The 447,843-nt window shown below is 69.4% G+C and carries 411 protein-coding genes, 1 tRNA gene, 1 other RNA gene, 1 pseudogene and 2 riboswitches (1 of these 416 cut by a window edge); of the genes and pseudogenes, 213 read left to right on the forward strand and 201 right to left on the reverse strand.

The window, feature by feature from the left end:
• Positions 1–280 carry the beginning of an alpha/beta hydrolase gene (locus RTL41_RS00850; RefSeq protein ID WP_312160382.1) on the reverse strand. Its footprint begins 467 nt before the window's first position, so only the first 280 of its 747 coding nucleotides appear in the window; its start codon is at positions 278–280; the stop codon falls past the left edge of the window.
• Between the two features lie 84 nt (positions 281–364).
• Between RTL41_RS00850 and RTL41_RS00855 the strand changes: the two genes are divergently transcribed.
• The 3 genes from RTL41_RS00855 to infC all read left to right on the forward strand — a co-directional run bounded on the left by RTL41_RS00855 (position 365) and on the right by infC (position 3,153).
• Positions 365–1,543: a glycosyltransferase family 4 protein gene (locus RTL41_RS00855; protein WP_312160384.1), complete on the forward strand. Its 1,179-nt coding sequence runs from the start codon at positions 365–367 to the stop codon at positions 1,541–1,543.
• Positions 1,543–2,517, forward strand: coding sequence for a glycosyltransferase family 9 protein (locus tag RTL41_RS00860; RefSeq protein ID WP_312160386.1), 975 nt, complete (start codon positions 1,543–1,545; stop codon positions 2,515–2,517). Before RTL41_RS00855 ends, RTL41_RS00860 begins: the two co-directional genes overlap by 1 nt.
• Positions 2,518–2,631: 114 nt before the next feature.
• Entirely contained in the window at positions 2,632–3,153 is a 522-nt protein-coding gene (gene infC, locus RTL41_RS00865) for a translation initiation factor IF-3 (protein WP_056016982.1), read from the forward strand.
• Positions 3,154–3,216: 63 nt separating this feature from the next.
• On the opposite strand, the gene metA is transcribed toward infC, so the two are convergent.
• On the reverse strand, positions 3,217–4,146 hold the full coding sequence (gene metA / locus RTL41_RS00870) for a homoserine O-succinyltransferase (RefSeq protein ID WP_312160390.1): 930 nt from the start codon (positions 4,144–4,146) through the stop codon (positions 3,217–3,219).
• A gap of 44 nt (positions 4,147–4,190) precedes the next feature.
• A riboswitch (SAM-I-IV-variant riboswitch) is annotated at positions 4,191–4,296 on the reverse strand.
• Between the two features lie 323 nt (positions 4,297–4,619).
• Between metA and RTL41_RS00875 the strand changes: the two genes are divergently transcribed.
• The 3 genes from RTL41_RS00875 to RTL41_RS00885 are packed head-to-tail and all read left to right on the forward strand — an operon-like array spanning position 4,620 to position 7,966.
• Positions 4,620–5,822, forward strand: a complete 1,203-nt coding sequence (locus RTL41_RS00875; RefSeq protein WP_312160392.1) for an MFS transporter — start codon at positions 4,620–4,622, stop codon at positions 5,820–5,822.
• Positions 5,819–7,024 (forward strand): MFS transporter, encoded by a 1,206-nt coding sequence (locus tag RTL41_RS00880; RefSeq protein WP_312160394.1) that lies wholly within the window; start codon positions 5,819–5,821, stop codon positions 7,022–7,024. Before RTL41_RS00875 ends, RTL41_RS00880 begins: the two co-directional genes overlap by 4 nt.
• Before the next feature lie 33 nt (positions 7,025–7,057).
• Positions 7,058–7,966, forward strand: coding sequence for a DMT family transporter (locus tag RTL41_RS00885; RefSeq protein ID WP_312160396.1), 909 nt, complete (start codon positions 7,058–7,060; stop codon positions 7,964–7,966).
• A 1-nt stretch (position 7,967) separates the two neighbouring features.
• Here RTL41_RS00885 and RTL41_RS00890 read toward each other — a convergent pair whose 3' ends face one another.
• Entirely contained in the window at positions 7,968–8,672 is a 705-nt protein-coding gene (locus RTL41_RS00890; RefSeq protein WP_312160397.1) for a DUF1345 domain-containing protein, read from the reverse strand.
• 191 nt (positions 8,673–8,863) lie between these two features.
• Between RTL41_RS00890 and rpmI the strand changes: the two genes are divergently transcribed.
• The 6 genes from rpmI to RTL41_RS00920 all read left to right on the forward strand — a co-directional run bounded on the left by rpmI (position 8,864) and on the right by RTL41_RS00920 (position 14,109).
• Positions 8,864–9,064 carry a 50S ribosomal protein L35 gene (rpmI, locus tag RTL41_RS00895; protein ID WP_183771800.1) on the forward strand — a complete coding sequence of 67 codons (201 nt, stop codon included), beginning with the start codon at positions 8,864–8,866 and terminating at the stop codon, positions 9,062–9,064.
• A 13-nt stretch (positions 9,065–9,077) separates the two neighbouring features.
• Positions 9,078–9,434, forward strand: coding sequence for a 50S ribosomal protein L20 (rplT, locus tag RTL41_RS00900; RefSeq protein ID WP_056017012.1), 357 nt, complete (start codon positions 9,078–9,080; stop codon positions 9,432–9,434).
• 212 nt (positions 9,435–9,646) lie between these two features.
• A complete protein-coding gene (pheS, locus tag RTL41_RS00905; protein ID WP_312160402.1) occupies positions 9,647–10,750 on the forward strand; it encodes a phenylalanine--tRNA ligase subunit alpha in 1,104 nt (367 codons plus the stop codon).
• On the forward strand, positions 10,750–11,139 hold the full coding sequence (locus RTL41_RS00910; protein ID WP_312160404.1) for an ASCH domain-containing protein: 390 nt from the start codon (positions 10,750–10,752) through the stop codon (positions 11,137–11,139). Before pheS ends, RTL41_RS00910 begins: the two co-directional genes overlap by 1 nt.
• Entirely contained in the window at positions 11,136–13,511 is a 2,376-nt protein-coding gene (pheT, locus tag RTL41_RS00915; protein ID WP_312160405.1) for a phenylalanine--tRNA ligase subunit beta, read from the forward strand. The genes RTL41_RS00910 and pheT overlap by 4 nt, the downstream gene beginning before the upstream one ends.
• 52 nt (positions 13,512–13,563) lie before the next feature.
• Positions 13,564–14,109, forward strand: a complete 546-nt coding sequence (locus tag RTL41_RS00920; RefSeq protein WP_312160406.1) for a TIGR00645 family protein — start codon at positions 13,564–13,566, stop codon at positions 14,107–14,109.
• 48 nt (positions 14,110–14,157) lie between these two features.
• Here the strand turns inward: RTL41_RS00920 and RTL41_RS00925 are convergent, their stop codons facing one another.
• A complete protein-coding gene (locus tag RTL41_RS00925; protein ID WP_312160407.1) occupies positions 14,158–14,916 on the reverse strand; it encodes an alpha/beta fold hydrolase in 759 nt (252 codons plus the stop codon).
• A gap of 9 nt (positions 14,917–14,925) precedes the next feature.
• Positions 14,926–15,552, reverse strand: coding sequence for a DUF1134 domain-containing protein (locus RTL41_RS00930; RefSeq protein ID WP_312160409.1), 627 nt, complete (start codon positions 15,550–15,552; stop codon positions 14,926–14,928).
• Between the two features lie 127 nt (positions 15,553–15,679).
• Between RTL41_RS00930 and RTL41_RS00935 the strand changes: the two genes are divergently transcribed.
• From RTL41_RS00935 to RTL41_RS00945, 3 genes are all read left to right on the forward strand, one after another.
• Positions 15,680–16,315 (forward strand): hypothetical protein, encoded by a 636-nt coding sequence (locus RTL41_RS00935; RefSeq protein WP_312160410.1) that lies wholly within the window; start codon positions 15,680–15,682, stop codon positions 16,313–16,315.
• 46 nt (positions 16,316–16,361) lie between these two features.
• A complete protein-coding gene (gene lepA, locus RTL41_RS00940; protein WP_312160412.1) occupies positions 16,362–18,167 on the forward strand; it encodes a translation elongation factor 4 in 1,806 nt (601 codons plus the stop codon).
• A gap of 141 nt (positions 18,168–18,308) precedes the next feature.
• Positions 18,309–18,446, forward strand: a complete 138-nt coding sequence (locus RTL41_RS00945) for an entericidin EcnA/B family protein (RefSeq protein ID WP_312160413.1) — start codon at positions 18,309–18,311, stop codon at positions 18,444–18,446.
• A 2-nt stretch (positions 18,447–18,448) separates the two neighbouring features.
• On the opposite strand, the gene RTL41_RS00950 is transcribed toward RTL41_RS00945, so the two are convergent.
• Entirely contained in the window at positions 18,449–18,610 is a 162-nt protein-coding gene (locus RTL41_RS00950) for a hypothetical protein (RefSeq protein ID WP_312160414.1), read from the reverse strand.
• Positions 18,611–18,750: 140 nt separating this feature from the next.
• Here RTL41_RS00950 and RTL41_RS00955 point away from each other — a divergent pair, with 140 nt between their 5' ends.
• The 3 genes from RTL41_RS00955 (at position 18,751) to RTL41_RS00965 (ending at position 20,137) form a co-directional block, all read left to right on the forward strand.
• A complete protein-coding gene (locus RTL41_RS00955; protein ID WP_312160416.1) occupies positions 18,751–19,131 on the forward strand; it encodes a DUF983 domain-containing protein in 381 nt (126 codons plus the stop codon).
• A gap of 58 nt (positions 19,132–19,189) precedes the next feature.
• Positions 19,190–19,348, forward strand: coding sequence for a DUF3309 family protein (locus RTL41_RS00960; protein ID WP_312160417.1), 159 nt, complete (start codon positions 19,190–19,192; stop codon positions 19,346–19,348).
• Positions 19,349–19,423: 75 nt separating this feature from the next.
• Positions 19,424–20,137: a DUF599 family protein gene (locus tag RTL41_RS00965; protein WP_312160419.1), complete on the forward strand. Its 714-nt coding sequence runs from the start codon at positions 19,424–19,426 to the stop codon at positions 20,135–20,137.
• Here the strand turns inward: RTL41_RS00965 and RTL41_RS00970 are convergent.
• Positions 20,134–20,472 (reverse strand): MmcQ/YjbR family DNA-binding protein, encoded by a 339-nt coding sequence (locus RTL41_RS00970; RefSeq protein WP_312160421.1) that lies wholly within the window; start codon positions 20,470–20,472, stop codon positions 20,134–20,136. The genes RTL41_RS00965 and RTL41_RS00970 overlap by 4 nt on opposite strands.
• A gap of 37 nt (positions 20,473–20,509) precedes the next feature.
• Positions 20,510–21,163: a peptide-methionine (S)-S-oxide reductase MsrA gene (gene msrA / locus RTL41_RS00975; RefSeq protein ID WP_312160422.1), complete on the reverse strand. Its 654-nt coding sequence runs from the start codon at positions 21,161–21,163 to the stop codon at positions 20,510–20,512.
• A 145-nt stretch (positions 21,164–21,308) separates the two neighbouring features.
• Here msrA (RTL41_RS00975) and RTL41_RS00980 point away from each other — a divergent pair.
• Positions 21,309–21,398, forward strand: a tRNA-Ser gene (locus RTL41_RS00980).
• 403 nt (positions 21,399–21,801) lie between these two features.
• Positions 21,802–22,122, forward strand: coding sequence for a hypothetical protein (locus tag RTL41_RS00985; protein ID WP_312160424.1), 321 nt, complete (start codon positions 21,802–21,804; stop codon positions 22,120–22,122).
• Between the two features lie 48 nt (positions 22,123–22,170).
• Here RTL41_RS00985 and RTL41_RS00990 read toward each other — a convergent pair whose 3' ends face one another.
• Together RTL41_RS00990 and RTL41_RS00995 are read right to left on the reverse strand one after the other, a co-directional pair.
• A complete protein-coding gene (locus RTL41_RS00990) occupies positions 22,171–22,590 on the reverse strand; it encodes a hypothetical protein (RefSeq protein ID WP_312160426.1) in 420 nt (139 codons plus the stop codon).
• An 816-nt stretch (positions 22,591–23,406) separates the two neighbouring features.
• Positions 23,407–26,865 (reverse strand): indolepyruvate ferredoxin oxidoreductase family protein, encoded by a 3,459-nt coding sequence (locus tag RTL41_RS00995; protein ID WP_312160428.1) that lies wholly within the window; start codon positions 26,863–26,865, stop codon positions 23,407–23,409.
• A 117-nt stretch (positions 26,866–26,982) separates the two neighbouring features.
• Here RTL41_RS00995 and RTL41_RS01000 point away from each other — a divergent pair, with 117 nt between their 5' ends.
• Positions 26,983–27,462, forward strand: a complete 480-nt coding sequence (locus RTL41_RS01000; RefSeq protein ID WP_312160430.1) for an Lrp/AsnC family transcriptional regulator — start codon at positions 26,983–26,985, stop codon at positions 27,460–27,462.
• A 71-nt stretch (positions 27,463–27,533) separates the two neighbouring features.
• Here RTL41_RS01000 and RTL41_RS01005 read toward each other — a convergent pair whose 3' ends face one another.
• From RTL41_RS01005 to RTL41_RS01045, 9 genes are all read right to left on the reverse strand, one after another.
• The gene (locus tag RTL41_RS01005; RefSeq protein WP_312160432.1) at positions 27,534–28,199 is read right to left on the reverse strand and encodes an XRE family transcriptional regulator; all 666 of its coding nucleotides are present in this window, start codon (positions 28,197–28,199) and stop codon (positions 27,534–27,536) included.
• 150 nt (positions 28,200–28,349) lie between these two features.
• Positions 28,350–29,333, reverse strand: coding sequence for a phosphotransferase (locus RTL41_RS01010; RefSeq protein WP_312160434.1), 984 nt, complete (start codon positions 29,331–29,333; stop codon positions 28,350–28,352).
• Entirely contained in the window at positions 29,326–30,618 is a 1,293-nt protein-coding gene (locus tag RTL41_RS01015; RefSeq protein ID WP_312160437.1) for an aminotransferase class III-fold pyridoxal phosphate-dependent enzyme, read from the reverse strand. The genes RTL41_RS01010 and RTL41_RS01015 overlap by 8 nt, the downstream gene beginning before the upstream one ends.
• Positions 30,615–31,604, reverse strand: coding sequence for a dipeptide epimerase (locus tag RTL41_RS01020; RefSeq protein ID WP_312160439.1), 990 nt, complete (start codon positions 31,602–31,604; stop codon positions 30,615–30,617). The genes RTL41_RS01015 and RTL41_RS01020 overlap by 4 nt, the downstream gene beginning before the upstream one ends.
• Positions 31,601–32,608, reverse strand: a complete 1,008-nt coding sequence (gene dgcN / locus RTL41_RS01025; protein ID WP_312160442.1) for an N-acetyltransferase DgcN — start codon at positions 32,606–32,608, stop codon at positions 31,601–31,603. The genes RTL41_RS01020 and dgcN overlap by 4 nt, the downstream gene beginning before the upstream one ends.
• The gene (locus RTL41_RS01030) at positions 32,601–34,163 is read right to left on the reverse strand and encodes a class I adenylate-forming enzyme family protein (protein ID WP_312160444.1); all 1,563 of its coding nucleotides are present in this window, start codon (positions 34,161–34,163) and stop codon (positions 32,601–32,603) included. Before RTL41_RS01030 ends, dgcN begins: the two co-directional genes overlap by 8 nt.
• Positions 34,163–35,332, reverse strand: a complete 1,170-nt coding sequence (locus RTL41_RS01035; RefSeq protein ID WP_312160445.1) for a thiolase C-terminal domain-containing protein — start codon at positions 35,330–35,332, stop codon at positions 34,163–34,165. Before RTL41_RS01035 ends, RTL41_RS01030 begins: the two co-directional genes overlap by 1 nt.
• Complete coding sequence (locus RTL41_RS01040) at positions 35,329–35,757, reverse strand: OB-fold domain-containing protein (protein WP_312160446.1); 429 nt, start codon at positions 35,755–35,757, stop codon at positions 35,329–35,331. Before RTL41_RS01040 ends, RTL41_RS01035 begins: the two co-directional genes overlap by 4 nt.
• A complete protein-coding gene (locus tag RTL41_RS01045; RefSeq protein WP_312160447.1) occupies positions 35,754–37,247 on the reverse strand; it encodes an aminotransferase class III-fold pyridoxal phosphate-dependent enzyme in 1,494 nt (497 codons plus the stop codon). Before RTL41_RS01045 ends, RTL41_RS01040 begins: the two co-directional genes overlap by 4 nt.
• Positions 37,248–37,475: 228 nt before the next feature.
• On the opposite strand from RTL41_RS01045, the gene RTL41_RS01050 reads away from it, so the two are divergent.
• From RTL41_RS01050 to RTL41_RS01080, 7 genes are all read left to right on the forward strand, one after another.
• On the forward strand, positions 37,476–39,611 hold the full coding sequence (locus RTL41_RS01050; RefSeq protein WP_312160448.1) for a TonB-dependent receptor: 2,136 nt from the start codon (positions 37,476–37,478) through the stop codon (positions 39,609–39,611).
• 72 nt (positions 39,612–39,683) lie between these two features.
• Positions 39,684–41,072: an MFS transporter gene (locus RTL41_RS01055; RefSeq protein ID WP_312160449.1), complete on the forward strand. Its 1,389-nt coding sequence runs from the start codon at positions 39,684–39,686 to the stop codon at positions 41,070–41,072.
• Positions 41,069–42,394, forward strand: a complete 1,326-nt coding sequence (locus RTL41_RS01060) for a serine hydrolase domain-containing protein (protein WP_312160451.1) — start codon at positions 41,069–41,071, stop codon at positions 42,392–42,394. The genes RTL41_RS01055 and RTL41_RS01060 overlap by 4 nt, the downstream gene beginning before the upstream one ends.
• Positions 42,394–43,713, forward strand: a complete 1,320-nt coding sequence (locus tag RTL41_RS01065; RefSeq protein ID WP_312160453.1) for a serine hydrolase domain-containing protein — start codon at positions 42,394–42,396, stop codon at positions 43,711–43,713. The genes RTL41_RS01060 and RTL41_RS01065 overlap by 1 nt, the downstream gene beginning before the upstream one ends.
• On the forward strand, positions 43,710–45,191 hold the full coding sequence (locus tag RTL41_RS01070; protein WP_312160455.1) for a M81 family metallopeptidase: 1,482 nt from the start codon (positions 43,710–43,712) through the stop codon (positions 45,189–45,191). The genes RTL41_RS01065 and RTL41_RS01070 overlap by 4 nt, the downstream gene beginning before the upstream one ends.
• Positions 45,191–46,666, forward strand: a complete 1,476-nt coding sequence (locus RTL41_RS01075; protein ID WP_312160457.1) for a M81 family metallopeptidase — start codon at positions 45,191–45,193, stop codon at positions 46,664–46,666. The genes RTL41_RS01070 and RTL41_RS01075 overlap by 1 nt, the downstream gene beginning before the upstream one ends.
• Before the next feature lie 2 nt (positions 46,667–46,668).
• The gene (locus tag RTL41_RS01080; protein ID WP_312161341.1) at positions 46,669–48,084 is read left to right on the forward strand and encodes a serine hydrolase domain-containing protein; all 1,416 of its coding nucleotides are present in this window, start codon (positions 46,669–46,671) and stop codon (positions 48,082–48,084) included.
• A 135-nt stretch (positions 48,085–48,219) separates the two neighbouring features.
• Here the strand turns inward: RTL41_RS01080 and RTL41_RS01085 are convergent, their stop codons facing one another.
• From RTL41_RS01085 to RTL41_RS01105, 5 genes are all read right to left on the reverse strand, one after another.
• On the reverse strand, positions 48,220–49,779 hold the full coding sequence (locus RTL41_RS01085) for an alkaline phosphatase family protein (protein WP_312160459.1): 1,560 nt from the start codon (positions 49,777–49,779) through the stop codon (positions 48,220–48,222).
• Between the two features lie 242 nt (positions 49,780–50,021).
• On the reverse strand, positions 50,022–50,972 hold the full coding sequence (locus RTL41_RS01090) for an aspartyl/asparaginyl beta-hydroxylase domain-containing protein (protein ID WP_312160460.1): 951 nt from the start codon (positions 50,970–50,972) through the stop codon (positions 50,022–50,024).
• Positions 50,973–50,975: 3 nt separating this feature from the next.
• Positions 50,976–52,895 (reverse strand): sulfotransferase, encoded by a 1,920-nt coding sequence (locus RTL41_RS01095; protein ID WP_312160463.1) that lies wholly within the window; start codon positions 52,893–52,895, stop codon positions 50,976–50,978.
• Complete coding sequence (locus RTL41_RS01100; protein ID WP_312160465.1) at positions 52,892–53,530, reverse strand: sulfotransferase family 2 domain-containing protein; 639 nt, start codon at positions 53,528–53,530, stop codon at positions 52,892–52,894. Before RTL41_RS01100 ends, RTL41_RS01095 begins: the two co-directional genes overlap by 4 nt.
• 73 nt (positions 53,531–53,603) lie before the next feature.
• Positions 53,604–56,390 carry a TonB-dependent receptor gene (locus tag RTL41_RS01105; protein WP_312160467.1) on the reverse strand — a complete coding sequence of 929 codons (2,787 nt, stop codon included), beginning with the start codon at positions 56,388–56,390 and terminating at the stop codon, positions 53,604–53,606.
• Between the two features lie 285 nt (positions 56,391–56,675).
• Between RTL41_RS01105 and RTL41_RS01110 the strand changes: the two genes are divergently transcribed.
• Positions 56,676–58,781 (forward strand): phosphocholine-specific phospholipase C, encoded by a 2,106-nt coding sequence (locus tag RTL41_RS01110; RefSeq protein ID WP_312160469.1) that lies wholly within the window; start codon positions 56,676–56,678, stop codon positions 58,779–58,781.
• On the opposite strand, the gene RTL41_RS01115 is transcribed toward RTL41_RS01110, so the two are convergent.
• Complete coding sequence (locus RTL41_RS01115; protein WP_312160471.1) at positions 58,773–59,357, reverse strand: phosphonate degradation HD-domain oxygenase; 585 nt, start codon at positions 59,355–59,357, stop codon at positions 58,773–58,775. The genes RTL41_RS01110 and RTL41_RS01115 overlap by 9 nt on opposite strands.
• 264 nt (positions 59,358–59,621) lie before the next feature.
• Between RTL41_RS01115 and RTL41_RS01120 the strand changes: the two genes are divergently transcribed.
• Positions 59,622–60,350: a UTRA domain-containing protein gene (locus RTL41_RS01120; protein WP_312160472.1), complete on the forward strand. Its 729-nt coding sequence runs from the start codon at positions 59,622–59,624 to the stop codon at positions 60,348–60,350.
• A gap of 6 nt (positions 60,351–60,356) precedes the next feature.
• Here RTL41_RS01120 and phnX read toward each other — a convergent pair whose 3' ends face one another.
• From phnX to RTL41_RS01135, 3 genes are read right to left on the reverse strand one after another with little or no spacing between them, the layout of a single operon-like run.
• Entirely contained in the window at positions 60,357–61,157 is an 801-nt protein-coding gene (gene phnX, locus RTL41_RS01125) for a phosphonoacetaldehyde hydrolase (RefSeq protein ID WP_312160473.1), read from the reverse strand.
• A complete protein-coding gene (locus tag RTL41_RS01130; protein ID WP_312160475.1) occupies positions 61,154–62,293 on the reverse strand; it encodes a TIGR03364 family FAD-dependent oxidoreductase in 1,140 nt (379 codons plus the stop codon). The genes phnX and RTL41_RS01130 overlap by 4 nt, the downstream gene beginning before the upstream one ends.
• 6 nt (positions 62,294–62,299) lie before the next feature.
• Positions 62,300–63,139, reverse strand: a complete 840-nt coding sequence (locus RTL41_RS01135) for a phosphatase PAP2 family protein (RefSeq protein WP_312160477.1) — start codon at positions 63,137–63,139, stop codon at positions 62,300–62,302.
• A 69-nt stretch (positions 63,140–63,208) separates the two neighbouring features.
• Between RTL41_RS01135 and RTL41_RS01140 the strand changes: the two genes are divergently transcribed.
• Positions 63,209–64,540 carry a DUF5690 family protein gene (locus RTL41_RS01140; RefSeq protein WP_312160479.1) on the forward strand — a complete coding sequence of 444 codons (1,332 nt, stop codon included), beginning with the start codon at positions 63,209–63,211 and terminating at the stop codon, positions 64,538–64,540.
• 101 nt (positions 64,541–64,641) lie between these two features.
• Here RTL41_RS01140 and RTL41_RS01145 read toward each other — a convergent pair whose 3' ends face one another.
• Positions 64,642–65,739 (reverse strand): trypsin-like peptidase domain-containing protein, encoded by a 1,098-nt coding sequence (locus tag RTL41_RS01145; RefSeq protein ID WP_312160481.1) that lies wholly within the window; start codon positions 65,737–65,739, stop codon positions 64,642–64,644.
• A gap of 163 nt (positions 65,740–65,902) precedes the next feature.
• Between RTL41_RS01145 and RTL41_RS01150 the strand changes: the two genes are divergently transcribed.
• Positions 65,903–69,847 (forward strand): CHAT domain-containing protein, encoded by a 3,945-nt coding sequence (locus RTL41_RS01150; RefSeq protein ID WP_312160483.1) that lies wholly within the window; start codon positions 65,903–65,905, stop codon positions 69,845–69,847.
• A gap of 4 nt (positions 69,848–69,851) precedes the next feature.
• Here RTL41_RS01150 and RTL41_RS01155 read toward each other — a convergent pair whose 3' ends face one another.
• Complete coding sequence (locus RTL41_RS01155; RefSeq protein WP_312160485.1) at positions 69,852–70,232, reverse strand: DUF6491 family protein; 381 nt, start codon at positions 70,230–70,232, stop codon at positions 69,852–69,854.
• 105 nt (positions 70,233–70,337) lie between these two features.
• Positions 70,338–71,729, reverse strand: coding sequence for an L-serine ammonia-lyase (locus RTL41_RS01160; RefSeq protein WP_312160487.1), 1,392 nt, complete (start codon positions 71,727–71,729; stop codon positions 70,338–70,340).
• Positions 71,730–71,816: 87 nt separating this feature from the next.
• Here RTL41_RS01160 and RTL41_RS01165 point away from each other — a divergent pair, with 87 nt between their 5' ends.
• Complete coding sequence (locus RTL41_RS01165) at positions 71,817–72,353, forward strand: GNAT family N-acetyltransferase (protein WP_312160489.1); 537 nt, start codon at positions 71,817–71,819, stop codon at positions 72,351–72,353.
• Positions 72,354–72,421: 68 nt separating this feature from the next.
• Here RTL41_RS01165 and RTL41_RS01170 read toward each other — a convergent pair whose 3' ends face one another.
• Positions 72,422–74,986, reverse strand: coding sequence for a TonB-dependent receptor domain-containing protein (locus tag RTL41_RS01170; protein ID WP_312160490.1), 2,565 nt, complete (start codon positions 74,984–74,986; stop codon positions 72,422–72,424).
• Positions 74,987–75,645: 659 nt separating this feature from the next.
• Between RTL41_RS01170 and RTL41_RS01175 the strand changes: the two genes are divergently transcribed.
• The 4 genes from RTL41_RS01175 to RTL41_RS01190 all read left to right on the forward strand — a co-directional run bounded on the left by RTL41_RS01175 (position 75,646) and on the right by RTL41_RS01190 (position 80,448).
• Complete coding sequence (locus RTL41_RS01175; RefSeq protein WP_312160492.1) at positions 75,646–77,220, forward strand: FAD-dependent oxidoreductase; 1,575 nt, start codon at positions 75,646–75,648, stop codon at positions 77,218–77,220.
• Between the two features lie 55 nt (positions 77,221–77,275).
• Positions 77,276–77,767, forward strand: a complete 492-nt coding sequence (locus RTL41_RS01180; RefSeq protein ID WP_312160494.1) for a RidA family protein — start codon at positions 77,276–77,278, stop codon at positions 77,765–77,767.
• Between the two features lie 145 nt (positions 77,768–77,912).
• On the forward strand, positions 77,913–79,112 hold the full coding sequence (locus RTL41_RS01185) for an alanine racemase (RefSeq protein ID WP_312160495.1): 1,200 nt from the start codon (positions 77,913–77,915) through the stop codon (positions 79,110–79,112).
• Between the two features lie 223 nt (positions 79,113–79,335).
• Positions 79,336–80,448 (forward strand): S-(hydroxymethyl)glutathione dehydrogenase/class III alcohol dehydrogenase, encoded by a 1,113-nt coding sequence (locus tag RTL41_RS01190; protein ID WP_312160497.1) that lies wholly within the window; start codon positions 79,336–79,338, stop codon positions 80,446–80,448.
• A gap of 164 nt (positions 80,449–80,612) precedes the next feature.
• Here RTL41_RS01190 and RTL41_RS01195 read toward each other — a convergent pair whose 3' ends face one another.
• Positions 80,613–81,959 carry a hypothetical protein gene (locus RTL41_RS01195; RefSeq protein ID WP_312160499.1) on the reverse strand — a complete coding sequence of 449 codons (1,347 nt, stop codon included), beginning with the start codon at positions 81,957–81,959 and terminating at the stop codon, positions 80,613–80,615.
• A gap of 173 nt (positions 81,960–82,132) precedes the next feature.
• Here RTL41_RS01195 and RTL41_RS01200 point away from each other — a divergent pair, with 173 nt between their 5' ends.
• On the forward strand, positions 82,133–82,918 hold the full coding sequence (locus RTL41_RS01200) for a hypothetical protein (RefSeq protein ID WP_312160501.1): 786 nt from the start codon (positions 82,133–82,135) through the stop codon (positions 82,916–82,918).
• Here the strand turns inward: RTL41_RS01200 and RTL41_RS01205 are convergent.
• The 4 genes from RTL41_RS01205 to RTL41_RS01220 are packed head-to-tail and all read right to left on the reverse strand — an operon-like array spanning position 82,891 to position 88,363.
• Positions 82,891–83,691 (reverse strand): aminoglycoside 3'-phosphotransferase, encoded by an 801-nt coding sequence (locus RTL41_RS01205; protein ID WP_312160503.1) that lies wholly within the window; start codon positions 83,689–83,691, stop codon positions 82,891–82,893. The two genes, RTL41_RS01200 and RTL41_RS01205, sit on opposite strands and share 28 nt — an antisense overlap.
• A 39-nt stretch (positions 83,692–83,730) precedes the next feature.
• Positions 83,731–85,614, reverse strand: a complete 1,884-nt coding sequence (locus tag RTL41_RS01210) for a biotin carboxylase N-terminal domain-containing protein (RefSeq protein ID WP_312160505.1) — start codon at positions 85,612–85,614, stop codon at positions 83,731–83,733.
• A 2-nt stretch (positions 85,615–85,616) separates the two neighbouring features.
• The gene (locus RTL41_RS01215) at positions 85,617–87,209 is read right to left on the reverse strand and encodes a carboxyl transferase domain-containing protein (protein WP_312160507.1); all 1,593 of its coding nucleotides are present in this window, start codon (positions 87,207–87,209) and stop codon (positions 85,617–85,619) included.
• Positions 87,206–88,363 (reverse strand): isovaleryl-CoA dehydrogenase, encoded by a 1,158-nt coding sequence (locus tag RTL41_RS01220; protein WP_312160509.1) that lies wholly within the window; start codon positions 88,361–88,363, stop codon positions 87,206–87,208. Before RTL41_RS01220 ends, RTL41_RS01215 begins: the two co-directional genes overlap by 4 nt.
• 110 nt (positions 88,364–88,473) lie before the next feature.
• Here RTL41_RS01220 and RTL41_RS01225 point away from each other — a divergent pair, with 110 nt between their 5' ends.
• Together RTL41_RS01225 and RTL41_RS01230 are read left to right on the forward strand one after the other, a co-directional pair.
• A complete protein-coding gene (locus RTL41_RS01225; RefSeq protein ID WP_312160511.1) occupies positions 88,474–89,328 on the forward strand; it encodes a LysR family transcriptional regulator in 855 nt (284 codons plus the stop codon).
• Positions 89,329–89,424: 96 nt separating this feature from the next.
• Complete coding sequence (locus RTL41_RS01230; RefSeq protein ID WP_312160513.1) at positions 89,425–89,817, forward strand: DUF202 domain-containing protein; 393 nt, start codon at positions 89,425–89,427, stop codon at positions 89,815–89,817.
• A gap of 1 nt (position 89,818) precedes the next feature.
• On the opposite strand, the gene RTL41_RS01235 is transcribed toward RTL41_RS01230, so the two are convergent.
• From RTL41_RS01235 to RTL41_RS01245, 3 genes are all read right to left on the reverse strand, one after another.
• Entirely contained in the window at positions 89,819–90,241 is a 423-nt protein-coding gene (locus RTL41_RS01235; RefSeq protein WP_312160515.1) for an META domain-containing protein, read from the reverse strand.
• Complete coding sequence (locus RTL41_RS01240) at positions 90,241–90,828, reverse strand: beta/gamma crystallin-related protein (RefSeq protein WP_312160517.1); 588 nt, start codon at positions 90,826–90,828, stop codon at positions 90,241–90,243. The genes RTL41_RS01235 and RTL41_RS01240 overlap by 1 nt, the downstream gene beginning before the upstream one ends.
• An 85-nt stretch (positions 90,829–90,913) precedes the next feature.
• On the reverse strand, positions 90,914–91,438 hold the full coding sequence (locus tag RTL41_RS01245) for a GNAT family N-acetyltransferase (RefSeq protein WP_312160518.1): 525 nt from the start codon (positions 91,436–91,438) through the stop codon (positions 90,914–90,916).
• Positions 91,439–91,536: 98 nt separating this feature from the next.
• Between RTL41_RS01245 and fghA the strand changes: the two genes are divergently transcribed.
• Together fghA and RTL41_RS01255 are read left to right on the forward strand one after the other, a co-directional pair.
• Positions 91,537–92,370: an S-formylglutathione hydrolase gene (gene fghA / locus RTL41_RS01250; RefSeq protein ID WP_312160520.1), complete on the forward strand. Its 834-nt coding sequence runs from the start codon at positions 91,537–91,539 to the stop codon at positions 92,368–92,370.
• 93 nt (positions 92,371–92,463) lie between these two features.
• Entirely contained in the window at positions 92,464–93,279 is an 816-nt protein-coding gene (locus tag RTL41_RS01255; RefSeq protein WP_312160522.1) for a sugar nucleotide-binding protein, read from the forward strand.
• Here RTL41_RS01255 and RTL41_RS01260 read toward each other — a convergent pair.
• Positions 93,276–94,139: a dienelactone hydrolase family protein gene (locus tag RTL41_RS01260; protein WP_312160524.1), complete on the reverse strand. Its 864-nt coding sequence runs from the start codon at positions 94,137–94,139 to the stop codon at positions 93,276–93,278. The two genes, RTL41_RS01255 and RTL41_RS01260, sit on opposite strands and share 4 nt — an antisense overlap.
• A gap of 139 nt (positions 94,140–94,278) precedes the next feature.
• Here RTL41_RS01260 and RTL41_RS01265 point away from each other — a divergent pair, with 139 nt between their 5' ends.
• Positions 94,279–94,482, forward strand: coding sequence for a hypothetical protein (locus tag RTL41_RS01265; protein WP_312160526.1), 204 nt, complete (start codon positions 94,279–94,281; stop codon positions 94,480–94,482).
• On the opposite strand, the gene RTL41_RS01270 is transcribed toward RTL41_RS01265, so the two are convergent.
• The gene (locus tag RTL41_RS01270) at positions 94,479–95,108 is read right to left on the reverse strand and encodes a TetR/AcrR family transcriptional regulator (RefSeq protein WP_312160528.1); all 630 of its coding nucleotides are present in this window, start codon (positions 95,106–95,108) and stop codon (positions 94,479–94,481) included. The two genes, RTL41_RS01265 and RTL41_RS01270, sit on opposite strands and share 4 nt — an antisense overlap.
• Before the next feature lie 139 nt (positions 95,109–95,247).
• On the opposite strand from RTL41_RS01270, the gene RTL41_RS01275 reads away from it, so the two are divergent.
• Genes RTL41_RS01275 through RTL41_RS01285 form a run of 3 tightly spaced genes read left to right on the forward strand, consistent with a single transcriptional unit; the run spans position 95,248 to position 100,465 of the window.
• Complete coding sequence (locus RTL41_RS01275) at positions 95,248–96,303, forward strand: efflux RND transporter periplasmic adaptor subunit (protein ID WP_312160530.1); 1,056 nt, start codon at positions 95,248–95,250, stop codon at positions 96,301–96,303.
• 4 nt (positions 96,304–96,307) lie between these two features.
• Positions 96,308–99,394 (forward strand): efflux RND transporter permease subunit, encoded by a 3,087-nt coding sequence (locus RTL41_RS01280; protein ID WP_312160531.1) that lies wholly within the window; start codon positions 96,308–96,310, stop codon positions 99,392–99,394.
• A gap of 51 nt (positions 99,395–99,445) precedes the next feature.
• Positions 99,446–100,465 (forward strand): serine hydrolase, encoded by a 1,020-nt coding sequence (locus tag RTL41_RS01285; protein WP_312160532.1) that lies wholly within the window; start codon positions 99,446–99,448, stop codon positions 100,463–100,465.
• Between the two features lie 156 nt (positions 100,466–100,621).
• Here the strand turns inward: RTL41_RS01285 and RTL41_RS01290 are convergent, their stop codons facing one another.
• Genes RTL41_RS01290 through RTL41_RS01300 form a run of 3 tightly spaced genes read right to left on the reverse strand, consistent with a single transcriptional unit; the run spans position 100,622 to position 103,913 of the window.
• Positions 100,622–102,361: a hypothetical protein gene (locus RTL41_RS01290; RefSeq protein ID WP_312160534.1), complete on the reverse strand. Its 1,740-nt coding sequence runs from the start codon at positions 102,359–102,361 to the stop codon at positions 100,622–100,624.
• Positions 102,362–102,420: 59 nt separating this feature from the next.
• Positions 102,421–102,921, reverse strand: a complete 501-nt coding sequence (gloA, locus tag RTL41_RS01295) for a lactoylglutathione lyase (RefSeq protein ID WP_312160537.1) — start codon at positions 102,919–102,921, stop codon at positions 102,421–102,423.
• A 2-nt stretch (positions 102,922–102,923) separates the two neighbouring features.
• Complete coding sequence (locus RTL41_RS01300; RefSeq protein ID WP_312160539.1) at positions 102,924–103,913, reverse strand: YafY family protein; 990 nt, start codon at positions 103,911–103,913, stop codon at positions 102,924–102,926.
• Positions 103,914–103,998: 85 nt separating this feature from the next.
• Between RTL41_RS01300 and RTL41_RS01305 the strand changes: the two genes are divergently transcribed.
• Entirely contained in the window at positions 103,999–104,382 is a 384-nt protein-coding gene (locus tag RTL41_RS01305; protein ID WP_312160541.1) for a hypothetical protein, read from the forward strand.
• On the opposite strand, the gene RTL41_RS01310 is transcribed toward RTL41_RS01305, so the two are convergent.
• Complete coding sequence (locus tag RTL41_RS01310) at positions 104,379–105,314, reverse strand: nitronate monooxygenase (RefSeq protein ID WP_312160543.1); 936 nt, start codon at positions 105,312–105,314, stop codon at positions 104,379–104,381. The two genes, RTL41_RS01305 and RTL41_RS01310, sit on opposite strands and share 4 nt — an antisense overlap.
• Positions 105,315–105,469: 155 nt before the next feature.
• On the opposite strand from RTL41_RS01310, the gene RTL41_RS01315 reads away from it, so the two are divergent.
• The 3 genes from RTL41_RS01315 to RTL41_RS01325 all read left to right on the forward strand — a co-directional run bounded on the left by RTL41_RS01315 (position 105,470) and on the right by RTL41_RS01325 (position 107,889).
• The gene (locus RTL41_RS01315) at positions 105,470–105,988 is read left to right on the forward strand and encodes a hypothetical protein (RefSeq protein WP_312160545.1); all 519 of its coding nucleotides are present in this window, start codon (positions 105,470–105,472) and stop codon (positions 105,986–105,988) included.
• The gene (locus RTL41_RS01320; protein ID WP_312160547.1) at positions 105,988–106,626 is read left to right on the forward strand and encodes a VOC family protein; all 639 of its coding nucleotides are present in this window, start codon (positions 105,988–105,990) and stop codon (positions 106,624–106,626) included. Before RTL41_RS01315 ends, RTL41_RS01320 begins: the two co-directional genes overlap by 1 nt.
• 204 nt (positions 106,627–106,830) lie before the next feature.
• Positions 106,831–107,889 (forward strand): methyltransferase domain-containing protein, encoded by a 1,059-nt coding sequence (locus RTL41_RS01325; RefSeq protein WP_312160549.1) that lies wholly within the window; start codon positions 106,831–106,833, stop codon positions 107,887–107,889.
• A 4-nt stretch (positions 107,890–107,893) separates the two neighbouring features.
• Here the strand turns inward: RTL41_RS01325 and RTL41_RS01330 are convergent, their stop codons facing one another.
• The gene (locus RTL41_RS01330) at positions 107,894–109,228 is read right to left on the reverse strand and encodes an SLC13 family permease (protein ID WP_409418299.1); all 1,335 of its coding nucleotides are present in this window, start codon (positions 109,226–109,228) and stop codon (positions 107,894–107,896) included.
• Between the two features lie 93 nt (positions 109,229–109,321).
• Here RTL41_RS01330 and RTL41_RS01335 point away from each other — a divergent pair, with 93 nt between their 5' ends.
• The 4 genes from RTL41_RS01335 to RTL41_RS01350 all read left to right on the forward strand — a co-directional run bounded on the left by RTL41_RS01335 (position 109,322) and on the right by RTL41_RS01350 (position 111,168).
• Positions 109,322–110,152: a hypothetical protein gene (locus tag RTL41_RS01335; RefSeq protein ID WP_312160552.1), complete on the forward strand. Its 831-nt coding sequence runs from the start codon at positions 109,322–109,324 to the stop codon at positions 110,150–110,152.
• Between the two features lie 49 nt (positions 110,153–110,201).
• Positions 110,202–110,519 (forward strand): GNAT family N-acetyltransferase, encoded by a 318-nt coding sequence (locus RTL41_RS01340; RefSeq protein ID WP_312160555.1) that lies wholly within the window; start codon positions 110,202–110,204, stop codon positions 110,517–110,519.
• On the forward strand, positions 110,516–110,812 hold the full coding sequence (locus tag RTL41_RS01345) for a GNAT family N-acetyltransferase (RefSeq protein WP_312160558.1): 297 nt from the start codon (positions 110,516–110,518) through the stop codon (positions 110,810–110,812). The genes RTL41_RS01340 and RTL41_RS01345 overlap by 4 nt, the downstream gene beginning before the upstream one ends.
• 146 nt (positions 110,813–110,958) lie before the next feature.
• Positions 110,959–111,168 (forward strand): hypothetical protein, encoded by a 210-nt coding sequence (locus RTL41_RS01350; protein WP_312160560.1) that lies wholly within the window; start codon positions 110,959–110,961, stop codon positions 111,166–111,168.
• Here the strand turns inward: RTL41_RS01350 and RTL41_RS01355 are convergent.
• The 3 genes from RTL41_RS01355 to RTL41_RS01365 form a co-directional block, all read right to left on the reverse strand.
• The gene (locus RTL41_RS01355; RefSeq protein ID WP_312160563.1) at positions 111,165–111,782 is read right to left on the reverse strand and encodes a PEPxxWA-CTERM sorting domain-containing protein; all 618 of its coding nucleotides are present in this window, start codon (positions 111,780–111,782) and stop codon (positions 111,165–111,167) included. The two genes, RTL41_RS01350 and RTL41_RS01355, sit on opposite strands and share 4 nt — an antisense overlap.
• A gap of 210 nt (positions 111,783–111,992) precedes the next feature.
• Complete coding sequence (locus tag RTL41_RS01360) at positions 111,993–113,069, reverse strand: acyl-CoA dehydrogenase family protein (RefSeq protein WP_312160565.1); 1,077 nt, start codon at positions 113,067–113,069, stop codon at positions 111,993–111,995.
• Position 113,070: 1 nt separating this feature from the next.
• Positions 113,071–114,258 carry an acyl-CoA dehydrogenase family protein gene (locus RTL41_RS01365; RefSeq protein WP_312160566.1) on the reverse strand — a complete coding sequence of 396 codons (1,188 nt, stop codon included), beginning with the start codon at positions 114,256–114,258 and terminating at the stop codon, positions 113,071–113,073.
• A gap of 561 nt (positions 114,259–114,819) precedes the next feature.
• On the opposite strand from RTL41_RS01365, the gene RTL41_RS01370 reads away from it, so the two are divergent.
• Genes RTL41_RS01370 through RTL41_RS01425 form a run of 12 tightly spaced genes read left to right on the forward strand, consistent with a single transcriptional unit; the run spans position 114,820 to position 124,524 of the window.
• Positions 114,820–116,730 (forward strand): methyl-accepting chemotaxis protein, encoded by a 1,911-nt coding sequence (locus RTL41_RS01370; protein ID WP_312160568.1) that lies wholly within the window; start codon positions 114,820–114,822, stop codon positions 116,728–116,730.
• A gap of 36 nt (positions 116,731–116,766) precedes the next feature.
• Positions 116,767–117,048, forward strand: coding sequence for an STAS domain-containing protein (locus RTL41_RS01375; RefSeq protein ID WP_312160570.1), 282 nt, complete (start codon positions 116,767–116,769; stop codon positions 117,046–117,048).
• 10 nt (positions 117,049–117,058) lie between these two features.
• Positions 117,059–117,424 (forward strand): response regulator, encoded by a 366-nt coding sequence (locus RTL41_RS01380; protein WP_056017186.1) that lies wholly within the window; start codon positions 117,059–117,061, stop codon positions 117,422–117,424.
• A gap of 28 nt (positions 117,425–117,452) precedes the next feature.
• Entirely contained in the window at positions 117,453–119,774 is a 2,322-nt protein-coding gene (locus RTL41_RS01385; protein ID WP_312160577.1) for a chemotaxis protein CheA, read from the forward strand.
• A gap of 2 nt (positions 119,775–119,776) precedes the next feature.
• Positions 119,777–120,247, forward strand: a complete 471-nt coding sequence (locus tag RTL41_RS01390) for a chemotaxis protein CheW (RefSeq protein ID WP_409418300.1) — start codon at positions 119,777–119,779, stop codon at positions 120,245–120,247.
• Positions 120,244–121,125 (forward strand): protein-glutamate O-methyltransferase, encoded by an 882-nt coding sequence (locus tag RTL41_RS01395; protein WP_312160579.1) that lies wholly within the window; start codon positions 120,244–120,246, stop codon positions 121,123–121,125. Before RTL41_RS01390 ends, RTL41_RS01395 begins: the two co-directional genes overlap by 4 nt.
• The gene (locus RTL41_RS01400) at positions 121,122–122,159 is read left to right on the forward strand and encodes a chemotaxis response regulator protein-glutamate methylesterase (RefSeq protein ID WP_312160582.1); all 1,038 of its coding nucleotides are present in this window, start codon (positions 121,122–121,124) and stop codon (positions 122,157–122,159) included. Before RTL41_RS01395 ends, RTL41_RS01400 begins: the two co-directional genes overlap by 4 nt.
• Positions 122,159–122,548 (forward strand): response regulator, encoded by a 390-nt coding sequence (locus RTL41_RS01405; protein ID WP_312160584.1) that lies wholly within the window; start codon positions 122,159–122,161, stop codon positions 122,546–122,548. The genes RTL41_RS01400 and RTL41_RS01405 overlap by 1 nt, the downstream gene beginning before the upstream one ends.
• Positions 122,545–123,105 (forward strand): chemotaxis protein CheD, encoded by a 561-nt coding sequence (locus tag RTL41_RS01410; protein ID WP_312160586.1) that lies wholly within the window; start codon positions 122,545–122,547, stop codon positions 123,103–123,105. The genes RTL41_RS01405 and RTL41_RS01410 overlap by 4 nt, the downstream gene beginning before the upstream one ends.
• A complete protein-coding gene (locus RTL41_RS01415; RefSeq protein ID WP_312160588.1) occupies positions 123,105–123,470 on the forward strand; it encodes a hypothetical protein in 366 nt (121 codons plus the stop codon). The genes RTL41_RS01410 and RTL41_RS01415 overlap by 1 nt, the downstream gene beginning before the upstream one ends.
• Positions 123,471–123,481: 11 nt before the next feature.
• The gene (locus RTL41_RS01420; RefSeq protein ID WP_312160589.1) at positions 123,482–124,078 is read left to right on the forward strand and encodes a response regulator; all 597 of its coding nucleotides are present in this window, start codon (positions 123,482–123,484) and stop codon (positions 124,076–124,078) included.
• Entirely contained in the window at positions 124,075–124,524 is a 450-nt protein-coding gene (locus RTL41_RS01425; protein ID WP_312160591.1) for a hypothetical protein, read from the forward strand. Before RTL41_RS01420 ends, RTL41_RS01425 begins: the two co-directional genes overlap by 4 nt.
• A 12-nt stretch (positions 124,525–124,536) precedes the next feature.
• Here the strand turns inward: RTL41_RS01425 and RTL41_RS01430 are convergent, their stop codons facing one another.
• From RTL41_RS01430 to RTL41_RS01445, 4 genes are all read right to left on the reverse strand, one after another.
• The gene (locus RTL41_RS01430) at positions 124,537–125,010 is read right to left on the reverse strand and encodes a hypothetical protein (RefSeq protein WP_312160593.1); all 474 of its coding nucleotides are present in this window, start codon (positions 125,008–125,010) and stop codon (positions 124,537–124,539) included.
• The gene (locus RTL41_RS01435) at positions 125,007–125,609 is read right to left on the reverse strand and encodes a response regulator (protein ID WP_312160595.1); all 603 of its coding nucleotides are present in this window, start codon (positions 125,607–125,609) and stop codon (positions 125,007–125,009) included. The genes RTL41_RS01430 and RTL41_RS01435 overlap by 4 nt, the downstream gene beginning before the upstream one ends.
• Before the next feature lie 102 nt (positions 125,610–125,711).
• Entirely contained in the window at positions 125,712–127,220 is a 1,509-nt protein-coding gene (locus RTL41_RS01440) for a CehA/McbA family metallohydrolase (RefSeq protein ID WP_312160597.1), read from the reverse strand.
• Positions 127,220–129,682, reverse strand: coding sequence for a TonB-dependent receptor domain-containing protein (locus RTL41_RS01445; protein WP_312160599.1), 2,463 nt, complete (start codon positions 129,680–129,682; stop codon positions 127,220–127,222). The genes RTL41_RS01440 and RTL41_RS01445 overlap by 1 nt, the downstream gene beginning before the upstream one ends.
• 232 nt (positions 129,683–129,914) lie before the next feature.
• Between RTL41_RS01445 and RTL41_RS01450 the strand changes: the two genes are divergently transcribed.
• Complete coding sequence (locus RTL41_RS01450; protein WP_312160601.1) at positions 129,915–131,042, forward strand: zinc-binding dehydrogenase; 1,128 nt, start codon at positions 129,915–129,917, stop codon at positions 131,040–131,042.
• Positions 131,043–131,108: 66 nt separating this feature from the next.
• Here the strand turns inward: RTL41_RS01450 and RTL41_RS01455 are convergent, their stop codons facing one another.
• Together RTL41_RS01455 and RTL41_RS01460 are read right to left on the reverse strand one after the other, a co-directional pair.
• Entirely contained in the window at positions 131,109–132,260 is a 1,152-nt protein-coding gene (locus RTL41_RS01455) for a thiolase C-terminal domain-containing protein (protein WP_312160603.1), read from the reverse strand.
• A gap of 7 nt (positions 132,261–132,267) precedes the next feature.
• On the reverse strand, positions 132,268–132,660 hold the full coding sequence (locus tag RTL41_RS01460; protein ID WP_312160605.1) for an OB-fold domain-containing protein: 393 nt from the start codon (positions 132,658–132,660) through the stop codon (positions 132,268–132,270).
• 129 nt (positions 132,661–132,789) lie between these two features.
• Between RTL41_RS01460 and RTL41_RS01465 the strand changes: the two genes are divergently transcribed.
• Complete coding sequence (locus tag RTL41_RS01465) at positions 132,790–133,221, forward strand: DUF1810 domain-containing protein (RefSeq protein WP_312160607.1); 432 nt, start codon at positions 132,790–132,792, stop codon at positions 133,219–133,221.
• A gap of 1 nt (position 133,222) precedes the next feature.
• Here the strand turns inward: RTL41_RS01465 and RTL41_RS01470 are convergent, their stop codons facing one another.
• From RTL41_RS01470 to RTL41_RS01480, 3 genes are all read right to left on the reverse strand, one after another.
• Positions 133,223–133,642 (reverse strand): hypothetical protein, encoded by a 420-nt coding sequence (locus RTL41_RS01470; protein ID WP_312160608.1) that lies wholly within the window; start codon positions 133,640–133,642, stop codon positions 133,223–133,225.
• Complete coding sequence (locus tag RTL41_RS01475; RefSeq protein ID WP_312160610.1) at positions 133,639–134,661, reverse strand: phosphotransferase family protein; 1,023 nt, start codon at positions 134,659–134,661, stop codon at positions 133,639–133,641. Before RTL41_RS01475 ends, RTL41_RS01470 begins: the two co-directional genes overlap by 4 nt.
• A 202-nt stretch (positions 134,662–134,863) precedes the next feature.
• A complete protein-coding gene (locus RTL41_RS01480) occupies positions 134,864–136,138 on the reverse strand; it encodes a cytochrome P450 (protein ID WP_312160612.1) in 1,275 nt (424 codons plus the stop codon).
• 183 nt (positions 136,139–136,321) lie between these two features.
• Between RTL41_RS01480 and RTL41_RS01485 the strand changes: the two genes are divergently transcribed.
• The 3 genes from RTL41_RS01485 (at position 136,322) to RTL41_RS01495 (ending at position 139,900) form a co-directional block, all read left to right on the forward strand.
• The gene (locus RTL41_RS01485) at positions 136,322–137,404 is read left to right on the forward strand and encodes a hypothetical protein (RefSeq protein WP_312160614.1); all 1,083 of its coding nucleotides are present in this window, start codon (positions 136,322–136,324) and stop codon (positions 137,402–137,404) included.
• Between the two features lie 232 nt (positions 137,405–137,636).
• Positions 137,637–138,542, forward strand: a complete 906-nt coding sequence (locus RTL41_RS01490) for a MoxR family ATPase (RefSeq protein ID WP_312160616.1) — start codon at positions 137,637–137,639, stop codon at positions 138,540–138,542.
• A gap of 5 nt (positions 138,543–138,547) precedes the next feature.
• The gene (locus tag RTL41_RS01495) at positions 138,548–139,900 is read left to right on the forward strand and encodes a VWA domain-containing protein (protein WP_312160618.1); all 1,353 of its coding nucleotides are present in this window, start codon (positions 138,548–138,550) and stop codon (positions 139,898–139,900) included.
• Here the strand turns inward: RTL41_RS01495 and RTL41_RS01500 are convergent.
• From RTL41_RS01500 to RTL41_RS01535, 8 genes and pseudogenes are all read right to left on the reverse strand, one after another.
• Positions 139,863–140,312, reverse strand: a complete 450-nt coding sequence (locus tag RTL41_RS01500; protein WP_312160620.1) for a hypothetical protein — start codon at positions 140,310–140,312, stop codon at positions 139,863–139,865. The two genes, RTL41_RS01495 and RTL41_RS01500, sit on opposite strands and share 38 nt — an antisense overlap.
• 46 nt (positions 140,313–140,358) lie before the next feature.
• Positions 140,359–140,715, reverse strand: a complete 357-nt coding sequence (locus tag RTL41_RS01505; protein WP_312160622.1) for a hypothetical protein — start codon at positions 140,713–140,715, stop codon at positions 140,359–140,361.
• A 188-nt stretch (positions 140,716–140,903) separates the two neighbouring features.
• Entirely contained in the window at positions 140,904–141,173 is a 270-nt protein-coding gene (locus RTL41_RS01510; RefSeq protein ID WP_312161345.1) for a hypothetical protein, read from the reverse strand.
• 109 nt (positions 141,174–141,282) lie between these two features.
• Positions 141,283–141,450, reverse strand: a pseudogene (locus tag RTL41_RS01515) (LuxR C-terminal-related transcriptional regulator); the annotation flags it as partial.
• Between the two features lie 152 nt (positions 141,451–141,602).
• Complete coding sequence (locus RTL41_RS01520) at positions 141,603–144,926, reverse strand: carboxyl transferase domain-containing protein (RefSeq protein ID WP_312160624.1); 3,324 nt, start codon at positions 144,924–144,926, stop codon at positions 141,603–141,605.
• Positions 144,927–145,014: 88 nt separating this feature from the next.
• Positions 145,015–146,232, reverse strand: coding sequence for a TetR/AcrR family transcriptional regulator (locus RTL41_RS01525; protein ID WP_312160626.1), 1,218 nt, complete (start codon positions 146,230–146,232; stop codon positions 145,015–145,017).
• An 82-nt stretch (positions 146,233–146,314) separates the two neighbouring features.
• On the reverse strand, positions 146,315–148,495 hold the full coding sequence (locus tag RTL41_RS01530) for a xanthine dehydrogenase family protein molybdopterin-binding subunit (RefSeq protein ID WP_312160628.1): 2,181 nt from the start codon (positions 148,493–148,495) through the stop codon (positions 146,315–146,317).
• 4 nt (positions 148,496–148,499) lie between these two features.
• Positions 148,500–148,967 (reverse strand): 2Fe-2S iron-sulfur cluster-binding protein, encoded by a 468-nt coding sequence (locus RTL41_RS01535; protein ID WP_312160630.1) that lies wholly within the window; start codon positions 148,965–148,967, stop codon positions 148,500–148,502.
• A gap of 247 nt (positions 148,968–149,214) precedes the next feature.
• Here RTL41_RS01535 and RTL41_RS01540 point away from each other — a divergent pair, with 247 nt between their 5' ends.
• Entirely contained in the window at positions 149,215–149,538 is a 324-nt protein-coding gene (locus RTL41_RS01540) for a UrcA family protein (RefSeq protein ID WP_312160632.1), read from the forward strand.
• Between the two features lie 70 nt (positions 149,539–149,608).
• Here the strand turns inward: RTL41_RS01540 and RTL41_RS01545 are convergent, their stop codons facing one another.
• From RTL41_RS01545 to RTL41_RS01555, 3 genes are all read right to left on the reverse strand, one after another.
• Positions 149,609–150,379, reverse strand: coding sequence for a DUF4908 domain-containing protein (locus RTL41_RS01545; protein ID WP_312160634.1), 771 nt, complete (start codon positions 150,377–150,379; stop codon positions 149,609–149,611).
• A 52-nt stretch (positions 150,380–150,431) separates the two neighbouring features.
• A complete protein-coding gene (locus RTL41_RS01550) occupies positions 150,432–151,157 on the reverse strand; it encodes a beta-ketoacyl-ACP reductase (RefSeq protein WP_312160636.1) in 726 nt (241 codons plus the stop codon).
• 62 nt (positions 151,158–151,219) lie between these two features.
• Positions 151,220–152,395 (reverse strand): acetyl-CoA C-acetyltransferase, encoded by a 1,176-nt coding sequence (locus tag RTL41_RS01555; RefSeq protein ID WP_312160638.1) that lies wholly within the window; start codon positions 152,393–152,395, stop codon positions 151,220–151,222.
• A 179-nt stretch (positions 152,396–152,574) separates the two neighbouring features.
• Here RTL41_RS01555 and phaR point away from each other — a divergent pair, with 179 nt between their 5' ends.
• Both phaR and RTL41_RS01565 read left to right on the forward strand, forming a co-directional pair.
• Positions 152,575–153,180: a polyhydroxyalkanoate synthesis repressor PhaR gene (gene phaR, locus RTL41_RS01560; protein WP_312160640.1), complete on the forward strand. Its 606-nt coding sequence runs from the start codon at positions 152,575–152,577 to the stop codon at positions 153,178–153,180.
• Between the two features lie 30 nt (positions 153,181–153,210).
• Complete coding sequence (locus RTL41_RS01565) at positions 153,211–153,531, forward strand: hypothetical protein (protein WP_312160642.1); 321 nt, start codon at positions 153,211–153,213, stop codon at positions 153,529–153,531.
• Here RTL41_RS01565 and RTL41_RS01570 read toward each other — a convergent pair.
• The 3 genes from RTL41_RS01570 to RTL41_RS01580 form a co-directional block, all read right to left on the reverse strand.
• Positions 153,528–153,842, reverse strand: a complete 315-nt coding sequence (locus RTL41_RS01570) for a helix-turn-helix transcriptional regulator (protein ID WP_312160644.1) — start codon at positions 153,840–153,842, stop codon at positions 153,528–153,530. The genes RTL41_RS01565 and RTL41_RS01570 overlap by 4 nt on opposite strands.
• Before the next feature lie 131 nt (positions 153,843–153,973).
• On the reverse strand, positions 153,974–154,402 hold the full coding sequence (locus RTL41_RS01575) for a hypothetical protein (RefSeq protein ID WP_312161347.1): 429 nt from the start codon (positions 154,400–154,402) through the stop codon (positions 153,974–153,976).
• A gap of 71 nt (positions 154,403–154,473) precedes the next feature.
• Positions 154,474–155,202, reverse strand: coding sequence for a glycosyltransferase family 2 protein (locus tag RTL41_RS01580; protein ID WP_312160646.1), 729 nt, complete (start codon positions 155,200–155,202; stop codon positions 154,474–154,476).
• Between the two features lie 49 nt (positions 155,203–155,251).
• Between RTL41_RS01580 and RTL41_RS01585 the strand changes: the two genes are divergently transcribed.
• A complete protein-coding gene (locus RTL41_RS01585) occupies positions 155,252–156,925 on the forward strand; it encodes a glycosyltransferase family 39 protein (RefSeq protein WP_312160648.1) in 1,674 nt (557 codons plus the stop codon).
• Positions 156,922–157,836: a hydroxymethylglutaryl-CoA lyase gene (locus RTL41_RS01590; protein WP_312160650.1), complete on the forward strand. Its 915-nt coding sequence runs from the start codon at positions 156,922–156,924 to the stop codon at positions 157,834–157,836. The genes RTL41_RS01585 and RTL41_RS01590 overlap by 4 nt, the downstream gene beginning before the upstream one ends.
• On the opposite strand, the gene RTL41_RS01595 is transcribed toward RTL41_RS01590, so the two are convergent.
• Genes RTL41_RS01595 through cysS form a run of 6 tightly spaced genes read right to left on the reverse strand, consistent with a single transcriptional unit; the run spans position 157,833 to position 163,479 of the window.
• The gene (locus RTL41_RS01595) at positions 157,833–158,771 is read right to left on the reverse strand and encodes a glycosyltransferase family 2 protein (protein ID WP_312160652.1); all 939 of its coding nucleotides are present in this window, start codon (positions 158,769–158,771) and stop codon (positions 157,833–157,835) included. The two genes, RTL41_RS01590 and RTL41_RS01595, sit on opposite strands and share 4 nt — an antisense overlap.
• Positions 158,768–160,753 (reverse strand): threonine--tRNA ligase, encoded by a 1,986-nt coding sequence (gene thrS / locus RTL41_RS01600; protein WP_312160654.1) that lies wholly within the window; start codon positions 160,751–160,753, stop codon positions 158,768–158,770. The genes RTL41_RS01595 and thrS overlap by 4 nt, the downstream gene beginning before the upstream one ends.
• Positions 160,750–161,031 (reverse strand): membrane protein insertion efficiency factor YidD, encoded by a 282-nt coding sequence (gene yidD / locus RTL41_RS01605; protein ID WP_312160655.1) that lies wholly within the window; start codon positions 161,029–161,031, stop codon positions 160,750–160,752. Before yidD ends, thrS begins: the two co-directional genes overlap by 4 nt.
• A 56-nt stretch (positions 161,032–161,087) precedes the next feature.
• Positions 161,088–161,537, reverse strand: a complete 450-nt coding sequence (locus tag RTL41_RS01610; protein ID WP_312160657.1) for an iron-sulfur cluster assembly scaffold protein — start codon at positions 161,535–161,537, stop codon at positions 161,088–161,090.
• Positions 161,534–162,091, reverse strand: coding sequence for an SRPBCC domain-containing protein (locus RTL41_RS01615; protein WP_312160659.1), 558 nt, complete (start codon positions 162,089–162,091; stop codon positions 161,534–161,536). The genes RTL41_RS01610 and RTL41_RS01615 overlap by 4 nt, the downstream gene beginning before the upstream one ends.
• Positions 162,091–163,479 (reverse strand): cysteine--tRNA ligase, encoded by a 1,389-nt coding sequence (cysS, locus tag RTL41_RS01620; RefSeq protein ID WP_312161348.1) that lies wholly within the window; start codon positions 163,477–163,479, stop codon positions 162,091–162,093. The genes RTL41_RS01615 and cysS overlap by 1 nt, the downstream gene beginning before the upstream one ends.
• Positions 163,480–163,694: 215 nt before the next feature.
• Here cysS and folE point away from each other — a divergent pair, with 215 nt between their 5' ends.
• Positions 163,695–164,327, forward strand: a complete 633-nt coding sequence (gene folE, locus RTL41_RS01625; RefSeq protein WP_312160661.1) for a GTP cyclohydrolase I FolE — start codon at positions 163,695–163,697, stop codon at positions 164,325–164,327.
• Positions 164,328–164,339: 12 nt separating this feature from the next.
• Here folE and RTL41_RS01630 read toward each other — a convergent pair whose 3' ends face one another.
• Both RTL41_RS01630 and RTL41_RS01635 read right to left on the reverse strand, forming a co-directional pair.
• The gene (locus RTL41_RS01630; protein ID WP_312160663.1) at positions 164,340–165,515 is read right to left on the reverse strand and encodes a serine hydrolase domain-containing protein; all 1,176 of its coding nucleotides are present in this window, start codon (positions 165,513–165,515) and stop codon (positions 164,340–164,342) included.
• Between the two features lie 16 nt (positions 165,516–165,531).
• Positions 165,532–166,443 (reverse strand): DUF817 domain-containing protein, encoded by a 912-nt coding sequence (locus RTL41_RS01635; protein WP_312160665.1) that lies wholly within the window; start codon positions 166,441–166,443, stop codon positions 165,532–165,534.
• Between the two features lie 47 nt (positions 166,444–166,490).
• Here RTL41_RS01635 and hisI point away from each other — a divergent pair, with 47 nt between their 5' ends.
• Positions 166,491–166,889, forward strand: a complete 399-nt coding sequence (hisI, locus tag RTL41_RS01640) for a phosphoribosyl-AMP cyclohydrolase (RefSeq protein ID WP_312160667.1) — start codon at positions 166,491–166,493, stop codon at positions 166,887–166,889.
• A gap of 15 nt (positions 166,890–166,904) precedes the next feature.
• Here the strand turns inward: hisI and RTL41_RS01645 are convergent, their stop codons facing one another.
• Positions 166,905–168,575, reverse strand: a complete 1,671-nt coding sequence (locus RTL41_RS01645; protein WP_312160670.1) for an alkaline phosphatase D family protein — start codon at positions 168,573–168,575, stop codon at positions 166,905–166,907.
• 278 nt (positions 168,576–168,853) lie between these two features.
• Positions 168,854–169,027 (reverse strand): hypothetical protein, encoded by a 174-nt coding sequence (locus RTL41_RS01650; RefSeq protein WP_312160672.1) that lies wholly within the window; start codon positions 169,025–169,027, stop codon positions 168,854–168,856.
• Positions 169,028–169,236: 209 nt separating this feature from the next.
• Between RTL41_RS01650 and RTL41_RS01655 the strand changes: the two genes are divergently transcribed.
• From RTL41_RS01655 to RTL41_RS01670, 4 genes are all read left to right on the forward strand, one after another.
• On the forward strand, positions 169,237–170,148 hold the full coding sequence (locus RTL41_RS01655; RefSeq protein ID WP_312160674.1) for a helix-turn-helix transcriptional regulator: 912 nt from the start codon (positions 169,237–169,239) through the stop codon (positions 170,146–170,148).
• A 59-nt stretch (positions 170,149–170,207) separates the two neighbouring features.
• A complete protein-coding gene (locus RTL41_RS01660; protein WP_312161350.1) occupies positions 170,208–171,167 on the forward strand; it encodes an RluA family pseudouridine synthase in 960 nt (319 codons plus the stop codon).
• 217 nt (positions 171,168–171,384) lie between these two features.
• Positions 171,385–172,272 (forward strand): RNA polymerase sigma factor RpoH, encoded by an 888-nt coding sequence (gene rpoH, locus RTL41_RS01665; RefSeq protein WP_409418292.1) that lies wholly within the window; start codon positions 171,385–171,387, stop codon positions 172,270–172,272.
• Between the two features lie 279 nt (positions 172,273–172,551).
• Positions 172,552–174,867, forward strand: coding sequence for a TonB-dependent receptor (locus tag RTL41_RS01670; RefSeq protein ID WP_312160679.1), 2,316 nt, complete (start codon positions 172,552–172,554; stop codon positions 174,865–174,867).
• Positions 174,868–174,889: 22 nt separating this feature from the next.
• Here the strand turns inward: RTL41_RS01670 and RTL41_RS01675 are convergent, their stop codons facing one another.
• Positions 174,890–175,705 (reverse strand): response regulator, encoded by an 816-nt coding sequence (locus RTL41_RS01675; protein ID WP_312160680.1) that lies wholly within the window; start codon positions 175,703–175,705, stop codon positions 174,890–174,892.
• Between the two features lie 79 nt (positions 175,706–175,784).
• Positions 175,785–177,071, reverse strand: a complete 1,287-nt coding sequence (locus tag RTL41_RS01680; protein WP_312160681.1) for an adenylosuccinate synthase — start codon at positions 177,069–177,071, stop codon at positions 175,785–175,787.
• 202 nt (positions 177,072–177,273) lie between these two features.
• On the opposite strand from RTL41_RS01680, the gene RTL41_RS01685 reads away from it, so the two are divergent.
• Positions 177,274–177,693 (forward strand): VOC family protein, encoded by a 420-nt coding sequence (locus RTL41_RS01685; RefSeq protein WP_312160683.1) that lies wholly within the window; start codon positions 177,274–177,276, stop codon positions 177,691–177,693.
• The gene (locus tag RTL41_RS01690; RefSeq protein ID WP_312160685.1) at positions 177,690–178,670 is read left to right on the forward strand and encodes a threonine/serine dehydratase; all 981 of its coding nucleotides are present in this window, start codon (positions 177,690–177,692) and stop codon (positions 178,668–178,670) included. The genes RTL41_RS01685 and RTL41_RS01690 overlap by 4 nt, the downstream gene beginning before the upstream one ends.
• Positions 178,671–178,711: 41 nt before the next feature.
• Here RTL41_RS01690 and RTL41_RS01695 read toward each other — a convergent pair whose 3' ends face one another.
• The 4 genes from RTL41_RS01695 to RTL41_RS01710 all read right to left on the reverse strand — a co-directional run bounded on the left by RTL41_RS01695 (position 178,712) and on the right by RTL41_RS01710 (position 185,424).
• The gene (locus RTL41_RS01695) at positions 178,712–179,644 is read right to left on the reverse strand and encodes a hypothetical protein (RefSeq protein ID WP_312160688.1); all 933 of its coding nucleotides are present in this window, start codon (positions 179,642–179,644) and stop codon (positions 178,712–178,714) included.
• Positions 179,645–179,709: 65 nt separating this feature from the next.
• Positions 179,710–182,844: an efflux RND transporter permease subunit gene (locus RTL41_RS01700; protein WP_312160691.1), complete on the reverse strand. Its 3,135-nt coding sequence runs from the start codon at positions 182,842–182,844 to the stop codon at positions 179,710–179,712.
• Positions 182,844–183,986, reverse strand: a complete 1,143-nt coding sequence (locus RTL41_RS01705; RefSeq protein WP_312160692.1) for an efflux RND transporter periplasmic adaptor subunit — start codon at positions 183,984–183,986, stop codon at positions 182,844–182,846. Before RTL41_RS01705 ends, RTL41_RS01700 begins: the two co-directional genes overlap by 1 nt.
• A gap of 1 nt (position 183,987) precedes the next feature.
• Positions 183,988–185,424: a TolC family protein gene (locus RTL41_RS01710; RefSeq protein ID WP_312160694.1), complete on the reverse strand. Its 1,437-nt coding sequence runs from the start codon at positions 185,422–185,424 to the stop codon at positions 183,988–183,990.
• Between the two features lie 242 nt (positions 185,425–185,666).
• On the opposite strand from RTL41_RS01710, the gene RTL41_RS01715 reads away from it, so the two are divergent.
• Positions 185,667–187,331 (forward strand): M28 family metallopeptidase, encoded by a 1,665-nt coding sequence (locus RTL41_RS01715; RefSeq protein WP_312160696.1) that lies wholly within the window; start codon positions 185,667–185,669, stop codon positions 187,329–187,331.
• 17 nt (positions 187,332–187,348) lie between these two features.
• Positions 187,349–188,152, forward strand: a complete 804-nt coding sequence (locus tag RTL41_RS01720; protein ID WP_312160697.1) for a DUF72 domain-containing protein — start codon at positions 187,349–187,351, stop codon at positions 188,150–188,152.
• Positions 188,153–188,224: 72 nt separating this feature from the next.
• Here RTL41_RS01720 and RTL41_RS01725 read toward each other — a convergent pair whose 3' ends face one another.
• Positions 188,225–188,533: a hypothetical protein gene (locus RTL41_RS01725; protein WP_312160699.1), complete on the reverse strand. Its 309-nt coding sequence runs from the start codon at positions 188,531–188,533 to the stop codon at positions 188,225–188,227.
• 238 nt (positions 188,534–188,771) lie between these two features.
• Between RTL41_RS01725 and RTL41_RS01730 the strand changes: the two genes are divergently transcribed.
• The 15 genes from RTL41_RS01730 to RTL41_RS01800 all read left to right on the forward strand — a co-directional run bounded on the left by RTL41_RS01730 (position 188,772) and on the right by RTL41_RS01800 (position 202,503).
• Entirely contained in the window at positions 188,772–190,709 is a 1,938-nt protein-coding gene (locus tag RTL41_RS01730) for a methyl-accepting chemotaxis protein (protein ID WP_312160702.1), read from the forward strand.
• A 239-nt stretch (positions 190,710–190,948) separates the two neighbouring features.
• A complete protein-coding gene (locus RTL41_RS01735) occupies positions 190,949–191,275 on the forward strand; it encodes a hypothetical protein (protein WP_312160705.1) in 327 nt (108 codons plus the stop codon).
• 72 nt (positions 191,276–191,347) lie between these two features.
• The gene (locus RTL41_RS01740) at positions 191,348–191,971 is read left to right on the forward strand and encodes a TetR/AcrR family transcriptional regulator (protein WP_312160706.1); all 624 of its coding nucleotides are present in this window, start codon (positions 191,348–191,350) and stop codon (positions 191,969–191,971) included.
• A gap of 5 nt (positions 191,972–191,976) precedes the next feature.
• Complete coding sequence (locus RTL41_RS01745; RefSeq protein ID WP_312160707.1) at positions 191,977–193,029, forward strand: alpha/beta hydrolase; 1,053 nt, start codon at positions 191,977–191,979, stop codon at positions 193,027–193,029.
• Positions 193,010–193,987, forward strand: coding sequence for an NADPH:quinone oxidoreductase family protein (locus RTL41_RS01750; RefSeq protein WP_312160709.1), 978 nt, complete (start codon positions 193,010–193,012; stop codon positions 193,985–193,987). The genes RTL41_RS01745 and RTL41_RS01750 overlap by 20 nt, the downstream gene beginning before the upstream one ends.
• A 16-nt stretch (positions 193,988–194,003) precedes the next feature.
• Complete coding sequence (gene map, locus RTL41_RS01755; protein ID WP_312160711.1) at positions 194,004–194,753, forward strand: type I methionyl aminopeptidase; 750 nt, start codon at positions 194,004–194,006, stop codon at positions 194,751–194,753.
• Positions 194,754–194,829: 76 nt separating this feature from the next.
• Positions 194,830–194,964, forward strand: coding sequence for a 50S ribosomal protein L34 (gene rpmH / locus RTL41_RS01760; protein WP_056017364.1), 135 nt, complete (start codon positions 194,830–194,832; stop codon positions 194,962–194,964).
• Positions 194,965–194,998: 34 nt separating this feature from the next.
• Positions 194,999–195,397 (forward strand): ribonuclease P protein component, encoded by a 399-nt coding sequence (rnpA, locus tag RTL41_RS01765; RefSeq protein ID WP_312160715.1) that lies wholly within the window; start codon positions 194,999–195,001, stop codon positions 195,395–195,397.
• A 12-nt stretch (positions 195,398–195,409) separates the two neighbouring features.
• On the forward strand, positions 195,410–197,218 hold the full coding sequence (gene yidC, locus RTL41_RS01770) for a membrane protein insertase YidC (protein ID WP_312160717.1): 1,809 nt from the start codon (positions 195,410–195,412) through the stop codon (positions 197,216–197,218).
• The gene (gene yihA, locus RTL41_RS01775) at positions 197,215–197,865 is read left to right on the forward strand and encodes a ribosome biogenesis GTP-binding protein YihA/YsxC (protein WP_312160719.1); all 651 of its coding nucleotides are present in this window, start codon (positions 197,215–197,217) and stop codon (positions 197,863–197,865) included. Before yidC ends, yihA begins: the two co-directional genes overlap by 4 nt.
• A gap of 94 nt (positions 197,866–197,959) precedes the next feature.
• Positions 197,960–199,102, forward strand: coding sequence for an acyl-CoA dehydrogenase family protein (locus tag RTL41_RS01780; protein WP_312160721.1), 1,143 nt, complete (start codon positions 197,960–197,962; stop codon positions 199,100–199,102).
• Positions 199,103–199,233: 131 nt separating this feature from the next.
• A complete protein-coding gene (gene argB, locus RTL41_RS01785) occupies positions 199,234–200,148 on the forward strand; it encodes an acetylglutamate kinase (RefSeq protein ID WP_312160723.1) in 915 nt (304 codons plus the stop codon).
• The gene (locus RTL41_RS01790; protein ID WP_312160726.1) at positions 200,145–200,807 is read left to right on the forward strand and encodes a pyrimidine 5'-nucleotidase; all 663 of its coding nucleotides are present in this window, start codon (positions 200,145–200,147) and stop codon (positions 200,805–200,807) included. Before argB ends, RTL41_RS01790 begins: the two co-directional genes overlap by 4 nt.
• A complete protein-coding gene (gene dapD, locus RTL41_RS01795; protein ID WP_312160728.1) occupies positions 200,807–201,637 on the forward strand; it encodes a 2,3,4,5-tetrahydropyridine-2,6-dicarboxylate N-succinyltransferase in 831 nt (276 codons plus the stop codon). The genes RTL41_RS01790 and dapD overlap by 1 nt, the downstream gene beginning before the upstream one ends.
• A gap of 374 nt (positions 201,638–202,011) precedes the next feature.
• Entirely contained in the window at positions 202,012–202,503 is a 492-nt protein-coding gene (locus RTL41_RS01800; RefSeq protein ID WP_312160730.1) for a hypothetical protein, read from the forward strand.
• A 38-nt stretch (positions 202,504–202,541) separates the two neighbouring features.
• Here the strand turns inward: RTL41_RS01800 and RTL41_RS01805 are convergent, their stop codons facing one another.
• Positions 202,542–203,177: a hypothetical protein gene (locus RTL41_RS01805; protein ID WP_312160731.1), complete on the reverse strand. Its 636-nt coding sequence runs from the start codon at positions 203,175–203,177 to the stop codon at positions 202,542–202,544.
• Positions 203,178–203,360: 183 nt separating this feature from the next.
• On the opposite strand from RTL41_RS01805, the gene dapE reads away from it, so the two are divergent.
• Positions 203,361–204,509: a succinyl-diaminopimelate desuccinylase gene (gene dapE, locus RTL41_RS01810; RefSeq protein ID WP_312160732.1), complete on the forward strand. Its 1,149-nt coding sequence runs from the start codon at positions 203,361–203,363 to the stop codon at positions 204,507–204,509.
• Positions 204,510–204,817: 308 nt separating this feature from the next.
• Here dapE and truA read toward each other — a convergent pair whose 3' ends face one another.
• Entirely contained in the window at positions 204,818–205,555 is a 738-nt protein-coding gene (gene truA / locus RTL41_RS01815; protein WP_312160734.1) for a tRNA pseudouridine(38-40) synthase TruA, read from the reverse strand.
• Positions 205,555–206,481, reverse strand: a complete 927-nt coding sequence (fmt, locus tag RTL41_RS01820; RefSeq protein WP_312160736.1) for a methionyl-tRNA formyltransferase — start codon at positions 206,479–206,481, stop codon at positions 205,555–205,557. The genes truA and fmt overlap by 1 nt, the downstream gene beginning before the upstream one ends.
• Positions 206,482–206,571: 90 nt before the next feature.
• Between fmt and RTL41_RS01825 the strand changes: the two genes are divergently transcribed.
• Positions 206,572–206,913, forward strand: coding sequence for a hypothetical protein (locus RTL41_RS01825; RefSeq protein WP_312160738.1), 342 nt, complete (start codon positions 206,572–206,574; stop codon positions 206,911–206,913).
• A 102-nt stretch (positions 206,914–207,015) separates the two neighbouring features.
• Here RTL41_RS01825 and def read toward each other — a convergent pair whose 3' ends face one another.
• On the reverse strand, positions 207,016–207,525 hold the full coding sequence (gene def / locus RTL41_RS01830; RefSeq protein WP_312160740.1) for a peptide deformylase: 510 nt from the start codon (positions 207,523–207,525) through the stop codon (positions 207,016–207,018).
• 15 nt (positions 207,526–207,540) lie between these two features.
• Complete coding sequence (locus RTL41_RS01835; RefSeq protein ID WP_312160743.1) at positions 207,541–208,812, reverse strand: DNA recombination protein RmuC; 1,272 nt, start codon at positions 208,810–208,812, stop codon at positions 207,541–207,543.
• Positions 208,813–209,209: 397 nt separating this feature from the next.
• Between RTL41_RS01835 and typA the strand changes: the two genes are divergently transcribed.
• From typA to RTL41_RS01850, 3 genes are read left to right on the forward strand one after another with little or no spacing between them, the layout of a single operon-like run.
• Positions 209,210–211,045, forward strand: coding sequence for a translational GTPase TypA (typA, locus tag RTL41_RS01840; RefSeq protein WP_312160745.1), 1,836 nt, complete (start codon positions 209,210–209,212; stop codon positions 211,043–211,045).
• Complete coding sequence (locus RTL41_RS01845; RefSeq protein WP_312160748.1) at positions 211,045–212,352, forward strand: CHASE3 domain-containing protein; 1,308 nt, start codon at positions 211,045–211,047, stop codon at positions 212,350–212,352. The genes typA and RTL41_RS01845 overlap by 1 nt, the downstream gene beginning before the upstream one ends.
• Positions 212,353–212,369: 17 nt before the next feature.
• Positions 212,370–212,711: a response regulator gene (locus tag RTL41_RS01850; protein ID WP_312161352.1), complete on the forward strand. Its 342-nt coding sequence runs from the start codon at positions 212,370–212,372 to the stop codon at positions 212,709–212,711.
• Positions 212,712–212,721: 10 nt separating this feature from the next.
• Here RTL41_RS01850 and RTL41_RS01855 read toward each other — a convergent pair whose 3' ends face one another.
• A complete protein-coding gene (locus RTL41_RS01855; RefSeq protein ID WP_312160752.1) occupies positions 212,722–213,186 on the reverse strand; it encodes a GNAT family N-acetyltransferase in 465 nt (154 codons plus the stop codon).
• A gap of 40 nt (positions 213,187–213,226) precedes the next feature.
• Here RTL41_RS01855 and RTL41_RS01860 point away from each other — a divergent pair, with 40 nt between their 5' ends.
• Together RTL41_RS01860 and RTL41_RS01865 are read left to right on the forward strand one after the other, a co-directional pair.
• Entirely contained in the window at positions 213,227–214,399 is a 1,173-nt protein-coding gene (locus tag RTL41_RS01860) for an aminotransferase (RefSeq protein WP_312160754.1), read from the forward strand.
• Positions 214,400–214,488: 89 nt separating this feature from the next.
• Positions 214,489–215,262 (forward strand): hypothetical protein, encoded by a 774-nt coding sequence (locus RTL41_RS01865; protein WP_312160757.1) that lies wholly within the window; start codon positions 214,489–214,491, stop codon positions 215,260–215,262.
• A 15-nt stretch (positions 215,263–215,277) separates the two neighbouring features.
• Here RTL41_RS01865 and RTL41_RS01870 read toward each other — a convergent pair whose 3' ends face one another.
• Positions 215,278–216,042, reverse strand: a complete 765-nt coding sequence (locus tag RTL41_RS01870) for an SDR family oxidoreductase (RefSeq protein ID WP_312160758.1) — start codon at positions 216,040–216,042, stop codon at positions 215,278–215,280.
• Positions 216,043–216,131: 89 nt separating this feature from the next.
• Between RTL41_RS01870 and RTL41_RS01875 the strand changes: the two genes are divergently transcribed.
• The 7 genes from RTL41_RS01875 (at position 216,132) to RTL41_RS01905 (ending at position 224,090) form a co-directional block, all read left to right on the forward strand.
• Entirely contained in the window at positions 216,132–217,094 is a 963-nt protein-coding gene (locus RTL41_RS01875) for an alpha/beta hydrolase (RefSeq protein WP_312160760.1), read from the forward strand.
• A gap of 76 nt (positions 217,095–217,170) precedes the next feature.
• Positions 217,171–217,926 carry a sulfite exporter TauE/SafE family protein gene (locus tag RTL41_RS01880; RefSeq protein ID WP_312160762.1) on the forward strand — a complete coding sequence of 252 codons (756 nt, stop codon included), beginning with the start codon at positions 217,171–217,173 and terminating at the stop codon, positions 217,924–217,926.
• A 91-nt stretch (positions 217,927–218,017) separates the two neighbouring features.
• Positions 218,018–219,493 (forward strand): M20 family peptidase, encoded by a 1,476-nt coding sequence (locus RTL41_RS01885; RefSeq protein WP_312160763.1) that lies wholly within the window; start codon positions 218,018–218,020, stop codon positions 219,491–219,493.
• A gap of 85 nt (positions 219,494–219,578) precedes the next feature.
• On the forward strand, positions 219,579–220,625 hold the full coding sequence (locus RTL41_RS01890; protein WP_312160765.1) for a hypothetical protein: 1,047 nt from the start codon (positions 219,579–219,581) through the stop codon (positions 220,623–220,625).
• 132 nt (positions 220,626–220,757) lie between these two features.
• On the forward strand, positions 220,758–221,369 hold the full coding sequence (locus RTL41_RS01895) for an ATP-dependent Clp protease proteolytic subunit (RefSeq protein ID WP_312160767.1): 612 nt from the start codon (positions 220,758–220,760) through the stop codon (positions 221,367–221,369).
• 1 nt (position 221,370) lies between these two features.
• On the forward strand, positions 221,371–222,972 hold the full coding sequence (locus RTL41_RS01900; RefSeq protein ID WP_312160770.1) for an alpha-amylase family glycosyl hydrolase: 1,602 nt from the start codon (positions 221,371–221,373) through the stop codon (positions 222,970–222,972).
• A gap of 17 nt (positions 222,973–222,989) precedes the next feature.
• On the forward strand, positions 222,990–224,090 hold the full coding sequence (locus tag RTL41_RS01905; protein ID WP_312160773.1) for an aromatic ring-hydroxylating dioxygenase subunit alpha: 1,101 nt from the start codon (positions 222,990–222,992) through the stop codon (positions 224,088–224,090).
• On the opposite strand, the gene RTL41_RS01910 is transcribed toward RTL41_RS01905, so the two are convergent.
• On the reverse strand, positions 224,073–225,086 hold the full coding sequence (locus RTL41_RS01910) for a hypothetical protein (RefSeq protein WP_312160776.1): 1,014 nt from the start codon (positions 225,084–225,086) through the stop codon (positions 224,073–224,075). The two genes, RTL41_RS01905 and RTL41_RS01910, sit on opposite strands and share 18 nt — an antisense overlap.
• 79 nt (positions 225,087–225,165) lie before the next feature.
• Here RTL41_RS01910 and RTL41_RS01915 point away from each other — a divergent pair, with 79 nt between their 5' ends.
• Positions 225,166–225,948: an alpha/beta fold hydrolase gene (locus RTL41_RS01915; RefSeq protein WP_312160779.1), complete on the forward strand. Its 783-nt coding sequence runs from the start codon at positions 225,166–225,168 to the stop codon at positions 225,946–225,948.
• Here the strand turns inward: RTL41_RS01915 and RTL41_RS01920 are convergent.
• Positions 225,945–226,577, reverse strand: coding sequence for a glutathione S-transferase (locus RTL41_RS01920; RefSeq protein WP_312160782.1), 633 nt, complete (start codon positions 226,575–226,577; stop codon positions 225,945–225,947). The genes RTL41_RS01915 and RTL41_RS01920 overlap by 4 nt on opposite strands.
• Positions 226,578–226,656: 79 nt before the next feature.
• Between RTL41_RS01920 and RTL41_RS01925 the strand changes: the two genes are divergently transcribed.
• The 5 genes from RTL41_RS01925 (at position 226,657) to RTL41_RS01945 (ending at position 231,307) form a co-directional block, all read left to right on the forward strand.
• Positions 226,657–228,297: an acyl-CoA dehydrogenase family protein gene (locus RTL41_RS01925; protein WP_312160785.1), complete on the forward strand. Its 1,641-nt coding sequence runs from the start codon at positions 226,657–226,659 to the stop codon at positions 228,295–228,297.
• Between the two features lie 740 nt (positions 228,298–229,037).
• Positions 229,038–229,691: a TetR/AcrR family transcriptional regulator gene (locus tag RTL41_RS01930; protein WP_312160788.1), complete on the forward strand. Its 654-nt coding sequence runs from the start codon at positions 229,038–229,040 to the stop codon at positions 229,689–229,691.
• Positions 229,692–229,886: 195 nt separating this feature from the next.
• On the forward strand, positions 229,887–230,504 hold the full coding sequence (locus tag RTL41_RS01935; RefSeq protein WP_312160791.1) for a TetR/AcrR family transcriptional regulator: 618 nt from the start codon (positions 229,887–229,889) through the stop codon (positions 230,502–230,504).
• Between the two features lie 33 nt (positions 230,505–230,537).
• Entirely contained in the window at positions 230,538–230,741 is a 204-nt protein-coding gene (locus RTL41_RS01940) for a twin transmembrane helix small protein (RefSeq protein WP_312160792.1), read from the forward strand.
• Between the two features lie 2 nt (positions 230,742–230,743).
• Entirely contained in the window at positions 230,744–231,307 is a 564-nt protein-coding gene (locus tag RTL41_RS01945) for a cob(I)yrinic acid a,c-diamide adenosyltransferase (protein WP_312161354.1), read from the forward strand.
• Here RTL41_RS01945 and RTL41_RS01950 read toward each other — a convergent pair.
• Positions 231,304–231,588, reverse strand: a complete 285-nt coding sequence (locus tag RTL41_RS01950) for a hypothetical protein (RefSeq protein ID WP_312160794.1) — start codon at positions 231,586–231,588, stop codon at positions 231,304–231,306. The genes RTL41_RS01945 and RTL41_RS01950 overlap by 4 nt on opposite strands.
• Before the next feature lie 159 nt (positions 231,589–231,747).
• Between RTL41_RS01950 and RTL41_RS01955 the strand changes: the two genes are divergently transcribed.
• The 7 genes from RTL41_RS01955 to RTL41_RS01985 all read left to right on the forward strand — a co-directional run bounded on the left by RTL41_RS01955 (position 231,748) and on the right by RTL41_RS01985 (position 238,346).
• Positions 231,748–232,494, forward strand: coding sequence for an electron transfer flavoprotein subunit beta/FixA family protein (locus tag RTL41_RS01955; RefSeq protein ID WP_312160796.1), 747 nt, complete (start codon positions 231,748–231,750; stop codon positions 232,492–232,494).
• Entirely contained in the window at positions 232,494–233,438 is a 945-nt protein-coding gene (locus RTL41_RS01960) for an electron transfer flavoprotein subunit alpha/FixB family protein (protein WP_312160798.1), read from the forward strand. The genes RTL41_RS01955 and RTL41_RS01960 overlap by 1 nt, the downstream gene beginning before the upstream one ends.
• 304 nt (positions 233,439–233,742) lie before the next feature.
• Complete coding sequence (locus tag RTL41_RS01965; RefSeq protein WP_312161356.1) at positions 233,743–234,621, forward strand: 3-hydroxybutyryl-CoA dehydrogenase; 879 nt, start codon at positions 233,743–233,745, stop codon at positions 234,619–234,621.
• Positions 234,622–234,722: 101 nt separating this feature from the next.
• A complete protein-coding gene (locus RTL41_RS01970) occupies positions 234,723–236,024 on the forward strand; it encodes an EAL domain-containing protein (protein WP_312160799.1) in 1,302 nt (433 codons plus the stop codon).
• Positions 236,025–236,070: 46 nt separating this feature from the next.
• Positions 236,071–236,934 carry a TIGR01459 family HAD-type hydrolase gene (locus RTL41_RS01975; protein ID WP_312160801.1) on the forward strand — a complete coding sequence of 288 codons (864 nt, stop codon included), beginning with the start codon at positions 236,071–236,073 and terminating at the stop codon, positions 236,932–236,934.
• Between the two features lie 43 nt (positions 236,935–236,977).
• On the forward strand, positions 236,978–237,406 hold the full coding sequence (locus tag RTL41_RS01980) for a MaoC family dehydratase (protein ID WP_312160803.1): 429 nt from the start codon (positions 236,978–236,980) through the stop codon (positions 237,404–237,406).
• A gap of 4 nt (positions 237,407–237,410) precedes the next feature.
• Positions 237,411–238,346 carry a bifunctional riboflavin kinase/FAD synthetase gene (locus RTL41_RS01985; RefSeq protein ID WP_312160804.1) on the forward strand — a complete coding sequence of 312 codons (936 nt, stop codon included), beginning with the start codon at positions 237,411–237,413 and terminating at the stop codon, positions 238,344–238,346.
• Positions 238,347–238,526: 180 nt separating this feature from the next.
• On the opposite strand, the gene RTL41_RS01990 is transcribed toward RTL41_RS01985, so the two are convergent.
• A complete protein-coding gene (locus tag RTL41_RS01990) occupies positions 238,527–238,919 on the reverse strand; it encodes a GreA/GreB family elongation factor (RefSeq protein ID WP_312160805.1) in 393 nt (130 codons plus the stop codon).
• Positions 238,920–239,508: 589 nt separating this feature from the next.
• Between RTL41_RS01990 and ileS the strand changes: the two genes are divergently transcribed.
• The 3 genes from ileS to RTL41_RS02005 all read left to right on the forward strand — a co-directional run bounded on the left by ileS (position 239,509) and on the right by RTL41_RS02005 (position 243,622).
• Positions 239,509–242,421: an isoleucine--tRNA ligase gene (gene ileS / locus RTL41_RS01995; RefSeq protein WP_312160806.1), complete on the forward strand. Its 2,913-nt coding sequence runs from the start codon at positions 239,509–239,511 to the stop codon at positions 242,419–242,421.
• Between the two features lie 54 nt (positions 242,422–242,475).
• Positions 242,476–242,973 (forward strand): signal peptidase II, encoded by a 498-nt coding sequence (gene lspA, locus RTL41_RS02000; RefSeq protein ID WP_312160807.1) that lies wholly within the window; start codon positions 242,476–242,478, stop codon positions 242,971–242,973.
• A gap of 79 nt (positions 242,974–243,052) precedes the next feature.
• Positions 243,053–243,622, forward strand: coding sequence for a DUF3035 domain-containing protein (locus tag RTL41_RS02005; RefSeq protein WP_312160808.1), 570 nt, complete (start codon positions 243,053–243,055; stop codon positions 243,620–243,622).
• Positions 243,623–243,772: 150 nt separating this feature from the next.
• Here the strand turns inward: RTL41_RS02005 and RTL41_RS02010 are convergent, their stop codons facing one another.
• Entirely contained in the window at positions 243,773–244,750 is a 978-nt protein-coding gene (locus tag RTL41_RS02010; protein ID WP_312160809.1) for a TraB/GumN family protein, read from the reverse strand.
• Between the two features lie 64 nt (positions 244,751–244,814).
• On the opposite strand from RTL41_RS02010, the gene mutL reads away from it, so the two are divergent.
• Positions 244,815–246,695, forward strand: a complete 1,881-nt coding sequence (mutL, locus tag RTL41_RS02015) for a DNA mismatch repair endonuclease MutL (RefSeq protein WP_312160810.1) — start codon at positions 244,815–244,817, stop codon at positions 246,693–246,695.
• Between the two features lie 216 nt (positions 246,696–246,911).
• Here the strand turns inward: mutL and RTL41_RS02020 are convergent, their stop codons facing one another.
• From RTL41_RS02020 to RTL41_RS02035, 4 genes are read right to left on the reverse strand one after another with little or no spacing between them, the layout of a single operon-like run.
• Complete coding sequence (locus RTL41_RS02020) at positions 246,912–247,496, reverse strand: GDYXXLXY domain-containing protein (protein WP_312160811.1); 585 nt, start codon at positions 247,494–247,496, stop codon at positions 246,912–246,914.
• The gene (locus tag RTL41_RS02025) at positions 247,493–248,542 is read right to left on the reverse strand and encodes a DUF2157 domain-containing protein (protein WP_312160812.1); all 1,050 of its coding nucleotides are present in this window, start codon (positions 248,540–248,542) and stop codon (positions 247,493–247,495) included. The genes RTL41_RS02020 and RTL41_RS02025 overlap by 4 nt, the downstream gene beginning before the upstream one ends.
• A 58-nt stretch (positions 248,543–248,600) precedes the next feature.
• The gene (locus RTL41_RS02030; RefSeq protein ID WP_312160813.1) at positions 248,601–249,374 is read right to left on the reverse strand and encodes a MerR family transcriptional regulator; all 774 of its coding nucleotides are present in this window, start codon (positions 249,372–249,374) and stop codon (positions 248,601–248,603) included.
• Between the two features lie 54 nt (positions 249,375–249,428).
• A complete protein-coding gene (locus RTL41_RS02035; RefSeq protein ID WP_312160815.1) occupies positions 249,429–251,036 on the reverse strand; it encodes an ATP-binding protein in 1,608 nt (535 codons plus the stop codon).
• A 380-nt stretch (positions 251,037–251,416) separates the two neighbouring features.
• Between RTL41_RS02035 and RTL41_RS02040 the strand changes: the two genes are divergently transcribed.
• Positions 251,417–251,692 carry a YjhX family toxin gene (locus tag RTL41_RS02040; RefSeq protein ID WP_312160817.1) on the forward strand — a complete coding sequence of 92 codons (276 nt, stop codon included), beginning with the start codon at positions 251,417–251,419 and terminating at the stop codon, positions 251,690–251,692.
• Here RTL41_RS02040 and rsmD read toward each other — a convergent pair.
• On the reverse strand, positions 251,689–252,258 hold the full coding sequence (rsmD, locus tag RTL41_RS02045) for a 16S rRNA (guanine(966)-N(2))-methyltransferase RsmD (RefSeq protein WP_312160819.1): 570 nt from the start codon (positions 252,256–252,258) through the stop codon (positions 251,689–251,691). The genes RTL41_RS02040 and rsmD overlap by 4 nt on opposite strands.
• Positions 252,258–253,760 (reverse strand): pseudouridine synthase, encoded by a 1,503-nt coding sequence (locus RTL41_RS02050; protein ID WP_312160821.1) that lies wholly within the window; start codon positions 253,758–253,760, stop codon positions 252,258–252,260. Before RTL41_RS02050 ends, rsmD begins: the two co-directional genes overlap by 1 nt.
• Positions 253,761–253,766: 6 nt before the next feature.
• Between RTL41_RS02050 and tadA the strand changes: the two genes are divergently transcribed.
• Positions 253,767–254,213 (forward strand): tRNA adenosine(34) deaminase TadA, encoded by a 447-nt coding sequence (tadA, locus tag RTL41_RS02055; RefSeq protein ID WP_312160823.1) that lies wholly within the window; start codon positions 253,767–253,769, stop codon positions 254,211–254,213.
• 156 nt (positions 254,214–254,369) lie between these two features.
• A complete protein-coding gene (locus RTL41_RS02060; RefSeq protein ID WP_312160825.1) occupies positions 254,370–255,245 on the forward strand; it encodes an SDR family NAD(P)-dependent oxidoreductase in 876 nt (291 codons plus the stop codon).
• A 116-nt stretch (positions 255,246–255,361) separates the two neighbouring features.
• On the opposite strand, the gene RTL41_RS02065 is transcribed toward RTL41_RS02060, so the two are convergent.
• The 5 genes from RTL41_RS02065 to RTL41_RS02085 form a co-directional block, all read right to left on the reverse strand.
• Positions 255,362–255,946: a GNAT family protein gene (locus RTL41_RS02065; protein ID WP_312160826.1), complete on the reverse strand. Its 585-nt coding sequence runs from the start codon at positions 255,944–255,946 to the stop codon at positions 255,362–255,364.
• Entirely contained in the window at positions 255,946–256,701 is a 756-nt protein-coding gene (locus RTL41_RS02070; protein WP_312160827.1) for a sulfite exporter TauE/SafE family protein, read from the reverse strand. Before RTL41_RS02070 ends, RTL41_RS02065 begins: the two co-directional genes overlap by 1 nt.
• A gap of 303 nt (positions 256,702–257,004) precedes the next feature.
• Positions 257,005–258,324 carry an acyl-CoA dehydrogenase family protein gene (locus RTL41_RS02075; RefSeq protein WP_312160829.1) on the reverse strand — a complete coding sequence of 440 codons (1,320 nt, stop codon included), beginning with the start codon at positions 258,322–258,324 and terminating at the stop codon, positions 257,005–257,007.
• Between the two features lie 361 nt (positions 258,325–258,685).
• The gene (locus tag RTL41_RS02080) at positions 258,686–259,069 is read right to left on the reverse strand and encodes a VOC family protein (protein ID WP_312160830.1); all 384 of its coding nucleotides are present in this window, start codon (positions 259,067–259,069) and stop codon (positions 258,686–258,688) included.
• Between the two features lie 83 nt (positions 259,070–259,152).
• On the reverse strand, positions 259,153–259,569 hold the full coding sequence (locus tag RTL41_RS02085; protein ID WP_312160831.1) for a hypothetical protein: 417 nt from the start codon (positions 259,567–259,569) through the stop codon (positions 259,153–259,155).
• A gap of 306 nt (positions 259,570–259,875) precedes the next feature.
• Between RTL41_RS02085 and groES the strand changes: the two genes are divergently transcribed.
• Complete coding sequence (gene groES / locus RTL41_RS02090) at positions 259,876–260,163, forward strand: co-chaperone GroES (protein ID WP_312160833.1); 288 nt, start codon at positions 259,876–259,878, stop codon at positions 260,161–260,163.
• A 50-nt stretch (positions 260,164–260,213) separates the two neighbouring features.
• Positions 260,214–261,857 (forward strand): chaperonin GroEL, encoded by a 1,644-nt coding sequence (gene groL, locus RTL41_RS02095; RefSeq protein WP_312160835.1) that lies wholly within the window; start codon positions 260,214–260,216, stop codon positions 261,855–261,857.
• A gap of 63 nt (positions 261,858–261,920) precedes the next feature.
• On the opposite strand, the gene RTL41_RS02100 is transcribed toward groL, so the two are convergent.
• The gene (locus RTL41_RS02100; RefSeq protein WP_312160836.1) at positions 261,921–262,271 is read right to left on the reverse strand and encodes a phage holin family protein; all 351 of its coding nucleotides are present in this window, start codon (positions 262,269–262,271) and stop codon (positions 261,921–261,923) included.
• A 108-nt stretch (positions 262,272–262,379) separates the two neighbouring features.
• Between RTL41_RS02100 and RTL41_RS02105 the strand changes: the two genes are divergently transcribed.
• Together RTL41_RS02105 and RTL41_RS02110 are read left to right on the forward strand one after the other, a co-directional pair.
• Complete coding sequence (locus RTL41_RS02105) at positions 262,380–262,589, forward strand: 4-oxalocrotonate tautomerase family protein (RefSeq protein WP_312160838.1); 210 nt, start codon at positions 262,380–262,382, stop codon at positions 262,587–262,589.
• Between the two features lie 93 nt (positions 262,590–262,682).
• Complete coding sequence (locus RTL41_RS02110; protein WP_312160841.1) at positions 262,683–263,240, forward strand: hypothetical protein; 558 nt, start codon at positions 262,683–262,685, stop codon at positions 263,238–263,240.
• 136 nt (positions 263,241–263,376) lie between these two features.
• Here RTL41_RS02110 and RTL41_RS02115 read toward each other — a convergent pair whose 3' ends face one another.
• The 5 genes from RTL41_RS02115 to RTL41_RS02135 form a co-directional block, all read right to left on the reverse strand.
• Positions 263,377–264,213, reverse strand: a complete 837-nt coding sequence (locus RTL41_RS02115) for a TIGR00282 family metallophosphoesterase (RefSeq protein ID WP_312160843.1) — start codon at positions 264,211–264,213, stop codon at positions 263,377–263,379.
• A gap of 6 nt (positions 264,214–264,219) precedes the next feature.
• The gene (locus tag RTL41_RS02120; RefSeq protein WP_312160845.1) at positions 264,220–264,795 is read right to left on the reverse strand and encodes a 5-formyltetrahydrofolate cyclo-ligase; all 576 of its coding nucleotides are present in this window, start codon (positions 264,793–264,795) and stop codon (positions 264,220–264,222) included.
• Between the two features lie 23 nt (positions 264,796–264,818).
• A non-coding RNA gene (gene ssrS / locus RTL41_RS02125) (6S RNA) lies at positions 264,819–264,981 on the reverse strand.
• A 388-nt stretch (positions 264,982–265,369) separates the two neighbouring features.
• Positions 265,370–265,696 (reverse strand): cell division protein ZapA, encoded by a 327-nt coding sequence (locus RTL41_RS02130; protein ID WP_312160847.1) that lies wholly within the window; start codon positions 265,694–265,696, stop codon positions 265,370–265,372.
• Positions 265,697–265,701: 5 nt separating this feature from the next.
• A complete protein-coding gene (locus tag RTL41_RS02135) occupies positions 265,702–265,992 on the reverse strand; it encodes a DUF4164 family protein (RefSeq protein WP_312160849.1) in 291 nt (96 codons plus the stop codon).
• A gap of 163 nt (positions 265,993–266,155) precedes the next feature.
• Here RTL41_RS02135 and tkt point away from each other — a divergent pair, with 163 nt between their 5' ends.
• The 3 genes from tkt (at position 266,156) to RTL41_RS02150 (ending at position 271,499) form a co-directional block, all read left to right on the forward strand.
• The gene (gene tkt / locus RTL41_RS02140; protein ID WP_312160851.1) at positions 266,156–268,126 is read left to right on the forward strand and encodes a transketolase; all 1,971 of its coding nucleotides are present in this window, start codon (positions 266,156–266,158) and stop codon (positions 268,124–268,126) included.
• Positions 268,127–268,204: 78 nt separating this feature from the next.
• Positions 268,205–269,410, forward strand: coding sequence for a formate-dependent phosphoribosylglycinamide formyltransferase (purT, locus tag RTL41_RS02145; protein ID WP_312160854.1), 1,206 nt, complete (start codon positions 268,205–268,207; stop codon positions 269,408–269,410).
• Positions 269,411–269,465: 55 nt separating this feature from the next.
• Positions 269,466–271,499, forward strand: coding sequence for a S9 family peptidase (locus RTL41_RS02150; RefSeq protein ID WP_312160856.1), 2,034 nt, complete (start codon positions 269,466–269,468; stop codon positions 271,497–271,499).
• A gap of 2 nt (positions 271,500–271,501) precedes the next feature.
• On the opposite strand, the gene RTL41_RS02155 is transcribed toward RTL41_RS02150, so the two are convergent.
• Positions 271,502–272,326, reverse strand: a complete 825-nt coding sequence (locus RTL41_RS02155) for an MliC family protein (protein ID WP_312160858.1) — start codon at positions 272,324–272,326, stop codon at positions 271,502–271,504.
• A gap of 181 nt (positions 272,327–272,507) precedes the next feature.
• On the opposite strand from RTL41_RS02155, the gene gap reads away from it, so the two are divergent.
• The 4 genes from gap (at position 272,508) to RTL41_RS02175 (ending at position 276,276) form a co-directional block, all read left to right on the forward strand.
• Positions 272,508–273,515 (forward strand): type I glyceraldehyde-3-phosphate dehydrogenase, encoded by a 1,008-nt coding sequence (gene gap, locus RTL41_RS02160; RefSeq protein ID WP_312160860.1) that lies wholly within the window; start codon positions 272,508–272,510, stop codon positions 273,513–273,515.
• Between the two features lie 98 nt (positions 273,516–273,613).
• On the forward strand, positions 273,614–274,804 hold the full coding sequence (locus RTL41_RS02165; RefSeq protein ID WP_312160862.1) for a phosphoglycerate kinase: 1,191 nt from the start codon (positions 273,614–273,616) through the stop codon (positions 274,802–274,804).
• Between the two features lie 24 nt (positions 274,805–274,828).
• A complete protein-coding gene (fba, locus tag RTL41_RS02170) occupies positions 274,829–275,914 on the forward strand; it encodes a class II fructose-bisphosphate aldolase (RefSeq protein WP_312160864.1) in 1,086 nt (361 codons plus the stop codon).
• Positions 275,915–276,015: 101 nt separating this feature from the next.
• Positions 276,016–276,276, forward strand: coding sequence for a hypothetical protein (locus RTL41_RS02175; protein ID WP_312160865.1), 261 nt, complete (start codon positions 276,016–276,018; stop codon positions 276,274–276,276).
• A 9-nt stretch (positions 276,277–276,285) separates the two neighbouring features.
• Here the strand turns inward: RTL41_RS02175 and RTL41_RS02180 are convergent, their stop codons facing one another.
• Complete coding sequence (locus tag RTL41_RS02180; protein WP_312160867.1) at positions 276,286–277,947, reverse strand: MFS transporter; 1,662 nt, start codon at positions 277,945–277,947, stop codon at positions 276,286–276,288.
• Positions 277,948–278,051: 104 nt separating this feature from the next.
• Between RTL41_RS02180 and RTL41_RS02185 the strand changes: the two genes are divergently transcribed.
• Positions 278,052–278,351, forward strand: a complete 300-nt coding sequence (locus RTL41_RS02185; RefSeq protein WP_312160869.1) for a GIY-YIG nuclease family protein — start codon at positions 278,052–278,054, stop codon at positions 278,349–278,351.
• 58 nt (positions 278,352–278,409) lie between these two features.
• Here the strand turns inward: RTL41_RS02185 and bfr are convergent, their stop codons facing one another.
• Positions 278,410–278,901: a bacterioferritin gene (gene bfr / locus RTL41_RS02190; RefSeq protein WP_312160871.1), complete on the reverse strand. Its 492-nt coding sequence runs from the start codon at positions 278,899–278,901 to the stop codon at positions 278,410–278,412.
• Between the two features lie 121 nt (positions 278,902–279,022).
• Entirely contained in the window at positions 279,023–279,208 is a 186-nt protein-coding gene (locus RTL41_RS02195) for a bacterioferritin-associated ferredoxin (protein ID WP_293404206.1), read from the reverse strand.
• Between the two features lie 198 nt (positions 279,209–279,406).
• Between RTL41_RS02195 and RTL41_RS02200 the strand changes: the two genes are divergently transcribed.
• The 6 genes from RTL41_RS02200 to RTL41_RS02225 all read left to right on the forward strand — a co-directional run bounded on the left by RTL41_RS02200 (position 279,407) and on the right by RTL41_RS02225 (position 284,640).
• Positions 279,407–280,816 (forward strand): cytochrome ubiquinol oxidase subunit I, encoded by a 1,410-nt coding sequence (locus RTL41_RS02200; RefSeq protein WP_312160876.1) that lies wholly within the window; start codon positions 279,407–279,409, stop codon positions 280,814–280,816.
• Complete coding sequence (cydB, locus tag RTL41_RS02205) at positions 280,813–281,838, forward strand: cytochrome d ubiquinol oxidase subunit II (protein WP_312160878.1); 1,026 nt, start codon at positions 280,813–280,815, stop codon at positions 281,836–281,838. The genes RTL41_RS02200 and cydB overlap by 4 nt, the downstream gene beginning before the upstream one ends.
• Positions 281,822–281,983, forward strand: coding sequence for a hypothetical protein (locus RTL41_RS02210; RefSeq protein WP_312160880.1), 162 nt, complete (start codon positions 281,822–281,824; stop codon positions 281,981–281,983). The genes cydB and RTL41_RS02210 overlap by 17 nt, the downstream gene beginning before the upstream one ends.
• A 10-nt stretch (positions 281,984–281,993) precedes the next feature.
• Positions 281,994–282,641, forward strand: a complete 648-nt coding sequence (gene thiE, locus RTL41_RS02215; protein ID WP_312160882.1) for a thiamine phosphate synthase — start codon at positions 281,994–281,996, stop codon at positions 282,639–282,641.
• A gap of 139 nt (positions 282,642–282,780) precedes the next feature.
• Positions 282,781–283,575 (forward strand): inositol monophosphatase family protein, encoded by a 795-nt coding sequence (locus RTL41_RS02220; protein WP_312160883.1) that lies wholly within the window; start codon positions 282,781–282,783, stop codon positions 283,573–283,575.
• Between the two features lie 45 nt (positions 283,576–283,620).
• Positions 283,621–284,640 carry a glycerophosphodiester phosphodiesterase gene (locus RTL41_RS02225; protein ID WP_312160884.1) on the forward strand — a complete coding sequence of 340 codons (1,020 nt, stop codon included), beginning with the start codon at positions 283,621–283,623 and terminating at the stop codon, positions 284,638–284,640.
• Between the two features lie 61 nt (positions 284,641–284,701).
• Here RTL41_RS02225 and RTL41_RS02230 read toward each other — a convergent pair whose 3' ends face one another.
• Positions 284,702–286,552 (reverse strand): ABC transporter transmembrane domain-containing protein, encoded by a 1,851-nt coding sequence (locus tag RTL41_RS02230; RefSeq protein WP_312160886.1) that lies wholly within the window; start codon positions 286,550–286,552, stop codon positions 284,702–284,704.
• 120 nt (positions 286,553–286,672) lie between these two features.
• Between RTL41_RS02230 and rpmE the strand changes: the two genes are divergently transcribed.
• Positions 286,673–286,897: a 50S ribosomal protein L31 gene (gene rpmE, locus RTL41_RS02235; protein ID WP_312160888.1), complete on the forward strand. Its 225-nt coding sequence runs from the start codon at positions 286,673–286,675 to the stop codon at positions 286,895–286,897.
• Positions 286,898–287,111: 214 nt separating this feature from the next.
• On the opposite strand, the gene RTL41_RS02240 is transcribed toward rpmE, so the two are convergent.
• Positions 287,112–287,618, reverse strand: coding sequence for a DUF1465 family protein (locus RTL41_RS02240; RefSeq protein WP_312160890.1), 507 nt, complete (start codon positions 287,616–287,618; stop codon positions 287,112–287,114).
• 131 nt (positions 287,619–287,749) lie between these two features.
• The gene (locus RTL41_RS02245) at positions 287,750–287,953 is read right to left on the reverse strand and encodes a DUF1192 domain-containing protein (RefSeq protein WP_312160892.1); all 204 of its coding nucleotides are present in this window, start codon (positions 287,951–287,953) and stop codon (positions 287,750–287,752) included.
• A gap of 78 nt (positions 287,954–288,031) precedes the next feature.
• On the opposite strand from RTL41_RS02245, the gene RTL41_RS02250 reads away from it, so the two are divergent.
• From RTL41_RS02250 to RTL41_RS02270, 5 genes are all read left to right on the forward strand, one after another.
• A complete protein-coding gene (locus RTL41_RS02250) occupies positions 288,032–289,006 on the forward strand; it encodes an NAD(P)H-quinone oxidoreductase (RefSeq protein ID WP_312160894.1) in 975 nt (324 codons plus the stop codon).
• 343 nt (positions 289,007–289,349) lie between these two features.
• The gene (locus RTL41_RS02255; protein ID WP_312160896.1) at positions 289,350–290,846 is read left to right on the forward strand and encodes an MFS transporter; all 1,497 of its coding nucleotides are present in this window, start codon (positions 289,350–289,352) and stop codon (positions 290,844–290,846) included.
• Positions 290,847–290,873: 27 nt separating this feature from the next.
• A complete protein-coding gene (locus RTL41_RS02260; RefSeq protein WP_312160898.1) occupies positions 290,874–292,406 on the forward strand; it encodes an MFS transporter in 1,533 nt (510 codons plus the stop codon).
• 111 nt (positions 292,407–292,517) lie between these two features.
• Positions 292,518–293,999, forward strand: a complete 1,482-nt coding sequence (locus RTL41_RS02265; RefSeq protein WP_312160900.1) for an MFS transporter — start codon at positions 292,518–292,520, stop codon at positions 293,997–293,999.
• A 104-nt stretch (positions 294,000–294,103) separates the two neighbouring features.
• On the forward strand, positions 294,104–295,543 hold the full coding sequence (locus RTL41_RS02270; protein ID WP_312160902.1) for an MFS transporter: 1,440 nt from the start codon (positions 294,104–294,106) through the stop codon (positions 295,541–295,543).
• Between the two features lie 62 nt (positions 295,544–295,605).
• On the opposite strand, the gene RTL41_RS02275 is transcribed toward RTL41_RS02270, so the two are convergent.
• The 3 genes from RTL41_RS02275 to RTL41_RS02285 form a co-directional block, all read right to left on the reverse strand.
• Complete coding sequence (locus tag RTL41_RS02275) at positions 295,606–297,162, reverse strand: ubiquitin-activating E1 FCCH domain-containing protein (RefSeq protein WP_312160903.1); 1,557 nt, start codon at positions 297,160–297,162, stop codon at positions 295,606–295,608.
• A 155-nt stretch (positions 297,163–297,317) separates the two neighbouring features.
• Positions 297,318–299,120: a M2 family metallopeptidase gene (locus RTL41_RS02280; protein WP_312160905.1), complete on the reverse strand. Its 1,803-nt coding sequence runs from the start codon at positions 299,118–299,120 to the stop codon at positions 297,318–297,320.
• A gap of 90 nt (positions 299,121–299,210) precedes the next feature.
• Entirely contained in the window at positions 299,211–299,384 is a 174-nt protein-coding gene (locus RTL41_RS02285) for a hypothetical protein (RefSeq protein WP_267232406.1), read from the reverse strand.
• A 172-nt stretch (positions 299,385–299,556) separates the two neighbouring features.
• Here RTL41_RS02285 and RTL41_RS02290 point away from each other — a divergent pair, with 172 nt between their 5' ends.
• The 3 genes from RTL41_RS02290 (at position 299,557) to RTL41_RS02300 (ending at position 302,654) form a co-directional block, all read left to right on the forward strand.
• Positions 299,557–301,026 (forward strand): NAD-dependent succinate-semialdehyde dehydrogenase, encoded by a 1,470-nt coding sequence (locus tag RTL41_RS02290; RefSeq protein WP_312160907.1) that lies wholly within the window; start codon positions 299,557–299,559, stop codon positions 301,024–301,026.
• Positions 301,027–301,119: 93 nt separating this feature from the next.
• Entirely contained in the window at positions 301,120–301,830 is a 711-nt protein-coding gene (locus RTL41_RS02295) for a glutathione S-transferase N-terminal domain-containing protein (RefSeq protein WP_312160909.1), read from the forward strand.
• Positions 301,831–301,949: 119 nt separating this feature from the next.
• The gene (locus RTL41_RS02300) at positions 301,950–302,654 is read left to right on the forward strand and encodes a DUF899 family protein (protein WP_312160910.1); all 705 of its coding nucleotides are present in this window, start codon (positions 301,950–301,952) and stop codon (positions 302,652–302,654) included.
• Here the strand turns inward: RTL41_RS02300 and RTL41_RS02305 are convergent.
• Together RTL41_RS02305 and RTL41_RS02310 are read right to left on the reverse strand one after the other, a co-directional pair.
• On the reverse strand, positions 302,605–303,306 hold the full coding sequence (locus tag RTL41_RS02305) for an HAD family hydrolase (protein WP_312160913.1): 702 nt from the start codon (positions 303,304–303,306) through the stop codon (positions 302,605–302,607). The two genes, RTL41_RS02300 and RTL41_RS02305, sit on opposite strands and share 50 nt — an antisense overlap.
• A 14-nt stretch (positions 303,307–303,320) precedes the next feature.
• Complete coding sequence (locus RTL41_RS02310) at positions 303,321–304,193, reverse strand: crotonase/enoyl-CoA hydratase family protein (protein ID WP_312160915.1); 873 nt, start codon at positions 304,191–304,193, stop codon at positions 303,321–303,323.
• A gap of 144 nt (positions 304,194–304,337) precedes the next feature.
• Between RTL41_RS02310 and RTL41_RS02315 the strand changes: the two genes are divergently transcribed.
• Together RTL41_RS02315 and RTL41_RS02320 are read left to right on the forward strand one after the other, a co-directional pair.
• Entirely contained in the window at positions 304,338–305,315 is a 978-nt protein-coding gene (locus RTL41_RS02315; protein ID WP_312160917.1) for a nitronate monooxygenase family protein, read from the forward strand.
• A gap of 268 nt (positions 305,316–305,583) precedes the next feature.
• Positions 305,584–306,438 carry an alpha/beta hydrolase gene (locus tag RTL41_RS02320; protein WP_312160919.1) on the forward strand — a complete coding sequence of 285 codons (855 nt, stop codon included), beginning with the start codon at positions 305,584–305,586 and terminating at the stop codon, positions 306,436–306,438.
• Between the two features lie 3 nt (positions 306,439–306,441).
• Here RTL41_RS02320 and RTL41_RS02325 read toward each other — a convergent pair whose 3' ends face one another.
• Positions 306,442–307,470 carry an MBL fold metallo-hydrolase gene (locus RTL41_RS02325; protein ID WP_312160921.1) on the reverse strand — a complete coding sequence of 343 codons (1,029 nt, stop codon included), beginning with the start codon at positions 307,468–307,470 and terminating at the stop codon, positions 306,442–306,444.
• Between the two features lie 89 nt (positions 307,471–307,559).
• On the opposite strand from RTL41_RS02325, the gene RTL41_RS02330 reads away from it, so the two are divergent.
• From RTL41_RS02330 to pbpC, 3 genes are all read left to right on the forward strand, one after another.
• On the forward strand, positions 307,560–308,066 hold the full coding sequence (locus RTL41_RS02330; protein WP_312160922.1) for a GNAT family N-acetyltransferase: 507 nt from the start codon (positions 307,560–307,562) through the stop codon (positions 308,064–308,066).
• 75 nt (positions 308,067–308,141) lie between these two features.
• Positions 308,142–313,184, forward strand: a complete 5,043-nt coding sequence (locus RTL41_RS02335) for an alpha-2-macroglobulin (RefSeq protein WP_312160925.1) — start codon at positions 308,142–308,144, stop codon at positions 313,182–313,184.
• 143 nt (positions 313,185–313,327) lie between these two features.
• The gene (gene pbpC, locus RTL41_RS02340; protein ID WP_312160927.1) at positions 313,328–315,355 is read left to right on the forward strand and encodes a penicillin-binding protein 1C; all 2,028 of its coding nucleotides are present in this window, start codon (positions 313,328–313,330) and stop codon (positions 315,353–315,355) included.
• Between the two features lie 144 nt (positions 315,356–315,499).
• Here the strand turns inward: pbpC and RTL41_RS02345 are convergent, their stop codons facing one another.
• The 4 genes from RTL41_RS02345 to RTL41_RS02360 form a co-directional block, all read right to left on the reverse strand.
• Entirely contained in the window at positions 315,500–316,123 is a 624-nt protein-coding gene (locus RTL41_RS02345) for a carbonic anhydrase (RefSeq protein WP_312160929.1), read from the reverse strand.
• Positions 316,116–316,760, reverse strand: coding sequence for a maleylacetoacetate isomerase (gene maiA / locus RTL41_RS02350; RefSeq protein ID WP_312160931.1), 645 nt, complete (start codon positions 316,758–316,760; stop codon positions 316,116–316,118). The genes RTL41_RS02345 and maiA overlap by 8 nt, the downstream gene beginning before the upstream one ends.
• Positions 316,757–317,440, reverse strand: coding sequence for a fumarylacetoacetate hydrolase family protein (locus RTL41_RS02355; protein ID WP_312160933.1), 684 nt, complete (start codon positions 317,438–317,440; stop codon positions 316,757–316,759). Before RTL41_RS02355 ends, maiA begins: the two co-directional genes overlap by 4 nt.
• A gap of 86 nt (positions 317,441–317,526) precedes the next feature.
• Positions 317,527–318,300 carry a tyrosine-protein phosphatase gene (locus RTL41_RS02360; protein WP_312160934.1) on the reverse strand — a complete coding sequence of 258 codons (774 nt, stop codon included), beginning with the start codon at positions 318,298–318,300 and terminating at the stop codon, positions 317,527–317,529.
• Between the two features lie 127 nt (positions 318,301–318,427).
• Between RTL41_RS02360 and RTL41_RS02365 the strand changes: the two genes are divergently transcribed.
• A complete protein-coding gene (locus tag RTL41_RS02365; RefSeq protein ID WP_312160936.1) occupies positions 318,428–320,461 on the forward strand; it encodes a TonB-dependent receptor domain-containing protein in 2,034 nt (677 codons plus the stop codon).
• A 206-nt stretch (positions 320,462–320,667) separates the two neighbouring features.
• Here the strand turns inward: RTL41_RS02365 and RTL41_RS02370 are convergent, their stop codons facing one another.
• Complete coding sequence (locus RTL41_RS02370) at positions 320,668–322,116, reverse strand: AMP nucleosidase (protein ID WP_312160937.1); 1,449 nt, start codon at positions 322,114–322,116, stop codon at positions 320,668–320,670.
• A gap of 123 nt (positions 322,117–322,239) precedes the next feature.
• Between RTL41_RS02370 and RTL41_RS02375 the strand changes: the two genes are divergently transcribed.
• The 4 genes from RTL41_RS02375 (at position 322,240) to htpX (ending at position 327,290) form a co-directional block, all read left to right on the forward strand.
• On the forward strand, positions 322,240–323,490 hold the full coding sequence (locus RTL41_RS02375) for a dicarboxylate/amino acid:cation symporter (protein ID WP_312160939.1): 1,251 nt from the start codon (positions 322,240–322,242) through the stop codon (positions 323,488–323,490).
• A 107-nt stretch (positions 323,491–323,597) separates the two neighbouring features.
• Entirely contained in the window at positions 323,598–324,146 is a 549-nt protein-coding gene (locus RTL41_RS02380) for a heme NO-binding domain-containing protein (RefSeq protein ID WP_312160941.1), read from the forward strand.
• A gap of 7 nt (positions 324,147–324,153) precedes the next feature.
• On the forward strand, positions 324,154–325,695 hold the full coding sequence (locus tag RTL41_RS02385; RefSeq protein ID WP_312160942.1) for an EAL domain-containing protein: 1,542 nt from the start codon (positions 324,154–324,156) through the stop codon (positions 325,693–325,695).
• A 647-nt stretch (positions 325,696–326,342) separates the two neighbouring features.
• Positions 326,343–327,290, forward strand: a complete 948-nt coding sequence (htpX, locus tag RTL41_RS02390; protein WP_312160944.1) for a zinc metalloprotease HtpX — start codon at positions 326,343–326,345, stop codon at positions 327,288–327,290.
• Between the two features lie 4 nt (positions 327,291–327,294).
• Here htpX and RTL41_RS02395 read toward each other — a convergent pair whose 3' ends face one another.
• Both RTL41_RS02395 and RTL41_RS02400 read right to left on the reverse strand, forming a co-directional pair.
• The gene (locus tag RTL41_RS02395; protein WP_312160947.1) at positions 327,295–328,296 is read right to left on the reverse strand and encodes a pyridoxamine 5'-phosphate oxidase family protein; all 1,002 of its coding nucleotides are present in this window, start codon (positions 328,294–328,296) and stop codon (positions 327,295–327,297) included.
• 99 nt (positions 328,297–328,395) lie between these two features.
• On the reverse strand, positions 328,396–329,190 hold the full coding sequence (locus RTL41_RS02400) for an enoyl-CoA hydratase/isomerase family protein (protein WP_312160948.1): 795 nt from the start codon (positions 329,188–329,190) through the stop codon (positions 328,396–328,398).
• Positions 329,191–329,265: 75 nt separating this feature from the next.
• Here RTL41_RS02400 and RTL41_RS02405 point away from each other — a divergent pair, with 75 nt between their 5' ends.
• Positions 329,266–329,862 carry a class I SAM-dependent methyltransferase gene (locus RTL41_RS02405; protein WP_312160950.1) on the forward strand — a complete coding sequence of 199 codons (597 nt, stop codon included), beginning with the start codon at positions 329,266–329,268 and terminating at the stop codon, positions 329,860–329,862.
• 162 nt (positions 329,863–330,024) lie between these two features.
• Here RTL41_RS02405 and RTL41_RS02410 read toward each other — a convergent pair whose 3' ends face one another.
• Positions 330,025–331,062, reverse strand: a complete 1,038-nt coding sequence (locus RTL41_RS02410) for a ribonucleotide-diphosphate reductase subunit beta (RefSeq protein WP_312160952.1) — start codon at positions 331,060–331,062, stop codon at positions 330,025–330,027.
• Between the two features lie 132 nt (positions 331,063–331,194).
• Between RTL41_RS02410 and RTL41_RS02415 the strand changes: the two genes are divergently transcribed.
• Positions 331,195–331,848: a glutathione S-transferase family protein gene (locus tag RTL41_RS02415; protein WP_312160954.1), complete on the forward strand. Its 654-nt coding sequence runs from the start codon at positions 331,195–331,197 to the stop codon at positions 331,846–331,848.
• 341 nt (positions 331,849–332,189) lie between these two features.
• Here the strand turns inward: RTL41_RS02415 and RTL41_RS02420 are convergent, their stop codons facing one another.
• Positions 332,190–333,020 carry a lipid A-modifier LpxR family protein gene (locus RTL41_RS02420; protein ID WP_312160956.1) on the reverse strand — a complete coding sequence of 277 codons (831 nt, stop codon included), beginning with the start codon at positions 333,018–333,020 and terminating at the stop codon, positions 332,190–332,192.
• 327 nt (positions 333,021–333,347) lie between these two features.
• Complete coding sequence (locus RTL41_RS02425) at positions 333,348–335,210, reverse strand: ribonucleoside-diphosphate reductase subunit alpha (protein ID WP_409418293.1); 1,863 nt, start codon at positions 335,208–335,210, stop codon at positions 333,348–333,350.
• Between the two features lie 325 nt (positions 335,211–335,535).
• A riboswitch (yybP-ykoY riboswitch) is annotated at positions 335,536–335,669 on the forward strand.
• 80 nt (positions 335,670–335,749) lie between these two features.
• On the opposite strand from RTL41_RS02425, the gene RTL41_RS02430 reads away from it, so the two are divergent.
• Positions 335,750–336,307: a TMEM165/GDT1 family protein gene (locus RTL41_RS02430; protein WP_312160957.1), complete on the forward strand. Its 558-nt coding sequence runs from the start codon at positions 335,750–335,752 to the stop codon at positions 336,305–336,307.
• On the opposite strand, the gene RTL41_RS02435 is transcribed toward RTL41_RS02430, so the two are convergent.
• A complete protein-coding gene (locus RTL41_RS02435; protein ID WP_409418294.1) occupies positions 336,304–336,891 on the reverse strand; it encodes a TetR/AcrR family transcriptional regulator in 588 nt (195 codons plus the stop codon). The two genes, RTL41_RS02430 and RTL41_RS02435, sit on opposite strands and share 4 nt — an antisense overlap.
• A 116-nt stretch (positions 336,892–337,007) precedes the next feature.
• On the opposite strand from RTL41_RS02435, the gene RTL41_RS02440 reads away from it, so the two are divergent.
• Positions 337,008–337,973, forward strand: a complete 966-nt coding sequence (locus tag RTL41_RS02440) for an SDR family NAD(P)-dependent oxidoreductase (RefSeq protein ID WP_312160960.1) — start codon at positions 337,008–337,010, stop codon at positions 337,971–337,973.
• Between the two features lie 90 nt (positions 337,974–338,063).
• Here RTL41_RS02440 and RTL41_RS02445 read toward each other — a convergent pair whose 3' ends face one another.
• Together RTL41_RS02445 and RTL41_RS02450 are read right to left on the reverse strand one after the other, a co-directional pair.
• Entirely contained in the window at positions 338,064–339,254 is a 1,191-nt protein-coding gene (locus RTL41_RS02445; protein WP_312160961.1) for an outer membrane beta-barrel protein, read from the reverse strand.
• Between the two features lie 487 nt (positions 339,255–339,741).
• Entirely contained in the window at positions 339,742–341,538 is a 1,797-nt protein-coding gene (locus RTL41_RS02450) for a cation:proton antiporter (RefSeq protein ID WP_312160963.1), read from the reverse strand.
• Positions 341,539–341,682: 144 nt separating this feature from the next.
• Between RTL41_RS02450 and RTL41_RS02455 the strand changes: the two genes are divergently transcribed.
• The 5 genes from RTL41_RS02455 to RTL41_RS02475 all read left to right on the forward strand — a co-directional run bounded on the left by RTL41_RS02455 (position 341,683) and on the right by RTL41_RS02475 (position 348,734).
• Entirely contained in the window at positions 341,683–342,015 is a 333-nt protein-coding gene (locus RTL41_RS02455; protein WP_312160965.1) for a DUF2946 domain-containing protein, read from the forward strand.
• Between the two features lie 66 nt (positions 342,016–342,081).
• Positions 342,082–344,133, forward strand: coding sequence for a TonB-dependent receptor domain-containing protein (locus RTL41_RS02460; protein WP_312160967.1), 2,052 nt, complete (start codon positions 342,082–342,084; stop codon positions 344,131–344,133).
• Between the two features lie 247 nt (positions 344,134–344,380).
• A complete protein-coding gene (locus tag RTL41_RS02465) occupies positions 344,381–344,875 on the forward strand; it encodes a copper chaperone PCu(A)C (protein ID WP_312160969.1) in 495 nt (164 codons plus the stop codon).
• A gap of 100 nt (positions 344,876–344,975) precedes the next feature.
• Entirely contained in the window at positions 344,976–346,607 is a 1,632-nt protein-coding gene (locus RTL41_RS02470; RefSeq protein ID WP_312160972.1) for an AMP-binding protein, read from the forward strand.
• A gap of 81 nt (positions 346,608–346,688) precedes the next feature.
• Positions 346,689–348,734: a M13-type metalloendopeptidase gene (locus tag RTL41_RS02475; protein ID WP_312160974.1), complete on the forward strand. Its 2,046-nt coding sequence runs from the start codon at positions 346,689–346,691 to the stop codon at positions 348,732–348,734.
• A 364-nt stretch (positions 348,735–349,098) separates the two neighbouring features.
• Here RTL41_RS02475 and hisG read toward each other — a convergent pair whose 3' ends face one another.
• From hisG to pgi, 8 genes are all read right to left on the reverse strand, one after another.
• Positions 349,099–350,043 carry an ATP phosphoribosyltransferase gene (gene hisG, locus RTL41_RS02480; RefSeq protein ID WP_312160976.1) on the reverse strand — a complete coding sequence of 315 codons (945 nt, stop codon included), beginning with the start codon at positions 350,041–350,043 and terminating at the stop codon, positions 349,099–349,101.
• Complete coding sequence (locus RTL41_RS02485; RefSeq protein ID WP_312160978.1) at positions 350,040–351,173, reverse strand: ATP phosphoribosyltransferase regulatory subunit; 1,134 nt, start codon at positions 351,171–351,173, stop codon at positions 350,040–350,042. The genes hisG and RTL41_RS02485 overlap by 4 nt, the downstream gene beginning before the upstream one ends.
• A complete protein-coding gene (gene hisS / locus RTL41_RS02490) occupies positions 351,170–352,639 on the reverse strand; it encodes a histidine--tRNA ligase (protein ID WP_312160980.1) in 1,470 nt (489 codons plus the stop codon). The genes RTL41_RS02485 and hisS overlap by 4 nt, the downstream gene beginning before the upstream one ends.
• Before the next feature lie 290 nt (positions 352,640–352,929).
• On the reverse strand, positions 352,930–353,583 hold the full coding sequence (locus tag RTL41_RS02495; RefSeq protein ID WP_312160982.1) for a glutathione S-transferase family protein: 654 nt from the start codon (positions 353,581–353,583) through the stop codon (positions 352,930–352,932).
• A complete protein-coding gene (locus RTL41_RS02500; protein ID WP_312160984.1) occupies positions 353,580–354,050 on the reverse strand; it encodes an SRPBCC domain-containing protein in 471 nt (156 codons plus the stop codon). Before RTL41_RS02500 ends, RTL41_RS02495 begins: the two co-directional genes overlap by 4 nt.
• Entirely contained in the window at positions 354,037–354,393 is a 357-nt protein-coding gene (locus RTL41_RS02505; protein WP_312160986.1) for a metalloregulator ArsR/SmtB family transcription factor, read from the reverse strand. Before RTL41_RS02505 ends, RTL41_RS02500 begins: the two co-directional genes overlap by 14 nt.
• A 77-nt stretch (positions 354,394–354,470) precedes the next feature.
• Positions 354,471–355,325: an SDR family NAD(P)-dependent oxidoreductase gene (locus tag RTL41_RS02510; RefSeq protein ID WP_312160989.1), complete on the reverse strand. Its 855-nt coding sequence runs from the start codon at positions 355,323–355,325 to the stop codon at positions 354,471–354,473.
• Positions 355,326–355,350: 25 nt separating this feature from the next.
• A complete protein-coding gene (gene pgi / locus RTL41_RS02515) occupies positions 355,351–356,967 on the reverse strand; it encodes a glucose-6-phosphate isomerase (protein WP_312160992.1) in 1,617 nt (538 codons plus the stop codon).
• Between the two features lie 97 nt (positions 356,968–357,064).
• Here pgi and RTL41_RS02520 point away from each other — a divergent pair, with 97 nt between their 5' ends.
• Entirely contained in the window at positions 357,065–357,505 is a 441-nt protein-coding gene (locus RTL41_RS02520; protein ID WP_312160995.1) for a hypothetical protein, read from the forward strand.
• A gap of 6 nt (positions 357,506–357,511) precedes the next feature.
• Here the strand turns inward: RTL41_RS02520 and RTL41_RS02525 are convergent, their stop codons facing one another.
• From RTL41_RS02525 to RTL41_RS02535, 3 genes are all read right to left on the reverse strand, one after another.
• A complete protein-coding gene (locus tag RTL41_RS02525) occupies positions 357,512–358,120 on the reverse strand; it encodes a thioredoxin family protein (protein ID WP_312160997.1) in 609 nt (202 codons plus the stop codon).
• 21 nt (positions 358,121–358,141) lie between these two features.
• The gene (locus RTL41_RS02530) at positions 358,142–360,271 is read right to left on the reverse strand and encodes a protein-disulfide reductase DsbD domain-containing protein (protein WP_312160999.1); all 2,130 of its coding nucleotides are present in this window, start codon (positions 360,269–360,271) and stop codon (positions 358,142–358,144) included.
• An 80-nt stretch (positions 360,272–360,351) separates the two neighbouring features.
• A complete protein-coding gene (locus RTL41_RS02535; protein WP_312161001.1) occupies positions 360,352–360,642 on the reverse strand; it encodes a hypothetical protein in 291 nt (96 codons plus the stop codon).
• 103 nt (positions 360,643–360,745) lie between these two features.
• Here RTL41_RS02535 and RTL41_RS02540 point away from each other — a divergent pair, with 103 nt between their 5' ends.
• Positions 360,746–361,138 (forward strand): acyl dehydratase, encoded by a 393-nt coding sequence (locus tag RTL41_RS02540; protein WP_312161360.1) that lies wholly within the window; start codon positions 360,746–360,748, stop codon positions 361,136–361,138.
• A gap of 228 nt (positions 361,139–361,366) precedes the next feature.
• On the opposite strand, the gene RTL41_RS02545 is transcribed toward RTL41_RS02540, so the two are convergent.
• Positions 361,367–362,170, reverse strand: a complete 804-nt coding sequence (locus RTL41_RS02545) for a SapC family protein (protein ID WP_312161004.1) — start codon at positions 362,168–362,170, stop codon at positions 361,367–361,369.
• 215 nt (positions 362,171–362,385) lie between these two features.
• On the opposite strand from RTL41_RS02545, the gene RTL41_RS02550 reads away from it, so the two are divergent.
• Together RTL41_RS02550 and RTL41_RS02555 are read left to right on the forward strand one after the other, a co-directional pair.
• Positions 362,386–363,264 (forward strand): MaoC/PaaZ C-terminal domain-containing protein, encoded by an 879-nt coding sequence (locus tag RTL41_RS02550; protein WP_312161006.1) that lies wholly within the window; start codon positions 362,386–362,388, stop codon positions 363,262–363,264.
• Positions 363,265–363,353: 89 nt separating this feature from the next.
• Positions 363,354–364,151, forward strand: coding sequence for a phosphatase PAP2 family protein (locus RTL41_RS02555; RefSeq protein WP_312161008.1), 798 nt, complete (start codon positions 363,354–363,356; stop codon positions 364,149–364,151).
• A gap of 64 nt (positions 364,152–364,215) precedes the next feature.
• Here RTL41_RS02555 and RTL41_RS02560 read toward each other — a convergent pair whose 3' ends face one another.
• From RTL41_RS02560 to RTL41_RS02575, 4 genes are all read right to left on the reverse strand, one after another.
• The gene (locus RTL41_RS02560) at positions 364,216–364,746 is read right to left on the reverse strand and encodes a GNAT family N-acetyltransferase (protein WP_312161011.1); all 531 of its coding nucleotides are present in this window, start codon (positions 364,744–364,746) and stop codon (positions 364,216–364,218) included.
• 34 nt (positions 364,747–364,780) lie between these two features.
• On the reverse strand, positions 364,781–365,656 hold the full coding sequence (aguB, locus tag RTL41_RS02565) for an N-carbamoylputrescine amidase (protein ID WP_312161013.1): 876 nt from the start codon (positions 365,654–365,656) through the stop codon (positions 364,781–364,783).
• Positions 365,656–366,666 (reverse strand): agmatine deiminase family protein, encoded by a 1,011-nt coding sequence (locus tag RTL41_RS02570; RefSeq protein ID WP_312161016.1) that lies wholly within the window; start codon positions 366,664–366,666, stop codon positions 365,656–365,658. Before RTL41_RS02570 ends, aguB begins: the two co-directional genes overlap by 1 nt.
• Positions 366,667–366,789: 123 nt before the next feature.
• Positions 366,790–369,228 carry a TonB-dependent receptor gene (locus RTL41_RS02575; RefSeq protein WP_312161018.1) on the reverse strand — a complete coding sequence of 813 codons (2,439 nt, stop codon included), beginning with the start codon at positions 369,226–369,228 and terminating at the stop codon, positions 366,790–366,792.
• Between the two features lie 187 nt (positions 369,229–369,415).
• Here RTL41_RS02575 and RTL41_RS02580 point away from each other — a divergent pair, with 187 nt between their 5' ends.
• Entirely contained in the window at positions 369,416–370,990 is a 1,575-nt protein-coding gene (locus RTL41_RS02580; protein WP_312161021.1) for a glycosyltransferase family 39 protein, read from the forward strand.
• Here the strand turns inward: RTL41_RS02580 and msrA (RTL41_RS02585) are convergent.
• The 5 genes from msrA (RTL41_RS02585) to RTL41_RS02605 all read right to left on the reverse strand — a co-directional run bounded on the left by msrA (RTL41_RS02585) (position 370,959) and on the right by RTL41_RS02605 (position 375,744).
• Positions 370,959–371,543 carry a peptide-methionine (S)-S-oxide reductase MsrA gene (msrA, locus tag RTL41_RS02585; protein ID WP_312161023.1) on the reverse strand — a complete coding sequence of 195 codons (585 nt, stop codon included), beginning with the start codon at positions 371,541–371,543 and terminating at the stop codon, positions 370,959–370,961. The genes RTL41_RS02580 and msrA (RTL41_RS02585) overlap by 32 nt on opposite strands.
• 90 nt (positions 371,544–371,633) lie before the next feature.
• Positions 371,634–372,275 carry a 3-oxoacid CoA-transferase subunit B gene (locus RTL41_RS02590; RefSeq protein ID WP_312161024.1) on the reverse strand — a complete coding sequence of 214 codons (642 nt, stop codon included), beginning with the start codon at positions 372,273–372,275 and terminating at the stop codon, positions 371,634–371,636.
• A gap of 1 nt (position 372,276) precedes the next feature.
• On the reverse strand, positions 372,277–372,996 hold the full coding sequence (locus RTL41_RS02595) for a CoA transferase subunit A (protein WP_312161025.1): 720 nt from the start codon (positions 372,994–372,996) through the stop codon (positions 372,277–372,279).
• A 72-nt stretch (positions 372,997–373,068) separates the two neighbouring features.
• Positions 373,069–374,916 (reverse strand): monovalent cation:proton antiporter-2 (CPA2) family protein, encoded by a 1,848-nt coding sequence (locus tag RTL41_RS02600; protein WP_312161026.1) that lies wholly within the window; start codon positions 374,914–374,916, stop codon positions 373,069–373,071.
• 153 nt (positions 374,917–375,069) lie between these two features.
• On the reverse strand, positions 375,070–375,744 hold the full coding sequence (locus RTL41_RS02605; RefSeq protein WP_312161028.1) for an OmpA family protein: 675 nt from the start codon (positions 375,742–375,744) through the stop codon (positions 375,070–375,072).
• Between the two features lie 84 nt (positions 375,745–375,828).
• Here RTL41_RS02605 and RTL41_RS02610 point away from each other — a divergent pair, with 84 nt between their 5' ends.
• Together RTL41_RS02610 and RTL41_RS02615 are read left to right on the forward strand one after the other, a co-directional pair.
• Complete coding sequence (locus tag RTL41_RS02610) at positions 375,829–376,764, forward strand: 2OG-Fe(II) oxygenase family protein (RefSeq protein ID WP_312161029.1); 936 nt, start codon at positions 375,829–375,831, stop codon at positions 376,762–376,764.
• Positions 376,765–376,953: 189 nt separating this feature from the next.
• Positions 376,954–378,660: an ATP-binding protein gene (locus RTL41_RS02615; protein WP_312161031.1), complete on the forward strand. Its 1,707-nt coding sequence runs from the start codon at positions 376,954–376,956 to the stop codon at positions 378,658–378,660.
• Between the two features lie 34 nt (positions 378,661–378,694).
• On the opposite strand, the gene RTL41_RS02620 is transcribed toward RTL41_RS02615, so the two are convergent.
• Together RTL41_RS02620 and RTL41_RS02625 are read right to left on the reverse strand one after the other, a co-directional pair.
• Positions 378,695–379,924, reverse strand: a complete 1,230-nt coding sequence (locus RTL41_RS02620; RefSeq protein ID WP_312161034.1) for a TetR/AcrR family transcriptional regulator — start codon at positions 379,922–379,924, stop codon at positions 378,695–378,697.
• A 65-nt stretch (positions 379,925–379,989) separates the two neighbouring features.
• Positions 379,990–381,429 carry a short-chain fatty acyl-CoA regulator family protein gene (locus RTL41_RS02625; RefSeq protein ID WP_312161037.1) on the reverse strand — a complete coding sequence of 480 codons (1,440 nt, stop codon included), beginning with the start codon at positions 381,427–381,429 and terminating at the stop codon, positions 379,990–379,992.
• Between the two features lie 190 nt (positions 381,430–381,619).
• On the opposite strand from RTL41_RS02625, the gene RTL41_RS02630 reads away from it, so the two are divergent.
• Positions 381,620–381,826, forward strand: a complete 207-nt coding sequence (locus RTL41_RS02630; RefSeq protein ID WP_312161039.1) for a hypothetical protein — start codon at positions 381,620–381,622, stop codon at positions 381,824–381,826.
• A gap of 233 nt (positions 381,827–382,059) precedes the next feature.
• Here the strand turns inward: RTL41_RS02630 and RTL41_RS02635 are convergent, their stop codons facing one another.
• From RTL41_RS02635 to RTL41_RS02650, 4 genes are all read right to left on the reverse strand, one after another.
• Positions 382,060–382,425 (reverse strand): YdbL family protein, encoded by a 366-nt coding sequence (locus RTL41_RS02635; RefSeq protein WP_312161041.1) that lies wholly within the window; start codon positions 382,423–382,425, stop codon positions 382,060–382,062.
• A gap of 11 nt (positions 382,426–382,436) precedes the next feature.
• The gene (locus RTL41_RS02640) at positions 382,437–382,619 is read right to left on the reverse strand and encodes a YnbE family lipoprotein (RefSeq protein WP_312161044.1); all 183 of its coding nucleotides are present in this window, start codon (positions 382,617–382,619) and stop codon (positions 382,437–382,439) included.
• Positions 382,620–382,655: 36 nt separating this feature from the next.
• Positions 382,656–385,646: a YdbH domain-containing protein gene (locus RTL41_RS02645; RefSeq protein ID WP_312161047.1), complete on the reverse strand. Its 2,991-nt coding sequence runs from the start codon at positions 385,644–385,646 to the stop codon at positions 382,656–382,658.
• A 152-nt stretch (positions 385,647–385,798) separates the two neighbouring features.
• Complete coding sequence (locus RTL41_RS02650; protein ID WP_312161050.1) at positions 385,799–386,578, reverse strand: SDR family oxidoreductase; 780 nt, start codon at positions 386,576–386,578, stop codon at positions 385,799–385,801.
• A 176-nt stretch (positions 386,579–386,754) separates the two neighbouring features.
• Here RTL41_RS02650 and RTL41_RS02655 point away from each other — a divergent pair, with 176 nt between their 5' ends.
• The 3 genes from RTL41_RS02655 to RTL41_RS02665 all read left to right on the forward strand — a co-directional run bounded on the left by RTL41_RS02655 (position 386,755) and on the right by RTL41_RS02665 (position 391,607).
• Positions 386,755–388,836 carry a 3-hydroxyacyl-CoA dehydrogenase NAD-binding domain-containing protein gene (locus tag RTL41_RS02655; RefSeq protein ID WP_312161052.1) on the forward strand — a complete coding sequence of 694 codons (2,082 nt, stop codon included), beginning with the start codon at positions 386,755–386,757 and terminating at the stop codon, positions 388,834–388,836.
• Between the two features lie 85 nt (positions 388,837–388,921).
• Positions 388,922–390,127, forward strand: coding sequence for an acetyl-CoA C-acyltransferase (locus tag RTL41_RS02660; RefSeq protein ID WP_312161055.1), 1,206 nt, complete (start codon positions 388,922–388,924; stop codon positions 390,125–390,127).
• Between the two features lie 151 nt (positions 390,128–390,278).
• The gene (locus tag RTL41_RS02665) at positions 390,279–391,607 is read left to right on the forward strand and encodes a hemolysin family protein (RefSeq protein ID WP_312161057.1); all 1,329 of its coding nucleotides are present in this window, start codon (positions 390,279–390,281) and stop codon (positions 391,605–391,607) included.
• On the opposite strand, the gene RTL41_RS02670 is transcribed toward RTL41_RS02665, so the two are convergent.
• Complete coding sequence (locus RTL41_RS02670) at positions 391,604–392,989, reverse strand: amidase family protein (RefSeq protein ID WP_312161058.1); 1,386 nt, start codon at positions 392,987–392,989, stop codon at positions 391,604–391,606. The two genes, RTL41_RS02665 and RTL41_RS02670, sit on opposite strands and share 4 nt — an antisense overlap.
• A 148-nt stretch (positions 392,990–393,137) precedes the next feature.
• On the opposite strand from RTL41_RS02670, the gene RTL41_RS02675 reads away from it, so the two are divergent.
• The 3 genes from RTL41_RS02675 to RTL41_RS02685 all read left to right on the forward strand — a co-directional run bounded on the left by RTL41_RS02675 (position 393,138) and on the right by RTL41_RS02685 (position 396,181).
• The gene (locus RTL41_RS02675; RefSeq protein ID WP_312161059.1) at positions 393,138–394,046 is read left to right on the forward strand and encodes a hypothetical protein; all 909 of its coding nucleotides are present in this window, start codon (positions 393,138–393,140) and stop codon (positions 394,044–394,046) included.
• Between the two features lie 73 nt (positions 394,047–394,119).
• The gene (locus RTL41_RS02680) at positions 394,120–395,067 is read left to right on the forward strand and encodes a hypothetical protein (protein WP_312161060.1); all 948 of its coding nucleotides are present in this window, start codon (positions 394,120–394,122) and stop codon (positions 395,065–395,067) included.
• Positions 395,068–395,116: 49 nt separating this feature from the next.
• On the forward strand, positions 395,117–396,181 hold the full coding sequence (locus RTL41_RS02685; protein ID WP_312161062.1) for a GDSL-type esterase/lipase family protein: 1,065 nt from the start codon (positions 395,117–395,119) through the stop codon (positions 396,179–396,181).
• Here RTL41_RS02685 and RTL41_RS02690 read toward each other — a convergent pair.
• The 5 genes from RTL41_RS02690 to RTL41_RS02710 are packed head-to-tail and all read right to left on the reverse strand — an operon-like array spanning position 396,178 to position 400,365.
• Positions 396,178–397,572, reverse strand: coding sequence for a D-arabinono-1,4-lactone oxidase (locus tag RTL41_RS02690; RefSeq protein ID WP_312161064.1), 1,395 nt, complete (start codon positions 397,570–397,572; stop codon positions 396,178–396,180). The genes RTL41_RS02685 and RTL41_RS02690 overlap by 4 nt on opposite strands.
• Positions 397,569–397,916, reverse strand: a complete 348-nt coding sequence (locus RTL41_RS02695; RefSeq protein ID WP_312161066.1) for a c-type cytochrome — start codon at positions 397,914–397,916, stop codon at positions 397,569–397,571. Before RTL41_RS02695 ends, RTL41_RS02690 begins: the two co-directional genes overlap by 4 nt.
• A 21-nt stretch (positions 397,917–397,937) precedes the next feature.
• Positions 397,938–398,252 carry a GNAT family N-acetyltransferase gene (locus RTL41_RS02700; protein WP_312161068.1) on the reverse strand — a complete coding sequence of 105 codons (315 nt, stop codon included), beginning with the start codon at positions 398,250–398,252 and terminating at the stop codon, positions 397,938–397,940.
• Between the two features lie 56 nt (positions 398,253–398,308).
• The gene (locus tag RTL41_RS02705; protein WP_312161070.1) at positions 398,309–399,085 is read right to left on the reverse strand and encodes an alpha/beta hydrolase; all 777 of its coding nucleotides are present in this window, start codon (positions 399,083–399,085) and stop codon (positions 398,309–398,311) included.
• 11 nt (positions 399,086–399,096) lie between these two features.
• On the reverse strand, positions 399,097–400,365 hold the full coding sequence (locus RTL41_RS02710) for an LLM class flavin-dependent oxidoreductase (protein ID WP_312161072.1): 1,269 nt from the start codon (positions 400,363–400,365) through the stop codon (positions 399,097–399,099).
• A gap of 178 nt (positions 400,366–400,543) precedes the next feature.
• Between RTL41_RS02710 and RTL41_RS02715 the strand changes: the two genes are divergently transcribed.
• Together RTL41_RS02715 and RTL41_RS02720 are read left to right on the forward strand one after the other, a co-directional pair.
• Complete coding sequence (locus RTL41_RS02715; protein WP_312161073.1) at positions 400,544–400,768, forward strand: DUF2061 domain-containing protein; 225 nt, start codon at positions 400,544–400,546, stop codon at positions 400,766–400,768.
• A gap of 17 nt (positions 400,769–400,785) precedes the next feature.
• Entirely contained in the window at positions 400,786–401,247 is a 462-nt protein-coding gene (locus RTL41_RS02720; RefSeq protein WP_312161074.1) for a Dps family protein, read from the forward strand.
• Positions 401,248–401,251: 4 nt separating this feature from the next.
• Here the strand turns inward: RTL41_RS02720 and RTL41_RS02725 are convergent, their stop codons facing one another.
• The 4 genes from RTL41_RS02725 to ybaK all read right to left on the reverse strand — a co-directional run bounded on the left by RTL41_RS02725 (position 401,252) and on the right by ybaK (position 406,094).
• A complete protein-coding gene (locus tag RTL41_RS02725) occupies positions 401,252–401,977 on the reverse strand; it encodes a GDSL-type esterase/lipase family protein (protein ID WP_312161362.1) in 726 nt (241 codons plus the stop codon).
• A gap of 147 nt (positions 401,978–402,124) precedes the next feature.
• Complete coding sequence (locus tag RTL41_RS02730) at positions 402,125–404,656, reverse strand: TonB-dependent receptor domain-containing protein (protein ID WP_312161076.1); 2,532 nt, start codon at positions 404,654–404,656, stop codon at positions 402,125–402,127.
• A 244-nt stretch (positions 404,657–404,900) separates the two neighbouring features.
• Positions 404,901–405,503 (reverse strand): TetR/AcrR family transcriptional regulator, encoded by a 603-nt coding sequence (locus RTL41_RS02735; RefSeq protein ID WP_312161078.1) that lies wholly within the window; start codon positions 405,501–405,503, stop codon positions 404,901–404,903.
• Positions 405,504–405,623: 120 nt separating this feature from the next.
• Positions 405,624–406,094, reverse strand: coding sequence for a Cys-tRNA(Pro) deacylase (gene ybaK / locus RTL41_RS02740; protein ID WP_312161080.1), 471 nt, complete (start codon positions 406,092–406,094; stop codon positions 405,624–405,626).
• A gap of 196 nt (positions 406,095–406,290) precedes the next feature.
• Here ybaK and RTL41_RS02745 point away from each other — a divergent pair, with 196 nt between their 5' ends.
• Positions 406,291–407,685 carry a cystathionine beta-synthase gene (locus RTL41_RS02745; RefSeq protein ID WP_312161083.1) on the forward strand — a complete coding sequence of 465 codons (1,395 nt, stop codon included), beginning with the start codon at positions 406,291–406,293 and terminating at the stop codon, positions 407,683–407,685.
• On the forward strand, positions 407,682–408,857 hold the full coding sequence (locus RTL41_RS02750; protein WP_312161086.1) for a PLP-dependent aspartate aminotransferase family protein: 1,176 nt from the start codon (positions 407,682–407,684) through the stop codon (positions 408,855–408,857). The genes RTL41_RS02745 and RTL41_RS02750 overlap by 4 nt, the downstream gene beginning before the upstream one ends.
• Here the strand turns inward: RTL41_RS02750 and RTL41_RS02755 are convergent.
• Together RTL41_RS02755 and RTL41_RS02760 are read right to left on the reverse strand one after the other, a co-directional pair.
• On the reverse strand, positions 408,854–409,108 hold the full coding sequence (locus RTL41_RS02755; protein WP_312161089.1) for an EF-hand domain-containing protein: 255 nt from the start codon (positions 409,106–409,108) through the stop codon (positions 408,854–408,856). The genes RTL41_RS02750 and RTL41_RS02755 overlap by 4 nt on opposite strands.
• 68 nt (positions 409,109–409,176) lie before the next feature.
• A complete protein-coding gene (locus tag RTL41_RS02760; protein WP_409418295.1) occupies positions 409,177–410,802 on the reverse strand; it encodes an amidohydrolase in 1,626 nt (541 codons plus the stop codon).
• Between the two features lie 153 nt (positions 410,803–410,955).
• Between RTL41_RS02760 and RTL41_RS02765 the strand changes: the two genes are divergently transcribed.
• From RTL41_RS02765 to RTL41_RS02780, 4 genes are read left to right on the forward strand one after another with little or no spacing between them, the layout of a single operon-like run.
• Entirely contained in the window at positions 410,956–411,285 is a 330-nt protein-coding gene (locus RTL41_RS02765; RefSeq protein ID WP_312161092.1) for a hypothetical protein, read from the forward strand.
• A 52-nt stretch (positions 411,286–411,337) separates the two neighbouring features.
• Positions 411,338–412,570 (forward strand): TolC family protein, encoded by a 1,233-nt coding sequence (locus RTL41_RS02770; RefSeq protein WP_312161094.1) that lies wholly within the window; start codon positions 411,338–411,340, stop codon positions 412,568–412,570.
• Between the two features lie 2 nt (positions 412,571–412,572).
• Positions 412,573–413,724 carry an efflux RND transporter periplasmic adaptor subunit gene (locus tag RTL41_RS02775; RefSeq protein ID WP_312161096.1) on the forward strand — a complete coding sequence of 384 codons (1,152 nt, stop codon included), beginning with the start codon at positions 412,573–412,575 and terminating at the stop codon, positions 413,722–413,724.
• 12 nt (positions 413,725–413,736) lie between these two features.
• Positions 413,737–416,949: a CusA/CzcA family heavy metal efflux RND transporter gene (locus RTL41_RS02780; protein ID WP_312161098.1), complete on the forward strand. Its 3,213-nt coding sequence runs from the start codon at positions 413,737–413,739 to the stop codon at positions 416,947–416,949.
• Positions 416,950–416,974: 25 nt separating this feature from the next.
• On the opposite strand, the gene RTL41_RS02785 is transcribed toward RTL41_RS02780, so the two are convergent.
• The 3 genes from RTL41_RS02785 to pth2 form a co-directional block, all read right to left on the reverse strand.
• The gene (locus tag RTL41_RS02785; protein ID WP_312161099.1) at positions 416,975–418,306 is read right to left on the reverse strand and encodes a serine hydrolase; all 1,332 of its coding nucleotides are present in this window, start codon (positions 418,304–418,306) and stop codon (positions 416,975–416,977) included.
• 87 nt (positions 418,307–418,393) lie between these two features.
• On the reverse strand, positions 418,394–418,663 hold the full coding sequence (locus RTL41_RS02790) for a hypothetical protein (RefSeq protein ID WP_312161101.1): 270 nt from the start codon (positions 418,661–418,663) through the stop codon (positions 418,394–418,396).
• A 4-nt stretch (positions 418,664–418,667) separates the two neighbouring features.
• Entirely contained in the window at positions 418,668–419,009 is a 342-nt protein-coding gene (pth2, locus tag RTL41_RS02795) for a peptidyl-tRNA hydrolase Pth2 (protein ID WP_312161104.1), read from the reverse strand.
• A 107-nt stretch (positions 419,010–419,116) separates the two neighbouring features.
• Here pth2 and RTL41_RS02800 point away from each other — a divergent pair, with 107 nt between their 5' ends.
• The gene (locus RTL41_RS02800; protein ID WP_312161106.1) at positions 419,117–419,296 is read left to right on the forward strand and encodes a hypothetical protein; all 180 of its coding nucleotides are present in this window, start codon (positions 419,117–419,119) and stop codon (positions 419,294–419,296) included.
• Positions 419,297–419,339: 43 nt separating this feature from the next.
• Here the strand turns inward: RTL41_RS02800 and RTL41_RS02805 are convergent, their stop codons facing one another.
• Complete coding sequence (locus RTL41_RS02805) at positions 419,340–419,966, reverse strand: DUF202 domain-containing protein (RefSeq protein ID WP_312161108.1); 627 nt, start codon at positions 419,964–419,966, stop codon at positions 419,340–419,342.
• 750 nt (positions 419,967–420,716) lie between these two features.
• Between RTL41_RS02805 and RTL41_RS02810 the strand changes: the two genes are divergently transcribed.
• Positions 420,717–421,100 carry a hypothetical protein gene (locus RTL41_RS02810; RefSeq protein ID WP_312161111.1) on the forward strand — a complete coding sequence of 128 codons (384 nt, stop codon included), beginning with the start codon at positions 420,717–420,719 and terminating at the stop codon, positions 421,098–421,100.
• 31 nt (positions 421,101–421,131) lie between these two features.
• On the opposite strand, the gene RTL41_RS02815 is transcribed toward RTL41_RS02810, so the two are convergent.
• Complete coding sequence (locus tag RTL41_RS02815) at positions 421,132–422,097, reverse strand: hypothetical protein (RefSeq protein ID WP_312161114.1); 966 nt, start codon at positions 422,095–422,097, stop codon at positions 421,132–421,134.
• A gap of 451 nt (positions 422,098–422,548) precedes the next feature.
• Here RTL41_RS02815 and RTL41_RS02820 point away from each other — a divergent pair, with 451 nt between their 5' ends.
• The 5 genes from RTL41_RS02820 to RTL41_RS02840 all read left to right on the forward strand — a co-directional run bounded on the left by RTL41_RS02820 (position 422,549) and on the right by RTL41_RS02840 (position 427,125).
• Complete coding sequence (locus RTL41_RS02820; protein ID WP_312161116.1) at positions 422,549–423,862, forward strand: DNA methyltransferase; 1,314 nt, start codon at positions 422,549–422,551, stop codon at positions 423,860–423,862.
• Positions 423,859–424,260: a DUF5681 domain-containing protein gene (locus RTL41_RS02825; RefSeq protein ID WP_312161119.1), complete on the forward strand. Its 402-nt coding sequence runs from the start codon at positions 423,859–423,861 to the stop codon at positions 424,258–424,260. The genes RTL41_RS02820 and RTL41_RS02825 overlap by 4 nt, the downstream gene beginning before the upstream one ends.
• A gap of 582 nt (positions 424,261–424,842) precedes the next feature.
• Positions 424,843–425,091: a DUF3489 domain-containing protein gene (locus RTL41_RS02830; protein ID WP_312161121.1), complete on the forward strand. Its 249-nt coding sequence runs from the start codon at positions 424,843–424,845 to the stop codon at positions 425,089–425,091.
• 1 nt (position 425,092) lies between these two features.
• On the forward strand, positions 425,093–425,572 hold the full coding sequence (locus RTL41_RS02835; protein WP_312161123.1) for a DUF2924 domain-containing protein: 480 nt from the start codon (positions 425,093–425,095) through the stop codon (positions 425,570–425,572).
• Positions 425,572–427,125: a recombinase family protein gene (locus RTL41_RS02840; protein WP_312161125.1), complete on the forward strand. Its 1,554-nt coding sequence runs from the start codon at positions 425,572–425,574 to the stop codon at positions 427,123–427,125. Before RTL41_RS02835 ends, RTL41_RS02840 begins: the two co-directional genes overlap by 1 nt.
• 201 nt (positions 427,126–427,326) lie before the next feature.
• Here the strand turns inward: RTL41_RS02840 and RTL41_RS02845 are convergent, their stop codons facing one another.
• Positions 427,327–428,412, reverse strand: coding sequence for an alcohol dehydrogenase catalytic domain-containing protein (locus RTL41_RS02845; protein WP_312161126.1), 1,086 nt, complete (start codon positions 428,410–428,412; stop codon positions 427,327–427,329).
• Positions 428,413–428,512: 100 nt separating this feature from the next.
• On the opposite strand from RTL41_RS02845, the gene RTL41_RS02850 reads away from it, so the two are divergent.
• A complete protein-coding gene (locus RTL41_RS02850; protein WP_312161128.1) occupies positions 428,513–429,289 on the forward strand; it encodes a helix-turn-helix transcriptional regulator in 777 nt (258 codons plus the stop codon).
• Positions 429,290–429,332: 43 nt separating this feature from the next.
• Here RTL41_RS02850 and RTL41_RS02855 read toward each other — a convergent pair whose 3' ends face one another.
• The 4 genes from RTL41_RS02855 to RTL41_RS02870 all read right to left on the reverse strand — a co-directional run bounded on the left by RTL41_RS02855 (position 429,333) and on the right by RTL41_RS02870 (position 435,411).
• Entirely contained in the window at positions 429,333–430,532 is a 1,200-nt protein-coding gene (locus tag RTL41_RS02855) for a citrate/2-methylcitrate synthase (protein WP_312161130.1), read from the reverse strand.
• Positions 430,533–430,628: 96 nt separating this feature from the next.
• Entirely contained in the window at positions 430,629–433,577 is a 2,949-nt protein-coding gene (locus RTL41_RS02860) for a TonB-dependent receptor domain-containing protein (protein ID WP_312161133.1), read from the reverse strand.
• A gap of 146 nt (positions 433,578–433,723) precedes the next feature.
• Positions 433,724–434,029 carry a DUF4387 domain-containing protein gene (locus tag RTL41_RS02865; RefSeq protein ID WP_312161135.1) on the reverse strand — a complete coding sequence of 102 codons (306 nt, stop codon included), beginning with the start codon at positions 434,027–434,029 and terminating at the stop codon, positions 433,724–433,726.
• The gene (locus RTL41_RS02870; protein ID WP_312161137.1) at positions 434,026–435,411 is read right to left on the reverse strand and encodes an acyclic terpene utilization AtuA family protein; all 1,386 of its coding nucleotides are present in this window, start codon (positions 435,409–435,411) and stop codon (positions 434,026–434,028) included. Before RTL41_RS02870 ends, RTL41_RS02865 begins: the two co-directional genes overlap by 4 nt.
• A 213-nt stretch (positions 435,412–435,624) precedes the next feature.
• On the opposite strand from RTL41_RS02870, the gene RTL41_RS02875 reads away from it, so the two are divergent.
• On the forward strand, positions 435,625–437,157 hold the full coding sequence (locus RTL41_RS02875) for an MFS transporter (protein WP_312161139.1): 1,533 nt from the start codon (positions 435,625–435,627) through the stop codon (positions 437,155–437,157).
• Positions 437,158–437,361: 204 nt separating this feature from the next.
• On the opposite strand, the gene RTL41_RS02880 is transcribed toward RTL41_RS02875, so the two are convergent.
• The 7 genes from RTL41_RS02880 to RTL41_RS02910 form a co-directional block, all read right to left on the reverse strand.
• Positions 437,362–438,462, reverse strand: a complete 1,101-nt coding sequence (locus RTL41_RS02880) for a TIR domain-containing protein (RefSeq protein WP_312161141.1) — start codon at positions 438,460–438,462, stop codon at positions 437,362–437,364.
• Positions 438,463–438,649: 187 nt separating this feature from the next.
• The gene (locus RTL41_RS02885) at positions 438,650–439,723 is read right to left on the reverse strand and encodes an abortive infection family protein (RefSeq protein ID WP_312161364.1); all 1,074 of its coding nucleotides are present in this window, start codon (positions 439,721–439,723) and stop codon (positions 438,650–438,652) included.
• A 51-nt stretch (positions 439,724–439,774) separates the two neighbouring features.
• A complete protein-coding gene (locus tag RTL41_RS02890; RefSeq protein WP_312161143.1) occupies positions 439,775–440,965 on the reverse strand; it encodes an XRE family transcriptional regulator in 1,191 nt (396 codons plus the stop codon).
• Positions 440,966–441,022: 57 nt separating this feature from the next.
• On the reverse strand, positions 441,023–441,745 hold the full coding sequence (locus RTL41_RS02895) for a hypothetical protein (protein WP_312161145.1): 723 nt from the start codon (positions 441,743–441,745) through the stop codon (positions 441,023–441,025).
• 283 nt (positions 441,746–442,028) lie between these two features.
• Positions 442,029–443,912: an ATP-dependent helicase gene (locus tag RTL41_RS02900; RefSeq protein ID WP_312161146.1), complete on the reverse strand. Its 1,884-nt coding sequence runs from the start codon at positions 443,910–443,912 to the stop codon at positions 442,029–442,031.
• A gap of 1 nt (position 443,913) precedes the next feature.
• Positions 443,914–445,878: an AAA family ATPase gene (locus RTL41_RS02905; protein WP_312161147.1), complete on the reverse strand. Its 1,965-nt coding sequence runs from the start codon at positions 445,876–445,878 to the stop codon at positions 443,914–443,916.
• Between the two features lie 373 nt (positions 445,879–446,251).
• A complete protein-coding gene (locus tag RTL41_RS02910; RefSeq protein ID WP_312161366.1) occupies positions 446,252–447,211 on the reverse strand; it encodes a sialate O-acetylesterase in 960 nt (319 codons plus the stop codon).
• Positions 447,212–447,318: 107 nt separating this feature from the next.
• Between RTL41_RS02910 and RTL41_RS02915 the strand changes: the two genes are divergently transcribed.
• The gene (locus tag RTL41_RS02915) at positions 447,319–447,654 is read left to right on the forward strand and encodes a helix-turn-helix transcriptional regulator (RefSeq protein WP_312161148.1); all 336 of its coding nucleotides are present in this window, start codon (positions 447,319–447,321) and stop codon (positions 447,652–447,654) included.
• Positions 447,655–447,843: the final 189 nt, after the last annotated feature.

The following is a 447,843-nucleotide window of genomic DNA, read 5'->3' on the forward strand; positions in this document are numbered from 1 at the left end:
CCTCGACCAGCTCGTCCAGCACCGCCAGGGCGTCGGCCCGCCAGCGGGTGATGGTTCCCTGCGCGAAGTCGCCCTCGGACTCGCCATGGCCGAAATAGTCGAAGCGGACATAGGCCCGGCCGCGCGCCAGCGCCCAGTCGGCCAGGGCCTGGGCCTTGGTCCCGGCCATGTCCGAGCGGAAGCCGCCCAGCCAGACCACCGTCGGGCCCGCGCCCGCCACGCGCCGCCAGGCCAGCCTGACGCCGCCCGGCCGTTCGAGGAATCCGCTCGTTTCACCCATGGCTGGGTCATAACGCGTGGATGTGACATCGTTAAGCGCGCGCAGAGGGTTTACCAAACCGAGGCTTGCGCTATGCAGAACCCCGTGACGCTTCCCCCAGACTTCACTCTCCTGCAGGTCGTGCCGGAACTCGAGACCGGCGGAGCCGAACAGACCACCATCGATGTGGCCGATGCGGTCGTGCGCGCCGGCGGCAAGGCCCTGGTCGCGACCCGCGGCGGCCGCATGGCCGCGCGGCTGGAGGCCGACGGCGGGCGGCTGGCGCAGATGCCGGTGCAGACCAAGAACCCGCTGGTGATGCTGGGCAACGCCGCGCGGCTGGTCGACCTGATCCGCAAGGAGAAGGTGTCGATCGTCCACGCCCGCAGCCGCGCCCCGGCGTTCTCGGCCCTGTGGGCGGCGCAGGCGACCAAGACCCCGTTCGTGGCGACCTATCACGGCGTCTACGGCGCCAGGAACAGCGTCAAGCGCTGGTACAACGCGGTGATGACCCGCGGCGACCTGGTGATCGCCAATTCCGACTACACCCGCGACCACGTGCTGGCCGAGCACGACATCGACCCGGACCGCATCGTCTCGATCCCGCGCGGGGTCGACCTGGAGCGCTTCAACCCCAGTTGGGTGACGCCCGAGCGCGTGCAGGCGCTGCGCGAGGCCTGGGGCGTGGATTCCCGCGACCGGCGGGTCAAGCTGCTGCTGGCGGGGCGGCTGACGCGGATCAAGGGCCACCTGCTGATCATCGAGGCCGCCCGGCGCATGCGCGCCACGGGGACCGAGAACTTCCTGATCCTGTTCGCCGGCGACGACCAGGGCCGCACCGGCTATCGCGAGGAGGTCGAGGCGGCGGTGGTCGCGGCGAGCCTGGCGGACCATGTGCGGCTGGTCGGCCATTGCGACGACATGCCGGCCGCCTACCAGATCTGCGACCTGGCCATGCTGCCGACCACCAAGCCGGAGTCGTTCGGGCGCACGGCGGTCGAGCCGCAGGTGATGGGCAAGCCGGTGCTGGCCTCCGACCACGGCGGCACCACCGAGACGGTGCTGAACGGCGAGACCGGCTGGCTGGTCAAGGTCGACGACCCCGACGCCTGGGCCGCGGCCATGGCCAAGGCGATCGAGATGGGCGCGCCGCGGCTGGCGGCCATGGGCCAGGCCGCCGCCAACCGCGCCCGGCGGCTCTATTCAGTCGACGCCATGTGCGCGGCGACCCTGGACGCCTACGCCCGCGTGCTGGCCGCCCGCAATTCGGGGTTCCACGGCTGATGGCGCGCGAGATCAAGAAGATCCTGGTCATCAAGCTCTCGGCCCTGGGCGACTTCGTCCTGGCGCTGGCGGCGATGAAGAAGATCCGCGAGGTCCACAAGCGCGCGCACATCACGCTGCTGACCACGCCGCCGTTCGAGGGCCTGGCCAGGGCCTGCCCCTATTTCAACGCCGTGGAGACCGACGGCCGGCCGCAGGGGCTGGGCGAATGGCTGGCGCTGCGCAAGCGGCTGAAGGCGGCCCGGTACGACCGCGTCTACGACCTGCAGACCTCGGCGCAGTCGGCGCGGATCTTCCACATGCTGGCGCCCTTCCCACCGGAATGGTCGGGGATCGCGGCCGGCTGCTCGCTGCCGCACAAGAACCCCAACCGCAACCGCCTGCACACGCTGGAGCGCCACGCCGACCAGTTGAAGTACGCCGGCATCTGGCCCGACGCGCCGACCGAGCCCGGATCGGCCCCCGGCCCCGACCTGTCGTGGGTGCTGCCCAAGCCCAGCCAGACCCGGCCGGTGCCCGGCGGGGTCAAGCCCAAGCCCTATGCGCTGTTCGTGCCCGGCGGCTCGGCCCACCGGCTGGACAAGCGCTGGCCGGCCGAACGCTACGGCCAGCTCGGCAGGATCCTGGTCGAGCGCGGCTATGACATCGTGATCATCGGCGGCCCGCAGGAAAGCGCCCTGGCCCGCCAGATCCAGCGCGAGGTCGGGCAGGTCCGCGACCTGACCGGCCGCACCGACTTCGCCAAGATCGCCATGCTGGGAGCCAAGGCCGCCCTGGTGGTCGGCAACGACACCGGCCCGCTGCACCTGGCCGCGGCCACCGGCTCGCCGACCGTGGTGCTGTTCTCCAGCGCTTCGGACCCCGAACTGGCCGCCCCGCGCGGCCATGTGACGGTGCTGCGCTCGGGCAGCCTGGGCGACCTTTCTGTGGCCGAGGTCCTACAAGCGGCGAATGCTTTGCTGCCGCAGCCCTAGCACCGCTTGATTGGGACCATCCCCTTCGTCATATATGGCGTCCTGACCGGAGCCCCGCGCTGCCGGCCACACCTGTTTCAACAGCTCTAGGAGCGAAAGCCTATTCGCCGCCCCATGCAGGCGCCGCCCGTCAAAGACGGACCGCGCATCAATGATGAGATCCGCGTCCCCAAGGTTCTGCTTATCGACCAGCACGGCGAGAAGCAGGGCGTGATGCCGACGTCGAGCGCCATGGAGGCCGCTGAGGAAGCCGGCCTCGACCTGGTCGAGATCGTGCCCAACGCGGATCCGCCCGTCTGCAAGATCCTGGACTACGGCAAGTTCAAGTTCCAGGAACAGAAGAAGAAGAACGAGGCCCGCAAGCGCCAGAAGGTCGTCGAGATCAAGGAGATCAAACTCCGCCCGAACATCGACATTCACGACTACGAAGTGAAGACCAAGGCGATGCACCGGTTCTTCGACGAAGGCGACAAGGTGAAGGTCACCCTGCGCTTCCGCGGTCGCGAACTGGCCCACCCGGAACTCGGCATGAAGCTGCTCCAGAAGGTCAAGGCCGACTTCGACGAAGTGGCCAAGGTCGAGTACGAGCCGCGCATGGAAGGCCGCCAGATGATCATGATCCTGGCCCCGCGCTAGGCTCTGCCGGCATCGACGGAACGACGAACGGCCGCCCTTCGGGGCGGCCGTTTTGCGTCCGGCCTATCCGACCGCCTGCGCACCGATGTCGAGCAGGTCGTACGGGGTCGTGCGGTAGATCTCGTTGATCCAGTTGGCGAACAGCAGGTGGGCGTGGCTGCGCCAGCGGTTGTTCGGCGTGCGATCGGGGTCGCCGCCGGGGAAGTAGTGCGCCGGCGCGGGGGTGGCGGGATCCCTGGCCCGGTCGCGGACGAACTCGTCGGCGAGCGTCGTGGCGTCGTATTCCAGGTGGTTGAACATGTGCAGCCCGCGCCGGGCCGGGTCCTCGACAAGGCAAAGGCCGGCCTCGTCGGAGTCCAGCAGCACCTTGAGCCCCGCGTGCGGCGGCAATTCTTCGCGCCTCACCTCGGTCCAGCGCGAGACCGGCACGTCGACGTCGTCGGACAGCCCGCGCAGATAGGCGGAGCCCGGCGCGACCAGGCGGTGGGTGAAGACGCCCGAGCGCTTCGCCGGCAGCACGTGCTTGCCGACCCCGTGGAAGTGGCGCAGCGCCGCCTGGGCGGCCCAGCAGATGTTCAGGCCGCTGTGCACGTGGCTCTCGGTCCAGTCGAAGATCCGCCGCAGCTCGTCCCAGTAGTCGACCTGTTCGAACGGCAGGGTCTCGACCGGGGCGCCCGTCACGACGAAGCCGTCGAAACGCTCGTGCTTCACCTCGTCCCAGGTCCGATAGAAGGCGGCGAGGTGCTCGGGCGGGGTGTTGCGCGGAGTGTAGCTGGCCAACTGGACCAGCGAGAGCTCGACCTGGAGCGGGGTGGCGCCCAGCAGGCGGGCGAACTGGATCTCGGTCTTCGGCTTGTCCGGCATCAGGTTGAGGAGGCCGATGCGCAGCGGCCGGATGTCCTGGCGCGCGGCCTGCGTTTCGGCCATGACGATGACGCCCTCGGCTTCCAGGGTGGCGCGCGCAGGCAAGGCGTCGGGAATCTTGATCGGCAAGGCTCGGCCCTCAAAAACTTCGAATCGGCGCGGGACGGAGCTGGGATCACCCGTTTGATTGCCGCCTCGGCCACATCCTCCCGGCGGGAGCGCCACCTTGCTCGGGAAAGCAGGTTGGCGTTGGGCGACGCCCAACTCTTGATGCGAGGCCAGCAATAGGAAATGCCGGCGCCGCCGACAAGCCTCGACATCCCATCGGCCGGCCTGGAGCGCTCGGCTCCCAGCCGGACGGCCGGCACGAACCGCTCGACTTCGGCGTCCCGCGGGGTGCGATCATGCCGTCGCGACGGCTGGGCCAGAGGGGTTCGTGCACGCCGCGGAACGAGGGCTGGCGGCGCCATACTGAGGCGTCGAAGCCGCATCCCCCCGCCGCGAACAACCCAGCGCCGAACTCGGGCTTGCGGCCCAACGCAGGTCCGCTTAACAGCGTTCACATGTCCGACACCGCGCCGCGGGGGAAGGCTCCGTCCCCGATGGCGGCGCCGTCCCTGATCGCCGTCATCTTCATCAACATGCTGGGCTTCGGGATCATCGTCCCGTTGCTGCCGTTCTACGCCAAGTCGTTCAACGCGCCGGGCTGGCAGATCGGCCTGATCTTCGCGGCCTATTCGGTCGGCGCCTTCTTCGGCGAGCCGTTCTGGGGCCGACTGTCGGACAAGTACGGGCGCAAGCCGCTGCTGATCTCGACGATCACCGGCAACTGCCTCTGCTACTTGGCCCTGGCCTTCGCCCCCAACATCTGGGTCGCGTTCGTGATCCGCCTGATCGGCGGCCTGGCGGCCGGCAACGGCGCGGTCGTGCAAGGATACCTGGCCGACGTCACCCCGCCTGAAAAGCGCGCGCGGCAGATGTCGTACCAGAGCGCGGCCTGGAACGTCGGACTGATCGTCGGCCCGTCGGTCGGCGGCCTGTTCGTGCACACCGGCGCCGGGCCGGTCGGCTTCCGGATTCCGCTGTTCATCGCCTCGGGCCTGGCCCTGCTCTGCGTCATCGCGATCATGCTGTTCATCCGCGAGAGCCGCATCCGCGACACCAGCATCACCGATCGCCCCAGCCGCTGGTCGGCGATCGGCGAGGCCGTCGGCCATCCGGTGATCGGCCGGCTGATGCTGCTGACCTTCCTGGTCGGCTTCGCCTTCACCGGCATCGAATCGATGTTCGGCCCCTGGGCCAACGCCCGCTTCGGCTGGGAGCCGCGCGACATCGGCGTCTGCTTCGCCTTCGTCGGGGTGGCCGCGTTCCTGACCCAGACGCTGGTCACCGGCCAGATGTCCGAGCGGTTCGGCGAGGGCCCGATGCTGGCCGTCGGCATGAGCATGACCGTCATCGGCGCCCTGCTGCAGACCGTGTCCACGGGCGGCCCCATGACCATCGCCCTGATGTGCTTCACCGCCGTCGGCCAGTCGGTGGCGTACCCGAACGTCGGGGCGCTGATCTCGCGCACCGCCGACCCGCACAAGCAGGGCCAGATCCTGGGATTGAACAACGCCTGCGGCGCGGCCGCACGCGTGGTCGGGCCGATCACCGCCGGCTTCGTCTTCGAGCACGTCCTGAACGGGCCCTTCATCATCGGCGCCCTGGTGGTGGCGCCGGCGATCTTCCTGGCGCTGGCGGCCAGCCGCCGGGCCAAGGCTCACCTGCAGGCCCAGCAAGCTCAATCGGCGGAACGGCCATGAGCCCGGCCCCCGTCTCGCGCGGGGAGGAGACGCGGGCGCTGATCGTCCTGTTGTCGGTGATCTTCCTGAACATCGCCGGCTTCGGGCTGGTGATCCCGCTGCTGCCGTTCTTCGGCAAGGCGCTGGACGCGCCGGCCTGGCAGATCGCCATCCTGTTCTCGGCCTTCTCGTTCGGGCAGTTCCTGGGCGAGCCGTTCTGGGGCCGGATGTCCGACCGCCTCGGCCGCCGGCCGGTGCTGATGGCCACCATCGCCGGCGGGGCGCTGGCCTATGTGGCGCTGGCCTTCGCCCCGACCATCTGGCTGGCCTTCCTGGCGCGGTTCGTCGGCGGCTTCCTGTCGGGCAACATCTCGACCCTGCAGGGGGCGCTGGCCGACATCACCCGGCCGGAGGAGCGGGCGGCGAAGATGGGGCTGATGGGCTCGGCCTTCTCGCTCGGCTTCATGGTCGGCCCGGCGCTGGGCGGCCTGCTGGCGCGTCCGGACCTGGGGCCGCTGGGCTTCCATATCCCGCTGTTCGCGGCCGCGGGCTTCGGGCTGCTGTCGGCCGGAGCGGTGTTCGCCTTCGTCCGCGAGAGCCGGCCCGAGCCGCGCCAGGGCCCGCAGCCCAACCGCATGGAGGTGCTGCGCGCGTCGCTGGCCCATCCGGTCATCCTGCGGGTGATGTTGATCAGCTTCGTGGTCATCTCGGGCTTCGCCGGGATCGAGGCCACCTACGGCCTGTGGACCGAGCACAGGTTCGGCTGGGGCCCGCGCGAGATCGGCTTCGCCTTCATGGGCATCGGGGTGCTGGGCGCCTTCTGCCAGGCGGTGGTGACCGGCATGCTGGTGCGCCGCCACGGCGAGACCACGGTGCTGACCGCAGGCCTCATCGCCATGTGGATCGGGATGATCTTCCAGTTCGCCTCGCCCACCTGGCCGGTGGCGATGGTCGGCTTCGCCTTCGTCTGCTTCGGCCAGTCGATCTGCTTTCCGTGCCTGACGGCGCTGATCTCGCAGGCCGCGCCGCCGGAGCGCCAGGGCGAGACGCTGGGGCTCAACATGTCGAACATGGCCCTGGCGCGGATCGGCGGCCCGGTCTTCGCGGGGCAACTGTTCTCGCTGGTCGATCCGGGCGCGGCGTTCGTAGTGACCGCCATCCTGATCGTGCCGGCGGTGGTGATGGCCCTGCAGATCCTCAAGCGCCTGCCCCGCGCGGCGTGACGCGGGCGGGCCGCTTCCGCTAGATTGCCGCGCATGTCCGAAGTCCATGCGCCCGCGCCGGGCCTGCGCGCCCTGGTTCCCTATGCGGCGCTGGTCGGAGCCATCGTGTCGCTGTGCGTGGGCACGTCCTTCGCCAAGCAGTTGTTCCCGCTGGTGGGAGCCCAGGGCGCGAGCGCCTATCGGGTAGGGTTCTCGGCGCTGCTGCTCTGCCTGATCTGGCGGCCGTGGCGGACGAGGCTGTCGCGCCAGGACCTGACCCGGCTGGCGCTCTACGGCGCGGTGCTGGGGCTGATGAACCTCAGCTTCTACATGTCGATCCGCACGATCCCGCTGGGCCTGGCCATCGCCATCGAGTTCATGGGGCCGCTGAGCCTGGCCCTGGTCCATGCGCGCCGCCCGATCCACTTCGCCTGGATCGGCCTGGCGGCGCTGGGGCTGAGCCTGCTGCTGCCGCTGGGCGGCGTCGGCCTCGGCCTCGATCCCACCGGCGTCGCCTTCGCCGCGGCGGCGGCGGTGTTCTGGGCGCTCTACATCGTGCTGGGCAAGCGGACGGGCCACCTGCCGGCCGGGCAGTCGGTGGCCCTGGGCATGTCCACGGCGGCCTTGATCGTCGTGCCCTTCGGCCTGCTGGAGGCCGGCGCGACCCTGTTCAGCCCGGCGATCGTGGGGCTGGGCCTGATCGTGGCGATCGTGTCGAGCGCCGTTCCCTATTCGCTGGAGATGATCGCCCTGCGCGGCATTCCCAAGCGCAGCTTCGGGGTGGTGCTCAGCCTGGAGCCGGCGGCCGGGGCCGTCGCCGGGCTGCTGATCCTGGGCGAACGCCTGGCGGCGACCCAGTGGCTGGCGATCGGCCTGATCGTCTGCGCCTCGATCGGGGTGATCCTGACCGATCCGGCCCGGGCCGGCGACATGGTGGAGGACGATCCCGCCCCCGCGCCGTGACCTAGCCCTGGAACAGCCCGGCCAGCAGGTTGATGGTCAGGGCCAGGACCACGGTGTTGAAGGTGAAGGCGACGACCCCGTGGACGGTGCCGATGCGGCGCAGCGCCTTGGAGGTGAAGGCGATGTCGGCGGTCTGGCTGGCGACGCCGATGACCAGCGAGAAATGCACGAAGTCCCAGTAGTCCGGCTCCTCGCCGCCGGGGAACAGCAGGCCGCCGGCGTCATTCGGCGTGTCGTCGTCGGGGGCGTAGTACTCGTGCGCATAGTGCAGGGCGAAGATCAGTTGCACCATGAACCACGAGGCCGCGACGGTGGCGAACACCAGGGCGACGCGCAGCGCCTTGACGAGGCCGACGTCGGCCTGGGCCGCCGACAGTTCCTGGGCGATGACCCAGATGCTGGCCGCGGCGGCGACGACGGTCAGGGTCAGGATCACCCCCTGGCCCTGGTCCTGGGTGGCGGCGATGGCGCGCATGCGGGCCGGCTCGGCGCCCCACATCATGCGCACGGCCAGGACGATGAAGGTCAGGCAGACGGCGTCCCAGGCGAGGATCGCCGAGGTGACCGCGCCCAGCCGGCTGGGAACGAAGAGGCAGAGCCCCCAGACGACGACGCCGACAGCGACCGCGATCAGCAGCCGGGGCCGGGTCACGAAGGCCCCGAGCAGGCGCCGGCGGGGGGTTTGCGGTGCGGGCGTCGACGTCATCGGACCCTCGTTCCAGGCAGGCGTCACGACTATAGGCCAGCCCTGCGCGAGTGGCCGCAGCCCGACTCAAAGCCTTGCCTTCCCTCACCCTTTCGCGTAAACGCCCCGCTCTTCGGAGTCGTCTGGCCAAAGGCATGCCAGGGCGGTTCATCAATACACCAGAGGACGGGACCGCGAGGTTCCGCAGAGAAATGCCCAAACTGAAGACCAAGTCGGGCGTTAAAAAACGCTTCAAACTGACCGCGACCGGCAAGCTGAAGGCCGGCGTCGCTGGCAAGCGTCACCGCCTGATCAGCCACAACGCCAAGTACATCCGTCAGAACCGCGGCACCAAGGTGATGACCGAAGCTGACACCAAGATCGTCAAGCTTTGGCTCCCCTACGGCCTTTAAGGAGAACTGACAGATGGCTCGCGTGAAACGGGGCGTTGTCGCCCACGCCAAGCACAAGAAGGTTCTCGAGCAAGCCAAGGGCTTCTACGGGCGCCGCAAGAACACCATCCGCGCCGCCAAGGCGGCCGTGGATCGGGCCGGCCAGTACGCCTATCGCGACCGCAAGGTCCGCAAGCGCAACTTCCGTTCGCTGTGGATCCAGCGCATCAACGCTGCGGCTCGCCTGGAAGGCTTCACCTACTCGCAATTTATCTTCGGCCTGGACAAGGCCGGGATCGAAATCGACCGCAAGGTCCTCTCGGACATCGCCGGTAACGATCCCACCGGGTTCAAGGCCATCGCCGACAAGGTTCGCGCCGCGCTGGCTTGAGGCCGTTTGAGTCGACAGACTCACTGAGCATTCGAGAAGCCCTCCGGCCGAACCGCCGGGGGGCTTTTTGCTGTCCCTCTTCCTCCCGGCGGCGGCAAGCTCGGAGCCCGGTCTCGCCCCCTCCACCACGCTGGCGCGTGGTCCCCCTCCCCCGCCTTGCAGGGGAGGAAAGGATTTCACTCCAGACGAAGCCCCTCTAAAGACGTCAGCCCATGACCGCCCAACTCGAAGCTGAAATCCTCGCCGCCGTCGACGGCGCGGGGGACGCCGCCGCCCTTGAGGCCGTGCGCGTCTCCGCGCTCGGCAAGTCCGGCTCCATTTCCGAACTGCTCAAGTCGCTGGGGGGCATGAGCCCCGACGAGCGCCGCGAGCGCGGCCCGCAGATCAACGGCCTGCGCGACCGCATCCAGACCGCCATCGCCGCGCGCAAGCAAGTGCTGGAGGCCGCCGAGCTCGACGCCAGGCTGGCGGCCGAGCGGGTCGACCTGTCGCTGCCGGCCCCGCCGCGGCGCAAGGGCAGCGTCCATCCGACCATGCAGGTCATGGACGAGATGATCGCCGTGTTCGCCGAGATGGGCTTCTCGGTCGCCGAAGGCCCGGACATCGAGACCGACTTCAACAACTTCACGGCCCTGAACTTCCCGCCCAAGCACCCGGCGCGGGAGATGCACGACACCTTCTTCCTGCCCGAGGACGAGCACGGCGAGCGCAAGGTGCTGCGCACCCACACCAGCCCGGTGCAAGTGCGGGTGATGCACAAGGTCAACGAGAAGCTGCCCGGCTGGATCGCCAACGGGCAGGAGCCGCCGATCCGGGTGATCGTGCCGGGCCGCACGTTCCGCAAGGACAGCGACCAGACCCACACGCCGATGTTCCACCAGATCGAAGGCCTGGTGATCGACAAGGCCATCCACATGGGCCACCTGAAGTGGACGCTGGAGACCTTCCTGGCGCGCTATTTCGAGACGCCCGAGGTCGTGACCCGCTTCCGGCCGCACCACTTCCCGTTCACCGAGCCGAGCGCCGAGATGGACGTGCAGTGCGACCGCTCCGGCGGCGAGGTGCGGATCGGCCAGGGCACCGACTGGCTGGAGATCCTCGGCTGCGGGATGGTGCACCCGAACGTGCTGCGCAACTGCGGCCTGGACCCGGACGTCTGGCAGGGCTTCGCGTTCGGCTGCGGCGTCGACCGCCTGGGCGTGCTGAAGTACGGCATGCCCGACCTGCGCGACATGTTCGCCAGCGACGTGCGCTGGCTGGAGCACTACGGCTTCAGCCCCTATGCGGCGCCGAACCAGGCTTCGGGGCTGAGCTGATGTCTGCGCTGGAGCACTTTGCTTTCGGCGACAGCCCGGCGATGGCCGACGAGCTTCTCGCCCTGGTGCTCCAGGGCAAGAAGACCGCGACCTGCTGGCCGGCGTCACAGGGGCTGAAGGGCAGCGCCCCGGGCGCACGCTACGTGGTGCTCGATGGCGCGGGCGCGCCCCGCGTCGTCATCGAGTCCACAGAACTGGTTCAGCGGCGGTTCGACGAGGTGCCGGCCGACTTCGCCGCCGAAGAGGGCGAAGGCGACCTGAGCTACGCTCACTGGGCCGCCGTCCACGAAGACTGTTTCACCCGCGAAGGCGTCTTCGCCCCGGACATGATGCTCTGGTGCGAACGCTTCCGCCTGGTCGAGATCATCGGCGAAGGAGCCGATCAATGAAATTCACGCTCTCCTGGTTGAAAGACCACCTCGACACCGACGCGACGACGCAGGCCGTGGTCGACGCCATGACCATGGCCGGGCTGGAGGTCGAGCATGTCGACGATCCCGCCGCCAAGCTGGCGGCGTTCTCGGTCGCCAAGATCGTCGAGGCGGTGCAGCACCCCAACGCCGACCGCCTGCGCGTCTGCCAGGTGGACACCCGCGACGGCCGCAAGGAGATCGTCTGCGGCGCGCCGAACGCGCGGGCCGGGATCACCGTCGTCTATGCGCCGATCGGCGCCTATGTGCCGGGCCTGGGCGTGACCCTGGTCGAGAAGCCGGTCCGCGGCGTGGTCTCGCACGGCATGCTCTGCTCGGCCTCGGAGCTGGAGACCGCCTCGGAATCCGACGGCATCATGGAGCTGCCCGACAGCCTGGCGGTCGGGACGCCGGTGGCGCAGGCGCTGGGCCTGGAAGCGGTGATCGACTTCGAGGTCACCCCCAACCGCCCCGACTGGCTGGGCGTGGTCGGCATCGCCCGCGACCTGGCCGCCGCGGGCCTGGGCAGGCTGAAGGACGTTTCCATCGCGCCGGTTCCCGGCCAGTTCGCCAATCCGATCGAGATCCGGCTGGACGGCTCGGACGGCTGCCGCCAGTTCACCGGCCGGCTGATCCGCGGCGTGAAGAACGGCCCCTCGCCGGCCTGGCTGCAGCAGAAGCTGACCTCGATCGGCCTGCGCCCCATCAACGCCCTGGTCGACGTCACCAACCTGATCTCCTACGACCGCGCCCGGCCGCTGCACGTCTATGACGTCGGCAAGCTGACCGGCGGCTTCATCGAGGCCCGCGCCGGCAAGGACGGCGAGAGCGTCGAGGCGCTGGACGGCAAGACCTACGCCGTCACCCCGGAGATCACCGTCATCGCCGACGGCTCGGGCGCGATCGGCCTGGGCGGGGTGATGGGCGGCCTGTCGACCGGCTGCTCGGACGAGACCACCGACGTCTTCGTGGAAAGCGCCTGGTTCGACCCGATCCGCATCGCCCAGACCGGCCGCACGACGGGGATCACCTCGGACGCCCAGTACCGCTTCGCGCGGACGGTGGACCCGGCCAGCCAGGTCCCCGGCCTGGAGCTGGCGACCAGGCTGATCCTGGAGCTCTGCGGCGGCGAGCCGTCGGAGGTGAGCGTGGTCGGCGAGGCCCCGGCCGCGCCGGACGCCATCGCCTTCGACCGCGCCTATGTGAAGCAACTGTCGGGCCTGGACCTGACCCGCGAGCGGATCGACCAGATCCTGACCGACCTGGGCTTCGTCCTGGACGGCGACCAGGTGCAGCCGCCGAGCTGGCGGCGCGACGTCGAAGGCAAGGCCGACCTGGTCGAGGAAGTGGCGCGGATCGAGGGCTATGACGCCCTGCCCGCCTCGCCGCTGCCCGAGGTCGCCGCCAGCGCCGGCGGCGTGCTGACCGCGCGCCAGTCGCGCGTGCGGGCCGGCCGCCGGGCCATGGCCGCCAAGGGCTATGCCGAGACCATCACCTGGAGCTTCACCAGGCGCGAGACCGCCCAGATGTTCGGCGGCGGCGCGCCCGAACTGGTGATCACCAACCCGATCGCCTCGGACCTCGACTGCATGCGCCCCTCGATCCTGCCGAACCTCGTCGAGGCGGCCGGCCGCAACGCGCGGCGCGGCTTCCCGGACGTGGCGCTGTTCGAGATCGGCCCGCTCTATCGGGGCGACCAGCCGGCCGACCAGCTCACCGCGATCAGCGCCGTGATCGCGCCGCATCCGGCCCGGCGCTGGGACGGCGTCAGCGCCGATCCGCTGTTCGAGCTGAAGGCCGACGTGCTGTCGCTGCTGGAGGACCTGGGCGCGCCGACCGGCTCGCTGCAGACGACGCAGGGCGGGCTGGCCGACTGGTGGCATCCGGGCCGCTCGGCGGCGCTGCGCCTGGGCAAGAACGCCCTGGTCGAGTTCGGCGAGATCCATCCGCGGGTCCTCAAGGCCCTGGACGTCGAGGGGCCGGTGCTGGGCTTCGAGCTGATCGTCGACGCCATCCCCGAGCCGAAGAAGAAGTCGACCAAGACCAAGCCGGCGCTGGAGCTGTCGCCGCTGATGCCGCTGAGCCGCGACTTCGCCTTCGTGGTCGACGAGGCCGTGGCGGCCGGCGACCTGACCAAGGCCGTGGCCGGCGCCGACAAGGCGCTGATCACGCAGGCGCGGGTGTTCGACGTCTATCGCGGCCCCGGCGTGGCCGAGGGCAGCAAGTCGGTGGCGGTGGAGATCCTGTTGCAGCCGCGCGAGAAGACCCTGACCGACGCCGAGATCGAGGCGCTGTCGGCCAAGGTGGTCGCCGCCGCTGAAAAGGCCGTGAGCGCCAAGCTCCGCGCTTGACCTGAAAGTCCAGGTCGGGGTCTTTCCTCAAGCCAGGAGAGACCCCGACCGCATGACCGACATCTCACGCCGCAAGCCCAAGCCCGCCGCCGAACGCTGGCTGGAGGCCGGACTGTTCCATTCGCGCTGGCTGATGGCGCCGTTCTATGTGGGGCTGGTCGCAGCGCTGATGGCGCTGCTGGTGGTGTTCTTCAACGAGGCGGTCCACGAGCTGTCGCACCTGTTCGTCATGAAGCCGAACCAGGCGATCATGATGGTGCTGTCGCTGATCGACCTGTCGCTGGCCGGCAACCTGCTGCTGATCGTGATCTTCTCGGGCTACGAGAACTTCGTCTCCAAGATCGACACCGCCGACGACGAGGACCGGCCGAGCTGGATGGGCACGGTCGACTTCTCGGGCCTGAAGATGAAGCTGATCGCCTCGATCGTGGCGATCTCGGCGATCGCCCTGCTCAAGGCGTTCATGGAGCTGTCCGAGGGCAAGGAACTGTCCGACCGCAGCCTGATGTGGCTGGTGGTGATCCACATCACCTTCGTGGTGTCGGGCGTGCTGCTGGCGCTGATGGACTGGCTGGCGGCCAAGACCGACAAGCACTGAGGCTCAGCGTCTTTCCTCCCCTGCGCAGCGGGGAAGGAAAAAGAGCGCTCAGGCGCGGGCCAGTTCGTCCAGGATGATCTCGCGGCAGAGGCTGGTCGCCTGGCTGAGGACGTCGTGGCCGCAGCCGGCGGCGATCTGGACGCGCAGGTCGGGATAGGCGGCGGCCAGGGCGTGGTCGGCCTCGTCCATCAGCGAGGGGGCCAGGGCCAGGTCACGCGGGGGCGACAGGGGGACGTCGCCGCAGACCACCAGGGCCGGGGCCTTCAGCCGGTCCAGCAGGGCGCCGTAGCTGCGGTTCTGCTCCAGCGCCCCGTCGCGCCAGCCGAGCGCCTGGAACAGGAAGTCGGGGTTGGGCAACTGCCCGCGCTTCTCGGTGCGCTCGAGCGCCACCTCCAGCGGCCAGCGCCCGGCGGTGGCGAAGAACGGGTCGAAGGCGATGCTGGCGTAGCCGCGCGCGTTCAGGGCCAGGGCCAGGAGGCCGCCGAGCCCGAGGCCGGCGACGAGCACCCGCCGCCCCTGGGTGACGCCGCGCAGGCTCTGGTGGAGGCCGGTGACCAGCTCGTCCCAGCCGCTGGCCGACAGCAGCGGCGCGGTCCCATGGCCGGGCAGGCAGGCCAGCATGACCTCGGCCTCCGGCTCCAGATGGCCGAACCAGGGGGCCATGGAGCCGGGCGTGCTGAGGACGTCGTGGATCAGGACGACGACCGACTTGTGCCGGTCGCGCAGTTCAGGACGGGCGGCGAAGATCAGCGTGTCGCCGGAGGGGATCACGCAGTTGATCCACTTGGTCTCGCTGACCGGCCGCATCGCGTCCCCTTAGAACGGCAGGGTGCGCCGCTGACGGCTGAAGCCGAGATAGCCGACATTGGCCCCGAGCCGCAGCCCGACCCCCGCGCGGATCGGCGCCAGGGTGACGTCGTCCGAGCGCAGGTAGTTCACGCCCAGGCCGGCGACCAGATAGGCCGAGCCCTCGACCCCCGGGAAGCGCTGGAAGATCACTTCGGGGTACTGGAGATTGTAGCAGAGCGTGAAGACCCGGCTGGCGTTGCCGCCGAAGTCCCAGCCGACCGAGGGGCCCTGCCAGAAGACTTCGATCGGGTCGCGGTTCTTCATGTAGAGCAGGCCGCGGCCATAGCGCGCGCCGCCCACGAAGGCGCCGGAGGCTTCCTCGCCGGCGATGTAGGCGGTGGGCCGGCCGTTGTCCTGGAAGGCGCGCTCGATGGCGCCCCCGGCCGCCTCGGCGGTCACGCCCAGGAAGTCGGAGGTGGTGTTGACCAGTTCCTCGCGGCTGTAGGTCTGAGCCTGGCCGGTCGGATAGCTGGGATTGGCGGTGGCGCTGGGGCTCGGCGGCGGCGGCGAACCTGGCCCGGCCGGCTGGGCCGTCGCGCAGCCCGCAGTCCCGATGGTGGCGAGTCCCGAAACGATCAGCGTGCGGCGGTCCATGAATTTCCCTTGAAGCTTGAACGAGCCTCACATCCCCAGAGGGCATGAATGCGGCGGTCAGGCTTAACGGGCGATTAACCATGCCTGACTGCAGTCCTACGCTCCCCAAGGCCCCGCAGGATCAGTCATGCCCGTAGTTGTCGCCGAATACGTGGTGCGTTGGACCACTTCGCCGTTCGGCCAAGTCGCCGATGCCCCCTGGCGCATAACGCTGGATGCGCCGACGCATCTGACCAACGCCCTGGCGAAGCTCCCCGCGGACTACGACGTCATCGATGACGTTGCGGTCCATCGGACGGCGATCATTGAACCGGGCGCGATCATCAAGGGGCCCGCCATCGTTGGGCCGCGCTGTTTCGTAGCAGCGAGCGCCTATCTGCGTGGAGGGGTGTTCATGGACGAGGACTGCATCGTCGGTCCTGGTGCGGAACTGAAGACAACCTTCATGTTCAAGGGTTCGAAGCTCGCGCACTTCAATTTTGTGGGCGACAGCATCCTGGGCGCAGGGGTCAACCTGGAAGCTGGCAGCATCATCGCGAACTATCGCAACGAGTTGGACGACAAAGTAATTCGCCTGCGACTTGGAGATCGCGTGATCGACACCGGCGTTGAAAAGTTCGGAGCGCTGATGGGCGACGGAACGCGCGTCGGCGCAAATGCTGTCATCGCGCCTGGCGCGGTGTTCGCGAAGGATGCGCGTGTTGGTCGTATGTCATTGGTTGATCAGTATCCATTCGCCAATGGGCCAACGATCCGTCGATAGACGGCGCGCTCGCGATATTGTGTGAATGTGCTAGAGGCAGCGCACCATGACGACGCCCCTTTCCCATATCCGCAACTTCTCGATCGTGGCCCACATCGACCACGGGAAGTCGACCCTGTCCGACCGCCTCATCCAGGAGACCGGCGCGCTGACCAAGCGCGAGATGACCGAGCAGGTCCTGGACAACATGGAGATCGAGCGCGAGCGCGGAATCACCATCAAGGCCCAGACCGTGCGCCTGGAGTACAAGGCCAAGGATGGGGAGACCTATGTCCTGAACCTGATGGACACCCCCGGCCACGTCGACTTCGCCTATGAGGTCAGCCGCTCGCTGGCCGCGTGCGAGGGCTCGATCCTGGTGGTCGACGCTTCGCAGGGGGTCGAGGCCCAGACCCTGGCCAACGTCTACCAGGCGATCGACAACAACCACGAGATCGTCCCGGTCCTGAACAAGATCGACCTGCCGGCCGCCGAACCCGACCGCGTGCGCCAGCAGATCGAGGACGTGATCGGCATCGACGCCTCCGAGGCGGTGCTGTGCTCGGCCAAGACCGGCGAGGGCATCGCCGAGGTGCTGGAGGCGGTGGTCGCCAAGCTGCCGCCGCCGAAGGGCGACCGCGAGGCGCCGCTGAAGGCGCTGCTGGTCGACGCCTGGTACGACCCCTATCTGGGCGTCGTGGTCCTGGTGCGCGTGCTGGACGGGGTGCTGAAGGCCGGCATGAAGGTGCGGATGATGAACGCCGGCGCCACCCATCAGGTGGACAAGATCGGCGTGTTCCGGCCCAAGCAGACCGAGGTCGCCGAGCTCGGCCCCGGCGAGATCGGCTACATCACCGCCCAGATCAAGCAGGTGGCCGACGCCGCCGTCGGCGACACCATCACCGAGGAAAAGCGCCAGACCGAGCACGCCCTGCCCGGCTTCCGCGTCGCCCAGTCGGTGGTGTTCTGCGGCCTGTTCCCGGTGGACGCGGCCGACTTCGAGGACCTGCGCGCCGCCATCGGCCGCCTGCGCCTGAACGACGCCAGCTTCACCTACGAGATGGAGACCAGCGCCGCGCTCGGCTTCGGCTTCCGCTGCGGGTTCCTGGGGCTGCTGCACCTGGAGATCATCCAGGAGCGGCTGAGCCGCGAGTTCGACCTGGACCTGATCGCGACCGCGCCCAGCGTCGTCTACAAGATCCACATGACCGACGGCAGCGAGATCGAGCTGCACAACCCGGCCGACATGCCCGACCCGGTGAAGATCGCCGACATCAGCGAGCCGTGGATCAAGGCGACCATCCTGACGCCGGACGAGTACCTCGGCTCGGTCATCAAGCTCTGCCAGGACCGCCGCGGCGAGCAGCGCGAGCTGAGCTATGTCGGCAGCCGCGCGCTGGTGGTCTACGACCTGCCGCTGAACGAGGTGGTGTTCGACTTCTACGACCGGTTGAAGAGCGTCTCGAAGGGCTACGCCTCGTTCGACTACGCCATCGAGGGCTATCGCGTCGGCGACCTGGTGAAGATGTCGATCCTGGTCAATTCCGAGCCGGTGGACGCGCTCTCGATGCTGGTCCACCGCGACCGGGCCGAGACCCGCGGCCGCGGCATGGTCGAGAAGATGAAGGACCTGATCAGCCCGCACCAGTTCCAGATTCCGCTGCAGGCGGCGATCGGCGGCCGGATCGTGGCCCGCGAGACCATCCGCGCCCTGCGCAAGGACGTGACGGCCAAGTGCTATGGCGGCGACATGAGCCGCAAGCGCAAGCTGCTGGACAAGCAGAAGGCCGGCAAGAAGCGCATGCGCCAGTTCGGCAAGGTCGAGATCCCGCAGGAGGCCTTCATCGCCGCCCTGAAGATGGACGCCGACTAGGATCTGTCATGGCCGGCCGCTTGCGCCGGCCACCCACGCCCCGTTGATCAGCGTCGCCGGGCGAGCCTAAAAAACGCCAGGAAGCTTGGCCATCACCATCGGGGCGAGACCCTTGGCCGAAACACTTTGGGGGGACCACCCATGCGCAAGATCATCACCCTCGCCGTCGTCGCCGCGGCGCTCATGACCTCGGCCTGCAACACCGTGGCCGGCATCGGCCGCGACGCCCAGGCCGCCGGCGCGGCCATCACCGGCGCCGCCAACGACATGAAGCGCTGAGCCTAGGCGTCCTCCTCGCGGGACGCCTCCTCGGCGATCCTCGCCTTCTCCGCGGGCGGCACCACCGCCGGGTTGGCGCTGCGCGAGACGTCCTCGGCCGGGGTCGTGGGCCCCACATGGCCGTGCGGCGGTCTTTCCGCGGGCGCGCGGGAATCGTCGGTCATCTGCAGTCCCTCGGCGGGTTGGCGTCCCAGGTGAAAAGCCTGCGCGGCGGCGCCGTTCCGCGCCTGCGGCGGCCGCGCCCCTTTCCTTGCGGCGCTCCGAAGCGCATATCGAAGCGCGAAGTCACCCAGGTATCGCGTCCATGTTCGTGCAATCGATGCTCCGCGGCCTCAAGGGCCGCTGCCCCGCCTGCGGCGAAGGCAAGCTGTTCTGGCGCTATCTGAAGGTGGAGCCGCGCTGCCCGGTCTGCGACCTGGACCTGGCCAGGTATCCGGCCGACGACGGCCCGGCCTATTTCACCATCCTGATCGTCGGCCACCTGATCGTCGCGCCGCTGCTGCTGTTCCCGGTCATCTGGCAGGCGCCGACCCTGATCGTCCTGCCCGCGACGCTGATCCCCCTGGCCGTCGTCACCCTGATCCTGCTGCCGGTCACCAAGGGCTGGTTCATCGGCCTGCTCTACGCGCTGGGCGTCAAGCAGGGCGACAGCACGATCCACACCGCCGACGTCTCCGACCGCTAGCGGAACTGCGCCCAAGCCTGGCCGTTGGCCTTGGAGAGACCGGCAGGGAGGGGAAGTCATGAAGCTGGACGTCGCGCTGCTCGCGATCCTGAGCGCGTGCCTGGTCATCGCCCTGCCCGTCTGGAAGCACTCCCGCCGCTGGGGCTATCTGCCGTTCGCGGGCCTGGCCCTGACCCTGGCCATCGTCGTGGTGCTGGACCTGGCCGGCCGCATCTAGCGAATATCCGACGAATCTGGCGATCTGCCGTTTTCCGGACAGAGCCGTTACGCTCAAGCGCCGAGGATCCTGGCCGTGAACTTCCTGAGCGCCCTGTCGAGGGCAGACATCGCCGCCTTCGCGATCTTCGCCGTCGCCTGGCTGGCCTATGAGCCGCTGCTGAAGGCGCTGGCCCGCGGCAGGGGCGTGCTCAACACCGACATGACCGTGCTGCGCGCCGCCTGGATGCGGACCATGGCCGGCCGCGAGAACAAGTTCATGGACGGCCAGTTGCTGGGGCACACCCTGAACTCGGCCTCGTTCTTCGCCTCGTCCAACCTGATCCTGATCGCCGGGGCGGCCGGGGTGCTGTTCGGCGGCGAAGGGGCGTTCCGCAGCGCCTCCAGCCTGATGGTGCTGAAGACCTCCTCGCGGCTGCTGTTCGAGGCGCAGATCGCCCTGGTGCTGCTGACCCTGGCGCGCGGCCTGCTCGACTTCATCTGGGCGATCCGGCAGATGAACTACTGCCTGGCGGTGATCGGGGCGACGCCGACCACCGAGGACAAGGACTTCCAGCGCGACTACGGCGAGACGGCGGCGCGGCTGCTGAACCCGGCGCTGTCGTCGTTCAATCGCGGCGTGCGCGGCTACTACTTCGCCCTGGCGGCGGCGGCCTGGCTGTTCGGCCCGATCGCCTTCACGCTCGTCACCCTGTCGGCCGTGGCGCTGCTGTTCGCCCGCCAGCGGCACTCGCCGGCGGCCCGCGCGATCCGCGACGTCCGCACCCTGCTGGAACGGCGCGAGGACTAGAGGCCGAGCTCGGCCCGGAGCTTGCGCGTCAGCTTGGCGGCGATGAGGTCGTGCGAGGCGGCGATCCAACCGGCGACCTCCTGCGCGTCCACCGCGTCCAGGTCGACGCTCACCCACTGGCCCTTGGCGAGGTAGGGCGCCTGGCGTCCCGGACCGCCCTCGTCGGTCAGCACCATGAAGCCGATCTCGGTGACCTTGAACGACAGGCCGCCAGCCAGGCCGCAGATCGCGAACACCTTGCCGCCGACCTTGTAGACGTCGGCGCCGCCCCACTGGACGACCCTGGTCGCCGCCGGCAGGGCCAGGGCCAGGACCTCCACCTCCTCGCGGGTCATGCCGGGCCGATCTGCGGGCGCGGCGCGCCGCCCGGCCTCACGCGCGGACGCCGACGCCGATCGGGCAGGTCACGCCGGTGCCGCCGATCCCGCAGTAGCCGGCAGGGTTCTTGGCCAGGTACTGCTGGTGGTAGTCCTCGGCGAAGTAGAACTCAGGCGCCTCGGCGATCTCGGTGGTCACCGCGCCGTAGCCCCGGTCCGACAGCGCCTGCTGGTAGGCCTGCAGCGAGGCCGCGGCGGCCGAGGCCTGGGCGTCGTTGTGGACATAGACGCCCGAGCGGTACTGCGTGCCGATGTCATTGCCCTGGCGCATGCCCTGGGTCGGGTCGTGGTTCTCCCAGAACACCTTCAGCAGGTCCTCGTAGGTGACCACGCGCGGATCATAGACCACCCGCACCGCCTCGGTATGGCCGGTGCGGCCGCTGCAGACTTCCTCGTAGGTCGGGTTGGGGGTGACGCCGTTCACATAGCCGACGGCGGTGACCCAGACGCCGGGAAGCTGCCAGAACTTGCGCTCCACGCCCCAGAAGCAGCCCATGGCGAAATCGGCGATCTCCAGCCCGTCCGGATAGGGGCCCTTCAGCGGCCGGCCGTTGACGAAGTGGGTCTGGGCGGTCGGCAACGGGGTGGAGCGGCCCGGCAGGGCGGTGTCGAGGGTGGGGAGTTCGAGGGTTTTCTTGGCGAAGATCATGGCGCGCCCGATCGATGAGAATGCGCCGCCAACATAGGTGCGCGCGCAGGCGATTGCACGCCCGCGCGCAAGGCCGCTTGCCCGCAGGGGCGTCATGAGTATATTGCGCGCCTTCCGCGAGGGGCTGGCCCCCTTCAGGGCCTGTGGTGAGGTGGCGGAGTGGTCGATCGCGCACGCTTGGAAAGCGTGTATAGGTGAAAGCCTATCGAGGGTTCGAATCCCTCTCTCACCGCCAAACCCCCTCAATAAAATCAATCTCTTAGGTAGACCTTCCCAAGGGCGCCAACCGGCACAGCGCCTTGGCACACCTCGGCGCCCCCTGCATCTTCACGCCGCTGCACCAACGCAGCGAAGGAGGACCCATGCCACGCACCGCCGCGCTTATGTCCGCAGCCTGGTCGCCCTGTTAGGCACCGCCGCCATTGCGGCAAACGCCTCGAAGGATCGCGTCGCCCCTGTCTACACTCGGTTCACAAACGAGAAGGGGGATTGGGTCGCCAGCGTCTGGAGGGACCTGGACACCGGCTGCGAGTATCTCATGCGAATGGGCACCCTGACCCCGCGCCTCGGCGCCAATGGGCTGCCGAAGTGCGAGCCCTAATTAAGGCCCACCCTAGTAATCTCCTGATGGAGACCTGATGGATACCCTGAGAGAGAAGGTCCGCCAGCAGCTCGCCCCGGAGGACGAGGCCCGCGCGCTCGGGGCCGACCGACACCGCACTCGCCGCCCGCTGCCCTGGCGCACGGACACGGCTGGAGTGAGCGAGGAGAGCGAGCTTCCTCCTGGCCGCCAGCTCCTGAAGCTGACGATCATGCCGACCGCCGCCGCCATCGCTGAGTTCTGCGCCCGGATCGAGGAGGAAGGCTGGCCGGTGAAACGGGCGTTGGCGAGTTCGATGTTCAGCGACCGAAGGGCCGCCTCGCCTCAGTCCTTGCATGCGCCGCGAGTGCTGGCCTGACATCAGACAGACCAAAGGTCTGCTCGAACCACCGCCCGCCCAAACTCCCTAATCCATGGGGCTTTGGAACGACTCCGCTTCGGTAGGCGGCCAATCCTTCACCCACCAACGGAGATTGCTGAAGCGCGGATCGCTCTTCAGACTGGCTTCAAGATCACTAAGGAACGCGATGAATGCAGCGCGATTGGGCCAGAGCCGCCAGGTCATGTCCTTCGACTGAAGAATATAGTCGTCGATGAAGGTGACCTGCATCCAGAAGCGCTGCCCTTGGCGATAGGCATTGAGCGACCAGCCGTTCTCGTGTTCATTTTCCGGCTCGTCGACGCGATAGCCACGGGCCCTCAACATTTCTGCGACAGATCGAACGACCGCCTGTCCAGCGAACCGAAGCTCGTTACCGTCTTCGGCATAGAGGGCGTCGTCCGGGAAGTCGGCCTTGAACCAGACGTTCGGCCTTAGCTTCACCATTCCTGCTCTCCCTCCAACTCGTAGGCGGCGCCTCCGGCTGCAGCGCCGACCCCTCCGATCCGCGCCTTCAGAGGCGCAGGGCTCCCATGCCACAGTCGACCTGCGAGTCCATACTCCGGCAACCCAAGATCACGCCCACTCCAGCGCTCACCCAGGACACTTGTCCCATAAAACCTTGGGTCAGCGTCTCGGGTGAACCGCGCGGCCCTACGCCGCTGACGTTCCATGAATTCCGCGATGCCTTCACCCATGCCTAGCGCCGGCCCGAGCGGCCGCCCCTTTTCCTGTTTGATATGCAGGCTGGAGCGTCACCCACGCTCGTCCAGCGAAGATGCAAGATGCCCATCCGGATCAGGCCCGTCAAGAACAAAACAAGAACACCTGGAGGTGCGAGGCGAGAGGAGGTGCACGGCAGCCGTCTTCGCCTTCCGTGTCGACTTCATCCAGCGAGAGCTCGTCCCTTTGGCTGAGGCCTCCGCCTGACGGCTCACGCGGAGACTTGTAGGCGGATGACTGCTTGCATCGCCAACCAGTCAGAGAACTCTTCTCTCTTCCGGCGCTGAACATCCAAGCCGCGGACAACGCGGTCCACACACAGCTTCACCCCGTTGTCCTGCTTTCGCGCAATCGATCAGTCGCGACGAGGCTGGCCATGCAGCCGGTCTCGTCGCAAACATCTGATGAAATGGGTCCTGCAAGCGCCGTCGCCGACTTCGTGCGTCTGGGAATAGGCGCGCTTGAATAGCGCCTTGTCGGCCGAGCGATGACTCGCCCTCAGGCGATCGGCGCCATCCAGGGACAGCGGCGTTTCGATTGTCAGGCGGCTTCCGTCCGATTCTCGTAGGCGGCCCAGAGCCGGGCTCTGGCTTCCGCGGCTCGAGCCATTCCGGCTGCCTTGACCGGACCATATCCGCGCGCCTGCGCTGGCCACTCAGCGAGGGCGAGCGCGGATGTAAACGCCGTATCGGTGAGACTTGCGCAAATGCGATCGATGTCGGCGAAGTAGTCGGAAACCAACTGACGCTCGGCGCGCCGTTCCTCCGTGCGCCCGAACGGGTCCAGCATCGTGCCGCGAAGCGCCTTGCCGCGCGCAAGCCAGCCCATCACAGGCAATATCCAGGGACCGAAGCGCCGCTTGCGGGGGCGACCGGTGGCCGCGTCCGGGCGGCTCATGAAAGGCGGCGAGAGCCAGAGGCTGATCTTCTTCGAGCCCTGCAGATCGCGACCGAGCGCGCCCCGGAACTCCGGATCGGCATAGAGGCGCGCCACTTCGTACTCGTCCTTATAGGCCATAAGCCGATAGGCCTGGGTGGCGACCACCCGCGCCAGGGCCTCGCCGCGGCTCCCTTCGGCCTGGCGCACCTTGTCGACCAGGGCCTCGAAACGCGCGGCGTAGGCGCGGTCCTGATAGGCCGTGAGCTCCCCCGCCAGACGGCCAACCAGTTCCGCCACCGTTTCCGCATGGATAGGCGCCGTCCGCATTCCAAGTATCTGCGCGACGCCGACCTCGTCGTGCGCCACCGCCCGCCCCCATCGAAACGCCTTCTTGTTGGCGTCGACGGCGACGCCATTGATCTCGATGGCGCGGAGGATCGCGGCCTCCGAGAGGGGCAGCGCGCCGAGTTGCCAAGCGTAGCCCAGCAGCAGCGTGTTCGCTGTCGCCGCTTCACCGAAGATGGCCTCGGCGTAACTTGTCGTGCGCCACGCCGCGATGCGCCGCGCCTTGCGCCCGATCGCCCGCCGCATCGCCGCGAGCGGTAGGCGCGCATCGCGGTCCGCCACGGCGTCCGCTGTCGGCGCGGCGTCCTCGTTGAGGACCACCAACGTGCGTTTTGAGTCGAGGCGCATCTGCGCGTCTGCCGAGCTGCCCACCACGATGTCGGCGGCGAGCATCAGATCCAGGGCGCCCTCGCCGATCCGCACCGCGTGCAGCACGCCAGGGTCGGCGGCGATCCGGACCTGGCTCGTAACGGCGCCGTTCTTCTGCGCCAGCCCCGTGAAATCGAGCGTCGTCGCGGCCAAGCCTTCCACATGCGCCGCTGTCCCCAGGAGCGCCCCCAAAGTCAGCACGCCCGTGCCGCCGACTCCAGCCACGAAGACATTGAAGTCCCGGTCAAGGGCCGCAAGACGCGGTTGCGGCAGGGCGTCGAACAACGCGGCGGCCGCTTTGGCGAGCGCCTGCTCGTCGGGACGGGGCGGCGTAGCGCCCTCGATCTCCACAAAACTGGGACAGAAGCCTTTGACGCAGGAGAAATCCTTGTTGCAGGCGCTCTGGTTGATGCGGCGCTTGACGCCGAAGGCTGTCTCCAGCGGCTCCACCGCGATGCAGTTCGACTGTATCTGGCAGTCGCCGCAGCCCTCGCAGACTCGGGGGTTGATGAAGAGCCGCCTGTCGGGATCGGGGAATGCGCCACGCTTTCGCCGCCGCCGCTTCTCCGAGGCGCAGGTCTGCTCATAGACGATCGCCGTGACCCCGGGAATCTCGCGCAGCTCGCGCTGCACGGCGTCGAGAGCCTCGCGGCCGTGGAAGGTTATTCCTGTCGCCAGCCCCTCGGCGCCGCGCCAGCGATCGGGCTGCTCGGAAACGAGCGCGATGCGCGAGACCCCTTCGGCCGCCAGTTGCCGGGTGATCCGCTTAGGATCGATCCGACCTTCCGCAGGCTGGCCGCCAGTCATGGCGACAGCATCGTTGTAGAGGATCTTGAAGGTCATGTTGGCGTCGGCCGCCACGGCGGCGCGAACGGCGAGCAGCCCCGAATGCTGATAGGTCCCGTCGCCCAGATTCTGGAAGATGTGCCCGGCCTCGGCGAACGGCTCTGCGCCGATCCATTGCGCGCCCTCGCCACCCATCTGGCTGAAGGTCGAGGTCTTCAGCTTCGGCTCGCTAAGCGCCATTACGTGGCAACCGATACCGCCGCCGGCAATGGAACCGTCCGGCGTGCGAGTGGACGTGTTGTGGGGGCAACCTGCGCAGAAGAAGGGGCGACGCGCCACGAGGCCCGAGACGTCCGGCCGCGCCGCCTGCGCCTCCCATTTCGCAAGGATCGGCGCGAATTCGGCCGCCGCGGCCCCCAGGACTCGGCTAAGCGCGCGCGCCACCAGCAGCGGCGTGAACTCCAGGATTTCGGGGAAGAGCGGTGCGCCGTCGCGGTCGCGCTTGCCGATGACCGCCGCGCGGCGCGAGGCGGGGATGTTGTAGAGCGCAGCCTTGAGCTGATCCTCGACGAAGCCTCGCTTCTCTTCGACGACGACAACGAGCTCGGCTTCCTGCGCCAACACTTGCAGTTGGGAGGTTTCAAGCGGCCAGCTCAGGGCGACCTTGTAGATCGCCACGCCCAAAGCCCCCGCGCGCGCCGCGTCAACGCCGAGGCGTGCGAACGCCTCCATCACGTCTTGGTGCGCCTTGCCAACGGTCACCAAGACGATCCGCCGCCGCGGCGCGTCCTGCACGATCCCATCAAGCCCGTTGGCCCGCGCCCAGGCCGCTACGGCCGGCAGGCGCTCCTCGATGAGACGGCGCTCGAGCTCGGCGCGGGCGCCCGGCCAGGTGACGGACGGATCCCAGTTGAGGCCGTGCGGCGGCGGAAGGAAGTCCGCCGGGGCCACGAACCGCGGCAGCGGGTCGGGGGCCTCGAAGGAGGCGGCGCTCTCAACGACCTCCGCGATCGTCTTCATGGCGACCCAGACGCCTGCGTACCTTGATAGGGCAAAGGCCGAGAGCCCCAGGGTCAAGATGTCCCGCACCGACGACGGCTGCACCACCGGCATCGAAACCGAGTGGAAGATCGCATCCGTTTGGTGCGGGAACATCGATGACTGCGCCGAGTGGTCATCGCCGGCCAGGGCCACCACTCCGCCGAGCCGCGACGTACCGAGCATGTTGGCGTTGCGGAACACGTCGCCGGAGCGGTCGACGCCCGGCCCCTTGCCATACCAGACGCCGAACACCCCATCCACGCGGGCCGGTCCGTAGGCGCGATGCATCTGCGCGCCCCAGAGCGCAGTCGCAGCAAGGTCCTCATTGAGGCCCGGCTGAAAGACGACATCGTGCGATTTGAGGTGTTTTTCCGCGCGCCAGAGTTGCTGATCGTAAGCGCCCAGGGGCGAGCCGCGGTAGCCCGAGATCAATCCGGCCGTCGACAGGCCCCGCGCCCGATCGAGCCGCCGCTGCATGAGCGGCAACCGAACAAGGGCTTGAATTCCGCTCATATAGAGACGGCCGGCCTCGCGCGAATAGACATCGTCAAGGCTGAACTGGAGATCGACGGCCGACATGCAACGCCCTCCCAAAGGAAGGGTGGACAATATCGCCAACTAGGAGAGTATTTCCCACCAAACCACCTACCTGTATTGGGGTTTATTAGTGCTTTTGCACCAGGATCATACGCAACCATGACGCAAACAACCGCCCCCCGCCTCGACCGTACGGATCGCAGGATTCTTGCCGCCCTGGCGGCGGACGGACGTCTCAGTTGGCGTGATCTTGCTGCGCAGGTCGGCCTGTCGCTTACGCCGGTGATGCGGCGCGTAAGGCGGTTGGAGACCGAGGGCTTCATCACCGGCTATGCGGCGCGGTTCGACGAGCGACGGCTGGGCGCTGCGTTCAGCGTCTTCGTTCAGGTCAGCTTGGAGCGTCAGGCGGAGGAGGCTCTCGAAACCTTCGAGAGCCGCATCGCGCAGGCGCCCGAGATCATGAGCTGCTACCTGATGTCCGGCGATGCGGACTATCTGCTACGGGTCGTCGCCGCCGACCTGGAATCCTATCAAGCTTTCATGACGGGATTTCTGACGCGGATCCCCGGTGTCGCGCGCATTCAGTCCTCGTTCGCCCTAAAGCCAGTGATTGACCGGACCGCTCCGCCGCTCGGGTGAGCGGCCGCGGAAACGCCAGGCGGAACGGTCGCAGGGCCACCGAATCTCAATGCGCGAAGGGCGAAGAGGCCTCACCCAGCGCTTCTGCGGCGCTGACTGATGTCGAGGATGGTCGCATCGCGCTCCACCGTGGCCTTGACCGCGACCGCCGGGCGGGAGCGCAGGCAGACGGACAGGATGCGGCAGGGGCCGGGGCTGGCGGCGATCCAGGCATGGCCGATCTCGCTGTCGAAATAGATGGAGTCCCCCGCCGCCAGGCGTGCTGGCGCGTAGACCTCGGTGTGGAAATCCACTTCGCCTTCAAGGACGTAGACATATTCCTCACCCGCGTGGTGATGGAAGTCATCGAAGTTCTCGATCGACCGAGCCCTGACGTCGACAATGACCGGCGTCATCCCCTTGTGCAGCAACTCGGTCGCCAGGTAGGTGTCGGCGTAGTGCTCGGACTCGATGGTCTGGCCTTCGCCCGCCCGCACGATGCTGCGCCGGCCATTGACCACGATCGCCGACGGCGCCGTGCTGGGCGCCACGATCTGGGCCATGTCGATGCCCAGGGCCAAGCAGATCTTCTCGATCTTGTCGTAGGTCAGGGAGATCTTGTTGTTTTCCGCCTTCGACAACGTCGACAGCGCCAGTCCGCTGCGTTCATGCAACTCGGCCAGGGTCAGCCCGGCGCGCTGCCGATAGGAGCGCAACGCGCCACCAATCCCGCCGGGGGGCATCTTAGCTTCCGACATCACGCGCCTTCCTTCCGATGGCGCAGAGAGCTCAAGGCGCCAACGATTTTCACATTTTTAGACCAAACGAAAATAGGCCGTGGATATTGATGAAACAATGTTGAATTCACACCTTTAGCGAGCCGCCTCGCCATCCACGCGGCAGTCTGCTCAACCATCGAGGAACGCTCTCGCCTGGGACACGACGGCGGCCTTCAACGCCACGAAGGCCCGCGAGGCGCTCAGCTTCGGGCGCTGCTCGAACCAGCCCACCAGAAACAATCCCCGCATCAACATCATCGGCGACAGCAGGGCCAGCGAATCGTCGGCCAGGGGTTCGATGGCGGCGTAGGCCTCCAGGAACGTCGCCTCGCAACGCCGATAGTCCGCCTCGCCAACCAGATGGAACAACAAGGTTCCCAGGTCGTACAGGGGAGAGCCGAAGCCCGCGTCGTCGAAATCGATCAGGCGCAAGCCATCGCCGTCCGCCATCACATTGGCGAGCGTCAGGTCGCCGTGGATCAGGCTGGACGCCGCGGTCTGGCCGGCAAGACGCTCGCGCAGGTCGTCGCGCGCTTGAGTCAACACCGCTCGTTCATCCCTGGTCAGCGCAGGGTGCCGGTCGAAGTGGCCCCAGACCGGCGCATCCCCGATCAGGGTCTCGAAATTCAAGGCCCGACGCACGAACCCCGGCGGCGGACGCCAGGCTTTGGCCTGGGCGTGCATCCGGGCCGTCGCCGCACCCAGCTTCGCCAGATGCGCGCCCTGCACCAATTGTTCGGGGCAGGTCTCCAGCATCTGATGGAGCGACATGCCGTTCACCCAGCGCGCGAGGCTTGCGAAACGCTCCTCGCCCGTCTCTGTCCGGATCGCCGCCACCGCACCGCCATCGCAGGTCAGGCGCCGGTCGGGCACGGAGACGCCCGCGTCGGCCAGGGCCTGAACCCAGACGAACTCCGCCTCCAGCTCCTCCCGGCTGTTATGGCCCGAACGGTGAAGCCGCAGGGCGTAAACGGTGCCTTGGAAGTCTTCGGCCCGGAAGGTCAGGTTCTCGCCGTGCCAGGCCAGTGCGACCGTCCGGGCATCGACCCCGAAGGCCTTAAGCGCGTGCAGAGCGGCCGGCAGGAAGCGGGCCTCCGTCCCGGATCTAGACATGGGTCTGGCTCATCGCCTGGTCGAAAGCCTCGACGAAGGCCTCCGCGTCGGCGAGCGAAAAGGCCAGGGGCGGCCGCAGCTTGATGACGTTGCCGTGGACTCCGGCGTTCGCCGTGAGGAAGCCCATGGACTTCAGGCGATTGACGACCTCCACGGCCAGCGCCTTGTCCGGCCGTGAATCGCCGTGGCCACGGACCACCTCGACACCCAGGAAAAGGCCCGCGCCCCTGACGTCGCCAATCCGCTGATCCATCGGCTGACGCTGCCGGAGCATAGCCTTGAAGGCCGCTCCGACGCGCGCGGCGTTCTCCGCAAGCCCCTCGGCCTCGATCACATCCAGCACGGCCATGCCTACCGCGGCCTGCAAGGGGCTGGCGGCAAAGGTGTTGAAGTAGTGGGTGCGGGCGCGGAACCCTTCCACGACATCGCGCCCCGCCATTGTCGCGGCCAGGGGCAGACCAGCTCCCATTGCCTTGCCCAAGACCGTGATGTCGGGCTCGAAGCCGGCGTGCTGGTAGCCCCACCAGGCTCCCGTCCGGCAATATCCGGCCTGCACCTCGTCAGAGATGACCAGGCCACCCGCGGCATGCGCCATCTCGCAGGCCCGGCGCATGAAATCCTTGGGGATGTCCGGCAGCCCATCATTGGCGAAGATCGGGCAGACGATCAGGGCGGCGAAGCCGGCGCCGTTTCCTTCCAACGCCGAGATGGCCTCTTGCAGGCGCTCAAGATAGGCCTCGGCGTTACGGGCCTGGTCCGCGCCTGGCGCGATCGGCCGGTAGAGCTCCGGCGTTGGAAAGACGCGCACCGCCTCGGACGGCGCCCGCCGGCGCTCGAAGGGATTGAGAGCGCCGACCAGTTCGCTGTTGCCGTGATAGGCCGCGCTGGAGCAGACGACCCCATGGCGACCGGTGGCGATCCTCGCCATCCGGATGGCGACCTCGTTGGCCTCGGTTCCCGTGCAGCTAAAGACGACGCTAGCGACGCCCGAGTGGTTCAGGCCCACCAGCCGCTCGGCGAAGGCCACGGCGCCCTCGTGGAGATAGCGGCTGTGCACGTTCAACATCGCCTGCTGCGCCGCCATCGCCTGGACGACCCGAGGATGTCCATGCCCGACGGAGGGCACGTTGTTGTAGAGATCGAGGTATCGCCGCCCGTCCGCATCGAACAGATAGACCCCTTCCCCACGCACGATATGGAGCGGCTCGCGGTAGAACAGCGGCGCCCCGGCGCCAAAGACGCGATCGCGCCGCGCCGCCAGCGTGTGAGCGTTCCCGGCCGTCATCCCCACAGGACCGGCGAGGCGGGGTGGACCATGCCATTCTCGAACCGCATCGGCGGATCGCGGTCCCGCGCCAGGGTCGTCGGTCCGTCGAGGTCCACGTAACGGGCGCCTTGTCCGGCCAGCAGGCCCGGAGCGATGGCCAGGGAGGTGGACAGCATGCAGCCCATCATCACCCCCATGCCATGGTTCTTGGCGGCCGCCGCCAGATCCAGGGCGCCGTTGAGGCCGCCCGTCTTGTCCAGCTTGATGCTGACCAGTTGGTACTTGCCCACCAGCGCCTCCACGTCGGCGGCCACGTGGCACGACTCGTCCGCACACAGCGGCATGCCGAGCTTGAGGTTGCGCAGCCCCTCGTCCTGCCCGGCCTTGCACGGCTGCTCGATCATCTCGATGCCCAGCGCGCTCATCGGTCCGGCATAGTTCGCCAGTTGATCCAGGCTCCACCCCTCATTGGCGTCGCAGATCAGCCGCGCATCCGGCCGGGCCCGGCGCACGGCCGCGACACGCTCGACGTCGGCCTCCCCCTCGCCCAGCTTCAACTTGAGGATCTTGAAGTCCGCCCAGGCAGCGGCGTCCGCGGCCATCCGTTCCGGAGTGTCGAGGGTCACCGTGGCCGTGGTGACCAGGGCCGTGGGTTCCTGCATGTGCAGCATCGACCAGGCGGGGACGCCCGCCCGCTTGGCGGCCAGATCGACGAGCGCGCAGTCCACCGCGTTGCTGGCGGCGCCTCTCAGGTTCAGGCGCTCCACGGGGGGCGGCGAGCCGGACTCGATCTCGTCGCGGCAGGCCTCGATGGCCGCGACCACGCTTTCCGGCGTCTCGCCATAGTGGGCGTAGGGCGTGGCCTCGCCCCGGCCGATGGCGTCGCCTTCCTGAATGCGAACCACGACGACGACGGCGCTCAGGTCGACGCTGCGCGAAATGGCGAACGGCTTGATGAGCGGCCAATCCTCGATGGCCACCTCAAGGGTGCGGGCGCGGGTCACGACAGGGTCTCCGTGATGGGCGCGACGCCGAACCGGACGGGATCGACGCAGGGCAGGCCCAGCCTCCGATCGGTCTCCCTGAGAAGGGCCTCGGCGGCCGAGGCCGTGAGCTTGCCCGTGTTGATGGAGACGCCGACGCAGCGGATGTCGGCGTTGGTCACCCGCCCCAGCCGGGTCGTCAGGTCGATCACCGCCTCGAGGCTGGGCACGGGGGTCTCCACTCCGGCCATGACCGTACGGGTCGGCTCGTGGCAGACGACGAAGGCGTCAGGCTGCGAACCGTGCAGCAACCCCAGGGACACCCCGGCGAAGGCGGGATGGAACAGCGACCCCTGCCCTTCGATCACGTCCCAGTGGTCGGCGTCGGCCGCCGGCGCAAGCTGCTCGGCGGCGCCGGCGACGAAGTCCGCCACCACGGCGTCGACGGCGATCCCGCCGCCGCCGATCAGGATGCCGGTCTGCCCCGTCGCCCGGAAGGTGGCCGCCACGCCCCGCTGGCGCAGGTCGGCGTGCAGGGCCAGGGCCGTATACTTCTTGCCCACGGCGCAGTCGGTGCCCACGGTCAACAGTCGCCGACCCGGCCGCTTCCGCCCGTTGCCGACCGTATAGTCGCGGCTGGAGTGGCGCACGTCGATCAGGCGACGCCCCGTGCGGTCCGCCGCAGCCTGTAGCGCCGGGATCGCGCCCAGCCGGTCATGCAGGCCGCTGGCGACGTCCAGGCCAGCTTCCATCGCCTGGACCAGGACGTCGATGTAGCTGACCGGCAGCGCGCCGCCTCGCGGCGCGATGCCGATGACCAGGGTGCGGGCGCCGGCCGAGGCCGCCTGGGGCGGCGACATCTCCGGCAGGCCAAGGTCGATTTCGCAGCCGGGCAGCCGGGCTTGGCCCAGGCAATCGGGTCCGCGCCATTGCACAAGGCCAAGGCCGGTCTTGGCGGTCACCTCATCCCTGACGTCACCGAGGAAGACCAGGTAAGGCGGCAAGATATTGATCTGACTACTCATCGAAGCTCGCATGTTCCGGATTGAGAGTGTGAAACCGCTCGCGAAGCTCTCGCTTCAGCACCTTGCCCAGCGCGCCGCGCGGCAGCCGCTCGACGACCACGACGGCCGCCAGGCGCTGCACCCGTCCCAGCCGCTGGTTGGCCCAATCGCGCAGGTCGTGGCCCTGGACCCCGGCGCTGTCGCGCAGGGTCACCGCGGCGGCCGGGGTTTCGCCCCACTGCGCGCTGGGGATTGCGAAGACCGCCGCCTCGGCCACCTCGGGATGGCCGGCGAGAACCTCTTCGAGGTCGGCGGCGTAGACGTTGAAGCCGCCGGAGATGATCATGTCCTTCTTGCGATCCAGGATCTGGAGGAAGCCCTCCTCGTCCAGGCAGCCAATGTCCCCCGAGCGCAGAAAGGGATCGCCCGCAGCGTCCCGCCAGATGAGCGCCGCGGTCGCCTCCGGGTCGTTGTGATAGCCATCCGTGACGTCGACGGCCCGGCCCACCACCTCGCCGACCCGACCGACGCCCAGTTCCAGGCCGTCCTCGTCGATGATCTTGATCCCGTCGGGCACGTCGCTGCTGCCCACCGTGTGCAGCTTGTCGGGTCGCTCATGGGCCAGCAGCAAGGTGGAGGGCGCGCCCTCGGTCATCCCGTAGACCTCGATCAGACCGCCCGGCCACAGGCGCAGGATCTCGCGCTTGTGCTCCACCGGCATGCGGGAGCCGGCGCACCATTTCGTCGAGGGCGGGAGGGCGGCTAGCTGCGCCACGGCCGTGGGATCGTCCAGCAGTCGCGCCACCTGAACGGGCACGAGATAGACGTTGTCCGGCGCGAACCCTTGGCAGGCCTCGACCAGGGCCCCGGGCGAGAACCGCTCCATCAGGTGCGCATGGCCGCCGTTCCACAGCGTGTAGACCAGGGCGCACAGCGTCCAGTTGGAGTAGAGGCTGGTGGTCGTCAGGGTGCGCACGCCCGCTGGAAAGGCGAGTTCGCTGACGCCGATCGACCAGGCCGCCCGCAGCGCGTGGCTGTGGACGATGCCCTTGGGACGGCCCGTCGTGCCGGAGCTGTAGATGATGTTGAACTCGTCGCGGGGCCGCACCGCAGCCTCGGGCGCAGTCTCGTCCGCGCCATCCAGGAAGGCGCCGGCGGAAAGATATCCCTCCGCCTCGAAATCGATGGCGATCCGGGGAATTGGCATGTTTGCGACACGGGGCGTCACCAGTCGTCGGTATCGCTCCGACACCAGCAAGGCCCCGGCCTGGCAATCGCTCAGGATGCGCAGAACCGCCTCGTCGCCGACCAAGCCGGGAACGGGTACGACGGATGCGCCGGCCTTCAGCACGCCCAGAAGCCAGAGCACGCCCGCCACATCGGCGCCGACCATCAACGCCACGCGGGCGCCGGCGCCTATGCCCGCGCCGGCCAGGGCGTTGGCGATGCGGTTCGTCTGCGCGTCGAGCTGCGCCCAGGTCACGCTGTGGGCCGGGTCGCTCAGCGCAGGCGCATCGCCCAGGCTGCAGCCATGCAGGTGCAGCCTGTCGACGAGGGTGGGGGGCGCGTCCGCCATCAGACCCGCCCCAGGATCAGCGCGCTGGTCGGCGCGGGACCAGGGCCGCCAGTCACCAGGCAAAGCTCCGCGCCGCCCACCTGGCAAGTGGAGGTCCCGCGCATCTGGCGCACCCCCTCCACCACATGGTTCAGACCATGGATGTAGGCCTCGGAGAGATTGCCGCCGTGGGTGTTGACCGGCAATGCGCCATGCGGCCACTGGATCGCGCCGCTGGCCGAAAAGGCGCCGGCCTCGCCGCGCGGGCACAGGCCATAGTCCTCCATAGCCATCAGCGCCAGGCCGGTGAAGTTGTCGTAGATCTGGGCCACGTCGATGTCCGACGGCTTGACCCCTGCCCGTCCGTAGAGGTCGTTGGCCAGGCTGGCCGCGCCGATGGTGGCGAAGCTTTCCAAGGGCATGTTGAAGGCGCCCAGCGGCCCTGACGACCAGCCGACGCTGGACCCGTGCGCCGACGACAGAATCGGAACCGGCGCTGCGCCCAGGTCGCGCGCGCGTTCCCAGGTGGTCACCAGCACTGCACAGGCGCCGTTGGTCTCCAGGCAGCAGTCGTAGAGCCGCAAGGGGTCGGCGATGATACGCGCGGAAAGATAGGTCTCCATGTCCAGCGGCCGGCCGCGGGTGACGGCGGCGGGGTTTCGCTGGGCGTGTTCGCGACAGGCCAGGGCGAAGGCGCCTAGCTGCTCCTGCGTGACCCCGTGCTCGTGCATGTAGCGGGCCACGTGCATGGCCAGGAGCTGCGGCGCCGCCAGCAGTCCGAAGGGATAGATGAAGCTGCCATGCCGTCGCTTGGCGCTGTAGCGGCCGTATCGCCCCGTCTGCCCCTGGGCCAGGCTGCGCACGGCCACCACCGCCTTGGCCTGTCCCGACATCACGGCCATGGCGGCCAGGTCGACGGCCCCGCAGGACCCGCCGCCGCCGCCGCCCCAAAGGATGGCGCTGAGCCTCACCTCCGTCAGGCCGAGGGCCGCCTGCACCATGGCCGGCTCACAGCCGTCGCCGCCGAACGAGGTGACGCCATCGATGTCGCGAACCGCCATCCCGGCGTCCGACGCGGCCGCGACGATCGCCTCGCAGCCGAGCCCGAGCTCGGTGGACTCAAGCGGCGCGTTCCATCGCGTGTACACCGTCTGGCCGATACCGACGATGCAGGGGGTCTCGGGCTTCATGAGCGAGACGCCGGCTCGAAACGCGGCACGATCCGGCCCCCGCCCGCCGCCTCCCAGACAAGCGACAGCTTCATACCGATCCGTAGGTCCTCGTTGGCGCAGTTGACGATGTTGGAGACCAGCCGCACCGACTGGGTCCCCGGGAACATCACCACGGCGGCGTTGTAGGGAACCGCCGGCGCCAGGCTTGCGTGGCTGGCGTGGCGCACGATCGTGAAGGTGAAGAGTTCCGCGTCCTCGCCCGGCGGCTTCCACAGGTGATGCGGCGAGTTGCACGCACCACAGAACGGCATCGGCGGATGCCTGACGACGCCGCAGTCGGCGCACGTCTGAAACCGCAGCGATCGCTGGGCGCAAAAGTCCCAGAACGGCTGTTCCCAAGGCTCCGGATCACCCACCAGGGCGTCTGTGGGCAGATAACTCATGCGCGCCCCCAACCGATCAGCGCCTGGCCGGCCCCCGCGAGCCTATCTAGCGCGCGGGCGAAGGCCTCGATCGCCCGCTCGACCGCCGAGGCGTCATGCGCCGCGCTCAGCAGGCCGCCGGGCCAGTTGTTCAGGTCCAGACCCTGTCGCAGCAGCTCCACGCGCAGGTCGTTGACCAGCCGAAGAGGCCGAGCACGCAACTCCTCGGCGGCGCAGGTCGAGGGATCGAAGGCGCGAGGCTCGAAGCTTCGGCCGAGCGGGTTGATGAAGATGTGCAGAGCGGAGTGCTCGCCATAAGCCGCCCACCCGACCCCCTGGCGCGCGAAGGCCGCATTGAGGCCGGCGCGCAGCGCCGTCGCGGCCGCGTTGGCTCGCCTGATCAGTTCGCCATCGGCGATGGCCGCCAGGGTGGCCAGCCCCACGGCGGCGACCACGGGATTGCCATTGCCCGTGCCCATGTGCGCGACCCGCTCGGGCCCGCCGGTTCCTCCGGGCCGGTTGTCCAGGGCTTTCATCAGCCCACGCGACCCCGCCAAGGCGCCGGCCGGCAGGCCGCCGCCCAGGATCTTGCCCAGGATGGTCAAATCAGGTTTCAGGCCCAGCAGCTTCTGGGCTCCGCCTGGGGCGACCCGGAAGCCGGTAATGGTCTCATCGGCGATGCACAGGCTGCCGTGCCGCCCCGCCGTTTCGCCCAGGGCCAAGGCGTCGGCGGCGCTCAAGGGAAGCTTGCCGAAACTGCCGCCGGTGGGTTCGAAGATGATGCTGGACACGCGCCGGCTGGCCAGCACCGCCAGCGCTTGGGCGACATCCTGAGCCTCGACCAGGACGACCTCGTCGTCGGCCAGGGCCAGGTCAAGAAACCGATCCGCCGCAACCCTGCGCAGCAGCGCGGGGCCCATCCAGCCGCAGTAGTGGTCACGCAGAACCAGCACAGGCGCACGTCCGGTGACCGCGCGGGCGATGGCGAACGACAGGGCGCAGGCTTCATTTCCAGAGGCCGTGAATCGAATCTGCTCGGCGCCGGGCATGAGCGCGCACACCGCTTCGGCCCAAGCCACTTCCGCTTCGCTGCCGGCGCTGAAGTTCAATCCCGCTTCAATGGCCCTGAGCCCCGCCTCAACCACGCCAGGATGGGCATGGCCCAGCAGCAGGCTGCCGTTCCCGCATTGCAGATCGACCAGCTCGCGGCCGTCGACGCCGGTCTTGAACGGTCCCGCAGCCCGCCGCACGAAGGGGCCGCCGGGCTCAAGCTGCCGGCCATCATGGCTGGCTCCGCCGGGCATGACCTCCAGCGCCCTGCGCGCGACTTCCGCGACGTCTCCGCGCCCCGCGACCGTCACGTCCAACTCCGGCACGACGCGAAAGCACTTTTCTCTTCCGACAATTTGAAACCAGGCTCCGAGGCGGGCGAGCAGGTTCCAGACACAGCACCGCCGCGCCTCGGCCCCTTCCGCCAAAGGTGTTTGAAAAAGCGGCAGCCCTGGCGTCATCGCCGTCCGCCGATGGCGATCACCCTATGAGAATTTTCTATTTTAGCTAGATGGAAAATTCTTTCTTGCAAGGTGAACGTTTTTAGGCGGACTAATGAATGCGCGACGAAACCTCACCATTGAGTGCAGCATGGACGCGTTGCCACGGGGGATGACATGACGATGATCGAACAGTGTTCCGACGCGCAGACACGAGCGAGCGGACGGACGCGGCGGAGGCTGACGCTGATGTCCAGCGCCGCCTTAATGGCGCTGCCCTGCGCGGCCTGGGCCGATGAAGCGCCGACGACGGACAACACGGTGGAAGCCGTCATAGTCACCGCCACCAAGCGCGCCGAAAACCTCGAGGACTTGCCCCAAGCGGTCACCGTCTTCGGCGGACGGCGCCTCGAGGAGATCAAGGCCGACAGTCTTGAAAGCCTGGCGGGCTACGTCCCGGGCCTGGAGATGCAGACCTTCGCGCCGGGCCGCACGCGCATCACCGTGCGGGGCGTCTCGCCCGATGAGCAGACCGGCGTCACCACCGTCAGTTACTATCTCGACGAAATTCCGCTGACGGCCGCCGACCAGCGCAGCCAGCCCACCATACGCTTCTACGACATCAGCCAGGTCGAGGTGCTGCGGGGCCCGCAGGGCACCCTATATGGCGAAGGCGCCATGGGCGGTACGATTCGCATCATTACGAACAAGCCCGACACAGATGCGTTCGCCGCCTCGATGAAACTCGACGGCTACACCGTCGCGAAGGGGTCCCAGGGTTATGTGGCCGACGGCATGATCAACCTGCCGCTGGTCAGCGACAAGCTGGCGGTCCGGTTGGTGGCGGAGCAACGGCGCAACGCGGGTTGGATCGACCAGACCATGGTCTCCATCCCCGTCCCGACGGTGGGCCCGCCCGCCCGCTACGTGACCACCGGCAAGGAGAAAGACGTCAACTCATCGGAGGAGACCTCGATCCGCGCCGCGCTGCGTTTCACGCCGACCCCGGAGTTCACGGCGGACCTGACCTACATCTACAACGACCTGGACATCCGCTCGGCCAGTATCGCCTCGGTCAATTCCTACGAACACCTCGACTTCGCCCTGCGCCCCAGCAAGGGAAGCAGCAATCTGTGGAACCTGACGCTGCGCTATGATTTCGACGGCTTCACGTTGACTTCCACCAGTTCGCAGACCAACCGCGACACCAAGCGCTTCGATCCCTATGAGCCTATCGTCTTCGGCACCACCGACGCCAGCAAGCTAAGCTTCACCACCTTCCTGAACGCTGATGTCTTCACCCAGGAGCTGCGCGCCGTCTCCAAGTCCGACCAGCGGCTACGCTGGACCGTGGGCGGATACTTCCGCGAAACCAAGGAAGACAGCGGCGGCACCTACGACGCCTATCTGCCCGCCACCAACGCCAACGCCGTCTTCTACACCTATACCAGCCAGGTCAAATCCAGCGCGCGGGCGGTGTTCGGCGAGGCGGAGTTCGACCTCACCGACGCCATCACCCTGATCGGCGGCCTGCGCTGGTTCGAGGAAAAGCAATCGGCGGGCAGCCTCCATCGCAAACCCGACGGCGTAACGCCCAAGGCCACCATCCGCTACCGCGTCAACGACGACCTGATGGCCTACGCCACCTATTCCGAGGGCTATCGGTCAGGCGGCTTCAACTTCAACGCCGGCCCGGCGGAATATGCGCCGGACACCACCAAGAACTACGAGATCGGCGCGAAATATACGTCTCCGGACGGCAGGCTCTACGCATCGGGCGCCGCCTACTACATCGACTGGAGCGACATGCAGTTCATCCAGCTCGATCCGGCCGGCTTCTTCACCTACATCGGAAACGCCAACAAGGCCTCCAGCCGCGGCGTGGAAGCCGAGGTGAATTATCGCTTCACCGATAAGCTCTGGACCCAGGTCAGCGGCAACATCACCTCGGCCCACCTGGATTCCGACGTGCACGGCAATTTTACCCCGACCATCTTCTCCGGCACCGACCTGCCGTCAGTCCCGCCGTACAAGTTCAACGCCATCGTGGGCTACGAAACCCCGGTGATGAACGACTACACCTTGAAGCTCACCGCCGCGGTGAGCTTCGTGGGACCGCAGCAGACCAAGCTGGAACGCAGCGGCGCCTATACGGACTTCCTCTTCGGCACGACCTACGTGGTGGGCAGCCGTATCCCGGCCTCCGCGAACGGGCGCCTGCGGGCCGAACTCAGCCACGGGGACTGGGCGGGCGCGCTCTACATAAACAACGTCTGGAACGACCGCACGCCGGTGGGCAACGACAACTTCCTGCCCACCCTCGGCCAGCCGCTCTATTACCTGCAGCCCAGGACAATCGGCTTGGAACTCTCTGCGAAATTCTAGTCACCTCTAAGCTTCCAAGACCGGAGCGCCTCGAAGGCGTTCCGGTTCGTCCTTAAAAGGCGGTCATCAGCGTTGTCGCAGCCCCACACCATACCGGCCCGAGGGGCCCGCCTGCCCACGGGATCTCTCCTGGCGTTTTCCAGTCCGGCGCTGGCGGCGACCCTGCTGATCTATCCCGTGTTCGGCATCCTGCCGAGCTACTACGCCCTGAACACCCAGGTCACCTTGGCCCAGATCGGCGGCCTGTTCCTGGTCGCCCGCGTGGCCGACGCCCTTATCGACCCGCTGGTCGGCATCCTGTCCGATCGCACCCGCACCCGGCTGGGCGGCCGCCTGCCCTGGATGATCGCCGGCGCGGCGATGGCGATCCCGTCGATCTATTTTCTGTTCCTGCCGCCGCCGGCCGCCACGGCGAGCTATTTCCTGATCTGGTCCACCGCCGTCATGTTCGCCTGGACCTTGATGACTATCCCGCACGGGGCCTGGGCGGCCGAGCTGTCCGACGACTACGACGAGCGTTCCCGCATCTTCGGCATCCGCAACGTGCTGGCTCAGATCGGCGGCTTCGCCTTCCTGTTGCTTCCGCCGCTGCTGGCGCCGTTGACCCACACCACCGAGATCGGCCAATCCACCATGTGGGGTCTGGTGATCATGCTGTGGATCGTCACGCCGCTCTCGCTGCTCTGGGCGGGCCTGAAGTCGCCCAGCTTCGGCAGCGCGGCCAGCCAGGCGGCGCAACCGCAGTCCTCACTTGCCTCGGTCCTGCGCTCGATCGGATCCAACAGGCCCTTTCTCTACTTCATCCTGGTCACCGCCATGGGTGGGGTGGCGGCGGGGATGAGCACGGCGCTGCTGTTCCTCTACGTGCAGGACTACCTGAAGCTGGGAGCCTCCTTCTTCGTCGTCGGGCTGATCAGCTCGCTGGTGATGATCGGCTCCACGCCTCTGTGGCTCTGGGCCAGCAGCCGGTACGGCAAGCACCGGACCTGGACCTTCGGGCTGCTGCTGGGCGTTTTGGTGTCCCTGCCCTTGCTGGTCATCGTCCCCGGGCCGCAGGCGTTGATTCCCTTGTTGCTCGTCAGCGCGCTGAGCGGACTTGCGCAGGGAGTGATCATTCCCCTGCCATCGTCGATCCTGGCCGACATCTCCGACTACGCCCTGTGGAAGGAGAAGGCGAACGCCACGGGCAACTACTTCTCCTGCCTGGTCCTGCTCTCGAAGATCACGGCGGCCGTCGGCTCGTCCCTGGCGCTCATCCTCAGCGACATCATGGGCTACACGCCCCACGCCGCCGCGGCGACCAAGGCGGTCTCGCTGCTGACGCCGTTGGTCATCGTCCCGGCGATCCTGCAACTGATCGCCGCCGTCCTCGTCTGGAACTTCCCGCTCGACCGTCGCCGCCAGGGCATCATCACCCGGCGGCTGGCGCAACGGCAGGCGCGCCTGGAGGCTGCCTCGTGACGCCGCCGCCCCTCGACGATCTCGCCGACCGGGTCTCGCGCGCGCGGGCGGCGGCCGAGTGTCCCGGGCTCACCTTCGGAGTGATCCTCCATGGCCGGATGACCAGCGCCGCCGCCGGCGTCGTGAACATCGAGACCGGGGTCGAGGCGCGTCCGGACAGCCTCTTTCAGGTCGGGTCGATCACCAAGGCGATGACGGCCACCTTGATCATGCAGGCCGCCGAGGCGAGGCTGCTGGACCTCGACGCGCCGGTCGAGACCTACCTGGGCCGCCCGATCGGAAAGGGTCCGTACAGCGGGCCGTTCTCATGCCGGCAACTGCTGGCGCATCTGAGCGGCCTCGATGGAGACCTGTTCGCCGACACCGGCCGGGACGACGAGGCGCTGGCCCGTTACGTGGCTCAGTGCGAGGGCCTGGAGGTGATGTCGCCTCCCGGGCTCCACTACAATTATTCCAATGCCGGCTACGTCGTCCTCGGCCGCGTCCTGGAAATCGTCCACGACCGGTCCTTCGACCACGTGCTGCGCGAGCAGTTGCTGGCGCCCCTGGGCCTTCGCCGCTCGACGACCTTCGCGGAGGACGCCGTCTTCGCCCGTACCGCCGTGGGCCACGCCCCGGACGTGAACGGTCGGCCCGCGCTGGTCTCGCAGGTCACCCTGCCCCGCGCCCTGGGCCCGGCCGGCCTGTCGCTGTATTCGACCGTGGAAGACCTGCTGAGCTTCGCCAAGGCTCACCTGGCCGGCGCCCCCACGATCCCGTCGTCCATCATCGCGGCGATGAAGACGCCGCACGCCCGGTTGATCGACGGTACGGCGTGGGGCCTGGGCTGGAAACTGATCGACCGGGGCGCCGTCAGCTTCGTGGGCCATGACGGCGGTACGATCGGACAATCGGCCTTCCTATGGACGGCGCCCGAATACGGTCTCGCGGTCGCCCTATGCGCCAATGGCGGCGACGCCAGCGCGGCCTGGGAAGCATTGGCCCATCCCGTCTTCCGCGACATCTGCGGCCAGATTCCGCAGGCGGAGCTCCCTGCACCCTCGGACGGACCCATCGATCTCGCGCCGTTCGTCGGGCGCTACGAGAACGTCGGCGTCGACGCTCACGTCACCGTGGACGGCGACCGGCTGAAAGTCGTCGCCCACCAGCAGGCATTCGCCCTGCCCCCCATCGTCTTCCACATGCGTCCGTTGGGCGGCGGCCTGTTTCGCGCAACCGTGGGCCAGAACGACAGGATCGTCATGGGCTTCCTGGACTTCGACCTCGATGGTCGGCCGCAGCTATTCTATGCCGGCCGCCTGCATCGTCGGCGCGCGTCCTGATGGACGCCGCCCTCGCCAACGCCCTGCAAGCCCAGATCGACGACGCCTGTCGTCGTGGCGGCCTGTGCGCGGCCAGCCTGGCCCTGCACACCGATGGGCAGGTCCACGCTTTCGCGGCGGGCCTTGCGAACGCCCGGGAAGACATCTCGGCCAACCCCGACACCCTGTTCCACATCGGCTCGGTGACCAAGGCCATCACCGCAGAGCTGGTCTGGCGCCAAATCCTGGAGGGGCGGCTGTCGGCAGATACGCCGGTGATCGACGCCGCCCCGGAGCTGGCCCATATCGCCACCCTGGCCGACCCGCGCCTCACCATCGGCCATCTGCTCAGCCACACAGGCGGACTGGACGGCGACATCGTGTTCGACGCCGGACGCGGGCCCGATGTGCTGCAGCGCTTCCTGGCCCGGATCGCGGCGATCGGATCGTTGGCGCCCCCCGGCGTACGCTTCTCCTACGCCAACGTCGGTTACAACATCCTGGCCCGGATCCTTGAACGCCGCGTGGAAACGCCGTTCGAGGATCTTCTACGGACCCTTCTGCATGAGACCCATGGCCTGACGCAGGTCGCCATCCTGCCCGAGGAGAAGCTGCGCCACCGCACCGCAGTCCTGTTCACGGCTGAGGGCCGGGGCTGGTCCCCGGTCGCCTTTGGGCCCCATTCCAACATCGGCTCCGGCACGGTCCTGGCCATGAGCATGCCCGACCTCGCGCGCTGGGGCGCGGCGCTCGCCAGCTCGAGCGACATCGTTGGCCAGATGACGCGGCCGGCCATCGCCCTGCCCTACAGCCACCGCTACGCCGGCTGGGGGTTCGGCGTCACGCTGTTCGACGGCATGGGCCAGACGGTGTTCGGACACGATGGCGGTACGGCGGGCACGACGACGTTTCTGCGCGTCGCACCGCGCAGCGGGGCGACCTGGGCCTTTTCCGCCACCGGCCCGGAGGCCCTGGCGGTCTTCCGCGCGCTGGACGGCGCGATCCGGGCCGACCTCGGCCTTTCGCCCGCCGCCTCGCCCAAGACTCAGGTCGCCCCCGCCGATCTCGCGCCCTACGAAGGCGACTATTTGCGTCACGGCATGAGCCTGAGCGTTCGAAGAGCGAACGCGGGCGGGCTTGTATTGTCCACCGGGGGCGACCTGCCGATCCTGGACGGCCTCCAGCTACGCCCCCTCAGTTCGGAGGTCTTCGAAGCCGAGATCGCGTCCATGGGCGGCGCGAAGATCTGGCTCTCATTCCATGAATTCGATCCCGACGGTCGGCCCAGGCTGTTGTACGCCCTGGAACGCCTGGCCCGTCGCGCGGAGGCCATGCCGTGAAGTTCTACTGCGCTTCCATCGCCCACGAAACCAGCCGCTGGTCGCCGATCCCGACCAATCTCGACAGCTATCGCCGCCAACTGCTTTACCTGCCCTCGGCCGGGGAGCAGCACCCCCTGCCCCCCGAGGCGATCGATCCGGCTGGCTGGTGCGGGGTCCTGCGCGCCCGCGGGCATGAGACGGTTATCGGTCCCTTCGCCTCGGCTGTCCCCAGCCGCCCCACGCCCCGCGCCGACTACGAGGTGCTGAAGGGCGAACTGCTGGCCGCCTTGCGCGCCGCCTTGCCCGTCGACGGCGTGGCTTTGCTGCTGCACGGCGCCCAGGTCGCGGAAGGGGTCGATGACTGCGAGGGCGACATGCTGGCGGCGGTCCGTGCGATCGTCGGCCCCGACGTTCCCATCGGCGTGGTGTTCGACCTGCACGGCAACGTGTCCGACGCCATGGTCGCCTCGGCCGACGTGCTGCTGGCCTGCCTGGAATATCCGCACATCGACTTCGACAGCCGCGCGGTCCAGATGGCGCTGTTGGTCGAACGCGCGGCGAGGGGTGAAATCAGGCCCACGACCGTGCGCCAGCGCGTGCCGATGCTGGGCACCTACTACACCACCGTCCATCCGATGCGCGGGCTCGTGGACTGGGCCAAGGCGCACGAGGGCCAAGACGGCGTGCTGGCCGTCAGCATCACCCACGGCTTTGCCTGGGCCGACATCGCCGACTGCGGCGCGTCCGTGCTTGTCTGCTCCGATCAACGTCGGCCCGAGGCGCGGGCGCTGGCCGACCGGATCGCTGATCGCTACTTCAGCCTGCGCGATCAGATCCGTTCGCCCAGGCTGCCCGCCGAGCAGGCGGTGGCGGCGGCCCTGGCCCACCCCGCCGGCCCGGTCGTCATCGCCGACACGGCCGACAATCCGGGCGGCGGCGCGGCCGGCGATTCCACCTTCCTCCTGCGGGCGCTGCTCGATTTGAAAGCTTCAAACGCCGCGTTGGGCATGCTGTGGGATCCGGTGGCCGCCAGCCTGGCGATCAAGGCGGGCGTGGGCGCGCGGTTGAGGCTGCGGATCGGCGGCAAGACCAGTCCAGCTTCCGGCCCGCCCCTGGATGTCGACGCCCTGGTTCTGGCCTGCCGCACGGACGCCACCCAGAACGCCCAAGGCGCCGTCTCGCCCCTGGGTCCGTCGGCGCTGATCCAGGTCGAGGGTGTGAAGGTCGTGCTCAACAGCATCCGCGACCAGGTGTTCGATCCCGCCTGCTTCGAAGCCTTCGGCGTGGATCCGCGCGGCTGCGACATCGTGGTGGTCAAGGGCCAGCAGCACTTCCATGCCCTGTTCAGCCCCTTCATGGCCGCCGTCCTCTACGCCACCCCGCCGGGAACGGTGGACACCGATTACGAGACCATGACCTTCAAGAGGATCCCCTCGCCCATGCACCCCATCGTCAAACCGCCCTTCCAAGCCTTCGGCCGCGAGTGGAGCGTCTGATGCGCCTGTTCACCGCCTGCCTGGCCCATGAATCCAGCAGCTTCTCGCCGATCCCCACCAACATGGAAAACTTCCGCGACGCGATGCTGCATCGCCCGTCGCGCGGAGAGACCGTCAAGGGCCGCTTCAAGTCGATCGAATGCGCCCTCACGGCCAAGGGACATGACCGCGGCCATGACATCGTCGAAAGCGTCGGCGCGGTGGCCATGCCCAGCGGCCCGCTGGCCCGCACCGACTACGAGGAACTGCGCGATGAGATCGTCAACGACCTCCGGCTGGCCATGCCCGTGGACGCGGTGGCCCTGTTCCTCCACGGCGCGCAACTGGCCCAGGGGTATGACGACTGCGAAGGCGATCTGCTGGCCGCGCTCAGAGCGGTGACCGGGCCCGACATCCCCATCGGCGTCGAGATCGACCTGCACGGCAACGTCACCGAGGCGATGACCCGCAACGCCACCGCCATAATCGCCTGCAAGGAATATCCGCACACGGACTTCCTCGAACGGGCCGACGAGCTGCTGGATATCCTGGAGGCCACGGTCGCCGGACGGGCGCGCCCGGTGATGGCCGTCTGCAAGCTGCCCATGACCGGCATCTTCCACACCACGCGCCAGCCCTTGCGCGGCATCGTCGATGGCCTCTTCGAGCTGGAACAGCGCCCGGGCGTGCTCTCCGTCTCCATCGCTCACGGCTTTCCGTGGCATGACACCCCGCATGTCGGCGTCGCGGTGATCGTGGTCTCCGACGGCGACGAGCCCCTGGCCCGAACGCTGGCGGACGAGGTTGGCGCCCAGGTGTTCGCGGTGCGCGAGCAGATCGCGGCGCCCCGCACCTCGCTCGAGGAAGCCCTGGCCCAGGCTGCGGGGCTGAACAGCGGCATGGCGATCATCGCCGATACGGCGGACAACGCCGGCGGCGGCGCGGCCAGCGACTCCACCTTCTTCCTGCATGAGCTGATCCGCATGGAGGCGCAGGACGCCGCGGTCGGCATGATCTGGGATCCGGTGGCGGTGGACATCGCCTTCACCGCCGGCGTGGGGGCCACGCTGGCCATGCGCATCGGCGGCAAGACCAGCGTCCTTTCCGGTCCGCCGGTAGACGCCGAGTTCAAGGTGATGGCCCTGACGCCGAGGCTGGGGCAAACCGCGTTCGGCTTCTACCGCATCGTTGGGCGTGCGGCGCGGCTGCGCACCGGCGGCATCGACGTGGTTCTGATCGAATCGCGCGAGCAGGTGCACAGTCCCGAATGCTTCGAGGAACTGGGTGTCGACCTGGCCTCGACGCGCATCCTCGTGGTGAAGTCGGCCCAGCATTTCCACGCCCGCTTCAAGCCGCTCGCGGAGAAGATCATCTACGCTGTGGCCCCTGGGGCGACGAGCGTGGACTTCACCACCTTCGACTACGCGCGGCTGGTCCGCCCCATATGGCCGCTCGACCCCGAGGCCGCCTTCCCCTCGACGCCGGGGCCCCGGTGACCATGCTCTCCGCCGACCAAGTCGGGGGCCTGGTCGCGCCGATCATGCAGCGGTTCAGCCTGCCCGGGCTGGGGCTTGCGATCGTGCGCGGCGACGACGGCCTGGCCCTGGGGTTTGGCGTCGAGGACAGCGGCCGGAGCAGCCCGGTCGGTCCGGACACGGCCTTCCAGATCGCCTCTTGCGGCAAGGCCTACACCGCCACGGCGGCGGCTACCCTGGTCGATGCGGACGAGCTTGGTTGGGACACGCCCGTGCGGGACGTCCTGCCCGAGTTCCGGATGCATGACGAGCGCCTGTCCGGCCTCGCCACGGTGCGGGACCTGCTGTCGATGCGCCTGGGCTACTTGCCCAAGGGGCCGCTCAACTTCGGATCCAACCCTGAGCTCGGGTTGGACGCGGTGTTCGAGCGCCTGGGTCATATGGAGGTCGGGGCCGGCTTCCGCGAGCAGTTCATCTATCTGAACCCCGCCTACGCGCTGCTCGCCGAGATCGTTTCCCGACGCGCCGGGCAGCCCTTTGGCGACTATCTGGCCAGGGCGGTGACAAGGCCTCTGGGCCAGACCCGCACGTTCAGCCGGGCCGGGGAGGCGCCGGCCATGCCCTCGCACGCCCTCCCCCACGTCATCCTCGACGACGCCGGCCCGACGCCGATCGCGCCGCTCTGCGGCGGACGGGCGGGGGAAGGCTGCATCTACTCGACCCCCAGTGACGCCGTGGCTTGGCTCAGGCTTCACCTGGGCCTGGATCACGTCGGCCTGGTTTCCCAAGCCGCGCTCACCGAGATGCGTCGCCCCCAGTCGCTGGGCCTGCCCTCTCCGCTGCTCGGCAACAACTTCGTCACCTACGGCTTCGGCTGGCAATTGCGTGACACGCCCCATGGCCAGATCGCCCTGCACGAAGGGGTGGAGTTCGGGGTCGCGACCTTCACCCTGCTGGACCTCACCCGCCGTACGGGCGTCGCCGTCTACGCCAACCGCAACAGCGGCCCGGCGGTGAAGGCGCTGGCCTACGCCCTGATCGACGCCCTGGCCGGCCGCGCGCCCTCCGACTGGGTGAGCCTATTTGAGAGCCTGGCCGCGAACGAGCGAGCCGCCGCAGCGCAACGGCGCGAGCGGCTATTGAGCGACAGGCTCCATCGCCCGCCGCCCTCCGCGGACATGACCGGCGCCTACCTCCACCCTGCTCATGGGGTGATCGACATCGTCGAGGACGCGGGTGGCCTGGAACTGCGGTTTCGAGATGCGCGGGCCTACAACGCAGCCCTGCGCCCCATCCAGGACAATCTCTTCGAGGGGCGCTTTCTGTACCCGGGCATGCGGGCGCTCACCAGCGGCAGGACCTTGCTGCGCGTCTTCAGCGACGCCGGAGGCCCGGCGCTCGACATCGCCGACATCGGGGTGGCCCGCAAGCTCGCTTAGTCGCCGATGAACTCGATCTCGGTCCATCACGGATGGTGTTCTACGACATTGAAGAAGGTTGAGACCGCCGCTTCGCCGACCAAGGCGTAGCCGTCCGCGCGGCTGCACCTCCCGCACCCGGCGTCCAGGGGTCGATTACGGCGTCAGCAGGTTTGGATCGATGAACTGGCGGGGAACGCCGGGGCCTTCGAACCAGGCGCCCAGCCAGGAGCCGCCGCCGCCGTTGAAATACTCCACCCGGATGGCGTGCTTGCCGGGCTTGAGCTCGACGCCGCCGCTGGCGGTGATCACGCCGTGGTCGCCGTCGTTGTCCACCACCGTCTTGCCGTCGATATAGAGCTTGCTGCCGTCGTCCGAGGCGAGGGAGAAGCCGTAGGCGCCGGCGGTGGCGATGTCGAGGTAGCCCTCGAAGACCACGGCGACGGCGTCTTCACGCGGAAGCGTCAGCCCGTCGATGGTGATTTCGTGGGACGTGCCGGAAGCGGCGGGTTCGAGCCGGGAGAAATCGGGCAGCCGCACGGGCCCTTCCGGCAGCAGATAGACCTTGTAGCGGACCCCGCGCGCCTCTGCGCCCTTCTGGTCGAGGATGCGGAAGTAGCCGATGGCCGGAACGCTGGCCGGCTTGCCGTCCACGAACAGCATGGCGCGCACGATCGTGCTGCGGGCGATCTCGACCGGGCCTGAGTAGGGCGTGGACCTGTTCGTGGGGATGGAGTTGTCCAGCGTGTAGCGGATTTCGCCGACCGCGTTCGGGTTGCGGATGGTCATCCGCGCCGGCCGGTCGACGAACAGGCCGCCCGAAGGCGAATTGCCGTCGCCCGCGGGCTCGATCACCGGCGAGGCGTAGAAGGTGCTGGTTCGATAGGCCTGCGGGGGCGTGCGCTCGCCCTTCAGGACGGGCTTCACCGGGCGGCCCAGCCAGGCGTAGGGGATTTCCGCGCCGAGCAGCCAGGCGGCGGTGGCGGGGGTGTCGAAGGTATTGATGGGCAGGTCGAGCCGGACGCCCGGCTTGATGTCGTGGCCATAGGCGATCCACGGGATTTCCAGTTCGGCCAGGGTCTCGCCGCCATGCCCCTTGCCCACGCCGCCATGGTCGGAGGTGACGAAGATCACGGTCTCGTTCGCGATTCCGGCGTCCACGACGGCCTGCCGGATCGCGCCGATCAGCCTGTCGGCCTTGGCCACGGCTTCGTAGTAGTGGGGCGTTCCATGGCCGTGGGCGTGGCCGGCATGGTCGACATGGTCGAAATGCACGAAGAGGAACGTCGGGCGCTTCGCCCCGATGTACGCCGCGGCCAGAGCGGCGGTTTCATCTTCGCTCTCGCCGTGGACGTCGTAGTCCACGAAGCGATGGTCGTAGAGGTTTCCGAAGCCTTCCCAGTGATAGATCGACCCCACTTCCCATTCCGGATGCTGGTCGGTGAGCACCTGGAAGATGGACGGAAAGAAGCCGCCCGAGCCGGTCACCGAGGTGGGGAAGTTGAACTCGCCCACCCGCCAGTCGTTGCTGGTCACGCCGTGCTGCTCGGGCCCGGCGCCGCCGATGATGGACGCCCAATTGGCGCCGCTGGTGGTGGGCAGCACGCCGCGGGCGTGCATGCTCCAACTGCCGTTCTCCATCATGTCGCGCAGGTTCGGGGTGTCGGCGTGCATTATCCCGTCGGGACTCAGCCCATCCACGCCGATGATGATCACGTGGCGAGCCTTCTGGGCGGCGGCGGCGGCGCTGGACCAGCACGCGCCCGCCACGGCCGCGAGGAGCGCGACGAGCAGCGGGATGCCTCGAATCGGATTTTTTATGACGCGCTCCATGGATCGGCGAGGTCGATGGGGAAGTTCGGCCGTCACGAACGCGGGCGACCATGTCGGCCACCTAACCATTCGTGGTATAGACCAGATAACAGATTGCGTTGGCAGTTTTGCGACGCCGGGGGGCGTTAGGGCGCAGCCTCGTCCGCGATCAGGTGCTGCAGTACGCGCTTTTCGAGCACCAGCAGCGCGCCGACATTGTTGGTGCGCATGACGAGCCCGTCGGCGAGCGGCCTGGCGGCCTCGCGCACGGCCCCGGCCAGGCGCAGGAAGTCGGCGCGGGCGCGCCCGCCGACGCCGTGCAGGGCGCAGAGCTGACGCCAGTCCTGGACGAAGCTCTCCAGCAGCATGCTGAACCGCGCGGCGCGGGCCTGTGCTTCAGGCGTGTCGACGGCGACCGCCAGTTCTGCGCACAGGTCATCGACCAGCAACTGCACTTCGGCCGCAGGCATCACCGGCGAGCGCTGGTCGCTCTCGGTCAGCAGCCGTGGATCGGCGCCGGGATCCCAGGCCACCGTGCGCCATTGATCGCGCGGCGGGGCCTGGCCGCAGGCGAACCGCCAGAACGCGGCCGTGCCGGTGGTGTCCGCGACGAGATGGATGCGCTCGGCGCTGGCCCCGTTCTCCACATGGTGCCGGCGCCAGTTGTCGAAGATCCAGGCTTCGCCCGCGGCCATGTGCACCGATTGCCCGTCGCAGTGGAAGCGCACCTGCGGCCAGGTGATGACCGGGATGTGCAGCCGCACCCGCGTATGCCAGTGGTAGTTGATGTCGGCGTGCTCGGGCACGCCCGCCCCCGGCGCGAGACGCATCAGGCGCGAGCGGCTCCACACCACGCCGAAGCCCGCGAGGACCTGGCGCAGATAGGGCATGTCCGCGAGCCAGCGCGTCGGCAGCATCTGCCCGTGGACGCCGTCTGTCTCGCCGCCGCCGGCGCTGATCAACCGCGTCGCGCTGTTGCCAGGCACGCGATCGGGGTGCGGCGCCCATGCCTCGGCCGGCAGGGCCGCGACCTCGGCCTGCAGGCGCGCCGCCTCGAAGAGCACGGGGAGCTGGAAGAAGGGGCGCGAGAGCCGCATGGATCAGGCCTCGTAGCCGGTCACGGCGTCGCCCAGGGCGTCCCGCAGCGGCGCAAGCCAGGGCGCATAGTGACGCCATTGCGCGAGCCCCTCCCGGCCGATGGGCTGGCGCACCTGCTCGGAACTGGGCGTGCGCACGCTGCGCCGGGTCTCGTGGAAGGCCAGGCAGGCCGGCTCGAAGGGCAGCCCGCAATGCTCCAGCATGCGCCGCACGCTCCCCTCCAGGTCCTCGACCACGTCCTCGTACCGCACCCTCAGCACCCGCCCCGGCAGCACCTCGTCCCAATGCCGCATGAGGTCGAGATAGGTGCGGCAGTAGCGGGCGATGTCATCGACGCCGTAGGTGAATTCCTGGTTGGTGGTCCCGAACAACTGCTTGAGGTTGCTGAAGCAGCAGGCCATGGGCTCGCGCCGCACATCAATGATGGTCGATCGCGGCAGCATCAGGTGGATCAGGCCGATGTGCCAGAAATTGTTCGGCATCTTGTCGATGAAGAAGGCTCGGCCCTGCCTGCGATAGGTCCGGGTTTCCGCCAGGAAGCGCTCGCCCAGCGCGCGCGCGTCCCCGGCCGCCAGGCGCCGCAACGCCTTAGGATGCAGCGGCAGGCCGCAATCCGGATCGCGGCCGCAGAGTTCACCGACATACCGGTCGATTTCGGTCAGTTCCTGCGTGCCCTCCACGCGGGAATGGGAGGCCAGGATCTGCTCGATCAGCGTCGAGCCCGAACGCGGCAGCCCCAGGATGAATATGGGCGCCGGATCGTCCACGCCCCAGCCGGCGCGCGCGGCGAAGACTTCGGCGGTGAACACCTCCTTCAATCGGAGAGCGCAGGATTCCGCGACGTCGGGGCGATAGCGGCCGGAGCCCCGCCGCGCCGCATTGCCGCGCTCGTAGTACGCCCAGGAGGATGCGTAGTCGCCCCGGTCCTCCAGCGCCTTGCCCAGCGCGAAACACAGATAGATGCGGTCCATGTCCTGGGCGGCAGGCCGGGACTCCGCGGCGCGCATGCGCGCGATCTCGTCGTCGGTGAAACGGTAGGTCTTGAGGTTGGCGAGGCTGAACCAGGCCACGCCATAGTCCGGCCGCGCCGCCAGGGAGGCGCGATAGTCCGCGACGGCTTCCTGCGGCCGGCCCGTGACCTTCAGGGCGTTCGCCCGCCACAGGCGCAGGTCGGCGACCTCGGCCCCCGGCTGGCCCGGGTCGGCCAGCAACCTCTCATAGAGATCGATCACCGGCTCGTAGTCGCCCAGGCCGATGCAGGCCGCGCCGTACTGCTTGATGTATTCGCGGTTGTGCGGGTCGTGGCTGAGCAGGTGCTCGGCCTGGCGCCGCGCCTCCAAGTGCTTCTGCTGCTGCAGCAGCACCACGGCGTAGTCGAAACGCGCTGCGTGATAGTCCGGGGCGCGCTCGAGCGCCGCTTGCAGCAGCGCCTCGGCCTCGCCGGGCGCGTCACACGCCTGGCGGATACGCGCCAGCAGGCGCAGGGCGCCCACATTGTCGCCGTCCTTGCGCAGGTAGCCGCGGATGACTTCTTCCGCCGGCGACAGGTCGCCATCGGCAAGCAGGCTGTTCGCCGCCACCACCTCGGCCGGAAGCTGCCTCAACATGGCGAGATGCCGCGCCGCGGCGGCCGCCTGGGCGGCGTCGCCCAGCATGAGGTAGAGCTGTTCCAGCATGTCCCAGCATGCCGGCAGCGTCGGGTTGAGACGCACCGCCTCCCGCAGCGCCTCGATGGCCGCCGGCGCGTCGCGGCGCAGGACATGACAGTGACCCCGCTCCTGATAGAGGCGGCTGAACCGGGGATGCCGTTCCTGCAGCCGCGCAAGGGCCGCCAGGGCTTCGGGAATGAGCTGGCGCGAGCGCAGGTCCCTGGCCTGCTGCAGCAGGGCGTCGCGCTCCCCGGAAGGCGGGGCGGCGCTCATCGCGCGCCTTCGAAGCTGTAGCCGAACAATTCCAGGTCCTGCGCATAACGGGCGGCGACGGCGTCGATCAGGGCCTGGTCGTAGTAGGAGCGATAGTCGCCGCGCCTCGTGCCGTTGACGCGGTCTAGCCGGCGGGACGGAATGCCGATGCGCGCGCAGATCGCGTCGAACGACCCCTGCATATCCTCGACGCGGCCCACCTCGTCGGCCAGCAGGGTCTTTCCATCCTCGTCCACCAGCAGCCGGGCTTGAGGCTGGAACAGGATGTGATGGTCCGGCGGCGCCTCGAAGAGAAAGTGGCGCATCACCTCCTGCGGCCGCTGCTGGAAGGCCTCGCCGCCCCGCAGCATGAAAGCGCAGTACGAGACGAAGCGGTCGAACGGATTGCGCACGAAGGCGAACTTGAAATAGCCGCCGAACGCCTCCTCGCCGAGGTATGGACGCACCTGCCGCAGAGCCAGATGGCCATGCCGGATCGCCGCCAGTTCCTCCCAGGGGAAGCGCTTGTCGACGAACAGCCCCACCTGCTCGACGTCCCCGTCGCCCAGTTGCTCGCGCAGAGCCTGGCGCACGGAATGGGTGCCGGTCTTGGGCACCGCGGCGAAGATGAAACGGTGGCGGTGGGAAACAATCACGTTCCAGCTCACGCAGGAAAGGCGCCCCGCTCCCGAAGGAGGCGGAGCGCCCGGTTCGCCATCTGTGGTCGTCTCAGAACTTGTAGCTGAGCCCGACCATGTAGGTCGTGCCGCTCTGGTTCTGGTTGTAGAGATAGCGGTTCTGGCCCCAGAACTGCGTGTCCTTCTCGTTCGTCAGATTGATCGCATCCAGCGTGACCTGAAGCTGATCGGTGACGTTCACGAAGGCTGCGGCGTCGACATAGGTGGACCCCTCGAAGCCTCGCGTACTGGCGCTCATGAGGGAGTCGCTGCGCCCAGTGTACCAGCGGGTGCGGTGGTTCAGCGAACCACGAGCGCCCCAGCGGTCGGTCTCATAGTAGAGCGTGAGGTTGTAGCTGGTCTTCGATATGCCGGTGAGCGCCTTGTCGGCGTCCACATAGGTGTAGTTCGCCACCAGGCCCAGGCCGTCGAACGGCGCCGGCAGGAACGAGAACTGGGTCTGCGCCGCCAGTTCCAGGCCGGTCAGCTTCTTCGTGCCGGGGATGTTCACCGGCATGGAGAATTCCGAGACGATCGATTCGGCCGTCGCGCCCGGTATGGTGCTGAACGGAACGCCCGTCTGGCTGAAGGGGATGTTCTCGAGCGTCTCCGAGCCGATGAAGTTCTTGATGCTCTTGTGGAACACGCTCGCCGACAGCAGGCCCATCTGGCCGAAGTAATATTCGACCGACAGATCCAGCGTGGTGTCCTTGTAGGGCTTGAGGTTCGGATTGCCGCGGGACGCCGTGATCTCGTCGGAATCCGAATCCTGGAAGGCGCTGCCCTGGGCCGCCATCGACCCCATGCCCGGACGGTTCAGGTTCTGCGTGGCCGAGAAGCGCAGCAGCACGTCCGGCGTCAGCTCCAGCACCGAGTTCATGGCCGGCAGCACGCCCGAATAGCTGCCGCTCACGTCGGTCGTGCCGAGATAGGCGTAGCTGTCGCCCTGGATCCAGCCGGTGCTGTGGGTGTCGGTGCTGTAGCCGCGCAGGCCGACATTGCCGCGGAAATTCCGGCCAAGCAGTTCGCTGTCCCAATCCACCTGCACGTAGCCGGAAACGGTCTCTTCCGTGGTCGCGTAGACGTTCTCGATGTCCTGGATCGCGCCGCCGGACCCGTCGGCGTTGGGCTCGAACCGGTGGTGCTCGTTGTACTTCGCAAAGCCCCTGTCGTAGTCGCCGATCAGCCACGCACCGAAGTCGTTCCTGAACACCGTGGTGATGTCGCCGACCGAGGTGCCCCGCGTCTTGGGCCGGGTTCCATTGACGTTGCCGTCGTAGAAGAGGTCGATGCCTTCCTGCGAGAAGCGATGGTAGGCCACCCCCGCCCGCAGCGTCAGCGCGTCGTTCAGATCATAGCGCGCGTTCAGCACGCCCTCGCGCAGCTCCGACTGGTTGTTGAAGCCGCGATAGTAGAAGTCGTCCATCGCATAGTTGGCCGGGTCGGTGGGATCCCAGCCCGGATACTGGAACGAAGCCGATCGGCCGTCGGGGCCGTAGTTGGCGATCTGGTTGCCCCGGGCGCGCATGTAGAACTTGTCGTCGTAGGGCGTCTTGTAGGTCGACTTCTCGTAGCCGATGTGCCCGTCGATCACGAGACGCTCGGACACGTCCCACTTGCCGGTCAGCGCCACCTGGTTGAAGCGGTTCTCGTTCAGCGAACGGCGATGCTCGCTGCCGAAGGTCACGCCGGTGACATCGGTCATGGTGGCGTAGTTGCTGCCGTCCCAGGCAAGGTCGTTGATGACCGACGCGGTCTGGAAGATGGCCGGCCAGACGCCGCCGGCGGCGGTGTCGAACGCGACCGAGCCCGTGGAGGCGAGCGGCCGCGTCGCGAGATGCAGCTCGCTGCGGCGGGTGGTGAACTCACCGTGCAGCGCATCGAGCGTCAGCAGCACGTTGTCCGCCGGCCGCCACTGGACCGCGGCGGTCACGCCGAGACGCTCCATCTTCGCGTCCCAGGAGGAGATGCGGTTGCCGTCCGCGAAGTACAGGTCGCCGGACAGGAACTTGGCCTGCTGCGCGGTGGAGAGCCTGGAGATGTCCAGCCCTCGGGCGACCAGATTCCCCAGGGTCGCCGCGTCGGCCTTCACGTAGTTGTAGGTGTTGTGGCCCTGCTCCGTGGTCTCGCGCGTGGAATAGGCGGCCGAGACCAGCACGCCGAACCTGTCGTCCCAGTTATGGCTGAACAGCGCCGCGGCGCGCGGCTGGGTGTCCTTGGTGTATTCGTTGGTGCCCAGCTTGAACGACACCGCGCCCTTGGCGCCCGGCCCGTAGTCGAAGGGCTTGCCCGTGAACAGGCCGACCGTGCCGGCCATGCCGCCTTCGTTCTGGGCCGCCTGGAAGGTCTTTTCGACCTCCACCCGCGAGAACAGTTCCGAGGCGAAGATGTTGAAGTCGAAGGCGCGGTCGCGCGAACGCTGGCCGCGGCTGTCCTGCGCGGAGTCGACGTTGCCCAGCACTTCCATGCCGTTGAGCTGCACGCGGGCGAAGTCGGGACCCAGGCCCCGCAGCGAGATGCGCCGGCCCTCCCCCGCCTCGCGGTTGATCTGCACGCCCGGCAGGCGCTGCAGAGATTCGGCCAGGTTCAGTTCCGGGAACTTCGCCATGTCTTCGGCGACGATCGCGTCCTTCTGGATGACCGAGTCCCGCTTGATGTCGCGCGCGTCGCCCAGCGACTTCCGGTAGCCGGTGACGACCACCTCGTCGACCAGCCCGCCGGGCGCCTGTTGCGCGAGCGCGATCCGTGGGCTGGCGCCGGCGACCAGCGCCGCAACGGTGGCCAGCAAAAAGCTCTTGAGGTTCGGGCGTTTGACCCGAACGGAATGTCCCGTCGACATGAATTATCCCCGCCAAACTGGTATGAACCAATATTGTTAAAGCAGCTTGGGGCGACATAAGCGTGACAAGGGAATGATGATCGCATTCGGCTGAGCGCGAACGACCTTGAACGAATTGGCCTGGACCAATGTCACACGGCTGCAATCCGCCCGCTCTAGGAAGGCCGCCACCGGATGCAGCGGCGGCGACGTCCGCTCATCGCTCGATCGACCAGGTCGGGGAGCGGCCTCAGCGCGGCGCGCCCGCGATCCTTGGTCGCCACAATCGTTTCAGGAGCACCGAGCATGGAGACGATGCAGGATCGTCGCAGCTTCATCCGCGCCATGATGGCGACGGCCGGCGCGGCGGCGGCCTTCACCCCCTCCATCGCCCGCGCCCTGGAGATCCCCGCCGCCGGCCGGACGGGCACGCTGAAGGACGTCGACCACGTCGTCATCCTCACGCAGGAGAACCGCTCCTTCGATCACTATTTCGGGGCGATGCGCGGCGTCACCGGCCACGGCGACCGCTTCGCCGTTCCGGCCCCGCCGCTTCCCACGGCGCCCGATCGCACCGTCCTCGTGCAGCCGAACGAGCATCCGGGCGCCGAGCCGGCGCTGATCACGCCGTTCCGGCTCGATACGTCCGTCGACTTCCGCCTCTATCGCCCGCTCGGCACGCCTCATGGCTTCGTCGACAGCCAGGCGGCGTGGGACAATGGGCGGATGGGCGCGTGGCCGCGCTTCAAGCGGAACCACGCGATGGCCTATTTCACGCGCGAGGACCTGCCGTTCCAGTACGCCCTCGCCGAGGCCTTCACCCTGTGCGACGCCTATCACTGCGCCATGCACACCAGCACCAACCCCAACCGGCTCTACATCTGGACCGGCACGCACGACCCGCAGGCCAAGGGCAACGGCCCGGCCATCGACAACAGCTATGACCTGCTGGAGGCCGATCCGCTGCGCCATGGCGGCTATCTCTGGACGACCTATCCCGAGCGCCTGATGGCCGCCGGCGTCAGCTTCCAGATCTATCAGGACATGGCCGACAACTTCAGCGACAACCCGGTGGCCGGTTTCCAGAGCTATCGCCGGGCGCTCGGGGCGTCCGAGGCCGCCGCCGCCCTGCTCGTGCGCCGAACCCTGACCACCCGCACGCTCGACGACCTGCGGCAGGACGTGCTGGACAGGCGGCTGCCGCAGGTGTCGTGGATCATCGCGCCCGCGGCCCTGTCGGAACACCCGAGCGTCTCCACCCCGCTCCAGGGCGCGGACTATGCGGCCAGGGTGCTCGACGCGCTCACCGCCAATCCGGACGTCTGGGCGCGGACCGTGCTGCTGATCAATTTCGACGAGAACGACGGCCTGTTCGACCATGTGCCGCCGCCGGCCCCGCCGGCCCGCGTGTCGGGGCGCGCGCTCGGCGCGACCAGCATCCCGGCGGACGACGAATACCACGTCCATTCCCAGGCGGCCCCGGACGCGGTCTATCTGGACCGGCCCTACGGCCTTGGCATGCGCGTGCCGCTCTATGTGGTGTCGCCCTGGAGCAAGGGCGGGCATGTCGCCTCCGAGGTCTTCGACCACACCAGCATCCTGCGCTTCCTCGAAGCCCGCTTCGGCGTCCACGAGCCGAACATCAGCGCATGGCGGCGGGCCGTGTGCGGCGACCTGACCTCCTGTTTCGATTTCGGCGCGCCCGACACGGTCGAGTTCATGGCGGCGCTGCCGGTCACCGCGGCCCTGTCCGAGCGCGCGGCGCGGCTGGAGGAGATCCGGCCGCCGCTTCCGGAGCAGGCGGCCGCGCCCGTGCAGGAGACCGGCCTGCGCCGGCGGCGCGCGACGCCCTACGCCCTCGACGCCCGGTTGCGCATGGAGGGCGCCGGCCGCGCCCTGTCGTTCGCCAACCGTTCGATCGCGCGCGCGGCGGTGTTCCATGTCTATGACGTCACGCGGCTGGACGAGACCCCCGCCCGCTACACGGTCGGCGCAGGCCAGGAACTGGCGCACCCGCTGCCCGTCTCCGGGCAGGCCGCGGACATCTTCGTCCTCGGGCCCAACGGCTTCCATCGGCGCCTGACCGGGAGGAACGACGTCTTCTCGGCCGGCATCGAGGGCGGCGTCGGCGCCCCTCCCTCGCTGCGCCTTGAGAACCTCACCTCGACGGCCCAGTCCATCTCCATGACGGATCGGGCCTACGGCGCCCCGCCCGAAGTGATCACCCTGGCCGGCGGGGACGCGCGCAGCATCCGACTGGACCTCACGAAGAGCCACGGCTGGTACGATCTGCAATTCGCGGCGGGAGGCCAGGCCTGGCGCATGGCGGGGCATGTCGAGACCGGAGCGGCGTCCTACTCGGATCCGGCCGCCGGCGGGCCTGGTCCCCTCAGGCTGGCCCCGTCAGCCTAGCGGGGCCCGCCCGGCGACATCGATCTCGGCGCAGAGCAGTTCGCGGTAGCTCTCCAGGTCGTCCAGCTCGACGCCGGCGACCTTTCCCTGTTCATCGTAGCGCCGCAGCCGGATGGCGTCGGCCGCGCCCGCCTGGCTCAGGAAGTCGTCGGCCTCCGCCCGCGTCATCGGCCCGCCCTGCAGGGCCAGGCTCTGGGCCGAGGCCGGGCTCAGAAGCTCGAAATAGCCCGGCTCGAAGGCCGCCAGATAGCGCTTGGCCTCCACATGCAGGCGAACCGGCTCGGTCACCGCCGGCCCGAACGCCCGCGCGAGCCAGGCGGCGCCGATGCGCTCGTGGCGCGCGTCGATCCCGCGATCGGCGGCGTCTTCCCCATGGCGCTGCAGCAGGTGGCCGATATCGTGCAGAAGGCAGGCGGCCACCAGCGCGTCCGGCGCCCCGTCGGCGCGCGCGTGGTGGGCGGTCTGCAGCAGATGTTCCATCACGCTCACGCCCTCGCCATAGTGACGCTCGCCCCTCAGGGTCACGAGCTCAAAGATGTTCGACACGAAGTCCTGGGCGAAAGGCGAAGCGGTCATCAGCAATCCGTAAACGTGGAGGAAGCGCGCGGCGCCGCATCGGCCCGACAGCCGGGTCCGCGCGGCTCTGGTCAGTCGCCAGCGGCCGCGCCTGGCGCGCGCCGCCGCTGCTCTCCCAAATCTCAAGTTTGGTCCATACCAAAATAAGATAGGCCGTGGGCGAATCTTTCGTGAAATCGCACGTCGTCTTGACCGCTTCCCGCGGCCAGTGTGCTCTTGGCCCGCGGTCGGAGTCGGCCGCGCAGGAAGGAAACAGTCCCGCCGATGTCACCGGCCGACGCGACCCAGGAGTTGCACTATCTCAGTATCCGCGACCATATCGCCGACCGGATCGCCGCGGCGGGCCTGAGGGCCGGCGACCGGCTGCCGTCCGAGCGCCAGTTGCAGACCTCCAGCGGCGTCGCCCGCGGCACGATCCGGGAAGGTCTATTCCAGTTGGAGGCCGAGGGGCTGATCTACCGGAAGGACCGCAGCGGCTGGTACGTCTCGCCGCCTCCGGTGGTCTACGACCCGACCCGCTGGGAAGGCTTCATGTCCTATGTGGAGGCGCAGGGCCGCCGCCCCTCCACCGAGACCCTGAGCGCCGAAGAGATCGCCGCCGACGCCCTGCTGGCCGAGGTGTTCCGCCGCCCCGTCGGCGCGCCGCTCTATCTCATTCGCCGCCGGCGCTACATCGACGGCCGCGCGGTCCTGGTGGAACGAATCGTGGTCGACGCCGCCCTCGCCCCCGACCTGCTACGTTTCTCCTTGGACCAGTCGCTGACCAACATCTTGAAGTCCGAGTATGGCCTGGCCGCCGCCCGCAACCAGATGATCATGCAGCCCTGCGCGCTCACCCTGCGCGAGGCCGAGGCCCTGCGGGTGAAATCCGGGCTGCCGGGCCTGAGCGTCGTGCGGACGAGCTACGATGCTCAGGGCCGCATCATCGAGTTCGACCAGGAGTTCTGGCGCCACGACGCGCTGAAGATCAGCGTCGACATCCGCGTGCGCTGAGGCCCTTCAGGCGGCCTGCCCGGCCCGCGCATGCAGCGCCGGGATCAGGTCGGCCACCGACTCGATGATCATGTCGGCGCCGGCCGCCGTCAGCCGGGCCGCGGAGTCGGCGACGCGCCGCGCCCGTTCGGCGGGATCAAGGGCGGCGAAGGCTTCTTGCGAAAGACCCATGCCGTTGCCGGAGGCCGCGACGCCGACGGTGAAGCAGCCCGCGGCCCGTCCTTCGGCCACGCCGACCTCGGCGTCGTCCACCTTGACCACGCGGGACATCGGCCAGACCCCGAGGTCGATGCAGGCCTTGTAGACCATCAGCGGCGAGGGCCGCCCCTGAAGAGTCTCGCCCGAGCAGGTGACGTGGTCGGGGCGATATCCTTGCGCTTCGGCCCGGGCGAGCACGGCCTGCATCATCTCGCGGGTGTAGCCGGTGGAGGAGGCGATCTTCAGCCCGGCCGCGCGCAGCGCCGCCGCCGTTTCCGCGGCCCCCGGGATCAGCACCGCGCAGTCCTCGGCGGCCTTCAGCATCGGCGCCTGCAAGGCCGCCATGACGGCTTCGGCCGCATCTTCGCCGGGCGCCGACCCGTGGGTCCCGCGCCATGCGGCGGCGACGTCGGGCGCCTGGAGCATGTTTCGGACGTGATCCTTCTTCGCAAGGCCCATGTCGGCCCGGGCCTGCGCCTCGGTCACGGTCACGCCCAGCGCGCCGAAGGCCTCGACCAGGGCGATCACCGGCGCGCGGCTGCCGAAGTCGACCATGGTCCCGGCCCAGTCGAAGATCACCAGATCGAAGGCGGCGGCGAGCGGAGTCATTCGGGGATATTCCTTCCATAGAGGTCGGCCACCACCTCCTCGCCCAGGGCGAAGCCGGTGGAGGCGCCGTTGCCGCTGGTGACCACCACCAGCCGCTGGTTGTCGGCCAGCCGCTCGACCAGGACGTGGCGGTCGGCGGCCTTGGCGTAGGCGCCCGTCCAGCGCTCGATCACCGGCGGCGCGGCGCAGCCGGTGGCGGCGGCGAACTCGTCCAGGATCAGCCGGTCGATCGCCTCGCTGCCGAAGGGGTCGGGCGTGGCGGCTTCGTGGTGGCTGTCGCCGACCACCAGCGAACCGTCGGCGTTCTGCACGGCGATCAGGTGGACGCCGTGGCGGAGGTGCCCCGACTGCTCGGTCTCCAGGCGCCGGCGCAGGGCCGCGGCCTCCGGAAGGTCGGCGTATCCGGCGTAGCGCACGAGCCCGAGGTCGGACATCAGCGGGGCGGGCGCGCGGAAGCCCGGATCGGCCAGGCGCATCATCTGCAACTTGGAGCGGACCACGCCCGCCGCGGCGAAGCGGTCGGGATAGAGGGTGACGAGATCGTCGCCCGGGCAGACGATCGCCGCCTCCGTCTCGATGACCCCGCGAGAGGTGACGACGCGCTCGCCCTCCACCGCCAGGACCGCCGTCTCGCGCAGGAAGGTCACGCCGTGGCGCGTCTTCATCCAGGCGGCGAGCCGCGGGATGGCCGTGCGAGAATCCACCCGCAGGTCGTGCGGGCTCCAGAGCACCCCCTCGCAGTCCGGAGGCGTCAGCCACGCGCCGCGATCGACGGCCTCGGCGCGGGTCAGCAGGGCGCAGCCGTCCCCCATCTCCGTGCCCATGAAGGCTTCGAGCACCGCTCGGGCCTCGGGTCGGCGCACGGTCATCCACAGCCCGCGCTGCAGGATGGTGACGCCCGCCTCGGCCGCCAGGCGTTTCCAGACGTCGCGCGTGCGGCGCGCCCGGTTCCAGACCTCGCCGCGAGCCTGGCCGGTGACGGTGATGAAGCCGAAGTTGCGCACCGAGGCGCCGTTGGCCTGGGCGTCGCGGTCGACGACGGCGACCCGTTTGCCCAGCCGCGCCGCCGCCAGGGCGCAGGAGAGCCCGACGACGCCGGTGCCCACCACCACGAGATCGACCTTGGGAAGCGTCATGGCGGTTCAGTAGGCTCGAACCGCGAGCGCGGCCGCCTCGCCGCGGCAGGCGGCGGGGTCGGGCGAGGCGGCGGCGGCGCGCGCCTTCGGCAATTCGGCGCGGGCGGCCTCCAGGTCCTGGCGGAACGCCGGCTGGGCGTGCAGGGCCGCCGTCGCCGCCGCGCCGGCCATCCAGCCGGCCTGCACCGCGCTCAGGCTGTGCGAGCCGCAGACGAGCCGGCTTTCGCCGAAGGCCCGGCCGCGGGCCAGGATGTCGGTCGCCCGATCGGGCGCCAGCTCGGCGAGGATGAGCGCCTCCATCCAGCCGCCGGCGGCATGGCCGGAGGGATAGTCGGGATTGGCGGCCAGGTGCGCCGTCTTGGCCTGGCAGATCTTGGCCGTCCCCGAAAGGTAGGGGCGCGGCGTGCGATAGAATTGCTTGGCCGGGTCGACCACGCCGCTGGCGCTCGCCCTGTCGAGCAGGCGGGCGGTCATGGGGGCGAGATCGCGCGTCAGCTTCGCGCCCAGGGCGCAGGCGAAGTGGTCGAAGGCGTCGGTTTCGACATCCGAGGTCGCCAGCGCCCAGCGCGCGCCGCCGTCGGCCTTGCGCGTGGCCTCGAAGATCGCGGCGTCCGCCGCCGCCTGGGGCCCGCCGGGCGCGGGCGGGGGCGGCAGGACGCGGACGCCGTCCGGCGTCGCCTCGGGCGTCAGATAGGCGTCGGACGGATCGGAAACGGTTTCGACGACCGCGCCGCCGCAGCGGCCGGCCGCCTTGGCCGCGAGGTCGCACCTGGCGGGGGCCGTCGAGGCGGCAAGCGGGACACCCATCCCCGCCAGCAAGGTCAGCGCCGCAAAACCGCTTTTCACCCACGTCTCCCGTCATCCGCCCGTTACGCATCTGGTCTAGACCATGCATTTGTAACGGGGGCGTGTCAGATGACCGGCGATCTCAGACCTTGGCTGCAGCGAGCCAACCCGATCCTCTTCATGACGGTCGCAGGCCTGGCGGGCTTCTGCGCCTACTTCTCGATGTACGCCTTCCGCAAGCCGTTCAGCGCGGCGACCTTCGACCATGTGGACGGCTGGACCTTCGCGCTCGACTTCAAGATCGCCCTCGTCCTGGCCCAGGTGGCCGGATACGCGCTTTCCAAGCTGATCGGCATCAGGGTGATCGCCGAGATGTCGCCGGCCCGCCGGGGCGTGACCATCCTTGGCCTCATCGGCGCCGCATGGCTCGCCCTGATCCTCTTCCCACTGATCCCGGCGCCGTGGAACGTCGCCATGCTGTTCCTGAACGGCCTGCCGCTCGGCATGATCTGGGGACTGGTGTTCAGCTACATGGAGGGGCGGCGGACCTCCGAGGTGCTGGGCGCGATCCTCTGCGCCAGCTTCATCCTTTCCTCCGGCGTGGTGAAATCGGTCGGCAAGTGGCTGATGGAGAGCGCGCAGGTCTCGCCCTTCTGGATGCCCGCGGCCACCGGCACGATCTTCCTGCCCTTGCTGCTGGTCTCCGTCTGGCTGCTCGGCCAGTTGCCGCCGCCGGACCACCGCGACGAGGCCGAGCGCACGCCGCGCAAGCCGATGGGCCGGAGCGAGCGGGCGGCCTTCCTGGCCGTCTACGGCCTCGGCGTCGCCCTGCTGGTCGGCTCCTACGTCCTGCTGACGGCCTTCCGCGACTTCCGGGACAACTTCGCCGCGGAGATCTGGACGGCGCTGGGCTTTGGCGAGGCCTCGGCGGTCTTCACCGCCAGCGAGGCGCCGGCGGCCGTGGCCGCCCTCGTGGTCATGGCCGGGCTCATGGCCGTAAAGGACAACCTCAAGGGCCTGATCGCCATCCACCTGGTGATCCTGGCGGGCTTCGCGCTCCTGGGCGCTTCGACCTTCGCGTTCCAGGCCCACATGCTCTCGCCGCTCGCCTGGATGATCCTGTCGGGGGCGGGCCTCTACATGGCCTACACGCCGTTCAACGCCATGCTGTTCGACCGCATGATCGCCTATGGCGGCCGACCGGGAAACGCCGGCTTCCTGATCTACATCTCGGACACGTCGGGCTACCTCGGCAGCGCGTCCTTGCTGGTCTATCGCAACTTCTTCGCCGCCGACCTGGACTGGCTGCAGTTCTTCATCGCCAGCGCCTACGTCACCTGCGTCGTGGGGATCGTCCTGGTCGGCCTGGCGGTCGCCTTCTTCCTCCTGCGCGCGCCTTCGCCCTCAGCGCGGCCGGCAGGGTTGGCGGCGGCCCGTGGAGACAAGTCCGCGTTCGATTGACAGCAGCGCCATTTCCGTTTGGCGACCTTGCTCTCGCAGGGCGCTAGGCGGTCGGCAGAAACCGATGATCGCAAGGTTCGCCAGAGCCGCCGGGAAGCCGGTTACCGGATGCGCTCGTAGCGGTAGGGGTCGGCCTCGCCGGGCTTGAACTGGCCGATCAGGTCGTATTGGCCGTCGCCGTCGACGTCGAGCAGGGCCTCGTCGAAATTGCCGTCGCGGCCGTGGTCGATGATCGCGCCGTCGATCTTGCCGTCGCCGTCGTGGTCGAACAGGTAGGTGATCGGATCGCTCTTGCGGGCCGGCTCGATGACCACGAAGTCGCCCTCGCCGTCGCAATCGACGTCGACCAGATAGCCCATCCCCTTGGGATCGGTCGTCGGCCATTCCTCCAGGGCCGCGGCCTCGCAGGACTTCGAGGCGAGGTTCTTGCGCACGGCCGTGGCGCGCGCGGCGGTCCGGTCGGCCTTGAGCGCCAGGAAGGCGCGCACGTCGTCGGCCGAGACCGCGAAGTTCAGGCCCTCGCCGTCGCTCTTGAAGCTGTTGATGCCGATGATCTCCAGGTTGTCGTCCAGCAGCGGGCCGCCGGAATTGCCGGGATTGATCGGCGTCTGGGTCTGCACGACCGTGGCCTTGTGGGCGAGGCCCATCTCCGTCCTCCAGGCGTAGTCCTTGCGGACCTGGCTGACGATGCCGCGGGTGTAGGTCCAGGCCTGGCCGGTGGGGTGGCCGATGGCGTGGACGTCGGAGCCCACCTGCACCGGGCCGGACGCGGCGAGCTTCAGCGGCTGGACCCCGGCCGGGATCTCGGAGACCTGGAGCAGGGCCAGGTCGGCGACCTCGTCGCGACGGATCACCTTGGCGCGGCGGAGGTCGGCCTTGCCGAACGCCGCGCCCTCGGTCGCGGGCTTGAAGACCACGCCCACCTCGTCGGCGTCGCCGACCACGTGCAGGTTGGTGACGATCTTGCCGTCGGCGCTGATCAGCGCGCCCGACCCGAACGCGTCGCGGGTGACGACCAGCACCACCGAGGGCGAGGCGGCCTGGTAGACCTCGGCGTCCTTGGCGCCGCGGGTGACCTGGCGGCTCTCGGCGCCGACGCCGTCGAGGATGGTCGAATAGCGGGCTGCAGCCGCGCCGGGCAGCCCCGCGGCCGGAAGCTTCTTCTGCGAGGGAACGGCGTCGGCGCCCGGCGCGGGCATGGCGCCGCCCGCTTGCCCTACCGCTGATTGCGCGAACACATAGGATGGTGAAGCTAGAAGCAACACCGCCGCACAGACCTGGAGCCGCCGCATGGCGCCTTTTCCCCCGATGACTTCGCCCAGGCGGAGCCTAGCGGCGTGCGGCGCGCTCGCAAGCTTCATATTGCTGAGCTCGCAACCGGCAGTCGCAGCAGGCCCGGCGCCGTCGCCCTGGGGCCTTTATTTCCAGGGCAAGGGCCAGACCGCGCGCGAGCTGCTGGAGCGGCGGCTGGGCGGCGAGGAGCTGGATCCCGCGGCGCGGCGAGAGGCGATGGCGACGCTGCTGGAGATCTGCATCCACAGCCGGGCGCGCGACTGCATCCTGGAGCAGGTTCCCAAGTACGTCGCCCTGCCCGCGCCGCCGGCGGCGAACGAGCTGATGCGGCGCGAGGACGTCCGGCGCACCGGCTATTTCCTGGACTACGGCAAGTTCACCTACGGCGCGGCGCCGGTCACGGCGGGGATCCTGGCCGGCGACCTCTGGCGGCAGGAGAACGCCGCCAACGCCGGCCTCTATCTGCGTCGCCAGTTGCTGGCCTCCAACATCCAGCTCGAGCAAGGGGACCACGCCGCGGCGGGGACGAGCCTCGACAAGATCCTGTCCCTGGTCGCGTCGCTGAAGACCCCGCAGGACGATGCGTTCCTGGTCGCCTGGGCGCTGTCGGACGTCATCGACAGCCTGAGGGTCCTGGGGCAGAGCGACCGCGCCTATGGCGTCTACCGGGCCAGCGGGCGGTTCATCGCCGCCTCCCTGCCGCCGCTGAGCGTCGACGCCATGACCTACCGGCTGGTCGAGGCCGAGCTGCTGCTGGAGCAGGGCCAGTTCGCGCAGGCCGTGGCCGTGCTGGACGCGGCCGCCGCCACCGCGCGGGCCATCGAACTGGACGAGGCCAGCCGCGCCTATATGATCGCCCAGGCGATGACCCGCAAGGCGGCCGCCTGCGCCAGCCTGCTGCGGCTGGATTGCGCCCGGGACGCCATCGACGCTCATCCCTACGGCAAGCTCTACGCCCGCGCGGGCCGGACGCCGGCGGATTTCGAGGAGACCGCCTACCTGGCGGCGCGCGCGCTGACGGCGGCGATCGAGCAGCGGCCCGATCCCGTCGCCGCCAAGGCGTTGGCGGAGGCGGCCCCCTACGAGGCGGCGGCAGGAGCGAACGCCGAGCCGGCCGCGATCTACCGCACCGCCGGACGCGCCCTGGCCCTGCCGCCCGGCGCCGAACGGCAGGCGGGCCTGGCGCAGACCGGGCGGCTGATCGTGGCGGCGGCCAAGCGGGCGCCGTCCCTGGGCGTCGGCATGTCGCGCCGGCCCGCCGCCCTCGAGCAGATCCTGATCTCCTTCGCCCTCAGCCAGGCCGACGCCGCCGGCGCCGAGGCCGACGAGACGAATTTCGCGCTGTTCCAGATGGCGGGCAGGATCCAGGCGAACGTCGACGCCGACGCCCTGACCGCGCTGTCGCAGGCCAAGGACGCGCTGCAGCGCCGTTCGATCCACCAGGGCCTGCGGCTGCGGGCGCGGCGGGACGCGTTCGAGCGGGGCGAGCTCGCCAAGCTGGCGACCCGCCCGCCGACGCCCGGCGCCCAGGCGCTGCTGACCCACGACGTCGCCACCCGCGGCGTGCTGCGCGACTTCGCCGTGCGGCTGGGCGAGATCGACGGCGAGCTGGGCCCGGCGACGTCCGGGTCCGACCTGATCGAGCTGAAGCGCTTCCAGGCGGCGCTGCGCCCCGGAGAGGCGGCGCTGAGCGTGGCCATGGTTCCCGGCGGCATGGCCTATATGTGCGTGCGGCGCGACAGGGTCGAGCGCCTGGTCGCGCCGGCGGATTGGCGGCAGGCGACGCTGGACATCAAGATCCTGCAGGCGGCGCTGACCGCCGGCCACGCCCCGTCCGACGCCCTGGACGCCCAGTTTCCGGCGGCGGCCGCCGTGCGGATGCACGGGCTGCTGATCGCGCCCTTCGACGGCTGCGTGCAGGAGGGCGACCACCTGCTGTGGCTGGCGAACGCCTCGATCACCCCGCTGCCGCTGTCGGTGCTGCTGCCGCAGGCGCCGCCGAAGCTGGGCGAGGGCTACGACCTGGCCAGGGCCGACTGGCTCGTCCGCCGGCACGCGGTCAGCTACGCCGGGTCGCCCAGCGCGATCCTGGCCGCGCGCTCGGGGGCGCTGGCCCCGGCCTCGGACTTCGACTTCCTGGGCGTCGGCGATCCGGTGCTGAGCGGCGCCACCGACCAGGGCGAGGATCGCGCCAGGATGCTGCTGCAAGGCGCGCGGAGCGCCGGGCTGGCGGCCCTGGCGCCGTTGCCGGAGACGAAGGACGAACTCGAACGCTCGGCGAAGGGGTTCGCCACGACCAAGCTGCTGGTCCAGAGCGCGGCGACCGAGCGCGGGGTGCGCGGCCAGTTGCTGGGCTCCTACCGATACCTCTCGTTCGCGACCCATGGCCTGATCCGCGACGAGCTGGAGGGGCTGTCCGAACCGGCGCTGGCCCTGACGCCGGTGTCCTCGTCCGACCCGCTCGACGACGGGCTGCTGACCGCCTCGGAGATCGCCGACCTGAACCTGGGCGCGCGGTTCGTGGCGCTCTCGGCCTGCAATACGGCCAATTACGACGTCGCCCAGATGGCCGGCGAACTGCCGGCCCTGGCCTCGGCGTTCGCGGTGGCGGGCGTGCCCTCGACGCTCGGCTCGCTGTGGGCGGTGGATTCCGAGACCACCAAGGAGGTGGTGGCGACGACCTTCGCGACCCTGCGCTCGGAGCACGGCGAGAGCCCGGCCCTGGCGCTGGCCGGGGCGCAGCGGGCCTTCCTGGCCGCGCCGCCGTCGCGGGCCTACCTGCACCCGCGGTTCTGGGCGCCGCTGATCGTACTGGGCGACGGCGCCCGCCCGCCGCCGCCGGCCCCCAGCTCCGGCGTGGTCACGGTCGAGCCGGTGACCACCGAGCCCGGCGAGGTGATCGCCTTGCGCCGGTCGGGCGGCGAGGTGCTGACGAGGTTCTCGGACGCCGGCGCCCAGCCTGTTTCCGGCGTGGCGATGAGCGGCCGCTGGCGACGCGAAACCCGCATGGCCGCGCCGACCCGACTGCTGGTCGAGCAGGAGTCGAGCATCATCGTCGGCGGCGGGGAGAAGGGCGCGGACGGGCGTCTGGCGCCGGTCCTGGAGACGTTGGACAAGGCGAGCGGCGCGGTGCGCGCGATCTGGCGCGGCGAGGCCGCCGAGGGCATGGATTCGCTGGTCGCCGCGGGCGTGGCGCTGGGACCCGCCCGGGTGCTGGTCGCGCTCGCCGACAGCGCCGCCCGGACGCGAGGCGCCGGCCAGGCGGCCGCGGACGGGCTGCGCGTCATGCAGATCGACGCTGGGCAGGCGCCGCGCCTGCTGTTCACGGTGGTCCCGCCCCAGCCTGTGGCGATCGAAGACGCAACCCTGACGCCCATGGGCGATCGCCTGCTGGTCACCTACACCGTGCGTCATCCCGCGTCCCCGCGCCGGCCGCTGGGCGAGGACGACTATGAACTGGCGCCCTGCATGGGGGTTCCGATCACCTGGACGGAGCTGCGGGAGATCCGCACGGGCGCACTGATCTCTTCACGGCAGTTGACCGGATGGACGGCGCCGACGGCGCTGGCGCACGACGGGCGCGTGCTGCTGGGCGGCGGCTTCATGGAAAGCTGCGAGGCGGAGTTGAAGGCCGGCGTGATCGCGCTGGACGACGCGCTGCGCTCGACCATGATCTATCGCGACGAGAGCCTGGGCTGGTCGGAGGTGCGCGCCCTGGGCGCGATGGACGGCGGGGCCCTGATCGCGGCGGCGAAGCTGAGCCAAGTGGACTATCGGCCGGAGCCCGCGGACCGGCGCGACCCTTACGCGCCCGGCGACATGCGGACCCACGTCGGCGGAATGCTGGTGCGGCTCGAGGCCGACGGTTCGCTGTCGGCGCCGAAGCTGCTGGATTCCGGATCGAACATCTACCTGTCCGCGGCCGACGCCAGCCGGCCCGGAGAGGCGCTGTTGGGCGGATCGCTGGGCGGCGCGGCGGTCGTCTTCCGGCTGACGACCGCCGGCGAGCCCTGACGGATCAGGACTTCTTGCCCTTGGCCTTGGGCGGCGGCTCGGCCGAGGTGACGAGGCTGGAGATCTGGCACTTCGAACCGTCGACCAGCACCTGGCCGAAGCGGTCGAGGGTGTTGGTCCCGCGGGTCACGAAGCCGACCTTCACCGCATGGTTGAGGCCGATGCAGGGGCCGAACAGCTCGGCGCGGTACCATTCGCCGCGCTGGCCCTCGATCCACAGCGCGTTGTCGCCGTCGGCGCGGAAGTTGCGGATGCCGGTGGTGTTGGCGAACGGGATCCTGGCCTCGACGCCCAGCGGACGCTCGGCCGGCGCGGGATTGGCGAAGGCGGCCGCTCCGGCCAGCAACACGGCGCCGCCAGCCAGCGCGGCTATCAACGTCTTCATGTCATGGCCCTTTCTCTTCGGGCGTTCCTGTAGGGGCTCGCATCCTGCAAGCGCGGCTTTGAACTGGCCTTGAGAGGGCCGTTCATCTGGCGTTCATGTCGCCGCTCAGCACTCGACGATGTTCACGGCCAGGCCGCCCAGCGAGGTCTCCTTGTAGATCTCGCTCATGTCCTCGCCGGTGCGCTTCATGGTGGCGATCACCTTGTCGAGCGAGACGGTGTGCTGGCCGTCGCCCAGCAGCGCCAGGCGCGAGGCGTCGATGGCCTTCACCGCGCCCATGGCGTTGCGCTCGATGCAGGGGATCTGCACCAGGCCGCCGATCGGATCGCAGGTGAGGCCGAGATTGTGCTCCATGGCGATCTCGGCGGCGTTCTCGACCTGGGCGTTGGTCCCGCCGAGCGCCGCGGTCAGGCCGGCCGCCGCCATCGAGCAGGCGACGCCCACCTCGCCCTGGCAGCCGACCTCGGCCCCCGAGATCGAGGCGTTGCGCTTGTAGAGCGCGCCGATCGCCGCGGCGGTGAGCAGGAACGTCCGCCGCCCTTCGGCGCCGCCGCGGTGGAAGCGGTCGTAATAGCGCAGCACGGCCGGCAGCAGCCCCGCCGCGCCGTTGGTGGGCGCAGTGACCACGCGGCCGCCCGAGGCGTTCTCCTCGTTCACCGCCAGGGCCCAGAGATTGACCCAGTCGAGCGCCGCCAGCGGATCGGAGATGTTGCGCTCGACCTTGCTCATCAGGTCGGTGTGGATCTGGCGCGCGCGGCGGCGGACCTTGAGCCCGCCGGGCAGGCAGCCCTCCTGGCGCAGGCCGCGCTCGATGCAGGCCTCCATGGCCGCGAAGATCGTGTCGAGGCCGGCGTTGACCTCGCCTGGGCTGCGCACGGCGGTCTCGTTGGCGAACATCAGCTCGGCGATGGTGAGGCCCGCCCGGCCGGCCTGCTCCAGCAGCTCGGCGCCGGACGTGTAGGGATAGGGCTCGGCGACGGCCCGCGCCGGCGCGGCGCCCGCGGCCATTTCCGCCTCGTCGAGGACGAAGCCGCCGCCGACCGAGAAGTAGCGCGTCTCGTCCAGCAGGGTCTCGCCGGCGTAGGCGCGGAAGGCCAGGGCGTTGGGGTGCTGGGGCGCCCGCGTGCGCCCCTCCCAGAGGATGTCGCGCGCCGCGTCGAAGTCGACTTCCGGCCCCTCGGCGCCCAGCTTCAGGCGCTTCGTCGCGCCGATCGTCTGGAGCGCTGAGTCGGCGGCGTCGGGGTCGATGCTGGCCGGCAGGAACCCCGCCAGGCCGAGGATCACCGCGCGGTCGGTGGCGTGGCCGCGGCCGGTCAGCGCCAGGGAGGCGTAGAGCACCGCCTCCACCCGCGTCGTCCTGGCGAGCAACCCCTGCTCGGCCAGCCGTTGCAGGAAGCGACCGCCGGCGGTCATCGGGCCCATGGTGTGCGAGCTGGACGGCCCCACCCCCAACTTGAACAAATCGAACGCGCTGGCCATGGCTTGTTGGTACGTCATTGCGCGATTTCCGCCAAGTCGGGGCAAGGCCGTTCGCGCCGCAAGCTGTGAGGTGACGCCCTCCTTGCGGTTGGCTAGGCATGGAGCATGAGTGAGCCCCTGAGTATCCGCCTCGCCGGGCGCGAGGACATTCCCGCCCTTCGCGCCGTGATGGCGCGGGCGATCAGCCAGTTGCTGCCGGCCTTCCTGCCGCCGAACGAGGTCGCGGCCTCGCAGGAGATCATGGGCCTGGACACCCAGTTGATCGAGGACGGCACCTACTATGTGGTCGAATGCGGCGGGGCGATCGCCGGCTGCGGCGGCTGGAGCCGGCGCGCGACCCTGTTCGGCGGCGATCATTCGGCCGGGCGCGACGCGGCGCTGGTGGATCCGGCGACCGAGCCGGCGCGGGTGCGGGCCATGTACACCGACCCGGCCTTCACCCGCCGGGGCGTCGGGCGGCTGATCCTGGCGACCTGTGAGGACCGGGCCAGGGCCGAGGGGTTCAGCCGCTGCGAGATGGCCGCCACCCTGGCCGGCGAGCCGCTCTATGCGGCCTGCGGCTATGAACGCATCATGCCGTTCGAGGCCGAGACCTCGAACGGCGTGCGCGTGCCCCTGGTGCGGATGGGCAAGGCCGTCTGAAGAAAAGCTGGGCGGCCCAGAGGGCTCTTCCTCCCCCATCGGGATGGGAGAGGAAGAGGAGAGGCCCCCTAGAACGTCGCCGCGACGCGGACGAAGTAATAGCCGCCCTGCCAGTCCGCCAGGGTGTCGGAGCGATAGATCCGGCCGTTGGTGCCCGACTCCCCGGTCTTGTCCGGGTCCGGGAACTTGTCGAACACGTTGCGCGCGCCGACCGTCAGCCTGTGCTGCTCGGTGACCTGCCAGCTCGCCTCGACGTCGAACTGCACGATCGGATCCCACTTCTGCACCACCGGGATGGCGACGCTGTACTGGTTCTTGTACGGCCCCCAGATGTTGGCCCGGCCCATCAGGGTGAAGGGACCGACCTCGTGGGTGGCGGTCAGCACGCTGCGCCACTTCGGATTGGCGTTCTCGAAGTCGAACACCGCCTCGCCGTCGAAGAAGGCCGGGACCGTGTCGATCTTGTACTTGTTGTAGTTGAAGCTGCCCATCAGCCGGGTCGTCTGGCCGTTGTCCCAGCCGATGTTGTAGGTCGCCACGACGTCGACCCCGGTGGTGGTCGAGTCGAAGGCGTTCTGGAAGAACTGCACCTGGCCGATGGTGTCGGCGCCGGGCACGCCCGCCGCGATCAGTTGAGCCCGGATCGCCGGCGTCACCACGATCGGGGTGACGGCGTAGAACTGGTCCTCGAGCTTGATCTGGTAGAGGTCGACGGTGACGTTCAGGCGGTCGAACAGCGTGGCGGTGAGGCCCAGCGAGACGTTGAACGACTTCTCCGGACCCAGCTCCTTGGCGCCCAGGAACTGCGACACCGCATTCGTCGCCGGGAACAGGCCCGAGGCGACGGTGGCCCCGTTCTCGATCCGGGTGGAGACGTTGGTGGTGAAGAGCTGGCCCGGCGTCGGCGCGCGGAAGCCGGTGCCGAACGAACCGCGGATGCCGAGGTCCTCGGTCAGCTCGTAGCGGGCCGCCACCTTGTAGTCGAAGGTGTCGCCGAAGTCGGAGAAGTTCTCCGCCCGGAACGCGACGGTGGCGAACAGGGCCTCGGTGATGTCGGCCGAGGCTTCGACATAGGCCGCGTAGCTTTCGCGGCTGAGATCGCCCGAATAGGCGGGCGTGTTGCCGGGGAAGCCGTTCGAACCCACCGGCAGGGTCGTATAGACCGGGTCCGAAGCGCTGGCGCAGTTGATGCCGGCGTTCTGGGGCGCGGTCGGGCGCAGGGTGCGCTGGGAGACGACCGCCTCGTTGGTGCAGAAGTCGAACGGGTCGGGCGTGGCGAACGGCCCGGCGACGTAGGACGGCAGGTCCCCCGGAACGATCTCATAGCCTTCGTTGCGGTATTCGACCCCGAAGGCGACCACGGCCGGGGTCGCGAACGGCCCGCCGATCTCATAGGCGAAGTCGGCGTTGAAGGCGTATTCCGACGAGATCAGGTCGCCGTCATAGAACTGGTCGGGCGAGCTTGGCCCCATCGACGGGTTGAAGGTGTCGGTGAGGTGGTAGGAGATCTTGTTGCGGCCGTAGCGGGCCGACAGGTCGTAGGAGAACTTGTCGGTGAAGTCGCCCTTGTAGCCGCCGGTCAGGCTGTAGTCGGTGACCTGGCCGAAGAACTGCGGCGTGAAGCCGCCCGGCCAGATCGAGTTGAACGCGAAGGTCGAGCCGTCCTGCAGGCGCACCACGTCGTCGACGATGCTGCCGGTCGAGCCGACGCCCACCGGCGGACGATAGTTGAAGTCCTGCTTGGCGTCGGAGTTCGAGTAGTTGGCGAAGGCGTAGAGCTTGGAGCCGTTGCCGAACTCGTAGCCGGAGTTGATGAAGCCGCGGAAGGCCTCGATCTCGGGCTGGCCCCACTTCTGCACCACCGGCCGCTTCACCACCGCGGCGAAGGCCGGGTTGCTGGCCGCATAGGTGTCGACGCAGAAGCCGGGCGCGAGGTTGGGGATGCCGACGTTGCAGAACTGCTCGCCGCGCGAGGTCGGCTGGGCCGTCACGTACTCGGCCGAGATGCTGACGAAGCCGGAGTCCAGCAGCGGCAGGCCGATATTGCCGGAGACCACGACCTCCTCGCCGTCCTTCTCGTAGTACTGCCCGGCCGACACGTTGAGGGAGCCGCCGCTGGAATTGTCCTTCAGCAGGAAGTTGATCACCCCGGCGATGGCGTCTGAGCCGTACTGGGCGCCGGCGCCGTCACGCAGGACCTCGACGCTCTTCAGGGCGGAGGCCGGGACGGTCGCGGCGTCCGGCGGCTGGCTGCCGTCGCCGCCGATGGTGACCAGGGCCGCGCGGTGGCGGCGCTTGGAGTTCACCAGCAGCAGGGTCTTGTCGCTGGACAGGCCGCGCAGGGTCGCCGGCCGGATGAAGGTGGCGCCGTCCGAGATCGGCTGCCGCGCCAGGGTGAAGGACGGCACCAGCGTCTTCAGGACGTCGTTGGTGTCGGTATAGGAAGCCGATTTGATGTCGTCGGCCGACAGCACGTCGATCGGCACCGGCGAATCCTGGACCGTGCGCGGCAGAGCCCGCGCCCCGGTGACCACCACCTCGTCGATGGTCGCCGACGACGAGGTCTGCGCCGCCGCCAGCCCGGTCGAAAACAGAGTCGCGAGAGAGACGCCCGCGAGCAGTCCGATACGCATCTTAGTTCTCATGATTATTGCCCCCACAGCACTGGCGGCCGACATCGACCGCCATCGTCACAGGCCCCATCCTCGCTTTTGGAGTTCAGGGACCCGGATCGGTCGGGCGGGCACGGGCGCTGGAGCCCCCATGCGACGCCATGATTTCGGAAAGTCTGGTCGCGGCAGCCGGCGCCACGCGCCCCGGCTCGTCTGGATCGACACCTGTTACGCTAAGCAGACACATCTCAGACACTCTCCGCGACGGTGAGATGCCCGGTTCCCGCTTGTTTCCTCGAACGCGCTTTTTCTTTTTGAACTCAAGAATTACTGGCGTCGTCAGGGCCGTTCTGGCCGCTGCGACTTTCGAAGGCTCGGCGCGGCAGGTTTAGACTGTCAATGAGGGCCAGTTGTCGAAACCGCGAATGCATCGCTTGCTGCACGACAATCGGTCAGCGCGCCGTCAAAATTCAATCAACACCTGGGCGATAGGGTTATCACCGGATTCGAACGCCGTTCCGGGTGCGGAATATTCAGGCCCATGGCGCCGCCGGATTGATCAGGCGGGCGACGACCGGGGCCTGGACCACCGAGCGAACTTGAACCGCCGCGAGCGGGGGCCGGTCATGACCGCCTTGGTGGTTGATCGGGGAATTTTAGTGATGGGGATCAGTCGGCGGTTGTTTCTTCACCGTCTGGGCGCGACCGGGGGATACGGCGCGACCTATTCGGCGATGCGGACCTTGGGCCTGATGGGGGCGGTGGCCTCGGCGGCGACGCCGGCCATGGCCGCGGACGCCGGACGCGGCAAGCGGGTGGTCATTCTGGGCGGCGGCGTGGCCGGCCTGGTGGCGGCCTATGAACTGGAGCGGGCCGGCTATGCGGTGACGCTGCTGGAGGCGCGCGAGCGGCTGGGCGGGCGCAACTGGACGCTGCGCGACGGCGACAAGGTGGAGATGGTGGGCGAGGAGACGCAGACCGTGCGCTTCTCCGAGGGCCTCTACATGAACGCCGGGCCGGCGCGCATTCCCAGCCATCACCAGGGCCTGCTCTCCTACTGCAACAAGCTGGGCGTGCCGCTGGAGGTCGAGATCAACTCCAGCCGCAGCGCCTATCTGTGGGACGAAAGCGGCAAGAAGCTGCAGATGCGCCAGGGGGTGAACGACACCCGCGGCTACATCTCCGAGCTGCTGGCCAAGGCGGTGAACAAGGGCGCCCTCGACCAGGACCTCTCCCTGGAGGACAAGGAAAAGCTGCTGCCGTTCCTGAAGGCCTATGGCGATCTCGGCGACGACATGGCCTTCAAGGGCACCGAGCGCTCGGGCCTGCTGCAGGCGCCCGGCGCGGCGGACCAGTTCGCCAAGGCCCGCGATCCGGCGGCGTTCCGCGACCTGATCGGTCACCCGCAGATCGGCGCGACCCTGTTCGAGGACAACATCAACATGCAGGCGACGATGTTCCAGCCGGTCGGCGGCATGGACCAGATCATCGCCGGCTTCGAGCGGGCGATCCGCAGCCCGGTGATCAAGAACGCCGAGGTCACCCAGATCCGGGCCGACGGCAAGGGCGTGAAGATCACCTATCGCGACCGCGTCAGCGGCAAGAGCCAGGCGGTCGAAGGCGACTATACGATCATCACCCTGCCGCTGGCCCTCCTGGCCAAGATCGACAACAACTTCGGCAAGGACGTGAAGGCGGCCATCGCCGCGGTGCCCAACGACTTCTCCAACAAGATCGGCTTCGACGCGCCGCGCTTCTGGGAGAAGGAGCAGATCTATGGCGGCATCTCGTTCGTCGGCGGCGAGACCAGCCTAGTCTGGTATCCGTCCAACGGCCTGCATACCGAGCGCGGCATGCTGCTGGCCTGCTACGGCTCCGGCGGCCGCGCGGAGGGGTTCGCCAAGCGCCCGCTGGCCGAGCAGATCGCCATGGCCCGCAGCGTGGTCGGCAAGCTGCACCCCGGCCACGAGGCGGACCTGACCAACCCGGTCGTGGTCAACTGGAGCAAGATCCCCTTCAACATGGGGCCCTGGCCGCGGTGGGGCGAACGCGGCGGCATGCAGGAAGGCCACTTCGATTCGGCCGAGTACCGGCTGCTGAACCAGCCGCACGGGCGTGTGCATTTCTCGGGCGCCCACCTCAGCCAGACGCCCGGTTGGCAGGAAGGCGCGGTCTACTCGGCGCAACGCACGATCGCAGCTATCAACGAACAGGTGAAAGACCGGGCATTGGTGGAATCGCGCGCGGCGGCTTGATCCGCGCCGATATTGCCTGCCCAATAGCCCAGCTCAGTCATAGGAATTGAAATTCATGCGAAAATTCATCCTGCCCGCCGCCCTGCTGGCGCTGGCCGCGGCCACGCCTGCGGCGGCCCAGGTCAAGCGGATCGGCGCGCCGACCTCGCCGATCCTGCAGGCCGCCGTCGTGCCCGCGGGCACGGACATCATGTACGTCAGCGGCATCACGCCGCCGGTGCTGAACGCCGGGGCGCCGGCCGGCACGCCGCCGGAGTTCGGCGACACCAAGACCCAGACCATCGGCGTGCTCAAGCGCATCGAGGACATCCTGAAGGCCGAGGGCCTGACCCACGGCGACGTGTTCATGATGCGGGTGCTGCTGGTCGGCGACCCGGCCAAGGGCGGCAAGATGGACTTCGCCGGCATGATGGAGGGCTACAATCAGTTCTACGGAACCGAGGCCCAGCCCAACAAGACCGCCCGCATCACCAGCCAGGTCGCCGCCCTGGTGGCGCCCGGCATGATGGTCGAGATCGAGGTCCAGGCCGCCAAGCCGAAGCCCTGACGCGCAGGGTCGGCCGGGCCGCGCCTGGTCGACCCACGCTTCGCGCGCCCTATCCAGCCTGGGCCGCGGTTGGTACGACCGGACTTCCAGATGGGACCGGACGCGCAGACGTCCGGCTCATCGTTCATGCGCCGGCGAGGAAACCGTGACCGACACCCTGGGCCCCCTGCACTCATTCCAGCCCCCCGTCACGCCGGCCCTGGTCGTGCGGCGCGCGACGCTGGAGGCGAACCTGGCGGCCATGCAGGCCGCCTGCGCCGCGGCGAGCGTCGCGCTGCGGGCCCACGGCAAGATGCACAAGTGCACGACGCTGGGGCTCCGCCAGGTCGAGCTGGGCGCGGTCGGCCTCTGCTGCCAGACGGTCGGCGAGGCGCAGGCCTATGCGGCCGCCGGCGTGCGCGACCTGCTGATCACCTCGCCGCCGGCGCCGTGGGGGGCCGAGAAGATCGCCGCCATCGCCAGGTCGGGCGTCGACATCGCCGTCGTCGCCGACGACGCCGGCCAGATCGCGCGGCTGGGCGCGGCGGCGCAAGGCGCCGGAACCACCATCGGCCTGGTGGTCGACATCGACCTGGGCACCCACCGCACCGGCGTTCCGCCCGAGCAGGTCGCCGCCCTCGCCCGCCTGGCCAGCCAGACGCCGGGCCTGCGCTATCGCGGGATCCAGGCCTATCTCGGCCACCTGCAGCACCTGGCCGACCTGGAGGCGCGGCGCGGCGCCTGCCAGGTGACGCGCCAGCGGCTGAGCGCCCTGGTCGGCGAGCTGACCCAGGCCGGGCTGAAGCCGCAGATCGTCACCGGCGGCGGCACCGGCACCTATGTCGAGGACCTGGCCAGCGGCGTGTTCAACGAGATTCAGGCCGGCTCCTACGTGTTCATGGACGTGGAGTACGAAGACTGCGGCGCCATCGACGGCCAGGCCTGGCCGTTCCGCCAGGCGCTGTTCATCGCCACCAGCGTGGTCTCGGCCCGCCACAAGACCCACGTGGTCTGCGACAGCGGGCTGAAGGCGCACTCGGTCGATGGCCCGCCGGCCCGGGTGGCGGCCGGGGCGCCGCAGGGCGCGCGCTGGCGGCCGATGGGCGACGAGCACGCGGCGATCTTCCACCCGGCGATGATGGGGGTGGTCAAGGCGGCCGGCGCCGACTTCGCGGCCGGGATCAGCGCCGCCGACGAGGACGCCGCCATCCCCTGGCCGGCCGACGCGCCCAAGGTCGGCGACGTGGTCTGGCTGCAGCCGGGCCACATCGACCCGACCATCAACCTCTATGACGCGCTGATCGTGGTGGACGAGGATGGCTCTTCCGAAACCTGGCCGGTGGACGCGCGGCGCAGTTCACGCTGACGCCTCGCCCAGGTGTCATCCCGGTTTGCGAAGCAAGACCGGGACCCATGAACACCAGATGGATCAGGATCCGGCCCGGGCGCACGCCATTCCCGCTACGACGGCGCGAATGGGTCCCGGTCTTCGGCTGCGCCGAAACCGGGACGACAGTTTGTGGGTGCTTGCTTTGCCGCGCCCGCTGCCGTTTGGTGCGCCCGACTCGAAACCTGCCCATGAGGACGCCATGAAGACCCGCGCCGCCGTCGCCTTCGAAGCCAAGAAGCCGCTGGAGATCGTCGAGGTCGACCTGGAAGGTCCCAAGGCGTTCGAGGTGCTGGTCGAGATCAAGGCCACCGGCATCTGCCACACCGACGCCTACACCCTGGACGGGTTGGACAGCGAGGGCATCTTCCCCTCGATCCTGGGCCACGAGGGCGCGGGCGTGGTGGTCGAGGTCGGCCCCGGCGTCACCAGCGTGAAGCCCGGCGACCATGTGATCCCGCTCTACACGCCCGAATGCCGCCAGTGCAAAAGCTGCCTGAGCCGCAAGACCAACCTCTGCACCGCGATCCGCGGCACGCAGGGCAAGGGCCAGATGCCCGACGGCACCAGCCGGTTCTCCTACAAGGGCCAGGCGATCGCCCACTACATGGGCTGCTCGACCTTCTCGAACTACACCGTGCTGCCCGAGATCGCGGTGGCCAAGATCCGGCCCGACGCGCCGTTCGACAAGGCCTGCTACATCGGCTGCGGCGTCACCACCGGGGTCGGGGCGGTGGTCAATACGGCGGGCGTCGAGCCGGGCTCCAACTGCATCGTCTTCGGCCTCGGCGGCATCGGCCTCAACGTGATCCAGGGCCTGAAGATGGTGGGCGCGGACATGATCGTCGGCGTCGACATCAACCCGGACCGCCAGGCGTGGGGCGCCAAGTTCGGCATGACCCACTTCGTCAACCCGAACGACATCGGCGGCGCCGACATCGTCGCTCACCTGGTCGCCCTGACCGACGGCGGCGCGGACTACACCTTCGACTGCACCGGCAACACCAATGTCATGCGCCAGGCGCTGGAGGCCTGCCATCGCGGCTGGGGCGAGAGCGTGATCATCGGCGTGGCCGAGGCCGGCAAGGAGATCGCCACCCGCCCGTTCCAGTTGGTCACCGGCCGCGTCTGGAAGGGCTCGGCCTTCGGCGGCGCCCGCGGCCGCACCGACGTGCCGAAGATCGTCGACTGGTACATGGACGGGAAGATCCAGATCGACCCGATGATCACCCATGTCATGCCGCTGGAAGACATCAACAAGGCCTTCGACCTGATGCACGCGGGCGAGAGCATCAGAAGCGTGGTGGTGTTCTAGAACGCTGGCGGGGCGCGCGCACTCCTGCTCGCCACGCCGCCGCTGGAGATAGCGACCTATGCCTGTACGCAATACGATCGCGCCGGCGCCCCGATGACGACTCACGTCATGCCATGTCTTCGATCTAGTGCATCCAGGCTGGAGCACCAGAAGCGTGGCGGCGCTTAAGAGGCGCTTTGCTGCACGCCTGCGGCATGTCCACTCGCGACGCCCGCTCCGGCGCCGAGCAGTCGCCCGATGTCCTTCGGTAGGAAGTGATCAATGAGGTATTGGGGGCCAAGTTGGCGCAGCGCCGCCCGCTGCGCGCGGCTCAATGCCGCCCATCTGCCAAACTTGGCCTCCAGCAGGGCCCCGCTAGCGAGAACCTGATCTGCGATGGTCGTTCGCCCCTCGAATTGTCGGCGGACCTGGGTCTTGGGGAGACGCCCATCTCTCGCTACCGACTTGAGGTAGGAGAGCCCCTCGCCAAGTTGCCCTTTGACCCTTGGCGAGGCGGCTGCCGCCCCATACTTCCCAAGGGCGCTGAGACCTCTACCAGTCACCGCCCCGCCCACAGCGCCATAGAGCGCACCGTCGCGCACCTCGGCCGCAGTCGCCAACTCTCCTCGCCCAGCGCTCTTAAGGGTCGGGGTAAGGGCGCCCGTAACTGCCGCGGCGGCAGTTGGTCCGCCCATCCGGCCGACGACGCCTCCCACCACACCTGACGCCAGCGACGCTCCATAGTCACTCGCAGTGCTGACGCGCCCAGCCGCGATATCCTGTATGACCTGATCAAGACCGCCGACGGCGGCGCCGCCAACGCCCGCTAATGTCGTGACCCCACGCTTGTCAAAGCCGATCCGCTTCACCGGTGCGGCATTTCGCACGATCCGAGCCCCCTTGGGCAGCGCTTCGATCAGCGCCGCCCCACCACGGCCAAGGCCGGCGCCAACGGCCAGTCCAGCGACAAGCCCGCCCGCCTGTCCCGCTGTGTGAGCGCTTGACCGGTGCTCAGCGTCGTATCGGTCGCGCTCTTGTTGGAGCGCAAGGCGCGTCTCGTATCGCTCACCCAGAGAACGGCCATCATTGAGCGACGGTACAGCGGTTCTGACACCGGTTTCCAGGAGCGCCTCCAAACCTGCCTCTATTTCGTTGGCCTTCCCAAAGCTCAGCGTATCACCTGCGCCTCGCACGAAAGCGTCGACCTGCATCAGGGGGGCGGCGATTGATGCCTTGCGGGAAGGAACTGGAGACGCTCGACCAGGCTTTGCAGCCTCTGGCTGAGACACAACGGCGCGAACCACTTGCGATTTTTGTGAGGGTGCTCCCTGCTTAGCGGCGCCCTGCGCCAACACTTGCAGCGCTTGGTTTCTTATTCCTGGCGGCGTCGCCGGATGTAGGGCTAGCGAGAGTTGTACGGCGTTCGCCGCCACGCGGCTGCCCACCCTCTGCGCTTGATCATAGACGGAATTGAGCCCCGTATCGGCTCCCTTCTGCAACTTGTCGATGCTCGCCCCGACGCCGTCGATCAACGTTCCGAGGGTTAACCGAGACGCCATCAAAGCCTCCTAGATCTGAGTGAAGGCAGGGAGCGATCACCCGCATAACGACGCCATAAGTAATCCACAGTTGCACTTTTGGCAAGAACAAAATAAGAACATCCGTGGTCGTATCCGCCAAGGCGCATCAGGAAGGACGGACTCACATGTGGCTTTTGGTTTTCGTTCCCGCCCTGCTCGGCATCCTGAGGTACCGCTACGCGGCCTACTGGCGATGGGTGGTCGCGATGTGGCTTTGGCAAGCGGCGGCCGCCTACCTCTTCGCCAGCTATGGCAGCCTGGCCCAGCCAGAACGTGATGGTCTGATCAGTCGGGCAATCCGCCAAGCGACGGACGATGGTCCCCTTTTCGCGCTGTACGGAATCGTCTTCCTGGTCGCGTTCTACGGTGGCGTCGCCTACTTCATCCGTCGTCTGTACGTCGAAGCCAAGTCGTTCAATCATGAGGGGATTGCGCACGCATCGAGACGGCGAAAGGCCACCGAGTTGACGGCCCTCACCTTAGTAACTGGGGCCCTCCTCTATTCGAACTTCGCCTCGCTGCGCGCCGCCAATGTCGACGCCCCCTCAGATGCGTCGGTCGAAGCCAGGATCGACGACGAGATCGCCATGGTGGCGTCGATGGTCCCGGCACGGTTGGATGACATTACGATCCTGACCGGCGCCCGGCGCGAACAGAAGACGCTGGTTCTCGACTACGAAGTGACCACGCCAGCGCTGACGCGCGACACGACCACCGCCTATCTCATCAATGAAAAACCGGCGGAGGCCTGCGCCAACACCAACATACGGAACATCGTGCAGAATGGCGGCGTCATTCGATATAGATACAAGCTGGCTGCGGGCGGGGATCCAGCAGCTTTTGAGTTAACGGCTGCGCATTGCGCGGCCCTGGACGCCGCCCCTCAGAAGAACTCGTCCATCAGCCGGTAGAAGGCGCAGGCGGCCTCGTCCACTTCGGCCAGCGGATAGCGCTCGCGCAGGATGGCGGCGGCGTCGATGTGCGGGTGGTTGAACTTCGCCGAGCGCAGGAAGAGGGCGAGGTCCTGGTAGCGGTCGGCCAGGCCGAAGCGGCCGAGGTCGACCATGCCGACCGGGCGGCCGGGGCTCCAGATGAAGTTCGGCAGGCTGGCGTCGCCGTGGGTGAGGACGAGCCGCTCGATCGCCGGGCGGGTGGCGATGGCGTGGTCCAGGGCCTGGCGGGCGGTCCAGCCGGCGCGCTCGTCGTCGAAGTCGTCCTCGTCCACCAGGCCCTCGGCGACGTGGCGCTCGGCGAGGGCGAACCTGGCCGCCAGGCTCATGTCGTAGGGGCAGCCGGCCGGGTCGAGGGCGTGCAGGCGGGCCAGCAGGTCGACGGTGGCGGCCAGGGCGTCGGCGGCGTCCCGGGGGCCGACGTGGGAGACCGCCTCGCCGCGCAGGCGCTCGCTGATCAGGCAGAAGCCGCCCTCGAAGGCGCCGCTCCAGAGGTTGGCGGCGACGCGGACGCGGCCGTCCAGCCAGCGCACGACCTCCGCCTCGCGGGCCAGGGTCGCGACATTGTCGGGATGCTCGCCGGGGGCGAACTTGACCACCCAGGCGCCGACCGTGGCGATGAGGTCGCCGGACTGACCGTGGCCGACCACGTCGACCGGGGCGCAGCCGGGCGGCAACCCCGCCTCCTCCAGCATGCAGCGGACGTAGTCGTCGATGGACGCGACCTCGTACATGGCCGCCTCCTTGCACGCCAAAGTCCAGGTTCAGTGGACCTAGGTGGTGACGAGCCGGGCCAATGTCACCCCCTCGCTGACCTGGTCGCCCACCGAAACCGACAGGGATTCCACCTCGCCGTCGAAGGGGGCGCCGAGGGCGTGCTCCATCTTCATGGCCTCGAGGGTGAGCAGGGCCTGGCCGCGGACGACCTTGTCGCCGACCGAGACCGCGACGGCGACCACCTTGCCCGGCATCGGCGCGCGGACGGCGCCGTCGCCGCCCCCGCCGTGGGCCGCGTCCTTGACCGGCGGGCGCGGGGTGAGGACGAAGGTCTCGCCGGCGTCGAAGACCACCACCTCGCCGTCCTGCGTCAGCAGCACGTCGCCCGGAAGGTCATCGCTGTAGAGCGGCGCATCGAAGCCCTGGTCGCCCAGATAGAGCCGCATGGAGGCCAGCGGCGGGGCGTTGATGCGAAAGCCGGTGAGGCTGGCCCACGGCTCGGCCGGCGCCGCGCCTTCCTCGTCCAGGGTCAGGGCCATGGCCGCCGCGGCCAGCGCGACCTCCGACGGCGCCGGCTGGGCGGCCAGCGCCTCCAGCCGCGCCTCGATGAAGCCGGTGTCGACGTCGCCGGCGATGAAGTCGGGGTGGTCGAGGCAGCGGGCCAGGAAGCCGGCGTTGGTCCTGACCGGCCAGACCTCGACCTCGCTCGCCGCCTGGGCCAGCAGGTCGGAGGCGCCCTCGCGGGTCGTCGCGTGGGCGATCAGCTTGGCGATCATCGGGTCGTAGAAGGGCGAGACCTCGCCGCCCTCCTCCACGCCGGTGTCGACGCGCACCAGGTCCTCGGGCAGCTTGAAGTGCTCCAGCGGCCCGATCGAGGGCAGGAAGCCGCCGGCCGGGTTCTCGGCGTAGAGCCGCGCCTCGATCGCGTGGCCGTTCAGGACGATGTCGTCCTGGGCCAGGGGCAGCGGCTCGCCGGCGGCGACGCGGATCTGCCATTCGACCAGGTCGACGCCGGTGACCGCCTCGGTGACCGGGTGCTCGACCTGCAGGCGGGTGTTCATCTCCATGAACCATATGCGGTCGGGCCTCAGGCCCTCGCTGGCGTCGGCGATGAACTCGACGGTGCCGGCGCCGACATAACCGACCGCCTGGGCGGCGCGGACGGCGGCCTGCGTGACCGCGGCGCGGGCGGCCTCGCTCATGCCCGGCGCGGGGGCTTCCTCGATGACCTTCTGGTGGCGGCGCTGCAGCGAGCAGTCGCGCTCATAGAGGTGGACGACCTGGCCCTGGCTGTCGCCGAACACCTGCACCTCGATGTGGCGCGGACGGGCGACATAGGTCTCCAGCAGCACCCGGTCGTCGCCGAACGCGGCGGCGGCCTCGCGCTGGCAGGAGGTCAGGGCGGCGGCGAAGTCCTGCGCATGCTCGACCTTGCGCATGCCCTTGCCGCCGCCGCCGGCGACGGCCTTGATCAGGACGGGATAGCCGATCTTGTCGGCCTCGGCCTGCAGCCGCGCAGGCGTCTGGTCGTCGCCCAGATAGCCGGGCGTCACCGGCACGCCGGCATTGGCCATCAGCGACTTGGCGGCGTCCTTCAGCCCCATGGCCCGGATCGCGGACGGCGGCGGGCCGATCCAGGTCAGGCCGGCGGCGACCACGGCCTCGGCGAACTCGGCGTTCTCGGAGAGGAAGCCATAGCCCGGATGGATCGCGTCGGCGCCCGTGGCCAGGGCCGCGTCGATGATCTTCTCTCCGACCAGGTAGCTCTCGCGCGCGGCGGCCCGGCCGATCAGCACGGCCTGGTCGGCCATGCGCACGTGCGGGGCGTCGGCGTCGGCTTCCGAGTAGACGGCGACGGTGGCGATGCCCATGGCCTGGGCGGTGCGAAAGACGCGGCAGGCGATCTCGCCGCGATTGGCGACCAGAATGCTGGTGATCATGGTCACATCCGGAAGACGCCGAACCGGGTTTCCGGAATCGGCGCGTTGAGGGCGGCGGAGATGGAGAGGCCGAGGACGTCGCGCGTCTGGACCGGGTCGATGACGCCGTCGTCCCAGAGCCGGGCGGTGGCGAAGTAGGGCGAGCCCTCGTGCTCGTAGCGCTCGCGGATCGGGGCCTTGAAGGCCTCCTCCTCGGCGCTCGTCCACTTGCCCGAGTCGCGGTGGACGGTGGCCAGCACGCTGGCGGCCTGCTCGCCGCCCATCACCGAAATGCGGCTGTTGGGCCAGGTCCAGAGGAAGCGCGGGGAATAGGCCCGGCCGCACATGCCGTAGTTGCCGGCCCCGAACGAGCCGCCGATCAGGACGGTGAACTTGGGGACCTCCGCCGAGGCGACGGCGGTGACCAGCTTGGCGCCGTCCTTGGCGATGCCGCCGGCCTCGTACTTCCCGCCGACCATGAAGCCGGAGATGTTCTGCAGGAAGACCAGTGGGATCTTGCGCTTGCAGGCCAGCTCGATGAAGTGCGCGCCCTTCAGCGCGCTCTCGGAGAACAGCACGCCGTTGTTGGCCAGGATCGCCACCGGCTGGCCCCAGATGCGGGCGAAGCCGCAGACCAGGGTCGCGCCGTAGAGCGCCTTGAACTCGTCGAAGTCCGAGCCGTCGACGATGCGGGCGATGACCTCGCGCACGTCGTAGGGCGCGCGCACGTCGGTCGGCACGATGCCGTAGAGCTCGGCCGGATCGTAGGCCGGCGGGCGCGGGTCGCGCAGGTCCTGGCCGGCCGGCTTGGTCGAGTTCAGGTTGGCGACGATCGAGCGGACGATGGTCAGGGCGTGCTCGTCGTCCTCGGCCACATAGTCGACGACGCCGGAGCGGCGGCCATGGGTGTCGGCGCCGCCCAGCTCCTCGGCGCTGATCACCTCGCCGGTGGCGGCCTTCACCAGCGGCGGGCCGCCGAGGAAGATGGTGCCCTGGCCGCGGACGATCACCGTCTCGTCGGACATGGCCGGGACATAGGCGCCGCCGGCGGTGCACGAGCCCATGACGCAGGCGATCTGGGGGATGCCCTCGCCGCTCATCCGCGCCTGATTGAAGAAGATGCGGCCGAAGTGGTCGCGGTCGGGGAAGACCTCCGCCTGGTGCGGCAGGTTCGCGCCGCCGCTGTCGACCAGGTAGACGCACGGCAGGCGGTTCTGCATGGCGATCTCCTGCGCCCGCAGATGCTTCTTCACCGTGGTCGGGAAATAGGCCCCGCCCTTCACCGTCGCGTCGTTGGCGACGATCATCACCTCGCGGCCCGACACGCGGCCGATGCCGGTGATGATCCCGGCGCCGGGGGCCTCGTCACGATAGACGCCGTGGGCGGCCAGGGCGGCGACCTCCAGGAACGGCGAGCCGGGATCGAGCAGCCGCTCGACCCGCTGGCGCGGCAGCAGCTTGCCGCGCGCGGCGTGGCGTTGGCGCGACTGTTCGGGACCGCCCAGCGCCGCCTGGGCGGTATGCTGCGCCAGTTCGGCGGCGAGCGCGCGGTTATGGGCGTCGTTGGCCTGGAAGGCCGCGCCGGCCTTGTCGATCGAGGTGACGAGTTTGGTCATGCGCCCAGCAGTTCCCGGCCGATGAGGAAGCGGCGGATCTCGTTGGTGCCCGCGCCGATGTCATAGAGCTTGGCGTCGCGGACCAGCCGCTCGACCGGGAATTCCTTGGTGTAGCCGGCGCCGCCCAGGGCTTGGACCGCCTCCAGGCTGACCTTCACCGCGTTCTCCGAGGCCAGCAGGATCGCGCCGGCCGCGTCGAAGCGGGTGGTGAGGCCCGCGTCGCAGGCCTTGGCCACCGCATAGACATAGGTGCGGGCCGAGTTCAGGGCGACGTACATGTCGGCGATCTTGCCCTGCATGAGCTGGAACGAGCCGATCGGCTTTCCGAACTGCCTGCGCTCGCGGACATAGGGCAGGACCACGTCGAGGCAGGCCTGCATGATGCCCAGCGGCCCGGCCGCGAGCACGGCGCGCTCATAGTCGAGGCCGCTCATCAGCACGCCGGCGCCGCCGTTGAGCGGGCCCAGCACGTTCTCCTCGGGGACCTCGCAGTCCTCGAACACCAGCTCGGCGGTGTCGGAGCCGCGCATGCCCATCTTGTCCAGCTTGGGCGAGACGCTGAACCCCTTCATGCCCTTCTCGATCAGGAAGGCGGTGACGCCGCGGCTGCCCTCGTCGGGCGAGGTCTTGGCGTAGACCACCAGGGTGTCGGCGTGCGGGGCGTTGGTGATCCAGAACTTGGTCCCGTTGAGCACGTAGCGGTCGCCGCGACGCTCGGCGTGGGTGCGCATGGAGATGACGTCGGAGCCGGAGCCGACCTCGCTCATGGCCAGCGAGCCGACATGCTCGCCGCTGATCAGCTTGGGCAGGTACTGGCGCTTCTGTTCGGGCGTGCCCCAGCGGCGGATCTGGTTGACGCAGAGGTTGGAGTGGGCGCCGTAGGAGAGGCCGACCGAAGCCGAGGCGCGGCTGACCTCCTCCATCGCCACCACATGTTCGAGATAGCCGAGGCCGAGGCCGCCGAACTCCTCCTCGACCGTGATCCCGTGCAGGCCCAGCTCGCCCATCTGGGGCCACAGCTCGCGCGGGAAGGTGTTGGCGGCGTCGACCTGGGCGGCGATCGGCGCGATCTTGTCGGCGGCGAACCGCGTCGTCGTCTCGCGGATGGCGTCGGCGGTCTCGCCGAGACCGAAATGGAAGCTGGGACCGGTCATTCGGGGCTGCCTTCTGCGGGGCGGTCTGGAACTAGCCTCGCAAAACTAGCGGCCGAAGAACAATCCACAAAATTGAATGATCATGATGCACATGATAGATGCCATCTATCATGGACCGTTACCTGCTGCGCTACTTCCTGGCCGTCGTGGAGACCGGGAACTTCAGCCGCGCGGCGGCGCGCGAGAACGTCGCCCAGCCCACCCTGTCGGCCGGCGTCGCCAAGCTGGAGGCCCAGCTCCAGGCGCGGCTGTTCGACCGCACCAACCGCCGGGTCCACCTGACCGAGGCCGGCAGCCGGCTGCTGGTCCATGCCCGGCGCATCGAGCATGAGTTCAACCTCGCCCAGGCCGCGGTGTCAGGCGTCGCCCCCGCCAAGCTGCTGCGCGTGGCGGTGCTGTCGACCATTCCGGCGGCGCTGATCGAGGAGATCCTCACCCGCCGCCCGGCCGGCGCCGAACGCATCGAACTGCTGGAGGGAACCGAGCGCGAGGTGGTCAGCCTGCTGGACCGCGGCCGGGCGGAAGTCGCCCTGACCGCCATCAATCCGTCCACGGATCGTTTCGAGAGCGAGCGCCTGCACGAGGAGGGCTATGGCCTGGCCCTGCCCGCCGCCCACCGCCTGGCCGGGGCCGAGGTTCTGGACGGCGAGGCCCTGGCCGACGAGGTGATGATGGTGCGCCGGCATTGCGAGGTGTTGGCCCAGACCAGCCGCTACTTCACCGACCGCGGCGTGCGGCCGTTCTTCAGCTATCGCGGGACCAGCGACGAGAAGGTGCTGAGCCTGGTGCGGGCCGGCCTGGGGATCACGGTCATGCCCGACAGCTATCGCGACCCCGGCGTGGCGCGCGTGCGGCTGGACGGCTTTTCGCCGCGCCGGATCATCGGGCTCTGCTACGCGGGCGAGGCCGCGCGCCCCAGCGCCTTCGTCCAGGCCGCGCGCGAGGTGTTCGCCGAGGCGGGCTGACCAGCTTCGGCGCCGGCCGCGCCGGGGATCAGGGAAACGCCCGATGTCGGGGCGGGCCGTTGGGTGTTTGGCTCGCCGCACGCCAAGGAGCCGCCCATGACCGACCGCTCGCCGCGCAAGGCCCGCCCGATGCTGCCCAGCGACCTGGGCACGATGCGGACCGTGATGGCCGCGGACCGGACGCTGATGGCCTGGGTCCGCACCTCGCTGTCGATGCTCAGCTTCAGCTTCACCATCTACAAGTTCCTGGAGACCGCCGCAAAGCAGGACGTCATCGCCCGCTCCGACAGCCCCCAGCAGGTCGGGCTGTTCCTGGCCGGCATGGGCACGCTCGCCATGGTGCTGGGCGTCGCCAGCTACTGGATGACCCTGAAGGACCTCCAGCGCACCGAGTCGTTCCGGCTGGGGCGCCCGTCGCTGATCATCGCGGCGATCATGATGCTGGCCGGCGTGGCCCTGTTCGCCGGCATCGCCGGCCGCGTGGTCTGAGCTAGTCCTTGCGGAACTTCAGCGGCCCGTCGGCGGTGGCGATCACCAGGGCGCCGTCAGGGGTGAAGCTGTAGGCCGAGGCGGTTTCCAGCGCCCTCAGGTACTTGCCCTCCTGCTCCATCAGCGACGGGGCGCAGGCCATCATGGTCGAGCCCATCTTGCCCAGCGTCAGTTGGTCGCCCTTCCGGGTCCAGGTTCCGAAGTAGCGGTTGCAGCCGCCCGCGCCGGCGGCGGCGCCGTCCTTGGCCAGGGTCAGGGTGACGTGCGAGCGGTCGATGATCCCGCCGCCCAGCAGGTCCTCCAGCCGCCATTCGGGGCCGACCAGCGGGCCGCCGCCCCCGGAGGAGGGCGGCGGCGCGGTCGCGCAGGCGGACATGACCACGCCCGCGAGACTCAAGCCGGCCAGGGCAGGAGGAAGACGCATCAGTTCCACCGTGTGCAGAGGACGTCGGCCAGGTAGATGCGGCCGGAAACCGTCTGGGCGGCGCCGTTCTTGGACCGGACGTAGCCCATGGATTTGCAGAAATTGTCGGATTCGCGGGTGATGCAGGCGGCGCTGCCGCCCTCGCGGTCACAGGCGTTGATGCGGCGCCCGCGGGCTTCCGGGGCCGGGAAGAACTCGGCCGCCATGCCCTTCAGCGAACGGCCGCCGTCGCCTCCGGGGACCGGCTGCGGCAGGGGCGTGGCCCCGCCCGGGGCGGCCCGGATCGAGCGCACGCCGCTGACCCCGAGCTGGGCCTGGAGATTGGCGCTGGAGCCGGTGAGCACGGTGCAGCGTCCGCGGAAGTTGGGCAGTTCGCAGACCTCCCAGGAACTGCCGCCGCCCATGCGGATGCTGCGCGGCGACCAGGTGGCCGCGATCACCGGCGTGTCGCGCACCACCGTCACGCTGCGGCCCTGATAGTTGGTTCCCGAGAAAAGCTGGGCGTTGGGCGCCATGCGGTCCTGCGCCATGGCCGGCGCCGACAGGGCCAGCAGCGCGGCCGAGGCCAGGATGATCCGAGACAGCATGCAGTCCTCCCGATGAGCCCGTCGCGGCTAATAATGATCAAGCACAGCCGTAGTTCCCGGGACGCGGCGGGCCGTCCGCGCTCGCCTAGCGGACCTTCAGCGCGGCGAGGTCGGCGGTCATGTAGCGGGCGTCCTCGCCATAGCCGGCGACCTTGGCGCGCAGCGGCTCGGGCAGGTCGGCCTGCGCCGCATAGCCGAGCTTTTCCCAGAACCGCCAGGCGCCCTGGACGGCGACGAGGTCGCCGCGGGACAGGCCGAAGTCCAGGGCCGCGCCAGCCGCCGCGCCGACCAGGGCGCGGCCGAGGCCCAGGCCCCGCGCGGCCGGGCCGATCGCCAGGTCATGGACGAACCAGTTGTCGGTAGGCGGCGGCGGGGCGAGCCTCGTGCCGATCGGCGGCGGGCTGGCCGCCGGCCAGGGGTGGCTGAGGATGTAGGCGAGCAGTCCCTCGCCCTGGAACGCGCCCCAGCACAGCGTCGGCGCCACGACGAGGCGGCTGGCCAGGATCTCTTCCGGCTCATGGAAGAGCGGCGCGAAGGCGACGAGCTGCAGGGCGGCGACGGCCGGCATGTCGGCCGCCGCCAGGCGGCGAAGGGTGGGTGTCGAGGTCATGGGCGACCCATACACCGCCTCTATGGCGGCGACATCGATTGTCCTCCCGTTCTCATGGGCGTTATGGAACGCGCTGGGCAGCGCGGAAGGCGGTCGAGATGAGCGTGGAAATCCATCAGCGGCACAAGGTCCATGGCGGGACGCTGAGCTACGCCTCGCACGCCAGCGCGGCGACCGGCACGCCGATGCGCTTCTCGATCTTCGTCCCGGGCGAGGCCACAGGGCCGGTCCCCTATCTGATCTGGCTGTCGGGCCTGACCTGCACCGAGGACAACTTCACCACCAAGGCCGGGGCCTACGCCTATGCGGCCAGGGCCGGCGTGGCCATCGTCGCCCCCGACACCAGCCCGCGCGGCGAAGGCGTGGCCGACGATCCCGCCTATGACCTGGGCCAGGGCGCCGGCTTCTATGTCGACGCCACGCAGGCCCCCTGGGCGCCGCACTTCCGCATGGAGACCTATGTCGCCCTTGATCTGATCGCCGCGGTCGAGGCGGCCTTCCCGCTGGACGGCGCCCGGCGCGGGATCTTCGGCCACTCGATGGGCGGGCACGGGGCCCTGACCCTGGCCCTGCGCCATCCGCAACTGTTCAAGACGGTGTCGGCCTTCGCGCCGATCGCCTCGCCGACCCGCTGCCCGTGGGGGCGCAAGGCGCTGGGCGCCTATCTCGGCCCCGACGAGACGGCCTGGGCCGAACACGACGCGGCGCTGCTGATCGCCGCCGGCAAGGCGCGCGGCCGCGAGATCCTGGTCGACCAGGGCGGCGGCGACAGTTTCCTGGTCGAACAACTGAAGCCGGAACTGCTGGAGGCCGCGGCGGCGAGCGGCGGCGCGGCCCTCACCCTGCGCCTGCAGGACGGCTACGACCACTCGTACTTCTTCATCGCCAGCTTCGTCGGCGACCATATCGACTGGCACGCCGCCCGGTTGTAGTCGCGGAAGGTACACCACCCGCACACTTGTGAGCCGGCGCGCCTTGTGGTGTCGTTAACCATGAGTCGTGGGACGGTTTCGTCGGAGCGTTGGTTGATCACCGGCGCCACGGGCCTGATCGGCGGCGCCGCCCATGCGGTCGCGGCCGGCGACGGGCCGATGCTCATGCGCCTGTCGCGGAGCGGCGCGCAGTCCAGCATGGCCCACGATCTCTCCGACACCGCTTCGCTGCCGCCGCTGCTGGACGCCCTGGCCCCGGACCGGATCATCCATCTGGCCGCGATCTCCAAGCCCGACCGCGTCGAGCGCGAGCAGGACAGCGCCCGGCGCGTGAACGTCGCGGCGACGGCGACCATCGCCGAATGGTGCCGCACCCGCGGCAGGACGCTGCTGTTCACCTCGACCGACCAGGTGTTCGACGGAACCAAGGGCGCGCCCTATCTCGAGGACGACGCGCCCGCGCCGACCACCGCCTACGGGCGGATGAAGCTGCAGGCGGAGGCCGCCGTGCTCGCGGCCGGCGGCGGCGTGGCGCGGTTGGGCTGGGTGCTGAACGACCAGCCCGGCGGACGGCCGGACTTCTTCCACATCGCGCTGGAGCGGCTGGCCAGGGGCGAGCACGTGACGGCGGTCGACGACGAGCGCCGGACCACCATCACCGCCAGCGCGGCGGCGCGCGCCCTGCTGTCCCTGGCCGGCGACGGCTTCGCCGGCCTGATCCACCTGGCCGGCGAGCGCGACACGACCCCGTTCCAATTGATCGCCAACGCGGCGCGGGCCCGGGGCCTCGACACCGCAAGGCTCCAACCGATCTCGCGCCGGACGCTGTCGCCGCCGGGACGACCCGGCGACGTGCGGCTGCGCTCAGCGCTTGACCAGGTCCGCCGCCCGGCGATGGCGATCGCCTAGAGCGCGCTCTTGTAGAGGGCCAGCAGTTCGGCCCAGGCCCTTTCGGCGGCGGGCTCGTTGTAGACCTGGCTGCCCTTGACGGTCCAGCCGTGAGCGGCCCCGTCATAGACCTCGACATGGCTCTTCAGCTTGGCGGCGTCGAGCGCGGCCTTGAGCTTGTCCTTGGCGGCCGGATCCTGCTTGTCGTCGTTGTCGGCGACCAGGACCAGGTACTGGGCGTGGGTCTGGGGCAGCAGCAGGTGCGGGCTGGTCGGGGCGTCGGTGACGAGCCCGCCGCCGTGGAAGCTGGCGACGGCGCCGACCCGGTTCGGAACCGCCCCGGCGGTGCGGAAGGCGAGCGGCCCGCCCATGCAGTAGCCCTGGGTTCCGACCTTCTTCTGCCTGTCCGTCTGCGGCTGCGCGTCGAGGAAGGCCAGATAGGCCGCCGCATCGCGATCGGTCCCTTCGGGCGTCACGCTGGCGCGGAGCGGCGTCAGCTTGGCGCGGTCCTCGGCGTTGGCGAAGTTGAAGCCGCCCTCGACCACCGGGGCCTTCTTGACCCGATAATAGAGGTTGGGGACCAGCACCACATAGCCGGAGGCGGCCAGGCGCCTGCCCATCTCGCGGAACACCGGGCGCAGGCTGACGACGTCGGGCCAGATCAGCACCGCAGGCCATGCGCCCTTGCCTTCCGGATAGTAGAGCGCCGCGTCGGCGAGCCCGTCCGGGGTCTTGATCTCGACGTCCTTCTCGACGACCGGGACCGCGGCGTGCGCGCTGGCGGCGGACAGGCCGGCCGCCGCGACGGTCATCAGGCCGAAGGTTCGGCGCGAAACGGTGGGGTCCTCGATCAGGCCCTGGTGGATATCGTCGTCGCACATTGGCGTTGCCTCCCTCTGCCGGTCCATGGAGCGCAGCATTTGTTGCGCGGATATGTCGGAGAGGGAAGCCGGCTCACGCCGCCAGGCCCAGGCGCTCCAGTTCGGCGAAGTCGGGGGCGGGCAGGGTCGGACGCGCCGCATGCTCGATGACCGGCTGGAGGCGGGACTGCGCCTGCCGGGCCTGAAGGACAACCTGGAGACCCGGCTGATCCTGCTGCGACGGCGGCTGGACGAGAAGGCCGCGCCGATCCGGCTGGCGCGGCCGGGGCGGGGCCAGATCCGCCTGGAGGTGACCGGGACGCCGCGGCTGGAGGTGGTCGCGAACGCGGGCGAGGCGAGCTAGCGATCCTCGCGCCAAATCCCGCGGGCGACGACGCCGAGCTGGCTGACGATCAGGTGTTCGCGCTCGACCCACGGGAAGCCCGGCTTGGCGATCAGCAGCGAGACCAGGCCGTGCATCGCCGTCCAGGCGCTCTGGGTCAGGGTCTCGACATCGAGGTCGATGGTCAGGCCGCGGGCGTGCAGCTTGGCGATCTCGCCGCGCATGACCCCGTAGGTCGACTGGACCGCGGGGGTCAGGCCGACGTCCTTGGCGTCGGACAACCAGTTCCTGACCTGCTGCCCCTCGGACATGAAGGCGATGCGGTACATGTCCGGATTGTCGAGGCCGAAGTCGACATAGACGCGCAGCATCTGCGCGAAGCACGCCGGCGTGTCGACGGGACCGCGATCGCCGTAGGCCAGCCTTTGGGCCAGCAGGGCGAAGGCCCTGCCCTGGAGCTCCCGGCCGATTTCGTCCTTGGTCGGAAAATAAGCGTAGAGGGTCGGCTGCGAGATGCCGACCGCCTGGGCGATCTGCCGGGTCGAGACGGCGTAGACCCCGAACTCGGTGAACAGCCTGAGCGCCGCCGCGAGGATCTCCTCGCGCCGCTCGGCCCCCTGCCCCTTCGCCTTGCGCGGCGATCGCAACCTCGGCGCATTCATTCCTGCATGCCTGTCATAAGCCGCTCCCGCTTGACAATCCCACATTATCGATCACTGATCACCTATCACTGATTGATTATTGGAGACACCGGTGCGTATCAGGCGTTTTTTGAGACCACGCCTCGTGCGCGCCGGAGTGGCGGCGGCCGCCAGCCTGGCCGCCGCCACCGCCTGTTCGAAGGCCGAGAAGCCGGCCGACGCCGTGGCGCCCGCCTCGGTCGAGGCGGTGGCGGTCCGCGGCCCCTCGGACGGGTCGGTCCTCACCGCGACCGGGCCGCTGGAGCGCCGGCGCGAGATGACGCTGTCGTTCCGCATCGGCGGGGTGATCACGGCGCTGAACGTCGATGACGGCGACGTGGTGCGGGCCGGCCAGGTGCTGGCCAGCCTCGATCCTGCCGGCGTGGCGGCGGCCCAGACCCAGGCCGACGTCGAGGTCGAGCGGGCGCAGCGGGACCTCGCCCGCGACCAGGCGCTGTTCGACAAGGGCTTCGTCTCGTCCCAGCGTCTCGACGACCGCAAGAGCGCGCTGCGCGCCGCCCAGGCCAGGGCCGGATCGGCGGCGTTCGACCGGCGCTGGGCCAGGCTGGTCTCGCCCGCCGACGGCGTCGTCCTGCAACGCACGGCCCAGTCGGGCGAGGTCGTGCAACCGGGTCAGGCGGTGCTGCGCATCGCCGACGAAACCAGCCCGCTCACCCTGCGCGCGCCCCTGGCCGACCGCGACGTGAATCGCGTCCGCGTCGGCCAGAGCGCCAGCGTGCGCATCGACGGTCTCCCCGCCGTCGTGCCCGGTCGTGTCAGCCGGGTGGGCGAGCGGGCCGGACCGCAGACCGGCGCCGTGGACGTGGAGATCGAACTGCTGGGCGCCCACCCGCTGCGCTCGGGCCAGATGGCGACGGCGGAGATCTCCGTCGGCGCGGCGCCGACGACGCCGATGGCGCGCGTGCCCGCCGAGGCGATCCTGGAGGCCGACGGCAAGCAGGCCTTCGTACTGGTGATCGACAAGGACGTGGCCCGGCGCCGCGCGGTGGCCTTCGGCGGCTTCGACGGCGACGACGCCCTGGTTTCGGGCCTGCCGACAGGAACAAGGGTGATCACCGCCGGGGCCGGCTTCGTCGGCGACGGCGAGAAGGTGCAGGTGGTCGATCCCAGCCAACTGAACCTCGCCGCGGCGGGACGCTGAGGCCATGCGGTTCGACGTCGCCGCCTTCGCGGTCCGCAACTGGCAGTTCACGCTGGTGGCCTTCGCGCTGCTGGCCATGCTGGGGCTCAACGCCCTGCTGACCACGCCCAGGTCCGAGGACCCGCATTTCCCGATTCCGGTCGTGGTGGTCCGCGCCGTGCTGCCCGGCGCCGAGCCGGCCGAGATGGAGCAACTGGTCGCCGACCCGATCGAGGACGTGCTCGACGGGCTGGACGACGTCAGCAAGATCAGCTCGACCAGCCTGGACGGCGCGGCCGTGGTCAGCGTCGAGTTCGACTGGAGCGTCAATCCCGAGCGCAAGTACGACGAGGTCGTGCGCGAGGTGAACGCCCTGCGCCCCAACCTGCCCGCCGGCCTGACCCGGCTGGAAGTGCGCCGCGTAAGGACCACCGAGGTGGCGATCGCCCAGGTGGCGCTCGTCAGCGAGCACCTGCCCATGCGGCGGCTGGAGAAGCTGGCCGACAATCTGCGCGAGCGGCTGGACCGCACCCCGGGCGTGCGCGAGGCCCGCTACTGGGGGGCGCCGCCCTCCGAGGTGCGGGTGGCGGTGGACCTTCCCAAGCTGGCGGCGCTGCAGTTGCCGCCGACCGCGGTGGCCGACGCCCTGCGCGCGGCCGGGGCCGAGACGCCGGTCGGCGCGGCCCATGCCGGCGACCGCCGCTTCAACGTCAAGGCGGGCGGAGCCTTCCGCGACCTGGCGACCGTGGCCGACACGCCGGTGCGGGCGCAGGACGGCCAGGTGGTGCGGGTCAAGGACGTGGCGCAGGTCTCCTGGGCCCAGCAGGAAGCCGACCACCTGACGCGGTTCAACGGCCAGCGCGCGGTGTTCGTCACCGTCGCCCAGAAGGACGGCGCCGACGTCGCGCGGGTGACCAGGGGCGTCGACCAGGCGCTCGACGCGTTCCAGAAGACCCTGCCGGCCGGCGTGAAGCTGGAGCGCGGCTTCGTCCAGGCCAAGAACGTCGAGCACCGGCTCTCGCGGCTGTTCCGCGACTTCGGCCTGGCCCTGGGCCTGGTGATGGTGACGCTGCTGCCGCTGGGCCTGCGCGCCGGCGGGGTGGTGATGCTGTCGATCCCGCTGTCGCTGCTGATCGGGCTGTCGGTGCTGCAGGCGCTGGGCTTCACGGTCAACCAGCTCGCCATCGCCGGCTTCGTGCTGTCGCTGGGACTGCTGGTCGACGACAGCATCGTCGTCACCGAGAACATCGCCCGCCACCTGCGCGAGGGCGAGACCCGGCTCAACGCGGCGATCAACGGCACGCGGCAGATCACCCTGGCGGTGATCGGCTGCACGGCGACGCTGATGTTCGCCTTCCTGCCGCTGCTGGCCCTGCCCGGCGGCTCGGGCGCCTATATCCGCTCGCTGCCGGTGACGGTGCTGGCCACGGTCGGCGCCTCGCTGCTGGTGGCGCTGACCATCATCCCGTTCCTGGCCAGCCGCATGCTCTCGCGCCACGAGGAGCCGGAGGGCAACGCGATCCTGCAGGCCGTCAACGGCGCGATCCATCGCTTCTATACGCCGGTGCTGCACCGGGCGCTGGCGCGGCCCTGGGTCGCCATCGCGATCATCGGGGCGATCTGCGCCACCGCCGTGCCGATGCTGGGCGCCATCGGGTCGAGCCTGTTCCCGCCCGCCGAGACCCCGCAGTTCCTGGTGCGGGTGGAGGCCGCCGACGGCGCGGCCCTGGCCAAGACCGACCAGGCGCTGCGCTATGTCGAGAAGCGCCTGAAGGCGACGCCGCAGGTCGAATGGACCGCCGCCAACCTCGGCCGCGGCAATCCGCAGATCTTCTACAACCAGCAGCAGCGCGAGACCCAGACCAGCTATGGCGAGGTGTTCGCCAGCCTGAAGGCCTGGGAGCCCGGCAGGAGCGAGCAGGTGCTGGACGCCCTGCGCGCCGACTTCGCCCGCTATCCGGGGGCGAAGATCAGCATCGTCACCTTCGAGAACGGCCCGCCGATCGAGGCGCCGGTGGCGGTGCGGATCACCGGCGAGAACCTGGAGGTGCTGAAGGCCCTGGCCGCCCGCGCCGAGCAGATCATGAAGGCGACGCCCGGGACCCGCGACGTGGAGAATCCGCTGCGTCTGGACCGCACCGACATCGACCTGGGGATCAACGAGGCCAAGGCCGCGGCCCTGGGCATGCCGGCCGGCGCGGCGCGGCGGACCGCGCGGCTGGCGCTGTCGGGCGAGGACGCCGCCCGCTACCGCGATCCGGACGGCGACGACTATCCGGTGCGGGTGCGGCTGCCGATGGGCGAGCGCAACGAGCTTTCGGCCCTGTCGCAGGTCTATGTGCCGACCGCCGGCGGCCAGTCGGCGCCGCTGGCGGCGGTGGCCGAGCCGAAGTTCCGCTCCAGCCCGGCGCGCATCACCCGCTTCGACCGCGAGCGGACGGTGACCGTGACCTCGCAGGTGCGGACCGGAGCCCTGACCTCGAAGGTCACCGCCGAGGTGCAGCAACGGCTGGCCAAGGAGCTGCCGATGCCGGCCGGCTACCAGCTCTCGTTCGGCGGCCAGGCCGAGGCGCAGTCGGAGAGCTTCGCGGGCCTCGGCGCGGCGATCCTGGTGGCGGTGTTCGGCATCCTGGCCATCCTGGTGCTGGAGTTCGGCAAGTTCCGCACGGCGCTGGTGGTGGCTGGGGTGATCCCGCTCGGCCTGTTCGGGGCGGTCGCCGCCCTGTGGCTGACCGGCCATTCGCTGTCCTTCACCGCCACCATCGGGCTGATCGCGCTCATCGGCATCGAGATCAAGAATTCGATCCTGCTGGTCGACTTCACCGAGCAACTGCGCAAGGGCGGGATGGGCCTGCGCGAGGCGATCGAGAGGGCCGGCGAGGTGCGCTTCCTGCCGGTGCTGCTGACCTCGGTCACCGCGATCGGCGGCCTGACGCCGCTGGCCCTGGAGGGCTCGGGGCTCTATTCGCCGCTGGCCATCGCCATCATCGGCGGACTGGTCACCTCGACCTTCCTCAGCCGGGTGGCGACGCCGGTGACCTATCTGCTGCTCTCGCGCAGCGAAGAGAAGCCGAGCTCCGACCTGCAGGAGCTGGAGGCGCAAGCGGCCTGAAGCGCGCGGCCGGCGGATGACAAAGCCGCCCATTCCGGCCAGTCTCGCGCCATGACCCTGGCCCCCCTGCCCGCCCAGCCCGCCGACGTCCAATGGCCCACGGAGGCCTGGCCGACCGGCGAGTTGCCCCCCTCGCTGAAGCGCGAGCGGTTCGAGGCGCTGCTGGCGCAGGCCTTCGAGGGCGACGAGGTCGGCGAGACCCACGCCCTGGCCATCGTCCAGGGCGGCAAGCTGATCTTCGAGCGCTATGGCGAGGGCCATGGCCCGGACGCGACCTATCCGTCCTGGTCCAAGGCCAAGAGCATCACCCAGGCCCTGGTCGGCATGCTGGTGCTGGACGGCAAGCTGGACATCCACGCGCCGGCCAAGGTTCCGGAGTGGGCGGCGCCGGGCGACCCGCGCGCGGCGATCACGCTGGACCAGTTGCTGCGCATGTCGAGCGGGCTGAAGTTCATCGAGGACTATGCGCCCGGCAGCGTCTCGGACGTGATCGAGATGCTGTTCCAGTCGGGCAAGGGCGACGTCGCCCACTACGCCGCCAGCCAGCCGCTGGAGCACGCGCCCGGCGCCTTCTGGTCCTATGCCAGCGGTACGAGCAACATCGTCGCGCGGATCGCCGGGGCCGCGGCCGGCGGCGACCTGAAGGCCTTCATGACCGAGCGGCTGTTCGAACCGCTGGGGATGAAGACGCCCAAGCCGAAGTTCGATGCGGCCGGGACCTTCATCGGCTCGTCGTTCTGCTACGCCAGCGCGCGGGACTTCGCGCGGTTCGGCCTGCTCTATCTGCGCGACGGGGTGTGGGACGGCCGCCGGCTGCTGCCCGAGGGCTGGGTCGACTACGCCCGCACGCCGACCTACCAGCAGGAGGGCGCCGTCGAGGGGCGCTATGGCGCGCACTGGTGGCTGGACATCGCCGGCCCGGGCTCGTTCTCGGCCAACGGCTATGACGGCCAGTACACGGTGCTGGTTCCCGACCTCGACCTGATCCTGGTGCGCCATGGGGCGACGCCGCTCGAGAAGAAGGACGCGCTGAAGGCCTGGGTCGGAGAGGCGGTGGACTGCTTTCGGTGACGGGAGCCGCCAGTTCTTCGCGACGGGACCCATTCGCGCCGCCTGGCGACGTTTGCAGGAGCCTGACGGAATCCGGTGTTCATGGGTCCCGGTCTTCGGCTGCGCCGAAGCCGGGATGACAAGTTCAGATGTGGCGGCCGGCTCGGGCCAGTCGCCTCAGCCGGGATCGCCCTTCAGCACCACGTCGCGGTACTTCAGCGCCACGGCGGCCGGCATGCCCGACCAGCCCTGCAGCAGCGAGCCGCGGCCCCAGGGCGGGGCGAAGTATTCGACCGCGCCCATCCAGCCCTGCTCCAGGCAGGTCTCCCACCAGCGCAGCATCGGATAGCGCCAGCCGGGCAGGCCGCGGCGCAGGCGCTCCTCGGCGTACAGGCCCGACAGCCAGGGCCAGTCCGAACCGTTGTGGTAGCGATAGGCGAAGGCCGACTTCGAGCGGGTGTCGGCCTTGTGCCGGAACGGCGGGAAGCAGCACATCGTCCCCCAGTCGCCGAAGCCCTGGGCCTGGTTGTGGCGGCTCTCCAGCCTGGCGCGCACGGCTTCCAGCACCTTGAGCGCGCGGTCCGGCGGGACCGCGTCGTGGCGCAGCAGGGTCAGGCTGTCGAGCGTCAGATGGTCCTCCAGCACCGGCTCGACCTCGGCCAGGCCCGGCGGGGCGTGATAGTCGGCGTACCAGCCGTCCTCGCGCCACAAGGCCGCATCGATGGCCTCGCGGCTGGAGGCGGCCAGGATCCGCGCCTCGCCCGAGAGCTGCGGGTCGATCTTGCGCCCCAGCCGGGCGACGACGTCGAGCGCGCCCACCCAGAGCCCCAGGTCGTAGGCCACGTAGCCGCCGCGATAGACGTTGTCGGCCCAGTCGCGGTCGTGCCGCGGCTTCACGGGCAGGCCATGCTCGCTGAACCCGCGATAGCGTTCGACGATCGCCTTGATCAGCGGCCAGTGACGTTCGGCCGGCTCGTCGTCTCCGCTCGTCCGCTCGTAGTCGCCGATGGCCAGGATGAAGAACAGCGGCGAGTCGAAGTGATCGCTCCACCAGTCGTTCGAGCGCGTGTGGATCCAGTCCAGGCCGAACACCGTGGTGCGCAGCTCCTCCCAGGACTTGGCCTGTTCGGGACCGGAGACGATGACGCCGCTGGGCGCCTCGCCGTCCGGCTGCACGCCCGAGGCCAGCATCTCGATCTCTTCGTGGACCATGGCCGGGGCGGCCTGCAGCAGCAGTTGCAGCGTCCAGTAGCCGTCGCGGTAGTAGGTGCGCGCGGGGGTCGAATAGTGCAGCCCGGCGGCCAGGCCGTCGAAACGGCCCCGCTCGTCGCGACGGACGCTGGAGAGCCCGGCGTGCGCGCCCTGGATCACCATGCTGCGCAGCATCGGGTCGGCCTCGGGCAGGCGGTCGCAATGGGCGGCGTAGGCCCGCGCTTCGGCGACGATCGTCTCCACGGAGAAGTGCAGCGCCCACTCGGCCTCGGCGAGGTCGGCGCCGGCCGCGATCACCAGGTCTGCGCCGCGCTGCTCGATCAGCACGCTGGCCCAGGGCAGGTCGATGCGGCGGCGGGTCTTTTCCCGGCGGACCACGGTCTTGGGATGCTGCGTCCGGTCCCAGGAGGCGCAGCGCCGGGCCGGGGTGAAGCCGCGATAGGCCGCGCCGAGCACGACCATCACCGGCGCCTCCTGGGCCGCATGGATTCCGCCGCCGGGCGCGGTCAGCATGTTGGGGCCGTAGACATAGGGGCCGGCCAGCGGCGTGAAGCGGATACGCCCCAGGTCCCCCTCGCCCCACAGGGCCAGGTCGCCGAACCCCTCCGCCGACAGCTCGCCCTGCAGACGCGGCGCCATCACCGGCAGCAGCACCGGCGCGGCGCTCTCGACCAGGCCGTCGGCCCGAGGGGTCAGGACAGGCATCGTCGGCTCCCGCTGATGGCCATGGCTTAGGCCGATAGGGAAAACGCGGAAAGGCGAACTTAGCTCGCACGCACCGCGGTGATCAGGCCGCGAAGGTTCGCCCCCGAGAAGATCTCGATCCAGTAGCCGTCCGGGTCCCTGATGAAGGCCAGGCCCTTCATGGCGCCGTCGTTCGGGCGCTTGACGAACGTGACGCCGAGGTCCTCGAAGCGGGCGCAGGCGGCCTCGACGTCGGGAACCGAGATCCCGATGTGGCCAAAGCCCCGCGGGTCGGAATTGCCGTCGTGATAGGCGAAGTCCGCATCCTCCTCGGTCCCCCAGTTGTGGGTGAACTCCAGCAGGGCGGGCTGTTCGAACACCCACTTCACGCGCTCGGCCGGATCGGTCGGGATCGCGCCGCCGGGATAGCCCATGAAGTAGAGCGAGAACTTCGCCGCCTCGAAGTCGTAGCGGTCCAGCAAGGTCATGCCGAGCACGTCGCGGTAGAAGGGCACGGTCCTGGCCGGATCCTTGATCCGCAGCATGGTCTGGTTCAGCACGAAGCCGTCGGTGTCGCTCATCTTCAGGTGTCCTTCAGGCCGTGGGCCCTGGCCGCCACGGCCAGTTCCTCGCGCATGACGCTCCTTAGCCGCTGGGGCGCGATGATTTCCACCTTGTCGCCCCAGGTGAACAGGTGCCAGGCCAGTTCGCGCATGCCCCCGGCGGTAAAGCGGACCAGCACCGAGCCGTCCGGCTGCGGCTCGATCGACTGGGTCGGGTGGAAGCGCCAGCCCATCGCCTCCTCCGCGCCGTGCGGGAAGACCCGCAGGACCACGTCCTCGATCTCGTCCTGGTAGATGCCGAAGCTGCGGTTCATGAACGCCTGCAGCGAGAAGCCCTCGGGCCGGCTGCCGGCCGTCTCCGACACCTCGATGTCGCGGATGCGGTCTAGGCGCCAGGTGCGCGGCTCGGGGGAATCGCCCTCGCCCCCGACCAGGTAGTTGGAGCGCCCGAACAGCAGGCCGAAGGGGGTGATCTCGCGCACCCGCCCGGGCGAGGAGCCGCCCTCGTAGCGCAGGCGCAGGCGGCGCAGCGACTTGATCGCCTCGCGCACGGCGCCCAGCACCTCCTCGTCCTCGAAGGGCCGTGGACCGGCGTGGATGGCCATGGTCTCGGCCTCCAGCAGCGCCTCGAGGTCGGGGGCCAGCTTGCGGCGGGCGCCGGCGCGGATCGCCGAGAGCACCTTCTGCTCCAGCGACAGCAGGGCGCCGGCCCGGTTGCGCGATCCCGCCGCCCTGAACTGCTCGGCCGCGGCGCGCAGGGCGGCGAACTCGTCGGCGCTGGGCGCCTGGAAGATGCCGTCCAGGCCTGCCGGAATGCGGAAACGGCGGGTCGGCGGGTCGTCGACCTCCTCAAGCTGCGGAAAGGCCTCGCGGACCGCGTCGCGCATGCGCTCGGCCGTGCGGCGGCCGACGCCGAGGCGCTCGGCCATCTCGTCCAGGGTCAGCCCCTCGGCGGACGAGGCCAGCATCCGGGCCAGATCCAGCAGGCGCGCGGCCTTCTCGTGACGCATGAGAACTTATCCGGAACAAACATACGTCCGATTTTGACGCATCGGCACCTTATCAAGAACCTGCCGATAGGAAAGGAGCTTCCCGATGCCCGCCGCCGCCCGAGTGACCCCGTTTCGCCGTTCCTACGCCGACCCGCTGTTCCTGTTCGAGGCCCGCCGCCCGCTGGTCCCGGCCAGCGCCGAGATGATCGACCAGGTGATCACCCACGCCGACGTGGCGGTGCGCCAGTCGGGCGGTCGCCTGAAGCTGCGCGTCACGCCGCAGATGATCGAGCAGCTTCAGGCCGAGGGCAAGCTGGGCGAAGGCGCCCATCGGCTGGCCGACCTGACGGTGATCTGGGACGAGGCCGAGGGCCAGGTCCACACCGTCCGCGACGACGCGCGCCTGCGCGAGGCGGCCGATCGCTGGGCCGACTGGGACGCCCTGTTCGACGAGGAGAGCTTTCGCCCGGTGAGCGCGGCGGCCTAGCCCCAGCGCCTGCCCATCGCCTTCACCGTCTCCTCGAACTCGGCGACGGTCTCGGCGATGACCTGGGCCACCGGCTTGACCGCGTCGATGCGGCCGGCGACCTGGCCGGTGAGCGGGATCGATTTTTCAAGGTCGCCGCCGAAGTACATCTCCTTGGCGTGGGCGAACTCGCCCATCACCCCGTCGCCGCCCTCGCGCTCGTAGGTTCCGGTCTTCTGCGTGCGCAGGGCGCGCAGGGCCGGCCCCGGGCCGAAGCGGTTGAGGAAGACGGTGTCGGTCTCCCTGGCGCCGACGATGGCGTCCTTCCAGTTCCGGTGCACCGGGCTCTCGGCCGCCGACACCATGCGCGTGCCCATCTGCACCGCCTCGGCGCCCAGCGCGAAGGCCGCGGCCATCGAGCGGCCGTCGGTGATCCCGCCGGCGGCGATCACCGGCACGTCCACCTTCGAGCAGACCAGCGGCAGGAGGACCATGGTGGAGACGTCGCGCGCGTTCTTGAAGCCGCCACCCTCGCCGCCCTCGACCACCAGGCCGTCGACGCCCGCCTCGATCGCCTTCAGCCCCGCGGCCAGCGAGGGCACCACATGGAAGACGGTCAGGCCCGCCGCCTTCAGCGCCGAGCAGTACCTGTTGGGGTCGCCGGCCGAGGTGGTGACGAACTTCACGCCCTGGTCGACCACGAAGGAGACGATGTCCGGATCGCGGACGAAGGCCTGGGCGATGTTCACCCCGAACGGCTTGTCGGTCAGTTGGCGCATCTTCCTGACCTCCTCGCGCACGGCGTCGAGTTCGCCCGACGAGGTTTCGATGACGCCGAGGCCGCCGGCGTTGGAGACCGCCGAGGCCAGTTGCGAGCGGGCGATCCAGCCCATGGGCGCCTGGACGATGGGATACTGGATCCCAAGCATCTCGGTGATGCGGGTCTTGATCACGGCGGCGCCTCCCAAACGCTTGTTTGAACCATAGGGCGGCGGCGGCGCAGCGGCGTCAAGCGCCCGCTTCGCCACGAAATCGGCCAGGCTGCAGATTCACTGTTGCGAGTCATTATCACTAGCAATACGGTCACGGCGGTCCAAGGAGCCCACCGATGTCCCAGCACGCCCCCCGGCAGGACGATCACGCCCGCCTCTGCGATCTGTCCCAGGGCGAGCACATGCTGCTCTGGGCCTTCCGCGCCGCCGCCTTCGGGGCCGGCGACTGCCATCTGGTCCGCCGCCAGTTCGAGGAGGCCTGCGGGCCGCTGGGCTTGGAGGCGCTGACCGCCCTGTCGGTCTTCGTCCGCGAGCTGGGCGTCTCAGGCCGCCGCAAGATCACCCTGGCCGCCCCCGGCTCCTACCGCCTCACCCGCGACGAACAGTCGGTGCTGGCGCTGTTCGCCGCCGCCCAGGCCGAGGACTATCCGAGGCTGGAGGCGCACCTGGCCTGGCTGCTGGCCGACGCCCCGCGCGCGCCGTTCCCGGCCGCCGCCTGCCTGGTCGCCCAGGCGCTCGCCATGGGCGGCTACGTCCTGCGGCTGCCGACCATCGAGGCGGCGCGAGCGCCCGAGGGCGACGAGGACGGCGACGCCATGCAGAACGTCCTCGCCTTCCGCCGGCGCGCCTCCTGATGGCGGCGCTCGATCACCTGGTCTGGGCCGCGCCCGACCTCGACGGCGCGATCAGGGACATCGAGGCCCGCACCGGCGCCAAGGCCGCGCCGGGCGGGGCGCATCCCGGAAACGGCACCTGCAACGCCGTGCTGGGCCTGGGCGCCCGCAGCTATCTGGAGGTCCTGGCCCCCGATCCGGCCCAGGCGCCGCAGCCCGGACCGGCCGCGGCGCTGAGCGCCCTGCCCGCGCCGACCCTGCACACCTTCGCCGTGGCCACCGACCGGCTCGACCGCGTCGCCGCCAAGCTGGAGCAGGGCGGCCTGCCGCACGCCGGGATCATTCCGATGTCGCGCCGCCTGCCCAGCGGGCGACTGGTGCGCTGGCGGCTGCTGATTCCCGCCGGCCACGCCTACGGCCCGCTCGTGCCGTTCTTCATCGACTGGGGCGACAGTCCGCATCCGGCCGAGAACGCCGGCGAGGCGTGCCGCCTGACCTCGCTGACCCTGTCGCATCCGGAAGCCTGGAGCCTGCGCCCGCTGCTGGAGCGGCTGGACGTCGAGGCGCAGGTGGAGACCGGGCCGCCCGCGATCACCGCCGACCTCGACACCCCCAAGGGCGCCGTGCGGCTGTCGTCACGCGATCACGTCGCCGGCTGACCCGCATCGGTCGCGTCCGCCAGCCAGGCCGGCGACACGTATTTCAGGGCCTCGAGCATGGCCCCGGCGCCTCTGCGGACCTGAGCCCACGACGCCCGCAATCAGAACGCGATGCACGCACGGCCTGATGTCTTCAAACCGCCGGCGCGCGGTGACAGAACATCGTCATCCGAATGCACGCCCCGCAATCAGAAGGAGGGTCAGGTGCAAGTCGATCAATCCAGACTGGAAGCGTTCCAAGGCAAGATGCTCGGCGACATGGGGGCGGCGATCTCCGCGGCCCTGGTGATCCTCGGCGACAAGCTGGGGCTCTACAAGGCGATGGCCGAGGGCGGCCCGACCACCTCGCTCAAGCTCGCCGCGGCGACCGGCACCACCGAACGCTACGTCCGCGAATGGCTCGCCGCCCAGGCGGCCTCCGGATATGTCGAGTACGACCCGGTGAAGGCCGAGTTCTACCTCACCCCCGAACAGGCGATGGTGTTCGCCGACGAGGCCGGACCGGCGTTCATGGCCGGCGGCTTCGAGGTGCTGGCCGCGATGTTCCGCGACGAGCCCAAGGTCACCGCGGTGTTCAAGAGCGGCAAGGGCCTGGGCTGGCACGAGCACGACGTCTGCCTGTTCCGCGGCACCGAGCGGTTCTTCCGGCCCGGCTACAACGCCCATCTGACCACCGAATGGATCCCGGCGCTGGACGGCGTGGAAGGCCGGCTGAAGGCCGGGGCGCGGGTCGCCGACGTCGGCTGCGGGCACGGCGCCTCGACCGTGCTGATGGCCAAGACCTATCCGAACTCGCGGTTCTACGGCTTCGACTATCACGGGCCGTCGATCGAGCGGGCGCGGGAGGCGGCCAGGGAGGCCGGGGTCGAGGACCGGGTGACGTTCGAGGTCGCCAGCGCCAAGGACTTCAACGGCGGCGCCTACGACATGGTCGCCATCTTCGACGCCCTGCACGACATGGGCGATCCGGTCGGGGCGGCCAGGCACATCCGCGAGAGCCTGGCGCCGGACGGGACCTGGCTGCTGGTCGAGCCGTTCGCCAACGACGAGCTGGCCGACAACCTCAACCCGTTCGGGCGGATCTTCTATTCGGCCTCGACGATGATCTGCACCCCGGCCTCGCTGAGCCAGGAGGTGGGCCTTGGCCTGGGCGCCCAGGCCGGCGAGAAGCGGCTGCGGCAGGTGGCCGAGGACGCCGGCTTCACCCACTTCAAGCGCGCCACCGAGACGCCGTTCAACCTGGTGTTCGACGTGCGGCCCTAGCGGGTCAGAAGGGGAAGAAGACCGGGATCGCGATCATCGCCGCGATCCAGGTAACGATGTTCAGCGGCACGCCGACGCGGACGAAGTCCATGTAGCTGTAGCCGCCCATCTGGAAGACCAGGACGTTGGTCTGGTAGCCGAACGGCGTGGCGAAGGCGGCGCTGGCGGCCATCATGACGCCGACCAGGAAGGGGCGCGGGTCGACCCCCAGGCTCTCGGCCAGGGCGACGGCGATCGGCGTCACCAGCACCGCGACCGCCGCGTTGGAGAGGAACTCGGTGGCGACCAGGGTCACCCCGTAGAGGATGATCAGCGCCGCCAGCGGGCCGAACGGCCGGATGAACCCGATCAGGAACTCGCTGCCCGCCGCCGCCAGGCCGGTGACCTCGATCGAGAGGCCGACCACCACCATGCCGGCGATCAGCAGCAGCACGTCGGGGCGCAGGCCGGCATAGGCCTCGTCGGGGCTGATCACCCGCAGCAGGATCAGCGACACCGCTCCGGCGAAGGCGGCGGCGGAGATCGGCGCGACCCCGAACGCCGCGGCCGCGACGACGGCGACGAAGACCGCCAGGGCGGTGAGCGCCTTGCCGAGCTGCAAGGGCCGGTCGGCGGCGGTGAACAGCGCCACGTCGCCCAGCACGGCGTCGCCGGCCCCGCCCTCGTGGCCGCGGGCCTCGCCGAGCGGCACGGGCGAAGCCTTGTCGGCGGCCGCGGCGGGAACCTCGTCCTTGGGCAGCAGGCGGACCCCGAAGACGTAGAGATAGAGCGCCCCGGCCCCGGCCACGCTCAGGCCCACGGGGGTGATCTCGAACAGGCCGAAGCTCGGCTGGCCGGCGTTGCGGGCCATGTCGTTGACCAGCAGGTTGGTCGAGGTGCCGATCAGGGTCAGCAGCCCGCCCATCACCGTCACATAGCTCAGCGGCATCAGGAACCGCTTGGGCGACAGGCCGATGGAGGTCGCGACGTCGCGGATCACCGGCGCGGCCAGCACCACGATCGGGGTGTTGTTGAGGAAGCCCCCGACCGTGCCGCAGAAGCCGATGACCAGCCACAGGCCCCTCTCGCCCAGCCGCGCGCACATCCGCGACGCCTGGCGGATCATCAGGCCCAGCAGGCCCGACAGCTCGATCGCGTAGGCGATCACGAACAGCGAGGCGAGCGCGATGACCGCCGGGCTGGCGAAGGCGCCCTGCACCTCGACCGGGCGGATGACGCCCAGCAGCAGCAGGGCCGCCGCCGCCGACAGCGCCGCGACATCGGACCGGACCCGTCCATGGATCAGAACGCCGACGACGGCGACGAGGACCACGAGCGCGGCGACCTGATCGAAGTTCATCTGGGCGGGGGGACCTTCCGTGACGTTCACGCCAAGGTTCTTGGAACGCGCGAACGCTCACATGCTAGCCTTGGCCTTATGCCTCCCGCAGATGTGAACTCCGCGCGCCGAGGACGGGCGGGCCGCGCCGCCGTTCTCACCCTCTCGGCCCTGCTGCTGGCCTGCGGCCCGAGGGAGCCCGCCCCGCCGGCCCCGCCGCCGAAGATCGAGCCGCCCCCGCCCCAGGCTCCGAAGCTCATCACGCCGCCGCCGCCGGCGGCGAGCCGCGCTGACCTGCTGGCGGCGGCCGCGGCGGCGGCCTCCGCCTATGCCGCGGGGACCGCGCCGCAGGGGAGCGACCCGCTGGCCGGGCGCACCTTCACGATCCGCTCGGCCTTCGGCTGCCTGGGCCCGGCGCGCGAGGGCAGGCCGGCGGCCGGACTGGCGGGCTGGGCGCCGCGCGCCAAGGACGCGGCGGTCGAACTGAGCCTCACCCCCGCCGACTGGAGCGCCTCGCCGCTGTTCGCCCAGGCGATCGAAGCCAGACTCTGGGACGGGGCCGAAGGCTACTGGATCGATCGCCCGTGGCTGGCCGCGGAGACCTGCCCCGCCGGGCCGGCCGAGCCCTCCGAGACGCCCTCGCCGCAGACGGTCGGCCTGGCGGCGGTGTTCGAGCCGCAGGGCTCGCGCTTCGGCCGCCGCAAGGGCCGGGCCTACGGCTTCACGCTGCGCGGGACCGGCGAGGCGCCGCCGGCCCTGCCCGCCAAGGGGTTCCGGCTGGTCCTCGAAGGGCGGTTCGCGACCTTTCCGGACGGGCGGACGATCCAGTGCCGGGCGGACGGGCCCGACCAGCGGCCGCTCTGCGTGGCGGCGGCGACGCTCGACCGGGTGGCGTTCGAGGACGGCGACACCGGCGGCCAGATCAGCGAGTGGCGAAAGGACTGAGGCGGCCCTAGATTTCATCGATCAGACCCAGGCGCCAACGAGGACCCAGATGGCCGACGCCCCCGACCTGCCCGAGGTGACGCGCACCGACAAGCGCTTCGAGATCCGCGTCGGCGAGGACGTCGCCTTCGCCGAGTACCGCCTGCGCGGCGACAGCGTGATCTTCCCGCACACCGTCGTGCCCGAGGCGTTCGCCGGCCAGGGCGTCGGCAAGCGGCTCGTCGAGGCGGGGCTGCAGTTCGCCCGCGAGCAGAAGCTGTGGGTGCGGCCGCATTGCCCGTTCTTCCACGCCTACATCTCCCGGCATCCGGAACTGCACGAGATGGTGCATCCCGACGAGCGGCCCGGCCTGACGGCGAAGGCATGAGCGAGGTCGTCCGCACGCCGCGCCGGTTCGAGATCGCGCTGGACGGCGGCGAGGTCGCCTTCGCCGACTACCAGGTCGTGGGCGACAGCATCGTCTTTCCGCACACGCTCACCCCCAAGGCCTTCGAGGGCCAGGGGCTCGCCTCGCGGCTGGCGCAGGCCGCCCTCGCCTATGCCCGCGGCCAGGGCCTGAAGGTGCGGCCGCGCTGCGCCTTCTTCCGCGCCTACATCGCCAGGCGCCCGGAACTGCACGACCTGGTGCATCCGGACGAGCGGGCGGCGCTGACGGTCTAGGCGGTCACGGTAACGTCACGCCGCCGTTCGGCGAAAGCAGGGTAAGCTGCGCCATCGTCGATCGAGGGGCTTCCCGGCATTCGACGACTGGAAGTCATGGGCTTGACCGCCCGCATGCTCCCGCCAAATCGGAAGGGGAGTGCGTTGTGCCGCTCTATACGATCTATCCCACCAAACCGAACGGCGTGGCCGCGACCTTCGAGGCGCTGAGCTGCCCCACCGACAGCATCGCCGTCGCCGAGGCCCTGCTGCTGCTCGGCCAACACGCCAGCGCATCGCACGTGGTCGTCTGGCAGGGCCTGCGCCGGGTCGTGACCTGCGAGCGGGTCCCCGAGCCCGACCCGCGCCTGGCCTAGGAAACGGCGCTCACCCGAGCGATCCGTGCGCGATGCCGCCGAAGCGCCGCGCCCAGCATGCCGAACCCCAGGATCAGCCCCACCCAGGTCGCCGGCTCGGGAATCGGCGCCAGCCGCGTGACGGTGAAGCTGTAGTCGAACGGCCGTCCCAACTCCCCGTCGCGCACGAACACGCCGAAGAACGGATTGTCCGCCTTCACCTCTTCGTAGAGCGGGGCTCCGATCGGAATCCCATAGACCTCGTAGACGGGACCGGCGTCGAAGAAGGTGATCTTCGTTTCGGGGACGAGGAAGGTCCAGGAGAACGCCAGCCCCGTCCCGCTGGCGGCGCCCTCGATCGGCGAGCTGTTGCCCTCGATGAACTCGCTGTGCGGGCGCGGCGGCGGGGCCAGGAAGATGTCCCAGTGCTCGTCATACGAGGCCAGGAACTCGAAGGTCACCGGGATCGAACTGGTCGCCTCGAACCGATAGTTCCCCCCGCCGGGCAGGCCGACGCCGAAGAGGTCGAGAACGTTCGTGTTCCCCGATTGCTGGAACACGACGACGCCGGCGTTCGCCACGCTCCCCACGCCCAGCGACAATGCGAACGCCGTGCTCGCGATGACATGCTTCATGGCCCTTCCTCCCGTACCGGCCAACGGGCGCAAAGGCGACCACGCCCGCAGCGACGCTACGCCTCGCCCGACGGCGGGCTCAAGCCCTGACGGCTCGACCTGGTATTAACCCTTAGTCCGACCTGAGGGCGGATGCGGCGCCGGGGCGGATCTCGTTTTTTCCTCCCCCATTCATGGCGGAGGAAGGAGGCGCCCCCCCGCTGGGCGCCTCTACGCCGCCAGACCCTGCATCTTCGCCGCGACCCTGCGCACCCGCTCGGGCCCGCCCAGCAGTTGGCGGTTCAGGCCGATGCGCTTGAACCAGTAGTGCAGGCCCAGCAGGTCGGTGATGCCCATGCCGCCATGCACCTCGGTCGCGGTGCGGGCGATGAAGCGGCCGACCTCGGAGGTGTGGGCCTTGGCGTGGGCGGCGGTCAGCCCCGCCTCGGCCGGGGCGTCGTCGAAGGCGTAGGCGGCGTACCAGACCAGGGCGCGGCAGGGCTCCAGCTCGGCGGCCATCTCGGCGCACATGTGCTTGACCGCCTGGAACGAGCCGATGACCCGGCCGAACTGCCGGCGCTCCTTGGCGTAGGCGACCGCCTTCTCGATCATCACCTCGGCCGCGCCCAGGGTGTCGGCGGCCAGCAGCGTCCAGGCCGCATCGCGCACGGCGTCGAGCGTGCCGGGGGCCAGCGGCTCGGCCGGGACGCCCTCGAAGGCCAGTTCGCCCAGCCGCCGGGTCAGGTCGATGCTCGTGACCACCGCGCGGCGCAGGCCGGGCGCGTCGCCGGCGACCAGGTGCAGGCCGCCGGCCGTGTCGGCGACCACGAGGAGATCGGCGCTCATCGCATCGGTGACGAACAGCGCCCCGCCGCTCAGCCTGCCGCCGGCAGCGGTCACGCCCATGCCGTCGCGCGCGCCGGCGACCGCCTCGGCGAGCGCCAGCCCGACCACCACGTCGCCGGCCGCGATCTTCGGCAGCCAGCGCGCCTGCTGCTCGGGGGTTCCGCCGCGGGTCAGGGCGATCGAGGCCGCCACCGCGCCCAGGAACGGCGCCGGCGCCACGGCCCGGCCCAGCGCCTCGGCGGCCAGGGCCGCGTCCAGCAGTCCCAGGCCCAGCCCGCCATGCTCCTCGGGGATGACGACGCCCGGCAGGCCGAAGTCGGCCAGCGCGGCCCAGATGTCGGCGCCGGCGTCGTCGCGGTCGGCGGCGAACCTGCGCACCCGGTCGAGGCCGGCGGCGGCCTCCAGGGTCCTGGCCAGGCTCTCCTGCATCAGCCTCTGGTCGGCGGTGATCGAGAAATCCATGTCAGGCGCTCGCGAGCTTGGGTTCGCGCGGCATGCCAAGGCCGCGTTCGGCGATGATGTTCTTCTGGATCTGGGCGGTGCCGCCGCCGATGATCAGGCCCAGGTCGAACATGTAGTTCCACTGCCAGGAGCCCTTGGCCCGCAGGTGCGGCCCGTCCTCGTAGAGCACGCCCAGCTCGCCCAGGGCGTCGATGGCCAGGGCGGCGATCTGGTGGTTCAGCTCGCAGCCCTGCAGCTTGACCACCAGCCCGGCCATGCCGCTGGGCTCGCCGGCCATCGAGGCGGTGACGTTGCGCAGGCCGTTGAACTTCATGGTCAGCACCCGGGCCTGGAGCTGCATCAGCCGGTCGCAGAACACCGGGTCGTCGATCAGCCGGCAGCCGTCGACGCTTTCGGTCTTCATCAGCTCGATCAGGTTGTGCAGCCGCGCCTCGGTGGCGTTGGGATCGCCCAGCATGCCGCGCTCGTGCTTGAGCGTGGCGTTGGCGACGAACCAGCCCCGGCCCCGGCCGCCGACCACCGCGCTCTTGGGCACGCGGACGTCGGTGAAGAACACCTCGTTGAACTCGGCCGAGCCGGTCATGGTCTTCAGCGGCCGCACCTCGATCCCCGGCGTCGTCATCGGGAACAGGATGTAGGAGATGCCGTCGTGCTTGGGCGCGTCCGGCTCGGTGCGCACCAGGCAGAAGATCATGTCGGCCTGCGCCGCGGTGCTCGTCCAGATCTTCGAGCCCGAGATCACGAAGTCGTCGCCGTCCTCCACCGCCCGGGTCTGCAGCGAGGCGAGATCGGAGCCGGCGCCCGGCTCCGAATAGCCCTGGCACCAGACCACCTCGCCGCGCAGGGTCGGGCCGATCCACCGCGTCTTCTGCTCTTCGGAGCCGACCTCCAGCAGGGTCGGGACCAGCATCGAGATGCCTTGGTTGGCGAAGCCGCGCGGCGCGCCGGCGCGGGTGAACTCCTCGGCGATGATCCGGGTCTTGAGCACGTCGGGCGCGGCGCCATAGCCGCCATATTCCTTGGGGATGGTGCGGGCGGCGTAGCCGTTCTCGATCAGCAGCCGCTGCCATTCCAGGGCCGCCTCGCGCGGGCGCGCCGCCTCGCCGGCATAGCGGTCGTGGTGCTTGGCCAGGAAGGCGCGAACCTCGTCGCGGAAGGCTTCCATCTCGGGGGTGAATCTCAGGTCCATCGGCGTCCTCCCAGGGCGTCGTCGCCCTTAGGCGAGCACCCCGACCGCGCCCTCGCAAGTATGACCCGACGGAAGCCGAGGCGCGCCCGCCGCCTCACGAAACCTCAAATTGAACTTCAGTCCAAGATGAAACAGGCGTCACTATATTACCTAGAACTGTAGTTTCCGCCAGGCCCACATCCAAGGGTTACAGCCCCGCCAGGCCAGCGCCGCCCCCTGTGGCGGCTTGTCGCACCCGATCGCACAAGTCCCCGCAAATGCATGGGAAACGGCGCCGACCTCCCCGCCGCAGTAACCATTTCTTCAGCCGAAACCACCTAGCGATGGGGCACGTGACGTAGGGGGCTGCGCGTCATCGCGCCCGAACTTACAAAGTATTGGTAGGAGATTAGTGCGCGTCTGCAGGCGTTGGCCTTTCGTATACTCAAGAACATCGTTTTTCGAATGCGGGGCGCGCAAGCCTATCCTGCATGTTCTTGTTATCGGTACGGAAGAATAACCCTGGGCGCGCGCGCATCGCATCGCGCAATCGGCGCTGCGGTCTGAACCTGGGGACGGCCTGTGTCTTTCGACAATCTGAAAATCTCCCGCAAGCTGGCCCTGGGCTTCGCTGCGGTCGTGCTCACCATGGCGGGCATGGGCGGCGCCATGCTGGTCAACCTGCGCACGCTCGATCACGCGCGCCTGGAGATCAAGGAAAGCCGCGAGGTGCTCACCGCCCTCGACGAGGCCAAGTTCTTCATGACCCGTCAGGAGAACAGCTATCGCGGCTATCTGCTGTCGAAGAACGACTACTATGTCGAGCGGGTGAACAAGCACCGCGCCAACTTCAAGAAGCGCCTGGACGCCGCCCGCGCCGGCCTGACCGACACGCCCGAGCTGGCGGCCAAGATCGACACCGCCACGGCCGCCGCCGACAAGTGGTACGCCGAGATCTTCGAGGCCGGGGTGAAGCTGGCCTCCGACCCCGCGACCCTCGACCAGGCCATCGCCATGGTCGGCCCGGACGGCGCCGCCGACTCCGTGATCGCCCCGGCCGAAGACGCGATGGACGCAGTGCAGGCGGCGATGACCGAGGAAATGACCCGGCTGCAGGTCCAGCAGATCAAGGCCTCGAACACCGCGACCGCCAGCCTGGCGATCGGCCTGACGCTGGCGGTGCTGATCGCCGTCGGCCTGGGCTGGCTGCTGAGCAAGATGATCGCCGCGCCGGTGACCGCGATGACCGCCGCCATGCGCCGCCTGGCCCAGGGCGATTTCACCGCCGCCGTCCCGGCCATGGGCCGCAAGGACGAGGTCGGCGAGATGGCTCAGGCCGTCGCCGTCTTCAAGGAAGCCGGGATCGAGAAGCTGCGCCTGGAAGGCCAGACCGCCGAGCAGCGCGCCGCCGCCGAGGCCGAGCGCCGCGCCCGGGAAGAGGAAAAGGCCCGCAAGGCCGAAGAGGACGCCGTCGCCATCGGCGCCCTGGCCGAAGCGCTGGGCAAGCTGGCCAGCGGCGACCTGACCCATCGGATCACCGCCCCGTTCGCGCCGGACGCCGCCCAGCTCAAGACCGACTTCAACGCCGCCATGGGCCAGTTGCAGGACGCGATGAGCGTGGTCATCGCCAACGTCCAGGGCATCAAGAGCGGCGCGGGCGAAATCAGCATCGCCGCCGACGACCTGTCGCGCCGCACCGAGCAACAGGCCGCCAGCCTGGAAGAGACCGCCGCGGCCCTCGACGAGATCACCGCCACGGTCAACAGGACCGCCGGCGGCGCCAAGACCTGCAGCGACGTGGTGCTGGGCGCGCGCGGCGACGCGCAGAAGAGCGGCGAAGTGGTGCGGCAAGCCGTCGCGGCCATGAGTGAAATCGAACAATCGGCGCAACAGATCAGCCAGATCATCGGGGTGATCGACGAGATCGCCTTCCAGACCAACCTGCTGGCGCTGAACGCCGGGGTCGAGGCCGCCCGGGCCGGCGACGCCGGCAAGGGCTTCGCGGTCGTCGCCTCGGAAGTGCGGGCGCTCGCCCAGCGCTCGGCCGAAGCGGCCAAGGAAATCAAGGCCTTGATCTCCGCCTCCAGCCAGCAGGTCGGCCAGGGCGTGCACCTGGTCGGCGAGACCGGCGAGGCGCTGCAGCGGATCGTCAGCCGCGTGGCCGAGATCGACAGCCTGGTTTCGGAGATCGCCGCCAGCGCCCAGGAGCAGGCCGTCGGCCTGCAACAAGTCAACACCGCCGTTAACCAAATGGATCAGGTCACGCAGCAGAATGCGGCCATGGTCGAAGAATCGACGGCGGCGAGCCACGCCCTGGCGGGCGAAGCCGAGACCCTCGCGGGCTCCGTCGCACGGTTCAAGATCGGCCAGGCGCAGGCCGCCCCGACCGGACGTCGTCCGGTCGCCGCAGCCCCGCAGATGAAACGATCGAGCCGTGACGGCTCGGCGCTCCGCAGGCCGGAGCCCGAGGCGGACGGTTGGGAAGAATTCTAAAGCGCCGCCAAAGCGCGGCGACCTGGGGGAGTTAAGATGACGGAGCCAGCGGCGCCCGCCGTAGTCAGCTTGCAGCCGATCCTGGACCTGCAGGCCGCCGAGCCCCTGCGGGCCGAACTGATGGCCCTGCGGGGCCGTCCCCTGACCCTGGACGCATCGCAGGTGACCCGCCTGGGCGGCCTGTGTCTGCAAGTTCTTATGTCGGCGCGGAAAATCTGGGCCGAGGACGGCCACAGCTTAACTGTGGATCAACCGTCTTCGGGCTTTTCAGAACAACTAGCCGCGTTCGGCGAGCCCGAGCTGCAATTCGAGTCCTAGGGGGATCCTCGTGAGCAAGACCGTCCTGACGATCGACGACAGCCGCACCATGCGGGAAATGCTGAACCACGCCCTGGTTCAGGCCGGATACACCGTGATCCAGGCCGTGGACGGGGTGGAAGGACTGGAAGTCCTGCAGGCCAACGGCGCCGACGTCGTCATCACCGACATCAACATGCCGCGCCTGGACGGCTTTGGCGTGATCGAGGGCGTGCGCGCCAATCCCGATCACCGCGCCACGCCGATCCTGGTCCTGACCACCGAAAGCGACGCGGCCAAGAAGGAGCGGGCCCGCGCGGCCGGCGCCACCGGCTGGATCGTAAAGCCGTTCAATCCCGTGAAGCTGGTCGAAGCCGTCCGCCGCGTCGCCGCCTAAACCTTTTCCACCCAACCGGAGCGTTCCGTTGGATCCGTTCGAGAGCATCAAGCAGACCTTCTTCCAGGAGTGCGACGAGCTCCTGACCGACGCCGAGCAGGGTCTGCTGGCGATGGAGGCGGGCGACGCCGACAGCGAGACGATCAATGCGGTGTTCCGGGCGGTCCACTCCGTCAAGGGCGGCGCCGGCGCCTTCGGTCTCGAAGACCTGATCCGCTTCGCCCACGTCTTCGAGACGGTGATGGACGAGCTGCGCTCGGGGAAGATGGAGCTGACCGACGAGGTCGCCAAGACCCTGCTGCGCGCCTTCGACGTGCTGGCCGACCATGTGGCCGCCGCGCGCGACGGGACGATGGTGGACGAGGCCCGCTCGGCGGGCATCCTCTCCGAACTGAAGGCGCTGATCGGCGACGAGGGCCTGGACGACGGCGACCTGGGCGAGGACGAGGACTTCGGCTTCGTGCCGATGGCCGTCTCCATCGACGACGACTCCGCTCCCGCCGGCGACCTCGGCCTCGACCTGCCGCCGCCGGTGGCGCTCGAGCCCGAGCCGGCCGCCGCCAGCGGCGGGGCCTGGATCATCGCCTTCGCGCCGAAGACCGAGATGTACGCCAAGGCCAACGAAGCTGGCCTGGTGCTGCGCGAACTGGCCCGGCTCGGCGAGACGGAGGTCACGCTCGACGACAGCGACCTGCCGCCGCTGGACCAGATCGCCGCCGAAAGCGCCTATCTGCGCTGGACCGTCCGCCTGACCACCGAGGCGGACGAAGCCTCGATCCGTGAAGTGTTCGAGTTCGTCGAGGACGACTGCGTCCTTTCGATCAGCCGCGAAGGCGGCGACGAGCCTGCGCCCAAGGCCGACGTGCCGATGAGCGACGACGACCTGGCCAAGGCCAGCGCCGACGCCCCGCTGGACCTGGCCGCCCTGCTGGCCCGCGTGTCCGGCGACGCGCCGGCCGCCGAGGCGGCTCCCGAGCCGGCGCCCGAACCGGCCGGCGAGATGGACGTCGCCGCCCTGATCGCCCGCGCCCAGGCCGAAACCGTCGCGCCGCCGGCCGCCCCGCCTGCGCCCGTCGCCGCGGCCGCTGCGCCTGCGCCCGCCGCCAAGGCGGCCAACGCGCCGGCGTCGCAGGCCGCCGCGCCGCAAGCCACCATCCGGGTCGACCTCGACCGCGTCGACCGCCTGATCAACGCCGTCGGCGAGCTGGTCATCCAGCAGGCCATGCTGTCCCAGCGCGTGCTGGAAAGCGGCCTGGCCCGTTCCTCGAACGTGGTGCTGGGCCTGGAAGACCTCGAGCTGCTGACGCGCGAGATCCAGGACAGCGTCATGGCCATCCGCGCCCAGCCGGTGAAGAGCGTGTTCCAGCGCATGCCGCGCCTGGTCCGCGAAGTCGCCGACATGGTCGGCAAGCGCGTGCGCCTGGTCATGGAGGGCGAAGGCACCGAGGTCGACAAGACCGTCATCGAGCGCCTGACCGACCCGATCACCCACATGCTGCGCAACGCCATCGACCACGGGCTGGAGACGCCCGAGGGCCGGGCCGAGGCCGGCAAGCCGGCCGAAGGCGTCGTGCGCCTGCGCGCCCTGCACCGCGGCGGCCGCATCGTCATCGAGATCCAGGACGACGGCCGCGGCATCAACCGCCAGCGCGTGCGCGGCATCGCCGTGGAAAAGGGCCTGATCGCCGAGGACGCGGTGCTGTCGGACGAAGAGACCGACAACCTGATCTTCCTGCCCGGCTTCTCGACCGCCGAGACCATCTCCGACATTTCCGGCCGCGGCGTCGGCATGGACGTGGTCCGCCGCTCGATCCAGGGCCTGGGCGGCCGCATCTCGATCTCGTCCGAGCCCGGCAAGGGCTCGAAGTTCACCATGTCGCTGCCGCTGACCCTGGCGGTGCTGGACGGCATGGTGGTGACCGCCGCCGAACAGACCCTGGTCGCGCCGCTGTCGACGATCATCGAAAGCCTGACCCCGCGTCCCGAGGACGTGCACTATGTCGGCGGCAAGGACGCGGTGATCCGCATCCGCGAGACCTTCGTGCCGCTGATCGACGTCGGCGTCTCGCTGGGCTTCCGCGACACCCCGACCGAGCCGTCGCAAGGCGTGGCGGTGCTGGTCGAGAGCGAGGGCGGCGGCAAGGCGGCCCTGCTGGTCGAAGCCATCCAGGGCCAGCGCCAGGTGGTGATCAAGAGCCTGGAAGCCAACTACCAGCAGATCGAAGGCATCGCGGCGGCCACCATCCTGGGCGACGGCCGCGTCGCCCTGATCCTCGACGTCGACGCCCTTGTGACCACTCAGCACCGGCGCAAGCCGGCGCCGCGTAGCGAAAAGCGAATGGCCGTATGAGTATGAGCGACCCGATGACCCCCGCCGCGGCCGGCGCGCGCCGCGAGCTGATCGCCTTCCGCATCGCCGACCAGGAGTTCTGCGTCGACATCATGCAGGTGCGTGAGATCCGCGGCTGGACGCCCGCCACCCCCCTGCCCCGCACCCCGTCCTACATGAAGGGCGTCATCAACCTGCGCGGCGCGGTGCTGCCGATCGTCGACCTGGGCGCGCGCCTGGGCCTGACCACCAGCGAGCCCAGCGCCCGCCACGTGATCATGGTCGTCAATGTCGGCGGCCGGACGCTCGGCCTGCTGGTCGAGGCGGTGAGCGACATCATCAATGTCAGCGACGACATGGTGCAGCCGACGCCGGACGTCGCCTGCGACCAGGTCAAGACCTTCGTCAAGGGCCTGTTCGCCATCGACGGGCGCATGGTCAGCCTGATCTCCCTGGACCGGGTGCTGCCCGAAGCCGAAGCCGAGGCCGCATGACGAGCCCGGTCGACACCCGCGCCAGGGGCGGCGCCGCGGCCGGGCTGGTCGAAGGCGAGTTCCTGTTCACCGACGACGATTTCCGCAAGATCGCCCACATCCTGCACAGCCACGCCGGCATCGCCCTGGCCGAGGGCAAGGCGGCGCTGGTCTATTCGCGCCTGGCCAAGCGCCTGCGCTCGCTGGGCCTGCGCTCGTTCCGCGAATACTGCAGCCTGATCGAGGGCCAGCAGGGCGTCGACGAGCGCCAGGCGATGATGGCCGCCCTGACCACCAACGTGACCCGCTATTTCCGCGAGCCGCACCACTTCGACCACCTGCGCGAAGTGGTGATGCCCAGGCTGGCCGAGCGCGCCCGCAAGGGCGGCCGCGTGCGCCTGTGGTCGGCGGCCTGCTCCAACGGCCAGGAGCCCTACTCCATGGCCATCACCGTCCTCACCGCCCTGCCCGAGGCGGCCAGCCTGGACGTGAAGATCCTGGCCACCGACATCGACCCGAACATGATCGCCGAGGGCAAGACCGGCGTCTACCGCGAGGACGCCGTCGCCCCGGTGCCGCTGGAGCTGCGCCGCAAGTGGTTCAAGAAGGCCGGGTCCGGCTGGGAGGTCGCCGACGAGCTGCGCGAGCTGGTGGCGTTCCGCGAGCTCAACCTGATCGGCGACTGGCCGATGAAGGGCAAGTTCGACGTCATCTTCTGCCGCAACGTGGTGATCTATTTCGACGAACCGACCCAGGAGCGGATCTGGAGCCGCTTCGCCCCGGCGCTGGAGCCGGGCGGCACGCTCTATATCGGCCACTCCGAGCGCGTCTCCGGCCCGGCGACCAGCCAGTTCGAGACCACCGGCCTGACCACCTATTCGCTGCGGGGCCCGCGATGAGCGTCGGTGTCCTGGTCGTCGACGACAGCGCCACCATGCGCGGCCTGATCGCCGCGGCGCTGAAGCGTGATCCCGAGATCGAGGTGCTGGGCTTCGCCAACGACCCGATCGAGGCCCGCGAGCAGATCAAGAAGCTCAATCCCGACGTCGTCACCCTCGACATCGAGATGCCCAAGATGAACGGGCTGGAGTTCCTGGAGAAGATCATGCGCCTGCGGCCGACGCCGGTGGTCATGGTCTCGACCCTGACCCAGGCCGGCGCCGACGTGACCCTGGAGGCCCTGGAGCTGGGCGCCGTCGACTGCGTCGGCAAGCCGGTCGGCGGGGTCACCGCGCAGGAAGCCTTCAACGAGCTGACCGCCAAGGTGAAGGCCGCGGCCCGCGCCCGGGTCAAGCCCTACAACGGCCCGGCCGCGCCGGTCGAGCGGGACGGCGACTACCGCGCCTCGGACGCGATCCTGGCGATCGGCTCGTCCACCGGCGGGGTCGAGGCGCTGATGACCATCCTGGCGGCCTTCCCCGAGACCTGCCCCCCGACGGTGATCACCCAGCACATGCCGGCGACCTTCACCCGGAGCTTCGCCGCGCGGCTGGACCGCATCTCCGGCGCCCATGTCACCGAGGCGCGGGACGGCGACCGCCTGCAGCCGGGGCACGTCTACATCGCGCCGGGCGGCGAGCTGCACATGGAGGTCCTCTCCGCCTCGCATCCGGTGATCCGGCTGCGCCCCGGCGAACCGGTCAACGGCCACCGCCCCTCGGTCGACGTGCTGTTCGAGTCGGTCGCCCGGCTGAACCGCCACGCGGTCGGCGCGATCCTGACCGGCATGGGCCGCGACGGCGCCGCGGGCCTGCTGGCCATGCGCAAGGCCGGCGCCCGCACGCTGGGACAGGATGAATCCTCCTGCGTCGTCTACGGCATGCCGCGCGTCGCATTCGAAATGGGCGCCGTCGAGAAGCAGGTGGGCCTCTCGCGCATGGGGTCCGCCATCTTGAACCTCTGCTCCGCCGCAGACATCCATAGGAGCGCCTGATGCCCGCCGCCGTCACCATCAAGACCCTGATCGTCGACGACCAGCAGACGATGCGCTCGCTGATCCGCACCAGCCTGCACGCCCTGGGCATCACCCAGACGCGCGAGGCGCCCGACGGCGAGGAGGCCCTGCGCCAGCTCATCGCCGCCCCGGCCAACCTGGTGATCACCGACTTCAACATGCCCAAGCTGGACGGGCTGGGCCTGCTGCGGGCGATCCGCGCCCATGGCCCGACCTCGAAGACCGCGGTCATCATGCTGACCGGCCGCGCCGACCGCGAGCTGGTGCAGCGCGCAGTGCAGTTCGGGGTCAACAACTACCTGGTGAAGCCCTTCACCACCCAGACGCTCAAAGAAAAAATCGAAGCGGTGTTCGGTCCCCTGACATGATCGTCGAGAACGTCTCCGGACGACCGGGCAAGCGGATCCATGTGGTGCAGGGAGAGCATCACATATCGGCCGATCCCGATGTCATGCTGACCACGATCCTCGGATCGTGCGTGGCCGTCTGCATGCGCGATCCGAAGACCGGCGTCGGGGGCATGAACCACTTCCTGCTGCCCGAGGGGCGGGCCGAGGGCCTGGACGAGGGCCGCCGCTACGGCGCCTACGCCATGGAACTGCTGATCAACGAACTGCTGCGCTCTGGCGCGCGGCGCGAGCGGCTGGAGGCCAAGCTGTTCGGCGGCGCGCGGATGTTCGGCGGATTGTCGGACGTCGGCGCCTCGAACGCCGCCTTCGCCGAGAAATTCCTCCGCGACGAAGGCATTCCGGTCGTCGGATCGAGCCTGGGCGGCCTGTCGGCCCGCCGCGTGCAGTACTGGCCGACCACCGGGCGGGCGCAACAAAGGACCGTGACTGATAACGCGGAGCTAACCCGTCTGCGCGAACCTGTGGCGCGGATCCCTGCGCCGGTCGAGGACGAAGGGTCCGTGGAGCTGTTCTGATGAGCCAACCCGCCATCGTCCGCACGCCAGAGGTGCTGGCCTCCATCGCCCAGGAACTGGAGCATGCCGGAGAGCTGTGCGACCGCCTGGAGACCCTGGTGACGCAGCTCGTGCGCGCCAGCCGCGGCGAACCGCTGGCCATCGCCCTGCACGAGGCCCAGACCCTGGACGTGCTGACCCAGCACCTGGCGGCCCTGGCCAACTTCACCCGCAAGCTTTCGGCCCAGGCCGAGAGCGACGCCTACGACCTCACCGACGCCGTCGCCGGCGTCACCCTCGGCGATCTCGCCAACCGCCTGGCGCGCGTGACCCGCGAGGGTCCCGCCCGGGCGACGGCGGACGCCGGGGACCTCGACCTCTTCTAAGCGGCTCGCCGATGGCCCTCGACCCCAAGATCAGGATCAATCTCGACCGATCGGTGGTCCTGCTGGTCGACGACAACCCGCAGGCGCTCGACGCCCTGACCTCGATGTTTCGCGGCTTCGGGGTGCGCAAGCAGTTCAAGTCGACCTCGGGCGCCGGCGCGATGCACGTGGTCAAGACCCAGGAACTGGACCTGATCGTCATCGACTCCTCGATGCCCGACATGGACGGCTACGACTTCGTGCGCTGGCTGCGCCGGGAAGGCCCCGAGGCCTCGCGCTTCACCCCGGTGATCATGCTGACCGGCCACGCCGCCCGGGCGATGGTCGAGAAGAGCCGCGATTCCGGCGCCAACTTCGTGGTCTCCAAGCCCTTCACCCCCGAGATCCTGCTGCAGCGGGTGTTCTGGGTGGCCAAGGACGAGCGCCAGATGGTGGTGGCCGACGGCTATGTCGGCCCCGACCGCCGCTTCAAGAACATGGGCCCGCCGCTGGGCGTCAAGGGCCGACGCAAGGACGACCTCTCCACGCATGTCGGGGCCGCCACGGATCCGAACATGGATCAGTCCGACATCGACATGCTGCTGAAACCGATGAAGGCGCAACTGTGAGCGAAGCTGAATTCGTCAAGGTCAAGTACCGCTTGACCGAACAGGTCGCCCGTCCGGGCGGCATGACCGCGGGCCTCGCCAGCGAGCGCGCGCAGCGCGAACTGGCCGCCCATGCGGGCGACGCCATGAAGTCGCTCGGCAACATGATCGGCCGCCTGGAGGCGATGAACCGCGAGCAGGTCGCGCCGCTGGACGCCGTCTACGAGGAGGCCTCGACCATCCTCGACATCGCCGGCCTGTTCGACAAGCGGGTGCTGTGCGACGCCTGCTACAGCCTCTGCGAACTGGTCGACCGCCAGCGCACCCACGACCGCCAGGACTGGGCGAGCATCGGCGTGCATGTGAGCGCCCTGCGCCTGCTGTGGACCAAGGACGGCCAGGACCCGGCCTCGCTGAAGTCTGTGGTCGACGGGCTCTGGTCGATCACCGACCGGCTGGCGCCGTAGGCGCCGCCGTCCCTATTCCGGCTTGGCGTAGCGCTGGCTGACCTTGCGCAGGCCGGCCAGGACCGCCTGGGTTCCCGCCGCGTCGGCCGCGCCCTCGGTGTGCAGCAGCAGGCGGAAGGCGCGCAGGTGCACGGCCACCGCGTTGGCGTCCCAGCGCTGCTGGCCCTTCAGATAGTCCAGCAGGTCCGAGAGGCTGATCAGGGCGGTGTCGACGGCGGTCAGGCCGCAGACGCTGGGCACCCCGATCGGCTTGGCGACGATGTCGTAAAGCTCGCCCGCCAGCGCCGCGTCGTAGTCCGCCCCGGCCCGGCCCGCGCAGGCCTCGGCCTGCTCCAGCACCGTCATCAGCTCGCCCAGGCATTCGGTCTTCAGGCTGGCCAGGCCCGCGCCGGCCCGCTGGACCGCCTCGGCCACCGGCAAGCCGCCCGGGGTGCGCAGGAGTTTGGCCAGCTTGACCGGAGGCGTGAAGATCTTCACCGCGCTCATAGTTCCACCCGTCTCGTTTTCATCAGGCTGTCGATGACCTCCTGATCCATGTTGGGGCTTTGCGCCTCGCCGATATCGCCCTGCAGGTCGTCGCGGCGGCGGCCGGTCATGCCGGGGGGCACGCCGTCGTTCTTGAAGCGCCGGTCGGGGCCGACATAGGTGTCGCATTCCACGAACCGCCGCCCCTCGCGGGCGATCCAGATGATCCGTTCCAGCACCGCGATCGGGGTCAGCGGCTTGGCCATGATGAAGTGGGCGCCGCAGTCGCGCGCCTTCTGCACCGCATGGCTGGGGGTGTGGCCGGAGGTCAGCAGCACCGGCACGTAGCAGTTCGGCTCGATCTTGCTGGAGCGCAGCCAGGAGACGAAGTCATAGCCCTCGCCGCCAGCACCCATGGCGTCGCAGACGACCAGGTCGACCTCGACCTTGGTGATCACGTCCTTGGCTTCTTCGACCTTCTCGCAGCGGTGCAGGGTCTTCACCCCGAAGCCGGTCAGGATCTGGACGAGGATGCTCATCCCCATGGGGGACTCGTCGAGCACCAGCACCGAGGTACGCTCGAGATTGAAGCGGGCGCGGGATTCCGGATTCAGCCCCATGCTCTTCCCGGGCGGCGAAACGACTGCATCGACCCTAGGGCGGCACGGTTAATAACTGTTTCCAGGCCGCCGCCTGCGGCGTCCGGCCACAGGACTCGGGGCTCAGGGCCGCAGGTAGATCGGGTTGCCCAGCAGGACGAGCTTGCCGTCGGCGCCGCGCACGTCGACCCGCAGCCAACGCGCCTGGCCATCGGCGATGAGGTCGAAGCCCAGGGTCTGGTCCCCGCTCGCCAGGCCGGGATCGGCCAGGGTCGCGAGTTGGGCGCCGTCCCCCGCCAGGACGATGCGGCCGCCCGGAACGCCCACCACGCGCGTCGTGATCGTCACCTTCGCCCCCGCCGGCGCGGCGAGCAGGTCGCCCATCTGGGCCTCCGCGCCCCCGGCGCTCGCGCTCACCTCCAGCACCCGGTCGCGGGTTCCGGCGACGTCGAGGAACACGTGGCCCTGGCGGATCGCCTGCAGGATGGCCGCCTGGCTGAGTTCGGGCGCGCGGACCACCGTGGTCGGCACGCCGATCGCCGGCGCCTTGGCCGGGTCCAGGCTGGCGTCGTGGTTGTCGGAGCCGCCGATGGCGGTGATGCGCAGGCCCTCGTTGAGCCTGGCCTCCCAGAAGGCGAGGCCCGAAAGCGGCCCTTCGGCGGCGCCGCCGTTGATCACCTCGACCGCCTGGACGCGCGAATAGTCCGTATCCGGAGCAGTCCAGCCGCAGCCCATGCAAAGCTCGCCCGACGGCAGGCCCGGATGGTTGATCGAAAGCAGCCCGCCGGCCCGTTCGGACTGGGTCTGGATGCTCGCGAAGGTCGGCGCGCGCGGGCCGCCCAGTTGGAAGTCGATGAAGGCGGTGGGGCCGAACAGGTTGGCGTGGCCGTGGAAGGTGGTGATCTCCCGTCCCGGCATGACCAGCAGGTCGTCGTAATAGGGCGCCAGTTCCCGCAACGCCTCGAAGTGCGAGGTGGTGTTGTGATCGGTGACCGCCACGAAATCGAGGCCGCGGGCGACGGCGGCGTCCAGGGTCCTGAACACCGGGCACGGGACCTTCGCCCCCTTGCGCGACAGGCACGAGCCGTCGCTGTGGCCGGTGTGCATGTGCAGGTCGCCGCGCCACCAGCGCTCGCCGCTGGCGGTCGGCTGGTCGGAAAAGCCCGCGAACGGGGCGCCCGCCGGGTCGAACCAGATCCTGGCCACATAGTCGGCGCGGGCGGCCTTGCGGATGTTCGGCGCGCCGAGGATCAGCTTCCAGGTTCCCGGCTTCAGCGGCCCGGCCAGGTAGGACGGGGTGGCGTCGGCCTCGGCCACGGTGAAGCGGCTCTTGTTGCCGCCGCTCCAGCCGCGGAACCGGTCGGGATCGCGCAGGCCCAGGTCGATGACCGACTTCTGCTCCTTGCCGGTGTAGCTGAACTCGACGCTCAGCCGCTGGGTCCCGGCCGGAACCTTGAACGGCAGCTCGGCATAGGTCTCGTGCGCCGCCCCGGTGAGGGTTCCGGTCAGGGTCAGGTCGGGCGCGCGCGAGGTCTGCGCCCGCGCGACCGCCGCCTCGAAGAAGAAGGCCAGCATGACGAGGGCGATCAGCACCGCCCCCGCGCGCAGGCCCTGTCGCAGGGTCCGGGTCATCAGAAGCGGTATAGCACGGCGGCCCGGAACGCACGGCCGAGCTCGGGCCGGCCGAGATAGTACTTCGCCCCCGTCTCGCCGCTGATGAACTGGCCAGCCCGCGGGTTGCCCTCGGTCAGGCCGATCTCGTTGGTGAGGTTGGTGCCGTAGGCGTAGAGCGTCAGGTTGTCGGCGACGTTGTAGCGGACCTGGGCGTTCAGCAGGAAATAGTCCGGGATGATCAGGGTGTTGGCCGCATCCGAGAACCGCTTGCCGTAATACTGCAGGTCGCCCTCCAGCCGCAGCTTGCCGTCCAGCAGGTTGAAGCCCGGCGTGATCCGGCCGCTGACCTTGGGCGCGCGCACCTGGGTGTTGTCGGAGAAGTCGCGAGGCACAAGCACGCCGCCGACGTTCTCGTTGAACACGAAGTCGCCGAAGCGCGGGTTCTGGGCCGTGCCGGTGAACGAGACGTCGAACCAGTCGACCGGCCGCACGACGCCCTCCAGCTCCACGCCGTAGGAGGTGGTCGAGGTGAACTCGGTGCGGCTGACGAAGGTGTTGGTGACCGGGTCGAAGCGGGTCTCGCCGAACGACTGGCTGTCGAAGCCGGTATAGAAGGCCGTCGCATAGACGCTGAACGTCGGTTGGTCGATCTTGATGCCGGCCTCGGCCAGGTCGATGCCCTGGACCCGCGGGTCGGTGCGGGTCGGGTTGGTCAGGAAGTCGCCCAGCGACGGCAGGCGGAAGCCGTAGGTGTAGCGGGCGAAGACGCCGAGGTTCGGTTGGATCTGGTAGTTGACGCCGACCGTCGCGCCCCAGCCGTCGAACTCGCGATCCAGCGGATCGAACACGCCCGTGCCGCTCAGCACGCTGTCGTCGGCCGGGGTCGGCGACTGGCCGAGATTGATCGAGGCGCTGCGCTCGTTGCGGCCCGACATCTCGATCCGCTCCCAGCGGAAGCCAAGGTCGACGCGCAGCTTGTCGTTCAGGCGCCATTCGTCCGAGGCGTAGAGGGCGAGGGTCTTGGATTCGCCCTCGGCGTTGTTGAACTGCAGGCCATAGCGGGAGATGCCGCCCTCGGTCATGTTGGCGACCACCTGGCCGGCGGCGTTCAGGGCGACGATGTCGAGCAGGCGGGCGTTCTCGCGCACGTCGACCAGGGCCGAGGCGCCGATCTGGAAGAAGGTCTCCTCGACCTTGGCGTAGTAGAGGCCCAGCGCGACGTCATGGGTCTGGCCGCCGATCTCGAAGCGGTTGAGCAGCCGCAGGTCGTTGATCCATTCGTCGAGCGTGATGTCCTGCTGGCGCATGGAGGCGTCCATCACCAGGCCGTTGCCGTTCTGGTTCGCGACGTCGAAGCGTTCGTTCGGGGCGTTGACGAAGCGATACTCGACGGCGGTCGCGCCGAGCGCCGCGGGCAGCCCGGCCTGCACCTGCGCCAGGCGCGAGGCGGCGGTCACCGGGCTGTTGGGGAACAGGCCCGCGCGGGCGACGTCGCTGGTGCGGTAGCGCAGGTTGTCCTGCACCTCCCAGCCGCCGCCGAGCTCGTAGTTGAAGTTGAAGGTGTACTGGGTGAGCTTCACGTCCGCGCCGCGGGTGAGGTCGAAGTCGTACGGCCCGCGGTTGGTGCGGAAGGTGAACCTGCTGGTCTCGCGCCCGGCGAAGGTGCCGTAGTTCGGATCGAAGCCGGGCACGCCGGCGGTGTCGCCCTTGGAATCGAAGGTCAGCGGCACGCCCAGGAAGAAGATCGTGTTGTCGTCCAGGTGCTTGACGTTGAAGTCGATCGAGCCGCGCTCGAAGTCGCGGCCGATCGACAGGCGGATCTGGCCGCCTTCGTCGGCGCGGTAGCCCGGATCGCGGACCCCGTCGCTGACCCGGTAGAAGCCGCCCAGGCCGACGCGGAAACCGGCCACCGGCCCGCCGACCCAGAAATCGCCCCGCGCCAGGCCGTAGTCGCCGACCTGGGCCTTCACCAGGCCCTCGAAATGGTCGGAGCCCTTGCGGGTGATGAAGTTCACCACCCCGCCCGGCGCGTAGGAGGTGAAGATCGAGGACGGGCCGCCGCGCACGACCTCCATGCGCTGCACCGTCTCGTCCATGCGGAACGAGAAGTCGGAGTTGAGGAAGCCCAGGCCGCCGTCGTGCTGGATCGGCGTGCCGTCCTCCTGCATGGCGATGGCCGAATAGCCTTCCATCGGGATGCCGCGGGCGCGGATATTAGCCCCGGCCTCGCCGCCGGAGGCCTCGACCCAGAAGCCGGGCACGTTCTTCAGCGCCTCGGCGACGCTGACCGGCGACTGCAGGCGCAGCTTCTCCTCGCTGATGGTGGTGATGGCGTAGCTCGCCTCGACCTTGCGCTGCTCGGCGCCGGCGCGGGCGGTGACGATCAGTTCCTCGACCGTGCCGTCGGCGTCGGCGGCGAGCGCCGGCATGGCGGCGAGCAGCGCGGCGCTGGCCGCCGCAGCAAAGAGGATGGCTTTCATGAGAATCCGGGCCCCGGGGTACTGTCCTGGACCGGGGCTTAAAGGCGCTGCATATCGGCTCGGCGACGGTTCGACGTCGGCCGGGCGACAGCTTTGCGGCCGAACGGTTACAGATGATGCGTCTACGGAGCATCGCCCTTCAGCATCAATAGTGCGACCGGTCGTGCGTTTTATGATTGCCGCCGCGACAGCCCGTCCATATTTACGTCGTAAGCAAAATTGGGAGACGGGTATGGGAACGAGCCTGCAACTGCGCTCGCTGGTGAAGTCGAGCGGCGAACTGGAACTCTCTCTGGCGCGCGTGCCCGTGCCGGAACCGGCCGCCGACGAGGTGCTGGTCCGGATCGAAGCGGCGCCGATCAATCCGTCCGACCTTGGTCTGCTGCTGGGCCCGGCCGACATCGCCAACGCCAAGGCCAGCGGCTCGGGCGCCGACGCCGTCGTCACCGCGCCGGTCCCGCAGCAGTTCCTGCGCGCGCTGGCCGCGCGGCTGGACGACTCCATGCCGGTGGGCAACGAAGGCGCGGGCGTGGTGATCGCCGCCGGCTCCTCGCCCGAGGCCCAGGCCCTGATCGGCAAGACCGTCGCCCTGCTGGGCGGCGCGACCTACGCCCAGCACCGCACCGCCAAGGCGGCCGACGTGCTGGTGCTGCCGGCGGACGCCACGCCGGCGGACGGCGCCTCCTGCTTCGTCAATCCGCTGACCGCGCTCAGCATGGTGGAGGTCATGCGCCGCGAGGGCCACACCGCCCTGGTGCACACAGCCGCCGCCTCCAACCTCGGCCAGATGCTGAACCGGATCTGCCTCCAGGACGGCGTGCCGCTGGTCAACATCGTCCGCAGCCAGGAGCAGGCCGACCTGCTGCGCGGCATCGGCGCCAAATACGTGGTGGATTCCACCGCCCCCGACTTCATCGAGGCGCTGACCGACGCCATCGACGAGACCGGCGCCACGCTGGCCTTCGACGCCATCGGCGGCGGCAAGCTGGCCTCGCAGATCCTTTCGGCCATGGAGGTCGCCGCCAACCGCAAGGCCACCGTCTACAGCCGCTACGGCTCGTCGACCTACAAGCAGGTCTACATCTATGGCGGTCTCGACACCCGCCCGACCGAGCTGGCCCGCAACTTCGGCCTCTCCTGGGGCGTGAACGGCTGGCTGCTGACGCCCTTCCTGGTGAAGCTCGGCGCCGACGCCGCCAAGCTGCGCGCCCGCGTGGCGGCGGAACTGAAGACCACCTTCGCCAGCCACTACACCGCCGAGCTCTCGCTGGCCGAGGCCCTGCAGCCCGAAACCATCGCCGCCTACGCCCGCAAGGCCACCGGCGAGAAGTACCTGATCAACCCGAACAAGGACGCCTAGGCAAAAAAATGCTGCACCCACGCCTTGCAGCATGGGTGCAGCATGAACCGCGGTAAGCCGCTGTTTCTACAACGACTTCTCGTTCGTGAAGATCACCGTGCCGGAGGCGGCGAACATGCCGCCGACGCCGTGGGCCACGCTGATCTTGGCGCCTTCCACCTGAGCCGGCGCCGTGCCGCGCATCTGCCGCACGCTCTCCTGCAGCGCGTACATGCCGTACATGCCCGAGTGCATATAGGAGAGCCCGCCGCCGTTGGTGTTCAGCGGCAGCTTGCCGCCGATGGCGGTATTGCGCTCGTTGATGAAGTCCTTGGCCTCGCCCGGCTTCACGAAGCCCAGGTCCTCCAGCCCATAGAGCGGCAGGTGGGCGAAGGCGTCGTAGATCATCAGGTGATCGACGTCGGCGTGCTTGATGCCCGCCTCGTCGAACGCCTTCTTGCCGGAGATCTTGAACGCGGTGGACGAGGTGAAGTCGTACATCTGCGAGACCAGCGGGGTCTCCACGCTCTCGCCCGTACCCAGCACGTAGACCGGCTTCTGCGGGAAGTCCTTGGCCCGGTCGGCGCTGGTCAGGATCAGCGCTCCGCCGCCGTCGGTGACCAGGCAGCACATCAGCATCCGGAACGGCCAGGCGATCATCGGCGAGTTCAGCACGTCGTCGATGCTGATCGGGTCCTTGAAGCTGGCCCGCGGGTTCTTGGCGGCCCACTCGCGCTGGATCACCGCCACATTGGCCAGGTCCTGCTCGGTGACGCCGTAGGTCTTCATGTAGCGAAGCACCGGCACGGTGAACATGGTCGGCGGCGAGGTGACGCCGAACGGCATCTCGAACTGGCCCATCAGGCTGGAGGGCGAGCGCGCCCAGCCGCCGGCGCCGACCCTGCTGCGGCCCGATTCGCCGTGGGTGATCAGGATGGTCTTGGCGTGGCCGGCGTTGATCGCCGCCGCCGCATGGCGCACGTGCAGCATGAACGAGCAGCCGCCGACGCTGGTGCCGTCGGCATAGGTCGGCTTGATCCCGAGATAGTGGGCCAGTTCGACCGGGCTGATGCCGGCGGTGGCGACGCCGTCGATGTCGGCCGGCGTCAGGCCGGCGTCGGCCATGGCGTTCAGCGCGGCGTCGGCGTGCAGGCCGATCACCGACACGTCCGGAATCTTGCCCATCTTGGTGGTTTCCGCGGCCCCGACGACCGCGACGGAATTCTTTTGCATGGTCATCGAGCCCTTACGACTTGGCCGGTTGGAAGAAGGGCAGCGAGATCGTGTCGCTGAACTTTTCGAAGACGACCTCGAGCGGCATGTCGAGCACCAGGGCCTCGGGCGTCTGCGGGCAGCCGACGATGTTGGTCATCATGGTCGGCCCTTCTTCGAGCTTCACCACCGCGATGGCGTAGGGCTCGGTCCCCATGTCGGGGCGGGGACGGTGGTTGATCACATACGAGTACAGGACCGCCTTGCCGCTGGCCTTGAACACCTCGACGTCGCGCGAGCCGGTCTTCGGGCAGAACGGGCGCGGCGGGAAATAGGCTTCGCCGGTGGCCTTGTTGCGTTGCAGGAGCAGTTCGCCCCGGGCGGCCCCGTCCCAGAAATGCTGGGTCTCGGGCGTGGGTTCAGGCAAGATTCTCGCCATCTTGAAATTCGTCCCCAATCAAAATTCGACATTCGGAAATTGGCCCGCCTGACGACGGGCGCGGCAGCAAAGCCCGATACGGCGCCGTTGTCGATGCTGACGCTAAGGGAAACCTCGATGTTCGACCCCTTCGACCTCGCCCGTTTCGTCGACGCCCAGGCGCCGGTGATCGCCGGCGCACGGGCCGAACTGGCCGCGGGACGCAAGCGGTCCCACTGGATGTGGTTCGTGTTCCCGCAGATCGCGGGGCTGGGATCGAGCGCCATGGCCCAGCGCTATGCGATCGGCTCGGCCGACGAGGCGCGGGCCTATCTGGAGCATCCGGTGCTGGGCTCGCGGCTGCGCGACCTGACCGAACTGGCCAACGAGGCCCCCGGCTCGGCGCGCGACGTGTTCGGCCCGCCCGACGACCTGAAGTTCCGCTCCAGCATGACCCTGTTCAACGCCGTGGCGCCGGAGGAAGCGCCGTTCCGCACCGCCCTGGCCCGCTACTTCGGCGGCGAGCGCGATCCGCTGACCTTGGAAGTTCTGGAGCGGCTCGCCAGCTAGCTCACACCGGCGACGACGCCAGCTTGCGGCGCTCGGTCGAGGCGACCAGCTCGGCCCAGACAGCCGCCTCCAGGCCCGCCGCGCCCTTCGCTTCGGCCGCCGCGTGCAACTCCACCAGCGCCGCACGCAGGGCGTCGTTGGCCGCTTTCAGCGACGAAAGCCGCAGGTCCTCGTCGGCGCCCGTCGCCAGGGCCGCGAAGTCGAGCCCCGTCTCCCCCGCCCTCGCCAGCAGCGGCCGGATGGCGCGGTTCTCGGCGACCAGGCGGGCGGCCATGCCGTCCCAGACCTCGGCGGCGACGCCCAGCAACGCCGCCGACAGGCCGAGCGAACTGGCCCTGTCGGCGGGATGGACGTCCGGCATGGCGTTGCGCATGCACAGCCCGGCCAATTCGGCCAGCACGGCGGGAACGGTCGGGTTCATAGGCGTCCCATCACTTGCAGGGTGGCGCGGTCCTGGGCGTTCTGCAGCAGCCAGGGCGGATAGACCATGATCGGCTCGCGGTTGCCGCCGTCGATCCAGACGCGGGCCGAGGAGATCCAGATCGCCTGGCCCTTCACGCAGTTGAACAGCTCCCACCAGTGCAGCGCGGCCGGGTCGGCCGTCAGGCCGCTGGCGCGTTCCCAGACGGCGATGGCGTCCTCGCGGGGCAGCAGCCCGCCGGCCTTGCCCTGGCCGAACGACCAGACCGGGTTGAAGCTCCAGCCCAGGTCCTCCAGCGGATCGCCCAGGTGGCACATTTCCCAGTCGAGGACGCCGTGGATGCCCCCGGCCTCGTCGTAGAGGAAATTGCCGGTCCGATAGTCGCCGTGCACGACGCTGACCCTCTGGGCCGGCGGCGGCGGATTGGCGCGCAGCCAGCGGATCGCCGCGCGGGTGATCGGCAGCGGCTCGGGCTCGTCGCGGTCCAGCAGCCCCTCCCAATAGCTGAGCTCCCGGTCCCAGCAGGCGTCGGGCGCGACAGGCGCCATGACCTCGGTCAGTCCCAGGGCGACCGGATCGGCCTTGGCGATCTCGCCCAGGATGCTCCACTTGCGCTGGCCAAGCTGCTCCAGGATCGCCGCATAGGGTGGGCCGAACAGCAGCGTCGGCGCGGCCTGGAAGCCGGCGATCTCCTCGGCGATGAAGAACGGATGGTCGAGGGCGTCGTCCTCTTCCTCCAGCCACAACATCTGCGGCACCGGCACGGCGCTGCCGTGGAAGGCGCGATAGGCCTCGAACTCGATCCGCCGTTCGGTCTCGATCAGCGAGGCCGGCGGGTCGCGCCGCAGGATCAGCTTGCGCTCGCGCGCCGCGCCGCCCTCGTTCCAGACGAGGCGGAAGCGATAGGTCTCACGCGAGGCGCCGCCGGAGATACGCGACAGGTCCTCGACCGCCACGTCGCTCGCGCCGGGCATGCGGGCGGCGATGTAGGCGGCCAGGCGGGGTTCGAGAGCGCTCATGAACGACCACCGGCCCGATCCGCCCCCTCTGCAGGATCGTACATAGGGGGCGCTTTTTCCTCCCCCATCCTGATGGGAGGGGGCTTGCGGCCCAAGCCGCGAGACGGAAGGGGCCTGCTGAAGACGTCGAAGTCCCCCTCACCGGGCCATTCGGCCCGGAGCTCCCCCAGCGGGGGAGCATCGAAGCGATACGCGGTCATGATCAATGCATCGAGAAGCGGACGGGCAGGGTCTTGGGCCCGCTGACGAAGGTGGCCTGGCTCTGCTTGGGCTCGCCGTTCAGCTCCAGGGTCTTGATGCGCGGCAGCAGTTCCTCCCAGAGGATCCGCATCTCCATCTTGGCCAGGTGCTGGCCCAGGCACAGGTGCGCGCCGTAGCCGAAGGCCAGGTGCTTGTTGGGCCTGCGCTCGATCCTGAACGCGGCCGGGTCCTCGAACACCTCCTCGTCGCGGTTGCCCGAGGCGTAGCAGAGCATCATCCAGTCGTCCTTGGCGAGCTGGCGGCCGGCGAACTCGGTGGCTTCGGTGGCCGAGCGCATGAAGGTCTTCACCGGGGTGATCCAGCGGATGCTCTCGTCCACCAGGCCGGGGATCAGCGACGGGTCGGCCTTGACCTTGGCGAACTCGCCCGGATTGGCGGCCAGGCCCCACAGCGCGCCGGCGGTCGAGGACGAGGTGGTGTCGTGCCCGGCGGTGGCGACGATCATGTAGTAGCTCATCGCCTCCAGCTCGGAGATCGGCTGGCCGTCGATCTCGGAATTGGCGATGACGGTGGCGACGTCGTCCCGGGGATTGGCCCGGCGGTCGGCCGACATCTTGGCGAAGTAGGCGTAGAAGTCGGCGACCACCCCCTCAGTCAGCATCTTGGAGATGTCGGGCGCGCTGTCGCGGGCGAGCTCTGGGTCGGTGGCGCCGAACAGCTCCTGGGTCAGGGTCAGCATCCGCGGCTCGTCCTCCTCGGGGACGCCCAGGATCTCCATGATCACATGCAGCGGATAGCCCAGCGCCACGTCGCGGACGAAGTCGCACTCGCCGCCGGTGGCCGCCATCCGCTCGACCGCCCGCCGGGCGATGCCGCGGATGCGGTCCTCCAGGCCCTTGATGTTGGTCGGCATGAACCAGGCCTGGGTCAGGGCGCGATACTTCGGGTGGTCGGGGGCGTCCATCTGCACCAGGCTGCGGACCAGGTGCGGGCTGCCGCCCATCATGGCGCGCACGGCGGTGTCGGCGGCCTTGTTGGTGATCACCGTCGCCTTGTCGCCGCTGTGGAACAGCGCGTTCTGACGGCTGATCTCCAGGATGTCGGCGTGCTTGGTCGCCACCCAGAACGGATCGAAGCCCTCGATCTCGGCCAGTCCGAAGGGATTGTTGGCGCGGAGCCAGGCATAGGTCTCGTGAATACGGCCGTCCGCATAGGCGGCAGGGTCGACCAGGTTGGCCGCGTATTCGTCCGGTATGCGCGCGTTGCTTGTGCTCATCTCTCCTGAGCGCTCGTTGCCGGTTCACGCCGCGTAACCTTACGTGGCGTCAGCAAAAAGCGTCCTCCCTTGTTTTGTTATCTTTGTTCACTTGATAATGCCGCAGACGGCGACGTCGCAATACCGTCAATCGACAAAGACAAGATCGCTGCAGTGCAAGAGACGTCTGGGAGGACGCCACCCATGCTGACCAAGGCCGACGATTTTCCGATCCACCAGACGCCCGAGCCGATCGCCTATGCCGGCACGGACCGGAATTTCTACGATCGCTACTTCTTCAACGGCTACCAGCCGGACGGGACCGAGTTCTTCGCGATCGCCTTCGGCGTCTATCCGCAGCTCAACGTCGCCGACGCCCATTTCTCGGTGATCCGCGACGGGATCGAGCACTGCCTGCACGCCTCCAAGGTGATGAACATGGAGCGGCTGGACCTCTCCTGCGGGCCGATCTCCATCGAGGTGATCGAGCCGCTGCAGAAGCTGAAGGTCACGCTCGCGCCGTCGAACGGCTTCGCCGCCGAGATCGTCTTCGAGGGCCGCAGCTTCCCGATCGAGGAGCCGCGATTCATGCGCCGGATCGGGCCGCGCGCCTTCATGGACTACACCCGCCTGACCCAGAACGTGCGCTGCACCGGCTGGATCGAGGTCGACGGCGTGCGCAAGGAGCTGGCGGCCGGAACGGTGGGCACCCGCGACCGCTCATGGGGCATCCGCCCGGTCGGCGCGCCCGATCCGCAGCCGCCGGTCCCGATGACGGTCAGCGGCTTCTTCTGGCAGTGGACGCCGCTGAACTTCGCCGACCGCAGCATCTTCTTCCACGTCAACGCCGACCCCGACGGCCGCCCCTGGAACACCCGCGCGGTGATCGCGCCGGACGGAGCCGGACCGGACGCCTTCCACGAGAGCGAAGGGGCGACCATGGACGAGGTCTCGCTGATCGCCGGCACCCGCCACGCCCGGACCGGGACGCTCAACGTGCCGCTGGCCCAGGGCTCGGCCAGCATCCGCTTCGAGCCGTTCCTGACCTTCCTGATGCGCGGTATCGGCTACGGGGCGCCGGCCTGGCGCCATGGCGGCTACAAGGGCGAGCTGGTGGTCGAGCGCGAGGACATCGACCTGGGCGCCGTCGACATGGCCAGCCCGGAGAACGTGCACATCCAGGCGCTCAGCCACGTCACCCTGACCCTGCCGGGCGAGGCGCCGGTCAAGGGCATGGGCGTGTTCGAACAACTGATCGCCGGGCCCTATCGGCCGTATGGGGTGTAGGAACTGGCCCCGCGCCCCGCTGTCGTCCCGGTCTTGCTTCGCCGAAGCCGGGATGACAGCGCCCCGCGAACGCCCGTTTGAACCAGCGCTTGCGCACGGCCCCCGCCCCCTGCACACTCGCGCCCATTGAAGACCGCCTGGCGCAATTACGCGCGACACTCGAAAGTTTGAGACTTTGACCGCTATTTCTCCCGCGGCGATTAAGGCCGCGCAGCCGGACGTCCTTTCTTCCGTGGACGCCCTGATCGAAGGGCTGGCCGGCGTCGGCTACATCGCCTCGCGCCGCATCGCCACCGCCCTCTACATGGCCATTCACCTGCAAAAGCCGATCCTGGTCGAAGGCTCGGCCGGGGTGGGCAAGACCGAACTGGCGCTGTCGACCGCGACCCTGCTGGGCCAGCCGCTGATCCGCATGCAGTGCTACGAGGGCCTGGACGAGTCCAAGGCGCTGTACGAGTGGAAGTACGGCAAGCAGTTGCTCTACACCCAGATCCTCAAGGACCGGATGGGCGAGGCGCTGTCCGACGCCAAGGACATGGACGCCGCCATGGGCCGCCTGCACGGCATCGGCGACCTGTTCTTCTCCGAGCCCTTCCTGGAGCCGCGCCCGCTGATGAAGGCGCTGAAGGAAGATGACGGCTGCGTGCTGCTGATCGACGAGATCGACAAGTCGGACGAGGCCTTCGAAGCCTTCCTGCTGGAGGTGCTGTCGGCCTACCAGGTCTCGATCCCCGAGCTCGGCGTGATCAAGGCCAAGACCCCGCCGCTGGTGTTCCTGACCTCCAACAACGTCCGCGACCTGGGCGATGCGCTGAAGCGCCGCTGCCTGCACCTGCACATCCCGCTGCCCGACGCCGACCTGGAACGCAAGATCGTCGCCAGCCGCGTGCCGGGCATCGAGCAGACCCTGACCGCCAGCCTGGTGGACTTCGTGCAGTCGCTGCGCACGCTCGACCTGCGCAAGTCGCCGTCGATCTCCGAGACCGTCGACTGGGCCCGCGCGCTGATCCTGCTCAACGCCGACAGCCTCAATCCCGAGGTCGTGCGCGACACGCTGAACGTGCTGCTGAAGTTCGAGCCGGACATCGCCGCGGTGGAGCCGCAGATCTCCGAACTGCTCCGCCGCCCGGCGGCGTAAGACCCATGCAGGGTGCGCTGGAGGACTTCTTCCGGGCCCTGCGGGCCGCGGACGTGAAGGTCTCGCCTGCCGAGGCCATCGACGCCCACCGCACGGTGGAAAAGGTCGGCTTCGCCGATCGCGAGCTGTTCAAGGACGCGCTGTGCGCGACCCTGGCCAAGACCTCGGACGAGGTCGTGCGGTTCGACGAGACCTTCGAGACCTTCTTCAGCCGCGACGAGCTCGGCTTCGAGCCGCCGCCGCAGGGGGACGGCGACCCGATGGAGGGTCTGCCCGAGGGCGCCGAGCAATCGGACCTCGCCCGCATGCTGATGGAGGGCGACGCGCCGGGCCTGGCCCAGGCGATGGAGGAAGCCGCCCAGCGGGCCCAGGTCTCGCAGATCCGCCTGACCACCCAGCGCTCGCGCCTGACCCGGCGGCTGCTGGAGGAGATGGGCCTGGCCGAGATCGAGGCGCTGATCAGCAACGCCCGAAAGCTGGAAGGCGGCGGCGACGCGGCCGACCGGCTGGAGGCCGGCAAGCGCCGGCTGGCCCAGGAAGCCCAGCGCTATGTCGAACGCCAGCACGAGCTCTACGCCTCCGGCTCGGGCAAGATGCTCCGCGAGGAGATGCTGGCCCGCAAGGCGCTGAACGCCGAGGGCGGCATCGATCCCGTCGACCAGGCGATGATGCAGGCCCTGGTCAAGAAGATGGCCAAGCGGCTGGCCGACCGCTATTCGCGCCGCCGCAACCGCGCCCGCAAGGGCCACATGGACATCCGCCGCACGCTGCGGAAGTCGATGCCCTATGGCGGCATGCCGTTCGAGATCATCTGGAAGACCGAGAAGATCGACAAGCCGTCGATCGTCTGCATCTGCGACGTGTCGAAGTCGGTGGCCGCCGCCGCCCAGTTCCTGCTGACCTTCCTCTACTCGCTGAACGAGGTGGTCGACCGGATGGAGGCCTACGCCTTCTCGGGCCGGCTGATCAGCGTCAACGACATCCTCGACGACGAGCATGTCGACGGGGCGATCTTCCAGGTGCTGCGCAAGATCGGCTTCCAGCAGACCGACTACGGCAAGTCGCTGGAGGACTTCTGCGAGAACCACCTCGACCATGTCGACCGGCACACCACCGTCATCTTCCTGGGAGACGGGCGGTCGAATTATGCCGATCCGCGGCTGGATCTGATGGCCACGATCCACAACCGGGCCCGCTCGGTCATCTGGCTGAACCCCGAACCGGAGAGCTACTGGAGCCAGGGGGACAGCGTCATGTACCGCTACGAACGCTTCTGCCACGTGGCCAAGACCTGCAACACCCTGGGCCAGTTGGAGCGGATCATCGAGGACGTGTTGCGGACCTACGTTCCGCACTAGCCGACCGGCGCGCGCTGGCCTCGAAGGCGCCCCAGGCCAGCGCGGCCAGGAAGCCGAAATAGAGGATGTAGAGGCTGGCGACATAGCCGCGCGCCAGCAGGGTGACGTCGGCCAGCTTGGCCGCATGGCACAGCAGGGTCAGCGCCTCGGCCGCCCAGGCGCCGATCAGCCACTGGCGGTCGTAGAACCATATCAGCAGGGTGACGACGCCCAGCACCGCGGCGTCCACCGCCGCCACGCCCCAGAGCGGCTGCGGCAGGCCGCCGAGCTGCTGGGCCAGGGGGCTGAGGAAGAAGGCGGCCAGGCTGACCACGGCGGCGATCCGCTCGGGCGCGCCGCCCTTCCACAGCGCCAGCAGCGTGACCAGCGCCGTGGCCACGGCGCCGGCCTGCTGCACGGGGGCGTCGAACATCGCAAACCAGCTCATCCCCGGAAGGGAAAGCGGTGCGAGCATCGCGTCAAGCCGCCGCCGAGACCGCCCGGAGCGCGGGACCATCGGCGTCCGACACCGCGGTCGGCGGCTTCTCGACGCCGGTGCCGTGCAAGGTGGTCGGCTGCACGCCCAGTTGCGGCGAGGCCTTCTCGAAGGCGGCGTGGGCCGACATGGCGTGGCCGCGCGCCTCGCCCAGGGCGTCAATGGTGCGGGTCAGGGCGGCGACGGCCTCGTGCCCGAGGACGGCGGAGTAGTTGTGCTCGCGGCGCAGGGCGCTGGTCTGGGCGATCAGCAGGGCGGCGCGCTCCAGGGCGGCGTCGAGCGCGGCCTCGGTTTCGAACAGGGACGTGGCGATGGCCTGGGCCAGTTCGCGGCGTTGCATGGGATATCCTTCCTCCGCGACGGGGCGCGGGACGGGTGGTGTGGGTGAGATGGGATGCGGCGTCGGCTTCGCCGATCAGCCGCGGGCAAGCCAGGCGTCGAGCGTCTGCATCAGGTGGCCAAGCTGGATGGCGATGGCCAGACCGCCGATCAGCAGGGCTCCAGCAACCAGGGTGAACAGCATGGCGCTCAGGAGCCGTCGCCAGGGGGTCCGGGCGGGCCCTGAGCCAGCCACCGCCATGACTGGGGGGGCTGGGCCTCGTCGGGCAACAAGACGAGCGCGACGCAGATAATCTCGCGCAGCAGATCGAGCCTCGTGAGATAGGGGCTCATCTCCCGCGTCACCTGCAGCAGGTGATGCACCGTCTCCTTCTGCTGACCCGTGCTGGCCAGGCTGTCGAAGATCGCTTCCAGGTCGCCCCAGGTCGTCTGTGGCAATCGTTTCGCCGTATGGGGCATGTGCGCCTCCTTTCGAGAAGGAGGTCAGCATCTCGCCGACGTCGGCGGCCAGGGGGAGCGGCGCCCCTACGTAGTCATCACGTACATCGCCGGCGAGCATGCGCGCGGCGTCGCGCCGGTTCGACGCGCCCAGCTTCTTCATCGCCCGCTCGATGTGCTTGTCGACCGTGCGCGCCTCGAGCCCGAGCTCGCGGGCGATCTCCTTCGACTGGAGATGGCGCGCCACCCCCATGAGGCACTGCCGCTCGCGTGGCGTGAGCGTGGCCAGCCTGTCCATTACGCGTCCCCCGACCCTCGGCGGCCGGGCGGGCGAACCGCCGTTCACGGCAGACGCGCGCAGCGCAGGCCGCGAGACTTCGTAAACTTGCTTAACGCGCAGGGCGAAGCAAGCCGGGCGCGGTCACACCCCCGTGCGCGCCGGGCGGCGGATCACCAGCTATCGATCCAGCGCAGCTTCTTCTCGGTACGGACGGGCAGCGGCGGCAGGGACTTCAGGCCCGACAGCACCCAGCGGCGGGTGTCGGCCGGGTCGATCACGTCGTCGAGAGCCGGCCCCATGGCCTGGGACAGCGCCTTGCCGCGGGCATAGGCGGCGGCGACCATCTCGTCGAACCTGGCCTTGCGTGCGGCCGGATCCTCGATCGCGGCCAGTTCGTTGCGGTAGCCGAGCTTGACCGAGCCCTCCAGCCCCATGCCGCCGAACTCGCCGGTCGGCCAGGAGACGCAGAACATCGAGCCCTGGTAGGAGCCCCCGGTCATGGCGATGGCGCCCAACCCATAGCTCTTGCGCAGGATCACCGAGAACAGCGGCACGGTCAGGTTCGCGCCGATCACGAACAGCCGCGAACAGTGGCGGATCAGGCCGGTCTTCTCGGCCTCGGGCCCCACCATGTTGCCGGGCGTGTCGGAAAGCGACAGCAGCGGAATGTCGAACGCCTCGCAGAGCTGCATGAAGCGCGCGGCCTTGTCCGAGGCGTCGGAATCGATCGCCCCGCCGAGGTGCTGGGGATTGTTGGCGAAGACCCCGACGGGCCGCCCCTCGATGCGGATGAAGGCGGTGACCATGGCCAGGCCGAACTTCGGACGCAGCTCCAGGACCGAGCCCTCGTCGGCGATCAGCTCGATCACCTTGCGGATGTCGTAGACACGCAGCCGGTTCTCCGGGATCGCCCGGCGCAGCAGCCGCTGGTCGGCCGCCGTCCACTCCTTCACCGGCCCCTGGAAGTAGGACAGGTACTGCTTGGCCAGCCGCACGGCGTCGGCCTCGTCCTGCGCCAGCACGTCGATGGTGCCGTTGGCCTGCATCACCTTGACCGGGCCGATCTCCTCGGGCCGGAACACGCCCAGGCCGCCGCCCTCGACCATGGCCGGCCCGCCCATGCCCAGCGCCGAATCCTTGGTGGCGATGATCACGTCGCAGCAGCCGAGGATGGCGGCGTTGCCGGCGAAGCAGCGGCCCGACGAGATCCCGACCAGCGGCACGGCGCCCGACAGCCGCCCCCAGAACTCGAAGCCGCGGACGAAGCCGCCGCCCTCGGTGTCGCCGGGCCGCCCGCCGCCGCCCTCGGTGAAGAACACGGTCGGCAGCCGCCAACGGGCGGCGATCTCGCTCATCCGGTCGAGCTTGTCGTGGTTGTGCGAGCCCTGGGTGCCGGCCAGCACGGTGTAGTCGTAGGCCATGACCGCGACCCGGGACTTCTCCTCGGCGAAGCGATCGCCGTTGACCGACCCCAACCCCATGACCATGCCGTCGGCGGGCGTCTGGGCGATCAGTTCGTCGACGGTGTTGCGGCGGCGGCGGGCGGCGACCGTCAGGGCGCCGTACTCGGTGAAGCTGTCGCAGAGGTCGTCGATGTTCTCGCGCGCGGTGCGTTGGCCGGTCTTGCGGCGGCGGGCGACGGCGTCCGGCCGCGCCGCGTCGAGGGTGAGACGATGCCGCTCCAGCACCTCGGCGAGATCGGGGCGGATGTGATCGAGGTCGACCTCCTCCTGCGCCGTCACCGCGCCGCCGGCGACCTCGCCTGGCTCGATGAAGGCCAGGGCGTGGTCCTCGAAGACCGTGTCGCCCTCCCCCGCCGCCACCAGCCGCACGACGCCGGAGACGTCGGCGGCGACGACGTGCTCCATCTTCATCGCCTCCATGACGAACAGCGGCTGGCCCTCGCGCACCTCGTCGCCAGCCTGGACCATGACGCCGATGACCGTGCCTTGCAGCGGCGCGCGGACGGGCTTCGTGCCCTCGGGCCCCTCGACCTCTTCGGGCTCGTCCGAGGACGCCGCCTCGGCCTTGCCGTGATGCAGGACGGCCAGCGGGTCGGTCGTGTCCACCTGCGCGCCGGCCCGCCTGGGCGCCGCGCCGGCCGCCTCGAAATAGAGCCTGGGCCGCTCGGGGCTTTGGCTGAGCTCCTCCATCCGCTCTTCGATGAAGCGGGTGTGGACCTCGCCGGCGGCGACGTCGGGATGACCGAGCAGGCTCTCCAGGAAGCCGATATTGGTCGCCGCGCCGACGATCTTGAACTCCGAGAGCGCGCGCCGGGCCTTGGCCGTCGCCGCCGGAAGATCGGCTGCATGGACGACCAGCTTGGCCAGCAGCGAGTCGAACCGCGCGCTGGTGCGGTAGCCGCCATAGCCGAAGCCGTCGACGCGGATCCCCGGGCCGGACGGCGGCTCGTAGGCCGACAGCAGGCCGCCGGACGGCTTGGCCGCGCCCTCGGGGGTCATGGTCTCGAGGTTGATACGCGCCTGGACGGCGACGCCGCGAGGCCGGGGAACCTCGGCCTGGGTCAGTTCGAGATCGGCGAGCGAGCGGCCCGCGGCCAGATCGATCTGTATGCGGACAAGATCGAGCCCGGTGACCTCCTCGGTGACCGTATGCTCGACCTGAAGCCGCGGATTGGCCTCGATGAAGACCACGCGCTCGCCGTCGACCAGGAACTCCACCGTACCCAGACTGCGATAGTGCGCGGCGCGGCCAAGCGCGACCGCGGCCTCGAACAACCGCTCGCGCGTCTCGCGCGGCAGGGTCGCGGCCGGGGCGATCTCGACCACCTTCTGCCGCTGGCGCTGCAGGCTGCATTCGCGGTCCCAGAGGTGGGAGACCACCTGGCCGTCGCCGACGATCTGCACCTCGATATGCCGGGCGTGCGGCAGGAACTCCTCGACATAGAGCGCGCCGTCGCCGAAGGCGGCCTGCGCCTCGGAGGCGCAGCGCTCGAAGGCGTCGGTCAGTTCGGCCGGCGATCGCACCGGGCGCATGCCGCGGCCGCCGCCGCCGGCGACGGCCTTGACCATGACGGCGCCGCCCGCGCCCAGGCTCTCCAGGAAGACCCGCGCCTGCGCCAGGGTGACCCCGCCGTCCGTCCCCGCCAGGATCGGCACGTCGCAACGGGCGGCCAGCGCCCGGGCCGCGCCCTTGTCGCCGAACAGTTGCAGCGTCTCGGGCGAGGGGCCGACGAACACCACCCCGGCCTCGGCGCAGGCGCGGGCGAAGGCGGCGTTCTCGGAAAGGAAGCCATAGCCGGGATGGATCGCGTCGCAGCCGTGCTGGCGGGCGACGGCCAGGATCTGCTCGGCGTCGAGATAGGCGGCGGGACCGGCGCCGGTCAGGGCGTGGGCGCCGTCGGCCTTGCGGGTGTGAAGCGAGGCGGCGTCATCGGTGGAATAGACCGCCAGGGTCTCGATCCCCATCTCCGCGGCGGTGCGGGCGATACGGATGGCGATCTCGCCGCGGTTGGCGATCAGCAGCTTCTTCACTGGCGTTTCCCCTGAGCGTGACGTCGCCACGCTCGGCTCCTGGATTGAGAGGCTTTTCCCCACCTTGCCCGGGCGCCGCCGGGGCCGTCTACGCCTGGTTCGGCGCAAGCCCTTCGAAGAACGGCCTGACGTAGAGCGCCGCGGCGGTCTGGGGCGTCACGCCGGGGGTCCAATGATGCAGTTCGGCGGCGGCGTTGATCATGGCGGTCAGCATCTGGGCGCCGATATTGACGTCCACCGGGCGCACCGAGCCGTCGGCGACGCCGTCCGAGATCAGCGAGGCGAAGCGGTCCGAGATCCGGTCGAAGCGCGCGATCAGTTGCGGCTGGATCGCCTCGGGCGCCGAGGTCAGGGCCGAGGCGCGCAGCAGCGGCGCATTGCCGGTGAGCTGATATTCGACCAGGGCCGAGGCGATGGTGGTCAGGGTCTGCAGGCCGTCGCCGGACACGCTCTCCGCCTGGCGGATCGCACGGCGCATGACGTCGAAGGTCCGCTCGAAGCAGGCGACGACCAGTTCGTCTTTGGTTTCGTGGTGGTGATAGAAGGCGCCCTTGGTGACGTTCAGCCGCGCCGAGATCTTCTCGACCGAGGCGCCGACATAACCCTCGTCATTGATCAACTGGGTCGCCGCGCGCAGGAAGAGCTCGCTGGAGGCCTCGCCGCCCGCCTTGGGGATCAGGGCCGGCAGGGCCACGGGGTTCCAGGATGCGCCAGGCGCCGCCAGGCCGTCCACGGCGATCGACCAGAACCGGCGCGAGGCGCGGCCGAAGTCCTCCGGATCGTGGCGATGCAGCCAGAGCGGCGCCCAGAACACCTCGGAGATCAGCAGCAGCGCGCGCGCGCCGAGGGCCGGACGCGACAGGCCGCGGGTCTCCGGGCCGGCGAACAGCGTGCGGATGCGCCGGAACATGTCGACATAGGCTGCATTGACCGGCGCGCAGTTGAGCGCGCGCACGTCGTTGAAAGCGGTCAGCGGCTCGACCTCGCCGGCCAGCATCCGGGCGCGGTAGTCGAAATAGGCGTCGAGGAACAGCCGCAGCCGCTCGCGGACGTCGCCGCCGTCCTCGGCCGCCGCGATCAGGCGATTGTACCGCTCGATCCCACGCAGGAAACAGGCGGCCGCCAGCTCTTCCTTGTTCTTGAAGTAGTAGATCACCCCGGTCGGCACGAGGTCGAGGCGCGCGGCCACATCGGCCAGGGTCATGCCGCGCACGCCCCTGCGATTGAGGACCTCCACGGCCGAACCGACAATAGCGCTCTTGCGCTGTTCGAAGCGCTTGGTCGGCGTACGGACCATCGTCGTCATTGATCTTTTTCTTGTTATCCAGGCGACGACGGATCAAGCCCGCCGCGTCCTCCCTTGGTCATGATGGCTTAGCTCGGCGCGCTTAGCCACTCCTGAGGAAAGCAGGATCGATCGGCAGTTGGCGGATGCGCTTTCCTGTCGCAGCGAAGATGGCGTTGCACATGGCCGGCGTCGCCGGCGGCAGGGCCGGTTCGCCCAGGCCGGTCGGCGCATTGTCCGACTTGATGAAATGCGTCTCGACGGGCGGCGCCTCGTCGATGCGCATCAGCGGATAGTCGGAGAAGTTGCTCTCGACCGCCGCGCCGTTCTCGATGGTGATGTTCTGGTGCAGGGCGCCGGACAGGCCGTCCAGGACCGAGCCCTCGATCTGGTTGAGCGCCCCGAACGGATTGATCACATGGCGGCCGACATCGGCCGCCACCCAGACCTTGACCACCTTGACCGCGCCGTCGGGCGCCACCGCCGCTTCGACCACTTCGGCGAAATAGCCCAGGTGGCTGTAGTGGAAGGCGATCCCCAGGCCCGAGCCCTTCGGCATCGGCCGTCCCCAGCCGGACTTCTCGGCGGCGAGCTTGACCACCGCGGCCATGCGCCCGGCCGCGTAGCCGGACGGCGGCTCGCCGACCATCGGCTTGTCGCCCAGCAGTTTCAGCCGGAAGGCGACCGGATCGGCGCCCGCGGCATGGGCCAGTTCGTCGATGAACGACTGCACCACGAAGGCGATGGCGTTGGAGCCGGGCGCCCTCAGCGGCCCGGTCGGCGCCCCGCAGGCCATCATCGACAGGTCGTAGCGATAGTTCGGGACGAAGCGTGCGGGAAACTCCGTCGGCGACATGCCGGCGCTGCGCGCGGGCGTGCCGTTCTCGCCGAGGGTGACGAAATGGTCGTGCCAGCCGACCAGGTCTCCGGCCGCGTTCACCCCGCCCTTGAGGAAGTGCCAGCCGGCTGGGCGGTAGAAGTCGTGGCGCATGTCGTCTTCACGCGTCCAGAGCAGCTTGACCGGCGCGCCGGCCTGCCGGGAGATCCAGGCCGCCTCGACCATGTAGTCGTTCATCAGCCGGCGGCCGAAGCCGCCGCCGCAGCGGATCATGTGGATAGCCACCGCCTCGGGCGCGATGCCCAAGGTCTTGGCGACCAGTTGCCGGCCCGGCTCCGGATTCTGGGTCGGGGCCCAGATCTCGACCTTGCCGTCCTTGAAGTGGGCGGTGCAGTTCTGCGGCTCGAGATTGGCGTGCGAGATGAATGGATAGGCGTAGGCCACCTCCACCGTCCTGGCGGCCCCCTGCAGGGCGGCGGCCACGTCGCCGTCGTTGCGCTCGGTCTTGCCGGGCGCGGCCTTCGACAGCTCCAGCGCCTGGGCGGCGAAACCGGCCGAGGACTGGCTGGAGGTCGGGTGATCGGCCCAGCGGATGTTCAGCCTGTCGCGGGCCTTGCGCGCCGCCCACCAGCTATCGGCGACCACGGCGACGCCGGGCAGCAGGCCGTCCAGCGCCGTCTCGCCCTCGACCACGAAGGCGTCGCGCACGCCCTTCACGCCCTTGGCGGCGGCCAGGTCGGCGCTGGCGACCCTGGCTCCGAACACCGGGGCCTTCTCGAAGGTGGCGTAGAGCATTCCGGGCACGACGACGTCGATGCCGAACAGCGGCTTGCCGGTGACGATGGCGGCGGTGTCCACCTGGCGCAACGGCTTGCCGATGATCTTGTAGTCCTTGGGGTCCTTCAGCGGGACGGTCTTCAGGTCCGGCGCCGGCGCGCCGGCGGCCTTGATGGCCAGCGAGCCGTAGGTCGCCTTGCGCCTGGACGCGGCGTGATGGACGACGCCCGAGGCGGTCGTGCACTCGGCGGCCGGAACCCCCCAGCCTTGCGCTGCGGCGGCGACCAGCATCACCCGGGCCGCGGCGCCGACCCTGCGCAGCTCGTCCCAGTGCAGCGGGGTGGCCATGCTGCCGCCGGCGAACTGGCGGCCATAGGTGGCGAAGTCGTTCATCGCCTGCTCGGTGCGGACCTGCGACCAGTCCACGTCCAGTTCCTCGGCGATCAGCATCGGCAGCATGGTCTTGATGCCCTGGCCGATCTCCGGGTTCTTGGAGACGATGGTGACGGTGTTGTCGGGGGCCACGCGGACATAGGCGTTCAGCTTGTCGCCTGCGCCGCCGGCCTCGGCCGCGCCCGCCTTGCCGGCGACCGCAAAGGAGAGAACCAGGCCCGCGCCGGCGAGCACGTCGCGGCGGCTGGCCGAGGGAATGTGCGATCCGTCCGCCATGGGATCAGGCCTCCGCCTTCTGGCCCGAGGCCAGCTTGATGGCCGCGCGGATGCGCGTGTAGGTCGCGCAGCGGCAGATGTTGCCCGCCATCGCCTCGTCGATGTCGGCGTCGGTCGGCCTGGGCTTCTCGGCCAGCAGCGCCGTGGCCGACATGATCTGGCCGGCCTGGCAGTAGCCGCACTGGGCGACGTCGAGTTCGCTCCAGGCGGCCTGGACCTTCTTGCCGACGGCGTTGGCGCCGACGCCCTCGATGGTGACGATCTTGGCGCTCTCCAGTCCCTCGACCGGGATCGAGCAGGAGCGCATCGGCGCGCCGTCGATGTGGACCGTGCAGGCCCCGCACTGGGCGACGCCGCAGCCGTACTTGGGTCCGAGGATGCCGAGGGTGTCGCGCAGCACCCAGAGCAAGGGGGTGTCCCCGTCGACGTCCGCCGACAGGACCTTGCCGTTCACGTTCAGCTTGAAGGCCATGGAAACCGCGCTCCCTTCTGTTCGCTTGAATCTAAGGGCTGGTACGGCTTGGCCGCAAGCGGAGGAAATCTATCGGCTGCGAGTGGAGGCGGAATCTAAACCCCAAGTAATTAATCGCATGTACATTCGGTAATATTCTTAAACTTGCGTCATTACTCCGGTTTAACAAGACTTCGCGACAGCATCCGGAATATCTCAACGTCATCGGCGGCCCGCACGGCCACCTCAAAGATTTGGGAGAATTCAGATGATCAAGTTCAGCAGCACCCTGGCCGGCCTCGCGACCATCGCCCTGGCGGCCGTCCCCGCCCTGGCCCTGGCGACGGGCGCCCAGGCCGCGCCCGTCGCGGTCAAGGTTTCGGACATCAACATCAACGCGCCCCGCGACGCCCACATCCTGGACCAGCGGGTCGCGGCGGCGGCGGCCGAGTTCTGCAGCAACGCCGCAGCGGGCCGGATCACCCTCTCGGCGCGGCACGACTGCCTGCAAGGCGCCCGGGCCGAGATCCAGGAACAGCTCGCCCAGCGGCAGGTTCTGGCCGCCGCGCCTCAGGAACTTGCCCAACGCTGAGCGCCGCGTCCCAGCCCCCGACAGGCGCGAGAGGCCCGCCACCCCGTGGCGGGCCTTTGCCGTTGCGGACCTAGCGCGAGCCGGCCGCCTGCATGATGCGATCGGAGGATGGGCGGCCGTAGAGGCCGTCGGCGGGGGTCACGGTGATCCGCATCTCCTCGCCGTAGAGGATCGCAGAGGGGCGGCGGCCTTCGACCAGCTTCACCTTCTTCACCCGCGAGAGCAGGCTGCGCCCGTCCGGGCGGCGGGAAATGCGCACCACCGCCTCGGCGGTCACCGCCGCGGCGTCGGCGACCACGGCGGAGGAGGCCGGAGAGGCGTCCGCTTCGAAGGGGATCAGGCGGCGCGCGGCGCGGGTGGCGCGGGCGCTGGCCTGGGCCAGGCGCTCGAGCAGGACCTGCGGGCTGAGCGGCGCCAGGCGCAGGGCGCCGCCGGCGCCGGCCAGCGCGGCCGGCGAGCCGCCGGGCCGGTCGGGCGTGAACAGGGTCAGCCCGCCCAGGCGCGTGGCCCGCAACATCGGCTCGCCCAGATCGTTCTTGTAGATGACGTCGCCGCGCGGCGCGGGATGCGGACGCAGGGCCCAGATTTCCGGGCTGTCGTCGAACTTCATGTAGACGCGAGGCTGGCTGCGATCGAGGACGAAGGCGGCCCCGTCCTCGCTGACATATCGCGCAACCGGCGGGCTGGCCTGGCGGCCGGGCGCAGGGCGGTCGCCGAACAAGCCCTCGCGAAGGGTCTGGGGTCCGGCCTGCGCGACCGACGCCCAGCCAAAGCTCATCGCCGCGGCGAGCGCCGCGACGATGAGGCTTAGGTACGCTGACGCCGGTCTTTCGCTCACCATCGAGCTAGGCAGATGCCCTTTGACTGGGGCGCTTTTTGGACGCGCAGCAAGCTTAGCCGGCCATGTACTGGCCACCGTTCAGCGACAATGTCGACCCGGTGACGTAGCCGGCGTGCTCGCCGGCCAGGAACGCGACCATGTCGGCGATCTCCTCGCCCTTGCCCAGCCGGCCCACCGGGATCTGCCCGATGATCGAGGCCAGCACGTTTTCGGGCACCGCCTGCACCATTTCGGTGTCGATATAGCCGGGCGCGATGCAGTTGACGGTCACGCCCTTGCGGGCGTTCTCCAGCGCCAGGGCCTTGGTGAAGCCGATGACCCCGGCCTTGGCGGCCGAATAGTTGGTCTGGCCCATCTGGCCCTTCTGGCCGTTGATCGACGAGATGTTGATCACCCGGCCCCAGGACCGCTCGCGCATGCCCTCGATCACATGGCGGGTCATGTTGAAGACCGAGTCCATGTTGACCCGGATCACCTCGGACCATTGTTCCGGGGTCATCTTGTGGAAGACGCCGTCGCGGGTGATGCCCGCATTGTTGACCAGCACCTCGATGGGGCCGAGCTCGGCGGTGACGGCCTCGACCGCGCGGCGGCAGTCTTCGAAGCTGCCGACATTGCCCTTCACGACCATGACGCCCAGCTCGTCGGCGCAGGCCTTGGCCGCCTCCTCGTTGCCCGAATATCCCGCGGCGACCTTGAACCCGTCGCTCTTCAACCGCTCGCAGATCGCGCGGCCGATACCGCGGGTCCCACCCGTCACAAACGCCACTCTGCCCATAGGGCCGCCTCCCGTTTGAAAAACAGGGGCGCCGGTTGCTCCGACGCTCCCGACTCAGATGGTCAGACTGCTTCGACGCACATGGCAACGCCCATGCCGCCGCCGACGCACAGCGTCGCCAGGCCCTTCTTGGCGCCCGAACGTTTCATTTCGTGCACGAGGGTGGTCAGAATCCGCGCACCGGAGGCGCCGATCGGGTGGCCGATGGCGATCGCGCCGCCGTTGACGTTCACCTTGGCCGGGTCGAGGCCCAGGTCGCGCACGACGCAGATCGACTGCGCCGCGAAGGCCTCGTTCGATTCGACCAGGTCGAGGTCGGCGACGCTCCAGCCGGCCTTCTCCAAGGCCTTGCGGCTGGCGGGGATCGGGCCGGTGCCCATGATCTCGGGCTCGACCCCGGCATTGGCCCAGGAGGCGATGCGGGCCAGCGGCTTGAGGCCGCGCCGGGCGGCTTCATCGGCGCTCATCAGCACCAGGGCCGCGGCCCCGTCGTTGAGGCCCGAGGCGTTGGCGGCGGTGACCGAGCCGTCCTTGGCGAAGGCCGGACGCAGGCCCGCTACGCTCTCCAGCGTCGCGCCGTGGCGGATGTACTCGTCCTGATCAACGATCGTATCGCCCTTGCGGCCCTTGATGGTCACCGGCGCGATCTCGCCGGTGAACCGGCCGGCCTTCTGGGCGGCCTCGGCCTTGTTCTGGCTGGCGACGGCGAACTTGTCCTGTTCCTCGCGGGTGATCTGCCAGCGGGCGGCGATGTTCTCGGCGGTCTGGCCCATGTGGTAGCCGTGGAAGGCGTCCCACAGGCCGTCCTTGATCATGGTGTCGACCAGGGCCAGGTCGCCCATCTTCTGGCCCGAGCGGAGCTGCTGGGCGTGCGGCGCCTGGCTCATGCTCTCCTGGCCGCCGGCGATGACGACCGTGGCCGAGCCGTCGGCGATCTGCTGGGCGCCCAGGGCGACCGCGCGCAGGCCCGAGCCGCATAGCTGGTTCAGGCTCCAGGCCGGGCTTTCGACGGGGATGCCGGCGTTGACGGCGGCCTGGCGGGCGGGGCCCTGGCCGGCGCCGGCCTGCAGCACCTGGCCCATGATCACCTCGCCGACGTCGGCGGCGGCGATGCCCGCGCGCTCGATCGCCGCCTGGATGGCGACCTTGCCCAGATCGTGGGCGGGCACGCTGGATAGCGCCCCATTGAACGATCCGACGGGGGTGCGGACGGCCGAGACGATGACGACGTCGCTCATGGCGGGCTCCTCAAGCTCATTTAAGGTTTTCATCTATCGATAAAGGGCGGAGCTTGGGCAAGGGTGCAAACCGACTCGCGTAATCGGAGCCCAGACTTTCCGAAGCCGCTCGCATCCGCGATACTGCGGTGCAAGAATGATAATCCGCCGTCGGGGGCGGGCTGATAAAGGACTGTGGGATGGCTGACGCCCAGGGATCCGACGACGGCCGCGTCGTCATCAAGAAGTACGCCAACCGGCGGCTCTACAACACCGCCTCGTCCTCGTACGTCACGCTGGAACACCTGTCCGACATGGTGAAGAAGGGCGTCGACTTCGTGGTCTACGACGCCAAGACCAACGAGGACATCACCCGAACCGTCCTGACCCAGATCATTTTCGAGGAAGAGAGCCGCGAGGGGCAGAACCTGCTGCCCATCCAGTTCCTGCGCCAGTTGATCGGGTTCTACGGCAACTCGATGCAGGCGTTCCTGCCGAGCTATCTGGAGCTGTCGCTGGCCACCTTCGCCGAGCAGCAGGAGCGCATGCGCGCCCAGTTCGCCAGCATCGGCCAGGGTTCGGGCCTGGGCGGCCCCTACGAGGAACAGATCCGCCAGAACCTGGCGATGTTCGACCGGGCGATGAAGATGTTCTCGCCCTTCGCCTACACCCGGCCCGAGGAGCCCGCCGCGCCCAAGCCCGCCGCGGCGCCCACGGCCGCGCCGGCCAGCGACGAGACGCTGGACGTGCTGAAGAAGCAGATGGCCGAGATGCAGGCGCAGATCGAGAAGCTGGCCAAACGCTAGCTTAACCTCGCCGCCCTAGGCTTCCTGGTCATGACTTCGCCCATCGACCCGATCCGCAGGCCGAACCAGACCCGGCGCGTGAAGCGCTCCGGCGACGCCTCGCGTCCGGAGTCGACGGATCGCAGCGTGCCGGCGCTCTACGAGCCGCCGCTTCCGCCGGCGCCGAGCGCCGCCACAGGGCCGGAGGCGGCGTTCGCCGCCCACATGCTGGGCCAGGACGGCCAGAAGCGCGGCCTGCGCGGCGGCAAGGAGACGCTCGACAGCGCCCGCAGCCTCTACAACAAGATCGAATATTCCGGCGCCGCCGACCGGCGCACGCCCAAGGGCCGCACGGCCAAGACCGAGGTCTAGCGCCCCTTCAGCCGCGCCAGCTCGGCCTCCAGCGCCGCCACCCGCTTCTCCAGCGCCAGCAGCCGCCCGGTCAGGTCGCCCTGGCCGGGGACGGGCGTGGAGACGCCGGCGCGATCGGCGATCTCGGCGGGCGGCACGCCCAGCAGGTCGGCGAAAATGCCTACCTCCTCGGCGGAAAGTTCCCGCTGGTCCTTGAAGACCAGGACGATGTCGGCCTCGCCCATGCCGGCCGCGGCGGCGAGGATCCGCTGATTGAGCCCGCGTTCGGCGAGCTTTTCCTCAAACCACTGGCGGTCGAAGAACAGCGCCATCAGCCGCGGCCGCTCTGGCGCCAGTCTTGCTTAACGGGGAGTGAACCTATTGCCGACGGGACTCCCATGTTCGCCATCGCAACCCGCTTCTTCGACCTGGCCGTCGTGACGCTGATCTTCTCGGCGCTCACCTAGAGGGCGTCCTGGCCGAAATCGACGTCCCGCCGCGCCGAGACGATGGTGACGATGAAGCCGGCCAGCACGTCCAGCAGGACCATCACCGTCAGCAGGAAGAAGGTCGAGGTGGCGAAGGCCGGGGCCAGCAGGAACTCGACCAGGCAGGCGACGAACAGCAGCATCGACAGGGCGTGATTGACGATGGCGGTCCGCCGGCTGGTCGTCGATTTCAGCAGTTCGATGAACAGCACCACCAGCCCGGCCAGCAGCAGCAGGTCGCCCAGGGTCACAGGCCATTGGGCGGTCGAATTCATCGCCACCGTGAACAGCGGCTCGGTCATGCGGATGGTCGCCTCCTGCGAGGCGAAGCCGCCGGCCAGGGTCAGCGCGGCCAGGTTGTAGGCGAGCACGGGCAACGCCAGCAGCGGCAAGGCGGCGAACATCAGAACCCCTCCCCCTTCGGGATCGAGCAGGAGCTTCCGCTGCTTTTCCAGGCGCGACAAGCGCTCGGCCATCAGAGCTCTTCGACGCGGCCCGGCAGGCGCGAGCGCGACTGCAGCCACATCACCCCGAACAGGTCCGAGAGCGAAGCCCACAGCCGGCCGAGGTTGGTGTACTTCGACTGGCCGGTCTGGCGGTGGCGGTGGTTCACCGGCCGGAAGTCGACCCGATAGCCCTCGCGCAGCATCAGGGCCGGCAGGTAGCGGTGGATGTGATCGAAGTACGGCAGGCGCAGGAAGGCCTCGCGCCGGAACGCCTTCAGGCCGCAGCCGGTGTCGTTGGCGGTGTCCTTGAGCAGCTTCTTGCGCACGCCGTTGCCGAACCGGGAGGCGAACTTCTTGGCGGCGCTGTCCTGGCGCTTGACCCGCTCGCCGCCGACCAGGACCAGGTCGGCCGGCCCGGCGTTCAGGGCGTCGACCAGCCCGGGCCCGTCGGCCGGGTCGTTCTGGCCGTCGCCGTCCAGGGTGACGATGACGTCGCCGCGCGCGGCCAGGACGCCGGTGCGGATCGAGCGGCTCTGGCCCGAATTGCTGGCGTGGCTGAGCACCCGAAGCTGGGGGATCTGCGCCTTGAGCGCGGTCAGGGCCGCGCGCGTGCCGTCGCGGCTGCGGTCGTCGACGAAGATCATCTCATAGTCGCGGCCGGCGAAGGCGGCGGCGATCTCGCGTGCGAGGTCGGGCGCCGCGCCCTCCTCGTCGAAGACGGGGACGACCACGGAAATGTCGGGCGTTGATTTGGCCATGGCCCCTCCATAGCGGAAAATTCGCCGCGCGGATGCTATCAACGCTGCCATGAGTCTTCAGGCCTATCTGGACCGGTTCAGCCGGGGGTGGCGCGCCCCTGCATTCGCGGCGCTCGTCGCCTTCCTGGCGGGGCTGCCGGGCGTCTTCGCCATGCCGCCGCTGGACCGCGACGAAAGCCGGTTCGCCCAGGCCACGGCGCAGATGCTGGAGAGCGGCGACTTCGTCGTCATCAAGTTCCAGGACCAGCCGCGGTTCAAGAAGCCGGTCGGGATCCACTGGATGCAGGCCGCCAGCGTGGCGCTCGTGTCGCAGGCCGAGGACCGCGAGATCTGGGCCTATCGCCTGCCCTCGCTGCTGGGCGCGATGCTGGCCGCCGCCGCCTGCGCCTGGGGCGCGATGGCGTTCTTCGGCGGGCCCACCGGCCTGCTGGCCGGGGCGATTCTCGGCTCGACCTTCCTGCTCTCCACCGAGGCCTTCATCGCCAAGACCGACGCGGTGCTGGCCGGGACCACGACGCTGGCCCTGGCGGCGCTGGCGCGGATGTACGCCGCCTCGCGGGACGGTCCGCCGGCCGGGCGGCTGACGCGGCTGCTGTTCTGGCTGGGCCTGTCGCTGTCGATCCTGGTCAAGGGGCCGGTCGGGCTGATGGTCGTGACCCTGACGGCGCTGTCGCTGTGGGCCTGGGACCGCAAGGGCGCCTGGCTGAAGGGCCTGGGCTGGACCTGGGGCCTGATCCTGATGGCGGCGATCGTCGGCCCGTGGGCGGCGGCGGTGACGGTGGCGACCGACGGCGGCTTCTGGACCACGGCGTTCGGGGCCGACTTCGCGCCCAAGCTGGTCGGCGGCCAGGAAAGCCACGGCGCCCCGCCCGGCTATCACACCCTGCTGACGCCGCTGCTGATCTTCCCCGGCGCGCTGCTGCTGCCGGCCGCCCTGGCGCTGGGCTGGCGGGCCCGCAACGAGCCGGGCGTGCGTTTCGCGCTGTGCTGGCTGATCCCGGCCTTCATCGTCTTCGAGGCCACGCCCACCAAGCTGGTGCACTACACCCTGCCGACCTACGGGGCGCTGGCCTGGCTGATGGCGGCGGCGGTCATGCGCGCGCCGGTGGGCGCGGTCGCCAGGTGGATCGGGATCGTGCTGTCGGCCCTGGTCGGGGTCGTGTTCGCGGCGGCGGTCTTCTACCTCTATGGCGAGTACGGCGATCCGGGCGACCTGCCGGCGACCATCGCCACGGCCCTGCTGCTGGCCGCCGCCGGACTGTCGGGCGCCTACCTGCTGTGGCGCGGCCAGGCCCTGAAGGCGATCGCCGCGGCCGGCGCCCTGACCATCCTCGGCCATGGCGCCTTCGCCGGCGCCTTCGCGCCCAACCTGGAGCCGCTGTGGCTGTCCAAGCGCACCGAGGACGTGCTGGAGCAGGCCAGGCTGCTGCCGCGCCAGGGCTTCACGCCCGCGCCGGTGGCGGTGGCCGGCTATGCCGAGCCCAGCCTGGTGTTCGCCCTGGGCACCCCCACCGACCTGGGCGACGTTCCCGAGGCGATCGAGGCCATCGCCGACCAGCGCCCAGCCGTGGTCGAGGGCCGCGAGCAGGAGGCGTTCGAGGCCGCCCTGAAGGCCCGCGGCCTCAAGGCCCGCGAAATCGGCAAGGTCGAGGGGCTCGACTACTCCAACGGCGACGAGATGACTTTACGCATCTACGCCCCAGCCCCATCTGAGACTCCATGACCCGGTTCATCGAAATCGTCGAAGTCGGTCCGCGCGACGGATTGCAGAACGAGAAGGCCATCCTCGACGTCGAGCAGAAGCTCGACTTCATCGGCCGCCTGCAGGCCGCCGGGGCCAGGCGCATGGAGGTGGTGTCCTTCGTCAATCCCAACCGCGTGCCGCAGATGGCCGGGGCCGAGGAGATCATGGCCGCCCTGCCGGCCGGGTCTGGCCTGTCGCGCATCGGCCTGGTGCTGAACATGCGCGGCTGGGAGCGCGCGGTGGCCGCGGGCTGCGACGAGGCCAATGTCGTGGTCTGCTCGTCCGACGGCTTCGGGATCCGCAACCAGGGCGCCAACGTCGCCGAACAGATCGAGGCCATGCACGCGATCGCCGCGCGCCGGACGTCGGAGGGCGGGCCGCCGATCTCGGTGACCTTCTCGACCGCCTTCGGCTGCCCGTTCGACGGTGAAGTGCCGCAGGAGCGCGTGGTGTCGCTGGCCCGCGAGGCGGCCAACGCCAAGGTCGACGAGATCGCCCTGGCCGACACCATCGGCGTGGCCGACCCGTGGATGGTGCGCAGCCGGGTCGAGGCGGTGCGCCAGGTGATCGGCGACATCCCGCTGCGCCTGCACTTCCACGACACCCGCAACACCGGCCTGGCCAACGCCTATGCCGGGGTCGAGGCGGGGGTGGACATCCTGGACGCCAGTTGCGGCGGCCTGGGCGGCTGCCCGTTCGCGCCGGCCGCGACCGGCAACATCGGCACCGAGGACCTGGTCTACATGCTCGAGCGCGCGGGCTTCACCACCGGCTACGACATCGAGGCGCTGATCGAGACCGCCAAATGGATGTCCGGCCTGCTGGACAAGCCGATCGCCGCGTCGGTGAGCCGGGCGGGCGTGTTCCCGCCGGCGGTTGCGCCAGCCTAAGCCGCGCGGCCGCGGATGCGCCACATCATCGGGCGCGCGATGGCGGTGCAGACGATGATCGGCGACAGGATCAGGGCCAGCAGCCGTTCGCCCAGGCCCTCGGCGCGCTTGCGGAAGTAGCGGGCCAGGCCGACGCCCTTGTGGAACTCGACCCGCAGCGGGCTGGCGTGGCTGGTGTGGCCCAGGTGGATGACCTCGGCCTTGGGCTGGAACAGCACGACCCCGCCGGTCTGGCGCACGCGCCAGCAGAGGTCGACGTCCTCGACGTGCAGGAAATAGCCCTCGTCGAAGCCCTGGACGATGTCGAAGTCCTCGCGGCGCATGCAGAAGCAGGCCCCGGAAATGGTCGGCACCGCGATCACCGCCTCGGGCGGGGCCTCGGTCTCCCAGTGCACCTCGTAGCGGCGCCAGGCGGGAATCCGGCGCGACAGGTGGCTGAGGCTGAGCAGGGCGCTGACCGGGGTGATGTCGCCGCGCCGCGCGCCGCGCTGCTCGGTGCGGTCGGCGTTGAGCACCCGCCCCCCGACCAGGGCCGGCACCGGACGCCCCTCGATGGCGCGCGCCAGCTCGGCGATGCAGCCCGGCTGCAGGAAGGCGTCCGGATTGAGGAAGACGATGACGTCGCCGACCGCGCCGCGGGCGCCGAGATTGGCGCCGCGGGCGAAGCCGACATTGCCCTGGCCGGTGATCAGCCGCACGCGCGTGTCGCTGTCGGCGAGGCGCTTCAGGCGCGCCGCCTCCATGCGGGTCGAACCGTTGTCGACGATGACGAGCTCGTCGACCAGCGGGTCGGCGAGCACGCATTCGATGCTCTGCTGCAAGGCTTCGCCGGTCATGTAGACGACCATGACGACGGACACTTTGCGATGCGGCTTCAGGAAGTCCTGAGTCGGCGCGGGCTCATAAGCGACGATCGGTGCGGCGATGCCGTTCATCCAGCCTCCCTAACCCCGACCGCGCCGTGCTCGGTCGGAACGCCCCGAAGCACAGCCTGACGTGCAACATCCGGCGGACTCGCCTCTAAGGCAAGTTTATAAACCGCCTCATCCAGCGAGAGTATGGACTGACCTTCCGAGCCGAACCGCCTCAAGGCGACCTTGCCTTCCTCAGCTTCCCGCCGGCCGACCACGGCGATGACCGGGGCCTTGGCGAGACTGTGTTCACGGATCTTGTAGTTGATTTTTTCGTTCCGCAGATCCGTTTCAACCCGGAGTCCCGCGGCGCTCAATTCTTGAGCCACCCGCAACGCATAATCATCGGCGTCTGACGTAATTGTGGCGACAACGACCTGCGTGGGGGCGAGCCACAGCGGAAACGCGCCTGCATAGTTTTCGATCACCACGCCGATGAATCGCTCCATCGAGCCGCAGATCGCGCGGTGCAGCATGACCGGGCGCTGCTTGGAGCCGTCCTCGACCACGTACTCGGCGTCGAGCCGCTCGGGCAGCACGAAGTCGAGCTGCAGCGTGCCGCACTGCCACGTCCGGCCGATGGCGTCGGAGAGGTGGAACTCGAGCTTGGGGCCGTAGAAGGCGCCCTCGCCCGGCAGCCGCTCGACGCCCATGTTCACCGCCTGGCGGGCGGCGCGATCGAGCTTGTCCTCGGCCACGTCCCAGACCTCGTCCGTGCCGGCGCGCAGCTCGGGGCGCAGGGCCAGCTTCACGCTGTGCAGCTCCAGGCCGAAGTCGGCATAGACCGAGTTGAGCAGGCGCACGAACCTGGTCGTCTCCTCCTCGATCTGGTCCTCGCGGCAGAAGATGTGGGCGTCGTCCTGGGTGAAGGCGCGCAGGCGCATGATGCCGTGCAGGGCGCCCGACGGCTCGAACCGGTGGCAGGCGCCGAACTCGGCCATCCGCAGCGGCAGGTCGCGATAGGACTTCTGGCCGAAGTTGAAGATCTGGACGTGGCCCGGGCAGTTCATCGGCTTGACGGCCAGCTCTTCGCCTTCCGTCGTTTCGCAGGTGAACATGTTGGCGCCGAACTTCTCCCAGTGGCCGGACTTCTCCCAGAGGGCGCGGTCCATGATCTGGGGGGCCTTGACCTCGACATAGCCGTCGGCGTCCAGGCGGCGGCGCATATAGGCCTCGACCGTGCGGTAGAGCGTCCAGCCCTTCGGGTGCCAGAAGATCATGCCCTTGGCCTCTTCCTGCAGGTGGAAGAGGTCCATGGCGCGGCCGATCTTGCGGTGGTCGCGGCGTTCGGCTTCCTCCAGGCGCTTGAGGTGCGCCTCGAGGTCGGCCTCGCTGGCCCAGGCCGTGCCGTAGATGCGCTGGAGCTGGGCGTTGCGGTGGTCGCCGCGCCAGTAGGCGCCGGCCAGCTTCATCAGCTTGAAGGCCTTGCCCACCGCCTTGGTCGAGGGCAGGTGCGGCCCCAGGCAGAGGTCCTTCCACTGGCCCTGGCGATAGACCGTGATCGTCTCGTCCTTAGGCAGGTCGGAGATGATCTGCGCCTTGTAGTCCTCGCCGATCGACTTGAAGTGGGCGATGGCCTCGTCGCGGTCCCAGACCTCGCGGACGATCTTCTCGTCGCGGTCGACGATCTCCTTCATGCGCTGCTCGATCGTGGCCAGATCGTCCAGGCTGAAGGGCGTGTCGCGGGCGAAGTCGTAGTAGAAGCCGTCGTCGATGGCCGGGCCGATCGTCACCTGCGTGCCGGGGAACAGCTCCTGCACGGCCTCGGCCATGATGTGGCTGGCGTCGTGGCGGATGGTTTCCAGCGTCTCGGGGCTCTCGCGCGTCAGGATCTCGAAGGCGCCGCCCTTGTCGAGCGGGCGGTCGAGGTCGCGCAGCTCGCCGTCGAGCTTCACCAGCACCGCCTTCTTCTCCAGCGACTTGGCGATGGAGGCGGCGACGTCGCGTCCCGTCACGCCGTCATCGAACTGGCGCTTGGAACCATCGGGGAAAATCAGGTCGATCATGTCTCACATGTCCATGTCCGCGAGGCCGGCCCCTCTCCGTCAGGGGCCTTGTCGCGCGGTTGGGGGACCGGGTCGTAGCCCGAGGCTCCCCAGGGATGACAACGGCACAGCCGCCGGGTCGCAAGCCAGGAGCCGCGAACGGGGCCGTGCAGGATCAGGGCCTGCGCGGTGTACTCCGAGCATGTCGGAAGGAACCGGCACTGGCGCCCGATCAGGGGCGAAAGCGTCAGCTTGTAGGCGCGCAGTGCGCCGCGGACGCAGGTCTCGTAGAGGTTCATGCCGGCTCGCGGACGTGCGATTCAGCCGCAGCGATTACGCTGTGCGACCTTGAGGATCAAGCCGCGCCGGCGCGGCTAGTTCGTTCCATGGCGCGGCGGACAGCCTCGGCCGCGGCCTCGAACGCCAGGAGCGTGGAGGCGTGGCGGGCGGGATAGTCCTTCACCGGGGCCAGCATGGAGAGATCCGAAAAACGTCCTTGGGGCGCATCTGCGCCTTGCTTGAGCATAGCACGGAACTGGTCCCGGGCCATCTCGATCTCGGTGAGGCTGGCGCCGAGCACGCTGGCGCCCAGCACCGCGGCCGAGGCCTGGCCCAGCGCGCAGGCCTTCACGTCCTGGGCGAACTGGGCGACCTGGCCGTCCTCGACCACGACGTCGACGACCACCCGGCTGCCGCACAGCTTGGAGACCTTCTCCGAGCTGGCGTGCGGCGCCGGCAGCCGGCCGAGATGGGGCATGTTCGCCGCCAGCTTCAGGAGTTTGGCCGAGTAGAGGTCGTCGATCATGTCGCTGATGTAGGGGTTCCGCCCTGCGCGCGCCATTCCGCCTCGGCCCGCGCCTTCAGCGCCTCGCTCATCGCCTGGAAGCCGCGATAGATCTTGCGGCCCATGCGGCGGGCGATCGTCGGGCCCAGCAGCCCGCCGATCAGTTCGCCGTTCGAGAAGATGGTGCTGGCGGTGTCGAGCTTCTCCAGCTCCATGAAGCGGGTGTTGAGCACCAGGCCGCCGAGCATCTTCAGCCGCCAGTGGATCTGGTCGTTCGGCACCCATTCGAACACCACCGGCCGGATCACCCGCGGCGCCTCGCCCTCCAGGGCCAGGGTCAGGACGAGCTGGCCGCCGATGCGGATCTTGCCCTCGGCCTGGGTGTAGAGCGGGTTCCACTCATGCCAGCGCTCGATGTCGTAGAGGATCTCCCAGATCGTCTCGACGGGCGCCTGGATGCCGATCCGGTGCTCGACCCGCACGCCGCTGGGGCCGGCGGGGGCGCGGCCCTTGAACTTGAAGCCGGCGCCGGCGGTGAACATGCTGGCGCCCTGCACCTTCGGACCTAAAGCCATCAGACAGACTCCCTGATCCGCCAGGTCGCGCCGGTCGGACCGTCCATCACCTCGATGTTCAACGCCGTCAGTTCGTCGCGGATGCGGTCGGCGGCGGCCCAGTCCTTGGCGGCGCGCGCCTCGACGCGCTGGGCGATCAGGGACTCGACCTTCTCGCGCAGTTCGTCGGTGACGCCGGCCTGGAACCAGTCCTCGGGATCGCCCAGCAGGAAGCCCATCAGGTTGGCGGCGGCCAGCAGCTCGCCCTTGGCCTGGGCGCGGCCCTTGCCGGTCGCCGTCTCCAGCTTGGTCGCCATGCCGAACAGCTCGGCGAAGGCGGCGGGCGTGTTCAGGTCGTCTTCCAGCGCGGCCAGGAAGGCGGCGGGCGGCGCGACCTCCTCGGCCTCGACCTCGGCGGCGCGGCGCAGGGCGCCGTAGAGCCGGTCGAGCGCCTTCTTCGACTGCTCGATGAGGTCGCCGGTCCATTCCAGCGGCGCGCGATAGTGGCCGACCAGCAGCGCCCAGCGCAGCGCCTCGCCCGGAGCCTGGGCGATGAGGTCGTGGACCAGGGCGACGTTGCCCAGGCTCTTGGACATCTTCTCGGCCGCCATGTTCAGGAAGCCGTTGTGCATCCAGTAGTTGGCGTAGCCCGCCTGGTGATCGTGGCCGGCGCAGACGCCCTGGGCCATCTCGTTCTCATGGTGCGGGAACAAGAGGTCGATGCCGCCGCCATGGATGTCGATCGGCAGGCCGAGGGTCTTCTCGATCATGGCCGAGCACTCGATGTGCCAGCCGGGGCGGCCCGGCCCCCAGGGGCTGTCCCAGACCGGCTCGTTCTCCTTCGAGGGCTTCCAGAGCACGAAGTCGGCCGGGTGCTGCTTGTAGGGGGCGACGTCCACCCGGGCGCCGGCGATCATGTCGTCCATCGGCTGGCGCGAGAGCTTGCCGTAGTCGGCATAGGCCTGGGTGTCGAACAGCACGTGACCTTCGGCCGCATAGGCCGAATTGTTGCGCACCAGCTTGCCGATCATCTCGATGATCTCGTCCATGGTCTGGGTGGCGCGCGGCTGATGCGTCGGCCGCAGGGCCCCCAGGGTCGCCATGTCGTCGTTGTAGATGGCCAGATAGCGGTCGGTGATGGTGTCGATCGGCACGCCCTCCTCGGCGGCCTTCCTGTTGATCTTGTCGTCCACGTCAGTGACGTTGGCGGCGTAGATCACGGACTTTTCGCCATAGGCGTGGCGCAGCAGGCGGAACAGCACGTCGAAGACCACGACCGGTCGGGCGTTGCCGATATGGGCGTAGTTATAGACCGTGGGCCCGCAGACATACATCGTCACCCGGCTCGGATCCTTGGGGACGAAGGGCCGTTTTTCACGGGCCATGGTGTCGTAGAGCGAGAGGGCCATCGGGTCCTTCATGAAAAGACGCATCAGTGTTTGAGAAAAACTGACGCTGGGTAACGGTTGCCCGCAAAGGGGTTGGCCCCATATACATTCGGTCCGGCCGCGAGGCCACGGTTCCGTCCGTGGTCGCGCACATGGCCGTAACGAGGGGTGGCACGCGTCATTTCCGGGACCTTCGTCCCGGCGCAACTCAGGCCCCGGAAAGAAACCGCTTACACATGGACGCTCCCAGTCGCGACCGAACCCTGATCGGCACGCCCGGTCTTGATCTTGAAGCCGTGAAGCGCCCGTCGCGCGAAGAGGCTATGGAAGCCGTGCGCACGCTGATCGCGTGGGCGGGCGACGATCCCCGCCGCGAAGGCGTGATCGACACCCCCAAGCGCGTGGTCGATGCGTATGGCGAATGGTTCGAGGGCTACCAGCTCGACCCGGCCAAGGAACTCTCGCGCACCTTCGAGGACGTGCAGGGCTATGACGACATCGTCATGCTGCGCGACATCGAGGTCGAGAGCCACTGCGAGCACCACATGGCGCCGTTCCTCGGCAAGGCCTACGTCGCCTACATGCCGACCAACCGGGTCGTGGGCATCTCCAAGCTGGCCAAGGTCGTGGAAATCTACGCCCGCCGCCTGCAGACCCAGGAGACCATGACCCAGCAGATCGCCGACGCGATCACCGACAGCCTGCGTCCGGCCGGCGTGGCGATCCTGATCGACGCGGCGCACCAGTGCATGACCACCCGCGGCGTGCACCACCGCCATGTCTCGACGATCACCACCCAGTTCACCGGCGTGTTCAAGACCGACGCGACCCTGCGCCAGCGCTTCCTCGACTTCGTCAACAAGCGCTGAGCCCTTCCGGCGTCAGGCCTTCTTCGGGAGGCCTGACAGCAAGAGGTTGGCCGTGGCCTCGGGCGAGCCCTCGCCGGTCAGCGCCACGGCCACATAGGCCTGCTTCTCCAGCGAATAGGCGACCATCGCCTTGGCGCCCGGCAGCCCGCCGGCGTGGCCGATCCACGTGTCGCTGGCGGCCGGGTCGGCGAGCGCCAGGTCGCTGACCATCATCCCCTGCCCGTAGAAAGAGGCCGGCGACACGCCCGCCATCGGATAGAGCCGCGCCAGCCGCCCGGCCGTCGCCTGGGCGCCGTGCAGCCGGTTCGACATCAGCGCCCGCCAGAACCGCACCACGTCGGCCGCCGAGGCGGCGACCGCGCCGGCGGCGTAGGGCGTGGTGAGATCTTCGGTTTCCGCGCCGGCGGGAGGCGCCATGTCCGCGGGGACCTGGCGGGGCGCCAGGATCGTCGTTTCCCGCAGCTCCAGGCGCTCCACGATCCTGCCGGTGAGCGCCTGATCGTAAGGTTTTCCGTCCACGGCCTCCATGATCCTGCCGAGCAGGACATAGCCGGTGTTGGAATAGCTCCAGGCCGCGCCCGGGCAGAACAGGGCCGGATGGGCCGCGGCCACGTTCAGCAATGTTTCCGGGGACTTGTAGCCAGGGTCGGCGCGCAGGCCCGCGTCCTCCTGGAAGCTGTAGAGTCCGCTCGTGTGGGCCAGGAGGTCCTCTATCGTCACGTGCGCGGCGTTCGGCAGGTTCGGCGCCCATCGGCCGACAGGGGCGTCGAGGGCGAGCTTGCCCTCCTCGACCATCTGCAGGATCGCGCTCGCGGTGTAGGCCTTGCCGACGCTGGCCCAGAAGAAGCGGGAGGGCGGCGGGCCCGCGGCGGCGTGGGTCTGGGTCCAGAGGCTCCCGTCCGGGCGGGCGAGCGCGGCGCCCAGGGCCTGGACCTGCATCTGGCCGGCGGCCCGTTCGAGCCTGGCTTCCAGGCCATCGTCGATGACCGGCTGCAGCCGGGCCGCGCCGGCCCTGGCGGCGGCCTCCAGCGCGCCGGCGGCGAGCGGCGCGCGCAGCGGCGGCCCGGCATAGGCGACGCGGCCCTTGCAGCGCGGCGCGGGCTTCTTCTTGGGCCGGGCGGCGGCGGCCGGTCCCGGCAGGGTCGCGGCCGCGGCGGCGGCCAGCAGGGTTCGGCGGTCGAGGCGCATGAACGGCTCCGGTTGTTCAGGAACGCTCTTCGAGCCCAACCGCGGCCTTAGAATGGCGCCCGCGGGCCCGCGGCGCAGCCGTGGCGGCCCGTTCGGGCCGGTGAACCAGGGTGACCAGCACGAAGCTCAGCATCATCAGCAGATACCACGACCCCATCTTGGCCAGGGGCACCAGGCTCCAGCCGTCCTTCTGGCTGGGATAGATCCAGGCCGAGGTGAAGGTGCCGACGTTCTCGGCGATCCAGATGAACAGGGCGACCAGGACGAAGCCGAGCAGCATCGGCATCCGCCGCGCCTTCAGGTCCGGGGTGAACTGGAACCAGGCGCGGCCGAACAGCATCGCCGACAGGGCGTAGAGCCCCCAGCGGATGTCGGGGAGGTAGTGGTGGGTGAAGAAGTTCGCATAGGCGAGCACCGCCAGGATCCACGGCCCCCACAGCGGCGGATAGCGCTCGAACCGGATCTCGAACAGGCGGATCGCGCGGGCCATGTAGGAGCCGACGCAGGCGTACATGAAGCCCGAGAACAGCGGCACGCCGCCGATCCGCAGCAGGCTGTCCTCCGGATAGGTCCAGGAGCCGTGGGCGGTCTTGAACACCTCCATGGCCGTGCCGACCACATGGAAGATCAGGATGACCAGCGCCTCTTCCATGCGCTCCAGCCTGGTGGCCAGCAGCAGGCCCTGGATCAGCACCGCGGCGACGACCAGGGCGTCGTAGCGGGCGAGCGGCGCGTGATCGGGCCAGAAGAAGCCGGTGAGGATCAGCAGGGCCAGCATCGCCCCGCCGAACAGGCAGGCCCAGGCCTGCTTGAGGCCAAAGAGCAGGAACTCGTAGGCGTAGCCGTGCCAGCGGCCGCGCTGCGCCCACGGCCGGGCCCAGGCGTCGAAGCGGGCGACCTGGCCCTTGATCTGGTCCTTCAGGCTCATGGATTTCAGGCTAGCGCGAGCGCGGGCGCGGGCGCCATATGCGCGCCATGACCCAAGCGAGCTTTCCCACAGCCTCTTCCAAGGACGCGCTCGAACGCGGCGAGGTCCTGAGCCCCCGGTTCGACGCAAACGGCCTGGTCGCCGTCGTGGCGACCCATGCGCAGACCGGCGAGGTGCTGATGTTCGCGCATATGAACGCCGAGGCCCTGGCCCGCACGCTGGAGCTGGGCGAGGCGGTCTATTACAGCCGCTCGCGGGGCGAGATCTGGCACAAGGGCGCGACCAGCGGCCAGATCCAGCAGATCGTCGAGATGCGCATCGACTGCGACCAGGACTGCATCTGGATCAAGGTGCTGCCGCAGGGCGACGGCGGCGCGTGCCACGTCGGCTTCCGCTCGTGCTTCTACCGGACCATCGAGGACGGCCGCCTGGTCGAGCGGCCGTAGCGCCCGAAGGCGCCGCTAGACCTCCGACAGCGCCGACACCCCGCGCGCCTCGGGCGTGACCTTGAAGGTCTTGAGGACCTTGGTCTCGAACGTCTTCGACACGATGGTCGAGACGGTCATCAGTTCGGCCCTGGCCTCCTGGCGGGTCAGGGTCAGCAGCACGAAGCCCTTGGCCGCCTGGTCGGAGAAGACCACCTCCTTGTTGGCGGCGAACAGCTCGCCGACCGAGAAGCCCTTGATCGAGTCGTTGGCGCCGGGGCTGGTGATCCCGGTCGTGCCGAACTCGGCGGCGACGCGATCGCCGGCGTCGTCATAGAGCTCGTTGGCCCAGAAGGCGTGGCTGTCGCCGGCCAGGACGATGGCATGGGCGCCGGCGGCCTTGATGGCGTCGTAGACCCGCTCGCGGTCGGCGGGATAGCCGTCCCACATGTCCAGGCCATAGGGCAGGCCGAGCTGGGCGAGCTGCTCCATGCGGACCAGCCGCTTCCGGGAGGCCTCGCCCTCGCTCGCCATCACCTCGGCGAGCCGGGCCTCGCCGAGCTGCGCCTTGAGGCTGGGGATCGGCAGGCGGGCCATGACCACCTCGTTGCCCAGCACCTGCCAGACGCGGCCGGCCTGGACCGAGTCCTTGAGGCCGGCGGCCAGCCAGGCTTCCTGCTCGGCGCCCATCATCTTGCGCGACGGGTCGTTGAGCTTGGTCCTGAAGGCGGCCAGTTCGGCCTCGCCGCCGGGGGCGGGCAGGTCGCGGTCGTAGCTGAGCTGCTGGTCGCGGGCGGTGAGCCTGGTCTCCAGCATGAACAGGCTGAGCAGGTCGCCGAACTGGAAGGCCCGGTTGATGGCCGCCCCGCCGTTGGCCGGCTCGCGGATCGGCATCCACTCGTAATAGGCCTTGATGGCCCGCGCCTTGCGCTCGTTCCAGTCGCCCTCGGTGTCGGGCTGGTGGTTCTGGGCGCCGGACATGAAGCTGTCGTTGGCGGTCTCGTGGTCGTCCCAGACGACGATCCAGGGCGCGCGGGCGTGGGCGGCCTGGAGCTGGGGGTCGGATTTGTACTGGGCGTGGCGGCGGCGATAGTCGTCGAGGGAGACGATCTCGTGGTTCGGATCGTGCGGCCGCTCGCCGGCCACGGCCGAGTTCATGCCGTAGGTGTCGGGGCCGCCGTACTCGTAGATGTAGTCGCCCAGGTGCAGGACCGCGTCGACGCGCGGCAACTGGGCGATGGCGCCGTAGGCGTTGAAGTAGCCGTTCGGATAGAGCGAGCACGAGGCGACCGCCAGGACCGCGTCCTGGGTGGGCCCGGCCGGCAGGGTGGCGGTGCGGCCCACAGGCGAGGTGACGCCGTTGGCGGTGAACTCGAAGCTGTAGGCGCGGCCGGCGTCGAGGCCCGCGGCGTCGACCTTGACCGTCCAGTCGCGGCCAGGCCCGGTGACCCCCCGGCCCGACCTGGCGCCGCCGGCGCGGCGGTCGACCGGGTTGAGCTTCCAGCTATAGGCGATGTCGCCGGCGTTCGGATCGGACGGGGTGATGCGGGTCCAGAGGATGACCCGGTCGGCCAGCGGGTCGCCCGAGGCGACGCCGTGCTCGAACGCCACCGCGCCGGTGTAGCGGGCCGCGCCCTGGGCTGCGGCGGGACTGGCGGCGGCGCCCAGGCCAAGCAGGGCCAAGGCCCGGCGTCTATCGATCCGCATTTCGAAGTTCCCCCTCGCACTCTACAGTTGAGCTTCGAGTGTAGAGGAGAAGGATGACGGGCAGATGTCCAGGCCAGAGGCCCGCTCATCCGGGTGAAGGCCGGGGCCTGGCGAACGCCGCGCGTTCCGAGCGGCTGCGGCGGGGAGAGCCCCCAGACCCTCCGTGCGGCCCCGGCCCTCGCCGGGATGAGCGGTTCGACACGGAGGCGGCGGCCGCCGCAGCAGCCTGGGCCGCCGCCTCCGGTCCTGGTGATCCAGTGATGGTGGGGACCGTCGGATCACCGCAGGGCCGGCGCCGCGGCGGGGAGACCGGGCTGGCCCTGACTACTCGTGAGTTCGGGCACGAAGACCATCGGCGCCGGAGGCGGCCCGGCGCGCGCCGTGGTGGTCAGGGCGATCACGCCCGCGGCGATGAACGAGGCGAGCGAAAAGCCGAGCGTCAGGTACTTCATGGGCGTTGCATTCCTCCGCCGGCGATCTCGAGGCCGCCGTTCTCGTGGTTGCCGGCGTGTTTACGGAGAACGCCGTTCCATGAGCAGTTGCAGCGGCCTGCGACGGCCTGCGCAACGGTTGCAGCGGGGCGTGCAACCGTTGCATTCCAAAGCGCAACCGTTGCATGCAGGGTTGCATTCTGAGGGGGCTATGGAATCATCGAGATCCCATGCACTTCGCCACGCCCTTCTCCGAGAAGCTGGATCTGGTCCTGAAGGCGCTCTCGATGAGCCGGGGGCGCCTGGCCGCGGACCTCGGCGTCGACAAGTCGCTGGTGGGGCGCTGGGCCTCCGGCGCGGTGACCCCTTCGGCGCACAACCTGGAGAACCTGACCCGGCTGGTGGCCCGGCGGCGCGCCGGCTTCACCATGCTGGACTGGGACCGCGACCTCGAAGGGCTGGCCCAGGTGTTCGGCGTCGAACCGGCGGCGCCCCGCGGCCCCGACAAGGCCGACGGCGCGACCGTCGAGGGGCTGCCGCTGCCGGGCCTGGACATGGTGCGGATGGTCACCGAACGGCGCGGGGCCACCTATGAGGGCTTCTGGCGCAGCACCCGGCCGTCGATCGCCATGCCCGGCGAGATCTTCCATGACTACGGCATGATCCGGCGCGGCGCGGACGGCCTGCTGCGCTTCAAGATGGGCGGCTCGGGGCTGCTGTTCGACGGCTGGCTGATGCCGGTCGAGGGGCAGGTGTTCGCCATCCTGTTCGACACGGTCGGCCAGACCCCGGTGTTCCTGGTCTTCAACGGCGTCTCGCTGCACAAGGCGGTGCAACTGGACGGGCTGATCCTGGCCGCGGCGCTGAACGCCGCGCGCACGCCCTCGGCCTATCCGGTGGTGCTGGAGCGGGTCGGGGACTTGACCGGCGACCACGAAACCGACGACGAACATTGCGCCGAGCTGCTGAAGCTCGACACCGCCGCCACCGAGGAAACCGCTCCCGAAGCCATGCGCAAACACCTGATCCGCGACATCGGGCCGGCCGCCGCCGCGGCGGGGACGGGCGAGCTGTTCCTGCTCTCGACCTGGGCCACCAGCCTGTCGAAGGGGCTTTCCTCCGGCGGACACCTGCAAGGGTGAGCCAAACCGAAATCGAGGACGACGACCTCGCGGCCGACGAGCCTTCGGCCGAGGCGGGGATGCTCGCGCGCCGGGTGACGATCGCGCCGGAGGCGGCCGGCGGGCGGCTGGACAAGACCCTGGCCGAACACCTGCCCGACCTGTCGCGCGGCCGCATCCAGGCGCTGCTGGCCCAGGGCCTGGTCAGCCGAGACGGCGCGCCGCTGGCCGACGCCTCGGCCAAGGCCAGGCCGGGCGAATACCAACTGCTGATCCCGCCGCCGGCGCCGGCCGATCCGCAGCCCGAGGACATCGCGCTGTCGATCCTCTTCGAGGACGAGCACCTGATCGTGGTCGAGAAGCCGCCGGGCATGGCCGTGCACCCGGCGCCGGGCAGCGAGACCGGCACCCTGGTCAACGCCCTGCTGCACCACTGCGGCGCCAGCCTGTCGGGGATCGGCGGGGTGGCGCGGCCGGGGATCGTGCACCGGATCGACAAGGAGACCTCCGGCGTGCTGGTGGCGGCCAAGTCGGACGCCGCCCACCAGGGGCTTTCGAAGCTGTTCGCGACGCACGATATCGAGCGGGTCTACATCGCCCTGGTCCGCGGCGCGCCGAGCCCGGAGCGCGGGACCATCGAGACGCGGCTGGGCCGTTCGACCCACGACCGCAAGAAGATCGCGGTGCTGAAGACCGGCGGCCGCGAGGCGATCACGCACTATCGCACCGAGCGCACCTTCGGGGGCGAGCGCAAAGCCCTGGCGGCCCGCGTCGCCTGCACCCTGGAGACCGGGCGCACGCACCAGATCCGGGTGCACATGGCGTCCAAGGGCAGCCCCTGCCTGGGCGATCCGGTCTACGGCTCAGGCCCGCCGGCCGGGCCGGTGCGCGAGGCGATCGCGCAGGCGGGCCTTAAGCGGCAAGCCCTGCACGCCGCGGTGCTGGGGTTCGTCCATCCCGTGACAGGCGAGGCCTTGAGGTTCGAAAGCCCCCTGCCCGCCGACATGGCGCAACTGCAAGCTAATCTGTCAGCTTTGTAAGAAAGCTTGTGCCCCTTCCGCCTTGAAGGCGCCCCGATCGGCCTGTACTAATACCTGAGTAGAGCAGTCGGACTTCCGGGCCGCCGGTTTCTCCCAAGCCAGGCCCTTACGCCCACCGCAACCAATACCTATCTGAGTGGTTGGAGGGGGCGGACGGTTTCGCGCGTGCGACGCGCAGCGATCCGAAAGTCCGCCGAGTAAGAAAGGGGATATGTCCATGGCCGCAAACGCGCTCGCCGTGATGTCGCCGGAAGGCGGACTGAGCCGGTACCTGACCGAAATTCGCAAATTCCCCATGCTGGCCAAGGACGAGGAGTTCATGCTCGCCAAGGCCTGGCGTGAGCACGAGGACTCCGAGGCCGCCCACCGGCTGGTGACCAGCCACCTGCGGCTGGTGGCCAAGATCGCCATGGGCTATCGCGGCTATGGCCTGCCGATCGGGGAAGTGATCTCCGAAGGCAATGTCGGCCTGATGCAGGCGGTGAAGAAGTTCGAGCCGGACAAGGGCTTCCGCCTGGCGACCTACGCCATGTGGTGGATCCGCGCCTCGATCCAGGAGTACATCCTGCGGTCCTGGAGCCTGGTGAAGATGGGCACCACCGCCGCGCAGAAGAAGCTGTTCTTCAACCTGCGCAAGGCCAAGAGCCAGATCAGCGCCTTCCAGGACGGGGACCTGCACCCGGACCAGGTCAGCCAGATCGCCACCAAGCTGGGCGTGCTGAACGAGGAAGTGATCTCGATGAACCGCCGGCTGTCCGGTCCGGACGCCTCGCTGAACGCGCCCCTGCGCGCCGACGGCGAGAGCGAATGGCAGGACTGGCTGGAGGACGAGACCTCGGTCAGCCAGGAAACCTATGTCGCCGAAAACCAGGAGCGCACCCAGCGCATGACCCTGATGGAAGCGGCGATGACCGAGCTGTCGGACCGCGAGCGTCACATCCTGACCGAGCGGCGCCTGAAGGACAGCCCGACCACGCTGGAAGAACTGGCCGCGGAATACGGCGTCAGCCGCGAACGCGTCCGCCAGATCGAGGTCCGGGCCTTCGAGAAGCTGCAGAAGTCGGTGACCGCCGCGGCGCGCGACAAGAATCTGATCGAAGCCTGACGCCAGGCTCCGAGCTCAAGTTGGAGGCGCCGCAGTCGCAAGATTGCGGCGCCTTTTTCTTATCCCCGCCGCCGGCTGCGCCGCGCGTGGACAGGAGCCTAGAAAATCTGCCGCCAGAAGCGGCAGGCCCAAATATGCTGAAAGCGTCAAAAATTCGAGGTGAATAATTGCGCGACACGGCTTGAGCAATTCTGGCGCATTTCCGAGAGATACTGACTAACCCCCGAAAAACTTGACCATGACTATCCCCGCAGCGTCGCAGCATTGCGCGTCGCTTCTATGGGGATAGGAATGAACACCAGAACACTTGGAACTACTCTGCGCGGCCTGTTGCTGGCCAGCGCCCTGACGGCTCCCGCGTCAGGCGCCCTGGCCCAGCAGGTCGACGAGGTCGTGGTCACCGGCCGGCGGGTCTCGGAAGCCGCGGTGGCGATCGGGACGGACCAGCCGACCGCCACGGTCTCGATCACCCGTGACGCCCTGCTCTCGGCGCCGGCGGGGATCACCGGGCTGAAGATGCTGGAGAGCCTGCCGGGCTTCAACGTCCAGGCCAACGACCCGCTGGGCATGTACGAGTTCGGCAACTCGGTCAGCGTGCGGGCCTTCTCGTTCACCCAGATCGGCTTCCTGCTGGACGACGTGCCGATGGGGCGTTCCGACCAGTTCGGCGGCTCGCCGATCTACCGCTATGTCGACAACGAGAACCTGCTGCGGGTGCAGGCCTCGTCCGGCGCCGGCGACGTCAGCCTGCCGAGCTACGCCTCGCTGGGGACGATCGTCGACTACTTCACCACCCCGCCCGAGGAGACGTTCGGCGGTTCGGTCAGCCTGACCGCCGGCTCCGACGCCCTGTTCCGCAACTTCCTGCGCATCGACACCGGCGAGCACGCGGGCTGGTCGGCCTATATCGCCCGCTCGGACATCCAGTCGGACCTGTGGCGCGGGGCCGGCGACATCAACCGCGAGCACGTCGAGGGCAAGATCCGCTACCGCTTCGACGGCGGCGCGGAGGTGACCTTCCAGGGGGTCTACAACGACTATTTCGACTACGACTCGCCGGCCATCACCAAGGCGCAGTACGAGGGGCCGCCGGACCAGTTCGGCCGCCGCGGGCGCTTCTTCCCCTATCTGGACTACGTGCCGGTGCTGCCGGTCAGCACGCCGGGGATCACCTATTCGAACGCCGCCTACAACCAGTACTACAAGCAGGCCGTCAACTCGCGGACCGACTACCTGTGGGCGCTGACCGCCAAGACCCCGGTCGGCGAGAACATCGACCTCACGGCCACCGCCTATTACGAGGACAAGCAGGGCTACGGCGTCTCGCCCGAGGCCTATGCGACCTCGCTGGCCAGCCACAACGCCGAGCGGCTGATCATTCCGGGCCTCGTCGCGCCCAGGGGCCTGCAGTACGGGCTCTCGACCATCAACGGCGAGCGCAAGGGGATCAGCACCAAGGCGACCTGGCGGGTCGCCAACCACAACATCCAGGCCGGCCTCTGGTACGAGCAGGACGACTACCACCGCACCCAGGCCCGCTATAACCACGAGGGCGGCAATCCCGACGGCCAGCCGCTGCTGAACGAGCCGGTCCACCTGCAGCGCAACTTCGTCTCCACGCGCGAGAGCACGCAGTTCTTCCTGAAGGACGTGATCGGGCTGCTGGACGACCGGCTGAAGCTGGACGTCGGCTTCAAGGGACTGTGGATCGACTACGAGATCAGCGGCTATCGCAATCCCGGCGACTACATCGCCCAGCGGCGGCCGACCCTGGGCGCCAAGTGGGAGGACAGCTTCCTGCCGCAGGTGGGCGCGGTCTACGACCTGACCGGCCGCGAGCAGATCTTCGCCTCGTACTCCGAGAACATGGCCCTGCCGCGCGGGGCGGACGACGTCTTCTCGGCCGCCAGCCCGACCGTGCCGCCGCCCGAACCGGAGACCGCGAAGAACTGGGAGCTGGGGATCCGCACCAACCGGCCGACCTTCAACGCCTCGCTGGTGGCCTACCAGACCAGCTTCGCCAACCGGCTGCAGTCGTTCGCCTCGGTGGTGCCCGGCTCGACGACGACGGAGACCTTCTTCCAGAACGTCGGCGGGGTGGACGCCTATGGCGCGGAGTTCTCGGGCCAGTGGAAGCCCGACGCCCTGGGCGGCAAGATCTACTTCAACACCAACCTGTCCTATAACCATGCGGAGTTTAAGGACGACTACACGACGATCGTGAACGGGGTCCCGACCCCGGTGGCGATCGCCGGCAAGATCGTGCCCGACTTCCCCGAGTGGGTGATCCAGGGCGGGGTGACCTTCGAACCCACCGACTGGGCGCTGTTCAACATCTCGGCCCGGCACATCTCGTCGCGCTACACCAACTTCATCAACACGGAGTCGGTGGACGGCTACACGGTCTGGAACGCCTATCTGGACGTCGGCGAACTGGGCACGGGGCCGCTGAGCCGCCTGAAGTTCCGGCTCAATGTCGATAACATCTTCGACGAGGACTATCTGGGCACCATCAACCCCACGACGACGGGGCTGGCCTCGTTCCGGCCCGGCCCGCCGCGCTCGGTGCAACTGACCCTGTCGGCCGAGTTCTGACCGACCGGGGCGCGGGCGGCCGCTAGGCCGCCCGCTCCTTGCCCGGATCGTCCTTGGGCAGGAAGGCCAGCAGGCCCGCGGCGTGCCGGGCGATGTCCTCGGGGACCAGCACGCCCGACTGCGCGGCGATCGCCAGATGCTTCTGGAACTCGGCGGTCGCCGCCGCCAGCTTGGCGTTCCTGGTCACGCCCGCGGCGCGCTGCAGTTCGACCATCTGGGCCAGCAGGGCGCGCATCGCCTGGTTGGGATCGGTGGCGATGGCCGGGATGGCCGAGCGGACGATCTTCAGCGCCTGGGTGATGCGCTGCGCCTCGGGCGTGGCGCCGACGTCGGAGCGGCGCTTCAGCGGCCCGCTGTAGTCGCCGGAATTGAAGCGGCGGCGGTCGGGGCCGACATATTCCACGGCCTCGATCCAGTCGCGCGGATGCAGGGTCACCGCCTCCAGGCGGCGCAGCAGGTCCTTGGTCGTGTAGGGCTTGCGCAGGAACTCGTGCACGCCGGCGTCGCGCGCGGCCAGGATCGCGCCGGCCGTAGCCGTGGCCGTGACCATGATGATCGGCGCCATGCGGCAGGCGGCGTCCGAACGGCGGAGCTGGCGGGAGAAATGGACGCCGTCGACATCGGTCCCCGACAGCTCGACGAAGATGAGCTGCGGATTGACCTGGCGGGCCGCCTCCAGCCCCTTGCGGGTGGTCGGCGCGTGCCAGAGCTGCACATTGGCGATGTTGCGCATCAGGTCGGCGAGCAGCCGCGCGCTGGCCGGGGCCGGGTCGACGATCAACACCCGCTGCATGAGCGGCGCCATCCGCTGAATCTGTTTCAGGTTCTCGGTGAACACGGGCGGCGCTCGGACTCCTGGATGGTAGCCGCAGAGTGCCTGAGCGTCCTTAAGAACGCCTTACGCCGCCCGTCGCCGATCAGTCCTGGAACGGGTCGCGGACCATGATGGTGTCGTCGCGCTGCGGACTGGTCGAAACCATGGCGGCGGGCGCCCCGATCAGCTCCTCGACGCGGCGGACATACTTCACCGCATTGGCCGGGAGATCCTTCCAGGAGGTGGCGCCGACGGTGCTTTCGCTCCAGCCGTCCATCTCCTCATAGACCGGCTCCAGGGCCGACTGCGCCTTCAGGCCGGCGGGGAGATAGTCGAACACCTCGCCGTTCAGGCGGTAGCCCACGCAGATCTTCAGCTTCGGCAGGCCGTCGAGGACGTCGAGCTTGGTGAGCGCGACGCCGTCGATGCCGTTCAGCGCCACCGACTGGCGCACCAGCACCGCGTCGAACCAGCCGCAGCGGCGCGGACGGCCGGTGACGACGCCGAACTCCTTGCCCACCGTGCCCAGGTGCTGGCCGATCTCGTCGCTGAGCTCGGTCGGGAACGGGCCCTCGCCGACGCGGGTGGTGTAGGCCTTGACGATGCCCAGCACGTAGCCCGGCCCCTTGGGCCCCAGGCCCGAGCCGGCCGCGGCCTGGCCGGCCACGGTGTTGGACGAGGTCACATAGGGATAGGTGCCATGGTCGACGTCGAGCAGGGCGCCTTGCGCGCCCTCGAACAGCACGCGCTTGCCCGACTTCACCTCGGCGTCGAGCAGACGCCAGGCCGGGCGCGAGAACGGCAGGATCTTCGGGGCGATCTCCTCCAGCGCCGCCAGCAGTTGGGCGCCGTCGTATTCCGGCAGGCCCAGGCCGCGACGCAGCGGGGTGTGGTGGGCCAGCAGCCGGTCGATCTTGGCTTCCAGGGCGTCGCGGTCGGCCAGGTCGCCGACGCGGATGGCGCGGCGGCCGACCTTGTCCTCATAGGCCGGGCCGATGCCGCGGCCGGTGGTGCCGATCTTGTTGGCGGCGGCCGCCTCGCGCGCCTGGTCGAGGTCGCGGTGCAGGGGCAGGATCAGGCAGGCGTTGTCGGCCAGGACCAGCAGGTCGGGGGTGATGGCCACGCCCTGGCCGCCCAGCTTGGCGATCTCTTCCAGCAGGTGCCAGGGATCGACGACGACGCCGTTGCCGATCACCGACAGCTTGCCCTGGACCACGCCCGAGGGCAGCAGGCTGAGCTTGTAGACCTGGTCGCCGACCACCAGGGTGTGCCCGGCGTTGTGGCCGCCCTGGAAGCGCACCACGACGTCGGCGCGGTTCGACAGCCAGTCGACAAGCTTGCCCTTGCCCTCGTCGCCCCATTGAGCGCCGATCACGGTCACATTGGCCATTTGGATACGATCTCCCGGCCTGCCGAGCGGGTCCGACCACGCCCTTCGACAGGCTCTCGGCGGGTGGACTGGATCGATTGTAGGAAGCGGAGGCGCGGGCCTTCAGGCGGCGGCTCTCCGTTCGGGCGGGGTAAACCAGCGGGGAGCGCGCACGTCAAGCCCCAGGTCGCCTGACGCGGCGACGCAGGCTATGAAGGGGCCCATGACCCGACCGCGCTTTCACCTCGCCTTTCCCGTCCGCGACCTGGCCGAGGCGCGCGCCTTCTACGGCGGCCTGCTGGGCTGTCCCGAGGGCCGCTCCAGCCCCGACTGGATCGATTTCGACTTCTACGGCCACCAGATCGTCGCGCACCTGTCGCCGGACGAATGCGGCCATCGCCACACCAGCAGCGTCGACGGCGAGGACGTGCCGGTCCGCCATTTCGGCGCGATCCTGACCCTGCCCGAATGGCACACGCTGGCCGGCCGGCTGGAGGACGCCGGGATCAGGTTCGTGATCGAGCCGCAGATCCGCTTCGAGGGCCAGCCCGGCGAGCAGGCGACGATGTTCTTCCTCGATCCGTCCGGCAACGCGCTGGAGTTCAAGGCCTTCGCCGACGACTCGATGGTGTTCGCGACGTGAGCGTGAGCCTGGCCGACATCGAGGCCGCCGCCGGGCGGCTGGCCGGACATGCGGTCGAGACGCCGCTGATCGAGAGCCCGGCCCTGAACGAGCGCCTGGGCCGCCGGGTGCTGATCAAGCCCGAGACGCTGCAGCGGGTCGGGGCGTTCAAGTTCCGCGGGGCCTACAACCGGCTCTCGCAACTGTCGGCGGACGAGGCGCGGCGCGGGGTGGTGGCGTTCTCCTCGGGCAATCACGCCCAGGGCGTGGCGCTGGCGGCCAGGCTGCTGGGCATGCCTGCGATCATCGTCATGCCCGCCGACGCGCCGGCGGTGAAGGTCGAGGCGACGCGCGGCTACGGCGCGCAGATCAAGCTCTACGACCGGCTGACCGAGAGCCGCGAGGAGATCGCCGCGGCGATCGCGGCCGAGCGGGGCGCGGTGACGGTGCCGGCCTTCGACGACCTCGACGTGATCGCCGGCCAGGGCACGGTCGGGCTGGAGCTGGTCCGTCAGGCGCAGGCCCGCGGCGTCGCCTTCGACACCGTCGTCGCCCCGATCGGCGGCGGCGGCCTGATGGCCGGGGTCTCGACGGCGGTGAAGGCGCTGTCGCCGAACACGGCGATCGTCGGGGTCGAGCCGGCCGGGTTCGACGACACCCTTCGCTCGCTGCAGAAGGGCGAGCGGATCGTGACCAGACCGGCGGCGCGCTCGCTGTGCGACGCCCTGGAAAGCCCGGCGCCCGGCCTGCTGACCTTTCCTGTGCTGCAGAAGACCGTCGCCGACGTCGCCGTGGTCGCCGATGCGGAGGTGGCGCAGGCGATGCGCTATGCGTTCTCGGTGCTGAAGCTGGTGGTCGAGCCGGGCGGCTGCGTCGGCCTGGCCGCCCTGCTGGCGGGCAAGGTGAAGTCGTTCGGCGCGGACACGACCGGGCTGGTGCTGTCCGGCGGCAACGTCGATCCCGAACTGTTCGCGAGGGTGCTGCGGGGGGAGGTCTGAGGCGAGGCCGCACGACCTCCGCATCGGCATGACCGCCGCAGTCAGATTCCTGGGGCGCCGGGCTCGTCCGCCGTGGGCGCGAGCTGGCGATGGATATCGGCCAGGGGTGCGCTGAAGAGCACGGTGACGACGACGCTGAAGAGGGCGAAGACAGCCGCGCCGATCGCGATCGCCGGCGCCGCCCGGGCCAGGGTCAGCGTGCTGAAGTCAGGGGCCCCCTCCCACCCCATGAGGCCGTAGCCGGCGAAGAGGACGACGGCGAGCAGCACCATCTGGAGGATGAAGACGATCACGCTCAGCGCGATGCCGACCAGCGCCATTTTCCCGGCCTGACCGGCCGTCAGGCGCCAGGAGTCGAACAGGCGGAAATAGCTGTCCGCAAAGGACATCGGCAGGCCCAGGCTGAATCTCAGGAACAGCCAGATCGCCGCGGCCGTGGTCAGCAGCAGCATGGCCAGCATGGCGAGCGCCGCGCCGACCCCGGGCTCGGCGCCCGTGGCGGCGGAGGCCCCGGCGAGAATCGCCGTCACGATGAAGATCGGGATCATCGCAACGAAGATCAGCATGAAGCCGACGACCCACATCGTCACGATGCAGACGCCCAGCCAGAGCTCCTGCCGGCTGGCCCGCAGGTAGAACCAGGCCTTGTCGCCGGGCTCGAGCACGGCGCGGAAGATCGCGCCGGTCAGGAGGGTCGAGGCGGCCAGGCTGCCGGCGAACTGGATTAGCTGGAAGGCGCTGAAGCGGCTGCTGAACGCCAGCATCTGCTCCAGCGCCGCATCCGACTGGGCCGCGTCGGCGCCTTGCTGAGCCGTCATCGCCTGGAGCTGCGGCCAGATCGCCGCCGCCATCAGCGCCTGCGGCGCGAAGGCGACGACGAGAGAGATCAGGGCCCAGACCAGGATCGCCAACGGATTGCGGGCGATGATCTTGAAGCCCGACGCGAACGCCTGCCCCGTGGAAAACGTCGCCATGCCCGCACCCCGCAACTAAGAGATGCAAAGCATAGCCTGCTCGCGGCGCGCCGCAACAGCGACGCTTAGAGCTTGTCCTCCGGGACGGGCTGGCCAGGCGCCTCGCGCGGGGTGATCAGCCTGGCGAGCTTGGGACGCAGCCAGTTCTCGAAGTCGTCCACGAACTCGTAGACCACCGGCACCAGCACCAGCGAGAGCAGGGTCGAGGTGATCAGGCCGCCGATCACCGCGACCGCCATCGGCTGGCGGAACTCCGCGCCCTTCTCCAGGGCGAAGGCGGTGGGCAGCATGCCCGCGGCCATGGCGACCGTGGTCATGACGATCGGGCGCGCACGCTCGCGGCAGGCCTCGATCAGCGCCTGCCGCTGCTCCATGCCCTCGCGCTCGCGCTCGATGGCGTACTCGACCAGCAGGATCGAGTTCTTGGCCGCCAGGCCCAGCAGCATCAGGAAGCCGATGAGCGAGGGGATGGACAGCGAGAGGTTGAAGATCAGCAGGCCGAGGAAGGCGCCGCCGACCGCGAGCGGCAGGGCCGAGAGGATGACGATCGGCTTGAAGAACGAGCGGAACAGCAGCACCAGCACGCCATAGATCATCGAGACGCCGGCGAAGACGGCGAGCCCGAACGAGGCGAACAGCTCCTGCATGGCCTCCAGCTCGCCGGTCTGGGCGGGGGTCACGCCCTCCGGCAGCTTCTTCATGATCGGCAGGTTGTCGACCGCCTTGTTGGCCTCGCCCATCTCCACGCCGTTGAGTTCGGCCTGGATGGTGAGCTGGCGCTTGCGGTTGAGGCGCTCGATCTTCGCCGGGCCGGCCTGGAACTCGACGTCGGCCACCGCGTCCAGGGTGGTGACGGCGCCCGAGGCGGTGGGGATGCGCAGCGCCTTGATCCGCTGGATGTCGGCGCGCGCGTCGGCCGGCAGCCGGATGCGGATCGGCAGGCGCCGCTCGCCGTCGGTGAGCTTGGCGACGTTGGCGTCGATGTCGCCGACCGTGGCGACGCGCGCCACCTGGGCGATGGTGTCGGCCGAGACGCCGAGGCGCGCGGCTTCGGCCGGCCGCGGACGGATCACCACTTCAGGCCCGACGGGCGGGGTGGAGGGACGCGGGTTGGCGACCTGGTTGAGGCCGCGCATCTGGCGTTCCAGCTCCAGCGCCGCGGCCTGCAGCCTGGCCGGGTCGTCGCTCTGCAGCACCTTCGAGAGGCCGGCCTGGCCCTGGAAGTCGAGGAAGGTCACGCGGGCGTCGGGGACGGCCAGCAGTTCCTCGCGCATCTCGCGGCGCATCTGGTCGCCGCTCACCTTGCGGTCGGGCGAGAGCAGGATGGTCATGGTGCCCGAGCGCAGGTCGCTGCTGCCCCCGCCGCCGCCGGGCCCGCCGGTGATCACCGTCGACCCGATCTGGACGAAGGTGCCGGTGACCTCCGGGCGGCTGGTGAAAAGCTGGTTCAGCCGCCGCGCGGTGTCTTCCATGTCCTCGACGGTGGCGCCGGGGGGACCCTGGATGTCGACATAGAGATAGTCGGGGTCGCCGGCCGGCTGGAAGCCCTGCGGCAGCAGGGTGGCCAGGCCCAGCGAGCCGACGAACATCACCCCGCCGAGGACCGAGGCCAAGATGCGGTGATCGAGCGCCCACTCCAGGGCGTTGCGGTAGAAGCCCTCGAACGGCTTGCGCGGGGCCGGGTGGGCCGCGGGCTTGAGCAGGTAGGCGGCCATCAGCGGGGTGAGCAGGCGCGCGACGACCAGCGAGAACAGCACCGCCACCGAGACGGTGAGGCCGAACTCGCGGAAGAACTGGCCCGCCATGCCGGCCATGAACGAGACCGGGGTGAACACCACGACGATGGCGAAGGTGGTGGCCACCACCGCCAGGCCGATGGCGTCGGCGCCCTCCATGGCGGCCTGGAACGGCCGCATGCCCTCGGCCACCCGCTTTTCGATGTTCTCGATCTCGACGATGGCGTCGTCGACCAGGATGCCGATGACCAGGGTCAGGGCCAGCAGGGTCACGACGTTCAGCGAGAAGCCGAACAACTGCATGAAGAAGAAGGTCGGGATCAGCGAAACCGGCATGGCGAAGGCGGTGATCGCGGTCGAGCGCCAGTCGCGCAGGAACAGGAACACCACCAGGGCCGCCAGGATCATCCCCTCCAGCAGCACGTGCTGGGTGGCGCGGAAGTTGGCGCGGGTCTCCTCGACGCTGGAGAAGATCTTGGTGAAGGTGACGCCCTTGTACTGGCCCTCGGCCTTCTCCAGGGCGGCCATGACGTTGTCTTCGACCGCGACGTCGCTGGAATCGCGGGTCTTCATCACCAGGAAGCCGACGACCGGCTGGCCGTTGAGGCGGGCGAAGCCGCGCACTTCGGAGGCGCCGTCGCCGACGTCGGCGATGTCGGTCAGCTTGACGAAGCCGCCCGTGCCCGTGGGGATCGTGAATTCGCGCAGCGCCTTGAGGGTGTTGACCGAGCCGAGCACCCGCAGGGTCTGCTCGCGGCCGCCGACCTGCACCCGGCCGCCCGGCGAATCGAGGTCGGCCGCACGCAGGGCGTTGTTGACCTGGGCCGCGGTCAGGCCGCGGGCGTTCAGCTTGTCGGGGTCGACGATGACGTTGATTTCGCGGCTGACCCCGCCGACCCGGGCGACCTGGGCCACCCCCTTCTGCGACTGGAGGGCGCGCGAGACGGTGTCGTCGATGAACCAGGACAGCTCGGCGTCCGACATGGCCGGCGCGGCGACCGCGTAGGTCAGGATCGGCTGGCTGTCGATCTCGACCCGGGTGATGGTCGGCTCGTCGATCTCGCGCGGGAGGATGGCGCGGGTCTGGTCGATCCGCGAGCGCACCTCGTCGGTCTTCTTCTGCAGGTCCTCGCCGATCTCGAACTCGATGGTGGTGGTCGAAACCCCCTGCATGACCGTCGAGTAGATGTTCTTGACGTTGGGGATCCCGGCCAGCGCGTCCTCGACCGGCCGCGTGATCTGGGTCTCCATTTCCCCGGGGGCCGCGCCGTTCTGGGTGACGGTCACCGAGACCGCCGGGAACTGCACGTTCGGGTACATCTTTACGAACAGGCCGGAATAGGCCACGAGCCCGGCCAGCAGCAGCGCGATGAACAGCACCGCCACCGGGACAGGGTTCTTGATGGCCCAGGCGGAGATCTGCATCCCGCCGCCGCTGCCGCCGCCGGTGTGAGACTGGGTCATCAGCGCTTATCCGCCGCTTGGGGCCTGGCCGCGGGCTGGGCGGGCGCGGCCGGCGCCGCGCCCTCGACCGGCTTGACCATGTCGCCGTCGAGCAGGAAGGCCGCGGCGTTCTGGATCACCCGGGTCCCGGCGGGCGGCCCCTTGACCAGGGTGACGAGGCCCTCGCCACGCGCGCCGGTCTGGACGTTCACCCGCTTGACCCGGTTGTCGGCGCCGACGGTCATGACGCTGGCGCCGTCGGCGTCGTAGCGGATCGCGGTCTCGGGCACGGTCAGGCCCTGGCCGCTGGCGTCGCCGAACACCGCGCGGCCGAAGCCGCCGGCCCGGATGTCGCTGCGCACCGGCAGCAGGACGCGCACCGTGCCGAGCTTGGTCTGGGGGTTGATCTGCGGCGAGACGATCCGGACCTTGCCGACCGCCGTGCCGCCGGCCGGCAGGGTGACGGCGGCCGACTGGCCGACGCGGATGCGCGCCAGGTCGTCCTCGGAGAGGTCGGCGGAGAGCTCGATCTGGCCGTCGCGGGCGATGCGGAACCAGGGCGTGGCCCCGCCGCTGGCCAGGTCGCCGGGCCGCACGGTGCGTTCCAGGACCAGGCCCGAGACCGGGGCGGTGACCGCCAGCTTGGTCGACCGGGTCTGGACGTCGCGATAGGCTGCGGCCTGGGCGTTGGCGGTGGCGCGGGCGGCCTTGGCCTGGTAGCGGCGCTGGTCGATGGCCTCCTGGCTAAGCACGCCCTGGCCGTCGAGCCCGGCGACGCGCGCGGCCTCGGCCTCGGCCTGCTGGGCCTGGGCGTCGGCCTGGGCGGCCAGGGCCTTCTGCTGTTCGAGCTGGGCGTTGATCAGCACGCCGTCGAGCTGGGCCAGGGTCTGGCCGGCCTTCACATAGGCGCCCTCCTCGACCAGCACACGGGACACGCGATAGCCGGTCACCTCGGGATTCACCGCCGCCTCCTCGCGCGGGATCAGCGAGCCCGACGCCGTCAGGGCGCCGGTGATGGCGCGGTTCTCGATCCGCACGACGCGGACGGCGCGGGCGTTGGCGGCCGGGTCCTTCTTCGGCGGCTCCTTCGGCCCGCAGGCGGCGAGCGTCAAGGCGGAGGCCAGGCCGACCGCGATGGCCAGGATGGTCGTCGTTCTCGTCACGTCAGCGCGCCTCTTTGTTGGTCGGGGCGGTCTCGAGCGGCCAACCGCCGCCGAGGGCCTTGTAGGATTGAACGGCGCGGCGCAGGGCCTGCACCTGGGCCACGGTCTCCAGGGTGCGCACGGTGCGCCACGCCTGTTCGTTGTTGAGCATGGTCTGCAGATCGGTGAAGCCGGCGACATAGCCCGTGCGGGAGGCTTCATAGGCCCGCTCGGCCCGGGTCTCGCCGGCGTCGAGCAGCTCCACCCGGCGACGGTCGGCGGCCAGTTGGACCAGGGAGTTCTCGGCCTCGCCATAGGCGGTCTGCACCGCCTTCTCATAGGCGATGGCCGCCTGCTCGGCGCGGGCGTCCTGGGCCTTCATCTCCGAGAGCAGCCGCGGGACGTCCAGCACCGGGATGACGACATTGCCGCCGATGGTCCAGTTCTGGATCGTCGCCGAATAGCCCGGCTGGTCGCTCTTCTGCAGGCCGACGCCGGGCGTCAGCTTGAAGGTCGGGAAGAAGGCCAGCTTGGCGTAGTCCAGGCGCCCCAGGGCCGAGACGAGCATGGCCTCGGCGCGGCGCACGTCGGGCCGGCGGGCCAGCAGCTCGCCCGGAATGGCGGCGGGAACCTCGGGGATGGCGCCGACCTCGGCGTCGATCGGCAGGCTGGCGATGGGATCGATCCCGCGGCCGGTGAGGATCAGCAGATTGCGGCGCTGGGCCTGCAGGTCGGCCTCCAGGCCGGCGACCTGGGCGCGGGCCTGGGAAAGGTCGCCGGCCACGCGGTCGGCGTCGGCGGGCGAGCCGATGCCGCGCTCGGCCCGGATGGTGGTGATGCGATAGAGCTCGGCCTGGATCCGCTCGGTCGCCCGCGCGTCCTCGAGCTGGATCGCCAGGCCGCGGGCCAGGAAGTAGCCGTCCGCCACCCCGGCGGCGAGGCTGGCGCGGGCGGCCTCGTAGTCGAGGCGGGCGGCCGCCATCTCGGCGTTGGCGGCGCGGCGGGCCGCGAAGATGCGGCCGAAGAGGTCGATCTCCCAGCTCACGTCGAAATTGGCGCTCTGGGTCTCGCTGTCGCCCGAGGTGGAGAAGCCGGGGATGGTGACGGCGGTCCCGTCGATCACCTTGCTTTCGGTCTCGGAGGTCGAACCGCGGATATTGCCCTGGGGCAGGAAGCCGGTCAGGGCGCCCGAGCGGGTGGCGCGCGCCTCGCGCAGCCGGGCGGCGGCGCTGCGCGCATCGGGGCTGGCGGCCAGGGCCTGCTCGATCAGGGCGGTGAGCTGCGGATCGTCGAAGGCGGTCCACCAGGCGTCGAGCCCCGGCGCGTCGGCGACGACGACGGCGGGCGGCAGTTCGTAGGCGGCGGGCAGGCGCGTATCGACGTCGCGGGTCGAGGCGCAGGCCGAAAGCGTCAGGCAGGCCAGGCCGACCATCGATACCGCAGGGGAGACTAGGCGCATCGCTCTTTTCATCACTATCGGTTTGCGACGCCGCCTGCCGCGCCGTGCGGACTTGGGCGGCGCGGCGCAGACCTTGATACCGGCGTTCCGTTCTTAGCCGCGGTCATGCTTCAGGTCGATTGCTGAGACGACATGATCGGCAATGGAGACGACGACTGTCGCAAAGCGGTCGCACGACGCTGGCGCAAGACCGCGCCCCGCACTAGGGTTCCGCGCAATTCCACCCCCCATTTGAGTGAACTATGAAACAGTTTCTCCTCGCCAGCGCCGCTGTCTGGGCCGTTTTCTCCGCCCCGGCGCTGGCGGCCGACATCGCCCCCGACAAGATCGCCGAACATGTGAAGGTCCTGGCTTCCGATGCGTTCGAAGGCCGCGGCCCGGCCACCGAAGGGGAGACGAAGACGGTCGCCTATATTACCCAGCAGTATGAGGCGGCCGGGTTGAAGCCGGGTGGAGATCTCGTGGACGGCCAGCGCCGCTGGACCCAGGACGTGCCGCTGGCGCGCTTCGAGATCAAGGGCCCGGTGGCGATCAGCGTCACCGCCGGCGGCAAGAGCGCCATCTGGACCCAGGGCGAGGAGGTGGCCCTGCGCGCCGCCCAGACCGGCGACGCCCGCGTCACCGTCAAGGACGCCCCGATCGTCTTCGTCGGCTACGGCGTCACCGCGCCCGAGCGCGACTGGGACGACTTCAAGGGCGTCGACCTGAAGGGCAAGGTCGCCCTGGTGCTGGTCAACGACCCCGACTTCGAGACCGGCCCCGACAGCAGGAACGGCGGCGACTTCGGCGGCAAGGCCATGACCTATTACGGCCGCTGGACCTACAAGTTCGAGGAGGCCGCGCGCCAGGGCGCGATCGGCTTCCTGGTGATCCACGAGACCGCCCCGGCGTCATACGGCTGGGCGACGGTGAAGAACTCCAACACCAACACCCTGTTCGACATCATCCGCGACAAGCCGAGCGAGGCGCACGCCCTGCTGGAAGGCTGGATCCAGCGCGACCGCACGGTCGAACTCTTCAAGGCCTCGGGCCTCGACTTCGAAGCCCTGAAGAAGCAGGCCCAGACCCGCGACTTCAGGCCGGTCGAGCTGAAGGGCGCGACCTTCTCCACCGACTACGAGGTCGACGTGCAGAAGATCGTCTCCAAGAACGTGGTCGGCATGATCGCGGGCGCCAAGCGGCCGGACGAGACCATCATCTATTCCGGCCACTGGGATCACCTGGGCGTGGGCCTGCCCGACGCCAAGGGCGATGCGATCTACAACGGCGCGGTCGACAACGCCGACGGCATCGCCACCATGATCGAGATCGGCCGCGCCTTCGCCAAGGGCCCGCAGCCCGACCGCTCAGTGGTGTTCCTGGCGGTCACCGCCGAGGAGAAGGGCCTGCTGGGCTCGGAATACTACGCCGCCAACCCGCTCTATCCGCTGGGCAAGACGGTCGCGAACATCAACATGGACGCGCTGTCGCCCGCCGGCCCGGCCAAGGACTTCACCACCTCGGGCGACGCGGCCTCGACCCTGCAGGACGCCCTGGTGGCGGTCGGCAAGAGCCATGGCCGCTACTACGTCCCCGACCCGCGCCCGGAAGCCGGCTCGTTCTTCCGCTCGGACCACTTCCCGTTCGCCAAGCGCGGCGTGCCGGCGATCTCGTTCGGCTCGGGCCGCGACCTGATCGAGGGCGGCGAGGCCGCGGGCGCGGCCTATTCGAAGGCCTACACCGCCGAGCGCTATCACCAGCCGGCCGACCACTTCGACGATAGCTGGAACCTTGAAGGCATCGCCCAGGACGGCCAACTGATGTTCGAGCTGGGCCGCCAACTGGCCAATTCGACCACCTGGCCGGAGTGGAAGGCGGGCTCGGAATTCAAGCTGACCCGGGACGCCACCGCGGACCAGAGGAAGTAGCAAGGGCGAGGAACGAGATGGCGCAGGCAGGTCAGATTCGAACCGGGATCGGGGGCTGGATCTTCGAACCCTGGCGGGGCGTGTTCTATCCGCAGGGCCTGAAGCACGCGGACGAGCTGTCCTATGCCAGCCGCCATCTCACCACGCTGGAGATCAACTCGACCTACTATTCCAGCCAGAAGCCCGAGACCTTCGCCAAGTGGGCGGCCTCCACCCCGGACGGTTTCGTCTTCTCGGTGAAGGCCTCGCGGTTCTGCACCAACCGGCGGGTGCTGGCCGAAGCCGGCGAGTCGGTGGGCAAGTTCCTGAACCAGGGGATCGTCGAGCTGGGCGACCGGCTCGGGCCGATCAACTGGCAGTTCATGGCCACCAAGAAGTTCGACCCCGACGACTTCGCCGCCTTCCTGGAACTGCTGCCCAAGAAGCTGGACGGCCTGGCCCTGCGGCATGTGGTGGAGGTGCGCCACCCCAGCTTCGCCGATCCGGCCTTCGTGAAGCTGTGCCGCGACCAAGACGTGGCCGTCTGCGTGGCCGAGCATGAGACCTACCCGCTGATCGCCGACATCACCTCCAGCTTCGTCTATCTGCGGCTGATGAAGGGCGTCGACGAGATCGAGACCGCCTATCCGCCGGAAGAACTCGACGCCTGGGCCGAGCGCCTCGCCGACTACGCGAAGGGCCAGGTCCCCGGCGACTTCAAGCCGCTCGACCGCACCGGCCCCGCCGAAGGTCCGCGCGAGGTGTTCGCCTATGTGATCCACGAGGGAAAGGTCCGCGCCCCGGCGGCGGCGCAGGAACTGCTCAAGCGGGTGGGCAAGTAGTCGCAAATGCAAAACGCCCCCGGCCATGGGCCGAGGGCGCGATCTGCAAGAATGCGAATTCTTGTTGCGGGCTTACGCGCCGCCGGGGAAGCGCATCGGCACCTTCACGACGCCGGTCTTCGACCCCATCGGCAGAGCATCGGCCACGCACAGGGCGGCCTTGTCGAAGCCCTTGCCAGCCTTGCTGTCTTCCAGGACCTTGCAGCCCGACAGCTTGCCAGCCTCGGCGTTGCACTCGAGCATCACCACCGCGGCGTCGCGGGTGTTGGCGTGCTTGGTCAGGCACTTCGACATGCTTTCCTGGAAATCAGCCGCAGCCGACGCGCCGGCAAACGCCAGGCAGAGGGCGACACCGCCGCCGATTTTGATGAGATTCTTCATGGCCCCACTCCTTTCTAGATAACGGACGCATCCCCTCTATGAGGCATTCAGGTTAAAAGAATCTGATGGCCGAGAATTAGATGTGGTTAACGTACAGTAAATGACGCAATCACATTTCCGGCGTCTCTCTATATATTACACACGCGAAGTCAGGAAAATCCGGACTTCCAGTGACGATTGGTTAGCAACCTCCCCGCATTGTGAACCTAAGGATACTACCTAGTCGGGGGAAATTTTGGTGAAGCGCTTTCGGCTCGTCGACTTGCCGCTGATCGCGAAGATCGGCTTCGCGCCAGCTTTCGCATTGGTGATGCTGGCCCTGACGGCCGGCGGCGCCGTCATCATCCAACGTGGCCAGGCCAACGACCTCAAGCAGGTCGTCCATACCGACCTGCCCAACAGCCTGCGCCTGCAGAAGGTGTCCGAACGGATCACCGCGGTGCACGGCCAGCTCTACTTCCTGCTGACCCACCAGGCCGCCTCGATCGAGACCGACAAGATCGAGGGCGAGAGCCAGAAGCTGCTGGCCGAGGTGGACGCGATCACCAAGGAAGTGCAGGCCATCGAGGCCGCGGCGCCCGCCTCGCAGAAGAAGGCCTTCCAGGACCTGGTCAAGGCGCTGAAAGGCACGCGGGACGCGCTGGACGTGATCGCGGCCATGATCAGCACCGACTTCGGCACCGCCGCCGGCTTCGCCGCTCCGTTCGAGCAGGAGTATGCGAGCATGGCCGGCATGCTGAACAACATCGTCGCCGCCAACAACAAGCTGACCGACGCCAACGCCAAGGCCAGCGAGGACCGCTCGCAGACCGCGCAGATGGTGACCATGGTCGCCGCCGTCGCGACCCTGCTGATCGCCGGCGCCCTGGCCTGGGCGCTGACCATGATGCTGCGGCGCGACGTCAAGCAGATCGCCGGCGCCACCGAGGCCCTGGCCCGCGGCGACAACGCCATCGACCTGGACAAGCTCCGCCGCAAGGACGAGCTGGGGGCCATCGTCTCGTCGCTGACCGTCTTCCGCGACAACCAGCTTCACCTCGAGAAGCTGCGCATCGAGCACGAGCAGACCGAAGCCTCGGCCGAGGTCACCCGCCGCCAGAACGCCGAAGCCGCCGCGGCCATCGCCGAGGAACAGGCCATGGTGGTCAACTCGCTGGCCCGCGGCCTCGACAGCCTGGCCGCCGGCGACCTGACCTACCGCCTGGAGACCGAGTTCCCCGGCGACTATCGCAAGCTGCGCGACGACTTCAACGCCGCCTCCGCCAAGCTGGAGGAAGCCATGAGCGCCATCGCCGGCGCCACCGCCTCGATCCAGTCGGGCGCGGGCGAGATCAGCACCTCGGCCGACGACCTGTCGCGCCGCACCGAGCATCAGGCCGCGACCCTGGAAGAAACCGCCGCGGCGCTGGACGAGATCACCGCCACGGTCAACAAGACCTCGGAAGGCGCCAGCCACGGCCGTGAAGCCGTCGCCGCCGCCAAGACCGACGCCGAAGAAGGCGGCGTGGTCGTCGGCCGCGCCATCGAGGCGATGGGCCAGATCGAAAGCTCGGCCAAGCAGATCAGCCAGATCATCGGGGTGATCGACGAGATCGCCTTCCAGACCAACCTGCTGGCGCTGAACGCTGGGGTCGAAGCGGCGCGGGCCGGGGAAGCCGGCCGCGGCTTTGCGGTCGTCGCCTCGGAAGTCCGGGCCCTGGCCCAGCGTTCGGCCGAAGCGGCCAAGGAGATCAAGACCCTGATCTCGGCCTCCAGCCAGCAAGTCAGCCAGGGCGTGAGCCTGGTCGGCGAGACCGGCAAGGCGCTGGAGCGCATCGTCCGGCAGGTGGGCGAGATCTCCAACGTCGTCGGCGAGATCGCCGCCTCCGCCAAGGAGGAGGCGCTGGGCCTCGGCCAGGTCAACACCGCCGTCAACCAGATGGACCAGGTGACCCAGCAGAACGCGGCCATGGTCGAGCAGTCCACCGCCGCCAGCCGCGTGCTGGCCGACGAGGCCCAGGAACTGGCCCGGCTGGTCGCCCGCTTCCGCGTCACCGGCGGCGGCGTCCAGGCCGCCACCCGCACGGTCGCGCCGACCCCGCACCGGCCGCCGCCGGCGCAGCGCCTGGCCACCCGGGGCGCCACCGCCCTGGCGCCGAGCGCCCACGCCGACCAGGATAGCTGGGAAGAGTTCTAAGAATACAAGACGTCCAGGAACGAAGGGGGGTCGCCGTCCGGCGGCCCCCTTTTTCGTTGCGCGCCGCCCGCGCCCGGCCCGCTTGACCGACGCGGCGTCAGGCCAGGCGCACTTCCTCCGCCCCCGGGAGGACACGCCATGGCCCAGTTCTGCGCCGACCACCTGACGTTCAAGCCCGGCCTGAGCGCCTGCCGTTATGGTTAACCGGGCCTTAAGGCGGAACGGCTCAAGCCCTGGGCATGCGCTTAGCTCCGCTCCTGCTGATCCTGGCCCTGGCCGCCTGGCCGGCGAACGCCCAGCAGACGCCCCTGCGCGGCCCCGTGAAGCCCGAGCAGGCCCAAGAGCCGCAGCAGCCCGCGACGCCCCTGCCCGGGCTTCTCGCGCCCCTGGCGGGCCCCGGCGGCGCCGACGCCGAGCGCTGCCGCCTCGACTGCGCCGGCAGCTACTACGTCTGCCTCTCGACCGAAGCGGCGGAGGATTGCGCGCCGAACTGGATGCAGTGCCGCAGCGGCTGCGCCGCGTCCGCGCGCCGGCGGATGATTACGACGGGTCCGGACCGTTCCTGAGCATGAGCGTCTGGCTTCCGGTTCGACCTCGTCATAATATGACGGGCGTCACCTTTTCGAGTCAGGCCTGAGATGTCCGAAGTCGCCTATCTACCGCCCGGCAAGCGCGAACTGACCAAGGTCGCCAATCGGCAGGCCATACTGGACGCCGCGCGCAAGGTGTTCGGGGACCTGGGCTACGAGACCGCGACGGTGCGCGACATCATCCGCGGCACCGGCCTCGCGGCCGGGACCTTCTACAACTACTTCAAGTCGAAGGACGAGGTGTACCTGGCCCTGGCCAGCGAGGGCGCCCGCCAGTTCGCCCCGCTGCTGAAGGCGCAGCGCGCGCAGTCGGCCGGCTGGGAAGAGTTCGTCCATGCCGCCATCGAGGCCTATTTCCTGTTCCTGGCCGACGCGCACAAGAGCTGGCTGAGCCAGCGTCCGGCCGGCGAGATCCAGCCGCACGTGCACGGCGAAACGCCGGAGATGACCGCCGTCTTCAACGAGGTCCGCGAGGCGATCGTCGAGGAGATGGCCGGCGGCGGCGCGCCGGTCGCCGACCCGGACTACCTGGCCGCCGCCTGCATCGCCATCGCGCGCGACGTGGGCGAGAAGATGCTGGCCCGCCGCCCGATCGACACCAAGGGCGCCACCGCCTTCGCCGTGGCCATGATCCAGGGCGGACTGAAGGGCCTGCAGCAGGCCGAGGGCTGAACGGCGTGGCCAGTCTCCAGCGCGCCCTCGCCCGTACGATCCTCTCGCTGCCCTCGCCGATCCTGCGCCTGATGTCCGGGGGCGCGGCCGTCTATCGCGGCGGCCGCACGCTCGATCCGCGCTTCCAGTTCATGGCCGCCCAGGCGGCCCGCATGCCCGCCATGACCACCCTGTCGCCCGAGGAGGCCCGCCGCGCCGCGGCCGAGGGCGGCAAGGTCTATGGCGGGCGCCCGGAGCCGGGGGTCGCCGCCGAGCCCCTGGCCATCCCCGCGGACGACCGCAGCATTCCGGCCAGGCTCTACCGGCCCGAGCGCCAGGACCCGGCCGCGCCGGCCATCGTGTTCGCGCACTTCGGCGGCGGGGTGATCGGCGACCTGGAGACCTGCCACGCCTTCTGCGGCATCCTGGCCAAGGTGACCCGCGCGCCGGTGGTGTCGGTGGACTATCGCCTGGCGCCCGAGCATCGCTTTCCGGCCGGGCTGGACGACGTGCTGGCCGCCTACAGGTACGTGCGCGACGACGCCGGGCGGTTCGGCGCCCCGGCCGGGCGGGCGGTGATCGGCGGCGACTCCATGGGCGGCAATTTCGCGGCGGTCGTCTGCCAGGACCTGCGGCGCGCGGGCGAACCGCAGCCCGACCTGCAACTGCTGGTCTATCCCTGCGTGGACGTGGCCAGCCAGAGCGCCTCGATGACCACCTATGCCGAGGCCTTCCCGCTGTCGCGGGCGACGATGGACTGGTTCATCGGCCACTATATGGGCGCGGGCGCCGACCCGGCCGACCTGCGCCTCTCGCCCCTCGGCGAGGAGGACCTGTCGGGCCTGGCGCCGGCGGTGGTCGTCACCGCCGGCTTCGACCCGCTGGTCGACCAGGGCGAGGCCTACGCCACGCGCCTGCGGGCGGCGGGCGTGCCGGTGGTCTATCGCTGCTATGACGGGCTGGCGCACGGCTTCACCGCCTTCACCGGCGTGGTCCCCTGCGCCGACGTGGCTTGCCGAGAGATTGCGGGCCTGGTCCGCGAAGGCCTGGAGGGACGTATTGCGCGCGCTGCTGGTTGAGGAACTTGGCCCGAACTACGGCGGCTGCGTCCTGAAGGAGATCCCGACCCCGGCGCCGGGGCCGGGCGAGGTGCAGGTCAGGGTCCGGGCCGCGGCGGTCAACTTCCCCGACCTGCTGCAGACCCGGGGCGAGTACCAGCACAAGCCGCCCCTGCCGTTCATTCCGGGCATGGAGATCGCCGGCGAGGTCAGCGCCCTGGGCGAGGGCGTGGACCAGTTCCAGATCGGCGAGGCCGTCGTCGGGGGCGCGCGCATCGGCGGCTTTTCCGAATATGCCGTGACCCCGGCCGCGGGCCTGCGCCGCAAGCCGGAGGGCCTGACGTTCAGCCAGGCGGCCGGCTATGCGACCGCCTATCTCACCGCCTATGTCTCGCTGGTGCGCCGCGCGGCGGTGGAGCCGGGCGAGTGGGTGCTGGTGCACGGGGCGGCCGGCGGCGTCGGCCTGGCCGCGGTGGACCTCGCCAAGCAGCTCGGCTGCAAGGTCATCGCCGCCTCGGCCTCGGACGACAAGCTGGCCGTCGTGCAGCGGGAGTATCAGCCCGACGCGGTGGTCAACGTGACCGGGGGCTTCCGCGAGCAGGTCAAGGAGATCACCGGCGGCGGCGGGGCGGACGTGATCTACGACCCGGTCGGCGGCGACGTGTTCGACGAGAGCCTGCGCTGCATCGCCTTCAACGGCCGCATCCTGTCGGTCGGGTTCGCCTCGGGCCGCCAGCCGGTGCTGCCGGTCAACATCGCCCTGATCAAGGGCTTCTCGGTGATGGGCGTGCGGGCCGGCGAGTACGGCCGCCGGTTCCCCGAGAAGGGCCGCGAGAACGTGGCGGCGATCTGGGACATGGCCGCCCGGATGAAACCGCGGGTCGATCACGAGTATCCGCTGAGCGACTGGCGGGCGGCCTTCGATTCCCTCGCCAACCGCAAGGTGGTCGGCAAAACCATCGTCAGACCGGACCTGTGACCTATATAACCGGGTCATGACCGTCGAACACGAACACGAACTCGAGGGCCTCAAGGCCGCCGGCCGGCTGGTCGCGCGCACGCTGGAGGCCATGGGCAAGGCGCTGGAGCCGGGGATCACCACCCGCGAGCTCGACCAGCTCGGCCGCCAGATGCTGGAGCTGGAAGGCGCCCGCTCGGCCCCGGAGCTGACCTACGACTTCCCGGGGGCGACCTGCATCTCGGTGGCGCCGGACTGCGCGCACGGCATTCCCGACGACCGCCGGATCGAGGCCGGGACCCTGGTCAATATCGACGTCTCGGCCGAGCTGAACGGCTTCTTCGGCGACACCGGGGCCAGCTTCGCGGTGCCGCCGGTCAAGCCGAACATCGAGCGGCTGTGCCGTGACGGCCGCCGGGCCATGTGGGCGGGCATCCGGGCGGTGCGGCCGGGGGTCAAGCTCAACGAGGTCGGCAAGGCCATCCAGGGCTTCGCCGACAAGAACGGCTACTCGCTGGTGACCAACCTCGCCAGCCACGGCGTCGGGCGCTCGCTGCACGACGAGCCGGCCGAGATTCCGACCTGGTGGGAGCCCAGCGACCGCCGCCGGATCCATGAGGGCCTGGTCTTCACCATCGAGCCGTTCCTGTCGCTCGGCGCCGACTGGGTGGAGGAAGGCGACGACGGCTGGACCCTGACCCCGCCGGGCCACGAACCGACCGTCCAGTACGAGCATACGCTGGTGGCGACGCGGCGCGGCCCGGTGATCCTCACCCTCGCGGCCTGAAAACACAGGAGAAGGTTGACTCCTCTCCTCGCCTCCCTTAGGAACCGCCCCTCAATTTTATACCGGAGTTGATCTCGTGAAGCGGACTTTCCAACCGTCCCGACTGGTGCGTGCACGCCGTCACGGTTTCCGCGCGCGCATGGCGACCAAGAACGGCGCCAAGATCGTGGCTCGCCGTCGCGCCAAGGGCCGCAAGCGCCTGACCGCCTAAGACGCATCCGCGTCTTGGAGCCTAAGGTGTCGGCATGACCGACGCCCCCAAAGTCATCGAACGCATCCAGAAGCGCTCGGACTTTCTCGCCGCCGCGCGGGCGTCTTCGCACGCCAAGGGCGCGGTGGTGATGCAGGCCCGCGATCGGGCCGACGATTCTCCCGTGATCCGCGTCGGCTTCACCGCCACCCGCAAGATCGGCGGCGCGGTCGTGCGCAACCGCGCCAAGCGGCGCCTGCGGGCCGCGGCCCAGGCGATTTTGCCGCAACTGGGCAAGCCCGGCTTCGACTATGTATTGATCGCCCGCAACGGCGCGCCGACCCGGGCGTGGCCGCGTTTGCTTGACGATGTGAAAACCGCGCTGATAAGCCTCGCGGCCGAAAGCGACAGCCCGTCCCGCGCTTCGCAGCGCGCCCCTTCTCCCTCCGCCTGAGCGCGCGTCCAAATGCAAGAGAACAACAACCGCAACACGATCATCTTCGTGGTCAGCGCGGTTCTGATCCTGATCGCCTACCAGTTCTTCGTGCTGGATCCGGCCGCCAAGAAACGGAGCGCCGAGATGGCGCGCCAGAAGGCCGCCGCCGCCGAGGTGCAGGCCGCGTCCGGCGTCGTGACGCCGGCCGCGCCGGGCGCCAAGCCCGGCCCCGTGGTGATCTCGCGCCAGGAGGCCGCCGCCGCCAGCGCGCGCGCGCCGATCGCCACGCCGGCGCTCTCGGGCTCGATCTCGCTGCGCGGCGCGCGCATCGACGACCTGTTCCTGAAGAACTACCGCACGACGGTGTCCAAGGACTCCCCGCCGGTGGAGCTGCTGCGGCCCGAAGGCGCCCAGCACGCCTTCTTCGCCGAGTTCGGCTGGACCGGGGCCAACCTGCCCGGCCTGCCCAACGCCGAGACCGTCTGGCAGGTGGTCGAGGGCTCGACCCTCGCGCCCGGCCAGCCGCTGGTGCTGCGCACCGCCAACGGCGAGGGCCTGACCTTCACCCGCAAGATCGAAATCGACGACAAGTTCATGTTCACGGTGACCGACACGGTCGCCAACACCGGGACCGGCACGGTCACGCTGGCCCCCTACGCCTCGGTCCAGCGCCAGGGCGTCCCGGCCGACCTCGGCCGCACCCATATCGTGCACGAGGGCGCCATCGGCTGGCTGGGCGACGAACTGCGCCAGGTGAAGTACGCCAAGTGGCTGAAGGAGGGCGGCCCGTCGCTGTCGTCCGTCGGCGGCTGGACCGGCATCACCGACAAGTACTGGCTGACCGCCCTGATCCCCGATCAGAACGAACACATCCAGAGCCAGTACCGGGTGACCCGCTCGCTGGCCGCCGACATCTATGAAGCCAACTATGTCGGCCGCCCGCACATCATCCCGGCCGGCAAGCAGGTCACCGAGGTCACCCGCCTGTTCGCCGGCGCCAAGACCGTGCCGCTGCTGAAGGAATACGAGACCAAGCTGGGCGTGCCGCACCTGGACATGGCGGTCGACTGGGGGAACTTCTGGTTCATCACCCGGCCGATGTTCATGCTGCTGGACTTCTTCTTCCAGAAGGTCGGCAACTTCGGGATCGCCATCCTGCTGCTGACCGTGACGGTGAAGCTGATCTTCTTCCCGCTGGCCAACAAGAGCTACGAGTCGCTCACCAAGATGAAGAAGGTGCAGCCGCAGGTCGAAGCGCTGCGCGCCAAATTCAAGGAAGACCCGGCCAAGCAGCAGCAGGAGCTGATGGCCCTCTATCAGAAAGAGAAGATCAACCCGCTGACCGGCTGCCTGCCGATGCTGGTCCAGATCCCGGTCTTCTACGGCCTCTACAAGGTGCTGACGGTCACCATCGAAATGCGGCACGCGCCGTTCTTCGGCTGGATCCAGGACCTGTCGTCCAAGGACCCGCTGACCGTCTGGAACCTGTTCGGCCTGCTGCCGTACAACCCCGCCACCGTGCCGGTCATCGGGTCGATCCTGAACTCGGACCTGCTGCACCTTGGCCCCATGGCGCTGCTCTACGGCGTGACCATGTACCTCTCGACGGCCATGAACCCGCCGCAGCCCGATCCGATCCAGCAGAAGATCTTCCAGTTCATGCCGGTCATGTTCACCTTCATCATGGCCCCGTTCGCGGTCGGCCTGCTGATCTACTGGACCTGGTCGAACGTGCTGACGATCCTGCAGCAGTACGTGATCATGCGCCGCTTCAAGGTCGACAATCCGATCGACCAGATCATCGCCAGGCTGACCGGCAAGCCGAAGGAAGTCGGTTGAGCCAGGACCCGCTCTTCACCGAGGACGAACTGGAAGCTGCGCGGGTGCTGTTCGCGCGGCAGGCCAGCTTCCTGATGGGGGCGGTCTCGGTCGACGGCCTGCCGCCGGGCGACCTGCCCGAAGTGGCCTTCGCCGGCCGCTCGAACGTCGGCAAGTCGTCGCTGATCAATGCGCTGGTCGGCCACAAGGGCCTGGCCCGCGCCTCCAACGAGCCGGGCCGCACGCGCGAGCTGAACTTCTTCGTGCTGGACGAGCGGCTGCGGCTCGTCGACCTGCCCGGCTACGGCTGGGCCAAGGCCTCCAAGACCGAGGTGAAGCGCTTCCAGAACCTCGGCCGCGACTTCCTGCGCGGACGCGCCAACCTCAAGCGCGCCTTCCTGCTGATCGACGCGCGCCATGGCCTGAAGGCGGTGGACGAGGAGCCGATGGCCGCCTTCGACAAGGCCGCCGTCTCCTACCAGATCATCCTGACCAAGGCCGACAAGCTGAAGCCGGCCGAGGTCGAGGCCGTGCGCCTGCGCACCGAGGCGGCGATCATCAAGCGTCCGGCCGCCTTCCCGCGCGTCCTGGCCACCTCTTCGGAAAAAGGCTTCGGCATCCCCGAGCTGCGGGCCGAGATCATGTCGACCTGCGAGGTCGCGCCCTAGCGGCCCAGGGCGCCCCCGCTGACGCGGGGTCAGTCTTTGCGGCGGGCGGCGTCCGTGGAAGAACGGCGGGGAAGATAGCCCCGGGATCGCCACCATGCTCTCCACCGCCGGCCGCACGGCCTATGACGCCGACCTCGACCTGTTCCGCGACCAGGTGCGCAGGTTCTTCGACAAGGAGCTCCATCCGCACCTCGACCGCTGGGAAGAGGAAGGCGTCGTCGATCGCGAGTTCTGGAAGGCCTATGGCGCGGCCGGGCTGCTCTGCCCGCAGGTCCCGGCCGAGTACGGCGGCCTTGGCCTGGACTACCGCTTCAACGCGGTGATCGGCGAGGAGCTGGCCTATGCCGGCTCGTCCGCGGGCGTGACCCTGCAGTCGGACATCACCGTCGACTACATCATCAACTACGGCTCGGAGGAGCAGAAGAAGCGGCTGCTGCCGGGCATGGTCTCGGGCGAGATCATCACCGCCATCGCCATGACCGAGCCGGGCACGGGCTCGGACCTCCAGGGCGTGAAGACCACCGCCCTGCGCGACGGCAACCACTATGTCGTCAACGGCTCGAAGACCTACATCACCAACGGCCAGAACGCCGACGTGGTGATCGTGGTGGCCAAGACCGACCCGGCCCAGGGCGCCAAGGGCATTTCACTGATCCTGGTCGAGCGCGGGGCCGAGGGCTTCGAGCGCGGCCGCAACCTGGACAAGGTGGGCCAGAACTCGGCCGACACCTCCGAGCTGTTCTTCAACGACGTGCGCGTGCCGATCACCAACTGCCTGGGCGAGGAAGGCCGCGGCTTCGCCTACCTGATGGGCCAGTTGCCGCAGGAGCGGCTGCAGATCGCCATCGGCGCCCAGGCCGGCGCGCAGCGCGCCTTCTACGAGGCGGTGAAGTTCACCAAGGAGCGCAAGGCGTTCGGCCAGGCGATCTTCGACTTCCAGAACACCCGCTTCACCCTGGCCGCCCTGAAGGCCAAGCTGCAGGCCGGCTGGGCGCACCTGGACTGGGCCATCGCCCGCCACGTCGCCGGCAAGCTGGACGCCGCCGAGGCTTCGGCCGCCAAGCTGTTCCACACGGAGCTGCAATGGGAGGCCTGCGACACCGCCCTGCAACTGCACGGCGGGGCCGGCTACATGAACGAGTATCCGATCGCCCGCCTGTGGCGCGACGCGCGGGTCCAGCGGATCTACGGCGGCACCTCCGAGATCATGAAGGAAGTGGTGGCGCGCTCGATCTGATCGCGCCGCCGACGCGCTGCAAGGCGGTGACACGCGCCCTCGGGTCCGCTATCGGAGCGCCCACGGGCGCGGCGCCCATCGCGCCCCTTCTTTGAGTTTTGGAGCCGGGAGGCTCCGGGAGGGCCCACGCCTTGACCGACGACGCCGAAGAACAGGGCTGGGCCACCGCCAAGACCCTCGCCGAAGCGCTTCCCTACATCCAGATCTATGACCGCGAGGTCGTGACGATCAAATACGGCGGCCACGCCATGGGCGAGGAGAGCGTCGCGCGCCTGTTCGCCGCCGACGCCGTGCTGCTGAAGATGCTGGGCGTGCATCCGGTCGTGGTGCACGGCGGCGGGCCGCAGATCTCGCGCATGCTCGACAAGGCCGGCGTGAAGTCGACCTTCATCGACGGCCTGCGGGTGACCGACGAGGCCACCATGGAGGTCGCCGAGATGGTGCTGTCGGGCGCCATCAACAAGGAGATCGCCAACTGGATCACCCTGGCCGGCGCCGAGGCCGACGTGCGCGGCGTGGGCCTGTCGGGCAAGGACGCCCGCCTGATCACCGTCGAGAAGGCCCATCGCACCAAGAAGGATCCCGACAGCCAGATCGAACAGGTCGTCGACCTGGGCTTCGTCGGCGAACCGACCCGCATCGACCCCAAGCTGATCGAAGCCCTGATCTATGCCGACGAGGACTACATCCCCGTCGTCGCGCCGATCGGGGTGTCCAACGAGGGCGAGACCTACAACATCAACGCCGACACGGTGGCCGGCGCCCTGGCCGGGGCGCTGAACGCCAAGCGCATGCTGCTGCTGACCGACGTGCGCGGCGTGCTCGACAAGAACGGCGAGCTGATCCGCCAGATGACCATCGCCGAAGCCCGCGAGGCGATCGCCAGCGGCGTCGCCACCGGCGGCATGATCCCGAAGCTGGAGACCGCCATCGCCGCGGTCGAGTCCGGCGTCGAGGCCGTGGTCATCCTGGACGGCCGCCGGCCGCACGCCATGCTGACCGAGCTCTTCACGGAACACGGCTCGGGCACGCTCATCCGCGCATGACGGCGGACCTCACCCACATCGACACCTGGCTCTTCGACCTGGACAACACCCTCTATTCCGAGGAGTCCGGGTTCATGCTGGGCGTCGAGAGCCGGATGACCGACTTCGTCGCCAGGGTCACCGGCCTGCCGCAGGACGCCGCCTATAACCTCCAGAAGCATTACCTGGCCGAGCACGGCCTGACGCTGAAGGGGCTGATGCTGCACCACGGCGTCGATCCGGCCGACTTCCACGCCCTGTTCCACGACCTGTCGCTGGACCTGCTGGCCAAGGACCCCGAACTGGTCGCCGCCATCGCCCGGCTGCCGGGGCGGCGCTACATCTTCACCAACGCCGACGACACCCACGCCGAGCGCGTGCTGGCGCACCTGAACCTGCGCGGCCTGTTCGACGAGGTGTTCCACATCCACTCGTTCGGCTTCACGCCCAAGCCCGACCCGCTGGGCTTCCAGCGGATGATCGACGCCCACGGCCTGGTCCCGACCACCACCGCCTTCTTCGAGGATTCCGAGCGCAACCTGCACCCTGCCGCGGACCTGGGCATGACCACCGTCCTGGTCGGCCCGCGCGCGCTCGCCTCCACCGCCCCGTTTGTCCACCACCGCACCGAGAAGCTGACGCCGTTCCTGAGCTCGGCGCGCCTGAAGGAAACCGCCTGATGTCCGACGACCTGAAGTCCGTGATCGAAGCCGCCTGGGAAGCCCGCGACGGCGTCAACACCAGCACCAAGGGCCAGGTCCGCGAAGCGGTCGAGGAAACCCTCGCCCGCCTCGACAACGGCGTGCTGCGCGTCGCCTCGCGCGGCGACGACGGCGTGTGGACCACCCACCAGTGGGCCAAGCAGGCGATCCTGCTGTCCTTCCGCCTGAACGCGAACCAGTTGATCGACGGCGACGCGCCGCACCCCTACTGGGACAAGATCCCGCTGAAGTTCACCGGCTGGGACGCCGCCCGGTTCGAGGCCGCCGGCTTCCGCGCGGTGCCCGGCTGCGTCGTGCGCCGCGGCGCCTACATCGCCAAGGGCGTGATCATGACCCCGTCCTTCGTGAACATCGGCGCCTATGTCGACGAAGGGACCATGGTCGACACCTGGGCCACGGTCGGCTCCTGCGCCCAGATCGGCAAGAACGTCCACCTGTCGGGCGGCGCCGGCATCGGCGGCGTGCTGGAGCCGCTGCAGGCCAACCCGACCATCATCGAGGACAACTGCTTCATCGGCGCGCGCTCGGAAGTCGCCGAGGGCGTGATCGTCCGCGAGGGCAGCGTGCTGTCGATGGGCACCTTCATCACCTCGACCACCCGCATCGTCGACCGCAAGACCGGCGAAGTGTTCATGGGCGAGGTGCCGCCCTATTCGGTGATCATGCCGGGCTCGATGCCCAGCCCGTTCGGCGAGGGCCTGCCCTCGATCAACTGCGCGGTCATCGTCAAGACCGTGGACGAGCGCACCCGCTCCAAGACCTCGATCAACGACCTGCTGCGCGACTAGCGCCCGCCCCGGCGGCGCGGACACGCGCCGCCGGACGCCTGATCCCCCCGATTCGCCGGATTACGGCTTCATTCGGCCATCCCGCACGCGCCATTCGGCATGGGCGTTCGCCCCTGCATGCCTGACGCACGCGTCATCCACAGGAAAAGCCCCCAGATCGGGGCTTAGCAACCAGTTAACTATAGCATTCGCTTCTCGCGATACTGGGCCGCGCTTAGGTTAGCGCGTGACGCGAACATGATCGCGGCGAGCATCGACAGTATCCTTAACGTAACCACGCGGCATGTTCGGAGCCCGTTGTTATCCAAGGAAATTGCTATTCGCCCCGAGAGTTGAAGCGCAGTTGCATTAACTTTAACGCAGGGCCCGAACCGATGACCCCAGCGCCTTCGCCAGCCGCCGTCGCCGCCGAGACCCAGGTCCCGGACGTCCCGCATCCGGAGCCCGCCTCCTGGGCCGAACCGGCGCCCGGATACCTGGAACAGGACGCCATGCGGTTCTTCTACCGCTGGGGCGGCCACCTCTCGGCGACCCTGATCCGCGTGCGCTCTCGCTTCGACGGGGATCTCGACCAGTACCTGCTCTATCTGGTGTTCCTGCTGGCGGAGATTTCCGAATCCCTGCCGCGCGGGCCCCGGCCGCCGCAGACCTTCCGCCGCCGCCGGGGGCTCAATGCGCTCAGCCTGGCGGACATCACCCAGATCCCGCGCGAGACGACCCGCCGCAAGCTGCTGGCCCTGGTCGAGCGCGGCTATCTGGTGCGCGAGGACGACGGCCTGTTCACCCTGGGCGAGGCCTATGACGTCGACCAGTTCTTCACCGACCTGAAGCCGCTGTTCTGGGACGCCGTGCGGATGGAGCGCTGAGCGCGCCCGGAGCACGATCGGTTTGGGCGGAAAACGCCCTAGTCGATGTTGTCCAGCTTGCGCCACAGGCGGCGGATGGCGAGGGCGCGCACCGCCGCGTCCTCGGATTCCAGCGGCGCCATGCCCAGCTTCTGAAGGCAGTCGTTCAGGGCCAGCGGCTCGCGCCGGGAGAGCTGGATGCCCTTGCGGCGCGCCACGGCCTGGAACCGCCGCCAGGCGCATTCCGTGCCGGCGGCGGCCTCCACCGTCCCGGCCGGCAGCAGCCCGGTCTGGAGCACCCGATGGAAGGCCACCAGCGTCGCGCCGCGGCACAGCTTGGCGACGAGCGTGGCGAACACCGCCTCCTCCATGGGCTCGGCCGAGAGATCCTCGCTGGCGCCGCCACCGAACATGGTCGCGGGGCTGGACGAGCGGACGAAGGCGCTGAGCGCGACGTTGCCGCGATCATCGACGAAAGCGTACTGCATGACGTGCTGGCGGCCGTCCGCGGCCACCGACCGCACAGCAAAGTAGAGGTGCTCGCTGGCCGAGACCTGGTGCGAAGTCCTGGACGGGAATATATGGTCGGGTAACTGCGTTCCGCGAATAACGCCGCCACGCTCCAAAATATCAAGGATATCCTCGATCTTCTCGGCAGATGTTCTGGGTTTCTTCTTCTTGAAGAAATTGAACATGACGCAGGCACCTCACACGCGGACCAGGCATAGTTCTTGAATGCGTGTGTCAGGTCGATGCAGTTGCTTCCCAAATCGGGATGGTAAACGAGAATTAAGCATCCCATTCTGGGCGACGCGCCTTGACCGCCCCGCGACTCAAGCCCCATTGCCCCTTTGCGCCGGCGCCGCTACCAGCGAGCCATGTCGCAGCTCGATCCCGTCGCCCTCACCCAGGAACTGATCCGCCGCCCGTCGGTGACCCCCGCCGACGAAGGCGCCATGGACGTGGTGCAGCGGACGCTGGAAAGCCTCGGCTTCGACTGCCGGCGCATGAGATTCGGCGAGATCGAGAACCTCTACGCCCGCTACGGGCGCGCGCGGCCCAACCTCTGCTTCGCCGGCCACACCGACGTGGTGCCGGTGGGCGACAGCGCCGCCTGGAGCCGGGAAGCCTTCGCCGCCGAGATCGTCGACGGGATGCTGATCGGCCGCGGCGCGGTGGACATGAAGAGCGCCGTGGCCGCCTTCGCCGCCGCCGCCGCCAAGGCCATCGCCGCCGGCCAGGTGAAGGGCTCGCTGTCCTTCCTGATCACCGGCGACGAGGAGGGCGTGGCCACCCACGGCACCAAGATGGTCGTCGAGGCGCTGAAGGCCGAGGGCGAGGTCATCGACCATTGCGTGGTCGGCGAGCCCTCCAGCGCCGAAACCTTCGGCGACATGATCAAGATCGGCCGCCGCGGCTCGATCAACACCTGGATCACGGTGGACGGACGCCAGGGCCATGTCGCCTATCCGCACCGCGCGGCCAATCCGATCCCGGTGCTGATCGACCTGCTGGCGCGGCTGCAGAACCATGTGCTGGACGAGGGCTATACCGGCTTCCAGCCCTCGAACCTCGAGGTCACCACGGTGGACGTCGGCAACGCCGCGACCAACGTGATCCCGGCCCAGGCCAGGGCGCGGCTGAACATCCGCTTCAACCCGAGCCACAAGGGCGCCGAACTCGCCGCCTGGATCGAGGCGCAGGCGGCCAGGTCGCGCCAGGGCTTCGCCGGGAGCATCACCGTCGAGCCGGTGATCAGCGGCGAGGCGTTCCTGACCGAGCCGGGCGCCTTCACCGACGTCGTCGCCGGGGCCGTGCAGGACGTGGCGGGCGCCGCGCCGGAGCTGTCGACCACCGGCGGCACCTCGGACGCGCGCTTCATCCGCGACCTCTGCCCGGTCGTGGAGCTGGGCCTGGTCGGCAAGACCATGCACGCCGTCGACGAACGCGCGCCGGTGCAGGAGATCCACGACCTGCAGAAGGTCTACGAACGGCTGATCGAGCGGTATTTCGCGGCGTTCGGCTAGGCGCCCTTCCCCCTCCTGGGGCAGGGCGGTCGCAGATGGAGGTCGCCTTGAACCCACCTTCTGCGATCGTCATCCCCGGCCGCGTAGGCGTGCCGGGGATCCATACGCGCCTGGGATCGCCGGCAGACCTCGGTGTCTATGGATGCCTGGCGGCCCGGCCATGACGAACCATGAGGCGACACCCCTGCCCTTCGTCGAGAGAAGGGATCGCCGCAGCGGCGAGACGCGTAGGGCTGCGGCGGTCTCTGCAATCCCCCACCCCGACCGCTGACGCGGTCTGTCCCTCCCCGCGAGGGGGAGGGAAGAACTCAGTACTTCACGCCGGTCAGGTAGAGGCCGTCGGCCGGGGCCACCGGGCCGCAGGCGGTGCGGTCGCGGGCCTCCAGGGCGGCGCGGACGTCGTCGACGCTCCAGCGGCCGATCCCGACCTCGCCCAATGTGCCGGTCATCGAGCGGACCTGGCGGTGCAGGAACGAGCGCGAGGCGAATTCCAGCAGCACGTAGTCGCCCTCGCGCCAGGCGCGGGCCACGTCCAGGGTCTTCATCGGCGACTTCGCCTGGCACTGCATGTGCCGGAAGGTGGTGAAGTCGTGATGGCCGATCAGCACCTGCGCGGCCGCGTGCATGGCCGCGGCGTCCAGCGGCTTCTTGACGTGCCAGACGCGGCCGCGGTCGAGGGCCGGCGGGCTCTTGCGGTTGAGGATGCGGTAGATGTAGCGCCGCTCGGTCGCCGAGAACCGGGCGTGCCAGTCGCCCTCCGCGATCGCCGCGTCGATGACCGCGATCGGCTCGGGCACGAGGTAGGCGTTCATGGCGTCGCGCACGACCTCGGGCCGCCAGTCCCTGGCCAGGTCGATATGCACCACCTGGCCGGTGGCGTGGACGCCGGTGTCGGTGCGGCCGGCGGCCTGCAGGCGCAGGGTCTCGCCGCTGAACGCCTTCACCGCCCGCTCCAGCGAGCCCTGCACCGAGGGCAGGCTGTCCTGGGCCTGGAAGCCCTTGTAGGGGCGGCCGTCATATTCGACGGTGAGCTTGTAGCGCGGCATCAGCCGAGCCGGGTTCCGGCCGTCACCGGCGCGCCGCGCAGGAAGGCGTCGGCGTCCTGGGGCCCCTTGCCCTCGCGCTGCACGCGCAGCAGCCGCACGGCGCCCTCGCCGCAGGCGACCAGCAGGGCCTCGTCCAGCACCTGGCCCGGCGCGCCCTCGCCTTCTTCCAGGCGCGACAGCAGGGCCTTCACCCGCACCGGGCCCTTGTCGGTCGGCAGCTCGAACCAGGCGCCCGGGAACGGCGAGAGGCCGCGAATCTTGCGATCGACCTCGGCGGCCGCCTTGTTCCAGGCGATGCGCGCCTCCTTCGGGCGGATCTTCCTGGCGTAGGTCAGCCCCTCTTCGGCCTGGGGCGTCGCCTTGGCCTCGCCGCGCTCGACGGCGGCCATGGCGCCGGCCAGCAGCTCGGCGCCGACCGCGGCGAGGCGGTCGTGCAGGGTGGCGGCGGTTTCAAGCGCGTCGATGCGGACGGTCTCGGAGGCCAGCACCGGCCCTTCGTCCAGCCCCTCGGTCATCTGCATGACCTCGACCCCGGTGACCTTGTCGCCGGCCATGATCGCGCGCTGGATCGGGGCCGCGCCGCGCCAGCGCGGCAGCAGCGAGGCGTGCAGGTTGAAGCAGCCGAGGCGGGGCGCGTCCAGCACCGCGGCCGGCAGGATCTGGCCGAAGGCGACCACCACGCCGGCGTCGAGGTTCAGGGCCGCGAAGGCTTCGATCTCGGCCGGGTCGCGCATGGACGCGGGCGTGCGCACCGCGATCCCCCGCTCCTGCGCATAGGCGTGGACCGGCGAGGGCTTCAGGGTCTGGCCGCGACCGCGCGGGGCCGGCGGCTGGGAATAGACGCATGCGACCTCGTGCCCGGCCTCGACCAGGGCGGCGAGGGCGGCGACGGCGAAGTCCGGCGTTCCGAGAAAAGCGATGCGCATCAGGGGTGCATGTAACGTCGGCGGAGGAATTTAGGAACCTCATGCAAGCTTCGCCGTTCTGTGAAGCACTCGGGAAGAGAGAACAAAACCATGCGCAATCTGATGATCGTCACCCTGGTCGCCTCGGGCCTGGCCCTGTCGGCCTGCTCACAAGCCACGCAGGATCAAGCCAAGGCCACGGCCGACCAGGCCGCCGCCGACGCCAGGGCCGCGACCGACCAGGCCGCGGCTGACGCCAAGGCCGCCGCCGACAGGGCCGCCGCCGAAGCCCAGGCCGCTGCGGGAACCGTGGCCGCCGACGCCAAGGCCGCCGCCACCGACGCCAGCATCGCGGCCAAGGACGCGGCGGCCGACGCTAAGGCGGCTGCGAGCGGCGTGGCCAAGGACGCCAAGGCCGCGGTCCACGACGCGACCGCGCCGGACAAGAAGTAAGTCAGGCCTCGCACCTGCCTGCAGGCCAGGCAGGTGCGAGCGCTTGCGCGCCGGCGGATTAAGGGCTGGATCGCGAGCGACGATGCGCCCGCCTGAGGCCGATCAGGCCGCGCGGGCCTGCTTCTTGACCTTGGCGACGGCGCGGTCGCGCTTCAGGCGCGACAGGTGGTCGATGAACAGCACGCCCTCGAGGTGGTCCATCTCGTGCTGGATGCAGACGGCGAACAGGCCCTCGGCGTCCTCGACGACTTCCTCGCCCTGATAGTTCAGGTACTTCAGCTTCACCCGGGCCGGGCGCTCGACCTCGTCATAGATCTCGGGGATCGAGAGGCAGCCTTCCTCATAGGGGGCGGTCTCCTCCGAGCTCCAGAGGATCTCCGGATTGACGAAGTAGCGCGGGGCCTTCTCGTCGTCGGGGCCGGAGATGTCCATGACGATGACCCGCTTGGGCACGCCGATCTGGATCGCGGCCAGGCCGATGCCCGGCGCGTCGTACATCGTCTCCAGCATGTCATCCATCAGCGCGCGCAGGTCGTCATCGACCTTTGCGACCGGTTCGGAGACCAGCTTGAGCACCGGGTTCGGCACGACGAGGATTTCGCGGATAGCCATGAAAACGCAGGTAGGTCAGCGCCCCTTCGCCGTCAAGGCGGCGAGGCGTCCGGTCTCGGGCGTTTCCGGGTCCGCGGCCAGCTTGGCGAGCGGGCGGATTCCCGTCTCCACCGGCGCCAGTTCGGGCAGTTCCTTGCCCTCGTGGTCGACCTTCAGGTCCTCGAAACGGCGCGCCTGGGTCAGCACCTGGGTCTCCAGAGAGCCGACGAACTGGTTGTAGCGGGAGACCGCCGCCTCCAGCGCCTTGCCGACCGAGCCGGCGTGCGCGCCCATCACCGAGATGCGCTTGTAGAGCTCGCGGCCCAGCTTGGAGATCTCCTGGGCGTTGGCGGCCTGCTCCTCGACCCGCCAGCCGTAGACCACCGCCTTGCAGAGCGCGAACAGGGTGGTGGGCGTCACGACCAGCACCCGCCGGTCCATCGCCTCGCTCATCAGCTCGGGCGTGCGCTCCAGCGCCGCGGCCAGGAAGCTGTCGCCGGGAATGAACATGGCCACGAAGTCGGGCGAGCCCTGGTTGAACTGGTCCCAATAGGCCTTGGCCGACAGCCCCTGCATGTGGGCGCGCACGCTCTGGGCGTGGCGCAGATAGGCCGCCTCGCGGCTGGCGTCGTCCGCCGCGTCCTGCGCCTCGAGGAAGGCGTTCAACGAGCACTTGGCGTCGATGACGAACACCGCCCCGCCCGGCAGGCGCACGGTGACGTCGGGCCGGCGGCGGCCCTCCTCGCTGTCGGTCGAGGTCTGTTCCTCGAAGTCGTAGCGGTTGTGCAGGCCCGCGGCCTCCAGCACGTTGCGCAGGGTCTGCTCGCCCCAGCGCCCCTGCACGCCGGCCCCGCGACGCAGCGCCGCAGACAGCTTGCGGGCCTCGGTCTGGGTGGCGCTGGACGCCAGCATGAGCTGGTTGATCTGTTCCTTGAGCCCGCCGGTTTCCTCGGCCCTGGTCTTTTCGACCGCGACGACCTGCTCCTGGAACCTGGCCAGGGTCTCGGCGACCGGCTTCAACTGCGCCTCCAGGCGCGCCTGGGCCAGTTGCTCTCTATTATGGAAGGTCTCGTCGGCGCGCTTCATCACCTGCTCGGCGATGGCGGCGGCGGCCTGGGCCTGGAGGAAGCCGGCGTTCCTGGCCTCCTGCTCCTCCATCACCCGCAGGCGGGCGGCGGCCTCCAGCAGGCCGGCGGCCCGCGCCTCGGCCCGATTGGCGCGGCCGCGCTCCATCAGCGCCCAGGCGAGAGCGGGAATGGCCGCGAGCAGGGCGGCCAGCACGGCGAGAAGGATGGCGTCCAGGTTCATGCTCCGTTCTTATACGGAGTCGGATGGGCGCGATAGTTTCGCGACCCCAGGGCCCTGGCCAAAAAAAAGCCGGACCCGAGGGCCCGGCAGTTCATTAGGGAGGAAACGCCCAGGAAGGGCAGAGGCGTCAGCGACGCCTCACAGTTCGAACATATACGGTGCGACGCACAAAACAACAAGCGATTTTGTGCCAGCAGCATCACATTTTCTGAAAGCGTCGAAAAAATTCGTTACAAATCAGTGAGATTTGAAGACGCCTCAGACAGCTCCGGTTTGCTGCACCGCACAATGACACGATATCAATGTTCGGCGCCGCGGCGAGAAGGCGCTGGCGCAAAAGCCATTCGTCACCTAAAAGCGCGCGCTTCCCCAAATAGGCGCCCATAAAGCCAAATCAATGTCGCTCCGCAACATCGCCATCATCGCACACGTCGACCACGGCAAGACCACGCTCGTCGACCAGCTCCTTGCCCAGTCGGGCGTTTTCCGAGCCAATGAGGCGACGGTTGAGCGCGCCATGGACTCCAACGACCAGGAGCGCGAACGCGGGATCACCATCCTCGCCAAGTGCACCAGCGTCCTCTGGAACGGAAAAGCGGGCGAAACCCGCATCAACATCATCGACACCCCCGGCCACGCCGACTTCGGCGGCGAGGTCGAGCGGATCCTCGGCATGGTGGACGGCTGCGTCCTCCTCGTGGACGCCGAGGAAGGCGTCATGCCCCAGACCAAGTTCGTGCTGGGCAAGGCGCTGAAGATGGGCCTGCGCCCGATCCTCTGCCTCAACAAGGTCGACCGCGCCCACGCCGATCCCGACCGCGTGCTCAACGACGCCTTCGACCTGTTCGCGGCCATGGGCGCGAGCGACGAGCAACTGGACTTCCCGCACATCTACGCCTCGGGCAAGAACGGCTGGGCGACGCTGGACCTCGCCCAGCCCAACGACAACCTCGGCCCGCTGTTCGACCTGATCGTCGACCATGTGCCGCCGCCGAAGGCCGAGGCGCGCAAGGAAGAGCCCTTCCAGATGCTGTCGGTGCTGATCGAGAGCGACCCGTTCCTGGGCCGCCTGCTGACCGGCCGCATCGAAGCGGGCAAGGCCGTTCCGGGCCTGGCCATCAAGGCCCTGTCGCGCGACGGCAAGGAAATCGAGCGCGGCCGCATCACCAAGGTGCTGGCCTTCCGCGGCCTGAAGCGCCAGCCGATCGACGGCGGCGCCGAAGCCGGCGACATCGTCGCCATCGCGGGCCTGTCGAAGGCGACCGTGGCCGACACCCTGTGCGCCCTGGACGTCACCGACGCCCTTCCCGCCCAGCCGATCGACCCGCCGACCATCTCGATGACCGTCTCGGTCAACGACAGCCCGCTGGCCGGCCGCGAGGGCGACAAGGTGCAAAGCCGCGTCATCGCCGCGCGCCTGCTGAAGGAAGCCGAATCGAACGTCGCCATCCGCGTCACCGAGACGTCCGAGAAGGACGCTTTCGAAGTGGCCGGCCGCGGCGAACTGCAGCTTGGCGTGCTGATCGAGGGCATGCGCCGCGAAGGCTTCGAGGTCTCCATCAGCCGTCCGCGCGTGGTGTTCCAGACCGATCCGGAAACCGGACAGCGCCTGGAGCCGATCGAAGACGTCATGATCGACGTCGACGACGAGTTCACCGGCATCGTCATCGAGAAGCTGTCGGCCCGCAAGGCCGAGCTGAAGGACATGGGCCCGTCGGGCGCGGGCAAGACCCGCATCAGCCTGATGTCCCCCTCGCGCTCGCTGATCGGCTACCAGGGCGAGTTCCTGACCGACACCCGCGGCTCGGGCGTGCTCAACCGCGTGTTCAGCCACTACGAGCCCTACAAGGGCCCTATCGACGCGGGCCGCAAAGGCGTGCTTGTCTCCAACTCGGACGGTGAAACTGCGGCCTATGCGCTGTGGAACCTGGAAGAGCGGGGAACCATGTTCGTCGGCGCCGGCGAGAAGACCTACCAGGGCATGATCATCGGCGAGAACAGCCGCGCCGACGATCTCGACGTCAACCCGATGAAGGCCAAGCAGCTCACCAACGTGCGCGCCTCCGGCAAGGACGAGGCCGTGCGCCTCACCCCGCCGCGCCGCATGACCCTTGAGCAGGCCATCGCCTATATCGAGGAAGACGAACTGGTCGAGGTGACGCCGAAGTCGATCCGCCTGCGCAAGCAGGTGCTGAACCCCTCCTTCCGCAAGCGTCGCGTCAAGGAGGAGTAGTGGCGCAAGACGGTACGGCGAATAAGCCGAGCTTTACCAGGCAGGCGGCGCGCGAACGAGCGTTCCGCCTGCTGGCCGTCACCGTCACCGCCCTGTTCCTGGCCTTCGCCGCCCTCGGCGGGGCCTTTATCTGGTACGATCGCGCCGCGGGCTGGCTGAACCACGCCCATGAGGTCCGCGCCGAGATCGAGGCCCTGCGGCTGTCCCTGACCGAGGCCGAGTCGGCCCAGCGCGCCTTCATCCTGACCGGCGACTCCCAGTTCTCCCGGCGGCTCGAAGCCGCCCGCGGCGGCGCGGCCGCACGCATCGACACCCTGGCGCGCCTGACCCAGGACAATCCCGATCAGCAGCAGCGGCTGGGCGAGCTGCGGGACCTGATGACGGCCCGCCTGGCGGTGATCGACGAGACCATGGCCGCCCGCCAGGCCGGGTCTCCCGGCGCGGCCATCCAGATCATCCTGCGCGGCGAGGGCATGGCCGCCATGGAGGGCGTCCGGGCCATCGCATCCGAGCTCGAACAGGAGGAACGGCGGCTGCAGGCGCTGCGCCAGCACCAGATGACCGTCGTGCGCATGGTGATCGTCGCCGCCCTGATGATCTTCGCCGCCCTGCTGGCGCTGCTGTTCTTCAAGGCCCTGCGCGACATCAGCCTGGACCGCGAGGCCGAGGCCGACGTCGCCGAGCGCCTGCGGCGGCTGCTGGCCGACCGCACCCTGCTGCTCGACGAGGTGAACCATCGGGTGAAGAACTCGCTGCAGCAGATCGCCAGCGTCGTGCGGCTGCAGTCGCGGGCCGTCGAGCACGAGGACGCCCGCGAAGCGCTGAACAAGACGCTCGACCGGATCATCGCCGTCGGCCGGGTCCACGAGCAGCTATACAAGGCCGGCGATGCGGTCGGCGCCTTCGACGCGGGCCGCTACACCGAATCCCTGGCCCAGGACCTGGTCGGGTCGCTGGGGCGTGAAGACGTCAGCCTGGAGACGGAAATCGAGCACGCCATGCTCGATGTGAAGCAGGCCGCGCCGCTGGCCCTGATCCTCAACGAGCTGATCACCAACGCCTTGAAATACGGCTGCCCTGCCGATAGGCCGTCTCGAATTAGGGTCGCTTTCGGAACCGATGGCGAGCTTTACCGTTTGAGCGTCGCCGACGACGGTGATGGTCTGCCCCAGGACTTCTCGCTCTCGGCGAAGAAAAGCCTCGGGATCCGGGCCATCGAAGCTTTGGCGAGGCAGCTCGGCGGCCGCTTCGAGATTGAACAGCCGAAGACCGGCGCGTCGTTCGCGGTGGTCTTCCCCAGGAGTTGAGCGACGCATTGCGTATCATGGTTGTTGAGGACGACGCGCTGATCGCGCTCGACATCGTCGGCCTGCTCGAGGACATGGGCCATGAGGTCGTGGCCGAAGCCGCCGACGCGGCCGAGGCCTGGGCGCTGGCCGAGGACGGCCGCCCCGACATCGCGCTGGTGGACATCCGGCTGGCGCGCGGCGTCGACGGCGGCGCCCTGGCCCGCAAGCTCTACGACAGGCTGGGCGTGCGCTCGCTGTTCGTGTCCGGCTCGATCACCGACGACTTCCGCCGCTCGATGGCGGCGATCAATCCGGTCGGCTTCCTGGGCAAGCCGCTCAGCCGCCGCTCGCTGGGCGAGGCGCTCGGCGCGGCCTGACCGGCGCAAGCTAGAGCGCGCGCTCCATCCAGACGTCGCAACGGGCGTAGTCCGTCCTTGGCCGCATCGCCGGATCGAGATCGGTGAAGCCCATGGCCCGATAGAGGCCGAGCGCGGGAGCCAGGCCGGAATTGGTCTCCAGATAGAGCCGGTGCGCGCCCAGTTCGGCGGCCCTGTCGATGCAGACCTGCATGAGCCGGCGGCCGAGGCCCGTCCCGCGCGCGGCCTCGCCGACGGTCATCTTGGCGACCTCGAACCCGCCGTCGGCCATGGCGGCCAGGGCGACGCAGCCGACCGCCGTCCCGTCGTCCTGCTCGGCCATGAAGATGTGGCCGCCCTTGGCGATGATCTTGCCGGCCGGATCGTCCAGCACCTCGCGATCCTTCGCCTCGATGGCGAAGTGCTTGGTGATCCAGGCTTCGTTGAGCAGGCGCCAAGCTTGGGCGTGACGGGGTTCGAAAGCTACGATCCGCATGGGGCAGATATCACGCCTTGAGCTGTGCTAGGCAACATCCATGGCCAATCCGATCTTCGCGAACCTGCCGACCACCATCTTCGAAGAGATGTCGGGCCTGGCCCGCGATCTGGGGGCGATCAATCTTGGCCAGGGCTTCCCCGACGATCCGGGCCCGCTGGCGATCCGCGAGCACGCGGCCGACGCCGTGCTCAACGGCTACAACCAGTATCCGCCGATGGCCGGCCTGCCCGACCTGCGCGCCGCCGTCGCCGCCCACTACGCCCGCACCCAGGGCCTGGACCTCGACTGGAGGAGCGAGGTGACCGTCACCTCCGGGGCGACCGAGGCGCTGGCCGCGGCCTTCCTCGGCCTCATCCAGCCCGGCGACGAGGTGGTGGTGTTCCAGCCGCTCTACGACGCCTACCTGCCGCTGATCCGCCGCGCCGGCGGCGTGCCGCGGCTGGTCAAGCTCAGCCCGCCGCACTGGCGGTTCGACCGCGCCATGCTGGCGGCCGCGTTCGGGCCCAAGACCCGGTTCGTGGTGCTGAACAACCCGATCAACCCGGCCGGCGCGGTGCTGCCGCGCGAGGACCTGGCCCTGCTGGCCGAGTTCTGCGTCGCCCACGACGCCGTCGCCGTCTGCGACGAGGTCTGGGAGCAGGTGGTGTTCGACGGGGCCTCGCACCTGCCGCTGATCGCCTTCCCCGGCATGCGCGAGCGGACGGTGAAGATCGGCTCTGCCGGCAAGATGTTCGGCCTCACCGGCTGGAAGGTCGGCTTCCTCTGCGCCGCGCCGGAACTGACCCGGGCGCTGTCGCGCGCCCACCAGTTCCTGACCTTCACCACCGCCCCCAACCTGCAGGCCGCGGTCGCCTGGGGCCTGGAGAACAGCGGCGACTGGTTCGAGGCCATGCCCAGGGCGCTGCAGCGCTCGCGCGACCGGCTGGCCGAGGGGCTGAGGCGCGAAGGCTTCGCGACCCTGCCGGCCCAGGGCACCTATTTCCTCAACATCGACCTCGCCGCCTCCGGCGTCGACGAGCCGGACCGGGCCTTCGCCCTGCGCGCGGTCAGGGAGGCGGGCGTGGCCAGCATCCCGGTCTCGGCCCTCTACGAGGAGGACCACGTCACCACCATCCTGCGCCTGTGCCTGGCCAAGCAGGACGAGACCCTGGACGAGGGCGTGCGGCGCCTGGCCAAGGCCCGCGACCTGTCACGTTCTCGCTCAGAATGAGCGGCAGGTACCGCGCAGGTTGTCTGCGGTTCCCGTAACGCCGTTCCCGTGCCTATCCTGGGGCGAGACGGTTTCGAGAGGAACGTGAGATGCACCTGGGTTGGATGAAGGCCGCGAAAGTCGGCGTCGCTGTGGCGACGGCGGGCGCGGTGTTGGCGGGCGGCGTCGCCCAGGCCCAATACTATCCCTACGCCGCTCCGGCGTCGGCGGGATACGTGCGCGTCGGTCCGGCCGATCCCTGCGCGCGCACCGCCGCCCAGCGAGCCCTGGGCTGGGGCATCGTCGGCCTGGTCGCGGGCGGCCTGGCCGGCGGCGCGGCGGCCGGCGCCGGGGTCGTCGCCGAAGGCGCGGGCCTGGGCGCGTTCGTGGGCTCGATCATCGGCGGGGTGGCGGGATCGCGCTCGGCCGCCTGCGGCACCGCGGCCCTGGCGGCGCGCGCCGGCGCCTATCCGCCCTACGGGGTTCCCTACGGCGGAGCCTATCAGGCCGCCTATACCGACGGACATCCGACCTACGCCTACGGCGGCCCGCAGCCGGTCACCTATTACGAATACCGGCGGACCTATCGCTCCTATGCGGCCCCGTGCTGCGACGGCGCGCAGGGCGGCTATCCGCAGCAGCAGGGCTATTACGACCAGGGCTATTATGCGCAGCCCCAGCAGGACCAGGGCTACTACGCGCAGGCGCCGCAGCCCCAATACCAGCCCCAGTACCAGCCGCCGGTCCAGGACCAGGGCTACTCCGCCCAGCCCTATCCGGGGCAGCAGCAGTACGCCCCCCAGCAACAATACGCGCCGCAGCCGCAGTACGCGCCTGGCCAGGGCCAGCCGCAGCCCTACGCTCAGCCGCCGGGCCGCTACTAGCGCGGGCGGGCGGCTCTAGGAGGTCGAGCCGCCGTCGATGACCACCGTCTGGCCGGTCATCCACGACCCGGCCTTGGAGGCCAGGAACACCGCGCCGCCGGCGATGTCGTCGGGTTCGCCCAGGCGGCGCAGCGGCGTGCCGGACGAGGCGCGCTTCTCGCCCTCCGGGGTGTCCCACAGCGCCTTGGCGAAGTCGGTCTTCACCAGGCCCGGCGCGATGCAGTTGACGCGGATGTTGTCGGGCGACAGCTCCTGGGCAAGGTTGCGGGCCAGTTGCATGTCGGCGGCCTTGGAGATCGCATAGGCGCCGATCACCGAGGTGCCGCGCAGGCCGCCGATCGACGAGATGATCACGATCGAGCCGTCCTTGCGCTCGCGCATCTCCGGCGCGACCATGTTGATCAGCCAGTTGTTGGCGATGACGTTGTTCTCGAGGATCTTGCGGAACTGGTCGTCCGCGATCCCGCTCATCGGGCCGTAATAGGGGTTCGAGGCGGCGTTGCAGACCAGGATGTCGATCTTGCCGAACGCCTTGCGGGTCTCGTCGACCAGCCGCTGCAGGTCTTCCTTGGACGAGATGTTGGCCGGCACGGCGATGGCCGCGCCCGGATGCCTGGCGTTGATCTCGGCGGCCACTTCCTCGCAGGGGCCGGCCTTGCGCGAGGAGATCGTCACCTTGGCGCCGTGCTCGGCCATCCGCTCGGCGATCGCCTTGCCGATCCCGCGCGAGGATCCGGTGATGACGGCGACCTTGCCGGTCAGGTCGAACAGTTCGCCCATGGCGTTCCCTCCAAACACGTGTTTGATTTTGTCGTCGCCATTTGCGGCGCCGGGCGACGTCGGGTCAAGCGGTTCGGGGAGCAGCCAGCATGCCGGAGTTTCGTGAGATCGCGCTGCCGGAGGTCACCCTCCGCGCCGCCGTCGAGGGCCAGGGGCCGCTGGTGGTCATGGTCCACGGCTTTCCCGAGAGCTGGTATAGCTGGCGCCACCAGATGGGTCCGATCGCGCGGGCCGGATTCACCGCCTGCGCCATCGACGTGCGCGGCTATGGCGGCTCCTCGCGCCCGCAGGCCATCGAAGCCTACGACATGGAGCACATGATCGGCGACGTGGCCGGGGTGATCGAGGCGCTGAGCCCCGAGGCGCCGGCCGTGCTGGTCGGCCACGACTGGGGCGCCCCGATCGTCTGGAACACCGCCCTGGTCCGCCCCGACCGCGTGCGGGCGGTGGCCGGCCTTTCGGTGCCCTATACCGGCGTGCCCAAGCGGCCGTTCAGCGACATGATCGAGAGCGTCTTCACCAGCCGCGGCAAGTTCTTCTACCAGGCCTGGTTCCAGAACGTCGGCCCGGCCGAGGCCGAGCTGGAGGCCGACGTCCGCGGGGGCCTGCGCCGGTTCTACTACGCGATCAGCGGCGATGCTCCGGACGGGACCTGGCCGAACAAGACCCACGGCCAGAGCCTGCTGGAGGGGCTGGTCGATCCCGATCCCTTCCCCGCCTGGCTGACCGACGCCGACCTCGACTACTACGTGGCCGAGTTCGAACGCTCGGGGTTCCGCGGCCCGATCAACCGCTACCGCAACCACCGGCGCGATTTCGAGTACCTGCGCCAGTTCGAGGGCCGCAAGATCGAGCAGCCCTCGCTGTTCGTCGGCGGCGAGCGCGACCTGGTGCTGTCGATGCTGGGCAAGGGCGACCTGCTGGCGATCATGGGCGCGGAGATGCCCGACCTGCGCGGCGCCGACATCCTGCCCGGCTGCGGGCACTGGACCCAGCAGGAGCGGCCACAGGAGGTCAACGACCGGCTGCTGCCCTGGCTGACGTCGCTCTGAACCCTTCGCGGCGCGCGAAGGCTGGCGCCGGGGATGCCGGATTCTCGCCCGCGCCAGAGCGCGTAAGCTGCGCCGCATGACCGAGCATCTCCTCCTGCTGGCCGGCGCGGGGCTGGCGGCCGGCGCGATGAACGCCCTGGCCGGCGGCGGCTCGTTCGTCACCCTGCCGGCCCTGATCGCGGCGGGCGTGCCGTCGGTGGCGGCGAACGCCTCCAGCACCGTGGCGCTCTATCCCGGCGGCCTGGCCAGCGCCTGGGTCTACCGCCAGGGCCTGGCCGAGGTCTGCGGCGTCCCGATCCGGCCGATGCTGATCGTCACCCTGGTCGGGGGCCTGGCGGGCAGCCTGCTGCTGCTCTGGACGCCCTCCTCCACCTTCGACGTCATCCTGCCCTGGCTGCTGCTGGCCGCGACGCTGGCGCTCGCCTTCGGCCCCAGGATCGCCCCCTGGCTCCAGCAGCATGCGCGGCTGGGCGCCGCGCCGATCCTGGCCATCCAGTTCGCGCTGGGCGTCTATGGCGGCTACTTCGGCGGCGCCGTCGGCCTGATGATGATGGCCGCCTGGAGCCTGCTGGCCGGCGTCGATCTCAAACAGCTCAACCCGCCGCGCACCCTGATGGTCAGCGCCGCCAATTCCGTCGCCGTCCTCTGCTTCGTGGTCGCCGGCGCGGTCCGTTGGCGCGAGACGCTGCTGCTGGCCGCCGGCGCGGTCGTCGGCGGGTATCTGGGCGCCCATCTGGGGCGGCGGCTGGATCCGCGGGTGGTCAGGAGCGCGACCATCGCCCTGTCGGTGGCGATGACCGTGGCGTTCTTCGTGCGCGCCGCCAGGGGTTAGCGGCACGGGACGAAAAGACCATCAGGTGCACGCCGGGCTTTTCTTCCCTAACGTCGCCGACCTATGGTCGTGTCGCTTTCGGGAGGCTCGCATGAAGCTCATCGGCAAGATCGCACTGGGACTGGTCGGACTGATCGTACTGCTCGCGGCCATAGTCGCGGTCCGGACGGCCACCTTCAAGCCGCCTGCGGGCGCCGACCTCTCCCAGGTGAAACTGGCCCCGCCGGTGACGATCGACACCACCAGGGCCGCCGAGCACCTGGCCCAGGCGATCCGCTTCCAGACCATCAGCCACCAGGACAAGGCCGAGAACCAGACGGCCGAGTGGGACAAGCTGCACGCCTGGCTGCAGACCACCTATCCCGCCGCCCACGCCGCCATGACCCGCGAGATCCTGGCCGGCCACACCCTCGTCTACACCTGGGCCGGGTCGGACCCCGGCCTGGCGCCGGTGGTGCTGATGGCCCACCAGGACGTGGTGCCGGTGACGCCGGGCACCGAGGACGACTGGAAGCATCCGCCCTTCGACGGGGTGATCGCCGAGAACGCGGTCTGGGGCCGCGGCGCCATCGACGACAAGGGCTCGCTGGTCACGCTGTTCGAAGGCGCAGAAGCGCTGGCCGCCCAGGGCTTCAAGCCGCGCCGCACCCTGATCATCGTCGCCGGCCACGACGAGGAGGCGGGCGGGACCGGCGCCCAGGCGGCGGCGGCCCTGTTCAAGTCCCGCGGGATCAAGGCCCAGTTCGTGCTCGACGAGGGCCTGGCGATCATCTCCGACAACCCGCTCACCGGCGGCCAGGTGGCGCTGATCGGCATCGCCGAGAAGGGCTACGCCACCCTGGTGGTCACGGCCGACGCGGTCGGCGGCCACTCCTCGGCCCCGCCGGCCGATTCCGGCGGCGTGCTGACCCTGGCCAAGGCGGTGACCCGGATCGCCGAGAATCAGGCCCCGATGAAGCTCGACGGTCCCGGCGGCGCGATGATGGAGACGCTGGCCCCGCAGGGCTCGCCGCTGATCCGCATGGCGATGGCCAACCGCTGGCTGTTCGAGCCGCTGATCATCCGCCAGGCCGCCGCCACCCCGTCGGGCGCGGCGCTGCTGCACACGACCATCGCGCCGACCATGCTGAAGGGGAGCCCCAAGGAGAACGTGCTGCCCCAGGACGCCACCGCCTGGATCAACTACCGCATCGCGCCGGGCGATTCCTCGGCCGAGGTGATGGCCCGCGCCAAGGCCGCGGTCGGCTCCCTGCCGGTCACGTTCGCCTGGAGCCGCGACCCGAACGAGCCCTCGCCCGTGTCGTCCACCACCTCCGAAGCCTGGAAGATGATCGCCGCCCTGGCCGGCGACACCGCCAAGGCCCCCGTGGCCCCCAGCCTGGTCACCGCCGGCACCGACAGCCGCTACATGACCGGCGTGGCCACCGACGTCTATCGCTTCCAGCCGATGGTGTTCTCGATGGAGACCATCAAGATGATCCACGGCACCAACGAGCACATGACCCTCGAGAACCTGGACCGGGCCGTGCAGTTCTACGCCCGGCTGATCGCCACCAGCGTCAGCTAGGCCGCGGCCGCATTCGCCGCATCGACAAGGCGCGCGGATTGCGACACATCCGCGCGATCGCTCAACCGCGCCGGACCCCGCCTGAATGCTGAACTGGATCTACACGACCCTGGGCGACGCCTGGGGTCCGCTGCGGCTGTTCAATTCGTTCTTCTTCCTGTCGGCGATCGGCTTCGCCAGTTGCGCCCTGCTGACCTGGACGCTGCTGCCGCGGCTGTGGTCGATGCTGCCGACCGACCGCGGCCGCGCCTTCGCCGTCAACGCCGACCAGAGCGTCGGCAAGCCGGTCAGCGCCGGGCTGATCTTCGTGACGATCTTCTGCCTGGCCTCGATGGTCTTCGTGCCGCTCACCGCCAAGCCGCTGCTGACCGTGCCGTTCATGCTGGCGGCGCTAATCGTCGGCTATCTGGACGACCGCCGCGGCGGCTTCACGGAGTATCAGCTCGCGATCATGGACGCCGCCGTCGCCCTGGGCGCGGCGATGGTCATCCACGGCCTGGCGCCGGCGACCATCTGGCTGCCCGGCTGGAAGGACGCGATCACCCTGGCCCCGTGGATCGCCATCCCGGTCGCCGCGGGCATCATCTGGCTGTCGATCAACGCCACCAACTGCTCGGACGGCGTCGACGGCGTCTCGGGCAGCCTCAGCGCGACGGCGATCATGATCCTGGGCGGCCTGCTCTACGCCGTGATCGGCAACGAGGTGGTCGCCGCCCACCTCAACATCCCGGTCAACCGCGACGGGGCCAGTTGGGCGATCATGGCCTTCCTGATGGTCGGCTGCATCGCCGGCTACCTCTGGTACAACGCCCCGCCCAGCCAGGTGCTGATGGGCGACGCCGGCTCGCGCCCGATCGGGCTGCTGATCGGCATGCTGGTGGTCGCCACCAACAACCCGCTGTTCCTGCTGCTGGTCGGTTCGGTGCTGCTGCTGAACGGCGCGACCGGGCTGGTGAAGGTGGCGCTGCTGCGCTTCTTCGGCCTGACGGTGCTCTCGAAGGTGCGCTTCCCGCTGCACGACCATTGCCGCAAGGAGCTCGGCTGGTCGAACAGCCAGGTCCTGGTGCGCTTCATGCTGCTGCACCTGGGGATTTCGGCCCTGCTGGTCATCCTGGCGCTGAAGGTCCGCTAGAAACCTCTTCGTCAGACAAACCGCCTAGACCTGCCCGCCTTGAGCATTATCCGCCCGGACATGGCGCGCCGGCCCTTGCGAAGCGGCGCTGCGCATCGCACGTTCCGTGCAACTGAATTGGAGACCTGCCTTATGCGTAACTGGCGCCTGGACGAAGACGACGACAGCGAAGACGGCGCCCGCAAGCCCGACATGCCGATGACGGCCGGGCCTGTGCAGAACGCGCTCTACAAGTCGCGCACCGTGCTGGTGTTCGGCGAGATCGACATGCGCCTGGCCGAGCGGGTCACCGCCCAGCTCCTGGCCCTGTCGACCGAAAGCGACAAGCCGATCAAGGTGGTGATCAACTCCCCCGGCGGCCACGTCGAAAGCGGCGACACCATCCACGACATGATCCGCTTCTGCGGCCCCACCGTGAAGGTGATCGGCACCGGCTGGGTCGCCTCGGCCGGCGCGCACATCTATCTGGGCGCAGCCAAGGAGAACCGCTTCTGCCTGCCCAACACCCGCTTCCTGCTGCACCAGCCGGCCGGCGGCGTGCGCGGCCAGGCCAGCGACATCCAGATCGAAGCCGAGGAGATCGTGAAGATGCGCGAGCGCGTCAACCGCATGATCGCCAAGGAAACCGGCCAGACCTACGAGAAGATCGTCAAGGACACCCAGCGGAACTTCTGGATGAGCGCCGAGGCCGCCGTCGAGTACGGCCTGGTCTCGAAGATCATCCACAACGCCACCGAGGCTTAGGATGTCGGCCGCGCCCTGGTGGAAGGGCGCGGTCGTCTACCACGTCTATGTCCGGAGCTTCTTCGACTCCGACGGCGACGGCCACGGCGACCTGCAAGGCGTCCTGGCCAAGCTGGACTACATCGAGAGCCTGGGCGTCGACGCCGTCTGGCTCTCGCCCGTCCACCCCTCGCCCAATCGCGACTGGGGCTACGACATCTCCGACTATGAAGGCGTCCATCCCGACTACGGGACGCTGCACGACCTGACCGCGCTGATCGACGCGGCGCACCGGCGGGGCCTGAAGGTCCTGCTGGACGAGGTGCTGTCCCATACCTCCGACGAGCATCCGTGGTTCGCCGACAGCCGCGACGGCGGCGCGGACGGCCCCAGGGCCGACTGGTACGTCTGGGCCGAGCCCGGCCGCGACGGGACCGCGCCCAACAACTGGCTCTCGGTGTTCGGCGGCCCGGCCTGGGCCTACCAGCCGGCCCGGCGGCAGCACTATCACCACAAGTTCCTGCGCCAGCAGCCGAAGCTGAACTGGCGCCACCCCGACGCCAAGGCCGCCGCCCTGCGGGTGCTGGAGTTCTGGCTGGACAAGGGGATCGACGGCTTCCGCCTGGATGTCGCCGGCACCTTCCTCCACGACGACACCCTGACCGACAACCCGGCGGTTCCGGCCGAGCAGCGCACCCGCCGCCACTGGGCGCACGCCAGCGAGATGCAGCAGCACCTGCACGACTCCAACCTGCCCGAGAACATCCCGCTGCTGGACGAGATCCGCCGGCGGGTGGACGCCTTCGACGACCGCTTCGTGTTCGGCGAGTTCTCGGAAGAGGAGGAACGCTGCGGGGCCTACTGCACGCCCGATGAGGGCCTGCACTCGGCCTACACCTTCGTGCTGCTGCACGCCCGGCGGCTGTCGCCCGACATCTTCCGCGACCATTACGAGACCCTGGGCCGCTTCCCCGGCCACTGGCCCTGCATCTCGTTCTGCAACCACGACATCGCGCGCACCGCCACCCGCTTCGGCGGCGGCGAGGCGATCGCGCGGCTGATGCTGGCCCTGCTGCTGACCCTGAAGGGCACGGTGCTGCTCTATCAGGGCGAGGAGCTCGGCCTGCCCGAGGCCCAGAGCCTGACCCGCGAGGAGATCCGCGATCCGGTGGGCGACCTCTACTGGCCGATCGCCAAGGGCCGCGACGGCTCGCGCACGCCGATGCCCTGGACCGAGGGGCCGAACATGGGCTTCTCGGGCGCAAGGCCCTGGCTGCCACTGGCGGTCGAGCATGCGGGCCGCTCGGTGGCGGCGCAGGAGGCGGCGGCCGATTCGACCCTGGCCTTCTCCCGCGCGCTGCTGGCCCTGCGCCGGTCCGCGCCGGCCCTGGTCGAGGGCGACCTCGAAATGATCACCGCCCCCGAACCGGTCCTCGCCTTCATCCGCCGCGCCGGCGGCCAGCAGATCGCCTGCGTCTTCAACCTGGGGCCGGCCCCGGCGATCTTCGGCGACGAACGCCTTGCCGGAGCCGAGATCCTGCAGCCGGGCGCGGGCGATGCGACCCTCGACGGGGCCGCGCTGCGCCTGGGCGCCCATTCGGCCAGGTTCCTGCGGCTCGCATGACGCGCTAGAAGGTCTCCATGCCCGACGGCGACACCAAAACCACACCCACCGCCGACACCAGGTTCGGCCACGGCTTCCTGCACGACATCTGGTACTTCGCCGCCCTGGCGAGCGACCTGAAGCCCGGGAAGCTGCAACGCTACGAGATCCTCGGCGAACCGATCCTGCTCGGCCGGGACCGGGCCGGAAAGGTCTATGCGCTCAAGGACATCTGCCCGCACCGCGCCGCCCCGCTGTCGGCCGGCAAGCTGACCCGCGAGGCCGACGGCGCCGAGAGCGTCGAATGCCCCTATCACGGCTGGCGGTTTCGGACCGACGGCGCCTGCGCGGCCATCCCCTCGCTGGTCGACGACCAGGCGATGGACGTCGGCCGCATCCGCGTGCGCAACTACCCGGCCGCCGAGAGCCAGGGCCTGGTGTTCGTCTGGATCAGTGCGGACCCGCGCTTCACCGGCGAGCCGTCCGAGCCGCCGCCGGTGTTCCCCGGCGTGGTCGGCGGCGGGCCCAAGCTGGTCGACCGCATGGACTTCGACGCCCATATCGACCACGCGGTCGTCGGGCTGATGGACCCCGCGCACGGCCCCTATGTTCACCAGCAGTGGTGGTGGCGCTCGGCCAAGAGCCAGCACGAAAAGGCCAAGAGGTTCGAGCCGCGCGAGCAGGGCTTCGCCATGGTCCGCCACGAGCCCAGCAAGAACAGCCGCGCCTATGCGATCCTGGGCGGCGAACCGCTGACCGAGATCACCTTCCGCATTCCGGGCCTGCGCTGGGAGCACGTCACCGTCGGCAAGCGCCAGGTGCTGTCGCTGACCTGCCTGACGCCGATCAACGAAGCCAGGACCAGGATCACCCAGATCGTCTGGTCCGACCACCCGGCCTTCCTGGTGCTCAAGCCCTTCATCGCCGCCGGCGCGCGGGCGTTCCTGCGCCAGGACGGCGACATGGTGAACCTGCAGAACGAGGGCCTGCGCTACGATCCCTCGCTGCTCTGGATCGACGACGCCGACCGCCAGGCCAAGTGGTATCAGCAGCTCAAGCGCGAATGGACCGCCAGCCGCAAGGCCGGCCGGCCGTTCGAGAACCCGATCGAGGCCGCGACCCTACGCTGGCGCAGCTAGGCGCTCGGGCGGGGCGGCGGGCCCGCTCAGCTTCAGGTCTTCGATGGCGATGGGCGCAAAGCCGCGCCCGACGTCCCAGTCGAGCCGTCCGCCCAGCGCGGTGAAGGTCGAGACCGGCTCCATGCGGCGCAGGTCCATCGCCTTGAGCTGCTCGTGCGTCAGGCGCAGGTGCGCGATCGGGTATTGCTCGGCCTCGCCCCGCGCCTTCGCCGCGGGCAGGAAGCAGCGGACGAGGATGTCGATCCGATCGATCGGCACCACCGTCATCACCTCCAGCCCGACCCGCAACGCCGCCGAACAGACATAGGCCAGTTGCAATTCGTGGCGGGCGGTCGGGGTGATCAGGGCGTGCACGCTGCGGCCGGCGTCGTTGAGCTCGACGCTCTCGTCGGGCAGCGCGTCCAGCTCCAGCATGTCGATATGGACCACCAGCCGGCCGGGGCCGGGCATGGCCACCGCCAAGCCCTCCAGGATCGGCTGCAGGGCCGGGATCGGCAGGTGGGCCTGCAAGGCGGTCTCGATGGCGCCGTAGTCCAGCGCCGTCATCGCCGCCGCGAGGCTGATGTCGAGATTGTGCAGGTCGGCGTTTCGCCGGGCCATGCCGTAGAGCTCGGCGTCCTTCTTGGCCGCCTCCAGCACCTTGGCCGCCAGGGCGCGGCGGCGATCCTGCTGCAGGCCGAACAGGCCATCGATGATGCCCGGCCGATAGTTGGCCAGGGCGCGGCGGGCCTTCTTCTCCAGAGCATGGGCCCGCACGGCCGGTTCGACCGGCCCGACCTCGGCGATCTTGACCCAGTCGCGGCGCTCGTACTTCACGCAGTGGGCGCGGGTCATCTGTTCGAACAGGGCCGCGTAGCGCGCCGCCAGCTCGGGCGCCGCGCTGCGCCGGGCGGTCGAACGCTCCTTGCGCTCGCGCTCGCGCAGGGCTTTCTTGGTCGCGCGGTCGACCCGGCTCATCGTCGCGATGATGGTCGTTGGCCCGCCTTGAGCGTCCATTTTCTTCCCCCTTACGGCTTTCCGCCCTTTGTGATTCTACGGAATATCTGCGTTCGATAATTATTCCCTTAAGGAAATCATGGACTTCAAAACCAGCGACGGCTTCACGATCAGCTACGACGACATCGCGCCCCAGGACTATGAGCGCGCCATCCTCTTGGTCCACGGCTTCACCTCGAACCGGGCCGAAGGCTGGAAGCGCACCGGCTGGTATGCGGCGCTGGAGCGCCGCCGCTTCCGGGTCATCGCCCTGGACCAGCGCGGCCACGGCGCCAGCGGCAAGGCGCACGCCCCCGAGGCCTATCTGCGCGAGAACCTGGCCCGTGACGTCGTCGAGCTGATGGACCACCTGGGCGTCAACCGCGTCGACCTGTTCGGCTATTCCATGGGCGCACGGGTGGCGGCCGCCGCGGCCCTGGCCGCGCCGCACCGGTTCTCGAACCTGGTCCTGGGCGGGGTCGGCGACAAGATGCTGACCGAGCGCCCCTCGGACCGGGGCGAGGTGATGGCCCAGGCCATGCTGGCCGACGATCCGGAGACCATCACCGAACCGTTCCTCAAGAGCTTCCGCCAGTTCGCCGACGAACAGGGCGAGGATCGCCTGGCCCTGGCCGCGTTCGTCCGCGCCGTGAACCCGCCGCTCGACACCGACGGCTTCGCATCCCTGCCGATGCCGGTGCTGGTCGTGGCCGGCCAGCGGGAGACCAACGGCGACCCCGAGCTCCTGGCCCAGGCGTTCGCCGACGGCCGGGGCGTCGTCGTCCCGGGCTGCGACCACTTCTCGGCCATTCCGCACGCCCTGACCAAGGCGGCGGTGTTCGACTTCATCGACGGGGTGCTGGACGACCCCTGGGCGCGCTAACTCTTGGGGCCGAGGTTGTAGGGCCCGCCCTTCTCCAGCGCCTCGCGATAGGCTGGGCGGGCCTGGAAGCGCCGCACCCAGGCGGCGATGTTCGGATAGGTCTCGAAGCGCCCGAAGGCGCCGGCCACCTCGCCGACGAAGCTCATCTGGATGTCGGCGGCGGTCAGGTCCTGGCCCATCAGGTAGTCGCGCCCCGCCAGCGCGCGGTCCAGATAGCCGAGATGGTTGGCCATCTCGCCTTCGATGCGCGGCTGCAGCGGGGCGCCCGCTTCGCCCAGCCGGGCGACGTACATGTTCAGCATCAGCGGCAGCATGGCCGAGCCCTCGGCATAGTGCAGCCACTGCTGGTGCGCCTCGTACTCCGGCGTGCCGACCGGCGGCGCCAGGCGGCCGGCGCCATGGTGGCGCAGGACGTAGTCGATGATCGCGCCGGACTCGATGACCGTGACGCCGTCCTCGGTGACCACCGGCGACTTGCCCAGCGGATGGACCGCGGTCAGCTCGGGCGGCGCCAGGCGGGTGGCCGCGTCGCGGAAATAGGGCTTGATCTCGTAGGGGAGCTCGAGCTCCTCCAGCAGCCAGAGGATGCGCTGCGAGCGCGAGTCGTTGAGGTGATGGACGACGATCATGGCGCGCTTCCCTGGTTGTTTTCTTACGGCGTACAGGCGGGCGTGACGACCGGCAAGCTTGCCCTATAGTCGAGCCGCCATGATCCTTCAGAACCTCCCCGGCCTGCTGGCCGACGCCGCAGCCGCCGCCGAGACCTATGTCGCCCATGCCCGGGAGGCCGTCGCCGCGCGCGTCGCCCGGGAAGGCCGGCTGGACCGCGCCGCCCTGGACCGTGAGCAGCACGTGGCCCACGGCCTGGCCTGGGCCGCCGCCTATGCCGAAACCCTGCGCCAGACCGCCGCCTGGGCCGGCGCGCTGGACGCCGAGGGGAAGCTGGGCGAGGCCGAAGCCCTGCCGGCCCAGCTTCTGGCCTTCGAGTACCTGAGCCAGTTGGCCGGCGGCCTGCCGATGAACCAGGGCGAGACCTTCCGCCCGGGCGACCTGGGCCTGGAGCCTGGCCCGCTGGCGGCGGTCGTCGCGCGCCTGGCGCCGGGCGCCTCCCAGGCGGTGAAGACCCGCATCGTCGAACTGCTGGAGACCGCTCACGGCCGCCCGTCGCTGGAGGCGAGCGGCCTGGACGAGACCCTGGAACACATCCGCGACCAGTTCCATGCCTTCGCCGAGGAGAAGATCGTCCCGTTCGCGCACGGCTGGCACCTGCGCGACGAGTTGATCCCGCTGCCGCTGATCGAGGAGCTGGCGGCCCTGGGCGTGTTCGGCCTGACCGCGCCCGAGGCCTATGGCGGCTCGGGGCTCGGCAAGGTCGCCATGTGCGTGGTCTCCGAGGCGCTGTCGCGCGGCTGGATCGGGACCGGGTCGCTGGGCACCCGCTCGGAGATCGCCGCCGAACTGATCCTCGCCCACGGCACCGAGGAGCAGAAGCAGCGCTTCCTGCCGGCCATCGCCAGCGGCGAGATCATCCCGACCGCCGTCTTCACCGAGCCGGAAGCCGGGTCCGATCTGGGCTCCCTGCGCACCCGCGCGGTGCGCGAGGGCGACGCCTGGAAGGTGACCGGCGCCAAGACCTGGATCACCCATGCGGCCCGCGCCGACCTGATGACCCTGCTGGTCCGCACCGACCCGGCCTCCAAGGACCATCGCGGCCTTTCGATGTTCCTGGCCGAGAAGCCCCGCGGCACGCCGGCCGATCCCTTCCCCGCGCCGGGCATGGGCGGCGGCGAGATCGGCGTGATCGGCTATCGCGGCATGAAGGAGTACGAGATCGCCTTCGACGGCTTCAGCGTGCCGCACGAGCGCTTGCTGGGCGGCCAGGAGGGCCAGGGCTTCGTCCAGCTCATGGTCACCTTCGAGAGCGCCCGCATCCAGACCGCGGCCCGCGCCATCGGCGTCGCGCAGTCGGCGCTCGACCTGGCGGTCGACTATGCGATCGCCCGCCGGCAGTTCGGCCGTCCGATCTCGGACTTCCCGCGCGTGGCCAACAAGCTCGCGATGATGGCGGCCGAGCTGCTGGGCGCGCGCCGCCTCACCTGGTTCGCCGCTCGCGCCAAGGACGAGGGCCGCCGCTGCGACCTGGAGGCCGGCATGGCCAAGCTGGTGGCGGCCCGGATCGCCTGGGCCTGCGCCGACAACGCCGTGCAGATCCACGGCGGGACCGGCTTCGCCACCGAACAGCCGGTCAGCCGCGTGCTGGCCGACGCCCGCATCCTCAACATTTTCGAGGGCGCCGGCGAGATCCAGGCCCAGGTCATCGCCCGGCGGCTGCTGGAAGGCGCGAACTAGATCCCGGCGTTATTTTGGCGGAGCGCATGCCAATATAGCGCAAGCAGCCGGCTACACGATTTCTTGATGGCTATTGCCGCGCGCCTTCGGAGGCGTCGCCTCGGCGCTTGCGAGCTCGACATTACTGCGGCTCGCCTTGGACAGATGTCCAGTTCGACCTGGACACCCGCCGCCGCCCAGACCCGAAAATAAACCTGCGAGGGGGATGAGGTTTCGCCGCGTATCCACGTCTTGGGTGTGCCACTCAGGCGCACACCCAGCATGCGCCATACGAGAACAACTTCCAGCACCCGGCGTTTTGCGAGCATGCTCAGCGACTCTCGATCTTTTGGGCTGTCGGGAGCCCGACTCGACGGCCGCCGGTTTCACAGGAAAACGCCGGTCTGCGACGCTGCGCCACACGGCAAAGCCTGGCGCGGCGCGCTACATGCAGCCTTCGTACTCGCATCGTGGAACGAGTTCGCTGAACGCGCTCAACCAAACCCTTCGCTTGGACGCGCCGTTGCGAAGGGCTAAGAGGAATCTGTGGTCATGACGACCTGCGACACCGCCGTCCGTCTCCCCCCGGGCGGCATACTAGCCGTAGAAAACCCGAGCCGGCTCATGGCTGAGCTGCGCGACGCCGCCCTCCTGGGGCTGCGTCCCGCGCTGCGAGGCGCCGATCGGATCGCAAAGGTAGTGAAAGAGTATTGCGTAGAGTTCGAACAGCCGATGGCGATGGCTACGGCGAGGATCGCCCGATGAAACACGTCTCCAGCAACATCGAAGTCGCCGGCGAGGCCCAGGTCCGCGTTCCGACCCGCCGCGCCCTGGCCAAGCAGCAGACCCGCGCCAAGGTGCTGGCCGCCGCGCGCCGCCTGTTCTCGGAAGCCGGCTACGAAGGCGCCACCATCCGTGACATCGCCGCCGAAGCGGGCATGTCGACCGGCGCCGTCTTCGCCAACTTCACCGACAAGTCGGACCTGTTCCGCGAGATCATGGTCGCCGACATGGAGGCCTTGGTCGAAGCCATGCGCGACGGCGTTTCGCGCGGCCGCGGCGTCGACGACACCCTGCTGAAGCTCTTCGTCGCCGGCTATGCGTTCTACAAGAGCCGCCTGCCCCTGGCCCGCGCGGCCTTCGGCATTTCGTGGATGCCGGAACAGGGCCAGGAACTGCGCGACCTGGCGCCGGTCCAGGAACTGCAGGACCTGTTCACCGAGCAGTTGAACCTGGGCGTCGAGCGCGGCGAGCTCTCGCAGGAAGCCGAGGTGAAGCTGCGCAGCCAGATGCTGTTCGACTGCTACCTGGCCAACTACCAGGAAGCGATCTTCGGCGGCTGGAGCCTCGAAGCTCTGCAGGCCAAGTCGAAAGATCAGATCCGCGTGATCCTGGCCGGCGCTCGTCGCGGCTGATCGCCCGTCTAGACTGATCGAGGCGAGATCTGTTCCGAATGGTCCAGGTCTCGCCTTTCGATTTGCCTGAACAGTTTCAGGCTTCTGCTCCGCGGCGAACTGTCGCATCTTCCCACATGACACATTCCCGGCGCGGGATTCGCCCTAAGCACTCCTCGGGGCGTCTGCACGAGCGTTGCAGGCTGGGGGGAACATTTGAGCGTACGTAAGTCCCAGAAGGAGGCGACGCGCCAGCGCGTGCTGGACGCCGCCCGGGAACTGTTCGAGGTCAAAGGCTTCGACGCCACCACCGTTCGCGAAATCGCCAGCATGGCGGGCGTCTCGGTCGGCAGCGTCTTCACGACCTTCTCGTCCAAGAACGACATCCTCAGCCAGGTCATGGCCGACCGGCTGGACGCGCTCTACGCCGAACTGGACCGGCTGGCGCCGCACCTGCGCGGCTCGACGCCCGACCGGCTGCGGTCGATCTTCGCCATCCACTATGCGTTCGAGACCCGCCGCACGCGGCTGTTCCTGGCCCACATCGCGGCCGCCTACAACTGGACGCTCGGCCCCTCGAGCCGCCCCTACGGCCGCAACCAGCGCCTGCGGCTGGTGATCCGCGACTGCCTGGCCGACGGCGTCGCGCGCGGCGACGTCGATCCGGGCGCCGATCTGGAGGTGGTCGTGGACGCCCTGGTGGCCTGCTACGCCTGGACCTACCGGCTGGCCGCCTGGGAAGACGCCGACGCCGACACCATGAGCAAGGTGATGGATCGGCACATCGGGCTGATCGCCGCCGGATTTCGTCCGCCGACGCCTGCGAACCAATAGGCCCAGGCGCACGATCTCGGCTAAGATCGCGGCATGAATATCTTCACCTACCTGATCCCGATCAGCCTGGCGGCGGTGACCATCACCCTGTTCGTCGGGCTCTATGCGCTGTTCCGGGGCGGCGAGTTCGGCCGCTCGTACTCCAACAAGCTGATGCGGCTTCGGGTGGTGCTGCAGGCCATCGCCATCGCGGTGCTGGTGCTCGCCGTCTGGTGGCGCGCGAAGTCGGGCGGCTGACCTTGGTCACGCTCAACAAGATCTACACCCGCACGGGCGACGACGGCTCGACCCGCCTGGCGACCGGCCAGCCGGTGTCCAAGGCCTCGCTGAGGGTCGAGGCCTATGGCGCGGTCGACGAGGCCAACGCCTGCCTGGGCCTGGCGCGGCTGCATGCCACGGGCGAGCTCGACGCCATGCTGGCCCGGGTGCAGAACGAGCTCTTCGACCTGGGCGCCGACCTGGCCACCCCGCCGCGGGAGGGTGAGACCCACGTCCTGCGCATGGTGCAGTCGCAGATCGACCGGCTCGAGCGCGAGATCGACGCCATGAACGCCGAACTGCCGGCCCTGACCTCGTTCATCCTTCCGGCGGGCACGCCGGCGGCGGCCAACCTGCATCTGGCGCGGACGGTGGCGCGGCGGGCCGAGCGCATCGCCGTGGCCATGGTCGAGTCGGGCGAGAGCGTCGGGGCCGAGGCGATGAAGTACCTCAATCGGCTGTCGGACTTCCTGTTCGTGGCCGCCCGCTATGCGAACGACCGCGGGCGCGCGGAAGTCTTCTGGCAGTCCGGCGCGACGCGTTAGGGCCTGGCGGCGGCCTTCTCCGCCGGCTTCTCGGCGCGTTCCTTGGCCGCGTCGGCCTTGGCGGCGGCGCGGGTCTTGTCGTCCTTGATCACCCGGCCGGTGATGTCGGAAATCAGGATCGGATGCGCGCAGGTGCGGCTGCGCCAATCCCACCAGTCGCCGGCTTCCTCGCACTTCTGGCCGGGCCACACCCAGCCGACGTGATAGACGAAGGTCCCGGCGCTCAGGACGATGAAAAGGCCGAGGAAGATCAGCTTCAGCCGGTCGATGGTACGGTTCATGGGGTGCTTCTAGTCTTCGCGTGAGAGGCCTGCTAGCGGCTTCGTTCGCCGAAAATGCGGCGAACTGTGATCCCTCGCCGACTTGCAATGCTCGGCGGAACCGTTATGCCGCATCCGACCGAATTTTTCGCAAAAACAAATTTGAGGCGCTAGCTACCCATGAAGGTGTTGGTCCCGGTCAAACGGGTGATCGATTCAAACGTCAAGGCCAGGGTGAAGTCCGACCAATCGGGCGTCGACCTCGCCAATGTGAAGATGTCCATCAATCCCTTCTGCGAGATCGCAGTCGAGGAAGCCGTGCGCCTGAAGGAGAAGGGCGTCGCGACTGAAGTGGTGGTCGTCTCCATCGGCCCGGCCCAAGCTCAGGAAACCCTCCGCCAGGCCCTGGCCATGGGCGCGGACCGCGCGGTGCTGATCCAGACCGACCAGGATCTGGAGCCGCTGGAAGTCGCCAAGGTGCTCAAGGCGGCGATCGCCGAAGAGAACCCGAACGTGGTGATCATGGGCAAGCAGGCCATCGACGGCGACAACAACGCCACCGGCCAGATGCTCGCCGCGATCCTCGACTGGCCGCAGGCGACCTTCGCCTCGGCGATCGAGCTCTCGGCCGACAGCGCCAAGGTGACCCGCGAAGTCGACGGCGGCCTGCAGACCATCGAGGTCGGCCTGCCCGCCATCATCACCGCGGACCTGCGCCTGAACGAGCCGCGCTACGCGTCGCTGCCGAACATCATGAAGGCCAAGAAGAAGCCGCTGGACGTCAAGGAAGCCGCCTCGCTGGGCGTCGACCTGAAGCCGCACCTCAAGGTCCTGAAGGTCGCCGAGCCCGCCAAGCGCTCGGCCGGCATCAAGGTTGAAACCGCCGGCGACCTGGTCGCCAACCTGAAGACCGCGGGGGTGCTCTAATGGCTGTTCTCGTCATCGCCGATCACGACAACGCGTCGCTGAAGGACTCCACCAACAAGACGATCACCGCCGCGCTGGCCCTGTCGGGCGACGTGGACGTGCTGGTCGCCGGCAAGGACGCCAAGGCCGCCGCTGACGCCGCCGCCAAGGTGGCCGGCGTCCGCAAGGTGCTGCTGGCCGAGAGCGACGAGCTGGGCCAGGGCCTGGCCGAAGCCGTCGAAGCCACGGTGGTTCCGCTGATGGCCGGCTACGACGCCGTCCTGACCCCGGCCACCTCGCAGGGCAAGAACTTCAGCCCGCGCATCGCCGCCAAGCTGGACGTCGCCCAGATCTCGGAAATCGTCGAAGTGGTCGGCGCCGACACCTTCGTGCGCCCGATCTACGCCGGCAACGCCCTGGAAACCGTCCAGTCGTCGGACGGCAAGAAGGTCATCACCGTCCGCGCCACCGCCTTCAAGGCGGCCGGTGAAGGCGGCTCGGCCTCGGTCGAAACCGTTCCCGCCGGCGCCGTCTCGGCCAAGGTGAAGTTCGTCGACCAGCAACTGGTGAAGTCGGCGCGTCCGGAACTGGCCGGCGCCAAGATCGTCGTCTCCGGCGGCCGCGCCATGGGTTCGGCCGACGAATTCCAGAAGGTCATCGAGCCGCTCGCCGACAAGCTCGGCGCGGCGGTCGGCGCCTCGCGCGCCGCGGTGGACGCCGGCTACGCCCCCAACGACTACCAGGTCGGCCAGACCGGCAAGGTCGTCGCCCCGGAACTGTACATCGCCGTCGGCATCTCCGGCGCGATCCAGCACCTGGCGGGCATGAAGGACTCCAAGGTCATCGTCGCGATCAACAAGGACGGCGACGCGCCGATCTTCCAGGTCGCCGACTTCGGCCTGGTCGCGGACTACAAGACCGCGGTGCCGGAACTGATGGACGCCCTGACCGCGGCCGGCAAGTAAACCAGGCCAGGTTCCAGGAACCGGACGATCAAGGGGCGGCCCCGCAAGGGACCGCCCCTTTTTCACGCCTGCCGCCAGCAGTCGCCTGGCGGGGCGACAACCCGAAACTTCGCCGCATACACGCATGGCGCGACTGGCTGCCGGCCGAAGCCCGCCAAGCGGCGGCCCTGAATCCCCGATCCGTCAAAAGGCTACGCTGCGTCGCAGCAAAAGCCTTGGCTAGGGCGCCGTTCCGCATGTTAGAAACCCGTCGCAAACGGGCGCGCCGGGGAGCACGCCCGTGTCATTCGAGGCTTATTTCGGCATGGTTCAGATCAAGTCGGTCGGCATCATCGGCGCGGGTCAGATGGGAGCGGGCATCGCTCATGTCTGCGCCCTGGCCGGATACGACGTCCTCCTGCACGACGTCAGCGAAGAGCGGATCCTCGCCGGGCGCGCGCTGATCGAGAAGAACCTGAGCCGCCAGGTGGTGAAGGGCGCCATCGCCCAGGACGCCATGGACGTGGCCATGGCCCGCATCCAGCCGGCCCCCGAGCTCCAGGCCATCGGCGCGACCGACCTGGCGATCGAGGCGGCCACCGAGAACGAAGAGGTCAAGAAGACCATCTTCAAGGCCCTGACCCCGCACCTGGGCGCCAATACGATCCTGGCCTCCAACACCTCGTCGATCTCGATCACCCGCCTGGGCGCGGCGTCGGATCGCCCGGAACGCTTCATCGGCCTGCACTTCATGAACCCGGTGCCGCTGATGAACCTGGTGGAGATCATCCGCGGCATAGCGACGGACGCGGCGACCTACGAGACCGCGGTCAATTTCGCCAAGTCGCTGGGCAAGACCACCGCCAACGCCGAGGATTTCCCGGCCTTCATCGTCAACCGCATCCTGGTGCCGATGATCAACGAGGCGATCTACACCCTCTACGAAGGGGTCGGCACCGTCGACGCCATCGACACCGCCCTGCGGCTGGGCGCCAACCATCCGATGGGCCCGCTCGAACTGGGCGACTTCATCGGCCTCGACACCGTGCTGTCGATCATGAACGTGCTCTACGAAGGCCTGGCGGACTCCAAGTATCGCCCCTGCCCGCTGCTGGTGAAATATGTCGAGGCCGGCTGGCTGGGCCGCAAGACCGGCCGCGGCTTCTACGACTATCGCGGCGAAAAGCCCGTCCCGACGCGGTAATCCACCGGCGAACGCTTCGGAATGGTGAAGCGTTGGTTAATCCATTCGACTTGTCGACCCGACGCATCCGATAATCCAAGCGATTCGGATTCTGCGGGCTCATGCGACAGTTCACCTCGGTGGCGCTATCGGCCACCTATCTCTGTCTAGCGCTGATCGTCGCCCTGCTCCTGTGGCGGAACGGCGGCGGCTGGGCGGCCGGCGTCGCGGCCCTGGTCGGCGGCCTTGGCCTGTGCTTCGCCGTGCACGGCCTGATCCTGCAATCCCTGAAGCTCCGCACCCTGCGCAAGGAACTCGACGCCGTGCGCGAGGCCCAGCGCGTCATGCTCTCGCAGATGGAGCAGGTCGACGCGCGGATGACCGAGGTCGCCGACGCGGTCAGCGACGACGCCGGCCGGTCCGAGGCGCTGGAGGACGAGGTCCACATGCTGGAGGACCTGGTCCAGCGCATGGGCCAGCGCCTGGAGGAGCGGGTCTCGGCCAGCGCCCTGCACGCGCGCCAGGAGCCGGGCCTGCACCGGCGCCAGTCGGCCGCCCTGCTCGACACCGTCCGCGAGGCCCTGGCCGAGAACCGCGTCGACCTCTACCTGCAGCCGGTGGTCGGCCTGCCCCAGCGCCGCACGATCTTCTACGAGAGCTATTCGCGCCTGCGCGACGCCACCGGCCGGGTGATGATGCCCGCCGAATACCTGGCCGTCGCCGAGCCCGAGGGCCTGGTCACCTCGATCGACAACCTGCTGCTGTTCCGCTGCGTGCAGATCGTCCGCCGGCTGGCCAAGCAGGACCGCAAGGTCGGGATCTTCTGCAACATCTCCATCGCCAGCCTGGGCGACGAGACCTTCTTCCCGCAGTTCCTGGAGCTGCTGGCCGCCAACCGCGACCTGTCGGGGGCGCTGATCTTCGAACTGGGCCAGGCGGCGTTCGACGCCCGCGGCTCGGCCGAGGCCCGCAACATGGGCAAGCTGGCCGACCTCGGCTTCCGCTTCTCGCTGGACAAGGTCACCGACCTCGACATCGACTTCCAGGACCTGGCCCGCTCCGACGTGAAGTTCCTGAAGATCGCCGCGCCGTTCCTGCTGGACGAACTGGTCGAGACCGACGAGGGCCTGATCCTGCGCTCGCTGCCCGACCTGGCCGCCCAGGACTTCGCCGCGCTCACCCGCCGCTACGGGGTGGAGATCGTCGCCGAGAAGGTCGAGAGCGAGCGCCAGATCGTCGACATCCTCGAACTCGACATCGCCTACGGCCAGGGCCACCTGTTCGGCGAGCCGCGCGCCATCCGCGACGCCGTGCTGGCCGAGGCCGACACCCCGGCCGCCGAACCGGCGCCGGCCCCCGTCGCGCGCACCCGCGGCGGCGTGGGCGTTCTGGCCCGCAGGCCCGCCGCGGCCACCCGGATCTGACACGCCGCATTGACCCGCGGGCCTGCGACCGCTACCGCCGCAGGCCATGACCGCGCCCCAACCGATCACCGGCCTGTCGGCCCTCGCCGACCGCTACGACGTCCTGCTCTCCGATGTCTGGGGCGTGATCCACAACGGCCGCGAGAGTTTCCGCGCCGCCTGCGAGGCGCTGGCCCGCTGGCGCGCCGAGCGCGGCCCGGTGATCCTGATCTCCAACGCCCCGCGCCCCTCCAGCGCCGTGCATTCCCAGCTCGACCAGTTGGGCGTCCCGCGCGAGGCCTGGTCGGCCTTCATCTCCTCGGGCGACGCCACCCGCATCCTGCTGAGCGGGCGTGCGCCCGGCCCGGCCTGGGCCATCGGCCCGGAGAAGGACGCGGCGCTCTACGAGGGCCTGGACCTGGCCTTCGCCGGCCCCGAGCAGGCGGCCTTCATCTCCTGCACCGGCCCCTATGACGACGACGTCGAAGGGCCCGACGACTATGAGGAGCGCTTCAAGGTCGCCCTGGCCCGCGGCCTGCCGATGATCTGCGCCAATCCCGACATCGTGGTCCAGAAGGGCGACCGGCTGATCTATTGCGGCGGCGCCCTGGCCCAGCGCTACGAGCAGATGGGCGGGCAGGTGATCATGGCCGGCAAGCCGCACGCCCCGATCTACGACCTCTGCCTGACCGAGGCGCAGATGCTGCTGGGCCGGCCTCTGGACCGCGCCCGGGTGCTGTGCATCGGCGATGCGGTGGCCACCGACGCCAAGGGCGCCAACGACCAGGGCCTGGACGTGCTGTTCGTGGCCAGCGGCATCCACGGCACCGAGACCATCGGCCCAGGCGGCGTCGACGCCGGGGCGGTCGAAACGCTGCTGGCCCAGGACGGCGCGCGGGCGACCTACGCCATCGCCGATCTGGCGTGGTGAGCAAAAGCCGCTAACTAGAAACCGGACAGGGAGCGGATTGCGGGTGCAGGGGCTTTTCTTCGAAGACTTGAGCGTCGGCCAGTCGGCCGAGACCACCAAGATCGTCGGCGCGGCCGACGTGGAGGCGTTCGCCGCCGTGTCGGGCGACACCAATCCGGTGCACCTGGACGAGGCCTATGCGCTGACCACCCCTTTCCAGGGACGGATCGCCCACGGGATGCTGTCGGCCGCCTACATCTCGGCCGTGCTGGGCACCAAGCTGCCGGGGCCGGGCGCGATCTACATGACCCAGTCCCTGCGCTTCCGCCGCCCGGTGAAGATCGGCGATCCGGTCGTCACCCGCGTCACCGTCCAGGCCCTGGACGAGCGCCGGGGCTATGTGACCCTGGCCACGCTCTGCCAGGTCGACGGCAAGACCGTGGTGGACGGCGAGGCCGTGGTGGTGGCGCCGCGCCGCCCGAAGGACGCCTGACCCCATGCGGATCGTCCATGGCTGGAAGGGGCTGGAAACGGCCGACAAGGGCGCTTCGGTGGCGCTGGGCAACTTCGACGGCGTGCATCGCGGCCACCAGCGGGTGATCGCGGAGGCGGCCAAGGCCGCCCAGGCCCTGAAGGCGCCGCTGGGCGTGATCAGCTTCGAGCCGCACCCGCGCCAGATCTTCCAGCCGGACGCCCCGGCCTTCCGGATCATGAACACCGACCAGCAGGCCCGCGCCCTGGCCGCCCTGGGCGTCGACGTCTTCTACGTCCTGCCGTTCGACCAGGAGATGGCGAATCTGACCGACCGCGAGTTCGCCGCCCAGGTGCTGCATGAGGGCCTGGATGTCCGCCACGTGGCGGTGGGTTTCGACATCTCGTTCGGCAAGGGCCGCACCGGCAGCCCCGAGCTGATGGCCGCCTATGGCCGCGAGCTGGGCTTCTCGGTCTCGGTGGCCGAGGCGCTGGGCGACGGCGCAGCGAAGTTCTCGTCCAGCGGCGTGCGCGCGGCGCTGCGCGAGGGGCGGCCGCAGGACGCCGCGGCGATCCTGGGCCGGCCGTTCGCCATCGAGGGCGTGGTCGAGCACGGCCGCAAGCTGGGCCGCACGATCGGCTTCCCCACCGCCAACGTCGCCCTGACCGACTATGTGATCCCCAGGCTCGGCGTCTACGCCACCCGCACCCGCCTGCCAGACGGGCGCGAGATCGCCGGCGTGGCCAATATCGGCGTCAACCCGACCGTGCCCGGCGAGATCGCCCCGCGGCTGGAGGTCTGGCTGTTCGACTTCGACGAGGACCTCTACGACCAGGTCATCGAGACCGACCTGGTGGCCTATCTGCGCCCCGAGGAGAAGTTCGACAGCATGGACGCCATGGTCGAGCAGATCCACGCCGACGCCGCCCAGGCCCGCGCGCTGCTGCTGCCCGAGTTCTAGGGCGACGCGGCGCGGCCACGCCAAAGGCCGTCGCCGAGTCGGTTGCGCTTTTTGCGGCGGGGCGGCGCCTCATTCGTCGGGCCCGGCGCGAATGGGTCCCGGACAAGCCCTGCGGGCTTTCCGGGATGACACGGGAAGAACGCCCGCCGGAGAAAAAACAGGTGTCATCCCTGGGCGTTCCTAGTCCTCGATCGCCAGCACCTCGATCTCGCGAGCGCGGTCATCGGAGCCTTCCCAGCGGAACACGTCGCCGACCGCAAGGCCGATCAGGGCCGCGCCGATCGGGGCCAGGACCGAGATGCGGTTCTCGTCCACGTTCGCCTCGCCCGGCAGGCCCACGCGCACGGTGCGCTCGCGGTCGAGCGCCAGGTCGCGATAGGTGACCTGCGAGCCCAGGCGCACGAACTTGGCGCGGCGGTCGGTGTCGGAGACGATGGAGAACCGCTCCAGCTCCTCCAGCAGCAGGCTGGCGCCGGGCATGGGCGCGCGCGAGGCGCTGCCGATGGCGGCGAGCTTTTCGAAGTCGGCTTCGGTGACCCGCACCTTGGGGCGGGGCTTGGTCTTGACGGCCATGGAATGGCTCCCTGTTCTGTTCAGGCCGCGCTGGGCGGCGTGTCGTCGTCGTCTGGATCGGGCTGCACGGTCGGCGCGCGCCGGCGGGGGAAGGCGATCACCGTCTCCGCGGGCGGGTCCGAATTCCGGGCACGGGAAAGTACACCCGCAGTATCTGTGGGCGGCGGCCTACGTTCTTGCATGTCACGATGCTCCCCGTGACGAAGCGTCACGGTCAAAAAGCCAGTGATCAGGATTTCGGATGCAGCATCCCCGAACTCGCGGCGCGCAGCCGCTATGAGTTCGGGGCTAGTCTCCTCCGACTAGGCGTCCCGCATGGTGCGCTCGGCGCGGCATGTTCATGCAAATACACATCCTGATTTGATCCTGACCGTCCCGGGTCTGGATGTCAAATCGCCGCCGCCCGGCCCGCGGCGGCGGCCAAAGGGGCTCGCGCGCATCGGCGCCCTCTGCTACAGCCCCGGGCATGACTTCGGTTCGGAAATCCCCGCGAATTATTCGCCCGGCGTGACGCCGCCGGACGATCGCTCCAGCGCGCGCCGGGCACCACCCGCTAGTCCCTAAGTTCCGAGCCCAGCTGGAAAGTCCCATGGCCGACGACGCCGAAACACCTTCGCGCGACTATCGCGAAACCGTCTTCCTTCCGGAAACCCCGTTCCCGATGCGTGCGGGCCTGCCGCAGAAGGAGCCGGAGATCCTGGCCCGCTGGGCCAAGGCCGACCTCTACAACGCCATCCGCGCCGAGCGGCAGCGCGCCGGCGCGCCGCTGTTCGTGCTGCACGACGGCCCGCCCTACGCCAACGGCGCGATCCATATCGGCCACGCGCTGCAGAAGACGCTGAAGGACTTCGTGGTCCGCTCGCGCTTCCTGCTCGGCTACGACGTCGACTACGTGCCGGGCTGGGACTGCCACGGCCTGCCGATCGAGTGGAAGATCGAGGAGGAGCTGCGCGGCCAGGGCCGCCGCAAGGACGAGGTCTCCAAGGCCGAGTTCCGCACCCGCTGCCGCGATTACGCCGAGAAGTGGATCGGCGTGCAGATGGCCGGCTTCAAGCGCCTGGGCGTCCTCGGCGACTGGGAGAACCGCTACGCGACCATGGACTATTCGAGCGAAGCCGCGATCGTGGCCGAGTTCCACAAGTTCGTCGCCAGCGGCCAGCTCTATCGCGGCTCCAAGCCGGTGATGTGGAGCCCGGTCGAGCGCACCGCCCTGGCCGACGCCGAGGTCGAGTACCACGACCATGTCTCGCCCACGATCTGGGTGAAGTTCCCGGTGGTCGAGGGCAGCGACGCGGCCCGCGGCGCCAGCGTGGTGATCTGGACCACCACGCCCTGGACCATCCCCGCCAACCGCGCGATCAGCTATTCGGACTCGGTCGACTACGCCGTCTACCAGGTCGAGGCCATGGAAGAGTGGCTGGAGTTCGAGCCCTGGGCCAAGGCCGGCGACAAGCTGATCCTCGCCGAGAAGCTGGCGCCGGACGTGTTCAAGGCCGCCAAGATCGCGAGCTGGCGCAAGATCGAGACCATCGATCCGCAGGGCATGGTCTGCGAGCACCCGCTGCACGCCCTGGACGCCCACTATGCGTTCCAGGTGCCGCTGCTGGACGGCGACCACGTCACCGACGACGCCGGCACCGGCTTCGTGCACACCGCGCCCGGCCATGGCGCGGACGACTACCTGGTGTGGCTGGCCCACGGCCATCGCGACATCCCCGAGACCGTCGATCCGGACGGCGCCTACTATCCGCACGTGCCGCTGTTCGCGGGCCTCAAGGTGCTGGAGACCGAGGGCAAGAAGGCCGGCAAGTTCGGCCCGGCCAACGGCGCGGTCATGGAGAAGCTGATCGAGGCCGGCGCCCTGCTGGCCCGCGGCCGGATGGAGCACTCCTATCCGCACTCCTGGCGCTCCAAGGCCCCGGTGATCTTCCGCAACACCCCGCAGTGGTTCATCCGCATGGACGAGCCGGTGGACACCCCGCAGCTCGGCGGCCGCAGCCTGCGCGAGACGGCGCTGGAGGCGATCGAGGCGACGGCCTTCTATCCGGCCGCCGGCAAGAACCGCATCCGCTCGATGGTCGAGAGCCGCCCCGACTGGCTGATCAGCCGCCAGCGCGCCTGGGGCGCGCCGCTGGCCATGTTCGTCGACAAGGAGACCAACCAGCCGCTGCACGACCCCGAGGTCGACGCCCGGATCATCGAGGCGATCAAGGCCGAGGGCGCCGACGCCTGGTTCAACCGCCCGGTCGCCGACTTCCTGGGGCCCCACGATCCCGAGCGCTACGAGAAGATCGACGACATCCTCGACGTCTGGTTCGATAGCGGCTCGACCCACGCCTTCACGCTGGAGAACCGCGAGCACACCCACTGGCCGGCGGACCTCTATCTCGAGGGCTCCGACCAGCACCGCGGCTGGTTCCAGTCCTCGCTGCTGGAAAGCTCGGGCACCCGCGGCCGCGCGCCCTACGACGCCATCCTCACCCACGGCTTCACCATGGACGAGAACGGCGAGAAGATGTCGAAGTCCAAGGGCAACGTGGTCGACCCCGAGGTCGTGATCCGCGAGTCCGGGGCCGAGATCATCCGGCTGTGGGCGGCGATGATCGACTATTCCGACGACAGCCGCATCGGCAAGACCGTGCTGCAGACCACCGCGGACGCCTATCGCAAGCTGCGCAACACCGTGCGCTACATGCTGGGCGCCCTGGCCGACTACTCGCCCGACGAGGCGGTCGAGCTGGAGCAGATGCCGCCGCTGGAGCGCTTCGTCCTGCACCGCCTGTGGGAGTTGGACGCCCAGGTGCGCGCCGGCTACGAGGGCTATGTCTTCCAGGACGTCATCCGGCCGGTCATCGAGTTCTGCCAGAACGAGCTGAGCTCGCTGTTCTTCGACATCCGCCGCGACAGCCTCTATTGCGACCGCCCCGACGCCCTGCGCCGCCGCGCCGCGCGCACGGTGATGGAAGCGGTGTTCGAGCGGATCACCGCCTGGCTGGCCCCGCTGACGCCGTTCACCATGGAAGAGGCCTGGACCACCCGCTATCCGGACACCCACTCCAACTGCCTGCGGCAGATCCCGGAGACGCCGGCCGAGTGGCGCAACGACGCCGAGGCCGAGCGCTGGGCCAAGGTGCAGCAGGTGACCAGCGTGGTCACCGGCGCGCTGGAGGTCGAGCGCCGCGAGAAGCGCATGGGCGCGGCCCTGGAAGCGGCGCCCCGCGTGCACGTGGCCGACGCCGAGCTGCTGGCCGCCTTCGAGGGCCTGGACGCCGCCGAGGTGTTCCGCACCAGCCAGGCGACCCTGGTCCAGGGCGAAGGCCCGGCCGACGCCTTCCGCCTGGCCGAGGTTCCCGGCGTCGCGGCCGAGCCGCTGAAGGCGAAGGGCCGCAAGTGCGCCCGCTCCTGGCGGATCCTGCCGGAGGTCGGATCCGATCCGCGCTATCCGGACCTGTCCCTGCGTGACGCCGACGCGGTCGCCGCCTGGGACGCCGCGCGGGCTTGAGCCGCGCCGCCGGATAAACCACAGTTCCGGTCGCTCCAGCGGGGCGGCCGGAAAATGGGAGCCATCTTGAAGTCCATCTCCAAACTCGGCTGGGCGGCCTATGGCCTGGCCGCCTTCGTGATCGTCGCCGACCAGCTCGCCAAGTACTGGATCCTCTACGTCTACGACCTGCCGGCGCGGTTCTCGACGCCGATCGCCGGACCGTTCTCGCTGACCATGGTCTGGAACCGCGGGGTCAGCTTCGGCCTGTTCCGCGCCGACGCCGACCTGGTGCGCTGGCTGCTGACCATCTTCTCGATCGGGGTGGCCATCGCCCTGACGATCTGGGTGCGCAAGGCCCAGCGGCCGCTGCTGAGCGTCGGGCTGGGCCTGGTGATCGGCGGCGCCATCGGCAACGCCATCGACCGCATCCGCTTCGGCGCGGTGGTCGATTTCCTGGATTTCCAACGCCTCGGGTTCTTCCCGTGGGTGTTCAACGTCGCCGACAGCGCCATCACTGTCGGGGTCGTCTTCTTGTTGCTTGATTCCCTGCGTAAGGAATCGGCTGCTTAATCGCGTTGGCGGGTATGCCCGTATGCGCTATTTACCCACCCTTCACCGCCGGGGGGCGGCTTTCGGAGACTCAAAGTTGATGCGTCTGAACCGTGTGCTCGTCGCGTCCGCCCTCGTCGCGGCGACCGGCCTTGGCCTCGCAGGCTGCAATTCCACCCGCAACGCCCTGGGCATGACCAAGGTCACTCCTGACGAGTTCCGCGTGGTGTCCAAGGCCCCGCTGGTGGTGCCGCCGGAATACGCCCTGCGCCCGCCGGCGCCCGGCGAGCCGCGGCCCCAGGAGCTGCAGCCGGAAAGCGCCGCGCGCAACGCCCTGCTCGGCGCGCGCGAGGCCCAGGCCCGCTCGGACGGCGAGAAGCTGCTGGTCGCCAAGGCCGGCGCCGACAAGGCCGACCCGCTGATCCGCTATGTGGTCGACGACGAGACCGGCGCCCTGGCCCACAAGGACAAGTCGTTCGCCGACAAGGTCATGTTCTGGAAGCCCGGCCAGCCGGCGACCAGCGAAGCCGTGCTCGCCGCAGCCGGCGACAATGTCCCAGCTCCGGTCGATCCGGCCGCCGAGGAAGCCAAGATCAAGGGCCTGACCGGCGGCGCCCCCGTGGTCATCTCCCGCGAGAAACAGACCCGCATCAAGCTGCCGGGCCTGTAGGCGACAAATCTAGATGCTCCCCCTCTGGGGGAGCTGTCCGCCGCATGGCGGACTGAGGGGGACTTTGACGCCTCTGCTTTCGAGAGCAGTCCCCCTCCGTCTCGGCGCTCTGCGCCGATCCACCTCCCCCAAGAGGGGAGGATCTAAAATCTATCCCTCCGCATCTCCAGGCGTCTTCACCTCGTAGCCCTTGGCGCGGAGCTGGTCGAGCACGCCGCCCTGGGCGAGCAGGGTGCGCAGGGGCGCCACGGCGATGGCGTGCCCTGGCGTCTTCAGGGCCGCCTCGATGTCCCGGGCCAGGTCGCCCTTCACGCGGGCGTCGAAGGCCTGGGCCCCGGGCGTGACGGCGATGCAGCGCTCGTAGCTGCGCTCGGCCCCCAGCGCCCCGGCCACGTCGCCGTCGGCCCAGGCCCGCGAGGCCGCCAGGGTGCGGCCCGGCCCGGCCTCGATCTCGCCCATCACCTCGTCCAGGCAGGCCTCGCCGGCCGCGTCCGAGGTGCGGGTGACCGCCCCCAGCAGCGGCCCCAGGTCATAGGAGCGCTGCACGATCTTCACCCCGCCGCGCTGGGCCAGCAGCTTGATCAGCTTGGTCGGGTCGGCGGTCGTCAGCCCTTCCTTCTCGCGATAGTCGTCGGTGAGGATCAGGGCGGCGGCCAGCGGATGCCTGGTCTTGTAATGGTCGGCGGGCTGGCCGAGCCTGGCCCGCACGGCGGCGAACCGTTCGCGTTCGGCCGGGGCGAGGCTATCCTCGAACGGCTTGCCGGACTTCAGGCGCAGATAGCTGATCGCCGCGCCCGGGGCGCCGGCCAGCTTCACCTTCAGGCCCGTGAACGGCAGGATCACCGCATTGGCGCCGTCCAGGCGGCGGTTGAACTGCAACTGATCCCATTGCTGGCGCTTGGGGGCCACGGTCGGCGCGCCCAGCACATAGACAATCGAATCGCCGTCCGAGACCCGCCACCAGGCCGGCCCGGGCAGCCGGGCGGTGACGACCAGTTCCTCGACCAGGGTCTCGTTGGGATCGACGACGCCGGCCGGCAGCGAAGCGCTGGGGGTCAGCGGGACCTGGGCGGAGGCCGCCGAGGCGAGGAGCACGGCGGCGAGCGCCACGCCGAGGACAGGTTTCACGGACCACCTTCCAGACTTGCCCCCCGGAATCGCCATATAGTGACCGTCTAACCGAAGCGTGACCATGCCCATCCGCCGCCTTCCGCCCGAAACCGTGAACCGCATCGCCGCCGGCGAGGTGGTCGAGCGCCCCGCCAGCGCCATCAAGGAACTGGTGGAGAACGCCCTGGACGCCGGTTCGCGTTCCATCGAGGCGCAGGCCGACGGCGGCGGGCTGACCCGCATCCTGGTGGCCGACGACGGCTGCGGCCTGTCGGCCGACGAGCTGGCCCTGGCCATCGAGCGGCACGCCACCTCCAAGCTCGCCCCCGACGACGCCGGCGACTACGACCTGCTGCACATCCACACCCTGGGCTTCCGGGGCGAGGCGCTGCCCTCGATCGGCTCGGTGGCGCGGCTGTCGATCTCTTCGCGCGCCAAGGGCCTGGCCGACGCCCACGCCATCCTGGTCGAGGGCGGCAGCGTCGGCGCGGTGACGCCCTCGGGCTTTCCCGGGCCGCACGGGGCGCGGGTCGAGGTCCGCGACCTGTTCTACGCCACGCCCGCGCGGCTGAAGTTCATGAAGTCCGAGCGCTCGGAAGCGTTGGCCATCGCCGACGAGATCAAGCGCCAGGCCATGGCCCACGAGGCGGTGTCCTTCGCGCTCGACCTGGACGGCCGCCGCACCCTGCGCCTGCCGGCCGAGAGCGCCGGGCCGGAAGGCCGCCTGGCGCGGCTGTCCTCGATCATGGGCCGCGAGTTCTCCGAGAACGCCCTGGAGATCAACCACGAGCGCGAGGGCGTGCGGCTGACCGGCTTCGCCGGCCTGCCGACCTTCAACCGCGGCAACAGCGCCCACCAGTACCTGTTCGTGAACGGCCGCCCGGTGCGCGACCGCCTGCTGCAGGGCGCGCTGCGCGGGGCCTATGCCGACTTCCTGGCCCGCGACCGCCATCCGCTGGTGGCGCTCTATCTCGACCTCGATCCCTCGCTGGTCGACGTCAACGTCCATCCCGCCAAGGCCGAGGTGCGGTTCCGCGACCCGGCCCTGGTCCGCGGCCTGATCGTCGGGGGCCTGCGCCACGCCCTGGCCGGAGCCGGCCACCGCGCCGCCACCACCGTCGCCAGCGACACCCTGGCCAACCTGCGGCCCGGCTGGTCGCCGCAGCCGAACTATCCGCCGCCGCAGCCTTCGGCCCAGGGCTTTTCGGCCTGGCAGGCCGGCGGCTGGGCCCCCGCCATCGCCGCGGCGACCCAGAACCTGCCCGGCCTGACCGAGGTCTCGGCCCGCGCCGAGCCGGCGCCGGACTGGACGCCCGAGCCGCAGGGCTACGCGCCGGGCCTGCACGAGGCCCCGGCCCCGACCGTGGTCTTCGATCCGGTCGACTTCCCGCTGGGCGCGGCCCGCGCCCAGGTGCACGAGACCTATATCGTCGCCCAGACCCGCGACGGCGTGGTCATCGTCGACCAGCACGCCGCCCACGAGCGCCTCGTCTACGAGCAGATGAAGGTGCAGATGGAGGGCGGCGGCGTCTCGCGCCAGGTGCTGCTGCTGCCCGAGGTGGTCGAGCTCGATCCCGCCGAGGCCGAACGCGTCGTCGCCCGCGCCGGCGAACTGGAGGCCATGGGGCTGGTGGTCGAGTCGTTCGGTCCGGGCGCGGTGCTGGTGCGCGAGACCCCGGCCCTGCTGGGCGAGACCGACGTCGCCGGCCTGATCCGCGACATCGCCGACGACCTATCCGAGAACGGCCAGGCCCTGGCCCTCAAGGAGCGGCTGGCCGAGGTCTGCGGCACCATGGCCTGCCACGGCTCGGTCCGCGCCGGCCGGCGCCTGACCGCGCCCGAAATGAACGCCCTGCTGCGCCAGATGGAGGCCACGCCCCATTCGGGCCAATGCAACCACGGCCGCCCGACCTATGTGGAGCTGAAGCTGGCCGACATCGAGCGGCTGTTCGGGCGGCGCTGACGACTTCCTGATCGCAGATGGCGCTGTCGCCTCGCCCCGCCTCCATCATCCCCGGCCGTGTAGGCATGCCGGGAATCCATGCGCGCCGGCGACTTTCGGCAAGGCTCGGCGTCTATGGATGGCCGGGACCTGCCGGCCCGGCCATGACGAACCATGGAGAAGATTCATATTCGATCGCCCTCCCCCGTTGCTCCGCAACAGGGGAGGAAGAAGTCGTCACCACCACGTCAGGTCAGTTCGCTTGCCGCCGACGATCACGCCCTTCAGCCGCGCGCGGCCGTCCTGGCCGACCGAGACCACCGCGAACGCCGACGGGGCCTCGCCGGGGCGGCGCTGGGCGAGCGCCTTGTCGATGGCCTGGGCCTCATCCTGGTCGGCGTGGAAGCGGTCGACGCCGATATCCAGGGTGACGACGTCGGCGTCGGCGTTTCCGAGCGCCATGCGCGAGCAATAGACCCCGCCGCGCACCGCCACGTCCGCGCCGCCAGCCAGGGCCGCCTGGCGGGTCGCCCCGACCCCGGCGTAGCGATGATGGCCGTCCGCCGGCTGGAGCCCGATCCAGCGCCCGCTCTCGTAGGCGCTCGCCTCCTTGGGGCACGGCAGGCCGAGCGGCAGCCGCTGCGACAGCCGCAGGGCGACATAGTGGCCGCTCAGCAGGTCGCGCGGATCGACCGCTTCCATCGGCAGCAGCACCTCGCGGCCCGCCGCGCGGGCGCCGTTCTCGCGGACCACCAGCCCGACCAGGACCAGCGCCAGGACGGCGGCCGCCGCCGCGATCCGTATCGGCAGGGCGCGGATCATGCCTTGCCCCTCCGCCGGGTGAGGCCCCCGGCCACCAGGGCGATCAGGGCGCAGGCCGCGAACAGGCCCGCGGCGGTCATCAGGCCAAGGCCCAGGTCGAACAGGATCGCGCAGACCGCGGCGATCATCGAGACCACGCCGGCGGCGGTCACCATGCCCTGGCGATCATGCATGCCCAGCGCGATCACCCCGCCGGAGATCAGCAGCCAGGCCGCGCGGTGGGCGATCAGATAGCCGCCCTTGAACTCGTCGAACCCGGCGACGCCGTAGAAGGCCAGGGCGCCCCAGGCGAACCACAGCAGGTGGATCACCGCCGTGCGGCGGTCCGACGACTGCCGCGCCAGGGCGGCCAGCCCCGCCAGCACCGCGGCGGCGGCCAGCAGGCTGGACGAGCCCCAGCGTTCGTAGAGCGAGATCACCGCCAGCAGGCCGACGATGAGCGCCAGGCTGGCGGCGTGGGCCAGCGGCTTGGAGTTCCACAGCCAGGCCAGGGCCATGCCGACCGGCGCGGCGAAGATCAGCCAGCGCGAGGAGCCGCCGTCGAACCGGCCCGCGAATTCGCCGAAGCCCAGCAGCGCCAGGGCCACGACGCCCGCGCCGCTGGAACGCCCGGCCAGGGCCAGCAGCGCCGCCGCCAGGCCGGCGCTGCGCAGCGCCGTCTGCGGGTCGCCGGCGATGTCGAAGATCTGGCCGGTCAGGCCGATGGCCGCAGCGTAGATCAGGGCCGCCACCGCCAGCAGGGTGTTGGTCAACAGCGGCCGCTGCGCCCGCGCGGCCCAGGCCGCGCCGCCCGCCACGGCCAGGAACAGGCCGACGATCAGCCCAAAACGCGGCAGGCGCGGGATCGCCCCCCAGTTGGCCGCGACGAAGGCGACGGCGGCGGCGCCCAGCAACAGGGCGCCGATCACCGCCAGGGCGGCCGAGGCGTCGATCCGCCGCCCGTCGGACACCCGGTCCAGGATCGCCTGGCGGTTCTGCGCCGGCACCAGTCCGGCGGCGATCCACTCGTCGACATCCTTCTGAAGCCGAGCCTTGTAGCCCGCCATCCACGCCTCCGCGCCGCATCCGGCCTGGACCCTCGCCCAAGCCGGACCCGCACGCAACTCAGCTCAATCGCGACTCCGCAAAAGCGTACATGGCCGCGACCAGATAGTCGGTGAACCCGGCCGCACGAGCTTCGTACCGAGCCCGAAAGTCGGGATGGTCGCGATACATGTCCGCCAGCACCCGATAGGCGCCGCCGTCCGGAGAGCGCGTCCAGCCTCCGGCCACCCAGGCGTGATGGCGTGCGACCAGATCGCCAACCGCCTCGCCATTCGCGGGCAACCCGTCGGCCATCGCCCGCGCGAGCCCCGCCTCGGTCGCCTCGAGTTCGGCGAGGAAGCCCGCATAGTCGCTCGGGCTCATCGCCGCCATCCGCGCCTTGGACGCGTCGATCTCCGGCCGCGCGGCCGGGCCGAAGCGATCTTCCAGCCAAGTCTCGTATTGCGCCTGCTTCTCCGGCGGAAAGCCGCGATACATCTGCTTCTCATCCATCTCCGTATCTCCTTCGAGAGCGGCGAGGGTCTGATCGAGCGTCTTCATCAAGGCGCGGTAGCGCCGGGTCTTGGCCGCCAGCACGGCGCGATGGGATCGCAAGGCCGCCTTCAGATCGAAGTCCGATGCGTCCAGGGCGCGGCGGATATCCTCCAGCCGAAGCCCCAGTTCGCGATGGAACAACACCTGCTGCAGCCGCAGCAACTCCGCCGCGCCGTAGTAGCGATAGCCGTTCTCGCCCACCAACGCAGGCTTGAGCAGGCCGATCTCGTCGTAGTGGTGCAGTGTGCGCACCGATACGCCCGAAAGCTTCGCCACCTCGCTGACCGTGTAGACGCTCATCATGTCCTCTGTCCGTTACGGCGAGGAACAGGCAGCTATCACGGGGCGTGAGGGTCAAGCCGCGGCGTGCGCGGCCATCTCCGGTTCGAACAGGCCGTTGATGGCGATCAGCAGGCGCTCGGCCTTGATCGGCTTCTCGACCACGCCGTCCATGCCCTGGGCGAGGTAGCTGGCCGCGTCCCAGGGGTCGGCGTTGGCGGTGATGGCCAGGATCGGCACCCCGGCCGCCGCCCCGGCCAGGCCGCGGATGCGGCGGGTGGCGCCCACGCCGTCGAGGTTGGGCATCTTGATGTCCATCAGCACCAGGTCGAACCGGCCCGAGGCGGCGGCGGCGACCGCCTGCTCGCCGTCCTCGACGCTCTCGCTTGTGCAGCCGAACATGCCGCAGAGGGTCTCGGCCACCAGCCGGTTGGTGGCGTTGTCGTCGGCGATCAGCACATGCAGCCCGCCCGCCCCCTGGCTGAGGTCGGGCTCGGCGGCGATCTCCTCCCGGGTCGGCGCCGGCAGGTCGAACAGCGGGAACTCGAAGCGGAAGGCCGAGCCGCCCGGGCCGCTCTCCACCTCGATGGTCCCGCCCATCTGCTCGACCAGTTGGCGGCAGATGGAGAGGCCAAGGCCGGCCCCGCCCTCGCGCACGCCGGCCTCGGTCTGGCTGAAGGGCTGGAAGATGCCCGCCAGCCGGTCGGCGGGAATGCCCATGCCGCTGTCGCGGACCTCGCCCTCGACCAGCACGTGCACGTCGCTGCGGCGGGCGCGCAGCGTCACCTGCACGCCGCCCTGGCGGGTGAACTTGAGCGCGTTGCCGATCAGGTTGTTGAACACCTGCTTGATGCGCACGGCGTCGCCCAGCGCCCACTGGTCGAGCGCGCCCTCATAGCGGAAGCAAAGGCCGAGCCCCTTCAGCTCGGCCCGCGCGGTCCACAGCGCCGAGAGGTCGTCGAGCAGGGCCGTCAGATGCAGGCTGTCCTCGGCCAGCTCCAACTGCCCGGCGTCGGCGCGGCTGAAGTCGAGGGCGTCGGTCAGCAGCCGCAGCAGGGTCTGGCCGGAATCCTGGATGGTGGCGACATAGGGCTTCAGGGCCGGGTCGGAGAGCTTGCGCTGCAGGATGTCGGCGATGGCCAGCACGCCGTTCAGCGGGGTGCGGATCTCATGGCTCATCACCGCCAGGAACTGCGACTTGGCGGTGAGCGCGCTCTGCGCCTCCAGCTTGGCCTGGTTGAGCGTCTCGGCCAGGCGGGTCATCTGCTCGGCGTGGGCGAGGTTCGCCGCGCTGGTCGCCTGCAGCAGGGCCAGGGTCGAGCCGACCCCGGCGTAGCGCCCGCCGCTGACCACCACGAAGCCCTTCATCACCTCGCTGGAGCGGTCGGCCAGCACGTCGCCGCAGAAGTCCGCCACCGGGATGTCGCCCTCGGCGATCAGCGGCGCGGCGTTCATCAGCAGCGAGATCGGGCGCAGGGCGTAGAGCGCGCGGCCATAGTGGGCAGCCATGGCCACGAAGAAGGCGTTGCGCTCGACCAGGCCGATGGGCCGGCCCTCGTCGTCGACCACGGCGATGGCCAGGGTGTCGGGCTCGGCCTGGAAGCGGTCATAGACGTCCTGCCCCAGCGTCTGCGGCGCGATCGGCGCGATCGTCTGGATCAGGTCGAGAAGGATGGCGGTCATCGGTTGGGCTTTCCGCTGGTCAAGCGGGCTCTAGACAAACTCAACTAATGACCGGTGAATCGGGCCGAATATTTATTCAACTGTACAGACAAGGCGCGTCGCACATTTGTCATAAATTCGTCACGCGCCGACATCTTCAAGAATAGATTCAGAATAGAGCGAGACGGCGCGCGCCTCTGGACGAACCCCGGCGGCTTGGGCATGATCGCGGGGTACGGCTCAATGAGAGGTTTCATGTCTGAGCTTGCGTTCGAGGTCCGGGCCTAACCGCCGAGCCGGCGTCCTCGTCTGAAATCGGCAGTCAGGCCCCAACGTCCGCGCCCTCGTTTTTCGAGACTGGCCCGGGCGCGTTTCTTCATGCCTGAACGCTGGATACTCCATTGAACGTGTCAAAGCCGCAGCAACGCACGCTGCACGCCCTGGCCCAAGGCGGCCGGATCATCATCGAACGCGACGACCGCGGCGCCATCATCGCCGCCGACTGCATCACCCGCGACGGCTGGGTCCTGACCGACTGCAACCTCGCGGTCTTCAAGAGCCTGAAGCAGAAGCGGCTGATCGCCAGCCGCGACAGCCAGCCCTATCGCATCACCAAGGAGGGACTGAAGAGCCTGCGCAGCCAGCTCGACAACCGCACGGTCGCCCGCGCCTTCTAGGCGCCGGCGAACTTCAGGAAATGGACGCGCGCGGCGCCGTAGTCGCGTGCGTCCAGCTTCTCGAAGCCGGCGACCTCGAAGTCCGGCTCGTCGGCGCCGCGCTCGAACATCACCACCGCGCCGTCGGCCAGCCAGCCGCCGGCCGCCAGCTTGGCCAGCGCGATCTCGCCCAGGCCCTTGCCGTAGGGCGGGTCGAGGAAGGCCAGATCGAAGGCCGGGCCGTCGGCGCCGGGCCGCACGCCCAGGTCCGTGGCGTCGCGGCGATGCACCCGCGTGCGCCCGAACAGGCCCATGGCGTCGACGTTCTCGCGGATCGCCCCGCGCGCCAGCTCGTCGGTCTCGACGAACAGGCAGAAGGCCGCGCCCCGCGACAGCGCCTCGAAGCCCAGCGCGCCGGAGCCGGCGAACAGGTCGATGACCCGCAGGTCCCGCACGCCCGGCGACCAGGCCGCGTGCTCCAGGATGTTGAACACCGCCTGGCGCGCACGGTCCGAGGTCGGGCGTGTACGATCCCCCTGCGGCGTGGCGATGGCCTTGCCGCGAAATTCTCCCGAGACGATGCGCATCAGCCGTCCCGCTTAGGACCGCGCGGGCCGCCGGGGCGCGGCCCCTTGGGACCGGGCCTGGGGCCGCCGGGCTTGCCGCCGCCGCCTGTTCTCGGGCGATCGGACCGCGGGCCCTCGCCACGCGGCGCATCGCTGCGCGGACCGCCGGGCCGGGACCTTGCACCGCCGAACCCGGGCTTGCCGCCCGGCCGGGGGCCGCGAGGGCCGTCGGCGCGTTCGGGACGCCCCTCGCCGCGCGGCGGACCGGCGAAGCCGCGCTTGGCGGGCGGCTTGCCGTCATTGGCGCGCGGGCCGCGCTCGATCAGGGTCGCGCCCTTGCGCGGGCCCTCGGCGCTGCGGCCGCCGGGGCCGGGCTTGCGCTTGGGACCGGAGGCCCGGAAGGGCGGCGGCGGGGCCAGCGGCTGGCCCGGCGAATAGGTGCGGATGCCGCCGGCCCGGTCGCCGGTCAGGCGCGAGCTGCGGCGCGGCGGCGCCAGCGGCACGCTCGGCGCCGGCTCGGCGCCCTCGGGCAGCGGACGCGGCGCGCGGCGGCGCTTGACCGCCCCTGTCTTGATCTCGACCTTCGGCCGCGCCCAGCCTTCCTTGTAGGCCGGCTTGGGTTTGGGCTCCGCGGCCGGGCGGGCGCCGGCGCCGCGACGGCCGGAGCCGTCGTGCACCGCATGCGCGCCGGGCGGCGCCTTGGGGGCCTTGAACGCAGGCCGCTCGCCGGTGGGCAGGTTTTCCGGCGCGATGTGCTCGGCCAGTTGCTCGCGGATCACCCGCGGCCCGACCTCCTCGATCTGGCCGATCGGCAGCGTGCCCAGCGCGAACGGGCCATAGGACATGCGGATCAGCCGCCCGACCTCCAGGCCGACCGACTTCAGCACCTTGCGCACCTCGCGGTTCTTGCCCTCGGCCAGGGTCACCGTGATCCAGACGTTGGCGCCCGTGGGGCCGTCCTTGGCCTTGTCGATCTTGGCCTCGATGGCGCCGTAGCGGACGCCCTCGACGGTCACGCCGTCCTGCAGCTTGTCGAGGTCGGCCTGCGACACCCGGCCGCGGGCGCGCACCCGGTAGCGGCGCACGACGCCGCTGGAGGGCTGCTCCAGGGCGCGGGCCAGCTCGCCGTCGTTGGTCAGCAGCAGCAGGCCTTCGGAATTGATGTCCAGGCGGCCGATCGAGATCAGCCGCGGCAAGCCCGGCGGCAGGGCGTCGAACACCGTCGCGCGGCCCTGCGGGTCCTTGTGGGTGGTCAGCAGGTCGATCGGCTTGTGATAGCGGAACAGGCGCGTGGGCTCGGCAGCGTCGACCACTTCACCATCGACGGTGAGGATGTCGTCGGGCTGGACGTTCACCGCAGGGGTGGTCAGCACCTGGCCGTTCAGGGCCACGCGGCCCTCTTCAATGAGTTTCTCGACGTCTCGCCGAGAGGCTACGCCTGCTCGCGCCAGGGCTTTTGCGACGCGCTCTCCTTGACCGGAGGCCGTCTCATCGTTTCGTTGGGGGTCGTGGATCATGATCATCGCACCATGCGCATCGCGCTCGCGGCGGCGCAAGACGCCGCGTCACGCGGAGAGACGCCGGTCGGCGCCGTCATCGTCGATCCGGCGACCGACGAGATCGTCGCGATCGGGGCCAACGGGCCGATCGGCGCCCATGATCCGACCGCCCACGCCGAGATCGTCGCCCTGCGCGCCGCCGCCGCCAGGCTCGGCAACTATCGCCTGACCGACCTGACCCTGGTGGTGACGCTGGAGCCCTGCGCCATGTGCGCCGGGGCGATCAGCCACGCCCGTATCGGCCGGGTCGTGTTCGGCGCCGAGGACCCCAAGGGCGGCGCCGTGGTCCACGGCCCCCGCTTCTTCGAGCAGCCCACCTGCCACTGGCGTCCCTCGGTGACCGGCGGGGTGCTGGCCGAGGAGAGTTCGGCCCTGCTCAAGGGCTTCTTCCAGGCGCGGCGCAGGAAGAAAGGCTGAGTTCGCCCGGGCGTCCAACTTCCCGTGCCGTCCCGGTTTCGGCTGCAAGCCGAAGACCGGGCCCCATGAACACCGGATGGGGCAGACGGCCTCTTGCCATCCCAAGACCCGCCATCCGAAGATGGCCGGATAATTAGATCATTGGGAGGAAGTGCTATGGGTCTGCTGAGCGGCAAGGTCGCCATCATCACGGGCGCGGGCAACGGCCTGGGCGAGGCCTACGCCAAGCTGTTCGCCAAGGAAGGCGCAGCCGTCGTGGTCAACGACCTGGGCGGGCCGCGCGACGGCTCGGGCTCGGACAAGGGCGCGGCGCAGAAGGTCGTCGACGACATCATCGCGGCCGGCGGCCGGGCGGCGGCCAACACCGACGACGTCTCGACGATCGAGGGCGGCGAGAACATCCTGAAGACCGCCCTGGATAATTTCGGCCAGGTCAACATCCTGGTCTGCAACGCCGGCATCCTGCGCGACAAGACCTTCGCCAACACCTCCGAGCAGGACTGGGACCTGGTCGTGAAGGTGCACCTGAAGGGCACCTACTGCTGCACCATGCCGGTGTGGAAGTGGATGAAGGACAACGGCAAGCCCGGGGTCATCATCATGACCTCCTCGACCTCGGGGCTCTACGGCAACTTCGGCCAGTCGAACTACGGCGCGGCCAAGGCCGGCATCTACGGCTTCATGCGCGTGCTCTCGATCGAGGGGCGCAAGTACGGCATCCGGGTCATGGGCCTGGCGCCGGGCGCCTTCACGCGCATGACCTCCGACCTGCCGGGCTTCCGCGACAAGGAACCCGATCCCATGGCCCTGCCCGAGAACATCGCCCCCGGGGTGCTGTTCATGGCCTCGGACCTGGCGGCCGACCACACCGGCAAGGTGCTGGGCGTCTCCTCGCGCGGCGTGCGCGAGATCAAGATGATGCAGACCGACGGCTTCCACCCCGGACGCCCCTACACCGCCCAGGAGGTCGCCGAGCACGCCTCGGAAGTATTCTTCCCCAGCGCGCCGGAGAAAACCGCGGCCAGCGCCTGACACCTGTTCGTCATGGCCGGGCTTGTCCCGGCCACCCATAGACTCCCGCTTGCGGTTATGGGTCGCCGGGACAAGCCCGGCGATGACGACTTTGAGGGGGAGCTTGCCGCCGCCCCTCAGCCGAACCCCGCCAGCCGTTCGTCCAGCCGCTGGCGGACGGACGGCCATTCCTCCGCCAGGATCGAGAAGATCACCGTGTCGCGGATGCGGCCGGTCCAGGTGATGCGGTCCTGGCGCAGGATCCCTTCCTGCGCCGCGCCCAGCTTCAGCACCGCGGCGCGCGAGCGGGCGTTGGCCGCGTCGACCCGGTAGACCACGCGCCGCGCCCCGCTGTCGAAGGCGTGGCCCATCATCAGCCGCTTGGCGGCCGGGTTGACCGCCCCGCCGCGTGCGTCCGGCCGGTAGTAGGTCCCGCCGACCTCCAGCACCGCATTGGGCGGGTCGATGCCGTAGAAGGTGGTCAGGCCGACCACCTCGCCGCCCGCCAGCACCGCATAGCCCTGGGTTCCGCCCCTGGCGTTGTCGTCCATCAGCCTGGCCCAGGTGGGGGCGAAGTGCTCGCCGGCCCAGGAATAGGGATAGAGCCGCGTCCAGACGTCCTGGTCGGCGTTGAAGGCCGCCTGCAGGGGCTCGCGGTGCGGCTCGCCGACCGGCTCGAGCCGCACGAAGCGGCTCTCCAGCACCTTGGGTTCCAGCTTCATCACGCGCCTCTCAGGAACAGTTGAGCGGCCTGGATCAGATAGAGCACGCCGATCCCGGTCACGATCCACTTCGTCCAGCTCTTGAAGTCCACATCGGTGATGCGGTCGAGGATGCGGCCGCCGACCGCGGTGCCGGCCATGGACAGCGGAATGGCGATGGCGAACATCCACCAGGGCGGCAGGTCCTGCGGGCGGCTGGTCAGCAGGGGCGCGCCATAGACCAGGATCTTGGCCAGGTGGGCGAACACCTGGGTCGCGGCCTTGGTGGCGACGATGGCGTGGCGCGTCAGGCTGGTGCGCACGAAGAAGATGTCGAGCAGCGGCCCGGCCACCCCGGCGGTCAGGTTGAGGCCGGTGACCATCAGGCCCGAGGCGAAGGCCTGCGGCGGCCGCGCGGCGTCGAGGCTGATCCAGCGCTGGGGCAGCCAGAGCAGGAACGGCACCAGCCCCATCAGCAGGTAGAGCACCGGCTTGGACGGCACGAGGGAGATCAGCGCCACCAGCCCGCCGGCGATCGCCGAGGCCAGGGCGTACCAGCCGACGATGTCCCAGCGGGCGTACTTGCGGTGCAGGACCGCGCGCCAGCCGTTGGCGACCAGTTGCAGGACGCCGTGGGTCACGAAGGCGGCCGACACCGGCAGCACCAGCGCCAGGCCCCCCATCAGCACCAGCCCCCCGGCCATGCCGAATACGCCGGACAGGGTGGCGGTGATGAACGCCAGACAGATCAGGAAAAGAGCCGAGATCAGGCCCATGGGTCGTCCTCCAGGTTGCGATCGGCTCGGAAGGGGGACACAGGCGCCCCGACTCCGCCGGTCGGCTGCGCGACACGCGCGCGGGAAAGAGGTTGCGGGGTCGCCCGCCGGCCTCCCTGGGGAAGGCGATCTGCTCGGCGTCCGCCGGCCGCGGCGGAGCTGGAGCGCGGGGATCGCCTCGCGATCGACCCGGCGCTCGGGGAGCGACCTTGTCCTACACCCGAACAAGCGCCGCCGTCACGCCACGAAAAAGCCCCGGCTTTCGCCGGGGCTGCTCGTCCTCGCTGGAGAGGAGAGGCTGCGCTAGTTGCGGAACACCGCGGCGGTCGACGGGTCGACCGGCATTTCGCGGTACTGGCGCACCTCGTTGCGGCCCACGACCATGTGGTGCACCTCGTCCGGGCCGTCGGCCAGGCGCAGGGTGCGGGTCGAGGTGTACATCCGCGCCAGCGGGGTCTTCTGGCTGACGCCCAGGGCGCCGTGCATCTGGATCGCCTGGTCGATGATCTTGCAGACCCGCTCGGGCACCATGGCCTTGACCATGTGGATCCAGATCCGGGCCTCGTCGCGCGGCAGCACGTCCATGGCCTTGGCGGCCTTGAGCACCATCAGGCGCATGGCCTCGATCTCGATGCGGGCGCGGCTGACGATCTCGATGTTGCCGCCCAACTGGATGATCGGCTTGCCGAACGCCTCGCGGGTCAGGCCGCGGGTGACCAGCAGGTCCAGGGCCTTCTCGGCCTGGCCGATGGCCCGCATGCAGTGGTGGATACGGCCCGGGCCGAGGCGCAGTTGGCTGATCTCGAAGCCGCGGCCCTCGCCCAGCAGCATGTTCTCCTTGGGCACCCGCACGTTGTCGAAGACGATGTGCATGTGGCCGTGCGGCGCGTCAGGATCGCCGAAGACGTTCATCGGCCCGAGGATCTTCACGCCGGGCGCGTCGGTGGGCACCAGGATCTGCGACTGGCGCAGGTGGGGCGGACCGTCCGGGCTGGTCTGGACCATGGTGATCATGATCTTGCAGCGCGGGTCGCCGGCGCCGGAGATGTAGTGCTTCTCGCCGTTGATCACGTACTCGTCGCCGACCAGGGTGGCGCGGGTGTTGATGTTCTTGGCGTCGGACGAGGCGGCGTTGACCTCGGTCATCGCGAAGGCCGAGCGGATCTTGCCGGCCAGCAGCGGCTCCAGCCATTGCTTCTTCTGTTCCGGCGTGCCGACGCGCTCCAGCACTTCCATGTTGCCGGTGTCGGGGGCCGCGCAGTTCATCACCTCCGACGACATCGGGTTCTTGCCCAGCTCGACGGCGATGTAGGCGTAGTCGAGGTTGGAGAGCCCCTCGCCGGTGTGGGCGTCGGGCAGGAAGAAGTTCCACAGGCCCTCGGCCTTGGCCTTGTCCTTGGCCGCTTCCAGCACTTCGAGCTGGCCGGGCGCGTAGCTCCAGATGTCGGTCTTGCCCTCGCCCAGGCGATGGAACTCCTCGCTCATCGGCTGGACGGTTTCCTTGATGAACCGCTTCACATGGTCGAGGAGCGGCAGCGCCTTCTCGGACATGCGCAGGTCGTTGAGCTCGTCCTGCGGATTCAGCGTGAAGCTGGACTGAGCCTGCGTCTTGGCCTGGGTCATCTGGGGTCTCTCCTGCTGCGATCTTCGTTGCCGCTAGTTTTGGCGCATATTTCGGCAAAATCAAACAAGCGTTTTAATTTTACGGCGTCCAGCTTCGGCGGGAGGGGCGCAGGCACGCGAACCCGCCCGCCGTTTGCGCCGGCGGCGGGTGCAGGTCGATGGCGATGTCGGCGGTGACGGCCTCTTAGGCGGCGTAGAGCGGCGCGGGCAGGCTCAGGAACACCAGGGCCGCGGCGAGCGCCAGGATGGCCAGGGCGGGGATGAGCTTGATGATCGGCGTCATGCATGTGAAATGGTAGTGACCGGTCGGTATCGCCAGACCGCCTTCGCGACATTTTTTTGAGGCGGCGCGGCGCGCGGGTCAGCCCTGGTGGCAGACCGCTTCGACGTTGTGGCCGTCGGGGTCGAGCACGAAGGCGCCGTAATAGTTCGGATGGTAGTGCGCGCGGATGCCGGGCGGGCCGTTGTCGCGGCCGCCCGCGGCCAGGGCGGCGGCGTAGAAGGCGTCGACGCGCGCCCGGTCGGGCGCCGCGAAGGCGACGTGCAGGCCGCCGGTCGCCGGCCCGGCGTCGCCGATCCAGAAATAGGGCTTGCCGTCCGAGCCGTAGCCGACATGGCTGGAGCCGCCGGTCTGCTCGGGCGTGACCTCCATCACCACCCCGATCCCCAGCGGCGCCAGGGCCGCATCGAAGAAGGCGCGGCTCCTGGCGAAGTCGCTGATCGTCAGTCCGATATGGTCAAGCATCGCGCGTCCTCCTCGGGATCTGCGCGCCAGCCTATGGGCGGGGCCGACCAAAACCTGTCAGCAGCCCGCCCCGTTCCCGCCGCCTATTTCGACGACAGGCCGGAGGTGTCCTTGCAGACGGCGGCGACCAGCGCCTTGTCCTCGGCGCTCTTGGCCGCGCCGGGCGTCCCCGTGCGCCAGGTGGTCGACAGCTCCAGCGGCTTCTTGGGCGAATAGCCGCCCAGGCTGATCATGGTCTTGCCCGAGCAATCCAGGGCGGTGACGAAGCCCACCCCGTCGGCCTCGCCCGGACCGGACGGCCCCATGCGCGGCTCCGCGCCCGGCTTGCCGACCGCCTGCATGACCACGATCCTGCCGGTCTGGTTGTCGCGGTAGGTGTAGTCGGCGTCGTAGGACCACTCCAGCCCGTTCGCCGTCTTGGCGTAGACGGTCCAGGTCTCGGCCTGGGCGGCGGTTGCGGTGACGGCCAAGGCCGCGGCGGTCGCAAGAATGCGGCGCATGATGGACTTCTCTCCTGGTGTTCCCTCGGGCGCGTGACAGCCGAAAAGGGGAGGCCAGTTCCGGCGTCCGTCACGCTCCAACATCTTTTGCTTCGATCCCTCCCCGGAGGGAAAAGATCCGCCGGACCCTATCTGCGGCGCACGCAGGTAACCAAGCGGAATAAAAAACCGCCGCGCGTGGCGCTTGACTCCCCTGGCCCCCGCCCCTACCTCCGCCCTGCGTTAGCACTCAGAGGCTGCGGCTGCTAACGGCCGCGTCCGGGTGTCGGCGCAAGCATTTCAACCGTCCCGAACGGAGACATACATATGGCGTTTCGTCCTCTGGGAGACCGCGTCCTCGTGAAGCGCGTCGAGGAAGAAGAAAAGACCAAGGGCGGGATCATCATCCCCGACACCGCCAAGGAAAAGCCGCAGGAAGGCGAAGTCGTCGCCGTCGGCCCCGGCGCCCGTGACGACAGCGGCAAGATCCAGCCGCTCGACGTGAAGGCCGGCGACCGCATCCTGTTCGGCAAGTGGTCGGGCACCGAGGTCAAGATCGACGGCCAGGACCTGCTGATCATGAAGGAAAGCGACGTCCTGGGCGTGGTCGAGTAACCACCCCGCCCGCTTTTCTCCCCATCCACCTCTTTTGAAAGACGAGAAAAATGGCCGCCAAAGACGTCTATTTCTCCTCCGACGCTCGCGACCGCATGCTGCGCGGCGTCAACACCCTCGCCAACGCGGTGAAGGTGACCCTGGGCCCCAAGGGCCGCAACGTCGTCATCGAAAAGTCGTTCGGCGCCCCGCGCTCGACCAAGGACGGCGTCTCGGTCGCCAAGGAAATCGAACTGGCTGACCGCTTCGAGAACCTCGGCGCCCAACTGATCCGCGAAGTCGCCTCCAAGACCAACGACAAGGCTGGCGACGGCACCACCACCGCCACCGTCCTGGCCCAGGCGATCGTCGTCGAAGGCCTGAAGTCGGTTGCGGCCGGCATGAACCCGATGGATCTGAAGCGCGGCGTCGACAAGGCCGTCGCCAAGGTCATCGAAGAGATCAAGTCGACCTCCAAGAAGGTCACCACCAACTCCGAAATCGCCCAGGTCGGCACCATCTCGGCCAACGGCGACCTGGAAGTCGGTGAAATGATCGCCAAGGCCATGGCCAAGGTCGGCAACGAAGGCGTCATCACCGTCGAAGAAGCCAAGAGCCTGGAAACCGAACTCGACGTCGTCGAGGGGATGCAGTTCGACCGCGGCTACCTGTCGCCGTACTTCATCACCAACGCCGACAAGATGGAAGTCGAGCTGGAAGAGCCGCTGATCCTGCTCTTCGAAAAGAAGGTCTCCTCGCTGCAGCCGCTGCTGCCGGTGCTGGAAGCCGTCGTGCAGTCGGGCCGCCCGCTGCTGATCATCGCTGAAGACGTCGAAGGCGAAGCCCTGGCCACCCTGGTGGTCAACAAGCTGCGCGGCGGCCTGAAGGTCGCGGCCGTCAAGGCGCCGGGCTTCGGCGACCGCCGCAAGGCCATGCTGGAAGACATCGCCATCCTGACCGGCGGCGAGCTGATCAGCGAAGACCTGGGCATCAAGCTCGAGAACGTCACCCTCGACATGCTCGGCCGCGCCAAGAAGGTCTCGATCACCAAGGACGACACCACCATCGTGGACGGCGTCGGCGCCAAGGACGCGATCGAAGGCCGCATCAGCCAGATCAAGCGTCAGATCGAAGAAACCACCTCCGACTACGACAAGGAAAAGCTGCAGGAACGTCTGGCCAAGCTGGCCGGCGGCGTTGCGGTCATCCGCGTCGGCGGCGCCACCGAAGTCGAAGTGAAGGAAAAGAAGGACCGCGTCGACGACGCCCTCAACGCGACCCGCGCGGCCGTGGAAGAAGGCATCGTTCCCGGCGGCGGCGTCGCGCTGCTGAAGGCCTCGAAGGTTCTCGACGGCTTCAAGGGCGACAACGCCGACCAGGAAGCCGGCGTCGCCATCGTGCGCCGCGCCCTGCAGGCCCCGATCCGTCAGATCGCGGAAAACGCCGGCGTCGAAGGTTCGATCGTGGTCGGTAAGATCCTCGAAAGCACCTCGCCGACCTTCGGCTTCAACGCCCAGACCGAGCAGTACGTCGACCTGGTTCAGGACGGCGTCATCGACCCGGCCAAGGTCGTCCGCACCGCTCTGCAGGACGCCGCCTCGGTGTCGGGCCTGCTGATCACCACGGAAGCGGCGATCGTCGAAAGCCCGAAGAAGAACGCTCCGGCCGGCGGCATGCCCGGCGGCATGGGCGGCATGGGCGACATGGACTTCTAAGTCCACGAACCTGTCGAAAGACGAAGGGCGGAGCCGCAAGGCTCCGCCCTTTTTCTATGCTCCTTACCGCTTGGCGTCGCCGATCACGACGCCGCCGGCCCAACTGGCCAGGCCGGTGATGATCGCCGCGGCGACGCCGGACCAGAAGCCCTGCACCCAGAAGCCGGGCAGCATCCAGGCGACCAGCCCGATCATCGCGGCGTTCAGGACCAGCAGGAACAGCCCCAGGGTGACGATGGTCAGCGGCAGGGTCAGCACGAACAGGATCGGGCGCACGATCGCGTTCAGCACCCCCAGCAGCAGGGCCGCGAGCAGCAGGTCGACGAGGCCGTTGTAGCCGACCCCCTTGAGCAGATAGGCCGCGAGGGCGAGGCCGAGCGCGGCGAACACGACGCGGGCGAGGAAGCGGGTCATCGAAGGCTCCAGAGCTTTGCTGCAGCAGACGATGGAGCGCGCCCCCGCGCTTTGCAATCGCGGGCGGGCGGCCTTAAGTCTGCCCGCGCAACCCCGCCAGGAGCTTCCATGCCCTACGTCAACATCCGCATCACCGCCGGCGCCACGCCTGAGCAGAAGGCCGAGCTGATCGCCGGGACCACCGACCTCCTGGTCAAGGTGCTGAACAAGAACCCAGCCTCGACCTTCGTGGTCATCGACGAGATCGAGCCCGAGAACTGGGGCGCGGGCGGGATCAGCGTCGCCGAACGCACCCGCAGGGCCGCCGCCGGAAGCTGAGTTTCAGCCCGGTCACAAGCGCGCCCCGCTTTGGCCGCACGCCGCGTGCAGCTTGACCCTTGAGCGCCGGAGCGGCGCGCAAGGGTGTCAGTCATGCTTCGTATCGCCATCGCCGCCGCAGCCCTCGCGGCGGCGTCTCCCGCCCTCGCCCAGCCAGCCGGCCCGCCGCCCGGCCACCGGCCGTTCCTGAGCCCGGCGGGCGAGCCATTCCGCGGCGAGGACGGCCTGGCCGCCTGGTTCGCCGGGGCGGACGCCGACAAGGACGGGGCGCTGACCCTGAGCGAATTCCGCGACGACGCCATGCGTTTCTTCAAGGTGCTGGACGCCGATGGCGACGGCCAGGTCGATGGCCACGAGAACAGCCTCTACGAGACCAGGATCGCGCCCGAGATCACCCGCATGGACATGGACGGCCCGCCCGGCAAGCGCCCCATGGTCCGCAAGACCGACAAGCGCGAGCCGCGCGTCGGGGCGGCCCGCTTCTCGCTGATCAACGAGGCCCAGCCGGTGCGCGGGGCCGACGCCGACCTCAACCAGCGGGTCAGCAGCGAGGAATGGGCCAAGGCCGCGCGGCGGCGGTTCGAGATCCTCGACACCGACCAGGACGGCAAGCTGACCCTGGAGGCCCTGCGGCCGCGCCTGGCGCGTTGATCGTCCGGCTGCAAGCCTCGCAGCGGCTGTCCGGGAACACCGGATGGATCAGGGTGCGGCAAGACCTCGCCAAGTCCCCGAACCCAGGCGCGAATGGGTCCCGGTCTTGCTGCGCAAACCGGGATGACAACGAAGGCTAAGCGCTGGCCAGGTCCACCTGCGGGACCTGCTGGCTGAGCCGGCCGCCGATGCGGATGGGCTCCACGCGGCGGGCCAGGCCGGTCGCATCGTCGGTCTCGACGAACACCCCGCAGACCGTCGCCGGCCCCTCGGCGGGCTTGTAGCGCCCCCCGGAGATGCGGGTGGTGAAGCGGCGCAGCGGCTCTTCCTTCTGGTTGCCGATGACGCTGTCATAGTCGGCGCAGGCCCCGGCGTCGGTCTGGTAGGCGGTGCCGCCGTTGAGGATCTGGCAGTCGGCGGTCGGCACATGGGTGTGGGTGCCCACCACCAGGCTGGCGCGGCCGTCGCAGAAGTGGCCCATGGCCATCTTCTCGGAGGTCGCCTCGGCGTGCATGTCGACCACCACCGCGTCGGAGACCATGCCCAGCGGCGCCTTCTCCAGTTCGCGGTCGACGGCGGCGAATGGATCGTCCAGCGAGTCCATGTGCACGCGGCCCAGCAGGTTGATCACCACGATCCGCTTGCCGGTCTGGGTCTCGAACAGGTTGGCGCCGCGGCCCGGCGCGTCGGCCAGGACCGGATAGTTGAGCGGCCGGATCAGCCGCGGCTCGCGCACGATGTAGGTCAGCGCTTCCTTCTGGTCCCAGGAGTGGTTGCCCAGGGTGAGGCAGTCGGCGCCGGCGTCGAACAGCTCGCGCGCCGTGCTCTCGGTGATCCCGAAGCCGGCCGCCGCGTTCTCGGCGTTGATGATCACGAACTCCAGGCCCAGCGCGCGGCGCAGGTGGGGCAGGTGGTCGGCGAGGCCCTCGCGGCCGGCGCGGCCGACGACATCCCCGAAGAAAGCAAAGCGCATGCGGAATTAGTCCTTTCGGACCTCCGTATACCCGTTTTCCGTCAGGATGGCGTCCAGCCTTTGATCGTGCGGCTCCATGTCCAGGGCCTCGACCTCCTGGCCGGCATAGGCCAGGCCGAGCACGAAGACCGGGCCGCGCGCGCGCAGCGCCTCGATCGTGCGGTCGTAGTGGCCGCCGCCCTGCCCCAGCCGCCCGCCGGCCCTGTCGAAGGCCAGCAACGGGCAGATCACCAGGCCCGGCCAGACCTCGGGCGCGCTAGGCGGCGGCGAGGGGACGCCGAACGCGTCGATCTCGGGAACGTCGCCGGCCCTCCAGGCGCGGAACGCCAGCGGCGCGTCGGCGGCGAGCGTCACCGGCAGGGCCAGGCGCTTGCCGGCCCTGGTCAGCCGTGCGGCGAGCGGCGCGGGATCGAGCTCCGATCCCAGGGCGTGATAGCTGGCGAACCACTCGAAAGCCGGCAGCCGTTCGAGCGGCAGGGCCTCGGCCGCCGCCCGGGCCGCGTCCGGCCGCGCCGCGTCCAGCGCCCGGCGCCGCTTGCGCAGCCGCGCGCGGAGTTTCGCCTTGTCGGAAGGATCGTTCACCGCGCGAGCTTAGCGCGAAGGGTGGCGGCGCCGCGAGAGCCGTGAAGGACGGTTTTATCCCCTCGGACCTGGCTAACCAGGTGGGCTCCGTAGTGCCTGGCCCCACGGGACCAGACAGGGACAGATCCCTTCGAAGAAATTAAGGTCTCTGGGATAGATTGCCTTCGACGAGAGCCGCAGCACGACCCGCCGGGAACCAAGGTAGGGCCGCCGGGGCGCTGGTACAAGCGTGGGCGAACCGCTTTCCCGATTGCTTCAACCTCGGCACGGCGCCGCATCCGGCGATGTCGCCCCAACTGTGTGTCATCAAGTCAGTTGAGCTTTTGGGGCAGGGCCGCGCCTCATTCGTCGGGCCCCGCGCGAATGGGTCCCGGACAAGCCCTGCGGGCTTTCCGGGATGACACGGGAAGCACGCCCGCGACAAACGCGATAAATGCGCCAGAGGCGCACTCCCCTCTCGCACCACGCCATCCACCCCCGCTGCGCCTTCGTGCTCTTCGTGTCCTTCGTGATCTTGGTGTTTCAAAATCCGCCGAGCAACTTGCCCCAGCCGCCGCCGGGATGACGCCTTCGTCTAACCCTGCGCCAGCTTCTCGATGCGCTTGGCGGCGCTTTCCAGGGCGCCGACGGCGCGGGTCTCGACACGGGCCTGGTCGGACTGGAAGCGGGCCAGCTCGGCCTGCACCACCGACAGCCGGCCGCGCAGGTCCGACAGTTCGTCGGCCAGCAGCAGGGCGCCCATCAGGAACAGGCGCGTCTCGCCCAGTTGGCCCATGTCTTCCGACACCTGGCGCACCTGGCGGTCGAACAGCCGGGCCAGCTCCATCAGGTGGGCCTCCTGGCCGTCCTCGCAGCCGACCGCGTAGGGCCGGCCGTTCACGGTGATGTTGACCTGGGCCATGGCGTTCAAGCCTCCTCGGTCTCTTGGACCTGGGCGGGATCGCCGGCCAGGGCGGCCTTGATCTCGGCGATGGCGCGACCGAGGGCCGCAGAGGCCTCGGCGCCGGCCGCCTCCAGTTCCTTCTCGCGGACCTTGGCCTTGTCGAGTTCGGCCGCCAGCCTGGCGCCGTCCTGGTCGAACAGGCCGCCGCCCGCCTTCCCGGCCCCGCCCGCAAGGCGTTGCTCGAGTTGAGAGATCGCCCGGTCCAGCCGTTTCACGGCCTGCTCGAGGGGGCTTTCGCCCGCCGGCTCCCGCATATTCCCGCACTCCGAAAGTGTGTCCGTCAATCTATAGACTGCGTCGGCCTTGCGCCGAAAGCCGGACTGTGGCGTGACCTTTCCTTGACCCTGCCAGCCCCGCATGCGAGGGGCGCGCGCAAATCCCCGCCCTTCCTCCGTCAGACTTCATCCGGAACAGATAATGCCCGCACCGCTGCAGACCATGGCCGACGCGATCCGCGTGCTCTCGATGGACGCCGTCGAGCAGGCGGCCTCGGGCCACCCCGGCATGCCGATGGGCATGGCCGACGTGGCCACCGTGCTCTGGAGCAAGTTCCTCAAGTACGACGCCGGCGCGCCCGACTGGGCCGACCGCGACCGCTTCGTGCTGTCGGCGGGCCACGGCTCGATGCTGCTCTACTCGCTGCTGCACCTGACCGGCTTCAAGGCCATGACGCTGGAGCAGATCAGGAACTTCCGCCAGTGGGGCTCCAACACCGCCGGCCACCCCGAGTACGGCCACACCCCGGGCGTGGAGACCACCACCGGCCCGCTGGGCCAGGGCCTGGCCACCAGCGTCGGCATGGCCATGGCCGAGCGCCACCTGGCCGCGCGCTTCGGCGCCGACCTGGTCGACCACCGCACCTGGGTGATCTGCGGCGACGGCTGCCTGATGGAGGGCGTCAGCCACGAGGCGATCAGCCTGGCCGGCCGCCTGAAGCTGAACAAGCTGACCCTGCTGTGGGACGACAACGACGTGACCATCGACGGCGCGGTGTCGCTGGCCGAGAGCGGCGACCAGCTCGCCCGCTTCAAGGCCGCCGGCTGGGCGGTGAAGGCGATCGACGGCCACGACTACGGCCAGATCCGCCGGGCCCTGGCCTGGGCGACCAAGCAGGACCGCCCCAGCCTGATCGCCTGCAAGACCAAGATCGGCAAGGGCGCGGCGACCATGGAAGGTCACCACAAGACCCACGGCGCGGCCCTGGGCGCCACCGAGATCGCCGCCACCCGCGCCAAGATGGGCTGGGCCGCCGAGCCGTTCGCCGTGCCGGACGAGGTGGTGAAGCCCTGGCGCTCGGCCGGCCGCCGCGGCGCCAAGGACCGCAAGGCCTGGGAGGCGCGCCTGGCCGCCTCGCCGCACGCCAAGGTCTTCGAGCGCGCCATCAGGGGCGAGCTGCCGGCGGACGCCTTCGAGCGCCTGGACGCCCACATCGCCGAGGCCGCGGCCTCCAAGCCCGCCGCCGCCACCCGCCAGCATTCGGGCTCGGCGCTGGACGCGCTGTTCCCGGCGATCCCGGAGATGATCGGCGGTTCGGCCGACCTGACCGGCTCGAACAACACCTTCGTCAAGAACACCCAGATCTTCGACACCCCCGACTATTCGGGCCGCTACGTGAACTACGGCGTGCGCGAGTTCGGCATGGCCGCGGCGATGAACGGCATGGCCCTGCACGGCGGCGTCATCCCCTATGGCGGGGCGTTCATGGTGTTCTCGGACTACAGCCGCCCGGCGATCCGCCTGGGCGCGCTGATGGGCGTGCGGGTGGTCCACGTGATGACCCACGACTCCATCGGCGTCGGCGAGGACGGCCCGACCCACCAGCCGGTCGAGCACCTGGCCAGCCTGCGGGCCATGCCCAACCTCAACGTCTTCCGCCCGGCCGACGCGGTGGAGACCGCCGAATGCTGGAAGATCGCGCTGCAATCGAAGACGACCCCGGCCTTCATGGCCCTGTCGCGCCAGAAGGTCCCGGCCGTGCGCGACAGCGCCGACGAGAACCTCTCGGCCAAGGGCGCCTATGAGCTGAAGGCCGCGAGCGGCGAAGCCCAGGTGACGATCTTCGCCTCGGGCTCCGAGGTCTCGATCGCCGTGGCGGCCCAGGGCCTGCTGGAAGCCGAGGGCGTGCCGACCCGCGTCGTCTCGACCCCCTGCTGGGAACTGTTCGACGCCCAACCGGCGGCCTATCGGCAGGCGACCATCGGCAAGGCGCCGGTGAGGGTCGCGGTCGAGGCCGCGGCCAGCTTCGGCTGGGAGCGGTTCATCGGCGAAAACGGGGCCTTCGTCGGCATGCACGGCTGGGGCGCCAGCGCGCCCGCCGACCGGCTGTACAAGGAATTCGGCATCACCGCCGAGGCCGTGGCCGCCGCCGCCAAGGCCAAGCTGGGCTAAGATCGCCTATCGTCGGCCGCGCAAGCCTGTCGGCAGGTTTTCGCGGCCGCCGCCCACAAACCTGCCAGGAGCACCGGCATGCGCCTCGGAACGCCGCTTTCGACCACCGCCGTGAAGGTCATGCTCCTGGGCTCGGGCGAGCTCGGCAAGGAGGTCGCGATCGAGCTGCAGCGGCTCGGCTGCGAGGTCATCGCCGTCGACCGCTACGCGAACGCGCCGGCCCAGCAGGTGGCGCACCGCAGCCACGTCATCGCCATGACCGACGCCGCGGCCCTGCGCGCCCTGGTCGAGGCCGAACGGCCGCACCTGATCGTGCCCGAGATCGAGGCCATCGCCACCGACGAGCTGGTCAGGATCGAGGCCGAGGGCCTGGCCACGGTCATCCCGACCGCCCGCGCCGCCCAGTTGACCATGAACCGCGAGGGCATCCGCCGGCTGGCGGCCGAGACCCTTTCCCTGGCCACCTCGCCCTACGCCTTCGCCTCGTCTGAAGCCGAGCTGGCGGAAGGCGCGGCGAAGGTCGCGGGCTTCCCCTGCTTCGTGAAGCCGGTGATGTCGTCGTCGGGCAAGGGCCAATCCTATGTCGAGGGGCCCGAAGGGATCGCCGCGGCCTGGCGCTATGCGCTGGAAGGCGGCCGGGTCGAGCAGCCGCGGGTGATCGTCGAGGGCAGGATCGCGTTCGACTTCGAGATCACGCTGCTGACCGTGCGCTCCAAGGGCGCCGACGGAACGATCGAGACCAGCTTCTGCGCGCCGATCGGCCACCGCCAGGTCAAGGGCGACTATGTCGAGAGCTGGCAGCCGCAGGCGATGAGCCCCGCCGCCCTGGAGCGCGCCCGCGACATCGCCGCCAAGGTCACCGGCGAGCTGGGCGGCCTGGGCATCTTCGGGGTCGAGCTGTTCGTGCGCGGCGACGAGGTGTGGTTCTCGGAGGTCAGCCCGCGGCCGCACGACACCGGCCTGGTCACCCTGGCCACCCAGTACCAGAGCGAGTTCGCCCTGCACGCCCGCGCCATCCTTGGCCTGCCCACCGACGTCGCCCAGCGCGAGCCGGGCGCCAGCGCGGTGATCTATGGCGGCCTGGAGGCCCAGGGCATCGCCTTCGAGGGCGTCGCCGAGGCCCTGGCCGTCCCCGGCGCGGACCTGCGGCTGTTCGGCAAGCCCGAGAGCTTCGAGCGCCGCCGCATGGGCGTGGCCCTGGCCCGCGGCGCCGACGTCGAGCAGGCCCGCGAGCGGGCGCGCGAGGCCGCCGCGCGCGTCAAGCCGGTGAAATCGGCAAGCTGACGTATGCGGCGCTGCAATCTGCAGCTAGCCTCCCGGCAAAGTCCGGAGACACCATATGCGCAAGCTCACCGTCGCGGCCGCCGCGACCCTCGCCATCGGCCTGGGCGCCCAGGCCGCCATCGCCGCGCCCCCGCCGCTGATCGAGCGCGCCAAGTTCTTCGGAAACCCCAGCCGCACCCAGGGCCGCATCAGCCCGGACGGCAAGCAGCTCGCCTTCATCGCGCCGCGCGACGGGGTGCTGAACATCTGGGTCGCGCCGGTCGCCGACCCGGCCAAGGCCCGGCCGCTGACCGCCGAGAAGCTGCGCCCGATCCGCGCCTACTACTGGGCCCCTGACTCCGCCTCGATCCTGTTCATCAACGACAAGGGCGGCGACGAGAACTTCCTGCTCTACGGCGTCGACATCGCCACCGGCGCGCAGAAGACGCTGACGCCGTTCGAGAAGACCCGCGCCCAGGTGATCAATGTCAGCCGGGCGGTGAAGGACCGCATCCTGGTCGGCCTCAACAACCGCGACGCCCGCTGGCACGACGTCTACAGCCTGGACCTGGCCAGCGGGAAGCTGACCCTGGTCTACCAGAACGACGGCTTCGGCGACTTCGAGACCGACGAGCAGCTCAATATCCGCAGCGGCTCGAAGCCCCGGCCCGACGGCGGGGTGGACGTCTATCCGTTCGCCGCCGGCCAGCCGGCCGACAAGCCCGCCGAGACCATCGGCTTCGCCGACACCGACGGCACCGGCCCGCTCGGCTTCAGCAAGGACGGGTCCATCTCCTACTGGCGCGAGAGCCGCGATCGCGACACCTCGGCCATCGTCGCCCGCGACATGAAGACCGGCGCCAGGACGGTGATCGCGCAAAGTCCCAAGGCCGACGTCGCAGGCCTGATGGCCAGCCCGGTGACGGGCAAGCTGGACGCCTATTCGGTCAACTACCTGACCCACGAGTGGACCGCGCTGGACCCGGCCGTGCAGGCCGACCTCGACTTCCTGAAGGCCAATCTGAAGGGCGACATCGTCGTCACCTCGCGCACCGACGCCGACGACCTGTGGACCGTCGCCACCGATCCGGTCAGCGCGCCCTCGGCGCTGCACCTCTACGACCGCAAGGCCCGCAAGCTGACCCAGCTCTACGTCACCCGGCCCGAACTGGAGGGCGCGACGCTGGCCGAGATGCATCCGGTCGAGATCACCTCGCGCGATGGCCTGGTGCAGCCCTCGTACCTGACCCTGCCGCCGGGGTCGGACAGCGACGGCGACGGCAAGCCCGACGCCCCCGTGCCGATGGTGCTGCTGGTGCATGGCGGCCCCTGGGCGCGCGACGTCTATGGCTATAACGGCCTGCACCAGTGGCTGGCCAACCGCGGCTATGCGGTGCTGTCGCCCAACTTCCGCGCCTCGTCCGGGTTCGGGAAGAAGTTCATCAACGCCGGCAACCTGGAATGGGGCGCCAAGATGCACGACGACCTGATCGACGCGGTCGATTGGGCGGTGAAGCGCGGCGTCACCACGAAGGACAAGGTGGCGATCATGGGCGGCTCCTACGGCGGCTACGCCACGCTGGCGGGCCTGGCCTTCACGCCGGACGTCTTCGCCTGCGGCGTCGACATCGTCGGCCCGTCGAACCTCAATACGCTGCTGGCCTCGGTCCCGGCCTACTGGGAGGCCGGGCGCCGGCAGATGTATCTGCGGATGGGCGATCCTGGCACGCCGGAGGGCGCGGCCCTGCTCAAGGAACGCTCGCCGCTCAGCAAGGCCGACCAGATCAGGAAGCCGCTGCTGATCGGCCAGGGCGCCAACGACCCGCGGGTCAATCAGGCCGAGAGCGACCAGATCGTCAAAGCCCTGCAGGCCAAGAACATCCCGGTCACCTATGTGCTGTTCCCGGACGAGGGCCACGGCTTCGCCCGGCCCGAGAACAGCATCGCCTTCTACGCCGTGTCCGAGCACTTCCTCGAGCGCTGCCTGGGCGGGCGGGCCGAGCCGTTCGGCGACGCGCTCGACACCAGCACCATGACCGTGCCGAGCGGGGCGCAGTTCGCGCCGGGGCTGGAAGCGGCGCTGGCGGCCAGGCCGGCGGCCAAGCCCTAGCCCTAGCCGCCGGGCGACGGCTTCAGCGCGGTCTCGGCGATACGCCATTTGCGCTGCTCGTCGGTGGAGCCCGGGACGTCGTTGACCCGGCGCAGGCGCACGTCGCCCTTCAGGTTGACCGGCGCGCCGGTCTTCATCTGGCCGTAGATCACCACCGGCACGGACACGAACAGCGAACCGGCGGCGCCCTCGACGTCGCCGGGGGCGCCGATCTGGGCGTTGTAGCTCGCGTACTTGTCGAAACTGGCCGTGAAGGCCTGCCGGGTCACGCCGCTGGCCTTGCCGCCGTCGCTCCAGAGGTTCCAGGCCTCGGCGTACTTCTTCTCGCCGATCAGGGCGTAGTAGGTCTGCACGACATTGGCCGCGCCCTGGGCGCTTTGCGGGGTGAAGGGCGCTTCCGAGACCGGGGTCCGGTCGTCGGGCAGGCCGCCGGGGGTCCCGGGCGGCGGCGGGGCGACGGCGGCCTCAGGCGCCTTGCAGTTGACGCCCGGGGCGCTGGCGATCTCCTCGCCGGCCGCCAGCGGGCTGAGCTGGGCCTGGGTCATGCCCTTGGCCCACCACTGATAGCCGTCGCCGGTGTAGCGCGCGCCGCTGGCCGAGATGGCGATCTTCAGGTTGCGGCTGCGGCCGTCCACCTCGACGACCGCGGTGTCGGGATCGGGGTAGCTGGCCCGCACGGTGCGCCCGTCGTCGCAGGCATAGACCGTGACCGGCGCGGCCTTGGCGGCGGGGGCCGGGGCCTTGGCCTGTTCGGCCGGCCTGCCGCAGCCCGCCAGGCCGACGGCCGCCATCGCCGCGACGGCGGCCAGTTGGTGAAGATTCGCCACTCTGCTGCTTCCTCTGTTGTCCAGCGCCAGCCGAAGCGCCCGAACCGTGTTCCCGTTCCCACATGGGTTGATGACAACGATACCGGAAGCCCGTCGCGGCGGGACTTTTCCCCCGTGGGGTTGACTCCCGCCCCCCCGACCTCAAGAAACCGCCCCAAATCAATTGGCTCAGGAGTTTTCGATGACCGTTCGCGTCGCCATCAATGGGTTCGGCCGTATCGGCAGGCTGGTCCTGCGCTCGATCGTCGAGCACGGGCGCAAGGACATCGAGGTCGTCGCCATCAACGACCTGGGCCCGGTCGAGACCAACGCCCACCTGCTGCGCTACGACAGCGTCCACGGCCGCTTCCCCGGCCAGGTGAAGGTCGACGGCGACACCATCGACGTCGGCTTCGGCCCGATCAAGGTCACCGCGATCCGCGATCCGAAGGACCTGCCGCACAAGGACCTGGGCGTCGACATCGCGCTCGAGTGCACGGGCCTGTTCACCACCAAGGAAAAGGCCTCGGCCCACCTGGAAGCCGGCGCCAAGCGCGTGATCGTCTCGGCCCCGTGCGACAACGCCGACAAGACCATCGTCTACGGCGTCAACCACGACACCCTGACCAAGGACGACCTGGTCATCTCCAACGCCTCGTGCACCACCAACTGCCTGGCGCCGGTCGCCAAGGTCCTGCACGAGCTGGCCGGCATCGAGCGCGGCTACATGACCACCATCCACTCCTACACCGGCGACCAGCCGACGCTGGACACCATGCACAAGGACCTCTACCGCGCCCGCGCCGCGGCGATGTCCATGATCCCGACCTCGACCGGCGCGGCCAAGGCGCTGGGCCTGGTGATCCCCGAACTGCAGGGCAAGCTGGACGGCTCCTCGATCCGCGTCCCGACCCCGAACGTCTCGGTCGTGGACCTGACCTGGGTCGCCGGCCGCAACATCACCAAGGACGAGATCAACGAAGCCCTGACCGCCGCCGCCAACGGCCCGCTGAAGGGCGTTCTGGCCGTGACCAACGAGCCGCTGGTCTCGATCGACTTCAACCACGAAGCCGCCTCGTCGACCGCCGCCCTGGCCCAGACCCAGGTGATCGACGGCTCCCTCGGCCGCGTGCTGTCGTGGTACGACAACGAGTGGGGCTTCTCGACCCGCATGAGCGACACCGCCATCGCGCTCGCGAAGCTGATCTAGGACCGCTGCGACGGGCGCCCTCCAGACGGACGGCGCCCGTTTCGCATTTCCGAACCTGTTGGACCCCAGGCGCGCGCCGGGGTGAGCGGAGATATTCGATGGCCTTCAAGACTCTCGACGACGCCGACCTGGCCGGCCAGCGCGCCCTGGTCCGCGTGGACATCAACGTCCCCATGGCCGAGGGCAAGGTCACCGACGACACCCGCCTGCGGGCCATCCTGCCGACCATCGCCAAGCTGCGCGCCGGCGGCGCCAAGGTCGTGCTGCTGGCCCATTTCGACCGCCCCAAGGGCAAGGTCGTTCCCGAAATGAGCCTGAAGCCCCTGGCCCAGCCGCTGGCCGACCTGCTGGACGCCCCGGTGGCGTTCGCGGCCGACTGCGTCGGCGAGGCCGCCAAGGCCGCGGTCGACGAGCTGAAGAACGGCGACGTGCTGCTGCTGGAGAACGTCCGCTTCCATCCGGGCGAGGAGAAGAACGATCCGGAGTTCGCCAGGGCGCTGGCCGCCAACGGCGACCTCTATGTCAACGACGCCTTCTCGGCCGCGCACCGCGCCCACGCCTCGACCGAAGGGCTGGCGCGCCTGCTGCCGGCCTATGCGGGCGAGCAGATGCGCCGCGAGCTGGACGCCCTGGAGGCCGCGCTCGGCGCGCCCAGGCGCCCGGTGCTGGGCATCGTCGGCGGCTCCAAGGTCTCGACCAAGCTCGACCTCTTGAACAACCTGGTGACCAAGCTCGACCGGCTGTCGATCGGCGGCGGCATGGCCAACACCTTCCTGGCCGCGCAAGGGATCGACGTCGGCGCCTCGCTCTGCGAGCACGACCTGGCCGACACCGCCCGCGAGATCATGGAGAGCGCCAAGACGGCCGGCTGCGAGCTGCTGCTGCCGATCGACGTGGTCACCGCCCAGGAGGTGAAGCCGGGCGCGGCCTCGAACGTGCGCGAGCTGTCGGACATCGCGGCCGACGACCGCATCCTGGACGCCGGCCCCAGGACCCTGGCCAAGCTGATCGCGGCGATGGACGCCTCGGCCACCCTGATCTGGAACGGCCCGCTGGGCGTGTTCGAGGTTCCTCCCTTCGACGTGGCCACCATGGCGGCGGCCAAGCATGCGGCGGAATTGGCCAAGGCCGGCAAGCTGGTGGCCGTGGCCGGCGGGGGTGATACAGTCGCGGCCCTCAACGCTGCGGCTTGCGCCGACGATTTCACGTTCGTCTCGACGGCGGGCGGCGCGTTTCTTGAATGGATGGAAGGCAAGGAGCTGCCCGGAGTGGCGGCCCTGACCGCTTAACTTAAGAATTACGGAGGGCAGGGCATGGCCCGGGTTACTTTGAGACAACTCCTCGATCACGCAGCCGAGCAGGGCTACGGGGTCCCGGCGTTCAACATCAACAACATGGAACAGGCGCTGGCGATCATGGAGGCCGCCGAGGCCACCGATTCGCCGGTGATCATGCAGGCCTCGCGCGGGGCCCGCTCCTACGCCAACGACATCGTGCTGAAGCACCTGATCGACGCGATGGCGGAAATGTACCCGCACATCCCGATCTGCATGCACCAGGACCATGGCAACAACGAAGCCACCTGCGCCACGGCGATCCAGTACGGCTTCACCTCGGTGATGATGGACGGCTCGCTGAAGGCCGACGGCAAGACCCCGGCCGACTACGACTACAACGTCACGGTCACCAAGAACGTGGTCGACATGGCCCACTGGGTCGGCGCCTCGGTCGAGGGCGAGCTGGGCGTGCTGGGCTCGCTGGAGACCGGCATGGGCGAGAAGGAGGACGGCCACGGCTTCGAGGGCAAGCTGGGCCACGACCAGTTGCTGACCGATCCCGACCAGGCGGTCGACTTCGTGAAGGCCACTCAGGTCGACGCCCTGGCCATCGCCATGGGCACCAGCCACGGCGCCTACAAGTTCACCCGCAAGCCGGACGGCGACGTCCTGGCCATGAACGTGATCGAAGAGATCCACCGCCGCCTGCCCAACACCCACCTGGTGATGCACGGCTCCTCGTCGGTGCCGCAGGACCTGCAGGACGTCATCAACCAGTACGGCGGCGAGATGCCCCAGACCTGGGGCGTGCCGGTCGAAGAGATCCAGCGCGGCATCAAGCACGGCGTGCGCAAGATCAACATCGACACCGACAACCGCATGGCCATGACCGGCGCGATCCGCAAGCTGCTGGCCGAGAAGCCGGGCGAGTTCGACCCGCGCAGCTACATGAAGCCAGCCAAGGAAGCCATGCGCAAGGTCTGCGTCCAGCGCTTCGAGGAGTTCGGCGCCGCCGGACAGGCGCACAAGATCCGCCCGATCCCGCTGTCGGAGATGGCCAAGCGCTACGCCTCGGGCGAGCTGGCCCCGAAGATCGGCGTCAGCCGCCAGGCGGCCGAATAGGCCCGTCGGCATAGACGACCCCGCCAAGCCGCCGCCTCCCCCGAGGCGGCGGCTTTCGCATGGGGGGGGAACCCTTTGCGCCCCGCCGCGATTGCTGGGGCATGAAGCGCGCCCTCACCGCCGTTGGCCTGCTGGCCGCGCTGGCCCTGCTCGCGGGGCTGGGCGGCTGGACCTATTACGCCGGCGCGCGGGTCGGCGACGGCTGGGAGGGCGTGGGCCACGTCCTGCCGTTCGTCATCGTCGGCCTGGTCGCGGTCGGCGGCCTGACCGGCGGGCTGATGTGGCTGGCCTTCTATTCCGCCCGCCGCGGCTATGACGAGCCCTACGACGTCAACAAGCCGGGCGGCGGGCGCGGGCGGTAGGTTCGCCCCCTAGTCGTCGATGTTCGCCCCGCGCATCTCGCGCAGGAACAGGAAGCCGATCACCGCCGTCGCCGCGGCCACCACGATCGGATACCAGAGCCCGTAGTAGATGTTTCCGGTGGCCGCGACCATGGCGAAGGCGGTGGTCGGCAGGAAGCCGCCGAACCAGCCGTTGCCGATGTGGTAGGGCAGGCTCATCGAGGTGTAGCGGATGCGGGCCGGGAACATCTCCACCAGGGCCGCGGCGACCGGGCCGTAGACCATGGTCACGTACAGCATCAGCAGGAACAGCAGGGCGACGACCAGCGGCTTGTTGACCTGCGCCGGGTCGGCCTTGGGCGGATAGCCGGCCTCGTGCAGGGCGGCGGCGAGCTCCTTGTTCCAGGCGTCGCGGGCGGCCTTGAACTCCGGCAGGCTCATCTGCGCGCCGTCGACGGCGACGAGCCGGCGCTCGCCGATCATCACGGCTGCCGGGGTCGAGGCGGCCTGGGACGGGGCGCTGTCATAGGAGACGCCGGCGTTGGCCAGGGCGGCGCGGGCGACGTCGCAGCCGCTGGTGAAGACCTGCTTGCCGACGGGATCGAACTGCACGTGGCAGGTGGCCGGGTCGGCGATCACCACCACCGGCGCGCGCGCGGTGGCGTGGGCCAGGGCCGGATTGGCCGCCTCGGTCAGGGCCTTGAAGATCGGGAAATAGGTCAGGGCCGCCAGCAGGCAGCCGGCCAGGATGATCGGCTTGCGGCCGATCTTGTCCGACAGCCAGCCGAACACCACGAAGAACGGGGTGCCGAGGATCAGGGCGAAGGCGACCAGGGTGTTGGTCAGCGGCCCGTCGACCTTCAGCGTCTTCTCCAGGAAGAACAGGGCGTAGAACTGGCCGGTGTACCAGACCACCGCCTGGCCGGCGGTGAGGCCGACCAGGGCCAGCAGCACCACCTTCAAGTTGGACCACTGGCCGAACGACTCGCTCAGCGGCTTCTTCGAGGTCTTGCCCTCGTCGACCATCTTCTGGAAGACCGGGCTCTCGTTGAGCTTCAGGCGGATCCACAGCGAGACCGCCAGCAGCACCGCCGAGACCAGGAACGGGATGCGCCAGGCCCAGGCCCGGAACACCTCCTCGCCGGTCAGCGAGCGGATGGCGAGGATGACCAGCAGGCTGAGGAACAGGCCGAGCGTCGCGGTGGTCTGGATCCAGCTCGTATAGAGGCCGCGCTTGCCGGGCGGGGCGTGCTCGGCGACGTAGGTGGCCGCCCCGCCGTACTCGCCGCCCAGCGCCAGGCCCTGGATCAGCCGCATGAGGATCAGCAGGGCCGGCGCGGCGAGGCCGATCTGGTCGTAGCCGGGCAGCAGCCCGACCGCGAAGGTCGACAGCCCCATCAGCAGCATGGTGACCAGGAAGGTGTTCTTGCGGCCCCAGAGGTCGCCCAGGCGGCCGAACACGATGGCCCCGAACGGCCGCACCGCGAAGCCGGCGGCGAAGGCCAGCAGGGCGAAGATGTAGCCGGTGGTCTCGTTGACGCCGGAGAAGAAGTGCTGGGTGATGAACCCGGCCAGCGAGCCGTAGAGGTAGAAGTCGTACCACTCGAAGACGGTGCCGGCCGAGGCGGCCCCGATCACCAGCCGATGGCTCTTCTTTTCGACGACGCTCTCGCCCGCGACCGCTTCGGCCATTCGGCTCCCCCTTATCGTTGCGGGGAGCCTAGCGGGTTTTGGAGTCCCCTCAAGTTCGTCATGGCCGGGCTTGTCCCGGCCACCCATACGCACGAAGCTTCGCCATGGACCCGGTGCATGCGAACAACGCCGTCTACATGCTGGCCAGCGGCAGGCATGGGACGCTGTACATCGGCGTGACGAGCGACCTGATCCGGCGGGTGCAGCAGCATCGCGAGGGCGAGACGCCCGGATTCACCGACCGCTACGGCGTCAAGCGGCTGGTCTGGTATCGGCGCTTCTTCACCGTGGTCGAAGCCATTCGCTGGGAGAAGCGCCTCAAGAAATACAGGCGCGATTGGAAGATCAACCTGATCGAGCAGGACAATCCCAATTGGGACGACCTCTTTCCCCAAATCGTCTGACGCGGCGTTTATGGGTGGCCGGCACAAGGCCGGCCATGACGATCGGGAGGAGGGGGACTCAGTGCCCCTCGCCGCCTTCGAGTTCGCCGAGCGCGCTCTGCAGGTAGTTGGGCTCGCCGAGCGTGCGCACCAGGTTGAGCTGGGTCTCGAGGAAGTCGATGTGCTCCTCGGTGTCGCTGAGGATCTCGCGCAGGATCTCGCGGGTGGCGTAGTCGCCGGCGACCTCGCATTCCTTGATGCCTTCGATCTGGTCGACGCGCCCGCCGACCTCGACCGCCAGGTCCGCCGCCAGGCATTCGGGCACCGTCTCGCCGATCTTCAGCTTGTGCAGGTCCTGCAGGTTGGGCAGGCCTTCCAGGAACAGGATGCGCTTGATGAGCTTGTCGGCGTGCTTCATCTCGCCGATGGATTCATCGTAGGTGATCTTGCCCAGGCGCGCATAGCCCCAGTCCTGGTACATCCGCGCATGCAGGAAGTACTGGTTCACGGCGGTCAGCTCATTGGTCAGCACCGCGTTGAGCCGCTTGATAATAGCCTTGTCGCCCTTCACGTGAGCCTCCTCGAATCCACTTTCGAGGGGCAAACTCTTCCTGAGGGCGAGTTTAGTCAAAGCCTATGTTTGCAAGTAATTCCGCGTTTCGTTCGCAGGCTAACGAACGGGGGGCGAAGACCTATTCGGCCGCGTAGCGCAGGGCCTCGCCGTGCTCGCCGATCATCTTGCGCATGTCGCAGACGCAGCGCGCGCATTGCGCCTGGGAATCGCAGGCGCGGAACACTTCGGCGGGGCGCGAGGCGCCGGCTTCGATGGCGGCGCGGACTTCGCGCTCGCGGATGCCATTACAGTTGCAGACGTACAAGGCGGCCTCTTTCTCGGCGACGCTTGCCTTGTATCAAATGCGAACGTCGTTGCAAATCATTTGCAAATTGAGAGCCACTACCGCGAGTGGTTGCAACCTGCGGCGGTTTGTCGCTGAACCACCCCTTGGCCCGGAACGTTGTTCGTCGTGGAGTGAGACGCCCGCGGCCGCGGGCGGCAAATGCTGGGGTCGGGTGTCATGGACGTCGAAGCCCTGTTGCTTTCGCGACTGCAGTTTGCGTTCACCATCGCGTTCCACATCATCTTCCCGAGCTTTACGATCGGCCTGGCCAGCTACCTCGCCGTGCTGGAAGGCCTGTGGCTGACCACCCGCAACGAGGTCTTCAAGACCCTCTATCTCTTCTGGGTGAAGATCTTCGCGATCTCCTTCGGCATGGGCGTGGTGACCGGCGTGGTCATGAGCTACGAGCTGGGCGCGAACTGGAGCGCGTTCTCGGCCCTCGCCGCGCCGGTGATCGGGCCGCTGCTGGCCTTCGAGGTGCTGACCGCCTTCTTCCTGGAGGCCAGCTTCCTGGGGATCATGCTGTTCGGCTGGAAGAGGGTCGGGCCGGGCCTGCATTTCACCGCCACCCTGCTGGTCGCCATCGGCACCCTGGTCTCGGCGTTCTGGATCATCTCGGCCAATAGCTGGATGCAGTATCCGACCGGCTTTGCGCACACGCCGCAGGGCGGGCTGGTCGCCACCGACTGGCAGGCGGTGATCTTCTCGCCGACCTTCCCGGCCCGCCTGGCGCATATGAGCCTGGCCGCCTACCTGACCACGTCGCTGGTGGTCGGGGCGGCGGCGGCCTGGCGGCTGCTGCGCCGTCCCGACGAGGCGGAGTCGAAGATGGCCCTGCGCATGGCCGTGGGCATGTTCGCCATCGTCGCGCCGCTGCAGCTTCTGGTCGGCGACATCTCGGGCAAGGACGTGCTGCGCTTCCAGCCGGCCAAGCTGGCCGCCATCGAGGCGTTCTGGGACACCAAGGCCGGCCAGGCCTTCCACATCGCCGCCTGGCCCGACCGCGCCAGCGAATCCAACCGCTGGGAGATCTCGATCCCGAAGGCCGGCAGCTTCATCACCGCCGGGTCCGCCGACGCCGAAGTCAAGGGCCTGAAGGCCTTCCCGCGCGAGGACCGGCCGCCGGTGGCGATCGTCTTCTGGTCGTTCCGGGTGATGGTCGGCCTGGGCGTGCTGATGATCGGCCTGGGGCTCTGGGGCGCTTGGCTGTGCTGGCGCGGCGCGCCGGAGCGCTCGCGGGTGTTCCTGCGCGCCTGCGTGGCCATGGGGCCGGCCGGCTTCGTGGCGGTGATCGCCGGCTGGATCGTAGCCGAGGTCGGCCGCCAGCCCTGGGTGATCACCGGGGTGATGCGCACGGCCGAGGGCGTCTCGCCGGTCGGGGCGGGCCAGGTCTCGGCCTCGCTGCTCGGCTTCCTGGTGGTCTATGCGATCATCTTCAGCGTCGGCCTGCTCTACATCCTGCGCCTGATCGCCGAGGGGCCGCTCTCGGGCGCCGACGAGCCGGGCCCCGCCGTCCAACGCGCCCCGGGATCGGCCCTGGCCGCCGCGCCCGACGATCCCGGCGGCGAACTGGGAGACCGGCCATGACCCTGGACCTGCCGCTGATCTGGGCGGTGATCATCGCCACCGCCGTGCTGCTCTACGTGCTGCTGGACGGCTTCGACCTGGGGGTCGGCATCCTCTTCCCGTTCGCCGTCAGCCCGGCCGACCGCGACGTGATGATGGACACCATCGCGCCGGTCTGGGACGGCAACGAGACCTGGCTGGTGCTGGGCGGCGGCGGGCTGTTCGCCGCCTTCCCGCTGGCCTACGCGGCGGTGATGCCGGCGCTCTACGTTCCGGTGATCCTGATGCTGCTGGCCCTGGTCCTGCGCGGGGTGGCCTTCGAGTTCCGGCTGCGCGGACGGCGCCGGGGCAAGGCGTTCTGGACCGCCGCCTTCGCGGTCGGGTCGCTGGCCGCCGCCATCGCCCAGGGCTTCATCCTGGGCGGCTTCATCCAGGGCATCACCCTCGACGGCGGAAGGTTCGGCGGTCAGCCGTTCGACTGGCTGACGCCCTACACCGTGCTGGTCGCGGTGGGCATGGTCGCCGGCTACGCCCTGCTCGGCGCCACCTGGCTGGTCTGGAAGACCGAAACCGAGCTGCACGGCGACGCCCGGCGCTGGGCCTGGGTCGCCGGCTTCGCCACCGCCGCCCTGCTGGCCGCCGTCAGCATCGCCACCCTGTTCGTGCATCCGCAGGTCGCCGAGCGATGGGGCTATGGCGCGGGGGGGATCGATTTCGCCGCCTTGCTGCCGCGGCTGCCGATTCCGCTGCTGGGGCTGGCCGGGCTGGCGCTGCTGAGCATGGGGCTGCTGCGCCGCTCGCACGGCCTGCCGCACCTGGGGGCCAGCCTGGTCTTCCTGTCGGGCTATATCGGGCTGGCGGCCGGCTTCTTCCCGAACATCGTGCCCTACGACATGACCTTCCGGCAGGCGGCCAACCAGGACAACGCGCTGGGCCTGATGCTGGTCGGGGTGGCGATCCTGCTGCCGGTGATCCTCGGCTACACGGCCTGGGTCTACTGGCTGTTCCGCGGCAAGGTGACGCCCGATGCGGGATATCATTGAGGGCCCGCCCGAGCCGGGCGCCCCGCCGCCGCCGCTGTGGAAGCGCCTGGCCTGGTTCGTCGGGCTGGCGCTCGCCGCGTCGGCGGTCACGGCGCTGACAGCCTATGCGATGAAGGCGCTGTTGCCGGACTATCCGGGCGGTTAGAAGGCGCGTCATGACCGCCGAATGCCGCCTCTACCTGATCACCCCGCCGCAGATCGACGACCTGGCCGCCTTCGGCCGGACGCTGGCCCAGACCCTGGACGCCGGCGACGTCGCGGCCCTGCAGATCCGCCTGAAGGACGTGGACGACACGGTGATCGCCGCGGCGGTCGACGTGATCCTGCCCATCGCCCAGGCCCGCGGGGTGGCGGTGATCCTCAACGACCGCCCCGACCTGGCCGCCCGCCTGGGTTGCGACGGCGTGCATGTCGGCCAGTCGGACACGCCCTATGCGCAGGCGCGCAAGATCATGGGCCGCGAGGCGATGATCGGCGTCACCTGCCACGACAGCCGCCACCTGGCCATGGAGGCGGCCGAGGCCGGGGCCGACTATGTCGCGTTCGGCGCCTTCTTCCCGACCGCCACCAAGGACGCCCCGACCCGGGCCGAGCCCGAGATCCTGACCATCTGGCAGGAGACCATGGAGGTCCCCTGCGTCGCCATCGGCGGGATCACGGCCGACAACGCCGAGGGCCTGGCCAGGGCCGGCGCCGACTTCCTGGCCGTCTCGGCCGGGGTCTGGAGCCATCCGCAAGGCCCGGCCGCGGCGGTGCAGGCGCTGAACGCGGCGATCGCGAGGGGCGTGGCGGCGCGGGGGTGACGCCCGTAGATCGGGCCGACCCGCATCTGATCTCCACGATCCTTGCCTAAAGCCCCTTCGCCCACTAGGTTCCGCGCCTCGAAATTCCCCGCCTTTCCGGCGCGATGACGCGCGTCTGGCGCCAGAACTGGATCTCCCCGTGTCGACCCAATCCGCTCTCCTGAAAGTCATGTCCGACGCCGCCCGCAAGGCGGCCCGCGGCCTCAACCGCGATTTCGGCGAGCTGGCGGAGCTGCAGGTCTCACGCAAGGCGCCCGCCGACTTCGTCTCGGCCGCCGACATCAAGGCCGAGCAGACCCTGTTCGAGGCCCTGGAAAAGGCCCGCCCCGGCTACAGCTTCCTGGGCGAGGAGCGCGGCCTGATCGAGGGCACCGACAAGACCCACACCTGGATCGTCGACCCGCTGGACGGCACCACCAACTTCCTGCACGCCATCCCGCACTTCGCCATCAACATCGCCCTGGAGCGCGAGGGCGTGGTGGTCGCCGCGGTGACCTACAACCCGATCACCAACGAGCTGTTCTGGGCCGAGAAGGGCAAGGGCTGCTTCGTCAACGACAAGCGCCTGCGCGTCGCCGGCCGCAAGCACCTGGACGAGTCGGTGATCGGCACCGGCATCCCGTTCCTGGGCCACGGCCAGCACGCCCGGTTCCTGAAGGAACTGCACCAGATCAGCCAGCGCGTGGCCGGGGTGCGCCGCTTCGGCGCGGCCTCGCTGGACCTGGCCTATGTCGCCGCCGGCCGCCTGGACGGCTTCTGGGAGCGCGACCTGAAGCCCTGGGACATGGCCGCGGGCACGCTGCTGATCAGCGAGGCGGGCGGCAAGGCGACCAACGCCGAGGGCGGCGAGGACATCATGGGCTCGGGCTCGATCTGCACGGCCAACCTCGAACTGCACCCGCTGCTGCTCGACAAGCTGAAGGCGGCGGCCTGAGCCGAGCGTGATGCAGGCGTCACCTTGGGCGGCTAGTCTGCCTCGATGCACCTGACCCGACGCAGCTTCGCCCTTTCGAGCGCCGCCCTGGCGGCGAGCCCCGCCATGGCCGCAGACGCCCGCAAGCCCATCGTCATCGCCCACCGCGGCGCCAGCGGCGAGCGGCCCGAGCACACGCCCATGGCCTATCGGCTGGCCATCGAGGAAGGCGCCGACTTCATCGAGCCGGACCTGGTCGTGACGCGGGACGGCCACCTGGTCGTGCGCCACGAGAACGAGATCTCCGGCACGACCGACGTCGCCGCCCGGCCGGAGTTCGCCGCCCGCAGGACCGCCAAGCTCATCGACGGCGCGCGGATCGAGGGCTGGTTCACCGAGGACTTCACGCTCGCCGAGCTGAAGACCCTGCGCGCCCGCGAGCGGCTGCCGCAGTTGCGCCCGGCCAGCGCGCAGTTCGACGGCCAGGAGGCCATCCCGACCTTCCAGGAGGTGATCGACCTGGCCAAGGCCGAGAGCCGCCGCGCCGGCCGCGTGATCGGCGTCTATCCCGAGATGAAGCATCCGGCCTATTTCGCCGCCGCCGGCCTGCCCATCGAGGCGCGGCTGGCCCAGGCGCTGAAGGACAACGGCCTGGACGCCGTGGACGCGCCGGTCTTCGTCCAGTGCTTCGAGCCCGAGCCGCTGCGCGCCTTCAAGGCGCTGTCGAAGGCCCGCCGCGTGCAACTGGTCGGCGCCGAGCGGCCCGAGATGGTCAGCGCCGAGGGCCTGAAGCGCATCGCCGAATATGCGCACGGGGTCGGCCCCGACTGGTCGCTGGTGATCCCGATGCGGGACGGCGCGCTGGGTCCGCCGACGCCGCTGGTCGCCCAGGCCCGGGCCCTGGGCCTGGAGGTCCACCCCTGGACCGTGCGGGCCGAGAACCGCTTCCTGCCCGCGGCCCTGCGCAAGGGCGAGGATCCGGCCGCGCACGGCGACGTGCAGGCGGTGTTCAAGGCGCTCTATGCGGCCGGGGTGAGCGGCGTGTTCAGCGATTTTCCGGGGCTGGCGGTGCAGGCGCGGGGCTGATCCCACGCAAGGGCGTCCTGCACGCAAGGGTGTCATCCCGGAAAGCGCGCAGCGCCTTGGGCTAAGCCGCCACGTCGCCGAACTGCAGCGCCGCCAGGCGCGCGTAGAGGCCGGCCTTGGCGATCAGTTCGGCGTGGGTCCCCTGCTCGACCACCTTGCCGCCGTCCATGACCACGATGCGGTCGGCCTTGAGCACGGTGGCCAGGCGGTGGGCGATGACCAGGGTGGTGTGCCCGACCATGGCGTCCTCCAGGGCGCGCTGGACCAGCCGCTCGTTCTCGGCGTCGAGGGCGCTGGTCGCCTCGTCCAGCAGCAGGACCGGGGTCTCGCGGATGAGGGCGCGGGCGATGGCCAGGCGCTGGCGCTGGCCGCCCGAGAGGCTGCGGGCGCGGTCGCCCAGCGGGGTGTCGAAGCCCTGCGGCAGGGCGTCGAGGAAGCCTTCGGCCTGGGCCGCGCGGGCGGCGGCGCGGATCTCGTCGGGGCCGGCGTCGAGCCGCCCGAAGCGGATGTTGTCGGCCGGCGAGCCGGAGAACAGCGGCGAGTCCTGCGACACCAGCGCCATGCGGGCGCGCACCTGGGCCGGATCGGCGTCGCGCAGGTCGACGCCGTCGAGGCGGATGGTCCCGCTGGTCGGATCGTAGAACCGCAGCAGCAGGCGGAAGACGGTGCTCTTGCCCGATCCCGAGGGACCGACCAGCGCCACCCGCTCGCCCGGCGCGACGCGCAGCGAGAAGCCGTCGAGGGCCAGGGCCTCGGGCCGGGCCGGATAGGAGAAGCGCACGGCCTGGAATTCGATCTCGCCGCGGGCCGGCTGCGGCAGGGCCTTGGGATGGGCGGGGGCGGCGATGGTCGGGGTGGCGGCGAACAGCTCGGAGACCCGCTCCATGGCCCCGGCGGCCTTCTGCACGTCGCCCCAGGTCTCGCCCAGGGCCCCGACCGAGCCGGCGGCCATCACCGCCAGGAAGGCGAACTGAAAGAGCGCGCCCCAGGTCATCTCGCCGCGCAGGCCGGCATGGACGCCCAGCCAGAAGATGAACACCACGCCGCCGAACACCAGGCCGATGACCAGGGCGGTCATGATCGCCCGGGCGGTCATCCGCCGCAGCGAGGTGCGGAACGAGGCTTCGACCGCCTCGCCGAAGGTGGCCGCGCCGGCCCCCTCGCGCCCGAAGGCCTGCACCGTCTCCAGCGCGTCCAGGGTCTCGCCGGCATGGCCGACGGCGGCGGCGAACTGGTCCTGGGTCGAGGTGGTCAGCTTGCGGACCCGCCGCCCATAGAGAAAGAGCGGCGCCAGCACGAACGGGAACAGCGCCACGACCAGGCCGGTCAGCTTGGGGCTGACGATGACCAGCAGCACCAGCGCCCCGATCAGGGTCAGGAGGTTGCGCAGGGCCACCGAGATGGAGGTCGAGAGCAGGCTCTCGACGATCTGGATGTCGGTGGTCAACCGCGAGAGCACCTCGCCGGTGCGGGTCCGGGCGAAGAACGGCTGGTCGAGGGTGAGGATATGGCCGTAGGCGGCCTTGCGCAGGTCGGCGGTGATCCGCTCGCCCAGCTTGGTGACGAAGAAGTAGCGCAGGGCGCTGGAGGCGGCGAGCGCCAGGGCCACGCCGCCGATCAGCCAGAACCGCGGGGCGACGCTGGCGTCGGTGGCGCCCGGCGCGGTCAGGTGGTCGACCAGCAGCCGGACCGCGCCGGATAGGCCGAGCGTCGAGGCCGCGGCCGTCATCAGGAAGAGGCCGGCCCAGGCGGTGTCGCCCTTGTGCCGGGCCAGGTAGGGAGCCAGGGCGCGCAGGGCCCCGACGTTGCGGCTGCGGGTCCGACGCTGGGCGGCCTCGCTCAGATCCTGCGCCATTGCGGCGCCGGCGCTGGGCCGTCCGTCGACAGGGGCCTCGGCGGCCAAATCACTCATGGAAACTAGCGCCCTTGCTCTTACCGCGCCTTTTCCTGTATACGCGCGGCTTCCTTCGCGCCCGCCCTTGCGGCGGACCGTGAACTTTTCTGCCGCTCCTTTACGTCGGTTGCCCTCGCGATGAAACAAGACACCCACCCGGACTATCATTTCATCACGGTCGTGATGACCGACGGTTCGAGCTATCAGACCCGCTCGACCTACGGCAAAGAGGGCGCGACCCTGAACCTGGACATCGACCCGAAGACGCACCCGGCGTGGACGGGCGGCAACCAGACCCTGCTGGACCGCGGCGGCCGCGTGTCGCGCTTCAACGCCAAGTTCGGCGGCTTCACCCGCAAGTAGGTTTCGCGGCGCGCCCGGCGCGCGCCCGCAGAACTATGCGAGCAGATACGAAAACGCCGCGCTCCCGCGCGGCGTTTTTTGCTGTCTGCGCAGAGCCACGCCTGCGGCTCTCCACTCTGGCTCGTCATGGCCGGGCCGCAAGGTCCGTCCGGCGAGTGCGGCGACCAGGGATCCCCGACACGCTGACGCGGTCGGGGATGACGATCTTGGATCATCAGCCCCCGAAGGCGGCCTGCAGGCGGCCGAACTGGGACAGCACCGGGTTGGCGTCCTCCGGCTCGGTCTCTTCGATGTACATGCGCCGGTCCAGGTGCCGCACGCGCTCATAGAGGCGCTCGGAGCGGTCCAGCAGGATCAGCAGACCCGAGGGCAAGTCCTCGCTGGTCGCGCCGCGGCAGATGTCCTCGGCGCCCAGGCGGTAGCGTTCCTCGCGGGCGCTCTCGGCCGGCATGTCGCCTTCGCGCACCGCCCGCTGGACCAGCAGCCAGGAGGCCACCTGCATCAGCCGGGTGGTCAGGCGCATGCTTTCACCGGCATAGGCCAGGGCCGCGCTGCGCGAGAGCAGCTTGGATTCCTGGCGGCCCGAACCGTCGAGATAGCCCGCCGTCTCCTCGACCAGGTCCATACCTTCCTGGAAGGTCCTGTCGAACAGCTCGGATCGCGCAAAATCGGCGACCACGTCCGCGCGCCAGGCGCCGATCGGCGCAAATCCTTCGGTCATGCACTTCGCCTCTAAATTCCCAGCCCGCAGATGCTTGCGGCTTTGGCCTGAGCGGTCTGCAACCCCCATGCCAGACGTAAACATCCGTTATCGACGACCCGCGTTTACGTTCGGTTATCCGTAAGCGAGAGTTAGCTTGGCCTTGAGAATAGCGCGTCGGCCGCGGCCCGGCCCGCCTGCTTACGCTCAATTTGGGCACGGCAGCGGGCGACCTCGGCCTGCAGGGCCTCGATCCGCTCCTCCAGCTCGGCCACGCCGTAGAGCTCCAGGTCCTCGCGCATCGCCTCGGCCAGCCGCTGACCGCGCAGGACACGGGCGTTCACCGGTTCATCCATCGATCATCCTCCCTTTGCCAGGCTCGCTGCGGCATCTATCTGGAAGACTACGCTGAAAACCTGCCGGAGGGCGCCCCTGTGACTGAGACCATGACCGCGATCGTTGTGGAGGGCGGGCGCGGGCCCGCGGAGAACCTGAAGGCCGAGACCATCGCGCGCCCGACGCCCGGCCCCGGCCAGATCCTGATCAAGGTCGAGGCGGCGGGGGTGAACCGTCCCGACCTCGCCCAGCGCATCGGCGCCTATCCGCCGCCGCCCGGCGCGCCGGAAACCCTGGGCCTGGAGGTCGCCGGCGAGGTGGCGGCGGGGGCCGGACGCTGGAAGGCCGGCGACAAGGTCTGCGCCCTGCTGGGCGGCGGCGGCTATGCGCAATACGCCGTCGTCGACGCGCGCCACGCCCTGCCGATTCCGCAGGGGCTGAGCGCGCTGGAGGCGGCCGCCCTGCCCGAGACCGTGTTCACCGTCTTCGCCAACGTGTTCGAACATGGGAGCCTGAAGGCCGGCGAGACCCTGATGGTGCACGGCGCGACGTCCGGCATCGGGACAACGGCGATACAGATGGCCAAGGCCGCCGGCGCCAAGGTGATCGCCACCGGCCGCGGCGCGGGCAAGGCGGCCGAGGCCAAGCGCCTGGGCGCCGACGTCAGCGTCGACGTCACCACAGAGGACTTCGCCGAGGTCGCCAAGGCCCACGGCGGGGTCGACGTGATCCTCGACATGGTCGGCGGCGACTATTTCGCCAAGGGCCTGGACAGCCTGAAGACCGGCGGCCGCATCGTCTTCATCGCCGCGCAGGGCGGCGGCGAGGTCGCGCTGCCGATCTTCCGCCTGATGATGAAGCGGGCGGTGGTCACCGGCTCGACCCTGCGGCCGCGCGACGCCGACGAGAAGGCCCGGCTGGCCGCGGCGGTGGAACAGGCGGTCTGGCCCTGGATCGCGGCCGGCAAGCTGAAGCCGCAGATCGACAGGACCTTCCCGCTGGACGAGGCCGCGGCGGCCCACGCCTATCTCGAAGGCGGCGCCCACGTCGGCAAGGTGATGCTGCTCGCCTAAGGTGAAGTTCTAGGATGCGGCATGGCGGCGGGCCCTGCGTCTGCCGCCATCGCGGAATGTTTGCGGAACATAGGTCACGGCGCGCACGCCCCGACCCGAATCCCTTCCATGTAAAGGTATGGCGCCCGGGCGCGCGACGACGAATCCCGTTGACGATAGGGAAAGGCTCCCTCACGATTTGACCGATTGATCGTGAGTGTTCGGCCATGCCTTCAAGGCTGTGGTTTGGCCTCGTCCATAATAAGGGCTGCGCAGCATTCATCGCGCGGCGGGAGGAACATTTGGCCAGCGGCTTTCCCGTGTCGAACGCCTGTGGGCGCTTCGCCCAACCTACGGATGGCGCATGACCGCTTCGCGACCGCCGCTGAGCCTGGCGACCAAGCTGCTCTACGCCGTGGGCGCGGTGGCCAATGCGGTGAAGCTCCGCGGCCTCTCGACCTTCCTGATGCTGTTCTACAACCAGGTCGTCGGCCTGCCGCCGCAGACGGTGACCTTCGTGCTGATGGTCGCCCTGGTGTTCGACGCGATCGTCGACCCGCTGGTCGGCCAGGTCTCGGACAACTTCAAGTCCCGCCTGGGGCGGCGCCACCCGTTCATGTACGCCGCGGCGATCCCGGTCTCGGTGGCGTTCTTCCTGCTGTGGAACCCGCCGGCGGGGCTTAGCGACGGCCAGATGGTCGCCTACCTGCTGGCCTGCCTGCTGACCGTGCGGCTGTTCGACACCTTCTTCGAGCTGCCGCACTCCACCCTCGCCCCCGAACTGGCCAAGGACTACGACGAGCGCACCAAGCTGATCTCGCTGCGGATGCTGTTCGCCGTGATCGGGGGCCTGGGCATGACGGTCATGGCCTACCAGGTGTTCCTCAAGGAGAACCCGGACGGCACCGGCGGCGTCCTGGCCCGCGACGGCTACTTCGCCTACTCGCTGACCGCGGCCCTGCTGATCTTCGGCTGCATCCTGCTCTCGACCGCGGGCACCCAGAACCAGATCCCCTATCTGCGCCAGGCCCCGACCCGGAAGATCACCTTCAAGGCCATGGCCCGGGAAGTGGCCGCGACGCTGAACAACCGCGCCTTCGTGATCGCCACCATCACCGGGATGTTCGTGGCCATCGCCACCGGCGCGCGCAACGCGCTGGAGATCTATTTCGGCCTCTATTTCTGGGAGCTCACCCAGACCCAGCTCGCCGGGCTGGTCACGGTCAGCGTCCTGGGCGCGGCGGTCGGCGTGGTCGCCGCGCCGCAGGTCGCCAGGCGGCTGGGCAAGAAGCACGGCGCGATCCTGATGTTCGCCAGCGCCCTGCTCGTCGGGGTCAGCCCCGTCGTGGCGCGGCTGTTCGGGATCATGCCTCCGAACGGCACCGGCCTGCTCTACGGCCTGCTGGTGGTCGAGACGGTGATCAACACCGCCCTGGCCGGCGGCACCGGGGTGCTGCTGGTCTCGCTGGTCGCCGACGTGATCGAGGACGCCGAGGTCAAGACCGGCCGCCGCTCCGAAGGCCTGCTGATGAGCGCCGACAACCTGTTCAAGAAGCTGGTCTCGGGGGTGGGCGTGTTCATCTCCGGCTCGGTGCTGGCGATCATCGCCTTTCCCAAGAACGCCCAGCGCGGCCAGGTCGACCCCGAGATCATCCACAACATGGGCCTGATCTACCTGCCGGTGATCGGGGTGCTGTTCGGCCTCGGGATCGTCAGCCTCAGCTTCTTCAACATCGACAAGGCCAAGCACGAGGACAACCTCGCCCGCCTGGCCGCCGCCGGCCGCGCCGAGCCGCCGGAGCCGGAACCGCCGGCGCCCGACACGGCCCCCAGCACGCCGCCCCATCCCTTCAAGGCCTGACCGTTAGTTCCAGGAAAGCCCGCCGACATGACCGACGCCGCCGCCGGCCTGCCGCCACGCCCGCCGATCACCTTCCGGACCAAGGCCCTCTATGGCCTGGGCGCCGCCGCCAACATCATCAAGCAGCGGGGCATCACGACCTTCCTGCTGTTGTTCTACAATCAGGTGGTCGGCCTGCCGCCGGCCATGGTGTCGACGGCGATCATGATCGCGCTGATCTTCGACGCCTTCATCGACCCGATGGTCGGGCAGATCTCGGACAACACCCGCAGCAGGTGGGGCCGGCGCCACCCGTTCATGTACGCCGCGGCCCTGCCGGTCGCGATCGCCTTCTACATGATCTGGAACCCGCCGGTCGGCTGGGAGAACGAGGCGCTGTTCGGCTACATGCTGGTCTGCCTGCTGACCATCCGGCTGTTCGACACCTTCTTCGAACTGCCCTCGTCGGCGCTGCTGGCCGAGCTGACCAGCGACTACGACCAGCGCACCAGCATGATCGCCATCCGCTCGTTCTGCGGCGTGGCCGGTGGGCTGATCATGCAGTTGCTGGTCTACCAGGTGTTCCTGAAGAAGAACGCCGACGGCACCGGCGGCATCCTGGCCCGCGACGGCTGGCAGATGTACTCGATCGTCGCGGCGATCACGATCTTCACGATCATCCTGATCTCCTCGGCCGCCACTCACCACCAGATCCCCTATCTGCGCCAGCCGCCGAAGCGGAAGATCACCGTGCCGGCCATGCTGCGCGAGGTGGGCGCCACCCTGAACAACCGCTCGTTCGTGGCCCTGACCATCTCCGGGATGTTCATGAACGTCTCGCTGGGCCTGAAGACGGCGCTGGAGCTCTATTTCAACCTCTACTTCTGGGGCCTGACCCAGGGCCAGTTGGCGCTGCTGACCGTCACCGGCGTGGTCGCCAGCGTCATCGGCGTGGTCGCCGCGCCCAAGGTCGCCGCCCGGCTGGGCAAGCGGCTGGCCGCCATCACCATGTTCTTCGGCGCGGTGGTCGCCCTGCTGCTGCCGATCGGCCTGCGCATCCTGGGGGTCATGCCGCCGAACGGGTCGAACCTGCTGTTCGGCATCCTGATCGTCGACTTCATGGCCAACGGGGCGATGGCGATCATGACCGGGGTGATGCTGCAGTCGATGATCGCCGACGTGGTCGAGGACAGCGAGGTCAAGACCGGCCGCCGCTCCGAGGGCCTGCTGTTCTCGGCCGACAACCTGTTCAAGAAGATCGTCTCCGGGGTCGGGGTGTTCGTGTCCGGCGTGCTGCTGGCCCACGTCGCCTTCCCGCAGGGCGCCAAGCCGGGACAGGTCGATCCGGAGCTGCTGCGCAACCTGGCGCTCATCTACCTGCCGACCATCGGCGGCTTCTACGCCGTCGCGATCACCTGCCTGTTCCTCTACCGGATCGACAGGACCACCCACGAGGAGAACCTGCGCAAGCTGCAGGAGGGCGTACTCGAGACCCGCACCAGCGATGCGCAGATCGAGGCCGCCTCGCCCGCGGCCACCGGCCCGGCCGGCGACCTGAGCCCGGTGTCGCCCAAGGCCTGAGCCGCCGGCCTCCCTGACGATTAGGCGCTTGCCAGCGCCCCGGTCGTACCGAATATTCGAACCAGCGGGGTTCGCGGCGAAGATCGCGGCCCCCTGGTCAGGGAGGACGGCATGGGCGAGGCCCAAGCGGCGGACGGGTGCCTGAGCGTCGGTTCGAAGGTGTTCTACGGCTTCGGCTCGGTCGCCTTCGGGGTCGCCACGCTCGGCCTCTCCGCGGCGGTGCTCCAGCCCTATCTCAACCGGGTCATCGGCCTGCCGGCGCTGTGGGTCGGCACGGCGATCATGGCCACCCTGATCCTCGACGCCTTCATCGACCCGGCCATCGGCCAGTGGTCCGACAGGCTGCGCACCCGCTGGGGCCGCCGCCACCCGCTGATGTACGCCGCGGCCCCGCTGGTGGCGGCCGCCTGCATCGGCTTCTGGAACTCGCCCGCCGACTGGCCGCCGGAGAGCGTCGGCCTCTACCTGATCGGCATGCTGGTGCTGCTGCGGATCTGCGTCAGCCTCTACGAGGTGCCCAGCCAGGCCCTGGCCCCGGAGCTGACCAGCGACTACCACCAGCGCACCAGCCTGTTCAGCTACCGGTTCTTCTTCGGGGTGATCGGCGGCTTCGGGATGAACGTGGTGCTCTACCAGGTCTTCCTGAGCCCGGAGAACGGCGGGATCCTCAACCGCGACGGCTACAGCCAGTACGGCCTGCTGGCCGCCGTGGTGATGGCGGCCTCGATCCTGGTCTCGGCGATCGGCACCCATCGGCGCATCCCCGACCTCGCCGCGCCGCCCGAGCGCCAGGCCAGCCTCTCGCAGTTGCTGCGCGAGATCGGCGGCACGCTGTCCAACCGCTCGCTGGTGGTGGTGATGCTGTCGGGCCTGTGCTCGGGGATCGCGGCCGGCATGACCAACGCGCTCAGCCAGTACTTCTATCTGGAGTTCTGGGGGCTCACCGCCGCCAACATCTCGATGCTGGCCCTGGCCTCGGTGCTGGCCTCGGTCTCGGGGGTGGCGATCGCCGCGCCCACCTCCAAGGCGTTCGGCAAGAAGGCCGCAATGCTCGGCCTGTTCTCGGTCGCCACCGTCACCGCCTCGGCGCCGATCCTGCTGCGGCTGCTCGGCCTGATGCCGCCCAACGCCTCGCCGCTGGTGTTCGCCATCCTGTGGGTGGACGCCTTCGTCGCCACCACCCTGGCCATCGCCGGCTACATCATCATCTCCTCGATGATCGCCGACATCGTCGAGGACGCGGCGGTGAAGACCGGGGTGCGCTCCGAGGGGCTGCTGTTCGCCGCCAACGGCCTGCTGCCCAAGTTCACCGCCGGGATCGGGGTGTTCATGAGCGGGGCGCTGCTGACCCTGGTCGCCTTCCCGTCCCACGCGGCGGCCGGGACCGTGTCGCCCGACATCATGCGCCACCTGGCGCTGGCCTATCTGCCGATCACCTTCGGCATGAACATGCTTTCGATCCTGGTGCTGGCGTTCTACCGCATCGACAAGGAGACCCACGAGCGCAACGTGGCCGCCCTGGCCGGCGAGCGGACGGTGGGAAGCGAGGGCCCGCCGCCGGCCGCCGAACCGGTCATCGCCAGCGCAGGTTGAAGCTGCCTCTTCCCTCGCTCTCCTGGTCGTGTTTACAAAAGAGCACATAGAACAAGGGAAACGCCGTGGCCGCCAGCATACCACCCGCTCAAAAGCAGGGGCGTTTGAGCGTCCCCACCAAGTTCTTCTACGGCTTCGGCTCGGTCGCCTTCGGGGTCAAGGACCAGGGCTTCTCCTATCTGCTGCTGATCTTCTACAACCAGGTGGTCGGGCTGCCCTCGGCCACGGTCGGCCTGGCGATCATGATCGCCCTGATCATCGACAGCTTCCTCGACCCGATCATGGGCCAGGTGTCGGACAACTGGCGCTCGCGCTGGGGCCGGCGCCACCCGTTCATGTACGCCGCGGCCCTGCCGGTGGCGCTCTCCTACCTGCTGCTGTGGAACCCGCCGCAGGGCTGGTCGCACGAGGCGCTGTTCGTCTACCTGATCGTGGTGGCGGTGATCATCCGCAGCTTCATCACCATGTACGAGATCCCCTCGGCGGCGCTGGCGGCGGAACTGACCACCGACTACGACGAGCGGACCAAGGTCATGTCCTACCGCTACTTCTTCGCCTGGTGGGGCGGCCTGACCATGACCCTGCTGGCGCTGAAGGTGTTCCTGACGCCGGACGCCGAGCACCCGATCGGCCAGTTGAACCCGGCCGGCTACGTGACCTACGGCTATGTCGCCGCGGCGGTGATCTTCGCGGCCATCCTGATCTCGGCCCTGGGCACCCACAACCAGATCCCGCGCCTGCGCATCCCGCCGGCGCGCAAGCTGACCCTTGGCCAGTTGGCCCGGGAGATGGTCGGCACGCTCAGCCACAAGTCGTTCCTGGTGCTGATGGGAGCGGGCCTGTTCAACGCCATGGCCGGGGGCCTGGTGCTGTCGCTGAACCTCTACTTCAACACCTTCTTCTGGCAGCTCCCCTCGAACCAGATCGCCATCCTGGCGGCGGCCAACTTCATCTCCGCGGCGCTGGCCTTCGGGTTCGCCGCGCCGATCTCCAAGCGCCTGGGCAAGAAGCACACGGCCCAGATGACCAAGGTGCTGTCGTTCCTCATCGCCATCGCCCCGATCAGCCTGCGGCTGCTGGGCGTGTTCCCCGAGAACGGCTCGCCGGCGGTGCTGCCGATCCTGTTCGTCCAGGCGGTGTTCTCGACCGGCTTCTCGATCATCTCGGCGATCCTGATCTCGTCGATGATCGCCGACGTGGTCGAGGACAGCGAACTGCAGACCGGCCGCCGCTCCGAGGGCCTGTTCTTCGCCGCCGCGGCCTTCGTGCAGAAGGCGGTGTCGGGCGTCGGGATCTTCGCCTCGAGCATGATCCTGCTGGCCATCGGCTTCCCGCAGAACGCCCAGCCCGGCCAGGTCAGCGAGGGCGTGGTCTCCAACCTGGGGCTGACCTACCTGTTCGTGCTGGGCGGCCTCTACGGCGCGGCGATCCTCTGCGTCTCGCTCTACCGCATCACCCGCGACAGCCACGCCGAGAGCCTGGCCCGGCTGGCCGCCCAGGCCGAGCAGGTCGAGGGCGGCGAGGGCCCCGAGCGCATCGGCTGAGCCAGGAAAAAACGCGCCGGGCGCAGGGCCCGGCGCGTTCGATCCTTGCCCGCGCTGCGCGGCTACTTGGAGATGCGCAGCGAGTTGATGTCCTGGGCGATGGCCCGGAACGCCACCTTCAGCTCGGCCCCGCCATTGGGCATGTAGACATTTTCCGGCGCGGTCGCGCAGTTGCGCATCAGGTTCTGGACCTGGGTGTCGCTGCTGACGTTGAAGCCCACCGTGTAGATGATGATCTTCTTGTCCTTCATGTTGCGGCAAAGTTCCGCCGCCTGGGTGAAGGGGTCGCCATTGGTGGCGTTGCAGTTGATCTTGATGTCGGTGCCGCCGCTGCCCGAATCGGCGTTCTTGGCTACGACGCCCTTGCAGTAGGGCGTGTTGAAGGCGCCGTCGGTCATCAGCACCACGACCTTCAGCAGTTCACGCGTGCCGTAGGCGGCGCCGCGGCTCTCGCTCGGGAACAGGCTGCCGAAGTTCGGCGAGACCATGTACCAGCCCCAGGCCAGGCCGATCTGGCCGGCCGTCGAGCCGTTGTCGGCGAGCTTGTCGATCGCCGACTTGAGCGCGGTCTTGTTGGTCGACAACGGCATGATCGGCTGCGTGTAGCAGGCCTCGCCGTCGTTGGGCTTGTAGTAGCGGCGACCGACCGGGTTCGCGCCCGGCGCGGCGTCGGTATAGGCCTCGGCGCCGATACGCTCGGACACGCAGTTGGTCGGCGCCCAATACTTGGTCTTGTTGTCGGCGCCGGTGAACTTGAACGACTGGCAGTCCTCGCTCAGGCACTGGACCGTGCCGCCGGAGGTGTACTTGTTGGCGCTCGACGTGTTGGTCGACTTCAGCTCGAAGGTCTTGGGCGTACGGTTGGCGACGACGTACTCGCCGCTGATCGTGGTCATGCCCTTCACGCCCGAGATGGTCACCGTCTCGCCGTTGACCAGATTGTGGTCGGCGCTGGTGGTCACCACCGCCGGGTTGGCCCGCGTGATGCCGCTGATGCTCGCCGGCCCGCGGATCAGGCCGCGCGCCTGTTGTGCATAAGCTCCGACGTTCACGCTGTTCGAATACGGCACCAGCGCGACCTTGGTGTAGTACGGCGTCTGCTGGTCCTTGACGACCAGGTCCACCAGGTCCTTGGCCGCGGTGCGCAGGTTGCCCATCTGGGCGCTCATCGAGCCGGTGGTGTCGAGCACCAGGGCGACCTCGACATTGTTGGAGTTGCGCAGCACCTCGGAGGTGGCGGCGATGTCCGCCTGCGCCCAGAGCCGCGGCCCCACCGAGGGCGGCGTGATGGTGGCGCGGCCCTTGATGGTGATGCCTTCCAGCACGAAGGAGCTGGAGGTGATGACCTGGCCGGTGGGCAGCTTCAAGTTGGCCCGCAGGGCCGCGTCGCCCGTGCTCTGCACCGCCCCGGCGGCCGTCGCGTTCGACCGCGCCACATAGAGGGTGGCGGTGTCCAGCGCGTCCTGCAGTTGCCCGCGCTGGGTCGTGATCATGTAGATGTCGATCAGACCCATGGTGGCCGGCGCCAGCAGAAGCAGGCCCACGGCGAAGAAGACGGCGGTCGCGCCGCGCTCGTCGCGCAGCCCCGCAACGCACCGGGCCTTCACGCGCCCGGTCATGCCATGAATACGCCTGGCGACTTGCTTGGTGATCTTTTCCACGCCTGGAGCCCCAGCAGTTCAGAGTTGAATCCGCTGGAGCTTGCCAGAGCAGCGTAAACGAACGGGCGCCGAAGACGGTTAAGGCAAAGCTTTCTTCGGCGCCGGGCCGCGCGCTACCAGCCGCAGGATTCGCCCTTGTTCTGGACGGTCAGCCAGTCGTTGAGCGGCTTGAAGTAGGCGGTCACGGCGCTGGCGTCCGCGCCCTTCTCGCCGGTGAAGGCGGCCATGGCTTCCGGCCAGGGCCTGGATGCGCCCATTTCCAGCATGGCGTTGAACTTCTTGCCCATTTCCTGCTCGCCATAGACCGAGCAGCGGTGCAGCGGGCCCTTCCAGCCGATCTGGTTGCAGGCCGCGCGGTGGAACTGGAACTGGTAGATGTGGGCCAGGAAGTAGCGGGTATAGGGCACGTTGGCCGGGACGTGGTACTTGGCCGCCGGGTCGAAGGCGTCGGCCGGACGCGGCGCCGGCGGCGCAAGGCCTTGATACTTAAGGCGCAACTTCCACCATTCGTCGTTGTAGCGTTCGGGCCCCGCCTCGCCCGAGAACACCTCCCAGCGCCAGCGGTCGACCATCAGGCCGAAGGGCAGGAAGGCGATCTTGTCGAGCGCCATCTTCAGCAGGAACGGGATGTCCTCGTCCGCGCCCGGGGCCTTGTCCAGCAGGCCGATCTGCTGGAGGTAGGTCGGGGTCAGGGCCGAGAGGCCGACGAAGTCGCCGATCGCCTCGTGGAAACCGTCGTTTGCGCCGTTCTTGAACAGGAACGGCTGGTCCTTGTAGGCCCTTTGGTAAACGTTGTGCCCGAGCTCATGGTGAACGGTGTAGAAGTCGTCGGCGTCGACCTTGGTGCACATCTTGATGCGCACGTCGTCGCGGTCGTCGAGGTCCCAGGCCGAGGCGTGGCAGACCACTTCGCGGTCCTTCGGGCGGGTGATCATCGAGCGCTGCCAGAAGGTCTCCGGCAACGGCGAGATGCCGATCGAGGTGTAGAAGCTCTCGCCGGTCTTGACCATCTTCACCGGGTCATAACCCTTTGAAACCAACAGCTTGTCGAGGCTGTAGCTGGACGAGGCGGTCTTCGGCTGGACCACGTCGTAGATGTTGCCCCACTGCTGGGCCCACATGTTGCCCAGCAGGTCGGCGCGGATCGGGCCCTTGCGCGGTTGCACGGCGTCGCCGTACCTGTCGTTGAGCTGGCCGCGCACATAGCAGTGCAGATTGCGGTAGAACGGCTCGACCTGGCTCCACAGGCGGTCGGTCTCGGCCGCGAAGCCGTCCGGGTCCATGTCGTAGTTGGAGCGCCAGAGCGCGCCGGTGTCCTTGAAGCCCAGGTCGCGGGCCCCCTCGTTGGAGAGCTGGGCCAGCTTGGCGTAGTCGCCGCGCATCTGCGGGGCGATCGAGTGCCAGCCCTCCCAGACCGCCTTCAGCTCGGCCGGATCGCGGCTCTTGGCCAGGATCTCCTCGGCGTCGTTGAGGCTCAGGGTCTTGCCGCCGTACTGGAACTTGCCGGCCGAATAGGTCGAGTCCAGGCGGGTGGCGATGGTCGCCAGCTCGCCCGCGGCGCCGGGCCTATTGGGCGCGGGCGAGACCAGGAACAGCTTGAGAAGCTTCAGCTTTCGCGCGGTGACCGGGTCGACCGCGACGCCATCGTACTTCGCCGCCTCGCGGGCGTAGCGGGCGGTCAGCTCGTTCTGCTCGGCCGTGGCCTTGGCCTCCAGCCACTGGGTGTCCTCGGTGATGTAGGTCGCCCGCACCCAGGCGGACTTGGCCACGTACTGGTTGAAGGCGGCGAGGTCGGCCTCGGCCTTGTCGACGAAGGCCTTGGCCTCGGCGGGGGTCGGCTTGGCGAGGGCCTGGGCCGAGGCCGGGGCGAAGGCGAACAAAGCAACCGCCGTGGCGGCCAATAGCTGGGATTTCATGCGGCGAGACGTCCCCAATGCGGAAATTGCGGCCTTGAAGCCGCGCTGACCGGGAAGGAAACGCCTCGGGCGTCAGGCGTCAAGCGCCGCCTAGGCGCGGGCCTCCGAAGCCGCCATGCGGATCGCGCTCTCCACCGACGCCTGGGCGTCGGATTGGGACAGGTCGAGGCCCTGGGCGACCGTCTCGCCGTCCTCGTCGAAGATCCGCCAGGCCCAGCCGCATTCGGCGTGGGCCAGGGAGTAGGCGAACGGAAGATCCGTCATAAGCGCCTCCGCGAAACTCATGCTGCAATGCGGCATGTCTAGTTTATGACGACTCAAAGACCCCGCCTGAGTCAAGCTTTCGGGCGGTTGCGGCGCAACACGAAAAGTTTCCTCGGAACCTTGCGGCCCCGTGGGAACCTATAGCCGGGCTGGCTTGGCGAAGGGATTTTCGATGTCGGATCAACCGTCTGCAGACGAATTGAAGGCCAAGGCCGAGGGCCTGATCCGCCGCGCCGCCCTGATCGCGGGCGAGTGGATCGCCACCGAGGGCGCGAACGTCATCGAGATCGTCAATCCTGCCGATGGGCGGGTCATCGGATCGGTCCCGAAGCTGCCGGCCGAGCAGGTCGAGCGGGCGATTCGCGCCGCCGCCGACGCCTTCCCGGCCTGGGCCGCGCTCAAGGGCGCCGCGCGCGGGGCGATCCTTTCCCAATGGGCGCAACGGGTTCGCGAGAACGAGCAGGCGCTGGCGGCGATCATCGCGCTGGAAAACGGCAAGCCGTGGAAGGAGGCGCTGGGCGAGGTCCGCTATGCGAACTCGTTCGTCACCTGGTTCGGCAACCTGGCCCAGAGCCTGGACGGAAAGGCGATTGAGAGCCCCAACGGGCAGGATTTGATCCTCGCCTTCCAGGAACCTGTCGGTCCGGTGGCGGCGATCACCCCCTGGAACTTTCCGGCCGCGATGATCACCCGCAAGGCGGCGGCGGCGTTCTGCGCCGGATGCCCGGTGGTGCTCAAGCCGGCCTCGGCGACGCCGTTCACCGCGCTGGCCCTCGCCGCCCTGGCGCTGGAGGCCGGCGTGCCGGCGGGCTGCTTCTCGGTGGTGACCGGCGCGCAGGACGTGGTCGGCGGGGCGCTGACCGGCTCGCCCCTGATCCGCAAGCTGTCGTTCACCGGCTCGACGCAGGTCGGGCGCAAGCTCGCCGCCCAGTGCGCGCCCACCCTGAAGCGGCTGTCGATGGAGCTGGGCGGGGCCGCGCCGCTGCTGGTGTTCGACGACGCCGACCTGGAGACCGCGGTCGAGGGCGCGGTGGCCGGCAAGTTCCGCGCCGGGGGCCAGACCTGCGTCTGCCCCAACCGGGTCTATGTGCAGGCCGGCATCCGCGAGCGCTTCGTCGCCGCGCTGGTCGCCAAGGTGAAGACCCTGAAGGTCGGCGATCCCTTCGCCCCGGACACGGCGATCGGGCCGCTGATCGACGCCAAGGGCGTGGCCAAGGTCGAGGACCACATCGCCCGCACGGTCGCGGCCGGCGGCGAGGTGCTGACCGGCGGCGCGCGGATCGAAGGCAACTTCTTCGCGCCGACCGTGACCTTCGGCGGCGACGACGAGCTGTTCTGCCACGAGGAGACCTTCGGCCCGCTGGTCCCGGTGTTCGAGTTCCAGACCGAGGAAGAGGCCATCGCCCGGGCCAACGCCTCGGAATACGGCCTGGCCGCCTTCCTGTTCACCGACGACCTGAACCGCGCCATGCGCGTCGGCCGGGCCATCGAGTCCGGCATCGTCGGGATCAACGCCGGCCTGATCTCCAACGCCGCCAACCCGTTCGGCGGGGTCAAGCAAAGCGGATATGGCCGCGAGGGCTCGGTCTACGGGATCGCGGACTACATGCAGGTCAAGGCGCTGACCCTGGCGCTGCGCTAGGCGCGGGCGGAGCGCCCTGCCCTTCGCGCGAAATTCGTGGTTTTCTCCGCTTCGGGCATACCGTCCCAAAGAAAAGCCAGGAAACGCCACGCGATGATGAAGCTCTATTCGGGCGATCTCAGCCCCTACTCCGCCCGCGTGCGGATGCAGATCTACGCCAAGGGCATCACCGACATCGCCCTTGAGCGCCCCGCCGACTTCGGCCTGCCCGCGTTCCGCCAGCGCCTGCCGATCGGCCGCATCCCGGTGCTGGACATCGACGGCGACCTGATGCCGGAATCCGAGGTGATCGCCGAGTACCTCGAGCAGGTCTATCCCGAGCCCTCGCTGCTGGGCGCGACCCCGCGCGAGACCGCCCACATCCGCACCCTCGCCCGGATCGGCGACGTCTACCTGATGAACAACATGTTCATGCTCTCGCCCCAGAGCCGCGCCGCCGAGCGCGACCAGGGGATCGTGGACCTGCTGGGCGGCCAGGTGGTGCGCAACGTCAAGGCGCTGGACCGGATGATCGGGACCGACGGCTACGCCTGCTGCGGGCGCCTGACCCTGGCCGACTGCGCGCTGGTCCCGGCCCTGTTCCTGATCGAGAACGTCCTGCCCGGGACCGGCGTGGAGAACCCGATCCCCAAGGCCGCCAACGTCGCCGCCTGGTGGGCCGCCATCCAGCAGAACGAGCACGCCGCCAGGACCCTGGCCGAACTCCACCGCGGCCTGGAGGAGCGCCGCGAGCTCATCCGCAGCGGCGCCTTCGAAAAGATGATGGCCGCCGCCAAGGCCGCCATGGCGACCTCGGAGGGGTAGGCGCGGGGGCTGGCGGCCTGGAACCAGGCCGGGTTCGCCCGGTTGTCGGTATCTCGGGCCGCCGGGCGTCCTTGGGAGGCCGGCATGGACGCCGGCCCCTGCCCACGAGGAGACCGCCGATGACCGATCAGACGCTTGTTCCCGCCGCGCAGCTCGCCGCCGGGGGGCGCACGCCGTTTCCGGGCGAGAGCGAGGCCTATCGCGCCGCGCGCCGGGCGCTGCTGGCGGAGGAGATCGAGTTTCGCCGGCACATGACCCGCGTGGCCGAGCAGCGCCGCGCGCTGCCGGACGGGCCGGTGATCGCGAAGGACTATCGCTTCAGGGACGCCGCCGGCGCGGAGGTCGGGCTGCTGGATCTGTTCGGCGACAAGGACACGCTGGTCTCGTACTTCTGGATGTACGGGCCGCAGCGCGAGCGGCCCTGCCCGATGTGCACGAACTGGCTGGGCGCGGTGGCGGGCAACGCCGCCGACATCAAGCAGCGCGTCGCCCTGAAGATCCTCGGCCGCAGCCCGGTCGCGCGCCAGATCGCCTTTGGCCTGGAGCGCGGCTGGCGCGACCTGGATTTCGTGCAGACCATCGGCGACGACTACGCCCGCGACCTGGGCCTGCTGCGGGAGGACGGGAGCGAGGACCCGGCGCTGGTGGTGTTCAGGCGCGACGGCGACCAGGCGCGGCTGTTCTGGGCCAGCGAGATGACGCTGGAGATGGCCGACCCCGGCCAGGACCCGCGCGATGCGCCCGACGTCGCCGCGCTCTGGTCGATCCTGGACCTCACCCCGGGCGGCCGGGGGACGGACTGGTACCCGAAGCTGAGCTACTGACGAGGGCGAGCACGGCGGTCGCCAGGGCGTCCGGCGCGGCGACGAGGCCGTCGGCCCCGGCGGTTTCCAGTTCTTCGCGGGTCCCGTAGCCCCAGAGCACGCCAAGCGCGCGCACGGCGTTGGCGTGGGCGCCGGCGATGTCGTGCCGGCGGTCGCCGACCATCACGCAGCGGCCCGGGGCCAGCCCATGGCGTCGGGCGATGTGGGCGATCAGCTCGGGCTTGTGGTCGAGATCGCCGCCGGGCTCGGAGCCGTGGACGGCGGCGAAGAAGGCGTCGAAGCCGGTGTGGGCCAGGATGCGCTCGGCGAATTCGCGGCGCTTCGAGGTGGCCAGGATCAGCCGCGCGCCGGTCTCGCGCAGAGCGGCCATGGCCTCGGCGACGCCGGGATAGGGATGGCTGCCGAGCAACCCGCGTTGACCGTAGTCGGCGCGGTAGGCGGCCACGCCCTCGGCGATCCGGTCGTCGCCGTACCGCGCCAGCATCAGCCGCATCATGTCCTCGATCGGCGGGCCGATCATCGCGGCGATGTCGAGGGTGGAATCAGGCGCATGGCCGAGCGCCGCGAGCGCGGCGCGGCCGCTGGCCTCGATGCCCGGCAGCGAGTCGACCAGCGTGCCGTCGAGATCGAGGAGAACGGTCGGGGGCGTCACCGCGTTCAGCGCCCCTAACCCCAGGGATAGAAGGGCGGCATCTGGGAGGCGCGGCCGGTGAACTGCGGGTCGCGCTTTTCCAGGAAGGCGGCGACGCCTTCCTTGCCGTCGCCGATGCTGGCGTAGAACATCGCCAGGGAGTCGATGCGGTGGGCCTCCAGCGGATGGGGCTGGGCGCTGTTGCGCAGCATCATCTGGCGGGCCAGGGCGACGGCGACCGGCGAGCGGCCGGCGATGAACCTGCGGGCCAGGGCTTGAGCGTCGGCCAGCAGGGTCTCGGGCGCGTGCACCGAGCGCGCCAGGCGCCCGCGCAGGGCCTCGGCGGCGTCGAAGATCTCGGCCGAGAGCACCCATTCCAGCGCCTGCTGGGGCCCGACCAGGCGCGGCAGGAACCAACTGGAGCAGGCCTCGGGCACGATGCCCAGCTTGCCGAACACGAAGCCGATGCGGGCCTTTTCCGAGACCAGGCGGATGTCCATGGCCAGCGTCATGGTCGCGCCGATGCCGACCGCCGCGCCGTTGATGGCGGCGATGACCGGCTTCTTGCAGTTGAAGATCGCCAGGGTGACGCGCCCGCCGGTGTCGCGCACGCCATCGACGATGGCCGGGTCGTCCAGGCGATCATGCATGTCGGCGAGGGTGGGGCTGAGGCTCTCGTCGAGGCCGAAGACGTTGCCGGGCCTGGAGAGGTCCATGCCGGCGCAGAAGGCGCGGCCGGCGCCGGTGACCACGACGGCGCCGACCGTGTCGTCCTCGCTGGCGCGCTCGAAGGCGTCGATCAGCTCGCGGGCCATCTCGACCGTGAAGGCGTTCATCTGGTCGGGACGGTTGAGCGTGAGGGTGAGGACGCGGTCGTCCACCTCCCAGAGCAGGGTCTCGTAGGTCATCGGCGTCTCCCCTCGTGGTCTGCGCGGTGAGTCAGCACAGGGGCGGGGCGGCGTCCAGAACCGGTTGCGGGGCGGCGGCCGATGCGCGATGCAGGAGCCGCAGAGCGCGCCAGGGACGCGCGCCGCCAACAAGGGAACGCCACCATGAAGACGCGCATCACCGAACTGCTCGGCATCCAGCACCCGATCGTCCAGGGCGGCATGCACTTCGTCGGCTTCGCCGAGATGGCGGCGGCGGTGTCGAACGCCGGGGGGCTGGGGATCATCACCGGCCTGACCCAGGGCACGCCCGAGAAGCTGAAGGCCGAGATCGAGCGCTGCCGGGCGATGACCGACAAGCCGTTCGGGGTGAACCTGACCTTCCTGCCGGCGGTGACGCCGCCGGACTATCCGGGCTTCGTGAAGGTGATCATCGAGAGCGGGATCAAGGTCGTGGAGACGGCCGGCAACAACCCGGCCAAGTGGCTGCCGATGCTGAAGGAAGCCGGCATCGTGGTGATCCACAAGTGCACCTCGGTGCGCCACGCCCTGAAGGCCGAGGCGATCGGCTGCGACGCGGTCAGCGTCGACGGCTTCGAGTGCGGCGGGCATCCGGGCGAGGACGACGTGCCCAACTTCATCCTGCTGCCGCGGGCCGGCGAGGAGCTGAAGGTCCCGTTCCTGGCCTCGGGCGGGATGGCGGACGGCCGCTCGCTGGTCGCGGCCCTGGCCATGGGCGCGGACGGCATGAACATGGGCACCCGCTTCATCGCGACGAAGGAAGCCCCGGTCCACCAGAACGTGAAGGACGCCCTGGTCGCGGCCAGCGAGCTGGACACCCGCCTGATCATGCGCCCGCTGCGCAACACCGAGCGGGTGCTGGTCAACGCCGGGGTCGAGCGGCTGCTGGAGAAGGAAAAGGAACTGGGCGACAAGGTCACCTTCGCCGACATCGCCGCCGAGGTGGCCGGCGTCTATCCACGCATCCTGCGCGACGGCGACATGGACGCCGGCGGCTGGTCGTGCGGCATGGTCGCGGGCCTGATCCACGACATTCCGAGCGTGCAGGAGCTGATCGAGCGCACCATGGCCGAGGCCGAGCAGATCATCCGCGGCCGGCTGGTGGGCCTGCTGGACGCCTGACGTCCTTTCCGACCGAAGTGTCATCCCGGCTGGAGCGAAGCGGAAGGCCGGGATCCATTCGCTCCGAAGCGGGGATCAAGGCTCGGTCTGCGCCAGGTCCTGCAAGATCAGGTGTTCATAGGTCCCGGTCTTCGGCCTGCGGCCGAAACCGGGATGACGCCTGGCGCCAGATGCGGCGCCCCGGCCTTATGAAATCGGTTGCATCGCCACTCCAAGCCCGTGAAATGCCGTCGCCGCGACGGTGCGGCGGTGATCTGGGGGGATGGCGATGGGCGCGAAGCTGGCGGTGATCCTGGCGATGGCGGCCGCGGGCGCGGCGGGGGCGCAGCCGGCCGAGCGGCCGCGCGGTTGCGAGGCCGTGGCGGCGCAGCCTCAAACCCTGCCGGGGGCCGAGAGCTTCACCTATGAGGCGGCGGGCCGCGACCTGCGGCTGCACGTCTATCCGGCGGCGGGCGGCGGGGCGGCGCAGCCGGCGATCCTGTTCTTCTTCGGCGGCGGCTGGCGGCAAGGCGACGTGCGCGCCTTCGAGGGCCAGGCCCAGGCGATGGCGCAGAAGGGCATGGTCGCGGTGCTGGCCGACTATCGGGTGACCTGCCGCGACGGGACGACGGCGGCGGAGTCGGCGCAGGACGCCATGGCCGCCTATGACTGGCTCCGGGCCCATGCGGCGGAGCTGAAGATCGATCCCGAGCGGGTCGTGCTGGCCGGCGGGTCGGCGGGCGGGCACCTGGCGCTGGCCACGGCGATGCGGGCGGCCGACCGGCCGGCGGCGCTGGTGCTGTTCAACCCGGCGGTCGACCTGGTGAGCATCGCCCCGGCGCTGCGGCTGAGCCCCGAGGCGGCGCGCGCGATCTCGCCCAGCGCGCTGCCGGCGGGCGGGCTGCCGCCGACGATGATCTTCCATGGCCAGGCCGACGTCACCGTGCCGATCCAGACCGTGCGCGACTTCTGCCGGCGGGCGAGCGAGGCCGGGCGGCGCTGCGAGCTGCACGAATACGCCGGGCAGACGCACGGGTTCTTCAACAGCCGCGCCGAGGATCCGGCGATCGGCGCCTCGCCCTATGCCGACACCCTGGCCCGGGCGATCGCCTTCCTGCAGGGCCTGGAGCTGGCGAGGCCCTAGCCCTCAGGCCTCCAGCTCGTAGCCGGCGTCGCGCCAGGCCTTGAGACCGCCGTCGAGGGCGACGGCGCGGGTGAAGCCGAGCTCGCGCAAGGTGGCGGCGGCCAGGGTCGAGATCTTGCCGAACTCGCAGCAGGCCAGGATGCGGACGGTGGGGTCGGGCAGCTCGGAATTGACCCGCAGCTCGAGCTGGCCGCGCGGCAGGTGGCGGGCGCCGGGAATGTGGCCGGCCTCGAAGGCGTCCTTCTCGCGCAGGTCGAGGATGACCAGGTCGCGGCTGTTGGCGCCGATGCGGCCGTGCAGCTCGGCCAGCGACATGAACGGCACCTTGGCCGAGGCCTCGGCCAGCAGTTGGGCGACGGTCTTGCCGCCGCTCATATTGGTGCGCAGGGCTTCGGTCAGGTGGGTCGGGGCCGAGAGGTCGAGGTTCTGCATCATCTCGACGAACTGCGCGCGGTCGGTCCTGGCCAGGCGCGGGTTGGCGTCGATCTCCTCGCCGATGGTCGAGTGGGTGCGGCCCTTGTAGTCGTGGGCCGGGTAGACCAGCGTCTCGCGCGGCAGCTTCAGCAGCCTGTCGAACAGGCTCTCGTAGAGGGCGTGGGGATCGCCGGTGGGCAGGTCGGTGCGGCCGGTTCCGCCGATCAGCAGGGTGTCGCCGGTGAACACCCGGTCGGCCATGACCAGGCACATGGAATCGCGGGTGTGGCCGGGGGTGTGCAGGGCCTGGAGGCGCAGCTCGCCGATGATCAGCATGTCGCCGTCGTCGAGCCGCAGGTCGGCGTAGGGCGCGGGGCTGAGCCGGTGCATGACCACCGGCGCGGGCAGCCGCTTCTGCAGCTCGTGGCTGGCCGAGAAGTGGTCGGCGTGGGTGTGGGTGTCGATCACGTAGCGGACGTGCAGGCCAAGCTGGCCGGCCAGGCCGACATAGCGGTCGACCTGCGAGAACTCGGGGTCGATCAGCGCCGCGGCGCGGGTCGCCTCGCAGCCGACGAGATAGGACTGACATCCGCCCGTGGCGATCTGCTCGAAGATCATCGGCCGGCCCCTGTTCTGCTGGCGCGAACACTTGCGCCGAACCGGGCGAGGCGCAAGAGAAGGCGCGACCCACGCGAGCGGAGGCCAAGGTGGACCTGGACATCATCCCGGCGGGCGCAGCCGATGCGGCGACCTTGCAGAACCTCATCCAGCTCTACACCCACGACTTCTCGGAGTTCTGGGCCGGGACGGCGCGGGGCGAGCTTTCCGTAGACGGACGGTTTCCGGACTATCGGCTGGAGCCGTTCTTCACGCGGCCGGGCTGGCGGGCCTTGCTGCTGACGGCGGGCGCGGCGCCGGCCGGCTTTGCGCTGATCAACGACCAGGCCCATTCGGGCCACGCGGCCGAGCACGCGATGGCCGAGTTCTTCGTGGTGCGGAAGCATCGCGGCCGGGGGCTGGGCGGCCAGGTCGCGCGGCGGCTGATCGGCGGGGCGCCGGGGGTCTGGGAGGTGGCGGTGGCGCGCAGGAACCTGGCGGCCCTGGCCTTCTGGCGGCGGGTGGCGGCCGACTGCGCGGGGCCGGGCGGGGTCGCCGAGCTGGACCTGGACGGGCCGGACTGGAACGGGCCGGCGCTGCGGTTCACGGTGGACTGACACCTACCCGAGATTGACGGAGCGGAGCCTTTCGCGTCCCATCGGTGCGACATTCCGTCAGCCGAAGAGAGACCGATGGCGAGCGACCAGACGCCCGGACAAGACGCGCCGAAGCCCCCCGGCTGGATGCAGCGGCTGCGCGCCGGCAAGGTGCCGGGGCTGCTGGCCGCGGGCCTGGTCGTCGCCGCGTTCGGCGGCGGGGTGCTGTCGGCCAAGGGCGTCGACTGGTTCGGCAAGCCGGCCGAGAAGACGGCCGTCGCGCCGGGCGCGCAGGGCTGGTCGCTGTTCGGCAAGCCGCGCGACGCCAAGGCGGCGCGGCGCGGGATTCCCAAGCCCGAGGGATTCGCGGTCTGGCGCCACCGGATCGACACCTCGGCCAACCAGCCGGCCGCCTGCATCGAGCTGACCCGGCCGCTGGACCCGGCCAGGTCCTATGCGGATTTCGTGCTGGTCTCGCCCGACCTGGGCGGGGCGCCGGCCGTGAGCGTCAAGGGATCGGAGCTGTGCGTGGCCGGGACCGGCTTCGCCGACCGCCGCGTGACGCTGCTGAAGGGGCTGCCGGCCAAGGGCGGCGAGACCCTGGCGGCCAATGCCGACGTCGACTTCACCTTCGGCGAGAAGCCGCCCTATGTCGGCTTCGCCGGCGAGGGCGTGATCCTGCCGCGCGAGGATTCCGACGGGATCGGGATCGAGACGGTCAATGTCAGCCGCCTGTCGGTCGAGGTCTGGCGGGTGGTCGACCGCAACCTGGTGCGCAAGTCGATCAGCGCCCCCGATCCCACCGGCGAGGACGAGTATCCCGGGGACTACGGCTCCGACAGCCCCAACAGCGAGGGCCGGGTGGTCTGGAAGGGCGAGCTGGCGGTCAGTTCGCAGGGGGCCGGCGAGCGGGCGACCACGGTCTTCCCGCTGGGCGCGGTGCTGAAGGAGATGAAGCCGGGCGCCTATGTGATCAAGGTGCGCGACGCCTCGGGCGGCCGCTCGATCAAGGGCGGGGGAAGCGAGGACGACTACGACCCGAACCCGCCGGCCCAGGCGCGGCGCTGGGTGGTGTTCACCGACATGGCGCTGTCGGCCTATGACGGGTCGGAGGCGCTGGACGTGGTGGTCCGCTCGCTGAAGACCGCCAAGGTGATGCCGAACGTGCGCGTGGCGCTGGTGGCGCGCAACGGCGAGGACCTGGCCGTGGCGCAGAGCGACGCGCAGGGGCGCGTGCGGTTCGACCGCCCGCTGCTGGACGGCGAGGGCGCGGCCGACGCCAAGATGGTCATGGCCTATGGCCCCCAGGGCGACCTGGCGGTGCTGGACCTGGACCGCGCGCCGGTGGACCTGTCCAAGCAGGGGATCGGCGGGCGGACCGAGGATTCCGGCGTCTCGGGCCGCACGGCCCAGGCCGCCATCGACGGCTATCTCTATGCCGACCGCGGCATCTACCGCCCCGGCGAGACCGTCCACCTGAACGCCCTGCTGCGCGACCGCGATGCCAAGGCGGTGAAGGACCGCAAGGGCGCAGTGGTGGTGCGCCGCCCCTCGGGCGTGGAGTTCAAGCGCTACCCCTTCGACAAGGCCCCGCTGGGCGCCGTGCCGGTGGACATCGAGCTGCCCAAGAGCGCGCCGCGCGGGCGCTGGACCGCCAGGCTGGAGGTCGACGGGCTGGAGAGGCCGGCCGGAGAGCTGTCGTTCCAGGTCGAGGACTTCGCGCCGCAACGGCTGGCGGTCACCGCCGCCGGCCAGGAGAGCGTGCCGCTGAAGGCCGGCGAGACCCGCAACATCGACGTTACCGCCCGCTTCCTCTACGGCGCGGCGGGCGCGGGCCTGCAGACCCAAGGCGAGGCGCGGCTGCGGGTCGACCCCAACCCGTTCCCGGCCTTCGAGGGCTATCAGTGGGGCGACCAGCGCGAGCCGTTCGCCGAGAAGTTCCTGGAGATCGGCCAGAGCGTCACCGACGGCGAGGGCCGCGCGGTGCTGGCGCTGTCCTCGGAAGAGGCCGGCGACACGCCCCAGCCGCTGACCGCGGCCTTCACCGCCAGCGTGTTCGAGCCGGGCGGGCGCCCGGTGCGCGAGGGCCTGGACCTGAAGGTGCGGACCAAGGGCGTCTATCTGGGCGCCAGGATCGACCAGGGCGATGCGGGCGGGTCGGGCGACCCGACCATGATCATCGACCTGATCGCGGTGAACGCGGCGGGCCAGCGGATCGCCGCGCCCGGGACGACCTACACCCTGATCTCGGAGAACTGGGACTATGACTGGTTCCAGCAGGACGGCCGCTGGCAATGGCGGCGGACCAGCCGCGACGTGGTGGTGGCGCGGGCCGATGTGAACATCGCCGCCGGCCAGCCGGCGCGGATCGCCCGGCGGCTGGGCTGGGGCGACTACCGGCTGGAGATGACCGGGCCGGGCGGCGCCAGGAGCGTCATCCGCTTCGCCTCCGGCTGGGGGGCGCCGGCCAAGGACGTCGAGGCGCCCGACTTCGTGCGGGTCAGCGCCGGGGCCAAGCCCCATGTCCAGGGCGACACCGTCGAGATCACCCTGAAACCGCCCTATGCCGGCGAGGCGCAGATCGCCGTCGCCACCGACCGGCTGATCGACCTGAAGACCGTCACCGTCGGCAAGGACGGCGCGACGGTGCGGCTGAAGACCAGCGCCGCCTGGGGCGGCGGGGCCTATGTGCTGGTCAGCGTCGTACAGCCGCGCGACCCGGTCGCCTCGCCCAAGCCGCGGCGGGCGCTGGGCCTGGTCTATGTGCCGCTGGACCCGAAGGACCGGAAGCTGAGCGTCGAGCTCAACACCCCGGCCAAGATCGACTCCAAGGCCGCGGTCGAGGTGCCGATCACCATCAAGGGCGCCGGGTTCGGCGGCCGCGCGCGGGTGACCCTGGCGGCGGTCGACGAGGGCATCCTGCAACTGACCAAGTTCCAGAGCCCCGATCCGGTGAAGTGGTACTTCGGCAAGCGGGCGCTGACGCTGGACTACCGCGACGACTACGGGCGGCTGCTGGACCCGAACCTGGGGGCGCCGGCCAACGTCAATTTCGGCGCCGACGGCATCGGCGGCGAGGGCCTGTCGGTGACCCCGATCAAGACCGTGGCCCTGTGGTCGGGCGTGGTCGAGACCGGCCTGGACGGCAAGGCGGTGATCAAGCTGCCGGCCGCCCAGTTCAACGGCGAGCTGCGGCTGATGGCGGTCGCCTGGACCGACACCGCGGTGGGGTCGGCCAGCAAGCCGCTGACCGTGCGCGAGGCGGTGGTCGCCGACCTCGCCCTGCCCCGCTTCCTGGCCCCGGGCGACAAGGCGTTCGCGACCCTGGAGCTGCACAATATCGAGGGCAAGGTCGGGTCCTATGTCGCCGAGCTGACCAGCGGCGGCGGGGTGCTGGCGCCGTTCAGGAAGGCGTTCCAGCTCGCGCTCGGCCAGCGGGTGGCCGAGAAGATCGCGTTCAGCGCGCCGGGCCGGGCCGGGATCGGCCAGGTCGGCTTCAAAGTCTCCGGGCCGGGCTTCTCGACCGCCAAGGACTATCCGATCCAGACGCGGCTGGGCTGGAGCCCGATCACGCGGACGACCTATGAGCTGCAACAGCCGGGGGCCGCGTATACGCCGGCGGCCGGCCTGCTGGCCGGGCTGGCGGCCGGGGACGTCACCCTGCACGTCAGCTACTCGCCGTTCCGCGGCTTCGACCCGGCCCCGATCGCCAGCGCCCTGTCGCGCTATCCCTATGGCTGCACCGAGCAGACGGTCTCGGGCGCCTATCCGCTGATCTATGCGGCGGAGGTGTCGGCCGACCCGAAGGTGAAGCGCTCGTCCGCGGCCCTGGCCGGGGCGGTCGGGCGGCTGCTGGACCGCCAGACCCTGGACGGGGCCTTCGGGCTCTGGCGGGTCGGCGACGGCGAGGCCGACCCCTGGCTGGGCGCCTATGTCACCGACTTCCTGCTGGAGGCGCAGAAGGCCGGAACGCCGGTTCCGCAGGAGGCGATCGACCGGGCCTTGAGCGCCATGCGCCAGGTCTCGCGGCCGGAGGGCTGGGCCTCGGTCTCCTATCGGCTGGAGTATCCGAACTGGTGGGCCGGCGGGCAGGACGCCTCCCGCAAGGCGACCGAGCGGATGCGCAGCCGCGCCTCGGCCTATGCGCTCTACGTGCTGGCCAAGGGCGGGCGCGGCGACCTGGCGCGGCTGCGCTGGTGGCATGACGTGCAGATGAAGACCGAGGCCTCGCCGCTGGCCAAGGCCCAGGTCGGCGCGGGGCTGGCGATGATGGGCGACAAGGCCCGGGCGCGCTCGGCCCTGCGCCAGGCGATCGCCTCGCTGGGCTATCGCGAGGAGAGCGACTGGTACCAGAGCCCCCTGCGCGACATCGCCGCGGTGATCGCCCTGGCCTACGAGGCCGGCGAGCCGGACCTGGCCCGCGGCCTGCAGAAGCGCCTGGAGAACGCGGTGAAGGATCCCGACAGCCTCAACACCCAGGAACAGGCGCGGCTGCTGCAGGCCGCCCATTGGATGCTGAAGGCGGCCGGGGCGATCCGCATCGACGCCCAGGGCGCCCAGCCGCTGGCCGCGGCCGGCGGCGCGCCGCGCTGGGCGGTGGGCAAGCTGGCCGAGGCGCGCTTCGTCAACGCCGGCAAGGGCGCGCTGTGGCGCACGGTGACGGTGACCGGCACGCCGGTCGCCCCGCCGGCCCCCGAGGCCAACGGCATCACGCTCAGCAAGCGGCTGGTCGGCTTCACGGGCGGCGCGGTCGATCCCTCGGCGCTCACCCAGGGCGAGCGGGTGATCGTGGTGGTGTCGGGCCGCTCAGGCCAGGCGCGGTCGATGTCGCTGGTGGTGGACGATCCGCTGCCGGCCGGCTTCGAGATCGAGACCGTGCTGGGGCCGGACGACGCCCAGAACGGGCCGTTCAGGTTCCTGGGTGAGCTTTCCAGCGCCGACGTGCAGGAGGCCCGCGACGACCGCTATGTCGCGGCCATGGACCTGGCCGGCAAGGGCGCCTTCAGCTTCGCCTATGTGGCGCGTGCGGTGACGCCGGGCGACTTCCTGCTGCCGGGGGCGCAGGCCAAGGACATGTACCGTCCAAGCCTGAACGCGCGCACCGGCGCCAGCCGCACGGTGATCGCGCCCGGGCCATGAGTACAGGCTCCAGTTCCTCCCCCGCTGGGGGAGGTGGATCGGCGCGAAGCGTCGAGACGGAGGGGGACCGCTCTCAAGAGTCAAAGTCCCCCTCAGTCGGCCATGCGGCCGACAGCTCCCCCAGCGGGGGAGCAACTGGGAGCGTGCGCCGCCTCACCCTCTCCCTGATCGCCCTGCTAGGCGTCGAGGTCGCGGTGTTCGCAGCGGATGCCGTGCTGGCGCCGGACATGTCGCGGGCGCAGCGGTCTTCGCCGGTGGCGCTGGACCGGCGCGGGGCGTGGCTGCGGGCGCTGCCGGTGGAGGACGGGCGCTGGCGCATCCGGGCCGACCTGGCGCGCACCGACCGCGCCTTCCAGGCGCGGCTGATCGCCATCGAGGACGCGCGGTTCTGGATCCATCCGGGGGTCGATCCGCTGGCGGCGGCGCGGGCGGCGGGGTCGGCCCTGGCCAGCGGGCGGGTGAGCTCGGGCGCCTCGACCCTGACCATGCAGACCGCGCGGCTGCTGGAGCCGCGGCCGCGGACCTTGCCCGCCAAGCTGATCGAGATGGTCCGGGCGGTGCAGATCGAGGCGCGGCTGTCGAAGCGCGAGATCCTGGCCCTCTACCTGACCCTGGCCCCCTATGGCGGCAACCTGGAGGGGGTGCGGGCGGCGAGCCTCTCCTACTTCGGCCATGAGCCCGAGAGCCTGACGGCCGGCGAGCAGGCGCTGCTGATCGCCCTGCCGCAGTCGCCCGAAGCGCGGCGGCCCGACCGGCGGCCGGAGGCGGCGCGGGCGGCGCGGCGGGCGGTGCTGGACAAGATGGTCCGGGCCGGGGCGCTGAGCGAGGTCGCCGCCGCCGAGGCCGAGGACGAACCCCTGCCCAGCCGTGCGGCGTTCCCGGCCCTGGCCTGGCACGCGGCCGGCGAGCTGGCGCGGGCCGCGCCGCTGGACCAGGCCTCGGTGCTGACGACGCTGGACGCGGGGCTGCAGGCGCGGCTGGAGCCGCTGGCCGCGCGGATGGCGCAGAGCCAGGGTCCCGAGGCGACGGCGGCGATCCTGGTGGTGGAGCTGAAGGGCCGGGCGGTGCGCGCGGCGGTCGGCTCGGGCGGGCTGGGACGGCCGGGCGGCTGGATCGACATGACCCGGGCGGTGCGCTCGCCCGGCTCGGCGCTGAAGCCGTTCATCTACGGCTTTGCGTTCGACGACGGGCTGGCCGCGCCCGACACCCAGATCGACGACGCGGCGCGGCGGTTCGGCGACTATCAGCCGGAGAACTTCGACCGGGTGTTCCGCGGCAAGGTCACGGCGCGCGAGGCGCTGACCTATTCGCTGAACGTGCCGGCGGTGGAGCTGCTGGACAAGGTCGGCCCCGCCGCGTTCGAGGCGCGGATCGACGCAGTCGGCGTCAACCTGGTGCGGCCCAGGGCCCAGACCCGCGAGGCCGGGCTGGCCATGGCGCTGGGCGGCGTCGGGATCACCCTGCGCGACCTGGCGGTGCTCTATGCGGCGCTGGGCGACGACGGCGTGGCCAAGCCGCTGGCCTGGACGGCGGACGAGGCGGCGCGGCGCGAGCGCCAGGGCGGGCGGCGGCTGCTGCGCGAGGACGCCGCCGACCAGGTGCTGGCCATCCTGCGCGAGACCCCGCCGCCGGCCGGGGCGACGGCGGCGGCCCTGACCAAGGGACGGCCGGTGATGGCCTTCAAGACCGGCACCTCCTACGGCTTTCGCGACGCGGTGGCGGCCGGGCTGGTCGGGCGCTACGTGATCGTGGTCTGGACCGGCCGGGCCGACGGCGGCGCGCGCGGCGGGCTGACCGGCCGCGACGCGGCCCTGCCGCTGCTGTTCGACGCCGCCGACCTGCTGGACGCCCCGGCCAGCGCGCCGCGGCCGATCGCGCCGCGCGGCGCGCCGCAGGCGCTGGAACGGCTGGAGACCCGCGAGGCCGGTCCGCGGCTGATCTTCCCGCCCGACGGATCGACCGTGCAGGTGGAGGCGTTCGGGCCGCGATCGCGCGGCCTGGTGCTGGCCGCCGGCGGCGAGGGCCTGAGCTGGTACGTGGCCGGCGAGCCGCTGGCCGCCGATCCCGTCAGTGGGCGGACGATCTGGCGCCCGACGGGGCCGGGATTCTATCGGCTGACGGTGGTGGACGAGGCGGGGCGCAGGGCGAGCGCGCGGGTTCGGGTGAAGTAGGGCGACTTCAGTTCCTCCCCTCTTGGGGGAGGTGGATCGGCGCATAGCGCCGAGACGGAGGGGGACTGCTCTCAAGAGCATCAAAGTCCCCCTCAGTCAGCCATGCGGCTGACAGCTCCCCCAGAGGGGGAGCAATTGGGGCCCCTACTGTCCCTCGTCGCGGGCCTTGTCGAGGTCGGCGGGGCCGCTGATGGCGCAGTTCATGTCGGTGACCAGGCCGTTGGCGATCGAGTAGACCCAGCCGTGGACGCACAGCGACTGGCCGCGGGCCCAGGCGTCCTGGACGAAGACGTCGGAGGCGACGTTGCGGACCTGGCGCATGACGTTGAGCTCGATCAGGCGGTCGATCCGCTCGTGGTCGTGCAGGGCTTCCAGTTCGGCGCGGTTGTCGGCGTAGACCTCGCGGATCGGGTGCAGCCAGTGGTCGACCAGGCCGCGGCGCTTGCCGTCGACCGCGGCGGCGACGCCCCCGCAGCCATAGTGGCCGACGACCATGATGTGCTTCACCCTCAGCACGTCGACCGCGAACTGCAGCACCGAGAGGTAGTTGGCGTCCTGGGGCGGGGCGAGGTTGGCGACGTTGCGGTGCACGAACAGCTCGCCCGGGTCGAGATTGACGATCTCGTTGGCCGGCACGCGGCTGTCGGAGCAGCCGATCCAGAGATATTCCGGGCTCTGCTGAGCGACCAGGCGCTCGAAGAAGCCGGGGTCGACGGACAGCTTTCCGGCCGCCCAGATGCGGTTGTTCTCCTTCAGGTCCTCAAGCATGGGCGGCGTCCGGTTGGCGATCGGGATGGGCGGCGGCGAAGGCCGGGTGCTCGGCCGCGCGGGCGGCGGCGGCGGCGATGGCGGGGAACGGGGCGAGGTCGACCTGGTAGCGATCGGCCGAATAGACCTGGGGCGCGAGGCAGCAGTCGGCCAGGGTCGGCGCGTCGCCGAAGGCGAAGCCGCGGCCGTGGCGCGCGACCATGGGTTCGAGCGCCGAGAAGCCGTCGACGATCCAGCGCTGGCTCCATTCGAGGCGGCCGGCCTCATCGACGCCGAGCTGCCCCAGGGCCTTCTGGATGCGCATGTTGTTCAGCGGGTGGATGTCGCAGGCGATGATGGCGGCCATGGCCCGCACCGTGGCGCGGTCGAAAGCGTCCGCGGGCAGCAGGGCCGGCTGGGGATGGGTCTCCTCCAGCCATTCCAGGATGGCCAGGGACTGGACGAGGACGTGGCCGTCCGCCTCCAGCGCCGGGGTCAGGTGCTGGCGGTTGCGCTTGGTCACGTAGTCGTCGGCGTGCTGCTCGCCCTTCAGCAGGTTCACCCCGACATAGCCGTAGTCGAGGCCCTTGAGATTGAGGCCGATGCGGACGCGGTAGGGGGCGGTGGCGCGCCAGTAGGAATGCAGGGTGAGGCTCATGCTGACACCGTGAATTTGAGTTGGCCGACGCCCTCGACCTCGCCCTCGACGAGGTCGCCGGGAACGATGGGGCCGACGCCCTCGGGCGTGCCGGTGAAGATCAGGTCGCCGGGGGCCAGGGTCCAGAGCCTGGAGGCCTCGGCGATCACCTCGGCCAGGCTCCAGATCATGTCGGCGACCTGGCCCTCCTGGCGAACCTGGCCGTTGACGCTGAGCGCGATGCGGCCCTGGGGCGGGGCGCCGTCCCACCGGCGGATCGCCGAGATCGGGGCCGAGGCGTCGAAGCCCTTGGCCGCGTCCCAGGGATGGCCCTTGGCCTTGGCGGCGTTCTGCAGGTCGCGGCGGGTCAGGTCGACCCCGACCGCGTAGCCGTAGACGAGGTCCAGGGCGCGCTCGACCGGCACGTCGGCGCCGCCGGCCTTCAGGGCGATCACCAGCTCGATCTCGTGATGCAGGTCGGCGGTGCGCGGCGGATAGGGCGCCTGGCCGCCGGGCGGGACCAGGGCGTCGGCCGGCTTGGCGAAGAAGAACGGCGGATCGCGGTCGTCGCCCCCCATCTCGCGCCGGTGGGCGGCGTAGTTGCGGCCGACGCAGAGGATGCGCCGGACCGGGAAAACCGCCGTCTCGCCCTCCACGGGCACGGAGGCGGGAGCGTGAGGCGGCAGGACATAGGATGTCATGTCGCCGCCCTTACGCCTGGGAAGGGGTGATGTGAACCCTGCCGTAGTGGGAGGACGGGAGGTTTTTTGCCGAAGGCTCCCTGCGGTCAGCGCAGGATGCGGGCGGCGATGCGCTCGCGCAGGGCGGCGTCGACCCCCAGCGCCTCCTGCAGGTAGTTGTCGACCGAGCCGTGGCGCTCGGTCATCACCGCGAAGGCCTCGGCCAGGAACGCTTCGTGGACGCTGACCGCCTGGCGCAGGGCCGCGTCGCTGAGCGTGACGCCGGTCAGCTCGCGCACCCAGGGACCCAGGAAGCCGACGCGCTTTTCCATCTGCGCCTCGTCGTTGGTGGCCAGGTAGTCGCTGAGCGTGTCGTCGCGATGGACGCCGGCGACGTGGTGGGTCAGGGCGCAGATCATGCCGGTGCGGTCCTTGCCGGCCGCGCAGTGGACCACGACCGGCCCCTCGGTCTCGGCCAGCGTCCGGAAGTAGCGGCTGAACAGGTCGACCATCCGCTCGGCGTGCGGGGCGGCGCGATAGAAGCCGAGGCTGTCGTTGAAGAACCAGTCGGCGTCGACGCCGGGCGCGGCCTTCAGGGCGTCGGCCCAGTCGTGCTCGGGACCGTCGATGTCGTTCTCGATCACCGTGCCGGCGAAGCCTTCCCAGCGGCGGGAGGGTTCGCGTTCGCGCTCGCGGCGGCGGCGCAGGTCGACGATGACCTCGACGCCCAGGTCGCGCAGGGCGGCCAGGTCGCCCTCGGTGGCGTAGGCGTGGTTGGCCGAGCGGAACAGCCGTCCCGACTTGAGGCCCCGGCCGCAGGCGGTGCCGAAGCCGCCGAAGTCGCGGAAATTGTCGATGGCTTCGAGTTTGATCTTCGTCATGGCGCGGATTTAGCGATCTTGCCGGGCGATTGCGAGAGGGCTCCGAGGCTTGGCCCACAGTCCGCTTGATGATCGTTATGTTATAACATACGAGAGACGCCTTCCTTAGCAGTCGGGGTCCCGCGTCATGCAATTCAGAAACCTCCTCCTCACCGCCGCCAGCGTCTCGGCGGTCGCGACCGGCGCGATGGCCGACCAGTCCGGCCCCGGCGCCGAGATCGGCGAACTGATCGTCACCGGCGATCCGCTGGGCCGGTCCAACCGCGAGGTCGCCTCCAGCGTCGCGGTGGTGCGCGGCGAGGACCTGGACCATCGCCGGCAGTCGACCCTGGGCGAGACCCTGACCGGCCTGCCGGGGGTGAACTCCGACACCTTCGGCGGCGGGGCCAGCCGGCCGGTGATCCGCGGCCAGACCGCGCCGCGGGTGAAGGTGCTGACCGACGGCTCGGCGCTGATGGACGCCTCGGAGGTCTCGCCCGACCATGCGGTGTCGGGCGAGCCGCTGCTGCTCGACGGCGTCGAGATCCTGCGTGGGCCCAGCGCCCTGCTCTATGGCGGCGGCGCGATCGGCGGGGCGGTCAACCTGATCGACAGGAAGATCCCGACGGCGATCCCCAGGGACGGGTTCGAGGGCGTGGCCGAGGTGCGGCTGGGCTCGGCCGACAACGAGCGCGCCGGGGTGGCCGGGGCGACCGGCGGGGCCGGGAACTTCGCCCTGCGCCTGGAGGCGGCCGGCCGCCGGGCCGACGACTACGAGGTTCCCGACTGGCCGGAGGACACGCTGGACGGCTCGTTCAACCGCAGCCGGACGGCGACGCTGGGCCTGTCGTGGATCGGCGGCCGGGGCTATCTGGGCGCGGCCTACACCCAGCAGGACAGCCGGTACGGCCTGCCCGGCCACAGCCACGAATACGAGGACTGCCACCCGCACGGATCGAGCCTGCACTGTGGCGGGCACGACCATGACGACCATGACGATCATGAGCACGAGCATGAGCACGGCGAGGACGCGCCGCCCGTCGTCGACCTGAGGAGCAAGCGGGTCGACGTGCGCGGCGAACTGCGCGAGCCGTTCGCGGGGGTCGAGCGCATCCGGCTGCGCGGCGGCTATACCGACTACGCCCACGACGAGATCGAGGACGGCGCGGTCGCCACGACCTTCACCAACAAGGGCTATGACGCGCGGCTCGAGGTGCTGCACGCGCCGCTGGGGGCCCTGCGCGGGGTGATCGGCGTGCAGGCGGCGCGCAGCGACTTCGCCGCGCTCGGCGAGGAGTCGTTCATCCCCAAGAGCCGGACCAAAAGCGCGGCGATCTTCCTGCTGGAGGAGTACGAGCTGGGCGACTGGCGCCTGGAAGGCGCGCTGCGGCAGGAGTGGCAGGACGCCCGCGCCGTGGGCCGGCCGGACGCCGACCACCGCCCGTTCTCGGCCTCGGCGGCGGCGAGCTGGAGCTTCGCGCCGGGCTATGTCGCCTCGCTGGCCGTGGCCCGCTCGCAGCGGGCGCCCAGCGCCCAGGAACTCTATGCCCGCGGCGTCCACCTGGCGACCAACACCTACGAGATCGGCGACGCCGCGCTGGACGTCGAGACCGCCAACTCGGTCGAGCTGAGCCTGAAGAAGACCCAGGGGGCGACGACCTTCGCGGCCAGCGCCTATCGCTACGGCTATGACGGCTACGTCTTCGCCCGCACCCTGGACCAGCACGAGGACTTCCGGCTGATCCGCTACAGCCAGGCCGACGCGACCTTCACCGGGGTCGAGGGCGAGGTGCGCCAGCGGTTCGCGCCGGGGCTGTCGGCCACGCTGTTCGGCGACTATGTGGGCGCCAGGTTCGACGACGGCGGCGACCTGCCGCGCATTCCGGCCGGCCGCCTGGGCCTGCGCGGCGACGTCGAGCAGGGCGCCTGGTCGGGGAGCCTGGAATATGTGCGGGTGTTCGAGCAGGAGAAGATCGCCGCCTTCGAGACCAGGACGCCGGGCTACGACATGGTCAACGGCACGCTGGCCTATGACGTCGAGGCCGGCGGGTTCGCGAGCCAGGTGTTCGTGCGCGGGACCAACCTGCTGGACGAGAAGGCGCTGAACCACGCCTCGTTCATCGCCGACCTCGCGCCGCTGCGCGGCCGCAACTTCGCGCTGGGCCTGCGGACGCGGTTCTAGGGACCGCATACGGCGTCCCGCATTCATGGGGAGAGGGGCCGCCCCGGCCTCCTGCGATCGTCATCCCCGGCCGCGCAGGCGCGCCGGGGATCCATACGCGCCGAGGATCGCCGGCGGACCAAAGCGTCTATGGATGCCTGGCGGCCCGGCCATGACGAACCAGAGGGGCGATGCCCCTCCCCCCGCTGCGCAGGGACGGGAAGCGATCAGCGGAACGGGGGCTCGTCGAAGCTGCGGAGCTTGCGGGAGTGGAGCCTGGGGCCTTCGCCCCGCAGCAGGTCCATGGTGGCGATGCCGATCTGCAGGTGCTGGCCGATGGCGCGTTCGTAGAAGGCGTTGGCCTGGCCCGGCAGCTTGATCTCGCCGTGCAGCGGCTTGTCCGAGACGCAGAGCAGCGTCCCGTAGGGCACCCGGAAGCGGTAGCCCTGAGCGGCGATGGTGGCGCTCTCCATGTCGATGGCCACGGCGCGGGACTGATTGAAGCGCAGGGACGAGGACGAGAAGCGGAGCTCCCAGTTGCGGTCGTCGGTGGTGACCACCGTGCCGGTGCGCAGGCGGCGCTTGAGCATCTCGCCGCTCTCGCCGGTGACGGCCTCGGCGGCGCGGTTCATGGCCACCTGGATCTCGGCGATCGGCGGGATCGGTATCTCCGGCGGCAGCACGTCGTCCAGCACATGGTCGTCGCGCAGATAGGCGTGGGCCAGGACGTAGTCGCCGATGGTCTGCGAGCCGCGCAGCCCCCCGCAGTGGCCGATCATCAGCCAGGCCTGGGGCCGCAGCACGGCCAGATGGTCGGTGATGGTCTTGGCGTTGGACGGGCCGACGCCGATATTGACCAGGGTCAGGCCGCGCCGGCCCTTGGCCATCAGGTGATAGGCCGGCATCTGGTGTCGGCGCCAGGCCCCGTCGGCGACGACCTGCTCGGGGTTCTGCGTCTCGGCGGTCACCAGCACGCGGCCGGCGGCCGAGAGGGCGTCGTAGTGACCCTCGCGGATCTGCTGGCAGCCCCAGCGCACGAACTCGTCCACATAGCGGTGGTAGTTGGTGAACAGGATGTAGGGCTGGACGTGCTCGGCCGGGGTGCCGGTGTAGTGGGCCAGCCGCGCCAGCGAGAAGTCGGTGCGCAGGCCGTCGAACAGGGCCAGCGGCCGGGTCGTCTCCAGGCTGGCGTCCCAGAAGCCGTCGGCGATCTCGTCGCCGATGTGGGCCAGCTCGGTGGTCGGGAAGTGGCGGGCGATGTCGGCCGAGCCGACGTCGGCCATGGCCAGGTCGACCGCCCCGTCCAGCACGTAGGGGAACGGCATCTCCTGGCGCGAGCGGCCCACCTCGATGGCGACGTCGAAGTCGGCCATCAGCAGGCTGATCTGCTCGGTCAAATAGTCGCGGTAGAGGTCCGGTCGCGTAACCGTGACCGAGTATTCGCCCGGCTGCGAAAGGCGGGCGTAGGCGCGCGAGAGACGGGGATAGCTGTGTCCGGGAGGCCAGGTCAGGCGCAGTTCGGGATAGGCGAAGATCCCGGCGGCCCTGGAGGCCGGATCGGGCGGCGCGCCGCCGGCCAGGAAGGTCTTCAATGCGCTCCGCAGAGCTTCGACGGTCGCCTGATATTCGGTGTTTAGCCGCTCGACGATGGCGGCTGCTTTCTCTTCGTTGGACATGGGTCAGTTTAGCCTGCTCCTGTGCAGGTTGCGAGACGTCTCTTCCTCACTTCTGCAACGCTATGGACGAAAGCCCCCTTTGTCGGCCACAAGGCCTGCTCCAGTGCCGTTGGGGGATCCGCCATGAACAAACTTTTCACCGCCTTCATTGTGGGGGCCATGGCGCTGGGGGTGCTTGTCGGGTGGGGCGTGAACCAGGGCCTCAGCCCCGAGCAGGCCAAGTCGGTCGCCGAGAACCTGACCATCATCACCGACGTCTTCCTGCGGCTGATCAAGATGATCATCGCCCCGCTGGTGTTCTCGACCCTGGTGGCCGGCATCGCCCACATGGAGGACGCCGCCTCCATCGGCCGGGTCGGCGTCAAGACCATGGCCTGGTTCATCACCGCCTCGATCGTGTCGCTGAGCATCGGCCTGGCGATGGTGCACCTGATCCAGCCGGGCGTCGGCATGGGGCTGGTCGACAGCGCGGGCCACGCGGCCGGCGCGGTCGACGCGACCAAGCTGACCCTCAAGGAGTTCGTCACCCACCTGGTCCCGAGGTCGATCGTCGAGGCCATGGCCAACAACGAGATCCTGCAGATCGTGGTGTTCTCGGTGTTCGTCGGCACCGCGGTCTCGGCCCTGGACGACAAGGCGCCGGCGGTGACCGCCCTGGTCGACCAGGTCGCCAACATCATGCTGAAGGTCACCGGCTACGTCATGAAGACCGCGCCGCTGGCGATCTTCGCGGCCCTGGCCGCGACCATCTCGACCCAGGGCCTGGGCGTTCTGGTCGACTACGCCAAGTTCGTGCTGGGCTTCTACGCCTCGCTCGGCGTGCTGTGGGGCCTGCTCAGCCTGGCGGTCATCCTGATCGTCGGCAAGCGCGCGCTGCAACTGCTGGGCGCGATCCGCGGCCCGGCCCTGCTGGCCTTCGCCACCGCCTCGTCGGAAGCGGCCTATCCGCGGACCCTGGAGGAACTGCAGAAGTTCGGCCTGTCGCGCCGCATCTCCAGCTTCGTGCTGCCGCTGGGCTACTCGTTCAACCTCGACGGCTCGATGATGTACTGCACCTTCGCGGTGCTGTTCATCGCCCAGGCCTACGGCATCGAACTGTCGATCGGCCAGCAGATCACCATGCTGCTGCTGCTGATGGTCACCTCCAAGGGCATGGCCGGGGTGCCGCGCGCCTCGCTGGTGGTCATCGCCGCGACCCTGACCTATTTCGACCTGCCCGAAGCGGGCCTGCTGCTGATCCTCGGCGTCGACCACCTGCTGGACATGGGCCGCTCGGCCACCAACGTGGTCGGCAACTCGGTGGCCGCCGCGGTGGTCGCCAAGTGGGAAAACCAGATCGAGGAACCGGCGGAGGGCGAGCCGGCCCGCGCCTGAGCCCCCCGCTCAGGCGCCACCTTTCCGGGCGCCCGTTAACGGACGATTCCGTCATTGCCGCCTATTACGCATAACCTCGATTTTCCAGGGGGTGCGGAGGGGGCGCAATGAAGGGCATCGTCTTTACGGAGTTCCTGGAGTTCGTCGAGGACCAGATGGGTCCCGACATGGTCGACGCGATCATCGACGACTGCGACCTCTCGACCGGCGGCGCCTACACCGCGGTCGGCACCTATCCGTTCTCGGAACTGCGCGACCTGCTGCTGGCCCTGGTCGCGCGCTCGGGCGCCGATCCGGCGGTGCTGCTGCGCGGCTTCGGCGGCAAGCTGTGCGCCACCTTCACCAGCGGCTATGGCCAGTACTTCGCCGCCGCCGGCTCGCTGTTCGACTTCCTGGGCTCGATCGACGACCACATCCATGTGGAGGTCCGCAAACTCTATCCCGACGCCGAGCTGCCCTCGATCCGGGTGGCGGCGCGCACCGACGACCAGATGCAGCTCGACTATCGCTCCGAGCGGGGGCTGGAGGCCCTGGCCGAAGGACTGATCCAGGCCACCTCCGACTTCTATCGCGAGCCGGTGTCGGTCTCGATGGCCAAGATGAGCGGCCCGACCGGCGACTTCGTCCGCTTCACCATCGACCGTCAGGCGGCCTGAGGCGGCAGTGGACCAGACCCCCGAATATATCGCGGCGGCGGTCGTCGCCCGACGGGTCGAACGCGAGCGCCGGGCGCGCCGCGAAGCCGAGGCCCTGCTCGAATCCAAGGCGCTGGAGCTGTTCCACGCCGGCCAGGACCTGCGCCAGGTCTCCGAGAACCTCGCCTACCGCATCCAGGAGCTGGAGACCGAGCGGGCGCTGACCATGCACCTGGCGCGGACCGACAGCCTGACCGGCCTGCTCAACCGCGGGGCCTTCACCGCCGCCCTGGTGGGCCGGCTGGAGGACGCCCAGCGCACGGGCGAGCCGGTGGCGCTGTTCGTCATCGACCTCGACCGCTTCAAGAACCTCAACGACAGCCTGGGCCACGACGCGGGCGACCAACTTCTGGTCGAGATCGGCCGGCGGCTGAAGGCCGGCGCCCACGAGGGCGACGTGGTCTCGCGCCTGGGCGGCGACGAGTTCGCGGTGATCGCCGCGGGCGAGGAGGTCCGCGGCCGGGCCCAGGAGCTGACCCAGCTCCTGACCCAGACCCACGCCATCTATGGCCGCGCCATCGCGCCGGGGGCCTCGGTCGGGGTGGCGGTCTATCCGCACGACGCCGCCGACGCGGCCGACCTGCAGCGCTTCGCCGACATCGCGCTCTATCGCGCCAAGACCGCCGGGGGCAGCCGCTGGGCCGCCTTCGACGAGGACCTGCGGCTGGCCACCGAGGCGCGCCACAGCCTGGAGACCGAGCTGCGCCGCGCCATCCCGGCCGGCGACATCGTCCCCTGGTTCCAGCCGGTGGTGAACGCCGCCGACGGCCGCATCATCGCCGCCGAGGTGCTGGCCCGCTGGAACCACGCCGAGCGCGGCATGATCCCGCCCGGCGTCTTCGTGCCGCTGGCCGAGGAGCTGGGCCTGATCGGCGAGCTGGACGGGGCGATCTTCCAGACCGCCTGCCAGCGCGCCGCGCCGTGGGTGGCCGAGGGGATGATCGACACCATCTCGTGCAACGTCTCGCAGCGCGAGCTGCTGGACCCGGCCTTCTCGCGCAAGCTGATCGCCCGGCTGGCCGACACCGACCTGCCGGCCACGGCCCTGACCGTCGAGATCACCGAGACCTTCCTGGTCCACGACCTGTCGCTGGCCCGGCGGCACATCGAGCGGCTGGCCTCGCGCGGGGTGCGCATCGCCCTGGACGACTTCGGCACCGGCTACTCGAACCTGCGCGCCCTGCTGCAACTGCCGATCCATACGGTGAAGCTGGACCAGTCGCTGATCGGCGGGGTCGGCCGCGACCCGCGGGTCTCCAAGCTGGTCCGCGCCATGCTCAGCGCCGCCAAGTCGCTGGACGCGCGCATCGTCGCCGAAGGGGTGGAGGACGAGGCCCAGGCCATCTTCCTGCGCGCCGCCGGCTGCGACCGCATGCAGGGCTACCTGTTCGCCCACCCGATGCCGGCCGAGGCCTGCGAGGCGCTGATGCGCGGCCAGGCGGCCGGGGCCGAGGCGCCGACCGACCGGATCATGGCCGCGGCGGCGACGCTGCGGACGGCGGCGTTCTAGCCGACAGCCCCGCGCCTCCCGGGCTACCCGCATATGGAGACCGTTCAGATGCTTCCCCTCTGGGGGGGTGTCATTCCGGTTTGCGCAGCAAGACCGTGATGACGCCTGTTTTTCCTCCGGCGGCGGCTGGCGCAAGCTGCTCGGTGGATTTTGAAACACCAAGAACACGAAGAGCACGAAGGGGCCGTGGGGGCGGCTGGCGTGGTGCGAGGGGTGGAGCGCGCCTTCGGCGCAGTTGTCGCCTTTGGCGCGGGCGCGCTTCCCGTGTCATCCCGGAAAGCCCGCAGGGCTTGTCCGGGACCCATTCGCGCCGTGCCTGACGAATGAGGCGCCGCCCTGCCCCAGAAGCTCAACTGACTTGATGGCGCCGGGAGAAGATGCCCCAAACGGGGGAGGGCGACCGCATATGCGCGGCGTCGCTCCCCGCCTCCGATCGTCATCCCCGGCCGCGTGGGCGTGCCGGGGATCCATACGCGCCTGGGATCGCCGGCAAGGCTCGGCGTCTATGGATGCCTGGCGGCCCGGCCATGACGAACTATTGGGGGAAATGTGATCGCCCTGCCTAGCGGGGAACATCTGGAGGTCCATGGCCCTGGATGCATGGGCGGTATTGCGCAGGCGGCCTGCCCCACCCCATATCCGCGGCCATGCACAACCATCTTCGCACCTTCATGCTGCTGGCGGGCCTGACCGCCATCTTCGTCGGCGTCGGCTATCTGATCGGCGGGGCCGCCGGCATGGCCATCGCCCTGGCCCTGGCCGTGGCGATGAACTTCTTCAGCTACTGGAACTCCGACAAGATCGTGCTGCGCATGTACGGCGCGCGCGAGGTCGATCCCTCGAGCGCCGAGCCGCTGCTGCGCAACTATGTGAGCGACGTCTACGAGCTGGCCGACCGCGCGAACCTGCCGCGGCCGAAGGTCTATGTGATGGAGAGCCAGCAGCCGAACGCCTTCGCCACCGGCCGCGATCCCGAGCACGCCGCCGTGGCCGCGACCGTGGGCCTGCTGCGCATGCTGGACCGGCGCGAGATCCGCGGGGTGATGGCCCACGAGCTGGCGCACGTGAAGAACCGCGACACCCTGACCATGACCATCACCGCGACCATCGCCGGGGCGATCTCCTCGCTGGCCAACTTCGCGCTGTTCTTCGGCGGCAACGACCGCGAGCGTCCGGGCGGGATCATCGGGACCATCGCGCTGATGGTGCTGGCGCCCATGGCCGCGGCCCTGGTGCAGATGGCGATCAGCCGCGGCCGCGAATACGAGGCCGACAAGCACGGCGCCGAGATCAGCGGCGATCCGCAGGCGCTGGCCAGCGCCCTGCAGAAGATCGAGGCCTACGCCCACGGCATCGTCAACGTCACCGCCGAGCGCAATCCGGCGACCGGCCAGATGTTCATCATCAACCCGCTGGCCGGGCGTGGGGCGGACAACCTGTTCTCGACCCATCCGGCGACCGGCAACCGCGTGGCGGCGCTGATGAAGATGGCCGGCGGCGCGCCCCGGCCGAACGCGCCGATCGTGACCGGCGGGCGCCGCGGCGCCACCGCGGTGCCGACGACCGACGGCGGCCGCGGCCCCTGGAACAGCTAGGGCCTCAGTAGAGCTGGGTCTTGTAGTTGCTCTCCAGACCCTTGGCGATCAGGCCGCGGTTGGCGGCCAGCCGCAGCAGGGTCGCCTGGGCCCCGCGGGCCTTGTTGAGCTTCAGGTGCGCGACCAGGGTCGCGGCGGGGTCGATCTTCGGCGCGGCCGGGGCCGACGCCCAGAGGCCGGCGCGCGCCAGCGCGGGGCTGACCGCGATCGCCGGCCGCGCGCCGTCGATGACGGTGGCCAGCAGCGGGGTCTTTTCGTCGACCACGAAGGCGGCGCGCACGGCCTCGTCCCTGGTCAGGTGGGCCTGGCCGCGCAGTACGGCGACCGACAGGACGCCTGGGATGATGCACAGCGCCGCGACCTTGGGCTGCTCGATCATGTTGCGATAGCCGAAGGCCAGGCGGTTGCCGGGGCGCTCGGCCAGGGTGGCGCGGGCGCCGTCCATGCGGATCAGCAGCCCCGCCGGGTCGCCCTTGGGGCTGATGTCGATCCGCCCCTGGGCGTCCATGGTCGCCAGGGCCAGGAAGCGGGAGGCGTCGACGAAGGCGGCCGGATCGGTCGGCGCGGCGCCCTCGCCCGGGCTCCAGAAGTCGGAGCGGATCAGCGCCTTGGCGCAGTGCACGAAGCACTCCTCGATGGCGATCTCCAGCTCGGTCGCGCTCACCGCCTTGACCGCGCCGTTGGCGCGCAGGGTCTCGCCGATCCCCGGGATCAGGAACAGCACGCCGGCCCCATGCCCGACCTGCGGCGCCGGCCCCGGATCGATGGCGGCCAGGGGGATGGCCAGGGTCCCCGCGTCCTTGACCCGCGCGAAACCGGCCGGGCCGCCCGCGACGGCGACGCTGGGGCCGTCCGCCCCGCCCAGCCCGACGAAGGCCACCGGCGAGGCGGCGATCCAGTCGGCCGCCGAGGCGTCCAGATGGTCGATGATCTTCATCTTCACCGGCAGGCCGGCGGCGCCGACGCAGTCTTCGAGCTGGGCGATCGAGGAAATGGTGTCGGACATCGGGCCGCTCCGGTTGCGAACCCGGAGCCTGCCTCAATTAATAATCATTCGCAACTAATACACGAAGCGCGGCCGGGATGAGCAGCGTCGGGTCCGGGGCTAGCGCCCCTGGAACACCGGCTTGCGCTTTTCGAGGAAGGCCTTGCGGGCTTCCTTGCCGTCCTGGCTGCCGAAGGCGCGGCCGATGTTGGAGACCTCGTAGCGGAGCTGCTGCTCCATATCGATCGACTCGTAGGACTTCACGATGCCGCGCTTGAGCAGGCGCAGGGTGATCGGCGACCACTCGCAGAGCTGGGCGCAGTATTCGGCCAGGCGGGCGGCGAAGTCGGCGTCGGCCACCGCCTCGCCGGCCATGCCCCAGTCGACGGCCTCCTGGCCGGTCAGGGTGCGGTTCTCCATCATGAAGCGCATGGCGCGCTCGTAGCCCATGGCCTGGGGCAGGGTGATGGTCAGGCCGGCGTCGGGCGAACCGCCGATGCGGGTGTAGCCGGCCATCAGCCGGGCGCTGGAGGCGATCAGGCGCACGTCCGTGGCCATGGCCAGGCCCAGGCCCGCCCCCACCGCCACGCCGTTGATCCCGCCGACCACCGGCTTGTCGCAGCGCTTGCGGACCGAGAGCAGGAACTGGCCGACCCAACTGATGTCGTCGAGTTGGGCGCTCATCGGCGTGCCCGGGTGGTAGGGCTCGGCGCCCGACAGATCCAGGCCCGCGCAGAAGGCGTCGCCCGAGCCGGTCAGCGCCACCACCCAGACATCGTCGTCCAGCGCGGCCTGATCGACGGCGGCGACCACGCCCCAGGCGAGTTGCTGGCTCAGCGCGTTCTTCTTCTCCGGGCGGTTCAGCCGGATGGTGCGGACGTGCCCGGCGTCGGACACCTCGACCAGGTTGGACATGCGTTTCCCCTCGTTCTTGCGTTGACGGGACAATGAACGCGGTGGGAGGTGGAGGCCAGACCTAAGGGGAACATCATGCTGCACGACCCCGACACCCTGGCCTTCTACGACCGCGAGGCGGCGGCCTATGCGGCGCGGACGCGGGGCGAGCCGGTGCGGCTGCGCGCCTTCCTGGAGCAGTTGCGGCCGCGGGCGCGCATCCTGGAGCTGGGCTGCGGCGGCGGGCAGGACGCCGAGCTGATGGCCGCCGCCGGGTTCGAGGTCACGCCCACCGACGGCTCGCCCGGGCTGGCGGCGCAGGCCCAGGCGCGGCTGGGGCGGCCGGTGCGGGTGATGCGGTTCGAGGAGCTGGACGAGGTCGGCGCCTATGACGCGGTGTGGGCCAACGCCTGCCTGCTGCATGTGCCCGAGGACGGGCTGGCCGACGTGCTGGGGCGCATCCATCGGGCGCTGAAGCCGGGCGGGCGGTTCTATGCCGGGTTCAAGTCGGGGGCGGGCGGCGATCGCGACAGCCTGGGCCGCTACTACAATTTCCCGACGCAGGAGACCCTGCGCGCGGCCTATGGCGCGGCGGGCGCCTGGGCGGAGCTGGAGGTCACGACCGGCCAGGGCGGCGGCTTCGACGGCGTGCCGCGGACCTGGCTGCACGTGCTGGCGGTGAAGGGGGCTTAGATCCCGAACCGGGTGTCATCCCGGAAAGCCCACAGGACTTGTCCGGGACCCATTCGCGCCGCGCCTTCGGAAGATGGCGAGGCGCCTGGGAGGCTTTCGAGATCAGGTGTTCATGGGTCCCGGACAGCCGCTGCGCGGCTTCCGGGATGACACCTGGCCGCCCTACTCCGCCGGAAGCTGGGTCTCGCCGCGCTTGGCGAGCACCTTGTCGAACTCGGCCCAGACGCCGTCGGCGCCGTGCCACTGGCCCTTGGTCGCGGCCTTGGAGTACTCGGTCGAGCGGGCCTCGAAGAAGTTGGCGTGCTCGACGCCCGAGAGCATCGACTGCAGCCAGGGCAGCGGGTTTTCCTTCACGCCGTAGACTTCCGGCAGGTGTAGCTGGCGCAGCCGCCAGTCGGCGATGAAGCGGATGTACTGCTTGATGTCGTCCGGGGTCATGCCCTGGACCTCGCCGGCGTTGAAGGCCAGGTCGATGAAGGCGTCTTCCAGGCCGACCACGGTCTTGCAGCAGTCGATGATGTCGTCGCCCACGCTCTTGGTGACCGCGCCGGTCTCCTTGTTGAACGCGTGGTAGAGTTTGATGATGCCCTCGCAGTGCAGGCTCTCGTCGCGGACCGACCACGAGACGATCTGGCCCATGCCCTTCATCTTGTTGTGGCGCGGGAAGTTCAGCAGCATCGCGAAGCTGGCGAATAGCTGCAGGCCCTCGGTGAAGCCGCCGAACATGGCCAGGGTGCGGGCGATGTCGGCGTTCGAGTCGACGCCGAACTTCTGCATGTAGTCATGCTTGTCGCGCATCTCCTGGTAGTCCAGGAACGCCGTGAACTCGCTATCGGGCATGCCGATGGTTTCGAGCAGCAGGGCGTAGGCCGCGATGTGGATCGTCTCCATGTTGGAGAACGAGGCCAGCATCATCTTCACCTCGGTGGGTTTGAAGACGCGGCTGTAGCGCTCCATGTAGTTGTCGTTCACCTCGACGTCCGATTGCGTGAAGAACCGGAAGATCTGGGTGAGGAGGTTGCGCTCCTTGTCGTTGAGCTTGGCCGCCCAGTCCTTGAGGTCTTCGCCCAGCGGCACCTCTTCGGGCATCCAGTGGACCTGCTGCTGCTTCTTCCAGAAGTCGTAGGCCCACGGATAGCGGAACGGCTTGTAGGCGAAGGACGGGGTGAGCAGGCCGGGCTGAGCGGACGTCGCGGTCACGGTTGCGGCTTTCGAATCTGACGGCTGTTGTAGGAGCCTATTTAGGCGCCGATCGGGCAGGAGCGGAAGGGCATATCTTGTGGTTGGGGCATCACATCACACGCAAGATGTTGTGAAACACGGGGAAGAATGATGGCTGACGAATATGTCGTCCACGGGGCCGCGGGATCGGGTTCCGTGCCCGTCGAGGCGACGCTGCGGCTGCTGGGCCTGCCCTATCGGGTGGTCGAGAACGCGCCCTGGGCCAGCAAGGCCGCGGCCGACGCGGTGGGCCAGGTCAACCGCCTGCGCCAGGTGCCGGCGGTGATCCTGCCGACCGGCGAGCTGATGACCGAGAGCGCGGCGATCCTCATCCACCTGGCCGACAGCCACCCGCAGGCGGGGCTGGCGCCGGCGGTCGGCGCGCCGCAGCGCGCGCAGTTCCTGCGCTGGATGACCTACCTGCCGGCCCAGGTCTATTCGATGTTCTGGGTGCGCGACGAGCCGAGCCGGCTGGGCGCGGACGAAGCCCACGAAAAGGTCATCCTGGAGCGGACCACCCAGCGCATCGCCGACTGCTGGCGGATGATGGACGAGCAGGTCGAGCCGGGCGACTACATCCTGGGCGCGGCCTTCAGCGTGCTCGACCTCTATGTGACGGTGATGTCGCGCTGGACCCCGCGGCGGAAGGTCTTCTACCAGGCCGCGCCGAAGATGAGCGCGGTCGTGCGCCGGGTGGACGCCGACCCACGGCTGGCGGACTTCTGGGCGCAGCGCATGCCGTTCGAAGGGGCGTGGGAGGGCTGAGGCGCGGGGTTCCGCGCGTTGCTGTCAGTTGAGCTTTTGCGGCGGGGCGGCGCCTCATTCGTCAGGCGCGGCGCGAATGGGTCCCGGACAAGCCCTGCGGGCTTTCCGGGATGACACGGGAAGAACGCCCACAACAAATGCGCCAAAGGCGCACTCCACCCTTCACACCACGCCATCCGCCCGCACGGCCCCTTCGTGCTCTTCGTGCCCTTCGTGGTCTTGGTGTTTCAAAATCCGCCCAGCAGCTTGCGCCAGCCGCCGCCGGAGAAAAACAGGCGTCATCCCGGTCTTGCTTCGCAAACCAGGATGACGCTTGGGGATGTTCGCCCTCGGGCGAGGGGTTACTGCTGGGGCTTGAGCGAGAAGGTGAAGGCGACGACCGAGTCTTCCTTGGTCTCCTGGCCGTAGACCATGTGCTCGCCCTTCACCTCGCGGTGGATGTAGCCGAACGAGGTCTGCACGGCGCCCTTGCGGTAGGCGACGCCGACATGGGCGTCCCCGACCAGGGCGCTGGAGGGATCGGTGGTCCAGCCCTGGCGGTCCCAGCCGTTGTCGTTGCGCAGCACGTTGAGGCCGACCGCGCGGCCGCTGGCGGCGGCGAACAGGTACCAGCGGCCCTGGTCGCCATAGGCCGCGCCGTCGCGCACGCCCATGTCGTTGAGGCGTTCCTCCACCGCGTCGTCCCGCTTCTGGGCGACGGTCAGGGTGGCTCCGGCCTCGGCCTGGCCGCCGGTGTTGGAGACGCCGACCCCGGTGTGGGGCGTCACGCGCACGTCGAGGGCGCCGGCGTCGAACCGCACCGGGGCCCAGTCGCGGGTCACGGAGACCTCGTAGGCGTCGGCGTCGAACTGCGACTGGCGCGGATCGAGGGGGGCCGGCAGGCCGCTGGGCGCGCGCACCGCGCCGCCGACGCTGAGCCGCACCGAGTCGACCGAGCCGCGCGCCGTCTTGCCGAGGGTGAAATTGCTGGTGGTCCAGCGGACCGGGGCGCCGTCGGCGGTGAACTGTTCGCGCTCGATCAGATTCGAGAAGTCGTCCTGCCGTATCTTCGGCGCCTTGTCGGGCGCGAAAGCGGCGGTCTCCGTGGCGCCACCTGGCCTCGGTGATTGCGCGGCGACCGTGGTCGCTGCGCCAAAACTCAAGGCGATGGCCAGCCCAGCCAACAGCCTCATTGCGAACCTCCCGTACCGCATCGTTGAGCGTGCGGCCCAACAAGCATCCTTCCATGATGATGGAATGACGCCAACGGAAAATCCGTTCCCCACCCCGGCGTCACATCCGGTTTACACCTGAGGTAATGGATTGGCGGACCCTGAGTCGTGCCGATCCGGCACAAGACAAGGATTCTGCATGCAATTTGTGCGCGACACCGCCCGGCGCGGCGTTTGGGCGGGCGCCCGCCCGGATGCAGAACGAGGGGCGCATGGCCCCTCGGTCGTCACGCCTCTTCAGCGCCGCCCTTCGCCCCTGCGAGCGAAGGAACCGCGACTAGAAAACGCCTACTGGCAGGCCAGGCACTCTTCGTAGTCGGTGCGCTCGGATGGCGCGTCGATCACCATGGCCACGCCCTCGCCGCCGGCGTGGGCGGCGCGCTGCACCGACTTGGAGCGCAGGTAGTAGAGCGACTTGCAGCCGCGCTCCCAGGCCTGCCAGTGCAGCATGTGCAGGTCCCACTTGTCGACGTCGCCGGGCAGGAAGACGTTGACCGACTGCGACTGGCAGATGTCCGGGGTGCGGTCGGCGGCCAGTTCGATCACCCAGCGCTGGTCCAGTTCGAAGGCGGTCTTGAAGACGTCCTTCTCGTCCTGGGTCAGGAAGTCGAGGTGCTGGACCGAGCCTTCGTTCTCCAGGATCGAGTCCCAGACCTGCGAGGTGTTCCTGCCCTTCTCGACGAGGACGCGCTCCAGGTAGGGGTTCTTGACCGCGAAGGTGCCCGACAGGGTCTTGTGGCTGTAGATGTTGGCCGGGATCGGTTCGATGCCCGCCGACGTGCCGCCGCAGATGATCGAGATCGAGGCGGTCGGGGCGATGGCCAGCTTGTGGCTGAAGCGCTCCATGACGCCCCTCTCGGCCGCGTCCGGGCAGGCGCCGCGCTCGGCCGCCAGGGTGCGCGAGGCCGCGTCGCACTGGCGGCGCAGGTGCTTGAAGAGGCGCATGTTCCAGCTCTTGGCCAGGGCGCTCTCGAACGGCACGTTCTGCATCTGCAGGAACGAGTGGAAGCCCATGAGGCCCAGGCCCACCGAACGCTCGCGCCGGGCGGCGTAGACGGCGTTCTTCATTTCCGGCGGCGCGCTGCGGATGAAGTCTTCCAGCACGTTGTCGAGGAAGCGCATCACGTCCTCGATGAAGGTCGGGTGGTCGCGCCATTCCATGAACTTCTCGGCGTTGACCGAGGAGAGGCAGCAGACGGCGGTGCGCTCGTGGCCCAGGTGGTCGGTCCCGGTGTGGAGCATGATCTCCGAGCACAGGTTCGACTGGCGCACCGACAGGCCGAGGTCGCGCTGATGCTGCGGCATCGAGCGGTTCACGGTGTCGGAGAAGATCAGGTAGGGCTCGCCGGTCTGCAGGCGGATCTCGAGGATCTTCTGCCACAGCGAGCGGGCGTCGACCTCGCGCAGGACTTCCTGGTTCTTGGGCGAGCGCAGGCCGAACATGGCCCCGTCGCGCACGGCCTCCATGAACTCGTCGGTGATGTTGATGCCGTGGTGCAGGTTGAGCGACTTGCGGTTGAAGTCGCCCGACGGCTTGCGGATCTCGAGGAACTCCTCGATCTCCGGGTGGTGGATGTCGAGATAGACCGCGGCCGAACCGCGGCGCAGCGAGCCCTGGCTGATCGCCAGGGTCAGGGAGTCCATCACCCGGATGAAGGGGATGATGCCGCTGGTCTGACCTGCGCCCTTGACCTTTTCGCCGATGGAGCGGACGCCGCCCCAGTAGGTGCCGATGCCGCCGCCGTTGGAGGCGAGGGCCACGTTCTCGTTCCAGACGCTCTGGATGCCGCCCAGCGAATCGCCGACCGCGTTCAGGAAGCAGGAGATCGGCAGGCCGCGGCCGGCGCCGCCGTTCGAGAGCACCGGGGTGGCGGGCATGAACCAGAGGTTCGAGATGTAGTCGTAGACGCGCTGGGCATGGTCGGCGTCGTCGGCATAGGCCGTCGCCACGCGGGCGAACATGTCCTGGTAGCTTTCGCCGGCCAGCAGGTAGCGGTCCTCCAGGGTGGTCTTGCCGAACTCGGTCAGCAGGGCGTCGCGCGAGCGATCAACCTCGACCTTCCGGACGAGCTGCAGTTGCGGTCGCTCGACAGGAGTCGCCGTCTGGGTCGCTTCCGAAACCGTCCGCATCACCGCTTCGCCGCTGCTCATGCCCCAAAACCCATAACTATCAGACGCTTTGCCTCCGGGACACCGCCCGGCCGTATCCATCGCTATATCTAGTGGCTGCCCCGCCCCCGATACGCTTCATATGGGGCCATGAAGGCTAATGACTCGTCAACGGTCTGGAGCGGTCATCCCCACGAGAATTTCGTTAACGCGTCATTTACCTTTGCCGCCAAGGCCCGGCGGGCTTGAGTTTTCCACAGGCGCTCCGGCTGCGGACAAAGCTCTCGCTCACGCGACTGTGAAAACTGGGGGCCGTTTCAATCGCGAGTCGTTCGCACTTGCCCACCGGCGGCCACCACCCTATCCACACGCCGTCACTGGGGAGTAGCCGCCCGTAGCTCCAGCGGGGGACACGTCAACAAACTTGCCGCGAGGCATGGCGTGTTCGGCAAGGACCCTCGGCCGTTTCGGCGGTCGGGGCGCTTGGCGAGACCTTTGGCTTTCGTGCGTCGGTCCATAGCGGGGTCGGCGGCGCGGAAGGCCATTGGTATGTCTCGACCCCGCCCGGACGCTCGTTCTTCATGGAAGCCTTCCTCGTCTCCACCGGCCTCGTGGCCGTCGCTGAAATCGGCGACAAGACCCAATTGCTGGCGATCCTGCTGGCCGCGCGGTTCCGCAAGCCCGCCCCGATCATCCTCGGCATCCTCGTCGCGACCATCGCCAACCACGCCCTGGCGGCCTGGGTCGGCGTCGCGGCCGCCGCCTTCCTGAGCGGCCCCTGGATGAAGTGGGTGCTGGGCCTGGCCTTCATCGGCTTCGGGATCTGGGCGCTGATTCCCGACAAGTTCGAAGAAAGCGACCGCCCCAAGGACCGGGCCGGCGTGTTCCTGACCACCCTGGTGGCGTTCTTCTTCGTCGAGATGGGCGACAAGACCCAGGTGGCGACGGTGGCCCTGGCCGCCAAGTTCCACCAGGTGCTGCTGGTCGCGGCCGGCACGACCCTGGGCATGATGATCGCCAACGTCCCGGCGGTGCTGATCGGCGAGGCCGCGGCCACGCGCCTGCCGCTGAAGTACATCCGCTGGGCGGCGGCGGCCTCGTTCGCGGCCATCGGCGCCTGGATCCTGATCGCCGGCTAGGCCTTGGCGGGCGGCTTCAGCCCGGCCATCAGCACGCCGATCAGCCGGCGGGCGCTGGCCTCCCAGCCGGGCTGGTCGTAGCCGTAGCTGACGCCGATCATCAGGCGGTAGACGTCCTGCGGCCCGATCTGCGGCAGGACGTCGCCGCCGGCGACGGCGGCCTGGGTCAGCCTGGCCAGGGCGTCGGTGATGGCCGCGCCCGAGGCCTCGTAGACCTGCTGGCCCTCGCCGGCCGAGGTGCGCAAGGCCGGCGCGATCACCCGCTTGGTCGCCATGTAGTCGACCAGCATGTGGAGCCACGCCTCCAGCGCCGCCCCCGGCGGGTGGGCGGCCAGCAGGGCCTCGGCCGAGGCGGAGAGCTGCTCCACCTCGCGCCGATAGACTGCGGCCAGCAGGGCGTCGCGGGTCGGGAAGTGGCGATAGAGGGTGCCGATTCCCACGCCGGCGCGGCGGGCGATCTCCTCCAGCGCGACCTCGGCGCCCACCTCGTTGAACGCGGCCTTGGCGGCTTCGAGCAGTTGCTCGCGATTGCGCAGGCTGTCGGCGCGCGGCTTGCGCTCCTTTTCTTGTCCGACGCTCACCATCGCTCCCTTGAAAACGGAGGGGCCCTCCGTATATAATCCGGAGGCCGCCTCCACTTCACATAGATAGGCGGGACGGCGGCCCCTCACAACGATCCCGTTCTAGCGGAGATATGTCCATGAGCGGACCTTTCGGAGCCACTTCCACGACTGACGAGGTGCTTGCCGGCGTCGACCTGAGCGGCAAGCGGATCCTGGTGACCGGCGCCTCGGCCGGCCTGGGGGTCGAGACCGCCCGGGTGCTCGCCGCCCGCGGCGCCAATGTCGTGGGCGCCGCCCGCGACCTGGCCAAGGCCGAGCGCGCCACCCAGGAGGTACGCGACCAGGCGGCGAACGGCGGCTCGCTGGAGCTGGTCGCGCTGGACCTGGCCGACCTTGCCAGCGTGCGCGCCTGCGCCGACGCCCTGCTGGCCGACGGCCGGCCCTTCGACGTCATCATCGCCAACGCCGGGGTGATGGCCACGCCGCTCGGCCGCACGGCCGACGGCTTCGAGACCCAGTTCGGCACCAATCACCTGGGCCACTTCGTGCTGGTGAACCGGCTGGCCCCGCTGCTGAAGCCGGGCTCGCGGGTGGTGGCGCTGTCCTCGTCCGGGCACCGGTTCTCGGACGTGAACCTGGAGGACCCCAACTTCGAGACCACCGCCTACACGCCGTTTGGCGCCTATGGCCGCTCGAAGACCGCCAACGCCCTGTTCGCGGTGGAGTTCGACCGCCGCCACAAGGACCGCGGCGTGCGGGCTGCGGCCGTGCATCCGGGCGGCATCCATACCGAACTTGGCCGGCACATGACCGCCGAGGACACCGCACGGCTGATCGAGGAGATCAACGAGGCCAACCGCCGGAGCGGCGGGCCGGCCTTCGAGTTCAAGACCATCCCGCAGGGCGCGGCGACCTCGGTCTGGGCCGCGATCGTGGCTCCGGCCGACGCGGTCGGCGGGCGCTATTGCGAGGACTGCCACGTGGCCGAGATCATCGACGGCGACGAGATGACCCGCGGCGGCGTGCGGCCCTACGCCGTCGACCCCGACAACGCCAGGGCGCTGTGGGCCAAGAGCGAGGAACTGGTCCAGGAACGCTTCTAGCCCGCCGCTTTCCTCCCTCGGACCCGAACGCAAAAGAGCCCGGCCTTTCGGCCGGGCTCTCCGCTAGTTCGGCTGATCGCCGAGATCGACTTAGAAGTTGATGTCGATCGTCGAGCGGCGGTTCAGCGGTTCCTTCACGCCGTCAGCGGTCGGGACGGCGAGTTCGGTTTCGCCCTTCCAATCCACTTGCAGCGCGCCTTGGTTCACGCCCAGGCCCACGAGGGCGTCGGCGGTGGCCTTGGCACGACGTTCCGACAGGCGGACGTTGTACGCAGCCGAACCCGAGGTGTCGGTGTGGCCGACCACGATCACGCGGGTCGCGTTGCCGCTGGTCGCGTAGGTCGCAGCTTCCTGGATCACCGTCTGGGCTTCCGGCGTCAGCACGTACTGATCGAACGGGAAGTAGACGATGAACTGCCGGGCCTCATACGCCGGCGGCGGCGGCGGCGGGGGAGGCGGCGGCGGGGGAGGCGGCGGCGGGGGCGGCGGAGGCGGCGGCGGGGGCGGCGGCGCAGCGAAGGAATAGCGCAGGCCGACGGTCACCGACTGGTCCGTGTATTCGCCCGTGAAGACGCCCGGTTGCAGAGCGTGCGAACCGACCGACGCGAAGTCGAGGTCCGTGCCGCCCAGGTAGCGGTAGGTCAGGTCGACGTTCAGGCGATCGGTGGCGCGCCAGGCCAGACCGGCGATCAGTTGCCAGGCCAGGGCCGTGTCGTCGTCATCGATGGTCAGGTCTTGATGGGCCGGGTTCGCGGCGCTGAAGGCGCCGGTGACCGACGAGAACTGACCGCGCGTGTCGACCGAGACGTGGTTGATCCCGATGCCGGCGCCGATGAACGGATTGATGACCGCGCCGGGGGCGAAGTCATAGAGCACGTTGCCCATCACGGTCCAGGACGTGATGTCGCCCGAGGCCGCGCCGCAGTTCGGGGCCGCCGCCGAGCGAACCACGCCCGGGGTGCAGAGGCCGAGGATGGCGTTGTTGGAGCCGCCGCGGATCGACTTCACGTCGCCGGGGCGGTAGCCGCCTTCGAGTTCGACGCGCCAATGCTCGTTCAGCTGGTAGCCGAGACGGGCGAAGCCGGTCCAATCTTCTTCCTGGTCGAACGTCCAGTTGTAGGGCGTGCCAGCAGCCGAGTTGTTGGACGATTCCGCCTCGATACCTTCAGGCCAGTGATAGCCAAGGTCGACAGCGCCGTACCAGCCAACTTCTTGCGCCGAAGCGCCCGACGCGGCGAAGACCGCAGCCAGGGCGGCCCCCGCTAGGAGTTTGAATTTCATATTCAGAGCCCTCTCTTGCCCTCTGCTGCGGCCAAATGACCCAGCGCTGTTATAACAAGGCCGAACCATTACGAAAGTGTCGCTGAGGCAACACCCCCGCCAATTCGCCGACGCCCGTCAAACCAACTCAAGAACGTTACACATTCTTCCCCTCGGCGATCAACTTCGGGGCGAGAGACACATCTCCCGTCCGGTCGCCGGCGATGCGCCTAGTGTGCATCACGGCGCCGAATCTCTTGCTTGGGCTTCCGGTCTTCATCAGCGTCGCGCGGAACAGCGCGCGCGCTGAAAGGCCGGAGCCTTTTGATTCTCTTGAACTATGGGCGCAGTTACGAGAGCCGTCCAGCCCGAGCAGCACGCGTCCGTCCGCATGCGGCTGACAAGCACTCCCCTGATCGGACGACATACAGCCCCTCGCCTAGGACGCGAATCCCCGCCCCCGTTCGAGCGGACAACGTGGGCCCCACACCTTGGTTCCGCAGAACCGTCAGTTTTCTTGCGCGCGCCGGTAGCGGCGGACCCGCCCGCCCAGAGCCTCCGGCCGGTTCAGCGCCTTGCGGAACTCGTCACGTCGCTCGTGGATGGATGCGATGATTAGCCCCATTGGCACGCCGATCTCAACCAGAACCGCTTCGGACAATTGTAAACTAGCTTCAACCGTCTCGGGCACCGCGTCGGTGGCGCCCAGCTCGTAGAGCCGCTGGGCCTGGCGCGCGTCGCGGGCGCGGGCGACGATGGTCAGGTCGGGCCGCATGGCGCGGGCGGTGGCGACGATCGCCTCCACCCCCTCGGGCGAATCCATGGTCACCACCAGGGCCGGCGCGGTCTCCAGCCCGCAGCGGCGCAGGAACTCCTGCCGCGAGGCGTCGCCGAAATAGATCGACTCCCCGGCGTGGCGGGCGGCCTCGACCAGCTTGGGATCGCGCTCGGCCGCCACCCAGGGGATGTCGTGGCGGTGCAGCATGTCGCCGACCAGCTTGCCGACCCGGCCGTAGCCGACCACCAGCACCCGGGGGGCCTCGTCCGTGGACGGATTGACCGGGAGCGCAGGTTCGGAGGCGAGCGCCTGGCCGCCGGTCTTGCGACCGCCCAGCTTCAGGCCCAGGGCCGCCAGCAGCGGGATGCACATCATCGAGATGGTCGAGGAGACCAGCACCGTCTGGCCCAGCGGCCGGGGCACGATGCCGTCGCCCATCGCCGCCGAGAGGATGACGTAGGCGAACTCGCCGCCGCCGGCGAGCAGCAGGGCGGCCTCCACCGCCCCGCGCCAGGGCAGGCCGAACAGCCGCCCCAGGCCGAAGACCACGGTGGCGTTGAGCGCCACCACCCCGACGGACATGCCCAGGATCAGCCACGGCTGGGCGGCGAGCAGCGAGAGGTCGAGGCCGATCCCGACCGAGAGGAAGAACAGGCCGAGCAGCAGGCCCTTGAACGGCTCGATGGTGACCTCGACCTCGTGGCGGTACTCGGTCTCGGCCAGCAGCAGGCCGGCGATGAAGGCGCCCAGCGCCATGGACAGGCCGGTCAGGGCGCTGACCAGCCCCGCGCCGATGACCACCAGCAGGCAGGCGGCCATGAACAGCTCTTCGCTCTTGGCCCGGGCGACCGACTTCAGCATCGGGCGCAGCAGCAGCCGGCCGAAGGCGACGAGGATCATCACCCCTACCGCCGCCGGCGCGAAGGCCAGCAGCAGCCGCGGCGAGAACACCTCGCCGTCGCCGCCGCGGCCGAGGATGGCCAGGGTGACCAGGATCGGGGCGACGGCCAGGTCCTGGAACAGCAGCACCGAGAAGGTGGCGCGGCCGGCGGGCGAATGCTGGCGCTTGTGCTCGGTCAGGATCTGCATGACCACGGCGGTGGACGAGAGCGCCAGGGCCGAGCCGATGGCCACCGCCGGCGCGATGTCGAGGCCCAGCGTCATCCCCGCCAGGGCGATCGCCGCCAGGCAGAGCGTCACCTGCAGGGCGCCCATGCCGAACACCCATCGCCGCATCAGGCGCAGCCGCTCCCACGAGAGCTCCAGCCCGATCATGAACAGCAGGAAGACCACCCCGAACTCGGCGAGCTGGGCGATCTCGCCGGCGTTGGCGATGGTGAAATAGGAGAGCCAGGGGAAGTTGTCGCTGAGCGCCCCCAAGCCGAACGGGCCGAGCACGACCCCGGCGCCGAGGAAGCCGAGAATGGGGCTGATCCGCCAGCGACGGAACAAGGGCACGATCACGCCGGCGGTGGCGAGAAAGAGAACGACGTCTTTGTATTCGCCGGGCGAAACGTGGCCTTCCATGCGCTCTCCTTCTGTGATGAGCGCCACTATGGGGTTTCGACGCCTCTTGCGTAACCCATAGCCAGCCCCTTAAGACGCCCGCCCATGCACTTCGGCCGAAAAAAGCGCGCAGCGCGGGCGAGCCTGGGGGTCCTTGCGGCCCTCGTGGCGCTGCTCGCCCAGGCGCTGCTGCCGGCCGCGGCCATGGCGGCCGAATCGCTTTCGACCGTCCGCGTCGAGCTCTGCACCGAGGACGGCGCCAAGACCGTCGCCATCGGCGCCGACGGCCAGGAGCGCAAGGGCGGCTTCGCCGGCCTGCCCTGCCACGACTGCCTGGCCGCGACCCTGGCCGTCGTCGTCACCCCCGAACTGGCCGTGGCGCCGGTCGCCTACGCCGTCGTCCTGGTCCGCCACGCGGCGCCGGCCCGGCCGCTGCAGCCGCGCGCCCGCGCCCCGCCGCGCCCTCCGGGCCAAGGCCCGCCTTCCCTGAACGTCTGAGCTGACTTCGCCCGCAGCGCCTGAGCGCCTGCGGTTCTTCTCGTTCGTCCAGGGACTCCTTTGATCATGTTCGCCTTCCTGCGCGCCTCGCCGCGCGCGCTGCTGCTCGCCGCCACCGCCCTTTCCTTCCCCGCCTTCGCCCACGCCGACGAGGCCGGCCCGCTGGTCGACGCGGTGGTGGTCACCGCCCGTCCCGATCCGGAGGACCCGCCGGTCGTGGCCGACGCCCGCCGGCGGCTGTCGGAGACCCCGGGGGCCGTGGCCGTGGTCTCGGCCGAGGCCTATCGCGACCGCTACGCCCAGGGGCTGTCGGAAACCCTGCGCGACGTGCCCGGCGTCTTCGCCCAGAAGAAGTGGGGCGACGACACCCGGCTGGCGATCCGCGGCTCGGGCATCGGCAACCCCAACCACAATCGCGGCACGCTGCTGGCCCAGGACGGCGTGCCGTTCAACGAGGCCGACGGCTATGGCGACTTCCAGCAGATCGACCCGCTGATCGCCCGCTTCACCGAGGTCTACAAGGGCGGCAACGCCCTGCGCTTCGGCGGCGCGCTGCTGGGCGGGGCGATCAACATGGTGACGCCGACCGGCAAGGACGCCGGCGCGCGGAACCTGCTGCGGCTGGACGGCGGTTCGTACCGCACGATCCGCGGCCATGCCGAGGTCGCGCGCCAGTCCGGCGACTGGGACCTGTTCGCCGCCGCCACCGCCATCTCGGCCAACGGCTGGCGCGAGCAGAGCGACCAGAGCGCCCAGCACGTCTCGCTCAATATCGGCCGGAGCTTCGGCGAGGACCGCGAGCTGCGCTTCATCCTCTCGGGCCACAATGTCGACCAGGAGATCCCCGGCTCGGTCGAGCTGCCCCAGGCGCTGACCAACCCGCGCAAGGCCAATCCCGGCAACCTGGCCAACGAGTACCAGCGCAACATGCGCAGCGTCCGCGGCACGCTGCAGACCCGCTGGCGGGTGGCCGACAACGCCGTGTTCGAGGGCGGGGTCTACGCCGGATGGAAGGACCTGGACCATCCGATCTTCCAGGTGCTCGACCAGGAGAGCCGCAACTGGGGCGCCTTCGGGCGGCTCGACGTCGAGAGCGAACTTGCCGGGCGGCGCGCGGACCTGTTCGTCGGCGCCTCGGCGCGGCTGGGTGACCTGGACGCGCTGCAATGGGTGAACCTGAAGTCGTCCCGAGGCGAGAAGCGGGCCGACAGCGCCCAGAACGCCCGCGCCCTGGACGTCTTCGCCGAGGGCCGGGTGTTCGTGACCGGCCAGCTCGCGCTGGTGGGCGGCGGCTCGCTGGGCTCGGCCAACCGGCAGTTCCGCAACAATCTGGACCACGGCGCCGACCGCTCCATCACCTACGAGTGGTTCGCGCCGCGGATCGGCCTGCTCTGGCAGGCGCAGGACGGGGCCCAGGCCTTCGCCAACCTGACCCGGTCGGTGGAGCCGCCGAACTTCAGCGCCCTGGTCCAGACCGGCCCGTTCGTCGGCTTCGCGCCGCTGAAGGCGCAGGAGGCGTGGACCGCCGAGATAGGCACGCGCGGGCGGCGCGGGGCCCTGGCCTGGGACGTGGCGCTCTATCGCGCGGAGCTGGAGAACGAGCTGCTGAACTTCGTGGTCTCGCCCAGCATCCCGGCGGCGACGTTCAACGCCGGCCCGACCATCCACCAGGGCCTGGAGGCCGGCGTCGACTGGAAGCTCGGTGGACTGCGGCTGCGGCAGACCTACGCCTGGTCCGACTTCCGCTTCGACGGCGACGGCGTCTATGGCGACAACCACCTGCCGGTCGTGCCCGAGCACCTCTATCGCGCCGAACTGCGCTACGATCACGCCAGCGGCTGGTTCATCGCCCCCTCGGTCGAATGGTCGATCACCGACACCTATGTCGACTACGCCAACACCCTGAAGGCGCCCTCCTATGCGGTGTGGTCGCTGGGCGGCGGCTGGCGCGGCCCAGACGGGGTCAGCCTGTTCGTCGAGGCGCGGAACCTGGCCGACGAGCGCTATGTCTCGAACTTCAGCGCCGTCACCGACGCGCGCCTGCCCAGCGCCTCCAAGGCGGTGTTCTATCCCGGCGAAGGCCGCTCGGTGTTCGGAGGCGTGACATGGGCGTTCTGAGGATCGCGGACTTCCCCCCTCGTCCATGCGGGGCGAACGCATACGGCGACGTCCCCCTTCCTTTGATCGTCATCCCCGGCCGCGCAAGCGCGCCGGGGATCCATACCCGCCGGGGTTCTTCGGCGCAGCTCGGCGCCTATGGATGGCCAGGACCTGCCGGCCCGGCCATGACGAACCACAGGGGAATGCGATCGTCCTGCCCTCGCTCGCCCGTCCCGGCCGAAACCCACCGACACTAGGAACCGTCATGCGCCACCTTCCGATCATCGCCGCCGCCTGCGCCCTGGCCCTGGCCGGCGCGGCCCACGCCGCCGTCTATCGCCTGGGGACCCTGGAGGTCGTCGATCCCTGGAGCCGGCCCGCCGCCGCCAACGGCAACGGCGGCGGCTTCATGACCATCACCAACCGCGGGGCGGCGGCCGACACCCTGGTCGCGGTCGAGACCGCCGCCGCGCGCAGGACCGAGGTCCACCGCAGCTCGACCGCCGGCGGGGTGATGAAGATGGAGCGCCAGGACGCCGGGGTGACGATCCCGGCCGGCAAGTCGCTCGCCTTCGCGCCGGGCGGCTACCACGTGATGTTCCTGGGGCTGACCCAGCCGACCCGGCTGGGCGATCGGCTGCCGGCGACGCTGGTGTTCAAGAGCGGCGCGAAGCTGAAGGTCGAGTTCCAGGTCGCCGCGGCGGCCCCGGGCGCGGCCCCCGCCAAGGCGCCGGCGGCGGACGCCCACCAGCATCACTAGGCGTTGCGCCGCAAGGCGGAGCTCCGGTCGTTGGGCGGCGTTGACAGCGCCGCCCCTCGCGTCGTCTATGCCCTCCATATTTTAAGAATGGAGGATCGTTTTGGTTTGGAATTACGCCAACCTGTGGGAGTCGGTGGCGGCCGCCACCCCTGATCGCCCCGCCCTGATCCACGGCGAGCGGAAGATCACCTGGAGCCAGTTCGACCGCCGCGCCAACGCCCTGGCCAAGGCCATGGTCGACGCCGGCCTAACCCGGCAGTCGAAGGTCGCGGCCTATCTTTATAACGGGCCCGAGTACCTCGAGAGCTACTACGCCGCGTTCAAGGCGGGCCTGGCCCCGTTCAACACCAACTATCGCTACGGCGGCGACGAGCTGACCTATCTGTTCGACAACGCCGACGCCGAGGCCGTGGTGTTCCACGCCTCGTTCGCCGAAATGGCCGACAAGGTGCGCGGGCGCCTGCCGAAGGTGAAGATCTGGATCGCCGTGCCGGAAGCCGGCCATCCGGTCCCCGACTGGGCTGTCGACTACGACGCCATCGTGAGCGAAGGCGCCGACCGCTTCGAAGCGCCGTGGGGCCGCTCGGCCGACGACCTGCTGATCATGTACACCGGCGGCACCACCGGCATGCCCAAGGGCGTGATGTGGCGCCAGGAGGATCTGTTCAAGGCGCTGGGCGGCGGGGCCAACCTGCTGCTCGGCCTGCCGCCGCTGGAGACCATCGACGAGGGCGGCCAGCGGGCCAAGGCGGTGGACGCCTCGGGCGCGCCGCTGAACATCACCATCCCCGTCGCGCCGCTGATGCATGCGACCGGCCAGTTCATCTCGTTCGGGACCCTGATCGGCGGCGGCGCGGTCGCCACCCTGACCAGCCGCAAGTTCGATCCGGCCGTGCTGTTCGACGAGGTCGAACGGCTGGAGGCCGCCGGCCTGATCATCGTCGGCCCGGCCTTCGCCGCGCCGATGCTGGAGACGCTGGAGGCCAATCCCGGCCGCTGGAAGATGCCGTCGCTGAAGCGCATCGCCTCGTCGGGCGCCATGTGGGGCCTGGAGAACAAGCAGGGCCTGCTCAAGCACCTGCCGCACGTGATGCTGATGGACAGCCTCGGCTCGTCCGAAGCCCTGGGCCTGGCGTCCTCGACCTCGGGCGCGGGCCAGGCGACCAGCACCGCCAAGTTCGTGACCGGCCCCAACGCCGCGGTGTTCACCGAGGAAGGCGTGCGCGTCGAGCCCGGCTCGGGCGTGCGCGGCCTGGTGGCCGTCGGCGGCCACACCCCGATCGGCTACTACAAGGACGAGGAAAAGTCGGCCAAGACCTTCCGCACCTTCGAGGGCCGGCGCTGGAGCGTGCCGGGCGACTGGGCGACGGTGGAGGCCGACGGCTCGATCACCCTGCTGGGCCGCGGCTCGCAGGTGATCAACACCGGCGGCGAGAAGGTCTTCCCCGAAGAGGTCGAGGAAGCCCTGAAGCGCTTCCCAGGCGTGCGCGACGCGGCCGTGGTCGGCCTGCCCGACCCGCGCTTCGGCGAGCGGATCGGCGCCATTGTGGACTTCGGCGGCGAAAACCTGCCGACCCTGGCCGAGCTGTCGGCCCACGTGAAGGGCCTGCTGGCCGACTACAAGGCCCCGCGCGAGCTGGTGCTGGCCCCCGTGGCCCGCGCCCCGAACGGCAAGCTCGACTACAAGGCGCTGAAGGCCCAGGCGATCGCCGCCCTGGCGACCGACGCCTAACGTAACAAAAAAGTAACGTGCCTCAGGGGGCGCGGCCGGTCCACGGTCGCGCCCATCCCAAGACCTTCAGAAGGCCCCAAGATGAAGACCCTCTGGCTGGGCGCGGTTTCCGCCGCCGCCCTTTTCTGCGTTTCGGCCCCGGCGCTGGCGGACGACCTGCCCGATCTGTCCAAGGCCCCCCGGATGGGCCCCTGGGGCTTCGACATGGCCGGGCGCGACACCTCGGTCGCCCCGTCGCACGACTTCTTCGAATACGCCAACGGCGCGTACCTGAAGAACCTGGAGATCCCCTCGGACCGCTCGCGCTATGGCGCCTTCGACGCGCTGCAGGAGCTTTCGCAGCAACGGATGCGCGCGGTGGCCGAGAAGGCCGCGGCCAATCCGGCGGCGACCGGCGAGGAGGCCCAGGTCGGCGCCTTCTACCGCAGCTACATGGATGAGGCGAAGGTCGAGGCCCTGGGCGCCGCGCCCCTGGCCGGCGACCTGGCCGCCATCCGCAAGGCCAGGACCAAGGCCCAGCTCGCCGGCCTGATGGGCGCGACCATGGGCGGGTTCGGCCGTTCGTTCTTCGCCGCCTATATCCACGACGACGCCAAAGCGCCCGATCAGTACACGGTCTATATCAACCAGGGCGGGCTGGGCATGCCCGACCGCGACTACTATCTGAGCGACCGCTTCCAGACGCAGAAGGCGGCCTACGAGGCCTATGTCGCCCGGCAACTGACCCTGGCCGGCTGGGACAGGCCCGCCGAGCACGCCGCGGCGATCCTCGCCCTGGAGACGCAGATCGCCGAGGCGTCGTGGACGCGGGCCGAGAGCCGCGACGACGACAAGACCTATAATCCGTTCACGGTCGCCGAGCTGCAGAAGTACGCGCCCGGCTTCGACTGGCCCGCCTACCTGAAGGGCGCGAAGCTGAACAAGGTCGACCACGTCGTCGTCGCCCAGAACACCGCCTTCCCGAAGATCGCCCAGATCTTTGCCGACGCCCCGCTCGACACCCTGAAGGCGTGGTCGGCGTTCCACCTGACCGACCAGGCCGCGCCCTACCTGTCGCAGGACTTCGTCGACGCCAATTTCGAGTTCCGCAGCAAGACCCTGTCGGGCCAGCCCGAGCAGCGCCCGCGCTGGAAGCGGGCGGTGGCGGCGACCGACGGCAACCTGGGCGACCCGCTGGGCAAGCTCTATGTCGCGGCCTACTTCCCGCCGGAGAGCAAGGCGAAGATGGAGGCGCTGGTCGCCAACATCAAAGTCGCCATGAAGGGCCGGATCGAGAACCTCGACTGGATGGGGCCGGAGACCAAGGCCAAGGCCCTGGAGAAGCTGTCCAAGTTCGGCTCGAAGATCGGCTATCCGGACAAGTGGCGCGACGTCTCCGGCCTGTGGATCGAGGACGGCGACCTCTACGGCAACGTCAAGCGCGCCAGCGCCTTCGACTGGAACTATCGGGTCGCGCGCCTGGGCGGGCCGGTGGACAAGGCCGAATGGCTGATGACCCCGGCGACGATCAACGCCTACTACCTGTCGACCAAGAACGAGATCGTGTTCCCCGCCGCCATCCTGCAGCCGCCGTTCTTCGACCCGGACGGCGATCCGGCGGTGAACTATGGCGGCATCGGCGGGGTGATCGGCCACGAGATCACCCACGGCTTCGACGACCAGGGCCGCAAGTCGGACGGCGACGGCCGCCTGGCCGAATGGTGGACCGCCGAGGACGCGGCCAAGTTCGACGCCCAGGCCAAGAAGTTCGGCCAGCAGTACGCCGCGGTCGAGGTCCTGCCCGGCGCGCACATCAACGGCGACCTCACCATGGGCGAGAACATCGCCGACCTGGGCGGGCTGCTGGTGGCGCTGGACGCCTATCGGCTGTCGCTGAACGGCCAGCCGGCGCCCGTCATCGAGGGGCAGACCGGCGATCAGCGCGTGTTCCTGGGCTGGGCGCAGGTGTGGCGCGGCAAGTACCGCGAGGACATGATGCGCCAGCAACTGGTCTCGGACCCGCACTCGCCGCCCAAGTACCGCGTCGACGTGCCGGTGAAGAACATCGACGCCTTCTACGAGGCGTTCGGCGTCAAGCCCGGCGACGGCATGTTCGTCGCGCCGGCCGACCGGGTGAAGATCTGGTAGCGCCCGACCGGCGCTGAGAAACGGGCGGCGCGCCTGACCGGGACGCCGCCTTTTTCTTTGGCCGCCGACATTTTTGACAGATGAGTCAAATTTTGCGTCGGGCAAAAATTTGGCCCGCTGCGGGGGATAGTCGCAGCGGGCCTTATTTTGAGCAGTCGCTCTTATAGAGCGGGCGTTTCCTCCCCGAAACGCCGGAGACTGTCGGACTTGGTGGCCGTCATGTCTCTCGCAGGACTGAGAAAACGGCAATTTATGACCCGAGTCAATGCGCCGAAATCGATCCGGACGGCTTTTCTCGATCAGATTTGCGCGAGCGGTACTTTTTCGCCGGCCTAAGGGATTCTTTTTGACGGTATTGTCAATTCTACACCCGCCTGCGTAGTTCATCGTTCGATGCACAACCGACGTCGTAGACGAAATCGGGGCGCGACGCGGTCACCGGCCCGATTCCGGCGGCGGTGAGGGCCAGCGAAGCCTGCGCGACCTGCCCGGCCGGAACCAGAAGGCCGTTCGGGCGGCGGCTGGCGCCGCTCGCCACCAGGGCCTCGACCACGGCGGTCTCGCGCGGGTCGGTCGGCCAGGTCAGGGTGGCGCTTTCGTGGGCCGCGGCGCGGGCCTCGATGATCCGCAGCAGCCGTTCGGCCGCCGCAAGTTGATCTTGGCTCCAGGATGCACGCAGCGAGGCCGTCAGATGCGCCTGGCTTTTCAGGATGATCCCGTCGGCCAGCACCTTCAGCCCGTTGGCGACCAGGGTCGCCCCCGTGGTGGTGATGTCGACCACCAGCTCGGCCGAGCCCGCGGCGGGCGCGCCCTCGGTGGCGCCGCCCGACTCCGTGATCCGATAATCGGCGACCCCGTGGCGGGCGAAGAAAGTCCGGGTCTGGACCAGGTACTTGGTGGCGACCCGCATGCGGCGGCCGGACCTGGCCAGCAGGTCGTGCCCGACCTCCTCCAGATCGGCCATGGTCTCGACGTCGATCCAGCTCTTGGGCACGGCGACCACCAGGTCGGCGCGGCCGAAGCCCAGGGCCCGCAGCAGCAGCATCCGGGCGTCGACGTCGCCGCCGCGCTCGCGCAGCAGGTCTTCGCCGGTGACGCCAAGGTGGACCTCGCCGGCGTCCAGGGCCTCGGCGATGTCGCCGGCCGACAGCAGGCGCACCTGCACGCCGGGCACGCCCTTCAGCTCGGCCATGTAGCCGCGCGATCCTCCGGCCACGGACAGCTTGAGGCCGCAGTCGCCGAGCCAGGCCTCGACCTGCTCCTTCAGGCGCCCCTTGGAGGGGACGGCGAGAATAAGGGGTTCGCTCACGACTCGCCTCCCGCCCATGCCCGCCAGGGCCGGACCACGCATCCCACCGCCCGGACGGCGGCGGTCCCGCCCAGCCGCGCGGGCAGGCTGTCATAGCGGCCGCCGACCGCGACGCTGCGGTCATGGTCGAGCGCCGCCGAGCGGATCTCGAAGGTCAGGCCGTCATAGTAGTCGAAGGCGTGGCCGAGCGCGGTGGCGAAGCCGATGCGCTCGGCCGGCACGCCGGCCGCCGCCAGCAGGGCAAGCCGCTCGCTCCAGGCCGCGAGGGCCTCGTCCAGCGCGCCCGCCCCGGCGATCTCGCGCACCGCCGCGAACGCCGCCTGCGGCGCGTCGTCGATGGCCAGAAAACGGCGGATGCGGCCGGCCTGGTCGGGGGTCAAAGCCGGCGCCTTGGCGGCCTGGGCGCGGCGGATCAGCCGCTGGGCGATGTCGGCCGGGCCGCGCCCGCCGACCGGGTCGATGCCGGCCAGGGCCCAGACCTCCTCCAGCACGGTCGCGGCCTCGGCTTCGGAAAGCTCCGACAGCAGGCCCGCGAGCCGTCCCTCTTCGGGGGCGGAGGCCGGCTCGCCCTCGGCGCGCGCCAGCTCGGCGGCCAGCAGCCGCGGCCGCGAGGCGACCCGCTTCACCCGCGCCGCCAGCGGACCGGCCAGGCCTAGGCTGTCGACGAAGGCCGCGAAAAGGGCGATGTCGCCCAGCCAGAGCGAAAGGTCCTCGCGCCCGCCGGCCAGCGCCGAGCGCCAGGCCAGGGCGGCGATCTCGGCGTCGGCCTGCACGACGCCGGCGCCCTCGCCGTCGAAGCTCTCCAGGCCGATCTGGCGGAACTCGTCGTGACGCCCCGGCTCGGGCGAGGCGCGGAAGGCCTTGCCCTCATAGAAATAGCAGCCGGAGGAACGGCCGCTTTCCAGGTGCTGGCGCACCACCGGCACGGTGAAATCGGGGCGCAGGCAGGTCTCCTGCCCGCCCTCGGACTGGACGACGAACAGGCGCGGGCGCATGGCCTCGCCAACCAGCTCCAGCAGCAGGCCCAGCGGCTGCAGGATCGGGGCGTCGACGAGTTCGGCGTCCTTCGCCAGGAACGGCGCGCGGATGGCGCTCAGCGCCTCGGCGGGGACGGCGGGTTCGGCGCTCATTCTCCGGCCTCGAGGATCTTGCGCACCGCCTCGATCAGGTCGGCGCGGTTGATGGTCTGCTGGCCCGGCCGCTGCTGACGCCACTCGGCGTTGTCGGCGACGCCGGAGGACAGCGCCCGGCCGAGGTCCAGGTCCTTGATGGTGACCTTGCCGGCGGCGATCTCGTCGCCGCCCAGCATGATCGCGGCCGGGGCCATGCGGCGGTCGGCGTACTTCATCTGGGCCTTCATGCCGGCCGAGCCGAGATAGACCTCGGCCGGAATGCCGGCGGCGCGCAGTTCGCCGACCACGGCGAAGTAGTGGGGCATGTCATCGGGGGTGAAGGCGATCACCACCACCGGCCCGCGCACGTCGTCGCCCAGGTCGCGGCCCGCGGCCCGCAGCGCCGCGGTCAGGCGCGAGACGCCGAAGGAGAAGCCGGTGGCCGGGACCTGCTCGCCGGTGAAGCGGGCGACGAGGTCGTCATAGCGGCCGCCGCCGCCGATCGAGCCGAAGCGGACGCCCCGGCCCTTCTCGTCCTTGGTCTTCAGCAGCAGCTCGGCCTCGAACACCGCGCCGGTGTAGTATTCCAGCCCGCGCACGATGGACGGATCGAAGGCGGCGCGCTCGACCCCGACGCCCAGGCTCTTCAGGGCCTGGTCGATCGCCGCCAGCTCGGCCAGGCCCGCGTCGCCCTCGGCCGAGCCGCCGATAATGCCGGCGATCTGGTCGAGGGTCTCGGTCCGGCCGGCGGCCCCGGCGGCGGTGAAGGCCAGCACGGCTTCGGCGCCGGCGCTGTCCAGGCCCGCCCCCTTGGTGAAGGCGCCCGATTCGTCGGTGCGGCCCTCGCCCAGCAGCAGGCGCACGCCTTCGGGGCCGAGGCGGTCGAGCTTGTCGACGGCGCGCAGCACCGCCAGCTTCTGGGCGTCGTCCTTGACGCCGGCCGTGGTCAGCAGGCCGTTCAGGAGCTTGCGGTTGTTGATCTTGATGACCGCCGAGCCGGCGGGCAGGCCCGCGGCCTCCAGCCCCTCGACCGCCATGGCGATGATCTCGGCGTCCGCCTCGGGGCGGGCCGAGCCGACAGTGTCGGCGTCGCACTGGATGAACTCGCGGAAGCGGCCGGGGCCGGGCTTCTCGTTGCGCCAGACCGGGCCGTAGGCGTAGCGGCGGAACGGCTTGGGCAGGCCCTCCCTGGTCTCGGCCACGAACCGGGCCAGCGGCGCGGTCAGGTCATAGCGCAGGGCCATCCACTGCTCGTCGTCGTCCTGCAGGGCGAAGACCCCCTCGTTCGGACGGTCGGCGTCGGGCAGGAACTTGCCGAGCGCGTCGGCGTACTCGAAGGCGCCGGTGTCGAAGGCTTCGAAACCGTAGCGTTCGTAGACGGCGGAGACCTTGGCCAGGATCTGGCGCTCGGCGGCCAGGTCACGGGCGCGGCGGTCGTTGAAACCGCGCGGGGCGCGGGCCTCGGGGCGGGGAGCGTCGGTCATGGCGCTCGCCTAGCGGGTCGCGGCGCGCGCGGCAAGGCGCGGCTGGGTTTGGGAAGCGGAGTTGTCCATTCGTCGTGTCCTTGGAAGCGGAGGTTCGACGGATGGAGCCAGGATGCCCTTGAAGCCCCATCCGCTGGTGCGGGAGGCTCGGGCAGGGGTCGCTTAGGCCATGCGATCCCAGGCCGATCCCGCGAGCGAGGTCGGATGGTGATGGCCGTGATGGTGCGAAACCCGGGTCATTGCGGCCCGGGTCTTAGCCGCAAAGTATGAAGATGGCGAGTCCGAACGGCTCAGGCCGGCGCCGGCTCATCCACGAAATCGGCCATCTGGGCGGCCAGCGCCCTTTGAAAGGCCGGACGCGCCTCGCACCGCCCCTGGTAGGCGGCCAGGGTCGGGAACTCTCCCATCAGGTCGGTGTGGCGCAGGTTGCGCAGCACCGTGACCATCATCAGGTCGCCGGCGGTGAAGCCGTCTTCCTCCAGATAGTCCTTGTCGCCCAGGCTGGCCGCGAGCTCGCCCAGGCGCTGCCTGACGAAGGCCTCGAGGCCCGGCCGTCGCAGGCGGGCCCACGCCTCGTCGGCGTTGAACAGGTCGAGTTCGGCCAGGTTCTGGATCGGCGGCTCGATCGAGTTGAGGGCGGCGAACAGCCAGGTGGCGGCGCGGGCCTGGGCGGCCGGATCGGCCGGCGACAAGGCCCGCGAGCGGGCGGCGACGTGCAGGACGATGGCCCCGCTCTCGAACATCGCCAGGTCGCCCTCGCGATAGGCGGGGACCTGGCCGAAGGGCTGCAGCGCCCGGTAGGCGGCGGTCTCCCGGTCGTCGAAATCGATCAGCCGGGCGCGGTAGGGCAGGCCCGCCTCCTCCAGCGCCCATCGGACGCGCAGGTCGCGGACCAGGCCGCGGGCGAAGGGCGGGACCCACTTGAAGGCGGAAACTTCGATCATCGGGCATCCTCCGTAGCGAGATAGGCGACCAGCTTGTCGACCAGGGACGCCCAGCCCCCGGTGTGGGAATCGCGCGCCTCGACGGTGGCGAAGGGCGCCTGATGGAAGCGGAACAGGGTCCGGCCGCCGGCCAGCCTGGCGAACGTGACGGTGACCAGGTTGTCGACGTCGAAGGCGCCGTCCTCCCAGCGGAAGGTCATGATGATCCGCTCGCCGTCGACGATCTCGCGATAGACGCCCGCCATCCAGTGGTCGCCGCCCGACGGGTCGCGAATGCAGGAGCGGTAGGCCCCGCCGACGCGGAAGTCCTGCTCGAAGGCCGTGACCGTGAAGTCCTTGGGTCCCCACCAGCGCATGAGGTGCTCGGGCTTGGTCCAGACCCTGAAGACCAGTTCGGGCGGCGCATCGAAGATGCGCTCGATCAGCAGTTCGTCGTCCTGAAGGACTGTGGCGTCAGTCGCGGTCATTGTCCTGTGCCTCCTTGGCCTGGAGTTCGGCGAGGTACACGCCCATCCGCTCGAAGCTGTCGTCCCAGAAGCGGCGGTAGTGATCGATCCAGCCGGCGGCGTCCTTGAGCGGACCCGCAGTCAACTGACAGGGACGCCATTGGGCCTCACGGGTGCGCGAGACGAGCCCGGCCTGCTCCAGCACCTTCAGGTGCCGGGAGATCGCCGGCAGGCTGATCTGGAACGGGGCGGCCAGGTCGGACACCGAGGCCTCGCCCTGGGCCAGGCGCGCCAGGATCGCGCGCCGGGTCGGGTCGGCCAGGGCCTGGAAGGTGGTGCTGAGCGGGTCGGATGTGGTCTGCATTTAACCGACACGTTAATTAACTGATCAGTTAAATGCAATGCCTGAATCGAGGAGGGCCGAACGGGGCGCGGGCGGGGCTAGCCGAGGGCGGGGGTGACGTAGTCCAGGCCCTCCAGCGCCGGGCTGGCGTCGGCGGCGTCGAAGCCGGCCATGATCCGCGCGAAGCGTCCCTGGACCAGGCCGCGCATGTCCGGGTGGGTGAAGATGTAGCGCTCGTCGTTCTGGACGGCTTCCAGCACCCGCCGGCCGACGCGCTCGGGATCGATGCCGCTGTCGACGAGGGAGCCGCCGGGCGTGGCCGCCGGCCCGACCGGCCCGCCGTACTTCTGCTGGCGGGTGCGGCCGGACTGGTTGATCTTGGTCTTCACGAAGCCGGGGCAGAGCACGGCGACATTGATGTTCTCGGGCGCGAGCTGGCCGGCCCAGCCCTCGGACATGCCGACCACGGCGTACTTGGTGGCGGTGTAGGGCTCCATGCCCGGCACGGAGATCATCCCCGCCATCGAAGCGGTGTTGACGAAGCAACCGCCCTCCCCGTGGGCGCGGAGGTGGGGCAGGAAGGCCTCCATGCCGTAGACCACGCCCATCAGGTTGACGGCGACGATCCAGTCCCAGTCGGCGGGCTTGACCTCGCCGATCGGACCGCCGGCGCCGACGCCGGCGTTGTTGCAGACCACATGCACCTTGCCGAAGGCGTCCAGCGTCGCCTGGGCCGCGGCGACCACGGCGGCGCGGTCGCCGACATCGCAGAGCACGCTGGCGGTGCGGACCTGGCGGGCCTCGAGGTCGGCCACGGCGGCCTTGAGCGGCGCCTCCTCGATGTCGGCCAGCATGACGTTCATGCCCGCGCCGCCGAAGGCGTGGGCCATGGCCAGGCCGAGCCCGCTGGCCCCGCCGGTGATGAACGCGGTCTTTCCGGTCAGGTCACGCATGCGGGCCTCTCCCTTGTCTTATCTGTTAGGCCTTGAGCCGGGTCACCAGCCGTTCGGTGGACGGATCATGCACGCCGCGCGCGCCGCCTTCCAGTTCGCCCAGGATGCGGGCGGCGAGCGTCTTGCCCAGCTCCACGCCCCACTGGTCGAAGCTGTTGATCCGCCAGAGCACGCCCTCGACGAAGGTCTTGTGCTCGTAGAGCGCGATCAGGGCGCCCAGCGCCTGGGGCGTCAGCCGCTCCAGCAGGATGAAGCTGGACGGGCGATCGCCGTGGAAGGTCTTCTGCGGGGCCAGGACGTCGATCGCGGCCGGGGCCATGCCCTGGGCGGCCAGCTCGGCGCGGACCTCGCTCTCGGGCTTGCCGACCATCAGCGCCTCGGCCTGGGCGATGGCGTTGGCCAGCAGCTTGGTCTGGTTGGCGGGCTCGCCCTCGGCGGCCTTCGCGACGGCGACGATGTCCAGCGGGATGATGTCGGTCCCCTGGTGCATGAGCTGGAAGAAGGCGTGCTGGACGTTGGTGCCGGCGTCGCCGAACACCGCCGCCGCGGTGGCGCGGGCCACCGGCCGGCCGTCGACGTCGGCCTGCTTGCCGTTGGATTCCATCTCCAACTGCTGGAGGAAGTTGGGCAGCAGGCGCAGGCGCTGGGCGTAGGGAACTACAGCGCGGATCGGGCGGTGGAGGCCGTTGCGGTTGAAGATGTGCGCCAGGGCCAGCAGCACCGGGGCGTTGGCCTCCAGTGGGGCGGCGCGGAAGTGGTCGTCCATGGCGCGGGCGCCGGCCTGGAAGTCCGCGAACGCCTCGGCCCCCAGCGCGATGACGCAGGAAAGGCCGACGGCCGACCAGACCGAATAGCGGCCGCCGACCCAGTCGCGGAACCCGAAGATCTGGTCGGCGGGCACGCCGAACGCTTCCGCCACCGCCGGCGCGGCGGAGACGGCCAGCAGGTGGGCGTCGCCGGCCGGCCCCAGGGCCGCGCGCAGCCAGGCGCGGGCGACCTCGGCGTTGGCGATGGTCTCCTGGGTGGTGAAGGTCTTGGAGACGACCACGACCAGGGTGCGGGCCGGATCGAGGCCGTCGAGCGCCAGGGCCATGTCGGCCGGATCGACATTGGCCGCGAAGCGCAGCTCGATCTGCGGCGAGAGCGGGCGCAGCGCCTCCCACACCAGGCGTGGGCCGAAGTCGGAGCCGCCGATGCCGATGTGGACGATGGCGCTGAACCGCTCGCCGGTCGCGCCGCGCTTCTCGCCCGAACGGACCGCGCCGGCCAGGGCGGCGATCGCCTCGCGGGTGGCGTCGACCTCGGCGGAGACCGCCTCGCCCTTGGCCCTGAAGTCGGCGCCCCGGGGCGCGCGCAGGGCCATGTGCAGGGCCGCGCGGTCCTCGGACGGGTTCACCGCCTCGCCGGCGAACTGGCGATCACGCGCCGCCTCGACGCCGCCGGCGCGGGCCAGGGCCAGGGCGGCCTCGGCCTCGGCCAGCGACCAGGGCTGCTTGGAGAGGTCGAGCAGGAGGCCCGCGGCCTCGACGCTGAGCCGGTCCAGGCGGCGAGGTTCGGCCTTGAACAGATCGGCGATGCGACGCTCGCGGGCGGCCTGGGCAAGGGTTTCGAGCTGGGTCCAGGCGGCGGCGAGATCGGTCATGCGAAACCCTTCTTACAAGGTAGCGGGGCGTTTACGGTATCGCCGTTAGCAAAAGGCGCCCGGCGTGTCTTGGGCGATTCGAAGAAGGCCTTCCCCGATGTCATGCAGCGCCGCCGCCATGCTTTCCGCCCTCTGGCTCGCCGCCGCGCCGCAGGCCGCCGGCGCGCCTGCGGCGACGCCGCCGCCGGCGATCTCCGCCGAGCCGCTGTTCGCCGACATCGTGCGCCGGGCCGGGGCGCTGAAGGCCGAGGTCGAGGCGTTCAGAGGCCAGACCAGCCCGATCCCCGATGTCTTCAAGCAGCAGGTCGGCGAACTGGCGGCCCTGGACCTGCAAGCCCACAAGAGCCTGGCCGAGCGCAACCTGGACGGCGACCTGAAGTGCATCCTGCGCGGCATTTCCGAGGACCTGCCGCTGAAGCTGAAGGCCCTGGAAGACGCCAGGACCGCCCAGGACCGCGACGTCGCCGTCGCCGACATGGGCTACCTGCTCAACGACAACGTCGAGGTGATCACCGCCCCGCCGCAGGCGCCGGTCTAGGGGCGCCTACTCCGAGTACTTGATCGTGCAGCCATAGGGCTTGCTGACCGCGGTCGCCACCGTGCGGCCGGCCTTGATGTCCGACAGCGCCGCCGAGACGTAGTTCTTCGCGCCCTTGAGGCTGGCGGGGTCGGCGGTCGGCTTGTCGTCGATGCCGCCCATATAGACGAGGGTTCCGGTCTTATCGACGATGTACATGTGCGGGGTGGTCTTGGCCTCGTAGGCGTGACCGACCTGGCCGGCGGGGTCGAGCAGCAGGGCCGAGGACCCCGCGCCGCTGGACGCCTTCCAGCCCTTGGCCTGGCCGGCGTCGAGATAGCCCTGCTTGCCGGGGGCCGACGAGATCAGGGTCAGCCAGACCACGCCGTCCTGGGTGGCGGACTTCTGCAGGCCCTGCATGGCGCCCGACTTGTAGTGCTTCTGGACGTAGGGACAGCCGTCGTTGGTCCATTCCAGGACGACGGTCTTGCCCTTGAACTCGGCGAGCGAGCGCGGCTTGCCGTCGGCGTCCTTGGCGGTGAAGGCCGGGGCCGGCTGGCCGACCGCCGGCGCGGCGAAGGCGGCGGGGGCGGTCAGCGAGAGAGCGGCGGCGAGAACAAACGATCGGCGAAGCATCGGGCGCCTCCTTTCGGCGGATCAGCGGCCCTGGGCGTCCTTCAAAGCTCGGACGACGAGGCCTTCGGTGAGGATCTGCGGCAGGATAACCTCGTCGCCCCCCTTCGCGCCATACACGAGGTAGAGCGGAACCCCGGCCCGCCCGTGCCTGGCGAGTTCGGCCTCGATCACCGCGTCCTTCCGCGTCCAGTCGGCCTTCAGATAGACCGCGCCGGTGTCCTTGAAGGCGTCGGCCACGGCCTGGCTGGTCAGGGCGACCCGCTCGTTGACCTGGCAGGTGACGCACCAGGCGGCGGTGAAGTTGACGAGGACCGGCTTGCCGGACGCCTGGGCCGCGGCGAGCTTCTCGGCCGAATAGGCCTCGTAGGGCACGTCGGCCTTGCCGCCACCGCCCTCGACGGCGAGCGTCGCGCCCGACTCGGCATAGTTCGGCCAGAGGGCGGCGAGCGCGGCGACCAGGGCCAGGGCCGCGCCGATCCCGGCCGGCGCCAGCACCGCGCCGCCCTGGGCGTGGCGGCGCTGGGCCACGCCCAGCAGCCAGGCGCCGAGCGCCAGGACGATCGCCGCGGCGAAGATCCGGGCCAGGGCCGTGTCGCCGGCCTGCAGGGTCAGCACCCAGACCAGCCAGGCGGCCGCGCCGTACATCGGGAAGGCCAGCAGCTTCTTGAAGCCCTCCATCCAGGGACCGGGCCTGGGCAGGCGGCTGAGCAGGCCCGGCATGAAGGCGGCCAGGGCGAACGGCGCGGCGAAGCCGAGGCCGAGCGCCAGGAAGACGGCGAGCGCGGCCGGCGCGCTCTGGGTCAGGGCCCAGCCGAGCGCCGGGGCCATGAACGGCGCCGTGCAGGGGGCGGCCACCACCACGGCGAGGGCGCCGGTGAAGAAGGCGCCGGCCAGGCCGCGCCGGCCCGCCAGGCCGGTCCCGACGCCCTGGAGCGAGGCGCCGACCTCGAACACGCCCGAAAGGTTGAGGGCGACGGCCAGCATCAGCAGGGCCAGGCCGGCCACCACCGGCGGCGACTGCAACTGGAAGCCCCAGCCGACCGCCGCGCCGCCGGCCCGCACCGCGATCAGCAGCACCGCCAGGGCCAGGAAGGTGGTCAGCACCCCGGCCAGGAAGGCCAGGCCCTGGCCTTGCGCGGCGCGGCGCTCATGCGCGTGGCCGGCCAGGGAGGCGGCCTTCATCGCCAGGATCGGGAAGACGCAGGGCATCAGGTTGAGGATCAGGCCGCCGACGAAGGCGAACAGCGCCGCCAGCGGCAGGCCGAGCGCCGGGCCGGACCCGGCGGCCTTGGCGGGGGGGCCGAGGCCCGACGCGCCGGCGGGCAGCACGCCCTCCGCCGCGCTGATCTCATAGGCCTTGTCGCCGAGCGTCAGGACGCCGGCCAGGGCCTTGGGCGCCTGCGGCTGCTGGAAGGCGTAGCCGGGGGTCAGGGCCAGGGTCAGGCCTTCGGGCCCGCGCTCGATCGCCTGGGGCTTGGCGTGGTCGATGACCGTGGAATCGAACGGGAAGAAGTAGGCGTCGGCCAGGTCCGCGCCCTTCAGCGCCTCGCCGGTGACGGCCAGGGCCAGCACCGGCCCCTGCCTGGCGAAGGCGCCGGCGAGCCCGGCGGGGGCGGGCGCGGCGGCCAGGGTCCTGGCGATCGGGCCGCTCCACTGGGGATTGGGCTCGGCCAGGCCCTCGGCGACCGGCAGGGTGAGGGTGAGGGTCGCGTCCTCGGGAACGCAGATCTCCTCGCAGACCAGGAACGAGGCCTGGGCCCTGAGGGTCACGACCTCGCCCGGCCTGGCGCTGGCGGGCGCGGTGATCGGCGCCGGCAGCAGCACCTCGTCCTGATAGCCGTAGTTCATCAGCGGGCCGGTGGGCTGGCGCCTGGGCGCGGGCCAGACGATGTCGCCGGCGGTCCAGCCGCCGGGCAGGGTCCAGGCGATGCGGGTCGCCTCGCCGCTGTCGCCGGAATTGCGCCAGTAGGTGTGCCAGCCCTTGTCGATCTTCTGGCGCAGGGCGACATAGGTGGTCGCGCCCGGCGCGATCGACTGGTCGCGCGCCACCAGCTCGGCGACCAGGTGTCCGGTGTCCACCGGCTGGGCGGCCGCAGGGAGCGCCCAGACGAGGGTGAAAGCCGCCAGGAGCTTCGCAAGAAGGCGCGTCATCCGGTCATCCCGATCAGGTACGTCCCGCTATATGGCCCGCCGGAGCGCCCGCGCAAAGCGACGCTGATGTCGCGAGCGGCCTACTCGGCCAGGGCCAGCCAGCGGCGCGGCCATTTCCAGCCCAATGGGCGCACCTCGCCGGGCTTCAGCGCCAGCGACCTGACGGTGCGCGGCGCCAGCGGGCCGATGACATGGACCGGCTCCAGGCCCTTCACCGGGCTCGCGGCGACGCCGCCGATCAGCATGGCGCGGTCGATGGCGGTCCACTCGGCCTTGTTGCGATCCTCGTGCCCGACGGCGAAGAAGTGGCGCACGGGCGCCGGCTCCCCCGCCAGTTCGATCATCACCCCGATCAGCCACCCGCTCGACATCACCGCCTCATAGGCCGCCCCGCCGGCTCACAAAAGCTCGACTTGTCATCGTGACGCGCGATGATCGGCGAATCAGCGTTTTTCCGGATTGGGAGTGCGTACCGTGCCCGCGTCGTTCGATGACATCGAAATGGGTCAAGTGGTCTCGTTGGGGGACATCCCCGTGGAGCCTGCCGCGCTCGAAGCCTTCATCGCCGCGTTCGCGCCCGGCTGGCCGACGGAGCGGGGCGCGCCGGACGCCATGGTCTATGCGCTGTGGTGCCGGCTGGACGCGGCCTCGGCCCTGGAGTGGCCGCAGACCAAGCGCCTGGGCGTCGACGCCCTGCGCTGGGCGCGCAACCCGCCGGCCGGCGAGATGCTGCGCGGCCGGATGACGGTGATGGGCAAGGACCCGGTCGGCGACGGCAAGGGCATCGTCATCGCCCAGCACGACCTGCTGGACGAGGCCGGGCGGCTGGTCTTCTCCTGCCTGACCCGCAGCGTGTTCGCGCGGTGATCTCTCTTCCCTCCCCCATGCGGGGAGGGGCGCGCATATGAATTGGTTCGTCCTGGCCAGGCCGCCAGGTCCCGGCCATCCATAGACGCCGAGCCTCGCCGAAAACCCCCGGCGCGTATGGACCCCCGGCACGCCTACGCGGCCGGGATGACGATCGCGGGACGTGAATTCGAGACGACAGCAGGGCGGCTTCCCTCCCCCAGCGGGGGAGGGAGGGCGTTCTGGTCTTTAGGCGTTGGCGGCGGCCGGAACCTGCGGCGAGCGGGCCATGGCCAGCGCGATCAGGCGGTCCCAGCCGGCCAGCGAGACCAGGTGGGCGTAGATCTGGGCCAGGGCGCCGTTGTCGCGCAGCTCGACATACTTGTCGTGCGGCAGGGCGTTCAGCTTCTCTTCCGAGACGCCGAAATACTCGGCGATGGTCTGCGGCTCGCCGGCGCTGCCGTCAGGGTTGGTCGGGGTGAAGACCGCCTTCTTGGTCTCGAACAGGTCCAGGCCCTTCAGCAGCTCGACGAAGCTCTGGGTGCGCTGGCGCTCCACCTCGTAGTCGTTGCAGAAGTTGATGCAGTTCTGGGTGTACTCGGTCGGCTTGCCGTCCGCGTCGAAGAACAGCATGTCGGCTTCGGACTTATCGACGATGAACTGCGCGGACCGGTCGATGCAGAGCACCATCTGGCCGGCGTTGTTGTCGGTCGCGAAGACGAACGGATAGCGGCGGATGTAGGCCGGGACGTAGACGCCCGGCTCGAACAGGCCGTTTTCCTGCAGGAACATGTTCTGGCCGAGGTTCAGGCCCATGACCGCCAGCGGGATCTTGTCCTCGCCGACGAAGATGATCGGGCCGCAGAGCGAGGAGACGCCGAACTCGGTGACCGTCAGCGGGACGGCGTGGCCTTCCTTGGCGAACGTGAACGGGCCGGGCAGGCTCTTCACGCCCAGGCCCTGGTGCAGGTCGATGGAGAGCGGCTCGGGCTTGGAATAGAAAAGCACGTTGCCGGTGATCTGACCCATGCCGGTCGGGGTTTCGGTCGCCATGAAATACCTTCGATGATCCTGGGCGAATAATGGGGTTGCGCGAGCGGGCGGTTCTTTTGGCTTGGCGCACGGTCTCGAGCGAAGTCCGCGCTTCTACCCGATCGGACCGGCGCCCGCAAACCTGCTTGCGCCCGGCTTGCCTCCGAGCAGGCGAACCGCTTCAATTCGCCTCATTCGATAAGGCCCGCGAAGGCCGACATACCGGAGGATATATTTTGCCCATCTATTATCCCGACATTCTCAATCAGAAGACCCCCGCGCGGACGTTCACCTACGGGGACAAGGACGTGATGCTCTACGCCCTGGGCGTGGGCATGGGCCGCGATCCCATGAACGAGACGGAGCTGGCCTTCGTCTACGAGAAGAACCTCAAGGTCATCCCGACCGCCGCGACGGTGCTGGCCTCGGGCGCCAAGGCGACGGGCCCGGCCCCCGAGATGCCGGCCGGCCATCGTCAGAGCCAGATCAATTTCCTGATGGTGGTGCACGGCGAACAGAAGGTCGAGCTGCACAAGCCGCTGCCGACCTACGGAACCTTCACCGCCGAGAGCCGCACGGTCGGCGCCTATGACAAGGGCGAGGGCAAGGGCGCGGTGATCGTCAACGAGACCGTCTGGACCGACGAGAAGGGCGAGAAGGTCGCCACCCTGACCGGCTCGACCTTCGCGCGCGGCGACGGCGGCTTCGGCGGCCCGTCGGAAGGCGCGCCCGAGCCGCACGTGGTCCCGACCCGCGCGCCGGACCTGTCGGTCGACTTCGCCACCCTGCCCGACCAGGCCCTGCTCTATCGCCTGAACGGCGACCGCAACCCGCTGCACTCCGATCCGGACGTCGCCAAGCGGGCCGGGTTCGACCGGCCGATCCTGCACGGGCTGTGCACCTACGGCATCACCTGCCGCGCGGTGCTGGAAGCGATCACCGACTTCGATCCCGACCAGATCTATTCGCACCAGGCCCGCTTCTCGGCCCCGGTGTTCCCGGGCGACACCATCACCGTCGACCTCTGGAAGGACGGCAAGAACATCTCGTTCGAGGCCCGCGTGAAGGCGCGCAACGCCACGGTCATCAAGAACGGCCTGACCGTCCTGCGGTAGTTCAAGACGGCGTGTCATCCCGGAAAGCCCGCAGGGCTTGGCCGGGATGACACGTGATTTCGAGACGAACCCGCACTAAACAGGCGCCCATGATCCGTAGCTTCAGTATTGTCGCCGGTGCGGTGATGGCCGCCGGCCTCGCCGCCTGCGCCGCCACATCGAGCCCCGACGCGCCGCCCGTGGACGAGAGCCTGGCCGCGCCGCTCAACCCGCCGCCCACCAGCCTGACCGGCTATCTCGCGCACGGCGACATCGACGGCGCGGCCCTGCTGGGCCCGCCGCCGGCGCCCGGCAGCCTGATCGGCCAGGCCGACCGCGCCCGCTACGAAGAGACCCGCGCCCTGGCCGGCTCGGCGCGCTGGAAGCAGGCCGTGGTCGAGAACGACCTCTGGGGCGGCGGAGCGCTGAAGCAGTACGCCTGCAAGCTGGGCGTCGCGATCGACGAGAAGCAGACCCCGACCGCGCTGAAGATCATGCACCGCGTCGAGCTGGACGTGCGCACGGTCGGCAAGCCGGCCAAGGATCACTACGACCGCCCGCGCCCGATGATCGGCGACGACAAGCCGATCTGCATTCCGCGCGAGGACTGGATGAAGACCAACGCCTCCTACCCGTCCGGCCACGCGATGACCGGCTGGGCCTGGGCGCTGATCCTGGCCGAGCTGGCGCCCGGCAAGGCCGACGCCATGCTGGGGGTCGGCCAGCAGATCGGCGAGAGCCGGATCATCTGCGGCGTGCACTACGCCAGCGACATCGAGGCCGGCCGCACCCTGGCCAGCGCCATGGTCGCGCGGCTGCACGGCGACCCGCAGTTCCAGGCCGACATGAGGAAGGCCCGCAGCGAGATCGCCCGCGCCAAGGCCGCCCCGAGCGGCTGCACCGCCTAGGCTGCGAAGGCTGGCCGATCGCTGTCGCGCCATTGGCGCAGGATCAGGCGCTCGGTCTCCAGCCTCACCGGCGGGCCACGTAGACGACGTGGCGGTTCAGCGGATGGTCGGCCGCCAGCCGGGGATGGTCGAAGTCACGGGCCGGGTCGGCGACCATGCCGATCTTCCGCATCACCCCCTGGGAGGCGAGGTTGGTGTCGGCCGTGAAGGCCAGGATCTCCGGGACGTCGAGATTGGCCAGCCCCCAGGCCAGGGCGGCCGAGGCGGCCTCGAAGGCCAGCCCCTGGCGCCAGACGGCGGGGATCATCCGCCAGGCCATCTCGATCCCCGGCCCGACCGGCAGGTCGCCGGCGGGGATGGGGCGCAGGCCGCAGAAGCCGACGATCCTGTCGTCGTCCCGCCGCGCCACGCCCCAGAGGCCGTAGCCATGCTGAGCGATGTGGGCGTTGAGCTGGTCCATCATGGCGTCGCTGCGCGCGCGGTCCATGACGTTGGCGACCCAGTAGCCGACCTGCGGATCGCCGTTCAGCGCCGCGAAATCGGGTCGGTCCTCTTCGCGGTAGGAGCGAAGGATCAGGCGTCCGGTCTGGATCATGCGAGCGAGGTTACATGATCCACACCGGCCCGAGCTAGGCCGGGCGCGGCCCCGTCAACGCCCCGTAGAGGTCCGTGCGGCGGTCGCGGAAGAAGCCCCAGGCAGCGCGGTGCGTCTGCAGGAAGTCGAGGTCGAAACTGGCCTGGACGACGCCCTCCTCCGAGCCCAGCTCCGAGACCAGGTCGCCGCGATGATCGGCGATGAAGGACGAGCCGTAGAAGGTCTGGCCGCCGCCCGGATAGCCGTCCCACGGCTCGAAGCCGATGCGGTTGGCGCCGACCACCGGGATGACGTTGGAGACCGCGTGGCCCTGCATGGCGCGCCGCCACGGCAGGGCGGTGTCCAGGGTCGGGTCATGCGGCTCGGAGCCGATGGCGGTCGGGTAGAACAGCACCTCGGCGCCCATCAGGGCCATGGCGCGGGCGCATTCGGGATACCACTGGTCCCAGCAGATGCCGACGCCCAGGCGGCCGAAACGGGTGTCCCAGACCTTGAAACCGGTGTCGCCGGGCCGGAAGTAGTACTTCTCCTGGTAACCAGGACCGTCCGGGATGTGGCTCTTGCGGTAGACGCCCATCGGCGAGCCGTCGGCGTCGATCATCACCAGGCTGTTGAAGTAGTGCGGGCCCTCGCGCTCGAAGATCGAGACCGGGATCACCACGCCGAGCTCGGCCGCCAGCGGCGCCATGGCGGTGACGCAGGGATGCTCGCGCCAGGGATGGGCCTGGGCGAACCAATGCTCCTCCTGGGCGACGCAGAAATACGGCCCCTGGAACAGCTCGGAGGGCAGGATCACCTGCGCGCCCTGGCCGGCGGCCTGCCGGATGAAGGCCTCGGTCTTCTTGATGTTGGCGGCCAGGTCCATCCCGTACGAGGTCTGGATCGCGGCGACGTTGATCGTGCGGGCCATCAGGCGGGCTCCTGCTGGGTGATGCAGTGGAAGGATCCGCCGCCGGTCAGGATGGCCATGGACGGCAGGCCGATGACCTTGCGGTCGGGGAAGACGCTTTCGAGGGCCTGCAGCGCCAGGTCGGCGGCCTGGCCCTCGCCATAGGTCGGCATGATCACCGCGTCGTTGGCGATGATGAAGTTCATGTGGCTGGCCGGGGCGGCCTTGCCCTCGGCGCCCTCGATCCAGCCGGGCGAGGGGATGCGCACGACCTTCAGCTTGCGGCCGGCCGCGTCGGTCGCCTCGGCCAGGCGCCGGGCGGCGTCGTCATAGGCCTCGATATTGACGTCGCCGCGGCCGAACCCGACCGGGCAGACCACGACGCCCGGCGCGACGAAGCGGGCCAGGTTGTCGACGTGGCCGTCGGTGTGGTCGTTGGCCAGGCCCTCGCCCAGCCAGATGGTCCTGGTCGCGCCGAACGCATCGGCGAACGCGCCTTCCGCGAGCGCCTGCGTCCAGCCGGGGTTGCGGTTGGGGTTGAGCACGCACTGGCCCGTGGTCAGCACCGTGCCGGCGCCGTCATGATCGACCGCGCCGCCTTCGAGGATGAAGTCGTGACTGTTCAGCGGCGCGCCCGACGCCGCGGCGATCTGGCCGGCGACCTCCTGGTCGTGCGGGAACACGTACTTGCCGCCCCAGCCGTTGAAGCGAAAGCCCTGAGCGACGTCGGCCCCGTCCCGCTTGGCGAAGATCGGGCCGGTGTCGCGCAGCCAGACGTCGCCGAAACGGCCGGGCACAATCTCGATCCCAGCGACGTCGCCGAGCAGCCGGCGGGCGGCGGCCTCGCCCTCGTCGCTGCCGGTCATCAGACGCACGCGTTCGCCGCCCGGGCCGGCCAGGGCGCGGGCCAGCGCGGCGACCTCCTGCTGGGCGTCGGCGAGGTATTCCTCCCAGAGGCCCTCGTCATGGCTGGGGAAGCCCAGCCACATGGCGCGGTGCGGAGCCCATTCGGCGGGAACGAGAACGGTCATGGCCTGCCTTCATCCAACGAACGCGCGCAAATGGGCGGACGCAGCCCCCCCGTCAAGCGTCGCATAGAAAAAGGGGCGGCCCGCCAGCGAGCCGCCCCTTCCTTCCAGTCGCCTTTCCGAACCCTAGAACTCGGCGTGCAGGGTCAGGATGAACGTGCGCCGATAGCCCGGCTGGCCCAGGGCCGTGCCGGTCAGGTTGGTGGCGATGTCTCCGATGTAGCGCTCGTCGAACAGGTTCTGGACGTTGGCCTGGAGATAGGTCCCCTCCAGCCCGAGGCGGTCGAGCTTCCAGCGGACGTCGAGGTCCCAGAGCGCGTAGCCGGGGAACTTCTCGGTGTTCACCAGGTTCGTCCAGCGGTCGCCGACGAACTTGCCCTGGACGCCCAGGCGCAGGTCCTCGACCGGGTCCCAGGCCACGCGCACGCCGCCCTGAAGCTTGGGCGTCTCGTAGAGCGACTTGCCCTTGGTCGGCAGGGGCGCGGCCGAGCCCGTGCCGGGGATGTCGTCCTGGATCTCCGATTCGATGTACGAGGCTGAGGCGTAGAAGCTGAGGTCCTCGCTCGGCTTGAAGCCGACCTGGCCGTCGATCCCCCAGAGCTTGACGTCGCCGACATTGGCCGAGAAGGCGATGCCGGCGGGTTCGTCGAACACCCGCTCGATGCGGTTGCTGAAGTCGTTGCGCCAAACCGAGGCGGCCAGCATCACCGGGCCGTTGTTGTAGCGAAGGCCCAGGTCGACGGTCTTGGCCGACTCCGGACCCGGATCGACCAGGATCTGGTCGTAGAGGTCGTCGGTTCGCGGCGCCGACAGGGTCTCCGCGTAGCTGGCGAAGACGGTCAGGTTCTCGGTGAAGTCATAGCTGACCCCAAGGTTGGGCAGCACGTCGTCGTACTTGCGGTTGAACGAGCGAGGCTGGCCATAGAGCAGGCTGGCCGAACTGTTGAGCGTCGCCTGCGGGAAGGTGACCAGCGGCCGGCCGGTGCCGTCGTCGGTGCCGGGCACGATGCGCGGGATCTGGGTCGTGCAGTAGGCGTTGAAGGTGTTCTGCTGATAGCAGAAGTTGGTCAGTTCGCGCTCGAAGTAGGGGACGCGCAGACCGGCATTGAACAGCAGCTTGTCATCGACGAACCGGCCGCGGTACTCGACCGCGAACTGGTTGAGATAGGCCACGGACGAACGGTCGCGGCGGCGGCCGTTGCTCCCGTCGGGCAGCAGCACCGGGCGGCCGCGGCCGTCCTTCCCGGCGAACACGTCTTCAGGCACGCCGTTGGCGTCGAGGTAGCCGAAGTCGCCGGTCTGGCGGTGCTTGGCCTTGTCATACGTGTAGGCGAGGCGGACGCTCTGATTGTCGGCGAACTTCCAGATCAGCGACGAGGTGACGCCATAGCGGCGGGTGTTGGTCGTGTTCGGGCGGTAGAGATAGACGCGGTCGAGCAGGTCGCCGTCGCCATTCAGATCGACGCCCGCGGCCCCGGAATTCCCGATGAGCTGCAGATCGTTTTCCGGGAAGAGCTGGGCGCCGCCGCCGTTGGCCAGGACGTACTGGAACGACGGGTCGACCGTCAGCGTCAGACTATCGCTCAGGCTCCAGCTCGACAGGCCGCGAATATTGCCGGTGTTCGACGGGTTGATGTTGAACGGAGCCCAGGTGCTGGCGCAGCTCTGGACCTGGGCGCCAGGGCCGCCGGCCAGGTTCGAGCACGGAACGTCGTCGGTATAGACCGGGACCCGCCCGGCGGTGTAGTTCGCCAGGTTGACGCGGTTGATGAAATTGTTGCGATTTTCGTTGTAGTTGAAGATCAGGCTCGCCCAGCCGATCTCGCCGAAATCTTGGTCGATGCGGGCGTTGTACTGGGTTTTCTCGATCTGGCCTGCCGGGTCGGCCACCGCGTCATGCGGCTTGAACATGTCGTTCTTGGTGTAGAGGGCCGAGAACCACGCCTTGGTGCCCCAGGGACCGAAGCGGCCCGTCTCCACCGTCGCATAGTAGCGCTGGAAGTTGTCGGAGCCGAAGCCCAGCTCGGCCCGCACCCCGAATTCGTCGGCGGCGCGGCGCGTGACGTAATTGATGGTGCCGCCGGCGGCCGCGGCCGTCGGGCTGTCCACGTCCGTGGTGCCGAGGTTCACCGTGGCGCGGTCGATCAGGTCCGAGTCGAGCTGCTGGTTCGGATATATGGCGTAGTTGCCGCTGTCGTTCAGGGGCACGCCGTCCTGCAGCAGCGCCACGCGCTGAGAGTCGAAGCCACGGATCGTGATGTCGCCGCCGGCCGAGCCGAACGGGTCGTTGTTCGTGAAGTTGACGGCCGGCAGCAGGTTCAGCGACTGCAGCACGGTCTGGCCGGGCGTCTGGGTGGAGAGGAATTCCTGGGTGACCGAGGCGCGGGACTTCGGTTCGCGCTCGGCGACGATCACCCCGGCCTGGTTGGCCGGGCCGAGCGCGCCCGTGACCACGAATTCCTCGACTGTGGCCGTACCCGTAGATTGCGCCATGGCGACACCAGCCGCCAGCACACCGGCCAGCGCAGTCGTCGCCCCGAGGGCGCGCCTAAGCATCCTGTTCATAGATATCCCCTTGTCTTGAGCCCCTGGGGGAGAGCTTTGACTCGTCCCCGAGCGCAGCGCCTATAGCTCGGAAAATTCGCCGGGAGGTGACGGATTCGTGACGAGTGGCGTTACACCCCTGGCGACCGATCAATATGCCGGCGCCTGTCGCTTTACAGACACGCTGGCGCCCGCGATCTTCCCACCGATGCGACCCAAACTGGCCCTGTCCACCGACACGTCATCCGCCAACGGATTCGACCGCCATTGGCGCGCGGTGCTGATGATCACCATGGCGTTGACCGCCGTGCGGATGGTCGCGCTGTTCGCCACGCCGCTGGAGCTCTATCCCGACGAGGCCCAGTACTGGCTTTGGTCGCGGACGCTGGACTGGGGCTATTATTCGAAACCTCCGGTGGTGGCGTGGCTGATCTGGGCGACCACCTCGATCGGCGGCGACGCCGAGCCGTGGGTGCGGTTCTCCGCGCCGCTGCTGCATGCGATCACCACCTTCTGCGTCTATGGGATCGGCCGGCGCCTCTATGGCCCCTCGACCGGGTTCGCGGCGGCGGCGCTCTACCTGCTGATGCCGGCGGTGCAACTGTCGTCGGTGGTGGCCGCCACGGACGCGCCGCTGCTGATGTTCCTGAGCCTGGCGCTGCTGGCCTATGTCGAGCTGCCGGCCGGCGACCATCGCCGGCGGCTGTGGCTGGCCGCGGGCTTCGGCGCGGCCACGGGCCTGGCGTTCCTGTCCAAGTACGCCGCCGTCTACGGACTGATCGGGCTGGCCCTGCACCTGGCGCTCTCCAAGCCGGCCCGGACGGTCTGGACCCTGAAGTCGGCGGGGCTGGCGGCCCTCGCCTTCCTGGTCATCCTGGCGCCCAACCTGGCCTGGAACGCCGCCCACGGATTTTCCACCGTGCAGCACACCGCGGCCAATGCGGCGTGGGGCGGACGCCAGTTGTTCAACTTCGGCGAGCTGGGCGAATTCCTGGCCTCGCAGTTCGGGGTGTTCGGGCCGATCCCGTTCGCGGTGCTGATCGGCGGCGCGGCGGTGCTGGCCGCCAGGCGCAGGCTTGAGCCCGCCGACGTCCTGCTGCTGTGCTTTGCGCTGCCGGCGGTGCTGATCGTCACCGGCCAGGCCTTCATCAGCCGCGCCAACGCCAACTGGTCGGGCGCAGGCTATGCGCCGGGCGTGATCCTGGCCGCGGCGTGGCTGGTCCGCTGGCGCGCCCGCTGGTGGTTGATGGGCGCCCTGGCGCTGCAGGCCGCGGTGGCGGCGGTGTTCCTGGCCTGCGTGCTCCAGCCGTCCTTCGCCGAGACCATCGGCCTGTCGAACGCCTTCAAGCGCGCCAAGGGCTGGGAGCAGATGACCGAGGCGATGGCCAACCGCGCCCTGCGCGAGCCGCCGAAGTCGCTGAGCGCGGTGGCCGTGAACGACCGCTTCCTGTTCAACGCCGCCGCCTATTACGGCCGCGACTATTTCGGCAGGAACGGCGAGCCGCCGCTGAAGATGTGGGTGCGCGAGGCCCATCCGCAGAACCAGGCCGAGACCGTCGCCCCGCTGACCGCCGCCGACGGCGGGCGCGTGCTGGCCGTCAGCCTGGAGCAGGTGTTCATCGAGGAGATGAAGGCCGACTTCCGCGCCACCTCGGACGAGGAGATCGTCAGCATCCGCCTGGACAACAAGCGCAAGCGCAAGGCCGAGCTGTTCATCGCCGAGGGCTTCGATCCCGCCCCGCGCGACCCCGTCACCGGTAAGCCGATCCCCAGACGGCCTTGAGCGCGCGGTCGCGTCCGCAGCCGATGCGATAGGCGTTGTAGCTGGCCGGGTTCCGCTTGGCGTAGTCCTGGTGATAGGCCTCGGCCGGCCAGAACCCGCCGCCGGTGAGGATGCGGGTGGCGACCGGCTTGCCCAGGGTCTTGGCGACCTGCGCCTTCACCGCCTGGGCGGTCGCGGTCTCGGCGGCGTCGGCGACGAACACGGCGGTCGTGTAGGACGGCCCGCGATCGCAGATCTGGCCGCCGGCGTCGGTCGGGTCGATGTGATGGAAGAAACCGTCGACCAGCCTGGCGTAGCTGATCCTGGCGGAGTCGTAGGTGACCTTGACCGCCTCCAGGTGGCCGCGGTGGTTCTCGTAGGTCGGGTTCTTCAGCGCCCCGCCGGCATAGCCCGAGACGGCGCCGGTGACGCCCGGCAACTCCTCCATCGCCTTCTCGATCGACCAGAAGCAGCCGCCCGCGAAGACCGCGGTCTTCAGCGGGGCGGCCGTGGCGACGGAGGCCGACAGGCAGCCGAGCACGGCCAGGGCGAGGACCTTGCGCAGGTTTCTCATGAGTTCAGCATCTCACCTTGAGGCGGCGGGGCAAGCCCGCCGCGGACTGGTGGAGATACGGAGGCCGCGGCCGCTTGGACGCCTTACGCCTTAGACGGCGACCTCGAACTCGGCCTCGGTCTTGGCCTTGACCTCGTCGACGCTGACGCCGGGGGCCAGCTCGATCAGCTTCACCGGGGCCTTGCCGCGGCCCACCTCGAAGACGCCGAGTTCGGTGATCAGCAGGTCGACCACGCCGGCGCCGGTCAGCGGCAGGCTGCATGCCTTGAGCAGCTTGGGCGCGCCCGACTTCTCGCAGTGGTCCATGACCACGACGACGCGCTTAACGCCCGCCACCAGGTCCATGGCCCCGCCCATGCCCTTGACCATCTTGCCGGGCACCATCCAGTTGGCCAGGTCGCCGTTCTGGGCCACCTGCATGCCGCCCAGGATCGAGAGCGCGATGTGCCCGCCGCGGATCATCGCGAAGCTGTCGGCGCTGGAGAAGTAGGACGAGCTCGGCAGTTCGGTGATGGTCTGCTTGCCGGCGTTGATCAGGTCGGCGTCCTCTTCGCCCTCATAGGGGAAGGGGCCCATGCCCAGCATGCCGTTCTCGCTCTGCAGCGTCACGTGCATGCCCTCGGGGATGTAGTTGGCGACCAGGGTCGGGATGCCGATGCCCAGGTTCACATAGAAGCCGTCGCGCAGTTCCTTGGCGGCGCGGGCGGCCATTTCGTCACGGGTCCAGGCCATCTTACGCGCTCGCCTTTTCTTCGCGGGGGCGGGTTGTGACCCGCTCGATGCGCTTCTCGTAGACCGCGCCCTTGACGATCCGGTCGACATAGATGCCCGGCGTGTGGATGTGGTCCTTGTCGATGGAGCCGATCGCCACGAGGTTCTCGACCTCGGCGACGGTGACCTTGCCGGCCGTGGCCATCATCGGATTGAAGTTCCGGGCGGTCTTTCGATAGACGAGGTTGCCCTCGGCGTCGCCGATGTGCGCCTTGACGATGGTCAGGTCGGCGGTGAGGCCGCGCTCCATCACATAGGTCTCGCCGTCGAAGTCGCGGACTTCCTTGCCCTCGGCCACCAGGGTGCCGACGCCGGTCTTGGTGAAGAAGGCGGGGATGCCGGCGCCCCCGGCGCGGATGCGCTCGGCCAGCGTGCCCTGCGGATTGAACTCCAGCTCCAGCGCGCCCGAGAGGTAGAGCTGCTCGAACAGCTTGTTCTCGCCGACATAGGACGAGATCATCTTCCTGATCTGGCCGCTCTCCAGCAGGATGCCGAGGCCGAAGCCGTCGACCCCGCAATTGTTGGAAACCACCGTCAGGTTCTTGACGCCGGACTCCTTGATCGCGCCGATCAGGTTCTCGGGGATGCCGCAAAGGCCGAAGCCCCCGGCCATGATGGTCATGCCGTCAAAGAGCAGCCCAGCCAGGGCGTCCACGGCGTCGTTGCGGGTCTTTCCAGCCATGAGGCCCCTTTAAGCTGCAATCGGCCGGTTGAGAACCGGGCCGGGCGAAAAAATTCATCAGATGGCGAAGAACTACTCCGCCAGCGCCTTCGGCGTCTTCTTCATGGCGTTGGCCGCCTCCTCGTTGAGCGCCTCGCCGCCCTTGCGCGGGACGGAGAACGGCTCGGGCGTCGGCGTCGCGATGTTGCCCCGCATCAGCCAGCGGCCCTCCTCGATGCCGCCGGCCACCTGCAGTTCGAGCCGCTCGGTGTCGCGCCGGCGGACGTCGCGGGCGATCTCGGCGGCCTCGACCTCGTCGACGCCCAGCTCGATGAGGACGTTCTTGCCGAACACCAGGGCGGATTCGAAGGTCTCGCGGATCTGGTAGTCGACGCCGGCCTCGATCAGCCGCAACGAATGGCCGCGGTCGAAGGCGCGCACGAACAGCTTGGCCAACGGGAACTCCGACTTGACCAGCTCGACGATCTTGTCGGCGACCTCGGGCTTGTCGACGCAGACCAGGATCGCCTCGGCGTGGGTCGCGCCCGAGGCGCGCAGCACGTCCAGCCGGGTGCCGTCGCCGTAATAGACCTTGAAGCCGAAGGAGCCGGCGGCGCGGATCATCTCGACGTCGGTCTCGATCAGCGAGACCTCCATGCCGCGGGCCAGCAGCGGCTGGCTGACCACCTGGGCGAAGCGGCCGAAGCCGATCATCAGCACGCGGCCTTCCAGGTTGGCCGCCAGTTCGACGCCGTCCATCGACTCCTTGGGCGCCGGCAACAGGCGGTTCAGCACGATCACCACCAGCGGCGTCAGCGCCATGGACAGGATGACGACCGCGGTCATGGCCGCGCTGGTCCGCCCATCCATCACCCCGGCCGAGACCGCGGCGGCGTAGAGCACGAAGGCGAACTCCCCGCCCTGGGCGAACAGCGCAGCCCGCTGGATGGCCTCGCGGTGGCCGGCCTTGAACAGCCGCGCCACGCCGTAGATGCCCGCCGCCTTGACGACCATGAAGGCCAGCACGCCCAGCACGATCAGGCCCCACTCGGCCGTCACCACGGCCAGGTCGAGCGACATGCCGACGCTGAGGAAGAACAGGCCGAGCAGGATGCCGCGGAACGGCTCGATGTCGGCCTCGAGCTGGAAGCGGAAGGTCGATTCCGACAGCAGCACCCCGGCCAGGAACGCGCCCATGGCCATGGAGAGGCCGCCCCACTGCATGAAGAGGGCGGTGCCCAGCACCACCAGCAGGGCCGCGGCGGTCATGATCTCGCGCGCGCCGGTGCGGGCCAGGATCTGGAAGAAGGGATTGAGCAGCCAGCGGCCGGCGGCGATCACCACGGCGATGCAGCCGAGCCCGATCAGCAGCCCGAGCCAGGCCGGGCGTCCGTCCTCGACGGCGCCGCCGCTCATCGAGCCCAGCACCACGACCAGCGCCAGCAACGGCACCACCGCCAGGTCCTCGAGCAGCAGGATGGAGATCGCCCGCTGGCCGGCCGGCGTCGAGGTCTCGCCCTGCTCGTCCAGCATCTTCATGATCACGGCGGTGGACGACAGCACGAAGCCGCTGGCGCCGATCACCGCCGCCGCCGGCGGCAACCCGCCGAGGATGGCGACGCCCGACAGCAGCGCGCAGCACAGCGCCACCTGGGCGGCGCCCAGGCCGAAGATCTCGCCGCGCAGGCTCCAGAGCTTGCTGGGCCGCATCTCCAGCCCGATGAGGAAGAGGAACAGCACGACGCCCAGTTCGGCCACGTGCAGGATGGCTTCAGGGTCGGCGAACAGCTTGAGGCCGAAGGGGCCGATCACCAGGCCGGCGGCCAGGTAGCCCAGCACCGAGCCCAGGCCCAGCTTGCGAAACAGCGGCACGGCGACGACGCCGGCGGCCAGCAGGGCGACGGCGTGCCCAAGGTTCATGCCCGCAGCCTCGGCCGCCATCGACGCTCCTGATACCTCGCCCGCCCCTCCGAGCGGGGCGGTCTTCACGCGTATGTGGTGTCAAAAGGCCGGGAGGCGCAACCGCGCGCGGGGGTGTCGGCGGCGCGAAATCTCAACGCGCCGCCTGGGCGAGCAAACGGCGAAGCCGCGGCGTCAGCCCGTATAGGGCCGCAGCACGATCTCCACCCGCCGGTTCTTGGCGCGGCCGGCCTCGGTGGCGTTGTCGGCGATCGGCTGGGTCGAGCCGCGGCCTTCGACATAGAGGCGGTCGCGCAGCACGCCGCCGCGGCCGGTCAGGTAGTCGGCCACCGACAGGGCGCGGCGCTCGGAGAGGTTCTGGTTGTAGTCGGCGCGCCCGGTGGAATCCGCGTGGCCGATCACGTCGATCAGGGTCTGCGGATAGTTGTTGAGGCTGCGGGCGACGTCGTCGAGCGCCCCGTAGAACTGCGGCTGAATGTCCGAGCGGTCGAACCCGAAGGTCACGTCGCTGGGCATCTGCAGGACGATGTTGTCGCCCTGGCGCTGCACCTCGACGCCGCTGCCGGCCAGTTCGCGGCGCAGCTCGGCCTGCTGGCGGTCCATGTAGTTGCCGACGCCCGCGCCGGCCAGCGCGCCGATGCCGGCCCCGATCAGCGCGTTCTTGCGGCCCTGCTCGCTGCGGTTGGTGTTGGTCAGATAGCCGAGCGCGGCCCCGCCGAGCGCGCCGGCGATGGCGCCGGTGCCGGTGTTGTTGCGGACGACCTGTCCGGTGTAGGGGTCGGTGGTGGTGCAGGCGGCCAACGCCCCTGCACCCAGGATGCAAGCCCCGAGGGCGGTCAGTTTGCGCATAGGCGATCTCCTCGATCGTGGAACTCAGGTGCGAACGCGACCACTACGGTCAAGGTTCCCGCTCGCCGGGACGAAGGTTCAGACGTGACGACAGAGACGATCAAGCCGGTTTCGTTCAAGCGCTTCGACCGGGAGTTCGACGGATTCGCGCAGGACCTGGGCGGTTCGTTCGCCCGCTACGGCTTTGCGGTGATCTCCGACCACGACCTGCCCCAGGCCCGCATCGAGGGCGCCATCGCCGCCGCCAAGGCCTTCTTCGCCCTGCCCGAGCAGATCAAGCGCAGCTATGTCGTCGGGACCGGCGGCCAGCGCGGCTACACCCCGTTCGGCATCGAGACGGCCAAGGGCGCCCAGCACTTCGACCTCAAGGAATTCTGGCACATGGGCCGCGACCTGCCGCCCGGCCATCCGTTCAGGGCCTTCATGCCCGACAACGTCTGGCCGGCCGAGGTTCCGGCGTTCCACAGCGAGATCGCCTGGCTGTTCAGCGCCCTGGACGGCCTGGGCCGGCAGGTGCTGGAGGCGATCGCCGTCTATCTGAAGCTGGACCGCGGGTTCTTCGACCCGACCGTGAACTTCGGCAATTCGATCCTGCGGCTGCTGCACTATCCGCCGACGCCGGCGGACGGCCCGAACATCCGCGCCGGCGCGCACGAGGACATCAACGTCATCACCCTGCTGCTGGGCGCCGAGGAGGCGGGCCTGGAGGTGCTGGACCGCGACGGCCAATGGCTGGCGATCAACCCGCCGCCCGGCTCGGTGGTCTGCAACATCGGCGACATGCTGCAGCGGCTGACCAACCACGTGCTGCCCTCGACCACCCATCGCGTGGTCAATCCGGCCCCCGAGCGCCGCGGCTTTGCGCGCTACTCCACGCCGTTCTTCCTGCACTTCAATCCGGACTACGAGATCCGCACCCTGCCAGGTTGCGTCACGCCCGAGCATCCCGACCGCGGCCTGGCCCCCATCACCGCCGACGAGTTCCTCAAGGAGCGCCTGCGGGAGATCAAGCTTCTCTAGAGTGGATGCGGAACCCCTTTGGCCGGGAGGGATTTCCCCAGGCGCCGCGCGATGGGCGCGAAAAAATCCCCAAGCTCGACAGTTTTCCACAACTGATCGACCAAGGGTTGCCGAACAGCGTTCGAATAAAGACGGAAATTTAACTCTGCGGCCCCATGGTCGCGCCCAAGAAGACGGCGGGGGATAAACATGTCCAAGCCTGGATCGGCGGCGCAGGCCGAGGCCGCGCGCCTGACCGCCATCGCCACCCTCGATCTGGACGAGCTGAAGCCGACCTTCGAGCGCATCGGACGGCTGGCCCGGGCCTTCGCGCGCCTGGACCTCGGCGACGTGGTGATGGTCGGCGCCGAGCGCACCTGGCACGCCAGCGTCGGCCCCAACTGGACCGACGAGCAGATCTATCGCGACCAGTCGTTCTCGGAAGTCGTGGTGGGCGAGGACGAGCTGCTGTGGGTCGCCAACGCCCTGGAGGACCAGCGCTTCGCCGCCCATCCGCACGTGACCGGCCCCGAGGGCGTGCGCTTCTACGCCGGCGCGCCGATCCGCCTGGCCGACGGCCAGCCGATCGGGGTGGTCTGCGTCGCCAGCCGCACGCCGCGGCCCTATGACGGCGACCTGGCCAGCTACCTGATCGACTTGGCGGCCATCGCCTCCAACGAATGCTCGCGCCACCACGCCCAGCGCGACCTGGTGAGGTTCGCCGGCGAGGCCGAGGCCGCCAACAAGGCCAAGAGCGAATTCCTGGCCAATATGAGTCATGAGATCCGCACGCCGCTGAACGGGGTGATGGGGATCGCCGGCGCCCTGGCCAAGACCGAACTGACCCCGCACCAGGCCGACATGGTCGAGCTGATCGAGACCTCGGCCCAGACGCTCGAGGCGTTGCTGACCGACATCCTGGACCTGGCCCGGATCGAGGCCGGCCGCATGGAGATCCGGCCCGAGCCGTTCGACATGGCCACCTCGGTGAGCGCCTGCGCGGCGCTGTTCGAGGCCACCGCCCAGGCCAAGGGACTGGAGCTCAAGGTCGAGATCGAGCCCTACGCCCAGGGGGCCTTCGAGGGCGACGGGCCGCGCATCCGCCAGATCCTGACCAACCTGCTGGGCAACGCCGTCAAGTTCACGGCGCAGGGCGAGGTCAGGCTGACCGTCGGCGCCCGGCGCGACGAGACGACGACGCACCTGACCTTCACGGTCGCCGACACCGGCATCGGCTTCGACGAGGCCACCCGCCGGCGGCTGTTCAGCCGCTTCCAGCAGGCGGACGGGTCGATCACCCGCCAGTACGGCGGCACCGGCCTGGGCCTGGCCATCTCGCGCTCGCTGGCCGAGGCCATGGGCGGCGAGCTCAGCGCCACCGCCATAGCCGGCAAGGGCGCGACCTTCGTCCTGAGCCTGGAGCTGCCGCGCCGCCACGGGGCGGTGGAGATGTGGGGCGAGCACGAGGACGCGGGGCCCGAAGAGGCCGAGCTGGACGCCATGCGCGTGCTGCTGGCCGAGGATCACCCGACCAACCGCCGGGTGGTGGAGCTGATCCTGGGCGCGGCCGGCGTCGACCTGATCTCGGTCGAAAACGGCGCCGAGGCGGTGGACGAGGCGGCCCGCGGCCAGTTCGACCTGATCCTGATGGACATGCAGATGCCGGTCATGGACGGCCTGACCGCGATCTCGGCGATCCGCCGCCGCGAGGCCCGCGAGGGGCGCCGCACGCCGATCTACACCCTGACCGCCAACGCCATGCCCGAGCACGCCGAGGCCTCGGCGCGGGCCGGCGCCGACGGCCACGTGACCAAGCCGATCACCGCCGAGCGGCTGTTGCACGTGGTCGAGCAGGTCTGGGCCGAGAAGGCGGCCAAGGCCGCCCAGGACTCCAACGTCGTGGCGCTGCGCGCCTAGCGCGCGCACTCGATGCCGGGATGAGCGGCTTTTTCTAGCGCGAGAATATCCCCATCAGCAGCGGCCGGGCGAACACCGCCGGGGCCGCCTTCTGGGTCACGCCGGGCAGCCAGAAGGTCAGCTCCGAGCCGGCATTGAGGGTGGCGTTCAGCATCTGGGCGGCGATGGCGGCGTCCACCGGGCGGATCGAGCCCTCGGCGATGCCGTCGGAGATCATCGAGGCGAAGCGGTCCGACACCCGGTCGGAATGGGCGACCTGCTCGATGCGGATCTCCTCGGGCAGCGCCGCCAGGGCCGACACCCGCAGCAGCGGCCCGTAGGGCGAGAGCTGGTACTCGGCCAGGGCGGCGGCGGCGCTGGAGATGCGCAGCCACTGGTCGCCCTCCAGCCCCATGGCCAGCCGCTGGACCCGGCGCATCACCTCGAAGGTGCGGTCGAAGCAGGCGACCACCAGGTCGTCCTTGGCGTCGTTGTGGTGATAGAACGAGCCCTTGGTGACGTTCAGCGCCGCCGAGATCTTGTTCACCGACGCGCCGCGATAGCCGCGCTGGTTGATCAGCCGGGTGGCGGCCAGCAGGAAGGTCTCGCGGCTCATCTCCGGGCCTTCGTGCGCCGCCAGTTCGGAGAGCGGCGCCGGCGCCGGGCTCCATTGCGCGCCCTCGGCCGCCAGGCCGCCGACCAGGATGTCGAAGACCCGCTCGCGCACCCGCGCATAGTCCTCGGGATCGTACTTGTGCAGCCAGGCCCCCGACCAGAACAACTGGGCCAGCAGCATGTGGGTGCGGGCTGTGCGGCGGCCACGGCTGAGCCAGACCAGTTCGGGCGCGTCGAACAGGCTCCGCACCTTGCGGAAGACCTTGGCGAAGGCCTCGATCACCTCGGCGCGGCGCGGCTCCTGGAGGGCGCGGACATCGGCCAGGCTGGGCAGGGGCGAGCCCTCGCCGATCGCCATCAGCCGCACGCGTTCGAAATAGAGGTCCAGCAGCCGGTGCAGCCGCTCGGCCGGCGCGGGCTCGGTCACCGCGATCTCGGCGGCGTCCTGCAGCCAGCCGATGCCGCGCAGCATGCAGGCCGCGGCCAGATCGTCCTTGCGCTTGAAGTAGTAGGTGACGCTGGTGGTCGAGAGCCCGACGGCGGCCGCCGCGTCGGCCAGGGTCAGGCCCTTCACGCCGCGCTGGTTCAGAAGGATGGTCGAGGCGTCAAGGATCGCGTCGCGCTTCTTGCGGAAACGGTCCGTCGCACGCACGCCCTTTTTCTCAGCCATCCCCGATACGCCCTGACACGCCCTCCGGCCCCTTCTCTATCGCAAGCCCCTTGCCGCGCAAGGCGTCAGCCCGACGCAAACGGATAGGGCGAGATCGACTTGGTGAAGTCGTCGACCATCAGTGTACGGTTGATCGGCTCGGCGGCGCGCTGCGGGCAGGCCGGGCGCTCGCAGATGCGGCAGGCCGGGCCGATGGCGGTGGCGACCGGATCGCGCAGGTCGATGCCGCGCGAATAGACCAGGCGCTCGGCGAACTTCAGCTCGCAGCCCATGCCGATGGCCAGTTCGGTGTCGTCGGCCGCATAGGGGGTGGCGAAGCGGCTGACCGTCCGCGACAGGGTGAAGTAGCGCTGGCCGTCGGGGGTCTCGACGATCTGGGTGGCGATCCGGCCGGGCGAGCGGAAGCTGGTGTGGATGTTCCAGCGCGGGCAGGTGCCGCCGAACCGCGAGAACGGAAAGGTCGCCCCGGCGAACCGCTTGGAGATGTTGCCGGCGGAATCGACCCGCAGCATGAAGAACGGCACCCCCCGCGCGCCGGGCCGGGCCAGGGTGGTCAGGCGATGGCAGGCCTGTTCGAACGACACCCCGAACCGCGCGCGGATCAGCTCGATGTCGTAGGCGGTCCGCTCGGCCGCCTCATGGAAGCCTGCGTAGGGCATCAGCACCGCCGCGGCCAGGTAGTTGGTCAGCGACACCTTCAGCAGGCCGCGGGTCGGGCGGTCCGGCGGTCCGGACCGCTCGGCCATGGCGTCGAGCAGGGCGCCGTATTCGAGGATCGCCAACTGGTAGGCCAGGGCGAAGGAGCGCCCCTCGTTGGTCAGGGCCTCGGACAGGAACAGCCGCTTGCGGTGGTGGTCGTAGCGGCGCACCGATTCCGGCAGCACCTCCAGCGGCACGACCCGCACGGTGACGCCGTGGCGGCCGGCCAGCCGCTCGCGGGCGGCGATGGCGAAGTCGAGCGGCTCGTGGGCGAGTTCGCCGACCAGCTCGTCGGCGGCCTCCTCCAGCTCGGCGAAATAGTTCTTCTGGGCCTGGAAGAAGTCGCGCACCCAGTCGGACGGCAGCACCGCCGAACCGGCCGAGGCCCCCTCCTCCGGGCGGCCGATGGCGCCCAGGTCGGTCAGGCGCCGCTGGTCAAGATAGGCGCGGTAGAGCCGCACGATCGCCTCGGAGACCCCGGGCGCGCTCTCGGCCACCTCGGCGATCTCGTGGCGGGCGACGCCGAGGTCGCGGAACATCTGGTCGGAAAACACCTCCGACAGGCCGGTGGCGCCGCCGTCCTCCGGATCGGTGGCCAGGCTCTTGAGGTCGAGGTCATAGGCCTCGGCCAGGCGCAGCAGCACCTGGGCGGTGACCGGCCGCTGGTTGCGCTCGAGCAGGTTGAGATAGCTGGGCGAGACCCCGAGGTCCTCGGCCATCCGCGTCTGGGTGAGCCCCAGCTCCCGCCGCAGCCGCTTGAGGCGCGCGCCCAGGAACAGCTTCCGGTCCGTCGTCGTAGGGGCCATTTTGTCGGATTGTCACAGTTTTACATCATTTACAAGGTCGGGCTGTGACATGTGAGCCTTGTTGCATCCCAAGGCCTCTTCGCCCCAAGCCACGCAAGGTCTAGGTTCGATCGACGGTTTGTAAAAGCCGTGAGGAGCAGGTTCAGTTCAAAAGACTCGGTTCCGGCGAAAGCCGGGGGAGCAAGAGACCATGACCAAGGAACGGTTCTGGGTTGTCGGCGGGGAATATAGCTGCCTCGCCTTCACCAAGCTGAAGAACGGCGCGCCCCAGGTTCTGGGGCCGTACGAGACCCGCGACGAAGCCAAGGAAGCCTGGCGCAAGGTGTCCACCGAGACCCGCAGCCAAGCCACCACCCGCTTCGCCATCGCGTCGGAACAGCTCGTACTTCCGGCCTAGAGTCAGGGCGGCGCCCGATTGTCTCTCCTTGAGCCCGCCCAGGCCTTCTGGGCTCGGGCGGGCTCACTTTTTTCCGAGTTTTCAGAGATCCGGGGCCTCCGAAAGGAGGGCGGATAGGGTGACGGGCGGGGAAGCTAAAATTCGGTCGCTTCCCCGCCCCGATCACCTGGAATGCAGAAACGAAAAGGGCGTCCCGCGGGACGCCCTTTTGCTTTGGCCCAAGCGCGCCGGACCTACTTCTTCACCCAGGCGCCGCCGGCGTCCTGGTAGAACTCGCCCGGCTTCAGCTTGGCCTGGACCACGCTGCGAAAGGCCGAGGCGCCGGCCGCGGCCGGGCTGACGCCGTTCTGGGCGGCGGCCTGGGCGTAGAGCTGGCTACGGCCGGCGTTGATCTCGGCGACGGCGGCGCGGACTTCGCCGCTGGCCGCGCCGGCGTTCACGAAGCCCAGGAAGCCGTCGCTCTGCTCGCCGACCACGCCCTGGGCCTTGGCCGCGTCGACCGCGGCCTTGGCGGTGGCGGGATCGGCGTGGGCCGCGCCCGCGAGCGCGAGGGTGGCGACCACGGCGGCGACGGGGGTCATCAGATTGCGAAAGGTCATGCTCATACCCCTTAGAACAGGTTCGGGTTCTGTTGGATCAGCGCCTTGACGTCGTCATCGAGGCGCAGCCGGACGTCGGCGTCCAGCTTGGCGTAGATGCTGATCGGCGCAACTTCCACCCGCACCGTGGGCGTACATGCGCTCGACAAGGCCGCCCCGGCCAGGACCGCCACGACGGGCAGGGTTTTGGTCATTCGGTGGTCTCCAGATTTCACGGCCAGGTTGGACCCTCACGGCTGAACGGCTTGTGAACCGCGCAGGGCTTGGTAGTCGGCGAAGTCCTTCAGGATCTGATCGAGATTGAGCGAGGTATCCAGCGTCAGGTCCACCTTCGTCCCGGAGGGAAGCGGCAGGGCCCTGTTCAGGAAGTCGCGGCGGATCAGGTCCATGAGGGTCAGGCGGATCTCCTGGCGCTTGGGCGGCGTGTGCTCGCCCTTCAGGTGCATCAGCACCCCCAGGCGCCCGTTCTCCAGGCTGTTGACCTCGGCGTCCAGGGTGTCGAAGGCCAGATATTCCATGGCCTGGTAGGCGAACTCGCTGAAGGCGTTGACCTCGCCGGCCGGCGCGGCCGCCGGCAAGGGGACCTGCGGCGCGCCCTCGACCGCCGCGCCCACCACCGCGCCGCCCTCGCTGGCCACCGGCGTCAGCGCCTCGCGCAGGATCGACAGGCGGCCGGGCTCGATCGCCCGCAGGGTTCCGCCCGAGACCCGCACGCCCTGCGGCGTCACCTCGAACGGCACGCGGCCGTTGAGCCTGGCCTCCAGGTCGACGCGGTCGCCGAAGGGCGAGGCCTCGACCAGGTCCTTGATCTGGACGCCCTGGATGTCGAGCACGCCCGTCCAGGGCTCGTCCGGGTTGAACGGCAGGGTGAAGGGCTCGAAGGCGAGCGTCCCGCCGCCCATGGCCAGATGCGCCCCGCCCACGGTCACGGCGTCCGGCGTGAGGCCGAAGGTCACGTCGACATCGGTCAGCGGCACGAGGCTGCTCACCGTCTCGGCCTTCAGCACCTGCCCCGGCGCGGCGGTCAGCGGGATCAGGCTGTCGAACTCCGCGCGGCCGGCCAGGCCGCTCACCGGCCCCATCGGGCTGATGAAGTCCAGGCGCTCGACGATCAGGGTCCCGTGGCTGGCGGAGGTTCCGGGCGCCCAGGAGATCTGCCCGCCCAACCGGGCGCGGCCGCTGGCCGGAGACGCCACGATCGCCGCCATCGGCGAAAGCCCGATCGGCTGCAGGCCACCGTCCTCGAACACCAGCATGCCGGTGTCGAAGTCGAGGGCGCCGCGCCCGTCCGCGGCATGGCGCAGGCCGCCGGAGGCGAGCGGCCTGCCGGCCATGTCGCTCACCGCGAAGTCGGCCAGCCAGCCGCCGGCCCGCGCCGTCGCCGTGCCGCGGGCGCGCACCGGCCGGAACCGGGTCTCGGCGGCCGCGTCGTCGATCCGCGCGGCGCTGACCAGGACCTGGCCGTCGACGTCGGCGCCCGAGCCCGACAGGTCGATCAGGCCGGCGGCGTCGGAGAGCCTGGCCTCCAGGAAGGGCATGTCGGCGCGCAGCGCCCTGGCCTGGCCGCGCACGCGCCAGGCGCCGCCCTTCAGGCTGAGCAGGGGCGCGGCGGTCGGGCAGACCTGGCCGTCCAGCTTCTCCAGGTCGCTGTCGCCCAGCTCGACATGGGCCGCCGACAGCGCCACGCAGCGCGCGGCGACGAAGTCGACCGTCTGGCCGGACACGCGCAGCTCGCCCGCGGCGTCGATGGCGCCGCCGCTGACCGGCGCGAAGCCGCCCTTCGCCTTCAGGGCGGCGCTGGCGGTCAGTCCGTCCTTGGTCAGGCGGTAGCGGTCGACCGCGAGGCTGGCCTCGGGCAGGCCGCCGCCGCTGACGGCCACGTCGAAGCCGCCGGCGCCGTCGACGTAGACCGGCCTGCCCGACCTCTGGGAGAGCGTCAGCTCGCCGCCGCTGGCGGTGCGCACATGGACCGGGACGCCCAGGTCGACCGACACCCCCTGGCGCGAGGCGTTGATCGCCAGCGAACTGGCGGTGAGCTGGAAGTCGGCCAGGGCGCGCTTGAGGGCCGCCGTCTCCGGCGGGTCGGAGGCCTGCGCCGCGCCCAGGCCCGACCAGCCGCCGCGCGAAGAGGCCGCCCCGCGCAGGGCCACGTCGACCCGGTGGCGGTCGAAGGCGACCAGGCCGCCGAACTCGCCGCGCGCGTCGGACAGCCTCACGTCCCCGCCCTCGGCGCGGGCGGCGGCGAAGCGGGTGCTGACCTCGCCCGAAACCACGTCGCCGGCGGCGCGGGTCCAGCGCAGGTCGCCCAGCGACGCCTCGCCCTTCAGGTCATGGATGGCGAAGCCGGCGACCTTGCCGCCGCGGGCGCCGACCTGGACGTCGCCGTCGCCATCCAGCGCCAGGGTCTCGATCCATCCCTTGGAGATCCCCTCGAAATTGGCGACAAGCTGCAGGTCCTCGACGCTGTCGGCGCCGAACGCGGCCTGCTCGCCGGCCAGGTCGAGCCGCGCCATCACCCGGCCCTCGCCGCGCTTCCGAACGAGGTCGGGATAGGGCGCCTGGACCGACAGCCGCAGCCGCCCGCCCCGCGCCTTGACCTCGCCCGCATCGAGCGCGGCGACCGGCGCCAGCAGCAGGACGTCCACGCGGTCGCGGGTGGTCGCCAGCTTCAGGCTGGCCTCGCCCAGGTCCGCCGTCAGGCCCTCGCCCTTCAGCGCCACCGGCTCGAGACGGGCGTCCAGCGCCATCAGCCGGCCGCCGGCCAGGCGGCCGTCGGCCCGCAGCTTCAGCAGGCCGTAGTCGGTGGCCAGCCGCATCACCCCGCCATGAATCTCCACCCGCGGCTGCGGGGCCTCGGGCCTGGGCGGCTGCCGGCTGAACTCCTCGATCAGCGGGTCGAGGGAGCCGAGCCGCAGCTTGCCGCCCGTGAAGGCGCCCTTCAGGACCGGCCGGTAGAGCTTGACCGAATGGACCTGGACGCCGGGCGGCCGCCTCGCCCAGAAGCCGGTGAGGCCGTAGCGGACCTCGACGCGCTCGACCGAGACGTCCGGATCGGCGGGGGCCCCGGCCCGCACCCGCGCCGTGAAGCCGCCGAACCCGAACTCGCGGAACTCGACCTCGGCGGGAACCCCGCGCGCCTCCAGCCAGCCGACCAGCAGCTCGCGGGCGATGGCCCGGCGGGTCAGGTAGACGCTGCCGCCGACGACCACGGCGACGATCACGCCTGCGGCCAGGACGGTATGGGCCCGGCGCCATCTGCGCCGGGCCGCCCGTGACGGCGGACTAGTTTCGGACTCGGTCAAACGCGACGCCTGCCTCTCTACCAGCAGGTCATAACGCAAAACCGCCGAAAGCGTGGCCGTTCGTGGGAGTTTTACAGGCCGCCGGTGGTCGCCAGCGCCACGCCGCCGTCGACCGCGATGGTCTCGCCGACCACATAGTCGCCGGCCCGGCTGGCCAGGTAGATCGCCGCCGCCGCCATGTCCTCGTCGCGGCCGATGCGGCGCGAGGGGATGCGCTTGGCGACCTCTTCGCCCTGGTCGCGGGCCACGCGGTTCATCTCCGAGGCGAAGGCGCCGGGCGCGATGCCGGTGACGTTGATCTGGTCCTTGATCAGCTCGGCCGCGATCCGGCGGGTCAGGTAGATCAGGCCCGACTTGCTGGCATGATAGGAATAGGTCTCCTGCGGATTGAGGCGGATGCCGTCGATCGAGCAGATGTTGATGACCTTGGCCGGCTGGTCGGGGCTGGCGGCGGCCTTCAGGGCGCCGTGCAGGGCCTGGGTCAGGAAGAACGGCGACTTGAGGTTCAGGTCGACGACCTTGTCCCAGCCGCTTTCCGGGAACTCGTCGAAGGGCGCGCCCCAGGCCGCGCCGGCGTTGTTGACCAGGATGTCGAGCTTGGGCTCCAGGTCGGTCAGGCGCTTGGCGAGAGCCTTGCAGCCCTCCACCGTCGAGACGTCCTGCGGCAGCGAGATGCAGCGCTCGCCCAGCTCGGCGGCGGTCTCGTCGCAGGCCGCCGGCTTGCGCGAGGAGATGTAGACGCGCGCCGCGCCCGCATCGAGGAAGCCCTTGGCGATCATCTTGCCGATGCCGCGCGAGCCGCCGGTGACGAGGGCCACGCGCCCTTCCAGCGAGAACAGTCCCTGAGCCATGTGTTGCTTCCCCTAAGGTGATGATCGGTAGCTCTTATGAACCGCCGCCGGACAGGCGCAAACCCTACGGATTTTTGACTCGCGCGCGTCCGGCGGCGCCTGTAAACAACCGTTTGAATCCCAAGGGCGGCCATCTCCACGAGCCGTCCCTCTCCAAGCAATCGAGGATGCGCCACATGGCCGAGATCAATTCGGTGACCGACCTCACGCTCGACGGCGACGTCGCGGTGATCACGCTCAACTCTCCGCCGGTGAACGCGCTGTCGGCCAAGGTCCGCGAAGGCCTGTTCGAGGCCTTCAAGGCGGCCAACGCCAACGACGCGGCCAAGTCGATCGTGCTGATCTGCGAGGGCCGCACCTTCATCGCCGGCGCCGACATCACCGAGTTCGGCGGCGCCATGGCCGGCCCGGGCCTGCCCGAGGTCCAGGCCCAGATCGAAGATTCCCCCAAGCCGGTGATCGCGGCGATCCACGGCACCGCCCTGGGCGGCGGCCTGGAAGTGGCGCTCTGCGCGCACTATCGCGTGGCCGTTCCCTCGGCCAAGCTCGGCCTGCCGGAAGTCGCCCTCGGCCTGCTGCCGGGCGCCGGCGGCACCCAGCGCCTGCCCCGCGTGGTCGGCCCCGAGCGCGCCCTGGAGATGATGACCAGCGGCCGTCACGTGCCCGCCAAGGAAGCCCTGGCGGGCGGCCTGGTCGACGAGCTGGTCGAGGAAGGCAAGCTGAAGGAAGGCGCTGTCGCCTTCGCCAGGAAGGTGGTCGCCGAGGGCCGCCCGCTGCGCAAGATCCGCGACCAGAACGAGAAGGTCGAGGCCGCCCGCGGCAAGCCCGAGATCTTCGCCGACTTCCGCAAGGCCAACGCCCGCAAGTTCCGCGGCTTCCTGGCCCCGGAATACAACATCCGCTGCATCGAGGCGGCGGTGAACCAGCCGTTCGAGGAAGGCCTCGCCACCGAGCGCAAGCTGTTCCTGGAGCTGATGAGCGGCCCGCAGTCGGCCGCCCAGCGCTACTCGTTCTTCGCCGAGCGCACCGCCCAGAAGATCCCGGACGTGCCGGACGACACCCCGCTGATCCCGATCAAGAAGGTCGGCGTCATCGGCGCGGGCACCATGGGCGGCGGCATCGCCATGAACTTCGCCAACGCCGGCATCCCGGTGGTGATCGTCGAGCAGAAGCAGGAGCCGCTGGACCGCGGCCTGGCCACCATCCGCAAGAACTACGAGCGCACCGCCTCGCGCGGCGGCATCACCGCGGCCCAGGTCGAAGAGCGCTGCGCCCTGATCACCGGCTCGCTGTCGATGGAAGACAGCTTCAAGGACGTCGATCTGGTGATCGAGGCCGTCTTCGAGCGCATGGACATCAAGAAGGACATCTTCACCAAGCTCGACGCCATCTGTAAGCCCGGCGCGATCCTGGCCACCAACACCTCGGGCCTGGACATCGACGAGATCGCCTCGGTCACCAAGCGCCCCGAGAGCGTCATCGGCCTGCACTTCTTCTCGCCGGCCAACGTCATGCGCCTGCTGGAGATCGTCCGCGCCGACCACACCTCCAACGAGGTGATCGCCACCTCGATGAAGCTGGCCAAGCAGATCGGCAAGGTCGCGGTGCTGGTCGGAGTCTGCCCCGGCTTCGTCGGCAACCGCATCCTGGGCGCGCGCCAGCGCGAGGCCCAGAAGCTGGTGATGGAAGGGGCGATGCCCTGGGACATCGACCGCGTGCTCTACGACTTCGGCTTCCCCATGGGCCCGTTCGCGATGAGCGACCTGGCCGGCCTGGACATCGGCTGGGTGAAGGAAAAGTCCAACGGCGCCACCATCCGCGACGTGCTCTGCGAAGCCGACCGCCGCGGCCAGAAGACCGGCGCCGGCTATTACGACTACGACGAGAACCGCGTCGCCAAGCCGAGCCCCTTCACCGAGAAGGTGATCAACGACTTCATCGTCAAGTCGGGCGCCAACCCGCGCAAGATCAGCGACGAGGAGATCCTCGAGCGCTGCATCTTCCCGATGATCAACGAGGGCGTGAAGATCCTCGAGGAAGGCAAGGCCATCCGCGCCTCGGACGTCGATGTGGTCTGGCAGAACGGCTATGGCTGGCCGGTCTATCGCGGCGGCCCGATGCACTATGGCGACCAGGTCGGTCCGGCCAAGGTGCTGGCCAAGATGAAGGAATTCCAAGCCACCATGGGCGACCAGTTCAAGCCGGCCGCGCTGCTGGAAAAGCTCGTCGCCGAAAACAAGAAGTTCGCCGACCTCTAAGGCGACCGTGACCTAAGACCGCCCCTGGCCCGCGAGGGCCGGGGGTGAGCAGGACTACCCTCCCAACTCGTTAGGATGCTCTCCAATGCGTGAAGCCGTCATCGTCTCCACCGCCCGCACCCCGATCGGCAAGGCCTATCGCGGCGCCTTCAACAACACCTACGGCGCGACCCTCGCGGGCCACTCGATCGCCGCGGTCGTCGAGCGCGCGGGCATCGACCCGGCCGAGGTCGACGACGTGGTCTTCGGCTGCGCCCTGGAGCAAGGCACCACCGGCAACAACATCGCCCGCCAGGCCGCCCTGCGCGCCGGCCTGCCGAACACCGTCTCGGGCATGACCCTCGACCGCCAGTGCTCGTCGGGCCTGATGGCGATCGCCACCGCCGCCAAGTACATCATCAACGACGGCGCCCCGATCGCCATCGGCGGCGGCGTCGAGTCCATCTCGCTCGTCCAGAACGACAAGATGAACCGCTTCATGACCGGCGACCCCTGGCTCGGCCAGCACGTGCCGGAACTGGCCACCTCGATGATCGAGACCGCCGAGATCGTCGCCGAGCGCTATGGCGTCAGCCGCGAGGCCCAGGACGACTACGCCCTGCAATCGCAGCAGCGCACCGCCCAGGCCCAGTCGGAAGGCCGCTTCACCGCCGAGATCGCCCCGATCACCACCATCATGAAGGTGCTGGTCAACAAGGAGACCGGCGAGACCGCCGACAAGGAAATCACCATCGGCATGGACGAGGGCAACCGCCCGCAGACCACCCTGGCCGACCTGCAGAAGCTGAACCCGGTGTTCAAGGGCGGCCGCTACGTGCCGGAAGGCAAGTTCGTCACCGCCGGCAACGCCAGCCAGTTGTCGGACGGCTCGGCCGCGGTGCTGCTGATGGAGCGCAAGGAAGCCGAGAAGCGCGGCCTGACCCCGCTGGGCGCCTATCGCGGCATGGCCGTGGCCGGCTGCGGCCCGGAAGAAATGGGCATCGGCCCGGTCTTCGCGATCCCCAAGCTGCTGGAGCGCAACGGCCTGACCATCGACGACATCGACATCTGGGAGCTGAACGAGGCCTTCGCCAGCCAACTGCTCTACTGCCGTGACAAGCTGGGCATCCCGAACGAGAAGCTGAACGTCTCGGGCGGCGCCATCTCGATCGGCCACCCCTACGGCATGACCGGCGCCCGCTGCACCGGCCACGTCCTGCACGAAGGCAAGCGTCGCGGCGCCAAGTGGGGCGTCGTCACCATGTGCGTCGGCGGCGGCATGGGCGCGGCCGGCCTCTTCGAGATCTTCTAAGAGATCCACGTCTATCGAACTGGAGGGCCGTCCGCAGGGGCGGCCCTTTTTCGTGTCCGCTCGCCCCCATGGCGGGAACGTCGCGCGGACGGCCTATTCAAGTTAGGGTGGCCTGGGGCTCCCGGAGGGCCTCGCCTGGACCCAACCCTTAATGATCCTCTTCGCCTCGGCCGTCGTGCTCCTGCTGCTGGTGCTCAACGGCCTTTTCGCCATGTCCGAACTGGCGGTGGTCTCCTCCCGGCGGGCAAAGCTGCAGGCCCGCGCCGAGCGGGGCGACAAGGGCGCCGCCGCCGCCCTGCGGCTCTCCGAGAATCCCACCCGGTTCCTGGCCGCCGTCCAGGTCGGCATCACCCTGATCGGCATCCTGTCGGGCGCCTACGGCCAGGCGACCATCGCCGCCGAGCTCGACGACATGCTGGAGACCATCCCGGCCCTGCACGACTATTCGGAGCTGATCTCCACGGGCGTCGTCGTCGTGGTCATCACCTACCTCTCGCTGATCGTCGGCGAACTGGTGCCCAAGCGCTTCGCCATGGTCTTCCCCGAGACCATCGCCGCCCTGGTCGCCCGGCCGCTGTCGCTGCTGGCCAAGGCCATGGGCCCCTTCGTCTCGCTGCTGACCGGCTCGACGGTCGGGGTGCTGCGGCTGCTGGGCATCCGCGACGAGAAGGGCGAGCAGATGACCCACGAGGAGGTCGAGAGCGTCCTGGCCGAGGGAACCAGCGCCGGCCTGATCGAGCCCGAGGAACAGGCCATGATCGGCGAGGTGCTGCGCCTGGGCGACCGCCAGGTGCGCGTGGCCATGACCCCGCGCCGCGACATCTACTGGATCTCGCTCTCCGACACCGCCGAGCAGCAACTGGCCGACATCCGCGCCTGCCCCTATTCGCGCATCGTCGTCACCGAGGGCGCCGACGTCGAGGAGCCGGTCGGGGTGATCCACAAGAAGGACGTGCTGGACGCGATCCTGGACGGCAAGACCCCCGACATCTCCGCCCTGATGGCCACGCCGCTCTACCTGGTCGAGACGACCTCGCTGCTGCGCGCGCTGGAGCTGCTGAAGCAAACCCCGCTGCACATGGCCCTGGTGGTCGACGAGTTCGGCGCCCTGGAAGGCGTCGTCACCCCCACCGACCTGCTGGAGATGATCGCCGGCGACTTCGACGAGGGGCACGACACCCCGACGCACGACGCGATCCTCAAGCGCGAGGACGGCAGCTACCTGGTCGACGGCCGCGCCGAGGTCGACGACCTGGCCAAGGCCCTGGGCGCCGACTTCACCGAGACCAGCCAGTTCCACACCGCCGCCGGCCTGGTGCTGCACGAGATCGGCCGCCTGCCGGCCGAAGGCGACGTGTTCGAGATCGCCGGCTTCCGGGTCGAGGTCATCGACATGGACGACCGCCGCATCGACAAGCTGCTGTTCACCCCGCCGGCGGACCCGGGCGGCCCCAGCCTGGGCGACATCCTCTCGGCCTAAAGCGGCGGGGGGCGATAGCCGCCGAACTCGCGCTCCAGCAGGCCGGCGAAGGCGATCGCCGTGCGATCCTCCAGGTAGGGGCCGATCACCTGCACCCCGATCGGCAGGCCCCCGGCGCTGAGCCCGATCGGCGCGGCCGTCGCCGGCAGGTGCCCGAGGATGGCCAGGCCCGGCCAGGCGAGCTGGTCGAAATAGGGCGTCTGCGCGCCGTTCAGCAGCAGGGTCCGGCCCGCGGGCTCTGCGTCGTCGTGAGGATAGGCGAGCGAGCCGTGCACCGGCGCCAGCACCACGTCGAAGGCGGTGAACAGCCGCGCCCAGGCCCGGCGGATGAAGAGCTGGGCGTCCTGCAGGTCCAGCCACCCATGCGCCGACATCGGCTCCGGCTGGGGCGGTCCGCCGCGCGACATGGCGGTGTTGAGCAGGCCCAGATAGACGCCGTGCGCCTGCGCCAGGTCGGGCAGCAGCTCGCTCTGCCGGGCGAGCGTCACGCCCAGCCTCTCCAGTTGCGCGGCGGTCCTGTCCAGCGCGGCCTGGATCTCCGCATCGGTGGCGGCGGCCGGATGGGTGTCGAGGACCAGCACCCGATAGTCGGCCAGGCGGGCATGGCGCGGGGCCGGAAGCTCCAGGCGATAGGCGGCCGCCTCGTCCGGCGCGGGCCCGGCCAGCACGTCCAGCGCCAGTTGCAGGTCCAAGGCGGTGCGGGCCAGCGGCCCGACCACGGCCAGGGCGACGTCGGCGCCGTCCAGGCCGGGCGGCGCATGCCCGCGCTGCGGGATGATCCCGTAGCTGGGCTTGTGGCCGTAGACGCCGCAGAAGGCGGCCGGCACGCGGATCGAGCCGCCGATGTCCGAGCCGAACTCCAGCGGGACCATGCCGGCCGCCACCGCCGCCGCGGCCCCGCCCGACGACCCGCCGGCGGTGCGCTCCAGGTTCCAGGGATTGCGGGTCCGGCCATAGACCGGATTGACGCTCTGCCAGTCGGCCAGGCTGACCGGGATGTTGGTCTTGCCGAGGATCACCGCCCCGGCGCCCTTCAGCCGCGCGACGCCCAGGGAATCCTCCGGCGCGGTCCAGCCCTTGGCGGCCTCGAAGCCCCAGGTGGTCGGCAGGCCGGCGACGTTGTGGGACTCCTTGACCGTCATCGGCACGCCCAGCAGCGGCCCGCGCTCGCCCCGCGCCAGGGCGGCGTCGGCGGCGCGGGCGGCGGCGCGGGCGCGCTCGAAGTCGCGAACCACGACCGCGTTGATCGCCCCGTCGCGCGCCTCGATCCGGGCGATGGCCGCCTCGCAGGCCTCCAGGGCGCTGATCTGGCCGGCGGCCAGAGCCGCGGCGAGCGCCCCGGCCGTCGCGTCCGACAGGTCTTGGGCGAGGGTCCCGGACATCGCTGCGCTCCCTGGATGTGGGCGCAAAGCCTGCGCCGGACGGCCCGCGGAGTCCAGGCTGACGGCCAAGCTCGGCAACCCTTCCTCAACCTTAACGGCGTGGAGTGTCGCGCTCGGGGTGGGCCTCTTTTGACGGGAGGGGTCCGACATGGACATCAGGTTGAAGGGCGGCGTGGCCGCCGCCGCGGCGCTGCTCGTACTGGCCGGGTGCGCGACCCATGCGCCGTCCAGGGGCGGTGGTCCAGGCCCGGGCGCCCAGACCGACCGGCGGCTGGAGGCCCAGGCCAGCGCCTTCGAGAGCTTCATGCGCAATGCGCGCGGGATCGACGCGACCTTCGCCGGGCCGGCGGCGGTCAGCGAGGGGCTGCGGGTCGGCGCGTCCTATGAACCCAAGCAGCTCGAGGCCGGGATGGTGGCCTATGCGGCGCTGGCCGCCCTGCAGGAGCCCAGGTTCGTGGCCGGCGTGCGCAAGGCGGCCCAGGATCGCTCGGGCAAGGGCCTGGCCGCCCGCCTCGCCGCCCGGCCGGACCTGGCGGCCGGCCTGCCCGGGGCCGACGCCGCCGCGGCGCGAGCCAGCGCGGCGCTCTATCGCCAGGGCGAGGCCCTGGAGGCCAGCGGCAAGCGCGTGAAGAAGGCCTCCTACGACGTCCAGCGCCAGGCCTGGGCCAAGGTCTTCGTGCCCGACGCCAAGGCGCGGCTGACCCGGGTCAAACAGATCTCCAGCGCCGGCTACCGGCCGGCCGGCGGCGACCAGGCCCAGCTCTATTCGACCCTCTCCCAGGGCGGCAAACGCGGCGGGGCGGCGAGCCCGGTCGTCTCGCGCGGGCTGGCGGTCGCGGCCCTGACGGTGATGGGCGAGAACGGCCGCGCCAGCGCCCTGATGAGCGAGCCGCGCAGCGGCATGTGCGTGCGGGTCGCCAAGCTCAACCTCTACCAGTGCCTGGCCGCGGCGGGGCCCTACTACGAGGACATCTACTGCCTGGCGCAGCACGCCATGCTGGAGCCGGCCGGCTGCGCCACCGACGCCGTGCGGCCGATGCGCACAGCGCAGCGCTGAACGTTTCTCGCCCCACAACTGTCGAAGTCCGAGCTAAATTGACCTCGCGCCGCCAACGGCGCGGGAGAGGCAGATGTCCGAGCGCGACGACAACCCGTTCATCCGATCCAGCCCCTGGGGCCGGGCGAAGGGGGCCGCGCCGTTCGGCTATGCCTTGAAGCCGCAGGGCGAACCGCCGGCGGTCGAACCCGCCGAACGGCCCGTCCCGCCGCCGCCCACGCCGCGGCCGGCCGTCCAGGGCCCCACGCCCCGGCCCAGCGTGTCGCCGCAGGCCGGCATCCTCGCCGGCGGGTCGCTGCTTCCGCGCGGACCGGCCCAGCCCGCGACCGCGCCCAATCCGGTGGACCGGCCGATCCAGGGCGTGCGCCCGGCCTTCGTGACCCCGCTCGGCCAGGCGCCGGCGCGGCCGCAGCCTGCCCCGCGCCCGGCCTCGCCCGCCGCCGCCGCGCCGCCGGTCACGCCATCCGTCGCCGCCGCGGCGCCTGTCGCGCCGGCCCCCGCGCCGCGACCTGCGCCTGAACCCGAGCTGACCCTCGCCCCGCCCCGCAAGCCTGCCGCACGCAAGGGCCTGCCCGTGCCGTTGATCGTCGTCGGCGGCGTCGCGCTCGCCGCGGCCGCTGGCGCCGCCTTCCTGCTGACGCGCCCGAGGGAGGAACCGCCGCCGGCGCCGAGCCCGGCGCTCGAAACCCCGGCGCCCGCTATCGAAGCGCCGGCCCCGCCGCCGCAGGCCGCACCCGTCCCGCCCCCTGCGGCGACCGAGGCGGCCGCGCCCCCCGCTCCGGCCCCGAAGGCGGCGCCTCCGCCGCCGGCGAGCAAGGCCGCTGCGCCCAGACCGACCGCGCCCGGGCCCGTCGCCCAGCCGGCGCCCGCCGCGCCGGTGCTGGACGTGCCGGCCCCGGCCGCGCCGCCGCTGGTCCTGACGCCGCTCAACCCCGCCCCGGCCGAGCCTCCGATCACGCCGCGATCCTCCGCGCCGCTTCCGACCGATCCCGACGCGCCGATGACGCTGCATCCGAACTAGCCGCGGCGCCCCCTTCCGGCCTAAGCATGGCGCAACAGGGGGGATGCGCATGACGACGCTGGGACCGGACGAGATCGCGCCGTTGCTGGACGGCCATGTGGACGTGCGCCGGCGTCCCGGTTCACTGCAGCCGCTGCGCCTGCCGGTCGCCGAGCTCGGCTTCTACGACGCCTTCAACCGCTGGGTCGGGTCCTGCGCCACCGCCTGCCGCGTGCGCCTGCGGACCGGCTCGACCAGCCTGCGCCTGCGCGGCGCCCAGCGGCTGCTCGACCAGCCGGTCGGCGGCGAGCGGCGCGGCGCCTACGACCTCTATGTCGACGGCGCCTTCCATGGCCGCGCATGGGCGCAGGGCGGCGCCACCATCGACCTGGCCAACGGCGCCTTTGTGGGCGACGAGGCCTTCAACCTGACGTTCGCGGGCCTGCCCGAGGGCGAAAAGACCCTGGAGCTGTGGCTGCCCCAGGCGGCCACGGTCTCGATCACCGGCCTCGACCTCGATGACGGCGCGCAGGCCGCCTCCGTCGCCGACGGGCGCCCGCGCGTCCTCTTCCACGGCAGCTCGATCACCCATTGCCTGGAGGCGGAAGGCGCCAGCGCCGGCTGGCCCGCCGTCGCCGCGGGCCTGGCCGGGCTCGACCACCAGAACCTCGGCTGGGCCGGCTCGTGCCTGCTGTCGGGCCAGGCCGCGCGGATCATCCGCGACGCCCGCACCGACGCCATCGTCCTGAAGCTGGGGATCAACGTGCATCCCGAGGGCCAGCTCAAGGAGCGGACCTTCCTCGACTCCGCCCACGCGATGATCTCGATCATCCGCGAGCGCCATCGCGCCACCCCCATCGCCGTGGTGTCGCCGATCTATTCTCCGGGCCGGGAGGACGCGGGCGAGGGCCTGTCGCTGATCCGCATGCGCCAGTTGCTGCAGGACGTCGTCGCCGCCCGGATCGCGGCCGGCGACCGGCGCATCCGCTATCTCGACGGCCTGCTGCTGTTCGGCCAGGCCGATGCGGCGCTGCTGCCCGACGACCTGCACCCCAACACCGAGGGCTACCGGCTGATGGGCGAGCGCTTCCACGCCCTGATGCTGACCGGCGAGGACGCGCTGCTGAGCGCCTAGACCCCGAACAGCGCCTTCAGGTACGGGTTCAGCAGCCGCCCCTCCGGGTCCAGCCGCGCGCGCACCGCCAGGAAGTCGTTCCAGTTCGGATAGAGCAGCGCCAGCTCGCGGGCCGTCAGGCTGTGCAGCTTTCCCCAGTGCGGCCGCCCGCCGTACTTCAGGAAGATCGGCTGGATCAGCTCGAACAGGAAGCCGTACTCGTCCTTGTAGTGACAGTGCACGGCGATCGACCCGCGCGGCCCGCCCTGGAACGGCGAGAGCCAGGCCTCGTCGGCGGCGATGCGGCGCACCTCGATCGGGAAGAACACGTCGGGCCGCTGGGCCTCGATGGTCGCCACCACCTCCTTCAGCGCGGCGAGGTGGTTCTCCACGGGGACGTGGAACTCCATCTCGTTGAACCGCACGGGGCGCTCGGTGGAGAGCAGCTTCCAGCCCTCGTCGATCGCCTCCTCCGGCTTGGCCGAGCCCAGCAGCGCCTTGGCCGCGGCCTTGCGCAGCGGCGTCGAGAACCGGGTCAGGTTGCGAAGCTGCTTGAGCACCTCCAGGAAGGCGGTGTCGGTGTCCGGCCCGCGGGCCATGGCCGGGGCGTCGGTCTCGTCGTGGGTGATGTTCGCCGCCAGGTCCGTGAACGGCACGGCGTAGAACTCGTAGTTCCGATGCTGGGCCCAGCGCTCCTCGGCCTTGGCCAGGGTCTCCTCGAACGGTTCGACGAACACCTTGCGGTGCAGCCGGCGATTGGCGCTGGTGGCCAGCCGCGCCTGGGTGATGACGCCCAGCGCGCCCAGCGAGACCTTGGCCGCCTGGAAGACGTCGGCGTTGGTCGCGGCGTCGCAGTCGAGGATCTCGCCCGCGGGCGTGGCCAGCCGCAGGGCGACGACGTCGCCGTGGATCGCCTTGATCGCCGCGCCGGTCCCGTGCGTCGCCGTGCCCAGGCAGCCGCCCAGGGACTGCTTGTTGATGTCGGGCAGGTTGGCCATGGCGCGGCCGCGTTCGGCCAGGGCCGGGCCCAGGGCGCCCAGCCGCGTGCCGGCCCAGACCACCGCCTCGTCGCCCTCCCAGCGCGCCACGCCGGCCAGGCCGTCGAGGGTCATCAGCGTGCCGGAGGTGGGGACCAGCCCGGTGAACGAATGCCCGGCCCCGACGACCCGGACCGGCGCGGCCGAGGTCTTCAGCGCGGCGGCGACCTCGGCCTCCGTCTTCGGGGCGCTGCGCACGGCCGGATAGGCGTGCTCGGTCCCCGACCAGTTGCGCCACAAGAGGCGCTTGTCGGCGTCCATGCTGGGCGGCGCCGGCGGCTCGGGCTTGTCGCGGCTGGCGAGATAGACCCCGCCGCCGGCCGCGGCGAGCACGCCGGCGGTCCCGGCGACCAGGGCGGTGCGGCGCGAGATCATGACTGGCCCTCCTTGCCGGCCATGAAGCGGGTCAGGGCCTTGAAGTCGTCCGGGGTGCAGGCGGCGCACTGGCCCAGCGCCGGCATCGCCTGGAAGCCCTGGACCACATGGTCGAGCAGCACGTCCTCGCCCTGCTTCCAGCGCGGCGCCCAGGCCCTGGCGTCATGCACCATCGGCGCCCCGGCGTCGGCGACCGTATGGCAGGCCTTGCAGGAGTCCGCATAGAGCTGCGCCAGCCGCGCGTCGGCGGGGGCCAGGCTGGCCGGATCGGCGGGCGGTCCGGCCTTCGGCGCACAGGCGGCCAGGATCAGGCCGGCGGCGGCCAGGCAAGCAATCTTCCTCAAACGTCTCCCCCCCAAGGCGACTTAGATCTTCAGCGCCGCCCGATAATTCGGATGCACCAGGTCGTGGTATTCCGGGTGGCGGGTGATGAAGCCGGCCACGAACGGGCAGACCGGGATCACCACCTCGCCGCGCTCGCGCGCGAACGCCATGGCCGCCCGCACCAGCTTGCCGCCGACGCCGCGGCCTTCGAAGGCGGGCGGCACCTCGGTGTGCGGGAAGAGGATGCCCGTCGCCAGCAGCCGGTACTCGGCATAGGCCGTCTGGTCGCCGAGGCGGACCTCGAACCGCCCGTCCGCCTCGTTGTTCACGACCTCCAGATCGTCCGTTCCGGCCATGCCGATGCTCCTTCGCCAGCGGTCAGGACATCATCCGCGGCGGCCCGGCGCAAACCTCATCCCAGCCGCCCCACGGCCTGCGCCACCGCCGCCGGCTTTTCCAGGACGACCATGTGGCCGGCCTCGGGGATCGAGACCAGCTCGGCGCCGGCGATCCCCTTCTTGAACCCGTGCGCGTAGAACGGCGGCACGAGCCGGTCGCTGTCGCCCCAGACCACGATCGTCCGGGCCTTGATGCGGTAGAGACGCTGGGCGAGGCCGCGCTCGGGGATCGGGAACAGGATGCGGCCCGCCATGCCCAGTTGGCGCGCATTGGTCACCAGGTAGGTCTGCAGGAAGTTGGGGTCCTCGACATTGCGGCCGGCGGTCAGCATCGCCGCCCCCGCCTGCGCGTCGTGGAACAGCATCTGCGGCATCTCGTAGGGCATCAGCGAGAACAGGTCGGCGATCGGATGCGCGTCGTCCCAGAGCCCGGCCGGGCAGATCAACGCCAGCCGCGAGACGTCGTTGGGGGCGATGGCCGCCATCTCGGCCGCGATCATCCCGCCCATCGAATGGCCGACCAGGACCGGATCCTTCAGGCCCAGCGCCTCGACCACGTCCCAGCCGTGCAGGGTGAAATCCAGCATGTCGCGGATCTCGGCGCATTCCTCGCTGTCGCCATAGCCGGGGACCAGCGGGGCGTAGACGTGGTGGCTCCTGGCCAGTTCGGCCAGGAACGGGTCCTCCGCCGTGACCCCGCCCGCGCCGTGCAGATAGACCAGGTCCGGGCCCGAGCCGCCTTCGAGATAGCGGACCGGGACGTGACGGGTCTCTACGGTCTTCAGTTCCATCCTGGCCCCCTTCACGCGTAGGTCTTGGCCAGCGAGGCGCTGGTCGGGATCTCGCGGGGCAGCGCCCCCGAGGCGACGCGACGGTCCAGCGGCTTGCACCAGAAGCGGCCGTCGTCCGCGTGCTCGGGGAACATGTTCCGCAGCTTGGGCATGACCTTCTCGGCGAACAGCCGGGTCGAATACATGCACTTGTCGGCCGGCATGTTCCCCACATGCATCAGGCAGAAGATGTTGCCGACGTTGAGCCCCTTGATCAGGTCCTCCATCCGCTGGCGCACGGTCTCGGGACTGCCGGCGATGACGTGGCCCTGCTCGGTCAGCTCCTTCCAGGTCAGTTGCGAATAGCCGCCCTTCGGCGGGGCGTACTGGCTGAGCGCGCCCGACTGGATGGTCTTGATCGTCCGGTAGCCCGGCGCGTCGGCGAAGCCCGGATAGACGTGCAGGCAGCGATTGTAGAAGTAGCTGACGTGCTCGGAATAGAGCCGCTCGGCCTCCTCGTCGGTCTCGGCCACGCAGATGGTCTGGGCGAAGCCGGCGCGATAGGGGCTCTTGTCGACCCCGCGCTCCTCGACCCGCTTCCAGTAGCCGTTCATCAGCGCCTGGGCGCGCAGGTAGCCCGAGAAGCTGAGGTAGGAATAGGAATAGGTGTTGTCGATGCAGAAGTCGTAGGTCTCGACCGAGCCGCCGCCCGGGATGTGCACCGGCGGATGCGGCTGCTGGATCGGTCGCGGCCAGATGTTGACGTGCCGCAGCTTGTTGTAGCGGCCGTTCCACGCGAACGGGTCGCGCGTGGTCCAGGCCTTGATGATCAGGTCGTGGGCTTCCTGGTACTTCTCGCGTGTCAGCGACGGGATCTGGCCGTAGCAGTAGTTGGTGTCCATCGAGGTCCCGACCGGGAACCCGGCCACCAGCCGCCCGCCGCTGATGCAGTCCAGCATGGCGAATTCCTCGGCCACCCGGACCGGCGGATTGTAGAGCGCGATGGAGTTGCCCAGCACCACGATCGCCGCGTTCTGGGTCCGGCGCGCCAGGCCCGCGGCGATGATGTTCGGGCTGGGCATGATGCCATAGCCGTTCTGGTGGTGCTCGTTCACCCCGATCCCGTCGAAGCCGAGCGTGTCGGCGTATTCGAGCAGGTCCATATAGGTGTTGTAGACCTCGTGGCTTCTCGCCGGGTCGAACAGGCGCTGGTCGATATCCACCCACACCGAACGGTTCGTCTCCCGGAAGTCATCCGGCAGGTACGGCCACGGCATGAGGTTGAACCAGGTGAACTTCATGGCTCGCTCCTCCCTATCCGCCTCTGTCGGGCGGTCAGGTGAACGACGATAAGCGAAAGCAGCGCGGCGCCAAGCGATAAGGGCCACGCTGGTTCATCAAAGAAAATCTGATGGATAAACTTGTTTCGATAATGCCGGGCCATGATATGTTGCGAACCACTCGCAATAAGGTTCGATCATGCGCACCGCCAAGAAGACCCTCAGCTACAGCCTGATGCACCTGACGGTGGCGATCGCCGTCGCCTATGCGCTGACCCGCGACTGGCGTGCGGCGCTGGCGATCGGCATGATCGAGCCGATCTTCCAGACCATGGCCTTCGCCGTGCACGAGCGCGTCTGGGCGCGGATCGGCGCGAACGGAACCTCCGCGCCGGGCGCCCGTTCGGCGAGCGTCGAAGCTTGAGAACAGGAGCCCGCCCCATGCCCAACACCGGACCCACGCCCGCAGACCGCAAGGCGGTCGCCGAAGGCCTCTCCAAGCTGCTGGCCGACACCTATGCGGTCTATCTGAAGACCCACGGCTATCACTGGAACGTGCGCGGCCCGAACTTCTCGCAACTGCATTCGCTGTTCATGGCCCAGTACACCGAGATGTGGACCGCCATCGACGAGGTCGCCGAGCGGATCCGCGCGCTGGGCGAACTGGCCCCGCAGGGCTACGGCGCCTTCGGCAACCTGTCGGCGATCAAGGACGGCGACCCGTCCAAGGGCGCCGAGGACATGCTCAAGGACCTGATCTCCAGCCAGGAGGCGCTGATCGGCACGCTCTATGCGATCCTGCCCCTGGCCCAGGAGGCCGGCGACGAGGTCAGCGCCAGCCTGATCTCCGACCGGCTGACCGCGCACGAGAAGCACGCCTGGATGCTGCGCTCGTCGCTCTAGGACTTCAGGAGGCGGGCCGCGCGGCGCGGCAAGCGGGCCGGTCCGCCTTCATCTCGCGCTCCATGACCGGCCGCACCGCCCGGGTCCAGATGGCGTAGCCGGCGCTGGTCATGTGCAGGCCGTCGCTGACGAACAGGTCCTTGGGGTGGCCGTCCGGCCCCATCATCTGCGGCACGATGTCGATGTAGTGGAAGTCCTTGCGCCCCTTCATCAGGGCCCGGATCTTGGCGTTGACGGCGTTCTGGTCGGGGATCTGGTGCTCGCGCGCCCGCGAGGGCTTGAGCGAGATGTAGTAGACCGGCGTCGAGGCGCCGAGCTTCTCGGTCTTCAGCCGCATGAAGCGCTCGAAGTCCTCGACCACCGAGCCGACCGGCTCGCCGGCGCTGAGGTCGTTCTCGCCCGCATAGAACACCACCGCGCGCGGGCGGTAGGGAGCGACCACCTCGTCGAAGTGGGCGTTCACGTCCGAGATCTGCGCGCCGCCGAAGCCGCGGTTGATCACCGGGATCGGCGCCATGTCCTGCGCCAGGGTCGTCCAGAACCTGATCGAGGACGAGCCGGTGAAGACGATCTTGCAGGGCGGTTGCGGCGCGGCCTTGTCCTGCGCGGCGAAGGCCTGCATCTCCGGGGCGAAGCGGCCGGCGGCCCCGGCAGGGGCGGGCGCGCCCGGCGCCGACGGCCCGGCGGCGAGGATCGCAACGACTGCCAAGGCGACCCAACGAACCAGCATCACGCCTTCCCCTCCTTCAGGCCGGCGCCAACCTAACGGCGTTCGGCCAGGAGTGAAACTCCGCAATCACGGCGCCCGAGCGGGCGCGGAAACGACAAGGGCGCCGCGGTCTCCCGCGGCGCCCCGTCGATCCTGAGGGTCTGGCCCCTAGAAGCGGTACTGGAATTCCACGCCGTAGGTGCGCGGGAAGTTCAGCTTCACCGTCCGGCGATAGTCGCCGGAGCCGGTCAGGCCGGTCGGGGTGGAGCTTTGGTAGGCCACCTCGTCGAAGGCGTTCTTCACGTAGCCGATGATCGTGAAGCGGTCCTGGCCGTCCTTCCACAGGGCGCGGAAGTCGACGATCTCGTTGGCCGGAGCGGTATAGTTGTCCTGGGCGAAGATCGCCGTCTGCATGTCGTCGGTATAGGTGTAGGTGCCGCCGAGGGTCAGGCTGCCGGCGTCGAAGTCGAAGGTGTAGTTGGCGCCGAGGTTGAACTTGTTCTCCGGCGTCATCGGCAGGCGGTTGCCCTCCAGGTTCTGCGTCCGCGCGGTCGGCGATCCGCCGACCGGCTTGGCGCCCGACTTCAAGGCCGCCGTATCGTTGACGTCGACGAAGCAGCAGCCGTTGGTCACCTCGGCGTTGATGTAGGCGTAGCTGGCGAACACCAGCAGGTTGTCGACCGGCGCCCACTGGCCTTCCAGTTCGACACCCCAGTTGCGGGCGTCGAGGTTCAGGAACTGCGTGCCGGTGGTCGAGCCGCTGATGATCACCCGCAGCGGCGCCTGGAAGCCCTGGTAGTCGGCGTAGAAGATCGCCGAGTTGAGCTGGAGGCGGCCGCCGAAGGTCTTCTTCAGGCCGACTTCGTAGTTGTTGACGTATTCCGGGTCCGCGTACGGAACCGGGGTCAGGCCGTTCGAGGCGAGCCAGCCGCCCGACTTGTAGCCGCGGCTGTAGCGGGCGTAGGCGTTGGTGGAGCTGTCCGGCTGCCACTGGACGCCGAGCGTGCCGGTCCAGGCGTCGTAGTCGGCCGACAGGTCGCGGATCAGGCCGCCGCCCTGCGCTTCACGCAGGTTGGCGTACTGCGGCTGGGCGTTGCAGTCGGCGATGCTCGCGCCGCCGCAGACCACGAAGGTCGTGAAGTCCAGGGCGATGCCCTGGCCGACCGCCGCCGGGATGTTGGCGAACTGCTGCAGCAGGGTGGTGGTGGTCGGGCTGCGCGAGACGTAGCGCGCGAAGTCGGTGCCCGACTTCTCGTCGACCGAGTAGCGAAGGCCGGCGGTCAGGGTCCAGTTCTCGGCGAACTCGTAGTCGATCTGGCCGAAGGCGGCGTAGGAGTTCACTTCCAGGCTGCCGTCGACGAACAGGTAGTTGCCGTTCGGGTTCGGCGCGGCCGGGCCGCCGGTGGCCAGGCTGAGCGGCGCGGTCATGGCCGCGTCGCCGAGCACGCGCAGGCCCTGCGGCTGCGAGTATTCCTGATGGTACTGGTAGAGGCCGACGATCCAGTGCAGCGGGCCGTCCGAGTTGGACGACAGGTTGATCTCGTTCGACCACCACTCCTGCTTCTCGGTGTAGAAGAAGCGCTCGTTCGGCGAGACGTTGGTGGCGGTGTAGGCGCCGAACGGGGTCGCGGTCGGGATGCTGAACAGGCCCTGGCGCGAAGAGCGGTCTTCGTCGCCGTTGGTGTTGTAGGTATAGGCCTGGTAGCCGGCGAGATACTTCAGCGTCGCGCCGCCCAGGTCCCAGGTCAGGTCGAAGTGCAGACGATGGTGGTTGGAGAGCTTGCCCTCCATCGTCTGGTCCATGTCGATCTTGTACTGATCGGCGATGGACGGGTTGGCCTTGGTGTAGCCGAAGGTCGGGTTGTAGTAGAGCGCGCTGTTCTCGATGCCGGTCGGCGAGACGGTGTCGTAGGGCGTGATCACCGCTTCGTGGATGTTGCCGACGCCGTAGCTGTCGTCCCAGTCGAACTTCGTATAGCGCAGCCGGGCGGTGACGTTCTCGCCGAGGTCGGCCTCGACCTGGGCTTCGACGATGTAGCGCTTCACGGCGCTGGTGTCGCCGCCGGGCCCGATGTTCTCGATGAAGCCTTCGTCACGGCGCTCGACCGAGCCGCCGACCAGGAAGCGCAGGCCTTCGGTGATCGGGCCGGTGACCAGGGCGTCGGTGCGCCACGAGCCGTAGTTGCCCACCGCCCCGCGGACTTCGCCCTGGAAGGTGTCGCTGGGGCGCTTGCCGATGATGTTCAGGGCGCCGCCGATGGAGTTACGGCCGTAGAGGGTGCCCTGCGGGCCGCGGAGGATTTCCGTCCGCTCGATGAACAGCGACGGCGTCGAGGAGTCGGCCATCGAGTTCGAGAAGATGCCGTCCGAGTACAGCGCCACCGACGGATCGGTGCCGATGGCGTTGGTCAGGCGGCCGAAGCCGCGGATCGAGAGACGGTCGTTGTTGGTGTAGGCGACGCTCGGCGTGACGCGGGCCAGGTCTTCGACCGTGGCGACGCCCAGGATGTCGCGCTTTTCGGAGGTGTAGGCCGTGACGGCCACCGGCACGTCCTGCAGGCTTTGCTCCCGCTTCTCAGCGGTGACGACCAGTTCCTCGATGGTGAAGGCTTCCTGGGCCGCGGCCTGAGTGGCGGCGGACATGGCCGCGACGGACGCGCCCATGATGAAAAGACTGCGCAGACGCAGCGGTTGAAACATTTGTTACCTCCCAGCCAGACGCGGGCGTTTTTCCGCCCGTCGCGAGTGCTTAATGTCGTTAGGCTGGATGTCTCGAACAGCGTTCGAATAGAGGGAAAAGCGCCAGGGCGGAACTTTCGTCAGCCCTTGTGGCGCAAGGGCCGCGCCGCCCATGGCGGCTCAACGGCCAAGGTGCGGGAAAATACTGGTTATTCAAAAACATGGGACCGACTCGCCTTGACGGCGAGCTGACGTTACGGCGCCCTCAGCGGCCCATGATCAGGGCTTCGAGCCCGCGCACCGCCGATTCCACCGTCTCGTCCTCGGGGCCCTGTCCGGGAAGGCCGCGCGACAGCGCCACGGCGGCGATGCCGCGCCCCCAGGCCCAGATCGCCTCGGCGATCTTGCCGGCCAGCTCGGGCGAGTGCTGGTCGGCGAAGTCGGCCATGATCGCGGCGCGCGACACCGCGAAGGCCTCGGCCTCGGCGGCGGCCACATCCTCGCGGCGGCCGGCGTCCATGGCCTCGTACATCAGCTCGTAGAGCTCGGGCTTCTCGCGCAGGAAGTTCAGATAGGCCCCGCCGGTCGAGCGCAACCCGCCCTCGGCGCCGCGCGCCTCGTAGGCGACGCGCATCGCCTCCGACAACTGCCGGAAGCCGTCCACCGCCAGGCCCGCCAGCAGCGCGGCCTTGTCGGCGTAGTGATAATAGACTGTGCCCGGCGCGACGCCGGCCCGGTCGGCGATCGCCCGCAGCGACAGCCCGGCCCGGCCGCTCTCCTGCAGGATGTCGCGCGCTGCGGCCAGAAGTTGTCCGCGGACGTTGCCCACGTGATAGGTGCGCCGCCGCTCGAGGCTCACAGCCGTCATGACGCCAGTCCCATCGCAAACACTGTGACCGCCCGGCATTATCCGGAAGGCCGCACTCCCCGCCGACCAAAGTTATCGTTGCTAACTTAAGGCCCTATCCGCGCGGTTACGCAACGACAATCAAGTCAGAACCGCTACCTTGGCTGGTAGTGCGACCAAAAGGTCGGCGGGGGCGATCCGTAGCTGCAATCCGCGCTGCCCGCCGTTGACGAACACCTTCCCGTGCGCGAGCGCCGCCTGGTCGAGAACCGTCGGGACCTGGCGCTTCTGGCCGAACGGGCTCACCCCGCCGACCCGGTAGCCGGTGACCCGCTCGGCGTCGGCCGGCTTCATCATCTGGGCGGACTTGCCGCCGACCGCCGCGGCCAGCTTCTTCATCGCCACCTCCTGGTCGGAGGCCAGGATCGCGCAGACCGGCTTGCCGTCGACCAGGGCCATCAGGGTCTTCAACACCGTATCGGGGGGAACCCCCAGGCTCTCGGCGGCCTGCAGCCCGACCCGGGGCGCGTCGGGATCGTAGTCGTAGGCGTGCAGCTCGTAGGCGACCTTGGCCTTGTCGAGGGCGAGGGTCGCAGGTGTGGTCTTGGCCATGGGATCGCTTTAACGGCCCTTCCGCCCGCTGCGAAGGGCCCGCTCGCCGAGACGCGATTTCGCCCGATCCCGCCCCGTTCACGGCGAGGACGCCGCCGCACATCTAGGCGGCGGAGGAAAATCGCCCATATGCTCAAGCAAATGGCGCGGAAACCGACCTCGGGCGTTTCTGCTGAAAGGCCACCAGGAGCCGCCCATGACCGCAGACGCACCCCGGCTCGCGCCGCCCGCCAAGTCGGCGCTGGAGCTGATCGGCTCCACCCCCATGCTGGAGCTGGTCGGCTTCGACACCGGTCCCTGCCGGCTGTTCGTCAAGCTTGAGAGCGCCAATCCGGGCGGATCGATCAAGGACCGCATCGCCCGCTCGATGATCGAGGCGGCCGAGGCCGACGGTTCGCTGAAGCCCGGCGGTACGATCGTCGAGGCCACCGCTGGCAACACCGGCCTCGGCCTGGCCCAGGTCGGCGTGCTGAAGGGCTACAGGATCCTGCTGATCGTGCCCGACAAGATGAGCCGCGAGAAGATCCAGCACCTGCGGGCGATGGGCGTCGACGTGCGCATCACCCGCTCGGACGTCGGCAAGGGCCACCCCGAATACTACCAGGACATGGCCCAGCGCCTGGCCGCGGAGATCCCCGGCGCGCTGTTCGTCAACCAGTTCGCCAACCGCGCCAACCCGCTGGCGCACGAGACCTCGACCGGCCCGGAGATCCTCGAGCAGATGGGCGGCGACGTCGACGCCATGGTCGTCGGCGTCGGCTCGGGCGGCACCCTCACCGGGCTTGGCCGCTTCTTCGCCAGGGCCTCGCCGAAGACCAGGATGGTGCTGGCCGATCCGGAGGGCTCGATCCTGGCCCCGTTGGTCAACACCGGGAAGCTCATCGAACCGGGCTCCTGGGTGGTCGAGGGCATCGGCGAGGACTTCGTGCCCGACAACTGCGACCTCTCCCTGGTCTCGCGCGCCTACACGATCCCCGACGCCGAGAGCATCGCCGCCGCGCGGCTGCTCTTGTCCAAGGCCGGCGTGCTGGGCGGCTCGTCCTCGGGCACGCTGCTGGCCGGCGCCCTGCGCTACTGCCGCGAGCAGACGCAGCCGCAGCGGGTCGTCACCCTGGTCTGCGACACCGGCGCGAAGTACCTCTCCAAGGTCTACAACGATAGCTGGCTGGCCGAGCAGGGCCTGACCGAGCGCAGCCTGCACGGCGACCTGCGCGACCTGATCGTCCGCTCGGCGACCAATGGCGGCGCCATCGTCGTCGGCCCCGACGACACCCTGCTGACCGCCTACAACCGGATGCGCCAGGCCGATGTCAGCCAGCTTCCGGTGCTCGACGACGGACGGCTGATCGGGCTGATCGACGAGAGCGACCTCCTGGAGGCCATCGAGGATTCCAAGCCCGACAGGCGCTTCTCCCAGCCGGTCGCGACGGCGATGACCGCGCGGCTCGACACCCTGCAGGCGGACGCTCCCCTCGACGCCCTGCTCCCGGTCTTCGAGAAGGATCAGGTGGCCATCGTCCTCGACGGCCGCGAATTCGTCGGGCTGATCACCCGCATCGACCTCATCAACTATCTGCGGCGGGCGGCGTGACCCAGGACAATACCGGCAAGAACCGCCTGGAGTTTTCCACGCGGGTGATCCACGGCGGCCAGTCGGTCGACCCGACCACCGGGGCGGTCATGCCCCCGATCTACGCGACCTCGACCTACGCCCAGGCCAGTCCGGGCGAGCACAAGGGTTTCGAGTACAGCCGCAGCCAGAACCCGACCCGCTTCGCCTTCGAGCGGGCCATCGCCGACCTGGAGAGCGGGACGCGCGGCTACGCCTTCGCCTCGGGCCTGGCGGCGATCTCGACCTTCCTGGAGGTGCTGGACGCGGGCTCGCACGTGATCGCCAGCGAGGATCTCTACGGCGGCTCGTTCCGGCTGTTCGACAAGGTCCGCAAGCGCACGGCGGGGCTGGAGTTCAGCTTCGTGGACATGAGCGACGTCGCCGCCATCGAGGCCGCCATCCGGCCCGACACCAGGCTGCTCTGGGTCGAGACCCCGACCAATCCGCTGCTGCGGCTGGCCGACCTGGAGGCGATCGCCCAGCTCGGCAAGCGGCGCGGCCTGCTGACCGCGGCCGACAACACCTTCGCCAGCCCCTATGTGCAGCGGCCGCTGGAATTCGGCTTCGACGCGGTCATGCACTCGACCACCAAGTACGTCTCGGGCCATTCCGATATCGTCGGCGGCGCCCTGGTGGTGGGTGCGAACAAGGAGCTCGCCGACCAGGTCGGCTTCCTGCAGAACGCCGTCGGCGCCGTCGCCTCGCCCTTCGACTCGTTCCTGGCCCTGCGCGGGGTCAAGACCCTGGCCCTGCGCATGCAGCGCCATTGCGAGAACGGCATGGCCATCGCCCGCTGGCTGGAGGCCAGGCCCGACGTCGCCAAGGTCATCTATCCGGGCCTGGAGAGCCATCCGCAGCACGGCCTGGCCCGGCGGCAGATGAGCGGCGGCTTCGGCGGCATGATCTCGGCGGTGCTGGACCGCGACCTGGCCGGGACGGTGCGGATGCTCGAGCGCACCCGCCTGTTCACCCTCGCCGAAAGCCTGGGCGGGGTGGAGAGCCTGATCGAGCATCCGGCGATCATGACCCACGCCTCGATCCCAGCCGAAACGCGGGCCCGGATCGGCATCGCCGACGGCCTCATCCGCCTGTCGGTGGGCGTCGAGGACGCCGGCGACCTGATCGCCGACCTGGAGCAGGCGCTGGCCTAGTGGCCCTGGTGGGCGGCCTTGTAGGCGGTGTCCCAGGCGACGAACTCGGGGCCGTCGATCAGGCCGTTCTTGTCCTTGTCGGCCTTGGCGAACTCGGCCTCGGGCAGTTTGTAGGCCACCCATTCGGCCTTATCGATCCGGTCGTCCTTGCTGGTGTCGGCCGGGTGGATGAAGCGGCCTTCGGCGGCCAAGGCCATGCCGGTCGAGCCCGCGAGGGCGGCGGCGGCGAGGATGAGGCTAGTCAGACGCATGCGGGTCCTCCTGTTGCGGGGCGGAGGCTGGCCACGGCTCGTGGCGAAATTGAGCCGTGGCCGCGGCGTCAATCGGCCCGCGTCCCCTTCGGCGGCGTCAGTTCGGTGGGCGGCCACTTGATCCCGAGCTGGTCCAGATAGGTCGGATAGCGCTCGGCGTCGTAATAGAACTTCTGCATCTGCGGCCTGAACCTGGCCATGACGTCGGTATTGATCTCGATCGGCGGCTTGTCGTCGGGGCCGATCATCGGGACGTACTTCTGGTCCTTGGTCTGGACCTTCTCGAAATAATCCTTCGCCTGGCTGCGCAGCTCCGGCTTGGTCAGCACGTCGATCATGGTCATGGCCACCACCTTCGACCCGGCCACCACGCCCTTGTGCGCGATCGGCGTGGCCATCGAGATGGCGTTGGACCAGTGGTGCCCGGGCAGGTCCGGGATGTTGGCCGGATAGACGATGGTGATGGTCGGCAGCGTCCAGGAGATGTCGCCGATGTCGTCCGATCCGCCGCTCTCGGGCTTCTCGACCGGCGCCGCCAGCTTCTCCAGCTCGGTGGCCAGGCCCTTCTCCTTGGAGCCCAGGTTCTTCTGCACCGCCTTGGCGAAGGTCTGTTCCTCCGGCGTCCACTTGGGCAGGCCGACCTGGTCGATATTGGCCTTGGCCGCCTCGGCCAGCGGCCGGTTGAAGTGGCGCGGCGCGGCCGTGCCCAGCACCCGCCGCTCCATGGTGGTGTCGGTCATCTTGGCGGCGGCCTCGGCGATGGTGTCGCCGATCTCGAAGCTCCTCTTGATGCCGTCGAAGGTCTGTTCGCGGAAATAGTACCAGACGGTCGCCTTGGACGGCACGACGTTGGGCTGGTCGCCGCCGTCGGTGATCACATAGTGCGAGCGCTGCTCGGGCCGCAGGTGCTCGCGGCGCATGTTCCAGCCCATGTTCATCAACTCGACCGCGTCCAGCGCGCTGCGCCCGCGCCAGGGCGCGCCGGCCGAGTGCGCCGAGGCGCCATGGAAGGTGTACTCGACCGAGACCAGGCCGGTGCCCGACGGCGCGCCCCAGGCGGTGGCGAGGTTCGCGCCGACGTGGGTGAAGATCGCCGCGTCGGCGCCTTTGAACACCCCGTCGCGGACCATGTAGGCCTTGCCGCCCAGCAGCTCCTCGGCCACGCCCGGCCACAGCATCAGCGTGCCGGCGATGTTCTCCTTCTCCATCAGGTCCTTGACCGCCAGGGCCGCGACCACGTTCAGGGCCTGGCCGGAGTTGTGGCCTTCGCCATGGCCCGGCGCGCCCTCGACCAGCGGCTCGTGCCAGGGCACGCCCGGCTTCTGCGAGGCCTTGGGAATGCCGTCGATGTCGCTGCCCAGCACGATGACCGGGCCGCCCTTGCCGTGGGTCCAGGTGGCGGTCCACCCGGTCGGCAGGCCGGCGACGCCGCGCTGGATCGCAAAGCCGTTCTTCTCCAGCACGTCGGTGACGTACTTCGAGGTCTCGACCTCCTGGAAGGCCAGTTCGCCATAGGAGAAGATCTGGTCGTTCATCTGCTGGGCCAGCTTGGCCCGGGCCTCGACGCCGGCCGCCGCCTGGGTCTTCAGGCCCGCGACCTTGGCGGCCGGATAGCCCTGGGCCAGCGCCGCCGGCGCCGCCGAACTCAGCAGGCCGGCCATCGCCGCGGCCGCCACAAACCTCACAACGCGCATTCACTCCCCCAGGGTCACTTGCAGTCTGGAACAAGGGGCACGAGAACGGCCCGGCTGGGAAGCCCCTTCGGCGTCATGGCCACGCCGCAGATAGGGCTTGCTTCTACAGCCGCTGTAGGATGCAGAGCCTGCTCCATGGTCGGGCAAGGGCTCATGGACGGACTTCGGCGCGCAGGCGCGATCCTGGCCCTGCTGGCCGTCGCCATGTTCGTCCTGCTGGCCGCCCCCAGCCATGCCGAGCCGATCGCGGCGGCCAACGCCGCGGCCAGCGCCCACCACGCCGGCGACGGCGATCCTGACGCCGCCCACCACATGCCGGGCGCGCACTGCGCCAGCCATTGCGCCGGGCACGTGGCGACACCTGGCTTCGGCGGCGTGGCCATCGAGACCTTCCTGCCCAGCCGCCAACGGCTCCTGCCGGTCGACGACGCCGCCCGCGCCACCCTGAACTTCAGCCCCCCGATCCGACCTCCCGCGGCCTGACGCCCCGCGCCTGCCGGCGCCCGCGTCATGTTTCGTCATCGGAGTTCCAAGAATGCCTCTCCACTACGCCCGTCTGGCGGCCCTGCTGGCCGCCGGCGGCCTCGCCTGGACCGGCCCCGCCCTGGCCGAGCCCGCCCCCGCCTTCCACGACCTGCTGGCCCGGTCGGCCCAGGCGCCGCGCCGCGCCGAGAGCCAGGCCGAGGTCGCCGCCGCCCAGGGCCGGCTCACCCAGGCCGGCGCCTGGCGCAATCCCGAGCTCGCCCTCGACGTCGAGAACTTCGCCGGCAAGGGCCAGTTCGACGGCTTCGAGTCCGCCGAGACCACGCTCTCGGTCAGCCAGACCCTGGAACTGGGCGGCAAGCGCCAGGCCCGCATCGCCGGGGCCCGCCAGGACCTCAATCTCGCCCGCGCCCGCGACGCCCAGGCCCGCGCCGACTACGCCGCCGCCCTGGCGCTGGCCTATGCCGAGGCCGAAGCCGCCGAGGCCAGGGCGGCCCAGGCGCAGGAACTGCTCGACGCCGCCCAGAGCGACGCCCGCTCCGCCCGGCTGCTGGTCGAGGCCGGCAAGGAAGCCCATCTGCGCGCCCTGCAGGCGCAGGCCGAGGCGCAGAGCGCCCAGGCCGCTCTCGACCAGGCCCGCGCCGACCGCGACGCCGCCTTCGGGCGGCTCTCGGCCCTGGCCGGCTCAGGCGCGGTCTTCGATTCACTGAGCGCCAGCCTGCTCGGCGAAGAGCCCCCGGCGCAGGCGTTCGACACCGCCCCGACCCCGGCCGTCCTCGCCGCCGAGGCCGACCGCGACCGCGCCGCCGCCAGGGTGCGGATCGAGCAGGTCCAGGCCCGCCCCGACCTGACGCTGTCGGCCGGCGTCCGCCGCTTCGCCGGCGACGACTCGACCGCCATGGTCGCCGGCGCCTCGCTGCCGTTCCCCCTGTTCGACCGCAACCGCGGGAACGCCGAGGCCGCCCGCGCCGAGCTGAACGCCGCCGAGGCGCGGCTGGCCCAGGCCAGGCTCGACGCCGCCGCCGACCTCGCGGCCGCCCGCTCCCAGGCCCGCAGCGCCCAGGCCCAGGTCGCCGCCGCCAGCGCCGGCGAGCATGCGGCCAGCGAGGCCTATCGCCTGGCCCGCATCGGCTACGAGGCCGGCCGCCTGCCGCTGCTCGAACTGACCGCCGCCCGCCGCGCCCTGGCCGCCGCGCGCCTGCAGACGCTGGAGGCCCGCCTGGCCCGCGTCCGCGCCCAAGCCGAGGCCGCGCGCCTGACCGGCAAGATCCCCTTCGGAGCCTGACCATGCAGATCAGCAAGCGAAACCTGCTCACCGGCGCCGCCCTCGCCGCGGCCCTCGCCGCCGGCTACGGCCTGGCGAACCTCCGCGCTTCCGAGGTCGGCGAAACGCACGGCGAGGCGGGCCACGGCGAGGACGAGTCCAAGGCCGAGGAAGGCTTCGTCCCCCTGGCCGCCGACCAGGCCGCCGCCGCCGGCGTGGCCGTGGTCACCGTCGGCCGCGGCGGCGGATCGGACATCCGGCTGACCGGCCGGGTCGAGGCCGCGCCCAATGCCCACGCGGTCATCGGCGCTCCGGTCGCCGGGGTGGTCGAGCGCGTGCTGCTCTCGCCCGGGGCCCGGGTCGGCGCCGGCGGCGGGGTCGCGGTGATCCGCAGCGCCGACGGAGCCCTGGTGCGCGCCGAAGCCTCCGCGGCCGCGGCCGAGGCCCAGGCCGCCCAGGCCGCCCTCGCGCGGGAAGAACGTCTGCTGAAGGCCGGCGTCACCGCCCGCCAGGACTGGGAGGCGGCCCGCGCCGCCCAGGTTCGCGCCTCGGCCCAGGCGAGCGCCGCCCAGGCCCGCGTCGCCGCCTTCGGCTCGCCCGGCGCCGGCGGCCAGACCACCCTGCGCAGCCCGATCGCCGGGCTGGTGACCAGCGTCCAGGCGGCCCCCGGCGGCTTCGTCGCCCAGGGCGCCCCGGTCGCCGAGGTCTCCGACCCGACCCGGCTGGAGGTCGTGTTCAACGTCCCCGCCGATTCCGCCGCCCGGCTGCGGGTCGGCGATCACCTGAAACTGGTCGGCCCCGACGGCCGCGAGACCCCTGCCGAGATCGTCGGGGTCGCGCCCCTGTCCCAGGGGACCACCGGCGCCGCCATGGTCCGCGCCCGTCCGCTCGACGCCGGCCTGACGCCGGGCGCGGCGGTCAGCGCCCAGGTTCCTGCCGACGGCAAGGGCCTGCCCAGCGTGCCGTCCGAGGCGGTGCAGACGCTGGAAGGCCGCTCGGTGGTGTTCGTCGCCGAGGCCGAGGGCTTCCGCGCCCGCTCGGTCACCACCGGGCGCACCGGCGGCGGCCAGACCCAGATCGTCGCCGGGCTGGAGGCCGGCGAGCGCGTCGCCGGCCGCGGCGCCTTCGTCCTCAAGGCGGAGCTCGCCAAGGGCGAAGCCGAGCACGGCCACTAGGGAGCGCCCGTCATGCTGAGCAAGATCGTGGCGCTGTCCGTGCGCCACCGCATCGCCGTCATCCTGATCGCCGTCGCCATCGGAGTGTTCGGAGCCTTCGAGCTCTTCCGCCTGCCGATCGACGCCGTGCCGGACATCACCAACCGCCAGGTCCAGGTGACCACCGTCGCCCCCGCCCTGTCGCCCGAGGAGATCGAGCAGCGGGTCACCTATCCGCTGGAGACCGCCCTGACCGGGATACCGGGCCTGATCGAGACCCGCTCGATCTCGCGCAACGGCTTTTCCCAGATCACCGCCGTCTTCACCGACGCCACCGACGTCTATTTCGCCCGCAACCAGGTGACCGAGCGCCTGCAGAGCGCGCGCGACGAACTGCCGGCCGGCGCCGAACCGGCCCTGGCTCCCATCACCACGGGCCTGGGCGAGGTGATGATGTGGACGGTCAAGATGGCCCCCGCCAAGGGGATCGCGCCCGGCGCTCCGGGCCCCCAGGCCGACGGCGCCTACATCACGCCGGAAGGCGAGCGCCTGACCACCGAGATGGCCAAGGCCACCTATCTGCGCACGGTCCAGGACTGGATCATCACCCCCCAGCTCAAGACCGTCCCCGGCATCGCCGGGATCGACGTCATCGGCGGCTACGTCAAGAAGTACGCCGTGCGGCCCGACCCGGCCCGCATGACCGCCTACGGGGTGGGCCTCAACGAGGTCGTCGAGGCGGTGGAGCACGCCAACACCGTCGCCGGGGCCGGCTACGTCTCGCGCGGGGGCGAGGCGTTCGTGGTCCGCGCCGACGCCCGCGTGCGCTCGGTCGAGGACCTGGCCGCCGCCCCGATCAAGAACCGCGACGGCCTCGTCGTCCGCGTCTCCGACGTAGCCGCGGTCGAGATCGGCCAGACCGCCCGCCTGGGCGCGGCCCAGCAGAATGGCGAGGAGGTGGTGATCGGCACCGCCCTGATGCTGGCGGGCGAGAACAGCCGCACCGTCGCCCACGCGGTCGGCCGGCGGCTGGACGAGATCAAGGCCTCGCTGCCGCCCGGCGTCGAGGCCCGGCCCGTGCTCGACCGCACCGAACTGGTCGACCGCACCATCTCCACGGTCCGCACCAGCCTGGCCGAGGGCGCCCTGCTGGTGATCGTGGTGCTGTTCCTGCTGCTCGGCAACGTGCGCGCGGCGATCATCACCGCCCTGGTCATCCCGCTGGCCTTCCTGTTCGGCGTCATCGGCATGAACCGGTTCGGGGTCTCCGGAAACCTGATGAGCCTGGGAGCCCTGGACTTCGGCCTGCTGGTCGACGGCGCGGTGGTGGTGGTCGAGAACACCCTTCGCCGCCTGACCCTGCGCCGCCAGGCGCAGGGCCGCGACCTGACCGCCGCCGAGCGCATGGACGAGGCGGTCGCCGCCGCCCGCCAGATGGTCCGCCCGGCCGCCTACGGCCAGGCGATCATCCTGCTGGTCTACGCCCCGCTGCTGGCCCTGGAAGGGGTCGAGGGCAAGATGTTCCAGCCGATGGCCGCCACCGTCATGCTGGCCCTGGCCGGCGCCTTCGTCCTGACCTTCACCCTGGTCCCGGCCCTGGCGGCGCTGTTCATCAGGCCGCCGGCGCACGAGCACCAATCCAGGGCCGAGGCCTTCGCCCGGGGCCGCCTGGAGCCGCTGGTCCGCCGCGCGGTCGCCTATCCCAGGCGGGTCGCCCTCGGCGCCGGCGCGGCGGTGCTGATCGGGCTGGCGGTGTTCAGCCTGCTCGGCCGCGAGTTCATCCCCACCCTGGACGAGAAGGACGTGCTGCTCCAAGCCCTGCGCGTGCCCAGCGCCTCGCTCGAGCAGTCGCTGGAGATGCAGGCCCGCCTGGAAAAGGCCCTGCTGAGCGTCCCCGAGATCGAGACGGTGTTCTCCAAGACCGGCACGGCCGAGGTCGCCACCGACCCGATGCCGCCCAGCATCTCCGACACCTTCATCATCCTGAAGGACCGCAAGGACTGGCCCGACCGCAAGCTCGCCAAGGCCGACGTGCTGGCCAAGATCGAGAAGGTCGCCGACGGCCAGATCGGCAACGCCTACGAGTTCACCCAGCCGATCCAGATGCGGTTCAACGAGCTGATCTCCGGCGTCCGCTCGGACGTGGCGGTCAAGGTCTATGGCGACGACTTCACCCAGATGGAGGCGACGGCCGAGACCATCGCCGCCGTCCTGCGCGGCGTGCCCGGCGCCGCCGACGTCAAGGTCGAGCAGGTCTCGGGCCTGCCGATGCTGACCGCCCAGGTGGACCGCTCGGCCGCCGCCCTGCACGGGGTCCACGCCGCCGACGCCGCCGACGCCGTGCAGATCGCCCTGGCCGGGCGCAACGCCGGCCGGGTCTATGAGGGCGACCGCCGCTTCGACGTGGTGGTCCGCCTGCCCGAGGAGGCGCGCAACGACCTCGCCGTGGTGGCCCAGACGCCGCTGGCGGTGAACGACGGGGCGGTGATGGTGCCGCTGGGCTCGGTCATCCAGTTCCAGCCCGGCGAAGGCCCCAACCAGATCAGCCGCGAGAACGGCAAGCGCCGCATCGTGGTGCAGGCCAATGTCCGCGGCCGCGACCTGGGCGGGTTCGTCGCCGACGCCCGCGCGGCGGTGGCCAAGGAGGTCGCCCTCCCGGCCGGCGCCTGGCTCGACTGGGGCGGCCAGTTCGAGAACCTGCAAAGGGCCGAGGCGCGGTTGGCCATCGTCGTGCCGGTGGTGTTCGCCACCATCGCGGTGCTGCTTTATTTCGCGCTCGGTTCGGCGGCCCAGGCGGGGGTGGTCTTCGCCTGCGTGCCCCTGGCCCTGGTCGGCGGGGCGCTGGCCCTGCTGCTGCGGGGGATGCCGTTCTCGGTCTCGGCCGCGGTCGGCTTCATCGCCGTCTCCGGGGTGGCCACGCTCAACGGCCTGGTGCTGATCCAGGCGATCCGCGAGCGCATCGAGGCCGGGATGGACGCCCGCCAGGCGGCCGTCGAAGGCTCCATGGCGCGCCTGCGGGCGGTGCTGACCACGGCCCTGGTCGCCGTGCTGGGCTTCATGCCGATGGCGCTGGCCAGCGGCGCCGGGGCCGAGGTGCAAAAGCCCCTGGCCACCGTGGTCATCGGCGGCCTGATCACCGCCACCCTGCTGACCCTGGTCGTGCTGCCGGCCTTCGCCAGCCGGGTGATCGCCAGGACGGCCCGCCGGCCCGACGCGCTCGAGGCCGAGCCGGCGGCAGCGCTCTAGCCGGGGCCTGGCGCGGGCGCTCGGCTCAGGGCGTCCGCATCAGGTGCTGGGCCAGGGCGTGGTAGGCCGGCAGCGACAGCGGATCGAGATAGACGTTGCTGGCCTTCGGATTCGACGCGAAGCGCACGATCGACATCTCGGCCCTGGGGTCGACATAGCAGGCCTGGCCGTGGACCCCGCGGGCCATGTAGGCGCCGTGGTCGTTGTGCGAGACCCACCACTGGTCGTGGTAGCTCCAGCCCGGCAGGGTCGCATAGCCCGCCTTGGCGAAATCCTCGGGCCGGGCCCCACGCGCGATCTCGGCGACCACGGCGGCCGGCACGACCTGGCGGCCGTTGGCGCGCCCGCCCTGGCGCATCATCTCGCAGAACCTTGCGAAGTCGCGCAGGCCCAGGTTGAGGCCGCCGGCGGCGTAGCCCGTCCCCACCGCATCGACCTGCAGATAGGCGTCCTGCTCCATGCCCAGCGGCGCCCAGAACCGCTCGCTGAGCTGCTGGGCCAGCGGCTTGCCGCCGGCCCGCTGCACCAGCCAGCCGACCACCTCGGTATTGACCGACTTGTAGGCGAAGGCCTGCCCGTGCTCGCCGGCCTTCTTCAGCGTCTTCAGATAGTCGTAGCTGGTGGTCGGGCCGGCGTAGCCCGGCGGGCGCGGCAGCAGGCCCACGGCGCGCACGAAATCCCAGGCCGGCGAGTTCGGGTCGGTATAGACCTCGGAATATTCCAGCCCCGTGGTCATATCCAGCACTTGGCGCACGGTGGCGTCGCCGAACGCGCTGCCGGCCAGTTCGGGGATGTAGCGGGTCACCAGGGCGTCGGGGTCGAGCCTGCCCTCGGCCGCCAGCATGGCCGCGATCGTGCCGACGAACGACTTGGTCACCGAATGGGCGATGTGCGCCCCCTCGGGCGTCAGAGCTCCGAAGTAGCGCTCGTAGACCACCTTGCCCCGGTGCATCACCAGGATGCCGTCGGTGTAGTTGGCGTCCAGCGACTGGCCCCAGGTCATCGGCGCGCCGCCGCCCAGCGGGGTGAAGCTCACCGCGTCCAGGTCCTGGCGCTCGGCCCGCGGCAGGGCGCTGACCGGCCCGGCCCCGCGCGACACCTGGGCGGTCGGGAACAGCTCGCGCCAGTGCGAGAAGGTCCAGCGGATCTGCGGGAACTGCAGGTAGCCGCCGTCGTCGAAGCGGATCGTCCGCTCGGGCGGCGGCGGCGATCCCGTCATCCAGCCCATAGCCGCCGGATCGCTGGCCCTGGCGTCCAGCGCCTGCTCGGCGCCCTGCGCCGCCCCGCCCAGGGCCAGGAGGGCGCCGGCCAGCGCGCCCCCAAGCCGGCGCATCCCGCGCATATCTTCAGACTGCATGCGTTTCTCTCCCCTGCCCAAAACGATAAGTTCGTTTTTGCAAGTTATCAAGCCGCAGGCCGTCCGGGGAGGGCGCCGATGCGCCCGCTACTTGGCCGAGAGGTTCAGCACCGCCTCGTCGCCGTCGCCCTCCAGGTGCACGATCACCACGCCCAGCGCCGGACCGTCGTCGATCTGCAGCACCAGGTTCTCCTCCTTGAGAGCGGCCAGGCTGCGGCCGCTGCGGGTCTTCACCTTGGCGATGAACGACAGGATGGCGCTCTGGCCGTGTTCGATGGTGGCCTCGAAGCTCACCGCCTCGAAGGGCTGCTCCACGGTCCCGATGACCCCGGTGCCTTGCTTGGTCGAATAGACCATCGTCCTACCTCATCAATTTCAACGCGCCGGTCACGGCGTCGATCTTGGCGATCTCGTCGGGCCCGATGCCGACGCAGGTCGGAGTGCCGGCCTGCACCACCGTGCGCCCCGCGTCACGGATCAGCATCACCGGCAGGCCGGCCTCTTCGGCCTTCCGCGCCAGCTCGAACAACTCTTCCTCCGAGCCGCAGCGCAGCACCACCTTGGGCATGCCGGCCTGCAGCCAGCCCGACTGCTGCTCGCGCGGCGCGCTCAGCAGCCCGCCGACCGCGGCGTGCGCGACCTGGGCGGCCATCTTGCCGGGCGGCAGGGCCAGCGCCTCGTTGACGACGATGACTTGCTTCATGGGCGGTCTAGTGCCCGGCGAACGCCAGGGAGCGCAAGAGCGCGTGGTTTTCCCCGGACACCTCGCGCCGCGCCCGCTAGGATCGCCCCTCGCAAGGACACCGCTTCATGACCGACACGCCCGACGATCCGGCGCCGCCCGACGAGACCCCGATCCAGCGCGCCCTGCGCCTGAAGAAGGCGGCGATCGACGCGCGGCCCAAGCCGCCGCGGGGCGGGCGCTTCCAGCGCGAACAGGCCGCCGCGGCCCGCTCCTCGTCCAAGTCCAAGCCCTGGATGTCGCGCTAGGGCATTCCGCCGAGGCGGCCGCCGGATCGGCGCAGGAACGGCTCTAGCCGAAGATCGCCACCCGGAAGACCATGGCGGCGATGGCCGCAAAGCCCAGCAGCAGCAGGGCGACCGCGATCCAGAAGGTCGAGGAGACGGGGAACCGGCTTTCGGCGAAAACCAGGCCTTCCTTGGCCATGGCGGCGCGGGTTTGGCTCAGTTCGCGCATGAAGCGCACGTGGCGGATCATCCCGATAAGCAGCATCAGGATGCCCAGCATGACCAGGGTGACCCCGAAGTTCCGCGGCGCGGCGGCGCTCGCGATCGCGCCCGCCTCGCGCAGCTTCTCGAAGGCCTGGTAGATCGTGAACCCGAACCCGATCAGCGACAGCGAGGTGCGGATCACCGACATCAGGGTGCGATCGTCGCTCATCCGCGTCCGCTGAAACGACATGCCGGTCCGCCGCATCGACATCTCGGTGCGCTCGGTCGAGAGGTCGGTGCGGTACTCCGACAGGTCGGTCCGGTGCTCCGAGAGCTCGGTCCGGTGGGTCGAGAGCCTGGTGCGGTGGGTGGAATAGGTGACGGACGCGCCGTCCGCGCTCATCCCCTCGACGTCGGGCAGCGGAGGCAGCGGCGGGTTCTCCACCCGCTTGGGCCGCGGTGGCCCCTTCGGCAGACGGCTCGCCATGGTCTTCGCCCTGGATGGTGGATGCTGGGCGCCAGACTGCGGGCCCCGCCCTGACCGGTCCATCGGGGTTTTCCCCAGGAGGCGCCGGCCGATCCCCCGGGGCCCGCCGCTCACGCGCCCGCGAGGAACCGGGCGGCGCCAGAGGAGATGTCTCGTGAAATTTCGCGCTATCGGCGGAACGTGGCGGTGGACCCAGTGCGCCGCCAAATTTTCTCTGTTTTTCCCTGTTTTGAGTTTTTCGTTTCGGCGCGCTACGCGGCGTGAGCCGGCCATTCTCTGGGCAACCCACTGAAACCCTTGGCGTCCAAACCTTGAGCGCAGCGCTGCGGCCGGCTGTTGAGGTGATCTGGAACAGGGAATTGGCGTGCGCGAAACAAGGAACCCTGCGCAGACTATCAGGGAACACGCCAGCTATGACCACTCTGTCCCGCCACGCCCTGTTCGATGCGGCTTGGCAACGCCCCCTGACAGAGATCGCCGAGGACCTCGGGATCACGTCTACAGGCCTGAAGAAGATCTGCGACCGGCACGACATTCCGACGCCGGGCGTGGATACTGGGCGCAGGTGCGTGCCGGCAAGACCTTTGCGCTCCCACGACTAAGGCCCGCCAGAGCCCTGCTATGGATGAAGTCCGAATAGTCGGCGCTCGACCGCTGCCTCCAGCGGTCGCTGCAGCGATCCGGAAAGCTAAGGAGCACGCTTCGCCAGCTCCCGCGCAGAGGAGACTAACGCCTTCATCGATGGAGCCTGTGTCGACAGCCGGCATTGCGGGTAATTGCGAGATCGTAACTGAGATCTCCTGCGGCGTCGCGCCAAGCCCGGAGAGGGCTTTTGTCGTGGCCGTTTGGGCGCACCTGGCTGACCTCGTGGGCGAGATAGCCAGCCCGGCGCAGGACCCCACGTCCTGGCTCGAAAGCCGCACGCCTTGGCTGGCCGAGGCGCGGGACGATCCGGCGGTGCGGTCATGGACGCTGACCGACGACACCCGCCTGGGCTTCTTCGCTAACGGCTCGCCCGAAACCTCCATCCTCGACCGCCTCGTGGCCGAGATCGGCGGTGCGCCGATTGAACGGCTGGTGGTGATGAGTCCTTACTGGGACGGTGGTCTCGTCGCCCTGCGCGCCCTGAGCTGATACGACGCCTCGTCGCCCAGCTGAGCCACGTTCACGCGGCCGACAACAGATCGTCGGTCAGATCCATCACCTTGGTCAACAGCACGACATCATACTTCTCACCTAGCTTGGCCTGGCGCGCCAAGCCGACAAACGCCTTTTCGCCGACCAGGATATCGGCCACGGGAAGTGCCGTTGTGAATGACAGCATGTCACGCAAGTCGTTCTCATTCGTCTCTCGCTGCTGATCCTCCAGTCGAACGGCTAGCTCCCGCTCGATGTTCATGACCGGCACCTCGGTGACAATACTCCTCAATAGAGAGCGCCCAATGTCGCCGACGCTGTACCAAGACAACCCCAAGCGTTTCGCAGTCAGGAAAATGAAATCCAGTTCTTCGAGGATCAACTGAGCTCCATAAGCGCGTAATCTGAGAGCGAAGGCTTCTCCTGCAGCGAGTTTTCGGCGCGCATCGAGCTTAAGCAGCAGCTCAGCGGAACTCGCCGAGTATTGCCGGACGCCTTCCAAGCGCACCGCTTCGTCTGTTTCGCAAAGGTAGCTGAAGAGCGCATACGCGGGATCTTGCCTCATCAGATCCAGAGCGCGCTCCGATATCTCGAACCCATACGTTTCGGGTGTGTAGTCAGCCGCAGCCTCAAACCATAGGTCAGACAGGAACCAGCCGTCAGCGAGTACGGGTGGAGGTAGCGCAGACCTCCGCGCGATATGTTGGAGCAAAGTATCTCCGAAAATGCGTCGCCGGCTTCTAATGACCTTGCCGCCACTGATCGTACTCTGAACGTGCGCCAAGTGCCTGCGACGAAGCGGATCATTGATTTTGGCCGTCTCGTAGATGTTGGTGAAGCTCAGCGGGACGATGATCCGTTGGCCCTGCACGGCCTTCACCACACGCATCAAAGCGGAGTGCTCAGCCGGATGAGCAGTGGCGTCCCAGGCGCCATGAGCCAAGGCGATCCAGGCGTTCTGGTCGAGGTAAAGCAATCGTGGCGAAGACATCATTGAGCCCCCTCCTGAAGCCGCGAGCGCAACATTCAGCTTAGCGCCCACACCGCCTGATCCCACTGCAGGCAAGGGGGAGCGTTTGGAACGGGTGCTTGCCTCCCCATGGCCGCGCCTGCCAGCGGGGAGCGTCCATGTTCATGGCGGTCGCCGATGAGAACCGGATGGATAGGAACGCCACGCCCCTGCGTGGCCGGTGCATTCTCCAACGCATTAAGCGGGTTGGAGCATATGTACGCATGAGAGATTGTAATCGAATATTTCTTCCAGCACTTCAGCATTCGCAAATGCGCTAAAAGTTATTGTATTTTCTGACGTAATAAATATTGCGTACGAATTTCATTTTAAGTTGACCACGCGGTCAACTTAAAAAGTATTTTACTTTTCATTTGCCCCCATCATCCATATCCACATGGAAACGACAACAACTTCCCCATCCCTCGAAATCCAGATGCGGCCGCCCGGCGCCTTGCGGGCCTATGAGCGGAACGCGCGGCGGCACTCCAAAGCTCAGATCGCGCAGATCGCCGCGAGCATTCAGCGGTTCGGCTTCACGAACCCCATCCTCGTGAGCGACCAGGGCGAAATCATTGCCGGCCATGGCCGGGTGATGGCCGCCAAGCAACTCGGTATCGCCCAGGTTCCGACGCTGAAGCTGTCGCATCTGACGGACGAGGAACGGCGCGCCTACATCCTGGCGGATAACAAGCTCGCCTTGAACGCCGGTTGGGACAGCGAATTGCTGGCCATCGAGCTGCAGGCGCTCGTCGACCTCGACTTCGACGTCAGTCTCACAGGTTTCTCCCTCGCCGAGATCGACCTCGTGCTCGATGGCGCACGTGACAGCGATCCGAATTCCCCTGCCGCGCCTGAGGATGAAGTCGGCTTCGTTACAGGCGAGCCCGTGACCCATCGTGGCGATGTGTGGGTTCTTGGGCGTCATCGCTTGGTTTGCGGCGACGCGCGCGAGCCGACCGACTACGTAGCGCTCCTCGGAGATGAGCAGGCCGATCTGATCTTCACGGACCCACCCTACAACGTGCCGATCGATGGGCATGTCACCGGGCTCGGCAAAGTCCGCCATCGCGAATTCGCCATGGCGACCGGCGAGATGTCAGAGGCCGCCTTCACAACCTTCCTCACAGAGTCGCTCGCTGCCTCGGCCGATGTCTGCCGCAACGGCGCGATCGCCTTTGTGTGCATGGACTGGCGGCACATGGGCGAGCTGCTTGCTGCGGGCCAGGCGGTCTTCAGCGAGCTGAAAAATCTCTGCGTCTGGAACAAGACCAACGGCGGGATGGGCACCTTCTATCGCTCGAAACACGAGCTGGTGTTCGTGTTCAAGATCGGCGACGCGCCGCACATCAACACCTTCGGCCTGGGCGAAAGCGGTCGGTATCGAACCAACGTCTGGGACTACCCGGGCGTCAGCAGCATGGGCGCCGGCCGCAAGGATGCATTGGAGATGCACCCAACGGTAAAGCCCACGGCGTTGGTCGCCGACGCGATCCGCGACTGCTCGAAGCGCGGCGGAATCGTGCTGGACGCCTTTGGTGGTTCAGGCACAACGCTGATCGCCTCGGAGACCTGCGGCCGCAAGGCGCGGCTGATCGAATACGACCCGCTCTATTGCGACACGATCATCCGGCGCTTCGAGAAGCTCACCGGAAAGCCGGCCCGCTTGACGGAGACCGAAATGACCTTTGATGAGGTTCGGGTTGAACGCGCAAAGCGGTCCAACACGTACCTGGACGACGAGCAATGAGCGGTTACGGCAAGCCACCGCCCGAGCATCGCTTCAAGAAAGGGCAATCCGGAAATCCAAAAGGACGGCCGAAAAAGAAACGGCCGCCCGAAGAAGTACCCACCAAGCTTAGGGACGTCATCCTGGCCGAGGCGTGGCGCCAAGTCTCATTCGTTGAGGCTGGCCAAACCATAACTGAGCCAATGGTGGCAATCGTGATGCGTCAGATAGGACTTGCCGGGGCGAAGAAGGACAAGATTGCAGGTCGGATGTTTATTCAGCTTACTCAGGAGGCGGAAGCGAGCAAGGAACTCGACCAAGCTCGCGCCCCCTCACCGATGGCAGAGCCGGACTGGGAAAACTGCGTAACATATGAGCAAGCCCAAGAAGTCTACATGCGGATGATAGGTCGCAAGTAGGGGCTAGCGCGCCCCCCACTGCGGCTTGCGGCGTCAGGATGAGCATCCACCCTCATGATGATCCGAACCGGCGCCCAACTCCCGGCCCCGGTCCCGGGATGATCCGGTCGAAACTTTCGCCAACCCCTATAAAAGTCGCGTCCGAGACGCACGACAGACGCGGCATCGTAGTGCAGGCCGACGGCCTGTGTTGTGTACTGATAAGTGTCGAATTCGATCACGAGCCGATCGGCTTGTTGGAGAGCGACAAGGCCCCGAGCGTTATTCATCGTCCCAGATCCAAATCTGCGCCATCGAAGCAGGACTCGATGGAAATGGAAGTGTCGCCGCAGACATTCCAAAGTCGTGGCTTGGCTTTGCCCAGCTACAATCCAAATCACTTCGCTCGATTCGACGGCTCGGCGCTCCGCGGCTCGGCGACCATCGGGAGCGCTGGAGCCGAAAATACCGTCGGGTGATAAATCTGGAGAGCTGATCGTCCAGTAGAGCAACCATGCCCGCGCTGGGTCGAGGCTTCGCTCGACTTCGTCCGCAAAGGAAGCGTTCGTCCCAACCGCCGACTTGGCGCTGAAAGAGACGAACATGAGCAAAAACAAAGATAAAGCAAAGGCAGCGGATGCGATTGCGCCCGCTCGCACCACCAAGATCAGCACGATGATCGAACTGCTGCGCCGGGCCGGTGGAGCTGACGTCGGAGCCATCTCAGAAGCTACGGGCTGGCAGGCCCATTCGGTGCGCGGCGCCATCGCCGGACACATCAAGAAGAAGCTCGGCCTGACGGTCGTCACTGAGAAGGTCGACCGACGCACCATCTACCGAATTAAGGCCTAGAATGGCGCGGCTAGGGACAGTTCGGCGCGCAGCACTGCGACAGGGCCTCGACACTGACCTCGACCGTGTCGCTCACGCTCGCCTGAGCGAACTGCGCGAGATCTGGTCGGAGAGGCTTGGCCAGGCTCCGCCGCCGCTTCGCAGCCGTGAGATCTTCCGCAGGATGCTGGCCTATCGGCTTCAGGCTGCCGCGCTGGGAGACTTGTCGCCAGCGGCCAAGCGCAAGCTGGCCGCGATTGAAGCGCGCCGCACAAGTCCACCGAAGAAACGCACAGCGCCGCCGACACGGCTCGGTGCAGGCGCCATACTGATCCGCGAATGGCGCGGCGTACGGCACGAAGTCCGCGTCATGGGCGATGGGTTCATCCATCAGGATCAGGCCTACAAATCCCTCTCCGAAGTGGCCCGGGCGATCACCGGATCGCGGTGGAACGGACCGCTCTTCTTCGGCCTGCGCGACAAGCCGAAGGCGGCCGCCTGATGGCGGTCAAACGTCTCCACTGCGCGATCTACACGCGCAAGTCCTCGGAGGAGGGCCTGGAACAGAGGTTCAATTCTCTCCAAGCCCAGCGTGAAGCCTGCGAGGCCTATGTGCTGTCGCAGTCCGGAGAGGGATGGACTGCGCTCCCCGCCATCTACGACGATGGCGGCTATTCAGGCGGGACCATGGATCGCCCTGCCCTCGCTAGGCTGTTAGCGGATATCGCAGCCGGGATGATCGACATCGTCGTGGTCTACAAGGTCGATCGCCTGACCCGGGCGCTGTCGGACTTTGCCCGCATCGTCGAGATCTTCGACAAGCGCAGCGTCTCGTTCGTGTCCGTCACCCAAGCGTTCAATACAACATCCAGCATGGGGCGATTGACGCTCAACGTGCTACTTTCCTTCGCCCAGTTCGAGCGCGAGGTCACCGGAGAGCGCATCCGTGACAAGATCGCCGCGTCGAAGGCCAAGGGCATGTGGATGGGCGGGAATGTGCCGCTCGGTTACGACGTACCCACCGATCCTCAAAGCCGGGCTCTGGTGGTCAATCCGGCTGAGGCGGAGACGGTCAGGCTCATCTTCCGTCGCTATCTTGAGCTCGGATCGGTTCGTGCGCTCGCAGAGGACCTGAGGGATCGCGGCATCACCATAAAGCAGCGCATCGCGGGCAGCGGACGGGTCGTTGGCGGTGGGCCTTGGCGTGAGGGGCCGCTCTACTACCTCCTCAGGAACAGGCTCTATCGCGGCGACATTGTCCACAAGGGTAGAGTCTATAGCGGCCAGCACGAGTCTATTGTCGACGATGATGTGTTCGAGGCTGTTCAGGCGCGGCTTGCGGCGGGGAACAGGCGCCGAGCGCAGAGCGCCAACGTCACGATTGCGGCGGCGCTGGTCGGCAAGATCTTCGACGATCAAGGACATCCCATGAGCCCGGTCACCGCGCGTCGGGGGCCACGGACCTATCGCTACTATGTGAGCCAAGCTGTGATCCGCAGGGACCGCGGCGGGGCGGGTTCGGTCCGGCGCATTCCAGCTTATGCGATTGAGGCGCTGGTCGAGGCGCAACTTGCGGCGAGGCGGAACCATGCCGACGGCCTCGCCATCCAACGCGTGGTAATCTCTGAGAGGGAGATTGAGCTGACCTTGAGCCGACAGGCCGTCGATGGCGAGGCGGCCGCAAAAAACGATGTCATCAGAATTCCCGCGACGCTCAAAACTTGGGGCGGCTCCAAGCAGCTGATCGGAGACGCCCCCTCATCGTCTATGCAGAGCGAGCCAGACGAAGCGCTCCTGCGAGCCATCGCGCGCGGAAGGCGGTGGGAGGAACAGCTTGCGTCAGGCGAGCGTACGAGCGCCGATGACATCGCAGCTGCAGAGGACGTGCAATCTCGCTACGTGGACAAGCTGCTCAAGCTGGCCTGGCTGCCGCCGGACGTGGTCGAGGCGTTGTTGGCGGGCCGACGGCTGCGGGATGTGTCGCTGACGGAGCTGATCAATCAGCCGCTTCCTCTCCGGTGGAGTGAGCAGCGACGACTGCTGGCGGTAGTCTGATCACTCGTCGGCTTGGCGCCAGAAGTGGACATTGAGACTAGGCCGGCAAGCGGACGTTCAACGCCGCACGCTCAATACATGCTTCCCACTGGGCTGGCGCCCCAAAAGCCAGCTGTGGCTAAGGTCAAACGCCGACGAGACCTCACTTGACGCTCAACCCCAGGCGTCCGTCCCCGTCCCCACGCCGCCCTTGATGTCAGCCTATGGCCGATCCGGCCGAAGCACCGTCAGCTGCCGCGGCCCGGCGTTGGCGGCAGCGTAGGCGACCGCTTCATTGGCGTCATGCAGGCCGAACTCGGTCATCTCGTATTGTTCAAGATCAACCAAGCCGGCGCGCACCATCTGGACCATCCGCCCAATGGCGTCTCGGTCGTACATCCACTGACCCTTCACAGTTATGTTGTTGTGCATCAGCCAGTTGTAGTTGAGCGGCAGATCTCCCTGCGTCCCTCTCAGCCCGCCCATCAACACCAACCGTCCGCCATGACGCAGGGCCATCGCCGCCGCCAATACCTGGCTCGCCGCGGCCTCCCGCGGAAGGAAGTCCAGCACCATGTCGATCGAGCCCGCCGCGGCCTCAATAATCCGGCGGCGGTCCTCGGCCTCGTCTCCTGTCATCTGCACGGGCGCAACGCGCGGCCCCAGTCGCCTGCCGAGGTCCTTGAGCGCCGCGGCGTTGCGGCCTGTGGCCACCACCCGGCCCGCGCCTATCGCCAACGCCACCGCTACACCCGCGCCGCCAAAACCTCCGGTGGCTCCGCTCACCACCAGGGTCTCGCCGGCCCTCAGGCCGCCCGCCAGCAGCCCGCCGAATGGCACCGCCAGGCGCCCCAGCGCCGTCCAGCGTCCGGCCATAGCCGGATCGATATCGCCAATCCGCGTCACGTTCTCGGTCGGCACTCGCATCTGTTCGGCGAAAGAGCCGTCGTGGAAATGGCGGTGCAGCTGCAGCGCGGCCTCGGTGCGATAGGTCCAGCCCTGCAAGATGCTATCGGGCGTCAGCGCCTCGTCTCGCGAGCGCACCGTCGATTCGCAAAATACCCAGTCGCCGACCTTCAGGCGGGTCGCGTCCGGCCCGGTCGCCCGCACGCGCCCGATCCCCCCCGGCCCGGGCACCACCGGCAGCTCCAGCAAGTAATTCCGCGACCCGTTGAAAACGTTGGCGGCGTAGCCCGTCACGCCTGTGGCGATAACGTCGACGATCACTTCGCCGGTGCCTAGCACCGGGTCGGGGATGGTCATGATCTTAAGTGGTACGCCGAAGGCGGTTAGGACGGCGGCTTTCATGGGCACCTCGTGGGAAACTGAGACCGCCACCCTAGAGCGTCTTTCGCCCCCCATTCAGGACTGGTATTATCCTGGGATTGACAGGGCCAGGAACGACGGCATGGCGGACGCGAAGCGGCAAGAGCTGGGGGACTTCCTGCGAGCCCGCCGCAGCCGACTATCCCCGGAAAGTGTCGGTCTTCAAGGCCATCGTCGCCGGCGCACGCCAGGCCTCCGTCGGGAAGAGGTGGCCGAACTCGCGGGCATCGGCGTCGACTGGTACATCCGCCTGGAGCAGGGTCGGCCGGTTACGCCATCGCTCGGGACCGTCGACGCGCTCGCCCGCGCACTCAGACTCTCCGAACCGGAGCATCAGCACTTACGCACCTTGGCCGGCGGCGGCGGGCCGAAGCCCTTCCAGGCCGAAACGGCGTCGCCTGCGTTGCTGCGCTTGCTGGAGACGCTGCATCAGCCCGCCTACATCGTGGGCCGCCGCCGCGATCTGCTCGCCTGGAACTCGGCGGCCGCCGACATCTTGGGCTTCCAACTGCTGGATGAATCCGACCGTAACATCCTGGTCGCCATGTTGACCCATCCGCACAGTCGGGCCCTGTTCGGCGACGGCTGGGCCGACGAGGCGCAGCGAATGGTGGCCCAGTTTCGCGCGACCCATGATCTATGGGCCGGAGACCCAGCCTTCATCGACCTGCTTGGCCGCCTTAGAACGGGCTGCCTGGAATTCAACGCTTGGTGGGAGCGCCATGATGTGCGTCGCTCCGCCGCTGGCCTGAAGACGCTGCATCACCCGACGCTCGGTCGCGTGGTCTTTGAGCACACCAGCTTCCAGGCCAACGATGACCCAAGCCTCAAGCTTGTGATCTACACACCGGTTCGGTGACGAAGGGCGCGCATGCCCGCCCTCAAGCCAAGTGGCGGGCTATCTAAGTCTCGCGTGCGCCCGTGGTAGGCGGAAGGGACCCAAGATAGGTGGACTGCGGCCGCTCGACCTCTCCGGCCTCGTACTGCTCGATGGCGTGCGCGGTCCATCCCGCACAGCGGCCGAGCACATAGAGGACATGAGTTCGTCCCAGGCCTAGCGCGCGGCCGACAAGGGTGTTGACGAAAGCGAAGCCCGGCGACGCGCCAAACGCTTCTTCCATCACTTCCAGCCCGGCCTTGACCCGCCGGAAGCCGATCTCGTCGCCTCGGAACGCCTCGAAGGCGCGCAGTAGGTTCAGGGCCCGTGGGTCGCCGTTCACATAAGGCGCCGGGGACCGGAAGCCAGGGATCTCTTCCCCCTCGTGCAGGCGCCGGATCACCAGGGATTTCGGATCGGCGCTCTCGACGAGCTCGGCGATGAGGCGCGAGATACCGTCGGTGCGGCCGAACAGACTCCGCCGGCCCGTGACGATGGCCAACCCGGCGAGGATCGACCTGTACGGCGAGACCCCGGTGCTGGCGACAGCCCGCACGGCGTGCGTCCCCGCCCCGAACCCGTGATCGGCTGACAGCACGAGAAGCCGCCGGATGAGTTCCGCCGCCTCGGGCGTCTTGCCGAAGGCGGCCGAGATCTGCAGGTGCAACGGTGCGGCGTCAGGCGAGTCCAAGCCCGTGAGAAGGGCCGCATAGCAACGCATGATCTCCGCGCCGCTGCGCGCCATACCGACGCGACTCAGGTCGTAGGCGCGCGGATTGCTATGCTCCAGGAGCGGAAGCATGGCGATCGCCGTGTCTGTTGTGGTCTCTTGGGCGAAGTCTTGACGCAAACGCGCCCAAAGCCGCGGCACCGCGGCGGTGCGCCCACTAAAGGCCTCAGCCTCCTCGACCTCCCATAGAAGGCCGGCGACCTGCTCCAGCGTGGCGTGGTCGGCCAGATCCAGGACGCTCTGACCCCGATAGTAGGGACCGTCCGGCGTGAGCAGCGTGATGTCGGTGGTCGTCGAAAGCCCCAGCACGCCGGCGCCCCGCGAACCGCCCTTCGCCGCCCGTTCGACATCTGGCAGCCAGTAGCGTCGCTGGCGAGATCCGGGCACCTTTTGCGATCGGATATTCTTGCGCCCGACATAGGCGTAGAGGGTCGGGACGGTGACCCCCAGCCGCGCGGCGGCGTCCTCGGCGGTGATGTAGAGCTGGTCGGTCAAGGCGCCGGTCAGTTCCCAAGGCTTCTGGTCTGGCGATATACGCTTCGACCGGGGCCGTCCACCGAAGCTGAGCTCAAGGAACGACCCCGGCGATGCTTAGAACCTGGCCGTTAGCCGCGCGTAGAATCGCCGACCGACCACGTCATAGGTGGACAGGCTGGTCGTGCCCGGAGTGACCCCCACCAACGGCGGCTCCTCATCAAGCAGATTCACGACGCCGACGGCGAGGTCGAGACCTTCGTTCACCGCCCAGCGTCCATTCAGATCAAAATAGTTGCGGTCCTTCACGCCGCGCGTCGTGCCGGAGGTACCGACATTGGCTGCGTTCGACTGAGAGTCGATGTAGCGCCACTGCAAGGACACCGCGACGGGTTGGAGTTCGTAAGAGATGGTGGTCGCGGCCTTCCACCTCGGACGCGTGTCGGCATACGGATCGATCTGAGCATTGCCCACCGTGCCCGCATACTCCTGGAAGGGAGAGTTCGGCAGGTTCTGGATCTCGTACTTGTCGAGATAGCTGGCCACGACGTTGGCTGAGAGCGTCCCGGGCAGGTCGCCCAGTCCCATGTCCGCCAGGGGTATCCGCCAGTCGAACTGGGCGTCGATCCCCGCTGTGCGATATCCACCGAGATTGAGCACCGGCGTGTTGATCACCGCGATGAGGCCGGAGGCGCGCTCCCGGTCAACCTGGCGGCAGAAATAGTTCGAAGGGTCGTAGGTCGGGTTCGAACCGTCGGCATTGTAGCACTTGGAGACGGTCAGCAACCCGGTGACGCTGCCGATCGCGTCCTTCAACTCGATGCTGTAGTAGTCGAGCGACAGAGACACGTTCCGAAGCCACGGGCTGTCGAAGGTCGGGGTCAGCACGATCCCGACCGAGAAGGTGTCGGCCGTCTCTTCCCGCAGATCCAGGTTGCCCTGACTAGCGGTATTTGTCCGCGAATTGGTGTTTCGATAGTTGTCGATGAGGGCGGCAGGCACGCCCTGAGCCAGGCAAAGCTGACGCACTTGGGCCGAACCGGCGTAGGATGCCGAGCGATACTGGCTGCGCACGTCGCAGGGATCGCCCACCCCGATCGCCCCGGGATTGCCCAACGCCTCGGAGCTGGGCGTGGGCGCGGTGAACAGTTCGCCGACATTAGGCGCACGGATCGCGCGCTGGTAGCCGCCGCGCGCCCGCAACCAGTCGCTTGGCTTCCAGTCGAGGCTGGCCTTGTAGGTGTTGACCCCACCGACGCTGTCGTAGTCGGAATAGCGATAGGCGACATCGAGGTTGAGTTCATCGACGAAGGGCAGGTCGCGCAGCAGCGGGGCCAGGAGCTCGACGTAGAATTCCTTGACCTCGGTCGATCCGCGGGACGGGTTCGTCGCCTGGGCGTTCACTAGGTCCAGGTTCACGAGCAGCGGGTCGGGTGAAAAGTCATAGCTGTTGCGGCGGTACTCTGTCCCGGCCGCAAACCGCAGCTCCCCAGCCGGCAGGTCGACCAGACCGCCCTGGAAGCTGGCCTGCAGGGCGGTCTGGGTCAGGTTGGTGGAGGAGTGAATGGTGCGCGACAGATAGGTCAGGCACTGGGCCGACAGCATCCGCAAACCGAACGGGTCATAGCCGCCGGCGCAGATGCCGGCGCCGCCGTCCGGGGCGGACAGCAGGCGTTCGAGCGACGAGAGGCTTGGATAGCCTTCGTTGGTCTCCAGGTAGCGGGTCTCGCCGCGGGAGCCATAGACGTCGAAAGTCCAGTCCTTGATCGGCAGCTTACCCCGGGCGCCGACCGTCAGCTGATGCACATTCCAGTCGTTGGACTGCACCCGTAGCCCAACCTCGTTCATCCGGGTCGTGTACAGGAAGGGCGCCGTCGGGTTGGGGCGAGACGCCAACAGGGCGGCCACATCGGCTGGCACGAACGGGTTGTTGTGGGGAACGGTGAGCGGGCGCGGCGCGGTCGCGCCGCCGGCCACCGGCGCGACGATCTGCGTCTCGGCGTCATAGCTGGTGAAGTAGGCCTGGGCGTAGGCCTCAATCGAGTCCGTGACGTCGTAGCTCGCCTGGCCGAAAACCGAGTACCGGGTCAGTGGGAGTTGCAGGTAGTAAACCTGCCCAGTGTTGTAGAAATAGGTGTTGTTGAGCGTGAAGACTAGGTTGCCCATGTCGTCACGGAAATTGAGAGCGGGGGTGGCCGCGCTAAACAGGGTCCCATCGGAGTTGAAGCCGAAGGTGTTGCTGCGCGGCACGACGCCGGGCGCGACGCCGTAGCGGGCGAAGATCGCGTTCACCGCCGCCTGACTGGGCAGGTTGGCGGCGTCCGGACGGATGGCGCCTTGCGGCAGGTTCGCGGAGGCCGAGGAAATCCGGAAGAAGTCTCGGTCCGACATCATCACCGGCTCACGGTCAGTATAGCTCAGGCCGAGGACCGCCCGGCCGCGCTCTTCGGCGAAGCTCCCGCCCATCAGGCCGCTCAGTTGCACGGTCTTCCCGTCGCCTTCCGCAGCAACGCCGTATTGGGCCTTCAGCTCGAGCCCCTCGAAGTTGCGCTTCAGTCGGAAGTTCACCACCCCGGCGATCGCGTCCGAGCCGTAGACCGCTGAGGCGCCGCCGGTGATCACCTCGACATTCTCAATCAGAGAGTCGGGGATCGTGTTGAGATCCACAGATCCATCGGTGTTGGAGGGTTGCATCCGACGCCCGTCAAGCAGGACCAGCGTCCGAGGCTGACCGAGCCCGCGCAGGTTTGCGTTCGACTGGCCGCCACGGCTGGTCAGGTTCGATGACGCGGTGGAAGAGGCCGTGAACTGCGGCAGCTGGTTGAGAGCGCCCTCTACGGTGACCGCACCGCTCTTCTCCAGCATCTCGGCCCCAACGGTCACGATCGGGCTCTCGGAGACATAGTCTCGCCGGGCGATGCGCGAGCCGGTCACCACCACTTCGCTGACCGTGTCCGAACCAGCCGCCGGTCCGGGCGAGGTCTGGGCGTTGGCCGCGCCGCCAGCCACAGCGGCGGCGAGGATCACCCCGATAGGAAACACCACGCTACGAGTGCGCACGCTCATGTCTTTTACCTCCCCTTGGGCCGGCCTCGCGGCCCGGCGTCTGTTTTTTTGGTCTCACGCGGAACAAGCTCGTCCGGCGCGCCGCGGCGGAGCCGTGGCGAGGGAACGAAAACGATGTGGTGGATGGGCCCTCGCGGGGCGGCGGCTCAGCGCACCTCGATATCCATCAGCGGCACGAACTGCTGGCCGCCATGCATGTCGGTGTCGCCGAGGTCGCCCTGGAACACCGGCCGCGGGATGCTGAACTTCATGGCGAGCGCATTCTCACAGTCGAAGAAGCGCACCTGCTCGACTGGCACGTCGAAGCGCTGGGCAAAGACCTCGGCCGACAGCGCGCCTGCCGCCTTGGTCCGCCGATAGGCTTCGGCGTCGCGGAAAATGATGTCGAAGGTCAGTGTGAAGGGGCCGGCGTTCTTGCTGCGGATCAGCGCGGTCAACTCATGCAGTTTCATTGCGCCACCCCGTCCTTGAAGGTCACGAACTCGGTCCGGAACATTTCCATCTTTGTCCGCGGCACAGCCACGTGATGCAGGTTGAAGCGGTAGACCGGCCCCCGCTCGACGTGCGCAGGGTTGTGCAAGCAGGCGAAGCCGGTGATCGCGCCCATCCACTCCGGCACCCCGTGGTGCAGGAAGGGCTGGCGGGTGAGCTTGACGATCTCGGTCGCGAGTTCCTGGGTCTGGGCAGTCGCCTCGACGACGATGCCCACCTCGCGCGGCGGCTCGGCGGTCGGGCGCTTGGCGCCCACCGTGACGCCCTGGTCACCGTAGACGTGGAAGATCAGATGGACGTCCTCGCCGATCCGCACGCCAAGCAGGCGTTCGGCGAGCCCCGCCACATAGGCCCGTATCTCCTCCAGCCAGGCATCCAGCCGCTTGAGAATGAACGGGTCGCGGATGCCCCCGATCATGATCGTCTGGAAACCCACCCGCTCGGCGCCTTCCAGCTTCACCGTATACTCATCGGCGTGGTGGAACGCTGAGCCCTGGATGCAGACGGAAACCTCGCTCAGCGCCTCGTAGGTGCTCGCCGTGAGATCAAGGGTGCCGGACGATTCCTTCTGCAGGAACGGATCGGCGGCCTCGTAGAGACTGTGAGCGGCGATGCTCAGCGGCGTGGCTCGAATCCCGCCGTCGCCGACCGGAGTCAGGGTGGCGAAATCCTGCTGGATCGCCCCGGTGAGCACCCCGCGCCCGCCAATGCAGGACATGGTCCCACATTCGGCGACCTTGCCCACGTGCCAGGCCAAGCCTTCCGGCAGGCCGCGGGCAATCGGAATAGCGGCATAGAGCGCGGAGTCGCTGCAGCGGCCGGCGAGCACGAAGTCTGCACCTTCGGCGAGCGCCGCCTGCAAGGGTTCGACGCCCATCATGCCGACGATGCGTTCGCTGCGCCGGAATATGCCCTCGTCGATCGCGGGCGCCGGATCCAGGGCTTTGATGCGCCCCTCGCGATAGAGTTCCTCCAGATAGGCCGGGTCCTGCTCGGAGCGCACCACCGCGACCTTGAACGAGTAGCCTTGTTCACGGGCGATCTCCGAGACGATATCCAGGACCCAGTCGACATGAGGATCGCCGCCGGCGGTGCCGGCCGAGCCGATCAACGCCGGAATGCCGGCCTTGGCCCGAGCGTCCAGGATTGTGGTGAGGTCGCGCTTGACCGCGGCGCGCGAGAAGGCCGGCACGCCAGCCCCCAAGGCGAAGGGACCTGGGTCGGTCGAGCCGGCGTCGGCGGCGATGAAGTGAGGCTTGAGCTCCAGCGCACGATCGAGCGCGGGCGCATTGACCCCAACCCCGAGCGCGCCAGTCGCCGCAATAAAGCGGACTTCTTCCATCTCCCCTCCCCTCGGCGATCCGCCGGTGTGTCACTGCCCAATATCGAGCTTGCGGGAGGGTTAGCGGGCCTCAGAATACATAGTCAATCTGTACGATTTTTGTCCACATTAATGCCATATATGGACAAATATCGTACAGATTGACAACCATCGCTGCAGCAATGAGGTCTCAAGCGCGCCCTCAACGAAGGGTGCGAGCGGGAGGCGTCACCCATGGTCCAGCTTCATCCTCGCGGGGAATTTTCGCATCGGAGCGAAGCCACGACAGCGCTTGGCGCTGACGCGCCGAAACGTATTCTTCGCACCGACGCACCGCCGCCACTGCGTTTTGGCGGCATGTCGCTCTATGCCTTGGGTTCGATGTCGAATGGCATCAAGAACCGCAGTCTCAGCGCTTTCCTGCTTCTCTACTACAATCAGGTGCTCGGCCTGCCCGCGCCTATGGTGGGGGCGATCATCATGGTGTTGCTGGCGATCGATGGTCTGCTCGACCCGCTGGTCGGCATCGCTTCTGACAACGCCCGTACGCGATGGGGCCGACGCCATCCATTCATGTACGCCGCAGCCCTACCCTATGGGATTTGCTTCGCCCTGATCTGGAATCCGCCGGCCGGGCTTTCTGAGACCGGGCTCGCCATCTTTCTGACAGCGACCCTGTTTGGCACGCGGGTGTTCGACACCTTCTTCGAGGTCCCTTCGTCTGCACTCGGACCGGAGCTGATCGAGGACTATGATCGCCGCACCACCCTGATCACCGTCCGCTACTTCTTCACCTTTCTGGGTGGCGTGCTCCTCACCTTCGTCGCCTACCGGGTGTTCCTGCGCGACAGCTCCGCCGGCGCAGACGGGCTTTTCAACGCGGAGGGCTACGGGCGCTATGGTCTCCTGGCCGGCGCGCTGATCACGCTCGTCATCCTGATCGCCACCCGCTCCACCCACCACCGAATCCCTTGGTTGCGCGATCCCCCGCCATGGAGCGGTTCGCCGCTCCGCCTGTTGAAGGACACATTCGCGACCCTCAAGGATCGTTCCTTCTGGGTGCTCACCTCGTCGGGCACCTTCGCCGCGACCGCAGGGGGCGTGCTCAGCGGACTTTCGACCTATTTCAACGTCTACTTCTGGGAGCTCGGCACCCTCGAACTCTCCTATCTGGTCACCACGGGCCTGGTGGCTTCCCTGGCGGCCCTGGTGGTCGCGCCACCGCTCTTCGCAAAAATTGGCAAGAAGACTGGCGCGATCCTCTTGTTCATCGCCGCATTCCTCGCCAATGCGACGCCCGTCACTCTACGCCTGCTCGGCTTGCTGCCGGAGAACGGGACTTCGCTGATCCTCTGGCTGTTGGTCAGCGAAGCCCTGCTCAGCGGCGCCATCGGCCTGATGCTGAACATCGCCTTCTCCTCCATGGTGGCCGATCTCACCGAGGATGCGGAGCTACGGACCGGCCGGCGCTCGGAGGGCCTGCTGATCTCGGCCGACAACTTCCTCAAGAAAGCCACCTCAGGCTTCGGAGTTTTCATCTCCAGCGTCGTCATTTCGCTGGTCGGCTTCCCGGAGAAAGCACGGCCCGGCGAGGTGCCGGAGGCCGCCCTGCGCGAGCTCGGAATGTTCTTCATCGCCGCGCTCGGCGTGATCTACCTCATCTCGATCCTCTGCTTGCTTGGCTTCCGGATCGACCGAACCGCGCATCTCAAGAATGTTGAAGCGCTCAAGGCGAAAGCGAGCGCAAGCGAAGACGTTACTCGCTGAGCAATCCTAGAAAACTTCACCCTTTTTTGAAGGCTTCCGGTGCCGGGCCGTCCGAGCGCCCGGATTGCACAACAATGTTCCAAGAAGCGCCAGAAGGCGACATTGAGACCTCGCCGAGAAGCGGACTCTCGCGGAAAGGCAGACGACTGGACGAACTCCGCCCCTCGTCACGCGCCGGGAGCGCGCGCAAGCGGCCAACCGCCTCTAGGCGGCGACGTTTTTGCTCTTAGCGGCCGCCTTGATCGCCTCGGCGGCCTTCTTGCGCCGCTTGGCCGAAGGGCGTCGGTCAACATCGCGCATGGCCATCCGATACGACGCCCAGGCGGTCTGGCTCGCCTTGCGGACGTCGACCTCCACGTAGGCGTCCTTCAGCCGTTCGAGCAGATCATTCTTTGCGCGCGCCATCTCGTCCCGCGCCGCTTCGATGTCGCGCCAGGCGGCCTGCTGCGCCGGCGAGAAGGGAGCGTCGCCGACGTTGACGAACAGATGCTGCCGCATGTTGGAGGATTCCCGGTAGTACTGGTCGTATTGGAAGGCGCGGCGCCACGCGGCGGCGAGTCGCTCCACGGCGTCCTTCAAGACCGGGTCGTGAAGGATGAACCGACTGCTTCCTATGACCCCTTCGAAGTTTGAGAGAAACCAGAGGCCCGCCTGGGTTATGCGGTACGGCAGATCCTCAACGATGTCGTCGAGCACGGACAAGGACAGGTGCTCCATGAGCCACCTGATCGCCTCAACGTCGCGCTTGTGCCGGATCTTCTTCGGCTGGAGGCCGCGCAGCTCGGCGGGCCGCTTCGGGTTTTTGGCGAGCACCGCCTCCACGGCGACGCGCAGCAGCTTCTCCAGCGCGCCGGCTGCGCTCTTCGGGTCTGTTGCCGCGAGCCGATAGGCACTGACCCGGTTCTGAACGATGTCGAACGGCAGATCCGCCTTCAGGTTCGCGTGGGCCTCGTTGAACAGCAGGATCACGCGCTTCCAGCCGAGCTCGCCCACGGCATAGCCCAGCTCAAGGAGCACATTGGGGTTCGGAGACGGCCGCTTCGAGCCCGGCGCGGTGACGGTCGTTATGTCAGCGATGAAGATGTCGGCGCGTTCGATCTTCTTGAAGATCGACCTCGCGATGTTCACTGCGCCTGACTGGTCTCGAGTCGCCTCGTCCGGCTTGATCTCGATCTCAGGGTTCTCGGCGTTGAGCCGGGCCGCCGCCGCTTCAAGGGCCGCGCGGATGGCGTTGCGGTTCGTCTTTCCCGGCAGGTCGCTCTGCCAAGAATAGAAGACGCGGATCTTGGTGCGGGACTTGGCCATGGCTGTCCTCCACGGTGGCGGTAGCGTTGGGATGTGTGCTCCGCCTGCGCTCAAGGCAAGGCCTGTCGTCCGCGCGGACGACGTGCAGATCACTGCCGCGGAGCACCACGGCAGGACGCCATTGCCAGATCTTGGCTTACAATCGGACCTTCACTGTCGTTGCACGCGGTCCGTGGTCCGCTGTGCATCAGGCGCCGAAGTGCTCCGCCTCCACGGCCTTCACAAAGCGCAGCAGGTTCACCACGCCGTCGAAGATGAAGTGCGCCTCCGCCGGCGAGAGGATTTCGTTATCGTGCGCGAAGGATGCGTCATTGCGGACCTTGTTGAACGATTCGAAGGTCTCGACCGACCCCTTCATGATCTTGTCCGACATGAGCGACACCTTCCCGGTTTTGCGGAGCGGATTAAACAGACGGCCGACGCGGCCATTCAGGGTGTCGTTGTCGTTCACGTCGAGGCCGTTCGCTCGCAGGAGGTGGGCGAACTTCTTCATGCAGTAGGTGTGCAGCCTGTCCAGCGCCGCCTGCGGTTTGCCCGCATCGATGTCCCGTTGGATCGAGGCGACTAGCTCATCGAGCGTCACGTCGGCAGCGAAGCGCTCGATGGCGTCGGTCCTCGGCCGATCCACGAACCTTTCCACCCGCTCGATGATCTCGAAGTATCGCCGCTTGATGGCCTCGTCGTCGGCCGTCGGCAGCCTGTGGTCGGGGAGATCGCAGCGGTAGGTCCATAGCGCCCGGAGCGCCCGGCCGACCCGCGCCGGAGATTCCTTCTGGAGAAAAAAGCGGAGGCGCTTGCCCTTTGAGCCGCCGCCTTCTGAGTACCGCTCCTCGTCGATGTCGACGCCTACCTCATCCCGGAAGAAGTCCCCGAATGTCCTGTCGCTGAAGTCCATCACGTAGCCGGTCTCGAAACTCAGAGCCTTGGCCAAGAACCGCATGTCCGTCGGTTTGATCACGTCGGCCGCAAGCTGGGGCGGGGCGCGGACGGCGGCCTCGCCCTTGGCCGTCGGGACGACATCGTAGAACCAGGGGTCGTCGACCGTGCCGTGGACGATTCTCCCGTATCGGATGAGCCCCTCGTCCCTGAGCCAAATCATGGCGCGCTCGAAGGCGACGTACCCCTGGCTGTCAGCCTGAGAGGGGTGGTCGATATCGAACCCAAGGACGTCGGGGCCGACGCTCTCGCGCGGGCCCGAAGCCAGCAGGCGAAGCAGACGGTCGCGAAAGCTGGCGAATTCCGTATCAGCGCCCAAGACCACGGTCTTCAACCCGCCGCTTCGATATAAATGCGACGCATCCGTAGCTCAATTCTAGCGCTTGCGGAACGGAATGACCGACCCCTCACCGACGGACGGCGCGCGGTCGGCCGGGGCCTTCAGACGCACCACTTCGGCCGCGTCACGGCTGAACCAGCCGTTCGGAAGGCCGCAGAGGTTCTCGACGTCGCCGGCGGTGATCGTAAATTCGACCGCTAGAAGGTCGGCCTTGGTGCGCACGCCCTCGTCGACGATCAACTGCAACGCGTCCCTTAGGACACGGGGCTCGCTGGGCTCCCACTGGCGATCCAGCGGCTCCTCGCGTGACCATCCTTTGGCGGAATAGAGCTTGTAGAGGTGGGTCGCGAATTCAGGTGGAATGACTTCGAGATCGGCGAGCCGGCGGATTTGGGCTTTGATAGACACCCGCCACCGCTCCTTCAGGGTCAGCAGGCTGGCGAGCGACGGGCTACGAACCTCGATCGGATAGCTCGTCGACGGCATCAGGAACGCGCTGGCCAAGCGGAACGCCTGAGTCTCGATGAACTTCAGGTCCCGCGCGAATTCCTCCTTGGTGACGCCGCGGTGGAGCAGGGCGTGAGCCATCTCATGGGCCGCGTCCATCTGACGTCGTGGGAACGACATTTTGTCGTTTGCTAGGAGGACATGCGGGCGACCATCGACGGGGGACCAGCTGCAGAGCCCGTCGAGTTTTGCCGTGCCCATTTCGATGCTGCCGACGACGAAGCCGACGCGCTCCAGGACGCTGACCACGTCGGCGCAGGGCCCGTCGCCCATTCGCCAATGCTGCCTCAGGCGCAGGGCGATGCCTTCGACGTCCTCGTCGCGCAGTTGTCGGTAGGAGGCGCCCTCCAGGACATCGGGAAGATCGAGGGTTGGCAGATCGACGTAGTGCTCGAGCGTGCTGCTGATCTCTTGCAGCCAGCGCATCTGGGCCCGCTGGTAGTTCAGGTCACGGGACAAGGTGCTCGCCAGGGACCGGAAGAACACTGGCTGCGCGGCCTCGAACGTCGGCCGCAGGAAGAACTCCTGACGGACGCGTAGCTCGCTGGCGAGCCGTTGCAGGACATCAAGGTCGGGCGCGGCGCTGCCGTCTTCCCAACGTGAAACGGTGCTCGGATTGATCCCCAGCTGTCGCGCCAGGGCCGACATGCTCGGAATCCGTCTCGCGTCCCTGGCCTCCGAGAGTCGGCCAGGGACGAACCCAGGTGTGCCTACGCGCATGGCGTCGTTCCCTACTGCCCCCGGTCGGTCAGGACCAGGGGCGCCCCCCGGCAAATGCTAGGCGCCGTCGCCGCCACTTTTGTCCGTCTTCTCTTGCTCCAAGATTTCGGGCGGCTTGAATGCGTTGCGGCCGGGGCGCAGGCGCACGAGCGGCGCGCTGTCCGCGCCGGGGTCCTCCGGCGCCGGCTCGGGCCCAGGGATCGGCGCATAACCCGCCAGGAAACTGTCGACCGGCTCGTACAGCAGGTAGGCCTTGTACTCGGCGTCGATGACGCCGATGGCCACTTCCTCGATCATCCCGGGACGGCCGCGGTCGCGGGCGAACAGGAAGAGGACGAAGATGTCGCCCGGCTTGGCGGTGACGTCGCCGAGGTCCAGCCGAGGTGTCAGGAAATCGTTCAAGAGGACGCCGGCGGACCGCGACTGATTCTTGTTCGGGATTTCCTTAGCCATGGGCATCGAGGCGATGCCCAGGACGACGCCCGGGGCCTCGCCGCCGAACCGCATGAACGGCTGGAAGGCTCGCACCCCCCTGCCCGGGATCACGCCATCGGGCAGGAGCTGACCACCATGAAGCTGACAGACGTCGACGAAACCCTTTTCGAGCATGCGGAAGCGGGCCTGGCCCACTAGCTCGCGCGCTCGCTTCTCGTCGAGGCCGAAATGGTCGCGAACGCCTTCGAAGGCCTTGAGCGCCTGGGCGCCGGCCATGTCGTAGAGATCGATCAGGAGGTCCCGAGACAGGTGCGTCATCAGGTGGCTCTTCAAGTCGTCGTCCATTCGAATCAAACCCCGCCGCTGTGCGTCAGGTCTGATTTGTGCCCGCGATTTTTGCATAAAGCAACGACTGCGTCACATTTCTCTGCGCGCGAGGGCTATCGGCGTCAGCGGAAACGCGGATCAGACCATTGTGAGGCTGGCTTCGGTGGGCTGGCGCAGCTCCTCGCCCGCTTCCCGTCACCATGAGCTACGCCCAGGTGCCCGCGCGGGTCGTGAAGCGGATGACGGGATTGGGGACCGCGCCCTACCAGTTTCGCTTCTTCATGTAAGCCTGGGCCGCTAGCTATATATCGATCTCCGGCACACCGGCGTCCGCGAGTAGCTTGAACAACTCGGCCACCTTCACCCGGTTTCCGCGCTGCTGGCAGAAGGCGAAGATCGCCCGTTGCTTGGCGCGCGACAAGGCGACGAAGAAGGTCGCCAAGCCTTCCAGGTCGCCCGGATTGTGCGCCCACCAGGCCCGGTCATCGAGCCCGACAAACACGATCGTGTCGTACTCGAGCCCCTTGCTCTTGTGGACGGTCATCAGCGGAATCTGGTCCAGCCCCTCGAACACGTCGAGGCCGTCCGGCCAGCTGGGCGCGCCGTCGACGGAGGCGACCAGGTGACGCAGGAACCCGTCGACCATGATGTCCAGAAGATCGCCCACCGCATAGTGGACATAGCTGCGCCGCACCGCATCGAGATCGATGAACTCGACGACCTGCTCGACGAAGGTGATGGCGCTGGCGCGCGAAGGCCCAGTCTGCGCCATGTCGCGCCTGAGGCCTTGGATGAAGGTGGTGAAAGTCGCCTCAACCCGGGCTTCCGCCAACTCGTCGTCCGGGGCGACGGCGCGCAACTCCAAGATCGCGCGCGTTGCAGCCTGCCAGGCGTGGGGAGCCCGCTGGACCGCCCCAAGGCGAAAGATCGCGATGGCGATTCGGACGAACTCATCGGCCAAGAGGTCCTGGAGGGTCGTCTTGCCCAACGCATGGCTCTCGTTACGCAAGCGTAGGCCCTGGGTTTGAAAGGCCCCCTCTAGGTCAGCTTCGACCTCATCGGACTTCTGCTTGACGAGGATCGCATAATCGCGCGGCGTGCGGCCACGCGCATCCATGTCCGCGCGCAGCCAGGCCGCCAGGAATTGCGCCTCGCGATCCTTGTTGGGGCTCTTCCAAACCTGCGCCACGTCGCCATCGACCTGGCGCGGCGCCTGCGCCACCGCCGCGGCGGCGTTGGGGTCGAGCGCTTGGGCGACGACCTGTTGGATCTGCACCAGGTCCGCCGAGGATCTGAAGTTGAAGAGCAGTGGGATTCGGGCGGCTTGGAAGTCCGCCTCGAAGCGCTGGAAGGCGTCGGGCCGCGCGCCGGCCCAGGCCATGATCCGTTGTTTGTCGTCGCCCACCGCTGTGACGCGCAGCCCCGCCCCTCGAAAGGCCGAGAGCAGGAAGTCGTACTGCGCGTAGGTGGTGTCCTGGAACTCATCGACGAAGATGAAGGGATAAGTCAGCTGCAGCGCCCGTTTGACGTCGGGCGCCGCGCGGAGCGCCAATTCGGCCAGCCTGTTCAAGGTGACGAAGGTCAGAGCCGACCGAGGCTGCGCGGCCAAGGCGTTGTCCCACCAGCGCTGCACGGCGAACTCGTCCGGCGTCGTCGGCGGCTGGCGTGGATGCGGCAGTCGGTATGGTCCGACCCGATGAGACTCGAACGTGAAACCACCCATGGCCGCGATCGCCGCCTGCCACGGCTGCGGCGCCGCCAGCCGGGCGCCAGTCAAGAAGCCCTCCAGCTGTTGACGGCTGGGGAAGGCGATGTCGTACGGGCGCGAGGGTCGCCAGGTCTCGGGCAGCGCGGCCTGGAAGCGGTCGACAAGCCCTTTTGTGAAGGCGTCGAAGGTCAGCGACGTGAACCGCTGGGCGAGCTCAGCCGGGCAGCGCAATCGCACTCGGTCGGCCAGGTTCTTCGCCGCGTCGCTCTTGAAGGAGATGGCGAGGACCCTGAACGGCGGCGGGCAGAGGCCGGTCTCCAGGAGGTAGACCGCGCGCTGCGCCAAGAACTCAGTCTTACCCGCGCCCGGGCCGGCCACTACGGATGTCGACCCGTCATGGCGGAGCGCTGCCCACGCCGCCGGCTCTAGGTCGGCGATGCCCCGCGGGCGCCAATCTTCGGGCCGCACGAACGCCACGTCAAACCAGGTCCGCGCCGGGCGGCGGCGAGAGGCGGTCGACAATGGACTGCAATAGCGCGGTCAGCTCCTTCGGCGACCCCGCCGCCAACGCGGCCTCGTCCAGGCTGCTGAGGACGCGCACGTGCGTGCTGGGTTTGCCGCGCCCGAGGAACAGATACCGATACCACCGCAACGCTACATCATTGGCCGCCGGGTAAAGGTCGCTGCGCCCCTTTTCGCCCAGTACCGCCGAGCGGGGATCGCCATTTGGAGACGGCCCTTGGCGGCCCGGTTCGACCACTTGATAGGATGCCGGAAACGCCGTCAGCATCGAATAGTCAAGGTCGAGCGGCGTGCAGAAGAAGACATGGTGGTTGCGGAGGAAAAGCACCCAATCGCGCATCAACTGAGAGTTCGCCTGGTCGTAGCCGTCGAAGGCGGCCAAGTTGGCTTGTGGTCCCAAGGGATCAGGCGGATTGAACAGTTGGTCCGGTTGGACGCCGACCGCGAGCAACTGCGCGCAGGTCGTTTTGATCCGCCCCCAGCCGCCGCCGTCGCGCCCCCAATCCAGATCGAGCAAGGTGGCGTACGGAATCTCCAGGTCCGACAGCAGCCGCCAGAGATGGTTCACATGGCGGCCGCCCAGGGGCACGATGGCCACGAAGGAGCGATCGACATCGAGGTCGAGCGCTTCGGCGAGCCGCGGTAGGACCACTTCCTCGGAGGCGCCCTCGCCCAGCACGGCGAACCGGGCGAAGTAGAGTTCCGGATAGGTCCTGACCGCCTCGCGGATGAACTTGGCCGCTTCCTCCTGGCCGGCAGGCAGCCGGATCGGCCGGACGCGCGCGGTGCGGTCGGCGGGGTCCAGCCGAAAATGCCGGACCTGCTCGGGATCGACACGCGAGAGGATGCTCGCCGAATGGCTCGAGACCACGGCCTGCGCCCGGGGTCCCTGCGTCAGGTCCTCGATCTGGCGGACGATCCGGCCGAGGTAGAACGGCGCTAGGTTGTTCTCCGGCTCCTCGATGGCGATCAAGGTGAGCGCCGGCAACGGGACGCCGCCGGCCTGAAACCCGACGGCGGCCGGATCGGCGGCCACTTCGCCCTCGACGTCGAGGGTGGCGGCCGTCATCGCCAGGTGGAAGAGCGAACGCTGGCCATCGCTGAGGTCCTCGATCGCGCGTTCGCGGCCCGCTTCGTCGGGGCGGAAGACGACCTCCACCTTGCGGATGAATTCCTGGAAGCGCAGGTCGATGGGCCGGAACAGCGGCGTGGTGTCGGTGCCTGCGGTATGAACCTCCTGCCAGCGGCGGTGGACCGCGCCGACCACAACATCGACCGCGGCCTCGCCCGTAAAGGCGTTGTTGAGGGTCGCGCCCGCGGTCGCGAACGTATCGCGCACCCCTTCCGACCAATTGATCGCCCGCCAGAGCCGCCCGCGCAGGAAGGCGATGACCTGCGAGGTGGCATCGCGCGAAGCAGGCACATAGATCAGCTGGATTCGGGCACGGTCTGTCGCCTTGAGATCAATGCAATCGATCTCGGCAAAATCGCCGAACGCGCGCACCGCCCAGTATTTCTGCTCGATCAAGCCCTCCAGCGAGCCGTCGTCGGTCCACACCGCCTCCATGCGGAGACGGCACTTCAGGTGCCCGGCTTCGTCCGCCGCCATCTGCTGGAAGAATTCGGGGACGGCGGCGGCGTCCCCGCCGCCCTGCAGCTCCGGAAAGGCGAGGATCGCCTCAAGGAAGAAGGTCCGCTGTGCAGGGGCCGCGTCTTCGTTCGCGGGGACATGGAAATCCTGGCGGCGCAAGCGACGCTGGTCGGCGGTGATCCCGAACAATCGCTGCATGGCCTGCATGGCGGCGGTCTTGCCGGCGCCGTTGGCGCCCACGAAAGCGGTTAGGCCCGGCCTAAGGTCAATCGTCGTCGGCTCGGGGCCAAACCCTCGAAATCCTGAAAGGACAAGGCGCTCGATGTACATGTTTCGCTCTCAGGTTGCGGCCGAGCGCCGCTTGTAGCAAACCACGCGCATTGTCGCTGCCCTTCCTATGGTCGCTCTCAGAGGGAGAAGTCTGATTGCTGCCCTCTAAGGGAAGCTGGCTTGGGCTCCAACAACCCGACGTTCCCAACGGCAGAGAAGAGCCCGAGCCGGTCATCGCCAAGCGCGCCATCCTAGATGCCGAGAAGCGGACCTCTCGATCGACCGCTACGAGCCCGTCCCGGTCATTTTGAGCTACAGCAAGCTTGGTGCCCGGAAGCGGACATCGGGATGGACCCTACGAGCCCAGTCCAGCCATTGTCGCCGGGTAGGGTTTTACGCCAGAAAGCGGACGACATACTCGCCTAAGTTGAACTCAGAACTGGCTTAAGGCGCGCCGAATGGATTCCTCTCGAGAGGGCGGCAACTGCCTCGATCGCGATAGCTCGCGCCAGCCCTGATAGAAATCGCGCCCAAGCTGCACCACCGAGGCGGCGTCGTAGTGCAGCCCGTCTGGTTGCGTGGCGTAGTGGTGGGTGTCGAAACTGGCCATGAGCGGATCGGCATGATCGAGCTCGATAAGTCCTTCCCCCACGGCCGCGAAATAGGGGGCGGTGTCATCGGGCAGGCCGATGATCCAGTTGACCCCAGCCCCCCATCGCGCTCGGCTAGTCCGAACCAGATCGCCCATGTCCTTGTTAACGAGGGCCGCGTGATCCGCCCGAAGGCCGTCGTTGTGGTTCCCCATCCAGAACACCGCATTCACGGTGAGGCGACAGGTTCGAAGGGCCGCATCGGTCATGTCGGCGAGGCGATCCCAAGCCTCCCCCCGGCTATGCACGTTCCAATCGCGCCGATCAGGGTCGAGCGCGACACCGGTTTGACCAGGCGCGTACTTGATGATCGCGAGCGTCGCGGCTGGGTGATCCTTCCGAAACTCTCGGATCAGCTGAACTTCCGGTCCCCACTGCCCCTTGGGCGCTGAGTTCACGCCCGGTTCGTACTGTTCCCAATGGCCGACGCGGCGCTCGGGGTCCCAAACCCAGATGTAGGCGTTCAGGTCCGACGCCCAGACGAAAGGCAAGGTTCGCCGCGACATCCCGAACGTTGTGGCTTGGCTTTGTCCGGCGACGATCCAGGTCGTGGGCGGCCCCAAGCGCGCCGAGGGCGGCGCGGCGCAAGGTCCAACTCCAGCCCCATTGCCTGCCGTCGCGAGGCCCGGGGTAACGACCGGTCGCGCAACGGGATCACCCAGATCCGCCGCACGCCCCGCCAAGAGGCAGAGCGTCGTGAGAGCAGCCAAACGCCAGCCCTTTCGCCTTGCCATGAACCTCATCTTCGCGAACAAATACGAAGTTCACTTCATGCCCGAACGCAAAGACGAAGTCAGCTTCATGGCGAGGCCGCAGACCCGAAATCAGACTTCGGGTTATGACGGAGAGCTTGAAGCAGGCGCTGGGATCGAAAGTGCGCGCGGCGCGCAAACGCGCAGGGATCACTCAGGAGGAGCTTGCGACAAAGATCGGCAAGACGCCCGAGAGCATCTCCAATATCGAACGTGGCCGTCAGTTGCCGATGGTCGACACCCTGGCGGTACTCGCAGACGTGCTCGCCGTGCCGCTCTCAGAGTTATTCGACGACGTCGGAGCCCCCACTCAAAGCCCCCGCCGGCTCAGGCTTGAGGCTCATCTACGCGAGATGGTGCGTGGGTTGGACGACGACACGCTCGCCACCGCCATCGAGCAGATGGAGGTCCTGGCGAGAACCTTGAGGCGGTGAGGACAATCGCGCCCGCGACGAGCCGCAGCTCTCAACCGCCAGGCCGCTTTGATGACGCCAAAACATGACTGGCCGCTGGTCGGACGGCGACGACAAAACTTCTCTCGTGACCGTCAAGATCGAGATGGGTACTCCCCGCCATTCGACGGGAGAATAGCCCTCGACGGCCTCGCCCATGTTCAGGCTATG

The organism is Phenylobacterium sp. (assembly GCF_031984885.1).
In the GTDB taxonomy this organism is placed as follows: domain Bacteria; phylum Pseudomonadota; class Alphaproteobacteria; order Caulobacterales; family Caulobacteraceae; genus Phenylobacterium.

Coding starts and splice junctions, on each gene's coding strand:
- RTL41_RS00860 (WP_312160386.1), top strand. CDS start 1,543: ATGGCGCGCGAGATCAAGAAGATCCTGGTCATCAAGCTCTCGGCCCTG.
- infC (WP_056016982.1), top strand. CDS start 2,632: ATGCAGGCGCCGCCCGTCAAAGACGGACCGCGCATCAATGATGAGATC.
- RTL41_RS00875 (WP_312160392.1), top strand. CDS start 4,620: ATGGCGGCGCCGTCCCTGATCGCCGTCATCTTCATCAACATGCTGGGC.
- RTL41_RS00880 (WP_312160394.1), top strand. CDS start 5,819: ATGAGCCCGGCCCCCGTCTCGCGCGGGGAGGAGACGCGGGCGCTGATC.
- RTL41_RS00885 (WP_312160396.1), top strand. CDS start 7,058: ATGTCCGAAGTCCATGCGCCCGCGCCGGGCCTGCGCGCCCTGGTTCCC.
- RTL41_RS00890 (WP_312160397.1), bottom strand. CDS start 8,672: ATGACGTCGACGCCCGCACCGCAAACCCCCCGCCGGCGCCTGCTCGGG.
- rpmI (WP_183771800.1), top strand. CDS start 8,864: ATGCCCAAACTGAAGACCAAGTCGGGCGTTAAAAAACGCTTCAAACTG.
- rplT (WP_056017012.1), top strand. CDS start 9,078: ATGGCTCGCGTGAAACGGGGCGTTGTCGCCCACGCCAAGCACAAGAAG.
- pheS (WP_312160402.1), top strand. CDS start 9,647: ATGACCGCCCAACTCGAAGCTGAAATCCTCGCCGCCGTCGACGGCGCG.
- RTL41_RS00910 (WP_312160404.1), top strand. CDS start 10,750: ATGTCTGCGCTGGAGCACTTTGCTTTCGGCGACAGCCCGGCGATGGCC.
- pheT (WP_312160405.1), top strand. CDS start 11,136: ATGAAATTCACGCTCTCCTGGTTGAAAGACCACCTCGACACCGACGCG.
- RTL41_RS00920 (WP_312160406.1), top strand. CDS start 13,564: ATGACCGACATCTCACGCCGCAAGCCCAAGCCCGCCGCCGAACGCTGG.
- RTL41_RS00925 (WP_312160407.1), bottom strand. CDS start 14,916: ATGCGGCCGGTCAGCGAGACCAAGTGGATCAACTGCGTGATCCCCTCC.
- RTL41_RS00930 (WP_312160409.1), bottom strand. CDS start 15,552: ATGGACCGCCGCACGCTGATCGTTTCGGGACTCGCCACCATCGGGACT.
- RTL41_RS00935 (WP_312160410.1), top strand. CDS start 15,680: ATGCCCGTAGTTGTCGCCGAATACGTGGTGCGTTGGACCACTTCGCCG.
- lepA (WP_312160412.1), top strand. CDS start 16,362: ATGACGACGCCCCTTTCCCATATCCGCAACTTCTCGATCGTGGCCCAC.
- RTL41_RS00945 (WP_312160413.1), top strand. CDS start 18,309: ATGCGCAAGATCATCACCCTCGCCGTCGTCGCCGCGGCGCTCATGACC.
- RTL41_RS00950 (WP_312160414.1), bottom strand. CDS start 18,610: ATGACCGACGATTCCCGCGCGCCCGCGGAAAGACCGCCGCACGGCCAT.
- RTL41_RS00955 (WP_312160416.1), top strand. CDS start 18,751: ATGTTCGTGCAATCGATGCTCCGCGGCCTCAAGGGCCGCTGCCCCGCC.
- RTL41_RS00960 (WP_312160417.1), top strand. CDS start 19,190: ATGAAGCTGGACGTCGCGCTGCTCGCGATCCTGAGCGCGTGCCTGGTC.
- RTL41_RS00970 (WP_312160421.1), bottom strand. CDS start 20,472: ATGACCCGCGAGGAGGTGGAGGTCCTGGCCCTGGCCCTGCCGGCGGCG.
- msrA (WP_312160422.1), bottom strand. CDS start 21,163: ATGATCTTCGCCAAGAAAACCCTCGAACTCCCCACCCTCGACACCGCC.
- RTL41_RS00985 (WP_312160424.1), top strand. CDS start 21,802: ATGGATACCCTGAGAGAGAAGGTCCGCCAGCAGCTCGCCCCGGAGGAC.
- RTL41_RS00990 (WP_312160426.1), bottom strand. CDS start 22,590: ATGGTGAAGCTAAGGCCGAACGTCTGGTTCAAGGCCGACTTCCCGGAC.
- RTL41_RS00995 (WP_312160428.1), bottom strand. CDS start 26,865: ATGTCGGCCGTCGATCTCCAGTTCAGCCTTGACGATGTCTATTCGCGC.
- RTL41_RS01000 (WP_312160430.1), top strand. CDS start 26,983: ATGACGCAAACAACCGCCCCCCGCCTCGACCGTACGGATCGCAGGATT.
- RTL41_RS01005 (WP_312160432.1), bottom strand. CDS start 28,199: ATGTCGGAAGCTAAGATGCCCCCCGGCGGGATTGGTGGCGCGTTGCGC.
- RTL41_RS01010 (WP_312160434.1), bottom strand. CDS start 29,333: ATGTCTAGATCCGGGACGGAGGCCCGCTTCCTGCCGGCCGCTCTGCAC.
- RTL41_RS01015 (WP_312160437.1), bottom strand. CDS start 30,618: ATGACGGCCGGGAACGCTCACACGCTGGCGGCGCGGCGCGATCGCGTC.
- dgcN (WP_312160442.1), bottom strand. CDS start 32,608: ATGAGTAGTCAGATCAATATCTTGCCGCCTTACCTGGTCTTCCTCGGT.
- RTL41_RS01030 (WP_312160444.1), bottom strand. CDS start 34,163: ATGGCGGACGCGCCCCCCACCCTCGTCGACAGGCTGCACCTGCATGGC.
- RTL41_RS01035 (WP_312160445.1), bottom strand. CDS start 35,332: ATGAAGCCCGAGACCCCCTGCATCGTCGGTATCGGCCAGACGGTGTAC.
- RTL41_RS01040 (WP_312160446.1), bottom strand. CDS start 35,757: ATGAGTTATCTGCCCACAGACGCCCTGGTGGGTGATCCGGAGCCTTGG.
- RTL41_RS01045 (WP_312160447.1), bottom strand. CDS start 37,247: ATGACGCCAGGGCTGCCGCTTTTTCAAACACCTTTGGCGGAAGGGGCC.
- RTL41_RS01050 (WP_312160448.1), top strand. CDS start 37,476: ATGTCCAGCGCCGCCTTAATGGCGCTGCCCTGCGCGGCCTGGGCCGAT.
- RTL41_RS01065 (WP_312160453.1), top strand. CDS start 42,394: ATGGACGCCGCCCTCGCCAACGCCCTGCAAGCCCAGATCGACGACGCC.
- RTL41_RS01075 (WP_312160457.1), top strand. CDS start 45,191: ATGCGCCTGTTCACCGCCTGCCTGGCCCATGAATCCAGCAGCTTCTCG.
- RTL41_RS01080 (WP_312161341.1), top strand. CDS start 46,669: ATGCTCTCCGCCGACCAAGTCGGGGGCCTGGTCGCGCCGATCATGCAG.
- RTL41_RS01090 (WP_312160460.1), bottom strand. CDS start 50,972: ATGCGGCTCTCGCGCCCCTTCTTCCAGCTCCCCGTGCTCTTCGAGGCG.
- RTL41_RS01095 (WP_312160463.1), bottom strand. CDS start 52,895: ATGAGCGCCGCCCCGCCTTCCGGGGAGCGCGACGCCCTGCTGCAGCAG.
- RTL41_RS01105 (WP_312160467.1), bottom strand. CDS start 56,390: ATGTCGACGGGACATTCCGTTCGGGTCAAACGCCCGAACCTCAAGAGC.
- RTL41_RS01110 (WP_312160469.1), top strand. CDS start 56,676: ATGGAGACGATGCAGGATCGTCGCAGCTTCATCCGCGCCATGATGGCG.
- RTL41_RS01115 (WP_312160471.1), bottom strand. CDS start 59,357: ATGACCGCTTCGCCTTTCGCCCAGGACTTCGTGTCGAACATCTTTGAG.
- RTL41_RS01120 (WP_312160472.1), top strand. CDS start 59,622: ATGTCACCGGCCGACGCGACCCAGGAGTTGCACTATCTCAGTATCCGC.
- phnX (WP_312160473.1), bottom strand. CDS start 61,157: ATGACTCCGCTCGCCGCCGCCTTCGATCTGGTGATCTTCGACTGGGCC.
- RTL41_RS01130 (WP_312160475.1), bottom strand. CDS start 62,293: ATGACGCTTCCCAAGGTCGATCTCGTGGTGGTGGGCACCGGCGTCGTC.
- RTL41_RS01140 (WP_312160479.1), top strand. CDS start 63,209: ATGACCGGCGATCTCAGACCTTGGCTGCAGCGAGCCAACCCGATCCTC.
- RTL41_RS01145 (WP_312160481.1), bottom strand. CDS start 65,739: ATGCCCGCGCCGGGCGCCGACGCCGTTCCCTCGCAGAAGAAGCTTCCG.
- RTL41_RS01155 (WP_312160485.1), bottom strand. CDS start 70,232: ATGAAGACGTTGATAGCCGCGCTGGCTGGCGGCGCCGTGTTGCTGGCC.
- RTL41_RS01160 (WP_312160487.1), bottom strand. CDS start 71,729: ATGACGTACCAACAAGCCATGGCCAGCGCGTTCGATTTGTTCAAGTTG.
- RTL41_RS01165 (WP_312160489.1), top strand. CDS start 71,817: ATGAGTGAGCCCCTGAGTATCCGCCTCGCCGGGCGCGAGGACATTCCC.
- RTL41_RS01170 (WP_312160490.1), bottom strand. CDS start 74,986: ATGCGTATCGGACTGCTCGCGGGCGTCTCTCTCGCGACTCTGTTTTCG.
- RTL41_RS01180 (WP_312160494.1), top strand. CDS start 77,276: ATGCGAAAATTCATCCTGCCCGCCGCCCTGCTGGCGCTGGCCGCGGCC.
- RTL41_RS01190 (WP_312160497.1), top strand. CDS start 79,336: ATGAAGACCCGCGCCGCCGTCGCCTTCGAAGCCAAGAAGCCGCTGGAG.
- RTL41_RS01200 (WP_312160501.1), top strand. CDS start 82,133: ATGTGGCTTTTGGTTTTCGTTCCCGCCCTGCTCGGCATCCTGAGGTAC.
- RTL41_RS01205 (WP_312160503.1), bottom strand. CDS start 83,691: ATGTACGAGGTCGCGTCCATCGACGACTACGTCCGCTGCATGCTGGAG.
- RTL41_RS01210 (WP_312160505.1), bottom strand. CDS start 85,614: ATGATCACCAGCATTCTGGTCGCCAATCGCGGCGAGATCGCCTGCCGC.
- RTL41_RS01215 (WP_312160507.1), bottom strand. CDS start 87,209: ATGACCAAACTCGTCACCTCGATCGACAAGGCCGGCGCGGCCTTCCAG.
- RTL41_RS01220 (WP_312160509.1), bottom strand. CDS start 88,363: ATGACCGGTCCCAGCTTCCATTTCGGTCTCGGCGAGACCGCCGACGCC.
- RTL41_RS01225 (WP_312160511.1), top strand. CDS start 88,474: ATGGACCGTTACCTGCTGCGCTACTTCCTGGCCGTCGTGGAGACCGGG.
- RTL41_RS01230 (WP_312160513.1), top strand. CDS start 89,425: ATGACCGACCGCTCGCCGCGCAAGGCCCGCCCGATGCTGCCCAGCGAC.
- RTL41_RS01235 (WP_312160515.1), bottom strand. CDS start 90,241: ATGCGTCTTCCTCCTGCCCTGGCCGGCTTGAGTCTCGCGGGCGTGGTC.
- RTL41_RS01240 (WP_312160517.1), bottom strand. CDS start 90,828: ATGCTGTCTCGGATCATCCTGGCCTCGGCCGCGCTGCTGGCCCTGTCG.
- RTL41_RS01245 (WP_312160518.1), bottom strand. CDS start 91,438: ATGACCTCGACACCCACCCTTCGCCGCCTGGCGGCGGCCGACATGCCG.
- fghA (WP_312160520.1), top strand. CDS start 91,537: ATGAGCGTGGAAATCCATCAGCGGCACAAGGTCCATGGCGGGACGCTG.
- RTL41_RS01260 (WP_312160524.1), bottom strand. CDS start 94,139: ATGTGCGACGACGATATCCACCAGGGCCTGATCGAGGACCCCACCGTT.
- RTL41_RS01265 (WP_312160526.1), top strand. CDS start 94,279: ATGCTCGATGACCGGCTGGAGGCGGGACTGCGCCTGCCGGGCCTGAAG.
- RTL41_RS01280 (WP_312160531.1), top strand. CDS start 96,308: ATGCGGTTCGACGTCGCCGCCTTCGCGGTCCGCAACTGGCAGTTCACG.
- RTL41_RS01285 (WP_312160532.1), top strand. CDS start 99,446: ATGACCCTGGCCCCCCTGCCCGCCCAGCCCGCCGACGTCCAATGGCCC.
- RTL41_RS01290 (WP_312160534.1), bottom strand. CDS start 102,361: ATGCCTGTCCTGACCCCTCGGGCCGACGGCCTGGTCGAGAGCGCCGCG.
- gloA (WP_312160537.1), bottom strand. CDS start 102,921: ATGAGCGACACCGACGGCTTCGTGCTGAACCAGACCATGCTGCGGATC.
- RTL41_RS01300 (WP_312160539.1), bottom strand. CDS start 103,913: ATGCGTCACGAGAAGGCCGCGCGCCTGCTGGATCTGGCCCGGATGCTG.
- RTL41_RS01305 (WP_312160541.1), top strand. CDS start 103,999: ATGCCCGCCGCCGCCCGAGTGACCCCGTTTCGCCGTTCCTACGCCGAC.
- RTL41_RS01315 (WP_312160545.1), top strand. CDS start 105,470: ATGTCCCAGCACGCCCCCCGGCAGGACGATCACGCCCGCCTCTGCGAT.
- RTL41_RS01320 (WP_312160547.1), top strand. CDS start 105,988: ATGGCGGCGCTCGATCACCTGGTCTGGGCCGCGCCCGACCTCGACGGC.
- RTL41_RS01330 (WP_409418299.1), bottom strand. CDS start 109,228: ATGAACTTCGATCAGGTCGCCGCGCTCGTGGTCCTCGTCGCCGTCGTC.
- RTL41_RS01340 (WP_312160555.1), top strand. CDS start 110,202: ATGGCCGACGCCCCCGACCTGCCCGAGGTGACGCGCACCGACAAGCGC.
- RTL41_RS01345 (WP_312160558.1), top strand. CDS start 110,516: ATGAGCGAGGTCGTCCGCACGCCGCGCCGGTTCGAGATCGCGCTGGAC.
- RTL41_RS01355 (WP_312160563.1), bottom strand. CDS start 111,782: ATGAAGCATGTCATCGCGAGCACGGCGTTCGCATTGTCGCTGGGCGTG.
- RTL41_RS01360 (WP_312160565.1), bottom strand. CDS start 113,069: ATGGATTTCTCGATCACCGCCGACCAGAGGCTGATGCAGGAGAGCCTG.
- RTL41_RS01365 (WP_312160566.1), bottom strand. CDS start 114,258: ATGGACCTGAGATTCACCCCCGAGATGGAAGCCTTCCGCGACGAGGTT.
- RTL41_RS01375 (WP_312160570.1), top strand. CDS start 116,767: ATGACGGAGCCAGCGGCGCCCGCCGTAGTCAGCTTGCAGCCGATCCTG.
- RTL41_RS01390 (WP_409418300.1), top strand. CDS start 119,777: ATGAGCGACCCGATGACCCCCGCCGCGGCCGGCGCGCGCCGCGAGCTG.
- RTL41_RS01395 (WP_312160579.1), top strand. CDS start 120,244: ATGACGAGCCCGGTCGACACCCGCGCCAGGGGCGGCGCCGCGGCCGGG.
- RTL41_RS01400 (WP_312160582.1), top strand. CDS start 121,122: ATGAGCGTCGGTGTCCTGGTCGTCGACGACAGCGCCACCATGCGCGGC.
- RTL41_RS01405 (WP_312160584.1), top strand. CDS start 122,159: ATGCCCGCCGCCGTCACCATCAAGACCCTGATCGTCGACGACCAGCAG.
- RTL41_RS01410 (WP_312160586.1), top strand. CDS start 122,545: ATGATCGTCGAGAACGTCTCCGGACGACCGGGCAAGCGGATCCATGTG.
- RTL41_RS01415 (WP_312160588.1), top strand. CDS start 123,105: ATGAGCCAACCCGCCATCGTCCGCACGCCAGAGGTGCTGGCCTCCATC.
- RTL41_RS01420 (WP_312160589.1), top strand. CDS start 123,482: ATGGCCCTCGACCCCAAGATCAGGATCAATCTCGACCGATCGGTGGTC.
- RTL41_RS01430 (WP_312160593.1), bottom strand. CDS start 125,010: ATGAGCGCGGTGAAGATCTTCACGCCTCCGGTCAAGCTGGCCAAACTC.
- RTL41_RS01435 (WP_312160595.1), bottom strand. CDS start 125,609: ATGGGGCTGAATCCGGAATCCCGCGCCCGCTTCAATCTCGAGCGTACC.
- RTL41_RS01440 (WP_312160597.1), bottom strand. CDS start 127,220: ATGACCCGGACCCTGCGACAGGGCCTGCGCGCGGGGGCGGTGCTGATC.
- RTL41_RS01445 (WP_312160599.1), bottom strand. CDS start 129,682: ATGAAAGCCATCCTCTTTGCTGCGGCGGCCAGCGCCGCGCTGCTCGCC.
- RTL41_RS01450 (WP_312160601.1), top strand. CDS start 129,915: ATGGGAACGAGCCTGCAACTGCGCTCGCTGGTGAAGTCGAGCGGCGAA.
- RTL41_RS01455 (WP_312160603.1), bottom strand. CDS start 132,260: ATGACCATGCAAAAGAATTCCGTCGCGGTCGTCGGGGCCGCGGAAACC.
- RTL41_RS01465 (WP_312160607.1), top strand. CDS start 132,790: ATGTTCGACCCCTTCGACCTCGCCCGTTTCGTCGACGCCCAGGCGCCG.
- RTL41_RS01470 (WP_312160608.1), bottom strand. CDS start 133,642: ATGAACCCGACCGTTCCCGCCGTGCTGGCCGAATTGGCCGGGCTGTGC.
- RTL41_RS01475 (WP_312160610.1), bottom strand. CDS start 134,661: ATGAGCGCTCTCGAACCCCGCCTGGCCGCCTACATCGCCGCCCGCATG.
- RTL41_RS01480 (WP_312160612.1), bottom strand. CDS start 136,138: ATGAGCACAAGCAACGCGCGCATACCGGACGAATACGCGGCCAACCTG.
- RTL41_RS01485 (WP_312160614.1), top strand. CDS start 136,322: ATGCTGACCAAGGCCGACGATTTTCCGATCCACCAGACGCCCGAGCCG.
- RTL41_RS01495 (WP_312160618.1), top strand. CDS start 138,548: ATGCAGGGTGCGCTGGAGGACTTCTTCCGGGCCCTGCGGGCCGCGGAC.
- RTL41_RS01500 (WP_312160620.1), bottom strand. CDS start 140,312: ATGTTCGACGCCCCCGTGCAGCAGGCCGGCGCCGTGGCCACGGCGCTG.
- RTL41_RS01505 (WP_312160622.1), bottom strand. CDS start 140,715: ATGCAACGCCGCGAACTGGCCCAGGCCATCGCCACGTCCCTGTTCGAA.
- RTL41_RS01510 (WP_312161345.1), bottom strand. CDS start 141,173: ATGCCCCATACGGCGAAACGATTGCCACAGACGACCTGGGGCGACCTG.
- RTL41_RS01525 (WP_312160626.1), bottom strand. CDS start 146,232: ATGACGACGATGGTCCGTACGCCGACCAAGCGCTTCGAACAGCGCAAG.
- RTL41_RS01530 (WP_312160628.1), bottom strand. CDS start 148,495: ATGGCGGACGGATCGCACATTCCCTCGGCCAGCCGCCGCGACGTGCTC.
- RTL41_RS01535 (WP_312160630.1), bottom strand. CDS start 148,967: ATGGCCTTCAAGCTGAACGTGAACGGCAAGGTCCTGTCGGCGGACGTC.
- RTL41_RS01540 (WP_312160632.1), top strand. CDS start 149,215: ATGATCAAGTTCAGCAGCACCCTGGCCGGCCTCGCGACCATCGCCCTG.
- RTL41_RS01545 (WP_312160634.1), bottom strand. CDS start 150,379: ATGGTGAGCGAAAGACCGGCGTCAGCGTACCTAAGCCTCATCGTCGCG.
- RTL41_RS01550 (WP_312160636.1), bottom strand. CDS start 151,157: ATGGGCAGAGTGGCGTTTGTGACGGGTGGGACCCGCGGTATCGGCCGC.
- RTL41_RS01555 (WP_312160638.1), bottom strand. CDS start 152,395: ATGAGCGACGTCGTCATCGTCTCGGCCGTCCGCACCCCCGTCGGATCG.
- phaR (WP_312160640.1), top strand. CDS start 152,575: ATGGCTGACGCCCAGGGATCCGACGACGGCCGCGTCGTCATCAAGAAG.
- RTL41_RS01565 (WP_312160642.1), top strand. CDS start 153,211: ATGACTTCGCCCATCGACCCGATCCGCAGGCCGAACCAGACCCGGCGC.
- RTL41_RS01570 (WP_312160644.1), bottom strand. CDS start 153,842: ATGGCGCTGTTCTTCGACCGCCAGTGGTTTGAGGAAAAGCTCGCCGAA.
- RTL41_RS01575 (WP_312161347.1), bottom strand. CDS start 154,402: ATGTTCGCCGCCTTGCCGCTGCTGGCGTTGCCCGTGCTCGCCTACAAC.
- RTL41_RS01580 (WP_312160646.1), bottom strand. CDS start 155,202: ATGGCCAAATCAACGCCCGACATTTCCGTGGTCGTCCCCGTCTTCGAC.
- RTL41_RS01585 (WP_312160648.1), top strand. CDS start 155,252: ATGAGTCTTCAGGCCTATCTGGACCGGTTCAGCCGGGGGTGGCGCGCC.
- RTL41_RS01590 (WP_312160650.1), top strand. CDS start 156,922: ATGACCCGGTTCATCGAAATCGTCGAAGTCGGTCCGCGCGACGGATTG.
- RTL41_RS01595 (WP_312160652.1), bottom strand. CDS start 158,771: ATGAACGGCATCGCCGCACCGATCGTCGCTTATGAGCCCGCGCCGACT.
- thrS (WP_312160654.1), bottom strand. CDS start 160,753: ATGATCGACCTGATTTTCCCCGATGGTTCCAAGCGCCAGTTCGATGAC.
- yidD (WP_312160655.1), bottom strand. CDS start 161,031: ATGAACCTCTACGAGACCTGCGTCCGCGGCGCACTGCGCGCCTACAAG.
- RTL41_RS01610 (WP_312160657.1), bottom strand. CDS start 161,537: ATGATCGACGACCTCTACTCGGCCAAACTCCTGAAGCTGGCGGCGAAC.
- RTL41_RS01615 (WP_312160659.1), bottom strand. CDS start 162,091: ATGGCTTTAGGTCCGAAGGTGCAGGGCGCCAGCATGTTCACCGCCGGC.
- cysS (WP_312161348.1), bottom strand. CDS start 163,479: ATGGCCCTCTCGCTCTACGACACCATGGCCCGTGAAAAACGGCCCTTC.
- folE (WP_312160661.1), top strand. CDS start 163,695: ATGGACGCTCCCAGTCGCGACCGAACCCTGATCGGCACGCCCGGTCTT.
- RTL41_RS01630 (WP_312160663.1), bottom strand. CDS start 165,515: ATGCGCCTCGACCGCCGAACCCTGCTGGCCGCCGCCGCGGCCGCGACC.
- RTL41_RS01635 (WP_312160665.1), bottom strand. CDS start 166,443: ATGAGCCTGAAGGACCAGATCAAGGGCCAGGTCGCCCGCTTCGACGCC.
- hisI (WP_312160667.1), top strand. CDS start 166,491: ATGACCCAAGCGAGCTTTCCCACAGCCTCTTCCAAGGACGCGCTCGAA.
- RTL41_RS01645 (WP_312160670.1), bottom strand. CDS start 168,575: ATGCGGATCGATAGACGCCGGGCCTTGGCCCTGCTTGGCCTGGGCGCC.
- RTL41_RS01650 (WP_312160672.1), bottom strand. CDS start 169,027: ATGAAGTACCTGACGCTCGGCTTTTCGCTCGCCTCGTTCATCGCCGCG.
- RTL41_RS01655 (WP_312160674.1), top strand. CDS start 169,237: ATGCACTTCGCCACGCCCTTCTCCGAGAAGCTGGATCTGGTCCTGAAG.
- RTL41_RS01660 (WP_312161350.1), top strand. CDS start 170,208: ATGCTCGCGCGCCGGGTGACGATCGCGCCGGAGGCGGCCGGCGGGCGG.
- rpoH (WP_409418292.1), top strand. CDS start 171,385: ATGGCCGCAAACGCGCTCGCCGTGATGTCGCCGGAAGGCGGACTGAGC.
- RTL41_RS01670 (WP_312160679.1), top strand. CDS start 172,552: ATGGGGATAGGAATGAACACCAGAACACTTGGAACTACTCTGCGCGGC.
- RTL41_RS01680 (WP_312160681.1), bottom strand. CDS start 177,071: ATGGCCAATGTGACCGTGATCGGCGCTCAATGGGGCGACGAGGGCAAG.
- RTL41_RS01685 (WP_312160683.1), top strand. CDS start 177,274: ATGACCCGACCGCGCTTTCACCTCGCCTTTCCCGTCCGCGACCTGGCC.
- RTL41_RS01695 (WP_312160688.1), bottom strand. CDS start 179,644: ATGGCGACGTTTTCCACGGGGCAGGCGTTCGCGTCGGGCTTCAAGATC.
- RTL41_RS01700 (WP_312160691.1), bottom strand. CDS start 182,844: ATGACCCAGTCTCACACCGGCGGCGGCAGCGGCGGCGGGATGCAGATC.
- RTL41_RS01710 (WP_312160694.1), bottom strand. CDS start 185,424: ATGCGCCTAGTCTCCCCTGCGGTATCGATGGTCGGCCTGGCCTGCCTG.
- RTL41_RS01715 (WP_312160696.1), top strand. CDS start 185,667: ATGAAACAGTTTCTCCTCGCCAGCGCCGCTGTCTGGGCCGTTTTCTCC.
- RTL41_RS01720 (WP_312160697.1), top strand. CDS start 187,349: ATGGCGCAGGCAGGTCAGATTCGAACCGGGATCGGGGGCTGGATCTTC.
- RTL41_RS01725 (WP_312160699.1), bottom strand. CDS start 188,533: ATGAAGAATCTCATCAAAATCGGCGGCGGTGTCGCCCTCTGCCTGGCG.
- RTL41_RS01735 (WP_312160705.1), top strand. CDS start 190,949: ATGCGCTTAGCTCCGCTCCTGCTGATCCTGGCCCTGGCCGCCTGGCCG.
- RTL41_RS01740 (WP_312160706.1), top strand. CDS start 191,348: ATGTCCGAAGTCGCCTATCTACCGCCCGGCAAGCGCGAACTGACCAAG.
- map (WP_312160711.1), top strand. CDS start 194,004: ATGACCGTCGAACACGAACACGAACTCGAGGGCCTCAAGGCCGCCGGC.
- rnpA (WP_312160715.1), top strand. CDS start 194,999: ATGACCGACGCCCCCAAAGTCATCGAACGCATCCAGAAGCGCTCGGAC.
- yidC (WP_312160717.1), top strand. CDS start 195,410: ATGCAAGAGAACAACAACCGCAACACGATCATCTTCGTGGTCAGCGCG.
- RTL41_RS01780 (WP_312160721.1), top strand. CDS start 197,960: ATGCTCTCCACCGCCGGCCGCACGGCCTATGACGCCGACCTCGACCTG.
- RTL41_RS01790 (WP_312160726.1), top strand. CDS start 200,145: ATGACGGCGGACCTCACCCACATCGACACCTGGCTCTTCGACCTGGAC.
- dapD (WP_312160728.1), top strand. CDS start 200,807: ATGTCCGACGACCTGAAGTCCGTGATCGAAGCCGCCTGGGAAGCCCGC.
- RTL41_RS01800 (WP_312160730.1), top strand. CDS start 202,012: ATGACCCCAGCGCCTTCGCCAGCCGCCGTCGCCGCCGAGACCCAGGTC.
- RTL41_RS01805 (WP_312160731.1), bottom strand. CDS start 203,177: ATGTTCAATTTCTTCAAGAAGAAGAAACCCAGAACATCTGCCGAGAAG.
- dapE (WP_312160732.1), top strand. CDS start 203,361: ATGTCGCAGCTCGATCCCGTCGCCCTCACCCAGGAACTGATCCGCCGC.
- truA (WP_312160734.1), bottom strand. CDS start 205,555: ATGCCGCGCTACAAGCTCACCGTCGAATATGACGGCCGCCCCTACAAG.
- fmt (WP_312160736.1), bottom strand. CDS start 206,481: ATGCGCATCGCTTTTCTCGGAACGCCGGACTTCGCCGTCGCCGCCCTC.
- RTL41_RS01825 (WP_312160738.1), top strand. CDS start 206,572: ATGCGCAATCTGATGATCGTCACCCTGGTCGCCTCGGGCCTGGCCCTG.
- def (WP_312160740.1), bottom strand. CDS start 207,525: ATGGCTATCCGCGAAATCCTCGTCGTGCCGAACCCGGTGCTCAAGCTG.
- RTL41_RS01835 (WP_312160743.1), bottom strand. CDS start 208,812: ATGAACCTGGACGCCATCCTTCTCGCCGTGCTGGCCGCCCTGCTCGCG.
- typA (WP_312160745.1), top strand. CDS start 209,210: ATGTCGCTCCGCAACATCGCCATCATCGCACACGTCGACCACGGCAAG.
- RTL41_RS01850 (WP_312161352.1), top strand. CDS start 212,370: ATGGTTGTTGAGGACGACGCGCTGATCGCGCTCGACATCGTCGGCCTG.
- RTL41_RS01855 (WP_312160752.1), bottom strand. CDS start 213,186: ATGCGGATCGTAGCTTTCGAACCCCGTCACGCCCAAGCTTGGCGCCTG.
- RTL41_RS01860 (WP_312160754.1), top strand. CDS start 213,227: ATGGCCAATCCGATCTTCGCGAACCTGCCGACCACCATCTTCGAAGAG.
- RTL41_RS01865 (WP_312160757.1), top strand. CDS start 214,489: ATGCACCTGGGTTGGATGAAGGCCGCGAAAGTCGGCGTCGCTGTGGCG.
- RTL41_RS01870 (WP_312160758.1), bottom strand. CDS start 216,042: ATGGGCGAACTGTTCGACCTGACCGGCAAGGTCGCCGTCATCACCGGA.
- RTL41_RS01875 (WP_312160760.1), top strand. CDS start 216,132: ATGCCGGAGTTTCGTGAGATCGCGCTGCCGGAGGTCACCCTCCGCGCC.
- RTL41_RS01880 (WP_312160762.1), top strand. CDS start 217,171: ATGACCGAGCATCTCCTCCTGCTGGCCGGCGCGGGGCTGGCGGCCGGC.
- RTL41_RS01885 (WP_312160763.1), top strand. CDS start 218,018: ATGAAGCTCATCGGCAAGATCGCACTGGGACTGGTCGGACTGATCGTA.
- RTL41_RS01890 (WP_312160765.1), top strand. CDS start 219,579: ATGCTGAACTGGATCTACACGACCCTGGGCGACGCCTGGGGTCCGCTG.
- RTL41_RS01895 (WP_312160767.1), top strand. CDS start 220,758: ATGCGTAACTGGCGCCTGGACGAAGACGACGACAGCGAAGACGGCGCC.
- RTL41_RS01900 (WP_312160770.1), top strand. CDS start 221,371: ATGTCGGCCGCGCCCTGGTGGAAGGGCGCGGTCGTCTACCACGTCTAT.
- RTL41_RS01905 (WP_312160773.1), top strand. CDS start 222,990: ATGCCCGACGGCGACACCAAAACCACACCCACCGCCGACACCAGGTTC.
- RTL41_RS01910 (WP_312160776.1), bottom strand. CDS start 225,086: ATGGACGCTCAAGGCGGGCCAACGACCATCATCGCGACGATGAGCCGG.
- RTL41_RS01915 (WP_312160779.1), top strand. CDS start 225,166: ATGGACTTCAAAACCAGCGACGGCTTCACGATCAGCTACGACGACATC.
- RTL41_RS01920 (WP_312160782.1), bottom strand. CDS start 226,577: ATGATCGTCGTCCATCACCTCAACGACTCGCGCTCGCAGCGCATCCTC.
- RTL41_RS01925 (WP_312160785.1), top strand. CDS start 226,657: ATGATCCTTCAGAACCTCCCCGGCCTGCTGGCCGACGCCGCAGCCGCC.
- RTL41_RS01930 (WP_312160788.1), top strand. CDS start 229,038: ATGAAACACGTCTCCAGCAACATCGAAGTCGCCGGCGAGGCCCAGGTC.
- RTL41_RS01940 (WP_312160792.1), top strand. CDS start 230,538: ATGAATATCTTCACCTACCTGATCCCGATCAGCCTGGCGGCGGTGACC.
- RTL41_RS01950 (WP_312160794.1), bottom strand. CDS start 231,588: ATGAACCGTACCATCGACCGGCTGAAGCTGATCTTCCTCGGCCTTTTC.
- RTL41_RS01955 (WP_312160796.1), top strand. CDS start 231,748: ATGAAGGTGTTGGTCCCGGTCAAACGGGTGATCGATTCAAACGTCAAG.
- RTL41_RS01960 (WP_312160798.1), top strand. CDS start 232,494: ATGGCTGTTCTCGTCATCGCCGATCACGACAACGCGTCGCTGAAGGAC.
- RTL41_RS01965 (WP_312161356.1), top strand. CDS start 233,743: ATGGTTCAGATCAAGTCGGTCGGCATCATCGGCGCGGGTCAGATGGGA.
- RTL41_RS01970 (WP_312160799.1), top strand. CDS start 234,723: ATGCGACAGTTCACCTCGGTGGCGCTATCGGCCACCTATCTCTGTCTA.
- RTL41_RS01975 (WP_312160801.1), top strand. CDS start 236,071: ATGACCGCGCCCCAACCGATCACCGGCCTGTCGGCCCTCGCCGACCGC.
- RTL41_RS01985 (WP_312160804.1), top strand. CDS start 237,411: ATGCGGATCGTCCATGGCTGGAAGGGGCTGGAAACGGCCGACAAGGGC.
- RTL41_RS01990 (WP_312160805.1), bottom strand. CDS start 238,919: ATGGCCGTCAAGACCAAGCCCCGCCCCAAGGTGCGGGTCACCGAAGCC.
- ileS (WP_312160806.1), top strand. CDS start 239,509: ATGGCCGACGACGCCGAAACACCTTCGCGCGACTATCGCGAAACCGTC.
- lspA (WP_312160807.1), top strand. CDS start 242,476: ATGGGAGCCATCTTGAAGTCCATCTCCAAACTCGGCTGGGCGGCCTAT.
- RTL41_RS02005 (WP_312160808.1), top strand. CDS start 243,053: ATGCGTCTGAACCGTGTGCTCGTCGCGTCCGCCCTCGTCGCGGCGACC.
- mutL (WP_312160810.1), top strand. CDS start 244,815: ATGCCCATCCGCCGCCTTCCGCCCGAAACCGTGAACCGCATCGCCGCC.
- RTL41_RS02020 (WP_312160811.1), bottom strand. CDS start 247,496: ATGATCCGCGCCCTGCCGATACGGATCGCGGCGGCGGCCGCCGTCCTG.
- RTL41_RS02025 (WP_312160812.1), bottom strand. CDS start 248,542: ATGGCGGGCTACAAGGCTCGGCTTCAGAAGGATGTCGACGAGTGGATC.
- RTL41_RS02030 (WP_312160813.1), bottom strand. CDS start 249,374: ATGAGCGTCTACACGGTCAGCGAGGTGGCGAAGCTTTCGGGCGTATCG.
- RTL41_RS02035 (WP_312160815.1), bottom strand. CDS start 251,036: ATGACCGCCATCCTTCTCGACCTGATCCAGACGATCGCGCCGATCGCG.
- rsmD (WP_312160819.1), bottom strand. CDS start 252,258: ATGCGCATCGTCTCGGGAGAATTTCGCGGCAAGGCCATCGCCACGCCG.
- RTL41_RS02050 (WP_312160821.1), bottom strand. CDS start 253,760: ATGATCATGATCCACGACCCCCAACGAAACGATGAGACGGCCTCCGGT.
- tadA (WP_312160823.1), top strand. CDS start 253,767: ATGCGCATCGCGCTCGCGGCGGCGCAAGACGCCGCGTCACGCGGAGAG.
- RTL41_RS02060 (WP_312160825.1), top strand. CDS start 254,370: ATGGGTCTGCTGAGCGGCAAGGTCGCCATCATCACGGGCGCGGGCAAC.
- RTL41_RS02065 (WP_312160826.1), bottom strand. CDS start 255,946: ATGAAGCTGGAACCCAAGGTGCTGGAGAGCCGCTTCGTGCGGCTCGAG.
- RTL41_RS02070 (WP_312160827.1), bottom strand. CDS start 256,701: ATGGGCCTGATCTCGGCTCTTTTCCTGATCTGTCTGGCGTTCATCACC.
- RTL41_RS02075 (WP_312160829.1), bottom strand. CDS start 258,324: ATGACCCAGGCCAAGACGCAGGCTCAGTCCAGCTTCACGCTGAATCCG.
- RTL41_RS02080 (WP_312160830.1), bottom strand. CDS start 259,069: ATGCTTGACCATATCGGACTGACGATCAGCGACTTCGCCAGGAGCCGC.
- RTL41_RS02085 (WP_312160831.1), bottom strand. CDS start 259,569: ATGCGCCGCATTCTTGCGACCGCCGCGGCCTTGGCCGTCACCGCAACC.
- groES (WP_312160833.1), top strand. CDS start 259,876: ATGGCGTTTCGTCCTCTGGGAGACCGCGTCCTCGTGAAGCGCGTCGAG.
- groL (WP_312160835.1), top strand. CDS start 260,214: ATGGCCGCCAAAGACGTCTATTTCTCCTCCGACGCTCGCGACCGCATG.
- RTL41_RS02100 (WP_312160836.1), bottom strand. CDS start 262,271: ATGACCCGCTTCCTCGCCCGCGTCGTGTTCGCCGCGCTCGGCCTCGCC.
- RTL41_RS02105 (WP_312160838.1), top strand. CDS start 262,380: ATGCCCTACGTCAACATCCGCATCACCGCCGGCGCCACGCCTGAGCAG.
- RTL41_RS02110 (WP_312160841.1), top strand. CDS start 262,683: ATGCTTCGTATCGCCATCGCCGCCGCAGCCCTCGCGGCGGCGTCTCCC.
- RTL41_RS02115 (WP_312160843.1), bottom strand. CDS start 264,213: ATGCGCTTTGCTTTCTTCGGGGATGTCGTCGGCCGCGCCGGCCGCGAG.
- RTL41_RS02130 (WP_312160847.1), bottom strand. CDS start 265,696: ATGGCCCAGGTCAACATCACCGTGAACGGCCGGCCCTACGCGGTCGGC.
- RTL41_RS02135 (WP_312160849.1), bottom strand. CDS start 265,992: ATGCGGGAGCCGGCGGGCGAAAGCCCCCTCGAGCAGGCCGTGAAACGG.
- tkt (WP_312160851.1), top strand. CDS start 266,156: ATGCCCGCACCGCTGCAGACCATGGCCGACGCGATCCGCGTGCTCTCG.
- purT (WP_312160854.1), top strand. CDS start 268,205: ATGCGCCTCGGAACGCCGCTTTCGACCACCGCCGTGAAGGTCATGCTC.
- RTL41_RS02150 (WP_312160856.1), top strand. CDS start 269,466: ATGCGCAAGCTCACCGTCGCGGCCGCCGCGACCCTCGCCATCGGCCTG.
- gap (WP_312160860.1), top strand. CDS start 272,508: ATGACCGTTCGCGTCGCCATCAATGGGTTCGGCCGTATCGGCAGGCTG.
- RTL41_RS02165 (WP_312160862.1), top strand. CDS start 273,614: ATGGCCTTCAAGACTCTCGACGACGCCGACCTGGCCGGCCAGCGCGCC.
- fba (WP_312160864.1), top strand. CDS start 274,829: ATGGCCCGGGTTACTTTGAGACAACTCCTCGATCACGCAGCCGAGCAG.
- RTL41_RS02175 (WP_312160865.1), top strand. CDS start 276,016: ATGAAGCGCGCCCTCACCGCCGTTGGCCTGCTGGCCGCGCTGGCCCTG.
- RTL41_RS02180 (WP_312160867.1), bottom strand. CDS start 277,947: ATGGCCGAAGCGGTCGCGGGCGAGAGCGTCGTCGAAAAGAAGAGCCAT.
- RTL41_RS02185 (WP_312160869.1), top strand. CDS start 278,052: ATGGACCCGGTGCATGCGAACAACGCCGTCTACATGCTGGCCAGCGGC.
- RTL41_RS02200 (WP_312160876.1), top strand. CDS start 279,407: ATGGACGTCGAAGCCCTGTTGCTTTCGCGACTGCAGTTTGCGTTCACC.
- cydB (WP_312160878.1), top strand. CDS start 280,813: ATGACCCTGGACCTGCCGCTGATCTGGGCGGTGATCATCGCCACCGCC.
- RTL41_RS02210 (WP_312160880.1), top strand. CDS start 281,822: ATGCGGGATATCATTGAGGGCCCGCCCGAGCCGGGCGCCCCGCCGCCG.
- thiE (WP_312160882.1), top strand. CDS start 281,994: ATGACCGCCGAATGCCGCCTCTACCTGATCACCCCGCCGCAGATCGAC.
- RTL41_RS02225 (WP_312160884.1), top strand. CDS start 283,621: ATGCACCTGACCCGACGCAGCTTCGCCCTTTCGAGCGCCGCCCTGGCG.
- RTL41_RS02230 (WP_312160886.1), bottom strand. CDS start 286,552: ATGAGTGATTTGGCCGCCGAGGCCCCTGTCGACGGACGGCCCAGCGCC.
- rpmE (WP_312160888.1), top strand. CDS start 286,673: ATGAAACAAGACACCCACCCGGACTATCATTTCATCACGGTCGTGATG.
- RTL41_RS02240 (WP_312160890.1), bottom strand. CDS start 287,618: ATGACCGAAGGATTTGCGCCGATCGGCGCCTGGCGCGCGGACGTGGTC.
- RTL41_RS02245 (WP_312160892.1), bottom strand. CDS start 287,953: ATGGATGAACCGGTGAACGCCCGTGTCCTGCGCGGTCAGCGGCTGGCC.
- RTL41_RS02255 (WP_312160896.1), top strand. CDS start 289,350: ATGACCGCTTCGCGACCGCCGCTGAGCCTGGCGACCAAGCTGCTCTAC.
- RTL41_RS02260 (WP_312160898.1), top strand. CDS start 290,874: ATGACCGACGCCGCCGCCGGCCTGCCGCCACGCCCGCCGATCACCTTC.
- RTL41_RS02265 (WP_312160900.1), top strand. CDS start 292,518: ATGGGCGAGGCCCAAGCGGCGGACGGGTGCCTGAGCGTCGGTTCGAAG.
- RTL41_RS02275 (WP_312160903.1), bottom strand. CDS start 297,162: ATGACCGGGCGCGTGAAGGCCCGGTGCGTTGCGGGGCTGCGCGACGAG.
- RTL41_RS02280 (WP_312160905.1), bottom strand. CDS start 299,120: ATGAAATCCCAGCTATTGGCCGCCACGGCGGTTGCTTTGTTCGCCTTC.
- RTL41_RS02285 (WP_267232406.1), bottom strand. CDS start 299,384: ATGACGGATCTTCCGTTCGCCTACTCCCTGGCCCACGCCGAATGCGGC.
- RTL41_RS02290 (WP_312160907.1), top strand. CDS start 299,557: ATGTCGGATCAACCGTCTGCAGACGAATTGAAGGCCAAGGCCGAGGGC.
- RTL41_RS02295 (WP_312160909.1), top strand. CDS start 301,120: ATGATGAAGCTCTATTCGGGCGATCTCAGCCCCTACTCCGCCCGCGTG.
- RTL41_RS02300 (WP_312160910.1), top strand. CDS start 301,950: ATGACCGATCAGACGCTTGTTCCCGCCGCGCAGCTCGCCGCCGGGGGG.
- RTL41_RS02310 (WP_312160915.1), bottom strand. CDS start 304,193: ATGACCTACGAGACCCTGCTCTGGGAGGTGGACGACCGCGTCCTCACC.
- RTL41_RS02315 (WP_312160917.1), top strand. CDS start 304,338: ATGAAGACGCGCATCACCGAACTGCTCGGCATCCAGCACCCGATCGTC.
- RTL41_RS02320 (WP_312160919.1), top strand. CDS start 305,584: ATGGGCGCGAAGCTGGCGGTGATCCTGGCGATGGCGGCCGCGGGCGCG.
- RTL41_RS02325 (WP_312160921.1), bottom strand. CDS start 307,470: ATGATCTTCGAGCAGATCGCCACGGGCGGATGTCAGTCCTATCTCGTC.
- RTL41_RS02335 (WP_312160925.1), top strand. CDS start 308,142: ATGGCGAGCGACCAGACGCCCGGACAAGACGCGCCGAAGCCCCCCGGC.
- RTL41_RS02345 (WP_312160929.1), bottom strand. CDS start 316,123: ATGCTTGAGGACCTGAAGGAGAACAACCGCATCTGGGCGGCCGGAAAG.
- maiA (WP_312160931.1), bottom strand. CDS start 316,760: ATGAGCCTCACCCTGCATTCCTACTGGCGCGCCACCGCCCCCTACCGC.
- RTL41_RS02355 (WP_312160933.1), bottom strand. CDS start 317,440: ATGACATCCTATGTCCTGCCGCCTCACGCTCCCGCCTCCGTGCCCGTG.
- RTL41_RS02360 (WP_312160934.1), bottom strand. CDS start 318,300: ATGACGAAGATCAAACTCGAAGCCATCGACAATTTCCGCGACTTCGGC.
- RTL41_RS02365 (WP_312160936.1), top strand. CDS start 318,428: ATGCAATTCAGAAACCTCCTCCTCACCGCCGCCAGCGTCTCGGCGGTC.
- RTL41_RS02370 (WP_312160937.1), bottom strand. CDS start 322,116: ATGTCCAACGAAGAGAAAGCAGCCGCCATCGTCGAGCGGCTAAACACC.
- RTL41_RS02375 (WP_312160939.1), top strand. CDS start 322,240: ATGAACAAACTTTTCACCGCCTTCATTGTGGGGGCCATGGCGCTGGGG.
- RTL41_RS02380 (WP_312160941.1), top strand. CDS start 323,598: ATGAAGGGCATCGTCTTTACGGAGTTCCTGGAGTTCGTCGAGGACCAG.
- htpX (WP_312160944.1), top strand. CDS start 326,343: ATGCACAACCATCTTCGCACCTTCATGCTGCTGGCGGGCCTGACCGCC.
- RTL41_RS02395 (WP_312160947.1), bottom strand. CDS start 328,296: ATGTCCGACACCATTTCCTCGATCGCCCAGCTCGAAGACTGCGTCGGC.
- RTL41_RS02400 (WP_312160948.1), bottom strand. CDS start 329,190: ATGTCCAACCTGGTCGAGGTGTCCGACGCCGGGCACGTCCGCACCATC.
- RTL41_RS02405 (WP_312160950.1), top strand. CDS start 329,266: ATGCTGCACGACCCCGACACCCTGGCCTTCTACGACCGCGAGGCGGCG.
- RTL41_RS02415 (WP_312160954.1), top strand. CDS start 331,195: ATGGCTGACGAATATGTCGTCCACGGGGCCGCGGGATCGGGTTCCGTG.
- RTL41_RS02420 (WP_312160956.1), bottom strand. CDS start 333,020: ATGAGGCTGTTGGCTGGGCTGGCCATCGCCTTGAGTTTTGGCGCAGCG.
- RTL41_RS02425 (WP_409418293.1), bottom strand. CDS start 335,210: ATGAGCAGCGGCGAAGCGGTGATGCGGACGGTTTCGGAAGCGACCCAG.
- RTL41_RS02430 (WP_312160957.1), top strand. CDS start 335,750: ATGGAAGCCTTCCTCGTCTCCACCGGCCTCGTGGCCGTCGCTGAAATC.
- RTL41_RS02435 (WP_409418294.1), bottom strand. CDS start 336,891: ATGGTGAGCGTCGGACAAGAAAAGGAGCGCAAGCCGCGCGCCGACAGC.
- RTL41_RS02440 (WP_312160960.1), top strand. CDS start 337,008: ATGAGCGGACCTTTCGGAGCCACTTCCACGACTGACGAGGTGCTTGCC.
- RTL41_RS02445 (WP_312160961.1), bottom strand. CDS start 339,254: ATGAAATTCAAACTCCTAGCGGGGGCCGCCCTGGCTGCGGTCTTCGCC.
- RTL41_RS02450 (WP_312160963.1), bottom strand. CDS start 341,538: ATGGAAGGCCACGTTTCGCCCGGCGAATACAAAGACGTCGTTCTCTTT.
- RTL41_RS02460 (WP_312160967.1), top strand. CDS start 342,082: ATGTTCGCCTTCCTGCGCGCCTCGCCGCGCGCGCTGCTGCTCGCCGCC.
- RTL41_RS02465 (WP_312160969.1), top strand. CDS start 344,381: ATGCGCCACCTTCCGATCATCGCCGCCGCCTGCGCCCTGGCCCTGGCC.
- RTL41_RS02475 (WP_312160974.1), top strand. CDS start 346,689: ATGAAGACCCTCTGGCTGGGCGCGGTTTCCGCCGCCGCCCTTTTCTGC.
- RTL41_RS02485 (WP_312160978.1), bottom strand. CDS start 351,173: ATGAGCGCCGAACCCGCCGTCCCCGCCGAGGCGCTGAGCGCCATCCGC.
- hisS (WP_312160980.1), bottom strand. CDS start 352,639: ATGACCGACGCTCCCCGCCCCGAGGCCCGCGCCCCGCGCGGTTTCAAC.
- RTL41_RS02495 (WP_312160982.1), bottom strand. CDS start 353,583: ATGATCGAAGTTTCCGCCTTCAAGTGGGTCCCGCCCTTCGCCCGCGGC.
- RTL41_RS02500 (WP_312160984.1), bottom strand. CDS start 354,050: ATGACCGCGACTGACGCCACAGTCCTTCAGGACGACGAACTGCTGATC.
- RTL41_RS02505 (WP_312160986.1), bottom strand. CDS start 354,393: ATGCAGACCACATCCGACCCGCTCAGCACCACCTTCCAGGCCCTGGCC.
- RTL41_RS02510 (WP_312160989.1), bottom strand. CDS start 355,325: ATGCGTGACCTGACCGGAAAGACCGCGTTCATCACCGGCGGGGCCAGC.
- pgi (WP_312160992.1), bottom strand. CDS start 356,967: ATGACCGATCTCGCCGCCGCCTGGACCCAGCTCGAAACCCTTGCCCAG.
- RTL41_RS02520 (WP_312160995.1), top strand. CDS start 357,065: ATGTCATGCAGCGCCGCCGCCATGCTTTCCGCCCTCTGGCTCGCCGCC.
- RTL41_RS02525 (WP_312160997.1), bottom strand. CDS start 358,120: ATGCTTCGCCGATCGTTTGTTCTCGCCGCCGCTCTCTCGCTGACCGCC.
- RTL41_RS02530 (WP_312160999.1), bottom strand. CDS start 360,271: ATGACGCGCCTTCTTGCGAAGCTCCTGGCGGCTTTCACCCTCGTCTGG.
- RTL41_RS02535 (WP_312161001.1), bottom strand. CDS start 360,642: ATGTCGAGCGGGTGGCTGATCGGGGTGATGATCGAACTGGCGGGGGAG.
- RTL41_RS02545 (WP_312161004.1), bottom strand. CDS start 362,170: ATGGCGACCGAAACCCCGACCGGCATGGGTCAGATCACCGGCAACGTG.
- RTL41_RS02555 (WP_312161008.1), top strand. CDS start 363,354: ATGATCCGTAGCTTCAGTATTGTCGCCGGTGCGGTGATGGCCGCCGGC.
- RTL41_RS02560 (WP_312161011.1), bottom strand. CDS start 364,746: ATGATCCAGACCGGACGCCTGATCCTTCGCTCCTACCGCGAAGAGGAC.
- aguB (WP_312161013.1), bottom strand. CDS start 365,656: ATGGCCCGCACGATCAACGTCGCCGCGATCCAGACCTCGTACGGGATG.
- RTL41_RS02570 (WP_312161016.1), bottom strand. CDS start 366,666: ATGACCGTTCTCGTTCCCGCCGAATGGGCTCCGCACCGCGCCATGTGG.
- RTL41_RS02575 (WP_312161018.1), bottom strand. CDS start 369,228: ATGAACAGGATGCTTAGGCGCGCCCTCGGGGCGACGACTGCGCTGGCC.
- RTL41_RS02580 (WP_312161021.1), top strand. CDS start 369,416: ATGCGACCCAAACTGGCCCTGTCCACCGACACGTCATCCGCCAACGGA.
- msrA (WP_312161023.1), bottom strand. CDS start 371,543: ATGAGAAACCTGCGCAAGGTCCTCGCCCTGGCCGTGCTCGGCTGCCTG.
- RTL41_RS02590 (WP_312161024.1), bottom strand. CDS start 372,275: ATGGCCTGGACCCGTGACGAAATGGCCGCCCGCGCCGCCAAGGAACTG.
- RTL41_RS02595 (WP_312161025.1), bottom strand. CDS start 372,996: ATGGCTGGAAAGACCCGCAACGACGCCGTGGACGCCCTGGCTGGGCTG.
- RTL41_RS02600 (WP_312161026.1), bottom strand. CDS start 374,916: ATGGCGGCCGAGGCTGCGGGCATGAACCTTGGGCACGCCGTCGCCCTG.
- RTL41_RS02605 (WP_312161028.1), bottom strand. CDS start 375,744: ATGCGCAAACTGACCGCCCTCGGGGCTTGCATCCTGGGTGCAGGGGCG.
- RTL41_RS02615 (WP_312161031.1), top strand. CDS start 376,954: ATGTCCAAGCCTGGATCGGCGGCGCAGGCCGAGGCCGCGCGCCTGACC.
- RTL41_RS02620 (WP_312161034.1), bottom strand. CDS start 379,924: ATGGCTGAGAAAAAGGGCGTGCGTGCGACGGACCGTTTCCGCAAGAAG.
- RTL41_RS02625 (WP_312161037.1), bottom strand. CDS start 381,429: ATGGCCCCTACGACGACGGACCGGAAGCTGTTCCTGGGCGCGCGCCTC.
- RTL41_RS02630 (WP_312161039.1), top strand. CDS start 381,620: ATGACCAAGGAACGGTTCTGGGTTGTCGGCGGGGAATATAGCTGCCTC.
- RTL41_RS02635 (WP_312161041.1), bottom strand. CDS start 382,425: ATGACCTTTCGCAATCTGATGACCCCCGTCGCCGCCGTGGTCGCCACC.
- RTL41_RS02640 (WP_312161044.1), bottom strand. CDS start 382,619: ATGACCAAAACCCTGCCCGTCGTGGCGGTCCTGGCCGGGGCGGCCTTG.
- RTL41_RS02650 (WP_312161050.1), bottom strand. CDS start 386,578: ATGGCTCAGGGACTGTTCTCGCTGGAAGGGCGCGTGGCCCTCGTCACC.
- RTL41_RS02655 (WP_312161052.1), top strand. CDS start 386,755: ATGGCCGAGATCAATTCGGTGACCGACCTCACGCTCGACGGCGACGTC.
- RTL41_RS02660 (WP_312161055.1), top strand. CDS start 388,922: ATGCGTGAAGCCGTCATCGTCTCCACCGCCCGCACCCCGATCGGCAAG.
- RTL41_RS02665 (WP_312161057.1), top strand. CDS start 390,279: ATGATCCTCTTCGCCTCGGCCGTCGTGCTCCTGCTGCTGGTGCTCAAC.
- RTL41_RS02670 (WP_312161058.1), bottom strand. CDS start 392,989: ATGTCCGGGACCCTCGCCCAAGACCTGTCGGACGCGACGGCCGGGGCG.
- RTL41_RS02675 (WP_312161059.1), top strand. CDS start 393,138: ATGGACATCAGGTTGAAGGGCGGCGTGGCCGCCGCCGCGGCGCTGCTC.
- RTL41_RS02680 (WP_312161060.1), top strand. CDS start 394,120: ATGTCCGAGCGCGACGACAACCCGTTCATCCGATCCAGCCCCTGGGGC.
- RTL41_RS02685 (WP_312161062.1), top strand. CDS start 395,117: ATGACGACGCTGGGACCGGACGAGATCGCGCCGTTGCTGGACGGCCAT.
- RTL41_RS02690 (WP_312161064.1), bottom strand. CDS start 397,572: ATGATCTCGCGCCGCACCGCCCTGGTCGCCGGGACCGCCGGCGTGCTC.
- RTL41_RS02700 (WP_312161068.1), bottom strand. CDS start 398,252: ATGGCCGGAACGGACGATCTGGAGGTCGTGAACAACGAGGCGGACGGG.
- RTL41_RS02705 (WP_312161070.1), bottom strand. CDS start 399,085: ATGGAACTGAAGACCGTAGAGACCCGTCACGTCCCGGTCCGCTATCTC.
- RTL41_RS02710 (WP_312161072.1), bottom strand. CDS start 400,365: ATGAAGTTCACCTGGTTCAACCTCATGCCGTGGCCGTACCTGCCGGAT.
- RTL41_RS02715 (WP_312161073.1), top strand. CDS start 400,544: ATGCGCACCGCCAAGAAGACCCTCAGCTACAGCCTGATGCACCTGACG.
- RTL41_RS02720 (WP_312161074.1), top strand. CDS start 400,786: ATGCCCAACACCGGACCCACGCCCGCAGACCGCAAGGCGGTCGCCGAA.
- RTL41_RS02725 (WP_312161362.1), bottom strand. CDS start 401,977: ATGCTGGTTCGTTGGGTCGCCTTGGCAGTCGTTGCGATCCTCGCCGCC.
- RTL41_RS02730 (WP_312161076.1), bottom strand. CDS start 404,656: ATGTTTCAACCGCTGCGTCTGCGCAGTCTTTTCATCATGGGCGCGTCC.
- RTL41_RS02735 (WP_312161078.1), bottom strand. CDS start 405,503: ATGACGGCTGTGAGCCTCGAGCGGCGGCGCACCTATCACGTGGGCAAC.
- ybaK (WP_312161080.1), bottom strand. CDS start 406,094: ATGGCCAAGACCACACCTGCGACCCTCGCCCTCGACAAGGCCAAGGTC.
- RTL41_RS02745 (WP_312161083.1), top strand. CDS start 406,291: ATGACCGCAGACGCACCCCGGCTCGCGCCGCCCGCCAAGTCGGCGCTG.
- RTL41_RS02755 (WP_312161089.1), bottom strand. CDS start 409,108: ATGCGTCTGACTAGCCTCATCCTCGCCGCCGCCGCCCTCGCGGGCTCG.
- RTL41_RS02760 (WP_409418295.1), bottom strand. CDS start 410,802: ATGCGCGTTGTGAGGTTTGTGGCGGCCGCGGCGATGGCCGGCCTGCTG.
- RTL41_RS02765 (WP_312161092.1), top strand. CDS start 410,956: ATGGACGGACTTCGGCGCGCAGGCGCGATCCTGGCCCTGCTGGCCGTC.
- RTL41_RS02770 (WP_312161094.1), top strand. CDS start 411,338: ATGCCTCTCCACTACGCCCGTCTGGCGGCCCTGCTGGCCGCCGGCGGC.
- RTL41_RS02775 (WP_312161096.1), top strand. CDS start 412,573: ATGCAGATCAGCAAGCGAAACCTGCTCACCGGCGCCGCCCTCGCCGCG.
- RTL41_RS02780 (WP_312161098.1), top strand. CDS start 413,737: ATGCTGAGCAAGATCGTGGCGCTGTCCGTGCGCCACCGCATCGCCGTC.
- RTL41_RS02785 (WP_312161099.1), bottom strand. CDS start 418,306: ATGCAGTCTGAAGATATGCGCGGGATGCGCCGGCTTGGGGGCGCGCTG.
- RTL41_RS02790 (WP_312161101.1), bottom strand. CDS start 418,663: ATGGTCTATTCGACCAAGCAAGGCACCGGGGTCATCGGGACCGTGGAG.
- pth2 (WP_312161104.1), bottom strand. CDS start 419,009: ATGAAGCAAGTCATCGTCGTCAACGAGGCGCTGGCCCTGCCGCCCGGC.
- RTL41_RS02800 (WP_312161106.1), top strand. CDS start 419,117: ATGACCGACACGCCCGACGATCCGGCGCCGCCCGACGAGACCCCGATC.
- RTL41_RS02805 (WP_312161108.1), bottom strand. CDS start 419,966: ATGGCGAGCCGTCTGCCGAAGGGGCCACCGCGGCCCAAGCGGGTGGAG.
- RTL41_RS02815 (WP_312161114.1), bottom strand. CDS start 422,097: ATGATGTCTTCGCCACGATTGCTTTACCTCGACCAGAACGCCTGGATC.
- RTL41_RS02820 (WP_312161116.1), top strand. CDS start 422,549: ATGCGGCCGCCCGGCGCCTTGCGGGCCTATGAGCGGAACGCGCGGCGG.
- RTL41_RS02825 (WP_312161119.1), top strand. CDS start 423,859: ATGAGCGGTTACGGCAAGCCACCGCCCGAGCATCGCTTCAAGAAAGGG.
- RTL41_RS02830 (WP_312161121.1), top strand. CDS start 424,843: ATGAGCAAAAACAAAGATAAAGCAAAGGCAGCGGATGCGATTGCGCCC.
- RTL41_RS02835 (WP_312161123.1), top strand. CDS start 425,093: ATGGCGCGGCTAGGGACAGTTCGGCGCGCAGCACTGCGACAGGGCCTC.
- RTL41_RS02840 (WP_312161125.1), top strand. CDS start 425,572: ATGGCGGTCAAACGTCTCCACTGCGCGATCTACACGCGCAAGTCCTCG.
- RTL41_RS02845 (WP_312161126.1), bottom strand. CDS start 428,412: ATGAAAGCCGCCGTCCTAACCGCCTTCGGCGTACCACTTAAGATCATG.
- RTL41_RS02850 (WP_312161128.1), top strand. CDS start 428,513: ATGGCGGACGCGAAGCGGCAAGAGCTGGGGGACTTCCTGCGAGCCCGC.
- RTL41_RS02860 (WP_312161133.1), bottom strand. CDS start 433,577: ATGAGCGTGCGCACTCGTAGCGTGGTGTTTCCTATCGGGGTGATCCTC.
- RTL41_RS02865 (WP_312161135.1), bottom strand. CDS start 434,029: ATGAAACTGCATGAGTTGACCGCGCTGATCCGCAGCAAGAACGCCGGC.
- RTL41_RS02870 (WP_312161137.1), bottom strand. CDS start 435,411: ATGGAAGAAGTCCGCTTTATTGCGGCGACTGGCGCGCTCGGGGTTGGG.
- RTL41_RS02875 (WP_312161139.1), top strand. CDS start 435,625: ATGGTCCAGCTTCATCCTCGCGGGGAATTTTCGCATCGGAGCGAAGCC.
- RTL41_RS02880 (WP_312161141.1), bottom strand. CDS start 438,462: ATGGCCAAGTCCCGCACCAAGATCCGCGTCTTCTATTCTTGGCAGAGC.
- RTL41_RS02890 (WP_312161143.1), bottom strand. CDS start 440,965: ATGCGCGTAGGCACACCTGGGTTCGTCCCTGGCCGACTCTCGGAGGCC.
- RTL41_RS02895 (WP_312161145.1), bottom strand. CDS start 441,745: ATGGACGACGACTTGAAGAGCCACCTGATGACGCACCTGTCTCGGGAC.
- RTL41_RS02905 (WP_312161147.1), bottom strand. CDS start 445,878: ATGTACATCGAGCGCCTTGTCCTTTCAGGATTTCGAGGGTTTGGCCCC.
- RTL41_RS02910 (WP_312161366.1), bottom strand. CDS start 447,211: ATGAGGTTCATGGCAAGGCGAAAGGGCTGGCGTTTGGCTGCTCTCACG.